Source organism: Thauera sp. GDN1, from assembly GCF_029223545.1.
Lineage (GTDB): Bacteria > Pseudomonadota > Gammaproteobacteria > Burkholderiales > Rhodocyclaceae > Thauera.
In genome coordinates this window covers 563,600-1,010,376 of sequence record NZ_CP097870.1, presented here as the reverse complement: position 1 = coordinate 1,010,376, position 446,777 = coordinate 563,600, and the positions used below count along the sequence as shown (strand labels likewise).

The following is a 446,777-nucleotide window of genomic DNA, read 5'->3' as shown; positions in this document are numbered from 1 at the left end:
GAACTTCACCGTACCGGCGTATTCGGTCACGATCGGGCGGGTGTGCGGATCCCACGAGGCGAGCTGGGTGCCGGCCTTGATCGCCGCACCGTCGTCCACCAGCAGGGTCGCGCCGTACGGCAGCTTGTGGCGCTCGCGCTCGCGGCCCATGTCGTCGGCCACCACCAGTTCGGCGGAACGCGCGATGACGATCTTCTCGCCCTTGGCGTTGGCGACGTAGCGCATGTTACCGGCGAAACGGATCGAACCAGCCGACTTGGCCTCGACACCGCTCGCAGCCGCGGCTCGCGACGCCGCGCCGCCGACGTGGAAGGTACGCATCGTCAGCTGGGTGCCCGGCTCGCCGATCGACTGCGCGGCGATCACGCCCACCGCTTCGCCGACGTTGACCATGGAACCGCGGCCGAGATCGCGACCGTAGCACTTCGCGCACAGGCCGTAACGGGTCTCGCAGGTCAGCGGGGTGCGAACCTTGACCTCGTCCACGCCCAGGCTCTCGATCAGCTCGACCGCGTCCTCGTCCAGCAGGCTGCCCGCCTCGATCACCGTTTCCTGGTTCTCGGGGCTGACGACATCCTCGACGCAGACGCGACCGAGGATGCGCTCGCGCAGCGGCTCGACGACCTCGCCGCCCTCGATCAGGGCCTTCATGTTGAAGCCCTCGCGCGTGCCGCAATCGTCCTCGATGACCACCAGATCCTGGGTCACGTCCACCAGACGACGGGTCAGGTAACCGGAGTTCGCGGTCTTCAGCGCGGTGTCGGCCAGACCCTTACGGGCGCCGTGCGTCGAGATGAAGTACTGCAGAACGTTCAGGCCTTCACGGAAGTTGGTGGTGATCGGCGTCTCGATGATCGAGCCGTCCGGCTTGGCCATCAGGCCACGCATGCCGGCGAGCTGGCGGATCTGGGCTGCCGAACCGCGCGCGCCGGAGTCGGCCATCATGTAGATGGCGTTGAAGGACTCCTGGCGGACGGTCTTGCCGTTGCGGTCGACCACCTCCTCGGAACCGAGCTGCTCCATCATCGCCTTGGCGACCTGGTCGCCACAGCGACCCCAGATGTCGACCACCTTGTTGTAGCGCTCGCCGTCGGTCACCAGACCGGAGGTGTACTGCTGGGCGATCTCCTTGACCTCGGCTTCCGCGGCGCGGATCAGCTCGTGCTTGGCGTTCGGCACCAGCATGTCCTTGACCGCGATCGACAGGCCGGCGCGGGTGGCCAGACCGTAGCCGAACTGCATCAGCTTGTCGGCGAAGATCACCGTAGCGCGCAGGCCGCAGCGGCGGAAGGACGCGTTGATCAGCTTGGAGATCTCCTTCTTCTTCAGCGGCTTGTCGATCACGCTGAAGGGAAGCCCGGCGGGCAGGATCTCGGACAGGATGGCGCGACCGGCGGTGGTGTTGTGGCGCACGATCTTCTCGATGCGCTCGCCGTTGGGGCCGAGGTCGGCTTCCTTCAGGCGCACGGTGACGCGCGCATGGAGCGCGATCTGGCCGGATTCGTAGGCGCGCTTCACCTCCGACACGTCGGCGAAGATCATGCCCTCGCCGGGTACGTTCACGCCCTCGCGGGTGGCGTAGTACAGGCCGAGCACGATGTCCTGCGAGGGGACGATGATCGGCTCGCCGTTGGCGGGCGACAGCACGTTGTTGGAGGCCAGCATCAGCGTGCGGGCTTCCATCTGCGCCTCCAGCGATAGCGGCACGTGGACGGCCATCTGGTCGCCGTCGAAGTCGGCGTTGAACGCCACGCACACCAGCGGGTGGAGCTGGATCGCCTTGCCTTCGATCAGCACCGGCTCGAAGGCCTGGATGCCGAGGCGGTGCAGGGTCGGGGCGCGGTTCAGCAGCACCGGATGCTCGCGGATCACCTCCTCGAGGATGTCCCACACCACCGGCTCCTGCGACTCCACCATCTTCTTCGCCTGCTTGATGGTCGTGGCCAGACCCATCAGCTCGAGCTTGTTGAAGATGAAGGGCTTGAACAGCTCCAGCGCCATCAGCTTGGGCAGGCCGCACTGGTGCAGCTTGAGCTGCGGACCGACGGTGATGACCGAACGGCCCGAATAGTCGACGCGCTTGCCGAGCAGGTTCTGGCGGAAGCGGCCGCCCTTGCCCTTGATCATGTCGGCCAGCGACTTCAGCGGACGCTTGTTGGCGCCGGTCATGGCCTTGCCGCGGCGGCCGTTGTCGAGCAGCGAGTCGACGGCCTCCTGCAGCATGCGCTTCTCGTTGCGCACGATGATGTCGGGCGCCTTGAGCTCGAGCAGGCGCTTGAGGCGGTTGTTGCGGTTGATGACGCGACGATAGAGATCGTTCAGGTCGGAGGTCGCGAAGCGACCGCCGTCCAGCGGCACCAGCGGGCGCAGGTCGGGCGGCAGCACCGGCAGCACCTCGAGCACCATCCACTCGGGCTTGATGCCCGACTGCTGGAAGGCCTCGAGCACCTTGAGGCGCTTGGAGAACTTCTTGATCTTGGCTTCGGAGTTGGTGGTCTCGAGGTCGCCACGCAGCTTCTCGACCTCGAGGTTGATGTCGAGGGTGCGCAGCAGCGAACCGATGCCCTCGGCACCCATCACCGCGTCGAACTCGTCGCCGTATTCCTCGACCTTGGCCAGGTAGTCGTCCTCGGTCAGCAGCTGACCGCGGTTGAGCGGGGTCATGCCCGGCTCGACGACGACGAAGGCTTCGAAGTAAAGCACGCGCTCGATGTCGCGCAGGGTCATGTCGAGCACCATGCCGAGACGGCTGGGCAGGCTCTTCAGGAACCAGATGTGGGCAACCGGCGAGGCCAGTTCGATGTGGCCCATGCGCTCGCGGCGCACCTTGGACAGGGTCACCTCGACGCCGCACTTCTCGCAGATCACGCCGCGATGCTTGAGGCGCTTGTACTTGCCGCACAGGCACTCGTAGTCCTTCACCGGGCCGAAGATCTTGGCGCAGAACAGGCCGTCGCGCTCGGGCTTGAAGGTACGGTAGTTGATGGTCTCGGGCTTCTTGACCTCACCGTAGGACCAGGAGCGGATCTTGTCCGGCGAGGCGAGGCCGATCGTGATCGCGTCGAACTCTTCCTCGTTCGGCAGGGTTTGCTTGAACAGGTCAGCGAGCAGGCTTTTCATCTATCACTCCATCCGGACCGCCGCATCGTGTGCGGCGGTCCCGGGATTCAATCGCAGGCGGTTTACAGGGAGGGAATCACGCAGCTCATTCGCGGTCGAGATCGATGTCGATCGCGAGCGAACGGATTTCCTTCACCAGCACGTTGAAGGACTCCGGCATGCCGGAATCGATCTTGTGCTCGCCCTTGACGATGTTTTCGTACACCTTGGTCCGGCCGGTCACGTCGTCGGACTTGACCGTCAGCATCTCCTGCAGCGTGTAGGCCGCGCCGTAGGCTTCCAGCGCCCAGACTTCCATCTCGCCGAAACGCTGGCCGCCGAACTGCGCCTTGCCGCCCAGCGGTTGCTGGGTGACCAGCGAGTACGGGCCGGTCGAACGCGCGTGCATCTTGTCGTCGACCAGGTGGTGCAGCTTCAGCACGTGCTTGTAGCCCACCGTCACCTTGCGCTCGAAGGCCTCGCCGGTGCGACCGTCGTAGAGCGTGACCTGGCCGCCCGTGGGCAGACCGGCCAGCTCCAGCATCTGCTGGATTTCCTCTTCCTTGGCACCGTCGAACACCGGGGTCGCGAACGGCACGCCCTTCTTCAGGTTCGAAGCCAGCTCCACCACCTCGGTGTCGTCCAGCGCCGCCACGTCTTCCGGACGGCCGTTGGTGTTGTACACCTGCTCGAGGAAACCGCGCAGCTCCTGCGCCGAGGCGTGGGCCTGCAGCATCTTGTCGATCTGCTTGCCGAGGCCCTTGGCGGCCCAGCCGAGGTGGGTCTCGAGGATCTGGCCGATGTTCATCCGTGACGGCACGCCGAGCGGATTGAGCACGATGTCGAGCGGGGTACCGTCTTCCATGTACGGCATGTCCTCGACCGGGACGATCTTCGACACCACACCCTTGTTGCCGTGCCGGCCGGCCATCTTGTCGCCCGGCTGCAGGCGGCGCTTCACCGCCAGGTAGACCTTGACCATCTTCTGCACACCCGGGGGCAGCTCGTCGCCCTGGGTGAGCTTCTTCTTCTTGATCTCGAAGGCCTGCTCGAAGTCCTTGCGGGTGTTCTCCAGACCTTCGCGCACCGCCTCGAGCTGCACCGCCAGGGTCTCGTCCGCGAGGCGGATATCGAACCAGTGGTAGAGCTCCAGACCATCCAGGTAGGCGTCGGTCAGGGCGGTGCCCTTGGCGAGCTTCTTCGGGCCGCCGTTGGCGACCTGACCCACGATCATGCGGCGGATACGCGCGAACGCGTCGCGCTCCACGATGCGCATCTGGTCGGCGAGGTCGGTCTTGAAGCTGCGCAGCTGGTCGTCGATGATCGACTGCGCACGCTTGTCGCGCTCGATGCCTTCACGGGTGAACACCTGCACGTCGATGACGGTGCCGACCATGCCCGAGGGCACGCGCAGCGAGGTGTCCTTAACGTCGGAGGCCTTTTCGCCGAAGATCGCGCGCAACAGCTTCTCTTCCGGGGTGAGCTGGGTTTCGCCCTTGGGCGTGACCTTGCCCACCAGCACGTCGCCGGCCTCGACCTCGGCACCGATGTAGACGATGCCCGACTCGTCCAGGCGCGACAGCTGCGCCTCGCCCAGCGAAGCGATGTCGCGGGTGATTTCCTCGGGACCGAGCTTGGTGTCGCGGGCGACGACGGTCAGTTCCTCGATGTGGATCGAGGTGAAGCGGTCGTCGGCGACCACACGCTCGGAGATGAGGATCGAGTCCTCGAAGTTGTAGCCGTTCCACGGCATGAAGCCGACCAGCATGTTCTGGCCCAGCGCGAGCTCGCCGAGGTCGGTGGAGGCGCCGTCGGCCACCACGTCGCCGCGGGCGATGCGGTCGCCGACCTTCACCACCGGACGCTGGTTGATGTTGGTGTTCTGGTTGGAACGGGTGTACTTGATCAGGTTGTAGATGTCGACACCGACTTCGCCCGGCAGGGTCTCGTTGTCGTTGACCCGGATCACGACCCGGTTCGCATCCACGTAGTCGACGATGCCGCCACGGGTGGCCTGCACCGCGGTACCCGAGTCGACCGCCACGCGGCGCTCGATGCCGGTGCCGACCAGCGGCTTCTCCGGACGCAGGCAGGGCACGGCCTGACGCTGCATGTTCGCGCCCATCAGCGCGCGGTTGGCGTCGTCGTGCTCGAGGAACGGGATCAGCGAGGCCGCGACCGACACGATCTGGCCCGGCGCCACGTCCATGTACTGAACCATGTCCGCGGTCGCGAGCAGGAACTCGCCCTTGTGGCGGCACGACACCAGGTCGCCGGCGAGCATGCCCGCCTCGTCGATCTCGGCGTTGGCCTGCGCGATCACGTACTGGCCTTCCTCGATCGCAGACAGGAAGTCGATCTGGTCGGTGACCTTGCCGTCATTGACCTTGCGGTACGGCGTCTCGAGGAAGCCGTGGCGGTTGGTGCGGGCATACACGGCCAGCGAGTTGATCAGGCCGATGTTCGGACCTTCCGGGGTCTCGATCGGGCACACGCGGCCGTAGTGGGTCGGATGCACGTCGCGCACCTCGAAGCCGGCGCGCTCGCGGGTCAGGCCGCCCGGGCCGAGGGCCGAGACGCGACGCTTGTGCGTGATCTCCGACAGCGGGTTGGTCTGGTCCATGAACTGCGACAGCTGGCTGGAGCCGAAGAACTCCTTGATCGCCGCCGAGATCGGCTTGGCGTTGATCAGGTCGTGCGGCATCAGGTTGTCGGACTCGGCCTGCGACAGGCGCTCCTTGACCGCGCGCTCGACGCGCACCAGGCCGGCACGGAACTGGTTCTCGGCCAGCTCGCCGACCGAGCGCACGCGACGGTTTCCGAGGTGGTCGATGTCGTCGATCTCGCCGCGGCCGTTGCGCAGTTCGACCAGCACGCCGACCACCGCCAGGATGTCGTCGTTGGTCAGCACGCCCGGGCCGTCCTCGCCCTGCGCGCCGGCGCGCTCGTGGAAGCGCTTGAGCCAGCCCGGCGCCTTGTCGTCGATCTTCTCGGGATAGGCGCGGCGGTTGAACTTCATGCGGCCGACGGAGGACAGGTCGTAGCGCTCCTCGGCGTAGAACAGCCCCTGGAACAGGCCTTCGACGGCGTCCTCGGTGGGCGGCTCGCCCGGACGCATCATGCGGTAGATCGCGACCTTGGCCGCCCACTGGTCGGCGGTCTCGTCGATGCGCAGGGTCTGCGAGATGTAGCCGCCGCGATCGAGGTCGTTGATGTACAGCGTGCGCAGCTCGGTGACACCGGCCAGGCGCAGCTTGTCGAGCAGGTCCTCGGTGATCTCGTCGTTGGCGCGCGCGAGCACCTCGCCGGTCTCGGGATCGGCGACGTTGTTGGCGATCACGCGGCCGAGGATGAAGTCGTCCGGCACCGCCATGGTCTTGACGCCGGCCTGGTCGATCTCGCGGATGTGCTTGGAGGTGATGCGCTTGTCTCGCGCGACGATGATCTTGCCGTCGGCGGTGGTGATGTCGAAGCGCGCCACTTCACCGCGCAGGCGCTCGGGCACGAGCTCGAACTGCGCGCCCTCACCCTGCAGGTGGAAGGTGTCGGTGTCGTGGAAGGTCGCCAGGATCTCTTCCGGGGTCATGCCGATCGCGCGCAGCAGGATCGTGACCGGCATCTTGCGGCGGCGGTCGACGCGGAAGTACAGGTAGTCCTTCGGATCGAACTCGAAGTCCAGCCAGGAGCCGCGGTAGGGAATGATGCGCGCCGAGAACAGCAGCTTGCCCGAGGAGTGGGTCTTGCCGCGGTCGTGCTCGAAGAACACGCCCGGCGAGCGGTGCAGCTGGGAGACGATGACGCGCTCGGTGCCGTTGATGACGAAGGAGCCGGTGGTGGTCATGAGCGGGATCTCGCCCATGTACACTTCCTGCTCCTTGACTTCCTTGATGGTCTCCTTCGGCGCCTCGCGATCCATGATCACCAGTCGCACGCGCGCGCGCAGCGGCGACGCGAAGGTCAGTCCGCGCTGCTGGCACTCCACCACGTCGAACGCAGGCTCGCCCAGCATGTACTGGACGTACTCGAGACGGGCGTTGCCGCTGTGGCTCGAGATCGGGAAGATCGAGTTGAACGCAGCCTGCAGACCCTGGTTGCGCCGCGCCTCGGGCGGGGTCTCCGCCTGCAGGAATTCGGCAAAGGACTCGATCTGGGTGGCGAGCAGGAAAGGCGCATCGAGCACGGCCGCGCGCTTGGCGAAGCTCTTGCGGATACGTTTCTTTTCGGTGTAGGAATACGCCATGGATGCTCCGGCTAGAGGGCTAACATCGGAAAGACAGGACACAACGTTCGGGCGGTTCCGGTGGGCTGTCGGACATCACAGTCCCCGCCGGACGGGCGGCAAACGCTCTGGCCTGCCATCGATTATCGCGGACACTCCCGCAATCTCGATTACAAAGCACGAAAGGGCCGGCACTCCTAAGAGTGCCAGCCCCGCTGGGAAGTCGAATATTACTTGATTTCGACCTTCGCGCCAGCGTCTTCCAGCTGCTTCTTCAGCGCTTCGGCGTCGGCCTTCGGCGCAGCTTCCTTCACGGTCTTCGGCGCGCCGTCGACCAGGTCCTTCGCTTCCTTCAGGCCCAGGCCGGTGGCGGCGCGGACGACCTTGATGACCTCGACCTTCTTGGCGCCGGCTTCGAGCAGCACGACGTCGAATTCGGTCTTCTCTTCAACCGGGGCAGCGGCGGCGGCGCCCGGGGCGGCCACGGCCATCGAGGCGGCGGACACGCCGAACTTCTCTTCGAACGCCTTGACCAGGTCGTTCAGGTCCATCACGGTCATGCCAGCAACGGCTTCCAGGATGTCTTCTTTGCTGATTGCCATTTCAAATCACTCCAGAATCGATATTTTTGCGAAAACTTTCGTAGCGGAACGTCGCGATCAGGCCGCAGCGCCTTCTTCCTCGCGCTTCTTGGCGAGGGCGGCGAGCGCACCGGCAAAGCCGGAGACCGGCGCCTGCATGACGCCCAGCAGCTTGGCGAGCAGCTCTTCGCGGCTCGGGATCGAAGCGAGCGCCTGGATGCCGGCCTTGTCGAGCGTCTTGCCCGCATAGGAACCAGCGCGCAGGACGATCTTGTCGTTACCCTTGGCGAAGTCGTTGAGCACCTTGGCAGCAGCGACCGGATCGGTCGAGATGCCATAGATCAGCGGACCGGTCAGATCGCCCGCCAGGCCCTCGAACGGGGTACCGGCGATCGCGCGACGGACCAGGGTGTTCTTCAGCACGCGCAGGTAAACGCCAGACTCGCGGGCCTTGGCACGCAGCGCAGTGAGGTCACCCACCGCAATGCCGCGATACTCGGCCACCGCGATCGTCTGGGCGCTGGCCACTTGTGCCGACACCTCAGCCACTACGGCTTTCTTGTCATCGAGATTGAGACCCACAGGTCTTTCCTCCTTTCAAGTCAACACGCGAACCGCTCGCGCGATTCGCACCCACGGCGACCTGGATCAGGAGCGCGGCCGACGAAGCGGCCAAATCCTGTTCTGAGCACACCGTCTGCGCAGGCCATTCACATGCTTAAGCGCGGCCTTGCGGCGCACGCACCTGCGGTCTTTGACGATCCGTGACCACCCGCAGGTGGCCACGGCTCAAAGTTCGTCGGTTCGTCCGCGCGCGGCGGACGCTCCGGGCAATCAGGCAGCGTTCAGGCTGCCCGGCTCCACACGCACGCCGGAACCCATGGTGCTGGACACGGCGATGCGGCGCAGATAGACACCCTTGGCGGCGGCCGGCTTGGCCTTGACCAGGGCATCGATGAAGGCGGCGAGGTTCCGCTGCAGCGCATCGACCTCGAACGAGGCGCGACCGATGGTGGCGTGCACCAGGCCGGCCTTGTCGGTACGGTACTGGACCTGACCGGCCTTGGCGTTCTTGACCGCGGTGGCGACGTCCATGGTCACGGTGCCGACCTTCGGGTTCGGCATCAGGCCGCGCGGGCCGAGGATCTGGCCGAGCTGGCCGACCACGCGCATGGCGTCAGGGGTCGCGATGCAGACGTCGAAGTTGAGGTTGCCGGCCTTGACCTGCTCGGCGAGGTCGTCGAAACCGACGACTTCGGCGCCAGCGGCGCGGGCGGCTTCAGCCTTGTCGCCCTGGGCGAACACGGCCACGCGCACCGACTTGCCGGTACCGGCGGGCAGCACGACCGAGCCACGAACGACCTGGTCCGACTTGCGCGCATCGACGCCGAGATTGACGGCGATATCGATCGACTCGTCGAACTTGGCGGTCGCGCACTCCTTGACCAGACGCAGCGCATCGGCGACCGGATAGGCCTGGTTGCGATCAACCTTGGCGCGCAGCGCCTGAACTCGCTTGGACAGCTTCGCCATGATTACAGGCCCTCCACGGTGATGCCCATGCTGCGGGCGGAACCGGCGATGGTGCGCACGGCGGCTTCCATGTCGGCAGCGGTCAGATCGGGCTGCTTGGTCTTGGCGATTTCCTCGACCTGGGCACGGGTGATCTTGCCGACCTTGTCGGTATGCGGCTTCGGCGAGCCCTTCTGGACACCGGCAGCCTTCTTGATCAGCACGGTCGCCGGCGGCGTCTTCATGATGAAGGTGAAGGACTTGTCGGCGTAGGCGGTGATCACCACCGGAATCGGCAGACCGGGCTCCATGCCCTGGGTCTTGGCGTTGAACGCCTTGCAGAATTCCATGATGTTCAGGCCGCGCTGACCGAGCGCCGGACCGATGGGGGGGCTGGGGTTGGCCTTGCCGGCCGGCACCTGCAGCTTTACGTAGCCAGTGATTTTCTTTGCCATTGCGGCTTGCTCCTGTGATGAGTGCTAGCGCACCGGAAGGACCGGCGCTCCTCGCTTTGCCCGCGTGAACGGGCTGCGGCAGACCTTGCGGCCTGCCGTGTCGCTCAGGTCTTCTCGACCTGGGCGAAATCCAGTTCCACTGGCGTGGCGCGACCGAAGATGGTCACCGACACGCGCAGCTTGTTCTTCTCGTAGTTGGCATCCTCGACGCTGCCGTGGAAGTCGGTAAACGGACCTTCCTTGACGCGCACGACCTCGCCGATCTCGAACAGCACCTTGGGACGCGGCTTGTCCACGCCCTCCTGCATCTGCTGCATGATCTTCTCGACCTCCTTCTCGGAGATCGGAGCGGGCTTGTTCGCCGTACCGCCGACGAAGCCAGTGACCTTGGGCGTCGACTTCACCAGGTGCCAGGTCTCGTCGTTCATTTCCATTTCGACGAGGACGTAACCCGGGAAGAACTTGCGCTCGGTGACGGTCTTCTGGCCGCCACGCATCTCGATCACTTCCTCGACCGGCACCAGGATCTGGCCGAAGCTGTCCTGCATGCCCGACCGGTTGACGCGATCGACCAGCGCGCGCTGCACGGACTTCTCGAAGCCCGAATAGGCGTGAACCACATACCAACGCTTGCTCATATCACTTCCAACCCAGGATCAGGTCGTACAGGACCCATTCCAGGCTCTTGTCCGTCAACCACAGGAACAGCGCCATGACCACCACGAAGGCAAACACCAGACCGGTGGTCTGCGTGGTTTCCTTGCGGCTCGGCCAGACGACCTTCTTGGTTTCGGTAATCGATTCGCGGGCGAATCCGATGAAGCGCTTGCCAGGCTCGGAGAGCGAGGCAACGGCGATACCCGCACCCAGGCCAGCCAGAACCGAAAGGACACGCAGCACGAGCGGCTGCTCGACCAGCAGGTAGAAGCCGACCACGCCGGCTGCCAACAGCGCCAGCGCCAGCGCGAATTTCAACTTATCGGCCATTGCGGATGAACACCCGGAAAATTATGGCAGGGGCAGAGGGAATCGAACCCCCAACCTTCGGTTTTGGAGACCGACGCTCTGCCAGTTGAGCTATACCCCTGCAGCAGAGACTGCAAGGCGCACCCTGACGGATGCGCCTTTCTGGCAACGATCGAGCGAATTACTCGATGATCTTGGCGACGACGCCGGCGCCGACGGTGCGGCCACCTTCGCGGATCGCGAAGCGCAGACCTTCTTCCATGGCGATCGGGGCGATCAGCTTGACGGTGATCGACACGTTGTCGCCCGGCATGACCATCTCGGTGCCTTCGGGCAGCGAGATCGAACCGGTCACGTCCGTGGTACGGAAGTAGAACTGCGGACGGTAGTTGTTGAAGAACGGGGTGTGACGACCGCCCTCTTCCTTCGACAGCACGTAGATCTCGCCGGTGAAGTGGGTGTGCGGGGTGATCGAACCCGGCTTGCACAGCACCTGGCCACGCTCGACGTCTTCACGCTTGGTGCCGCGCAGCAGCACGCCGACGTTGTCGCCCGCCTGACCCTGGTCCAGCAGCTTGCGGAACATTTCCACGCCGGTGCAGGTGGTCTTGACGGTCGGCTTGATGCCGACGATCTCGATTTCCTCGCCGACCTTGACGATGCCGCGCTCGACACGACCGGTCACCACGGTGCCGCGACCCGAGATCGAGAACACGTCCTCGATCGGCAGCAGGAAGGGCTTGTCGATCGCACGCTCCGGGGTCGGGATGTAGCTGTCCAGCGCGTCGGCCAGGCGGAAGATCGCCGGCTCGCCGATGTCGGACTGGTCACCCTCGAGCGCCTTCAGCGCCGAACCCTTGATGATGGGAATGTCGTCGCCCGGGAAGTCGTACTTCGACAGCAGCTCGCGCACTTCCATCTCGACGAGCTCCAGCAGCTCCTCGTCGTCGACCATGTCGCACTTGTTCAGGAAGACGATGATGTACGGCACGCCGACCTGGCGGGCCAGCAGGATGTGCTCGCGCGTCTGCGGCATCGGGCCGTCAGCGGCCGAGCACACCAGGATCGCGCCGTCCATCTGCGCGGCACCGGTGATCATGTTCTTGACGTAGTCGGCGTGACCCGGGCAGTCCACGTGCGCGTAGTGGCGCGTGGCGGTCTCGTACTCGACGTGTGCGGTGTTGATGGTGATGCCGCGCGCCTTCTCTTCGGGCGCCGCGTCGATCTGGTCGTAGGCCTTCGCTTCGCCGCCGAACTTCTTCGACAGGATCGTGGTGATCGCCGCGGTCAGCGTGGTCTTGCCATGGTCAACGTGGCCGATGGTGCCGACGTTGACGTGCGGCTTGGTGCGCTCGAACTTACCCTTAGCCATATCGCTATCCTTAAAATCAGAACCAGAAAAACCGGCGCGGCGACCACACTCGTTGGCCGCCGCCCAGGCCAGGCAGAAAATGAGTGGTGCCCATGACGTGGATTGAACACGTGGCCTCTCCCTTACCAAGGGAGTGCTCTACCACTGAGCTACATGGGCTCCGAAACCTTGCAAACACAGCACTGCTGGAGCGGGTGAAGGGAATCGAACCCTCGTCATAAGCTTGGAAGGCTTCTGCTCTACCATTGAGCTACACCCGCACATGCCTGCAACTGCGTTCGCTTGCACACCACTTACACAACACTCGCAGCCGATTCACTGCATCCGCTACGCCGACCGCAGCCTGCTGCGGCACGACTGAAACTTGGTGGAGGGAGAAGGATTCGAACCTTCGAAGGCTGAGCCGTCAGATTTACAGTCTGATCCCGTTGACCGCTTGGGTATCCCTCCGTCCGGGAAGCTCCGCACTATAGTGCCCACCAGACGACCTGTCAAATGTTTTCGTGATCTTTTTTTGGAGAAAGCGCGTCGGGCGATTGAACCCCCCCCGACCCGGTGCCCGACGCGAAAGACCGCAGCACCGGTCGGCGGCGATAATGCACGCTTTCGACCCCCCGGAGCAACAGGCATGAAGCCAGCCGAACAGACCGCCCGCCGCCCCTTCCCGGAAGCTCTCGAACAGCGCCTGGAAGACCGGTTCGGGAAACGGGCGAGCCGCGCCCAGGGCATCCGCGCCCATCACGGCCACGACGAGTCCCACTTTCCCGACGCCGCGCCGGACGCGGTGGTGTTCGTGCACACGACCGACGAGGTCGTCGACCTGGTGCGCGCCTGCGCGGAGTTCGACGTGCCGGTGATTCCCTTCGGCGTCGGCAGCTCGCTCGAGGGCCACATCCTGGCCACCCGCGGCGGCGTGTGCGTGGACTTCAGCGAGATGAACAAGGTGCTCGACATCCGCGCCGAGGACATGCTGGTCGTGGTGCAGCCGGGGGTGACGCGCAAGCAGCTCAATGCCGAACTGCACGGCAGCGGCCTGTTCTTCCCGATCGATCCCGGCGCCGACGCCTCGCTCGGCGGCATGACCGCGACGCGCGCCTCGGGGACCAATGCGGTGCGCTACGGCACCATGCGCGAGAACGTGCTCGGCCTCACCGCGGTGATGGCAGACGGGCGGGTCATCCGCACCGGCGGTCGTGCGCGCAAGTCCTCTGCCGGCTACGACCTCACCCGACTGCTGGTCGGCTCGGAAGGCACGCTGGGCCTGATCACCGAACTGACGATCCGTCTGCACCCGCTGCCGGAGGCGAGCTCGGCCGCGGTGTGCGCCTTCCCCGACGTGGTGTCGGCGGTCAACGCCGTGATCCAGACCATCCAGCTCGGCGTGCCGGTGGCGCGCATCGAGCTGGTCGACGAGCTGTGCGTGCGCGCGATCAACCGCTACAGCAAGACCACGCTGCGCGAGGCGCCGATGCTGTTCTTCGAGTTCCACGGCAGCCCGGCCGGGGTCGCCGAACAGGCACGCACCGTGCAGGAGCTGGCGAGCGAGAACGGCGGCCTCGACTTCGACTGGGCAGAACATCCCGAGGACCGCAGCCGGCTGTGGGCCGCGCGCCACGACGCCTACTTCGCCAGCCTGAATCTGCGCCCGGGCAGCCGCGCGATCACCACCGACGTGTGCGTGCCGATCTCCGCGCTCGCCGAGTGCGTGGCCGCGACGCGCGCCGACATCGACGCCACCGGCCTGATCGCGCCCATCGTCGGCCACGTCGGCGACGGCAACTTCCACGCCATCATCCTGGTCGACCCCGAGGACGAGGCGGAGAACGCGCAGGCCGAAGCCCTGAACCGGCGCATCGTCGAGCGCGCGCTGGCGATGGGCGGCACCTGCACCGGCGAGCACGGCATCGGCATCGGCAAGCAGGCCTTCCTGGTGCAGGAGCATGGCGAGGCGGTGGATTTCATGCGCGCGATCAAGCAGGCCCTGGACCCGCACAACCTGCTCAATCCGGGGAAGGTGGTTCCCGGCCTGTGAGCCCGGCTGCCGGCCTCGGGGTATTCATTGATTGAGGCCCGGCCGGACCGCGTCTAGTCTGATGCGAGCCCTTGCCACCCCGCCCACGAGGCGGGACGCGATGCGGCGCGCGGCACCCGAAACCACGATTTTGGGCAGGAGGAGACGACCATGGCCGAAGCGTTCCCGGGCGGCAGCCCCCAGGCACCGAGCCTGGACGACAAATACACGCAGGGCGCCGGGCGCGTCTATCTGAGTGGCTACCAGGCCCTGGTGCGCCTGCTGCTGATCCAGAAGGCACGCGACGAAGCCGCCGGCCTCAACACCGCCGGCTTCGTGTCCGGCTATCGCGGCTCACCGCTCGGCGGGCTCGACCAGACGTTGTGGAAGGCGAAGCGGCATCTGCAGGCGCGCCACATCGTGTTCCAGCCCGGCGTCAACGAGGACCTCGCCGCCACTGCGGTCTGGGGCACGCAGCAGCTCGGACTGACCCCGCAGCCCGAATACCAGGGCGTGTTCGCGCTGTGGTACGGCAAGGGTCCGGGCGTGGACCGCTGCGGCGACGTGTTCCGCCACGCCAATGCCGCCGGCAGCGCGAAGTTCGGCGGCGTGCTGGTGGTGGCCGGCGACGACCATGCCGCGAAGTCCTCCACCCTGCCCCACCAGACCGACCACTTCTTCAAGTCGATGATGATGCCGGTGCTGGCGCCGGCGGGCGTGCAGGAATACATCGACTTCGGCGTGCACGGCTACGCGCTGTCGCGCTATTCCGGCTGCTGGGTGGCGTTCAAGGCACTGGCCGACACGGTGGAGACCTCGGCCTCGGTGGACATCGACCCGCTACGCGTGCAGGTCGTCATCCCCACCGATTTCGCCCTTCCAGCGGACGGCCTCAACATCCGCTGGCCCGATCCGCCGCTGGTGCAGGAAAAACGCCTGCTGCACCACAAGCTCTACGCCGCGCTCGCCTACGCCCGCGCCAACGGCCTCAACCGCGTGATCATCGACTCGCCCGCGCCCCGCCTGGGCATCATCACCAGCGGCAAGAGCTATCTCGACGTGCGCCAGGCCTTCGACGACCTCGGCATCGACGACGCGCTGGCCGCCGAGATCGGCATCCGCCTGTACAAGGTCGGCATGGTGTGGCCGCTGGAGGCGGACGGCGTGCGCCGCTTCGCCGAAGGGCTGGACGAGATCCTGGTGGTCGAGGAAAAGCGCCAGCTGCTCGAGTACCAGCTCAAGGAGGAGCTCTACAACTGGCGCGAGGACGTGCGCCCGCGCGTGATCGGCAAGTTCGACGAGAAGGGCGAATGGGCGCGCATCGGGCGCGCCGACGGCACCATCGACCACGGCGACTGGCTGCTGCCGGCGGCGGGCGAGCTCACCCCGGCGATGATCGCGCGCGTGATCGCCGCCCGCATCGACCGCTTCTTCACCTCCGAACGCATCCACGCCCGCCTCGCCTTCCTCGAGGCCAAGGAGGCCGCGCTCGCGCAGCGCAGCTTCGCCGTCGATCGCATCCCCACCTTCTGCTCGGGCTGCCCGCACAACACCTCCACCCACGTGCCTGCGGGCAGCCGCGCGGTGGCCGGCATCGGCTGCCACTACATGGTGACCTGGATGCCCGAGCGGCGCACCGCGACCTTCACCCACATGGGCGGCGAAGGCGTGCCCTGGGTCGGCCAGGCGCCGTTCACGCGCGAAAAGCACATCTTCGCCAACCTCGGCGACGGCACCTACTTCCACTCCGGACTGCTGGCGATCCGCCAGGCGGTGGCGGCCAGGGTCAACATCACCTACAAGATCCTCTACAACGACGCCGTGGCGATGACCGGGGGCCAGCCCCACGACGGCCCGCTCGACGTACCCACCATCGTCCGCCAGCTGCAGGCCGAGGGTGTGCACAACATCGTCGTCGTCACCGACGGCACCGAGCGCGCCTACGGCCCCGCCGACATCCCGCACGTGCCGATACGCCACCGCGACGAACTCGACGCCATCCAGCGCGAGCTGCGCGAGTCGGGTGGCGTCACCGCGCTGATCTACGACCAGACCTGCGCCGCCGAGAAGCGCCGCCGGCGCAAGCGCGGCACCTTCCCCGACCCGGCGCGGCGGGTGTTCATCAACGAGGCGGTGTGCGAGGGCTGCGGCGACTGCGGCATCCAGTCGAACTGCATGTCGATCGTGCCGGTCGAGACCGAGTTCGGACGCAAGCGCCAGATCGACCAGTCCTCGTGCAACAAGGACTACTCCTGCCTGAAGGGCTTCTGCCCGAGCTTCATCACCATCGAGGGCGGACAGTTGCGCAAGGGCAAGGCGCTGGCCGCCGAGGATTCGCACTTCGGCACCCCGCCCGACCCGGCACTGCCGGCCACCACCCGCCCCTACTCCATCCTGGTCACCGGCGTCGGCGGCACCGGGGTGATCACCATCGGCGCGCTGATCGGCATGGCCGCGCATCTCGACGGCAAGGGCGTCACCGTGCTCGACATGACCGGCATGGCGCAGAAGGGCGGCTCGGTGTACAGCCACATCCGCATCGCCGAGCACCCCGACGACCTGCACGCGGTGCGCATCGCCGCCGGCGAAGCCGATGCGGTGATCGGCGGCGACCTGATCGTCAGCGCCAGCGTCGAGGCGCTGGCGAAGATGGCCGCCGGGCGGACGCGCGCGGTGGTGAACCTGGCCGAGACGCCGACCGCCGACTTCACCCGCAACCCGGACTGGCAGTTTCCCGAGCAGCGCATGCGGGCCACGATCCGCGACGCGCTCGGCATCGATGCCCGGGAAGCCGACGAGCCGCGCGCCGATTTCGTCGACGCCCAGGGGCTGGCCACCACCCTGCTCGGCGACGCCATCGCCACCAACCTGTTCCTGCTCGGCTTCGCCTGGCAGCGCGGCCTCGTTCCGGTGTCCGAGGCGGCGCTGATGCAGGCCGTGGAGCTGAACGGCGTGGCGGTGGAGATGAACCGCAAGGCCTTCCTGTGGGGCCGGCGCGCCGCCCACGACCGCGCCGCGGTCGAGCGCCATGCGCGGCCCGCGCCGGCACGGTCCGAGGTCCCGCCCGATCTAGACGCCCTCGTCGCCCGCCGCATGGAGGCGCTCACCGCCTACCAGGACGCCGCCTACGCCGCGCGCTACCGAGCCCTGGTCGAGCGCGTGCGGGCTGCCGAAGCGGCCCGCGTCGGTCCCGGGAGCACCCGGCTGGCCGAAGCGGTCGCGCACAACTACTTCAAGCTGCTCGCCTACAAGGACGAGTACGAGGTCGCCCGCCTGTACACGGACCCGGCCTTCTGGGAAAAGGTGGAGGCGAGCTTCGATGGCGACTACAGCGTGCGCTTCCATCTCGCTGCGCCGCTGCTCGCCCGCCCCGACCCGAACACCGGCCACATCGCCAAGCGCAGCTTCGGCCCGGGCATGATGCGGGTATTCCGCCTGCTCGCACGGCTGAAGGGCCTGCGCGGCACGCGCTGGGACATCTTCGGCCACACTGCGGAGCGTCGGGCCGAGCGCGCACTGATCGCCGAATACGAAGCCGACGTCGCCGAACTGATCGACAGCCTCGGCCACGACCGACTGCCGCTCGCCCTCGAGATCGCCAGGCTTCCCGAAGGCATCCGCGGCTTCGGTCACGTCAAGGCGCACGCCATGCACGCCGCGGCGCAGCAACGCCGCGCCCTGCTGGCGCGCTGGCGCGAGGCACCCACCCCGGCAGCGACCGCCCCGCTCACCCTCGCCTGAGTGGCGCCGGCGGGCCGCCGGGACCGGCGTTCACAGCCGCGTGCCGCTGCGCGCGATCGCCACCAGGGCCTGGGAGCGGCTGCTGACCCCCAGTGCGCGATAGATCGCGGTCATGTGCACCTTGACCGTGCCTTCGGTCAGGCCGAGCAGGTCGGCGATCTCGCGGTTGCTGCGTCCCCCGGCCAGCAACTCCAGCACCCGGGCCTGGGCGGTGGTCAGGCCGAACCGCTCGGCCGGAGCCCTGGCGACGGGCCGGGTCGGTTCGCGCAGGTTGCGGACGGGGGTCGGCACGCCGCCGTCGAGCACCACCCGCACCGACTGGACCAGCACCTCTCCCGAGCTCGCCTTGGAGACGAAGCCCGAGGCCCCGGCCTTCAGCGCCCGTCGCACCGAGGCATCGTCGTCCATCGCCGAGACGACGATCGCCGGCATGTCCGGAAAGCGCTTGCCGAGGATGGCGAGCAGCGAGAAGCCATCGACGTCGGGCAGCATCAGGTCGATCACAGCGAGGTCGATGTCGGGCTCGCGTTCGAGCGCCGCGAGCGCCTCGTCGCCGTTGGCGGCCTCGATGCACACCACCCCGCACTCCAGGCGCATCATGCTCTGCGCCATCGCCTCACGCACCAGCGCATGGTCTTCGACGATCAGGATCTTTGTCATGCCCTGCAAGCGGCGTCCGAGCGCCGCACCAGAAGAAACGGGAAAAACATAGCATGCCGGATGTCGCCGGCCCTATGCCGTGGAACACAAAGCGGAGAAAATCTCCGCATCCCAGACTACATGGAAGGTGCGCATCCGCGCCTTTCTGCCGCGACCGCTCCCATGCTCCCCTCACTCGCCGCCCTCCGCACGACATCCGGTCGATACCGGCGACCGCCGACGGGAGGCGGGCGATGAGACGTGAAAGGCTGCAGCATCGGTTCGTCCCCGACGCCCAGGAGGGAGCGCGACGATGATCGAACGCTGGGGTATCCGCGCGCGCGTCACCCTGGTCGCCTTCGTCCCGATGCTGGTGGTGGCGGTACTGATGACGGCGACCCACACCAGCCTGCGCCTGTCCGACCTCGACCAGGCCCTGCGCGCGCGCGCCCACGCCCATGCCCGCCAGCTCGCCGCGGCCACCGAGTACGCGATCTTCGCCGGTGACCGCGAAACCCTCGGCCAGCTCGCCGACGCCCTGATGCTCGAGGACGACGTCGCCGCCATCGCCATCTTCGATGCCGACGGCAAGGTGCTGGTGAGCACCGGCGCCTTCGCCACCAGCCTGCCGGCCACGCCGGCCCACCCCGCTCCGGAGCAGGAGCTCCGCACCTCCACCGGGCGCTGGTTGCGCATCGTCGAGCCGATCCGGCCGAGCCAGGTGCTCGCCGAGGACGCATTCAGCGCCGGTGGCGTGGTGCGCAGCGCCGTCGCGCAGGCGCCGCTCGGCCGCCTGGTGCTGGACATGTCGCTCGTCCGTATGCAACGGCGCCGCAGCGAACTGCTGTGGATCGCCGCCGGATGGATGCTGGTCGCCGCCATCGGCAGCCTGCTGCTGGCGCGGCGCATGAGCCGCAGCGTCAGCGGCCCGGTCCGCGACGCGGCCGAGGTGGTGCTGAGCATCGGTCGCGGCCAGCTGCATCGCCGCGTCCGGGTCAGCGGCGGGGGCAGCCTGCGCGCGCTGGCAGAGGGCGTCAACGAGATGGCCGAGCGCCTCGCCGATGCCCATGCCTCGATGGCGCGCCGCATCGACGAAGCGACCGCGGAGCTGCGCGCACGCAAGGACGAGGCCGAGCGTGCCAACCTGGCGAAATCCCGCTTTCTCGCCGCCGCCAGCCACGACCTGCGCCAGCCCCTGCACGCGCTCGGGCTGTTCCTCTCCGAGCTCGACCAGCAGGCGCTGGACGAACGCAGCCGGCAGATCACCGAACGCCTGATGGCCTCGACCCAGGCCATGGAGGGCCTGCTCGACAGCCTGCTCGACATCTCCCGCCTGGATGCGGGCGTGCTCACCCCGGAGCGCAGTGCGTTCGACATGCGCGCGAAGCTCGAACACATCGTCGCCAGCCACTCGGGTGCGGCCGCCGCGCGCGGACTCCGCCTGCGCCTGCGCTGCCCGCCGTGCTGGGCGTTCACCGATCCGCTTCTTTTCGAGCGCATCGTCGCCAATCTGGTCGGCAATGCGATCCGCTACACCGCGCGCGGCAGCGTGCTGGTCGCCTGCCGGCGCCGGGGCGAGCGGCTGCGGGTCGAGGTCCGCGACAGCGGCCTCGGCATCGCGGCCGAGAACCAGCAGATCATCTTCCAGGAGTTCGTCCAGCTCGGTAACCCGGAGCGCGCGCGCGACAAGGGGCTGGGACTCGGCCTGGCCATCGTCCGCCGTCTAGCGGACCTGCTCGGCCACCGCCTGGCCCTGCGCTCGGCCCCCGGGCACGGGTCGGTGTTCGCCGTCGAGCTGCCGGCCGCGACACCGCCCGCGCCCGCGCGGGGCGCGCGCGAAGGCCTCGCGCTCGGCCATTTCGGCGGCCTGCGGGTCGTGCTCGTCGATGACGACGCGCTCGCCCTCGGCGCCATGTCGGGCCTGCTCGCGTCCTGGGGATGCGAGGTGACGAGCGCGCGGACCGTGGACGAGGCGATGGACGCCCTCACCCCGCCGGAGACGGACCCTGCTCCCGCGCCCGACATCCTGATCACCGACCTGCGCCTCGGCGGCACGAGCAACGGCCTGGCGCTGATCGCGGCGGTGCGCGCCCGCCCCGGCCTGGCCGGCCTGCCCGCGGTATTGATCAGCGGCGACACCGCGCCCGAGACCCTCGCCCGCGTGCAGGCGACCGGCGTGCAGATGCTGCACAAGCCGGTTCGCCCCGCCCGTCTGCGCGCGCTGATGCACCGCCTGCTGGCGGCGGACTGAACCGGTCGCGGTCCCCGGCACAGCGCCGGCCCGCGAAGATGCGCAAGCGCGACAGCGCTTCGGTTAATATCCAGTCGTCTTCCTCAACGTCAACCCGATACGGAGCTGCCCATGTCACAGGACCAGAACGCCCAGGATCCGCTCGAATTCGTGCGCGGGATGTGGAATCAGATGGGCTTTTCCCTGCCCGGCATGGTCACGCCGACCCTGGACGTCGACGAGCTCGACAAGCGCATCACCGACATGCGTGCCGTCGAAGGCTGGCTGAAGATGAACCTGAACATGCTGCAGATGAGCATCCAGGGGCTCGAGATGCAGCGTGCGGCGCTGGCCGCGGTGAAGGCGATGAGCCAGCAGGCGAAGCAGGCCGGCGAAGGCGGCGGTGATGCGACGGCCAACCCCTTCGCCGCCGCCGCGTCGATGTGGCCGTGGAACCTGATGAACAACGCCCCGGCAGGCGACGCCCAGCCCGCTGCAGGCGAGGCGGAAGCCAAGAGCGGCAGCCGCAGCCCGCGCCGCCGCGCGCCCGCCGACAAGTAAGCTGCCCGGGGCCCGGCATGGGCCCATGCCCGGCCGTCGGGGGCACCCGCACTCCAATCGAGGTCGCGGGTGCCCGCCAGCCCGTCAGGTTCAGATCACGCCGGTCGCGCGCAGGCGCTCGAGTTCGTCGCCGTCGATGCCGAGGCCTGCCAGGATCTGCGCACTGTCCGCCCCCGCCCTTGACGGTGCGGCGCGCGCCGCGGACTCGGGCAACCCCGTCATCCTCACGGCAGGACCGAACTGGCGCACGCCCTCCACCTCGACCACCATGCCGCGCGCGCGCAACTGCGCATCCTCCAGGCTCTCCTCCAGGCGCAGCACCGGGGTGACGCAGCAATCCACCGTGTCGAAGACCGCGACCCACTCGCGCTGGCTGCGGCTGCGGAAGATCGCCGCCAGCTCGCCGCGCACGCGGGCGCCCGCCTCGCCTTCGGCCAGATGCCCGGGCTTCAGGTCGGGGCGTGCCAGGGTGTCGCACAGCAGCTGCCAGAACTTCTCCTCCAGCGCGCCCACCGCCATGTGGCGGCCGTCGGCGGTCTCATACACCCCGTAGCAGGGCACGCCGCCGCTCAGCAGGTCCTCGCCGCGCGGCCGCACCCGGCCCTCGGCCAGCACTTCGGTGAGCGGGAAGATGGCATGGGCGAAGCTGGCGTCGGTCATCGACACGTCCACATGACGCCCCTGCCCGCTGCGCTGCGCATCGAAGAGCGCGACCAGGATGCCCATCACCGCGCCCATGGTGCCGCCGAGCAGGTCGCCGATCTGCACGTTGGACAGCGCCGGCGCGCCGCCGGCGGTGCCGATCTGGTCGAGCACGCCGGCATAGCCGAGATAGTTGATGTCGTGGCCGGCGCGCGCCGCGTAGGGGCCGGTCTGGCCGTAGCCGGTGATGCTGCACAGGACCACACGCGGGTTGCGCTCGGCGAGGACTTCGTAGCCCAGGCCCAGGCGTTCCATGACCCCGGGGCGGAAACCCTCGACGACGACGTCGGCGCGCTCCACCAGGCGCAGGAACAGCGCACGCCCCTCGGCCTGCTTGAGATCCAGGCGCAGGCTTTGCTTGTTGCGGTTGACGACCTGGTAGAACCAGCTGGTGTCGCCGCCCATCGCGCCCATCGTGCGCGCGTAATCGCCGGCGCCGGTGTCCTCGACCTTGACGACTTCCGCGCCGTAGTCGGCGAGGTGCTGGGTGGCCAGGGGGCCGGGAAGGAGACGGGTGAGATCGAGGACGCGCACGCCCTCGAGCGGCGCGCGGCGCGCGACGGTCTGGTCTTGCATGGATTCTCCGGTGGCGCGGCACGGAGCGCAGGCGCGCCCGCGAATGGCCGGCGCCCCCGGCTGCGCGCACGCGCCCGCTGTGGCTATCGATAAACCCGCACGTCGTCGATGACCTTGCCGTCGTTGGCGAGTGCGCCCGTCGGCAGGAAGGCGACCTCGCCGCGCAGCTTGGTCAGCTCGCGGATGCTGGCGGCGATCGCACCGGCGAGCGCCTCGCTGCCGCCGCCCGCCACCTCGCACATGAACGTCATGCGGTCGTTGAGCTCGGGATTATCCACCACAAGGCGTGCCCGGGTGACCTCCGGATGACGCCGCAGCACCTGCGCGATCTGGCCCGGATGCACGAACATGCCCTTGACCTTGGTGGTCTGGTCGGCGCGCCCCATCCAGCCCTTGATGCGAACGTTGGTCCGCCCGCAGGGCGAGGCGCCAGGCAGCAGCGCCGACAGGTCGCCGGTGCCGAAGCGGATCAGCGGGTAATCGGGGTTGAAGGTGGTCACCACCACCTCGCCCACCTCGCCCAACGCCACCGGGTCGCCGGTGCCGGGGCGGACGACCTCGACGAGGACGTCCTCGTCCACCACCATGCCCTCGCGCGCCGAGGTCTCGTAGGCGATCAGGCCGATGTCGGCGGTGGCGTAGGCCTGGAAGGCGTGGATGCCGCGCGCGGCGAAGGCTTCGCGCATGCTGGGCGGGAAGGCCTCGCCGGAGACGAAGGCCTTGGTGAAGGACACGGTGACGCCGAGCTCGTCCGCCTTGTCGAGCAGGATGCGCAGGAAGGACGGCGTGCCGACATAGGCGTTGGGCTGCAGGTCGGCGATCGCCGCGAGCTGCTGCTCGGTCTGGCCGACGCCGGCGGGAAAGACGGTGCAGCCGAGCGCGTGCGCGGCGGTCTCCATCATCGAGCCGGCGGGGGTGAAGTGATAGGAGAAGGTGTTGTGCACCAGGTCGCCGGCGCGAAAACCCGCGGCGAAGAGCGCGCGCGCCAGGCGGTAGTAGTCGGGCCGCGCACCTTCCGGTTCGTAGAGCGGGCCGGGCGAGGCGAACACACGCCGGCACGCCGCGCCCCAACCGACCGCGGCGAAGCCGCCGAAGGGCCGCGCCGCCTTCTGCAACTCGAGCAGTTCGGACTTGCGCGTGACCGGCAGCGTGGCGAGCGCCTCGCGACTGGTCACCGAGTCCGGATCGACGTCGGCCAGCAGGCGACCGAAGGCCGGCGCGGCCGCGCGCGCGTGGGCGATCTGCGCCGGCAATCGGGCCAGCAGCTCGCGTTCGCGCACCTCGGGATCACGGGTCTCGCGCGTGTCGTGGAAATTCATCTCGGCTCCCCTGCTCGATTCGTTGTCGGTGATGTGCCTGTGCCGGCGGTGCTCAGCTCAGCCAGCGCTTGCGCCGACGGTAGTGCTTGACCTCGCGGAAGCTCTTGCGCCCCTCGCCCGCCAGGCCAAGGTAGAACTCCTTGACGTCCTCGTTGTTCGACAACTCGCTCGCCGCGCCCTCCATCACGATGCGGCCGTTCTCGACGATGTAGCCGAAGTCGGCGTAACGCAGCGCCACCATGGTGTTCTGCTCGGCGAGCAGGAAGCTCACCTTTTCCTTGGCGTTCAGGTCCTTGACGATCTCGAACACCTCCTCGACGATCTGCGGCGCCAGGCCCATCGAGGGTTCGTCGAGCAGGACCATGTTGGGGTTCGACATCAGCGCGCGACCGATCGCGCACATCTGCTGCTCGCCACCCGAGGTATAGGCCGCCTGGCTGGTGCGGCGCGTCTTCAGGCGCGGGAAATACGTATAGACCTTGTCGAGGTTGGCGGCGATCTCGCCCTTGTCGCTGCGCGTGTAGGCGCCTGCGAGCAGGTTTTCCTCGATGGTCAGGTGCGCGAAGCAATGCCGCCCCTCCATCACCTGCACGACTCCCCGGCGCACGAGGTCCGACGGCGACAGGGCTTCGACGCGCTCGCCGCGATATTCGATCATGCCCTTGGTGACCTCGCCGCGCTCGCCCTTGAGCAGGTTGGAGATCGCGCGCAGCGTGGTGGTCTTGCCCGCGCCGTTACCGCCGAGAATGGCGACGATGCCGCCCTCCGGCACCTGCAGGGACACGCCCTTGAGTACCAGCGCGACGTGGTTGTAAATGACCTCGATGCCATTCACGTTGAGTAGAAGGTTCGGTGCGCTCATCGTTTCGTCCGCTTGAGTCGGTCCCGCCATGGACGCCATGGCGGGGCCCGGATCGATGCCTGCCACCCGGCCGGCCGCAGGGTGCGGCACGGTCGGGCAGCGGAAAACGGCATCAGGCGTTGCAGTCGGCCGCGTCGCGACGCTTGATCTGCTTCTCCGCGGCGTAGCGGTCGGCGGCTTCCTTGACCATCGGGTCGAGCACGCTCTTGTCCGCCTCGTACCAGTCGGCGCCCATCACCCACTTGCTGCCATCCCAGGTGTGGACACGCGCCCAGGACGAACCCATATGGTCCTCGCAGGTGGTCTTGAGCGGGCGGATGACGCCCTTCACGCCCAGCTCTTCAAGCCGCTTCTCGTCGAGGTTGAGGTTCTCGAAGCCCCAGCGCACCTGCTCGCCGGTCATGACCTGGCCCTTGCCGAACTTCTCCTGCGCCGCACGTACGGCCTCGACGCTGAGCATCGAGATGATCATGCCGCGGGTGTACAGCACCGAGCCGACCTCGTCGCGCGGGCCCGAGCCCTGGCCGGCGTCATGCACCTTCTTGAGGACGTCCTGCATCAGCGGGTACTCGGTGCCGTTGGGGTTGAGCGCCAGCGCGCTGTAGCCCTTGGCGTTGGCGCCGACGTCCTTGACGTCCGGTTCCGCGCCCGCCCACCACACGCCGAACAGCTTCTCGCGCGGGAAGCCGGTCGCGATCGCCTCCTTGAGCGCGGTCGAGTTCATCACGCCCCAGCCCCACAGCAGCGCGTAGTCGGGACGATCGCGGCGCACCTGCAGCCAGGTCGCCTTCTGCTCCACGCCAGGCGCGGTCACCGGCAGCAGTTGCAGCTCGAAGCCGTGCATCTCGGCGCGCTTCTTGAGCGCCGGGATCGGCTCCTTGCCGAAGGGCGAGTCGTGGTAGATCAGCGCGATCTTCTTGCCCTTGAGCTTGTCCAGGCCGCCTTCCTTCTTGCCCAGGTGCTGAATCAGGATGTCGGCCGCGGTCCAGTAGCTGCCCATCAGCGGGAAGTTCCACTTGAACACGCCACCGTCCTGCGAGGCCGCCAGGCCGTAGCCCAGGGTGATCAGCGGGATCTTGTCGACCGGCGCCTTGTCGGTGAGCGCGAAGGTGATGCCGGTGGCCTGCGGGTCGAACACGGCGGCGCCCTTGCCCTTCAGGCGTTCGTAGCACTCCACGCCCTTGTCGGTGGCGTAGCCGGTCTCGCACTCTTCGAAGGCGATCTTGACGCCGTTGATGCCGCCGTTGGCGTTGATGTACTTGAGGTAGTCCTGCTTGCCGTTTGCCCAGGGCACGCCGTTGGGTGCATAGGCACCGGTGCGATAGGACAGCAGCGGGATGAACTGCTCCTGAGCCACTGCCGGCGTTGCGAAGCTGGTGGCGCCGATGGCGGCGATCGTGGCGGCGAGCGCGAAAGGCTTGAATTTCATTGGTATGTCTCCTCTTTTATGTTTCGGTGGCACGGTGTCCATGCCGGTTGGTGCATGCCTCTGACGACGACTTCTGCCCGGCCCCCATCAACCGGGCACCTCTGCATCAATGGGGGAAGGGCCACAGCCTCAGTTTCTGCTTGCCCACGCTCCACAGCTTCGCCAGGCCATGCGGCTCGACGATCAGGAAGAACACGATGAGCGCACCGAAGATCATGTGCACCAGGTGCGTGATCGTCGCCGTGGAGAGGGGAATGCCGAGCAGATGCGGAACCTGGTCGAGCGCGAGCGGCAGCAGCACGATGAAGGCCGCCCCCAGGAAGGCACCCGCGATCGAACCCAGGCCACCGATGATGACCATGAACAGCAGCTGGAAGGAACGGTCGATCGAGAACGCCGCCGGCTCCCAGGCGCCGAGATGGATGAAGGCCCACAGCACGCCGGCCACACCGACGATGAAGGAGCTCACCGCGAACGCGCTCAACTTGGCGTACATCGGGCGAATGCCGATCACCGCGGCGGCGACGTCCATGTCGCGGATCGCCATCCATTGCCGCCCGATCGCGCTGCGCACCAGGTTCTTCGCCATCAGCGCGAAGATGCAGACCACCGCCAGAACGAAGAGGTACTTGCTCACCGGCGACTCGAGCGGGATGCCGAAGACATCGAGCTTGGCCACGCTCACCGAACCCGACGAGGAGTTGTTGGTGAACCAGCCGATGCGCAGGAAGGCCCAGTCGGTGAAGAACTGCGCCGCCAGCGTCGCCACCGCCAGGTACAGCCCCTTGATGCGCAGCGAAGGGATGCCGAACAGCACGCCGATCACCGTTGCCGACAGGCCACCGAGCAGCATCGCGGCGATCAGGGGCATGCCGTCGATACGGACCATGAAGTTGTAGGCCGCATACGCACCCACCGCCATGAAGGCGCCGGTGCCGAGCGAGATCTGGCCGCAGTAGCCGACCAGGATGTTCAGACCCAGCGCGGCGAGCGACAGGATCAGGAAGGGAATCACGATGGCGCGGAAGAAATATTCCGAGCCCACCAGCGGCAGCACCACGAAGGCGAGCGCCAGCAGCAGGGCCATCGCCCAGCGCTCCTGGAAGATGGGGAAGATCTGTTGGTCGGCCGCGTAGCTGGTCTTGAACTGGCCATTTTCTCTGTACAGCATTCGGATGTTCTCCCGGAGTCGGTAGCCGCGTCAGACGCGATCGATGATCTTCTCGCCGAACAGCCCCTGCGGACGGACCAGCAGGAAGCCGAGCGCAAGCACGTAGGCGAACCAGATTTCGATGCCGCCGCCGAATATCGGCCCGATGTAGATCTCCGACAGCTTCTCACCCACGCCGATGATGAGGCCGCCGATGATGGCACCGGGCACCGAGGTCAGCCCGCCCAGGATGACGACCGGCAGCGCCTTGAGCGCCACCAGCGACAGCGTGAATTGCACGCCGAGCTTGGAGCCCCAGATGATGCCGGCAACCAGTGCGGCGAAGCCCGCCACCGACCACACGATGACCCAGATCTTGTTGAGCGGGATGCCGATGGATTGCGCCGCCTGGTGGTCGTCCGCCACCGCGCGCAGCGCACGGCCGGTCTTGGTCTTCTGGAAGAACAGCGCCAGCACCACCACCAGCAGCGCGGCGATGACCGCGGCGACGAGGTCTTCCTTGCTGATCATCACCCCGCCCTCGAACATGCCCTCGAGGATGAAGGCCGGATCCTTGGGCATGCCGACGTTGATGTTGTAGATGTCGCTGCCGAACAGGGTCTGGCCGAAGCCGTCGAGGAAGTAGGCGATGCCGAGCGTGGCCATCAGCAGGGTGATGCCTTCCTGGTTGACCAGCTTCGACAGGCACAGGCGCTCGATCGCCCACGCCAGCACCACCATCACCGCCATCGCGGCGATGAAGGCCAGCAGGTTGGCGAGCAGCAGGCTCTCGAAGCCCAGCCACTGCGGAATCCACTCCGCGAAGCGCGACATCGCCAGCGCGGCGAACAGCACCATCGCGCCCTGGGCGAAGTTGAACACGCCCGAGGCCTTGTAGATCAGCACGAAACCGAGTGCGATCAACGAGTACAACATGCCGGCCATCAACCCGCCGAACAAGGTTTCAAGAAAGAATCCCATGGTGCTCCCCGCTCAGTGCAACGTGCCGAGATAGGCACTGATGACGTCTTCGTTGTTGCGCACCTCGTCGGGCGCGCCGTCACCGATCTTCTTGCCGTAGTCCAGCACCACGACGCGATCGGAGATGTCCATGACCACGCCCATGTCGTGCTCGATGAGCACGATGGTGGTGCCGAACTGGTCATTGACGTCGAGGATGAAGCGGCACATGTCCTGCTTTTCCTCGACGTTCATGCCGGCCATGGGCTCGTCGAGCAGCAGCATCGACGGCTCGGCCGCCAGCGCCCGACCGAGCTCGACGCGCTTCTGCAGACCGTAGGGCAGCTGCCCCACCGGGGTCTTGCGCACGTTCTGGATCTCGAGAAAATCGATCACCTCCTCCACCTTCTCGCGGTGAGCGATCTCTTCGCGCTGCGCCGCGCCCCAGTAGAGCGCCTGCTGGAAGATGTTGGATTTCATCTTCAGATTGCGCCCGGTCATGATGTTGTCGAGCACGCTCATGCCCTTGAACAGCGCGATGTTCTGGAAGGTGCGCGCGATGCCCTGGCGCGCCGCCATGTAGGGCTCGAGCCGCTTTCGCTCCTCGCCGCGATACAGGATGCGCCCCTCCTGCGGGTGGTACACGCCGTTGATCACGTTGAGCATCGAGCTCTTGCCCGCGCCGTTGGGGCCGATGATCGAGCGGATCTCATGCTCGCGGATGTCGAAGCTGATGTCGGTGAGCGCCTTCACGCCGCCGAAGCGCAGCGAGATGTTCTGCAGGTCGAGGATCACCTCGCCGAAACGGCGGCCCGCCTGCGCTGCAGCGGGGGAAATGTTCATGTCGGTCATCTTCATGCCTCGTCTCCTCAGGCCGCGCGCTTGCCGGCCTGCGGCGCGAAGGTCTTCACTTCCTCGATGCGCAGGTCGGCCGAGACCTTGCCGGTACGGCCGTCCTCGTACTTGACCTGGGTCTCGATGAACTGGGTCTTCCTGCCTTCGAACATCGCCTCGATCAGCACCCCGTACTTCTCGGCGATGAAGTTGCGCCGCACCTTGCGTGTACGGGTGAGTTCGCCGTCGTCGGCGTCGAGCTCCTTGTGCAGGATCAGGAAGCGCCTGATCTGCGAGCCGCTCATGTTGGGGTCGGCGGCGAGGTCGGCGTTGACCTTCTCCACGCAGTCGCGGATCAGCTCATACACCGCCGGCTGCGAGGCCAGGTCGGTGTAGCCGGAGTAGGCCATGCCCTTCTTCTCCGCCCAGTTGCCCACCGCCTCGAGATCGATGTTGATGAAGGCGGTCGCGAAGTCCTTGCCGGCGCCGAAGGTCACCGCTTCCTTGACGTGCTGGAAGAACTTGAGCTTGTTCTCGATGTAGTTGGGCGCAAACATCGTGCCGTCGGCCATCTTGCCGACGTCCTTGGCGCGGTCGATGATCTTCAGGTGGCCGTCCTCGTCGAAGAAGCCCGCATCGCCGGTCATGAAGTAGCCGTCGGCGTTGATCGACTCGGCGGTGGCGTCGGGGCGCTTGTAGTAGGCCTTCAGCAGCATCGGCCCCTTGACCAGGATCTCGCCGTTGTCGGCGAGCTTGACCTCGACGAAGGGCGCCGGCTTGCCCACCGAATCGAGCTTGATCTGGCCGTCGGGCTGCAGGCACACGTAGGCGCAGGTCTCGGTCTGGCCGTAGAGCTGCTTGAGGTTGATGCCGATCGAGCGGTAGAAGCGGAACAGGTCCGGCCCGATCGCCGCACCGGCGGTGTAGGCGACGCGGATGCGGCTCATGCCGAGCACGTTCTTGAGCGGCCCATACACCAGCAGGTTGCCCAGCCAGTACTGGAAGCGATCGCCACCCGACACCGGCTTGCCGTCGAGGATGTCGGCGCCGCAGCGGCGGGCGACGTCCATGAAATGATGAAAGATCCTGCGCTTGAGCGCCCCGGCGTCTTCCATGCGGATCATCACCTGGGTGAGCAGGTTCTCGAACACGCGCGGCGGGGCGAAGTAATAGGTCGGGCCGATCTCGCGCAGGTCGGTCATCACCGTCTCGCCCGACTCGGGGCAGTTGATCGTGAAGCCCGCCACCATGGCCTGCGCGAACGAGAACAGGTGGTCGCCGACCCAGGCCATCGGCAGGTAGGACAGGATGTCCTCCTTGTCGGTGAGCTTGTCGAACTGCATGCCGCCGCGCGCCGCGGCGATGAAGGCACCATGGGTCTGGCACACGCCCTTGGGCTTGCCGGTGGTCCCCGAGGTGTACAGCATGATCGAGATGTCGTCGGAGGCGCCCTTGGCGATCTCGCCATCGAGCGAATCGGGCTGGTTGCGGTCGTGGATCCGCCCCATCTCCTGCAGCTCGTCCAGGCCCATCAGCAGAGGCTGGGTGTAGTGGCGCATGCCGCGCGCATCGTCGTAGATCACGTGCTCGAGCAGCGGCGCCTCGGGCTGGATCTCGAGCAGCTTGTCGACCTGCTCCTGGTCCTCGACGATGGCGAACTTGATCTCGGCGTCCTGCAGCACATAGACCATCTCCTGCGCCACCGCGTCCTGGTACATCATCACCGGGATGCCGCCGAGGCACTGGCAGGCGGCCACCGACCAGTACAGACGCGGCCGGTTGTCGCCGACCACCGCAAGGCGGTCGCCGCGCTTGAAGCCGAGCTGCGCGAGGCCGCAGGCGATGGCGCGCACGTTCTCGGCCACCTGCGCCCAGGTGTAGGTCTGCCAGATGCCGTATTCCTTTTCGCGCATCGCCGGCTGCTGCGGGCGAACCTTCGCGTGATGCATCAGGTAACGCGGAAAGGTATCCAGCCCCGCCTCGACCTGCCCGTGGTCGGACGCGCTCGTGCGTGTGTCCATGCCACACTCCTCCTTTGGTCTTGTCCTGTCTGTCTCCGCACCCGGGCCATGGGTTTGTTTTTCGAAGGCCCGGGCGGGACGCGAAAGCGCGTCCGATTCAGTTCAGGCTGGAGTGTGGCAAGCCACTTTTGCGCAACTGTTTGTGGAATGTACTGAATTGTTGCAGTTGCCGATGTCCGTGCGCCGGGGACGATCCGCCCCCGGCCGCGCAGGCGCTCAGAACACGAAGTCCAGCGTCGCCGAGAACAGCGTGAACGAGCGCGGCGAGTCGATGCGCATGCCGGCATCGTCGAGCAGGGTGGACGAGCGCTTGGCCTCGATGCGGTCGGCCTGGAGCTTGAGCGCGGCATTGCGCGCGAACTCGTAGCGCACGCCGGCGCCGATGGTGTATTGATCGTGGCGGGTGTATCCGGTGGCCATTTCCCAGCCTGCGATCAAGGCATCCACACCGGGGTCGACGCCGGCCGGCAGGTCCAGTCGACGCTCGACGGGATCGATGATGCTGCGCGAGTAGGTCACGAACGGCTTCCAGTCGCCGATGCGATAGGCCGCGGTCGCGCCCACGCCCCAGCCCTCGAAGTCCGGGTAGATGTCCATCGCGATGTCGGTACCGACGACCTGGAGCGAGAACGGGCCGCGTTCCCAGCCCACGCCGATGCCCAGGTAGGAGATGCGGCTCGAATTCGTGATCTCCGCCAGGCGCGCCGCGGCATCCGGAAATGCGGAGGCCATGCGCAGCCCGTCCACCAGGGCAGGATTGATCTGGTCGCGGCTCGTCCTCATGCTGCCCCAGGACAGCTTCAGGTTCAGCTCCTCGCCGATCCAGTCCACCGTGGCACCGAGGGTACGGCCCTGCTCGAGCGAATAGACCTCGCCGTTCAGGTAGACATCGCCACGCGTGCGCCCGCCGAAGAGCTTCAGGCGCAGCAGGCCTTCCGCCAGCGGGTGCTGGAAGGTGGCATCGGCACCGTCGAAGGTGTCGAAGGTGAGACGGCCATAGAGATCCGCATACGGCCGTGCCGTCGTATACACGTAGCCGACGTGGCGCGAGTCGCCATCCAGATAGATGTCCACCGCCATGCGCCCGACGCGGAATTCGGCCCAGTCACTGGGAACGTACTTGGCAAAGGCCCAGGTCAGTTGCGGCGTCCATTTGCGATCGACGTCCTGCCGGCTCACCGCCTGCGCCATCACCGACCAGCGCGAATCGAACACGCCATTGAGCTGCATGCCGAGCACGCTGTCGTTGCGCACCTCGACGTGCCCCTCGCGAACACCGCCACGCTGGTCGACGCTGCGCCGGAAGCGGGTGTTGTCCTCGTCGTGATGTGCGGCACCGAGCGTGCCGAAGCCATTGACCGCCCAGCGCACCCCCGGTGCCGGGTCGAATTCGGCGGCCTGCACTTCCGTGCCCGTCAGGTGCGCCATGCAAACCATCGCGGCGAACACCGCAAACCCTCTGTTCATGACGAAAGCGATCACTGGTCTTGTTGTTTATCTTGATTCCGGCGGGTGACGCCGGGAAGGGAACGGCTCCCGGCAATTATCCGCGTTTCATGGTTCGGAGTCGTGACTCGCGTCACTAGCTGCGCGATTTCTTCGGAATCGCGCAGGATTCGCGCTAGACTCCGGCCGATGCCACCACCCTGGATGGGTGCTAGAACGACACCACGCTCTCGGGAAGATCCATCGATGGAACGCAAGGAATTCACCAAACCCGTCCACGTCACCACCTGGATGGCGGTCTTTCTCGCGCTGGTGGCGGTCCTCGCCGCCGCCCTCGTGCCGCAGCTCAAGCACGCCTTCATCGCCAACGCCGCCTTCAACGGGGTGATCCTGTTCGTGCTCGCGGTGGGCATCGCCGTCAATCTGCGCCAGGTCTGGCGCCTGCAACGCGAAGTGCTGTGGATCGAGGACTTCCACAGCGCCGAGCCCGAGGCGCTGCAGGGCGGACTGCGTCCGGTGCTGCTGGCGCCGATGGCACGGCTGCTGTCCAGCCGCAAGCGCGGCCAGTTCCACCTCTCGCCCGCCTCGATGCGTTCCATCCTCGACAGCGTGCAGATCCGCCTCGAGGAGCAGCGCGACCTGTCGCGCTACCTGATCGGCCTGCTGATCTTCCTCGGCCTGCTCGGCACCTTCTGGGGCCTGCTCGCCACCATCCGCTCGATCGGCGAGATCATCGGCGGCATGAGCGTGGGCAGCGACCCGGTGGCCATGTTCGAGGCCCTCAAGACCAAGCTCGACGCACCGCTCGGCGGCATGGCCACCAGCTTCTCGACCTCGCTGTTCGGTCTCGCCGGCTCGTTGATCGTCGGCTTCCTCGACCTGCAGTCGGGCCATGCGCAGAACCGCTTCTACAACGAACTCGAGGAGTGGCTGTCGCACATGACCAGGCTGCCCTCGGGCGTGGGCATGGAAAGCGAGGGCAACGTGCCGGCCTACGTGCAGGCCCTGCTCGAGCAGACCGCCGAGAGCATCGAGCGCATGCAGCGCTCCGCGGTGGACTCGGAACGCGAACGCCGCGCCACCGCCGAGCACCTGGGCGAGCTCAACAACCAGCTCACCCGCCTCGCCGATCTGATCACCCGCGAGTCGCGCGACCTGTCCGCCTTGTCTGCGACCCAGGACGACCTGCGCGGCCTGATCCGCCAGCTCGCCCAGCAGCCCGCCCAGGGCGCGCAATTCTCCGAGGACCTGCGCGCCGAGCTGCGCCTGCTGTCGCGCACGATCGCCGCCGCGCTCGGCGGCCACAAAGCGGAATAAGCCATGGCCCGCCTCGCCCGCCGCCGGCCACTCGATTTCTGGCCCGGCTTCGTCGACGCCCTCGCCTCGCTGCTGATGGTGATGGTGTTCGTGATCCTGATCTTCGTGATCGGCCAGTTCGTGCTCGCCGACGCGGTGAGCGGCCGCGACCGCGCGCTGGCGCAGCTCAACGCCGAACTCGCCGCGCTCGCCCAGACCCTGAGCCTGGAGAAGTCCGCCCGCGAACGCGCAGACCTCCAGGTCGGCGAGCTCAGTGCCTCGCTCACCAGCTCGGAACGCGAGCGCGAGGCGCTGTCCACCGAGCTGCTGACCGCCCGCGACGAGCTCCATGCCGCCCAGGACGAGGCCAAGACCCGGCGCGAGGAAGCCGCCCGCCTCGGCGCCGACATCGCGGCCCTGCAGCAGCTGAAGGCGGAGCTCGAGGCGGAAGTCGCGCGCCTGGCGAGCGCGCTCGACACCTCGGAGCGTGGTCTCAAGGAGCAGAAGGAGATGTCCGCGGCGGCGATCGCCCAGGTGGAGCTGCTGAACCGCCAGCTCGCCGCGGTGCGCGAGCAGCTCGAGCAGCTCAACGCCGCGCTCGACGCCGCCAAGCTCGCGGCCAAGGACAAGGACCTGAAGATCGAGGAGCTCGGCCGCGAGCTCAATCTCGCCCTGGCCGCGCGCGTTAAGGAGCTCGCCCGCTACCGCTCGGAATTCTTCGGCCGCCTGCAGGCGGTGCTCGGCGAGCGCAAGGACGTGCAGATCGTCGGCGACCGCTTCGTGTTCTCGAGCGAGGTGCTGTTCCCCACCGCCTCCGACGAGGTCAGCGCCGACGGCATGATCCAGCTCACCCGGCTGGCCGAAACGCTGAAGACGCTATCGGCCGAGATCCCCGACGACCTGCCGTGGGTGCTGCAGGTCGACGGCCACACCGACCGCCGGCCGATCGCGAACGCCCGCTTCCCGTCGAACTGGGAACTGTCCACCGCGCGCGCGCTGGCCATCGTCAAGTTCCTGCGCAGCCAGGGCATCCCGCCCCAGCGCCTGGCCGCCACCGGCTACGGCGAGTTCCACCCGCTGGATGCGCGCAACAACGAAGACGCCTACGCGCGCAACCGCCGCATCGAGCTCAAGCTCACGAGCCGCTGACCTCCGCCGGCCGCGCCGCCTGCTCGAGGTCCTTGACCACGACCGACAGCGCCTCGGTCGAGATCAGCACCTCGACCAGCGACAACACCAGCGACAGGGCAAGCGTCAGGATGCTCGCGCCGAACATCAGCTGCCCGGTCACCTGCGCCTCCAGGAACAGCGCGAACATCGACAACGCGCACAACAGGAAGCTCAGCACCCCGAAGCCCTGCATGTACTGGGTCAGCGTGATCCGCCGCTTGAGGCCGGGCAACTGACACTGCACCAGCGGCGCGCTGCGGTCGGCCGAGGCGTTGAGCTGGCGGATGACCTGCGCCAGGGTCAGGAAGCGGTTGGTGTACGCGAGCAGCAGCAGCGAGATCGCCGGGAACAGCAGCGCGGGAGTCGTGAGGTTCATCGCAGGTCGGCGCCGGAGGCTGAAGAGCAGCCATTCTAGCGCCGAAAAAAAACGGCGCCGAAGCGCCGTGTCCCAGTTGGGAGAGGGGGAGGAACCTGATTCCGCTTACATGCTGCGGCGATACTGGCCGCCGACCTTGTACAGCGCGTCGGTGATCTGGCCCAGCGAGCAGTAGCGCACCGCGTCGACCAGCACCTCGAAGACGTTGGTGTTGTCGATGACCGCCTGCTGCAGCCTGGCCTGCCACTTGGGCGCCTCGGCCTTGTTGCGGGCGTGGAAGTCGGCGAGGCGCTTGAGCTGGCCCTGCTTTTCTTCCTCGGTCGAACGCGCGAGCTCGATCTCCTGCTGCGCCTGGCCCTTCGGGTTGAGGAAGGTGTTCACGCCGATGATCGGGTAGGAGCCGTCGTGCTTCTTGTGCTCGTAGTAGAGCGACTCCTCCTGGATCTTGCCGCGCTGGTAGCCCGTTTCCATCGCGCCGAGCACGCCGCCGCGGGAAGCGATGGCCTCGAACTCCTTGAGCACCGCCTCTTCGACGAGGTCGGTGAGTTCCTCGATGATGAAGGCGCCCTGGTTCGGGTTCTCGTTCTTGGCCAGGCCCCACTCGCGGTTGATGATCAGCTGGATCGCCATCGCACGACGCACGGACTCTTCGGTCGGCGTGGTGATCGCCTCGTCGTAGGCGTTGGTGTGCAGCGAGTTGCAGTTGTCGTAGATCGCGATCAGCGCCTGCAGCGTGGTGCGGATGTCGTTGAAGTCCATCTCCTGCGCGTGCAGCGAGCGGCCCGAGGTCTGCACGTGGTACTTCAGCTTCTGGCTGCGCTCGTTGGCACCGTACTTGTTCTTCATCGCCACCGCCCAGATGCGGCGGGCGACGCGGCCGATCACCGAGTACTCCGGGTCCATGCCGTTGCTGAAGAAGAACGACAGGTTGGGCGCGAAGTCGTCGATGTGCATGCCGCGCGCGAGGTAGGACTCGACGTAGGTGAAGCCGTTCGACAGCGTGAACGCGAGCTGCGAGATCGGGTTCGCGCCGGCCTCGGCGATGTGGTAGCCCGAGATCGACACCGAGTAGAAGTTCTGCACCTTGTTATGGACGAAGAACTCCTGAATGTCGCCCATCATCTTGAGCGCGAACTCGGTGCTGAAGATGCAGGTGTTCTGGCCCTGGTCTTCCTTCAGGATGTCGGCCTGCACGGTGCCGCGCACGGTCGACAGCGTCCACGCCTTGATCTTGGCGTACTCGTCCTCGGTCGGATCGCGGCCGTTGTCGGCCTTGAACTTGGCGATCTGCTGGTCGAGCGCGGTGTTGAAGAAGAAGGCGAGGATGATCGGCGCCGGGCCGTTGATCGTCATCGACACCGAGGTGGTCGGCGCGCACAGGTCGAAGCCGTCGTACAGCACCTTCATGTCGTCGAGGGTGGCGATCGACACGCCGGAGTTGCCGATCTTGCCGTAGATGTCCGGACGCAGGTCGGGGTCGCAGCCGTACAGGGTCACCGAGTCGAAGGCGGTCGACAGGCGATGCGCCGGCATGCCTTCGGACACCTTCTTGAAGCGGCGGTTGGTGCGGAAGGCGTCGCCCTCGCCCGCGAACATGCGGGTCGGGTCCTCGCCCTCGCGCTTGAACGCGAACACGCCGGCGGTGTAGGGGAAGGAGCCGGGGACGTTCTCCTTCATCAGGAACTTGAGCGTCTCGCCTTCGTCCTCGAAGTTGGGCAGCGCGACCTTGCGGATCTTGCTACCCGACAGCGAGGTGTGGGTGAGCTGGGTGCGGATCTCCTTGTCGCGGATCTTCACCACGTACTCGTCGGCGGCGTACAGGGCCTTCTCGGTCGGCCACTGCTCGAGCAGCTTCTTCGCCGCCGGGGTCAGCTCGCCGTCCTTCCAGTCGATCAGCTCGGCAAACGAGCCGGCATCCTTGCCGCACTGCTCGAACAGGCCCTTGGCGATCTTCAGCGACTGACGCTCGCGCGCGACGCGGGCCTGCTGCTCGATGTGCTTGTGATAGCCGCGCACGGTGTCGGCGATCTCGGCCAGGTAGCGGATGCGCTCGGCGGGGACGATGGCGCGACCTTCGGACGAGGCCCGCACCTTGACCACCGGCAGCTTGCTCTTGGCGGCCTTGAGGCCCTTGCCCACCAGCGCGGGCAGCACCGCCTGGTAGAGCGCGGTGACGCCGTCGTCGTTGAAGCGCGCGGCCATGGTACCGAACACCGGCATCTCTTCGGGACGCTGGTTGAACAGCTCGCGGTTGCGCTGGTACTGCTTGGCCACGTCGCGCAGCGCGTCCTGCGCGCCCTTGCGGTCGAACTTGTTGATGGCGACGAAGTCCGCGAAGTCGAGCATGTCGATCTTCTCGAGCTGGCTGGCGGCGCCGAACTCGGGGGTCATCACGTACAGCGACAGGTCGACGAAGGGCACGATCGCGGCGTTGCCCTGGCCGATGCCCGAGGTCTCGACGATGACCAGGTCGAAGCCCGCGAGCTTGCACGCGGCGATGACCTCGGGCAGCGCGGCGGAGACTTCCGAGCCGGTGTCGCGGGTGGCGAGCGAGCGCATGTAGATGTTGGCGTGCTCGATCGCGTTCATGCGGATGCGGTCGCCGAGCAGCGCGCCGCCGGTGCGCTTGCGCGAGGGGTCGATGGAGACGATGGCGAGCTTGAGCCTGTCGTCCTGGTCGAGGCGGAAGCGGCGCACCAGCTCGTCGGTCAGCGAGGACTTGCCCGCGCCGCCGGTGCCGGTGATGCCCAGGGTCGGGACCTTGGTCTTGGCCGCGGCGTCGATCAGCGCCTTCTTGACGTCGTCGCCATAGCCGCCGTTCTCGAGCGCGGTGATGATCTGCGCCAGCGCGCGACGGTCACCCGCGGCGAGCGCCTTGAGCACCGCGTCGGCCTTCTGCGGCGCGGCCTTGGTGACGTCGACGTCGCAGCGCTCGACGACACTGTTGATCATGCCCTGCAGGCCCATCTTGGCACCGTCTTCCGGCGAGAAGATGTGGGTGACGCCGTATTCGTGCAGCTCCTTGATCTCGGCCGGCACGATCACGCCGCCACCGCCGCCGAAGACCTTGATGTTCTCGCCACCGTTGGCCTTGAGCAGGTCGATCATGTACTTGAAGAACTCGACGTGGCCGCCCTGGTAGCTGGTGATCGCGATGCCCTGCACGTCTTCCTGCAGCGCGGCATTGACGATCTCGCCGACCGAGCGGTTGTGGCCGAGGTGGATGACCTCGGAGCCGGTCGACTGCAGGATGCGACGCATGATGTTGATCGAGGCGTCGTGGCCATCGAACAGCGCCGCTGCGGTGACGAAACGCACCTTGTTCTTCGGCTTGTAGGGCGAGAGCTTGTGCGCAACGCTCAGGTCGGTCATGTCGGTCGTCTCCGGTTGGATAGGGGGCCAATGGGCTAACTCTGCAATCTTAGAAGCCTGCGAACCCGATTGCCATTGCGCTTGCGGACGCCGATCATGCAAAATCCGCCAATCGATACCTTGTCCAGGGTCGTCGCCCCCATAATGCGATCCGGCATTCCGAATCCTCATCGCCGTGTGCCGCAGGGAAACGCGACGGCACCGCTCCTGCCGATGCCCAGCCCCTCGATGCCGACCAAGCCCGCACCCGGCGCAAGCCGCCCGCGCCGCGGCCGCGCCACGGTCGCCCCCGGTTTCGTCACCGGCATGCTCGCCGGCCTCGTCCGGCGCGGCCAGGACCCCGCCCCGCTGCTGGCGCGCGCAGGCATCGACATTGCAGATGCGGCCAGCCGGATCCCGGTCGAGCGCTACGCCCTGCTCTACAACCTGTGCGTCGAAGCGCTCGATGACGAAGCCTTCGGCCTGCTGCCGCAAGCCATGCCGGCGGGCAGTTTCGAGTTCCTGTGCCGCGCGATGCTGGGTGCGCCCACGCTCGGCGAAGCGCTTGCGCGCGCGATCCGCTTCCTGCGCATCGTGCTCCCGGCCTTCCGCATCGAACTGCAGCGCAACGGCCCGCGCGCCGAACTCGTGATCGACGACGCGGGCAGCCTCGGCGAGGCGCGCGATGCGCCGGCGCGGGTGTTCGCCTACGAATGGCTGCTGCGCCTGCTGCACGGGGTGGCGAGCTGGTTCGTCGGCCGTGGCCTGGCGCTGGACGCGGTCGCCTTCCCCTACGCCCGCCCGCCCCACGCCGACGACTACGCGCTGGTGTACACCGAGCATTCGAGCTTCGAGGCTGCGCGCCTGGCCGCCCGCCTGCAGGCCAACCTGCTCGACCTGCCGCTGCGCCGCGACGACGCCGCGCTCGCCGGATTCCTCGACGGCGCCCCGGGCAAGATCACCATGCTGTACCGGCGCGACCGCGAGATGGTGTTCCGCGTCCGCGACCTGCTGCGCGCCGCCCTGCCGACCAACCTCGCGCTCGAGGAGGTGGCGGACCGGCTGCACCTGTCGCCACGCACCCTGCACCGCCGGCTGGAGGAAGAAGGTGCGAGCTTCCGCACCATCAAGGAGGCCACCCGGCGGGACATCGCCTACGCCCGCCTGACCAAGACCACGCAGTCGATCGCGCGCATCGCCGCCGACCTCGGCTACGCGGACACCTCGACCTTCTACCGCGCCTTCGTGTCCTGGTCCGGGGTGTCGCCGGAGCGCTTCCGCCAGCAACTGGCGCAGCACCAACCCTCCTCTGCGCGCACGGACGAGCAGCAGACGCCGGACGCCTGATCGCACGACCTGCCCAGCACGGCCCTGGAAGGCGCTCGGAGACACACTCCGTTGACGTCAACGTCATGTATTCGCCACCATCCGCCGCGCGAGGGAAAACCGCGCTGCCCCGCAGCCGGTCTTTGTGCAAAGATCGCACCGACAAATACGAAGCTGGAGACCGCCACCGATGGCGAAAGCCGAACAGGAAGGCATGCCCTATACCGCCCTGTCGCCCGAGCAGCGTCGGCGCTACGACCTGCTGCTCGCCGGACTGGATCTGCTCGACCAGGCGATCGCGGTATTCGACGCCACGCCCAAGCTGGTGACCTGGAACAAGGCCATGCTGCGCCTGCTCGATTTTCCGGAGTCGATGGTGCGCGTCGGCACTCCCTTCGAGGATTTCGCGCGCTTCAACGCCGAGCGCGGCGAATACGGCCCGGGCGACGTCGACACCCTGGTGCGCCAGCGTGTCGCCGCCGCGCGCAGCTTCCAGCCGCACTACGTCGAGCGCGCCCGCCCCAATGGCCGCATTCTGGCGGTGCGCGGCGTACCGATCCCCAACCTCGGCTTCGTGTCGCTGTGGACCGACATCACCGAGCAGCGCCGCTACGCCGAGGTCATCGAGCAGCAGAACGCCCAGCTCGAAGCCCGCGTGCGCGAACGCACCGCCGAGCTCGAAGCCGCCAATGCGCGCCTCGCCCAGGCCAACATCGAGATCGATGACATCGCCGCGGCGCTGCGCCGCAGCGAGAACCGGCTGCAGCTGATCATCGACTCGATCCCGGCGCTGATCGCCTACATCGACCACGACGAGATCTACCGCTTCGCCAACAAGGGCTATGCCGACTGGTTCGGGCTGACCAAGGATGCGATCCCGGGGCGCAGCATCCGCGAGGTCCTCGGTGACGAGACCTACGAGCAGATCCACCCACACCTCGATCGCGCCCGCCAGGGCGAGCAGGTGAGCTACGAATACGCGCGCCAGCTCGCCAACGGTCAGACCGTACACGCGCGCAGCGTGCTGGTGCCCGAACGCACGCCCGAGGGACTCACGGTCGGTTTCTTCGTGATGTCGATCGACATCACCGAACAGAAGGCCAGCCAGGCCGCGCTGGTGCAGGCACAGAAGATGGAGGCGGTGGGCCAGCTCACCGGCGGCCTCGCCCACGACTTCAACAACCTGCTCACCATCATCATCGGCAACCTCTCCGCACTCCAGCAACGCATCGGCAGCGGCACCGGCGCGGAGTTCGTCGACCCCTCGCTGCAGGCCGCCCGCCGCGGCGCCGAGCTGATCCGCCGCCTCCTCACCTTTTCCCGCCGCCAGACGCTGGAACCGACGGCGGTGGAGGTCGGCGCGCTGGTGCGCAACATGACCCACCTGCTCGCGCGCACGCTGGGCGAGACGATCCGCATCCACCTGCGCCTGCCCGACGCCCCCCTGCATGCGCTGGCCGATCCGCACCAGCTCGAGAACGCGATCCTCAACCTCGCGATCAACGCCCGCGACGCCATGCCCGAAGGCGGCGAGCTGACGATCGCGGTGGTGCTGCGCCACCTCGATCCGGCGCTCGCCAGGGTCGGCGAGGTGCCGCCAGGCGACTACGTGCAGATCGACGTCGGCGACACCGGTAAGGGCATCGAGCCCGCCGTTCTGCAGCGCGTGTTCGAGCCCTTCTTCACCACCAAGCCCTTCGGTGGCGGCAGCGGGCTGGGGCTGTCGATGGTGTATGGCTTCGTGCGCCAGTCGGGCGGCAACGTGCGCATCCGCAGCACGCCGGGGCTCGGCACCCATGTGCGCTTCGTGCTGCCGGTCGCGGATCCCCACGAACGCAGCGCCGCTCCCCTGCACATCGGGCCCGCCCTGCAGCCGGCGCTCGACGGTCCGGTGCTGCTGGTCGAGGACGAGCCGGAGGTGCGCAAGGTCCTGCGCATGCAGCTGACCGGGCTCGGCTATCCAGTCATCGAGGCGGCCGACGGCGTCGAGGCCCTCGCCCTGCTCGAGAACATCGACGACATCGCCCTGCTGGTCAGCGACACGGTGATGCCGGGCGGCATCGGCGGACGCGAACTCGCACGGCGCGCACGCGCGCTCCGCCCGCAGCTGCCGATCCTGCTCGTCACCGGCTACGCCAGCGACAGCAGCCCGATCGAAGGCCTGCCCGACGACGTGCCCACACTGCGCAAGCCCTTCGACCAGCAGGCGCTCGCTGCCGTACTTTCCACCCTGCTCAATGCCACACCCGCCAAGGAGGCCCCGCCACAATGCCCCTGAGCCCGTCCGAGATGTCCCAGCCCATCCTGTACGTCCTCGAGGACGACGCGGAGATCGCGCGCCTGATCTGCATGAGCCTGGGCGAGTACGGCTTCCGCTGCGAACACGTGGGCACCGGCCGCCAGTTGCTCGCACGCGCGCGCCAGTCACCGCCCGACCTGTGCATCGTCGACCTCGGTCTGCCCGATATGGATGGCATGCAGGTGGTGCGCGAACTGCAGGACGGCAGTCCCTGCGCGGTGCTGATCCTGACCGGACGCAACGACGTCACCGACCGCGTGCTCGGCCTCGAGCTCGGCGCGGACGATTACATCGTCAAGCCCTTCGAGCCGCGCGAGCTGGTCGCGCGGGTGCGCTCGATCCTGCGCCGCTACCAGCGTGCGCCCGCAGCCGAGGCGGCAAGCGAACGCAACAGCGCGCGCTTCGCCGGCTGGACGTTCGACGTCAGCCGCCACGCCCTGACCGCGCCCGACGGGCGCGAGATCTCGCTGTCGGCGGCCGAGGCCGGGCTGCTCTCCACCCTGCTGCGCCGGCCGAACAAGATCCTGTCGCGCGAGCAGCTGCTCGGCGAGCGCGACGTCGATCCCTTCGACCGCAGCATCGACGTGCGCATCTCGCGCCTGCGCCGCAAGCTCGACGACGATCCGCACAATCCGCGCCTGATCAAGACGGTGTACGGCGCGGGCTACCTGTTCTCGGCCCAGGTCGAATGGAAGTGACGGGCTGCGGGACGACATACGGTGCGCGCGTGCCGCGCACTTCTGCCGCCTCGCTGGCTATAATTATGCATTCTTAACTTCAGCCAACCAGGAAGCTGCCATGTCCCAACGCCCGTTCAAGATCCTCGGCATCCAGCAGATCGCCATCGGCGGCCCGAGCAAGGAAAAGCTCAAGACCCTGTGGGTCGACATGCTCGGCCTCGAAGTCACCGGCAATTTCGTCTCCGAACGCGAGAACGTGGACGAGGACATCTGCGCCATGGGCAGCGGCCCGTTCAAGGTCGAGGTGGACCTGATGCAGCCCCTCGACCCCGAGAAGAAGCCGGCGGTGCACACCACCCCGCTCAACCACGTCGGCCTGTGGGTGGACGACCTGCCCAAGGCGGTGGAATGGCTCAGCGCCAACGGCGTGCGCTTCGCCCCGGGCGGCATCCGCCGCGGCGCGGCCGGCTTCGACATCACCTTCCTGCACCCCAAGGGCAACGACGAGTTCCCGATCGGTGGCGAAGGCGTGCTGGTCGAGCTGGTGCAGGCCCCGAAGGAAGTGGTCGACGCCTTCACCCGCCTCGCCGGCAACTGAGACACGCGCCCGACGTGAGGAGGGCAGGTCCTTGCGGGCCTGCCCTCCTTCGTTTCCGTCTCCGGATCCGCGCTCAGAGCGCGGCGACCGAGAACGTGTCGCAGCTGCGCAGTTCCCCGCTCTGCAGGCCGTTGCGGAACCAGCGCACGCGCTGCGCCGCGCTGCCGTGGGTGAAGCTGTCCGGCACCGCGTAGCCCTGGGCCTGCTTCTGCATGCGGTCGTCGCCGACCGCGCTCGCGGCCGCCAGGCCTTCCTCCACGTCTCCGGCCTCCAGCACCTGACGCGAACGATGGGCGTGATGCGCCCACACCCCGGCCAGACAGTCGGCCTGCAGTTCGAGCCGCACCGACAGCAGGTTGGCCTCACGCTCGGACACGCGCTGGCGCGCCTGCTGCACCTTGTCGGAGATGCCGAGCAGGTTCTGCACGTGGTGCCCGACCTCGTGTGCGATCACGTAGGCCTGGGCGAAATCCCCCGGCGCGCCGAAGCGGCTGCCGAGCTCGTCGAAGAAGGACAGGTCGAGATAGACCTTGCCGTCGGCCGGGCAGTAGAACGGGCCCATCGCCGCCTGGCCGACCCCGCAGGCGCTGCGGGTGGCGCCGGTGTAGAGCACCATCGCCGGCTCCCGGTATTGCGCGCCGCCGGCCTTGAAGATCGGCCCCCAGGTGTCCTCGGTGTCGGCCAGCACCATCGCCACGAAGCGCGCCATATCGTCCTCGGCCGCCGGACGCGGCTGGCCGGGCCGGGTGGACTCGACCGCCGGCGGCGCCATGACCTCGGAGGTGTTGAGCACCACGCTCGGATCGATGCCGAAATACATCGCGATCAGCGCCAGCACGATGGTGCCGATGCCGATCTTGCCACCGCCCCCCAGCCTTCGCCCGCCTTGCCCGCGTCGATCCTCGACATTGCGACTTTCCCTGCCGTTGCGGAAATCCATGACCGCTGCTCCAAGCGCAAATCGATGATTCGATCATAGCAGGCCGAAAAGCAGAGGGGCCCGCATCGGCGGGCCCCTGCTCGGTGCGCGTGCCCCCGCTTCAGGCGGCGGCCAGGCGATCCTCGCGGATGGCGTCGTATTCGTCCTGCCAGAACCACTTCTCCTCGCCGAAGGCGGGAACGAGCTGGTCGAGCCAGGTCGCCTGGTCGTCGTACCTGGCGAAGAACGGGCGCTGCACCCAGTCGGGGTTGCGGCCCTGGATGAAGCGCAGCACGAACACCTTCTCGCCGGCGATCTCGGTGATGCCCTGGATCTCCACCTTGCCCGGGCTGGCGCTCATGCTCGGGCCGCGCGCGGTGCGGGCGAGGCCCGAGACCTGCTGGATCGCCTGCTGGTAGATCTCCCAGGCGCGCACCAGCGGCACCTCGAAGTAGTTGCGCGCGCCGGTGTCGCGTTCGACGAACATGTAGTACGGCACCAGGCCGAGCTTGACCTCCAGCTTCCACAACTTGGCCCACACTGCCGGGTCGTCGTTGATGTGCGCGATCAGCGGACCCTGGGCGCGGATCACCACGCCGGTGCTGCGGATGCGGCGGATCGCCGCCTGCGCGGCCTCGGTGTCGAGTTCCTTCCAGTGGTTGTAGTGCGCCATCAGCGCGACGTGCTTGCCGGCCTCGACCAGCTGGGTGAGGAGGCGGATCAGGTCGTCGGCATCCTCCGCACCGAGGAAGCGGTGCGGCCAGAAGGTCAGCGCCTTGGAGCCGATGCGGATGGTCTGGATGTGGTCGAACTCGGGCTGCAGCAGCGGCTCGAGGTAGTCGCGCAGGTGGCGCGTCTTCATCACCATCGGATCGCCGCCGGTGACCAGCAGGTCGGTGACCTCGGTGTGCTTGCGCAGGTAGTCGTGCAGCTCGCGCGCCTCGGACGAGGCGATGCGCAGTTCCTTGTCGCCCACGAACTGCGCCCAGCGGAAGCAGAAGGTGCAGTAGCTGTGGCAGGTCTGGCCCTGGCTGGGGAAGAACAGCACCGTCTCGCGGTACTTGTGCTGCATGCCGTCGAGGCGTCGGCCGTGCTCGTCGCGCGGCATGTTCATCTCCATCTGGTCGGCCGGATGCGGGTTGAGGGCATGGCGGACCTCGTCGATCGCGCGCTCGAGCTCGTCCTTGGGCACGTCGGCGCGGATCAGCCCGGCGATGCGCTCGTAGTGCTCGGGCGCGAGCATGCCGCGCTGCGGGAAGGTGAGCTGGAAGATCGGGTCGGCCGGGACCTTCGCCCAGTCGATCAGCTCCTCGATCACGTACTGGTTGACACGGAAGGGCAGCACCGACGAGACGACCTTCATCTCGAAGCGCTGCTCCGGGGAGAGCCGGGCAAGCTGCGGGATGCGATCGAGGTCGCGCTGGGTATGGACCTTGAATGGCACGGGGGCGAACAGGCCGGCGCCGTCCTCCGGGGCCTCCACATGGGTGTTAAGGGCCTTGAGAGCATGCACTTGAGCGCTCATGAAACGTCCTCCTCGTCTGTCTTCATATCTGCCGGGGCGGCGTGCACGCGTCGCCCACGGTGCCGCGGCCGGGCGCTGGGGTTTCAGCACAGGCGATCATCGGCAGTCTTGTGGACGGGCCCCGGAGGGTGAGTACGGCTGCGCTGCAGCCCCGGGCCCGGATTGCGGCGCCCAGGAAGCGGGCGCCGGGTGGCAAACCGATGATAGGCCACCAATTTGTTTTGTGCAAATACGAAAGGCGGCAGAGGGCAAAGTTCGCGCTCACCTCCGGCGGATACGCATCGGCGCCGCGCCCCGCCCGGCGCCGGAAAAAAAGAGGCCTGCTTGCGCAGGCCTCGTGCCGACAGGCACCCGGGCCGAGGCCCGGGTCTCCCTCCCCATCGATCAAAACGGTTTCCGGATGGCGATCACTCGAACTCGATGATGACTTCGTCCACCGACAGGCTGGCGCCCGGCTTGGCGACGATCTTCTTGACCTTGCCGTCCTGCTCGGCCTTGAGCACGTTCTCCATCTTCATCGCTTCGATGATGGCGAGCTTCTCGCCGGCCTTGACGTCCTGACCTTCGCTCACCGCGATCTCGCGCAGCAGGCCGGGCATCGGCGACAGCAGGAACTTGGACAGGTCGGGCGGCAGCTTCTCCGGCATCAGCGACAGCAGATGGGCGGCGCGCACGGTCATCACGATCGGCTCGACCTGCAGGCCGAAGTGCGAGATGCGGTAGCGCAGGCCGCGGCGCTCGATCTGCAGTCCGATCGGCGCGCCGTTGACGGTGCCGCTGAACAGCAGCTCGCCGAACTTCCAGTCCGAGACGATGTTGTAGGTCTTGCCCTCGTGGGTGACGGCGAGCCCGCCTTCGATCGGGCGGGTGCTCATCGCGTACTGCCTGCCGCCCATGACGACGACCCACTCCGAGGCCACCTTGCGGCCGTGGCCGGCGAGTTGACCTTCGATCTGCACCGCGCGCTCGATGTAGCGCATGCGGGCGAACGTGGCGACGGCGGCGAGCAGCGCCGGATCGTCGTGCGGAACCATCGAGGCGTCGAAGCCCTTCGGATACTCCTCGGCGATGAAGCCGGTGTTGAAGTGGCCCGAGCAGAAGCGCGGGTGCTGCAGCAGTGCAGCCTGGAAGGGAATGTTGGAGCTGATGCCGCGGATGACGAAGCCGTTGAGGGCGTCGCGCATGCGCTCGATGGCATCCTGGCGGTCCTTGCCGTGCACGATGAGCTTGGCGATCATCGAATCGTAGAACATCGAGATCTCGCCGCCCTCATACACGCCGGTGTCGACGCGCACGCCGTTGCCTTCGGCCGGGGGCAGGAACTTGATCAGGCGGCCGGTGGAGGGCAGGAAGCCGCGGAACGGGTCTTCGGCATTGATGCGGCACTCCATCGACCAGCCGTCGATCCTGACGTCGGCCTGGGTGAGCGGCAGCTTTTCGCCGTAGGCCACGCGGATCATCTGCTCGACGAGGTCCAGCCCGGTGATGAGCTCGGTGACCGGGTGCTCGACCTGCAGGCGGGTGTTCATCTCGAGGAAGTAGAACTCCTTGGTCGCGCCGCTGACCACGAACTCGACCGTACCGGCCGACTCGTAGTTCACCGCACGCGCCAGGGCCACGGCCTGCTCGCCCATCGCACGGCGCATCTCGGGATCGACGAAGGGGCTCGGCGCCTCCTCGATGACCTTCTGGTGGCGGCGCTGGATCGAGCAATCGCGCTCGTTCAGATACACGTAGTTGCCGTGCGCGTCGCCCAGCACCTGGATCTCGATGTGGCGCGGCTCGAGCACGTACTTCTCGATGAACACGCGGTCGTCGCCGAAGGCGTTGCGGGCCTCGTTGACGCAGGAGCTGAAGCCCTCGTGCGCTTCCTTGTCGTTGAAGGCCACGCGCAGACCCTTGCCGCCACCGCCGGCCGAGGCCTTGATCATCACCGGGTAGCCGATCTTCTTCGCGATCTCGACCGCCTCGTCCGGCCCCGAAATCGCGTCGTTGTAGCCGGGGATGGTGTTCACACCGGCAGCGATCGCGAGCTTCTTCGACTCGATCTTGTCGCCCATCTTGGCGACCGAGTAATGCTTCGGGCCGATGAACTTGATGCCCTCCTCCTCGAGGCGGCGCGAGAACTCGGCGTTCTCCGACAGGAAGCCGTAGCCCGGGTGCACCGCCTCGGCGCCGGTCTGCTTGCAGGCGGCGATGATCTTATCGATGACCAGGTAGGATTCCTTCGAGGGCGCCGGGCCGATGCACACGGCCTCGTCGGCCATCTCCACGAACAGCGCGTTCTTGTCCGCCTCGGAATGCACCGCGACGGTCTTGATGCCCATCTTGCGGGCGGTCTTGATGACGCGGCAAGCGATCTCGCCACGGTTGGCAATCAGGATCTTCTTGAACATGTATGTAGTCCTCGTGCGCGGATCAGAGCGGGATGTTGCCGTGCTTGCGCCACGGGTTGTCGAGCTGCTTGTCGCGCAACATGGCCAGCGAGCGGCAGATGCGCTTGCGGGTGTTGTGCGGCATGACCACGTCGTCGATGAAGCCGCGGCTGGCGGCGACGAAGGGGTTGGCGAAACGGGCCTTGTATTCGGCTTCGCGCTGGGCGAGCTTCTCGGGGTCGCCCTTCTCTTCGCGGAAGATGATCTCGACCGCGCCCTTGGCGCCCATCACCGCGATCTCGGCGCTCGGCCACGCGAGGTTGACGTCGCCACGCAGGTGCTTGGACGACATCACGTCGTAGGCACCGCCGTAGGCCTTGCGGGTGATCAGGGTGACCTTGGGCACCGTGCATTCGGCGTAGGCGTAGAGCAGCTTGGCGCCGTGCTTGATGATGCCGCCGTATTCCTGCGCGGTGCCGGGCATGAAGCCGGGAACGTCGACCAGGGTGACGACCGGGATGTTGAAGGCGTCGCAGAAGCGCACGAAGCGGGCGGCCTTGATCGAGCTCTTGATGTCGAGGCAGCCGGCCAGCACCAGCGGCTGGTTGGCGACGATGCCCACCGGCGAGCCTTCCATGCGCGCCAGGCCGATGATGATGTTCTTGGCGTAGTCGGGCTGCAGCTCGAAGAAGCCGCCGTCATCGACCATCTTGAAGATGAGTTCCTTCATGTCGTACGGCTGGTTCGGGTTCTCCGGCACCAGGGTGTCGAGCGACATGTCGATGCGGTCGGCAGAATCGGCGCACGGGATCGCGGGCGGCTTCTCGCGGTTGCTGGAGGGCAGGAAGCCGACCAGGCGGCGGGTCATCATCAGCGCCTCGACGTCGTTCTCGAAGGCGAGGTCGGCGACGCCGGACTTGGTGTTGTGGGTGATCGCGCCGCCGAGCTCCTCGGCGGTGACTTCCTCGTGGGTCACGGTCTTCACGACTTCGGGACCGGTCACGAACATGTAGGACGAATCCTTGACCATGAAGATGAAGTCGGTCATCGCCGGGCTGTACACCGCGCCGCCGGCGCAGGGGCCCATGATCAGCGAGATCTGCGGGATGACGCCGGAGGCCAGCACGTTGCGCTGGAACACGTCGGCGTAGCCGCCGAGCGAGTCGACGCCTTCCTGGATGCGGGCGCCGCCCGAGTCGTTGAGGCCGATCACCGGGGCGCCGACCTTCATCGCGTGGTCCATGACCTTGCAGATCTTCTCGGCGTGGGTCTCGGACAGCGAGCCGCCGAACACGGTGAAGTCCTGCGAGAACACGAACACCAGGCGGCCGTTCACGGTGCCGTAGCCGGTCACCACGCCGTCACCGGGGATGTGCTCGGCGTCCATGCCGAACTCGGTGCAGCGGTGCTCCTTGTACATGTCCCACTCTTCGAAGCTGTCGTCGTCGAGCAGCAGTTCGATGCGCTCGCGCGCGGTGAGCTTGCCCTTGCGGTGCTGCGCGTCGATGCGCTTCTGGCCGCCCCCGAGGCGGGCCAGTTCGCGCTTCTGCTCGAGCTGGCGAATGATGTCTTGCATGAGTTTGATCTCCTGTCAGATCTCGGTTTCGGCCGGCTGTCGCGGCAGTCGGCCCTGTTCGTTGGACTGGAGGTGGCCGAGCAGCCGGAAGGCCGCGGCCGCGGGCGTGCTGGCGCCCTCCTCGACCGCGCGCGCGAGGGCGGGAAGCTCCTCGCGCACGCGGGGGTGGCTGCGGAAACGGCTGCGCAGCCCGGAATCGATCATTTCCCACATCCAGGCGAGCGCCTGGTGGCGACGCTTGGCGGCGAACTCGCCGGTGGCGCCGAGCGCCTCGCGGTAGTCGCTCACCGCCTTCCAGAAGTCGGCGATGCCCTGCTTGTGCAGCGCCGACAGGGTGAGCACCGGGACCGTCCAGTTGGGGCTGGCCGGGCGCAGCATGTGCAGCGCGGTCTTGATCTGCGCCTTGGCGCGCATCGCCGCGCCGGCGTCGATGTCGGCCTTGTTGATGACGATCAGGTCGGCGATCTCCATGATCCCCTTCTTGATCGCCTGCAGGTCGTCGCCGGCGTTGGGCAGCTGCAGCAGGCAGAAGATGTCGGTCATGCCGGCGACCGCGGTCTCGGACTGCCCGACGCCGACGGTCTCGACGATGATGACGTCGAAGCCCGCAGCCTCGCACACCAGCATGGTCTCGCGCGTCTTTTCCGCCACGCCGCCCAGGCTGCACGCCGAGGGGCTGGGGCGGATGAAGGCGGCGGGATTCTGTGACAGCAGTTCCATGCGCGTCTTGTCGCCGAGGATGGAGCCGCCCGTCACCGACGACGACGGATCCACCGCCAGCACCGCGACGCGCAGGCCCTGCTCGATCAGGTACAGCCCGAGCGCCTCGATGAAGGTCGACTTGCCCACCCCCGGCACGCCCGAGATGCCCACCCGCATCGCCCCGCCGGTGTGCGGCAGCAGCGCCTCGAGCACCTGCTGCGCACGCGCCTTGTGGTCCTCGCGCTGCGACTCGATCAGCGTGATGGTCTTGGCGAGCGGGCGCAGCTGGCGCGCGAGCACGCCGTCGACCAGCGCCTGATCGGCGGTATCGAGCACGCTCATCAGGCCTTGGCGCGCGCGGCGCGGATCTGCTTCAGCACCTCGCGCGCGGCGACCGGGATCGGCGTGCCGGGACCGAAGATTCCCTTCGCGCCGGCGGCGTAAAGGGTGTCGTAGTCCTGGGCCGGGATCACGCCGCCGACGAAGGTGATGATGTCGTCGGCGCCGAGGCGCTTGAGCTCGTTGACGATCTGCGGCACCAGGGTCTTGTGGCCGGCGGCGAGGCTGGAGCAGCCCACCGCATGGACGTCGTTCTCGACCGCGTGGCGGGCCGCTTCCTCCGGCGTTTGGAAGAGCGGGCCGATGTCGATGTCGAAGCCGAGGTCGGCGAAGGCCGAGGCCACCACCTTGGCGCCGCGGTCGTGGCCGTCCTGGCCGAGCTTGGCGATCATCACGCGCGGGCGGCGCCCCTCTTCGGCGATGAAGGCCTCGATGTCGGCCTTCAGGGCCTTCCAGTCTTCCTGTTCTTCCACGACGGCTCCATACACGCCGGACACGGCTTGCGGGTTCGCACGGTAGCGGCCGAAGACGACTTCGAGCGCATCGGACACCTCGCCCACGGTGGCGCGCAGGCGGATGGCCTTGACGGTCAGGTCGAGCAGGTTGCCCTGGCCGGTCTTCGCGCATTCGGTCAGCGCGGCCAGCGCGGCATCGACTGCGGCCTGGTCGCGCATCTTGCGCACGCGCGCCAGGCGCTCGATCTGCGCCTCGCGCACCGCATGGTTGTCGATGTCGAGGATCTCGATCGGGTCTTGCTTGGCGAGCTTGTACTTGTTGACGCCGACGATGACGTCCTTGCCCGAGTCGATGCGCGCCTGCTTGTCGGCGGCGCACTCCTCGACCTTCATCTTGGCCCAGCCGGACTCGACCGCCTTGGTCATGCCGCCCATGGCCTCGATCTCCTCGATCAGCGCCCAGGCCTTGTCGGCCATGTCCTGGGTGAGCTTCTCCATCATGTAGGAGCCGGCCCAGGGATCGACCACGTTACAGATGTGGGTCTCTTCCTGGATGATGATCTGCGTGTTGCGCGCGATGCGGGCGGAGAACTCGGTGGGGAGCGCGATGGCTTCGTCGAGCGCGTTGGTGTGCAGCGACTGGGTGCCGCCGAACACCGCGGCCATCGCCTCGATCGTGGTGCGCACCACGTTGTTGTACGGGTCCTGCTCGGTGAGCGACCAGCCCGACGTCTGCGAGTGCGTGCGCAGCATCATCGACTTCTGGCTCTTGGGGTTGAACTGCTTCATGAGCCGCCACCACAGCAGACGCGCGGCGCGCATCTTGGCGATCTCGAGGTAGAAGTTCATGCCCACCGCCCAGAAGAAGGACAGTCGGCCGGCGAAGGTGTCGACGTCCATGCCGGAGTTGATGCCGGTACGCACGTATTCCACGCCATCCGCCAGCGTGAAGGCCAGTTCGATCGCCTGGTTCGCGCCCGCTTCCTGGATGTGATAGCCGGAGATCGAGATGCTGTTGAACTTCGGCATGTGCTGCGCGGTGTAGCCGAAGATGTCGGCGATGATCTTCATCGACGGGGTGGGCGGATAGATGTAGGTGTTCCGCACCATGAATTCTTTGAGGATGTCGTTCTGGATCGTGCCCGAGAGCTTGTCCTGGGCGACGCCCTGCTCCTCGGCGGCGACGATGTAGCCGGCGAGGATGGGCAGCACGGCACCGTTCATGGTCATCGACACCGAGACCTTGTCGAGCGGAATGCCGTCGAACAGGATCTTCATGTCCTCGACCGAGTCGATCGCCACGCCGGCCTTGCCGACGTCGCCGGTGACGCGCGGATGGTCGGAGTCGTAGCCGCGGTGGGTGGCGAGGTCGAAGGCGACCGACACGCCCTGGCCGCCGGCGGCGAGCGCCTTGCGGTAGAAGGCGTTGGATTCTTCCGCGGTGGAAAAACCGGCGTACTGGCGGATGGTCCACGGCTTGACCGCGTACATGGTAGGCTGCGGCCCGCGCACGAAGGGCTCGAAGCCGGGCAGCGTGTCGGCATGCTGCAGGCCTTCGGTGTCGGCTTTGGTGTACAGCGGCTTGACAGTCAGGCCCTCGGGCGTGATCCAGTTGAGCTTGTCGAGGTCACCGCCGGGCGCCTGCTTGGCGGCGGCTTTTTTCCAGGCCTCGAGGTCGGGCTGGGGATAGACGGGCTCGTTGGCGTTCGACATGTGGAACCTCTTGAAATCTGCGGTGGCCTGGGCTGCAGGCGCGAATCGGATTGGAACGTAAGAACAAGCCGTGCTGCGGGTCGCGAACAAGCCCGCGGGCGGCGACTACGCCGCCCGCGGCAATCACCACGGACGGCGGTCGACGCTCCGAACTGCGACGCGCCCCCTCTCTTCCGCCGGGTGTTCCCGGCGCCTCCCATGACGCATCGCGCTGCGGAAGTTGACTTGCTCTGCAGGAAAAATAATACTTTATCCATAATTATGAATGCAATAGGCGCGACAGGCCTTGTCGCTTGCCATCGGCGGGCGCCCGCTCGTGTCCGTCGCCTGCCTCATCCACACCGATTCCGCCCATGAACGCCTCCCGCATCGCTCCGATCGCGCTCTACCAGGAAGTTGCCGAACGCCTGCGCGAGCGGATCTTCTCGCACGAATTGCCGCCCGGAACCTGGGTGGACGAACAGGCGCTGGCCGAGCAGTACGGCATCTCGCGCACCCCGCTGCGCGAGGCACTGAAGGTGCTCGCCTCCGAGGGGCTGGTGACGCTCAAGCCGCGCCGCGGCTGCTACGTCACCGAGATTTCCGAGCGCGACCTCGACGAGGTGTTCAGCGTGATGGCGATGCTCGAGGGCGAATGCGCCCGCCTGTCGGCGACACGCGCGAGCGCGGACGACCTCGCCCGCCTGCGCGCGATCCACGCCGACCTGGAAAAGGCCGCCACCGCATCGGACATCGAGCGCTTCTTCGAGGCCAACCAGGCCTTCCACCTCGCGCTGCAGGAAATCGCCGACAACCGCTGGCTGCTGCACGTCATCGAGGACCTGCGCAAGGTCATCAAGCTCTCGCGCCACCACTCGCTGTTCTCCGAGGGCCGGCTGGAACAGTCGCTCGCCGAGCACCGCGACATCCTGCAGGCCCTGCTCGATCGCGACGGCGCGGGCGCCGAAACCCTGATGCGGAACCACATCCGCAGCGGACGCGCGGCCCTGGCCCGGATCGCCGAGGCGAAGACCCAGGCGGCTTGAGCCCTTTGGCGGCATAAGGCCGCAAGCGCCCTACTCCGCGCCGACCTGCGCCTCGCGGGTGACCAGCACCTGGTCGATGCGGTAGCTGTCGATATCCACCACCTCGAACTTGTAGCCGGCGTAGAGCACGAAATCCGTGCGCTTGGGCACCTTGCGCAGGCGGTACATCAGGAAGCCGGCGACCGTCTCGTAGTTCTGGAAACCCTCGAAGACGTCGATCTCGAGCGCCTGCATGACGTCCTCGATCGGCGTCATGCCGTCGATCAGCCACGAGTTGTCGTCGCGGCGCACGATCAGCTCTTCCTGGAAGGGGCTCACCAGGTCGCCCATCACCGTGCTCATCACGTCCTGCAGCGACAGCAGGCCGACCACCAGCGCGTACTCGTTGAGGATCAGCGCGAAATCCTCCTTGGCGTCGCGGAAGCGCTCCAGCGCCTCGAACAGGCTCAGCGTATCGGGCAGCATCAGCAGCTTGCGCACGATCGGCTGGGTGCGCAGCGACAGGTCCTGGCCCTGCACGATGCGCGGCAGGATGTCCTTGGCGTCGACGTAACCGATCACGCTGTCGATGCCGTCCTCGCACACCGGGAACTTGCCGTGCGGATGGGCGGCGATCTTGCGCCGGATGCTCTCCTCCGACTCGGACAGGGTCAGGAACACGATGCTCTCGCGCGAGGTCATCGCCGAGGGCACGATGCGCGAGTCGAGCTCGAACACGTTGCTGATCAGGTGCTGCTCCTGGCGCAGCAGCGCGCCGGCCTGCGCGCCGGCGTCGGCCATGGCCATGATGTCGTCGGCGGTGATGTCCTCGATGCGGGCGCTGGGCAGCTTGAACCAGCGGAAGAACAGGTCGGCCGCGCCGTTGAAGACCCATACCAGCGGCGCGAACAGCCAGATGCAGGCCTGCATCGGCCGCACCACCGCGACCGCGATGCGCTCGGGCTGCACCATCGCCAGGCGCTTGGGCATCAGGTCGGCAAACAGCACGAACAGCGAGGTCACGAGCACGAAGGACGCGATGAAGGCGACGGTGTCCAGCATCGGTCCGTCGTAAAGCGGACGCAGCAGGCCCTCGACGTAGGGCGACAGCGCCTGCTCGCCGACCACACCGCCGAGGATGGCGACCGCGTTGAGGCCGATCTGCACCACGGTGAAGAAGTTGCCCGGGCTGTCCTGCAGTGCGAGCACGCGCTGCGCATTGACGTGCCCGCCTTCGGCCATCAGCCGCAGCTTGATCTTGCGCGAGGCGGCGAGAGAGATTTCGGAGAGCGAGAAGAAGGCGCTGGCTGCGATCAGCAGCAGGATGACGAACAGCTCGTTGACAGGCACGACGACTCCTTTGGGAGGAAGGTCCCGCCGGAAGGCAAAACCACGGGGCATGACGGTCGAGTCTACCATCCGCCACCTGCGGGCGTTGCAGCCGGGGACCCGCCGCCCTGCGTGTCCGGTGAACGAAAAACCCGCCCGGCGCGGCGCGCGGGGCGGGTTTCGGGGTTCGGCGCGCCAGGCGCCGGACGGGGCGATCAGTGCGACGAGGCGGTCGCGGCACCGACGCCGGTCTGGGCGCGCACGTACTGGTCCTCGAAGGCTTCCTTCTCGGCCTCGGCCACCTTGCTCTTGTCGAGCGTGGAGAACAGCCAGGTCATGAAGAAGGCGATCGGCATCGAGAACAGCGCCGGCTGGGTGTAGGGGAAGATCGCCGAAGCGTTGCCCAGCACATCCACCCACACCGACTTGGACAGCAGCACGAACAGCACCGCGCTGGCCAGGCCGGAGTAGCCGCCCACCAGAGCGCCCTTGGTGGTGAGGCCCTTCCAGTACATCGACAGGATCAGCACCGGGAAGTTGGCCGAAGCCGCCACGCCGAAGGCGAGCGCGACCATGAACGCGATGTTCATCTTCTCGAAGGCCATGCCGAGCAGGACCGCGACCACGCCCAGGCCGATGGTGGCGAACTTCGACACCTTCAGTTCGGTGGCTTCGTTGGCCTTGCCCTTCATGATGACGCGCGAGTAGATGTCGTGCGAGATCGCCGAGGCACCGGCCAGCGCCAGGCCCGCCACCACCGCGAGGATGGTCGCGAAGGCCACCGCCGACAGGAAGCCGAGGAGCAGGTTGCCGCCGACCGCATTGGCCAGGTGCATGGCGATCATGTTGCCGCCGCCGATGACCTTGCCGCCGATCTGTCCGCCTTCGAAGAACTGCGGGTTCTGGCCGACGATGATGATCGCGCACAGACCCATGATGGCGATGACGTTGAAGAAGTAGGCGACGATGCCCGAGGCGTAGAGCACGGACTTGCGCGCTTCCTTGGCGTCGGTCACGGTGAAGAAGCGCATCAGGATGTGCGGCAGGCCGGCGGTGCCGAACATCAGGCCGAGGCCGAGCGAGATCGCGGTGACCGGGTCGGCGAGCAGGCTGCCGGGGTTGAGCAGCTTCTCACCCAGCTTGTGCACTTCCATCGCACGCGTGGTCAGCTCGTCGAACGAGAAGCCGAACTGGCTGAACGCGAGCAGGCCGACCGCGGTGCCGCCGACCAGGAGCATGCAGGCCTTGATGATCTGCACCCAGGTGGTGGCGACCATGCCGCCGAAGGTCACATACACCATCATCAGCGCGCCGACGACGACGAGCGCGATGTTGTAGTCGAGACCGAACAGCAGCTTGATGAGCTGGCCGGCACCCACCATCTGCGCGACGAGGTAGAAGCACACCACGGTCAGCGAGCTCACCGCCGCCATCGTGCGCACCTTGCCCTGGTCGAGGCGGTAGGCGGTGATGTCGGCGAAGGTGAACTTGCCCAGGTTGCGCAGGCGTTCGGCCATCAGGAACAGGATGATCGGCCAGCCCACGAAGAAGGACAGCATGTAGATGTAGGCATCGACACCCTGCGCGTACATCATCGCGGTGAGACCGAGCAGCGTGGCGGCGGACATGTAGTCGCCGGCGATCGCCAGGCCGTTCTGGAAGCCGGTGATGCCACCGCCGGCGGTGTAGAAGTCGGCGGTCGACTTGGTGCGGCTGGCCGCCCAGTAGGTGATGCCCAGGGTCATCAGCACGAACACGAAGAACATGCCGATTGCGTGAAGGTTGAGCGGCTGCTTCTCGGCCGCGTCCATCGCGGGACCGGCGGCGAGCGCGAGCGGGCTGGCGGCCAGGGCCAGCAGGCCGGCGCCGAGACGGGAGTGCATGCGGGCGTTCATCATTTCTCCTCCTTCCACGCGGCCTTGACCAGTTCCTTGTTGATGTCGTCGAACTCGCCATTGGCGCGGCGGACGTACACCAGGGTCAGGACCCAGAAGAAGATGAACTGCAGCAGGCCGGCCAGGATGCCGAAGGTCAGGTTGCTGCCCTCGAACAGACGCTTGCCGATGAGCTCGGGCGCGAACGCCACGAGCAGCACGAAGCCGTAGAAGACGATCAACACGATCGCCGCGAGGATGCCCGCGAAGCGGGTCCGCTTGGCCACCAGTTCCGCGAACCGCGGATTGCGCCTGATGTGCGCATACATCGAGCTAGACACTTTCTCCCTCCCATGGATAAGCAACGCAGAAACGCTAGCCTCCACCCTCCTCCTGTCGACCGGTCCGTCTGACGCGGCGTGTCGATCGGGCGGATGATATATCATTCACAAGACTCCATACATGTCCGTATGGAAAAATTTTATTTATTGAAAAGCCGCCTGCGCATGACCACACGTATCGACCTCGAAATCAGTGCCGGACTCGCCACCGTCACGCTGCACAATCCGGCCAAGCTCAATGCGGTGAACGCCGCGATGTGGCGCGGCCTGTCGTCGGCCATGCGGCAGATCGCGGACACCGACGGCGTGCGCTGCGTGATCCTGCGCGGCGCCGGCGAGGAAGCCTTTGCCGCCGGCGGCGACATCGAGGAATTCCTGCGCGTGCGCGCCACGGTCGACGACGCGCTGCACTACCACGAGGATCTGGTCGCCAGCGCGCTGGACGCGATCCGCGAATGCGCCGTCCCTACCGTGGCCGCCATCCGCGGCGCCTGCGTCGGCGGCGGACTGGAGATCGCCGGCTGCTGCGACATCCGCATCGCCGGCGAGTCCGCGCGTTTCGGCGCGCCGATCAACCGCCTCGGCTTCTCGATGTATCCCGGCGAGATGGCCGGCCTGCTCGCGCTGGTGGGGCCGGCGGTGGTGCTGGAAATCCTGCTCGAGGGCCGCATCCTGTCCGCGCGCGAGGCGCTGCAGAAAGGCCTGCTCTCCCGCGTGGTGGATGACGAGAAGGTATTCGAGGAAGCCGCCGCCTGTGCCGCGCGCATCTGCGCCGGTGCGCCGCTGGTGGCGCGCTGGCACAAGCAGTGGGTGAGACGGCTGATGACCGGCGCGCCGCTGAGCGCGGCGGAGAAACGCGCCGCCTTCGACTTCCTCGCAACCGAGGACTATCGCGAGGGTCTGGATGCCTTCCTCGCCAAGCGCCCCCCGCGGTTCAAGGGCTGCTGAACGGTCGCCGGCGCGGTAAACGACGACGCCCGCTCGGAGCGGGCGTCGGGAGATGCGGGCGAACCGGCGTCAGCGGCCAGCGCCCCCCTGGCGCATGGCCTCCGCGAACACGGCCTCCTTGTCGACCTGCAGCGGCACCGGCGCATCCGGCGGGCACACCGACTCAGGGTCGATGCCGGCGCGATCCTGGCCGAGCGCAGGCCCGCTCGGCAGATCCTCGCGCGCGACCTCGAGCGCGGGCATCAGACGGCCGATGCCGGCAAGCGTGCGCGCCTCGGCGATGCGCTGGTCGTACACCGCATTGACGTAGGCACGACGGGCCTGGAAGTACTCGTTCTCGGTATCGAGCAGGTCGAGCAGGGTGCGCTGGCCGATGTCGAACTGCCGACGGTAGGCCTCGCGCGCCTTCGCGATCGACAACTGGTGCTGGTCGAGATAGCCGAGCTGTTCCTTGAGCCGCTGCGAGTCGTTGTAGGCGATCGACAGGGTCTGGCGCAGGTCGCGGCAGGCCTTCTCGCGCAGGTCCTTGGCCTGGTTCAGGCCCTCGGCCGCCTGGCGCATGCGGGCATCGTCGGAACCGCCGCGGAAGATGTTGTAGCTCATCACCAGCTCGACCACGCCCTCGCGGGTATTGCCGGACACGCCGTCGAGGTTGCGATCGAGCGCCTGGCGGGCACGCAGGTCGACACGCGGATGGTAGGCGGCGCGGCGGGCCTCGATCTCGGCCTGTCCGGCGCGGACGTTCTCCACCGCGGCGTTGAGCATCGGGCTCAGGTTGAGCGCCTCGCGCAGCGCGGCGTTGATGTCGGCCGGCATTTCGCCCGCCCCCAGCCGCTCGCCCAGGGGCGGCAGCACCGCGGCGGGATCCTCGCCGATCACGCGCAGGTAACGCGCACTGACGTCGTACAGGTTCGAGGTCTCGGTGAGCAGGTTCGACTCGGCCAGCGCGAGACGACCGCTCGCCTGCTCGAGGTCAACCCGGCGCCCCACGCCCGCATCCGCGCGCTCGCCGATCTGGTCGTGCACCTGGCGGTGCTGCACGTAGTTGTCCTGGGCCAGCCGCGCCAGCTCGCGATAGCGGAGCACGTCGACATAGGCACGGACGGCTTCCAGCGCCGCACCCTCGGCGGCATCGACCAGCTCGTAGTAGCGCACCAGGCGGGCATAGCCCAGGCGCGACACCTCGCTGCGGGTGAAGAAGCCGTCATACACCATCTGGTTGAGCGACAGCGTGGCGTTGCGATGGGTGTAGGTATCGGCATCCTCCTGCGGCCGCTTCAGGCGCTCGCGGCCCACGCTGCCGATCACGTCGATCTCCGGCAGATAGCCGCCGCGGGCGACGTCGCGCTCGGCCTCGGCAGCCCGGAAGGCGTGCCAGCGCGCCTGCACTTCGGGATTGCTCACCACCGCCTTGCGCGCCGCATCGCGGAGGGCGTCGGGGGCGGCCTGCACCGGCGCCACCTGGATGGCGGACAGCACGGCGAGACAGACAAGGGTGCGAACGGTTTTCATGGGTGCTCCGATGCAAATTGTGGTGGGCTCCGGCACGGGCCGAACGTGACACCCGAGCAGGGTGGCCGGTTGAATTTATGAAAATGGTAACAGCCGCATCGGCCGCGCGACCGCGAACTAGCTAACGGTACGGTGCACAAAGGCCGTGACGGTGCGCCACTTGCGTGGCAGCGAGGACTAGCGCACGACAGGGTCGAGCGCGATCCCGGATAATGCGGTCCACGCCCACACAGGCCCGCGATGTCCATCAGCCTCTCCCTCCCCGCGCAACGCCGCTTCTCCGGCCTGTACCGGCTCGCCGGCGGGCTGTGCGCCGTGCTGTTCGCCATCGGCGCACGCTTCGTGCTGGCGATGCCGGAGCTCGACCATCTGCACGGCCTGGCGGAATCACGCTACGGCGCCCAAGGCGCGCGCAGGGTCGGCGACTGGCAGCGGGTGCTCGCCGAAGTCCAGTCACTGCCCCCGCCGGAGCAGCTCGAGCGGATCAACACCCTCCTCAACCGCCAGCTTCACTTCGACGACGACAGCGTGGTCTGGAAGCAGTCCGACTACTGGGCCACGCCGCTGGAGACCCTCGGCGAGGGCGCGGGCGACTGCGAGGACTTCGCCATCGCCAAGTACATCAGCCTGCGCCTGCTCGGCGTCCCCGACAGCCAGCTGCGCCTGATCTACGTGCGCGCACGCATCGGTGGCCCGCGCAGCAGCCAGTCCCAGGCCCACATGGTGCTCGGCTACTTTCCCACGCCCGATGCCGAACCGCTGGTGCTCGACAACCTGATCGGCGAGATCCGCCCCGCCGGCCGGCGGCCGGACCTGTTCCCGGTCTTCAGCTTCAACGCCGAGGGCCTGTGGGTGGGCAACCGGACCACGGCGGACTCCAGCGCCCGTCTGTCGCGCTGGCGCGACGTCCTCGACCGCATGCGGCGCGAGGGCCTGCACTTGACCCCCTGACGCACTACCCGAAGGCATATCCATCATGACCCTGACCAAACAGCTCTGGATCGCCATCCTCCTCGTCACCGCGATCGCCCTCGGCGGCGCGCTGACGGTGAGTCTGGAGAATGCGCGCCAATACCTCGAGCAGGAACTCCGGGTGAAGAACATCGACAACGCCGGCGCACTCGCGCTGTCGCTGTCGCAGCTCGACAAGGATCCGGTGACGGTGGAACTGCAGATCGCGGCGCAGTTCGACACCGGCCACTATCGCCTGATCCGCCTGGTCGGCCCCGATGGCAGCACCCTGGCCGAGCGCAGCCAGCCCGCGCTTCCGCCGGAGGTGCCGGCCTGGTTCGTGCGTCTGGCCCCCATTTCCACCCAGCCCGGCGTCGCCCAGGTGCAGGACGGCTGGCGGCAGTACGGCACGCTGACCGTCGACAGCCACGACCGTTACGCCTACGCGTCGCTGTGGGCGGGCACCGGTCGGCTGCTCGCCTGGCTGCTCGGCGTCGCGCTGGTGTGCGGCGCGATCGGCACCCTGGCCCTGCACCTGATCACCCGGCCGCTCAAGGCGATGGTCGCCCAGGCCCGCGACATCGGCGAGCGTCGCTTCACCACCGTCCCGGAACCGGCGACCGCCGAGTTCCGCAGCGTGGTGCGGGCGATGAACGCGCTCTCCGGACACATCCGCAAGCTGCTCGAGGACGAGACACAACGGCTGGAGGCGCTGCGCCGCCAGGTCGAGCACGACGAGCTCACCGGCCTGTTCAACCGCGCCCAGTTCCTGCGCCAGCTCGACAGCGCGCTGGCCCGCGACGACGATGCCGCCGGTGGCAGCCTGGTGCTGGCACGGGTGACGGACCTCGACGCCCTCAACCAACGGCTCGGCCGCAAGGCGGTGGACGAGGCGCTGGTGAAGCTGGCGAGCAGCCTCGCCGGCGCCGCCCGCGCCCAGGCCAGCACCGAGTGCGGTCGCCTCAACGCCAGCGACTTCGCCCTGCTCGCACGCGGTCCTGGCGAAGCGGCGAGCCTGGCCGACGAACTGCGGGGTGCACTGCAGGATGCGCTCGGCGCCGGGCTCGCATCGAGCCTGCGCATCGCCGGCTGCACCTACCAGCCGGGCGAGGCAGCGGGTCGGGTGCTGGCACGCGCCGACGCCGCGCTCGCCGCCGCCGAACTCGGCCTCGAAGGAGCCATCGAGAGCGCTCCGGCCGAGGCCATGCTGCCCTACGACAGCGCCGACGCCTGGCGCGCCGGCCTGAGCGCGGCGCTCGACGCCGGGCACCTCGAACTGGCCGCCTTCCCGGTGGTGCGCGCGGACGGCAGCCTGGTGCACGAGGAGGCCCCGGTCCGCCTCCTGCTGGAAGGCCACCTGCGCACTGCGGCACAGTTCCTGCCGTGGGCGGCACGCCTGGATCTGCTGCCGACGATCGACATCCACGTGCTGCGCGCCGCGCTGCGCCAGCTGGAGCAGAACCCTGGCCGCGAGCTCGCGATCAACCTGTCGGCGGCCGCGCTGCGCGACGCCGGCTTCCACGCCACCCTGTACGAGACCCTGGGCCGGCACCCCGGCCTCGCCGGCAGGCTGTGGATCGAGGTCCAGGAGTCTGCAGCGCTGCGTCACCAGGTGGAGTTCCGCAGCCTGTGCCTCGCGCTGCGCGCGCTGGGCTGCCGCATCGGCCTGGATCACGGCGGCCGGGAATTCTCCGGCTTCACCGGCTTGCACGAGCTCGGCCTCGACTACCTGAAGATCGACATCGCCTTCGTGCGCGACATCGACGCCTCGCCGGGCAACCAGGCCTTCGTGCGCAGCCTGTGCTCGCTCACCCATGCCCTCGGCCTGCTCGCGATCGCCGAAGGCGTGTGCACCGAAGCCGAGAACCGCTGCCTGACCGGCCTGGGGGTCGATGCCGTCACCGGCCCGGTGCTGCGCATGGCGTCAGCGCCGAGTTCGGAATCACCGAAGGCCTCTGCGGCGACACCCAAAGCTCCTGTCTAAGCGGGCCGACGATCGTCAATACCATCGCCAGCCCGGCCATGCGGATCGCATTGGGCGGCCGACTTTCTCCGAACGGAGAAAAGCCGGCCGCCTGATCAGATCAGGCCATCCCTGTCGTCGAGCAGACTGAGGCGGGCGGTGAGCCCGGCGCGGGTGTTGCGCCGCTCCATCAGCTTGTCCTGTGCGGCGGGCGGCAGGTCGGTGAACAGGATTACCCCACGCGCGATCAGCAGGTCGATGACGTCCTCGAGCACGCGGACGAAGCCGAGGTCGGAGGCGCTGAGCGGATTCGCCTGGGCCATGAGGTCGCTGCCGAAGGCGGCGAGCGCCGGGTCGGCGGCATCGACCGTCTCCCAGCCGAACTCGCCGTCTTCCGGCGCCTGGCGACTGGCGGCGATGATCTCTCCCGCCGGATTGCGTCGGACGTGGATCATGGCTGGTCCACCGCCTCGGCGCCAACGCGGCCGGCCAGGCGCAGCACCAGTTGCAGGCGATCGCGCACGCCGAGCTTCTCGAACACTGCGCCGAGGTGGGCCTTGACCGTGCGCTCGGTGATGCCGAGGCGCGCGGCCACCTCCTTGTTGGTCAGCCCCTCGCTGACCGCACGCGCCACTTCGAGCTCCCGCACCGACAGCACCGCCGGCAGCTCGATCGCGGCGTCGACCTGGAACGGCAGGTGGCTGCGGACGGCGCCGAGGAAGCGCGACAGCAGCGCCGGCCCGACCCACAGCCCCTGATGCGCGACCACCAGCGCGACCTCGCGCAGCAGCGCCATCGCCGCCATCTCGTGGCAGTAGCCGCGCGCCCCGGCATCGAGCGCGCGCAGCCCTTCCTCGTCGTCCGGCCGCAGCGAGAGCAGCACCACCGGACAGTCCGGCAGGCTGTCCGCCACACGGGCAAGGACGACGGCCCAGTCCTCGAGCCGGGAGGACATCCAGACCAGATCGCCCCCGCCCGCCTTGTCCAGGATTTCCGTCAGCGTAGCCGGCTCGCCCTCCGGAAAAGCCTCGCACCAGCGCGCGGAGGGCGCAACGCCGGCCTGGGTCAGGAAGAAATGTCGCATCATCGTTCGGAAAGCGCGTTCGCCTTCGCCCGCAGCACGGGCTTCAGCAGGTAGGAAAGGATGCTCTTCTTGCCGGTGAGTACGTCCACCTGGGCCACCATGCCCGGAATGATGGGCAGGTTCTCGCCGAGGCTGGTCTCCAGCGTGCGCACCCGCACCACGTAGAAGGCATTGTCCTTGTCATCGACCACGGTGTCGGCGCCGATGTTGTCCACGACCGCCTCGAGCCCGCCGTAGACCGCGAAGTCGTAGGCGGTGAACTTCACCAGCGCCTCCTGCCCGGGGCGCAGGAAGGCGATGTCGGCCGGCTTGATGCGCGCCTCGAGGATCAGCGCCTCGTCGAGCGGCACCACCTCGACCACTTCCTTGCCCGGCATCACCACCCCGCCCACGGTATTGACCAGCAGGCGCTTGACCGTGCCACGCATCGGCGCGCGGATCTCGGCGTGCTTGACCTTGTCCTTCAGCGCGCCGCTGCCGGCGCTCAGGCTGGACAGCCGCGCCATGGTGTCGGAGAGTTCGCCGCGCAACTGGTTGCGCACGTTCAGCTCCACCTCCTGGATCTTGCGCTCGGCCTCGGCGATCGCCGCCTGGATGCGCGAGATCTGCGCCGAGGACTGGTCGCGGTCGCCGCGCAGGCGGGCGACGTCGCGCTGCAGGCGCAGCAGGTCGACCTCGGACACGGCCCCGGAAGCGAGCAGCGGGCGCGTCACCTGCAGTTCCTGCTGGGCCAGCTCGTAAGCCCGCCCGGCCTGTTCCCTGCGTGCCAGCACCTCGTTGAGTTCCTGCCTGCGCTGCGCGAGCTGCTCGTGCGCGATCGAGAGCTGGGCGCTCATCCCGGCACGGCTCGATTCGTACAGCCGGCGCTCGTGGGCGACGATGTCCGGAGCCTGCGCCTGCAGTTCGGCGGGCACGACGAAGGGGCTGCCTTCGGTGAGCGCTGCGAGCCGCGCGCGCTTGGCTTCCAGGGCGAGGAACTCGGCGCGGTTCTCCGCGAGCGAGGCGGCGAAGCGGGTGGGGTCGATGCGCAGCAGCAGCTGCCCGGCCTCGACGATCTGGCCCTCGCGCACCGCGATCTCCTCGACCACGCCGCCATCGACAGACTGGATGATCTGCACCTGGCTGGACGGGATCACCTTCGCCTCGCCGCGGCTGACCTCGTCGACCTCGGCGAACGCCGCCCACATCAGCAGCACCAGCAGCACGACGAAACCCACGCGCAGCAGCATCCGCGCGCGCAGCGGCTCCTGTTCCAGGCGTGCCCAGTCGGCATCGCCCGCCCAGTCGAGGCTCTCCTGCTCCGCGCCGCGTGCCAGCCGCTTCAGCGGCGCGCCGAACACGGCTTCGCCGGCGCCCTCGCTGCGGCCGATCATGCCGCCGATGCCATCGAACAGCTTGCGGTCGGCACTGTCCTTCATGCCGCCCTCCCGATCCGGCCCTGGCGCAGGGCCTCGACCACCTTGGCCTTCGGGCCGTCGGCGACGATGCGCCCGCCGTCGACGACGACGATGCGATCGACCAGATCCAGCAGCGAGGTGCGATGGGTGACCACGATCATGGTCTTGCCGCGCGCGAACTCGGCCAGGCGGCGCTTTAGCTCTTCCTCGCTCGAGTGGTCCATCGCCGCGGTGGGCTCGTCGAGGAGCAGGATCGGCGGATCGTTGATCATCGCCCGCGCCAGCGCGACGCCTTGACGCTGCCCGCCGGACAGCGAGTCCCCACGCTCGCCCACCAGCATGTCGAAGCCTTGCGGATGGGTATTGACGAACTCGGCGAGCCCGGCGAGCGTCGCCGCATGCAGCACGTCGGCGTCGTCGGCGAGCGGCGCGGCGATCGTGATGTTGTCGCGCAGGCTGCCGTAGAACAGGGTCACGTCCTGGGCGACGTAGCCGATGTGGCGGCGCAGCTCGGCCGGATCGAGCTGGCGCTGATCGATGCCGTCGATCAGCACCGCCCCCGAGCTCGGCCGGTAGAGACCGAGGATGAGCTTCTCGAGCGTGCTCTTGCCCGAGCCGACGCGACCGAGGATGCCGACGCGCTCTCCGGCGCGGATGCGCAGCGACACGTTCTTCAGCGCCTCGACCTGCTGGCCGGGATAGGTGAAGCTGACGTCGCGGAACTCGATGTCGCCGGCTAGGCTGCCGCGGCTGATGAAGGCCTTGCCGTCCGGGCGCTCGACCTCGCGCGACATCACCTGCTCGAGCGAAGCGAGCGCGGTCGAGGCGTTGTGATACTGGGTGAGCAGGCCGGTCACCTGGCCGACCGGCGCCATCGCGCGCGAGGACAGCATGTAGCAGGCGATCAGGCCACCCATCGACAGCTCGCCCTGGCCGATCAGATACACCCCGAGCACGATGATCGCGACGCCCACCACCTGCTGCGCGAAGGCCGAGGCATGGCTCGCGCTCGCCGCCAGCAGGCGCAGCTGGGCGGTGACGCGCGACAGCAGCGCGGCGCTCTTCTCCCACTTGCGCTGCATCGGCGCCTCGGCGCCGATCGCCTTCAGCGTCTCCAGCCCCACCAGGCCCTCGACCAGGGTGGCGTTGCGCTGCGCGCCGGCACGATAGGTTGTCTCGGCCAGCGCGTGCATCCGCCCCTGCACGCCGATCGCATAGAGCAGGAGGACGGCCACGCCGAGCACGAAGGGGATCACCAGCGGCCAGGCGATCCAGCCGATCACGACCAGGAACAGCAGCGCGAACGGCAGATCTACGAAGGCGACCACCGTCGCCGAGCCGATGAAGTCGCGCACCGACTCGAAGGCGCGCAGGTTGGCAGCGAAGGATCCGGCCGAGGGCGGACGCTCCTCCATGCGCATGCCGAGCACCCGCTCCATGATGTGCGCGGAGATGCGCACGTCGGCGCGACTGCCGGCGAGATCGACGAAGTAGCCGCGCAGGGTGCGCAGCACGAGCTCGCCCACCAGCACGATCCCGACGCCGAGCGCCAGCACCCACAGCGTCTCGACCGCATTGTTCGGCACCACGCGGTCGTACACGTTCATGACGAAGAGCGGCATCGCGATCGCGAACAGGTTCACCAGCAGGGCGGCGAGCAGCACGTCGCGATAGAGCGCACGGTTCTCGGCGATCCGCCCCCAGAACCAGTGGCGTTCGCGCAAGGCGTGGACCTCGGGCGCGCGCGCATCGAAGCGCACCTGCGGGCGAACGTAGATCGTCCGTCCGCTGTAGCGCGCGGCGAGCTCGGCACGTGGCAGCTCGAGTTCGGCCTCGCCGAGCTCGGGGAAGATCACCCGCGCGCGGGTGCCATCCGCGCTCCAGCCGGCGAGCACGCAGGCGTGATCCTGATCGAGCAGCACGATGGCCGGAAACAGCGCGGTGTTGAGCGCCTCGAGCGGGCGGCGGACGATGTTGCTCGCCATCCCGGCGCGACGCGCGGCGCGCTCGAAGAGCGAGGGCGACAGGCCCTCGGCGCCCACCGGCAGACCGGCAAGCAGGGCGTCGCGGGTGGTGGCGATGCCGTGTGCGCGCGCCACCAGCTGCAGGCAATCGACCAGATCCTGGCGAGCCTGCGCCGGGGCGGCACGCGCGCCCTCCCGCCGCGGCGCTCCCGCACGGCTGACATGCAACTCCGCTACGTCCGCTTCACTCACGACCCTTCACCCCGGTTGCCGATTTTTTCCATTATCCGGGGAGGTCGCCCTGACGGTCACGTCAATATGTCACCGTCGCCGCAAGATTGGCGTAGGGCGTACTACCGCAACGCACGCCCTCTAATGCTACAATGTTGCATCAATGCACTCTAACGAGACCTGCCGATGAGCAGCGCCCACTCCCATCCGGTCGCGGCGAGCGCGCGCGAGCTGATCGTCGCCCACGGCGGCCGGGTCACCCGTACGCGGATCGCGGTGATCGAGACCCTGCAGCGCTCGGCGCACCCGCTGTCGCACGACGAGATCGGCGCCGCGCTCGACGCCGCCGGCATCGTCCACGACCGCGTCACCCTGTACCGCGCGCTGGAATGGCTGGTCGAGCAGGGCATCGCCCAGCGCATCGCCGGTGGCGAGCGCGCCTGGCGCTTCGAGATCCGGCGCGAGGACACGCACCGCCACGCGCACTTCCATTGCGACCGCTGCGGCCAGATCGTGTGCCTGGAAGACGTTCCCGCCGCGCCCAGCCCGGCGCTGCCCGCCGGCTTCGAGTTCGATCGCGCGGAACTGGTGCTGCACGGCGCCTGCGCCGACTGCGGCCTCCAGCGCATCAAGGACGGCGCGCGATGAACACTCACGAACGCCCGCCGCGGCGCGCGACGTCCGCGGTCGGCCAGTCCCTGCCGCTGCCCGCGTACCGCGCGGCCGGTCCGCGTCGCGGGCGCGACGAGGCGCATCGCAACCACGGCCTGCGCCCCTTCCCGGCACGCAGCCTGCTCAGCGCCGGCCTCGCCGCCCGCCTGGCCTTGGTCGCGGGTGCGCTCGCGCTGCTGTGGACCACCGTGCTGTGGGCGCTGCGCTGACATGCACGACGCCGTCCTGCCCATGATCCACCTCGACAACCTCACCCTGGGCTACGACCGCCACCCGGCGGTGCACCATCTTTCCGCCGAAATCCCGGCCGGCGCGCTGGTGGCGGTGGTCGGTCCCAACGGCGCGGGCAAGTCCACGCTGCTGAAGGGCCTCGCCGGCGAGCTGCGCCCGATCGGCGGGCGCATCGTGCTGCCCGCGCTACCGCCCGGCGGCCTGGCCTACATGCCGCAGCGCGGCGAGATCGACCACAGCTTTCCGGTGTCGGTGTTCGACGTGGTGGCGATGGGGCTGTGGCACGAGATCGGCGCCTTCGGCGGCTTGTCGCACGACCAGCGCCGACGGGTGCGTGCGGTGCTCGAGGCGGTTGGCCTGGCCGGCTTCGAATCGCGGCCGATCGGCTCGCTGTCGGGCGGCCAGCTGCAGCGCGCGCGCTTCGCCCGCCTGATGCTGCAGGATGCGCCGCTGATCCTGCTCGACGAACCCTTCGCCGCCATCGACAGCCGCACGGTCGAGGACCTGGTGCGCCTGATCCTGGCCTGGCACGCGGAGGGGCGCACCATCCTCACCGTGGTGCACGACCTCGAGCAGGTACGCCGCCATTTCCCGACCGCGCTGCTGCTGTCACGCGAACCGGTGGCCTTCGGCCCCACCGCCGAGGTGCTGACGCCGGAGCTTCTGGCGCGCGCGCGCCGCCTGTCCGAGGCCTTCGACGAGCACGCCCACGAATGCCACATCGAGGCCCTGCCGGCGGTGGAACTCGCAGACCATGCGCAGGAAGGCGTCGCCGCCCCCCATGCACACCCCGGCGGTGGCGCATCCGATCACGTTCATCCGGCCGTCGATTCGCGGCCTGCCGCGACTCGGCACCCCTACACCCCTGCGCCCGGCAGGAACCATCACCCTCACTGACCCGCCGCATGCCGGAGCCCTTGCTCCCGATGCGAACGCCCCCTGCCCCACGTGACCGACTTCCTGATCTCCCCCTTCACCGAGTTCGCCTTCATGCGCCGCGCGCTCGCCGGCTGCCTGGCGCTGGCGCTCGGCGCCACCCCGGTGGGCGTGTTCCTGCTGCTGCGCCGCATGAGCCTGATGGGCGACGCGATGAGCCACGCCATCCTGCCCGGCGCCGCGCTCGGCTACCTCGCCTTCGGCCTGTCGCTGGGCGCGATGACGGTCGGCGGCATCGTCGCCGGCCTGGTGGTGGTGCTGGCGGCCGGCGTGGTCACCCGCGCCTCGGTGCTCAAGGAGGACGCCAGCCTGGCAGCCTTCTACCTGCTGTCGCTCGCCGCCGGGGTGATGATCGTGTCGCTGCGCGGCAAGAATCTCGATCTGCTGCACGTGCTGTTCGGCTCGGTGCTGGCGCTCGACGACGCCTCGCTGCTGCTGATCGCCAGCATCGCCAGCGTCACCCTGGTGTGCCTGGCGCTGCTGCTCCGCCCGCTGGTGATGGAATGCTTCGACCCCGCCTTCCTGCGCGGGGTGAGCCGCTGGTCGCCGGTTGCGCACTACGGCTTCCTGATGCTGGTGGTGATCAACCTGGTGAGCGGCTTCCACGCCCTGGGCACGCTGATGGCGGTGGGCATCATGATCCTGCCCTCGGCCGCTGCCCGCCTGTGGGCGAAGGGCCTGCCGATGCTGCTGCTGCTCGCGGTGCTGTTCGCCTTCGGCAGCGGCGCCAGCGGCCTGCTGCTGTCCTTCCACGCCGACGTGCCCGCCGGACCCGCGATCGTGCTGGTCTGCGGCGTGGTGTATTTCGTGTCCCTGCTGGCCGCGCCCGGCGGCCTGCTTGCCGGCCGGCTGCCGGTACGTCGGCATCTCGAGTCCTGAGCAGCCTGGACACATCAACCGCGGCAGCCGCCCGCCTGTTCCCACTCCAGTCCCTTCAAAGCCGATGACGACGACACGCCACGCCCCCATCCTGCGCCGCAGCCTGCGCGCGCTCGCCACCGCCTGCACCGCCCTGCTGCTGACGACCGCCGCCCATGCCCAGGCGCTCGAGGTCAGCACCAGCTTCAGCATCCTCGGCGACCTGGTGCAACAGGTCGGCGGCGAGCGGGTCAAGGTCCGTACGCTGGTGGGCGCGGACGAGGACGCCCACGCCTTCCAGCCGCGGCCGTCCGACGCACGCGAGATCGGCGCCGCCGCGCTGGTGGTGGTCAACGGGCTCGGCTTCGACGACTGGATGGTGCGCCTGGCGCGCGCCGGCGGTTACAAGGGCACGGTGGTGGTGGCCAGCGCAGGCGTCGCCACGCTGGCGATGGCGGAGGACGACGGCCACGGCCACGATCATGGCCACGCCGGCAAGGCGGTCGACCCCCACGCCTGGCAGGACGTCGCCAACACCCGCCGCTATGTCGCCAACATCGCCGATGCACTGGCGAAGGCCGACCCGGAGGGCGCGAGCACCTACCGCGCCAACGCCGAACGCTACGACGGCGAGCTGAAGGCGCTCGACGCCGAGATCCGCGCCGCGTTCGCCGCCCTGCCCGCCGAGCGCCGCAAGGTGGTGAGCTCGCACGACGCCTTCGGTTATTTCGGCCGTGCCTACGGCATCCGCTTCCTGTCCCCGGTGGGCGTGGCGAACAACGCCGAACCCACCGCCCAGGGCGTCGCCCGCCTGATCCGTCAGTTGAAGGCCGAGAAGGTGCCGGCGGTGTTCATCGAGAACGTGGCCGACCCGCGCCTGATCGAGCGCATCCGCAGCGAAAGCGGCGCGCAGGTCGGCGGCACGCTGTACTCGGACGCGCTGTCGACGACCGCCGGCCCGGCGCCGAGCTATGTGCGGATGATGCGAGCCAACCTCGACGCCCTGCGCAACGCGCTGCTCGGGGCGGGGGCGGCGCGCTAGGAACAACGCCTCTTCCCGCTCACGGAGCGCCTGATCCAGGCGCTCCGCCGCGGCCCCGGGATCAGCGGCTCGACACCGCCAGCATCGCCCCCGCGCCGACGAAGAGCCCGCCGAACACGCGGTTCTGCACGCGCAGCAGGCGCGGATTGCGCAGCAGGGGACGGAAGCGCGTGGCGAGCAGCGCGTAGCAGGACATCACCATCGTATCGACGGCGACCATGGTCGCGCCGATGATCGCGAACTGCGGCAATTGCGGCCGGTCCGGGACGATGAACTGCGGCACAAGGGCGGCGATGAACACGATCGCCTTGGGGTTGGTCAGGTTCACCAGGATGCCCTGGGCGTAAAGCTGGCGGCGGGAATGGGGACGAATCGCGTCGTCGCCCTCGCCGATCGGCTCCGGCGGCGCGCGCCACTTGTTCACGCCCAGCCACACCAGGTAAGCAGCGCCGGCGAACTTCACCGCCGCGAACGCCGTCTCCGAGGTCGCCAGCAGCGCCCCCAGGCCCAGCGCCACCACCCCGAGCTGCAGCAGCAGCGCGATCTCCAGCCCGGCGATGCTGCGCAGCGCGGCGCCATAGCCGTAGCGCAGGCCGGTGGACATCGACAGCACCGCGCCCGGACCAGGGGAAACCGCGATCACCATCGCCGCGGCCAGAAAGGCCAGCCACATCGTCCAGCTCATCGCCTCCTCCTCAACCGAACAGGCTGTGCAGCATCTTCGCGCACAGCAGCATCAGCACGCCGGCGAACACCTTCTTCAGCGTCGCCACCGGCAGGCGGTGGGCGAGTTTCGCGCCGAGCGGCGCGAAGAACATGCTCACCACCGACACCAGCACCAGCGCCGGCAGGTAGATGTAGCCCAGGGTCAGCGCCGGCGTGCCGGGCGCGCCCCAGCCATTGACCAGATAACCCACGGTGCCGGCAAGCGCGATCGGCAGGCCGATCGCCGCCGAGGTGCCGATCGCGTTCTGCATCTTGACGTTGCACCAGGTCATGAAAGGCACCGACAGCGAGCCGCCGCCGATCGCCACCAACGCAGAGATGCCGCCGATGCCCAGCCCGGCCGCGCTCATGCCGACCGCCCCGGGCAGCTCGCGCGAGGGCTTGGGCTTGATGTTGAGCAGCATCTGCATCGACACGTAGGCCATGAACACCGCGAAGAAGATCGCCAGCGGCTCGGTGTCGACCCGCGCGGCGACGAAGGTGGCGCCGAAGGTGCCGAGCAGGATGCCGGGCGTGATCAGGCGCACCACGTCCCAGCGCACCGCGCCATGGGCGTGGTGGGCGCGCAGGCTGGACACCGAGGTCAGCACGATCGCCGCCATCGAGGTGCCGAGCGCCATGTGCACCACCTGGTCGCGCGGAAAATCCTGCGCCAGGAAGAAGGTCGTCAGCATCGGCACCATGATGCCGCCGCCGCCCACGCCGAGCAGGCCGGCAAAAAAGCCCACCACCACCCCGAGCACGGGGTAGGCGAGCCACCAGATATCGACATCCATGGGGTTCTCTCTTGTTTTGCTCTGGTTTTCGATCGCCGGACGATCCGCTGCGATCGAGAAAACCGTGAACTATCAACCAGCCCACCCTCCGCCGGCAAGCCGGGACTGCGGCACACGAGTGCAACCGGACCACGCGGAAGCAACTGGAAGCAATATTCCCGGCCCTGTCGGCGTACCGTGCGGATGCGGATCGCCTATAGTTGTCGACCGCCGTCCGCGCAGGCAACCGCGCGTGCGTCCCGCAACCGATCGAGGAGAAAACAATGAAACGAATCCAGCGCCTGCTTGCCGTAGTGCTCAGCGTCAGCGTCCTCAACGTGACCACCGTCCAGTCCGCGCAGGCCGCGCTCGTCTCCACCGAGGAGGCGGCCCGCCTGGCCACCGCGGCGCAGGCTGAATCGGGCCACGCCCGCCTCGCCGCGGCGCTCGCCCGCGACGACGTGCGTGCCGAGATGCTGCGCCAGGGCGTCGACCCCGCGCTTGCCCAGGACCGCATTGCCGCGCTCACCGACGCCGAGGCCACGCGCCTGGCCGAGCAGATCGACAGCGCACCGGCCGGCGGCATCATCGGGGCCATCCTGCTGGTGTTCTTCGTGCTGCTGCTCACCGACATCCTGGGTCTGACCAAGGTCTTCCCCTTCACCCGCTCGGTGCGCTGACGGGGCATGGCTGTCGGTATCCAGGCAGCCGCGGCAGCGGACGGCGCTCTCGCCATCCGCGCACCGCGATCGCGCCTTTCCGCCCTGCTCGTGCTTGCCCTGTTGCTGGCGACACTGCTGGCGGGCGGCTGCGCCACCCAGGCTCCGGCCCTGCTGGCGCAGCCGCCCGCCGGCCTGCCCGCCCGCGTGGAACTCGCCGACACGCCCTTCTTCCCCGACGACAGCCACTTCTGCGGGCCGGCCGCGCTCGCCACCACCCTGTCCGCCGCCGGCCTGCCGACACGGCCCGAGGATCTGGTCGGCCGCGTCTTCCTGCCCGGCCGCGAGGGCTCGCTGCAGATCGAGATGCTCGCCGGCGCGCGCCGCAGCGGCGCGGTGGCGACCCTGATCCCGGGCACGCTCGAAGCCCTGTTCCGCGAACTCGCCGCCGGCCATCCGGTGGTCGTGCTGCAGAACCTGGGCCTGTCGTGGGCGCCGTCCTGGCACTACGCGGTGGCGGTCGGCTACGACCTCGAGGGCGGCGAAATCCTGCTGCGCTCCGGGCCGATGAAGCGCCAGGCACTCGCCCTGCGCACCTTCGAGCACACCTGGAAGCGCGGCGGACACTGGGCCTTCGTCGCCCTGCCGCCGGGAAAGCTGGCGGCCACCGCGACCGAGGCCGCCGGCACCGAAGCCCTGGTCGCCTTCGAGCGCACGGCCCCGCCCCGGGCTGCGGCCACCGCCTACCGCGCCGGCCTGCAGCGCTGGCCGGACAGCTACACGCTGCTGATGGGGCTGGGCAACGTCCTGTACCAGTCCGGCGACCTGGCCGGCGCCGAGGCCAGCTTCGGGCGCGCCGCCGACACCCGCGACCAGGCCGCGGCACACAACAACCGCGCCCGTGTGCTGCTGGAACTCGGCCGCCCCGCCGCGGCGCGCCAGGCGGCCGAACGCGGGCTGGCCGTCGCCGGCCCGCTGCGCGACACGCTGCTGGGCACCCTGCGGGCGATCGACGCGGCCGCGGCCGCGCGCTGAGATCCGCCCGCCGCCCCGTGTCGACACGCCGCTCGCCCTGGCCGGACTATGCGAAGGCCGCGCTCGCGGTGATCGCGGTCGCCCTGCTCGGGGCGCCGCTGCTCGGCCAGTTCGATCTCGCCAACATCGCGATGCTGTTCCCGCTCGCGGTGCTGTTCGCGGCAATCCGCCTCGGGCGCGGACCGGCGGTGTTCGCCGCCTTCCTTTCGGTGGCGCTGTTCGACTTCTTCTTCGTGCATCCGCACTTTACGCTCGCGGTGTCGGACCTGCAGTACCTGCTGACCTTCGCGGTGCTGCTCGCGGTGGCGCTGACCACCGCCGAGCTCGTCGCCCGCCTGCGCCGCGAGCGCGACACCGCCGAGGCGCGTGCGCAGGAGACAGCGCAGGCGCGCCTTGCGGTGGAGTCCGAGCGCCTGCGCAACACCCTGCTCGCCTCGCTGTCTCACGATCTGCGCACGCCGCTCACCGCGCTCGCCGGCCTGGCCGAATCGCTGCCGCTGGCCGGACCGCCACTGCCCCCGGCGCAGGCCGAACTGGCCGAGGCGATCCGCAGCGAGGCGCTGCGCACCCACGCGCTTGCCCGCGACCTGCTCGACCTCGCCCGCCTGCAGTCGGAGAACCCGCGCCTGAGGCTCGACTGGCTGGCGGTGGACGAACTCGTCGGCAGTGCGCTGCGAGCGCGCGCCCATGCGCTGCGTCGGCATGTGCTGACGCTCGATCTGCCCGACGACCTGCCCCTGCTGCAGGCCGACGCAGTGCTGATCGAACGGGTGATCTGCAACCTGCTCGACAACGCGATCGCGCACACGCCGGCAGGTGGCCACATCGCGCTCTCGGCATGCACGAGCGCCGGATCGGTGTCGATCAGCGTCTGCGACGACGGCTGCGGTCTGCCGCCCGGGCGCGAGCAGGCGATCTTCGAGCGCTTCATGCGCACACCCCACCCCTCGTCCGCGCCCCCGGCACCGACGGGAGATGCCGGCACCGGCCTCGGCCTGGCGATCGTGCGCGCGATAATCGAGGCGCACGGCGGCACTGTGCGGGCGCAAAACCGCGATGGTGCCGGGGCCTGCTTCACGCTGCGCCTGCCGCTACCGCCGCAGCCCGAACTGCCGCCGTCGGAAGGCGACGAACCGGATACCGGACGATGAAGAACACGCAACGTCCCGCCCCGGTCGTGCTGCTGGTCGAAGACGATGCCGGCATCCGTCGCTTCGTGCGCGCGGCGCTCGAATCCGAAGACTGCACGGTGCACGAGGCCGCCTCGTGCGAGCGCGGTCGCATCGAGCTCGCCAGCCGCCGCCCCGACCTGCTGGTGCTCGACCTCGGCCTGCCCGACGGCGACGGCATGGCGGTGCTCGCCGAACTGCGCGCCTGGAGCGGCATGCCGGTGCTGGTGCTGTCGGCACGCAGCGACGAGGCCGACAAGGTAGCAGCACTGGACGCCGGTGCCGACGACTACCTGGCCAAGCCCTTCGGCGTGGGCGAACTCCTCGCCCGCGTGCGCGCGCTGCTGCGGCGGGCGATGCGACCGCCACAGGCGGCGGCGCGGGTGGCGTTCGGCGAGGTCGAGCTCGATCTCGAGCAACGCCGGGTGACGCGCGCCGGCGAACCGGTGCACCTGACTCCGATCGAGTTCCGCCTGCTCGGCCTGCTCGCCGCCGCCGCGGGTCGGGTGGTGACCCAGCGCCAGCTGCTCGCCGGCGCCTGGGGGCCCAATCACGTCGAGCACGCGCATTACCTGCGCGTGTACATGGCCGGATTGCGGCGCAAGCTCGAGCCCGATCCGCGCCTGCCGGTCCACATCCTCACCGAACCGGGCGTGGGCTACCGGCTGGCGCTCGAGCCATTCACCGCCGCCAGAACGCCGGCATCAGCACCACCAGCAGGGTGAAGATCTCCAGCCGGCCGAGGATCATCGCGAAGCTCAGCACCCAGGTCTGGAAGTCGCTCAGCCCCTGGTAGTTGCCCGCCGGCCCCACCGCGGCCAGCCCCGGCCCGGCGTTGTTGATGCAGGCAACCACCCCCGAGAACGCGGTGACCAGGTCCATGCCCGAGGCCGCCAGCACCAGGGTCAGACTGACGATGCTGACCATGTACATGAAGCTGAAGGCGAGCACCGCGTGCAGCACGTTGTCGGAGACGCGCTGCCTGCCTAGGCGCAGCGGCACCACCGCGCTCGGGTGCAGCGAGCGCACGATCTCGCGATGCACCTGCTTGTACAGGATGATCGCGCGCATCATCTTGATGCCACCGCCGGTCGAGCCCGAACACGCGGCGAAGCTGCTCAGGAACAGGATCCACAGCTGCGCGAACATCGGCCACACCGTGTAGTCGTAGGTCGCGAGGCCGAGCGAGGTGGCGAGCGAGACGGCGTGGAAGGAGACATGGCGGAACGCCAGCGCGCCGTCACGGTAGGCGCCGCCTTCGAGCAGGTAGACGGTGAGGAAGATGACCGTGACCGCGAGCACGCCGAAGAACCAGCGCAGCTCGGGGTCCTGGCCGTAGGGGCGTGGCGTTCGATGCACCAGCGCAAGGTAATGGGTCGCGTAGTTGATGCCCGACAGCAGCGCGAAGACGATGGTGACGGTCTCGATCGGCACGCTGTCGAAGGCGCCGAGGCTGGCGTCGCGAGTGGAGAAGCCGCCCAGGCCCATGATCGAGAAGGCGTGGATCACCGCGTCCCAGGGCGCCATGCCGGCCTGCCAAAGCGCCAGGCCGCAGGCGATCGTCAGCACGACATAAACGCCCCACAGGCCCTTGGCGGTCTCGGCGATGCGCGGGGTGAGACCGGACTCCTTCATCGGCCCCGGCGTCTCGGCGCGGAAGATCTGCCGGCCGCCGATCCCCAGCAAGGGTAGCACCGCCACCATCAGCACGATGACGCCCATGCCGCCCACCCAGTGCATGAAGCAGCGCCACAGGTTGATAGACACCGGTAGCTGATCCAGCCCGGTCAGCACCGTGGCCCCGGTCGTGGTGAGCCCGGAGGCGGCCTCGAAGTACGCGTCGGTGAAGGACAGCCCGGGCAGGTAGAAGATCAGCGGCAGCGCGCCGAACACCGGCGTGATCAACCAGGTCGCGGCGACCAGCAGGAAGCCGTCGGAGACCTGAAGGTCGCGCCGCTGGCCGCGGGAGCCAGCCCATACGAGCAGGCCGGTGGCAAAGGTGACGAGAATGGCGAGGTCGTAGGCCTCGGTGGCACCGTCGTCGAGGAAGAAGGATGCCGCCAGCGGAAAGCCCATCACCAGTCCGAACAGCATCAGCATCATGCCGAGCACACCGAGGACGGGAAAATAGGCTCGCATTGCAGCAAAGACGGCGAGGGCCGCGGAAGGACGTCAATGCTGCAGATGCTAGGCCGGCGCGCGTAAAGATGGCGTTAAGAGTTTGCGGTGCAACATGAAGCGCGGGGAATGGTGGCGCGGCGTGGACGCGAAGAGGGCGCGATGATCGCTCACCGCGCCCTCTTTTATGGCCCCCCGCCTGTGCCGTCTCCGCCGGGCATCCTGAACCTTGGGTTCAGGGAGGTCGCGTCCCTTCCGCTTCAGGATCACCCGGCTAGGGGCGTTCACACCAGCGGCATCTATGGTCAGCGACCGAGTCTCTCGACTATTGGTTCAAGGAGTCTACGACTTCGACGAACACTGCAGGGGATTGATCTTTGCGCATCGGCTGGCTTGTCCGGCTTGCGTGACGAAGGCTCAGAAGAGCTTGTCCTGCTGGCCGAGCACCCCGTCGAGGCGCGCTTTCATGAGTCCGATTCTACGCTTCATGCCCGGCATGTCAAACCCGGTTCCACGCTGGTACTGGAGGAACTCGTGGGCGATGTTCAGCGCGGTCATGACCGCGAGCTTTTCGCCGGAAGAGTTCGTTTTCGCCCCCAGTTCGCGGAACTTGTCGTCTAGATAGGCGACGGTTGCGAGAAGCTCATCGCGACTCTCCGGGGTGCAGGAAATGCGGTACTCCTTCCCCAGCAGCATCATGTCGAGGTGATCGGCGGACATCGCTTCAGGCCTCCGGCAGTTTGTCGAGCAGGCTCTCGAGGCGGTCCGCAGCGAGGCGGACCTTGTCGGCGAGCCGGCGATTCTCGCCCTCGAGCTGGACGACGCGGCCGCGCAGGGCGGCGTTGTCGGCCTTCAGGCGTTCATAGCGGCTGATCAGTTGCTCGAGCTGGGCTTCGAGCTGGGCGAATTCGGTATCCATGGCGGCGATGGTAGTGAGCGGCCGACGAGGGGTCAATCCGCTCGGGGCAATCAGCGCTGGACCTGGGTGACGTCGCGCACCGCGCCGGTGTCGGCCGAGGTGGTGAGCGCCGCATAGGCCTGCAGCGCGGCCGAGACCACGCGCTCGCGCTTGGCCGGCTTCCACGCCGCCGCGCCCCTGGCCTCCATCGCTGCGCGACGACGCGCGAGTTCGGCGTCGGCAATCGCCAGATGGATGCGACGGTTCGGGATGTCGATCTCGATCGTGTCACCGTCCTCGACCAGCGCGATCGCGCCGCCGCAGGCCGCCTCGGGAGAAGCATGGCCGATCGACAGGCCGGAGGTGCCGCCGGAGAAGCGCCCGTCGGTGAGCAGCGCGCACTGCGCGCCGAGGCCGCGGCTCTTGAGGTAGGAGGTCGGGTACAGCATCTCCTGCATGCCGGGGCCGCCCTTGGGGCCTTCGTAGCGGATCACCACCACGTCGCCGGCCTGCACCTGCTCGCCGAGGATCCCCTCGACCGCGTCTTCCTGGCTCTCGTACACGCGGGCCTTGCCGGTGAATTTCCAGATGGATTCATCCACGCCGGCGGTCTTCACGATGCAGCCCTTCTCGGCGATGTTGCCGTAGAGCACGGCGAGGCCGCCATCGGCGGTGAAGGCGTGTTCCTTGTTGCGGATGATGCCGTGCTCGCGGTCGGCGTCGAGCGCCTTCCAGCGCCGATCCTGGCTGAAGGCGACCTGGGTCGGCACGCCGCCGGGCGCAGCGCGGTAGAAGGTGTGCACCGCCTCGTCGGAAGTGCGCTTGATGTCCCACTTGTCGAGCGCCTCGGCCATCGAGGCGCTGTGCACGGTGGGCACGTCGGTGTGCAGCAGGCCGGCGCGGTCGAGCTCGCCGAGGATGCTCATGATGCCGCCGGCACGATGCACGTCCTCGATGTGCACGTCGGCAATCGCCGGCGCGACCTTGCACAGGCAGGGCACGCGGCGGCTGACGTGGTCGATGTCCTTCATGGTGAAGTCCACGCCGGCCTCGCGCGCGGCGGCGAGCAGGTGGAGCACGGTGTTGGTCGAGCCGCCCATGGCCACGTCCAGGCTCATCGCGTTCTCGAAGGCCTTGAAGCTGGCGATCGAGCGCGGCAGCACCGAGGCGTCGTCCTTTTCGTAGTAGCGGCGGGCGAGGTCGACGATGCGACGGCCGGCTTCCCTGAACAGGCGCTCGCGGTCGGCGTGGGTGGCCAGCGTGGTGCCATTGCCCGGCAGCGACAGGCCGAGCGCCTCGGTGAGGCAGTTCATCGAGTTCGCGGTGAACATGCCCGAACACGAACCGCAGGTCGGGCAGGCGGAGCGCTCGATGGCGTCGACCTCCTCGTCCGAGCACGACTTGTCGGCGGCCTTGACCATCGCATCGACCAGGTCGAGCGAGATGACCTTGGCTTCCCACTTGACCTTGCCGGCCTCCATCGGCCCGCCGGAGACGAAGATCGCCGGGATGTTGAGGCGCAGCGCGGCCATCAGCATGCCCGGGGTGATCTTGTCGCAGTTCGAGATGCACACCAGGGCGTCGGCGGTGTGGGCGTTGCACATGTACTCGACGCTGTCGGCAATCAGTTCGCGCGAGGGCAGCGAATACAGCATGCCGCCGTGACCCATGGCGATGCCGTCATCGACCGCGATGGTGTTGAATTCCTTGGCGACGCCGCCGGCGGCCTCGATCTCGCGCGCGACGAGCTGGCCGAGATCCTTCAGGTGCACGTGGCCGGGCACGAACTGGGTGAAGCTGTTGGCGATCGCGATGATCGGCTTGCTGAAGTCCTCGTCCTTCATGCCGGTGGCGCGCCACAGGGCGCGGGCGCCCGCCATGTTGCGGCCGGCGGTGGAGGTGCGGGAACGGTACTGGGGCATGGAGGCGCTCCGGAAGATCAGCGGGAAAGGTGCTGATTCTAACGCGCACCGCGAAGCATGCGTATCATCCGCAGTCTCGTCACCCGCCAGGAGAGCCCATGCACGACCCGACCCCCGCTGCCGCCACGGACAAGGAAGCCGGCTTCGACCTGGACGCCAACGAGATCCGGGTGCTGGGCGTGCTGATCGAGAAATCCTTCATCACCCCCGACGCCTACCCGCTGTCGATCAACGCCATCACCACCGGTTGCAACCAGCTCACCGCGCGCGAACCGGTCCTGAACCTGAGCGAGGCCGAAGTGCAGGCCGCGGTCGACAGCCTGATCGCCCGCCGCCTGGTCTCCAAGCGCGACCAGGCCAGCGCGCGCGTCGCCAAGTACGAGCACCTGGTGCGCCTGCGCCATTCGCTGCCGCCGGCCGAACAGTCGGTGCTGGCCATCCTGATGCTGCGCGGCGCGCAGACCGCCGGCGAGCTGCGCCAGCGCTGCGAGCGCCTGCACCGCTTCGAGGACGTCGCCGCGGTCGAGGCGGTGCTGGAGCATCTGGCGGAAAAGTACCCGCCGCTGGCGGCGGCCCTGCCGCGCGCGCCCGGCACCAAGGAGACCCGACACGTGCATCTGCTCGGCGGAGAGGCTGCGGTGCAGGAGATGGCGGAGGCGCAGTCCGCCGGGGGCGGCGCAGGCGGCGGACGCGGACGGATTGCGGAACTCGAGGACGAGTTGCAGCGTCTGCGTGAGGACCTCGACACGCTGCGCAACGAGTTCGCGGCCTTCCGCAAGCAGTTCGACTGACGCCTGGCCGGCAAGGATGCCGCCCGGCAGGGCGGCGCGCCCTCCTCACGCCCTCCACCACACATCTCCATGCTGATCCACCCCCAGTTCGACCCCGTCGCCCTTTCCATCGGCCCGCTCTCGGTGCGCTGGTACGGCCTGATGTACCTGCTCGCCTTCGTGCTCTTCGTCGTCCTCGGGCGCGCGCATGCCCGCCGCCGCCCGGAACTGGGATGGAACGCGCAGGCGATCGACGACCTGCTGCTGTACGGCGTGATCGGGGTGATCGTGGGCGGACGACTGGGCGAGGTGCTGTTCTTCCAGCCCGGCTACTACCTTGCGAACCCGGGCGAGATCCTCGCGGTGTGGAAGGGCGGCATGAGCTTCCACGGCGGCTTCCTCGGCGTGCTGGCGGCGATGTGGCTGTACGGCCACCGCCACGGCAAGGGCTTCTGGCAGGTCACCGACTTCATCGCGCCGCTGGTGCCGACCGGGCTGGCCGCGGGGCGGATCGGCAACTTCATCAACGGCGAGCTGTGGGGCCGGCCGGTGGACGGCGAGCTGCCGTGGGCCATGGTGTTCCCGTGGGTGGACGCGGTGCCGCGCCACCCCTCACAGCTCTACCAGGCCGCGGGCGAAGGCCTGCTGCTGTTCCTGATCCTGTGGTTCTACTCCGCCAGCCCGCGGCCGCTGCGCGCGGTATCGGCGGTGTTCCTGATCGGCTACGGCGGACTGCGCTTCGTCGCCGAATTCTTCCGCACCCCCGATCCGGGCATCTTCGGCACCCTGTCGCTCGGACTGTCGACCGCGCAATGGCTGTGCGTACCGATGATGGCGGTCGGCGGCCTGATGCTGGCAGCCGCCGCGCGGCGCGCACCGCGCTGAGACGGCGGGTTCAGACCGCATCGGCGGCGGACAGGCGCCCCAGCAGGACGGGAAGCTCGGCGAGCAGCCCGATCGCATCCGCACCGAGCGCACGCGCGGCCGAGGCGGCCACCGAGTCTTCCGCCTGCACCAGCGCGACGATGCAGCTGCCGGGCGCCACCCGCTTGAGAAGGCCGACGAGCCGCGCCGGCTCCGCCGGCGCGACCCGGCAGTCGAGGACGACCACGTCCGGGGTGCACTGAAAATAGCTCTGCAATGCCTGGCTTTCGGAGCACGCTCGGCCGACCACCCGCAGCGCGGGCGACTGCGTGCCGGCGAGCTCGCGCTCGACCGCACCCTCCCCCTCCGGAATCACCACCAGCAATCGTAGCGACATCTCGCCATCGGCCCTCATCGCCCGCGCCCGCGCCCGTGTCGAGTGACGGGCATGCACAATCGCATTCCGGATTCACGATGGCATATCGAGGCACGGCGCACAAGCACGATCAGGGGGTGCGGAATATTGCACACCATGCGTGAAATTCGCACATGGGCAGGAAACAGATCGCGCTAGCTTGTGCCCAAAGAGAGCTATGATCGCAACAAAATATCTAAGCTGAATCGGGCAGGAGGACACGATGGCGGGGGCAGGACTGGTATCTCGCGGGCTGAACAAGGTGCGCGAGCTGGTAGCCAGTGCCACGCACTTCGGCAAGCCACCGGAAGCGGACGATCTGGAGCGCATCCGCGTCCAGTTGCAGGAATGCGCCGAAGGACGCGGCGGAGAGGTATCCACCCGTCAGCGCGCGGCCCGTCTGGCGGAGACCTACCTGCGCCTCGACGACGCGGGCCGACACGCCTTCCTGAAGCTGATCGCCCATGGCTTCGGCCCGGACCCGCAGCAGGTGGCGAGCGCCCACGAGGCCTACCAGGCCGCGGTCGGCACGCCCGCCCAGTGGGACGCCGAGGCCCGCCTGCGCACCGCGATGCGCTCGCGTCGCCTGCGCATCCTGACCCAGTTCAACGCGATCCCGCAGGGGGTCAAGTTCCTGGTCGACCTGCGCGCCGACCTGCTGCGCTTCATCACCGAGGATCCGCTGCTCAAGCCGCTCGACCGCGAACTCGAGACCCGCCTGTCGGCATGGTTCGACGTCGGCTTCCTCGAGCTGCAGCGCATCACCTGGAGCTCGCCCGCCGCGCTGCTCGAGAAACTGGTCGAATACGAGGCGGTGCATGAGATCCGCTCATGGAAGGATCTCAAGAACCGGCTCGACTCCGACCGCCGCTGCTATGCGTTCTTCCACCCGCGCATGCCGCTCGAGCCGCTGATCTTCGTGCAGGTGGCGCTGCTCGAGGAGATCGCCGACGACGTGCAGCGCCTGCTCGACATCGAGGCGCCGCTCGCCGACGCGAGCCGGGCGAACACCGCGATCTTCTATTCGATCAGTGCGACGCAGAAGGGCCTGCGCGGCGTGAGCTTCGGCAACTTCCTGCTCAAGCGCGTGATCGACGACCTCAAGCGCGACTTCCCGCGCCTGAAGACCTTCGCCACGCTGTCGCCCATCCCCGGCCTCGTGCGCTGGGTGCAGCGCAACCCCGAAGAGTTCGCCGGCGCGATCACGCCGGCCGACTGGAAGCGCCTCGCCGCGCTCGGCATCACCGGGACGGACGCACCGATCCTCGCCGCCATGCTCGAAGGCGACAACGCCTGGGCGCTGGACGAGGACATCTGTGCGGCGCTGCGCGAACCGCTGCTGCGCCTGGCTGCGCGTTACCTGCTCGAGGCGCGCCGCGGCGACAATCCGGTCGACCCGGTCGCCCGCTTCCATCTCGGCAATGGCGCCCGCGTCGAGCGTCTCGACTGGCTGGCGGACAAGTCCGAGAAAGGACTGAAGCAGTCCTGGGGGATGATGGTGAACTACCTGTACGATCCCGACGACATCGAAGCCAACCTGGAGAACTTCGCGAGCGAGGGCCGGATCGCGGCCTCCACCGCGGTGCGCCGACTCGCGCGCCGCTGATCCCGAACCCGCCCCGTCGCCGAATCCATCCGATGCTGTTTCCCTTTCGCCACTCATCGATCCGCGTCCGCCTGCTGCTCGCCAGCACGGCGGTACAGGTCGTGCTGCTGAGCCTGCTGCTGGCCAACAGCATGCGCCTGATGAACAACGCGGTGTCGGCCAGCCTTGATACCACCATCACCCAGAACGCAAGCATGCTCCACGCGATGGCGACCGCCTATGGCGAGCAGCAGCGTTTCGACGTGCTCCAGGACGTTCTCGGCGAACTGCTCGCCGACGCGGAGGAAGGGCTCGTTTACGTCCGCATCGCCGGTCCGGGCGACCGCCTCCTCGTATCGGCCGGATTGCCCTACATGGCGCATCTGCCCGAACCGAGCGAGCACCGCAAGAGCTTCCTCGCAGGCGTGGTCAGTGCGGGAGAGGTCGTGCATGTGCGCCGTCCCCTGCTCTTGGCCAGGAACGAGGTCGGCATCCTGCAGTTCGGGGTATCCGTCTCGGTGCTGGCCGCTGCGCGGCGCGCGATCATGGAGCAGGGCCTGGTGATCGCGATCGTCGAGATCGCGCTCACCTTCATCCTGCTGTCGACCATCGGCTATTTCCTGACCCGCAATCTGCAGCGTCTGCTCGAGGGCAGCAAGGCGATCGCGGACGGACGCCTCGACTACCGGGTCCGGGCGCACGGCCATGACGAACTGGCGGTGATCGCGCGCCACTTCAACATCATGGCCGCCACCCTGCAGCAGCGCGTGGCCGAGCTTCAGCACACCGCCGAGCGCCTGCAATCCAGCGAGGAGCGCCATGCGATGGCCCTGCGCGGTGCCAACGACGGTCTGTGGGACTGGGACCTGCGCGCGGGCACGGTGTATTACTCCGACCGCTTCTGCCAGATCCTCGGCGTGCCGCCCGGTTCGATGTCGAGCGTACCCGAGGCCTTCCTCGACTTCATCCATCCGCACGAGGTCGAGACCTACCGCCAGCGCATGATCAGCCACCTGAAAGGCGACAGCTCGCAGTTCATGGTGGAGTTTCGTGTCCGTCTGCCCAGCGGCGAGTACCACTGGGTGCTGATGCGCGGCGTGGCCAGTCGCGACGAGGATCTGCGCGCCTTCCGCATGGCGGGGTCGCTCGGCGACATCAACCTGCGCAAGCGCGCCGAGGAGCAGCTGGTGCACGACGCGCTGCACGACGGCCTCACCGGCCTGCCCAACCGCGCCATGTTCATCGAGCACGTCAACCGCGCCCTGGCCCAGCACCGCCGTGGGGACATCCGTCAGCTCGCGGTGCTCGCGATCAACCTCGAGCGTTTCAGCCTGGTCAACGACAGCTACGGCCACGCGGTAGGCGACGAACTCCTGCGCCGGGTGGCGGCCCACATCGCCTCCCTGATGCGCCAGGGGGACGTCTGTGCGCGGGTGGGCGGAGACCAGTTCGCGGTGCTACTGAACGGCGTCGACGGTTCGATCGAGGCCCTGCGCATCTGCGAGGGCCTGGTCGCCCTGCCCGCCTTCGCCCCCAGCAGCACCGACCAGGTCCTGCATCCGCGCTGCCGGGTCGGCGTCGCCCTCAGCGACAACGACCGCGAGGATGCGGAATCCCTGCTGCGCGACGCCGACAATGCGCTGCACAAGGCCCGCCGCAGCGAAACCGCGTCGATCGAGTTCTTCCATGCCGAGATGCACGCCCAGGCCGTGCGCGTGCTGCAGATCGAGGCCGAGCTGCGCGCCGCGCTGAAGACGGGTGGGCTGACGGTGTTCTACCAGCCCATCGTCGATCTCGGGACGCGGCAGCCGACCGGCTTCGAGGCCCTGGTGCGCTGGCAGCACCCCACGCTCTCCCTGCTGCCGCCGGCGGAATTCATCCCGCTCGCCGAAACGCTGGATCTGATCCACGACATCGGCATGGTCGTGCTCGCCCAGGTGTGCGCCGATCTGCGCGAGTGGACGCCACAACTGCCGAAGGGCGCACCACTGCGGGTGAGCGTGAACCTGTCCGCCCGCCAGCTCGCCCGGCCGCAGCTCGCCGAGGAGCTGCTGGCCACGATCGATGCCAGCGGGCTGCCGCACAACGCCATACGCTTCGAGGTCACCGAAAGCGTGCTCGCCCGCCAGGACGGTCCTGCCATCAACACCCTGCACGCGCTGCGCGCCGCAGGCATCGACGTGCTGATCGACGACTTCGGCACCGGCTATTCGACCCTGAGCTACCTGCACACGATGCCGTGCAACCAGGTCAAGCTCGACGGTTCCTTCGTCCATTCCATCAGGCACGACGAACGCCTTCGCGCCATCGTTCGCCACAGCATCGAGCTTGCCCACGACCTCGGCATGACCGTGGTCGCCGAATGCATCGAGGACGAAGACCAGTTGCAGATCCTGAGCGAGATGGGCTGCGACTATGGCCAGGGCTACCTGTTCTCGCGGCCGGTCGATCGCGCCACGACCATCGCCCGGCTGACCCAGGTCTTCAGGGGATCCCGCTCATGAAGCTGCACCTACTGGCCAGGCTCGTGCTCGCGGCCCTGCCCGCGCTGCCGCTGACGGCTGCGGCCGAGACGGGCGCCGCGTGGCAGTTTTCCGGCTTCGCAACCGCGGGCGTGGTCTACACGGATTCGGACCGGCTCGAGTTCGCCCGCATCGGTATCGACGCACCGGGCGGCGACAAGGCCGACTTCGGCCCCGACTCGGTGCTCGGCCTGCAGGCCGGCCTGCGCCTCGGCGACCGCAACGCCGCCGTGCTCCAGCTCGTCACCCGTGAAACCCAGCGCGGCGACTACGATCCGCGTGCCGCGCTGGCGTTCTTCAGCCATGCCCTGACCGATGAGCTGACGCTGCGCGCCGGACGCCTGCGCAGCCCGTTCTTCATGCTGTCGGACACCGCCGACATCAACTACAGCCAGATCTGGGTGCGTCCGCCGGTCGAGGTCTATGGCCTCAATCCCTTCGCCGACCTCGACGGCATCGACCTCCTGTACCGGACCCGGATCGGCGCCAGTTTCGTCGAACTCCACCCCTATGCCGGTCGCAGCCGGGTGCCGGTCATCGGCGGCGGACGCGCACGGCTGGACGACCTGATGGGCATCCGGTTCACCGTCGAGACCGGCCGCCTGAGCCTGAGCGCAGGCTACGCACGCGCCAATCTCGCGGTGAACCGGACCTCGTCCGAGTACCGCGCCCTGGTCGCCCCGCTGCCCCCGGCACTGCAGGCGCAGCTGAGCGGCACCGGCGCCGACGCGACTTTCAGCTCCCTCGGCCTGCAATGGGACGACGGCCGCTGGCTCGTCAGTGCAGAACTGGCACACAGCACCGCCGACGCCTTCGCAAACAGCTCCACCGCCGCCTACCTCGCGGTGGGGCGACGCTTCGGCAGCCTAACCCCCTACCTCGGCCTCGCACGCCAGTGGCAGGACGAACCGCTGGTCGATCCCGCCGCGGGCAACACCCCGACCGAACTCGCCCTCATCGACGGCTTCAACCGTTCGCGCAATCAGGCGCAGCGCAGTATCACCGCCGGCCTGCGCTGGGACGTCCGTCAGAACACCGCGATCAAGGCGGAGCTCGCCCATGTGCGCACCGATGCCGGTGCATACGGCACCTTCATCGCGCGCGGAAACCCCTTCGTGCCGGGGCTGGACCGCCAGTCAATCAATCTCATGAGCATCTCGATCGATGTCGTTTTCTGAACGCGCCTTCCCTCACGGCTTGCGGGCTGCGCTCCTCGCGCTGGTCTTGCTCGCGCTGTCGTGCGCCGCCCAGGCGCAGACGATGGCGATCGTGTCGGCGCGCCAGGGCGGCATCACCGAGCTCGACCGCGAAAGCGCCGAGCAGCTCTACCTCGGACGTCGCGCCACCTTGCCCAACGGACGCGCGGTCACCCTGGTCGACCTGCCGGCCGGCCCGGTCCGCGACCGCTTCTACCTCCAGCTCACCCGCAAGAATCCCAGCCAGATCCGCGCCTACTGGTCGCGGCTGGTCTTCACCGGGCGGGCCCAGCCCCCACGGGAAGCCGCCGACGAGGACGATGCCCGGCGCATCGTGTTGTCGACACCCGGCGCGATCGGCTACCTTCCGATCGAAGCCGCACGGAATCCCGAGCTGCTGATCCTGTCCACGCTCGACTGAACGCGCGTTCCGGCGTCAGCGCGCGCCCGCAGGCGCCCCCGGATTCGCGGCAAACGACGCAGCCTCGGCGCGGACGCGAACGCTGCACCCTTACCCTCGGAATCTCCTTCATCGTGCGCAAGCAAGGCTGGCCTCGAAGCCGTAGGCCCCGCATTGCCGAGCGTAGGCAATTGTGTTTTAATACGAATCATTCTTGTTTTTAACCGTCTTTTTAAATGACCGAGCTTGAACCCCGCAACGACATCGAATCCGCGTGCGCCGGGGCGATCAGCGCCAGCGACGAAGGCAGGCAGAACACACCGGCATCCGCCCTGGACAGCGACCAGCTGCTCGGCGGGCAGCCTGCGGTCACCATCATCCACGAGGGCGCCCGCTATGTCCTGCGCGCGACGCGCAACGGCAAGCTGATCCTGACCAAGTAGATTCCCGCCCGGACCAAGGGGCCAAATTCCGGCAAGAGGGCTAGACTATGTATGTGTGCGTGTGCAACGCCGTCACCGAAAAGCAGATCCACAAGGCGATCGACGACGGGATCCGCACCCTTCGCGAGTTGCGGCAACTGCTCGGCGTCACTGCCGAGTGTGGTCGTTGCGCGCGTTGTGCAAGGGATTGTCTGCGCGTATGCGCAGACCAGGCGCCGCACGCAGGCAACGGGCTGCGATCCACGGGCCTGACGCCCTCTTACCCAATCATCCTGGAGGCGACATGAAAGGCGACAAGAAGGTCATCCAGTTCCTCAACAAGCAGCTGACCATCGAGCTGACCGCGATCAACCAGTACTTCCTGCATGCACGCATGTACAAGAACTGGGGTTTCGATCGCCTCGGCAAGCATGAGTACGACGAATCGATCGAAGAGATGAAGCATGCCGACATGCTGATCGAGCGCGTGCTCTTCCTCGAAGGCCTCCCCAACCTGCAGAACCTGAACAAGCTGCTGATCGGCGAGAACGTGCCCGAAGCCATGCAGGGCGACCTCAAGCTCGAGCTCGGCGGCCGCGAGAACCTGATCGAGGCGATCGCGTATTGCGAATCCTGCAAGGACTACGTGTCGCGCGAGCTGTTCGAGCACATCCTCGAGGATACCGAAGAGCACATCGACTATCTGGAGACACAACTCGGCCTGATCGAGAGTGTCGGCCTGCAGAACTACCTGCAGTCGCAGATGGAGCCGAGCGCCTCCTGATTCCGCGCGCTCCTTGCCCGAGCCGTTCCCATTTCGACCCACACGCTGCCTCCGCGGAGGCAGCCTCCCTGCCTCCGCACCGATGCATCCAGCAGTTCAGGCCTTGCCACCCGTCCCCTCCCCGCTCGCGCCACCGCTCACAGCCTCCGACCTCTCCGGTTCCCGGCACGCCGGTACGGAGACCGCCTTCGGCGCGCCGGTGACGAATCCGCGCTCACCGATGAACCTGCGGGGCTCGCCCACACGACGTGCATTGCTCGCCATGATCGTGGCCGGTGCCCATCTGGCGGGTCTCGCTGCCCTCGTCCACCTCGGCAGCCAGCAAGCCACTCCGCCCGAGATCGTGCCGATCCAGGTCGCACTGATCGAAGCCGAGCCGGTCGCCCGCCCGGCCCCCGAACCCGCTCCCGCACCGGTGCCGGAACCCGTTCCCGCGCCACCGATCCCGACGCCGCTACCGCCCGAGGTCCGCCGCCCGGAGCCGCCACCGCCCAAGCCAGCGCCCAGGAAGCCGACGCCCAAACCCGCCGTCAGGAAGGAAGCGGAGCGGGTCACCGAATCGCCGAGCGCGCTCAGCGCCCCGGCCGAAGCCGCGCCGGAACCGGCACCGCCCGCCCCGCAGCCCCCCGCTCCCGCAGCTGCCCCACCTGCGCCGGCCGCCGCCGCGGTCACGGCCGCGCGCTTCGACGCCGCCTACCTCAACAACCCGCGCCCGCCCTACCCGATGCTGTCACGCCGGCTGCGCGAGGAAGGCCAGGTGATGCTGCGCGTGCTGGTGTCGCCGGAAGGGCAACCTGCCCGCATCGAGCTGCGCACCAGCTCCGGCTCGGAGCGCCTAGACCGCGCCGCGCAGGAGGCGGTCGCGCGCTGGCGCTTCGTTCCGGCACGCCGGGGCGACACCCCCATCGAGGCCTGGGTCCTCGTTCCCATCGTCTTCAAACTGCAAGGAAACTGAACATGGACAGTTCGCAGGCTTTCGGCCTGGCCCACCTGTGGGCCCAATCCGACACCATCATCCGCAGCGTGGCGGTGATCCTGCTGGTGATGTCGATCACCAGCTGGTACCTGATCCTGACCCGCGCGCTGCGCCAGTTGCGCGCGCGCCGCCACGGCGACGCGGTGGAGAACTTCTGGCGCGCGCCCGATCTCGAGGCCGGCCTCAAGCTGCTCGCCGAAGCCGCGCCCGACTCGCCCTTCGAGGCGCTCGCCCAGCAGGGCGCCGCGGCCGCCCAGCACATCCGTCGCCACACCCGGAACGACACCCTCGGCGGCAAGCTCGACGCCGACGAGGTCATCACCCGGGCGCTGCGCAAGTCGATCGCGCTGTCGACCGCCGCGCTCGAATCCGGCCTCACCGTGCTCGCCTCGATCGGCTCGACCGCGCCCTTCGTCGGCCTCTTCGGCACGGTGTGGGGCATCTACCACGCGCTGGTGAACATCAGCGTCTCGGGCATGGCCACGCTGGACAAGGTCGCCGGCCCGGTCGGCGAGGCGCTGATCATGACCGCCTTCGGCCTCTTCGTCGCCATTCCGGCGGTGCTCGCCTACAACGCGATCACCCGCGCGAACCGCCTCGAGCTCTCGGAGCTCGACGCCTTCGCCCACGACCTGCACGCCTGGTTCTCGACCGGTGCCCGCATCGCCGCGGTGACCCCGCGCACCGCCGGTCAGCACGAGGCCGCGCTCCGCGTCGCGCGCAGCAGCCCTGCCGGCAGCCACGGAGCGGCGTGATGGCCTTCGGCGGATTCAACCAGGGCGACGCGCGCCCCCTGCAGAGCGAGATCAACATGGTCCCGCTGATCGACGTCATGCTGGTGCTGCTGATCGTGTTCATGATCACCGCGCCGCTGCTGACGCATTCGGTCAAGATCGACCTGCCGCAGGCCTCGAGCAATCCCACCCAGGAAAAACCCGAGACGGTGTCGGTGTCGATCGACAGCGAGGGCCGCATCTACTGGAACGACGAGGGCGTGGATGCGGTGGCGCTGCCGGCCCGCCTGGCCGCAGCCGCGGCAAAGCTGCCGCAACCCGAGCTGCACCTGCGCGCGGATCGCAACACCCGCTACGAGACCATCGCCGACGTGATGTCCAAGGCGCGCACCGCCGGCATCGAGAAGATGGGCTTCGTGACCGTGCCCGAAACCACGCAGTGAGGCGCCGAGGCGCCTGACGAAAACGAAGAGGGCGCTGCAACGGTGCAGCGCCCTCTTCGTTCGTGACCCCGGCGCCGCTTGCCGGCGCCGCGGGCGGGTCAGTCCTGCCGGTTGCGCACGCGCACGATCACGTCGATCTCCTGCAGCATGGTGCCCTCCGGCAGGCGGGGCGTGCCGAGGATGCGCAACTCGTCGTCGGCCAGGTCGCGGACCTCGCCGGTGTCCATGTTGTAGAGATGGAAGTGGGGCGAGGTGGTGGAGTCGTACACGATGCGTTGCGGATCCACGAAGAGTTCGCGTACCAGATGCTTCTCGCTGAACAGGCGCAGCGTGTTGTAGACCGTCGCCCGCGACACGTCCGGCGAATGCTCGCGCACGTTGGCCCAGATCTGGTCGGCGGACAGGTGCACCGGTGCCGAAAACAGCACACGGGCGATCTCGATGCGCTGGTGGGTGACGGGCACGCCCGCACTGCGCAGACAGGCGATCGCATCGGCGGAGGAATAGGCTTTCATGGCAGTCGGCACGGCAGCAGGGGCATCGAACGTGGGATTCATCTGGTCCATGTCCGAATGCTGGACCCGGTCCAGCCCCGACGTCAATAGACTTTCGTCGCAGTGCATGCCACGGCACGCGCCACCGGACGGCGGCGCATGCGCGTGGTATCCCCCGAAAGCGCTTACTTGAAGGGTTCAGGACGCGGGGTGTCGTTGCTGGACGGCGGCAGGTGCGGCATTGCGATCTGCGGCAGTTCGCCGGTCAGCGTCTTCAGGAAGGCGACGATGCTGCCTATCTCGTCCTTGCTGTAGGTGCGGCCGAGTTGCAGGCGCCCCATGATGTCCACCGCTTCCTCGAGCGTCTTCGCCTCGCCGTCGTGGAAGTACGGATAGCTCAGCTCGACGTTGCGCAGCGTCGGCACCTTGAAGTTGAAGCGGTCGGCATCGACGCCGGTCACCGCAGAGCGGCCTTCGGCGGGCGAGCTGCTCTTGTACGGCTCGACCACGCCCATGCGCTGGAAGGAGGTACCGCCGGCCGCCGGGCCATTGTGGCAGGCCACGCAGCCGCTCTCCTTGAACAGGGTGTAGCCGGCGAGCTCCTTCTCGGTCAGCACCTTGTCGTCGCCCTTCAACCACTTGTCGAAGCGCGCGTTGGGCGTGACCAGGGTCTTCTCGAACTCGGCGATCGAGTCGGTGATCATGTCGATGTCGATCTTGTCCTTGCCATAGACCGCCTTGAACTCGGCGACGTAGCCCGGGATCGACTGCAGGATGCCGACCGCCAGGGTGTGCGGCATGTTCATCTCGACGCCGGCCTGGATCGGGCCGCCGGCCTGCTCCTTGAGGTCGGCCGCCCGGCCGTCCCAGAACTGGGCGATCGCGAGGCTGGAGTTGAACACCGTCGGCGAATTCACCGGGCCGGCCTTCCAGCCGTGGCCGATGGAGGTCTTCAGGTTGTCGGTGCCGCCCATCGACAGGTTGTGGCAGCTGTTGCAGGAAATGATCCCCGACATCGACAGGCGCGGCTCGAACCACAGCTTCTTGCCCAGTTCGACCTTGCCCGGATCGGACACCTGCGCCGCCTCGATCGGCTGAATCGGCTCATCACGCACCGTGGCCGCCCACGCACTTCCGGCAACGGCCAGTGCAACCGCGACACCCAGCACCTTCATCTTCGTCATGACGCTTCTCCTTGCTTGCTCAGCGAAATATGTTCAGCGGCCTGGCGGTCCTGTGTGCCGCGGCAGGCCTTGTATTTCTCCTCGCCTCCGGCATGAATTAGACGTCGTCTAAAGGCGGTAAATATTGACCAAGGTCAACGTTTACCACTATCCAGGCTGAACCAAGCCGAGGCATCGCAGTCTCCTGTCGGGCGCCCGAGTCGATTGCATGCTGCATTCCGATACAACGCCGCCGCGGCCGAAGCCGCTATTCTTGAGTCCGCAGATCAATCGGCGCTGCCGCCCGGGCAGCAGCCACCAGGAAGCTCATGAACACCACCCCTCCCCCGCGCAGACCGGCGCGCCCGAACTGGGGCCGGCGCAGTCTGCTGATCCTCGTTCCCGCCCTGCTCGCCGGCGGCTGGTATGCCTGGCCAAAGCTTTTCGGCAGCCGCGACCCGAACGGCGGCTATCAGTTCTCCGCCGTGCAGCGCGGCGACGTCGAGGACGTGGTCACCGCGACCGGCACACTGCAGCCGCGCGACTACGTCGATGTCGGCGCCCAGGTCTCCGGGCAGCTGCGCAAGATCCACGTCGAGGTCGGCGACACGGTGAAGGCCGGCGACCTGCTCGCCGACATCGACCCCACCGTTTACCTGGCCCGCGTCGATGCCTCGCGCGCGCAACTGAAGAACCTGCGCGCCCAGCTCAAGGATCGCGAGGCCCAGCTCACGCTGGCGCAGATCCAGTTGCGCCGCCAGCGCGCGCTGATGGCCGAGGACGCCACCACCAAGGAGAGCCTGCAGACGGCCGAGGCCTCGGCGCAGTCCGCCGACGCCCAGCTCGACGCCCTGCGCGCGCAGATCGAGCAGATCGAATCCACCCTGCGTGCCGACGAGGCCAACCTGCAGTACGCGCGCATCCTGTCGCCGATGACCGGCACCGTGGTGTCGATCACCGCGCGCCAGGGCCAGACCCTGAACACCAACCAGCAGGCGCCGGTGGTGATGCGCATCGCCGACCTGACGACGATGACGGTGCAGACCCAGGTCTCGGAGGCCGACGTCAGCCGCCTGAAGCTCGGCATGGACGCCTACTTCACCACCCTGGGCGGCAACGGCAAGCGCTGGGAGGGCCGGCTGGAGAAGATCGAACCCACGCCGACGGTGACCAACAACGTGGTGCTCTACAACGCGCTCTTCGACGTGCCCAATCCGGACGGCCGGCTGATGACGCAGATGACCGCGCAGGTGTTCTTCATCGTTGCCCAGGCGCAGGACGTGCTGCTGGTGCCGATGGCCGCGCTCGCCCAGGGTGCGCAACGCACGCCGCAGTCGGCTGCCCCGGCGACGGCGGGGAGCGCTGGCGGCAGCGGCACAGGCGCGAGCCGCGGCACGGGCCAGGGTGGCCAGGGCCGCGGCTCGGGCGCGGCAGCAGGCGGGGCAACGCGCCAGGGCACGGTGAAGGTGGACGACGGCCGCGGAGGCGTGGAGGAGCGCAAGGTCGAGCTCGGCGTCTCCAATCGCGTCCAGGCCCAGGTGCTGTCGGGCCTGGCAGAAGGCGAGCGTGTGGTCTCCGGCCTGGTCGTGGGCAGCGGCAACGGCCGGCCGCAGATGACGCCGCGGCTATGAAGCTGGACACCCTCCCGCCCCCCTTCGACGGCAACGCCAACGCGCACGGACCCGACGCGGCACCAAGCGCGCGCGCCGTGAGCGCGAGTTCGGCGCAGGACCGCGCCGACATGCCGGGCGCGAGCACACCGCTGATCGAGCTCGCGGGCATCACCCGCAGCTTCCTCAATGGCGAGGTCGAGACCCGGGTTCTGCACGGCATCGACCTGCAGATCTTTCCCGGCGAATTCGTCGCCATCGTCGGCGCCTCGGGTTCCGGCAAGTCGACGCTGATGAACATCCTCGGCTGCCTCGACCGTCCCAGCAGCGGCACCTACCGCTTCATGGGCGCGGACGTGGCCGGCTTCGACCGCGACGAACTCGCGCGCCTGCGCCGCGAGGCCTTCGGCTTCGTGTTCCAGAGCTACAACCTGATCGGCGGCGCCACCGCACGCGACAACGTCGAGGTGCCAGCGGTGTATTCCGGCATGCCGCGCGAGGAGCGCCACCAGCGCGCCGAGCAGCTGCTCGCCACGCTCGGCCTGGCCGAACGCGTGCACCACCGCCCCAGCCAGCTCTCCGGCGGCCAGCAGCAGCGGGTGTCGATCGCACGCGCGCTGATGAACGGCGGCCGCATCATCTTCGCCGACGAGCCCACCGGTGCGCTCGACAGCCGGAGCGGCGCCGAGGTCATGAAGCTGCTGCACGAGTTGTCGGCCGCCGGCCACACCATCGTGCTGATCACCCACGAGCGCGAGGTCGCCGAACAGGCGCAGCGCATCATCGAGATCCGCGACGGGCGCATCGTGTCCGACCCCGGGCCGCGCCTGCCGCAAGGACCGGAGCCCGACTTCGCCCCCCACGTCGACCGCAGCTCCCCGCTGTCGGACGTGCTCGAGGCCACCCGCACCGCGCTGCGTGCGCTGCGCGCCAACCTGTTCCGCGCCATCCTCACCCTGCTCGGCATCGTCATCGGCGTGGCCTCGGTGATCGCCATGCTGGCGATCGGTGACGGCGCCAAGCAGAAGGTGATCGACCAGGTCAGCGCGATGGGCACCAACCTGCTCACCGTGCGCCCCGGCGCCCCCAACACCCGCGGCCGAGACGCCCCCGCCACGCTGGTGGTCGAGGACGTGCAGGCGATCGCCGCCCTGCCCAACGTGCTCGCCTCGGTACCCGAGCAGGGCGGCACGATCACCGTGCGCGCGGGCAACACCGACCATCGCACCAGCGTCAACGGCACCTCGGCCGACTACATCGTCGCGCGCAACTGGGCCCCGGCGAGCGGCACCTTCTTCAGCGCCGAGGACGAGGCACGCTACGCCACGGTCGCGGTGCTCGGCCAGACCGTGGCCAATGCGCTGTTCCCGGGGCGTGACCCGGTGGGCGAGTTCATCCTGGTAAACAACATTCCCTTCCAGGTCACCGGGGTGATGACGCCCAAGGGCGCCACGCCCTGGGGCCAGGACCAGGACGACATCGTCTTCGTGCCCTTCACCACCGGCAGCCTGCGCATCACCGGCCAGCGCTTCCTGCGCAACGTCACGATCGCGGTCGAGGACGTGGCGCTGATCGACGACACCCAGGCCGCGGTGAGTGCGCTGCTGCTCGCCCGCCACGGCGTCGAGGACTTCCAGATCCGCAACATGGCCTCGGTGATCGACACCGTGTCGGAGACGCAGAACACGCTGACCGTGCTGCTCGGCACGGTGGCGGCGATCTCGCTGCTGGTGGGCGGCATCGGCGTGATGAACATCATGCTGGTGTCGGTCACCGAGCGCACCCGCGAGATCGGCATCCGCATGGCCACCGGCGCGCGCACGCGCAACATCCTGCAGCAGTTCCTGATCGAGGCGCTGGTGGTGTCGGCGGTCGGCGGACTGATCGGCGTCGCCGTCGGCCTGGGCAGCGCCGCGACCATCGCCGCCTTCGGCACCGCGGTGCAGTACTCGCTGCCCCCGGTGGTGCTCGCCTTCAGCTGCGCCTTCCTCACCGGCCTGGTGTTCGGCTACCTGCCCGCGCGCAAGGCCGCCCGCCTCGACCCGGTGGTTGCCCTCGCCTCCGAATAGATCCTGCCCATGTCCGCCCGCCCCGTCCTGCGCACCCGCCTGCTGCCCGCCACGCTGCTCCTCGTCTTCTCCGCCGGCTGCGCGCTCACCGAGCCCGTCGTCCGCCCCGGGCAGCCGCTGCCGGCGCAGTGGGCGGAGACGGCGCCGGCAGCCATCGCCCCCATTCACGACAGCTGGTGGCAGGACTTCGGTTCCGCGCAGCTCGACGCCCTCGTCGCCGAGGCGATGAGCGCTGCGCCCGACCTGCGCATCCAGGCCGAACGCGTGGTGCAGGCCGAGCTCGCGCTGCGTCAGGCCGGCGCCTCGCTTTTCCCCGCGCTGAACCTCGGCGGCGGCAGCGGCACCCGCAATGTCGATGGCGACGAATCCGGCTCCACCAGCATCGACCTCGGCGCAAGCTACGAGATCGACCTCTGGGGCCGCATCGCGGCCGGCGTCGACGCCAGCCGTGCCAGCCTCGCCGCCACCCGCTTCGACCACGACGCGGCCCGCCTGTCGATCAGCGCCAGCGTGGCCACCACCTGGTTCCAGATCCTGGCGCTGCAGGAGCGCGTGGACATCGCCCGTCAGAACCTCGCCATCGCCGAACGCGTGCTGCGCGTGGTGCAGGCGCGCTACGACAACGGCGCCGCCTCGGCGCTCGAGCTGAGCCAGCAGCGCAGCACCGTGCTCACCCAGCGCAAGGCGATCGAGCCGCTCGAAGTGCAGCTGCGCCAGACGCGCAGCGCGCTCGCCATCCTGCTCGGGCGCAATCCGCAGACCGCCTTCCCCGACGATGAACGCCTCGCCGCGCTGCAGGTACCGGGCGTCGATGCCGGCCTGCCGTCGGAGCTGCTGCTGCGCCGCCCCGATCTCGCCGCCGGCGAAGCCCGCCTCGCCGCCGCCGCCGCCGACATCGCCGCCGCCCGCGCCGCGCTGCTGCCCGCCGTCAGCCTGTCGGCCGGGGCCGGCATCGGCAGCAACGCCCTGCTGTCGCTGGCCGACACCACGCGCACGCTGTCGATCTCGGCCAGCCTGGTGCAGAAGATCTTCGACGGCGGCCGCCTGCGCGCCGAGGTGGACATCCAGCGCTCGCGCCAGCGCGAACTGGTCGAGACCCATCGCAGCGCCATCCTGGTCGCGCTCAAGGAAGTCGAGGACGCGCTCGCCGATGGCGCCCGCGACGCCAACCAGGAAGCCGCCCAGCGCGAGATCCTCGCCGAAGCCCAGCGCAGCCTGCGCCTGGCCGAACTGCGCTACCGCGAAGGCGCCGACAGCCTGCTCAGCGTGCTCGATGTCCAGCGCACCCTGTTCTCGGCGCAGGACCTGCTCGCGCAACTGCGCCTGGCGCGGCTCACCGCCGCGGTGAATCTGTACAAGGCGCTGGGGGGCGGGTGGACGCATCGCATCGGCGTCGACGCCAACGCCAACGCCAACGCCGCCGCACGATCGGCTCACGCCGGCACTGTCGCAAGCTCCGGACAACCTGGCAACTGAACGAGGGCGGTGCCTGAGCAGCCCTCCCGGAGCAAGCGCCCGCCACCAGCAGGACCGGCACATCGCGGGCAGGCCGAATCCCGGAGTCAATCTAAAACTTATTGCGAATTGTTTGCATTACTGCAATACTTGCGCGCTCGATCAGCCAGCCACCTGAAGCGCGCGCCCGGGCGCACTCCGCATGCAGGAAGCCAGCCACTCATGACTTCCCGAACCCCGGAGACTCGCCTCGATGAAAGCCCCTCCCGTGCAGCGCTGCAGCGCTGAACGCCCGTCCGAAGCACGTCCGTGCGCACACCCCCTGCTGCCGCTTGGCGCCCTGATGCTCGCCGGCATGTCGCTCGGCGCTCACGCCCAGACCACCCCGACCACCACCCTGCCCGCCGTCACCGTGCAGGCGACCGAAGACGCCCCGCAGGACGGCCACCGTGCCACCGCCACCCGCGTCGGCAAGGTCCTGCAGGACCCGCACGATATCCCGCAGGCCGTGACCACGGTCACCAACGCGCTGATGGAAGAGCAGCAGGTCGGCAGCCTGAAGGAAGCGCTGCGCAACGTCTCCGGCCTGTCGTTCAACGCCGCCGAAGGCGGTCGCTCGGGCGACAACATGAACCTGCGCGGCTTCTACACCTTCGGCGACATGTACCTCGACGGCATCCGCGACACCGCGCAGTACAACCGCGAGACCTTCAACCTCGAGCAGATCGACGTGCTGCGCGGCTCGGCCGCCATGCTCTTCGGCCGCGGCCAGGCCGGCGGCGTGATCAACCAGGTCACCAAGACCCCGCTGCTCGGCAACCGCGGCAAGATCACCGGCAGCGTCGGCACGGACGACTACCGTGAAGTGACCGGGGACTTCAACCGCGAACTCGGCGACACCACCGCCGTGCGCCTGAACGTGATGAAGCGCGACGAAGGCAGCTGGCGCAGAAACCCGGCCGACGGTGCCGAGCCCGAGATCCACCGCGAAGGTGCGGGCCTGAGCCTGGTCACCGGCCTGTTCACCGACAACGAATTCACCTTCAACCACTACTACCTGAAGACGCGCGACAACCCGGACTACGGCATCTCCTTCGATCCGGCGACCAAACGCCCGACGCAGAACTTCTCGGCAGACACCTTCTGGGGCACGAACAACACTTTCGACGACAGCGACACCTCGATGACCTCGCTGGTGCACCAGCACAAGCTGTCCTCGCAGGCCGAGATCCGCACCCAGCTTCGCCATGCGAACTACGAGCGGGTTTACTGGGCGCAGGCGCCCAATCGAACCGATGCGCCGAGCTTCGACGGCAGCACCGGCAGCGCGAAGGTGCGCCAGACCGAGACCGAGAACCTGACCCTGCAGTCCGACCTCACCGCGCGCGCCGACCTGTTCGGCATGAAGCACGAGCTGCTCGCCGGCGTCGAATACCTGAAGGAGGACTCCAGCCGCCGGAGCCTGCAGGATCTGGACCCGGGCACGGGACGATTCTACCGACCCGGCGCCTTCACCTCGGCACCGGCGATCACCTACGAGGGCGACACCCTGGCCTTCTACGCGCAAGACACCATCGAGTTCGTCCCGAACTGGAAGCTGACCCTGGGCGCACGGCACGACTCGCTCGATGCCGAGTACTCCAGCGTCAATTCACCGCAACTCGACTTCAGCGAGACCAGCATCCGTACCGGCCTGTCCTGGCATCCGACCGAATACACCCACTACTACATCAGCTACAGCGACTCCTTCAGCCCGACCGCCGACCTCTACCAGCTCTCCGGCGGCGCCTTCCCCGCCGAGCGCAGCAAGGTCACCGAGCTCGGCGCCAAGTGGATGCTGATGGAGGGCGACCTCGCCCTGCGCGCGGCGCTGTATCGCGCCGACAAGGACTGGGAGCGCAACACCGACCTCGAATCCACTGCCGCGATCCTGACGAAGAAGCGCCGCACCGACGGCTTCGAGCTCGAGGTCGCCGGTCGGGTCACGCCAGACTGGGAGGTGTTCAGCGGCTTCTCGCTGCTGGATGCGGAGATCCTCGAAATCGCGCCGGACGCCGATCCGCGCCTCGAGGGACAGCGCCCGCGCAACACGCCGAAGCTGACCTTCAACCTGTGGTCGACCTACGCGCTGGGCGGCGGCTGGAAGATCGGCGGTGGCGTGGAAGCCAAGAGCGACCGCTATGCCTACGTGCCGACCGCCGCCAATGCAGGCAGCAACTTCATCGATGGCAGGTTCTCGCCCAACACCGCGCCCGGCTACGCGCGCTGGGATGCGATGCTGGCCTACGAGCAGAAGACCTGGGCCGCGCGCCTGAACGTGAAGAACGTGTTCGACAAGGTCTATTACGACGCGGTGTATGACCAGGGTGGCTTCGCCATCCCGGGCACCGGCCGTGCCGTGATCCTGACCGGCGAATACAAGTTCTGATCCTTCCACCCGATGGGCCCGGCCCGGGCCCATGCGCCCCAGCCGGGCCGCATGCCCTTCCGGCGCCCACTACGCTTTCCGCTTTCTCGCCATGAACAAACGCCAATTCCTGCGCACCACGGCCGGCCTGCTGCCGCTCGCACTGCTGCCGAGAACCCTGCTCGCCGCCGGCACGCCGGCCATGCCGGATTCCGTACATCTGATCGCAGCCTGGCGCAGCCTGCACGAGCTTGCCCCCGACGGCAGTTCGCGCGGCGCCGCCGCCCAGGGCGCGACCGACTACGTCGGCCTCCTCGTTCCCGACTGGCAGGCGGGCATCGCCCGCATCCGCAGCGCGGTCGCGGTACCCGACCGCGTGCACGGCCTGCTGCCCGACCGCGACGGCGGCTTTCTCGTCTGCGCCAACCGTCCCGGCCCCTGGCTGATGCGCTGCGCCGCCGACGGCACGGTGCTTGCCCGCCAGGAGCTCGAGGACGAGCGGAGCGGCCGCACGCTCAACGGCCACGCGGTGCTCGACCCCAGCGGCGAGTGGCTATACACCACCGAGTCCGAAACCGGCTCGACCCACGGCTGGATCGCCGTGCGCCGGCGCGACACCCTGCGCAAGGAGGCGGAATTCCCGACCCGCGGCATCGAGCCGCACGAACTGCTGTTCGATGCCGAGGGCAAGCTGGTGGTGGCCAACGGCGGCATCCTCCGTGCCGCCGGCGACCGCAAGCGCGACCTCGAGCGCATGGATTCCTCTCTGGTTCGGCTCGACCCGAAGAGCGGCGAGCGCCTCGGCCAGTGGTGGCTCAAGGACAAGCGCCTGAGCCTGCGCCACCTCGCGCTCGGCGCTGCGCCCGCGACGGATGGCCGCGCGCTCGTGGGTGTCGCGCTGCAGGCCGAACACGAGGATCCGGCCGAGCGCGCCGCCGCGCCCATCCTCGCAATCTGGAACGGCGACACGCTGGAGATCCCCAGCCGCGAGACCGTCGGTGCGGGTTATTGCGGCGACATCGCCACCGGCATGGACGGCGGCTTCTACCTGTCCGCCGAGCGCAGCCACCGGGTGACACGCTGGCATCCTGTCGCCCCCGAACGCCTGGAGGTGATCGCCGAGCTCAACAAGGCCGGTGCGCTCGCCGAACTCCCGCTCGACGGCACTCACGCCAGCCTGATCGGCTCGCCGCGCGGGCTCGGCTTCTGGCACCCGCAGCGGGACCCCGTGCTGCTGCGCTGGCCGGTGGAGATCGCACCCGACAACCACTGGGTCGCGGTGTCCGCCTGAGGAACGCGGGCGGTGAGCCGCCCCCACCGCCCGCACGCGCGCTTGAGCTTTATCAGAAAAAGCTTTAACGCGACCTATTATCATTCTTCCCATCGCCCGCCCTCTCCGCCTCTTCGGACACCCTCGCCTCATGGACTGCGCCTCTTCGCCTCCTGCGTCGTCGCTGCCTTCAGCCGCCCTGCGCACCCTGGCCCTCGTCGGCCACCCCAACGTCGGCAAGTCGGTGCTGTTCCACCGCCTGACCGGCACCTATGTCACGGTGTCGAACTACCCCGGCACCACGGTGGAGGTCTCGCGCGCCACCCCGCGCTTCGATCGCGACGCCTCGCTGCTCGACACCCCGGGCGTGCTCGCCCTGCCCTCGCGCAGCGACGACGAGCGCGCCACCATGCGCGCGCTGCTCAATGAGGACATGCGCACGCTGATCCAGGTCGGCGACGCCAAGAACCTGCGCCGCACGCTCAACCTCACCACGCTGCTGGCCGAACTCGGGGTACCGATGGCGATGGCGCTGAACATGACCGACGAAGCCAGGGCGCGCGGGGTCACGGTCGATGCCGCAGCACTGGCCGCGGCGCTCGGCGTGCCGGTGGTGGCGACGATCGCAACGGGTGGAGAAGGTGTCGCCGCACTCACCGACGCGCTGCCGCGCGCCGCCCTGCCGGCGCCGCTGCTGCGCTACGACCCGGAGCTGGAACGCGACATCGCCCGCGTCGAAGCGCTGATCCTCGCCCACTGCCCGCACCCGCGCCTGGCCGCGCGCGGGCTGGCCATCCTCGCCATCGGCCGCGATCCGGAGGTCGACGCCTGGCTCGCCGCGCAGCCGGGCAGCGAGCCGGTGCGTGCGGCGCTCGCCGCGCTGACCGCCGCCATCGGCCGCGACTCGCTGCCCGCACGCCTCGCCCGCGAACGCGGGGGCGCGGCCGAGGCGCTCGCACGCACCGTCACCCAGCAGGCCGGCGGCAAGGACCGCACGCTGTCGATGCTGCTCGGCCGCATCGCGGTACACCGCGTATGGGGCTGGCCGATGCTGCTCGGCGTGCTCTACCTGGTCTATCTCTTCGTCGGCGACTTCGGCGCCAGCACCCTGGTCGGGCTGCTCGAGGAAGACTTCTTCGGCGAGGTGCTGAACCCGGCGGTCACCGAGTTCGTGCGCGGCCACATCGCCACACCCTGGCTGGCGGATCTGATCGTCGGCGAATACGGCCTGTGGACGATGGGCATGACCTATGCACTGGCACTGATCCTGCCCATCGTCACGACCTTCTTCCTCGCCTTCGGCGTGCTCGAGGACTCGGGCTACTTCTCGCGCCTGTCGGTGATCGCCAACCGCATGTTCGCCGCCATCGGGCTGAACGGCCGCGCGGTGCTGCCGATGGTGCTCGGCCTGGGCTGCGTGACCATGGCCACCCTCACCACCCGCATCCTGCACACCCCGCGCGAGCGCCTGATCACGATCTACCTGATGGCGCTGGCGATCCCGTGCTCGGCGCAGCTCGGCGTGGTGCTCGGCCTGCTCGGCGGCATCTCCTTCGCCGCGACCGTGATCTGGGTCGCCGCCATCGTCGGCGTGCTGCTATTCACCGGCTGGCTGGCGAGCAAGGTGGTGCCCGGGCGGCGCGTGCCGCTGGTCACCGAGCTGCCGCCGATGCGCATGCCGGTACTGGGCAACGTGCTGAAGAAGACCGGCGGTCGCTTGAAGTGGTACCTGATCGAGGTGATCCCGCTGTTCCTGATCGGCACGCTGATCATGTTCGGGCTCGACCGCAGCGGCGCCTTGCCGTGGATCATCGAGGCCGGCGAGCCGCTGGTCGTGGGCTGGCTGGGGCTGCCGCCCGAGGCCAGCGCGGCCTTCGTGATGGGTTTCCTGCGCCGCGACTTCGGCGCCAGCGGCCTGTTTGCGCTGCAGAGCGAGCTGTCGATGATCCAGGCCGTGGTCGGCATGGTCACGATCACGCTCTTCGTGCCCTGCATCGCCAGCCTGATGATGATCGTCAAGGAACAGGGCGTGAAGGTCGCCGCGCTGATGCTGGCGATGATCATCCCCACCGCCTTCCTCGTCGGCGGCCTGCTGAACCACGGCCTGCGGCTGATCTTCTGAGGAGCACGCGATGATGAACGCGCCCCACGCGCATGCGCAGGAACGCATCCGCCTCACCGGCACGCCGGTGGGTCGCATGGTGCGCATCGCCGAGTTCGGCGACGAGATCGACCCGCTGCAACGCGAGCAGCTCCACGCCTACGGGCTATCGGCCGCCCACGCGGTGAAGGTCCTGCAGCAGCAGCCGATGACGGTGCTGCTGTGCGAGCACGTGGAACTCGCGATCGAGCATGCCGTCGCCCGCCACATCTGGGCCGAACCGGCCTGATCGCGCCGGCGCGACGAAAACGCTCATCAAGCGCTTCCGCCCGCGCCGTTCGCTCAACCGCGCTGCCGGCGCGCCTCGAACAGACAGATGCCGCTGGCCACCGACACGTTCAGGCTCTCCACGCTGCCGTGCATCGGGATGCGTGCGAGCTCGTCGCAGGTTTCGCGGGTGAGCCGGCGCAGGCCGTCGCCCTCGGCGCCGAGCACCCAGGCGACCGGCACCTTCTGGTCGATGTCGTGGATGGACTTCTCGGCCTCGCCGGCGGCACCGACCACCCACACGCCGGCGTCCTGCATCTCGCGCAGTGCGCGCGCGAGGTTGGTGACGGTGATGTAGGGCACGGTGTCGGCGGCGCCGCTGGCGACCTTGACCGCGGTGGCATTGAGCCCCACCGCGCGGTCCTTGGGCGCGACCACGGCGTGCGCGCCCGCGGCGTCGGCCACGCGCAGGCAGGCGCCGAGGTTGTGCGGGTCCTGCACGCCGTCGAGCACCAGGATCAGCGCATTCTCGTCCAGGCTGTCGAGCACGTCGGCGAGCTTGATGTCGCGCCGGGTGGCATCGACCTTGGCAACCACACCCTGGTGGCGGCGGGTGCCGACCAGTCCGTCGAGCTTGTCGCCCTCGCTCGGGGTGATGCGCACGCCGGCGGCCTCGGCCTGGGCGAGGAACTTCTTCACCCTCGCATCCTTGCGGTCGGCGGACAGGAAGATCTCCAGCACCGAGTCGGGCGCGTGGCGCAGCTTGGCCGAGACGGCGTGAAAGCCGTAGATCAGGCGGGTGGGAGTGTTCTCGGGTGCTTTAGCCACGGTCGGAGCCCTTTGCGGAAGTCTTGCGGCCGGCGCGTCGGGCCGGAGTCGGGGGCGCGGATTCTAGCGCTTCGGCTGCAGGTGCGGCGACCGCTTCAGCGACGACCTTCTTCGCGCGCGTCCTGCGGGGCTTGGGCTCGGCGACCGCCGGAGCGGCAGCCGGGGCCTCGACCACGGGCACGGACACCGCGACCGGCTCGGCTGCAGCCTTCCTTGCACGACTCTTGCGGGGCTTCGGCTCGGCAAGCGCCGGCACGGCGGCGGGTGCCTCGACGGCCGCCGTGACTGCAGCCTTCTTGGCGCGCTTGCTGCGGGGCTCAGGCGCAGCGGTCTCCGCAGCGGCGGGCGCAACCTCCACGACCGGCGCAGGGACGAGCTCGGCGACGACCTTCTTCGCACGCTTGCTGCGCGACTTGGGCGCGGCGGCTTCCGGTGCAGCGGGTGCGGCGTCGACGACCGGCACCGGCGCTGCCCCGGCGGACTTCTCCGGCACCTTCCGCTCCACCGCGAGCGGGCCTTCGACGAGGCGGAAGTCGATCTTGTTGGTCGCCATGTCGACACGGACCAGCTGCACCTTCACCCGGTCGGAGAGGCGGAACTGCTTGCCGGTGCGCTCGCCCATCAGGGCGTGGCGGGTCTCGTCGTAGTGGAAGTAGTCGCTGCCGAGGTCCGAGATGTGCAGCAGGCCCTCGATGAAGATGTCGTCGAGCGCGACGAAGAGGCCGAAGGACACCACTGCCGACACGCTGCCGGTGAACTCCTCGCCGACGCGGTCCTGCATGAAGTAGCACTTCAGGAACGCGACCACGTCGCGGGTGGCGTCGTCGGCGCGGCGCTCGGTCATCGAGCAGTGCAGGCCGATCTGCTCCCAGTCGCCGGGGCGGTACTGCTCGCCGGCGAGCGCGGCCTTGATGCCGCGGTGGATCAGCAGGTCCGGATAGCGCCGGATCGGCGAGGTGAAGTGGGTATAGGACTCGTAGGCCAGCCCGAAGTGGCCGACGTTGTCCGGGCTGTACATCGCCTGCTTCAACGAGCGCAGCATCACCGTCTGCAGCAGCTGGGCGTCGGGGCGGTCCTTGACCTGCTCGAGCAGCTTGGCGAAATCGCCGGCGCGCGGCTCGTCGCCGCCACCGAGGCCGAGGCCGAATTCCTTGAGGAACTCGCGCAGCTTGGCGAGCTTGTCCTCGGAGGGACTGTCGTGGATGCGGTACAGGGCCGGATGCTCGCGGCTGGCGAGGAAGTCGGACGCGCACACGTTGGCGGCGAGCATGCACTCCTCGATCAGGCGGTGGGCGTCGTTGCGCACCTCGGGGACGATCTGCGCGATCTTGCCGTTGTCGTCGAAGATCATCCGCGTCTCGGTGGTCTCGAAGTCGATCGCGCCGCGCGTCGCGCGCGCCTTGAGCAGCACGCGGAAGAGCTTGTCGAGGTTCTCGAGGTGGGGCAGCAGCTCGGCAAGCTCGGCGCGCACCCCGACATCGTTCTCGTACAGCGCCGCGGCCACCTTGGTGTAGGTCAGGCGTGCGTGCGACCAGATCACCGCGGGATAGAAGCGGTAGGACTTGATCGCGCCGGTCGCCGAGATGTTCATGTCGGCGACCATCGCCAGGCGCTCGACCTGCGGGTTCAGCGAGCACAGGCCGTTGGAGAGTTTCTCCGGCAGCATCGGAATGACCCGACGCGGGAAATACACCGAGTTGCCGCGGTCGAAGGCGTCCTGGTCGAGCGCGCTGCCGGCGTCGACGTAGTGCGAGACGTCGGCGATGGCGACGATCAGGCGGAAGCCCTTGCCCTGGCGCTCGCAGTACACCGCATCGTCGAAGTCCTTGGCGGTCTCGCCGTCGATGGTGACCAGCGGCAGGCGGGTGAGGTCCTCACGCCCGGCCCAGTCCTTCTTGCGCACCTTGTCCGGCAGCTTGCGCGTCAGCGCCTTGGCCTCGGAGGAGAACTCGAACGGCAGGTCGTGCTTGCGCAGCGCGATCTCGATCTCCATGCCGGGGTCGGCGTAGTTGCCGAGCACCTCGACGATGCGCCCGATCGGCTGCGCGAACTTGGTGGGCTGCTCGACCAGCTCGACGGTGACGATCTGACCCGGCTCGGGCTTCTTGCGCCCGCCCGGGGCGACCAGGATGTCCTGTGCCAGGCGACGGTTCTCGGGCACGACGATCATCACCCCGTGCTCGTTGATGACGCGACCGACCACGCGGGAGTTGGCGCGCTCGAGCACCTCGACCAGCTTGCCCTCGGGGCGGCCGCGGCGATCCTGGCCGGCGATGCGCACCATCACACGGTCGCCGTGCAGCACCTCGCGCATCTCCTTGGGGCCGAGGAAGATGTCCGGCCCGCCGTCGTCGCGGCGCAGGAAGCCGAAGCCGTCCGGATGGCCCTCGACGCGGCCCTTGATCAGGTCGGCCTTGGCCGGCAGCAGGTAGGCGTCGCGGCGGTTGCGCACGACCTGGCCATCGCGCTCCATCGCGCGCAGGCGGCGGTCGAAGAAATCGAGCTCGTGTGGCGCGATGTCGAGCGCGGCGGCGAGTTCCGGGAAGGGCATCGGCACGCCGCGCTCGGCGAGGATCTGCAGCACGTATTCGCGGCTGGGGAGCGGGTTCTCGTACTGCTGCGTCTCGCGCGCGCGGAAGGGGTCGGCGAGACGGATCGGGCTCGTGTGCACGCCGACCGCGGCATGGGCTGCGGCAGCCTTGCGCGCGGCCCGGCTGCGGCCCGCGCCCCTGGCGGGCATCGGCGCCAGCTCGGCTGCGCCCGGCGCCCGTTGGCCCGACCTGTCGCCGCCCTCTGCTTGCGCGGGCGCTCGGGACGCGGTCTTCGGTGCAGCGCCGGCCCTGGCGCCGTGATGGGACGAGGCGGCGCGCTTCGATGCGCTGCGCGTGGCGGGCGTGTTCGCGTCCGTGCGCTTGCGGGAGGCCTTCGCCGGGTTCTTTTCGGTTTTTTTCGTTTTACGAGTCATTGACATTCTTCTTTTGGTGCTTATAATGCGCGTCTTCTTGCCCAGATGGCGGAATTGGTAGACGCACTAGTTTCAGGTACTAGCGCCGCGAGGCGTGGAGGTTCGAGTCCTCTTCTGGGCACCAGTTTCACAGGAAAGCCGCTCTTCGGAGCGGCTTTTTTGTTGTCCATCGTCAACCGCGCCGGATGAGATCGCGGCTACCGCCCGTCCATGAGCCATCGCCTCCAGCGGTCGTCGCGCAAAAAGATTCACGAAACCCTTCACGTACGCGAAAGCCTTTGCTATTATGCGCGTCCCTGCCCAGATGGCGGAATTGGTAGACGCACTAGTTTCAGGTACTAGCGCTGCGAGGCGTGGAGGTTCGAGTCCTCTTCTGGGCACCAAACGCAGGGAAAAGCCGGCTTTAAGCCGGCTTTTTTCGTTCACCGGCAAACGTGCGTCAGTTCGGGCGAAAACGCCGCGGGAGCGGACCGGTCTGCGAACGCCCCATGCGGGGATGCCGTTCGCGGACAGAACCACTCCCGCGTTTCCTGCAGCGCCGGTCGCGGCTGCGACCGGGCTCGGCGACGAGACGAAATCAGGCGCCAAACGGATGACGACGGAGGATGGTTTCGTCGCGCTCGGGGCCGGTGGAGATCACGTCGATCGGGATCTCGCAGATCTCCTCGATGCGGTGCAGGTAGGCGCGCGCCTCCTGCGGCAGCGCGTCCCAGCTCTGCGCGCCGAAGGTGGTACCGCTCCAGCCCTTCATGGTTTCGTAGATCGGCTCGCAGCGCGTAACCTCTTCCGAACCCATCGGCAGCAGGTCGATGCGCTTGCCGTCGAGCATGTAGCCGGTGCACAGCTTGAGCTCTTCCAGGCCGTCGAGCACGTCGAGCTTGGTGATGCACAGGCCGGTGACGCCGTTGATGATGATCGAGCGCTTGAGCGCGGCGAGGTCCAGCCAGCCGCAGCGGCGCTTGCGGCCGGTCACGGTGCCGAACTCGCGCCCCTTGGTGGACATCTGCTCGCCGGGCACGCCCTTGGTCTCGATGTCCAGCTCGGTCGGGAACGGGCCGCCGCCGACGCGGGTGCAGTAGGCCTTGGTGATGCCCAGCACGTAGTGCAGGCGGCTGGGGCCGACGCCCGAACCCGCCGCAGCCTGGCCGGCGACGCAGTTGCTGGAGGTGACGAAGGGATAGGTGCCGTGGTCGATGTCGAGCAGCGTGCCCTGCGCGCCTTCGAACAGCAGCGAGCCGCCCGACTTGTTGATCGCATAGAGCTCGGCGGAGACGTCGGCCACCATCGGCAGCAGCTCCTCGGCATCCGCCATGGCCTGGTCGAACACGGCCTGGAACTCGACCGGCTCGGCACCCAGGTGCTGGGTCAGCACGAAGTTGTGGTAGTCGAGGTTGGCCTTGAGCTTGGCGGCGAAGCGCTCGCGGTCGAACAGGTCGTAGACGCGCAGCGCGCGGCGGGCGACCTTGTCCTCGTAGGTGGGGCCGATGCCCTTGCCGGTGGTGCCGATCTTGTCGCCGGCCGACTTGGCGGCCTCGCGCGCGCGGTCGAGCGCGGCATGATAACCGAGGATCAGCGGGCAGCCCGGGCTGATGCGCAGGCGGTCGCGGACCTTGATGCCGCCGGCTTCGAGCGTGCGGATCTCCGACAGCAGGTGGTGCGCATCGAGCACCACGCCGTTGCCGATGAAGCAGGCCACGCCCTCGCGCACGATGCCCGAAGGCACCAGGTTCAGCTTGTACTCGGTCTGGCCGATCACCAGCGTGTGGCCGGCGTTGTGACCGCCCTGGAAGCGCACGACGCCCTTCGCATGGTCGGTCAGCCAGTCGACGATCTTGCCCTTGCCCTCGTCACCCCACTGGGTGCCGACAACGACGACGTTCTTTGCCATTCTCTCACTCTCCCTGTAACGGCACGATCGTCCAGCGACCGTCCCGCTTCACCAGTTGCCGGTCGCAGCCGGCCTCGTTCCAAGTTCCATCATGTCCGGGCAGCGCGGCGACGACGATCTCGCCATGTGCGCGCAGGCGCGCGACCTCTTCGGCCAGCCCGGCGTCCTCGACCAGCGGCGCGAGCACCGCGCCCGCCATCGCCGCGGGGGCCGGCAGGCGCCACACCAGTTCACGCAGGTCGAGGCTGAAACCGGTCGCCGGGCGGGCGCGGCCGAAGGCTTCGCCGACACGGTCGTAGCGCCCGCCGAGGGCGAGCGCGGCCGGCGAATCGGCGCCGTAGGCGGCAAAGACGATGCCGCTGTGATAGTGGTAGCCGCGCAGGTCGGCGAGATCGAAACTCACCGGCAGGTCGGCCAGCGCCGCAGCGAGCGCGCGCAATTCGCCGAGCGCCGCGGCGATCTCCGCGTCCTGCGGCAGGCGTGCTGCCGCCTCGTCGAGCACCTCGGGGCCGCCGTAGAGTTCGGGCAGCGCGAGCAGCGCGCTGCGCACCGGCTCGGCGACGTCGGCGAGCACGCGGCGCAGCTCGGGCACGTCCTTGGCCTGCAGCAGGTCGAACAACTCCTCCTCGCGCCCCGGCACCAGGCCGGCACGCGCAGCGAGCGCATGGAAGAGGCCGACGTGACCGATGTCGATGCGCGAGGCCGGCACCTCGGCCAGGCGCAGCACCTCGGCGAGCAGGCGCAGGATCTCGAGATCGGCCTCGATGCCGGCGTGGCCGTAGAGCTCGGCGCCGAGCTGCAGCGGCTCGCGGGTGGCGGTGAGCGTCGACGGCAGGGTGTGCAGCACGCTGCCGCAGTAGCACAGACGCGACACGCCGCGGCGGTTGAGCAGATGGGCGTCGATGCGGGTGACCTGCGGCGTCATGTCCGCGCGCACGCCCATGGTGCGTCCGGAGAGCTGGTCCACGAGCTGGAATGTGCGCAGCTTGAGGTCCTGGCCGGCGCCGGTGGTCAGCGAATCGAGATACTCGAGCAGCGGCGGCACGACGAGCTGGTAGCCGCGCACCCGGAAGGCGTCGAGCAGCCGGCGGCGCAAGCTCTCGAGCCGGTGGGCGTCGGACGGCAGCGCGTCCTGGATGTGATCGGGCAGTACCCAGCGCATGGTGGTGTCAGAGAACGATGAAGAGCAGGATCACCCCGGCCACCATGGAGCTCAGACCGATGAAGCGGATCTGGCCGTCGGCCATGCTGGCGAGGCGCAAAAAGGTTTCGCGCCAGGCGGCTGGCGCGACGAAGGGGAGCAGGCCTTCGATGATCAGCATCAGAGCGAAGGCCGTGAGGAGCGAGCTTCCCATGAAGGCATCAGTTGCGCGGCGCGCCTCCGGCATCCTTCATGAAGCGGAAGAAGTCGGAGCTCGGATCGACCACGAGCACGTCGTCCTTGCCGGCGAAACTCGAGCGGTAGGCTTCGAGGCTGCGATAGAAGGCGTAGAACTCGCGGTCCTTGCCGAAGGCCTCGGCATAGATCGAGGTCGCCTTGGCGTCGCCCTCACCCATGGCCTCCTGCGCCGAGCGGTAGGCCTCGGCGATGATGACCTCGCGCTGGCGGTCGGCGTCGGCGCGGATGCGTTCGGCCTCGGCGGCGCCCAGCGAGCGCAGCTCGTTGGCCACGCGCTTGCGCTCGGCTTCCATGCGGCGATAGACCGACTCGGAGACCTCGTTGGGCAGATCGACGCGCTTCAGGCGCACGTCGACGATCTGCACGCCGATGGTGCGCGCGTCGCGGTCGGCACGCTCGCGCATCTGCTCCATGATGTTGTCGCGCTCTCCGGAAACGACGTCGTGCACCGTGCGGCGGCCGAACTCCTCGCGCAGGCCGGCGTTGACCGTCTGCGTCAGGCGGGTGCGCGCACGCGCCTCGTCGCCGGCGACCGACTCGTAGTAGAGCCGCGGGTCGATGATCCGCCACTTGACGAAGTGATCGACCAGCACGTTCTTCTTCTCGGAGGTGATGAAACGCTCGGGCTCGGGCGTATCCATCGTCAGGATGCGCTTGTCGAAGTAGCGCACGTTCTGGATGAAGGGCAGCTTGGCATTGAGGCCGGGCTCGGAGATGACCTCCTTGACCTCGCCGAGCTGGAACACGATCGCATACTGGCGCTGGTCGACGGTGAACAGCGACATCGAGGCGATCACGGCGATCAGCAGCAGCGTACCGCCGATCAGGGACATCTTGTCACGCATCAACGTACTCCCCGCTCACGACTGAACATTCCTTCCCGGTTGCGCGGATCCAGCGACGGCATCGGCGCATTCGCGCTCAGGCCGGCAGCGGATTGCGGATCGGGCGCGGCCACCGAAGCAGCGGCGGCCGCCTTGCCCCCGGCCTGCTCCATCAGCCTGTCGAGCGGCAGCATCAGCAGGTTGCCGTTGCCCTTGGCGTCGATCATCACCTTGGAGGTATTGGACATCACCTGCTGCATGGTCTCGATGTAGAGGCGCTCGCGGGTGACTTCCGGCGCCCGGCTGTACTCGGCGAACACCTGCCTGAAGCGGCTGGCCTCGCCCTCGGCGTTGGCGACCACGCGCTCGCGGTAGGCGTTGGCTTCCTCGACCAGGCGCGAAGCGGTACCGCGCGCCCGCGGCACGACGTCGTTGGCATAGGCCTCGCCTTCGTTCTTCTGCCGCTCGCGGTCCTGGCCGGCCTTGACCGCGTCGTCGAACGCGGCCTGCACCTGCTCGGGCGGCTGGGCGTTCTGCATGGTCACGCGGCTGACCTGGATGCCGGTCTCGTAGCGGTCGAGGATGCGCTGCATCAGCTCGTGCGCGGTGGTGGCGATCTCCTCGCGACCCTCGTAGAGCACGAAGTCCATGCGGCTCTTGCCGACGATCTCGCGCATCGCGGTTTCCGCGGCCTGGCCGACCGCCTCGTCCGGGAAGCGGTTGTTGAACACGTAGTTCTCCGGGCTGTTGAGGATGTACTGCACCGCGAACTGGATGTTGATGATGTTCTCGTCGTCGGTGAGCATCAGCGATTCGCGCAGCACCTTGTTGCGCTCCGAGCCGCGATAGCCGACTTCGACCGTGCGCACGCCGGTCAGGTCGACGATCTCGTGGGTCTCGATCGGCGCCGGCAGGCGCCAGCGCAGGCCGGGCTCGGTGGTACCGACGTATTTGCCGAGGCGCAGCACCACGCCGCGCTGGTTGGCGTCCACCGTGTAGAAACCGCTCGCCAGCCAGATGACGAGGACCAGCACCAGCAGCACGCCGATGCCGCCACCGAACTGCTTGAACGAGAAGTTCGGCAGCTGCGGCGCACCACCGCCTCCGCCGCCGCCACCGCTGCCGCGGCCGCCGCGCTTGCCGCCGAACATGCCGGACAGGCGCTGGTTGAAGTCGCGCCAGACCTCCTCGAGGTCGGGCGGTCCCTGGTTTGCGCCACGATTGCGGTCGCCGCGCAGATCGTCGTTGCGATTGTCGTCGCCACGATTACCGTCGTTGCGGTCGCCTTCGTTGCCGCCCTGGCTACCCCAGCGTGGGTCGTTGAGTGACATGAGAATGCCTGTTATCACGTTTGTTCTGGTCGTTCGTCCGCCTCGCCGTGATGGCGGCCGGCGTTGTCACCAAAGGTCTGCTGCGCCACTTCGGCAAGCGCGTCGCGAAGCAGGTCGAGACCTTCCCCCGTTCGGGCGCTCAAAAAAATGCGCCTGATCTTATCACAGTCACCCCGCTCGACCGCCGGAGCGGCCCGAGTCAGGTCGATCTTGTTCCACACCAGGATCTGCGGCACGTCGGCCGCGCCGATCTCGGCGAGAACGAGGTTCACCGCCTCGATCTGGGCGTCGCGGTCCTCGCTGGCCGAATCCACCACATGCAGCAGCAGATCGGCCTGCGCGGTCTCCTCGAGTGTCGCCTGGAAAGCCGCGACCAGCGCATGCGGCAGGTCGCGGATGAAGCCGACGGTGTCCGACAGCACCACGCTGACGCCGCCCTGCTCGCCGCCCACGTAGAGCCGGCGCGAGGTGGTGTCGAGCGTGGCGAAGAGCTGGTCGGCCGCATAGGCCCCCGCCTTCGTCAGCGCATTGAACAGCGTCGACTTGCCCGCATTGGTGTAACCGACGAGAGAGACCGACAGAACGTCGCGACGTTCCCTCGCCCGCCGACGAACCTTGCGCTGCTTCTCGATCTGGGCCAGGCGCGACTTGAGCATCTTGACCCGGTTGCCGAGCAGGCGGCGGTCGGTCTCGAGCTGCTTTTCACCCGGGCCGCGCAGGCCGATACCGCCCTTCTGGCGCTCGAGGTGGGTCCAGCCGCGCACCAGGCGCGTGGCCAGGTGCTCGAGCTGGGCGAGCTCGACCTGCAGCTTGCCTTCGTGGCTGCGCGCGCGCTGGGCGAAGATGTCGAGGATCAGCGCGGTGCGGTCGATGACCATGCACTGCAGCTCGCGCTCGAGGTTGCGCTGCTGGGCCGGCGACAAGGCGTGGTTGAAGATCACGATGTCGGCGCCGTTGGCGCGCAGCGCCTCGCCGATCTCCTGGACCTTGCCGCTGCCGGCGAAGAGCTTGGGGTCGGGCGCGGCACGCTTGCCCTGCACCACGGCCTCGACGCTGGCGCCCGCACTGAGCACCAGCAGCTTGAGTTCGGACAGGCGCTCGTCGATCGCGCCCTGGCCGAGGTCGAGCTGGACGAGGATCGCGCGCTCTCCCGAGGCGGGGCGCTCAAACATGGGCGCCCCCTGCGGCCGGGATCAGCCGGCCGCCAACGATGCGCTGCGGCCTCAGTTGCTGCCCTCTTCCTGCTGGATGACGACGGGGCGCGCGGGGACGACGGTGGAGATGGCGTGCTTGTAGACCATCTGCGTCACGGTGTTCTTGAGCAGCACGACGTACTGGTCGAAGGATTCGACCTGGCCCTGCAGCTTGATGCCATTGACCAGATAGATCGACACCGGAATGTGCTCGCGACGCAGGGTGTTGAGGAAGGGGTCTTGTAGAAGTTGCCCTTTGTTGCTCATTGCTGAACCTCTTTATATTGTGTTTATAAGAATGCAGTGAATTTCATTGCTGCACTGCGCAATAACAGTATGCAACGAAATCCGGGTGTGGAGACGGGTTCTGGACGCCGAAAGTCTTCAAGTCCGCGTCGCGTACGGATTGTGCGTGGTACGGAACTGGATGCGCAAGGGCGTGCCCTGCAGCTTGAACGCCTCCATGAAGCAACGTTCCAGATAGCGCACGTAGGACTGTGGAATGTCGTCCAGGGCGTTGCCGTGGATCACGATCACCGGCGGGTTCATGCCACCCTGGTGGGCGTAACGCATCTTCGGCCGCGCCAGGCCATGGCGCGGCGGCGCCTGGCGGGCGACCGCCTGCTGCAGCGCGCGCGTCAGCCGCGGCGTGGACAGATCGGCGGTGGCGGCGGCATAGGCCGCATCGACCGACTTCAGCAGCCCACCGATGCCCTGCGACTTGAGCGCCGAGATCTGGTGGAAGCGCGCGAAGGACAGGAAGGCCAGCTTGCGCGCGATGTCGGACTTCAGGCGCTCGCGGCGGTAGTCGTCCACCGCGTCCCACTTGTTGATCGCCACCACCAGCGCGCGTCCGGCCTCGAGCGCGAAGCCGGCGATGTGAGCGTCCTGGTCGGAGATGTCCTGCGCCGCGTCGAGCACCAGCACGACCACGTTGGACTCCTGCACCGCCTGCAGGGTCTTGATGACGGAGAACTTCTCCACCGCCTCGAAGACCTTGCCGCGCCGACGCAGGCCGGCGGTGTCGATCAGCGTGTAGCGCCGCCCCTCGCGCTCGAAGGGAATCGCGATCGCGTCGCGGGTGGTGCCCGGCATGTCGAAGGCGATTACCCGCTCCTCGCCGAGCAGGGTATTGACCAGGGTGGACTTGCCGACGTTCGGCCGGCCGACGATCGCCACGCGCGGACCTTCGTCCTCGCGCGCCTCCTTCTCGTCGTCGAGCGGGAACGGCGCCAGCACCAGCTCGACGAGCTGCTTGACGCCGTCGCCATGGGCGGCGGACACCGGCAGCGGATCGCCGAGACCGAGGGCATGGAAGTCGGCGGCGACCATCGCGCGGTCGAGACCTTCGGCCTTGTTCACCACCAGATGCACCGGCCGGCCGGCACGGCGCAGGCGCGCGGCGATGTTCTCGTCGTGGGGGGTGCGCCCGGCACGACCATCGACCAGGAACAGCAGCACGTCGGCCTCGGCGATCGCCTGTTCGGCCTGGCGCGCCATCTCGTGCATGATGCCGTCCTTGGCCACGGGGTCGAAGCCGGCAGTATCGACGACCAGATAATCGCGGTCGCCGACGCGGCCGACGCCGTAGTGACGGTCACGGGTGAGGCCCGGCTGGTCGGCGACCAGCGCATCGCGCGTGCGCGTCAGGCGGTTGAACAGGGTCGATTTGCCGACATTGGGCCGGCCGACCAGAACGATGGTGGGTTTCACTTGCTGTACTGCCTCAGCGTACTTCGTACGCGGTAATGTCGCCGTCGGCGTCCTGAACGACGAAGCCGCGGCCGAGCGGCACCGGATCGGCACCGATCGCCTCGCTGCCGGCGCGGTCGCGGGCGGCGAAGGCGCCGGTCTCGCGGTTCAGCAGATGGACGTAGCCCTCGACGTCGCCGACGACCACGTGGTCGCCCACGATCAGCGGCCGCGACACCTGGCGGCGCGCGAGCGCATCCTGCTTCCACACGCTGGCGCCGCTGTAGGCGTCGAGCGCCTGTACCGCGTCGCGCTCGTCGGTGATCATCGCGAAGCGCGCATCGCGGTCCATGCCGACGCTGCTGGAAAGATCGCGCGCCCAGATGGTGTTGCCGTTGGAGGTGTCGAAACACGCGGCGCGACCCTGGTAGCTGACCGCGCACACCTCGCGCCGGCCGACCACCGGGGTGCCGGCGATGTCGGCCACGCGCTCGAGTTCGGTCGCACCGCGCGGCACGGCAACGTTGAGTTCGGTGATCGCGCCGCCATTGGCGAGGTTGATCACCGCCAGCTTGCCGCCGGGGAAGCCGGCGAGCACCACCGGCCCCTCGATGACCACGCTGGCGAAGCTGCGCAGCGCCAGCGGCGGGTTGTTGCGCTGGTACACCCAGCGCCGGCTGCCGTCGCGCGCATCGAGCGCGATCAGGCGGTTGTCGGAGGCGCGGACGATGACGAACTCCAGGCTGACGGCGGGCGGCGCGAGCACCTCGGCACCCACGTTCGCGCGCCAGCGTTCGCTGCCGGTCGCGGCGTCGAGCGCGATCACCGCACCGTCGGTTGCGGCCACGACCGCCAGGCGGCCGTCGGTGCCGACACCCGCCGACAGCTCCGTGTCGGTGTCGATGCGCCACACCGGGCGTCCGCCCTCGAAGCGCGCCACCTCACCGTCATTGCCTGCCGCATATACGGCATCGCTCCACACCGCGGGCTGGAAGCGATACGGGCCGGCTTCGCCGATGTTGGCCTGCCAGGCGGCGGCGAGCTGGGCCGAGGGCGTGAAATCCGCCAGCGGCGCGGGCTTGGCGGCGGAACTGGAGAACGGATTCAGCGACGAGCAGCCGGCGGAAACCAGGACGGCAGCCAGCAGCGGAACCAGGCGCAGCGGGAACGGCTTCATCGGTCAGACTCCGAGCGATTCAAGTTTCACGCGCACGACCTCGCGCAGGGTGGCGGCTTCCTCGCCTTCGGCGGCAAGGCCGTCGATCGCGGCCTGCCAGGCGGCGCGCGCCTCGGCCTTCTTGCCCTGGGCGGCGAGGACGTCGCCGCGCAGGTCGTCGAACCGGGTCTTGTACGCCGCGCTCGGCGCGGCCTCCAGGCGGGCGAGCGCCGCATCGTGCTCGCCCTGCTGCAGCAGCACGGCGGCCAGACGCAGGCGGGCGAGATCGCGCAGCGCCGCGTCCTTGCCCTTGTCGGCCGCCCACTCGAGCTGGGCGCGGGCATTGGCGAGATCACCGCTCTCGAACTGCAGCGCCGCCGACAGCAGCGCGCCGAGCTGGGCGCTGACGCTGCCGCCGTGCTCGCCGATCAGCCGCCCGGCGGCCTCGCGCGCCTTCTGCGCATCCTGCTGCTCGGCGGCCTGCTGCACCGCGTAGTACAGCACGCCGGCGTCGGCGGCATTGCGGTTCTGGTACCAGTTCCAGCCCTGCCAGCCCACCGAGGCGAGCGCCGCCACCACCGCGAGGGTGACGACGAAGTTGCCGTACTGCGCCCACCAGGCCTTGAGTTCGGATATCTGTTCCTGCTCTTCGAGATCGTAGACCGCCATCATCAAGCCTCTAGTTCGGGTTCTTCGGAATACAGCAGCACGGCCATCGCCTCGGGCAGCGCCTCGAGCGTGACGCGCTGCTGGGCACCGCCGCCGCGCAGCGGCTTGATGCCGACCTCGCCGGCCGCGGCCTCATCCTCGCCGATCACGATCGCCACCGGCGCCTCGCTCGCATCGGCCTTCTTCATCTGCGCCTTGAAGCTGCCGCCGCCGCAGTGCATCAGCACCGCGAAGCCGTGCTCGCGCAGGGTTTCCGCGGCGCGCATACCCAGGCGCTGGGCGGCCTCGCCGACGCTGACCACGTAGGCGTCGGCCACCGAGCGCTCGGCCTCGCCACCGCATTCCTTCCACAGCAGCAGCAGGCGCTCGATGCCGATCGCAAAACCGGCCGCCGGCTGCGGCTTGCCGCCGAGCTGCTCGAACAGGCCGTCGTAGCGCCCACCGGCGCAGATCGTGCCCTGCGCGCCGAGGCGCGTGGTGACCCACTCGAACACGGTGCGGTTGTAGTAGTCGAGGCCGCGCACCAGGCGATGGTTGATGCGATACGGGATGCCGGCATCCTTGAGGAAGACCTGCACCGCGTCGAAGTGCGCCTTCGACTCCTCGCCGAGGTAGTCGGCGAGCTTCGGTGCCGCCTCGACGATCGCGTGCAGCTCGGGATTCTTGGTGTCGAGGATGCGCAGCGGGTTGGTGTACAGGCGGCGCTTGCCGTCCTCGTCGAGCTTGTCCTGGTGCTGCTCGAGGTAGGCGATGAGCGCGGCGCGGTGCTGCGCGCGCTCTTCGGGCGCGCCCAGGGAGTTGATCTCGAGGGCGACGTCCTCCAGGCCGAGGTCTTCCCACAGCCGCGCGCACATCAGGATCAGCTCGGCGTCGGTGTCGGCACCGGCGAAGCCCAGCGCCTCGACGCCGATCTGGTGGAACTGGCGGTAGCGCCCCTTCTGCGGGCGCTCGTGGCGGAACATCGGGCCGTAGTAGTACAGGCGCTGCGGACCGCCGGCTGGGATCAGGTTGTGCTGGATGGCGGCGCGCACGCAGGACGCGGTGCCTTCCGGACGCAGCGTCAGGTGTTCGCCGTTGAGCGCGTCCTCGAAGGAGTACATCTCCTTCTCGACGATGTCGGTGACCTCGCCGATCGCGCGCTTGAACAGCGGCGTCGGCTCGACCAGCGGCATGCGGATCGGTCGATAGCCGTAGCTCTGCAGCCAGTCACGGACGATGTCCTCGAAGTATTCCCAGGTTTCGGCGTCGGCCGGCAGGATGTCGTTCATCCCGCGCACGGCCTGCAAGGTCTGGCTCATGTGTTTCTGTTCTTCTGTGTCGCGCTCACGCGCGGTGGTCGTTGTTCGTTGCGGCGCTCAGGCGCCCTTCTTCACGTACTTGGTGGCGACGTAGTTGTCGACGATGGCCTTGAATTCGGCTGCGATGTTGTCGCCGCGCAGGGTGACGACCTTCTCGCCATCGACATACACCGGCGCGGCCGGGGTCTCGCCGGTGCCGGGCAGCGAGATGCCGATGCTGGCGTGCTTGCTCTCGCCCGGGCCGTTGACCACGCAGCCCATCACCGCGAGCGTCATGTTCTCGACGCCGTCGTATTGCTCGCGCCACACCGGCATCTGCGCCCGTACATAGTCCTGGATGCCGGAGGCGAGTTCCTGGAAGAAGGTGCTGGTGGTGCGTCCGCAGCCCGGGCAGGCGGTGACCATCGGGGTGAAGGCGCGCAGGCCCATGGTCTGCAGGATCTCCTGCGCCACCACCACTTCCTGCGTGCGGCTGCCGCCGGGCTCGGGGGTCAGCGAGATGCGGATGGTGTCGCCGATGCCTTCCTGCAGCAGCACCGACAGCGCCGCGGTGGAGGCGACGATGCCCTTGCTGCCCATGCCGGCCTCGGTGAGGCCCAGGTGCAGCGCATAGTCGCTGCGGCGCGCGAGATCGCGGTACACCGCGATCAGGTCCTGCACGCTGGAGACCTTCGCCGAGAGGATGATGCGGTCGCGGTCGAGGCCGTATTCCTCGGCCTTGGCCGCGGATTCGAGCGCGGACACCACCAGCGCCTCGCGCATCACCGCGCCGGCGTCGCGGGGTTCGGCGCGCTTCGCGTTCTCGTCCATGATGCGCGCGAGCACCGACTGGTCGAGACTGCCCCAATTGACGCCGATGCGCACCGGCTTGTCGTGGCGGCAGGCGAGCTCGACGATCGCCGCGAACTGCGGGTCGCGCTTGGCGCCGGCGCCGACGTTGCCCGGATTGATGCGGAACTTGGCGAGCGCCTCCGCGCAGGCCGGGAAATCGGTCAGCAGCTTGTGGCCGTTGTAGTGGAAGTCGCCGACCAGCGGCACGTCCATGTTCAGCGCCAGCAGACGGTCGCGGATCTTCGGCACCGCGGCCGCCGCAGCCTCGTTGTTCACCGTGATGCGCACGATCTCGGAGCCGGCGCGCGCCAGTTCGGCGACCTGCATCGCGGTGCCGAGCACGTCGGCGGTGTCGGTGTTGGTCATCGACTGCACGACGACCGGGGCGTCGCCGCCGATCCGTACCTTGCCGACGCGGACCTCGCGGGTGCGGTGGCGGGCGAGCGGGCAGGCGTCGATCGGGGAGGAATCCTGTCGGAGGGTCATGGGTTCGGTCATCAGCGAAGCGTCAGGCGGGCAACGGAGCCGCGGATGTGGGCAGCGAGGTCGACCGGCTTGCCGTCGTGTTCGAGGGTGACGCTGGCGGCGTTGCCGACCACCAGCGTGAACGGTGCCGTGCCCTGCACGCTGCGGGTGCTGCCGGCGCGGTTGGTGCCGGAGTGCAGGATGGTGCCGGAGGCGTCGCGAACCTCGATCCACGAGTCGGCACCGAAGCGGAAGCTCAGCTGTCCGCCGCTGGCGACGGCGGCGGGGGCAGTCTCGGGCGCTGCGGTCGCGGGCGCCTCGGCAACGGCGCCCGGCACAAGGGCCTGGGCGCCGGCCTGCACCGGCTCGGCGCCCGGGACCGCGGCGGCGAACTGCGGCGCTTCGGCGGCAGGAGCGGAGGCCGGCGCCTCGACCTGGGCCGGCGTGCTCACCGTGGCCGGCTCGGCGACGAGCGCCGGCTGCACGGAAGATTGTGGGGGCACGATCGGCTGGCTCGGCGCCGGCGCGAAGCTGGGCGCCGGCTCGACCACGGTCTCGGCCGACGGGGCGCTCTCGGTGCGGAACCAGTCGAAATACCAGCCCGTCGCCAGCATCGCCAGCAGGATCAGCACGACGACACCCGCCGGGAAACTCCCGCTGCGCCGCCTGCCGCCGACCGGCAGGTCGCCGTCCGCATTGCGGATCGGCGACAGGTCGGGCGAGCCCGGACCGGCCATGCGCTGCACCGCGTCGAGCAGCGGTGCCGCATCGAGCCCGAGGTAGCGGGCGTAGTTGCGCATGAAGCCGCGCACGAAGGCCATCCCCGGCAGCGCGCCGAAGTCGTCACGCTCGAGCGCCTCGACCTGGCGCGGGCTCAGCTTGAGGGCGAAGGCGACTTCATGCACCGACTCGCCGCGCGCCTCGCGGGCGCGGCGCAGTCGCACGCCCGGCGAGGACGTCGCCTCGGTCACGGCAGCAAGATTCTCGGACGACGTGCTGCTCACTCGTACTTCCCTTCATTGAACAATTTGAGTTCCTCCGATTCGGCGAACCGCGAGCGCAGCTGCGACGCGTAGCTCGCTTCGGCATCGTGGTTGCCCAGACGGCGTTCGGTCCGCAGTCCGAGCCAGACCGACGCGGCGCTCGGTTCGAGCTGCTGGTGCAGACGGACCAGATGGCTGCGGGCCTGGTCGTAGCGCCCGCTGCGGTAGGCGATGTCCGCGAGCCGATACAGCGCCTGGCCATTGGCCGGATCGGCCTGCACCGCGCGCAGGAACTGGACCTCGGCCGCGGCATCGTCCTTGAGGCGCTGGTGACACAGGCCGGCATTGGTCAGCGGACGCCCCGGATGACGGTAATAGGGGTTGCGGGCGGCGAGCGCGAGCTTCTCCAGCCCCTGCTGCTCCTCGCCCTGGGTGCACAGGAACCAGCCATAGCTGTTGTTGAAGTCGGGATCGCCCGGCGCCCCGCGCAGCGCGCGCTCGAAGTTCTCGCGCGCGGCGCCATTCTCCTCGATCAGCATGTAGGCCAGGCCGAGCAGGTGGTAGGCCGGCGGATAGTCGGGGCTGTCGTTGAGGGCGATCTTCGCTTCGTCGAGCGCCACGTCGTAGCGGCCGATCTCGAAGTAGGCCATGCCGAGGTCGACGTGAACACGGGCGCGGGAATCGGCCGGCGTCGCCGGCGTGATGTCCGACATCGGGCGGCTGACGGTGGCCCCCTCCCCCGCGGTGCTCGCCGGGTTGGTCGCGCAGCCGGCCAGCACGGCCGCCAGCGCGCATGCGAGCAGCGTCGGTTTCAAACTCATGAGCGTTCCTCCGTGATCCTGCGCAGATGCACCGTGCGCCGGGTCTTGTCCTGGACCTGGCCCGCGAGCTGGCCGCAGGCCGCGTCGACGTCGTCGCCGCGCGTCTTGCGCGTGGTGGTGACGATGCCGGCGTCGATCAGGATACCGGCAAAACGCCGGATGCGTTCCGCGGGCGAGCGCAGGAAACCCGAATTCGGGAAGGGATTGAACGGGATCAGGTTGAACTTGCACGGCGTGTCGCGCACCAGCGCGACCAGCTCGCGTGCATGGGCCTCGCTGTCATTGACGCCGTCGAGCATCACGTACTCGAAGGTGACGAAATCGCGCGGCGCACGCTCGAGATAGCGCTGGCAGGCGGCCATCAGCTCGCGCAGCGGATATTTCTGGTTGATCGGCACCAGGCGGTCGCGCAGGGTGTCGTTGGAGGCATGCAGCGACACGGCGAGCGCCACCGGACACTCCTCGCGCAGGCGGTCCATCGCCGGCACGATGCCCGAGGTCGACACCGTGACGCGGCGGCGCGACAGGCCGTAGGCGTGGTCGTCGAGCATCAGGCGCAGCGCGGTGACGACGTTGTCGAAGTTGGCCAGCGGCTCGCCCATGCCCATCATCACCACGTTGCTGATGATGCGGCCGTTGTCCTTCTCGCCGGCCTCGAGATCGGCGGCCTGCTCATTCGGGTCGACTCGCGCGGCGCCGAGCAGCTTGTTCGCCAGCCACAGCTGGCCGATGATCTCGGCCGCCGTCAGGTTGCGGTTGAAGCCCTGCTTGCCGGTGGAGCAGAACGCGCAGTCGAGCGCGCAGCCGGCCTGCGAGGACACGCACAGCGTGCCACGGTGGGTTTCAGGGATGAACACGGTTTCGACCGCGTTGGCGTTGCCCACGTCGAGCAGCCACTTGCGCGTGCCGTCGGCCGAGATCGAATCGCGCACCGGCACCGGCGGGCGGATCACCGCGATGTCCTTGAGCTTGGCGCGCAGGGACTTGGCGACGTCGGTCATGGCGTCGAAGTCGGCGCAGCCCTCGTGATGCATCCAGCGCATCACCTGGCGGGCGCGGAAGGGCTTCTCGCCCAGCCCGGCGAACCAGGTGACGAGGCCGTCGACATCGAAGTCGAGCAGATTGACCTGATCGGATGTGCTCATGCCTGAAACTTCACTCATCTGAAGCGGGATCCGCTGGATGGAAACGGATCGACCGTAATGCAAACGGCCCGACCACGCCGCGCGCGGTGCGGGAGGCACCGCGAAGCGTGCGCGACGGGCCGCTGGAACGGACCGCTCAGCGCGAGTAAACGTTCATGCCCGGGAAGAAGAAAGCCACTTCCACGGCAGCGGTCTCGGGGGCGTCGGAGCCGTGCACCGCGTTGGCGTCGATCGACTCGGCGAAGTCGGCGCGGATGGTGCCCTTGTCGGCCTTCTTCGGGTCGGTGGCGCCCATCAGCTCGCGGTTCTTGGCGATGGCGTTCTCGCCTTCCAGGCACTGGATCATCACCGGGCCGGAGGTCATGAAGGACACCAGATCCTTGAAGAAGGGACGCTCCTTGTGCACGGCGTAGAACTCGCCGGCTTCGCGCTCGGACAGGTGAGCCATCTTGGCGGCGATGATCTTCAGGCCGGCGGCTTCGAAGCGGGCGTAGATCTGGCCGATCACGTTCTTGGCGACGGCGTCGGGCTTGATGATGGACAGGGTGCGTTCGATTGCCATGGAAAAACTCCGGGACTGTGTTTGGAAAAAAAGCGCGAAATTCTAGCAGGTTTCGTGTGACAGGCACGCGTGCGGCCGTCGGCCGGGGTCCGGCGGCCGGACCACCGGTGCACGAAAAAGCCCCGGCACACGGCCGGGGCTTCTTGCGCCGGCGGGCCGGCGCGGGCCTTACATGATGCCCATCGCCTTGGGCAGGAAGGTCGAGATGCTCGGGATGTAGGTGATGATCATCAGGAAGGCGAGCATGGTCCACAGCCAGGGCATGACCGCCTTGCTCATCTCGGTCAGGCCCGCCTTGGTGATGCCGCTGGCGACGAACAGGTTCAGACCCACCGGCGGCGTGATCATGCCGATCTCCATGTTCACCACGATCATCACGCCGAAGTGGATCGGGTCGATGCCCAGCGCCACCGCCACCGGGAACAGGATCGGGGCGAGGATCAGGATGATCGAGGACGGCTCCATCAGCGCGCCGGCCACCAGCAGCAGCAGGTTCACCACGATCAGGAAGCCGATCGGCCCCATGCCGCTGGCCACGATCGCGTCGGCCATGCGTTGCGGGATCTGCTCGCTGGTCAGGATGAAGGAGAACAGCACCGCGCTGGCGATGATGAACAGCAGCATCGCGCTCATGTTCGCCGAGTCCAGCAGCACGCGCGGGATCTGCTTGAGGGTCAGGTCCTTGTACACGAAGACCGCGATGAAGAAGGCGTACACCGCGCTCATCGCCGCTGCCTCGGTCGGGGTGAACATGCCCGAGTAGATGCCGCCCATCACCACCACGATCAGCATCAGCCCCCAGAAGGCCTTGCGGAAGTGCCTGATGCGTTCGCCCCAGGTCGAGCGCGGCAGCGTCGGGTAGTTGTTCTTGTGCGCCACGTACCAGGTGCACAGGCCGAGCATGAAGGCCAGCAGCAGGCCGGGGATCACGCCCGCCATGAACAGCGCGCCCACCGAGGTGTTGGTCGTCACCGAGTACATCACCATGACGATCGAAGGCGGGATCAGGATGCCGAGGCCGCCGGCCGAGGCCACCGTGCCGGCACCGAAGCGCAGCGGGTAGCCCTGCTTGATCATCGCCGGGATCAGGATCGAGCCGATCGCCACCACGGTCGCCGGGCTGGAGCCCGACACCGCCGCGAACAGCGCGCACGCCAGCACCGCCGACATGCCGAGGCCGCCGCGCATGTGGCCGACCATCGAGGTGGCGAAGTTGATCATCCGCCGCGCCACCCCGCCGTGGGTCAGGAAGTTGCCGGCGAGGATGAAGAACGGGATCGCCATGATCTCGAACTTCTCGATGCCGGTGAACATCTTGAGCGCCACCGATTCCAGCGGCACGTCGGTGAAGATGAACATGAAGCTCAGCACGGTGAGGCCGAGCGCCACGCCCACCGGCATGCCGATCGCCATGAGGACGACGAGCAGGCCGAAGATTGCAATCGTATTGGTCATGATGTCGTCTTCCTCACTTTCCGGAGCCCGGGCGCTTGGCCGCGGCCTCGCGACGGGCGTGCTCGACGTCTTCGGCGATCGAGAACGCCTCGCCCTCGAGCAGCACGTTCTCGTCCTGATCATCGTCCAGGCCTTCGACGTGGCCGTGGTCGTGGGTGGGCAGCTCGCCGGTGCGCGAGAAGCTGACCATGACCTGCAGGAAGCGGTAGCACATCAGGAAGGAGCCCAGCGGCACCGCGGAATAGACGATCCAGGTCGGCCACTCCAGGTCGGGCGTGGTCGGGCCCTCGAAGAAATCGCCGGTATCGCGGCCGAACAGGCTCAGCGTCTCGTAGGCCATGCCGTTCTCCCACACGAAGAGCGCGCCGAAGATGCCGATCAGGCCGGTGAAGATCACGCCGCACACCAGGCCGAGCTGGATCATCGCCGAGCGCGTGCTGCCGGAGAGCTTGTTGATCAGGATGTCGACACCGACGTGGATGCCGGTGCGCACGCCATAGGCGGCGCCGAACTTGGCCATCCACACGAAGAGGATGATGCAGAATTCCTGGGCCCAGCCGAAGTTCATGTCGAGCAGCCAGTCCTGCAGGCCGGGAATCTCGTAGCCGGACAGGTAGCGATGCACCACCGAGACGAAGATCACCACGGTCGCCACGGCCATCAGCGCGGCGATGATGAACTCCTCGAGGCGGTCGAGAAGCTTGTTCATGATTGTTTTCCCCCGAAAAAACGCCCGTCGGGTCTGCGTGGCCTGACGGGCGCTGTTGGGTGTGAAGCGGGTTGGATTACAGCCTGGCCGGATCGAAGCCGGTTTCCTTGTAGATCGACTGGATCAGGTCCTTGCCGATGCGCGACTCCATCTTCTTGTGCACCGGCATGAAGGCCTTCTTGAACGCAGCCTTCTCCTCGGCGGTCGGGGTGTAGATCTCCGTCTTGCCCGAGGCACGCACCGCTTCCAGCGACTTGTCGTTCTCTTCCTTGGCGATCTGGTTGGCGTAGACGGTCGACTCGGCGATCGCCTTGTCGAGCTGCGTGCGGACCTCGGCCGGCAGGCCTTCCCAGAACTTCTTGTTGGTGATCACCGCATAGCCCAGGTAACCGTGGTCGGTCAGCGTCATGTGCTTCTGCACTTCGTGCATCTTCTGGGTGTAGAGGTTGGAGTGCGGGTTCTCGGTGCCATCCACGACGCCGGTCTGCAGCGCCTGATAGACCTCGGAGAAGGCCATCACCTGCGGCAGCGACTTGACCTCGCGCATCTGCTCCTCGAGCACCTTGGACGACTGGATGCGCATCTTCTTGCCCTTCAGGTCCTCGGGCGCGCGGATCGGGGTGTTGGCGGAGAAGGACTTGAAGCCGTTGTCCCAGAAGGCCAGGCCCTTGATGCCCTTGGGCTCGAGCTTGGCGAGCAGCTGCTGGCCCACCGCGCCCTGGGTGACCTTGTTCAGCGCCTCGTAGCCATCGAAGATGTAGGGCAGATCGAAGACCTCGAACTCGCGCACGCCGAGCGGACCGAACTTGGCCAGCGAGGGGGCGAGGAGCTGGACGGCGCCGAGCTGCAGCGCTTCCATCTCTTCCTTATCCTTGTAGAGGGTGCTGTTGGCGTAAACCTCGACCTTGACGGCGCCGCTGGTGTATTTCTCGGCGAGCTCCTTGAACTTCTCCGCAGCCTTGCCCTTGGGCGTGTCCTGGGCCACGACGTGGCTGAACTTGATCACGATGGGATCCGCTGCAGCAGCAGCGGCAGACAGACCGACGGCAACCAGACCGACCAGAAGCGCACGAATCTTCATGAAAACATCTCCTCCTAGAGAACCGCATCAAGGTAGTTTTGGCCCACCCGGAACCGGCCGGGCAACGCACTCGCACTGCGATAAGTTTCGCTGTGTCGACCATCAGTATCGTTTCGCCCAAAAGGGACTGCTATTGTGGATGTCCGCATCCGTGACAACCGCAAGCGCATGAGCCTCCGTCGCGCCCCCGAGCGGCAAGCCGAACCATGAGCCCGACCGAAGCACCGCCCTCCATGCCGCCGCCGGGCCGCAAGCGCTGGATCCAGCACCTGCCCTACCTGAGCCTGGCGCTGTTCCTCGCCGCCATCGCCGCCCTGGTGTGGCTGACCCGCGAGTACGACGCCGACGAGCAGCGCACCACGCTGCTCAACGACGTGCTGTGGATGGAGCAGAACCTGCGGTTCCACCTCGACCGCAACGAGATCCACCTGCAGGAGATCGGCCGCGAGCTCTTCATCGACCGGCCGCTGCCGCCCGAAACCGAGGCCCGCCTGTCCAGCCTGCTGAACCAGGAGCGCGGACTCGTCCAGATCCTGTGGCTGTCGGCGGAAGGCCGGCTGCTCGGCGCCATGCCGCCGCGCCAGGAAGCCACCACGCCTGCCGCGGAGAGCCCCGCCCGCATGCACGAGGAAACGACTTTCCAGCTCGCGCGCAACATCGGCCGCCCGGTGTATGGCCCCGCCTACCCCGGCATGGACAACACCCACCACTTCCAGGTGCATGTGCCGATCTGGTCCGAGGACGCGCCGCCGGGCGTGATCGTCGGCGTGTATTCGCTGACCGACCTCGTCGTGCGCGAGCTGCCGTGGTGGTTCTCCGAGCGCTACCGCGTGGCGGTGCTCGACGCCGACGGGCGCGAGATCGCCGCCAAGTCCAAGGTCGCGCCGGTGTCGTCCAGGCTCGCCTACACCATGCCCTTCGATCCGCCCGGCCACGGGCTGACGCTGCAGATCACCGCCTACAAGTCCGACACGCGCTGGATCCCGGTGCTGCTCGCCGCGTCGATCGTGCTGCTGGCCGGCATCATCCTGTGGAGCGTGATGCAGCTGCGCCGCCAGCTCGCCCGCCGCCAGCAGGCCGAGATCGCCCTGCGCGCCGAGTCGGCGTTCCGCAAGGCGATGGAGGATTCGATGCTGACCGGCATGCGCGCGCGCGACCGCGAGGGGCGGCTCACCTACGTCAACTCCGCGTTCTGCCGCATGACCGGCTTCAGCGCGGACGAGCTCGTCGGCCGCAAGCCGCCGATGCCATACTGGGATCCCGAGCATCTCGAGCAGACCTTCGAGGTCCATCACCGGATCATGGCCGGCGGCAGCGCCGTCGAAGGCACCGAGGTGCGCCTGCGGCGCAAGAACGGCGAGGTGCTCGACGCCCTCGTGTTCGAGGCGCCGCTGATCGACGCCCGTGGCCAGCATGCCGGCTGGATGGGCTCGGTGCTCGACATCACCGAGCAGAAACGCGCCCGCGAGCAGGCCCGGCAGCAGGAGGAACGCCTGCAGCAAAGCTCGCGCCTGATCACCATGGGCGAGATGGCATCCACGCTGGCCCACGAACTGAACCAGCCGCTGGCCGCGATCGCCAGCTACACCTCCGGCTGCATCAACCGCCTGCAGGGCGACCAGCCGCTCGACCGCGGCGAACTGCTCGACATCCACGAACGGATCGCCCGCCAGGCCAGGCGCGCTGGCGAGATCATCCGTCGCGTGCATGACTTCGTCCGCCGCTCCGAGCCCAAGCGCGAGCCGCTCGAGCTCAACGCGGTGATCCGCGACGCCATCGGGCTGATCGAGGCCGATGCGCGCAAGCGCCAGGTCCAGCTGCGCGTCGAGCTGTTCGGCCCGATGCCGGCGGTCGAGGCCGATGCGGTGATGATCGAGCAGATCGTGGTGAACCTGGTGCGCAACGCGATGGATGCGATGCGCGACCTGCCGCCGGCGACGCGCGTCGTCGAGGTGCACTCCGCGCTCAACGGGCGCTTCGCCACCGTGTCGGTGGCCGACCGCGGCCACGGCATCCCGGCCGAGATCGCCGCCCGCCTGTTCGAGCCCTTCTTCACCACCAAGGCCGAGGGCATGGGCATGGGCCTCAACATCTGCCGCTCGATCGCCGAACTCCACCATGGCCGGCTCGCTTTCGAACTCAGGCCCGGCGGCGGTACCATCTTCACCCTGTCGCTGCCCCTGGACGCCGAATCCGCATGAATGCCGCCTGCACCCACATCATCGACGATGACGAAGCCATCCGCGACGCGCTCGAGTGGCTGTTCAAGACCCGCGGCGTGAGCTGCCGCACCTGGTCGTCGGGCGAGAGTTTCCTCGACGCGTGGCAGCCGCACTGGCGCGGCTGCATCGTGCTCGACATCCGCATGCAGGGCATGAGCGGGCTGGAATGCTTCGACACCCTGCTCGCCCGCGGCTGCCAGCTGCCGGTGATCTTCATCACCGGCCACGGCGACGTGCCGATGGCGGTGTCGGCACTGAAGAAGGGCGCCTTCCACTTCATCGAGAAGCCCTTCAACGACCACGACCTGGTCGATCTGGTGGAGAAGGCGCTCGCCACCGACCGCGACCGCCAGCAGGTCGCCGCCAGCCGCGAGACCATCGAATCGCGCCTGGCCACCCTGACCCAGCGCGAGCGCGAGGTCATGGAACTGATCCTCGAGGGCAAGTACAACAAGGTGATCGCCGACGAACTGTCGATCTCGATGCGCACCGTGGAAGCGCACCGCTCGCGCATCTTCGACAAGATGGAGGTGCGCTCGGCGGTCGAACTGGCGCAGCTGCTGACCGTGCTGCGCACCTGATTCCCGCCCGCGCGCCGCTCAGGCGGCAGGCCAGGCGGCGGGCTCCTCGCCGCCCGCACCGGGCTCGCCGACCGACCACCGCGGCAGCACCCCCGGCTCACCAGGCGCTGCGGCAAAGGCCGCCTCGATGCCGATACCGCCGACCCAGGCCGGCTCGCCATCCACCCACAGTACCGGCAGGCGTGCACGCAGCCATGCCGGGATGCCGGCCTCCTGGCACAGCTTGCGCAATTCGCGGCGCGGACGCTGCGGCGACAGGCGCAGGCTCATGCCGGACGTGCGCGGCGCCAGCGCGCGGAGCTTCGCCGCCGCCAGGCGCGCCGCACTCAGGCCCTCGCCGCACGCGGCCTCGAAGCGCACATAGCCGCCCGCCCATGGCAGCGCAGGCTCGTCGTCCCAGACCAGCGCCTCGACCACCGGCTCCGCGCTCGGCTCCAGCCAAACCCGGTCCCGATACGCGCGCAGCGCCCACGCCCCGAGGGAGACGTCGAGTGCGCGCGCGGCCGGCAGCGCACCGAGCTGGCGCAGCGCCTCGGCCAGCCGTCGCGAGGACGGCGCCTGCGCGCCGGCGCGCTGCAGCAGCCAGCGCAGCAGGTTGGCCTGGCGCCCACCGCCGAGGGCGAGAAAGGCCTGGCGTGACAGCGGCAGCCCGCCGCAGGCACGGGCGTCGAGCGCAGCCAGCTCTCCGAGCAGATCGTCGGCCTCGGCGAAATGCGCTGCGGCGCGGGCCAGCGTCGGCACGGCGGCGGGAAAGAGCGTCTCGGCCACCGGCAGCAGCCGATGACGGAGTGCATTGCGGGTGTGATGGAGCGCGGCGTTGCTCTCGTCCTCGACCCAGTCCAGGCCCTGCCGTCGGGCCCAGTCCTCGATCTCCGCGCGGCGCAGTGCGAGCAGGGGTCGCAGGCGTCCGGGCCGGCCGCGCACGGGCGGACTCAGCACGCGCATCGCCGCCGCACCGCGCACGCCGCCGCCGCGCAGCAGACGGAACAGCAGGGTTTCGGCCTGGTCGTCCTGATGATGGCCGAAGGCCAGCCAGTCGCAGGCCACCGTGTCGAGCGCCGCATGGCGCGCCGCGCGGGCGGCCGCCTCGATGCCGTCGGGATGGTTTCGCTCGATCTCGACCCGGAACACCTGTACCGGCACGCCGGCCCGCGCGCCGCGCCCGGTGCAGGCCGCGGCCCAGGCGTCCGCATTGGGACTGAGGCCATGGTGGACGTGCGCGGCCGACAGGCCATAGCCGACGCGCGGCTGCAGACGGCGCAAGACCTCGAACAGCACGACCGAGTCCACGCCGCCCGACAGCGCGCAGCATATGCGCGTACCGGCACTGACACCGGCCGATGCCAGTACCGCGGCGATGCGCTCGAGGAACTCGTCAGGGGCGCTCATCCACCGTGCGCTCCGGCGCATGCGGACGGCAGGAGGCGGCTCCGGCAGCCCGGGATCAGGCCGCCTTTTCCTTGAAGCGTCCGTAGCTCATCAGCTTCTCGTAGCGCTGGGCGACGAGCTCGGACGGGGTCAGCACCTCGAGCTCGCGCAGCGCGTCGGCGAGCGCACGCTTCAACGATGCCGCCATCGCGCGATGGTCGCGGTGCGCGCCGCCGATCGGCTCATCGACCACGCGATCGACAAGGTTCAGCGATTTCAGGCGTGCCGCGGTGATGCCCATGGTCTCGGCGGCGTCGGCGGCCTTCTCCGCGCTCTTCCACAGGATGGAGGCGCAGCCCTCGGGCGAGATCACCGAGTAGGTGGAGTACTGCAGCATCAGCACCTGGTCGGCGACCGCGATCGCCAGCGCACCGCCGGAGCCGCCCTCGCCGATGATGGTGCTGATGATCGGCGTCCTGAGTTCGGCCATCAGGTAGATGCTGTGGCCGATCGCCTCCGACTGGCCGCGCTCCTCGGCACCGATGCCCGGATAGGCGCCCGGGGTGTCGACGAAGGTGAATACCGGCAGCGCGAACTTCTCGGCCAGCTTCATCAGCCGCATCGCCTTGCGATAGCCCTCGGGGCGCGGCATGCCGAAGTTGCGCGCGATCTTCTCCTTGGTGTCGCGCCCCTTCTGGTGGCCGATGACCACGCAGGCCTGGCCGTTGAAGCGCGCCAGGCCGCCGACGATCGCCTTGTCGTCGGCGTAGCTGCGGTCGCCGTGCAGTTCCTGGAAGTCGGTGAAGATCAGGCTCGCGTAGTCGAGCGTGTACGGGCGCTGCGGATGGCGCGCGACCTGGGCGATCTGCCACGGGCTGAGCTTGGCGTAGAGGTCCTTGGTCAGCGACTGGCTCTTGGCCTCGAGCCGCTTGATCTCGTCGGAGATGTCGACCGCCGGGTCGTCCTGCACGAAGCGGAGCTGGTCGATCTTCTCCTCGAGTTCGGAGATCGCCGTTTCGAAATCAAGAAAGGTGGTTTTCATCCCGGCCTGTCCAAGTCAAAAATGTGCGCCATTGTAACGCCAGCCGCCGCGCGGCGCGTGCCCCGGGTGCTGCGCCGCAAAAGCGGCCTCGCGAACGACGCCGGGGTGGCGCCTTGCGGCGACCACCCCGGCATCACGTGCAGCCCCGCCGGCGCGGGGCGCCCGCTCACTCGTTGCTGGCGAAGCCCAGCAGGTGCAGCAGGCTGGTGAAGAGGTTGAAGATCGACACGAACAGCGACACCGTGGCCATGATGTAGTTGGTCTCGCCACCGTGGATGATGTTGCTGGTCTCGAACAAGATCAGGCCCGACATCAGCAGCACGAAGGCGGCGGACACGGTCAGCGACAGCGCCGGGATCTCGAAGAAGATCGCGCCCAGGCCGGCCAGGAAGGCGACCAGGATGCCCACCATCAGGAAGCCGCCCATGAACGAGAAGTCCTTCTTGCTCGTCACCGCGTATGCCGACAGCCCGAGGAAGATCGCCGCGGTGCCGGCCATCGCCTGCATCACGATCGAGCTACCGTTGGGGAGCGACAGGTAGGCGGAGATGATCGGACCGAGCGTGAAGCCCATGAAACCGGTCAGCGCGAACACGAACACGATGCCGAGGCTGCTGTTGCGGAACTTGGTGGTGGCGAACAGCAGGCCGAAGTAGCCGAGCAGCGTGACGATGATGCCCAGGCGCGGCGCGCCCATCGCCATCGACAGCCCGGCGGTCAGCGCCGAGAAGGCCAGCGTCAGCGACAGCAGCATGTAGGTGTTGCGGATGACCTTGTTGGTCTGCAGCACCGAGGCTTCGGCGCGCTGCATCGTTGCGATACGGTTTTCCATGGTCGGATGACCTCCTGTGGGGAATCGATGAGTTGTTTTGGGTCGGGACGATCGGTACGGCAGCTTCAGGCCGGCAACGCGGCGATGGGTGCAGCCACGCGCGCCGGACGCTGGTTGCGGCGGACGCGCTGGGCGAGCACGCGGGCGACGCGGTCGGCCGCTTCATCGACCGCGGCGCGCACTTCGAACTGGTTGATCGCGAACACCACGTCGGGCAGGTTGCGCAGCCGCAGCTGCACCACGCAGCGCTTGTCCGCACCGCCCTTGGGCCCGTTGACGTCCGCCACCTTCACACGTGCCCACTGGATGTGGTCGCGGAAGCGACCGATCGCAAACCGCATCCGGCGCGCCACATAGTCACGCAGCCCCGGGGGCGCTTCCACACCATCGCAATGCAGGTCGATACGCATGTCCAGTCTCCTTCTGTTATTGCACAGTCACCGTCGGGCCCTGTGCCTCGACGGATACTAACCCTCAGACTGTTCGATAAAATCTCAGTTCAACAGAATTTCGATCCGATTTTTACGAAGTATCACCACCGCCTCCGGAGGGACCGCCCGCCATGCTCAACTACAAGCAGCTTCACCACTTCTGGACGGTGGCACGTGCCGGTGGGATCGTGCGTGCGGCCGAACGTTCCGGGCTGGCGCCGCAGACCCTGTCCGGCCAGATCGCCACGCTGGAGACCGATCTCGGCGTCAGCCTGTTCAAGCGCCAGGGCCGCGGTCTGATGCTGACCGAGACCGGACGCATGGTGCTGGACTACGCGGAGGAGATCTTCCGCCTCGGCAGCGAACTGGAGGAGGCGCTGCAGAGCCGCGCCACCGGACGCGCGGTGCCGTTCCGGGTCGGCATCGCCGACGTCGTGCCGAAGGCGATCGCCTGGCTGCTGCTGGCGCCGTCGATGGACCTGCCCGAGCCGATGCGCATCGTGTGCCGCGAGGGCAAGTTCGACGCCCTACTCGGCGAACTGGCGATCCACAAGCTCGACGTGGTGCTCGCCGACAGCCCGCTGCCGCCCAACATGGACGTGCGCGGCTACAGCCATGCGCTGGGGGAGTCGACGATCGGCTTCTACGCCGCACCCGCGCTCGCCGCGCGCCTGAACGGCCCCTTCCCGGCCCGCCTCGACGGCGCGCCCCTGCTGCTGCCCGGAACGGAAGCCAGCGTGCGCGGCCCGCTGCTGCGCTGGTTCGAGGCCGCCGGCCTGCGCCCGCGCATCGTCGGCGAATTCGACGACGGCGCGCTTATGCGCGCCTTCGCCGAAGCCGGCGCCGGAATCCTTCCGAGCGCGTCCATGGTCGGCGAGCAGCTGTGCCGGCAGGCGGGGATGATCCACCTCGGCGACGCCGACGGCGTCACCGAAACCTATTACGCGATCTCGGTCGAGCGCAGGCTGACGCATCCGGCCGTGCGCGCGATCAGCGAGGCAGCGACGGCGAAGCAGAAGTTCGGGTGATTTGATTTTCGGCCACGGTCGATCCAGAATCGCGGGCCTGAGCGGCGGCGGATCGACAGGAGGCGTGCGCAGCACACGGCCGATCCACAACAAGAAACTGCTGGTGCCGAGAGTGGGACTCGAACCCACACACCTTGCGGCGGCGGATTTTGAATCCGCTGCGTCTACCGATTCCGCCATCCCGGCACGGGAGCGGCATTATCCACGAACACGCCACGGCCCGGCAAGCCGGCCGGGCCCCCGGGTGCGTAACCGCTCGCCCGCCACCGGCAAGGCTACAGATCCGCCGATCGCCCCCCCGAGAAACCCGATGTCCCTCAAACTCAACGATTTCGACTACGCCCTTCCCGCGGAACTGATCGCGCAGGCGCCGCTCGCCGAGCGCAGCGCGAGCCGGCTGCTCGTGCTCACCCCGAACCCCGGCGCGCAACCGACCCTGGCCGACGCCAGCTTCGCCGCCCTGGCGGACCTCGTCCGTCCGGGCGACCTGTTCGTGTTCAACGATACGCGCGTGATCCATGCCCGCCTGCATGGGGTCAAGGACAGCGGCGGCCAGGTCGAGGTGCTGATCGAACGCGCGGTCGGCCCGCACGAGGCGCTCGCCCAGGTGCGCGCGAGCAAGTCGCCGAAGACCGGCAGCCGCCTGCGCCTGGCCGACGCCTTCGAGGTCGAGGTGCTCGGCCGCGTCGGCGAGTTCTACCACCTGCGCTTTCCCGCTGGCGAAGAGCTGATTGCGCTGCTCGAGCGCCACGGCAAGCTGCCGCTGCCGCCCTACATCCAGCGCGCTGCCGGCGAAGCCGACGAAGCGCGCTACCAGACGGTCTATGCACGCGAACCCGGCTCCGTCGCGGCCCCCACCGCCGGCCTGCATTTCGACGAGGCGCTGCTCGAGCACATCGCGGCGCGCGGCGCGAAATGCGCCTGGCTGACCCTGCACGTCGGCGCCGGCACCTTCCAGCCGGTGCGCGTCGACGACCTCGGCGAACACCGCATGCACCGCGAGCGCTACGTGATCCCGCAGGAGACCGTGGACGCGATCGCCGCCACCCGCGCCGCCGGCGGCCGGGTGATCGCGGTGGGCACCACCAGCATGCGCGCGCTCGAGGCCGCCGCGCAGGACGGCCCGCTCGAGGCCGGCAGCGGCGAGACCGAGATCTTCATCCTCCCCGGCTTCCGCTTCAAGGTCGTCGATGCGCTGGTCACCAACTTCCACCTGCCCAAATCCACGCTGCTGATGCTGGTCTCCGCCTTCGCCGGCATGGACGGCATCCGCCGCGCCTACAGCCATGCGGTCGAGCAGCGCTACCGCTTCTTCAGCTACGGCGACGCGATGTTCATCACCCGCCGCAACGACGCCGACAACGACAACAACGACGATGCAGTTTGAACTCCTCACCACCGACGGCGGCGCCCGCCGCGGCCGCCTGACCCTCGCCCACGGCGTGGTCGAAACCCCGGTCTTCATGCCGGTCGGCACCTACGGCACGGTCAAGGCGATGACGCCGGCCATGCTCGCCGACATCGGGGCGCAGATCTGTCTCGGCAACACCTTCCACCTGTGGCTGCGCCCGGGGCTGGACATCATCGCCGCGCACCAGGGCCTGCACCGCTTCATGGCCTGGGACAAGCCGATCCTCACCGACTCGGGCGGCTTCCAGGTGTTCAGCCTGGGTGCGCTGCGCAAGATCAGCGAGGAGGGCGTCAAGTTCGCCAGCCCGATCGACGGCGCGAAGCTGTTCCTGACCCCCGAGATCTCGATGCAGATCCAGAGCGTGCTGAACTCGGACATCGTGATGATCTTCGACGAATGTACGCCCTACCCCGCCACCCGCGACGAGGCGGCGAAGTCGATGCGCCTGTCGCAGCGCTGGGCCAGGCGCTCGCGCGACGAGTTCGATCGCCTGGAGAACACCAACGCGCTGTTCGGCATCGTGCAGGGCGGCATGTACGAGGATCTGCGCGACGAATCGCAGGCGGCGCTGGAAGAGATCGGCTTCCACGGCTTCGCCATCGGCGGCCTGTCGGTCGGCGAACCGAAGGAGGACATGGCACGCATCCTCGCCCACACCGCGCCGCGCCTGCCGCAAGGCAAGCCGCGCTACCTGATGGGCGTCGGCACACCGGAAGACATCGTGGACGGCGTGGCCGCCGGCATCGACATGTTCGACTGCGTGATGCCCACCCGCAATGCGCGCAACGGCTGGCTGTTCACCCGCTACGGCGACATCAAGATCAAGAACGCGGTGCACAAGGCCGACACCCGACCGCTGGACCCGTCCTGCGACTGCTACACCTGCCGCAACTTCAGCCGCGCCTACCTGCACCACCTGCACCGCACCGGCGAAATCCTCGGCAGCATGCTCAACACCGTGCACAACCTGCGCTACTACCAGACGCTGACCGCCGAGCTGCGCGATGCCATCGCTGCCGGCACCTTCGCCGCCTACGTGCAGCGCTTCCGCCGCGAGCGCGCCACCGGCACGGGCTGAACCCTTCGCCGCGCGCGCCGTCTCACCCGTCCCGGGAGCCTTGCCGGCTACTGCTATACTTCATCGCTTTTTTGTCCAACTGGAGTTTCAACGTGCTGATTTCCAATGCCTACGCCCAAGCCGCAGGCGCTGCCGATCCGACCGGCGGCCTGATGGGCCTGCTGCCCCTGATCCTGATGTTCGTGGTGCTGTGGTTCCTGATGATCCGCCCGCAAATGAAGCGCGCGAAGGAACACAAGGCCATGGTCGAGGCGCTCGCCAAGGGTGACGAGGTCGTCACCGGCGGTGGCATGGCCGGCCGCGTGATCGAAGTCGGCGACAGCTTCGTCCAGCTCGAAATCGCCGCCAACACCGTGGTCGCCGTGCAGAAGCAGGCCGTGGCCACCGTGCTGCCCAAGGGCACGCTGAAGGCGCTGTAATACCCCGGCACGGCGACTGGCGGCCCGCCCGCCAGCCTGCCGCCGGCCCGCTGCCGGCCGCCATCGCCGCTGTCCGGTCCTGTGCGTCGATTCGCGCACGACCTGTCGGATCCCTGCCGCAGCAGGGCCCGCTCCATCCACTTTCCCGCCGACGATGAATCGCTATCCACTCTGGAAGAACCTCCTGATCGGCCTCGTGCTGCTCTGGGGTCTGATCTACACCCTGCCCAATTTCTACGGCGAGGTGCCGGCGGTGCAGGTGTCCAGCGCCAAGGCCACGCTCAAGCTCGACGCCGCGGCCACGACCGACCGCATCGCGGGTGCGCTGAAGACGGCCGGCATCGAACACACCGGCATCTTCTCCGACCCCACCAGCGTGCGCGCCCGCTTCGCCGACACCGAGACCCAGCTGCGCGCCAAGGATGTCATCGAGCAGGCTTTCAACCCCGATCCGACCGACCCCTCCTATGTGGTCGCGCTCAACCTGCTGTCGGCCTCGCCGAGCTGGCTGACCTCCATCCAGGCGCTGCCGATGTATCTCGGCCTCGACCTGCGCGGCGGCGTGCATTTCCTGCTCGAGGTCGACATGCCGGGCGCGCTGGTCAAGCGTCTCGACGCCACTACCGGCGACCTGCGCACCCTGATGCGCGACAAGAACGTTCGCCACGCCGGTATCACCCGCGAAGGCAACACCGTGGTGATCCGCTTCCGCGACACCGCACAGCGCGAAGCCGGCCGCCGCGCCATCCAGGACAGCACCGCCGACCTGCAGCTCGCCGAGCGCAACGATGCCGACGACGACCTCAAGCTGATCGCCACGCTGACCGCGCAGGCGCAGCAGACGATGCGCGACTTCGCCATCAAGCAGAACATCACCACCCTGCACAACCGCATCAACGAGCTCGGCGTGGCCGAGCCGGTGATCCAGCAGCAGGGCGCCGAGCGCATCGTCGTGCAGCTGCCCGGCGTGCAGGACGTGGCCAAGGCCAAGGACATCCTCGGCCGCACCGCCACCCTGGAAGTGCGCATGGTGGACGACACCCCGGGCGCGATCGAGCAGGCGCTCGCCGGCAGCGTGCCCTTCGGCACCGAGCTCTACAACGAGCGCGGCGGCTCGCCGCTGCTGGTGAAGAAGCAGGTCGTGCTCACCGGCGACCGTCTCACCGACGCCCAGCCCGGCTTCGACGGCCAGACCAACGAGCCCGCGGTGCATCTGACGCTGGACGCCGCCGGCGCGCGCATCTTCCGCGACGTCACGCGCGAGAGCGTCGGCAAACGCATGGCCATCCTGTTGTTCGAGAAGGGCAAGGGCGAGGTCGTTACCGCGCCGGTGATCCGCAGCGAGATCGGCGGCGGGCGCGTGCAGATTTCGGGCCGCATGAGCACGGTGGAGGCCAACGACGTCGCGCTGCTGCTGCGCGCCGGTTCGCTCGCGGCGCCGATGGAGATCATCGAGGAACGCACCGTCGGCCCCAGCCTGGGTGCGGAGAACATCCAGAAGGGCTTCAACTCGACGCTGTGGGGCTTCCTCGCCATCGTCGCGTTCATGTGCGCCTACTACCTGCTGTTCGGCCTGGTGTCGTCGATCGCGCTCGCCGCCAACCTGCTGCTGCTGGTGGCGCTGCTGTCGCTGCTGCAGGCCACGCTGACCCTGCCCGGCATCGCCGCGATGGCGCTGACGCTCGGCATGGCGATCGACGCCAACGTGCTGATCAACGAGCGCATCCGCGAGGAACTGCGCAACGGCGCCAGCCCGCAGGCGGCGATCGCCGCCGGTTACGACCGCGCCTGGGACACCATCCTCGACTCCAACATCACCACGCTGATCGCGGGCATCGCCCTGCTGGTGTTCGGCTCCGGCCCGGTGCGCGGCTTCGCGGTGGTGCACTGCCTGGGCATCCTGACCTCGATGTTCAGCGCGATCCTGGTGTCGCGGATGCTGGTGAACTTCATCTACGGCCGCCGTCGCAAGGTCGACAGCCTGTCGATCGGCCAGGTGTGGAAGCCGGAAAGCAAGTAAGCGGACGAACGCACAGGAAACACGATCATGGAATTCTTCCGCATCAAGAAAGACATCCCGTTCATGCGCCACGCGCTGGTGTTCAACGTCATTTCGTTGCTCACCTTCGTGCTCGCGGTGTTCTTCCTCACCACCCGCGGCCTGCACCTGTCGGTGGAATTCACCGGCGGCACGCTGGTCGAGGTGAGCTATGCCGAGGCGCCGCAGCTCGAACCGATCCGCACGGCGCTGGCCAGCAGCGGCTACCCTGACGCGCAGGTGCAGAACTTCGGCAGCGCGCGCGACCTGCTGATCCGCCTGCCCAACCGCGAGGGCATGGAGACCGCACGCGTGTCCGAGACGGTGATGAACACGCTCGCGCAGATCGGCGGTCCGGCACCGGAACTGCGCCGAGTGGAGTTCGTCGGCCCGCAGGTGGGCAAGGAACTCGCCGCCGACGGCTCGATGGCGCTGCTGCTGGTGATCGGCGGCATCATGATCTACTTGGCGCTGCGCTTCGAGTGGCGATTCGCGGTGTCGGCGATCATCGCCAACCTCCACGACATCATCATCATCCTGGGCTTCTTCGCGTTCTTCCAGTGGGAGTTCTCGCTCCCGGTGCTGGCCGCGGTGCTGGCGGTGCTGGGCTATTCGGTGAACGAGTCGGTGGTGGTGTTCGACCGCGTGCGCGAGACTTTCAAGAAGAAGCGCAACATGAGCACGCCGCAGGTGCTGGACCACGCGATCACGAGCACGATCTCGCGCACCGTGATCACCCACGGCAGCACGCAGGTGATGGTGCTGTCGATGCTGATCTTCGGCGGCGAAACGCTGTACTACTTCTCGCTGGCGCTGACGATCGGCATCTGCTTCGGCATCTATTCCTCGGTGCTGGTGGCGAGCCCGCTGGTGATGTGGCTGGGGGTGTCGCGCGAGCAGTTCATCAAGCCGAAGAAGGAGAAGGAAGAGGCGGTGGTCTGAGGCCGCGCTCTCCCGGAAACGACAAAGGCGCCTGCGGGCGCCTTTGTCTTTCCTGCCAGCACAGCGCACGTTGCGGCCTTTCGCGCTCATGACCCGTGCAGACGATAGGACACGGGGTCGGGGCGGCGTCCTCCACCGAGGGCAGCCCGAAGCGGAGCGAAGGGCCGCGAGTGCAGGCGGCGAGCGCCGCCCCGGCCCCGTGGCCGGACCGGCGCCGCGCAAATGCCCACCGTCGGACAATGCTGCGGCCGCCGCACAAGCCATCACGACATGCCACACCTCAGACCGCAAACACCTGCTTCACCCTGAGCGTCTCCCCGCGCTCGATCAGCCCGATCAGGCGGTCGATGTTGGGGTGCTTGCCCGGGTTGGCGCGGGCGTCCTCGGTGTGCTCGGCGTAGAGCTCCAGGCCCTTCCTGGCCGCCTCGGGGCTGATCGCGCCGTAGAGCTGGGCGAGATGGTTGTACACCGCCAGCGAGCCGGCCTGGCCGGGCTTGTTCTCGATCGTGGCGACGACCGCATCGGCGGCGTCGGTCAGGTTCAGCGCGGCGAGGTGGGACACGCCGGGCAGGGTCTTTAGGTTGTCGGCGAAGGCCATTCGGGAACTCCTTGTCGTGAAAACGCCACCGCGAAGGTGGCGTCGGGATAGGCGCCGGCATGCGGCCGGCGGGTTCGGGCGTGGCTCAGATACGGCGGGCGAGTTCGGCGGCCTTGCCGACATAGCTCGCCGGCGTCATCGCCAGCAGGTGGTCGCGGGCCTCGGCGGGGATGGCCAGGGTGCGGATGAAATCCTGCAGCGCCTCGCGGGTGATGCCCTTGCCGCGGGTCATGGCCTTCAGCTGCTCGTAGGGGTTGGCGATGCCGTAGCGGCGCATCACCGTCTGCACCGGCTCGGCGAGCACTTCCCAGCACTCGTCGAGATCGGCCGCCAGGCGCGCCGGATCGGCCTCGAGCTTGCCCAGCCCGCGCAGGCAGCTGTCGAGCGCGAGCACGGTGTGGCCGAAGCCCACGCCCATGTTGCGCAGCACGGTGGAGTCGGTGAGGTCGCGCTGCATGCGCGAGATCGGCAGCTTCTCGGAGAAGTGCTTGAGCACCGCGTTGGCGAGGCCGAAGTTGCCCTCGGCGTTCTCGAAGTCGATCGGATTGACCTTGTGCGGCATGGTCGAGGAGCCGACCTCGCCTTCCTTCAACTTCTGCTTGAAGTAGCCCAGCGAGATGTACATCCAGATATCGCGGCAGGCGTCGATCAGCATGGTGTTGCCGCGGGCGATGGCGTCGAAGAGCTCGGCCATGGCGTCGTGCGGCTCGATCTGGATCGTGTATTCGTTGAAGGTCAGGCCGAGCGACTCGATGAAGCGGCGGTTGAAGCCTTCCCAGTCGAATGCCGGCCAGGCCGACAGGTGGGCGTTGTAGTTGCCCACCGCACCGTTGAACTTGGCGCACATGGCGACACCGGCGATGACGGCGCGGACGCGCATCAGGCGCGCGGCGATGTTGGCCATCTCCTTGCCGAGCGTGGTCGGGCTGGCGGGCTGGCCGTGGGTGCGCGACAGCATCGGCAGGTCGGCAAGCGCATGGGCGAGTTCGCGGAAGCGCGCGATCACCGCGTCGAGCGCGGGCAGCAGCACCTGGTCGCGACCTTCCTGCAGCATCAGCGCGTGCGAGGTGTTGTTGATGTCTTCCGAGGTGCACGCGAAGTGGATGAACTCGGACACCTTCATCACCTCGGCGTTGTGGCCGAGGCGCTTCTTGAGCCAGTACTCCATGGCCTTGACGTCGTGGTTGGTGGTGGCCTCGATCGCCTTCACCGCCTCGCCGTCATCGGTCGAGAAGTTCGCCACCACCGCATCGAGCTCCGCCACGGTGGCCGCCGAGAAGGGTGCGATCTCCGCCAGCGCGGGCTCGGCGGCGAGCGCCTTCAGCCATTCGACCTCGACGCGCACGCGGTTGCGGATCAGCCCGTGCTCCGAGAAGTGCGCGCGCAGGCCGGCGACCTTGCCGTGATAGCGGCCATCGAGCGGAGACAGGGCGGTGAGCGGAGACGGTGCGGCGTTCGACATGGCGTGGGCTTCCGGAAAAAGCTGCTATTTTAACGCCTCCCCCTTCGCTGACAGAGAACAAAAAACCGTGAACACCGACGAGCGCTATCAGATCGAAGTCACGACGATCGCCGAATACGTCGCCGAGCAGTCGAGACCGGAGGACGAGCACTACGTGTTCGCCTATCACATCACCATCCGCAACACCGGCACGGTGGCGGCACGCCTGGTGGCGCGCCACTGGGTGATCACGGACGGCAACAACAAGGCTCAGGAAGTGCACGGCCAGGGCGTGATCGGCGAGCAACCCCTGCTCGCCCCCGGCGAGCACTTCCGCTACACCAGCGGCTGTGTGCTGGCCACGCCGGTGGGAACGATGCATGGCAGCTACCACATGGTCGCCGCCGACGATCATGCCTTCGACGCCCCGATCGCGCCTTTCATGCTGGCGATGCCGCGGATGCTGCACTGAACGAGCCGGCTGAAAAGCAGACCGGCGCCGCCCGTCAGGGGTGCGCCGGTCTGCTTTTGCCGAGCCCGAGCCCTTCAGCGCGAGGCGAAGGGCATGAAGATCAGGAGCGGTAGTCGGCGTTGATCTTCACGTAGTCGTAGGAAAAGTCGCAGGTCCACACGGTGGCGGCCGCCGCGCCGCGCGCGAGATCGATGCGCACCGTCAGTTCGGCGTGCTTCATGATCCGGGAACCCGCTTCCTCGACGTAGCTCGCCGCGCGCCCGCCGTGCTCGGCGACCAGCACCGATTCGTCCGGGTTGCCGAGCCACACGCGCAGCTTCGAGACGTCGAGATCGTCGACACCCGCGTAGCCGATCGCCGCCAGGATGCGGCCGAGGTTGGGGTCGGAGGCGAAGAAGGCGGTCTTGACCAGCGGCGAATGCGCCACCGCGTAGGCCACCTTGCGGCATTCGTCGCGGTCCTTGCCGCCTTCCACCGCGATCGTCATGAACTTGGTCGCGCCCTCGCCGTCGCGCACGATGGCCTGGGCGAGCGCGATCGATACCTCGATCACCGCGTCGCGCAGCACCTTGTAGTCGGCGCTGGCGGCGTCGGTGATCTCGGCGTTGCCGGCGGCGCCAGTGGCAATGACGATGAAGGAGTCGTTGGTCGAGGTGTCGCCATCGACGGTGATGCTGTTGAAGGACAGATCGGCCGCCTCCCTGGCCAGGCCGTCGAGCAGCGCCTGCGACACCGCGGCATCGCAGGCCAGGAAACCGAGCATGGTCGCCATGTTGGGCTTGATCATGCCGGCGCCCTTGCTGATGCCGGTCAGCGTCACCGTCCTGCCGCCGATCTGCACCTGCCTCGACACCGCCTTGGCCAGGGTATCGGTGGTCATGATCGCGTGCGCGGCGTCGAACCAGCCGTCGGCGCGCAGGTCGGCGACCGCCTTCGGCAGGCCGGCGACCAGGCGGTCCACCGGCAGCGGCTCGAGGATCACCCCGGTCGAGAACGGCAGCACCTGCCCGGCCTCGATCCCCATCTGCTGCGCCAGCGCCGCGCAGGTGGCCTGCGCATTGGCCAGGCCCGGCTCGCCGGTGCCGGCGTTGGCCACGCCGGTGTTGATCACCAGCGCGCGGATCGTCCCGCCCACCAGATGCGCCTTGCACACCTGCACCGGCGCGGCGCAGAAGCGGTTCTTCGTGAACACGCCGGCGACGCGGCTGCCCGCGGCGAGCTCGATCACGGTGAGGTCGCGGCGGTTGGCCTTGCGGATGCCGGCCTCGGCGACGCCGAGGCGCACGCCCGCGACGGGCTTCAGATCGGCGGGGTTCGGGGTGACGAGATTGACGGCCATGCGGTTCTCCGGAGCGAAGGGATCAGTTCAGTTTGCCGTGGCAGTGCTTGTACTTCTTGCCCGAGCCGCAGGGGCAGGGGTCGTTGCGGCCGACCTTGGGCCCGGCATTGAGCTGCGGCTGCGCGCCGGCCTCGGCGCCTTCGGCCTTGCCCAGCGCCTCGTCGTAGTCGGCGTGCTGGTACTGCACGTTCTCGACCTGCGGCGGCACCTCGGCCTGCTCGAGCTGCGACTCGGCGCGGATCTGCACGGTCATCAGCACCTTGGTGACGTCGGCGCGCACGGTGTCGAGCAGGGTCTCGAAGAGTTCGAAGGCCTCGCGCTTGTATTCCTGCTTCGGGTTCTTCTGCGCATAGCCGCGCAGGTGGATGCCCTGGCGCAGGTGGTCGAGCGCAGCCAGATGCTCGCGCCAATGGGTGTCGAGGCTCTGCAGCATCACGTTGCGCTCGAACTGGTGCCAGGCGGCCGGATCGACGATCGCGGTCTTGGCGGCGTAGGTCTCCTCGCCGGCCTGGATGACACGCTCGAGAATGGCCTCGTCGTCGAGGCTGGGCTCGGCCTTGAGCCATTCGCCCACCGGCACCCGCAGCTGGCACTCGGACAGCAGCGCCTGCTCGAGCGCGGGGATCTCCCACTGCTCCTCGACGCTGTCGACCGGCACGTAGCGGCGGAAGATGTCGTGCAGCACGCCCTGGCGCATCGCGCGGATGGTCTCGGAGATGTCCTCGCTCTCGAGCAGCTCGTTGCGCTGCTGGTAGATGACCTTGCGCTGGTCGTTGGCGACGTCGTCGTACTCCAGCAGCTGCTTGCGGATGTCGAAGTTGCGCTGCTCCACCTTGCGCTGTGCGGACTCGAGCGAGCGCGTCACCATGCCGTGCTCGATCGCCTCGCCCTCGGGCATCTTCAGCCGCACCATGATCGCGTTCAGGCGCTCGCCGGCGAAGATCTTCATCAGCGGATCTTCCAGCGACAGGTAGAAGCGGCTGGAGCCCGGGTCGCCCTGGCGGCCGGAACGGCCACGCAGCTGGTTGTCGATGCGGCGGGATTCGTGACGCTCGGTGCCGATGATGTGCAGGCCGCCGTTGGCGATCACCTGGTCGTGGACCTTCTGCCACTCGGCGCGCATCGCGGCGATCTTCGCTTCCTTGTCGGCATCGGACAGGCTCTCGTCCTCGCGCACCGCGGCGACCGGCTTCTCGACGTTGCCGCCGAGCACGATGTCGGTGCCGCGGCCGGCCATGTTGGTGGCGATGGTGACCATGCCCGGACGACCGGCCTGGGCGACGATCTGCGCCTCGCTCTCGTGCTGCTTGGCGTTGAGCACCTGGTGCTCGACCTTCGCCTTCTTCAGCACGCCGGAGAGGAATTCGTTGGTCTCGATGGAGGTCGTGCCCACCAGCACCGGCTGGCCGCGCTCGACGCAGCCGCGGATGTCCTCGATCACCGCATCCCACTTTTCCTTCGCGGTGCGGTAGACCTTGTCGTTCTCGTCCCTGCGCCGCATCGGCCGGTTGGTCGGGATGACCACGGTCTCGAGGCCGTAGGTCTGCTGGAACTCGAAGGCCTCGGTGTCGGCCGTGCCGGTCATGCCGGCGAGCTTGCCGTACATGCGGAAGTAGTTCTGGAAGGTGATCGAGGCCAGGGTCTGGTTCTCGGCCTGGATGCGCACGCCTTCCTTGGCCTCGACCGCCTGGTGCAGGCCGTCGGACCAGCGCCGGCCGGGCATCAGGCGGCCGGTGAATTCGTCGACGATCACGACCTCGCCGTTCTGCACCACGTACTGCTGGTCGCGGTGGTACAGCGCATGCGCGCGCAGCGCGGCGTAGAGGTGGTGCACCAGCAGGATGTTGGCCGGATCGTAGAGGCCGGCGCCCTCGGCGAGCAGGCCCATGCGCACCAGGATCTGCTCGGCGGTCTCGTGGCCCTGCTCGGTCAGCAGCACCTGGTGCGATTTCAGGTCGACGGTGTAGTCGCCGGGCTCGAGCACCTCGTCCTTGTCGTCGAGGCCGCCCTGCTGCTGCTTGAGCATCGGCGCGACCTGGTTCATCTTCAGGTAGAGCTCGGTGTGATCCTCGGCCTGGCCGGAAATGATCAGCGGGGTGCGCGCCTCGTCGATCAGGATGGAGTCCACCTCGTCGACGATGGCGAAGTTCAGGCCGTGCTGCACGCGCTCGTGCACCGCATACACCATGTTGTCGCGCAGGTAGTCGAAGCCGAACTCGTTGTTGGTGCCGTAGGTGATGTCCGCCGCGTAGGCCGCCTGCTTCTGCTCGTGCGTCATGCGCGACAGGTTGCAGCCGGTGGTCAGGCCGAGGAAGCCGTAGATGCGGCCCATCCAGTCGGCGTCGCGGCTGGCGAGGTAGTCGTTCACCGTGATCACGTGCACGCCCTTGCCGGACAGCGCGTTGAGGTAGGCGGGCAGCGTGGCGACCAGGGTCTTGCCCTCGCCGGTGCGCATCTCGGCGATCTTGCCGTTGTGCAGCACCATGCCGCCGACGAGTTGCACGTCGAAGTGGCGCATGCCATGGACGCGCTTGCCGGCCTCGCGCACGACCGCGAAGGCCTCGGGCAGCAGGGCGTCGAGGGTCTCTCCGCTCGCCAGGCGCTGCTTGAATTCGGCGGTCTTGCCGCGCAGCGCCTCGTCGGACAGTGCGGAGATGTCGCCCTCGAGGGCGTTGATCTTGCGCACGGTGTTCATGTACTGGCGGACGAGGCGGTCGTTGCGACTACCGAAGATTTTCTTGAGCAGGCCGGAGATCATGTTTTGGGTTCGACGTCGATTCGGCAAAGGCAAGAGTTTATCATGGCGCACCCGCCCGCCTGATGACGCTTCACGCCCCCACCCCATGACCCGGCTGCTCCACCGCTTCCTCGGCAGCGGCGATGCCCTCGCCCGCCTGCAGGACCATGCCGCCCGCCTGCGCCGCGTGCAGGGGGCGCTCGACGCCTGCCTGCCGCCGCAGCTTCAGGGTCAGTGCCTGGTCGCCAACCTCAAGGACGGCACCCTGGTGGTGAGTGCCCGCGGCGGGGCCGCCGCGGTGCGCCTGCGCCAGCTCCTGCCCAGCATCCTGGAGCGCCTGCAGCATGGCGGGCACGCCGTGCAGGCGATCAAGGTCAAGGTCGGTACGCCGGAAGAGGTCGAGTGGCGCCGCCCGCCCACCGAGCGCCACATTTCGCCCACTGCCAAGGCGAGCCTGGAGACCTTCGCGCACAGCCTGCCGGCGGATTCGCCGCTGCGGGCTTCGCTGGAGCGCCTGGTCAGGCGCGGAAAGGATTGAGGACGAGCGGCCCGCTCAGGCCACCGGCGCGAGGATGCGCTCGATGGCGAACAGGGCGAAGAAGATGAAGACGACGACCACCGCGGCGCGGAAGGACTTCCAGGCCCAGGTCTTGTAGCGGGGATTGCCGGTCAGCTGCCACAGGATGATCGAGCCGCCGATGGCCAGCACGCCGAGCAGCAACAGCAGACGCATGATCAGCATGAGGGGGCGTTCCGGGCTGCGGCGGACTCAGGCGAAGGCCTGGCCGAGGGGCGCGAACTGGTGCGACACCGCCGCCGGCGTCGAAGTATCCTGGTCGAAGGTGACGATCTCCCAGGCCTCCTTGTCCTCCAGCAGCACGCGCAGGATCTGGTTGTTGAGCGCATGCCCCGCCTTGTGCGCCGAATACGCCGCCAGCAGCGGGTGGCCGCACAGGCAGAGGTCGCCGATCGCGTCCAGCACCTTGTGCTTGACGAACTCGTCGGCGTAGCGCAAGCCCTCGGCGTTGAGCACGCGGTACTCGTCCATCACGATCGCGTTCTCCAGGCTGCCGCCGAGCGCGAGGCCATTGGCGCGCATGAACTCGACGTCCTGCATGAAGCCGAAGGTGCGCGCGCGCGCCACGTCGCGCACGTAGGACTGCTCGGCGAAATCGATCGTGACCTGGGTGGAGGTGGAGTCGATCGCGGGATGATTGAACACGATCGAGAACGACAGCTTGAAGCCGTCGTAGGGCTCGAGCCTGACCCACTTGTCGCCTTCGACGTACTCGACCGCCTTCTTCACGCGCAGGAATTTCTTCGCGGCCTTCTGCTCCTCGATGCCGGCGGACTGGAGCAGGAACACGAAGGGCGCCGAACTCCCATCGAGGATGGGGATCTCCTGCGCATCGACGTCGACATGCAGGTTGTCGATGCCCAGGCCGGCGAGCGCCGACATCAGGTGCTCGACGGTACCGACCTTCTCGCCGCCCTTCTCCAGCCCGGAACACATGCGCGTGTCGCACACGGCATAGGGGTCGGCGGGCAGGGTCAGCGGCGGATCGAGATCGACACGATGGAAGACGATGCCGGTGTCGGGCGCCGCCGGACGCAGGGTCAGGGTCACCTTGCGGCCGCCGTGCAGACCGACACCGGTGGCCTTGACGATGGATTTGAGGGTGCGCTGCCTGATCATGTTCGTTTTCCTTTTTAGATCAGTCATTTTAGCACGCGACCCGAATGCGGCCGGGCTATCGCCCCCATCGAAACACGCTGTTGCGCAAGCGGATGTTGCAAAGCAGCACCGCCAAGAAAAAACCCGCGCGCGGACCGGAGGCGACGGTCCACACGCGGGTTCGCACTGCATCACGACCGGCGCAGCCCGGTGTCACCCGGACATCGAAACGCGCGACGCTTCGTGGGAGCGGACCTGCCTGCAAAGGAGGCGGTCTTCGCGGGCGTGCCGCTCCCACCGACGACAGGGACGGGCGGTGCAGGCGCGCCGCCGGTCCCCTCGTCGATCAGTCGGCCTGGCGACGCAGGAAGGCCGGAATGTCGTAGGTGCCGACGCCGCTGGTGCTCATCGCCTCGACCGTCGAGCGACGACCGCTGCGCATCACCGCCGGCACGTCGAGGCTGTTCATGTCGATGCTGCCACCGATCGCCGGACCGTAGGTGCCGGTACCCTGCACCACCTGCATGACCGGCTGGCGTGCAGCGCGCGGCGCGCCGAGGCCGGTGGCGACCACGGTGATGCGGATGCGGTCTTCCATGGTGTCCTCGAACACGGTGCCGTACTTGACGAAGGCTTCCGGAGCGGCGAAGGCCTGCACCGTCTTCACCGCGTCGCGCACTTCCGACATCTTCAGCGACTTGCTGGCGGTGATGTTGATCAGCACGCAGCGCGCGCCCGACAGCTCGGTACCCTCGAGCAGCGGCGACACCGCGGCCTGCTCGGCGGCGATGCGCGCGCGGTCGAGGCCGGCGGCTTCGGCCGAACCCATCATCGCGCGGCCCATCTCGGCCATCGCGGTGCGCACGTCCTGGAAGTCGACGTTGACCAGGCCGGGGACGTTGATGATCTCGGCGATGCCGCCAACGGCCGAGCGCAGCACGTTGTCGGCGGAGCGGAAGCACTCCTCGAAGCCGGCATCGTCGCCGAAGACCTCGAGCAGCTTGTCGTTGAGCACGACGATCAGCGAGTCGACGTGACGGGTGAGTTCCTCGATCCCGCTCTCGGCGACGCGGATGCGGTTCTCGAAGTCGAAGGGCTTGGTGACCACGGCGACGGTCAGCAGGCCCATCTCCTTGGCGATCTCGGCCACCACCGGCGCAGCGCCGGTACCGGTGCCACCACCCATGCCGCCGGTGATGAACACCATGTGCGCGCCCTCGAGCGCAGCGGCGATGTCCTCGCGCGACTCCTGCGCGGCGGCGCGACCGGCTTCGGGCTTGGAGCCGGCTCCCAGACCGGTGTTGCCCAGCTGCACCTTGGTCGGCGCCAGGCTGCGCTTGAGCGCCTGGGCGTCGGTGTTGGCGGTGATGAAATGCACGCCCTTCACGCCCTCGCGGATCATGTGATCGACCGCGTTGCCACCCGCACCGCCGACACCGACCACCTTGATGACCGTTCCGGTCGGTTCCTTCTCAACGATTTCAAACATTTGCCTCGCCTCCTGAGTAAACGGCCCTGCTCAACATCGAACGCCGATCGCCCTGCATCTAGTGTCAGACCAGCAGTCTACTACTAAATAAGCTGCGGTTAACCGGCAATCATCCAAATCGATCACGCATGCACGGCGCGGTCAGAAATTACGTTCGAACCACGCCTTCATGCGCCCGAAAACCTGCTTCACGGTGCGCGTCTCGCGCGCCTGAAGCCCCCTGCGCCGCTGCGCGGCACCTTCCATCACCAGACCCATCGCGGTCGCGTAACGCGGCTGGCAGACCACGTCGGCCAGCGCGCCGTCATACTGCGGGGCACCGACCCGTGCCGGCATGTGGAACACATCCTCGGCCAGCTCGGCCATGCCGCGCATCACCGACGAACCACCGGTGAGCACGATGCCGGAGGACAGCAGTTCCTCGTAGCCGCTGCGGCGCAGTTCGGCCTGCACCAGCTCGAACAGCTCGGACACACGCGGCTCGATGACGTCGGCCAGCGCCTGGCGCGACAGCTTGCGCGGCGGGCGGTCGCCGACGCCGGGGACCTCGATCATCTCTTCCGGATCGGCCATCTGGTGCATGGCGACGCCGTGGCGGATCTTGATCTCCTCGGCCTCGGCGGTCGGCGTGCGCAGCGCCATCGCGATGTCGTTGGTGATCTGGTCGCCGGCGACCGGGATCACCGCGGTGTGGCGGATCGCGCCCTGGGTGAACACCGCGATGTCGGTCGTGCCGCCACCGATGTCCACCATGCACACGCCCAGCTCCTTCTCGTCCTCGGTCAGCACCGCGTGGCTGGAGGCGAGCGGCTGCAGGCTCAGGTCCATGACCTCGAGCCCGCAGCGGCGCACGCACTTGATCACGTTCTGCGCCGCCGACACCGCGCCGGTGACGATGTGCACCTTCACCTCCAGGCGCACGCCGCTCATGCCGATCGGCTCGCGCACCCCGCCCTGGCCATCGATGATGAATTCCTGGGTGAGGATGTGCAGGATCTGCTGCTCGGCCGGGATCGGCATCGCCCGTGCGACCTCGATCACGCGCTCGACGTCGAGCGGCGAGACCTCTTTCTCCTTGATCGCGACCGTGCCGCTGGAGTTGAAGCTCTTGATGTGGCTGCCGGCGATGCCGGTGTAGACCTCGTGGATCTTGCAGTCGGCCATGACCTCGACCTCCTGCACCACGCGCGAGATCGCGTCCACCGTGGCCTCGATGTTGACCACGACGCCGCGCTTGAGGCCGCTGGTCGGCTGGGTGCCGAGGCCGACGACGTTCAGACGCCCGTCCGGTTTGACCTCGGCCACCATGCAGGTGACCTTGGCGGTGCCGATGTCGAGGCCGACGACCAGTTCGTTGTATTGCTTGCTCATTGCTTGCCTTTCCTGCCTGCGGGGGTCACGGGCTGCTGCAGCACCGAGGCATCGGTCGGGGTCAGCGCGAACCCGCCCGGATAGCGCAGATCCGCAACCCTGATTTCGATATCGATTTCGTCCTGCACGCGCGGCCACACCGCGATGAAGCGCTGCAGCCGGTCCACGAGCGTGGATTTGTCCTGCTCACGACCGAGCACGATCGTCATGCCATTGTCGAGCTGAAGCTGCCAGGCCTCGCGCGCCGACAGCGCCACGCCGACCAGGCGCACGCCCAGCGGCTGCAGCATCGACGAGAACTCGCCGTAGCGCGCCAGCAGCCAGCTCGAGGAGCCCTGCGGGCCGTCGAACTGCGGCAGGTCGGCGTTCGAGGCGGCGACGAAGACCTCGCCCTGGCGATTGACCAGGCGCGCCTCGCCGCTCTCCGAAACCGTCCAGTAGGCCACCGCGTCGTGCTCCTCGATGCGCAGCTCGAGCGCATCCGGCCAGCGCCGGCGCACCTCGGCCTTGCGCACCCAGGGCAGCTTCTCGAACGTCTCCTTCACCGCTTCCAGATCGACGGTGAAGAAGTTGCCCTGCACCGCGAGGCGCGCGGCATATTCGAGCTGCTCCTCGGTCACCTGCGCCGGGTCGGTGACGACCACCAGCTCGCGCAGCGGAAACAGCGGGCGCGACACGAACCACACCACCAGCGCCCAGCCCAGCGCCACCGCGGCAGCCAGGGTGAGCAGATCGGAGAGCAGGTTGAGCAGCGCCGGGCGGTGCCACAGGCCCTTCTCCTCGCCGGCACGCGCCCGCCCGCCCGCGGCCGCCGGGCGGGCGGAACGGATCGAGGCGGGACGCGCGGTCACTTCAGCCAAGGCGGGCTCCGTCGAGGATGCGCAGGCACAGTGCGGTGAAGTCCAGCCCGGCCATGCGCGCCGACATCGGCACCAGCGAGTGGCCGGTCATGCCCGGCGAGGTGTTCATCTCGAGCAGGTAGGGACGGCCGTCGGCGGTCAGGATCAGGTCGGCGCGGCCCCAGCCACGGCAGCCCAGCACCCGCGCCGACTTCATCACCAGGGCCTGCAGCACGGCCTCCTGCTCGGCGGGCAGGCCGCAGGGGCAGTCGTAGCGGGTGTCATCGGTGAAGTACTTGTGCTGGTAGTCGTAGTTGCCTTCCGGCGCGACGATGCGCACCAGCGGCAGCGCACGGTCCTCCAGGAAGGGCGCAGTCAGTTCGTCGCCGGAGATGAACTCCTCGGCGATCACCAGGCTGTCGTAGCGTGCCGCCAGTTCCCAGGCCGCCTGCAGCTGGTCGGCCGCGGCGACCTTGGTCGCACCCATGCTGGAGCCTTCATGCACCGGCTTGACGAAGATCGGCAGGCCGAGCTCGGCGGCCACCGCGTCCCAGTCGGTGTCGTGCTGCAGGATCGCGTAGCGCGGGGTGGGCAGGCCGGCGGCCAGCCACACCATCTTGGTGCGCCACTTGTCCATCGACAGCGCGGAGGCCATCACCCCGCTGCCGGTGTAGGGGATCCCCATCAACTCGAGCGCGCCCTGCACGGTGCCGTCCTCGCCGCCGCGGCCGTGGAGCGCGATGAAGGCGCGGTCGAAGCCTTCCTCCTTGAGGACGTGGAGGTCGCGTTCGGCCGGGTCGAAGGCGTGCGCATCAACCCCCGCGGCCTGCAGCGCGGCGAGCACCGCACTGCCCGACATCAGGGACACCTCGCGCTCGGCGGACCCGCCGCCGAACAGCACCGCTACCTTTCCGTACTTCGCCTTCACACTGCTTCCTCGATCCTGGCGAGCTTGCCCGGCACCGCGCCGATGCTACCCGCACCCATGGTGATCACCACGTCGCCATCGCGCGCGGCAGAAAGAATCATCCTCGGCATGTCCGCGATGTCCTCGACGAACACCGGCTCCACCGTGCCTGCGACGCGGATCGCACGCGCCAGCGAACGCCCGTCCGCGGCCACGATCGGCGACTCGCCCGCGGCATAGACCTCGGCGAGCAGCAGACCATCGACCGTCGACAGCACCTTGACGAAGTCCTCGAAGCAGTCGCGGGTGCGGGTGTAGCGATGCGGCTGGAAGGCCAGCACCAAGCGACGGCCGGGAAAGGCGCCGCGCGCCGCGGCGATGGTCGCCGCCATCTCCACCGGGTGGTGGCCGTAGTCGTCGATCAGCGTGAAGCTGCCGGCCTCGTCGCCGTCCTGGTCGAGCAGCGCGACCTCGCCGTAGCGCTGGAAGCGGCGGCCGACGCCGTTGAACTCGGCGAGCGCCTTGACGATCGCCGCATCCGGCACCTGCACCTCGGTCGCCACTGCGATCGCGGCGAGCGCGTTGAGCACGTTGTGCACGCCGGGCAGGTTGAGTTCGATCGACAGCCGGCTGGTCGTGCCGTTCACCCGCACGCAGTCGAACAGCATGCGCCCGCCATCGGCGCGCACGTTCTCGGCGCGGATGTTGGCGGTCGCGGACAGGCCGTAGCGCACGATCTGCTTCGACACCTGCGGCATGATCTCGCGCACGTTGGGGTCGTCCTCGCACAGCACCGCGACGCCGTAGAACGGCAGGCGCTGGAGGAAATCGACGAAGGCCAGCTTGACGCGACCGAAGTCGTGGCCGTAGGTGTCCATGTGGTCGGCGTCGATGTTGGTCACCACCGAGATCACCGGATTGAGCAGCAGGAAGGAGGCATCGGACTCGTCCGCCTCGGCCACCAGGTAGTCGCCCGTGCCCAGGCGTGCATTGGCGCCCGCGGCATTGAGCCGGCCGCCGATGACGAAGGTGGGGTCGATGCCGCCCTCGGCGAGGATGCTCGCCACCAGCGAGGTGGTGGTGGTCTTGCCGTGGGTGCCGGCGATCGCGATGCCGTGCTTGAAGCGCATCAGCTCGGCGAGCATCTGCGCCCGCGGCACCACCGGCACGTGGCGCTCGCGTGCGGCGACCACCTCCGGATTGTCCGCCTTCACCGCGGTGGACACGACCACCACATCCGCGTCCGCAGCGTTCTCGGCGGCGTGGCCGCGCACCACCTTCGCGCCCATCTTCTGCAGGCGGCGGGTGGCGGCGTTCTCGCCGAGGTCCGAGCCGCTGACGCGGTAGCCCTGGTTGACCAGCACCTCGGCGATGCCGCTCATGCCCGAGCCGCCGATGCCGACGAAGTGGATGTTGCGGACCTTGTGTTTCATTTCGCGTCTCCGCCGGCCAGTTCGGCGCACACGTGCGCCACCGCGACCGCAGCGAGCGGCTTGGCGAGCGCGCGCGCGTGCTCGGCCATGTTCAGCAGTCGGCCGCGATCCAGGCTGGAAAGGATGCCCGCCAGACGGTCGGGCGAGAGTTCGGTTTGCGGCAGCAGGTAGGCCGCGCCGCGATCGGCGAGGAAGCGGGCATTGCCGGTCTGGTGGTCATCCACCGCATACGGGAAAGGCACCAGCAGGCTGGCCACGCCCGCCGCCGCCAGCTCGGCCACCGTCAGCGCGCCGGCGCGGCAGATCACCAGGTCCGCATCCGCGTAGGCGGCGGCCATGTCGTCGATGAAGGGCCGCAGTTCGCCCTCGACCTGCACGCGCGCGTAGGCGGCACGCAAGCCCTCGATCTGGCGTTCGCCGGCCTGGTGCACCACGATCGGGCGCGCCTCCGGTGCGAGGCGGGCGAGCGCCTGCGGCACGGTCTCGTTGAGCACCGCGGCGCCCAGGCTGCCGCCGACGACCAGCACCCGCAGCGGGCCGCTGCGGCCCGGGTAACGCTCGGCGGGCGGCAGCACGGCGGTGATGTCGGCACGGACCGGATTGCCCAGCCATTCGGCCTTCTCCAGCACCTCGGGGAAGCCGCTGAGCACGCGGTCGGCGACCCGCGCGAGCACGCGGTTGGCCAGCCCGGCGACCGAGTTCTGCTCGTGCAGCACCAGCGGCCGCCCGAGCAGCGCCGCCATCATGCCGCCGGGGAAGGTGATGTAGCCGCCCATGCCGAGCACCACGTCGGGCCTGATCCGGCGCAGCGCGCGCAAGGCCTGCCAGAAGCCGGAGAGCAGATTCACCGGCAGCAGCAGCTTGCGCACCAGACCCTTGCCGCGCAGCGCACCGAAGCGCACCCACGCGGTCTCGTAGCCGCGCTGCGGCACGATGCGCGCCTCCATGCCGTCCGGATTGCCCATCCACACGATGCGCCAGCCCTGCGCGCGCAGTTCCTCGGCGACCGCGATGCCGGGGAAGATGTGTCCGCCGGTGCCGCCGGCCATGACCATCAGCGTCTTCATGCGCGGCCCCCGCGCATGAGCTGACGGCTTTCCCAGTCCACACGGAGCAGGATGCCGAGCGCGATGCAGTTGGCGACGATGCCGGAGCCGCCGAAGCTCATCAGCGGCAGGGTCAGGCCCTTGGTCGGCAGCAGGCCCATGTTGACGCCCATGTTGATGAAGGACTGCACGCCGAACCACAGGCCGATGCCCTGGGCGACGAGGCCGGAGAAGTAGCGCTCGAGCTTGATCGCCTCGCGGCCGATGATGAAGGCGCGATGGACGACGAGCGCGAACAGCACCACCACCGCGATCACGCCGACGAAGCCGAGCTCCTCGGCGATCACCGCGAGCAGGAAGTCGGTGTGCGCCTCGGGCAGGTAGAAGAGTTTTTCCACGCTGCCACCCAGGCCCACGCCGAACCATTCGCCGCGACCGAAGGCGATCAGCGAGTGCGAAAGCTGGTAGCCCTTGCCGAAGGCGTCCTGCCACGGGTCCATGAAGCCGAAGATGCGGTCGCGACGGTAGGGCGAGGTCCAGATCAGCAGCACGAAGCCGATCAGCGCGACGACCGCAAGCAGGATGAACACGCGCACGTTCACGCCGCCGAGGAAGAGCACGCCGAACGCGATCGTGGTGATGACGACGAAGGCGCCGAAGTCCGGCTCGCGCAGCAGCAGGAAGCCGACCAGCAGGATCACCGCCATCATCGGCACGAAGCCCTTCACGAAGCTGCCCATGACGTCGAGCTTGCGCACGGTGTAGTCGGCGGCGTACAGGGCGGCGAAGATCTTCATCAACTCGGAGGGCTGGAGGTTGATCGGCCCCAGCGAGAGCCAGCGCTGCGCGCCATTGACCTCGCGCCCGACGCCCGGGATCAGCACCACCACCAGCAGCACCACGCCGGCGACGAACAGCACCGGCGCCAGTTGCTGCCAGCGCGCCATCGAGAGCTGGAAGCTGGCCAGGCCGAGGCCGATGCCCACCGCCAGGAACACCGCGTGCCGCATCAGGAAATAATGCGACTGGTAGCCGGTGAAGCGGCTGCCTTCGGCGATCGCGATCGAGGCCGAATAGACCATGACCAGACCGAGCAGCAGCAGCCCGACCGCCGACCAGATCAGCACCAGATCGAGTTCGCGCGCGGGCGCCGACTGGCGCGCGAGGCGCTCCGCAGCGCGGGCCGGATCGGCCTTGCGCTCGGCGCGATGGAGCAGTCCGGACAGGGCGCTGGCGAACTTCATCGCGGGGTCACCTCGGGCAGCCGGCGCGCCGCGGCGATGAACACCTCGGCGCGGTGCGCGTAGTTGCGGAACATGTCGAGGCTGGCGCAGGCCGGCGACAGCAGCACGGCGTCGCCCGGGCGGGCGAGCGCGTTGGCGCGCAGCACCGCGGCGTCGAGGTCGGCGGCGTGCTCGAGCGCCACCCCGCAGCCGGCAACCGCGGCCTCGATGCGTCCGGCGTCGCGGCCGATCAGCACCACCGCGCGCGCCTTGCTGGCGAACACCTCGGCCAGCGGCGAGAAGTCCTGGCCCTTGCCGTCGCCGCCCGCGATCAGCACCACCGGGCAGTCCATGCCCGCCAGCGCCGCCACCGTGGCACCGACGTTGGTACCCTTCGAATCGTCGTAGAAGCGCACGCCGTCGGCGCGTTCGGCCACCAGCTCGACCCGGTGTGGCAGGCCACGGAAGGCGAGCAGACCGTTGATCAGGCGCTGCGGGGCGATGTCGAGCCCGCCCTCGCACAGGGCGAGCGCTGCCAGCGCATTGGCCGCGTTGTGGCGACCGGCGAGCGGGAGGTCGGCGAGCGCGAGCAGGCGCACCGCGCCACGCACCAGCCAGGTCCGGCCGTCGGCGTCGGCGTCGGCGAGCCCGTAATCTTGCGCGGCGGTCGGCGCCGAAGTACCGAAGCGGATCGCGCGGCAGCCGGCGCTGGCCATCGCGTCGACGCGCGCATCGTCGCGGTTCAGCACCTGCACGCCCTGGCCCTGGAAGATCGCCGCCTTGGTCGCGGCGTACTCGTCGAGACCGGCGTAGCGGTCGAGATGGTCGTCGGTCACGTTGAGCACCGTGGCCGCATCGGGATCGAGGCCATGCATGGTCTCGATCTGGAAGCTGGAGAGCTCCAGCACCCAGCATGCGGGCAGCGCGGCACCGATCTCCAGCCGCTCCATCAGCACGTCGAGCGCTGCCGGGCTGATGTTGCCGGCCGCCACCGCGTCGATCCCCGCCGACTGCGCCAGCGCCGCCGTGAGCGCGGTGGTGGTGGTCTTGCCGTTGGTACCGGTGATGGCGAGGATGCGGGTCTGCGCGCGCACGCCGAGTTCGTCCAGCGCCTGCGCGAGCAGGCTCATCTCGCCGGTGACCGGCAGGCCGCGCCGACGCGCCTCGGCTGCGACGCCCAGGCGCGGGTCGAGCCCGGGGCTCAGCGCCACCAGCTCTATGCCGTCGAGCACCTCGGCACCGAACTCGCCGACGACGATCTCGGCCAGCGGTGCGTCCGCGCGCAGGGCATCCAGCCCGGGCGGGGTGGCGCGGCTGTCGACCACGCGCACGCGTGCACCGCGCAGCGCGCACCAGCGCGCCATCGCGAGGCCCGATTCGCCGAGGCCGAGGACGAGAACGTGTTTGCCCGTAAGTTCGCTCATCGCAGTTTCAGCGTCGACAGCCCGAACAGCACCAGCATGATGGTGATGATCCAGAAGCGGACCACGACCTGGGTTTCCTTCCAGCCGCCCAGCTCGTAGTGGTGGTGCAGCGGCGCCATGCGGAAGATGCGCTTGCCGCCGGTGGCCTTGAAGTACAGCACCTGCACCATCACCGACAGGGTCTCGGCGACGAACAGGCCGCCCATGATGAAGAGCACGATCTCCTGGCGCACGATCACCGCGATGGTGCCGAGCGCGGCACCGAGCGCAAGCGCGCCCACATCGCCCATGAAGACTTCCGCGGGATAGGCGTTGAACCACAGGAAGCCGAGGCCGGCGCCGCAGATCGCGCCGCAGAACACCGCGAGTTCGCCCGCCCCCGCCACATAGGGCACGCCGAGGTAGTTCGAGAAGCCGACGTGACCGGCGACATAGGCGAAGATCGCCAGCGCGCCCGCGACCATCACCGTGGGCATGATCGCCAGGCCGTCCAGGCCGTCGGTGAGGTTCACCGCGTGGCTGGTGCCGTTGATCACGAAATAGGTCAGCGCGATGAAGCCGAAGATGCCCAGCGGATAGGTGACCGCCTTGAAGAAGGGCACGATCAGCTCGGTCTCGGCCGGCGTGCTCGCGGTGAGGCCGAGATAGATCGCCGCGGCGAGCGCGATCGCCGAGGTCCACAGGTATTTCCACCGGCTCGCCAGCCCCTTGGGATCGCGATGCACCACCTTGCGCCAGTCATCGACCCAGCCCACTGCGCCGAAGCCGAGGGTGACGAACAGGGTCACCCAAACGTAGTCGTTCTTCAGGTCGCCCCACAGCAGGATGGTGATGCCGATCGCGATCAGGATCAGCGCGCCACCCATGGTCGGCGTGCCGGCCTTGGTGAGGTGCGACTTGGGGCCGTCGTCGCGCACCGCCTGGCCGATCTTCTTGGCGGCCAGCCAGCGGATGACGCCGGGGCCGGCGATCAGCGAGATCGCCAGCGCGGTGAGGGCAGCGAGCACCGTCCGCAGCGTGATGTAGCCGAAGACGTTGAAGCCACGAATGTCCTGGCCGAGCCAGAGAGCGAGTTCCAACAGCATGTCAGGAGCCGGTTCCGTTCGAAGGGGCGGAATTGTGCATTGCCGCAAGCGCGTCCGCCACCCTTTCCATGCGCATGAAACGCGAGCCTTTCACCAGCACGACCGAGTCTGCATCCAGGCGCGGCGCGAGCGCCCTCACCAGCGCCTCGGGCGAGGCGAAATGGCGCCCGCCCTCGCCGAAGTTGTGCACCGCCACCGCGCTCATCTCGCCGAGCGCGAACAGGCCGTCGATGCCCTTGCTCTTGGCGTAGCCGCCGATCTCGTCATGGACCTGGGCACTGGTCTCGCCGACCTCACCCATGTCGCCCAGCACCAGCCAGGTGTGGCCCGGCATGGCCGCCAGCACGTCGATCCCGGCTCGCACCGAATCCGGATTGGCGTTGTAGGAGTCGTCGAGGATCAACGCCCCCGCCGGCCCTTCGCGCCGCTGCAGGCGGCCTCGGGTGCCGGCAAAGCCGGCGAGTCCTTCGGCCACGGCCTCCAGCGTCGCGCCCGCCGCCTGGCAGGCCGCCGCCGCGGCCACCGCGTTGCGCGCATTGTGCAGACCCGGCACCTGCAGGGCGAACTCCACCGCCCCCTTGGGGGTGTCGAGTTCGAGCCGCGAGCCGAGGCCGCGCAGGGTACACCGGGCGCGCACGTCCGCCTCGCTGTCGATACCGAATGTCACAATCCGGCGCGCCGCGTTGAGTTCGCACCAGTAGCCGGCATGCGGATCGTCGGCATTGACCACCGCCACGCCCGCGCTGCCCAGGCCCTGGTAGATCGCGCCCTTCTCCTGGGCGACCTCTTCCACGCTGCCCATGCCCTGCAGGTGCGCACGCTGGGCGTTATTCACGACCGCGACCGTGGGCTGCGCCAGACCGGTCAGGTAGGCGATCTCGCCCGGGTGGTTCATCCCCATCTCGATCACCGCGGCGCGGTGGAAGTCGCGCAGCTCGAGCAGGGTCAGCGGCAGGCCGATGTCGTTGTTCAGGTTGCCGCGGGTGGCCAGCACCGACTCCTCGCCGAAGCCGTCGCGACGCGCCTGCGTGCGCAGGATCGCGGCGCACATCTCCTTGACCGTGGTCTTGCCGTTGCTGCCGGTGACGCCGATCACCGGGAACGCGAAGCGGGCGCGCCAGGCCGCGGCCAGCGTGCCGAGCGCCAGGCGGGTGTCGTCCACGACCAGCAGCGGCAGCGGTGCGTCGGCATGCGCCGCAGCCCAGGCCGCATCGACCATCGCCGCCGCGGCGCCGGCGTGGCCGGCCGCAGCGACGAAATCGTGGCCGTCGAAGCGTTCGCCACGCAGCGCGACGAAAAGCTGTCCGGGCGCCAGCGCGCGGCTGTCGGTGCCCACGCTCTCGAAGCGGGCCAGCGCGGTGAAGTGCGCCCCATGCGCCGACAGCGCGTGCGCGGCATCGTGCAGCGTCATCATTGTGCTTTCCCCCGCGCCTGCCAGCCATGCAGGGCCAGTCGGGCCTGTTCAAGGTCGGAGAACGGCAGGCGCTGGCCGAGGATTTCCTGGTAGGGCTCGTGACCCTTGCCGGCGATCAGCACCACGTCGTCGGGCCCCGCTTCACCGATGGCGCGCGCGATCGCCTGCGCCCGGTCCACCACCTGCTCGGCCTCGGGACCGGCACCCGCGGCGACCGCCTCGATGATGCGCAGGGGATCCTCGGAGCGCGGATTGTCGCTGGTGACGACCACGCGGTCGGCGAGCGAACGGGCGATCTCGCCCATCATCGGCCGCTTGCCGGGATCGCGATCGCCGCCGCAGCCGAAGACGCAGATCAGGCGGCCGCGCCGGGTCTGCACGGTTGCGCGCAGGGCCTCGAGCACCTTGGCGAGCGCATCCGGCGAGTGGGCGTAATCGACGACCACCAGCGGCTCGCACACCCCGCCCACTAGCTGCATCCGCCCTTGCGGCGGCACCAGACGCGAGAGCACCGGCGCCAGGCCATCGAAGGCGACGCCACGGGCGAGCATGGCCGCAGCCACGGCGACGAGGTTCGAGACGTTGAACGGCGCGACCATGCGCACATTGACGTCCGCCTCGCGCCCGTCCCACACGAGATTGAAGCGCAGGCCGGCAGGCGCAGCCTGCAGGCGGTCGGCGAACAGCACGCGCGCACCGGGCACCGCGCCGCGGTTGGCACCATGCAGGGTGCACGCGATCACGTCGCGCCCTTCGGCGACGAGCCGGCGGGCGAGCACCAGCCCGTAAGCGTCGTCGACGTTGATGACGCTGGTGCGCAGCTCCGGGCGCGCGAACAGGCGCGCCTTGGCCTCGGCGTAGGCGTCCATGGTGCCGTGGTAGTCGAGGTGGTCGCGAGTGAGATTGGTGAACACCGCGACATCGAACTGCACGCCATTCACCCGCCCCTGGTCGAGGCCGATCGACGACACCTCCATCGCCGCGCCGCTCGCACCGGCAGCACGGAAACGCGCGAACCAGCGGTGCAGGTCGAGCGCATCCGGGGTGGTGTTGATGCCTTCCTCGAGCTCATCCGGGAAGCCGCAGCCCAGGGTGCCGACGATGCCGCAGCGCTCGCCCAGCTCGGCGAAGGCGCGCGCCAGCATCTGCGTGACCGTGGTCTTGCCGTTGGTGCCGGTGACGCCGGCCAGCCACAGCGATTCGGACGGGCGGCCATGGACTTCGTGCGCCAGGTGACCGGCGAGCTCGCGCAGTCCGGTCACGCCCAGTCCCGGGACGGCCCCGGCGGCGGGCACGAAGCCGTCGCCATCCTCCCAGATCAGCGCCGCTGCGCCGCGTGCCGCAGCGTCGGCGAGATAGCGCCGCCCGTCGGTACGCTGCCCGGGCCAGGCGGCGAATGCACAACCCGGGCCGGCCTTGCGCGAATCCGCGGTGATGTCCTGCACCGTCGCGCCTTCGGCGCGCAGGTGCGCGAGGATCGACAGGGCCTGCTCCGCGCTCACATGTTCTCCCTGCCGGCCACGCCGGGAGCGGCCTCGTCGGCGGTGCGGCGGGCAAGCTGGAGCGGCGTCAGCGGCACGTCCGGCGCCACGCCGAGGGTGCGCAGCGTGCCTTCGGTGATGCGCGAGAACACCGGCGCGGCGACGGTGCCGCCGAAATACTGGCCGGCGCTGGGTTCGTCGATCATCACGGCGACGACGATGCGCGGATTGGTGGCCGGTGCGAAGCCGACGAAGGACGACACGTACTTGCGTGCGTAGCGCCCGCCCTCGAGCTTGTGCGCGGTGCCGGTCTTGCCCGCCACCGTGTAGCCGGGGACCTGCGCACGCGGCGCGGTGCCGCCCGGACCTGCCGCCATCGCCAGGATGGTGCGCATGTTCTGCGCGGTGGTCTCGGAGAAGACGCGGCGACCGGACGAAGGCACGCCATCCACCCGGGTCAGCGACAGCGGCACCAGTTCGCCATGGCGCGCGAACACCATGTAGGCACGCGCCATCTGGATCAGGCTGGTCGAGATGCCGTGGCCGTAGGACATGGTCGCCTGCTCGATCGGCCGCCAGCTCTTCGCCGGACGCAGGCGACCCGAGGTCTCGCCCGGAAAGCCGAGGTTGAGCGGCGTGCCGAAACCGAGCTGATCGAACAGGTGCCACATCTCGTCGGGGCTGAACTGCTGCGCCATCTTGACCGTGCCGATGTTGGACGACTTCTGCACGATCTGGGCGACGCTCATCATGCCGTGGCGCTTGGTGTCCGAGATCGTCGCCGTGCCGATCGTCATCCGCCCGTTGCCGGTGTCGATCTGGCTGTCGACGCGGAGCTTGCCACGATCGAGCGCCAGCGCCGCGATGAACGGCTTCATCACCGAGCCGGGCTCGAAGGCGTCGGTGAACACCCGGTTGCGCAACTGCGCACCGCTGAGGTTGGTGCGGTTGTTGGGATTGAAGGTCGGCGCATTGGCGAGCGCCAGAATCTCGCCGCTGCGCGCGTCGAGCACCACCACCGCGCCGGCCTGGGCCTTGTGCTGATGCATCGCATCGCGCAGCGCCGACCACGCCAGGTACTGGATCTTGCCGTCGATCGACAGCGCCACGTCCTCGCCGTCGCGCGGCGGCCGGATGGCCTCGACGTCCTCGACGATCTGGCCGCGCCGATCCTTGATCACGCGGCGCGCGCCGGGGCGCCCCGCCAGGCGCTTGTCGAAGGCGAGCTCGATACCCTCCTGGCCCTTGTCCTCGACGTCGGTGAAACCGAGGATGTGCGCCATCACCTCGCCGCCCGGGTAATAGCGGCGGTACTCCTGCTGCTGATGGATGCCCGGCAGGCGCAGGTCGGCGACCTGCTGGGCGACTTCCGGCGGCACCTGGCGCTTCAGATAGGCGAAGTCGCGCCCGTTCGCCAGCCGGCTGTTGAGCTCATTGACGTCGATCTCGAGCAGGCGGGCGAGTTCGCGCGCCTGCGCGGGCTCGAGCCGGGCGTCGGACGGAATCGCCCACACCGAGCGCACCGGCGTGCTGACCGCGAGGATGTCGCCGTGGCGGTCGGTGATGCGTCCGCGGGTAGCCGGCACCTCCAGCGTGCGGGCGTAGCGCGACTCGCCCTTGGCCTGCAGGAAATCGTGATTGACCCCCTGCAGATAGAGTGCGCGACCCGCCAGCGCCAGCGAGCAGCCCATCAGGCCGAGCATGACCAGGCGCGCACGCCACGCAGGCAGCTCGCGCTTCAGCAGGGGATTGTGATTGAACGTGACGGTACGCTGTGTCTTCATGATTGCGGCTCCACCACGAGCACCTGACCCGCAGGCGGCACCCGCATGTCGAGTTTTTCCCGTGCCAGTTTTTCGACCCGACCGTGGGTCGCCCAGGTGCTCTGTTCGAGCTGCAGCTGGCCCCACTCGACCTCGAGCGCCTGCGCCCGCGCCTGCTCGCGCTCGTATTCGGCGTACAGCCGGCGCGACTGGTGCTGCGCGGCGACGACGCCGAGCGCACTCGCCACCACCAGCGCCACGAGGACGGCATCTCCGCGGATCATGCCGGCGCCTCCGTGCGCTCGGCGACCCGCATCACCGCGCTGCGCGCGCGCGGATTGGCCGCGACCTCGACCTCACCCGGGCGCACCGCCTTGCCGACGAGCCTCAGGCGCGGCGCGGGCAGATCCGCCGCCCTGATCGGCAGCCGGCGCGGCAGCACCGGCGGACGCGACTCGTCACGCATGAAGCGCTTCACGATGCGATCCTCGAGCGAATGGAAGCTGATCACCGCCAGCCGCCCACCCGTGCGCAGACGGGACACGCAGGCCGGCAGCACGTTGCTCAGCTCCTCGAGCTCCTGATTGATGAAAATCCGAAGAGCCTGGAAGGAGCGTGTCGCCGGGTGCTGCCCCGGCTCGCGTGTGCGGACCGCTTTCTCCACGATCGCGGCAAGTTGTCCAGTGGTTGCGACAAGCCCCCCTGTCCGAGCAGCTGCAATCGCCTTTGCAATCGCATGAGCAAACCGTTCCTCTCCATAATCCCTGAGTACCTCCGTGATCTGGCCGACGGAGGCATCCGCCAGCCAATCCGCCACGGTCTGCCCGCGGCTCGTATCCATGCGCATGTCGAGCGGCGCGTCGAAGCGAAAGCTCATGCCCCGCGCCGCATCGTCCAGTTGGGGTGAAGACACCCCCAGGTCCAGCAAAACACCATCCACCATCGCCACATCCAGGCGCCCGAGTTCCTCGTCGAGCGCGCTGAACGCCGAGTGCACCAGCGTCAGCCGCGGGTCGTTCAGCGCCTGGCCCGCCGCGATCGCCGCCGGGTCGCGATCGAAGGCGATCAGCCGCCCCGTCGGTCCAAGCCGCTCGAGCACCGCCCGGCTGTGGCCGCCGCGCCCGAAGGTGCCATCGACATAGATGCCGTCGGCACGGATCGCGAGCGCGTCGACCGCTTCGGCGAGCAGGACGCTGACGTGAGACTGCACCGCGCTCACAGCGCCAGGCTCTCGAAGCCGGGCGGCAACCCGGTGGCGGCCAGGTTGAGCATCGCCTCCTGCTGCTTCTCCCAGCCCTCGTCGGACCACAGCTCGAAATGCGTGCCCTGCCCCACCAGCCAGACCTGCTTGTCGAGCTTGGCGAACTTGCGCAGCGACGGCGCCACCAGCACGCGACCGGCGGCATCGAGCGTCTCGTCCTGGGCGAAGCCGACCAGCAGGCGCTTGAGCATGGCCGATTGCGGATCGAGACCGGGCGCGGCGAGCACCTGATCGCGGATGGGAATCCAGGCGGGAACGGGATAGACGAGGCAGCAGCCGTGGGGGTGGGCGGTCAGCACGATCTGCCCGTTATCGACGGCCAGGGCGTCACGATGCCGTGCGGGGATCGCGAGGCGACCCTTGGCATCGAGATTGAGCGCTGCGGCTCCCTGGAACATCGTCCCCCCTGACGGCACCGGGAAAGCATCGGAATGACACTTTTCCCCACTTTTTTCCACTTGAACCCACTTTAGTGGAAAGGCCAGGGGTGGTCAAGGCAGCCCGGGCGGAATCCCGTTGTTACACAATGACTTATGTCACAACCCGCACAAACCAATAAACCCTGAAAAATCAAGGACAATAGGAATTGAAGCTCATGCAGCGCACGAGCTCGGGCACGATCGAAGCCGAAGTGGGAGAGAGTGGGAAAATTCGCCCGATATGGGACGAAAATCACGCCGGCGGCATGAAGAAATGACCGCAGCCGCTCGCGGACGCGCGTCGACGGGGTCATGAATACGGGGATGGTGGGGAAGTTCGCCGATAAGCCGGGTTCTGTCGAACGCCGCCGGCGAACCGGCGACATCGGGCAGTCATTCCTCTGGGCGCCACGTTGCCGCGGCGCTCTAGCAGCCTACCCGGGAGCGACGCGAGCCACGTCGATGCTCCCCTATTTGGCCTTGCCCCGGATGGGGTTTACCGTGCCAGTCCTGTCGCCAGTCCTGCGGTGAGCTCTTACCTCACCGTTTCACCCTTACCTGATCCTTCTTGCGAAGGCCATCGGCGGTCTGCTCTCTGTTGCACTTTCCGTCGCCTCACGGCGCCCGGCCGTTAGCCGGCATCCTGCTCTGCGGGGCCCGGACTTTCCTCCACGCACGACATGGTGCGCAGCGACTGCCTGGCGAACTTCCCGCCGCGGATTATACGCGCGTCGCGGCCCCGCCGCCCGGCTCAGTTTGCCGCGGCTGCGGGCACGAAGGCGGGAGCACCGTCCTTGAGCACGAAACTGCCGAGCAAGGCCCCGGGAACCTGGTCGCCGGGGTTGTCCCAGTCCTGCAGGCGGCATTCGGCGGTGCCGGCGAGATACCAGCGCTCGCCCTGATGCAGCGCCCACAGGCCGTCGCCGGCGGCGTAAACCTTCATCTCGACCAGTACGGTCGAACTCGGATGGATGCGGATGCGCTTCTGGCATGCAGGCAGGCGGGATACGAGCACCGCCTGCCGCAGTTCGTCGTCCCAGAAGAATTTCTGCTCCCGCACCAGGACCAGCGCGTGCTCGCCGCCATCGATCCGGTACGCGGTCGCGCTGTTCTCGCAGCCCGCCAGCACGGCCAGCAGGCCGCAGGCCGCGAGCAGGCGCAGCGCACGGGCACGCAGCATCACGCCGACTCTCCGGCGCCGACCAGCCTCCAGCCCACCGGCTCGCCGGCACGCAGGGGCACCAGCGGATCGTCGCCGAGATAGGGGTAGCTCGCCGGCACGCTCCAGGCCTCGCGCCGCAGCGTGATGGTGTCGGCGTTCGGCGCCAGGCCGTAGAAGGCCGGGCCGTTCAGGCTGGCGAAGGCCTCCAGCCGATCGAGCGCCCCCGCCGCGTCGAACACCTCGGCATAGAGCTCGATGCCGGCATGCGCGGTGTAGCAGCCGGCGCAGCCACAGGCGTTCTCCTTGGTGCTGCGCGCATGGGGGGCCGAGTCGGTGCCGAGGAAGAAGCGCGGGCTGCCCGAGGTGACGGCCGCGACCAGCGCCTCGCGATGGATCTCGCGCTTGAGCACCGGCAGGCAGTAATGGTGCGGACGGATGCCGCCGGCGAAGATGGCGTTGCGGTTGAGCAGCAGATGGTGGGCGGTCACGGTGGCGGCGACGTTGGCGCCGGCCGCACGCACGAACTGCGCCGCCTCGGCGGTGGTGATGTGCTCGAACACCACCTTCAGCCCGGGAAAGCGCCGTACCAGCGGCGACAGGGTGCGCTCGATGAACACGCGCTCGCGGTCGAAGACATCGACGTCGGCGCCGGTCGCCTCGCCATGCACGCACAGCACCATGCCGAGCTTTTCCATGCGCTCGAGCACCGGATAGACCTTGTCGATCGCGGTCACGCCGGCGTCGGAGTTGGTCGTCGCGCCGGCGGGGTAGAGCTTGCAGGCGACGACGTGGCCGCTCGCGCTGGCACGGTCGATCTCGTCCGCCGGCAGGTTGTCGGTCAGGTACAGGCTCATCAGCGGCTGGAAGCCGGTGCCCCGCGCGGCGGAGAGGATCCGCTCGCGATAGGCCAGCGCCTGCGCGGTCGTGGTGACCGGCGGCTTCAGGTTGGGCATGATCAGCGCGCGGCCGAAACGTGCGGCGGTGTGCGGCACCACGGCATCGAGGGCGGCATCGTCGCGCACGTGCAGATGCCAGTCGTCCGGGCGGACAAGGGTGATCGTTTGCATGGAGCGGGTCCTCTTTGGAGCCCCGGATTATAGGCGCTTACGCCTGCATCGCGCGCCGCTGCGCGAGGTCTGGGCCAGGCTCGACTCAATCCTCTTTGCGACGCGCCAGCGCCGCGGCGTACAACGCCTTGCGCGGCGCGCCGGTGATCTCGGCCGCCAGGCCGGCCGCAGTCTTGACCGGCAGTTCGCCGAGCAGCAGCTCGAGCACGCGCACCGCCTCAGCATCGAGCCCTTCGCCCGCGGGCGCGCCGGCCAGCACCAGCACGAACTCGCCACGCACCCGGTTGGCGTCGGCGGAGAACCAGGCCGCGGTGTCCGCGAGCGGCATGCGCACGATCTGCTCGTGGAGCTTGGTCATCTCGCGTGCGATCAGGAGCTCGCGCTCGCCGCCGAAGACCTCGGCCATGTCGGCCACGCATTCGAGGATGCGGTGCGGCGCCTCGTAGAACACCATCGCATCGCGCTCGTCGCGCAGCGCGGACAGCGCCGTCCGCCGCGCCCCACCCTTGGCGGGCAGGAAGCCGACGAAGCGGAAGCCGCCCTCGGCGAAGCCCGACACCGACAGCGCCGCCACCGCCGCGCAGGGCCCGGGCAGCGGCACGACCGGGTGGCCCGCCTCGCGCACGCGGGCGACCAGGCGCGCGCCCGGATCGGACACCGCGGGCGTGCCCGCATCGGTGATCAGCGCCACATGGCGACCAGCGGCCAGATGCTCGATCAGCTGCCCCGCCGCCGCCTGCTCGTTGTGCTGGTGTACCGCCATCATGCGCGGCTTCAGCCCATAGGCATCGAGCAGGCGCTGGCTGTGGCGGGTGTCCTCGGCCGCGACCACATCGACCGCGCCGAGCACGGCGAGCGCCCGCAGCGTCATGTCATGCAGATTCCCGAGCGGGGTCGCCACCACATACAATGACGGCGTACTTGAAAGCGGACGATCGGGCAGGGAGACGGTGACGGGCATGGATGAATTCGACTCGGCGGCACGGCGCCGTCCCGCGCAGGACACCGGCGGCGGACGGACGAGCGGAGCGCGGGCCGCAGGCAGGCGCTCCGGCAAGGAAGGCGACAGTATCGACGCACGCCGGACGCCGGCGCAAGCGCGCGGCGCGGCGGCGGAGGCGCTCGCCGCCGCGCATCTCGCCGCCCGCGGGCTGCGCCTCCTCGCGCGCAACGTGCGCTGCCGCGGCGGCGAGGTGGACCTGATCTGCCTCGACCGCAGCCACGTGGTCTTCGTGGAGGTCCGTCTGCGCAGCAATGCCCGCTTCGGCGGCGCGGCCGAGAGCATCACCGCGGCCAAGCGCCGGCGCGTGCTGATCGCCGCACAGTGGTGGCTCGGTGGTGTCGGACGGCGTTACGCGGGCGCGGCCTGCCGCTTCGACGCCGTGCTGCTCGACGCGCTCGATCCGGCCCGAATCACCTGGTTACCGGGCGCCTTCGATGCGGGCTGAGGCCCCATGCTAGACTCTCCCGCCCTGCAGCCGGCCCAGCCCGCATGAACCTCATCGACCGCATCTCGCACCAGTTCGAAGACAACATGCGCGCCTCGCTCGAGGCGCTCGAACTGCTCGCCGCGCCGATCGCCGGCGCCGTCGAACTCATCACCGCCAGCCTGCTCGACAACGGCAGGGTGCTGGTGTGCGGCGGCAGCGGCTCGGCAGGCGACGCCCGCCGCTTCGCCGCGCAACTGGTTAACGGCTTCGAACTCGAACGCCCGGCGCTGGCCGCGATGGCGCTCAGCGCCGACACCTCGACGCTGGCGCCGGTCGCCGCGGAGCTCGACCCGCAGGCCCTGTTCGCCCGCCAGATCGCCGCCTTCGGCCAGCCGGGCGACATCCTCGTCACGCTGTCCACCAACCCCGCTTCGGCGCGCGTGCTGGGCGCGATCGGCGCCGCCCACGAACGCGACATGCGGGTGATCGCCCTCACCGGCGCCGACGGCGGACGCATCGCCGAAGCCCTCGGTCCGGCCGACATCCTGCTGTCCGCCCCCGCCGAGCGCACCGCGCGCATCCAGGAATTGCACTTGCTCATCCTGCATTGCCTGTGCGACGGTATCGACTGTCTGTTACTCGGAGTGGAAGACTGATGAAGACGCTGCGACATTCCCCGAACACCGCAAACACCCAGGAACCGACCCGCCAATCCCGCCGTGCGCTGGTGCTCGGCCTGGGCGCGGCCGCGCTGCTGCCGCTGCTGCAGGGCTGTTTCCCGGTCGTCGCCACCGGGGTCGGCGCAGGCGCCGCCCTGGTCTCCGACCGCCGCACGAGCGGCACCTACGTCGAGGACGAAGGCATCGAATGGAAGGTGTCGAGCCGCATCCGTGAGCGCTTCGGCAGCAGCGCGCATGTGAACGTCACCTCCTACAACCGCAACGTGCTGCTGACCGGCGAAGCCCCCAACGAAACCGTACGCGGCGAGCTCGAGCGCATCGTGGGCGGCGTCGAGCACGTGCGCGGCGTGATCAACGAAGTGGTGGTCGGCCCCAACTCCAGCCTGACCGCGCGCGGCAACGACGCGCTGATCACCTCCAACGTGAAGGCCCGCTTCGTCGACGCCCAGCGCTTCTCGGCGCACAACGTCAAGGTCGTCACCGAGGCCAACGTGGTGTTCCTGATGGGCATCGTCACCCGCGCCGAGGCGGACGCCGCCGCCGAGGTCGCCCGCACCAGCCAGGGCGTGCGCAAGGTCGTGCGCGTGTTCGAATACATCAGCGACGAGGAAGCGCGCCGGCTCGACAACCCGACCGGCGCACGACGCTGACAGGCTCGCCGCCACGGACGGAAACCACGGCCGCGCAGCCTCTGCGCGGCCGCCCACCCCGCGGCAACGCGGGCCCCTGACGAATACGCGGCGCCTCAGCGCCCGGCGAGCGCGTCCAGCAGCTTCTGATGCACGCCGCCGAAGCCGCCATTGCTCATCACCAGGATGTGGTCGCCCGCCCGGGCGGTCGCGACGACGTCCGCCACCAGCGCATCTAGGGCCTCGTAGGCGCGCGCGCGCTCACCGAGCGGCGCCAGCGCCTCGGCCGCGTCCCAGCCCAGCCCGGCCCCGTAGCAGAACACCGCGTCCGCCTCGGCGAGACTGGCGGGCAGCTGCGCCTTCATGACCCCGAGCTTCATGGTGTTCGAACGCGGCTCGAGCACGGCCAGGATCCGCCCCGCAGGTTGGCGCCGGCGCAGGCCGCCGACGGTGAGCGCGATCGCGGTCGGATGATGGGCGAAGTCGTCGTAGACGCTGACGCCATCGACCACGCCACGCAGCTCGAGCCGGCGCTTGATGCCTTCGAAGCTCGCCAGGCTGGCGATCGCCTGCGCCGGCGTGACCCCGACATGGCGCGCGGCGGCGATCGCTGCGAGCGCGTTCTCGCGGTTGTGGCTGCCGGCGAGCGGCATCGCAACCCGGCCTTGCTCCACGCCCTTCAGGCTGAACACCGCCTCGGCTTCCGAGACGCCCGCTGCCGCCGACCACTGCGCCGCATCGTTGAACCACTCCAGCTCCGACCAGCAGCCGCGCGCGACGACGCGCTTCAGGCTGTCCTCGCGGCCATTGGCGACGATGCGCCCGCTCGCCGGCACCGTGCGCACCAGATGATGGAACTGGGTCTCGATCGCCGTCAGGTCGGCAAAGATGTCGGCGTGATCGAACTCGAGGTTGTTGAGGATCGCGGTGCGCGGGCGGTAATGCACGAACTTCGAGCGCTTGTCGCAGAACGCGGTGTCGTACTCGTCGGCCTCGATGACGAAGAAGGGCGACTCGGTGAGACGCGCCGACACGCCGAAGTTCTGCGGCACGCCGCCGACCAGGAAGCCCGGGTTGAGTCCGGCATCCTCCAGCATCCAGGCCAGCAGCGAGGTGGTCGTCGTCTTGCCGTGGGTGCCGGCCACCGCCAGCACCCAGCGCCCGGCCAGCACATGCTCGGCCAGCCACTGCGGTCCGGAGACATAGGGCAGCCCGCGATCGAGGATGGCCTCGAGCAGCGGATTGCCGCGCGACACCGCGTTGCCGACCACGAACACGTCCGGCGCCAGGTCGAGCTGCGAGGCTTCGTAGCCCTCGATCAGGCCGATGCCCTGTTCCTCGAGCTGGGTGCTCATCGGCGGATAGACGTTGGCATCGCAGCCGGTGACCTTGTGGCCGGCCGCGCGCGCCAGCAGCGCGACGCCGCCCATGAAGGTGCCGCAGATACCGAGGATGTGAATGTGCATGACGAACTCGAACTCCGGAGGGCCGTCATCCGCATGAAACCGGCCCGTGTACAATGGCCCGGCATTCTACCCGAGCCTCATCATGCCCTCACACGCTCACGTTTCCCGCAGCGGCAGCCTCCGGCGCGAGATCGCCGCACTGGCGGCACGCATGATGGCCGAAGACGGCATCAGCGACTTCGGCTTCGCCAAGCGCAAGGCAGCCAAACAGCTGGGCGCCACCGACGCCGACTCGCTGCCCAACAACACCGAGATCGAAGCCGAGCTGCGCGCCTGGCAGGCGCTCTACCAGGACGAGGAGCAGCCCGAGCGCCTGCACGAGATGCGCAGCGCCGCGGTCGAGGTCATGCGCCTGCTCGCCGAGTTCCGCCCCTACCTCACCGGCGGCGCGCTCGACGGCACCGCCGGGCGCTATTCCGAACTCGAGATCGAGATCTTTCCCGACAGCGCCAAGGACGTGGAGATCTTCTTCCTCAACCAGGACTTCCCCTACGAGCACCGCGAACCGCGCCGCCCGGCGCCGCACACGCCCGAGGCGATCCTGAGCTTCGACTGGGACGAGGTGCCGGTGAAGGTCTCGATCTATCCTTCATCGGCGGAGCGGACGCTGCGTCGTGGCCAGGAGCGCGCCCGGCTGGCGCAGGTCGAAGCCCTGCTGGCATCTCCGCCCACGGCGGACGACCGCGCCTGAGCCTGCACGCACGCGAGCCGGCGCCGGCGACGCGCCCCCGATCCACCAGGCCGACCGGCACGCAGCGGAACCCCGAGCGACACCGTTTCGACGCTTGCAGCATGTGCGCGTCGGGCGCAGAATCCGCGCATCGCAGCTTCGGCGACACTGCCGGCGACCATCGCTCGCGCCGGCCAAAAGTGGACAAAATGCAGTCAAGTGCGGCAAACTTGCCGACATGAAGCGCTCAAAAGGCCTGCATGAACGCGAACGAGCCACGCACGCGCGGCACGGGATCGCGCTTTGCCCGGGCCTCGTGAGCGCGATTCGGGGGCTTACCACACGCCCTTGCCCGGCGCCCCGGAACGCTCGCGCCGGCACCCAACCCTCTTCGCCACACACCTTCACGACGACTCGCAGCGGCGACAAGCCGGCGCGCTCGACGGGCGCCTGCGAGCGCGGCCTGCAACGGCGCCCCGTGCGTCACGGGGAAGGCATCGCTTACTGATCACCCCCGACCGCCCACATCGGCACGATGCCGCGGTCACTTCCGGAGAAAGACATGGATCTGCGCAAGCTGAAGAAACTCATCGACCTCGTTCAGGAATCGGGCATTTCCGAGCTGGAAGTCACCGAAGGCGAGGAGAAGGTCCGCATCGCCAAGCACTCGGCGGCCGCTCCCGCCGCCTACTACGCCCAGATCCCAGCCGCCGCACCCGCCGCCGCCGCGCCTGCTGCAGCCGCACCTGCGGCCGAGAGCGGCAACGCGCTGCCGGAAGGGCACGTCGTCAAGTCGCCGATGGTCGGCACCTTCTACCGCGCCAGCGCCCCGGGCGCCAAGCCCCTGGTCGAGGTCGGCCAGTCGGTCAATGAAGGCGACCGCCTGTGCATCATCGAGGCGATGAAGCTGATGAACGAGATCGAGGCCGACGCCAGCGGCGTGATCAAGGCCATCCTGGTCGAGAACGGCGAGCCGGTCGAGTACGGCCAGCCCCTCTTCGTCATCGACTGAGCGTGCCCATGTTCGAGAAGATCCTGATCGCGAACCGCGGGGAAATCGCCCTGCGCATCCTGCGCGCCTGCCGGGAACTCGGCATCAAGACCGTGGCGGTGCATTCCGAGGCCGACACCGAGGCCAAGTACGTGCGCCTGGCCGACGAGTCGGTGTGCATCGGTCCGGCTTCGTCCACGCTCAGCTACCTGAACGTGCCGGCCATCATCTCCGCCGCCGAGGTCACCGACGCCGAGGCCATCCATCCCGGCTACGGCTTTCTGTCGGAGAACGCCGACTTCGGCGAGCGCGTCGAGCAGTCCGGCTTCGTCTTCATCGGCCCCCGCCCGGACACCATCCGCCTGATGGGCGACAAGGTGTCGGCCAAGGACGCGATGAAGGCCGCCGGCGTGCCCTGCGTGCCCGGCTCGGACGGCGCCCTGCCCGACGACCCGAAGGAGATCGTCAAGATCGCACGCGCCGTCGGCTACCCGGTGATCATCAAGGCCGCCGGCGGCGGCGGCGGGCGCGGCATGCGCGTGGTGCACACCGAGGCCGCGCTGCTCAACGCGGTGACCACCACCCGCGCCGAGGCCCAGGCCGCCTTCGGCAACCCGGTGGTGTACATGGAGAAGTTCCTCGAGAACCCGCGCCACGTCGAGATCCAGGTCCTGGCCGACCAGCACGGCAACGCGGTCTACCTGGGCGAGCGCGACTGCTCGATGCAGCGCCGCCACCAGAAGGTGATCGAGGAAGCCCCCGCGCCGGGCATCGACCGCAAGCTCATCGCCAAGGTCGGCGAGCGCTGCGCCGAGGCCTGCCGCAAGATCGGCTACCGCGGCGCGGGCACCTTCGAGTTCCTGTTCGAGAACGGCGAGTTCTACTTCATCGAGATGAACACCCGCCTCCAGGTCGAGCACCCGGTCACCGAATTCATCACCGGCATCGACCTCGTCCAGGCGCAGATCCGCGTCGCAGCCGGCGAGAAGCTGTGGTTCCGCCAGCGCGACATCGTCTTCCGCGGGCACGCGGTGGAATGCCGCATCAACGCCGAGGATCCGTTCAAGTTCACCCCGTCGCCGGGCCGCATCACCAACTGGCACACCCCGGGCGGCCCCGGCGTGCGGGTCGATTCGCATGTGTACAACGGCTACACCGTCCCGCCGCACTACGACTCGATGATCGGCAAGCTGATCACCTACGGCGATACCCGCGACCAGGCGATCCGCCGCATGCGCATCGCGCTGTCCGAGATGATGGTCGAAGGTATCAAGACCAACATCCCGCTGCACCAGACCCTGATGCTCGACCCGCGCTTCATGGAAGGCGGCACCAGCATCCACTATCTGGAGCACAAGCTGGCCGACCGCAACGAAGTGCAGGGCTGACAGGCCATGTGGATCTCGGTGACCCTCCACGCCGACGCCGACAAGGCCGAGGCACTGTCCGACGCGCTGATGGAAGCCGGTGCGCTGTCGGTTTCCATCGAGGATGCGGATGCCGGCACCGACGCCGAAAAACCGCAGTTCGGCGAGCCCGGCCACCTGCCCACCAGCCTGTGGGACCACAGCCGGGTGATCGCGCTGTTCGACGGCGGGACCGGCACTCCGGAGCTCGAGGCCGCGCTCGCCGAAGCCAGCCGCGCCGCGGGCCTGGACGCGGTGCCTGCCTTCTCCACCACCGAAGTGGCCGAGCAGAACTGGGTGCAGCTCACGCAGAGCCAGTTCGATCCGATCCGCATCACCGACCGGCTGTGGATCGTGCCGTCCTGGCACCAGGCGCCCGATGCCGGCGCGATCAACATCGAGCTCGATCCGGGCATGGCCTTCGGCACCGGCTCGCACCCGACCACCCGCCTGTGCCTGGAGTGGCTGTGCGAGGCGGTGACGCCCGGCTGCAGCGTGCTCGACTACGGCTGCGGCTCGGGCATCCTCGGCATCGCCGCGGCCAAGCTCGGCGCCGGCGACGTGCTCGGCATCGACATCGACGAGAAGGCGGTGGAGGCGGCGCGCGACAACGCCGCGCGCAACCAGGTGAGCCTGCGCCTGCAGCACTCGGCGGTGCCGGTGGGCGACACCTTCGCGGTGGTCGTCGCCAACATCCTCACCAATCCGCTGTGCGTGCTGGCACCGGCGATCGCCGCGCGCGTCGCTCCGGGCGGCCGGGTGGCCCTGTCCGGCGTGCTCGAAACCCAGGCCGGACAGGTCATCGAGGCCTGGGCGCCCTACCTCGCGCTCGAAGTCGGCGCCTGCCTCGACGGCTGGATCCGCCTGGAAGGCCGCCGCCCCGCAGCATGATGCTCACGCGCTGCCCCGCCTGCCAGACGGTCTTCCGGCTGCGGCCCGAGCAGCTCCAGGCCCGCGGCGGCGAAGTCCGCTGCGGGCATTGCTACCGCCCGTTCAATGCGCTCGAGCATGCGCTCGAGATGCCGGCGACCGAGGAGACGCCGCCCACTCCGCCCCCTGCTGCGCAGGCTGCCGACACTCCGCCGCCCCGCGTGTTTCCCGGCGTGCTGCGTAGCGGGCGCCGCCCGCCACCGCCCGGGCCGCTGGCGGACGCGGATACGCTGGCGGTGACGACTGCCGCCACGAGCAGCACGCCTCCCCCCCCCGAGGCGGAAGCAGAGGAAACGCCGCCCGCAGCAATCCGGCACGACCCGGCGGACACCCTCGACGCCGTACATCACGAGCCCGACCTCGCGCGCCTGGACGCCGCCTACGGCCGGCCGCAGCGCACGACCCATCCGGTGCTGAAGGCCGTGGGCGGGCTGCTCGTGCTCGTGCTCACCGCGCTCCTCGGCGCACAGAGCGCCTACCTCTACCGGATGGAGATCGCACGCGAGCTGCCCGGCCTGCGCCCGCTGCTCGCCGAGGCCTGCGCGCACTTCGGATGCAGCATCCCCTATCCGCAGGACGCCGAACGCATCGCGATCGAAGCCTCGGACCTCCAGTCGGAACCGGGCAAGCGCGGCCACTACCTGCTGCACGCCACGCTCAACAACCGTGCAGAATACCCGCAACGCTGGCCGCACCTGGAACTGACCCTGACCGATGCCGGCGACAAGCCGATCTCCCGGCGGGTGCTCGCCCCTGCCGAGTGGCAGAACCCCGGCGAGACCCGGGAAGCCTTCCCGGCGCGGACCGCCATCGAGCTGCGCCTGCCCTTCCAGGTGCCCGGCCTGGCGCCGACCGGCTATCGCATCTACGCCTTCTACCCGTGAACGCGGGCGGGGCCCGCATGGGCCCCGCCGTCAAGCGCCGGAGAAAGCGAATCGTCTCAGCGCGACACGCGCGTCGTGCCACCGTCGCGCAGCACCCTGACCCGCTCGCCGGGGCGGAAGCCCTCGCCCTCGTCCGCCTGCACCACGGCGAGGAACTGGCCGTTGTCCAGGCGCACCGTGACCTCGACGCCCTGGGTGCGGGTCGCGCCCTCTTCCACCGCCGAGCCCGCCAGACCGCCCGCCACCGCACCGATCACCGTGGCCACGGCCTGGCCGCGCCCGCCGCCGATCGTGCTGCCGGCGATGCCGCCCACCGCGGCGCCGGCGACCGTGCCGACCGGCGTCTTGGTGCCTTCGAGCAGCACGCCGCGCACCGATTCCACGGTGCCGAACTGCACCGTCATCGCGCGCCGCGCCTCGGTGCGCGAATACGTGCCGCCACCCAGGCCCTGGGCGCAGCCGCCGAGCACCAGCACGGCGACGGCCGCAGCCGCCAGCGCGCGCAGATTCCAGCCCCGCTTCCTCATCCCCTTGTCGATCACCACAATTCCTCCCCGAAGGCTTCGCGGTAGCGGGACGCGATGTCCGACCGCGAGGGTTGATGGTTCTGGCCGCCGCGATGGGCAATCTTGATCGCGCCCATCACCGCCGCCAGCTGCGCGCTCCTGCGCATGTCCCAGCCATTGACGATGCCGTGCAGCAACCCCGCACGGTAGGCGTCGCCGCAGCCGGTGGGATCGACGATCGCATCCGCCTTCACCGCCGGCACCGCGAACACCTCGCCCCGCCAGTGCACGCGAGAGCCTTCCGCACCCAGCGTGACCACCAGCGCCTCCACCTCGCGCGCGAGTTCAGCCTCGCTGCGCCCGGTCTTGTCGCACATCAGGCGGGCCTCGTAGTCATTGACCGTGCAGTAGCGCGCCTGTTGCAGGCAATTCAGTAACGCTTCGCTACCGAGGATGGGCAGCGCCTGGCCCGGATCGAACACGAAGGGCACGCCCGCCTCGGCGAAGCCCGCGGCGTGGCGCAGCATGCCGTCGGCGCCGTCGGGCGAGACGATGCCGAGCTTCGCGTCCTTCGCCGCACGCACATCGTTGAGGTGGGAGTGGAACATCGCCCCCGGATGGAAGGCGGTGATCTGGTTGTCGTCGAGGTCGGTGGTGATGAAGGCCTGGGCGGTGAAGGTGCCCGCGATCTCGCGCACGAAATCCTCGCGCAGCCCGAGTTCGCGCAGGCGCGCGCGATAGGGGCCGGCGTCCTCGCCCACGGTCGCCACGATCAGCGGGTCGCTGCCGAGCAGCTTGAGGCTGTAGGCGATGTTGCCGGCGCAGCCGCCGAATTCCCGGCGCAGGTCCGGCACCAGGAAGGAGACGTTCAGGATGTGGATCTGCTCGGGCAGGATGTGATTCTTGAAGCGGTCGTGGAAGACCATGATCGAGTCGTAGGCGACCGATCCGCAGACGAGGATGGACATGGCTGGCGGGTTACCGGAAAGAGGCCGAGGCCGCGATTATACGCAGCCCGGCGCTCGCGCCCGCTCCACCACCTCGCCTGCCCTTGGCACTCAGCCCTGCGTATCGAGCGCCCCGCGCAGCTTCGCCGCCATCCCCTCCAGCGCCTCGCGCGGCGGGTTCTTCACCGGCCAGGCCAGCTCCATGCCGTCGCCTTCCCAGCGCGGCAGAACGTGGATGTGGAAGTGGAACACGGTCTGCGCGCCGGCCTTCTCGTTGGCCTGGAACAGCGTCACGCCCTCGCAGCCGAATGCCTTCTTGGCGGCGCGGGCCATGCGCGCTGCGGTGCGGAACACCGCGCCGGCGAGCTCGTCCTCGAGCGCATAGACGTTGGCGCGGTGCGGCTTGACCAGCACCAGCATGTGGCCGGGATTCACCGACTGGATGTCCATGATCGCCAGCGTGTGCTCGTCCTCGTAGACCCTGGACGCGGGCAGCTCGCCGCGGGCGATGCGGCAGAAGACGCAGGTATCGGCGGCGTGGGTATCGGTCATGCGTGTCATCCTCCTCGGGGTGTCGATCGTTCGTGGCTGTCCACCAGCCATCCGTCATCGCATCGTAACCAGCACGTCACCGCGTCGCAACGCTGGGTTTCGAGAATGGCCCGACCCGAACAGGACGGAAGAAGGCCATGCTCCAGCACATCCAGGCGCGCCAGGACGGCGCCGCGCGCAAGTCGCGCCACCTGCACGTCGGACTCGCGACCTGCGAGACCGAGATCCTCGAAGCCCAGAAACTGCGCTACCGCGTCTTCGCCGAGGAGATGGGCGCCCGCCTCCCCACCCGCACGCCGGGCGTCGATCGCGACATCTACGACCCCTTCTGCGAGCACCTGATCGTGCGCGACGAGGCCGCCGGGCGCATCGTCGGCACCTACCGCATCCTCTCGCCTGCCGCCGCGCGCAGGGTCGGCGGCTACTACTCCGAGAACGAGTTCGACCTCACCCGCCTGCAGCACCTGCGCAGCCGCCTGGTCGAGATCGGCCGCTCCTGCATCGACGCCGACTACCGCAGCGGCGCGGTGATCGCACTGCTGTGGTCGGGCCTGGCGCGCTACATGCAGGAAAACGGCTACGACTACCTGATCGGCTGCGCCTCGGTGAGCATGGCCGACGGCGGGCACAACGCGGCCAGCCTGTATAATCGCCTGCGCGAACAGCACCTTGCGCCGCTGGAATACCACGTCTTCCCGCGCCATGCGCTGCCGATCGGCAGCCTGCGCGGCGACCTCGAGGCCGAGGCGCCGCCGCTGATCAAGGGCTATCTTCGCGCCGGCGCGTGGATCTGCGGCGAACCCGCCTGGGATCCCGACTTCAACACCGCGGACCTGCCCATCCTGATGCCGATCAACAAGGTGGATGCGCGCTACGCCCGCCACTTCATGGGACGCCAGGACTGAATCACGCTGCCCGCCCCGCCCCCGCGCACGACACCGACATGAACACGAGCGACCAGGCCTGCACCGAAGCGGCCGCCTGCCTGCCGCCGGCGCATGGCACGGCGCACGCCGGCACCGCCCGTGCCGACGCGCAACCCGCGCTCAGCTCCCGTGCCGTGCGCGCCTGGCGCTACCTGCGCCTCGCGCTGCATCTCGTGCAGGGCGTGGCGACCATCGCGCTCGTCTATCCCTTCACTGCCCGCACCACCCACCAGGCACTGCGCCGGCGCTGGTCGCGGCGCCTGCTGGGCGTGCTCGGCATCGAGCTCGAGGCCCGCGGCGAGGCGATCGCGCCCGGCTGCATGCTGGTCGCCAACCACATCTCGTGGGTGGACATCTTCGTCATCAATGCGCTCGTCCCGGCCGCCTTCGTGTCCAAGGCCGAGGTGCGCGCCTGGCCGGTGATCGGCTGGCTGGCGGCACGCAACGACACCATCTTCCTGCGCCGCGGCAGCCGCGGCCACGCCCGCATCATCAACGCGGAGACCGCCGCGCTGCTCGACGCCGGCTGCAACGTCGCGATCTTCCCCGAAGGCACGACCACCGACGGCAGCACCCTGCTGCACTTCCACGGCGCGCTGCTGCAACCGGCGATCGCCTGCGGCCATCCGGTGCAGGCGCTGGCGCTGCAGTACCGCAGCCCCGACGACCGCTTCAGCGCCGCGCCGGCCTATGTCGGCGAGATGAGCCTGGGCGAGTGCATCGCCAACATCGTCGCCGCCCCGCGCACGATCGCCCGCCTCACCGTGGCGGCACCGATCGCCACCGCCGACGGCGCGGACCGGCGCATGCTCGCGGCACGGACACGAGCGCAGATTGCCGGCGTGATCGGCGTGGGCGTCACCGGCGAGGGGTGAGCGCCGCGCCCCCCGCGGCGTTTCGCAATCAAAAAGCGCCAGCGCGAAGGTCCTGGCCGGCTCGCGGGGCTGCGACGGCCCTCAGCCCGGGACCTGGAACACCGCGTCGTCCTCGATGCGGATCGCAGTGAGCTTGCCCCCCCACACACAGCCGGAATCGAGCGCGATCAGCCCCGGCTCGCGGTAGAAGCCGAGCGCCGACCAGTGCCCGCACACCACGGTGTGGGTGCGGCTGAAACGGTCGGGCACGCTGAACCACGGCATCATGCCCGGCGGTGCCTTGTGCGGCGCGCCCTTGGCACGCAGGTCCATGCGCCCGTCGGCGGTGCAGAAGCGCAGGCGGGTCAGGGCATTGACGATCACCCGCAGGCGGTCCCAGCCCTTCAGGCCGTCCGACCAGCGCTCGGGGCGGTTGCCGGCCAGATTGAGCAGGAAATCGCGCGCCCGCGCGCCGCCGAGCGCGGTGCCGACCTCGGCGGCCAGCGCCTGGGCCCGCGTCACCGTCCACCCCGGCAACAGGCCGGCATGGACCAGCACGTGCTCGCCATGCACCTTGAGCAGCGGCAGGCAGGCCAGCCAGTCGATCAGCTCGTCGCGATCGGGCGCCTCCAGCACCTGGTAGAGCGTGTCGTCGCTGTCGCGGCGCTTCAGTCCCGCGGCCACCATCAGCAGGTACAGGTCGTGGTTGCCGAGCACGATGCTCGCCGCATCGCCGAGGTCGCGCAGGAAGCGCAGCACGCGCAGCGACTCCGGGCCGCGATTGACCAGGTCGCCGACGATCCACAGGCGGTCGACCGCCTGATCGAACGCGAGCCTGTCCAGCATCCGCTCGAGCGGCGCCCAGCAGCCCTGGATGTCTCCGATCGCGTAGGTGGCCATCGATCTTGCTGCCCGGCCGGGATCAGACCTTGTAGTACGCGCGGTACCAGGCCACGAAGCGCCCCACGCCCTCGCGCACCCCGGTCGCCGGCGCGAAGCCGGTCCACGCGTCGAGCGCGGCGGTGTCGGCATAGGTCGCGGGCACGTCGCCGTCCTGCAGCGGCAGGAAGTTCTTCTCGGCGCGCACGCCGAGCGCATCCTCGATGGCGGCGACGAAATCCATCAGCTCGACCGGATCGTGGTTGCCGATGTTGAACACGCGATAGGGAGCGTTGCTGGTGCCCGGGTTCGGCTGCAGGGCGTCGAAGACCGGATCCGGCGCGGCGACGCGGTCCAGGGTGCGGATCACGCCCTCGACGATGTCGTCGATGTAGGTGAAGTCGCGCTTCATGCGGCCATGGTTGAAGACGTCGATCGGCCGGCCCTCGAGGATGGCCCGGGTGAACAGGAACAGCGCCATGTCCGGCCGCCCCCACGGGCCATACACGGTGAAGAAGCGCAGGCCGGTGGTCGGCAGGCCGTAAAGATGGCTGTAGGTGTGCGCCATCAGCTCATTGGCCTTCTTGGTGGCGGCGTAAATGCTGACCGGGTGGTCGACGCTGTCCTGCTCGGAGAACGGCATCCTGGTGTTGCCACCGTAGACGCTGGAACTCGACGCATACACCAGGTGCTGCACCTGCGCATGGCGGCAGCCCTCGAGGACGTTCATGAAGCCGACCAGGTTGCTGTCGATGTAGGCATGCGGGTTCTGCAGCGAATAGCGCACCCCGGCCTGGGCGGCGAGATGGATCACGCGATCGAAGCGCTCGGCGGCGAACAGCGCCTCCATGCCGGCGCGATCGGCCACGTCCATCTTCACGAAGCGAAAGCCGGCATGCGGCGTGAGACGCGCCAGGCGCGCCTCCTTCAGCGTCGGGTCGTAGTAGTCGTTGAGGTTGTCGAGGCCGACGACTTCGTCGCCGCGGGCGAGCAGGCGCAGCGAGGTGTGCATGCCGATGAAGCCGGCGGCACCGGTGACGAGGATCTTCATTGAGGGGCGGGCCGAAAGGGAATCAGCTGGAATTATGGCATGCACGCCGGTCGCAGTCGTGTCACGGCTTTACTCTGGCGGGGGCGCAGTGCCCGGAATGGTGGGCGCCTCGTTACATGCGGAGCACCGCCGCCTCCGGTATCGCCGCCCGTGCGGCGTCGATGCGCCTGCACCCCCTTTCCCGGCCCTGCATCGCGACAGGGCGCCGGCCCCGGCACATCCTTGCTTATACTTGCGCAGTCGCGATTCGCCCGGCCTCGATGCTGACCCGCCTGCCCTACACCCTGTTGTGGATCCTCGCCCTGCCCCTGGTGCTGCTTCGGCTGCTGTGGCGCGCGCGCCGCCAGCCTGCCTACCTGCGGCACGTGGGCGAACGCTTCGGGCGCTACCGGGTGCGCGCCCCGCTGGCGGTGATCTGGGTGCATGCGGTGTCGGTGGGCGAGACGCGTGCGGCCGAACCGCTGGTGCGTGCCCTGCTCGCGCGCTGGCCGGAGCACAGCGTGCTGCTGACCCAGATGACGCCCACCGGCCGCGATACCGCCCGCATGCTGTTCAAGGACGAGCCGCGGGTGCTGCGTGCCTACCTGCCCTACGACGTCGGCTGCTTCGCCCACGCCTTCCTGCGCCACTTCCGGCCGATGTTCGGCGTCATCATGGAAACCGAGCTGTGGCCCAACCTGCTCGCCGCCTGCCGCCGCCGGCGCATCCCGGTCATGCTCGCCAACGCCCGCCTGTCGGAGCGTTCCGCACGCCGCTACGCGCGGCTGCCGGGGCTGACCGGGCTGACCATGAAGGCGCTCGCCGCGATCGGCGCGCAGACCGCCGCCGACGCCGCACGCCTCGGCCAGCTCGGTGCCCGGCGGGTCACCGTGACCGGCAACATCAAGTTCGACATCGCCCCGCCGGCAGCGCAGCTCGAGCTGGGCAAGACGCTGCGCGAGCGCATCGGCGAGCGGCCGGTGGTGCTGGCCGCGAGCACGCGCGAGGGCGAGGAAGTCCTGCTGCTCGATGCCTTCGCGCGCCACGCCCCGCCCGCTGCCCTGCTGCTGCTGGTGCCCCGCCACCCGCAGCGCTTCGAAGAGGTCGCGGCGCTGGTGCGCGCCCGCCGGCTCGGGCTGCAGCGCCGCAGCGAGGACGCCGCGGTCGCGGCCACGACGCGCGTGCTGCTCGGGGACTCGATGGGGGAAATGTTCGCCTACTACGCCGCAGCCGAGGTCGCGCTGATCGGCGGCAGCTGGCTACCCTTCGGCGGCCAGAACCTGATCGAGGCCTGCGCGGTGGGTACGCCGGTGGTGATCGGGCCGCACACCTACAACTTCCAGGCGGTGGCGGACGACGCCGTGCGCGCCGGCGCCGCCCTGCGCGCCGAGGACGCGGAGGCCGGCATGCGCGCCGCCATGGCACTGCTCGCCGACGCGGCACGGCGTGAAGACGTATCCGCCGCCGGCAGGGCCTTCGCCACCACCCACCAGGGCGCGACCGCGCGCACGATCGCGCTGCTGCAGGATCTGCAGGGCAGCACGCGCGGGAAATAGGCCAGGACCTGCACCGGGCGCAGCCTCGGCCGCGACTGGCGCGCGCCCGGCCGCCGCCGTCATCGCGGGGCCGGTGATCAGGGGGGCCGCTTCAGTTCGTCAGCAGCGCGTTGATCGCCTGCATGTCCTCTTCACCGAGCGTGCCCGCCGCCGCCTTCAGGCGCAGCTGCGCGAGCAGGGTGTCGTAGCGCGCGCGGGACAGCTGCTGCAGGGTGTCGGCGAGCTGGGTCTGGGCGTTGAGCACGTCGATGTTGATGCGCACGCCGACCTCGTAGCCGAGCTTGTTGGCCTCGAGCGCGGACAGCGAGGACACGCGCGCCGCCTCGAGCGCCTTGACCTGCGCCATGCCACTGGTGACCCCCAGCCACGACTGGCGCGCAGCCAGTGCGGCGCTGCGGCGGGCATCTTCCAGGTCGGCGTCGGCCTTCATGCGCAGCGCGGCGGCCTCGCGCGACACCGAAGACACGCGCCCGCCGGCGTACAGAGGCAGATTCAGTTGCAGGCCGATCGTGGTCGCCTCCGAGCGGTCGGTGCTCGGCTGCGGGCGATTGTTAACGCCATGGCTGGCAACGATGTCGACCGTGGGCAGGTGGCCCGCGCGCGCGCGCTCGACCTCGCGCGCGGCAATCTCGCGCGCCAGTTGCTGCGCCTGCACGCCGAAACTGCCGGACTCCGCCGCGGCGACCCAGTCGGCGATGTTCTCGGGCTGCGGGCGTTGCAAGCCCACGCCCTCACGCAGGCCGGCAAGCGGTTCCGGCTGCTTGCCGATGACCTGAGCCAATGTCTGGCGCGCAACCTCGAGCTGGTTCTGGGCGGCGATCTCCTGCGCCGAGGCGAGATCGAAGCGCGACTGCGCCTCATGCACATCGGTGATGGTGACGGTGCCGACCTCGAAGCTGGTCTTGGCGAGTTCGAGCTGTTCGGCAGCGGCCATGCGCAACTGCGTCACCGCGTCGAGCGCATCCTGCGCGTTGAGCACGTTGAAGTAGGCCTCGGCCACGCGCAACACCAGGTCCTGGCGGGCAATGCCGAACTGGGTCGCGGCCAGCGCGGTCTGCAGCTCGCCCTGCTTGAACTGCACCCAGTTCTGCCAGCGGAACAGCGGCTGGGTCAACTGGACGCCGTAGCCGTTGCTGTTGTAGGTGTAATCGTTACTGACACCACCCTTCGGTTTGAGGTCGGCGTCGTTCCAGGTCGTATCCGCGCCCAGCCCGATCTGCGGCAACAGCCCCGCGCGCCCCTGAACCACCTTCTCCTGCCCGGCCTCGTACTGCGCACGCGCAGCGGAGAACTTCGCGTCGTTGGCGAGCGCATCGCGATACACCTGCATCAGGTCGGCGGCGAGTGCACCACCGGAAAAAATGCCTGCGATGCAGACCGCCAGGATTCGCTTCATCGTGTTCTCCGCTATTGAGGTGCGCCGCACTCAGTACTGCGCCATCCTCGGGTCGACCTGCGCCGCCCAGCCGGCCACGCCTCCCGCCAGGTTGATGACATTGGCGAAGCCCTGGCGCTCGAGGAACATGCACACCTGCGCGCTGCGCCCGCCGTGGTGGCAGATCACCACCGTCTCGCGCTCGCGATCGAGCTCGGGAAAACGCGCCGGCACGCTGCCCATGGGCATCGCCACGGAGCCCTCGATCCGGCAGATCTCGAGCTCCCAGGGTTCGCGCACGTCGAGCAGCAAGGGTGCCGGCTGCTGCGGGTCGTCGAGGCGCTGGGCGAGCTGGGCGGGACTGATCTGGCGCATGGGCGGACTCAGAAGCTGAAACCGTCGCGCTGCGGTGCGTTCTTCAGCATCGGCACCACGGTCTCGAAGATGTCTTCGGTGCGGAAGCGGCCTTCGCCCTCGCAGGTGACCAGGCGCGCCTTCATGACCGGCGCCTCGCCGACGAAGGCGAACAGGCGACCGCCGACCTTGAGCTGCTCGAGCAGCGCCTGCGGCACGAAGGGCAGGCCGCCGGAAACGACGATGACGTCGTAGGGCGCGCGCTCGGCCCAGCCGCCGATGCCGTCACCCTGCACCACGACGACGTTCTCCACCCCGTTGCGCGCCAGGTTGGTGCCTGCCAGCTTCACCAGCTCGGGCTCGATCTCGATCGTGCGCACCCACTCGGTACGCGCCGCCAGCAGCGCGGCGAAGTAGCCCGAACCGGTGCCGACCTCGAGCACCGAGTCCGATTTCGCCAGGCGCAGCGCCTGCAGCACCTTGCCCTCGATCACCGGCTTCAGCATGACCTGACCGCAGCCGATCGGGATCTCCACCTCGGTGAAGGCCAGCTCGCGATACGCGGCGGGAACGAATTCCTCGCGCTTGACCGTCATCAGGAGGTCGAGCACGTCCTGATCCAGCACCTCCCAGGGGCGGATCTGCTGCTCGACCATGTTGAAGCGCGCTTTCTCGAAGTTCATCAGGGACTCCCGGCGAAATATTAGCACACGCTAATTGATAGCGTTGTCCATAGAGGCAAAACCGCGTCATTCTAGCGCAGATGCTGCGCCGCGATCCGCAGCCGCAAGACAATAGCAGGGCCGGTGAGGCCCCATCCGCGGACCTTGCGGTCGGGGCGCGCACGTCGCAAGGAGCGTCGCCGCGGCCTCAGCCGGCCTTGCCGCTGTCCGCCTTCCGTGTCCGCCCCCGCGGGCTCCGGGCGTCGGCCTTGCGCGCGGCCCCCTTCTGTCCCGCCCCGCGTTGCGCCGTGCCGCGTCCGGGGTCGGCCCGCTCCAGCCACAGCAAGGCGTCGACATGGGTCACGAAGGCCTCCAGATACTGCGGCGCGAGCTCGCGCATGCGTATCAGCGCCTGCAGCGCCAGGTAATGCGAATTGAGCGGCCCGGCGTTGTCCGGGGCCTGGGCCAGGGCGCGCGCCAGCTGCTGCTCCAGGCTGAGCCGCGACCAGCTACCGCGGAAATGGCGCAGCACCTTCAGCTCGGCGAGCGGCGCCGGAGCGCCGCCACCCGCCAGCTCGGGCGCAAGCGGCGTGCCCGCCTGCCGCGCCACATGGGCGAGCAGCTCGGCCAGTGGTCCGCCTGTGCCCTCGCGCTGCGCCGGTCCTCCCCGCTCCCGTCCACGCCCGGCCGCGAACACCGCCTCGCCGCCGGCGCGTTCGAAGCGGTCGCGCACGGCGGCCAGGCGGCGCTCGATCTTGCGCACCAGGGCCGTGCGCGCGGCGCCGTCGAAGGCGTCGAGCCGGCGCAGCATGGCCTCGATGACGCGCACGCCGACCGCATCGAAGCGCGCTGCACCGCAGGTGTGCAGGGCCTCGAGCCGGGCCGCCAGCTCGCCACCCGGCTCCACGCCGGCCACCGGCCGATCGTGCCCCTGCGTCGCGCTCATCCGCCGGTCGCGTCCATGGCCGCCGCCTGCTGCGCGCTCCGCGGCACCGGCGCCATCTCCACCCGACGGTTGCGCGCGCGGCCTTCCTCATCGAGATTCGACGCCACAGGCTGCTCCGAACCGAAGGCGGCGGCGAACACCGCCGACGAGGGCACGCCCTCCTCGATCAGCGCCCGGGTCACGGTCAGCGCGCGCTGCGCGGACAGGTCCCAGTTGTCGGTGAAGCGGCGGTTGCTGTCGAGCACCGGACGGTCGTCGGTGAAGCCGCTCACCATCAGCAGCTCCTCGCGAGTGGCGAGGTAGGCGGCCAGCGGCGGCGCCAGGCTCTGCAGCACCTGGCGCCCCTCGGGCTGCAGCTCGGCCGAGTTGAGCGCGAACAGCACGCTGCCGCTGATGCCGATGCGGCCGTCGTTCAGGGTCACCCGTCCGCTCGCCAGCGGCACCGCGAGCGCCTTCTCCAGCGCCTCGCGGCGCTGCTCCTCGACGCGGCGTTTCTGCACCTCGGCCTCGAGCGTGGTCGCCAGTTCGAGCTGCACGCCGAGCACGCCGACCAGGATCAGCACGAAGGCACCCAGCAGGCCCGACATCAGGTCACCGAACACGCCCCAGGCCGGTGCGGACTGCTCGATGGCGCCGTCGCCGCCGTGCACGTCGTCCATGCTCACGCCTCACCCGCCGCGGCGGAACGGCCGGGCAGCTGCTGCAGGTCGTCGACGATCCGCTTCTGCGACATCAGGCTGAGGTCGATCAGCTCGCGCGCCTGGGCGACGTAATAGGCGAGCTGCTCGTCGCTGCGCGTCATCGCCTTCTCCAGCGCGCCTTCGATGCGCTGCAGGCCGGCCATGAGCTTGTCGTTCGAGTCGCTGAACAGCTGCACCGCCAGCCCGAAGCCCTCGGCCAGGCTGGCGACCTCGACCGCGCCGCCGGCGACCTCGCCGGCGGTGTCGGCCAGGCGGCCGGACTCGGATTCGATGCGCGCGACGAAACCCGCGCTGGCGCGCTCCAGCGCTGCGGCCGAGGACGCCACCAGGGCGTCGATGGCCTGGCGCTGTTCGCCGGAGGCGTGGTTGATCGCGTCCAGCAGCTCGCGCAGGGTTTCCATGATGCGGTTGCGCTCGTCGAGCGCGGCGTTGTCGCGAGCGATGCTGGCCGACAGCTCCTGGCGCAGCTGGCCGATCACCTCGGCCGCGGCGCGCGGGGCCTCGGCGGCGGTCTGCATCAGCGCAGTGACCTGCTCGATGCTGCGGTTGGCCTGCTCCTGCGTGCTGGCAGCGAGCGTGCGCGCGGTTTCGTCGAGGCGGTCGACGATCGCCTGCTGGCGGCCGGCGATGTGCTCGATCGTGCGGCTGGCGTGCGCCTCGGTGGTGGCGGCGAGGCGCTGCGCGGTCCGTTCCAGCGCATCGACGACCCGCTGCTGACGACTGCCGGCCTGCTCGCTCATCTGCTGCCACTCGCCATGCAGCGACGCGGCCATCGCCTGCAGCGCCTCGGTCTGCGCACGCTGGCGGGCGGCCTCGCGCGTGGCCAGTTCGGCCTGCAGCGCGGTGAGCGAGGCGCCGACCTGGTCGACGAGGGCGGCCGAGCGCTGGGCGAAGGTTTCGGCGAAGGACTGCAGCGCACGCTGCAACTCGGCCGCGACCGCCTGGTTGCTGCGTTCGTGGCTGGCCAGCGCCTGCGTCCAGGTCTCGGTCACGCCGTCGGCGGCGCCGCCGAAGCGGGCGATCAGGCCGTCGAGCTGGGCCTGCACCGACCCGGCGACGCGGCCGTGCAGCGCGGCGGTCTGTTCGGCGAGCGCGGCGGCGGTGGCGGCCAGCTCGGCCCGCAGTTCGCCATGCGCCTCGCCGACCGAGGCCAGCAGGGCCGTGGCGCGCTGCTCGAAACCGCTGTTCCAGGCGGCGAAGGAGGCGTCGAGCTTGTCGCCGAGCACCGTGCTGCTGCGTTCCTGGCGGGCGAGCGCCGTCGTCCAGGTCTCGGCCACGGTCGTCACCGCCGCATCCAGGCGCTGCGACACGCCATCGAGCTGGGCCTGCACGCCATCGGCCACGCGCTGCTGCAGCGCCGTCGTCTCGCGGGCGATGCCGGCCATGGTGTCCGCCACCAGGGGCTGGATCGTCTGCCCGGCCAGGCGCGCGCTCTCGGTCAGGCTCGCCTTCAGGGACGCATCGACCGACGCGGCGAGTTCCGCGTAGCTGCCGCGCGCATCCGCGTAGAAGCGCTGCTGCTCGCTCGCCATGCGCTCGTGCAGTTCGCGGCTCTGGCGCTCGCTTTGCGCCATCATCGCCTGCAGGGTCTCGATCAGCACCGGCAGCGTGCGCGCCTGCTCCTGCACCGCCTGGAAGGCCTCCTGGCGCTGCTGCGCGAGCGAGAAGCCGCGCAGCTCGCGCGCGATGCGGCCGTCCAGCACCTGCGAAGCCTGCAGCCGGGCGCGGCGGCACAGCGCGGAGATCAGCCCCAGCATGGCCGACGCCGCCACGCCGGCGACCGAGGTCCCGAAGGCCACGCCCAGGCCCTTGACCGGCGCCGCCAGCGAGGAGCGGATGGTGTGCAGGTCGGTGGTGGTCTCGAGCGCGATCACCGCGCCGTTCAGCGTCATCACCATGCCGAGGAAGGTGCCGAGCATGCCCAGCAGCACCAGCAGGCCGACCAGGTAGGGCGTCAGCGCCGGACCGGGCAGGCCGACGCGCTCGCCCTCCAGGCGCAGGCGCACCGCGTTCTGCAGCGAGGGCGGCAGCGCGCGCACCCACGCGGCGGCATCCGTGAGTTCTGCCGGGATCGTGTCCAGCGCGCGCTGCAGCGCCGCGGTCTCGCGATCGAAACGCAGCAGTTCCAGCGCGCCGCTCAGATACACGACACCGATCAGCGCCGTCATGCCCAGGGCCAGCGGACCGAGTCCGACGTAGCCGGCTCCCACCCACCCCACCACGGCCGCCCCCACCAGGAAGGCGGCCACGCTCAAGCTTCTGTTCATTGGAGTTCCGTCGATTCCTTGTCCAGTGCCGCGAGCAGCCCCGCGACCGGCAGCAGGCGCAGCTCCAGCTCGGCGAGCAGCACACGCTGCATGTCGGCGCAGAAGCGCGCGAGCCAGCCACCCGCCTGCATCCATTGCGCGGGGTCGTCGGGCTGCGCGGCCTCGCGTGCCTGTCGATGCGCTTCGAGAAGCTGCGCGAAGCGCTTGCCGAGCAGCACCGGCACCGTGGCCAGCAGATTCGCCTCGCGCGCCGCCAGCGCCTGCTCCATCACCGCGTCGAGCGCGGCGAGCTGCCCGAGCGCAGCCGAATGCCGCCCCAGCGCGGTGCGGACCGCGGCCCGCAGCGGCGCGATGCCCGCTGCCATCGCGCGCTGATGTGCGAGGTAGTGGCGATGGAAGGGCGCGAAATCGGCCGCCTCCGCGGGCGTGGCGTTCGCCAGCGGCGTCGGCAGGTCCGCGCCGGCGGTGACGGCTGCGCCGAGCGTCGCGCGCACCCGTGCCAGCTCCGCGCGCAGCAACGCCGCCGGCATGGCGCGCGCAGCCGGTCGCGCTGCGGCCGAGTTCAGCGCCGAGTACAGGGCCAGGGCGTCCTTCAGGTCCAGCCACTCGCTCAGGCGCGCGGCGAAATCCTGCTTCGTGTCCGCGACCTCGGCCACCGCGAGTTCGGCGAGCAGCCTCACCAGCCCGGCACTGTTGAAACGCGTTCGCGGCAAGCCCTGCGTCATCCTCGCAACCCGGCCCCGACCGTCGGCGCGGACGGGGCGAAAAAGGGCGAAGGCTACACCAAAGCGGGGGCTCGCGTCGGCCCGCCCGGCACCGCGCGCCCGATCCGGCTCAGGCCGCGCCCGGCTTCACCCGATACCACGCGGCGTACAGCGCGGGCAGGAACAGGATGGTGAGCACGGTCGCCACCGTCAGCCCACCCATGATCGCCACCGCCATCGGCCCGAAGAAGGTGCTGCGCGACAGCGGCACCATGGCGAGGATGGCCGCCGCGGCGGTGAGCATGATCGGGCGGAAGCGGCGCACCGCGGACTCGACGATCGCCTCCCACTGCGTGCGCCCGGCCTCGACGTCCTGGCGGATCTGATCCACCAGGATTACCGAGTTGCGCATGATCATGCCCGACAGCGCGATCGTGCCGAGCAGGGCGACGAAGCCGAAGGGCTTGCCGAAGGCGAGCAGGAAGGCGGTCACCCCGATCATGCCCAGCGGCGCGGTCAGCACCACCATGATCGTGCGCGAGAAGCTCTTGAGCTGCAGCATCAGCACGGTCAGCACGGTGAGGATGAAGACCGGCATCCCCGCGCCCACCGAGCCGCTGCCCTTGGCGCTCTCCTCCACCGCACCGCCGACCTCGAGCCGGTAACCGAGCGGCAGGTCGGCGCGGATGCGCGCCATCTCGGCGGCGAGCTGGCCGACCACCACCGCGGGCTGGGTGCCGTCGTACAGCGAGGCGCGCACGGTCACGGTGGGGATGCGGTTGCGCCGCCAGATCACGCCCGTCTCGAAATCGTGCTCGACGCGCACCACCTGCGCCAGCGGCACGCTGCGCCCGCCCGCCACCGGCAGGGCGAGGTCGGCGAGCAGGGACAGGTGGGTGCGCTCGGATTCCGCGCCGCGCAGCACCACGGCGATGGTCTCGGTGCCCTCGCGGAACTGGGTCACCGTCATGCCCTGCAGCGAGGTCGCGAGCAGGCTGGAGATGTCCTGGGTGGACACGCCGAGCAGGCGCGCCTTGTCCTGGTCGATGGCCAGGCGCACCACCTTGGACGGCTCCTCCCAGTCCAGATGCACGTTGGACAGGTGCGCATTGCCGCGCATCGCCGCGGCCACCGCGTGCGCCTGGCGGCGCAGCGCGTCGAAGTCCGGCCCGCTCACCCGGTATTGCACCGGGAAGCCCACCGGCGGGCCGTTCTCGAGCCGCACGACGATGCCGCGCAAGGGCCAGGCCTCGTCCTCGAACAGCCGGATCAGCTTCGCGCGCAAGGCCTCGCGCTCGGCCAGGCCGTTGGTCAGGATCACGAACTGGGCGAAATTGGTCTGCGGCAGTTGCTGGTCGAGCGGCAGGTAGAAGCGCGGGCTGCCGCTGCCGACCCAGGCCACGAAATTGTCGATGCCGTCCTGATCGTCGAGGAAGGCCTCCAGCCGCTTCACCGCGACCTCGGTGGCCTGGTGCGAGACGCCTTCGGCCAGGCGCAGGTCGACCAGCAGCTCGGGCCGCGTCGAATCGGGGAAGAACTGCTGCGGGACGAAGCGCGCGAACACGAACAGCGAGGCGGCGAAGATCGCCACCGTGAGCACGATCACCGTCCACCGGAACTCGACGCAGGCATTCACCAGCGCGCGCAGGCGCCTGTAGAAGGGCGTGTGGTAGATCGCGAACTCGTCGTGCTGCTCATTGGCGTGGATGTCGCGTTCCGCCAGCCGCCGCCCGAGCGCCGGCCACACCCGCCCGACCAGGCGTGCCAGCGCCGAGGGCTGGCCCGCGCGCTTGCTGAAGTCGGGCAGCAGGTGGTAACCGAGGTAGGGCACGAACAGCACCGCCGCGATCCACGACACCAGCAGCGCGGTCACCGTGACCTGGAAGATCGAGCGCGTGAATTCGCCCACCGAGGACGCCGCCAGCGCCACCGGCAGGAAGCCCGCCGCGGTCACCAGGGTGCCGGACAGCATCGGCATCGCGGTCGAGGTCCACGCGTAGCTGGCGGCGCGCACCCGGCCCCAGCCCTGCTCCATCTTGCTCGCCATCATCTCGACCGCGATGATCGCGTCGTCCACCAGCAGGCCGAGGGCGATGATCAGCGCACCCAGCGAGATCTTGTGCAGGCCGATGTCGAGCAGGTGCATGAACATGAAGGTGATCGCCAGCACCACCGGGATGATCACCAGCACCACGATGCCGGTGCGCAGGCCCAGCGACAGCAGGCTCACCGCCATCACGATGATCACCGCCTCGGCCAGCACCTTGACGAACTCGTCGACCGCCCGCGTGACCGCGCGCGGCTGGTCGGCCACGCGCTCCAGCCGGATGCCGGCCGGCAGCTGGGACACGATCTTGTCCACCGCCTGATCCAGCTGGCGGCCGAGGGCGACGATGTCGCCGCCGGCGCGCATCGACACACCGATGCCGAGCGCCTCCTGCCCCATGTAGCGCAGGCGCTCGGCGGGCGGATCGGCGTAGCCGCGGCGCACCTCGGCCACGTCGCCCAGGCGGAAGCTGCGTCCGCCGGCACGGATCACGGTAGCGCGGATGGCGTCGAGGTCCTCGAACTGGCCGCTCGGACGCAGCCAGATGCGATCCTCCGCGGTCTCGAAGAAGCCGGCGCCGGTCTCGGCGTTCTGCTTCGCCAGCGCACCGACGATGTCGTCCAGGCGCAGGCCGAAGGTGGCGAGCTTGGTATTGGAGAGTTCGATGAACACGCGCTGCGGCTGCTCGGCGAAGAAGCTGACCTTGGCCACGTCCTTCACCCGCAGCAGCTCGCTGCGGATCGCCTCGGCGTGGCGCTTGAGCTCGGCGTGGCCGACGCCCTCGCCCACCAGCGCGAACAGGTTGCCGTAGGTGTCGCCGAACTCGTCGTTGAAGTACGGCCCGCGCACCCCGGTCGGGAAGGTGTGGGCGATGTCGCCGATCTTCTTGCGCACCTGGTACCAGATCTCGGGGATGTCGCGCGAGCGGGTGCTGTCCTTGACCAGGAAGAACACCATGGTCTCGCCCGGCTTGGAGTAGCTGCGGATCACGTCGGCCTGGGCGATCTCCTGCAGCTTCCTCTCGATCTTGTCGGTGACCTGCTGCTCCATCTCGCGCGCGCTCGCTCCCGGCCATTCGGCGCGCACCACCATGACCTTGAAGGTGAAGGGCGGATCCTCGGACTGGCCGAGGCGGGTGTAGGAGAAGATGCCGATCAGGGTGCTGACGATCAGGAAGTACAGCACCAGCGAGCGGTGGGTCAGCCCCCACTCCGACAGGTTGAAGGGGCCGCGGCCGATCGGGTTCTCGTCGGGGTGCTTCATCGCGCGACATCCAGCCGCACCGGCGCGCCTTCCTCGACCGCGCGCACCGTCTCGCCCTCGACCAGGGTCTGCACGCCCGCCACCACCAGCCGTGTCCGGGCCGGCAGCTCGGCTCGCAGCAGGGCGCCGTCCTCGCGCCAGGCGAGCACCTCGACCGCGAGCGGGCGGACCGTGTCGTCGTCGCCGACCACCCACACCGTGCCGCCATCGGGCCTGCCCGGCGCGCGCGTGACCGCGGCCAGCGGCAGCAGCACGCCGCCGTCGGCGGAGGCGGCGAAGGCCACGCTCGCGGTGGCCCCCAGCGCCAGACCGGCGTCGGCCTGCGCCACCGCCACCCGCAGCGCGTAGGTGCGGGTGGCCGGATCGGCGGCCGGCGCCACCTCGCGCACGCTGGCGGCGTACTCGCGGTCCGGCGCCGCCCAGGTCCGCACCCGCGCCGGCGTGCCGGGACGCAGCGCCGCCGCGCGGCCCTCGGGAACGTGGATCAGGACCTCGCGCTCGTCGGGACGGGCGAGGCGGAACACCGGCTGCCCGGCGCCCACCACCTGCCCCGGCTCGGCGAACACCGCGGTGACGACGCCGGCGGCCGGTGCTTCCAGCCGCGTGTAGCCGGTCTGGTTGGCCGCGGCGTCGGCCTGCGCGCGCGCCTGGCGCAAGCGCGCCTCGGCGGCCTGCAGCGCGGTGCGGCGGGCGTCGAGCACCGAGGACGACACGAACTGGCGCGCGGCCAGCTCCTGCGCGCGGGCGTGTTCCGTGCGCGCCAGCGCCAGGTCGGCCTCGGCGGCGGTCAGCGCCGCCTGCGCCGCGCTGGCGGCCAGGTGCGCATCGGCGGGGTCGAGCAGCGCCAGCAGCGCGCCCGCGGCGACCTCGGTGCCGACATCGACCCTGCGCTCGACCAGCTTGCCGCCGACCCGGAAGCCGAGGTCGGTCTCGATGCGCGCACGCACCTCGCCCGAGTACAGCTGCACCGCCGGCGGCGCCGCCGCCCCGTCGACGGTCCGCACCAGCACCGCGCGCGGCGGCGCGGCCCCCGACGGGGGCGGCGAACAGGATGCGAGCAGGCTGGCGCCAGCCAGCGCGATCAGGACGGTACGGATGCGCATCGGGATTCTCTGCAGGGCGCGGACGCGCCGGTTCGGGCCAGGGTCTGGTGTCGCGAAACGAGGGCCCAAGTGTAGCGCCTCGGCTCCGTGACCACGGTCACCGAAGGGCCCGGACCGGGGCGAACGCGGACGGAAACGGCGCGGGAGCGCCCGCGCGCGGACCGTCCTCCGCTTCGGGCGGCGGGAAAGCGGAGCCGCCCGAGCGCCGCGCCACCTGCGGCCCCCGGGCGGCTGTTGGATCCCGGGCGTCTTGCCACGCCGGAGGGCATCCAGTATCGTCCCGACTCTCGTTGGGGGTGCCCGCCGCGCACGGGCTGAGAAACACCCTTGGAACCTGATCCGGCTCGCACCGGCGTAGGGAAACGTACTTCATGAGCCATTCCGCACCATCCGCTGCCGCCACCGGCAGCGCGTCCGCTTCTTCCCGCATCCCCAACGTGGTCTCGATCGCAGGCATCGACCCGTCGGGCGGTGCCGGCGTGTTCGCCGACCTCAAGGCCTTCTCCGCGCTCGGCGCCTACGGCTGCGGCGTGGTCGCCGCGCTGACCGCGCAGAACACGCAGGCGGTCACCGGCGTGCATGTGCCGCCCACCGACTTCCTGCGCCTGCAGATCGACACCCTGTACGCCGACGTGCAGCTGCACGCGACCAAGATCGGCATGCTCGGCAGCGCCGAGGTCACCGCCACCGTGGCCGAGCGCCTGGCGCACTGGCAGGCGGTGAACGTGGTGCTCGACCCGGTGATGGTCGCCAAGAGCGGCGACAGCCTGCTGGCGAAGAGCGCGATCTCGATGATGCGCGAGGCGCTGTTCCCGCAGGCCTTCCTGATCACCCCCAACCTGCCCGAGGCCGGCGTGCTGCTCGAGCAGCGCGCGCCGGAGACGGTCAAGGAGATGTACCGCGCCGCCGAGCGCCTGCGCGAGCTGCTGCCCTTGTCCTCCGAGCGCTGGGTGCTGCTCAAGGGCGGCCACCTCCCCGGCAACGAGCTGGTCGACCTGCTGTTCGACGGCGACCGCATGGTCGAGCTGCCAGCGCCGCGCATCGACACCAAGAACACCCACGGCACCGGCTGCACGCTGAGTTCGGCGATCGCCGCGTTGCTGCCGCAGGCCGCAGGCCAGTTCCGCCCGGTCGAGACCGCGGTGCGCCACGCCCGCCAGTGGCTGCTCGGCGCGATCGCCCACGCCGGCGAGCTCGCGGTCGGCAGCGGCCACGGCCCGGTCCATCACTTCCACGCCCTGTGGCGTCGCCCGCAGGCCTCGTCCTGACTTTCCACCGCCCGCCGCCCATGCGCGGCGGCCCCACCTGCTCACGCATAAACACATCGATCCCCAGGAGACACAGCCCATGAACGCCAACGAGAAATTCATCGCCGCCGAGGCGCACGTCGACGAGGCCGCGATCGCCCCGCTGCCCAACTCGCGCAAGATCTACGTCGAGGGCTCACGCCCCGACCTGCGCGTGCCGATGCGCGAGATCACGCAAAGCGACACCCCGGCCTCCTTCGGCGCCGAGAAGAACCCGCCGATCTTCGTCTACGACTGTTCCGGCCCCTACACCGACCCGGCGGCGAAGATCGACATCCGCTCGGGCCTGCCCGCGCTGCGCCAGCGCTGGATCGAGGAGCGCGGCGACACCGAGGTGCTGCCCGGGCTGTCCTCCGAATTCGGCCGCCAGCGCACCGCCGACAAGACCCTGGACGAGCTGCGCTTCCCCGGCCTGCACCGCGCCCCGCGCCGCGCCAAGCCGGGCATGAACGTGACCCAGATGCACTACGCCCGGCGCGGCATCATCACCCCCGAGATGGAATACATCGCCATCCGCGAGAACCTCAACCGCGAGCAGTACATCGCCTCGCTGCGCGCCAGCGGGGGCCTCAAGGGCCAGAAGATGGCCGACATGATGCTGCGCCAGCATCCGGGGCAGAACTTCGGCGCCAGCCTGCCGGCGACGATCACCCCCGAGTTCGTGCGCGACGAGGTCGCCCGCGGGCGCGCCATCATCCCCAACAACATCAACCACCCCGAGTCCGAGCCGATGATCATCGGCCGCAACTTCCTCACCAAGATCAACGCCAACATCGGCAACTCGGCGGTCACCTCCAGCATCGCCGAGGAAGTCGACAAGATGACCTGGTCGATCCGCTGGGGCGGCGACACGGTGATGGATCTCTCCACCGGCAAGAACATCCACGAGACCCGCGAGTGGATCATCCGCAACTCGCCGGTGCCGATCGGCACGGTGCCGATCTACCAGGCCCTGGAGAAGGTCAACGGCCGTGCCGAGGACCTGACCTGGGAAATCTTCCGCGACACCCTGATCGAGCAGGCCGAGCAGGGCGTGGACTACTTCACCATCCACGCCGGCGTGCTGCTGCGCTACGTGCCGCTGACCGCCAACCGCATGACCGGCATCGTCTCGCGCGGCGGCTCGATCATGGCCAAGTGGTGCCTGGCGCATCACAAGGAGAGCTTCCTCTACACCCACTTCGAGGACATCTGCGAGATCATGAAGGCCTACGACGTGGCCTTCAGCCTGGGCGACGGCCTGCGCCCGGGCTCGATCTACGACGCCAACGACGAGGCGCAGCTGGGCGAACTCAAGATCCTGGGCGAGCTCACCGACATCGCCTGGCGCCACGACGTGCAGGTCATGATCGAGGGCCCCGGCCACGTGCCGCTGCACCTGATCAAGGAGAACATGGACCTGCAGCTCGAGTGGTGCAAGGAGGCGCCCTTCTACACCCTGGGGCCGCTCACCACCGACATCGCCCCGGGCTACGACCACATCACCAGCGGCATCGGCGCGGCCACCATCGGCTGGTACGGCACCGCGATGCTGTGCTACGTGACGCCCAAGGAGCACCTGGGCCTGCCCAACAAGCAGGACGTCAAGGAAGGCATCATCACCTACAAGCTCGCCGCGCACGCCGCCGATCTGGCCAAGGGCCACCCGGGCGCGCAGATCCGCGACAACGCGCTCTCCAAGGCGCGCTTCGAGTTCCGCTGGGAAGACCAGTTCAACCTCGGCCTCGACCCGGACAAGGCGAAGGAATTCCACGACGAGACCCTGCCCAAGGACTCGGCCAAGGTGGCGCACTTCTGCTCGATGTGCGGCCCGCACTTCTGCTCGATGAAGATCACCCAGGACGTGCGCGACTTCGCCGCGCAGCAGGGCATCGACGAGCAGGCCGCGCTCGAGAAGGGCATGGAGGTGAAGTCGATCGAGTTCGTGAAGAGCGGGGCCGAGGTCTATCGCAACGTCTGACCCGCGCTGCGGGAGGGTCCGTGCCCGGCGCACGGTCCCTCCCGTGCTCGAGGTTCGACCCAGATCAAGTCCGCCATCGTCATGGTGGTCCATAGTGTCCCTGGTCGTTCGCGCCCGATCGCGCGAATCCACCCTTCCCTACCAGGAGATGCCTCATGACCGCCATGATGAAAGCGACCGTCTTCGTCGCCCCCGGCCGTATCGAACTGGTCGACAAGCCGATTCCCCAAGTCGGCCCCAACGACGCCCTGATCCGCATCACCACGACCACGATCTGCGGCACCGACGTCCACATCCTGAAGGGCGAATACCCGGTCGTGCCGGGCCTCACCATCGGCCACGAGCCGGTCGGCGTGATCGAGAAGCTCGGCAGCGCGGTGCAGGGCTACCGCGAAGGTCAGCGCGTCGTCGCCGGCGCGATCTGCCCCAACTTCAACTCCTATGCCGCGCAGGACGGCGCCGCCTCGCAGGACGGCAGCTACCTGATCCCGTCCGGACAGTGCGGCGGCCACGGCTACAAGGCCACCGCCGGCTGGCGCTTCGGCAACCTGATCGACGGCACCCAGGCCGAATACGTGCTGGTGCCCGACGCGCAAGCCAACCTCGCGCCGATTCCCGACGGCCTCACCGACGAGCAGGTGCTGATGTGCCCGGACATCATGTCCACCGGCTTCAAGGGCGCCGAGAACGCCAACATCAGGCTCGGCGACACGGTGGTGGTGTTCGCCCAGGGGCCGATCGGCCTGTGCGCCACCGCCGGCGCGCGGCTGATGGGCGCGACCATGGTGATCGCGGTCGACGGCAACGACCACCGCCTCGGCATCTCGAAGGTGATGGGCGCCGACGTGACGCTGAACTTCCGCAACTGCGACGTGGTGAGCGAGGTCATGAAGCTCACCGGCGGGCGCGGCGCCGACTCCGCGATCGAGGCCCTGGGCACCCAGGCCACCTTCGAACAGGCGCTGCGCGTGCTCAAGCCCGGCGGCACGCTGTCCAGCCTCGGGGTGTATTCGAGCGACCTGACGATCCCGCTGTCGGCCTTCGCCGCCGGCCTCGGCGACCACCGCATCAACACCGCGCTGTGCCCCGGCGGCAAGGAACGCATGCGCCGGCTGATGAACGTGGTCGCGTCCAACCGCGTCGACCTGGGCGTGCTGGTGACCCACACCTACAAGCTCGACGACATCGTCGCCGCCTACGAGCTGTTCGCCAACCAGCGCGACGGCGTGCTGAAGGTGGCGATCAAGCCGAACTGAGCGGGCCGGCGAGCACCCGCCTGCACGAAGAGGGCGCCTTCACGGGCGCCCTTTTTTGTGTGCGGCGCCCTTCGACGCCGATCCTGTCGCGAAGCCGGCCGTACAGCGTCTACACTACTGGGTTTCGCTTCCCGGCCGTCCGCGCTGCGATGGCCTGCCAATGCCCATGACCCCGCTCGACCGCTTCACCCAGGATGACCTGATCGCCCAGCTCGGCATGGAGACCGTGGCCAAGGGGCTGGGCTATCTGAGCCGGGTGAGTGCGCTGTCGAGCGATGGCGGTGCGGTGTCCGCGCTGGTCAAGGGACGGCAGAGAACGCCGTACGACGTCTCTGCCGAGGTGATCGAGAAGGGCGGGCGAGCGGCCCTGGTCAACACCTGCACCTGCCCGATGGGCTACGACTGCAAGCATGTCGCGGCGATGATGCTGTCGTGGCTGCAGCGCCGCCTGCGCCCGGATCGCCCGCGCGAGCAGGTGCTGGCCTGGGTCGCGGGGTTCCGCGACACCGTCAGCGCGCTGTCCGCGGAGGGCGGCCCGAAGCGCAGGACCAGCACGAATGTCCACGCCCTGCGCTACGTGATCGAGGCCGATGCCTACGGCGGCGACTACCATGTCGCCTGCTACAAGGTGCGGCTCGACCAGCAGGGCGAGGTCCGCCAGAAGGAACGCTGGAGCAACATCGAGCGTGCGCTGCAGGTACCCCCCGCCTTCGTCGACGAAACCGACCTCGACATCCTGCGCCTGCTGTGGGCCCATCGTCCGCGCGGCCGGGCCATCGCCGATGCGCCCCTGCCGCTGGACGGCAAGAACAGCGTCGAACTGATGAACGCACTGCTCGCCAGCGAGCGGCTGCATGTCGACGACCTCGCCGGCCCGCCGCTGCACGCGGGCAACCCGCGTCCGGGCGCCCCCGACTGGACGCTGACCGCCGACGGCCTGCGCGCACCGGTGCTGAAGCTCGAGCCCCCCGCCGAGCGCATCCTGCCCCTGCTGCCCCCCTGGTACGTGGACAGCGCACGCGCCGAGGCCGGCCCGATCACGCTCGAAGTCCCCGCAGAACTGGTGCAGCGCCTGCTGTGGCTGCCGCCGCTGACCCAGGCCGAATCCGAACTGGTCTCCGAAACCCTGGCCGAGGTCGCCCCTGCCTTGCCGCAGCCCACCCAGCGCGGCGAGCCGCCGGTGGAGATCGGCGGCTCGCCGGTACCGGTGCTGCGCCTGGATACCCGGCCGGTCCATCAGGCGCGTTTTCGCGGCTACGCCGCCTACGGCACCTACGAATTCGACTTCGCCGTGCTCGCCTTCCGCTACGGCCCGGTCACCGTGGATGCCGAGGACGGGCGTCTGTTCCATCCGCTACCCGACGGCCGCAGCGCCCGGGTCGGCCGCGACGAGGCTGCCGAACGTGCCGCCGCGCAGCGCCTGGCCGCCGCCGGCTTCGGTCGCGTGCCGCCGGGGGCGGTGCAGACCGCCTTTGGCCCCCTGCCCCAGGGCGCCATGGGATTGGCGAGCGAGGCAGCCTGGCCCGCCTTCATGGCCGACACCCTGCCGGCGCTGCGTGCGGAGGACTGGGTGGTGGAGTTTCCCGCCGATTTCCGCCACCACGCGATCGACATCGACCACCTGATGCTCGACATCGACGAGCACGAGGACGGCTGGCTGGGCCTGTCGCCCGGCATCGAGGTCGACGGCAGGGCCTTGCCGCTGGCCCCGCTGCTGGCCGGCCTGTTCGCGCACGATCCGCGCTGGCTCTCCGGCCGGCTCGACGACATCGCCGACAACGAGGCGGTGATCCTGGAGGACGAGACCCTCGGCCGCCTGCGCATCGGCGCGGCGCGCATCAAACCCCTGGTGCGCGCGCTCGTGGACCTGTTCGACCGCCCCGACCACGACTGGCGGCTGTCGAGGCTCGACGCCACCCGCCTGGCCGATCTCGACCTGCCCGGCCGCGGCGTCGAGCGCGTCGCCGAGATCGCCGCCCGCCTGCGCAATGCGGAAGGCATCGAGGCGGTCGCCACGCCGCCCGGCTTCCGCGCCGAACTGCGCCCCTACCAGCTCGAAGGCCTGGCCTGGCTGCAGCATCTGGTGCGCCACGACCTCGCCGGCATCCTCGCCGACGACATGGGCCTGGGCAAGACCGCGCAGACGCTGGCCCACCTGCTCGCCGAGAAGCAGGCCGGCCGGCTCGACCAGCCCGCGCTGGTGATCCTGCCCACCTCGCTGGTGTTCAACTGGCAGGCCGAGGCCGAGCGGTTCGCGCCCGACCTGAAGGTGCTGAACCTGCACGGCTCCGACCGCCACGCCCGCTTCGACGAGCTGCACGCAGGCGACGCCGGGGGCGAGAAGATCGATATCGCGCTCACCACCTACCCGCTGCTGTGGCGCGACGCTGAGCAACTGCAGGCGCGCGAGTGGAGCCTGCTGATCCTGGACGAGGCGCAGACGGTCAAGAACGCCGCAAGCAAGGGCGCGCAGGTGATCCGCCAGCTCAAGGCCCGCCACCGCCTGGGCCTCACCGGTACGCCGCTGGAGAACCACCTCGGCGAGCTGTGGGCGCAGTTCGACTTCCTGCTGCCGGGTTTCCTCGGCACGCACAAGCACTTCACCCAGACCTGGCGCACGCCGATCGAAAGGCATGGCGACACGGTGCGCCGCGACCTGCTCGCCGCCCGCCTGCGCCCCTTCATCCTGCGCCGCCGCAAGGAGGACGTCGCCACCGAGCTGCCGCCCAAGACCATCATCGTGCGCAGCGTCGGCCTCGAGGGCGGCCAGCGCGACCTCTACGAGACGGTGCGCGCGGCGATGGACGAGAAGGTGCGCGCCGAGATCGCCGGCAAGGGCTTCGCGCGCAGCCAGATCGTGATCCTGGATGCGCTGCTCAAGCTGCGCCAGGTGTGCTGCGACCCGCGCCTGCTCAAGTCGCCGGCGGCCGCGCGCGTCAAGGAGCGCGCCAAGCTCGACCTGCTGATGGACATGCTGCCGGAGCTGATCGACGAGGGCCGGCGCATCCTGGTGTTCTCGCAGTTCACCACCATGCTCGGCCTGATCGCGACCGAGCTGGACAAGGCCAAGATCGGCTGGGTGGCGCTGACCGGCGACACCCGCGACCGCCGCATCCCGGTGGAAGACTTCCAGAAGGGGCGCGTGCCGGTGTTCCTGATCAGCCTGAAGGCCGGCGGCGTGGGCCTCAACCTGACCGCCGCCGACACCGTGATCCACTACGACCCGTGGTGGAACCCCGCGGCCGAGAACCAGGCCACCGACCGCGCCCACCGCATCGGCCAGGACAAGCCGGTGTTCGTGTTCAAGCTGGTGTGCGCGGGAAGCATCGAGGAGAAGATCCTCGCCCTGCAGGAGAAGAAGGCGGCGCTCGCCGAGAGCGTGCTGTCCGAGGACGCCGACGCGCTTGCCAAGTTCGGCGAGGCCGACATCGCGGCGCTGCTGGCGCCGCTGCCGGCTCCCGGGCGGTGAACGCGACGAAGCCCGGCCGGGCTGAGCCTGGCCGGGCTTCGATGTGTGTGCCGAGGACTTATCGTGCCGCTTCGGCGACGAAGATCTCGACGCGACGGTTCATGGCGCGACCGGACGCGGTCGAGTTGTCGGCGATCGGCTGGCGCGAGCCGCGACCGTCGATCGCAATGCGCTGGGCGGACACGCCACGCATCACCAGATAGTCGCGGGTGGCGGCCGCACGATTGATCGACAGGGGGTCGTTCACCGCGTCTGAGCCGGTGCTGTCGGTATGGCCGATGATGGTCACGGTGGTCACCGGGTGCTGGTTCAGCGTGGTGGCCAGGCGGTCGAGCACCGGGCGCATGTTCGGCTTGATGTCGTAGCGACCCACATCGAAGGAGATGTCGGACGGGATGTCGACCTTGAGCTGGTTGTCGGCGGTCTGGCTGACGCCGATGCCGGTACCGGCGGTGGCCTGCTCCATCTCGGCCTTCTGCTTCTGCATGTTCTGCGACCACAGGTAACCACCCGCGGCGCCGAGCGCAGCGCCCACGGCAGCGCCGGTGGCGGCACTCTTGCCCTTGTTGCCGCCGGCCGTTGCCGCGCCGATCAGGCCGCCGGCAATCGCTCCGATACCTGCCCCCATGCCGGTGTCGCGCTGGGTTTCGGTCATGTTGGCGCAGCCGGACAGGCCGCCCATGGCGAGGGAAACTGCGGACAGGGTGATGATGATCTTTTTCATGTTGTTTGCCTCCATTGAGCTGCGGGTTCAAGGATTATGGCCGCGTTGCACCGTCACTCTAGCCCATCCGAGTGCAACAGAACATGACAACGGCGCCCGGGCGCGGGCCCGGGCAGCTCAGCTGCGCAGGGCGTTGAACAGGGCGAATCCGGCCCAGGTCATGAACAGCGAACCCGCGACATGCAGCAGGACGTGCGCGCCCAGCCAGCCGACCGCGCCGCGCTGCAGGAGGTGGAAGGCCTCGGCCGAGAAGGTCGAGAAGGTGGTCAGCCCACCGAGCAGGCCGGTGGTGAGCAGCAGCTTCATCGCCGGCTGCAGCGTCGGCCAGGCCTGGATCGCCGCCAGCGCCACCCCCATCAGCAGCCCGCCGAGCAGGTTCGCGACCAGCGTGCCGAGCGGCACGAGCGCGAACACCGGGTTGAGCCAGATGCCCAGCCCCCAGCGCAGCCAGGCGCCGCAGGCCGCGCCCACGCCCACGGCTGCGAATGCGGCGAGATTCATCGATCGTGCTCCTTGGTGGCGAGGGTGCTTGTGGTTCGTCGTGCGCGCCCTGCAGCCGGTTTCCGGCCCCGAGGAACGTCGGACAGCCTCGATTCTACCCACCCCCACCCCGGCATCCGAGCCCTGCGCGGCCGATCGGCTACAATTCCGGGTTACCGCTCACCGGCCAGTCGGCCGCTCATTCCGATTCCGCATTCCCGATGAAACCCGAAAAGACCTCTGCCGCCGAAGCCCCCGCCGCTGGAACCCCCCTCGCCTCCAACTTCATCCGCAACATCATCGACGAGGACATCCGCACGGCGAAATGGGGCGGCCGCGTCGAGACGCGCTTCCCGCCCGAGCCCAACGGCTACCTGCACTACGGCCACGCCAAGTCGATCTGCCTGAACTTCGGCCTGGCCGAATCCTACGGCGGCGTCTGCCACATGCGCTTCGACGACACCAACCCGGAGAAGGAAGAGCAGGAATACGTCGACGCCATCCTCGAGGCGGTGAAGTGGCTCGGCTTCGAGTGGGGCGAGCACCTGTACTTCGCCTCGGACTACTTCGACCGCATGCACGACTGCGCGGTGAGCCTGATCAAGGCCGGCAAGGCCTATGTCGACTCGCAGTCGGCCGAGGAAATGCGCGCCAACCGCGGCACGCTGACCGAGCCGGGCAAGAACAGCCCCTGGCGCGAGCGCAGCGTCGCGGAGAACCTCGAACTCTTCGCCCGCATGCGTGCCGGCGAGTTCGCCGAGGGCACGCACATCCTGCGCGCCAAGATCGACATGGCGAGCCCCAACATCAACCTGCGCGACCCGGCGATCTACCGCATCCGCCACGCCACCCACCATCGCACGGGCGACGCGTGGTGCATCTACCCGATGTACACCTTCGCCCACCCGATCGAGGACGCGATCGAGAACATCACCCATTCGGTGTGCACGCTCGAGTTCGAGGACCAGCGCCCGTTCTACGACTGGCTGCTCGACGCGCTCGCCACCGAGGGGCAGTTCCCGCGCCCGCTGCCGCAGCAGATCGAGTTCGCGCGCCTCAACCTGACCTACGTCGTGCTCTCCAAGCGCAAGCTGATCCAGCTCGTCAACGAAGGTCAAGTCGACGGCTGGGACGACCCGCGCCTGCCCACGCTGGTCGGCGCCCGCCGCCGCGGCTTCACCGCCGCTGGCTTCCGCCGCTTCGCCGAGCGCATCGGCGTGTCCAAGGCCGACTCGTGGATCGACATGAGCGTGCTGGAAGAGTGCATGCGCGACGACCTCAACGAGGCCGCCGAGCGCCGCGTGGCGGTGCTCGATCCGCTGAAGCTGGTCATCACCAACTACGCCGAGGGCGCCTCCGAGCTGTGCCAGGCGCCCAACCATCCGCTCAAGCCCGAGCTCGGCAAGCGCGACATGCCGTTCTCGCGCGAACTGTGGATCGAGCGCGAGGACTTCATGGAGGAGCCGGTCAAGGGCTTCCACCGCTTGTATCCGGGCAACATGGTGCGCCTGCGCTACGGCTTCGTGGTCAAGTGCACCGGCTGCGAGAAGGACGCCGACGGCAACATCACCGCGGTGCTCGCCGAGTACATGCCCGACTCCAAGTCCGGCACCCCCGGCGCCGACAACTACAAGGTCAAGGGCAACCTGCACTGGGTGTCGGTGGCGCACGGCTACGAGGCCGAGGTGCGCATCTACGACCGCCTGTTCGCCCACCCCCACCCCGGCCAGCGCCGCGAGGGCGACGCGCCGGACGCCGAGCGCGATTTCCTCGACGACATCAACCCGGACAGCAAGCGCACCATCACCGCCTACCTGGAGCCGGCCCTGAAGGACGCCCGGGCGGAGGACCGCTTCCAGTTCGAGCGCCACGGCTACTTCGTCGCCGACCGCGTCGACTCGCGGCCCGGCGCGCCGGTGTTCAACCGCACGGTCACGCTGAAGGATTCGTGGGCCAAGGGCGGGAAGTGATCGGGCGGGTGCGGGAGCGCCCTCAGAACTCGCCGCTCATGCCGAGGCGCACGTAGGCCCTTCACCAGTCGAAGAAGTCGATGTTGCTGCGGTTGTCGACCCAGCCCAGCTGCAGCCGGGGCGACATCCGCCAGAGGCGGAGGCGGCGGTTGACCAGGTCTGCATCGATCTCGGTGCTGCGCTCGGCCCGCGTGCGCCGGAAGAATGGATCGGCCGCGACGTAATGCGTCCAGCTCGTGCGCACACCGGTGCCGGTGATCCAGCCCCCCGCCCATTCACGCACGTACCACGCCGACAGCTGGGGCCGGTCGAAACTGTAGGCCGACTCCCGCGCCGCCATGCGGGTGAAGTGGCCGGCAAGCTCCCAGCGCCGGTCGGGTGCAGCGGCCAGCAGCAGGCGGGCGCTGGCCGTCGTCTGCCAGCCGTCGCGAAAGGGGTAGTCGGGATAATCCAGGGCGAGTGACCCGAGGCCGAGCTGCAGCGAGAGATCCGGGCGCAGCGGGCGAAACAGCGTCAGCGACACGACGGGCCCTGCATAGAGGGCCTCTTGCCGGTAACGCGCCCAGTGATGGCCTGCCTCCAGCGTCAGGGTGGCGTCGCTCAGGCGCAGGTGCCGGCCGGCCGTGGCCTGCAGGTAGCTGAAGTCGAACTCCCGGCCGCGGTGCTCGTCGTGCTGCAGGTGGGCACGCACGAACCAGAGCGGCGCCCCCGGAAGCGGCGCGCGACCGCCGAGCATCGCACGCCAGCCAAAGGACTGCCTGGCGCGGGCATCGGCATTCAGGCGATAGCTCACGCCGTCGATGATCACCTCCTCGTTGCTCGTCGCCTGGTTGGGATTGCTGTCGCTGACCAGGTCGAAGCTGAAGGAGAACGCGGGCAGTTCCTCGCGGATGCGGGCAAGGAGGTTCAGGACGTTGCGACGGACCGCATCCGGCAGGGGGTGGGCGAGCACCTGCTCGAAATGGTAGCGGGCGCCCTCGTTGTCGCCCGCCTGGGCGAGCACCCGGCCGAGTTCGAGCCGGGGGCGCAGCAGGCTCGGGTCGCGCGACAGCATCTGCCTGAAGACATCGGCCGCCTGCAGGGGACGCCCGAGCACCGACAGCAGCATGCCCTTCTCGAACAGCAGCTGCATGTTCGCGGGGTCGAGGCGCAGCTCGGCCTCCACGCCTGCGAGGCGCTCGGCGGCGGACGGCGCCGGCGCGGCGGCACAACCCGTCGCCGCGACGAGACACAGCAGCAAAAAAGCGGCCCGCAGGCCGCTCGTGCCGGGTGCGCGACACCTACCTGCGGCCACCGAATGCGCCCCCGTACACCTCCACGCCCGTGCCCCGCGTCTCGAACACGCCGCCGATCTCCTCCGCCTGCGGCCCGTAGAAGCGGCCGTCGGCCCGTCCGCTCATGCCGCCCACGGTTTCGATCTCGCCGCTGAAGGTGTTGGTGCCGGCAGCGTAACCGAGGGTGCCGGCGAGGTCGAGGCTGGGAGCCGGGGAACGGTCGATCAGGTCGGTCGTGATAAAGGTATTGCTGGTCGAGAATGCAAGGGTGCGCGCGCCGAAGTCCGCATCGACCCTCAGCGTGGCGGACGTCAGACTGGTGAGGCCCGTCGCGTCCGCATGGAATCCCGCCGCCATCCCCGTGTAGGTCGCGGTGCCGCTGCTCGGCACCGCCGAGACCGGTGTCGGCGCGCCCGCGCTGAATGCACCGATCCGCCCGCTGTCGGCATCGAACACGGTGTCCCACACGCCGAAGGTCTGGTAGTTCCAGCCCAGGGCGATCGGATCGGCAGCGAGGATCAGCTTGGTCTCGTCGGCACTGACTGCGGCGAGCAGGCCGCCCCCCAGATCCGCGAACAGGTCGCCATTCGCGGCAGAAAGGGAAACGCTCGAGAGCGGCGTCCGGATGGCGAGGAGATTGACCGCGCCGTCCGCATCGAGGCCCAGCGTCAGGCTCGAATCGGTCGCGACCGGGGACGCGGCGCCGACACCGGTCAGCAACTCCGTGTCGGGGTCATACGCATAGTCCGCCTCGCGGGTCATCGCAACCAGGGTCGACGTGGTGCCCGGCCTGAGCGCGGACCAGCTGGTGAAGCCATCGACGGTGACCGGCGTCGCCCCGCCACCTCCGCCACAGGCCGAAAGGCCCGCCGCGCAGACGAGCGGAACCAGTGTGTGCATTCGTCCCAGCATTTGAGTCTCCCCGAACTGAAATGACACCCCGGATCGCTACGCGCCGACGTCTATCCCCGGATTCGGCAAACATCGCCCCGACGCTCACCCCCCGTCCCCGGAAGCGCGGACCACAGGGCGACGATGAGCAACGAAGCCTTGTTCTCCGTAGCTTCCATTCAACATCCTAGCCCGCCTACCGGACCTTTTCCACGCGCCATCGACGGATGTTTGTCCACGATCAATGGCGCCAGGCACCGGGGCCGGAAACGCCCCCCTTGGGCGATCCTCGGAGCCCCGGAAAACGGCTGCCGCGCGACGTACGCGACGAGCCCGCAGCGCGGGTGCCGGATCGAGAGCCGGCGCCCGCGCTCCGGCCCCGCAGGCTTGGGCGCGGCTACTCGATGGGCGTATGCTTGCAAGCTGAACGCCAGCCCGATCGCTTCGGCCGCAGTGCGTGCATGATCCGATCGCTTCCCTGCCCTCACACCCCGTCCGCCCGCCGTCACGGAACGCCCTGCAACGACCATGAAACGTCTCCGCCGTCTGCTACTGCCCGTCATCGTCGTCGGCTTCGTCGGCGCAGGTGCCTGGTGGCTGACGCGCCCGCAACCCGTGGCGGTGACCGTGCACGAGGTCGGGCGCGGCCTGGTCGAGGCGACGCTGTCCAACACCCGCGCCGGCGAGATCGAAGCCTGCCAGCGCACCAAGATGGCGACCATCGTCGGCGGGCGCATCGAGTGGCTGGGGGTGAAGGAAGGCGACCGGGTCGAGGCCGGGCAGGTGCTGATGCGGCTGTGGCATGGGGACCTCGATGCACGGCGCGCGGTCAACCAGGCCCAGCTCGCCACCGCGCGCCAGCGCGTGCAGGAAGCCTGCACCGTGGCCGACAACGCCGAGCGCGAGGCGGCACGTCAGGCGCAACTGGTCAGACGCGGCTTCGTCTCCGCCAGCGCCGAGGAGAAGGCGCGCACCGAGGCCCGCGCGCGCCGCGCCGCCTGCGACACCGCGCGCGCCGACGTCGCCACCGCCCAGGCCCAGCTCACCGCCACCGAGACCGAGCGCCAGCGCCTGGTGCTGGTCGCCCCCTTCGCCGGCACCGTGGCCAAGATCAGCGGCGAGCTCGGCGAGATCTCCATCCCTTCGCCCCCCGGCGTGCCGACGCCGCCGGCGATCGACCTCATCGACGATTCCTGCCTGTACGTGAAGGCGCCGATGGACGAGATCGACGCACCGAAGATCCGCCCCGGCCAGCCGGTGCGGATCACGCTCGAGGCGATGGCGGGCAAGGTCTTCGAGGGCAGCGTCAAGCGCGTTGCGCCCTACATCACCGCGGTCGAGAAGCAGGCCCGCACCGTCGAGGTGGACGTCGACTTCCTGCGCCCGGACGAGGCCCGCGGCATGCTGGTCGGCTACAGCGCGGACGTCGAGATCGTGCTCGACAGCCGCCCGGACGTGCTGCGCATCCCGACCTCCGCGCTGCGCGAAGGCCAGCGCGTGCTGGTGGAGGAAAACGGCGTGCTGGCCGAGCGCAGCCTGCGCACCGGCCTGTCGAACTGGGAACAGACCGAGGTGATGGAAGGCCTGCAGGCCGGCGAGCGCATCGTCACCTCGCTCGAACGCGCGGGCGTCGCCCCCGGCGCGCGCGTCGGCGTCGAGTCCGTCGCCCGCTAGCGCACGGCCACGGGATCGCGGGCGCATCGAGGGAGACATGGCGCAGATCGAGCTCGACGGCATCGACCGCATCTTCCAGCTCGGCGACAGCCAGGTGCATGCGCTGCGCGACGTGGCGCTGCGCATCGAGGCCGGCGAATACGTCGCCGTGATGGGCCCCTCCGGCTCGGGCAAATCCACCCTGCTCAACCTGCTCGGCCTGCTCGACCGCCCCAACGCCGGCCACTACCGGCTCGAAGGGCGCGACGTCACCACCCTGTCCGCCGACGAGCAGGCCGCGGTGCGCAGCGCGCGCATCGGCTTCGTGTTCCAGAGCTTCCACCTCGTGCCGCGCCTGACCGCAGCCGAGAACGTCGCCCTGCCGCTGATGCTCGCCGGCATCCCGGCGCACGAGCGCGCCAGCCGCGTGGCCCGGGGGCTGCGGGATTTCGGCCTCGAAGGCCGTGCCCACCATCGCCCGGACGAACTCTCCGGCGGCCAGCGCCAGCGCGTGGCGATCGCACGCGCCACCATCATGCGCCCGGCGCTGCTGCTCGCCGACGAACCCACCGGCAACCTCGACCGCGCCACCGGGCAGGAGGTGACCGCCCTGCTCGAGGACCTCAACGCCGCCGGCATGACCCTGATCGTGGTCACCCACGACCCCACCATGGGCGAGCGCGCCCGCCGCCGGGTGCTGATGGAGGACGGCGCGATCCGCGAGGACCTGCGCCGCAGCCCGGAGCCGGCATGAGCCCCGCCGACACCCTGCGCTTCGCCAGCCGCGCCGCGCTCGGCTATCCGCTGCGCAGCGCGCTGATGGTGCTGGCGATGTCGATCGGCGTGGCCGCGGTGGTGATGCTGACCGCGCTCGGCGACGGCGCCCGCCGCTACGTGGTGGAGGAATTCTCCGCGCTCGGCGCCAACCTGCTGATCGTGCTCCCGGGGCGCACCGAGACCGGCGGCGTCAATCCGGGCAGTTTCGTCAGCAGCACGCCGCGCGACCTCACCAACGACGACGCCGCGGCCCTGCTGCGCCTGCCGCTGGTGCTGCGCGTCGCGCCGCTGACCGTGGGCAACTCCGAGATCTCGGTCGGCGGGCGCCTGCGCGAGGTGATGGTGGTCGGCACCAGCGCCGACTACCTCGACATCCGCGGCTTCGGGGTGGCCAGCGGCCAGTTCCTGCCGCGCGAGGACTTCGGCCGCGCCTCCGCGGTCGCGGTGATCGGCGAGACCATCCGCGCCGAACTGTTCGGCAACCAGAACGCCATCGGCCGCATGATCCGCCTCGGCGACCACCGCCTGCGCGTGATCGGCACCATGGGGCCGGCCGGCCGCGGCCTGGGCATGAACTCGGACGAGCTGGTGCTGGTGCCGGTCGCCACCGCGCAGGCCATGTTCAACACCGGCGCGCTGTTTCGCATCATGGTCGAGACCCGCGGCCGCGAGGCGCTGGCACCGGCCCAGCGCCAGCTCGAGGAGCTGCTGAAGGCGCGCCGCGACGGCGAGTTCGACTTCACCGTGATCACCCAGGATGCGGTGCTCGGCACCTTCGACCGCATCCTCGGCGCGCTGACCCTGGGGGTGGCAGGCATCGCCGCGATCAGCCTCGCGGTGGCCGGGATCCTGGTCATGAACGTGATGCTGGTGGCGGTGACCCAGCGCACCGGCGAGATCGGCCTGCTGAAGGCGCTCGGCGCCAGCGGCCATTCGATCCGCCTCGCCTTCCTGACCGAGGCCGGGCTGCTGTCGCTGGCCGGCGCGCTCGCCGGCTTCGCGCTCGGCCATGGCGGGGCGTGGGCGATCCGCCTCGCCTTCCCCGTCCTGCCCGCCTGGCCGCCCGACTGGGCGGTGGCCGCGGCGGTAGGCACGGCGCTGGGGACCGGCCTGCTGTTCGGGGTGATGCCGGCGCGCCGCGCCGCCGCGCTCGATCCGGTGCAGGCCTTGATGAAGCGCTGAGTGCCATGATCTGGGGCGACTTCCTCCATCTGGCCCTGCGCTCGCTGACCGCGCACCGCCTGCGCAGCGCGCTGACGCTGGGCGGCATCGCGGTCGGCATCGCCGCGGTGATCCTCCTGACCTCGATCGGCGAAGGCCTGCACCGCTTCGTGCTGCAGGAGTTCGGCCAGTTCGGCACCAACGTCATCGAGATCACGCCCGGCCGCCAGGGCGCCCGCGGCGGGCCGCCCGGCCTGCCGTCCACCGCACGCGAGCTCACCCTCGACGATGCGGCGGCGCTGGCGCGGCTGCCGCATGTGCGCCACGTCACCGGCAACGTCAGCGGCAACGCCGAGATCCGCGCCAACGGCCGCGTCCGGCGCACGATGGTGCTGGGCGTCGGCCCCGACATGCATGCGGTGTACGCGATGCGCGTGCGCGTCGGCCAGTTCCTGCCGCCGGACGACGGCGACAGCCCGCGCGCCTTCGTGGTGCTCGGCCCCAAGCTCAAGCGCGAGCTGTTCGATGCCGGCAATGCGCTCGGCGAACGGGTGCAGATCGGCGACGAGCGCTACCGGGTGATCGGCATCATGGAGGAGAAAGGCCAGTTCCTCGGCATCGACCTCGACGACACCGCCTTCATCCCCAGCGCGCGCGGCCTGGCGCTGTTCAAGCGCGACGGGCTGATGGAGATCGGCCTCGACTACGAGGAGCAGGTCCCCGCCGCGCGCGTGGTCGAGCTGATCAGGCACAGCCTGGTCGCCCGCCACGGCCGCGAGGATTTCACCATCCGCACCCAGGAAGACATGCTCGCCACGCTGTCGAACATCCTCGACATCCTCACCGCCGCGGTCGGTGCGCTGGGCGGCATCTCGCTGCTGGTGGGCGGGGTCGGCATCGTCACCATCATGACCATCGCCGTGGCGGAACGCACCAACGAGATCGGCCTGCTGGTCGCGCTCGGTGCCCGCCGGCGGACCATCCTGGCGCTGTTCCTCGGCGAGGCGGTCATGCTCGCCGGCCTAGGCGGTGCGCTCGGGCTGGCGATCGGCGCCGGGCTTGCCCAGCTCGCCGGCCTGCTGGTGCCGGCGATGCCGGTGGCCACGCCCTGGCACTTCGTGCTGATCGCCGAACTGCTCGCGCTCGCCATCGGCCTGCTCGCCGGCGTCCTGCCCGCACGGCGCGCGGCGGCGCTGGACGCGGTCGAGGCGCTGCGCGCGGAGTGAGCGCGGGCGTGCATGCACGGCCATGCGGCGGCGTTGGACGAGGTCGAAGACAACACCGTTGCAAGAACGCAACTGCCCGAAAAACGTTGACCTGGGTCAACGTTCATTCACCTTGGCGAGCAGATTTCTGCCGAAAAGCTAGATTGAAATCAAGTTCAGCGTGAAATCAATCACGCGCCGATGCAGAAATTTCCGTACCGCAAAGCAAAACCCGAGGAGACCATCATGTGCACGTTCGACGCCCCCATCGCCCGCTGTGAAGCCATGCAACAAATGGTGCTGCTGGACGAAACCCGCAAGGAATGCGCCTTCGAACATGGCTGTCCGCCGGGTCAGGTGTGCCCGCTCGCCGGGTGCTTCGCCCGCCGCAGCGGCCTGTACGAAACCCACCCCGAAATCGGCGCCCACGGCCAGCCGCGCACGCATGCCACGCTGCACTGAATCGCCCACAAGACGGGGCGCATCGCGTCAGGAAGGAGAAGCCCCGGAAACGGTTTCAGGAACCTGAAGCAGGAGAAGCGGTCATTTTCCCATAAGCAGAACTTGGGGCGCCCCGCACAACGCGGTCGGCGCCCGTTCTTTCGGGGAGACGACCATGACGCGATCCTGCCGGGGTGAGGCGTGCTGGCCAGCATAGGCCTGATCGTCCTCGCGATGTCGATCGCGGGGCCGCTCGCCGGGCGGGTGGGCCAGCGCGCGGGCTGGCTGCTGGCACTCGCGCCGCTGGCGGCCTTCATCCATTTCCTGCTGCAGATGCCGCTGGTCGCCGGCGGCGGCGTGGTGGTGCAGACGCTGGCCTGGGTGCCGGCACTCGAGGTCGGGCTGACGCTGCGCCTCGATGGTCTGTCCTTGCTGTTCGCGCTGCTGATCACCGGCATCGGCACGCTGATCGTGCTCTACGCCGGCGCCTACCTGTCCGGGCACCATCACCTCGGTCGCTTCCACGCCTACCTGCTCGGCTTCATGGCCGCAATGCTCGGCCTGGTGCTGGCCAACGACATGATCGCGATGTTCGTGTTCTGGGAGCTGACCAGCGTCAGCTCCTTCCTGCTCATCGCCTTCCAGCACGACAAGCCGGAATCGCGCCGCGCCGCACTGCAGGCGCTGCTGATCACCGGCGGCGGCGGGCTGGCCCTGCTCGCCGGGCTGATCCTGCTCGGCAGCGTGGGCGGGAGCTGGCAGTTCTCCGGGCTATCGGCGCCGGCGATCGCCGAACACGCGCTGTACCCGGCGATCCTCGCCCTGGTGCTGGCCGGCGCCTTCACCAAGTCGGCGCAGCTGCCCTTCCACCTCTGGCTGCCGAACGCGATGGCGGCGCCCACCCCGGTTTCGGCCTACCTGCACTCGGCGACCATGGTGAAGGCCGGCGTGTACCTGCTCGCCCGCCTCAACCCGGCGCTCGGCGAGTCGATCGCCTGGAGCACGATCCTGATCACCGTCGGCGCCGCCACCGCGCTCGTGGGGGCCGTGCTGGCGATCCGCCAGACCGACCTCAAGCGCGTGCTCGCCTACACCACGGTCACCGTGCTCGGCCAGCTCACCATGCTGCTCGGCACCAACACCCACTACGGCCTGCAGGCCTTCGCGATCTACCTGGTGGCGCACGCGTTCTACAAGGCGGCGCTGTTCATGGCGGTGGGCGCGGTCGACCACGCCACCGGCACGCGCCAGATCGCGCTGCTCGGCGGGCTGATCCGCCACATGCCGCTCACCGGCTTCGCGGTCGCGCTGGCGGCGTTCTCCAACGCCGGCCTGCCGCCCTTCTTCGGCTTCATCGCCAAGGAGTTCAAGTACGCCGGCCTGATCGAGCTCGGCCTCGCGGGCTGGATCACCACCGCGGTGATGATCCTCACCAACGCGCTGCTGCTCGCCGCCGCCGGCCTCGTCTTCGTGCGCGCCTTCCTCGGCAGGGAGGGTCGCTATCCCCACCGGCCGCACGAGGTGAGCCTGCCGATGTGGATCGGGCCGATGCTGCTGGCGATCGGCGGCTTCGTCTTCGGCGCCTTCAACAACCTCGCCGAGGTATGGCTGATCGACGCCGCGGTGCAGGCGGTGTCGCGCACCGCGGTGCCGGTACACCTCTACCTGTGGGGCGGCGTCACACCGGCGCTGGTCGCCAGCCTGCTGACCGTCGCCCTCGGCGTGCTGTTCTACCTGCAGCGCACCCGGCTGCGGCGCCGATTGTCGCTTTGGCGGGTGCTGTGGCGGGTGAGCGGCGACATGATCTGGGATCGCCTGCTCAAGCGCATCTTCGCCTTCGCCACCCGCGTCGCCGACCGCTTCCAGCACGGCTCGCTGCGCCAGCACATCAGCTGGCTGGTGCTGGCGATCGCCGGCTTCGCGCTGATCGGCATCGTCGCCTCGACCTCGGATGACCTCGTCTGGCCCGAGGTGACCAGCCCGGTCAACCTCGCCGCCGTGCTCGGCTGCCTGCTCGCGGTGGCGGGTGCGGCCGCGGCGGCGACCATGCCGGGACGGGTGGCGCTGGTGGCCACGCTGGGTGCGAGCGGGCTGGGCATGGCGATGATCTTCCTCGCCGCGCGCGCGCCCGATGTCGCGATCACCCAGCTGATGGTGGAGACGCTGACCGTGATCTTCCTCGCCCTGGTGCTGCGCCGCCTGCCGCCGACCCGGCTGGTGGGCTCGCGCAAGCCGGCGGCGCGGCGCTTCCACGCACTGGTCGCGATCGTGCTCGGCGGGGTGGTCACGGCGATGATGCTGATGACGGTGAGCCAGCCGCTGCCCGGCGACATCGCGCGCTGGTACCTCGACAACAGCCTGCCCGGTGGCAAGGGCGCCAACGTGGTCAATGTGATCCTGGTGGATTTCCGCGCGCTCGATACGCTGGGTGAGATCCTCGTCGTCGGCCTCGCCGGGCTGGCTGCGGCGACGCTGCTCGGTGGCGACGAAGCCGGCCGGCGCGCGCGGGCGGGGGCGCGCGCGGGCAGCGCCGACTTCGGCTCGGTGCTGCTGCGCCAGGCCATCCTGCCGCTGTCCGGGCTGCTGGCGGTGGTGTCGCTGGTGCTGCTGTGGCGCGGTCACAACCTGCCCGGCGGCGGCTTCATCGGCGGCCTGGTGGCGGCCAGCGCCACGGTGCTGCTGGCGCTGGCCTTCGGCGTCGAGCGTGCGCGGGCGGTACTGCGGGTGTCGCCGGTCGTGATGCTCGCAGCGGGGCTCGCGCTGGCGGCGGGCGCTGGCGTGGTCGGCCTGGTGCAGGGCGAGGCCTTCCTCACCGGCAACTGGGTCTTCCCGGGCGGGCTGGCGCTGGGCACGCCGCTGCTGTTCGACGTCGGCGTGTTCCTCACCGTGCTCGGCGCGGTGCTGCACATGCTGCTGCGGCTGATCGAGCGGGAGGCCTGAACATGGAAATCATCGTCGCCGTCACGGTCGGCCTGCTGGTAACAATCGGCATCTGGATGCTGCTCGACCGCGGCCTGCTGCGGGTGGTGCTGGGCATCGTGGTCCTCGGCAACGGGGTGAACCTGGCGGTGTTCTCCGCCGGGCGGCTGGACGGGCGCGCCGCGGCCTTCGTCACCGAGGGGGGCGCCCCGGCGCTCGCCGCCAATCCGCTGCCGCAGGCGCTGGTGCTGACCGCGATCGTGATCGGCTTCGCGCTGTTCGTGTTCGCGCTCGCGGTGCTCAAGCGCAGCTTCGAACTCCACGGCAACGTCGAGACCGACCGCATCACCGCGGTGGCCGAGGAGCCGGCGCCGGACCTGCCCGCGCCTGCAAAGTCCGTGACGCCCACATCCGGCGATTCGGCGGCGATGCAGGCGGCGGGTACGTCTCGCGCGCCTGGCGCTTTGCCGGCCACGCCGCCGTCCGCTGCCAAGGCCGAGCGCCACGGCGCCGCAGCGGGAGGCCACGCATGAACGCGCTGATCGTCTCCCCGCTGCTGATCCCGCTCGCCACCCTGGTGGCGACCTTGCTCGCGCGCCGCTCGCCGCGCCTGGTCACGGCGCTCAGCCTGACCGGCGCACTCGCGCTCACCGCGGCCGGCCTGGTTCTGGTGGGCCTGGCCGCGCAGGGGCAGATCCTCGCCACCCAGGCCGGCGGCTGGGCCGCGCCCTACGGCATCACGCTGGTGATCGACCGCCTGTCGGCGGCGATGGTCGCCATCACCGGCATCGTCGGCACCGCCACCCTCGTGTTCGCGCTCGCGCGCGACGAGGACCCGGCGCGCGGGCCGGATTTCCACCCGCTGGTGCACGGCCTGCTGGTCGGCGTGTGCGGCGCCTTCATCACCGGCGACGTGTTCAACCTCTACGTCTGGTTCGAGGTGCTGCTGGTCGGTTCCTTCGCGCTGCTGGTGCTCGGCGGCGGCAGGCGCCGGCTGGCGGGCACGGTGGTCTACGTGGTGCTCAACCTGGTGGCGACGATGATGTTCCTGCTCGCCGCCGGCATGCTCTACGGCGCCAGCGGCAGCCTCAACATGGCGCTGCTGGCCCAGGCCTTCGCCGCCGGCGAGGTGCCGGCCACCGCGCACGCATCCGTGGTGCTGATGCTGACCGCGTTCTCGATCAAGGCCGCGCTGTTCCCGGTGTTCGGCTGGCTGCCGGCCTCCTACCACGTCGCGTGGACGCCGGTGTCGGCGCTGTTCGCCGGCCTGCTGACCAAGGTCGGGGTGTATGCGCTGATCCGCCTGGTCACGCTGTTCTGGCCGGACGCGGGCATCGCCCACGAGGTACTGCTGTGGGTGGCGTGCGCGACCATGTTGATCGGCGTGCTCGGCGCCGCGGCCCAGGTCGAGGTGCGGCGCATCCTGTCCTTCCACATCGTCAGCCAGGTCGGCTACATGATCCTGGGGCTGGCGCTGGCCACCCCGCTCGCGCTCGCCGGCGCGGTCTTCTACCTGATCCACCACATCGTGGTGAAGGCCAACCTGTTCTTCATCGGCGGCATCGCCGCGCGCCTGACCGGCTCCGAGCGGCTGGCGGCGATGGGCGGACTGTACGCGCGCGCACCCTGGCTGGCGATCCTGTTCGCGATCCCGGCGCTGTCGCTGGCGGGCATCCCGCCCTTGTCGGGCTTCTGGGCCAAGTTCGTGCTGGTGAAGGCGAGCCTGGACGCGAGCGCCTGGATCGCCGCGGCGGTGGCGCTGGTGACCGGCCTGTTCACGCTGCTGTCGATGAGCAAGATCTGGAACGAGGCCTTCCTCAAGCCGCATCCGGCCGGCGACGCGGGCGGACGCAGCGGCGAGGGGCTGCGGCCGGGGCTGTGGGCGGTCGGCGCGCTCGCGGCACTGACGGTGGCGATCGGCCTCGGCGCCGGGCCGGTGATGGACTACGCGGTGGCCGCCGCCGAACAGCTCGGCGCGCCCGACGCCTACATCGCCGCGGTCACCGCCGGCGGAGGGCGCTGAACATGCTCGGACTGCACATCCTGCTCGCGGTCGGCCTGGCCGCCTTCGCCGGCGCGGCGAGCCCGCTCGGCGTCGCCGCTGCCTTCCTCGTCATCTATGGCGCGCTGCGCCTGGCGCGGCAGCTGCTCGGCATCGAGCGCTACCTGCGCCGGCTCGAGCTCGGCGTCGCATTCGCCATCTGGTTCCTGGGCGAGATCTTCCGCGCCAGCCTCGACGTCGCGCGCATCGTGCTCGCGCGCGACGTCGCCCCCCAGCCGGCGGTGATCGCACTGCGCCTGCACCGGCCGGGCGACCGCTTCGCCACCGTGCTCGGCGGCCTGCTCACCCTCACCCCCGGCACCATGGCGCTCGACTACCGGCCGCAGACGGGCGTGATGTACATCCACGCGCTCGACGCCGGCAGCGCCGAAAGCGTCGAAGCCGGCGTGCGCGCGATCGAGCGTCGGCTGCTGCGCTGGCTGGATGCGGGGAGCACGCCGGCCACCGAACGCACCGACGGAGGAACGAACCCATGAACGCCGAGATCGCCGGCGCGGCCTGGGTGCTGCCGCTGACCTTCGCGGCGCTGGGCCTGAGCGCGGCGCTGGTCCTGATCCGCCTGATCCGCGGCCCGCGCGCGGTCGACCGGGTGGTGGCGATCGACGCGCTGACCATGATCGCGATCGCCGCGATCGCCCTGTTCGCCCTCGCCACCGGCGAGCCGATGCTGCTCGACGCGGCGGTGGTGCTGGCGCTGATGTCCTTCCTCGGCACCGCCGCCTTCATCCTGCTCTTCCGCCGCCGCGGCCGCGGGCCGGACGAGGCGGTGACGTGGAAGGACAAGGCGCCCGCCGGCGGCGAGACGCTGGCCATGGCACCGGGCCGGGAGGAGCGGCGATGAGCGCGCTCCTCCCCTGGCTGTCATCGGCCCTGTTGCTGCTCGGCAGCCTGCTCGGCCTGATCGGCGCGATCGGGGTGCTGCGCCTGCCCGACAGCTATACCCGCATGCATGCGGCGAGCAAGGCGGGCGCACTCGGCACGGCGCTGATCCTGGTCGGCACCGCGGCGGCGAGCGAAGGCGCCTTCGCGCTCGCCGCGCTGTTCGCCGCAGGCGTGCTGCTCGCCACCGCCCCGCTGGCCGCCCACGCCATGGCACGCGCCGCGCACCGGGCGGGGATCACGCCGGTGACGGGGCCGCTCGGGGACGCGCTTGCAGAGGCAGAAGGCGATGGCGAGGATGCGCCGCTGCGCACTTGATTGGCGTATAGGGCGAAGGTAGCGGATCCGCCAGGGACACGCGGGGTGTTCCTGAAGGCGCGAGGACTGTCCGAGCCCGAAGGGCGAGTTCCGCAGCACCGGAAGGAATACCCCGTGCGCGTCCTCGCAGCCAGCCACAGAGCCGAGAAGGTTTCCGTTTTGACGAACTCGAGGCGCGCAATACAACTCCGCACCGTTCGCCCCACCCCGCTCACCCGAACCGCTCGTCCTCGCGCAGGTAACGCCACTGCCCGAGCGGAAGTTCTCCCAGCTTCACCCGGCCGATGCGCACCCGCTTCAGCCCGACCACCTTCAACCCCACCAGCTCGCACATGCGGCGGATCTGGCGCTTGCGGCCCTCGCGCAGCACGAAGCGCAGCTGGTCGTCGTTGATCCACTCCACCTGCGCCGGGCGCAGCGGGCGGTCGTCCAGCCACAGGCCGTGGTTCAGCAGCGCCAGGCCGTTCTCGGCCAGGGTGCCTTCGACGCGGACGATGTACTCCTTGTCGATCGCGGAATCCTCGCCGATCAGCTGGCGCGCGACGCGGCCGTCCTGGGTCAGCACCAGCAGGCCGGTGGAGTCGATGTCCAGCCGGCCGGCGGGGGCGAGATTCTTCAACTGACTGGGGTGGAAGCGCTGCGCGCTGTCGCGGTCGAACTGGTTGTCGGCGCCGATCAGGCTGACCGCGGGCGCATAGCCCGGCTCGGGCTGGCCGGAGACGTAGCCGACCGGCTTGTGCAGCAGGATGGTGACGCGCTGCTGCTGCGTGCGGGTGGCCTCGGGGGCGAGCGTCACGCGCGCCTCGGGGTCGATGCGCACGCCGAGCTCGGACACGCGCTTGCCGTCGACGAAGACCCAGCCGCGCTCGATGAACTCGTCGGCCTCGCGCCGCGAGCAGATGCCGCGCTCGGCCATGACCTTGGACAGGCGCACGCCCTCGGGCGGTACCGCGTCGTCCATGCGCGGCGGACGCGGTGCGGCCGCGGGAGCGGCGCGCGCTGCGTCGGTCTTCCGGCGCGCCGGCGCCGGGCGCGGTGCCTCGGGGACATTGCGGTCCGCGGCCCTGCGCGGCGCATCCGCGCTTCGGCGCTCCGGCGTTGCGCGCGGCGCCTCCGGCCGGTCGCGATTCGGGGACCTGCGCGCCGCGTCCGGCTTCCTGCGCTCCTCGCCGCCGCGCTGCGGGCGCTCGCCGGCCTCCGGCCTGCGACCGCGTTCGCCGCGTTCGCCGCCCGCGGCGCGCGGGCGGCCACGTCCGGACGGCGTCGGTTCGCGCCCTGCAGCGGCCGGCTCACGCGCCGGGCGCCCTTGCGGCGGGGCCTTGTCGGCGCGCGGCGCAGCGGGCGTGCGCTCGGGCTCGCGCTCCTCGCCGGAAACGGAAGCGTCCGCCTCCGCGGTGTCCCGCACACGCAGCTTGAGCGTGCCGCTGATGCGCGAAGGCGTGGGCTTGGGCGGATTACGGCGGGTGGTGTTCACGAGCGTCCCCTGGCTGATCAAGGCCGCATTATCGCCCAAACCCGTCGCCCAAACCCGTCCTCCAGGCCCCCACCCGCTCACCCGTCCCGCGCGAGCGGGCAGGCGCCGCATCAGTGATGCGCAGCGCGGGTGTCGTCGCTGTCGTCGTCCTCGTCCGGGTCGGGCAGGCTCTCGAAGGTGCTCCAGCCCTGCGCACGACCGGTCGGCGGCAGGCCCTCGCGCAGCTCGGCATGCTCGTGCAGGTGCGCCTTGGCGATGAAGTGCGCGCTGATCGGCGCGGTCAGGAACAGGAAGGCGGTGATCAGCACCTCGTGGATCGACAGGTCGCCCTCGAAACCGGCGAAGAACACCATCGAGGCCGCCAGCGCGCCGCCGACGCCGAGCGTGGTGGCCTTGGTCGGCGCATGCAGGCGGGTCAGCAGATCGGGCAGCTTGACCATGCCCACCGAGCCCACCAGGGCGAAGAAGCCGCCGAGCACGATCAGCACCGATACGACCAGTTCGAGCAGGAATTCCATGCCGTACCCCCCGCTCACTCGATGACGTCGCCGCGCAGCACGAAGCGGCAGTAGGCGACGGTGGAAATGAAGCCGAACATCGCGAACAGCAGCGCGGCCTCGAAGAAGATCGTGGTGCGCTGCTGGATGCCGAACAGGATGATGAGCGCGATGATGTTGATCACCATGGTGTCGACGGCCAGCACGCGGTCCATCAGCGAGGGGCCGCGGAACAGCCGCCACAGGTTGAGCAGCGCGGCGAGCGAGAGCGCGAAGAAGCCGAAATCGAGCGCGTATCCGATCACGGGAAGATCTCCTTGAGGCGGGCCTCGTAGCGGTCCTTCATGGCGCGGACCGCCTCCTCGGCATCGGGGGCGTCCAGGCAGTGCACCAGCAGGCTGCGGCCGTCGGCCGAGAGGTCGCAGGACACCGTACCCGGCGTCATCGTGATGGTGCCGGCGAGCACGGTGATCGCCTCGGGCGAGCGCAGCTCCAGCGGCAGCACCACCCAGCGCACGTCGAGCCTGGCCGCTGGACGGAACAGAATCAGGCGCGTGACCTGCAGGTTGGCCACCACCACGTCCCAGGCCACCAGCCCCAGATAGGACAGCGCCTTGCGATAGGACTTGATCGGCGGGCGTTCGGGCCAGAACTGGCTGGTCAGGCGCGAGATGACGATCGCCAGCCCCCCCCCCACCAGCAGGCCGCCGACGCTGAACTCGTTGAGCAGCAACATCCACAGCAGCACCAGCATCAGAGCCAGCCAGGGATGGGGCAGCCAGCGCTCGAAGCGGCTGCGGGTGTCGGTGACAGGCGGTCGGACGGCCATCAGCGCACCTCTCCTGCGGTGCCGAGCACCGCCTCGATGTAGCCCGCCGGCGCGTAGAGCTGCGCAGCGGTGAGTTCCAGCCAGGCGTGAACCGGCCCTGCGAACACGGTCAGCAGTGCCAGGCAGGCGAGCAGTCCGCCGACCGCGACGAAGGGCAGCGCATCCGCGCGATGGGCCGCCACCGGCCCGGGCGGGAGGGCATGAGGCTTCCAGAACAGCAGGCTGCCGCCGCGCGAGAAACCCACGATGGCGATCAGCGAGGTCGACAGGATCAGCGCCCACAACCAGGTCGCGTGCGTCGATGCCCGCACCGCGTCCAGCACCAGCAGCTTGCCGACGAAGCCGGACAGCGGCGGCATGCCGGTGATCGCGATCGCGGCGACGAAGAACAGGGTCGCGATCAGCCCGCCCTGGGCGATGCGCGCCGCCGGGACCAGGCGGTCGCGCAACAGGCCGCGGCGCTCGGCGACCAGGTCGGCGATCAGGAACAGGGTGCCCGCGGCCAGCGTGGAGTGGATCAGGTAGTACAGCGCGGCGCTGGTGGCCTGCTCGGTGAACACCGCCACCGTGGACAGCAGCATGCCCATCGAGCCGATCACCGCGAAGCTCGCCATCTGGCCCAGACTGCGCGCGGCGAGGACACCGGTCATGCCCAGCACCAGGGTGACCAGCGCCGCCGGCAGCAGCCAGGGCGCGGCCAGCCACGCCGCCGCGCCGGCATCGGCGCCGAAGGCGAGCACGTACAGGCGGATGATGGAGTACGCACCGACCTTGGTCATGATCGCGAACAGCGCCGCGACCGGACCCGGCGCGTTGGCGTAGGTCCCGGGCAGCCAGAAGTGCACCGGCACCAGCGCCGCCTTGACCGCGAACACCAGCAGCAGCAGCAGCGCCCCGGTCTGCAGCAGGGCCTGGTCGGCCGCCGGCACCTGCGGCACCTTCAGCGCCAGGTCGGCCATGTTGAGCGTCCCGGTGACGCTGTAGATCATGCCGACCGCGATCAGGAACACCGAGGAACCCACCAGGTTGGTGACCACGTACTGCACGCCGGCCTTCACCCGCAACCCGCCGCCGCCATGCACCATCAGGCCGTAGGAGGCGATCAGCAGGATCTCGAAGAACACGAACAGGTTGAAGAAATCGCCGGTCAGGAAGGCGCCGTTGATGCCCATCAGCTGGAACTGGTAGAGCGGGTGGAAATGCTTGCCGCGCAGGTCCCAGCCGTTGATCGCGTACAGCAGCACCCCCAGGCCGAGCACCGCGCCGAGCAGCAGCATCAGCGCCGACAGGCGGTCGAGCGCGAGCACGATGCCGAAGGGCGCCGGCCACGCGCCGAGCACATAGGTGCGCACGCTGCCGTCGCTGGCGGCGACGAACAGGCCGAGCGCGATCGCCACCATCGCCACCATCGACGCCACCGAGAACACGCGCGCCAGCACCCGGTCGTAGCGCGCGGCCATCACCAGCAGCGCGCCGACCACCGCCGGCACCAGGATGGGCAGGATCAGGGCGTGATTCATGCGCGTGCCCCGCCCTTCTTCGCGCCCGGCCCGGCCGCCTGCTTGCGGCCGCGCTGCTTCCAGTCGTCGTCGCTGGCCTCGGGCGAGGCGTCGCCGGGGAGGTCGACGTGGTCGTTGCCGGTCTCCAGATAGGCGCGCAGCGCCATCACCACCACCACCGCGGTCATGCCGAAGGAGATCACGATCGCGGTCAGCACCAGCGCCTGCGGCAGCGGATCGATGTAGGACACCGCGTCGGCGGAGATCACCGGCGGCCGGTTGATCGCCAGGCGGCCGGTGGCGAACAGGAACAGGTTGGTGGCGTAGGTGAGCAGCGACAGGCCGATCACCACCGGGAAGGTGCGCGCGCGCAGCACCAGGTAGATGCCGGCGGCGGTCATCACGCCGATCGCGCTGGCGACGAGGAATTCCATCAGCCCTGCTCCTTGTGCGGGGACGCGCTCGGATCCACGTCCATCGCCGTCCTGTTGATCGTGCCCGGGCTGGTCCACCGCCCCATGCGCGACAGATTGGCCAGCGCCAGCATCACCGCGCCGACCACGGTCAGGAACACGCCGGTATCGAAGGCCATCGCGCTGGCGAGCTCGAACTCGCCCACCAGCGGCAGGTGGAAGTGGCCGAAGGTCGAGGTGAGGAAGGGCTGGTCGAGCACCATCGCGGCGCCCCCGGTCGCGGCTGCGACCAGCACGCCGGAACCTATCATCGCGTGGTAATTGACCTTCACCCGGTGCGCGGCCCAGCCGAAGCCGCTCGCCATGTACTGCATGATCAGCGCGATCGACACCACCAGCGCGGCGATGAAGCCGCCGCCCGGCTGGTTGTGGCCGCGCAGGAAGATGTAGGCGCCGACCAGCATCGCCAGCGGCAGCATCACCCGGGTGGCGACCACCATGATCAGCGGATGGCGGTCTGCCGACTGCGGCAGGTCGGGCGACCACGCGCTCAGGCGGCGACCGACACGGCCGAACAGCGCGCCGTCGAGCAGGGCGTAGATGGTCAGCGCAGCGATGCCGAGCACGGTGATCTCGCCGAAGGTGTCGAAGCCGCGGAAGTCGACCAGGATCACGTTCACCACGTTGGTGCCGCCGCCGCCCGACACCGAATTCTCCAGGTAGTAGTGCGACAGCGAGGTGCCGTCGCGGGTCAGCATCGCCCAGCTCGCGCCCGCCATGCCCAGGCCGGCGATCACCGCCAGCACGCCGTCGCGCAGGTGACGCAGCGGATCGGCGCGCACCGACGAACTCGCCGGCCCCTCCTTGGGCAGGAAGTAGAGCGCGAGCAGGATCAGGATCACCGTGGCCACTTCCACCGAGATCTGCGTCAGCGCGAGGTCGGGCGCGGACAGGTAGATGAAGGCCACGCACACGATCAGGCCGACCGTGCCCGCCACCAGCACCGCCAGCACGCGGCGGCGGAACAGCACCACGGTGAGCGCACTGCCGCCCACCAGCAGCACCCAGGCCACGATCGCGGCCGGATGCGCCGGCAGCAGCTCGCGCGTTCCCGCCGCATGCGGCGCGTTGAAGAAGGCCGCGAAGCCGACGGCGGTGAATGCGATCAGCGCGAAGGCGAGGTAGCGCTGCAGCGAGCCGTTGTGCAGACCGTGGGTCAGGCGCTGCGCGAGCGCCGCGGCGGCGGCGATGAAGGCGTCGAACATCGCCTTGGCCTCCGGATGCGGGCCGGCCCGCCAGACCGCGCGCACGCGGGCATAGGCCGCCAGCGCGCCGAGACCGACCACCACCGCGACCGCCGACAGGCCGAGCGCCGGGGTGACGCCGTGCCACAGCGCGAGGTGGTAATCCATCAGCGCACCACCTGTCACCGCGCGCGCCACCACCGCCACCAGCGGACCGGCGACGGCGTCGGGGAACAGCCCGATCGCCACCACCAGCACCACCAGCAGCGCGGGCGGCAACCACATGCCGGCGGGCGGATCGTGCGGCTTGTGCGGGTAGTCGCCGCGGCGCGGACCGAAGAACACATGCACGATGTAGCGGAACGAATATGCCACCGAGAAGCAGGCCGCCAGGGTGGCCAGCGCGGCGACGATCCAGCCGTTGCCCAGCCAGGTCGTGTCGACCGCCTCATGGAGCATCATCTCCTTGGAGATGAAGCCGTTGAAGGGCGGCAGGCCGGCCATCGACGCGCCTGCGACCATCGCCATGGTCGCGGTGATCGGCATCAGCTGCAGCAGGCCGCCCAGGCGCCTGATGTCGCGCGTGCCGGCCTCGTGGTCGACGATGCCGGCGTTCATGAACAGCGCCGCCTTGAAGGTGGCGTGGTTGAGGATGTGGAACACCGCCGCCACCGCCGCCAGCGGGGTGCCGAAGCCGAGCAGCATGGTCACCAGGCCGAGGTGGCTGACGGTGGAATAGGCCAGCAGGCCCTTGAGGTCGTCCTTGAACAGCGCGATGCCGGCCGCCACCAGCATGGTCACCAGGCCGGTGGTCGCCACCAGGTAGAACCACTCGCTGGTGCCGGCGAGCACCGGCCACATGCGCGCCATCAGGAACAGCCCCGCCTTCACCATCGTCGCCGAGTGCAGGTAGGCCGACACCGGCGTGGGCGCCGCCATCGCGTGCGGCAGCCAGAAGTGGAAGGGGAACTGCGCGCTCTTGGTGAAGCAGCCGGCGAGGATCAGCACCAGCGCCGGCAGGTACAGCGGCGAGGCCTGGATCGCGTCCTTGTGCTGCAGGATGTCGGTCAGGTTGTAGGAGCCGGCGATGTCGCCCAGGATCAGCATGCCGGCGATCATCGCCAGCCCGCCGGCGCCGGTCACGGTGAGCGCCATGCGCGCGCCCTGGCGACCCTCGGGCAGGTGCTTCCAGTAACCGATCAGCAGGAAGGACGACAGGCTGGTGAGCTCCCAGAACACCAGCAGCAGCAGGATGTTGTCCGACAGCACCACGCCCACCATGGCGCCCTGGAACAGCAGCAGGTAGGTGTAGAACACCCCCATCGGGTCGTCCTTGGCTAGGTAGAAGCGCGCATAGACGATGATCAGCATGCCGATGCCCAGGATCAGGCCGGCGAAGAACAGGCCGAGGCCGTCGAGGAAGAAGCTCGCCTGCAGGCCGAGCGCCGGCAGCCAGTCCCAGCTCGCGGTCACCACCTCGCCGCGGAACACGGCCGGCGCATTGGACATCAGCAGGGCGAAGGCCAGCAGGGTGAACGCCAGCGTGCCGGCGGCGCAGGCGCTGCGGCCGGCGCGGATCATCAGCGCCGGGAACAGCGCGCCGATGAAGGGCAGCAACACGATCAGGACGAGACTCATCGAGGCATCCGGCAGGGGGTCGGGGTGACGGGAAGGAGATGGCTCCGGTGCGGCGCAGGCCGCGCCAGTCGAGGCGGACCGTGTGTTTCGGCCAAAGTATATAGCGAAGCCGGCCAACCACCGCATGACGCGCTATTTCACTAGGCGAAATCAACGCAGGCGGTTACCATTTCATCAGGTGATATCGCCTGCACCATTCCGAATCCGCCGTGGCCACCAACAAGACCGAATCCAGCACGACCAGCGAAGCCAAGACCTCGATCCAGGTGATCGAGCGCATGATGAAGCTGCTCGACGTGCTCGCCCAGCACGCCGACCCCGTCCCGCTCAAGCAGCTCGCGCTCGAGACCGGGCTGCACCCCTCGACCGCGCACCGCATCCTCGGGGCGATGACCCACAGCGGCTTCGTCGAACGCTCCGACGCCGGCATCTATCGCCTGGGCATCCGCCTGCTCGAACTCGGCAGCATCGTGAAGTCGCGCATCTCGTTGCGCGAGACCGCGATGCCCTACATGCTCAAGCTGCACGCCGCAACCGGCGAGAGCGTGAACCTGGGCGTGCGCGCCGGTGACGAGATCGTCTATGTCGAGCGCACCTCGAGCGGCCGCGCCTCGGTGCGCGTGGTGCACATCGTCGGCGCACGCGCGCCGCTCCACACCACCGCCACCGGCAAGCTGTTCCTGGTCGAGGACGGGCTCGAGCGCATCCGCGACTACGCGCGCCGCACCGGCCTGCCGGCGTCGACCCCGGCCTCGATCATCACCCTGCCCGCACTGGAAAAGGAACTCGACCGCGTGCGCCGCCACGGCGTGGCCTTCGACCTCGACGAGGTGGAAGCGGGGGTGCGCTGCATCGCCGCCGGCATCCGCGACGACGGCGGCGAACTGGTCGCCGGCCTGTCGCTGTCGACCCCCTCGGAGCGTTTCAATCCCGACTGGGCGCCGCTGGTCAAGGAAACGGCCGACGAGATCTCGCGCGCACTCGGCCATCTGCCGGCACGCGCCTGACGCCGCATTCACACGAAGGCGCCGGGGCATGCACCCGGCGCCGCATCATCAGCCGTCGATGCCCTTGCCTGCGGCCGCCACGCGCTGGGTCGTGTTCTGCTCGAGCCACTTGCGCACGCGCTTGGCGTCGGCGGTGCGGGTATAGCGCCCCTGCGAATCCATCAGCACCATCACCACCGGCTGCTGGTGCAGCCAGGTCTGCATCACCAGGCAGCGTCCGGCTTCGGAGATGTAACCGGTCTTGGACACGCTGATCGCCCACTCCGGGCTGCGCACCAGGCTGTTGGTGTTGCCGAAGCGATGCGTGCGGCCATTGATGTCGACGTAGCGCTCGGGCGAGGTCGAGAACTGGCGGATCAGCGGATAGGACGCCGAGGCCGCGACCAGCTTGGCGAGGTCGCGCGGACTGGAGACGTTGGCCGGGTTGAGGCCGGTGCTGTCGTGGAAGCGGGTGTTCCACAGGCCGAGCAGGCGGGCCTTGACGTTCATCGCCTCGACGAAGGCGGCTTCGCCCCCCGGGTAGTTGCGCGCCAGCGCGGAGGCCGCGCGGTTCTCAGACGACATCAGCGCCAGGTGCAGCATGTCCTCGCGCGTCAGCGCGGTACCGAGCGACAGCCGCGAACCGGTGCCCTTCAGGCGGTCGATGTCGCCCTCGGTGATGACGAGCTGCTCGGACAGGCCCAGGCCGGAATCCAGCACCACCATCGCCGTCATCAGCTTGGTGATGGAGGCGATCGGCAGCACCGCCGAGCCGTTGCGCTCGAGCAGCACCTCGCCGGTATTCTGGTTGATCACGTAAAAGGCGCTGGAACCCAGCACCGGCATGCCGCCGGCGTCGACGGCGAGCGCCTCGTCGGGCTCGCTGGCCAGCACCGATGCCGGAGCGAGCGCCAGCGCGGCCGGAGCAGCCTTGCGCAGGCTCACGCGCACCGGCGCCGCCTTGCTGCGTGCCGCCTTCGCGGCTGATTTCTTCGTGGTCTTCGCCTGGCTCGCCACCTTGCCCTTCGCGGCCGGCTTGGCGGCGGCCTTCTTCGCGGCGGCCGACTTGGCCGCCACCGCCTTCGGCTTGACCGCCGCCTTCTTCGCAGTGCTCTTGGCAGCCGCCGCAGCCTTCGCGGAGGTCCGGCTGGTACTGGTGGCGGCGTTGGCCGCTCCGGATTGCAGCGCGAACAGCGCGGCAAAGGCGGCGACGAGGATTCTGAGCTTCATGGCGGCGGCAGGCAGAAAGGGGAGCAGGCGGGATGCGCTGCGTTTCGGTTTAAAAATAAGCAGATACAAAAAGGATTTCAAGCCGTTTCGAAGAACGGCGTGAAATTTTCCCACATTCGCGACGGATCGGGCCCCGCCGTGCGGAAGAAATCCGCCGCCTCGTCGCCCGCCGCCCGCTACTCCAGGCGCAGGAAGCGCCGCAATTCCGGAGCGCGCGCCATCGCGTCATGGTAGCCGAGCTCGATCAGCGCCCGGGTGAAGCCGGGCTCGAACAGCAGGTAGGAGAGCAGCGTCGACCCCTCGCGGCGCAGCGTCCCCAGCCCGCGCAGCACGGTCCGCAGCAGCGCGGGCAGGCTGCGGGCGTGTCTACCCGCTATTGTATCCAGCCGTTGCGAGGGCAGGATGACCAGCGTCTCGATCGGACGGAACGGAATGCCGGCCGCCACGCGCTGCGCGGGCGTGATCCGCCCCACGGTGTCGTTGATGCGCGCCAGGCTCTCCAGATCCACCTCCAGCGTGTCGAGGAAGATGCTGGACAGGGCGTGGCCGGCGATCTGCGCGGGCGAGGGATAGCGTTCGGCGCGCACTCGCCCCTCCTCCTCCGTGCGCCCGGCACCGATCACCAGGATGCGGTCGGCGCCGAGGTGGATCGCCGGGCTCACCGGCGCGAGCTGGCGCATCGAGCCGTCGCCGAAGTACTCGCGATGGATCCTGACCGCGGGGAAGACGAAGGGCAGCGCCGCGCTGGCCATCAGGTGCTCGATGTGCAGTTCGCTGCGCACGCCGACCCGCTGCGCGCGCCGCCACGGCAGGATGTCGATCGAGCCCTGGAAGAAGGCGAGGCTCTCGCCGGTGCCGTAGCCGGAGGCGGTGACGCTCACCGCATGGAGGTCGCCGCGCTTGATCGCCGCATCGATCGCCGACAGGTCGAGCACGCGCTCGAGCAGGGCCTGCAGCGGCGCGTTGTCGAGCAGGGAGCGCGGCGTCTGGCGCAGCAGCCAGCCGCCGAACAGCGCGGAGCCCCAGCGCACGCCGCTGCCGAACAGCGCCGCCGGATCGACGCGATAGACGTCGTGCGCGTGCAGGCCGCGCCAGACGCGGTCGATGTGGCGCACGGCGCGGCCGAAGTCGCCCGCGTGCACGGCGAGCGCAGCGGCATTGATCGCGCCGGCCGAGGTCCCGCACAGGATGGGAAAGGGATTTCCCGGGCGCCGGCCACGGAGCTCGCGGATGGCCTTGAGCACGCCGACCTGATAGGCCGCGCGCGCGCCACCGCCGGTGAGTACCAGTGCCGCGCGCCCCTCGTGCCCGTCCATTGCCGCCCCCGCTCACATCCCGGCACCAGCATGGCGCAGGGCGCGAGCGGCAGGCAAGGGCAAATGTCGCGTCGCCGTCCTCAGCCGGCCTGCCCCGCCTCGACCACGGTGAGCGCGGTCATGTTGATGATGCGGCGCACGGTGGCCGAGGGGGTCAGGATGTGCACCGGCTTGGAGGCGCCGAGCAGGATCGGCCCCACCGTCATGCCGCTGCCGGCCGCGTTCTTCAGCAGGTTGAAGGCGATGTTGGCCGCGTCCAGGGTCGGGAAGATCAGCAGGTTGGCGTCCTCGCGCATCTTCGCGTTGGGGAAGATCTGCAGGCGGTGCCTGGCGTCGAGCGCCGAGTCGCCGTGCATCTCGCCTTCGACCTGGAGCTCGGGGTGACGCTCGTGCAGCAGGCGCAGCGCGGTGCGCATCTTCTCCGCGGTCGGCGAGTCGGCCGAGCCGAAGGACGAATGCGACAGCAGCGCGATGCGCGGCTCGATGCCGAAGCGCTTCATCTCCTCGGCGGCGAGCCGGGTCATCTCGACCACCTGCTCCGGCGTCGGGTCGTAGTTCACGTAGGTGTCGGCGAGGAAGACCGTGCGCTCGGGCAGGTTCAGCAGGTTCACCGTGTACAGGTGATCGACGCCCTCACGCCGGCCGAGCACGGTCTCGACGAACTCGCGGTGCAGGCGGTGCATGCCGTAGGTGCCGCAGATCAGGCCGTCGCCGTAGCCGAACTTCAGCAGCAGCGTGCCGATCAGCGTGGTGCGGCGGCGCACTTCCTTCTTGGCGTACTCCACCGACACGCCACGGCGCTCCATCAGGCTGTGGTAGTGCTGCCACAGCTCGTTGAAGCGCGGATCGGAATCCGGATTGACCAGCTCGAAGTCGCGCTCGACCGCCATGCGCAGGCCGAAGCGCTCGATGTTGTTGATCACCACGTCCGGACGGCCGATCAGGATCGGACGCGCCAGGCCTTCGTCGACGACCTGCTGCACCGCGCGCAGCACCTTCTCGGATTCGCCCTCGGAGAAGATGATGCGCTTCGGGTTCTCGCGCGCGGCGGCGAAAACCGGCTTCATGATCAGGCCGGAGTGCCAGATGAAGTTGTTGAGCTGGCCGCGGTAGGCATGCCAGTCGGTGATCGGGCGGGTCGCCACGCCCGAGGCCATGCCGGCCTCGGCCACCGCCGGCGCGATCTTGACGATCAGGCGCGGGTCGAAGGGGCGCGGGATGATGTACTCGGGGCCGAAGCCGCCGACCTTCTCGCCGTAGGCGGCGGCGACGATGTCGCTCTGCTCCACGCGCGCCAGTTCGGCGATCGCCTTCACCGCGGCGAGCTGCATCTCGTCGGTGATGGTGGTCGCGCCGACGTCGAGCGCGCCGCGGAAGATGAAGGGGAAGCACAGCACGTTGTTGACCTGGTTCGGATAGTCCGAACGGCCGGTGGCGATGATCGCGTCGTCGCGCACCTTCTTGACCTCGTCGGGAAGGATCTCCGGGGTCGGGTTGGCGAGCGCGAGGATCAGCGGGTTGGCCGCCATCTTCGCCACCATCTCGCCCTTGAGCACGCCGCCGGCCGACAGGCCGAGGAACACGTCCGCGCCCTCGATGACCTCGGCGAGCTTGCGGGCCTCGGTCTTCTTGGCGTAGCGCGCCTTGATCGGGTCCATCAGCGTGGTGCGGCCCTCATAGACCACGCCCTCGATGTCGGTGACCCAGATGTTCTCGACCGGGATGCCGAGCTTGACCAGCAGGCCCAGGCAGGCGAGCGCCGCAGCGCCGGCACCGGAGGTCACCAGCTTGACCTTCTTCAGGTCCTTGCCCTGCAGGTGCAGGCCGTTCAGGATCGCCGCGCCGACCACGATCGCGGTGCCGTGCTGGTCGTCGTGGAAGACCGGGATCTTCATGCGCTCACGCAGCTTCTGCTCGATGTAGAAGCACTCGGGGGCCTTGATGTCCTCGAGGTTGATGCCGCCGAAGGTGGGCTCGAGCGCCGCGATCATGTCGATCAGCTTGTCGGCGTCGGGCTCGTCGATCTCGAGGTCGAACACGTCGATGCCGGCGAACTTCTTGAACAGCACGCCCTTGCCCTCCATCACCGGCTTGGCCGCGAGCGGGCCGATGTTGCCCAGGCCGAGCACCGCGGTACCGTTGGTGACCACGCCGATGAGGTTGGAGCGCGCGGTCAGCTCGGCCGCCTGGGCCGGATCCTCGACGATCGCGTCGCAGGCCGCGGCCACGCCGGGCGAGTAGGCCAGCGACAGGTCGCGCTGGTTGGACAGCACCTTGGTGGGCGTCACCGAGATCTTGCCGGGACGCGGATAGCGGTGATAGTCGAGGGCTGCTGCGCGAATCAGTTCATCCATGGTGTCCTTCCTGTCTCGTCCTGTTCCTGGAGGTGTACTCGCCCCGCGCGGCCTGCAGATCCGGTCCGTGCGACAGCCACGCATGCGGGATTATCGAACCATAGCAAGTTTCGATAACTTTTCATATTACGGAAAACCGATCTGCTATATGAAACACGCCGATCAAACCCGGTCGTTCGCTGCAATTGCTCACGCTTCACCCACATCGCGGGGCGGGTGCCGTGGCATAATTATAGGCTTTCGACGGTCCCCTTCTCCGGAAGACGAAGGCCGCGATACGGGCGCCAGGCGCCCGGCAGCCCGCCGGCCGGGCAGTGTCACCTTGTCCGCGATGGCCGACCGACGGGAATGGTTTCGAATCACAGCACGGGAGAGCTGTACTCATGTCTCAGAACCACGCCCAGGCGGCCATTGCCGCTGCCCCCGAATACGTCCGCCACGAAGCCCTCAAGCAGTGGGTCGGCGAGATTGCCGCGCTGACCGAACCCGACCGCGTGGTCTGGTGCGACGGCTCGCAGGAGGAATACGACCGCCTGTGCGCCGAGATGGTCGAATCCGGCATGCTGATCAAGCTGAATCCGGAAAAGCGCAAGAACTCCTACCTCGCCTGGTCCGATCCTTCGGACGTCGCCCGCGTCGAGGACCGCACCTTCATCTGCTCGGCAAAGAAGGAAGACGCCGGCCCGACCAATAACTGGGAAGACCCCAAGGTCATGCGCGAAACCCTGAACGGTCTGTTCAAGAGTTCGATGCACGGCCGCACGATGTACGTCATCCCGTTCTCGATGGGCCCGCTCGGCAGCCCGATCGCCCACATCGGCGTCGAGATCTCGGACAGCCCCTACGTCGTCGCCAACATGCGCACCATGACCCGCATGGGCCGTGGCGCGATCGACGTGCTCGGCACCGATGGCGAATTCGTGCCCTGCGTGCACACCGTCGGCGCCCCGCTCGCCCACGGCGAGAAGGACAGCCGCTGGCCGTGCAACCCGACCACCAAGTACATCGTGCACTACCCCGAGACGCGCGAGATCTGGTCCTACGGCTCGGGCTACGGCGGCAACGCCCTGCTCGGCAAGAAGTGCTTCGCCCTGCGCATCGCCTCCACCATGGCGCGTGACGAAGGCTGGCTGGCCGAGCACATGCTGATCCTCGGCGTCGAGTCCCCGGAGGGCGAGAAGTCCTACGTCGCCGCAGCCTTCCCCTCGGCCTGCGGCAAGACCAACTTCGCCATGCTGATCCCGCCGAAGTCCTTCGACGGCTGGAAGATCACCACCGTCGGCGACGACATCGCCTGGATCAAGCCCGGCCCCGACGGCAAGTTCCGCGCCATCAACCCCGAGTTCGGCTACTTCGGCGTCGCCCCCGGCACCTCGGAGAAGACCAACTACAACGCGATGGCCACGCTCAAGGAAAACATCATCTTCACCAACGTCGCGCTGACCGACGACGGCGACGTGTGGTGGGAAGGCATGAGCAAGGAGGCCCCGGCCCACCTGGTGGACTGGCAGGGCAAGGACTGGACGCCCGAGATCGCCGCCGAAACCGGCCGCAAGGCGGCCCACCCCAACGCGCGCTTCACCGCCCCCGCCAGCCAGTGCCCGTCGATCGACCCGTCCTGGGAAGACCCCGCCGGCGTGCCGATCTCGGCCTTCATCTTCGGCGGCCGCCGCGCCACCACCGTGCCGCTGGTGTACCAGGCCTTCAACTGGAACTTCGGCGTGTACATGGCCTCGACCCTGGGCTCGGAAACCACCGCCGCCGCCTTCGGCGCGCAGGGCGTGGTGCGTCGCGATCCGTTCGCGATGCTGCCCTTCTGCGGCTACCACATGGGCGACTATTTCAACCACTGGCTGCGCATGGGCCACGTCGTCGAGGACACCCCGAAGATCTTCTGCGTGAACTGGTTCCGCATGGACGAGAAGGGCAACTTCATGTGGCCCGGCTTCGGCGAGAACATGCGCGTGCTGAGGTGGATCGTCGAACGCTGCCAGGGCAAGGTCCAGGCCAAGGAAACCGCGCTTGGCTGGATGCCGCGCTTCGACGACCTCGACTGGACCGGCGCCGAGATCAGCCGCGAGGAGTTCGACGCCCTGACCAAGGTCGACACCGACGCCTGGCGCACCGAGCTCAACTCGCACAAGGAGTGGTTCGACAAGCTGCAGGACCGCCTGCCGCGCCAGCTGGTCTTGAAGCGCGAGCTGTTCGAACTGGCGCTCAACACCGACTGAGCTCCGTGGGAGCGGCGGTAGCCGCGATTGAGGACTGTGGGAGCGGCGGTAGCCGCGATTGAGGACTGTGGGAGCGGCGGTAGCCGCGATTGAGGCGGACAGCCACGAGATCGCGGCTGCCGCCGCTCCCACAGGGCCCGCTCCACCGGGCAGTTCACGGCCCCGGCCGACACCAGAAAGCGCCCCCGGCGCTTTTTGCCTTTGTGCACACAGGAATCCACCATGCAGCGCTCACGCCGCCTCGACGCCATCCAGCCCTTCCACGTCATGGAACTGCTGCGCCGCGCGCGAGAGCTCGAGGCGCAGGGGCGGGACATCATCCACATGGAGGTCGGCGAGCCCGACTTTCCCACGCCGCAGCCCATCGTCGAGGCCGCGCAGCGCTTCATCGGCGGCGGCGACGTGCACTACACGCCCGCACTCGGCCTGCCCGCGCTGCGCGAGGCGATCGCACGCTTCTACCAGGACCGCCTGCGCGCCGACGTCGCGCCCGAGCGCATCATCGTCACCGCCGGCGCCTCCGGCGCGCTGATGCTGGCGCTGGCCGCCACCACCGATCCCGGCGACGCCTGGCTGCTGCCCGACCCCGGCTATCCGTCCAACCGCCATCTGATTCGCAGTTTCGAAGGCGTGGCGCGGGCGCTGGCGGTGGATGCCGCCACCCGCTACCAGCCCACCGCCGCCCAGGTCGACGCCGCGTGGACCGCCGACACCCGCGGCCTGATGGTGGCCACGCCCTCCAACCCCACCGGCACGCTGCTGAGCGTGGACGAGATCGCCGCGCTGCACGCCGTCACCCGCCGCCGCGGCGGGGTGCTGCTGGTCGACGAGATCTACCAGGGCCTGAGCTACGGCGTCGAGGCCGAGACCGCGCTCGCGCACCCGGCGCTCGAGGCCGCCGACGACCTGTTCGTGGTCAACAGCTTCTCCAAGTATTTCGGCATGACCGGCTGGCGCCTGGGCTGGCTGGTGGTGCCGCCGGGCTTCGCGCGCGAGATCGAGAAGCTCGCACAGCACTTCTTCATCTCGCCTTCGACGCCCGCGCAGCACGCCGCGCTCGCGGCCTTCGCACCCGGGACGATGGAGATCCTCGAAGCGCGCCGCCACGAATTCGGCGCGCGCCGCAACGTGCTGCTGCCGGCGCTGCGCGAACTCGGCTTCACCATCGCCACCGAGCCGCAGGGCGCGTTCTACGTCTATGCCGACGTGTCGCGCCTGAGCGACGACTCGGAGGCTCTGGCGCGGCGGCTGATCGAGGAAGCCGGCGTCGCCGCCACTCCCGGCCTGGATTTCGGCCACCATCTGCCGCGTCGCCACCTGCGCATCGCCTACACCACGCGCAGCGCGCGCCTGCTCGAGGCGGCCGAACGCATCCGCGCCCTCGGACTCGGCGCCTGAACCGTAAACGGCGACGGGCGGGGAGGATCTGCATCCACCCCGCCTGTCACGAATCCGGCCCCGCCCCTCGCCTGCCGCGGGAGGCGAGCGCGCATCAACCCGCCAGTTCGACGCCCGTGCGCGTGTCGGTACGCCCGGCGATCGTCATCAGCCGCTTCTTCAGCGCCATGACCTTGCGCGTGTAGCGCGCCTTCGGATCCTTCAGCGCGCCGTTGTAGTACTGCAGCGCGCGCTGCATGCTGCCGTAGCGCTGCAGGCCCTCGTGCAGCACGAGCGTGCCGACACGCACATTCACCACCGGATCGAACAGCGCATTGCGGCCGCGATTGGCGCCGAGCTTGTCCTTGTGGTAGCGCGGGATCACCTGCATCAGGCCCTGCGCGCCCATGTTGCTGACGGCGCGCGGATTGAAGCTCGACTCCACCGCCATGATGGCGACGATCAGCAGCGGATCGAAGCCGAGCTCCTCGGCGTGGGTCTCGGCGGCGGCGAGCGCGGGCTCGATGGTGTTCTCGGAGACGCGGTAGGTGTCGGCGATCCAGTCGCGGACGCGCGCCATCTCGGCGGAGAGCTCGCCCTCATCCTGCGCGAAGGGATCGGCCCCCAGCGCGTCCATACCCTTCACCGCCGGCTTGGCCAGCTTCAGCGTGGGCTCGGGCGCGGACTCGGGTTCCGGTGCCAGACGGATCGGCGGGGTGTAGCTCAGCACCGGCGCCACCGTCGCCAGAGTCATCGGCGGCGACACCCGCAGACCGAGTCCCGAGGCCATCGCCAGCTCCGACACCGTCGGCTCCACCGCGGTGTCGACGAAGGTATCGCTGAAGCGCACCTGGGTCGGGCCGTCGGTGGCGTTCGCCACATTCACCAGGCCGACGAGGCCGGCGGAAAGCATCACGCCGTGCGCGAGACCGAGCGCGGCAACGCCCGCCTGACGCGCGAGCGCGTTGAATCGAGTTGCGTGTTTCATGGTGTCCTCCATGCTGTGGCCTGAGCCGCCGCCTCGCCCCGCCCCGGATGCGGGGCTCGGCACGGCACCGCCGCTGTGGGCGGTGCCGACATCGCGCGGCGGGTAGGCCACGACGATGGGCAAGCGAACTCGGTCGCCAGTAGGTGTTCAAGCCCGTCGCCGCAACCAGACGACGGACCCCGCGGTGCGAGCGTCCATGAAACTGCGTCTACCCCGGGATGGGGAGGCGCCGCACCGATCAGAAATTGATAAATTGTTGCAACGCAACAGGAAGCGAATTCTATTCGTGGCGAAGCATTTTGTCAAAACATGCTATCCGCGTCGCGCCCCGCCCGCATGTCATGCGTGCCCGGAAAGCAGCGCGTGCAGCCGCTTCCAGTCGAAAAAAGGCCCCGGATCGGTCTTGCGACCGGGCGCGATGTCGGCGTGTCCGACCACCGCCTCGATCGGGTAGCGCCGCTTCAGGCGGGCGATCAGCGCCGCCAGGCGCTCGTACTGCACCGGCTCGAAGGGCATGGTGTCGCAGCCCTCGAGCTCGATGCCGACCGAGAAGTCGTTGCAGCGCTCGCGCCCGTTCCAGCACGACACCCCGGCATGCCAGGCGCGGCGCTCGGGATCGACGAAGCAGATCGTCTCGCCGTCGCGGCGGATGAAGTAGTGCGCCGACACCCGCAGGTGGTGGATGCTCGCGTAGTAGGGATGCGCCTCGGGGTCGAGGGCGTTGGAGAACAGCTGCTCCACGCCCGGCCCGCCGAACTCGTCGGGCGGCAGGCTGATGGCGTGGACGACGATCAACCGCACGGTCTCGCCGGGCGGGCGTTCGTCGTGGTTGCAGCACAGCGGGGTCAGGTCCTTCATGGATTCAGCACGGCGGCGGAAAGTCGGGAGTCTGCCCGATTTCCGCCTACTTGGTATCGACGTAGCCGATGCTGAACTGCGGCGCGCTGTTGATCACGTCCCAGCCCACCGTGGCCGCGCCGCTCTCGAAGGTGCGTCCGACGCCGAGATCGAGGCCGACGCGGTTCATCATCGGATACCAGCTCGCGCCCACCGAAGCCACCGTGCGGTCCTCGCGGTCATCCGACAGCACCTTCACCGACAGGCCGGGCCCGCCACCGCCGAAGTTGTAGTTGATGCCGAACATCACCGCGGGATCGGCATGGGCCGACATGGCGGCAAGGGCGAGGATCGAGCCGGCAAGCACTCTGCGCATGGTCTTCATCTCCTGATCGAGTCGCGAACACGCCCGCTGCGTGCGCGAACCTCGGAGGGACAGCCATGGCGGTGAAAAGTTGGCGGTGGATACGTTCTGATGCAGTTCGGCGCATCCACCGCCGCTCGCCAGGCTCAGAAGCTGTGGCGCAGGCCCAGGTTCACACCGCGCTGGTAGCCGTCCCCGCCCGCAACCCCGCCCGCCATCGCGTCGCCGATCGAGGCGTACAGGCCGCTGTCCTTGGCGGCGCGGTTGTTGTCGATGTCCGCGTACACCGCGTACAGCGCGGTGCGCTTGGACAGCGCGTGCTCGTAGCCGAGCGCCCACTGGCCGACCTCGGCATCCGCGCCGCCGGCCACGACTTCGGTCGTGCGCTCGACGTAGGAGGCGCGCACGGTGCCGGCCGCGCTGACCGGCACGGTCACGCCGACGAACCACTGCTTCGAGTCCTTGCCCTTGATCGCCGCCGAATCGGGGCTGAAGTCGGCGGCGCTGGCGCGGCGCAGGCCGTAGGAGGCGGCAAGCTTGACGACGCCGAAGTCGTAGGTGCCGGCGACGTCATACACGCGGACGGTCTCGCCGTCGTACAGGCCGGTGGACTTGGCGCGCATCTCCTGGAGGTGGATGCCGGCGAAGAGCGGGCCGTTGACGTATTGCGGCACGACGGACCAGGCGCGGATGTCGCCGACGTCGCCCTCGCCACGGTTGTCCGGGGATTCGTCGCCATCGACATTCTGCGTGAAGGCCGCGGAGACCGAGAACCCGCTCCAGGTCGGGGAGACGTAGGTGACGGCGTTGTCCCAGCGGTATTCGGTCAGGTAGACGCTGTTGTACTGGCCCGCGGTGCCGCTGCCGAAGGGGTCGACCGTCGCCGTGAGCAGGTAGCCGGCCGGGTACTGGCGGCCGAGCGCGACGGTGCCGAAGCCGCCGCCGAGGCTGACGAAGGACTGCCGCCCGAAGACCCTGCCGCCCTGCCCCAGCGTGCCGGTGTCGAGGTTGAAGCCCTGCTCGAGCACGAAGCCGGCCTTCATGCCGTTGCCGAGATCCTCCGTGCCCTTGAAGCCGAGGCGGCTCCCCGCGCTCATGCCCGAGTCGAGCGCCGAGCGGCTGCCCACCCGGTCGTCGATGTTGTCGCCGGACCATTTGTAGCCCATGTCGACAAGGCCGTAGATCGTGACGTTGGACTGCGCGAAGGCCGGCAGGGCGGCGAGGCCTGCAACGGCGAGGGCGATCAAGTTCTTCTGCATCTGCATCTCCATCTGCTTCGGTCGAAACACTGCAATCCGGCCTGATCAAGCGACCGGAACCCGAAGGCGAGGATAGGCAGGCCGTGTAAATGGCCGGCGCAGGATGGTTAATGCAGGGGACGCGTTTGTTAATGGCGGGCGGAATTCGGGTGAGATGCTCGCCTGCGGGTCGCTTGCAGGCGACGGCGCGGGTCGGCGCTTCGTGGAGGGCATGCGGGGAGCGCTGCTTGCTTTGGGAAGGTCATCGACCCGCTCTGCTCGAAGCAACAACCCGCTCGGCTCGAAGGCCTCGGAGAAGGACGCGCACGGGGTATTCCTTCCGAGGCTGCGGAACTCACCTTCGCTTCGCTCGGCTCGGACAGTCCTCGCCTCTTCAGGAACACCCCGCACGCATCCTGGGAACGTGGGCGCATCACTACGGAGAGGCAGAACCAGGGCGGGCGGAACCGGCTTCGCGCGAGATTCCGACTGTGGCCGCCTGCCTGTGGATGGAAGAGAACGCCTTCAGTCTCTCGCCAACGGCCGATCAGCCGCCACGACGGCAGCCGCAGATGTGTGGGGCATTCCTGGCGCAGGCGAGGACTGTCCGAGCGAAGCGAGTTCCGCAGCCTGCAGAAGGAATGCCCCGCGCGTCACCGGCGGATTACGAGCACAATGGACAAAGGCTCCGCTTGAGAAATCGTGGGCTGTCCCCAATTTCGCTCCGCGAGCGCATCGGACTTCTTCAAGCCCGACCCGTTGCACTAGCGGTAGACGAAAAAACGGGAGCCGAAGCTCCCGTTTTTACTTTCAAACCTGTCGAGGTGACAGATTAGAAGGTATGACGAACACCGACCGCGAAGACGTCAGCCTCTTCGCCAGTCACGCCAGTGAGGGCATCGACGGCACCATAGGCCAGGCCGGTGTCGTTGTCGGTGCGGTTGTAACCAGCGTACGCGGTGGTGCGCTTCGACAGGGCGTGAGTGTAGGCGATCGAGTAGGACTTAGCCTTGGCATCGACCACGTCCATATCGGCTTCGCCGTAACCCAGGTGCACGTTGCCAGCAGCGCCAACCGGCACCACAACGCCAACTTGCCAGATGTCGCCGTCGTTGCCACGGACGTTACCCAGAGCCTCAGCATCCTGATAGTTAGCAGACAGGGTCAGGAAGCCGAAGTTGTAGCTACCACCAACCGACCATTCCTGCTGATCGTCAGAGGCGAGGGTGTTCGCGCCGTCTTGCAGGTACTGATAAACCGCGACCAGACGCAGCGGGCCGTTGGCGTACTCAAGGCCCAGACCAGCAGCGTCGTCTTCCGACGGATCGTTGCCCAGCTCGGTGGAGACAGTACGGCCGCTAACGTCGGCGCCCATCGAGTAGATCGCACGAACCTTCAGGCCCGCGAAGGCGCCGTTATAGGCGATCGAGTTGTTCCAACGAGCGTCGGAAGATGCGTCGATCGACGACTTGGCGTCGCCCGACAGAATGGCCTGCGGCGAGAGGATCGGGGAGCTACCGAACGAGTCGGCAATGAAGTCATAGCCAGGGGCGTACTGACGACCGAGACTGACGGTGCCGAAAGCGCCGCTAAGGCCAACGAAGGACTGGCGCGAGTTGCCGCCAAGACCACGAGTTCCGTCGGAGTTATCGCTACCGTCGATATTGAAACCTTGCTCGTAGGTGAAGACGGCCTTCAGGCCGTTGCCCAGATCTTCGGTGCCACGGAAGCCCAGACGGCTGCCCGACAGACCACCGCTTTCAACAGCAGCCAGATCATTGTCGCCGTGCTCACCGAAAACCATGGCGGCGTCGGCCACACCGTAGATGGTGACGTTGGACTGAGCGAAGGCCGGAGCCGAAACCAGGCCAGCAACAGCCAGCGCGATCAGTTTCTTTTGCATATGTTTCTCCTCAAATTTGAAGTTGAGACCCAGGCACTTGCCTCGGCCCTACTCACCTCTCTGGCGAGAAGTTGAGGCGATTCTGCAAACCTGACGCCGGGCTTGCAAGCGTCGAAGCGCGAAAACGCGACATTCCGGGCTTTGTTGTTGCGGACGTGCAACAGAACCCGCATCAGCGCCGCGCGTCGAGCCTCGGCAGGTCCGAGTTCCATGCCAACAGCTTCTCGTCCGCCGTCACCAGGGTCGCGTTGCGCACGCCCGCGGAGGCGGCGATGAAGCGATCCGCGGGGTCGCGATGCAGGTCGGCGAATCCCGCGGCCGCGAGCGCGATGCGGCCATCGAGCGGAATCTCGAGCAGCCCCGCGCCGAGCAGGCCTGTCCGCCAGCCTTCGATGGCCAGCGGCAGGACGCCGCGCCCCTTCTCCGCAAGCATCGCGCATTCCCAGAAGCTGATCGCGCTGACCGCGACCTCGCCCGAGGCCGCCACCTGGTCCATCAGGGCGAGGCAGCGGGCCTTGAATTCGGAGGCCTGGATGGTTTGCATGGTCGCACTCTCTGGATAATCGATGACCTTGGTTGCACATGAGATCAAGCCCAATCCACCATCCCAGACGCTTGCCACGCCGCCTAAAGTAGCTACTATGGATCTATCTCGACACTACTCAGGACACTGATCATGAAAGTCATGACCGCACGCGAGGCAAAGAACCGATTTGGCGAATTCCTCGATGCATCGCGCCGGGAGCCGGTCGTCATCACCAAGAACGATCGCCCCGTCGGCATCATGGTGTCGATCGAGGACGCAGCAGACACGCTGTTGCCCGAATTCCTGCTCGACAAGACCCCCGGTTACGACGGCTGGCTCTTCGACAAGCTCACGACCACGCTCGAACGCCTGGAGGCCGGGCAGACCAAACTGCATGACCATGACGAAGCCATGGCCCTGCTGCGCGAGCGCTTGGCGGCGCGGAATCGTCGTGCATGAATATCCTGTGGACCGACGAGGCGCTGGACGACCTCGAGGAGATTCTCGCCTATTACTACGCTGAAGCGGGCCCATTGACTGCAGCGTCCGTCCAGTCGCGCATCGTTGCCGAAGTCGAAGCCCTGCGCGTCTTCCCGGACCGTATCCGGGCAAGTGCGCGGGTCCCGGGCGCACGCGAGTTCGTCTTTCGTCGCCTGCCCTACATTGCCTTCGTGAAAGCGAAGGATGACTCGGTGATCGTGCTCAACGTCGTTCACACCGCACGGGAGTTTCCTGCGCGCCGCTGACAGAGGTCGTGCCGATCATTCGCTGGGTTGCGGCCTGCCACGATCCACGGCACGACAGGTTCCTGGAGCTTGCGCTCGCGGGCGAAGCGGCGGCGATCATCAGCGGGGACAAGGATCTGCTTGTGCTGAACCCATGGCACGGCATTCCCATCATGACGCCGGCAGCGTTCATCGTGCGTTGAATGAAGAGGGCAGCGCAGAAGGCAGGTCAGCTTCCGGGTTTGAGCAGCCCGCCCACGCGAAACAAACAGTGGATATTTGCCCTGTTGCTACGCGAGCACTAAAATACACACTCCAGCGTACTTACAAGAGGTGATGCCATGGAAACACTGCCCAGCCGTGTCTTCAACAACGGTAACAGCCAGGCGGTCCGTATCCCGGCAGAGTTCCGCCTCGACACCGACCGCGTCAGCATCACGCGCAACGACGCGGGCGATCTGGTGATCCACCCCTTGCGAGTGCAACGCGGCACGGCCCTGATGCAGGCCCTGAAAGCGCTGCGCGAAGTGGACGACGCCTTCGTCGCCGCGCTCGAGTCCGAGCAGGAAGCGCCGCTTCCGGTGCAGGAGCGCGAGGCGCTGTGATCTACCTGCTCGACACGAATATCCTGATCTACCTGATCAAGAGCCAGCCGCCCGGCATCGCGCAGCGCATCGACGCACTCCCTGAGAGCGACACCCTGTGCATGTCTTTCGTGACCTGGGCAGAGCTGCTGAAGGGTGCCGAGCGCAGCACCCGCAAGACGGAGGTGCTGCGGCGGCTGAACGCCCTGGCACGCCAGGTACCGGTGCGCTACCCCGCCGACCCCGCCATCTGCCGGCATTACGCGGAACAGGCCACCCGCCTGAAAGAGGCAGGCACGCCGATCGGCGCGAACGACCTGTGGATCGCCTGCCATGCGCTGGCCGAAGACGCCACCCTGGTCACCCACAACACGCGCGAGTTCAGGCGCATTGCGGGTTTGTGCGTCGAGGACTGGGTGTCCGCCGAAAAAGACTGAAGAAGGCTACTCCGGAACTCCCGTCGCCCCTTAGCACTCTCACGCCCCGAGTGCTAATATCGCAGCACAAGGAGGACCCAAGCCCATGTCACACGCCCTGACCTTTCCCGTTCCCGCCGCCGGCAGCCTGGATCAGTACATCCAGAGCGTGAATCGCATGCCGATGCTGAGCGAGCAGCAGGAGGTGGATCTGGCGACGCGGCTGCGTGACGAGGGCGATGTGGATGCGGCGCGGCAACTGGTCATGTCGCATCTGCGCGTCGTCGTCGCCATCGCACGCGGCTATCTCGGCTACGGCCTGCCGCACGCGGACCTGATCCAGGAAGGCAACATCGGCCTGATGAAGGCGGTCAAGCGCTTCGACCCGACGCGCGGCGTGCGTCTGGTGTCGTTCGCGATCCACTGGATCAAGGCCGAGATCCACGAGTACATCCTGAAGAACTGGCGCCTGGTGAAGATCGCCACCACCAAGGCGCAGCGCAAGCTGTTCTTCAACCTGCGCGGCATGAAGCAGGACAGCACCACGCTGCAGCCCGCCGAGGTGCAGTCGATCGCCGCCCAGCTCGGCGTCAAGCCCGAGGAAGTGGTGGAGATGGAAACGCGGCTGACCGGCCGCGACATCCCGCTCGACGCCGGCAGCGACGACGAGGACGAGCGCTTCGCACCCATCGCCTACCTGCCCGACCCGCACGCCGAGCCGAGCGAGGTCATCGAGCAGACCCAGCTCGCCCGCCTGCAGGACAGCGGCCTCAAGAGCGCGCTCGCCAGCCTCGACGAGCGCAGCCGCGCCATCGTCCAGCGCCGCTGGCTCGGCGAAGGCGACAGCGCCACGCTGCACGAGCTGGCCGCCGAATACGGCGTCTCCGCCGAGCGCATCCGCCAGATCGAAGCCAAGGCGATGCAGAAGATGCGCGGGATGCTGGCGGCGCTTGCCTGATCCGGCCTCGCCCATGAAAAAACGGCAGCGCGCGCTGCCGTTTTGCGTTTACGCGCCGGGCGCGCTCACTTCCCCGCCAGCAGCGCCTTGATGTCGGCGGCGATCACCTGCGGGTCTTCCGCGTGCTTGACGTACAGGCGCAGGCGGCCGTCCGGGCCGAAGACGTAGGTGCCGGCGGTGTGGTCGATGGTGTAGTGGCCCTCGAGGTCGCCGCTCTTGCGGTAGAACACGCGGAAATCCTTGGCGATCTCGGCGATCTTCTCCATCGAACCGTACATGCCGAGGAAGCGCTGGTCGAAGACCGGGACGTATTCGGCCAGCAGTTCCTGCGTGTCGCGCTCGGGGTCGACGGTGACGAAGATCACCTGCACGCGGTCGCCGTCGGCGCCGAGCTCCGCCATCACCGCGCTCATGCCCGACAGCGCGGTGGGACAGACGTCCGGACATTGGGTGTAGCCGAAGAACACGGTGACGACCTTGCCCTTGAAGTCGGCGAGCGTGCGCACCTTGCCGTGGTGATCGGTGAGCTCGAAGCGCTTGCCGTAGTCGGCGCCGGTGATGTCGGTGCTCTTGAAGGCGGGCTCGGAGGGCGCGCAGCCGGCGAGCAGACCGAGGACGAGCAGCGGGGCGGCCAGGAGGCGGGACAAACTGCGGAAGCGGGACAGCGTACGGAAACGTGAAGACATGGGGAACGCCTGCTTTTTGTGTTTATCAGCGCCCGATCATAGTCCGCCCGGCGGCATCGGTTAAGCCGCTGCGACAATCCGCCGCAGGCCGGGACGAGCGCGCGCCGTGCCTCAGTACATGTCGCCGCGCGCGCTCAGGCGCCGCCTCAGCACCCGCATCAGGCCGCCGATCAGCGGCAGCTTCTCGTACAGCTCCTCGGCGGCGTCCCAGTAGTCGCGGTGCAGCACCACCCGGCCGTCGGCATCGAAGCGCAGGTGCGTGACCCCGCGCACGACGAACTGGCGCCCGCGCAGCGCGAAGTGGAACGCCCAGCCCAGCATCGCCTGCTCGCCCTGCTCGATGCGCGCGGTGACCACGAAACGCGGGGCCTCGGTGGTGGCGAACATGTGCGCGAAGATGCGGCGGATGGCGGCGGTGCCGCTGACCTCGTTGAAGGGGTCCTTGAAGCGGGCGTCGGCGGCGTAGAAGCGGTCGAGCGTCGCCAGGCTGGCGGGGGTGAGGGTCTCGTAGAACGCGGCGAGCCTCGCGGCGGCGCTCTGCCGTGGGCGCGGGCTGGCCCGCGAACATCCCGCGCCGGGCGCCGCCCCCGGATCGGACTCGGTACGCGTGTCGTTCATCACCCCTCCTCAAAGCCCGGTCGCGCGGCGCACGAGCGGAAAGTACAGCCGCCGCGGCAGCCATTGCAGCAGCTTCAGCGCACGGGTGAAGCGTTTCGGGAAGTGGATCTCGAACGCGCCGCGCGCGAGACCGGCCACGATGGCGTCCGCGGCCTGGGCGGGCGTCTGCAGCGCCGGCATGGCGAAGTCGTTGTGCGCGGTCAGCGGCGTGGCGACGAAGCCGGGGTTGATCAGGAAGACGTCGATGCCGCGCGGGGCCAGGTCGAGGTACAGCGTCTCGGCGAAGTTGATCAGCGCGGCCTTGGACGGCCCATACACGGCCGCCTTCGGCAGCCCGCCGTAACCGGCGACGCTGCCGACCAGCGCGATGGCGCCGGCGCCCTGCGCGAGCAGGGTCGGCAACACCGCGGCGGTGCCGCTCATGGTGCCGACGAGGTTGGTCGCCAGGGTCTCGCGCACGGCCTCCGCACTCAGCTCCCAGGCGCGCAGCGGGCGGTAGGTGCCGGCGTTGAACACCACGAGATCGAAGCCGCCCCAGTTCGCCAGCAGCGCGTCGCGCGCACGCTCGATGTCGCCGTCGCGGGCGAGATCGAGCGGCAGTGAGAGGGTTTCGGTGGGCGCGGGCGAGCCCGCGAAATTCGCCTGCTCGACGGCAGCATTCGCGGGCGCGCCCGCTCCCACGGGACGCAAGCCGACGCCGGCCGCGGCGTCGCAGGCCGCGCACACCGCCCGCAACCGCGTCTCCCCGCGCGCAGACAGCGCCAGGCGCGCACCGCGGCGGGCGAGCTCCAGCGCGAGCGCCTCGCCGATGCCGGACGACGCGCCGACGATCCACACCCGCCTGCCCTGCCAGTCGCGGATCGGCGTGTTGAGCGGGGCGAACAGCCGTCGCCGCGCGCCCGAGCGGCGCGGAGCAGCTTGCGCCGCAGCGCAGTCGATCGCCGCCACGGCAGCGCCCTGCCCGCCCTGCGCGCAGCAAGCACGCGCCCTCACCGCGACTGCCTCCACCCTGCCCGGCTCATCGCTCATCCTCCCGCCCGCTTCACGAAGCTCAGCGTCACCTCGCCGAGGCGGAAGCCGAACTTGCTCATGACCGAGCGGTTCAGCATCACCTTGTCGTCCATCAGGAACATCCAGTCGTCGAAATCGACCTTGTAGACCTTGCCGTCCACCGGCAGCGCCAGCACGTAGCGCCAGCGCAGCGCGTTGCCGGCGGCCTCGCCGCTCGCCTCGCCGACCACGTCGTCGGCGCGCCCGCTGTAACGCCCGGGGCCGAGCCGGGTGATGGTCCACACCCGGCGCTGGGTCGTGCCGTCGGAATAGGTGAAGCGCTCGTCCAGGGTGCCGACCTCGCCCTGCCAGCGCGCCTCGATCAGCACATGGAAGCGCTTCACCACCTTGCCCGAGCGGTCCTGGAACATGCCCCAGGCGTCGAGCGTGCCGTCGAAGTATTCGCGCAGCTCGAGCGCCGGCCGCTCGGCGCGATAGTCGTCGATATTCACGCTGCCGCACCCCCACAGCCCGAACAGGGCCGCACAGAACAATAACCAGGACCTCACGATTCACCTCCTCCACGCACAGCCGGCACGACTTCCCGCTGCGACACCTCTTCGCGGCTCCCGCCGCTCCCACTTCGCTCGCTGGTACTTCGCGCGCGGCCCCCACGAGCGCTCGAAAGCCTTCTCCTGTGGCAGCGGCGGCAGCCGCGACGCCTCAACACCCCGGCTCGATCGCCCCCCGCCAGCGCCACAGCAACGCGATCGCGCCGAGCTTGAGCGCCAGCGGCGCGAAGCCATACACCCCGGCCAGCGCCGCCACCGCCGCCGCATCACGCGCGCCCGGCGTGTAGCCGAGGAGCGCGAGCAGCGGCAGCGCCAGCCCGGCGGCGAGCGCCAGGTTGGCCTTGGTGACGAAGTTCCACCAGCCAAAACAGGCCCCAGCCGCGAGCGGCGCGCTCCGCCCCGCCCCGCGGCTGCGTGCGATCTGGTCGGCCAGCAGCGAGGGCGGCAGGCTGAGGTCGGCACCGAGCGCCAGCCCCGAGAGCACGCAGATCGCGCCGTAGGCGAACACCTCGCCGCTGCCGAGCAGCCCGGCCCAGGCGAACACCGCCACGGCCAGCACCATGCCGGCGAGCCAGGCGCGCAGCTTGCCGACGCGCTGCGACAGCCTCACCCACAGCGGCAGGCTCGCCGCCGCGGCGAGGAAATACAACGCGAGGAACAGGCCGGCCAGGTGCGCTGCCGCGAGCACGTCGGCGACGAAGAACAGCACCGTCGCCGACGGGATCGCCGCCGCGATGCCGTTGGCCGCGAACACCGCGAGCAGGCGGGCGAAGCCGGGTTCGCCGAGCGCCGCACGCAGGCCGGCCCACACCGGCTCTTTGGCGCCCGTCACGCGCGGCGGCGCCGGCGCCCGCCACAGCGTCCATCCGCCGAACACCAGCAGCAGCGGCAGGAAGACCCAGGCCAGGCGCGCGAGCCCGGCCGCCTCGCCCTCGCCCCCCGCGAGCACGGCCGGCAGGGCCGCCGCCAGCACCACCCCGGCGAGCGCGAAGCCCTCGCGGCTGGCGACGAAGCGCGTGCGCGCAGCGCCTGTCGTCGCCACCTCCGCACCCCAGGCGTTGTAGGCGATGGTCGCCACCGAGTAGGCCAGCGACACCGCCACCAGCAGCGCGAACAGCCACATCGCCCCGGCGCCCGCGGGTGGCACCAGCAGTCCGACCATGCCCGCGCCCAGCGCCGGCAGGGCGAGCGCGATCCACAGCCGCCGGCGCGGCAGGCGGTCGTTGGCCCAGCCGATGAGCGGGTCGGTGATCGCATCGACGATGCGCGCCGCGAGCAGCACCGCGCCGACCAGCGCGAGCGACAGGCCCAGCCCCTCGGCGTAGAGCTGCGGCACATGGACGTAGATCGGCAGCGCGGCGAAGGCGAGCGGCAGGCCGAGCGCGCCGTAGGTCGCCAGCGCGCGGGCGCCGCCGGCTTCGGGCCCGGACCCGAGGGGCACGGCTCCCCGGCTGGACGAGAAGTCCCCGTCAGGCCTGCCGATCGCCTCGGCTTCCGACGCCGAGCCCGTCCGGCTGGACGAAAAGTCCCCATCGCGCCTTCCGCTCGCGCCGAACTCGGAACAAGAAATCGCGCCGCCGACCGCCGAGGCGCGCGCCAGCTCGCCTGGGGAGTTCATCGCACCGAATCCGCCAGGCCGAGCAGCTGCGCGCGCAGGCGCGGCTCGCGGGTGCGCGGGTCGAGCCAGATCGCGAAGAAGGCGCGCGCGAGTTCGGGATCGCCGATCTCGCCGCTCCGCCGGTCCTGATGCCAGAACGTCGCGCCCGTGCCCGGCCGGTGCAGCGCGGCGAGGGTGTCGCCCGCCGCCACCGACGGCAGCGCGGCGGCGAGCACCTCGCCCCAGCGCGCGAGCCGGGCCTCGTCGCCGAAGCCGAGGCGGCGCATCTCGTCGAGGCTCACCTCGACCAGGCGCTCGCTGCTCACCGCGCGCGCGTAGCGGATCGACAGCACGTGCGGCGCCTCGACCGCCGCCTCGCCGCGCTCCCCGGCCCACAGCGCGGCGTCGTAGAGCTTGAAGCCGAGCCAGCGCATCTCGCCCTGGCCGACCCGGGCGAACGGCGTGCCGGCCAGCTGCGCCGCCGGCGGCAGGCCGACGGCTCGCGCAGGCGGGGAGGACAGCAGCGTTGCCAGCACCAGCAGCAGGACGAGCACATGGCCGGCCGCGATCCGCAGTGGGAGCGGCGGAAGCCGCGAATACGCGGCGGCGGGCCAGGCACGGCGGGTACCGGAAGCGCCGTGATCGCGGCTTCCGCCGCTCCCACATGGGGTGGCGTCGCGGCGGAAGGCCCGTCCGCGCACCGTCGGCGCGGTGCGCATCACGCCGCCCCGCGCCCGGCGTGCGCGAACACGTAGTGATGGACGTCGATGTCGCCGGTCTCGAACCCCGCCTCGCAATAGGAAAGATAGAAGCGCCACATGCGCAGGAAGCGCTCGGGGAAGCCCTGCACGCGCACCGCGGCGGCCTGCGCCTCGAAGGCGCGGTGCCAGTGCGCGAGCGTGCGCGCGTAGTCGCGGCCGAAGGCGAAGTCGCCGACCACCGCCAGCCCGGCGCGCTGCGCCTGCTGCGCCACCGCGCCAGGGCTGGGCAGCATGCCGCCGGGGAAGACGTGGCGCTGGATGAAGTCGGTGCCGCGGCGGTAGCGCGCGAACAGCGCGTCGTCGATGGTGATCGCCTGCACCACGCAGCGCCCGCCGGGCTTCAACAGCGCCGACAACTGCGCGAAATAGGTCGGCCAGAAGCGCTCGCCCACCGCCTCGATCATCTCGATCGACACGATGTGGTCGTACCGGCCGCGCACGTCGCGGTAGTCGCACAGCTCGAAATCCACCCGGTCGGCAAAGCCGCCGCGCTCGGCGCGCGCGCGGGCGAATTCGAGCTGCGACGGCGACAGCGTGATGCCGAGCACCTTGCAGCCGAACTCGGTGGCGGCGACCTCGGCGAAGCCGCCCCAGCCGCAGCCGACTTCCAGGATCGTCTGCCCCGGCTGCGCACCGAGTTCGCCGAGGATGCGGCGGTACTTGCGCAGCTGGGCATCGGCGAGCGACTCGTCCGCCGACGCGAACACCGCCGCCGAGTAGGTCATCGTCGGGTCCAGCCACAGCGCGTAGAACTCGTTGCCGAGGTCGTAATGGGCCTCGATGTTGCGCCGCGAGCCGCTGCGGGTGTTGGCGCGCAGCAGGTGCTGCAGGCGGTGGCCGAGCAGGCGGAAGAGCCGCCCGTAGATCGCGTGCTGCAGGCGGTGGCGGTTGGCCGACAGCAGGCGCAGCAGCGCGGTGAGGTCCTCGGTGTCCCACAGGCCGTCCATCCAGGCCTCGCCAAAGCCGATGTCGCCGCGTGCCAGCACCTCGTCGAACACCGCGTGGTCGCGCACGCGCAGGTGGGCGACGAGCGGGCCGTGGCCGGCGCGCACAGGCAGGTCGTCGGGAAGTTCCACCGCGATCGCGCCGCCGTCGAGGCGGTCGAGCATCTCCAGGCATAGCCGGGTGGCGCGCGGCAGGCGGGTCAGGCGCAGGCCGGCGATCGGCTGCAGGGCGTGGTCGAGCGCGTTCATCGGGTGGTCTCCTCGAGCGGGGGCGCGGGCTTGCGGAAGAAGCTCACCCGGCGCAGCGCCAGGCGCAGCGCCTGCCAGTGGATGCGGGCGACGACGCCCAGGGTCATGAAGGGCTGGCGCGCCAGCCATTTCCTCAGCGCGCGGCCGTCGAGCGCCTCGGCGCGGCCGGACAGCCGGGTGGCGAGCTGCAGCGCGCCGCCGTGCCACAGGTCGATCGCCACCGCATGCACCGCGCCGCGCTGCTCGAAGCGGAAGCGGTACTCGCCGCGCACCGGGAAGAAGGGCGAGACGTGGAAGCACTTGCTGGCGTGCAACTCGTCGCCGGCCGCGATCGGACGCAGGTCGGGGTGATGCACCAGGTAGTTGTGGCGCTCGCCGAAGGTGTTGTTGACCTCGGCCAGCACCGCGCGCAGCGCGCCGCCGCGGTCGTGGCAGAACCAGAAGCTGACCGGGTTGAACACGAAGCCGAGGATGCGCGGCATGGTCTGCAGCACGACCTCGCCGTCGCAGGCTTCGCCCAGGCCCTGTTCGCGCAGCAGCCTGCGGATCCACGGCAGCAGCGGCGAGCCGTCGCGCGCGCCGTGGTCGCGGTTGCGCAGGCTGAAGACGTGGGCGCGCTCGATGCCGAGCAGCGGTGCGCGCAGGGTCTCGAGCCCGGACAGCGGCAGGCGCAGGAAGGCGGTGGGGTAGACGAAGCGGTTGTGCGCCTCGACGTGGCGCTCGTGCATCACCGCGCCGAAGCACACCGCGGGCTGCAGCGCATCCATCACCGGGCGGGCAGCGGCCAGCGCCGGCTCGACCGCCTCGCGCAGCGCGGAGTCCGCCTGGCGGACGGCATTCATCACGCCGCCTCCACGGGCGCCACCCGGCGTGCGGCGCTCGCCGCCACGCGACCGCGCCGCCAGGGCACCTCGACGCCCATGGCCTCGACCACCGCGACCGCCGATTTCAGCCCGTCCTCGTGGAAGCCGTAGCCGGTCCACGCGCCGGCGAACCAGCTGCGGTTGCGGCCCTGCAGCGCGGGCAGCGCGGCCTGGGCGTCGATCGCGTCGCGGTCGAACACCGGATGGGCGTACTCGATGCGGCGTAAGGTCTTGTCCGCGGCGGGTTCGGTGAAGGGATTCAGCGACACCACCACCGGGGTCGCGAAGGGCAGCGGCTGCAGGCGGTTGATCAGGTAGCTGACCGACACCGGACGCGCGTCGGGCGCGCCCTTGCCGGCGAGGTAGTTCCACGCCGACCACACCTTCTGCCGCCGCGGCAGCAGCGCGGTGTCGGTGTGCAGGTACGCGACGTTGGGCTGGTAGCGCACCGCGCCGAGGATGCGGCGCTCCTCGGGGGTGGCCGCGCTGCCGAGGATGGCCAGCGCCTGGTCGCTGTGGCAGGCGAACACCACGGCGTCGAAGCGCTCCTGCCCCGCATCGGTATGCACCCGGACGCCCTCGCGATCGCGCGCAACGCTGCGCACCGGCGCATTCACGCGCACGTCGTCGAGGCCGGCGAGCATCTTCCTGACGTAGCTGCGCCCGCCGCCCTTGACCGTCATCCACTTGGGCCGGTCGAGGATCTGCAGCAGGCCGTGGTTGTGGCAGAAGTGCACGAAGGTGGCGAGCGGGTATTCGAGCATGGTGCGCGTCGGACACGACCAGATCGCCGCCGCCATCGGCAGCAGGTACCAGTCGCGGAAGGCCTGCGAATAGCCCTCGCGCGCCAGGTAATCGCCGAGCGCGAGCGCCGGCATCGTGCCCTCGCGCGCCATGCGCGTGGTGTCGCGGTTGAAGCGCAGGATGTCGCGCAGCATGCCGAGGAAGGCCGGGCGCAGCAGGTTGGCGCGCTGCGCGAACACGGTGGACAGGTCGCTACCCGCCCACTCGAGCTCGGGCTCGGCCAGGCTCAGGCCGAAGCTCATCTCGGTCTCGACCGCCTCGACCTGCAGCAGCGCGAACAGCGCGCACAGGTTGGGATAGGTGCGGCGATTGAATACCAGGAAGCCGGTGTCCACCGGATGGGTGAGGCCATCGACCGTGACGTCGATGGTGTTGGTGTGGCCGCCGACGTAGCTGCCGGCCTCGAACAGCGTGACCCGATGCCGGGGCGCGAGCAGCCAGGCCGTGGACAGCCCGGCGATGCCGCCGCCGATCACCGCGATCCGCCGCCCCTCGCCATGCAGCCGGCCGTCGGTGCCGAAAAGGCGTTCCGGCGCGTTCATGAGCGTCCCTCGTGGCGCTCGGCGAGCGGGCGCAGCGGACGGTCGGGGCGATGCACGAACAGCAACAGTTCCAGCGGGGCGGCCGCCTGCCCGCTCGATGCCGCGCTGTCCACGACGACGGCCGCAGCAAGACCCGCAGACGGCGTCAGCAAGACGAGCTTGTCGCCCGCAGCAGACAGGGAAGTTCCTGAGATGACGAGCGCCGCAGCAGCGAGCAGCTTGCCGACGCGGCGGGCAGACAGATGGGCTCTCATAGCCATGTCCTGGACAAATGGTGATAACGCATCGACGATAGGACAGCACCGATCGCCTGTCAATACTTTGTCCAGGACAAACAACAACCCCCCGCTCGCCCCTTCGAGCATGAGGACGAACTTGTTGCCGACAATGCACTCCCCCGCGTGGCGCATCGGTATTACGCTTTCGCTATCACCGCGATTCCGCACCGGAGGCCGCACTGGACACCACCACCATCGACGCCTACCAGATCGTCGCCGGACTCGCCGGCGGCATCGGCCTGTTCCTGCTCGGCATGCACATGCTGACCGAGGGCCTCAAGCTGGCCGCCGGCCGCGCGCTCGAAGGCCTGCTCGAGCGCGGCACCGCGACGCCGGCCCGCGGCCTGGGCGCGGGCATGACGATGACCGCGCTGGTGCAGTCCTCGACCGCGGTCACGGTGGCCAGCATCGGCTTCGTCAACACCGGCCTGCTCTCGCTCAACAACGCGATGTGGGTGATCTTCGGCTCCAACGTCGGCACCACGCTCAACGCCTGGCTGGTGGCGGCGCTCGGCTTCAGCTTCAGGATCGACGCCTTCGCCCTGCCCTTCGTCGGCGTCGGCGCGGTGTTGATGCTGGCCGGACGCACCGTGCGCCAGCGCGCGCTCGGCCAGGCGCTGGCCGGCTTCGGCGTGCTCTTCCTCGGCATCGACGTGCTCAAGGACACCTTCTCCGGCTTCGGTGCGGCGATGAACCTGCAGGACCACATCGCCCCCGGCTTCATGGGCTGGCTGATCCTGGTCGGCATCGGCACCCTGCTCACCGTGCTGATGCAGGCCTCGGGCGCGGTGGTGGCGATCATCATCACCGCCGCGCAGGGCGGGCTGATGTCGATCGAGGCGGCGTGCGCGATGGTGATCGGCACCAACATCGGCACCACCTCCACCGCCATCCTGTCCGCGCTCGGCGCGACCTCGAACGCGCGCCGGCTGGCCGCCACCCACGTGATCTTCAACCTGGTGACCGGTGCGGTGGCGATCGCGCTGCTGCCGCTGCTGATCAGCCTGCTCGGCCTGCTGCGCGCGTGGTTCGAGCAGCCGGCGACACCGGCGGTGATGCTGGCGATGTTCCACACCGCGTTCAACGTGCTCGGCGTGCTGCTGATGGTGCCGCTGGCGGGCCCGCTGCAACGCTTCCTGACCGGCCATTTCCGCAGCCGCGAGGAAGAGATCGCGCGCCCGCGCCACCTCGACGCGCCCTCGCTGGCGGTGCCCGACCTCGCCCTGCGCGCACTGCGCCTGGAACTCGGCCGCACGCAGTCGTTCGCGGTGACCGCGCTCACCGCGGCCAGCCGCGTGCCGCCCGACGAGCCCTGGATCGAACGCCAGGCGAGCGCGCTCGACGCGCTGGCGCCGGCGATCGGCGACTACGTGCGCAAGCTCAACGCGATGCGCCTGCCGCCGGCGCTGGTGGAAGCACTGGCGCACAGCCTGCGCGCGCTGCAATACCAGGAGAGCGCGGTGACCGCGGTGCGCCAGGCATCCAACCTGGCGACCACGCTGGGCGCGCCACCGGGCAGCGAGCTGGAGCCGATCGCCGCCGCATTCCGCCAGGCCACCGGGGCGCTGGCGGCGAGCGCCGACGCCGCGCGCGACGACTTCTCCGCGGCGGCGGTGGAGGTGCGGCTGGCGGAGGCGGAGATGCGCTACCAGGCCTTCAAGGAAGCGCTGCTGCTCGAAGGCGCCCACGCCCGCATCGACATCCGCGCGATGCAGGACTGGCTGCGCCTGGCGAGCCTGGAGCGGCGGGCGATCGAGCAGGTCGCCAAGGCCGCGCGCATGCTCGCGGTGCTCGACGGCGACCTCACCCCGCAGCAGGCGGCCGAGGCCGGCGGCCATGTGGACGGCAACGGACCGGAGTGAGCGGCCTCGCCACATCGCCCAGCTTGTCCTGGACAAACAGGAGTTGGCCGCCTAACATCGCTCTCGAGCCCCTCCTCCGTCCACCACCCGCCATGAACGCTCCCACCCAGCCCGCAGCCGCCTTCGGCATCGCCGCCGTCGAGCGCGACACCGGCCTTGCCAAGGACACCCTGCGCGTGTGGGAGCGGCGCTACGGCTTTCCGGCGCCGGCGCGCGATGCCAACGGCGAGCGCGTGTACCCGCCGGAGCAGGTCGACAAGCTGCGCCTGATCCGTCGTCTGCTCGACCACGGCCGGCGGCCGGCGGCGATCGTCGGCGCCAGCGTGGACGAGCTGGCGGCCATGCTCGACGGCTGCGTGGACGCGGAGGGCGCCACCGCCGCGCGCGACGACAGCCTGCTGCAGCTGGTGCGCCTGCACCGCAGCGCCGAACTCGCCGCCGCCCTGCGCCAGGCCGTGATGAAGCAGGGCCTGCAGCGCTTCGTCGCCGACACCGTCGCCCCGCTCGCGGCCGCGGTGGGCGAGGCCTGGCTGCGCGGCGAGGTCCAGGTGAGCGAGGAACACCTGTTCACCGAGCAGGTGCAGAACGTGCTGCGCAGCGCGATCGGCGCCCACGCCACCCCCGGCGGACGACCGCGTGTGCTGCTGACGACCTTTCCGGAGGAACAGCACGTGCTCGGCCTGCTGATGGCCGAAGCGATGCTGGTGCCCGAGGGCGCCAGCTGCCTCTCGCTCGGCACCCGCACGCCGCTCGCCGACATCCGCAGCGCGGCGGTCGGCGGCGGCTTCGACGTCGTCGGCCTGTCGTTCAGCGTCGCCTACCCGGCGCGCCAGGCGATCGACGGCCTGCTCGAGCTGCGCGCGATGCTGCCCGACGAGATCGCGATCTGGGCCGGCGGCGCCGCGGTGCGCGACAAGCAGAAGCGGCTGCCGGGCATCCGCGTGGTCGGCGAGCTCGACGACACCCTGGTCGCACTGCGGGACTGGCGCGCCGGACAGGGCTGAGCGGGGCGCGCGGCGGTAGAATGCGCGCCATGTTCGCCGATCCCAGTTCCCCGCAGACCGCTCCGCCCGCCGCCCGGTCCCCCGCATCCGGCGCCTTCGTCGCCCGCCGCGACGAATCGCTCGCCGACGCCGCGCACCGCGTGCTCGAGCATGTCTTCGGCTACCCCGCCTTCCGCGGCGAGCAACAGCAGATCGTCGAGCAGGTCGCCGGCGGCGGCGACGCCCTGGTGCTGATGCCGACCGGCGGCGGCAAGTCGCTGTGCTACCAGATCCCGGCGCTGCTGCGCCAGGGTACCGCGATCGTGGTGTCGCCCCTGATCGCGCTGATGCAGGACCAGGTCAGCGCGCTGGTCGAGGCCGGCGTGCAGGCGGCCTTCCTCAACTCAAGCCTGGATGCCGAGCGCGCGCGCGCGGTGGAGCGGGCGCTGTGGGATGGCGCGCTCGACCTGCTCTACGTCGCCCCCGAGCGCCTGATGACGCCGCGCTTCCTCGACCAGCTCGACCACCTGCGCGACACCGGCCGCCTGGCCCTGTTCGCGATCGACGAGGCGCACTGCGTGTCGCAGTGGGGCCACGACTTTCGCCCGGAGTACCTGCAGCTCTCCATCCTGCCTGAGCGCTACCCGGCCACCCCGCGCATCGCGCTCACCGCCACCGCCGACCGCCAGACGCGCGAGGAGATCGCCGAACGCCTGAACCTGCAGCACGCGCGCCGCTTCGTCTCCAGCTTCGACCGCCCCAACATCCGCTACACCATCGTCGACAAGAACGACGCGCGCCGCCAGCTGCTCGACTTCATCCGCGAGGAATGTCCCGGCCAGGCCGGCATCGTGTATTGCCTGTCGCGGCGCAAGGTCGAGGAAACCGCCGCCTGGCTGCAGGAGCAGGGGCTCAACGCCCTGCCCTACCACGCCGGCATGACCCAGGAGATCCGCGCCGAGCACCAGACCCGCTTCCTGCGCGAGGACGGGCTGATCATGGTGGCGACGATCGCCTTCGGCATGGGCATCGACAAGCCCGACGTGCGCTTCGTCGCGCACCTGGACCTGCCGCGCTCGATCGAGGGCTACTACCAGGAGACCGGCCGCGCCGGCCGCGACGGCCTGCCGGCGCAGGCGTGGATGGCCTGGGGCGCGCAGGACGTGGTGCAGCAGCGGCGCATGATCGACGAATCGGAGGCGAACGAGGAGTTCAAGCGCCTGGCGCGCAACCGGCTCGACGTGCTGGTCGGCCTGGTCGAGGCCACCACCTGCCGCCGCCAGCACCTGCTCGCCTATTTCGGGGAACAATCGAGCCCCTGCGGCAACTGCGACAACTGCCTCAACCCGCCGCAGACCTGGGACGCCACCGAGGCTGCGAGGAAGGCGCTGAGCTGCGTCTGGCGCACCGGCCAGCGCTACGGCGCCGGCCACCTCATCGACGTGCTGCGCGGCGAGCTCACCGAGAAGGTGATCGAGCGCGGCCACCAGGACATCACCACCTTCGGCATCGGCAGCGAGCTCGACGAGAAGCGCTGGCGCACGGTGTTCCGCCAGCTCGTCGCGCGCGAGCTGGTGGCGGTGGACCACGAGCGCTACAACGCGCTGCGCCTGACCGACGCCGCCCGCCCGCTGCTGCGCGGCGAGTCCGAGTTCCACCTGCGCCTGGAGCGCGAACGCAGCCGCGGTCGCGCCAAGCGCCGCGGCAGCGCGACGATGGACATCCCCGACGGCATCCCCACCACCTTGTTCGACCGCCTGCGCGCCTGGCGCTTCGCCACCGCCAAGGAGCGCAACGTGCCCGCCTACGTGGTGTTCCAGGACGCCACCCTGCGCGAGATCGCCATCGCCCGCCCGCACACGCTGGCCGAACTGGCCGGCATCAGCGGCGTCGGCGACCGCAAGCTGGAGGCCTACGGCGAGGCGATCCTCGAACTCGTCGCCGCGGCGGGTTGAGACGGCGAACTACGCTCAGGCGAGCGGCAGGTAGTGGTCGACCAGCAGCAGCAGGAACAGCAGCATCAGGTGGGTGATCGAGAAGCGGAAGGTGCGGATCGCGGTGTCGGCGCGCGGCGCGAACTTCAGGCGCCAGGCGTGGCGCAGGAACTGCAGGTTCAGCACCAGGCTGCCCGCCAGGTAGAGCAGCCCGCTCATGCCCACCAGCCAGGGCAGCAGGCACACCGCGAGCAGCAGCACGGTGTACAGCAGCACCAGCGTGCGGGTGAACTCGATGCCGTGGGTGACCGGCAGCATCGGCAGGCCGGCGCGGCGGTAGTCCTCGACGCGATGGATCGCCAGCGCCCAGAAGTGCGGCGGGGTCCACGTGAAGACGATCATCATCAGCAGCCAGGCCTCCGCGCCGACCGTGCCGGTCATCGCCGTCCATCCCAGCACCGGCGGCAGCGCGCCCGCCACTCCGCCGATGACGATGTTCTGGGGCGTGGCGCGCTTCAGGAACACGGTATAGACCACCGCGTAGCCGAACAGGCCGGCGAGCGTCAGCCACGCGGTCAGCGCATTGACCGCCACCAGCAGCAGGGTGAAACCGGCCGCGGCGAGCGCGCAGGCGAAGCTCACCGCCTGGGCGTTGCTCAGGCGCCCGCTGGGCAGCGGCCGCATGCGGGTGCGCGCCATGTGGGCATCGATCTTCTGGTCGAGCACGTGGTTGAAGGCCGCCGCCGCGCCCGACACCATGCCGATGCCCAGGCTCGCCACCGCCATCAGGGCGAGGTCGGGCAGCCCCGTGCTGGCGAGCATCATGCCCACCCACGCGGTCAGCACCAGCAAGGCGACCACCCGCGGCTTGGTGAGCTGCCAGAAGGCACGGCCGAGCGCGATCGCATCGGACAAGGCGCCTGCCGCCGTCGGAATCCGCTTGTAGCCGTCCATGTCCGTCTCCCTTCCAAGATTGATGCGAGTGCCACCCGTGGCCGCAACCGCCCAGGCGACGAGCCGATCCGCGCCTCAGCGTGGGAGCGGGCTTGCCCGCGAGGGCAGCGGTTGCGACACCGTCCGCTCGCGAGCTGATCCGGCCGACACATGCAGCTGCCGGAGCAGCAGCCCCAGCGTGGCGAGCAGGCAGGCCGCCGTCAGGTTGTGGGCGACCGCGTTCGCCAGCGGCACCTGGCCGACGACGTTGATGAGGCCGAGCGTCACCTGGAGCGCGAGCAGCGCGCCCACCGCGGCAGCAAGCCGGCGCGCGCGCGCACCGATCGCCTGGCGCCAGCACAGCATCACCAGGCTGGCGAGCACGCCGGTGGCGACCAGGGCGCCGATGCGGTGCAGCACATGGATGCTCATGCGCGCCTCGTAGGGCAGCACGCCGAACTCGTAGGTCTCGTGGCCGAGCGGCAGGCTGAAGGCGGCGCGCAGCGAGAACTGCTGGCTCCACCCGCTCTCGCACAAGGGCAGCTGCCAGCACACCGCCGCGGCGTAGTTGGCCGAGGTCCAGCCGCCGAGCGCGATCTGCGCCAGCAGCACGGCCAGCGCGAGCCAGGCCAGCGGCAGCAGGCGGGCGAGTCGGGGTTCGGGGAGCGCGGGCGGCGCGGCGCCCGCCGGCGCGCCGCCGAGCTCGAAGCGCAGCAGCGCGAGCAGCGCCAGCACGCCGAAGCCGCCGAACAGATGCGCCACCACCACCACCGGCATCAGGTTCATCGTCACCGTCCACATGCCGAGCGCGGCCTGGAACACCACCAGCGCCAGCAGCGCCGCGGCCAGCCCGCGCCCGCGCGGCAGGCGGCGCGAGACCGCGAAGATCGCCAGCACGCACAGCCCGAGCAGGCCGGCGAGGTAGCGGTGCACCATCTCGTTGCGCGCCTTGAAGGGGTCGACCTCGGCACCGGGGAAGCGCGCCTGCGCCATGGCGATATGGGTATCGTGCACCGGCGGCGTGAGGCGGCCGTAGCAGCCGGGCCAGTCCGGGCAGCCGAGCCCGGCGTCGGTTAGCCGGGTGTAGGCGCCGAGCGCGATCACCGCCAGCGCCAGCACCAGGGTCGCAGTCACCAGCCAGCGTGCGCGCTTCATCGCCATCTCCTCAGACGCCGCTGCGGTCGTAGTTCATCAGCCGCAGCAGGTCGCTGCGGATGTCGCCCGCCACGCGCTGCGCCTGCTGCGGGCCGGGTTCGACCGCATAGCGCAGCAGCGCCAGGCCGCGCGGGTCGACCAGCACGATGCGCCCCTGGACCGCGGCGTCGCTGACCTGCGCGGCCTGCCACTCGATGTGCGGATAGCGCGCGCGCACCGGCGGACTCTCCGCCGCCAGCACCAGCGCCTGCACCCGCGCCTGCTTGCGGCCGAGGCCGGCGTGGAGCTGCTGCAGGATCAGCAAGGCCTGTTCGCTGCGGCCCGCCGGCTCGCCCTCGGCCGCGGGTACATAGACCAGGTGCCAAGACCCACCCCCGCGCGCGGGCGCGGGCAGCAGGCGCAGCTCCTGCGTCAGCCATTCGCCGTGGTTGACCGTCGGCGCCTCGGCGAACCAGCCGAAGCGCAGGCTCGCCCACGCCGCGGCCAGCGGCACCAGCGCGCAGAGCAGGAACAGGCTGAGGAACTTACGACTGCTCATGGGCGATCTCCCCTGCTGCGGCCGGCAGCCTACGCGCACTGGCCGCGAGCGCGACGCCGATCACGGCCAGCGCGATCAGGCCCCATTGCAGCGCGTAGCCGCGATGGCGCTCGGGCGGCAGCACCACCGGCCGGTAGTGGATGTGGAAGGGCGAAGCCTGCTGCTGGTGGATCAGCCCGGGCGCCAGCGGCACGGCCAGCCAGGCCGCGAGCTGCACCGGATCGGCCTGCTGGATGCGCATCGGCCAGCGCCCGTGATCCTCGACGTTGGCGCCGAGCAGCAGGCCGGCGACCTCGGTGCGGAAGATGCCCTGCACCCGCAGCCGCGCCGGGATGGCCGCCAGCGGCAGGGTGTCGCGTCCGCCCGCGGCCGCGACCCAGCCGAGATTGACCAGCGCCGCGCGTGGCACCGCGCCGCCGCTGCCGGCGGCGCGCAGATCGGTGAGGTCTTCCACCGCGATCACCACGTCGTAGCCGGGCTGCCGGTCGACGATGCGGTTGTCCACCAGCCACACCATGGGCGCGATCCAGCGCGCCTCGAAGTCGAGCTGCACGCCGTCGACCGTCGCCGCCCCGTCGCCTCCAGCCCGCTCTTCGGCCGCGTCCGCCAGTTCCGCCAGCCGCGCCAAGCCCATCGCTCCCTCGCGCTCCCATTGCGCGATGCGCGCCAGCGTGGCGGCCTTGTCCTCGCCGCGCTGCCATTGCCACACCGACAGGCCCGCCGGCACCGCGGCGACCGCGAGCACCGCGAACACCCAGCGCCAGCGCAGCACCCAGCAATGGCCGAACGCGCTAATCTTCATCGCCATCCTTCGTCACCGTCCCACCGGAGATCTGCCAAATGACCAGTCCCTTGGCCGTCAAGCTCGTCATCGTGGTGCTGCTCGCGCTGGTCGCCATCAGCCTGTTCCAGGCCCTGTTCGTGATGTTGAAGGGCGGCGACGGCTCGACCCGGATGTCGAAGTTCCTCGGCCGGCGGCTGGCGTTCTCGGTCGCGGTGGTGGCCTTGCTGCTGGTGCTGCTCGCCACCGGGGTGATCACGCCGAACGCCCGTCCGTATTGAGTCCGCAGTGGAGTCCGCATCGCCCCGGCCTCACAGCACGTAGACGAAGATGAAGAGGTTCAGCCACACCACGTCCACGAAGTGCCAGTACCAGGCCGCGGCCTGGAAGCCGAAATGGCGTTCCGCGGTGAAGTGGTCCTTGATCACGATGCGCAGCAGCATCACCAGCAGAAGGATGGCGCCGATGGTCACGTGCAGGCCGTGAAAGCCGGTGAGCAGGTAGAAGGTGTTGCCGTAGACGCCGGAATCCAGGCGCAGGCCGAGATCCTGGTAGGCGTGCATGTATTCGTAGCCCTGCAGGAACAGGAACACCGCCCCGAGCAGCACGGTGATCGCCAGGAAGACCTTGAGCCGCATGCGCCTGCCCTGCTCGATCGCCACGTGCGCGACCTGCAGCGTCACCGAGGACGCGAGCAGGATCAGCGTGTTCACCAGCGGAATGCCCGACCACGGCATGGCCTGGGTCTCGGTGCCGCCGGGGGTCTTGAGCAGCGGCCAGGCAGCCTCGAAATCCGGCCACAGGATCTCGGCGGTCATCGCGTTGTTGCTGGCGCCGTCGAGCCAGGGCACGGACACCACGCGCGCATAGAACAGGGCGCCGAAGAAGGCGAGGAAGAACATGACCTCGGAGAAGATGAACCAGCTCATGCACTGGCGGAAGGAGCGGTCGAGCTGGGCGGAGTAGAGCCCGCGCTGGGATTCGTCGATGACCTTGCCGAACCAGCCGAAGAGCATCACCACCAGCAGCGCGACGCCGGCGGCGAACACCCACGGCCCGCTGCGTGCATCGGGCTGGTCGAGCTGGCTGATCCAGGTTGCACCGCCATAGCCGATCAGCAGCAGGGCGAGCGCACCGACGATCGGCCAGGCGCTGTCGTGCGGCACGTAGTACTTCTGGTGCGTGGTCGTGGTCATGGTGCCCCTCCCTTGCTGCGGCCCCGGGCGCGGTGCGCGCCGGGGCCGGGTGGCTTCAGCGGCTCGCAGTGTGGCCGACGCTGCGATACAGGCGGTACGAGAGCGTCAGGTTCTTGAAACGCGCCGGCAGTTCCGGATCGACGTAGAACTGCACCGGCATGGCCTTGCGCTCGCCCGGCGCCAGCGGCTGCTCCTGGAAGCAGAAGCATTCGATCTTCATGAAGTGGCGCGCGGCCTCGCCGGGCGACACGGAAGGCACCGCGGTGGTCACGATCGGCTCGCCCGTGCGGTTCTCGACCACGAAGGACACCACCTGCAGGTCGCCGGGGTTGAGCTTGATGCGCGCGGTCTCGGGCGCGAAGTCCACCGCCACCGCGGGATCGTGGGTGGCGAGGAACTCGACGCTGATCTCGCGCCCGCGGTCGATGCGATCGGGCGCCGCGGCGGCGACCTTGTCGGTCTTGCCGTTGATGCCGGTGATGTCGCAGAACACGTCGTACAGCGGCACCAGCGCGAAGCCGAAGGCGAACATCGCGACACAGGCCAGCAGCAACTTGTTGATCAGGCTCCGGTGCACCGACATCTCGCGCCCTCCCCCTGTCGCCGGCTCACTTGACGACCGGCGGGGTGTCGAAGGTGTGGTAGGGCGCGGGCGAGGGCACTTCCCACTCCAGCCCCTGCGCGCCTTCCCACACCCGGTCGGTAGCCTTGTCGCCGATGCCGCGCATGCAGCGCACCACGCCCCACAGGAACAGCAGCTGCGACAGGCCGAACAGGAAACCGCCGATGCTCATCAGCGCGTTGAGATCGGCGAACTGCAGCGCGTAGTCGGGAATGCGCCGCGGCATGCCGGCCAGGCCGACGAAGTGCATCGGGAAGAACAGCATGTTCACCGAGATCAGCGAGCACCAGAAATGCACCTGGGCGAGGCGCTCGTTGTACATCACGCCGGTCCACTTCGGGATCCAGTAGTACACCGCGGCGATGATGCCGAACACCGCGCCGGTCACCAGCACGTAGTGGAAGTGGGCGACGACGAAGTAGGTGTCCTGGTACTGGAAGTCGGCCGGGATGATCGCCAGCATCAGGCCGGAGAAGCCGCCGATCGTAAACAGCACGATGAAGGCGAGCGAGAACATCATCGGCACCTCGAAGCTCATCGAGCCGCGCCACATCGTCGCCACCCAGTTGAACACTTTCACCCCGGTGGGCACGGCGATCAGCATGGTGGCGTACATGAAGAACAGCTCGGCGACCACCGGCATGCCGGTGGTGAACATGTGGTGGCCCCAGACGATGAAGGACAGGAAGGCGATGCTGGCGGTGGCCACCACCATCGACTCGTAGCCGAACAGCGGCTTGCGCGCGAAGGTGGGGATGATGCTGGAGACGATGCCGAAGGCCGGGAGGATCATGATGTACACCTCCGGATGGCCGAAGAACCAGAAGATGTGCTGGAACATCACCGGATCGCCGCCGCCCGCGGCATCGAAGAAGCTGGTGCCGAAATACTTGTCGGCGAGCACCATGGTGACCACGCCGGCCAGCACCGGCATCACCGCGATCAGCAGGAAGGCGGTGATCAGCCAGGTCCACACGAACAGCGGCAGCTTCATCCAGGTCATGCCGGGCGCGCGCATGTTCCAGATGGTGACGATGACGTTGATCGCGCCCATGATCGAGGACACCCCCATCAGGTGCACCGCGAGCACGAAGAAGGCGGTGGAGTCGCCGCTGTACTTGGTCGACAGCGGCGCGTAGAAGGTCCACCCTGCCGCCGGCGCGCCGCCTTCCATGAACAGCGTGGACAGCAGGATCGCGAACGCGCAGGGCAGGATCCAGAAGCTCCAGTTGTTGATCCGCGGCAGCGCCATGTCGGGCGCGCCGATCATCAGCGGGATCATCCAGTTGGCCAGGCCGACGAAGGCCGGCATCACCGCGCCGAACACCATCACCAGGCCGTGCACCGTGGTCATCTGGTTGAAGAAGTGCGGATCGACGAACTGCAGGCCGGGCTGGAAGAGCTCGGCGCGGATCACCATCGCCAGGCTGCCGCCGATGAACAGCATGGTCAGCGAGAACAGCAGGTAGAGCGTGCCGATGTCCTTGTGGTTGGTGCTGAACAGCCAGCGCGCGAGGCCGCGCGGCTTGTGCTCGTGGTCGAGATGCCCGTGTGCGTCCAGGGTGCCGGTGATCTGGGTGCTCATGGCTCACTCCCCCTTCTCGATCGCGGCCACGATGTCGGCCGGCTGCACCATGTCGCCCTTGGCATTGCCCCAGGCGTTGCGCTCGTAGGTGATCACCGCGGCGAGCTCCTTGACGCCCAGCTGCTTGCCGAAGGCCTGCATCGCGGTGCCGGCCTTGCCGAACAGCACGATGTGGATGTGGCCGGCCGGGTCGCCGGTCGCGATCGCGCTGCCCTTGAGCGCCGGGAACACTCCGGCCAGGCCTTCGCCGCTGGCCTGGTGGCAGGCCACGCAGGCGCTGTCGTAGACCTTCTGCCCGAGCGCCATCAGCTCGTCCATCGCCATCGGCCCGGCGGTCGCGGCCTCGGCCTTCGCCTGCTCGGCCTGCGCCACCTGCTGGGACGCCCAGGCCTCGAACTCCTCCGGCGTCTTCACATCCACGGCCACCGGCATGAAGCCGTGATCGCGGCCGCACAGTTCGGCGCACTTGCCGTAGTACAGGCCGGGCTTGTCGATGCGCGCCCAGGTCTCGTTGATGAAGCCGGGCACCGCGTCCTTCTTGATCGCGAAGTCGGGCATCCACCACGAGTGGATCACGTCGTCGGCGGTGAGCAGGAAGCGCACCTTCCGGCCGGTGGGCAGCACCAGCGGCTTGTCGACCGCCATCAGGTAGTCGGGCGACTTCTCCGCCTCGTTGGCGATCTGCGCGCGCGGGGTGGCGAGCACCGAATAGAACTCGATCGGGTAGTCGAGGTACTTGTAGTGCCACTTCCACTGCGAGCCGGTGACCAGCACGGTGAGTTCGGAGGCGGAGGTGTCCTCCATCGCGATCAGCGTGCGCGTGGCCGGCACCGCCATCGCCACCAGGATCAGCACCGGGATCGCGGTCCACAGCATCTCGATCTTCATGCTGCCGTGGAATTGCGCCGGGACCACGCCCCTGGACTTGCGGTGATGCACGATCGACCAGAACATCAGGCCGAACACGATCGCGGCGATGACGACGCAGATGTAGAAGATCGTCATGTGCAGGTCGAAGACCTGCTGACTGAGCTCGGTGGCGCCGCGCGTCATGTTGAAGCGCGTTTCCTGCGCGCCCGCCGGGAAACTGGCCGCGAGCAGTGTCGCCGTGGCCAGGGGGTGATTCGGATACGTCCTCGCCTGCCTCAACCCGGATGAACGGTGTCTCACTGCCGACCCCCTCTTATCGTTATGGGTGTGATGCCGCCGGAAAAGCGCGAATGAAGGTCTTGTAGCTCCCTGTGGGTAGGTCCGGAACGAAGCGGGCGCGGCGCCATGGCACCGCCCGCCGTCCGCTACCTCGACTGCGACGGCCATGACGGCCGGGACTTTAGATTCAATATAAACACTGAAACCGGAAAGGCAAGGAAGGATGCGAACGAACGCGCAAGCCATTCGCATTCGCGCGCCCGGTGCGGCGCCCCGCCGCGGAACCCGCGGGGCGCCGCATCAGCCTCGTCGCCGGCGCATGCTCAACGCTTGAAGCGCTCCTCGGCGATCGCATCGGCCACCTCGCCGGTCGGGCGCTCTTCCTTGCGCGCGCGCTCGAAGACTTCCATCAGGTTGTCGTGGATGCCCTCGATGTGCTCGAGCAGCGCGCGGCGGTCGAAGCCGATGCGCTCGTGATAGACGTCGATGATGCCGCCGGCGTTGATGACGTAGTCGGGCGCGTAGAGGATTCCGCGCTTCATCAGCTCGACGCCGTGGCGGGCCTCGGCGAGCTGGTTGTTGGCGGCGCCGGCAACGATCTTCGCCTTCAGCTGCGGGATGGTGGCGTCGTTGAGGATGGCGCCGAGCGCGCACGGGGCGAACACATCGACCTCGAGGCCGAAGATCTCCTCCGGCGCGACCACGGTGGCGCCCAGCTCGCGGCCGGCCTGCACCAACGGCTCGCGGTGGATGTCGGTGACCCACAGTTGGGCGCCCGCGTCCTTGAGCTGGCGGGCGAGGTCGAAGCCGACGTTGCCCACGCCCTGCACCGCGACGCGCAGCCCGTCGAGCGAATCGCGGCCGAGTCGCTCCTTGACCGCGGCCTTGATGCCGATGAAGCTGCCGTAGGCGGTGGCGGGCGACGGGTCGCCGCTGCGCGTGCCCTCGTCCGAGGGCTTGTCGTGGATGCCGGCGACATGGCGGGTCAGCTGTGCCATGTACTTCATGTCGGCGACGCTGGTGCCGGAGTCCTCCGCCGCGATGTAGCGGCCGTTCAGCTGCTCGAGCGCACGCGCGAAGGCGGCGAGCAGTTCCGGTGTCTTGTGCGTGCGCGGGTTGCCGATGATCACCGACTTGCCGCCGCCGAGCTTGAGCTTGGCCATCGCCGACTTGTAGGTCATGCCGCGCGACAGGCGCAGCACGTCGCGCACCGCCTCCTCCTCGCTGGCGTAGGGCCACATGCGGCAGCCGCCGAGCGCAGGACCGAGGTTTGAATTGTGGACGGCGATGATCGCCTTCAGTCCGCTCTTGTCGTCGCTGACGAAGACCACCTGCTCGTGGTCGGCGAAGTCGCTCAGGGAAAATACGGCCATGCTGTGTCTCCTTCCTTGTAGGAACGTGGGTGTGAGCCGTCCCGCCGGCAGCGCTCGTGGCGGCGCCGGTCGGGCGGCGGATGGTGAAGCCGATGTTTCGGACTCGGTCTGCTGTGGGCCGGGAGGCGTGGTGCCGACCCGGCCGCCTTTTTCGCGGCTTCCGCCGCTCCCACCGGGAACCATCGGTGCCCGGCCAGCCGCCGCCCGCGAGCCCCCGGAGGGCAGACGGCGCTGTGGGAGCGGCGGGAGCCGCGATCTACAGGGCGTCAGCCCGGGATGATCGCAATGGTCTTGCGCGCCCGGGTCGTCGCCGGCGCGCTCGGCGCGCGGCGATGGCGGAAGTCCTCGAGCACCGCGGCCTGGCGCTGGCGGGCGCTGGCGAGGTAGCGCTCGCGGACGTGGCCGTAACCGCGGATCTGGTCGGGGATGGACGCCAGTTCGATCGCGGCCTCGTGGTTGCTGTGGTCGAGGTTCACGATGATCTCCTCGACGACGCGCTCGTAGTCGGCGATCAGCTCGCGGTCGAGCCTGCGGTCGTGGCTGCGCGCGAAGGGGTCGAGCATCGAGCCGCGCAGGTGGCGGAACTTCGCCAGCGTGCGCATCGCCTTCAGCATCCACGGGCCGTAGGCCTTCTTCTTCAGCGCGCCGGTCTGCGGGTCCTTGTCGGCCAGGGTCGGCGGGGCGAGGTGGAAGACGAGCTTGTAGTCGCCCTCGAACTGCTCCTCGACGCGCTCGAGGAAGTCGGTCGCGGTGTACAGGCGCGCGACCTCGTACTCGTCCTTGTAGGCGAGCAGCTTGTGGTAGCCGCGCGCGACCGCCTCGGTGAGGAGCGTGATGCCCGGCGCGAGCTTCGTCTCCGCGGCACGCACGCGCTCGACCAGCCTGGCGTAGCGCTCGGCGTAGGCGGCGTTCTGGTAGTCGGTGAGCTGAGCCTTGCGGCGGCCGATCACCTCGTCGACGCTGGTCGACAGCGTGTGATGTTCCGGCGTGCCGAACTGCGGCTTGGCCGCCTCGATCACCGCCTTCAGATCCACCGCGGCGCGCCGGCCCCACAGGAAGGCGGCCTTGTTGGCCTCGACCGCGGCGCCGTTGATCTCGATCGCGCGCTCGATCGCCTGCCGCGACAGCGGTACCAGGCCGCGCTGCCAGGCGTAGCCGAGCATGAACAGGTTGGTGGCGATCGAGTCGCCGAGCAGGTCGGTGGCGATGCGGGTGGCGTCGAGGAACTCGGCCTTGTCCGCGCCGACCGCGTCGATGATCTGCACCTCCATGGCGGCCGCCGGGAACTGCGGGTCCGGGTGGGCGCCCACGTTGCCGCTGCGCGCCTGGGCGGCGAAGCCGCGCACGAACTCGCTGGTGTTGGTCTGGTCGCGGTTGATGACGACGCGGGTCAGGCCGCGCTGCATCTTGGCGAGCGACTCGTCGCTGGCGGCCACCACCAGATCGCAGCCGATCACCGCGTTGGCCTCGCCGGCGGCGACGCGCGCGGCGTGGAGCTGGTCCTGGCGGTCGGCGATGCGCACGTGCGACCACACCGCACCGCCCTTCTGCGCCAGGCCGGCCATGTCGAGCACCGAGATACCCTTGCCTTCCAGATGCGCGGCCATGCCCAGCAGGGCGCCGATGGTCACCACGCCGGTGCCGCCGACACCCGTGATCAGGATGCCCCAGGGCGCGGCGGTGGAGGGCAGCTGCGGTTCCGGCAGCTCGCCCGCAAGACGGTCGAGCGCGCTCGCGCCGCTGGCCTTACCCTTCCTGAGCTTGCCGCCCTCGATGGTGACGAAGCTCGGGCAGAAGCCCTTCACGCAGGAGTAGTCCTTGTTGCACGAGCTCTGGTCGATGAAGCGCTTGCGCCCGAACTCGGTCTCGACCGCACCCACCGACATGCAGTTGGACTTGTCGCTGCAGTCGCCGCAGCCCTCGCACACATGGTCGTTGATGAGCACGCGCTTGGCCGGATCGGGGAACTTGCCGCGCTTGCGGCGGCGACGCTTCTCGGCGGCGCAGGTCTGGTCGTAGATGATCGCGGTCACCGCCGGCACGGTGCGCAGCTCGCGCTGCACCGCGTCGAGCTCGTCGCGATGACGGATGGCGATGCCGTGCGGCAGATCGGCCGGGCCATAGGCGCGCGGCGTGCCGTCATTGACCACCACCACCGTGCCCACGCCCTCGGCCAGCAGCTGGCGGGCGATGATCGGCACCGACAGCGTGCCGTCGTGCGGCTGGCCGCCGGTCATCGCCACCGCATCGTTGTAGAGGATCTTGTAGGTGATGCTCACCTTCGCCGCCACCGCGGCGCGGATGGCGAGGATGCCCGAGTGCATGTAGGTGCCGTCGCCGAGGTTGGCGAACACGTGCGGGGTGTCGGTGAACGGCGCCTGGCCGATCCAGGGCACGCCTTCCCCGCCCATCTGGCAGAAGGTCTGGGTATGCTCGGGCGACAGCCAGGTCGCCATGTAGTGGCAGCCGATGCCGGCGATCGCACGCGAGCCTTCCGGCACCTTGGTCGAGGTGTTGTGCGGGCAGCCCGAGCAGTAGTGCGGCACGCGCGCGATCGACAGGCGCGGCCTGGCGAGCGCGGCCTCCTTGGCCTCGATGAAGGCGAGCCGCGCCTTGATGCGGTCGGAGGTATAGAAGCGCGCGATGCGACCGGCGATGGCGCGGGCGATCATCGCCGGGGTCAGCTCACCGGCGGCGGGGAGCAACCATTCGCTGTGCGGCAGGGCCCACTCCCCCTTCTCGTCGAACTTGCCGATGACGCGCGGGCGCACCTCGTCCTTCCAGTTGTAGAGCCCTTCCTTCAATTGATATTCGAGGAACTGGCGCTTTTCCTCGATGACCAGGATTTCGTCCAGGCCTTCGGCGAACTTGCGCACGCCTTCGGCTTCCAGCGGCCACACCATGCCGACCTTGTACAGGCGCAGGCCGATGGCCGAGGCGGTGGCCTCGTCGATGCCGAGGTCGTCGAGCGCCTGGCGCACGTCGAGGTAGCTCTTGCCGCTGGTGATGATGCCCAGCTTCGCGTTCGGGCTGTCGATGACCGTGCGGTTGAGCTGGTTGAGCCGGCAGTAGGCGAGCGCGGCGTAGAGCTTGTGGTGCAGCAGGCGCTTTTCCTGCACCAGCGGGGGATCGGGCCAGCGCAGGTTGAGGCCGTCCTCGGGCAGCGGAAAGTCCGCGGCGCTCGGGATCAGGGTCTGCACCTTGAACGGATCGATCTCCACCGACGAGGACGTCTCCACCGTGTCGGTGAGCGCCTTGAACGCCACCCAGCAGCCCGAGTAGCGCGACAGCGCGAAACCGTGCAGGCCGTATTCCAGATACTCCTGGATGCCGGCCGGGGCGAGCACCGGCATCATCAGGGCCTTGAACACGTGCTCGGTCTGGTGCGGCAGCGTCGAGGACTTGGCGGCGTGGTCGTCGCCGGCGATCACCAGTACGCCGCCATGCTTCGAGGTGCCGGCGGCGTTGGCGTGGCGGAACACGTCGCCGCTGCGATCGACGCCCGGGCCCTTGCCGTACCAGATCGAGAACACGCCGTCGTACTTCGCGTTCGGATCCAGGTTGAGCTGCTGCGTGCCCCATACCGAGGTCGCGGCGAGGTCCTCGTTGAGGCCGGCCTGGAAGCGGATCTGCATCGGCTCGAGGTACTTCTTCGCCTTCCAGAACTCCTGGTCGACGTTGCCGAGCGGCGAGCCGCGGTAGCCGGTGACGAAGCCGGCGGTGTTGAGCCCGGCGGCTTCGTCGCGCATCTTCTGCATCATCGGCAGGCGCACCAGTGCCTGGATGCCGGTCATCCAGGCGCGGCCGGCCTTGAGGGCGTATTTGTCGTCGAGGCTGGCGGATTTCAGGGTGTTCGACATGGTGTTGTGAACCGCCTCCCGTCCGGCATGCGGCGCGCGGTTGGCGCGGGCAGCCGGCGGAACGGCATGGTCTCCTCTGCGTGTGGGTCGGCACGCTGCACGTCGGACGCGGACGGCAGCGACTACGGGATGCAATGCTAGGCAGCCGCGCAGAAAAGATTTTTCGCAATCGCCCGCTGCAGCGCCCTTATAAGAAATATTTTTTCGCACATCAGGTTTTACGATCCGAGCCGTCCAAGCCGCCGAATCCGACGGCCGACATCACAACAGGGACGAGCGCGGCCCGCCAGCACCGGAAAACAAGCACCTGCAAGCTTGGGCCCCTGCCGGCGAAGGTTTAGAATCCGCCGCCTTTGCCCGCCGCGCCACAAGCGCCAAAAAACTCGAGGAGACACACATGACCTTCACCGCCGCCCTTCGCGACCGGACGCCCATGAGGCCCGGTCGCTGTGCCCGCATCCCGCGCCGGGAGAATTGCTGACATGGCCAAGACGCAAGCGCACAGCCAGTGGTCGTCGCGGATGGGCTTCGTGCTCGCCGCCACCGGGTCCGCGGTCGGCCTCGGCAACATCTGGAAGTTTCCCTACATGGTGGGCCAGAGCGGCGGCGCCGCCTTCGTGCTCGTCTACCTGGCGTGCATCGCCCTGATCGGCGTGCCCATCCTGGTCTCGGAATGGATGATCGGCCGCCGCGGCCAGAAGAACCCGATCAACACCATGGCCCAGGTCGCGCGCCAGAACGGCCACAGCGCCAACTGGGCGGTGGTCGGCGCGGTCGGCGTGCTCGCCGCCTTCCTGATCCTGTCCTTCTACTCGGTGATCGGCGGCTGGGCGCTGGCCTACATGCGTGATGCCGCCAGCGGTGCCTTCAGCGGCCTGGACAAGGCCGCGATCGGCAGCGCCTTCGAAGGCTTCCTGGCGCAGCCCGGCGAGCTGCTGACCTGGCACTCGATCTTCATGCTGCTGACCGTGGTCGTGGTCGCCCTCGGCGTGTCCGCCGGCCTCGAACGTGGCACCAAGCTGATGATGCCGGCGCTCGGCCTGATCCTGATCGTGCTGGTCGGCTACGCGATGACCACCGGCAGCTTCGGCGAGGGTCTGGCCTACCTGTTCAACCCGGACTGGAGCAAGCTCGACGGCAAGGTGCTGCTCGCCGCGCTCGGCCACGCCTTCTTCACGCTGTCGCTGGGCATGGGGATCATGCTCGCCTACGGTTCCTACCTCGGCGAGGACGTCGACCTGCTGCGCGCCGCCCGCACCGTGGTGATCATGGACACCACCTTCGCGCTGTGCGCCGGCATGGCGATCTTCCCGATCGTGTTCGCCAACGGCCTCGACCCCGCAGCCGGCCCCGGCCTGGTGTTCGTGACCCTGCCGATCGCCTTCGGCAGCATGAGCGGCGGCCTGGTGATCGGCGCGCTGTTCTTCCTGCTGCTGACCTTCGCCGCGCTGACCTCGTCGATCTCGCTGCTCGAACCGGTGGTGGAGCTGCTAGAGGAGCGCACGCCGCTCAATCGCGTGGGGGCCACCGTCGTCGCCGGCGGCACCATCTGGGCGCTGGGCATCGCCGCCCTGCTGTCCTTCAACGTGTGGAGCGAGGTCAAGCTGTTCGGCATGAACGTCTTCGACCTGCTCGACTACGCCACCAGCAAGTTCATGCTGCCGCTCGCCGGCCTGGGTGCGATCGTGTTCGCGGCCTGGAAGCTCGACCAGCAGGGGGTGAAGGCCGAACTCGGCCTCGGCAAGTTCGGCTTCAGCTTGTGGACGCTGCTGTCGCGCTACGTCGCGCCGGTGGGCGTGCTGTTCGTGTTCTGGAGCAACCTGTAAGAGGCGCGGCAGCACCTGCTGACGCCACGAGCCGCCCTGCCCGCCTCACAGCGGCAGGGCGGTTTCGTTCTTGATCTCGCGCAGCGCCACCGCCGAGTGGGTGACGTCGATCTCGGGAATCTTGAGCAGGAAATTGTGCATGAAGACCGACAGCGCCTCGAGGTTCGGCAGGTAGAGCTTGAGCAGGCAGTCGGTATCGCCGAGCAGCTCGTAGCACTCGACGACCTCCTGGCAGGCCTTCACCACCTTTTCGAAGCGCTCGAGCACGTCGCTGCTGTGCTGCTTGAGCTTCACCCTGACCCACACGCAGGTGCCCAGCCCCACCTTTTGGCGGTCGACGAGCGCGACGTAGCCACGGATCACCCCCGCCTCCTCCATGTCGCGCACGCGCCGCCAGCACGGCGTGGGCGACATGCCGACCTTGTCGGCGAGCGCCTGGGTGCTGAGCGTGGAGTCCTTCTGAAGCAGCGTCAGGATGTGGCGCTGCGCCGGGTCGAGTTTCATGTGTGGCGGCCTTGTGCGGCGATCGATGGGTCGGAGCGGGCGCTTGGGGAATCAACGCTGCCGCGCAGGCCCTGCTGCGGCAGCTTTCCGGCGGGAGCGGGCACGCCCGCTCCCGCACGAGGACTTACAGCACCTTGAGCAGCTCGACCTCGAACACCAGGGTGGCGTTGGGCGGGATCACGCCGCCGGCGCCGCGTGCGCCGTAGCCGAGCTGGGGCGGGATCGTGAGCTTGCGCTTGCCGCCTTCCTGCATGCCCTGCACGCCTTCGTCCCAGCCGCGGATCACGTGGCCGGCGCCGAGCGGGAAGGCAAAGGGGTCGTTGCGGTCCTTGCTCGAGTCGAACTTGCGCCCGTCGGTGAGCCAGCCGGTGTAATGCACCGACACCATGCGGCCCGCGACCGCGGTGTCGCCGGTGCCGACCTCGAGGTCCTCGATGACGAGGCCGCTGGCGGTGGTGGTCTGGGTCATGCGTCTCTCCTGGCTTGATTGAAAGCCGGCATTCTACCCCCTGCTCCCCGGCATGCGCCGCACGCCGAAGCGGCCGCGGAACTTGGCGATCTTGGGCGCGACCACATACTGGCAGTAGGGCTGGTCGCTGTTGTTGACGTAGTAGTCGTGATGCTCCGCCTCCGCCGGCCAGAAGGTCGGCGCGCGCTCGACGCGGGTGACGATCGCGCTCGGGAACACGCGCTGCTCGCCCATCTCCTCGATCAGGCCGAGCGCGGTGTGGAGCTGGGCGTCCCTGGTGACGAAGATCACCGAGCGGTACTGCGGCCCGACGTCGTTGCCCTGGCGGTCGACGGTGGTCGGGTCGTGGATGGTGAAGAAGATCTCCAGCAGTTCGCGGTAGCCGACCTTCGCCGGATCGAAGACGACCTTCACCACCTCGGCATGGCCGGTACCGCCGGTGCACACCTGGCGGTAGCTCGGGTCCTCGACGTGACCGCCGCAGTAGCCGGGAACCACTTCCTCGACGCCGTCGACCAGGTCGAACACCGCCTCCAGGCACCAGAAGCAGCCACCGCCGAGGATGGCGGTCTCGAATACGGGATCGGTCTTCTTTTCGCTCATGTCATGACTCCATGGGGTGTTCGTACGTTCACGCAGGCAGACCATCCGGCGCGCAATTCATTCCCGGGCGGCGTCCCGCGAGGCGAAGTTCGCGGCAACAGCGGCGGCGGGCGCTCAACGGAAGGAGAATCCGTAGTGCACATCGAGCGCGGTGTCGGTGCCGCCGCGGGCGATCACCGACATCCGGCGCGAGATCTGGTAGGTCAGCTTGACCAGGGTGGCGGCGCCGCCCAGGCTCTGCTCGAAGGACAGGAACAGGTCGGGGCCGAGGCGCTTGCCCAGGGACAGCACCTGGGTCGACACCGTCGGCCCGCCGGCGACGGTCGAGCCGCTGCCGAGCACGCGGCTGCTGGCCGCGCGGCTGGTGCTGTTGAGCTCGCCCTGGCCGAAGGAGAAGGAATCGAAGCCCAGGCTGCGCGACAGCTCCTCGGTCATGCCGCCGCCCGGGCCGCCGAGCAGCCCGGCCGCGGCCGGCAGCAGCAACCCGAGGTCGGCGCCGGAGCCGGCATCGGGCGCGCGTCCGAGCACGATCCACGACAGCTTGGCCGGATCGGGCACGTTGGGCTCCGACACCAGGCGGATCTGCGGGCGCTTGGCGCTACCGGTGACCGCCACCCCCGCCTCCACCTCCAGCCCCTTGCGCAGCGCGACGATGTTGAGGCCGGGCGCATCGAGCGCGCCCTGGAAGTTCACCACGCCGCGCTCGATCACCAGGTTCTGGCCGTAGCCGCGGTAGCTGCCGCCCACCGTGGACACGCTGCCCACCGCCGACAGCGGCCGCCCCGGCAACAGGCGCAGGCGCAGCTCGCCGGCGAGGCGGGTTTCCAGCCCCATCGCCGACAGGTACAGGGCATCGCCCAGGCCGACGCGGACGTCGGCATCGACCGCGAAGCCGCCGCCGTCCGCCGCCGGCTCGTCGCGGCCGAGCACGACGACGTCGTCCGACAGGCTGGGCGGCAGGGACTCGGCGAATTCGATGTAACCGGCATCGGCGCGGAATTCGGCGTCGAGCTCGAGCGCGGTCCAGGTGCTGCGCGCCGTGCCCTGGCCGGACAGCAGCATCCAGCGGTCGTCGCGCTGCAGCAACGGCAGGCGGTCGGCGTCGAAGCGGAAATCGCCGTTGCCGGTGGCGAGCAGGATCTCGCCGCGCGCGGTGAAGCGGCCCGGCGTCGCGGTCAGGCGCGCGAAGGGGATGCGGTTCTCGCGCGGACGCACGCGGTTGTCGGACACGAACTCCAGGCGCTCGAGGCGCACGCGGTCGCTGTCGAAGTCGAGGTCGAGCTCGCCGCCGGCCAGGATCAGGCCCTGGTCGATCAGCGTGAAGCCGAGCTCGCGGCCCTCGATGCGGCCGCTGGCGCGCGGCGCGGCCACCGTGCCGCCGACCGTGAAGCTGCCGGCGATGCGGCCCGCGGTCTCGATGTTCTCGCGTGCCAGGCGGCCGAGCCAGGTGATCGAGGGCATGTCGAGCCGCGCCGAACCGCTGATCGCGGTCTCCGGCGGCACGCTCCACAGGCCGTCCGCGCTGCGGCGGGCGCGCAGGCCGGCTTCGCCCTGCACGCTGCCGAGCTCATTGCCGCGCACGTCGACGGCGAGCTCGATGCGGTCGCCGCGCCCGGTGAGCACCGCCTCAAGTTTTTCCAGGCCGAGCCGGGTACGGAGTTCGCCCTCCACGCTGAGATCGCCCGATTCGCGGAACACCCGCGCCTCGCCCTCCAGCGTGCGACCGACGCTCAGGTCCCAGCGCGCGCCGAGCGTGAGCGGATCGGCGTTGCGCCGCGGACGACCGTCGCGCCGCTTGGGCTCGAGGTCGAGCACCAGTCCGGTCATGTCGCCGCGCGCCACGCTCTGCGCCGGCGACCAGGCGGTTTCGCGCAGGCGGATGCGGCCCTTGTCGCCGGCATTGATCTCGGCCGCGCCCAGGCGGACGCGGTCGGCGGCGAGCTCGAGCGCCGCCGGCGCAAGCAGGCGGGCGGCGAAGCGGCCGGCGCTCTCGAGCGCGGCGAGCTGACCGCTCCAGCGCGGGACATCGCCTTCACCCAGGCCCCCCTGGAGCACGAGCCGCAGGGTGTCGGCCACGCCCGCCTGCCCCGGCGTGACGGCGCTGAGTTCGAGCTGGTGGCGCGCGCGCGTGCCCTCGGCGCTCGCCTGCGCACTGGCGAGCCACTCCGGCAAGGCCTTGCCGTCCGCGCCGCGTCCGCTGGGGCCGAGCCCAGAGAGCCCGAGCGCGAGCGCGAACGGGCCGTCCATGCCGGCGTCGAGCCGCGCGCTGCCGTTGATGCCGGCGAGGCGGACCTCGCCCGGCAGGCGCAGGCCTTCACCGAAGAACTGGAGCTGGCCGTTCGGCGCCTCCAGCGTGCCGCCCAGGCGGCCCTCGGCCCCGGCACGGCCGGCGAGACCGAATCCGATCGCCGACAGCGCCGGCGCATCGAGGCGCAGGGCGAGGCTGTCGGCGGCGGCGCCGAGCGCCCCGCGGGCGTCGAGCGTGTTGCCGGCGAGGCGCAGCGCGAGGCGGACCTCGGGCAGGCGCCGGCCGTCGAGCCGCAGGCGACCTTCGCCGCCGAGCGGCAGGCCTTCGAGCCGGCTGTCGGGCATGCTGAAGTCGAGGGTGGCGCGCCGAGGCAGCCCTGCGGGCGGCAGTTCGGCCTCGGCCTTGAGGTCGAGGTTCAGGCGTGCGGACGGTGCGGACGGCGCCAGCGCGCGCGGATCGACCGCGCGCAGGCGGGCATCGAGGCTGAGGCGGCGCAGCGGTCCGGCGGCGGGCGGGGTGGCGGCCACGTCAGGAACCGCTTCCACCGCCGCCTCCGCATCGATGCGCGCACTGCCGACGTCGAGCCCGATGCGTGCGTGCTGGCGCAGCGCGTCGGCCTCGGCGTCGATGCGTCCGGCGACGAGCTGGCGCGGCAGGCGGGCGTCGAGCTGGCGGGTGTCGATGGCGCTCAGCTCGAGCGCGGCGAGAACCTGGCCGAAACCGATGTCGGTCGCGGCCTTCGCCGGCCCCGGCCCGCCTTCCGGCGCGGCGCTTTCGGCCGTCGGCGCTCCAGCGTCGGCACGCGCGAGGATATCGTCGGCCCCGCCAGCCGCAGCCGCGTCCGCCGGCTCCGCCTGCGGTGGGCGCCAGGCGACGCGGCCGGCGATGCGGCCCTCGCCCGCCAGCCGGATGTCGAGGTCATCGAGGGCGATCTCGCCGCTGCGCCAGTCGAGCACGCCGGCCAGGCTGTGCAGCGGAATGCCGTTGGTGTCGGCCGCGGCAGGCGCGGCGTTGATCAGACGGATCGGGCCGGCGAGCAGGCCTTCGCGGTCGGTCGGGGCGGCCAGCTCGGCCTCGAGCGTCAGCGCCGCGCGCGGTGCGCCGTCGACAAAGGCGGCAGGATCGAAGGTCCCGGCCTCGAGGTCCAGCCGGCGCAGGGGATTGGGTTCGAACGCCGCGGCCTGCGCCTCCACCCGGGCCTGCAGGTCTCCGGAGCGGGCCTCGGCCTGCAGCCGCGGCTCGAGCAGGGTGTTGCCGAGCTTCAGCTGCAGCGCCAGCGGATGGGCGTCGACGACACCGTCGAAGCCGCCCTCGCCCTCGAGCGCGAACGGCGACCTGCCCTCCAGGGCCAGCGCCAGCTTCGCCTTGCCCTGTGGCAGATCCACGGTGAGCGCGCGCAACGCGTGGCGGCGGCCGTCGCTGTCGAGCGCGGCCTCCAGCTTGGTGAAGATCAGCCCCTGCTCGGCGGCCACCTCGGTCACCGCCTCGGCGGCGATCGCGGGATCGGTGACCGCGTCCTCCGCGCGCTGCACCGCATCGGCGGCAGCGGCCACCGCGTCCGCAGCCTCCTCGGCCTCGCCCGCCGCGGGCAGGTCGCGCATGACGAAGGCGCCGACCGCGAGACGCGCGATGTCGACCGCGATCGGCAGTTCGAGGGAGGCCGGCGCAGCCGGCGGCGCCGCGTCGGGCTCGTCTTCGGCCACCGTCTGCGCCAGCACCACGCGCGCCAGCGTGAGCTGGTCGATGCGCAGCCGGCCCTCCAGCAGCAGCGCCGGCTGCCAGGCCAGCGACAGCGCATCGAGATCCACATGGAGATCGGGCGTGCGGTAGGCGATCCGGTCGATGTCTACACCACCGAGCACACGCCCGCGCGCGCCCTCGACCTGCAGCGCGCCGGCGCTCGCGCGCTGGGCGAGCGCCACGGCGGCGTCGAGCCCGGATTGGGTCCCGAGCAGCCAGGCCCCGCCGCCGACGAGCACCGCGACCGGCAGCGCGAGACCCCATCCCAGCCGGCGCAGCCAGCGCCGCGGCCGCGGCGCCTCGCGCGGCAGGGCGGGACGGGGCGCAGGCACGGGGCCGGCGTCGGGGCGGCGCTCACTCATCGCGATCGCTCATCGAGGCCCGTCGGCACACTCGCCATTCCTCGCCGCGGCGGCCGGTCTCAGGCGCCGAACAGCGCCCGCAGTTCCGCACCCGGATCGGACGCGCGCATGAAGGCCTCGCCGACCAGGAAGGTGTGCACCTCGTGGCTGCGCATCAGGGCGACGTCCTGCGGCTGCAGGATGCCGGACTCGGTGACCACGATGCGCCCGCCCGGGCCGGCGACGATGCGCGGCAGGAGCTCGAGCGTGGTCTGCAGCGAGACCTCGAAGGTGCGCAGGTTGCGGTTGTTGATGCCGATCAGCGGCGTCTGCAGCTGCAGCGCGCGGTCGAGCTCGGCGCCGTCATGGACCTCGACCAGCACCGCCATGCCGAGCGCGATCGCGAGCTGCTCCATGTCGCGCATCTGCGCCAGGTCCAGGCAGGCGGCGATCAGCAGGATGGCGTCGGCGCCCATCGCGCGTGCCTCGAACACCTGGTAGGGATCGACCAGGAAGTCCTTGCGCAGCACCGGCAGGTGGCAGGCTGCGCGTGCCGCCTGCAGGTACTCGGGCGCGCCCTGGAAGAACTCCCGGTCGGTCAGCACCGACAGGCAGGCGGCGCCGGCGCGCTCGTAGGACACGGCGATCTCGGCGGGGTGGAAGTCGGCGCGGATCACGCCCTTGGACGGACTCGCCTTCTTGATCTCGGCGATCACCGCGGACCGGCCCGCCACGTGCTTGGCGCGGATCGCGCCGACGAAATCGCGCGCCGGCGGCTGCGCCTCGGCCTCGGCGCGCACCGCGCACTGCGGACGCGCGGCGCGGGCGGCGGCGACCTCCTCCACCTTGACCGCACAGATCTTGTTCAGGATGTCGCTCATCGGCCGCTCCGGAATTGCTGGGTGAAGCGCACGAACTCGTCGAGCTTCGCGCGCGCGGCGCCGCTGGCGATGATCTCGCGCGCGCGCATGATGCCGGCGCCGATGGTGTCGACCAGGTTGGCGGTGTACAGCGCCACGCCGGCGTTGAAGATCACGATCTCGCGTGCCGGGCCGGGCTGGTTGTCGAGCACGCCGAGCAGCACCGCGCGCGACTCGGCCGCATCCTCGACGCGCAGGTTGCGGCTGCCCGCCATGGCGAGACCGAAGTCCTCGGGATGGATCTCGTATTCGACGACCTTGTTGTCCTTGAGTTCGCCCACCAGGGTGCCGCCGCCGAGGCTGACCTCGTCCATGCCGTCCAGACCGTGCACCACCAGCACGTGGTTGGCGCCGAGGCGCTGCATCACGCGCGCCTGGATGCCGACCAGGTCGGGGTGGAACACGCCCATCAGGGTGTTGGGGGCGCCCGCCGGGTTGGTGAGCGGGCCGAGGATGTTGAAGATCGTGCGCACGCCCATCTCGCGCCGCACCGGGGCGACGTTCTTCATCGCGCTGTGGTGCGCCGGAGCGTACATGAAGCCGATGCCGGTGGCCTCGATGCACTCGGCGACCTGCTGCGGCGTCAGGTCCAGATTGACGCCGAGCGCCTCGATGACGTCGGCCGCCCCCGACTTCGACGACACGCCGCGCCCGCCGTGCTTGGCCACGCGCGCGCCGGCCGCCGCGGCGACGAAGATCGTCGTGGTGGAGATGTTGAAGGTGTTGGCGCCGTCGCCGCCGGTGCCGACCACGTCGAGGAAGTGGTCGTGCGGCGGCTGCACGACGACCTTGGTCGACATCTCGCGCATCACGGTGGCGGCGGCGGTGATCTCGCCGATGGTCTCCTTCTTGACGCGCAGGCCGGTGAGGATGGCGGCGGTCATCACCGGCGAGATCTCGCCGGCCATGATCTGGCGCATCAGCGACAGCATCTCGTCGAAGAAGATCTCGCGGTGCTCGATCGTGCGTTGGAGGGCTTGCTGGGCGGTAATCATGGTCATGAGACTCTCGCAGCGTTCGTTTCAGGCGGCCGCAGGCGCGGCGGCGCGACGGTCGAGGAAGTTCTTCAGCAGCGCGTGGCCGCATTCGGTGAGGATGGACTCGGGGTGGAACTGCACGCCCTCGACGTCCAGCGTACGGTGGCGCACGCCCATGATCTCGCCGTCGTCGGTCCACGCCGTCACTTCCAGACAGTCGGGCAGGCTGGAACGTTCGATCGCCAGCGAGTGGTAGCGCGTGCAGGTGAGCGGATTGGGCAGGCCGCGGAACACGCCCGCATCGATGTGATGCACCGGCGAGGTCTTGCCGTGCATCAGCTTCTGCGCATGCACGATGCGCCCGCCGAAGGCGGCGCCGATGCTCTGGTGACCGAGGCAGACGCCGAGGATGGGCAGCTTGCCGGCGAAGGCCTTGATCGCCGGCACCGAGATGCCGGCCTCGGCGGGCGAGCACGGACCGGGCGAGATGACGAGGTGCTCGGGCGCGAGGCGCTCGATCTGCTCGAGGGTGATCTCGTCGTTGCGATACACCTTGACCTTGGCGCCGAGCTCGCCGAAGTACTGCACGAGGTTGTAGGTGAAGCTGTCGTAGTTGTCGATCATCAGCAGCATGGTCATTCCCTTCGCGAAGCCTGGCGGGATGGGGCCGGCTTCGCCTGCAAGTACGTGGGGGCGGGACGGGGTGGGATTGCGCCGGGGCGCTCAGGCCCGCGTGTCCAGCCCGCCCTCGGCCATCTCGGCGGCGCGCAGCATGGCGCGCGCCTTGCTCTGCGTCTCCTGCCATTCGGCGTCGGGGTCGGAATCGGCGACGATGCCGGCCCCGGCCTGGACGTGGATCTGGCCGTCCTTCACCACCGCGGTGCGGATCGCGATCGCGAGGTCCATGTCGCCATGAAAGCCGAGGTAGCCGACCGAGCCGGCGTAGATGCCGCGCTTGACCGGCTCGAGCTCGTCGATGATCTCCATCGCCCGCACCTTGGGCGCGCCCGACACGGTGCCGGCCGGGAAGGTGGCGCGCAGCACGGCGAGCGCATTGAGCCCTTCCCTGAGCTTGCCCTCGACGTTGGAGACGATGTGCATCACGTGCGAGTAGCGCTCGATGGTGAAGCGCTCGGTGACCTTGACCGAGCCGATCTCGGACACCCGCCCGGCGTCGTTGCGGCCGAGGTCGAGCAGCTGCACATGCTCGGCGATCTCCTTCTGGTCGGCGAGCAGCTCCTTCTCCAGCGCGAGGTCCTCGGCCAGCGTGGCGCCACGCTTGCGGGTGCCGGCGATCGGACGCACGGTGACCACGTCGTCCTCGAGCCGGGTGAGGATCTCGGGCGAGGCGCCGACGACGTGGAAGTCCTCGAAGTTGAAATAGAACATGTAGGGCGAGGGATTGAGCGAGCGGATCGCGCGGTACAGCGCCATCGGGCTGGCGGCGTAGGGCTTGCTCATGCGCTGCGACAGCACGACCTGCATGACGTCGCCGTCGACGATGTACTGCTTGGCGCGGCGCACCGCGTCCTTGAAGCCGTCCTCGCCGAAGCTGGACACCGCGGGTGCGGATTCGGCGCGGATCTCCTCGGGGATCTGCACCGGCGCGCGCAGGCGGGCGAGCAGCTCGCGCAGGCGCTTCTGCGCACGCTTGTAGGCGCCCGGCACCTCGGGTTCTGCATACACGACCAGGGTGAGCTTGCCGCTTAGGTTGTCGACGATGGCGACCTCTTCCGACAGCAGCAGCAGGATGTCGGGCGTGCCCAGGGTGTCGGGCTTCTCGGTCTGCGCCAATTTCGGTTCGATGTAGCGCACCGTGTCGTAGCCGAAGCATCCCACCAGGCCACCGGCGAAACGCGGCAGGTGCTCGCGCGGTGGCACCTTGATGCGGTTCATGAACTCGGCGACGAAGTTGAGCGGATCACCATAGTCGCGGCGCTCGACCAGGCGGTTGCCGGTGAGCAGCAGCGCCGAGCGCTGATAGACCTCGATCCGGGTGGGCGAGGACAGGCCGATGAAGGAGTAGCGCCCGAAGCGCTCGCCGCCCTGCACCGATTCGAGCAGGTAGGTGTAGGGCTCGTTGGCGAGCTTCAGGTAGATGGAGAGCGGGGTGTCGAGATCGGCGAAGGTCTCGAGCGTGAGCGGAATGCGGTTGTAGCCCTCGGCGGCGAGGGCATTGAATTCGTGTTCGAGCATGGAAACTCCACGGACAGCGGGTGAATCGGCGCGGCTTGCGGCAGGGAAACAAGCGGCGGGGAAAGCGGGCGCGCGCTCGGCGCTGCCCGGGCCCCGCGAAAGGGGATCGCGTTCAGTGGCCCAGAGGCCAGCGCCAAGCCCCCCGCCAGCTCGGCTGGACGGAGGAGAAGGCGGCGAGGAAGCGATCCCGGGGTGCGCGCATCACGATGTCGATCTGTGGTGGAGGATGTGGGCCCGGCCACACGGACCGCGCCGCGCCTATGCAGCGACGATATGGTCCAGAGCCTGAAGCGCGTTCGATAGTAGCCCATCGCATTCGATGGTGTCCACCGGCACCCCTTCGCTGTAACCGTAGGTCACCAGCAGCACCGGCATGCCCGCGCCCTGGGCGGCGAGCGCGTCGTTGGCCGAGTCGCCGATCATCAGCGCCTCGGCCGGAGCCACGCCCAGGCGCTCGCAGGCCAGATGCACCGTCGCCGGATCGGGCTTCTTGACCGGCAGGGTGTCGCCGCTGATCACGGTGTCGAAATGCGCGGCGATGCCCATGCGCTCGAGCAGCGGCAGCGTGAAGGCTTCGGCCTTGTTGGTCACCACCGCGAGACGGATGTCCCACCCGCGCAGGGTCTGCAGGGTCTCGACCACGCCCGGGTAGATCGTCGTGCGCGCACCATTGACCACCGCGTAGTGGCGACGAAACGCCGCCACCGCGGCCTCGACCTCGGCCTCGGTCGCGTGCGCGCCCTCGGTCATGCAGCGCCGTACCAGGTTGGGGATGCCCTTGCCGACAAAGCCGTGGATCTCGTCCTGGCTGCGCGCCGGGCGGCCGAGCTCGGCGAGCATCAGGTTGGCCGCGTCGGCCAGGTCGGCGATGGTGTCGAGCAGGGTGCCGTCGAGGTCGAACAGCACCGCCCGCGGCGAGAAGCGCGCCGCGCTCACGCCGCCACCTTGGCGAGTTCGCCGCGCAGCGCGCCGATGATCGAATCGTAGCGGTTGGGGTCGCTGTCCTTTCCGGCACCGAACACCGCCGAGCCGGCGACGAAGGTGTCGGCCCCGGCGCGGGCGATGTCGGCGATGTTGTCGGTCTTCACCCCGCCGTCGATCTCGAGCAGGATGCGGCGGCCGGTGCGCGCCTCGTAGGCGTCGAGCTTCGCGCGCGCGGCGCCCAGCTTGGCGAGCGTCTCGGGGATGAATTTCTGTCCGCCGAAGCCGGGGTTGACGCTCATCAGCAGCACCACGTCGAGCTTGTCCATGACGTGGTCCATGAAGTTGAGCGGCGTCGCCGGATTGAACACGAGGCCGGCCTGGCAGCCGGAGTCGCGGATCAGTCCCAGGCTGCGGTCGATGTGCTCGGAGGCCTCGGGGTGGAAGGTGATGACGTTGGCGCCGGCCTTGGCGAAGTCGGGAATGATGCGATCGACCGGCTTCACCATCAGGTGCACGTCGATCGGGGCGCTGGTGTGGGGGCGGATGGCCTCGCACACCAGCGGGCCGATGGTGAGGTTGGGGACGTAGTGGTTGTCCATCACGTCGAAGTGGATCCAGTCGGCGCCGGCGGCGATCACGTTGCGCACTTCCTCGCCGAGGCGGGCGAAGTCGGCGGACAGCAGGCTGGGGGCGATGCGGTACATGGGGCGCTCCGGGAAGGTGGGGGTCAGCCCGGATTCTAACCGCTGCAGATGGAACCCGGCCTGCTCAGCGCACACAGACCTTGCGCACCTGCTTCATGTCGGTGATGCCGGCCAGCACCTTTTCCATGCCGTCCTGGCGCAGCGTGCGCATGCCCTCGCCGAGCGCCTGGCCGAGCACCTGCTCGACGCGGCCGCGCGACTGGATCAGGCGCTTGATCGCGTCCGAGCCCAGCATCAGCTCGTGCAGGCCGACCCGGCCCTTGTAGCCCTGGTTGCAGTGCTCGCAGCCGATCGGCCGGTACAGCGTGAAGCGGCCGTCTTCGCCGGCGAAGGCCTCCTTCCAGCGCGTCAGCACGCGCTCGCGGGCGGCCTCGGGGTCGGCGCGGAAGTCGTCGGTGAGGTGCATGTCCTCGCAGTACTCTTCGAGCAGGCGATCGACCTCGCCGTCGTCGGGCCTGTAGGCCTCGCGGCACTTCAGGCACAGGCGCTTGGCCAGGCGCTGGGCGAGCACGCCGAGCAGCGCATCGGCGAAGTTGAACGGGTCCATGCCCATGTCGAGCAGGCGCACGACCGACTCCGGCGCGCTGTTGGTGTGCAGCGTGGAGAACACCAGGTGGCCGGTCAGCGAGGCCTCTATGCCGACCGACACCGTCTCGTGGTCGCGCATCTCGCCCACCATGATCACGTCCGGGTCGGCGCGCAGGAAGGCGCGCATCATGGTCGCGAAGTCGATGCCGGCCTTGCGGTTGACCTGCACCTGGCGCAGGCCCTTCTGGGTGATCTCGACCGGATCCTCGACCGTCCAGATCTTCGTGTCCGGGGTGTTGATGTAGTTGAGGATGGAGTGCAGCGTGGTGGTCTTGCCCGAGCCGGTCGGCCCGCACACGAAGAAGATGCCGTAGGGCTTGGCGATCGTCGCCTTGAGGCGGTCGAGGTTGAAGGGCAGCAGGCCGAGCTTGTCGATCTGGATCGGTTCGCTGTTGGCGAGCAGGCGCATCACCACGTCTTCCATGCCGCCCTGGGTGGGCAGCGTGGCCACGCGCAGCTCGAGGTCGATGGGCGCGAACTTGCGGAAGCGGATCTTGCCGTCCTGCGGCTTGCGCCGCTCGGCGATGTCGAGATCGCACATGATCTTGACGCGGGTCACGAGCGGATTGCGGTAGCTGGCCGGAATCTCGATGTAGGGCACCAGCGAGCCGTCCTTGCGGAAGCGGATCAGCGTCTTTTCCTTGCCGGGGCGGGGCTCGATGTGGATGTCGGAGGCGCCCTGGCGGTAGGCGTCGACGATGATGCGGTTGACCAGCTTGACGAGCTCGTTGTCGGCCGCCGCGCTGACGTCGTCCTTCAGCGAGCCGACCTCCTCCTCGCGCTCGTCCAGGCCGGACAGCAGGTCGGTGACCGAGGCATCGTCGAGCGCGCCGCCGAAGTACTGCTCCACGGTCTGCTCGAAGTCGCGCTGGGTGGTCACGCGAAAACTCAGCCGCTTCTTCGGCAGCACGTTCTGGGCGACCCCGGAACTGCGCACCTGCTCGGGATCGATGCACAGGACCACGACGCCGTCCGCATTTTCCTCGTAGGGCAGCCACAGGGCCTGCTCGACGTACTCGCGCTTGATGTTGCGCAGCAGGTCCATCGGCTTGACGTGGTTGGCGACGAAGGCCTGGTAAGGCACGCCGAAATAGCGCGCCGCCGCGGCGCCGAGCTCGGCGGGACTGAGCCCGAGCTGGGCGATCAGCACCGCCTCCGTGCCGGCACCGCTTTCACGCCCCTCGCGCGCAGCGTCGGCGAACTCCTCGGCGGTGATGCGGCCATCGACGATCAGGGCGTCGAAGCGCGAGCGCAGGCGGCCGGGCTGGCGGGCGTGGCGCAGGAAGGCCACGCCCAGCGTCTGCGCCAGCCCGAGCAGGCCCTCCTCCGCCATCCGCGGGAAGGGCTCGCCATTCACGGTGTTGATGAGCTGGACGACGCCGAGCAGGCTGCCCGTATCCGGATCGCGGATCGGCGCCACCAGCATCTGCCGGCAGCGGAAGCCGGTGCTCGCGTCCACCTCGCGCCTGAACTGCAGGCTCGGCGAGACGCAGCGCAGCTCGTTGTCGTCATAGACATCGCGTATGTTGAGCAACTGCCCGGACAAGGCGACGTAGCCGGCGATGCTGTTCTCGGCGATCGGCAGGCGGATGCTCTGCACGCCGTTCAGGCCGGTCTTGATGCGGGTGACGATCGTGCCGCCGCTGTCCTCGACCGCGTAGATCGTGAAGCGCTCGGCCTCGAACAGCGTGCACAGCTCGGGTGCGAGCTCGAGCATGATCTCGTCCACGTTCTTGCTGGCGTGGATCCGGTTGGTCAGCATCTGCAGGCCCTTGAAGAAGGCCAGCCGGCGCGACACGACGCCGGAGGTAGTCGGGCTTGCGGTCATCTCGCTCATGTTTCCTCGCTGTAGGTCCGGCGCGATGCGTGTCCCGGACTGCCGGCCCGGATGCGGGCGCAAGCGCATCGCTCAGAATTCGAGCACGTCACCCTGCTCGAGGCGGCGGACGGAGAGTGCGCTCCCCGCCGCATGCAACTGTTCCATGATGCGCCCGCCGACGCCCGGCTTGAGGTGGCTGACATGCACCAACGGCGTCCCATGGATCTCGTCCAGCATCGTACGCGACATGCTCGGGCACAGGTGGTGAGACGCGGCTGCGAGTTCGCGCTGCTCCTCGGCGAACGCGGTCTCCAGGATCAGGTGGCGCAGCGCCGGACAGGCGTTGATCGCGGCGACCAGCTCCGGGCAGTAGGCCGTGTCGCCGGAGAATACGAGCTGGCCGGAGCCGCTGTCCAGGCGATAGGCGACCGCCGGCACCGTATGCCGCGCCGGCAGCACGGTGATGCAGCGGTCGCCGAGTTCGACCCGGTCGCCGACGCCGAGCGGCTGGAAGCGCATGAATGGCTGCTCGTGGTCGGGGATCGTGGAAAAATCCGGCCAGATCAGCCAATTGAAGATGTGCGCACGCAGGATGCGGATGGTCTCCGGGGTCGCATGCACCACGACCGGTGTGCAGCGCCTCTCGCCCACCGAGTCGATCATCAGCGGCAACGCGGCGATGTGATCGAGATGCGAATGGGTCAGGAACACATGGTCGATGCGCTCGAGCACCTCGAGCGGCAGGTCGCCGACCCCTGTCCCGCAGTCGATCAGGACGTCGTCATCGACGAGGAAGGACGTGGTGCGCGATTGCGAACCGCCGATTCCGCCGCTGCAACCGAGCACCTTGAGTTTCATCACCTCGACCATCCGCATGACCGGCAGGGCACCGGCAGCCGCGAAATCCCCATCACGCTGCGGACCTTATCACCCGCCCCGCGGGCGGGCGCGGCAAAAATTCACGCCGCCACCGGCGCTCAGCGCTGCAGGAAGAACTCCATCTTCACGCCTGCCAGCTCGATGATGTCGTGGTCGTGGAGCAGGCGCGCCTGGGCGTCGATGGCCTTGCCGTTGACGAGCGGGAAAGTGGCCCCCTCGACATGGGTGATGAAGTAGCCGTGCGGCCGACGGGTGATCACCGCGACCTGCCTGCCGGGCTTGCCGAGGGTGGTCAGCGACTTGACGAGCTGCAGCTCCCGCCCCGCGTTGGCACCGCTCAGCACCTGGATCACCCCCAGCCGCGCCGCCGAGCCGGCGTCCGCCGCCTCGTCCGGAGCGGCCACCGGCGACATGACCTGCGTCTCGCACGGCCCCGCCCCGCCGGACGCCAGCGGTACCGCGGTGCTGATTCCTGGCATCTCGAAGGCCCCGAGCGTTGTGGCGCCGATCATCTCCGAAGTCGCCAGGCCGGACCTGGCCTCGTCGGCGAGAAACTTGATCCGGTACTTGCCGAGCTCGATGACGTCGTTGTTGCGCAGCACGTTCTTCTTGACCGGCTGGCCGTTCAGGTAGGTACCGTTGGTGCTGTTGCGGTCTTCGAGGAAGGCGTCGTTGGTGATGCAGGTGATCACCGCGTGATGGCCGCTGATGGCCAGGTTGTCGATCTGGATGTCGTTGTCCGGCTTGCGGCCAATGGTGGTTCGCTCCTTGGAGAGCGCCATCTCCTTGAGCACCAGACCGTCCATGCTGAGAACCAGTTTCGGCATGCCCCACCCGTTCGAAAGTTGCGTCGGCGCCGCGCCCGGCCCGGCGACTGAAAATGCATGAAGGGATTCTAGCGCGCCGCCCGGGCGGGTTAACAAAAAAGGCGCCGGACTCGCCGGCGCCTTCGTGATCCGTCAAGCGATGAAGATCAGAGCATGGCCTTCAGCAGCTTGCCCATTTCCGACGGGTTGCGGGTGACCTTGAAGCCGCATTCCTCCATGATGGCGAGCTTGGCATCGGCGGTGTCCGCGCCACCGGAGATCAGCGCGCCGGCGTGGCCCATGCGCTTGCCGGCCGGCGCGGTGACGCCGGCGATGAAGCCGACGATCGGCTTCTTCATGTTTTCCTTGCACCACATCGCGGCTTCGGCTTCGTCCGGACCGCCGATCTCGCCGATCATGATCACCGCGTCGGTGTCCGGATCGTCGTTGAACATGCGCATCACGTCGATGTGCTTGAGGCCGTTGATCGGGTCGCCGCCGATGCCGACCGCCGAGGACTGGCCGAGGCCGATTTCGGTGAGCTGCGCGACGGCTTCATAGGTCAGGGTGCCGGAACGCGACACCACGCCGATGCGGCCCTTGCGGTGGATGTGGCCGGGCATGATGCCGATCTTGATCTCGTCGGGCGTGATCAGGCCGGGGCAGTTGGGGCCGAGCAGCAGGGTTTCCTTGCCGCCGGCGGCGACCTTCTGCTTCATCTTGTTGCGCACGATCAGCATGTCGCGGACCGGGATGCCTTCGGTGATGCAGATCGCCAGGTCGAGGTCGGCCTCGCAGGCTTCCCAGATGGCGTCGGCAGCGCCCGCGGGCGGCACGTAGATGACCGACACGGTGGCGCCGGTCTCCGACGCCGCTTCCTTGACCGAGGCGTAGATGGGGATATCGAAGATCTTCTCGCCCGCCTTCTTAGGGTTCACGCCGGCGACGAAGCAGTTCTTGCCGTTGGCGTATTCCTGGCACTTCTCGGTGTGGAACTGGCCGGTCTTGCCGGTGATGCCCTGGGTGATGACCTTGGTGTCTTTGTTGATCAGGATGGACATTCGAAGCTCTCCTTACTTGACCGCAGCGACGATCTTGGTCGCAGCTTCCGCCATGGTGTCGGCGGTGATGATCGGCAGACCCGACTCGGCGAGGATCTTCTTGCCGAGATCTTCGTTGGTGCCCTTCATGCGCACCACGAGCGGGACGGAGAGATGAACTTCCTTGGCCGCGGCGACCACGCCGGTGGCGATGGTGTCGCAGCGCATGATGCCGCCGAAGATGTTGACCAGGATGCCCTTGACCTTGGGGTTCTTGAGCATGATCTTGAAGGCTTCGGTGACCTTCTCGGTGGTCGCGCCGCCGCCGACGTCGAGGAAGTTGGCCGGCTCGGCGCCGAACAGCTTGATCGTGTCCATGGTGGCCATCGCCAGGCCGGCACCGTTCACCAGGCAGCCGATGTTGCCGTCGAGGCTGATGTAGGCGAGGTCGAACTTGGAGGCCTCGATCTCGTCGGCGTCCTCTTCGTCGAAGTCGCGGAAATCGACGATTTCCGGGTGACGGTAGAGGGCGTTGGAGTCGAAGTTGAACTTGGCGTCCAGGGCCTTGATGTTGCCGTTGCCTTCGAGGATCAGCGGGTTGATTTCCGCCAGCGAGGCATCGGTTTCCATGTAGCAGGTGTACAGGCGCTTGAGCGCATCGACCGCCTTGGCGACCGATGCCTCGGGCACGCCGATGCCGCGGGCCAGGTTCTCGGCCTGGGCGTCGGTGAGGCCGACGAGCGGATCGACGAACTCCTTGAGGATCTTCTCGGGGGTGCTGTGCGCGACTTCCTCGATGTCCATGCCGCCTTCGGAGGAGGCCATCATCGCGACCTTCTGCGTGGCGCGGTCGGTCAGCGCGGCGACGTAGTATTCCTTCTTGATGTCGGCGCCTTCCTCGATCAGCAGGTTGCGCACCTTCTGGCCCTCGGGGCCGGTCTGGTGGGTCACGAGCTGCATGCCGAGGATGTCGTTGGCGTGCTGGCGCACTTCGTCGAGCGAGCGGGCGAGCTTGACGCCGCCACCCTTGCCGCGGCCGCCGGCGTGAATCTGGGCCTTCACCACCCAGATCTTGCCGCCGAGTTCCTCGGCCGCCTTGACCGCCCCGTCCACCGACACGCAGTGGAAACCGCGCGGCGTGACGACGCCATACTTCCTCAACAGTTCTTTTGCCTGATACTCATGAATCTTCATGGTTGCCCTTCGATCGAAGCCGCGACGGCACGCGCCGTCGCGAACAGGTTGATGGCATGCTTCGGAGCGCGCGCTCCACGATGGACGCCGTCTCCCTCGACCGTCGCCCACCGCCATGAATCGGGACCCCCCGACCCGACCCGCTGGCCGGGCACGAACCCGCCCCGACCGCAAGACCCCATAATTATAACCGTTTTTGCGCAGTGCACCGCCGAACGCCTCGATCGGCGGGCCACCCGCCGATTCCCTCAGCCCTGCCCGCCGCCCGGCCGGTACCACTTCGGGTAATAGCGCCGCACCGCCTCGGCCGAGGTCTCGAGCGCATGGCAGCGATCGAGCTGGAACGGCTTCTCGGGCGAATCCTCGTTGTCGGTGCGGAAGGTCGCGAAGGTCTGGATCGCCGCGGTCGGCAGGGACATCAGCAGCTCGCTCATGTGGGTGCAGCCGCGCACGTCCGCGAACATTTCCCCCACCGTGCGCCGGAAGCCGCGCACGAGATTGAGCCCGATCAGCTTCCGGTATGCCGGACCGATGGTGTCGCACAGCCCCGGATAGGGCACCCCGTCGGAGCAGGCAACCGCATCGACGATGTTGAAGGCCGCATCGAGCGTCACCCTCACCCGCATCAGGTGCACCGGCACGCCCGCCGGCCGCAGGCCCGACGCGAGCGGATAATCGACATCCTTGACGTCGCAGAGGGAGGCATCGAGTTCGTACAGGCCATCCGCGCGCAGGAAGCCTTCGACCTCGATGCGGCGGGCATGGACGCGGCGGCGCGGGGAAGCGGAAACGGGTAAGGGCATCGTGGTCCTGCACGTACGTCAACGTATGGGCAGGTGATCTTAGCCGATTTTTCCCGCCGCCCCCGGGAATCAAAACGCCCGCCGCGGCCGACCGGAGTGCGCAACTCGTCACGGCACGAGCAATTCAGTGGGGAAGATGCGAAACAGTTGCTGGAGTGGCCGTGGGGAGTCTGCTAAAAGCAAGCCACCAGCCAACCCAGCGCCGGACGCGCGGATGATGAAGACCAGACGGATACCCCTTGCCCTTGCTGTCGCCGCAGCCATGTTCAACCCCGCCTCGCCCGCATTCGCCGCCGCGCTCGGCGAGATCGCGAGCCTGTCCGCGCTGGGCGAACGCTTTCGCGCGGAGATCCGCCTGGTGGCGGACGGGGCGATCCAGGCGGACTGTTTCCGGGTGGTCGCCCCGGCGGACAGTTCGGACGGCATCCCGGCGCTCGCCGGCGGACGGGTCAGCATCACCGGCAAGGGGGCCGGCGCACGCCTGATCGTGCGCGCCGATCGCACCGTCGAGGATCCCATCCTCCGGCTCGCCGTCGAGAACGTCTGCGACACCCGGCTGCGGCGCGAGTACACGCTGATGATGCCCTTCACCGCCGCCGCACCGGTCGGCGCGCCCGTCGCCACACCGCCGGCACGCGCGTCCACGCCCGATCGGAAGTCGGCCACGGAGCGGCGCGTCACCCCGCCCAGGACCGAGCGACCGCGGGCACAGAAGCCCGCCTCCCGCACCTGGAGCACCGCACCGGGCGAATCGCTGACCTCGCTCGGCGAGGCCCTGTATCCGGACGATCCGGCGGCGCGCGAACGCTTCACGCGGGCGACCGCCGCAGCCAACCCCGGGCTGTTCCCCGATCCGGCCAGCCATGAGCGCGCGCTGCCCACCGGAACCCGGGTCCTCATCCCCGACCTGCGCCAGGTGGCGAACGCCGCAACCGCCAAGCCGGCGACGGCGCCCGCCCGCCGCCAGACCGTCTCGCCGGCCCAGGCCGTCGCGCAGCCGACCGGGGATCGCGTCGTCGTCGACAAGACCGTCACCGCTGCATCGACCGCCGCGCCACAGACGAACGCATCGCCCGACGCCGCGGGCGCCACGGCCGACGCCAGCGCACCGCAGGGCCTGCTCGAGCGCGAGCGCGAAGTGGCCGCCGCCATCGACCGCAGCATCGTCGCCGAGATGGAGCTGCTTGCCCGGGTGAAGGAGCTGGAGGAACTGCAGGCCGCACTCGAGGCCCGCCTGCGCAGCACGCTCGCGTCGCAGGCCGCGAACGCACAGGCCGTCCCGGCGTCCGCCGCCGTTGCCGCCGCAGCCCCACCGGCTCCCGCAGCCGCACCGGCCGCATCGGCAGAGACCGGATCACCGGCCGGGGACCTCTACCTGCTCGCCGGCCTGGGCCTCGCCGCACTGCTGCTGACGGCATGGCTGCTGCGCGGCCGACGCGAGCCCCGCCCGGCGTCCGTCGCCACCGCCGCCGACGCGCGGATCCCGCCGACGGTCGAGCGCCCCGCCGCATCCGCCACCCCGCTCACCGAGCCCGCGGCCGACGCCTCCGCCGGCCTCGGGCCCGGCACGATCGCGATGCGGGAGCACGCCGCCGGGCACGGCACGGCCGTCGAGGAGTACAAGTCGGCGGTGGAGCTCGCCGACATCATGGTCAGCTTCGGACGTGTCCACGGCGCGGCCGAAACCCTGGCCGAATTCGTGCGCAGCAACCCGCGGGAAGCGGTCACCCCGTGGCTGAAGCTGCTCGAGGTCTACCGCAGAGCCGGCCTGCGCGCGGAATTCGACACCATCGCCAGGGAGCTGAACAAGACCTTCAACGTGAACGCGGTGGACTGGGACAACTATCAGGCCCTGCGCGCCTCGCGGATGAGTCTCGAGGATCTGCCCCACATCGCCGAAGCGCTGCAGAAGAGCTGGCGCACTCCGGCCTGCCAGCGCTACCTGCAGCGGCTGCTGCGCGACAACCGCGACGGCACCCGCATCGGCTTCCCGTTCCCGGTGATCGACGAGATCCTGACCCTGTCGGCGATCCTCGAGGAAGAACTCGGCCCCTGCCTGCGCCCGGACAGCGGCGCGCAGGCGCCGCGCTAGACCGGATTGTCGAGATCGACGAACTCGGCTTCCAGGCCGAGCTCGTCGGTGAGGTAGGCGGCGATGGCCTGGGCGCCGTAGCGCTCGGTGGCGTGATGGCCGGCGGCGATGTAGGGGACGCCGGATTCGCGCGCCAGATGCACCGTCTGCTCGGAGATCTCGCCCGACACGTAGAGATCGGCCCCGGCCAGGATGGCCTGCTCGAAGTAGCCCTGGGCACCGCCGGTGCACCAGGCCACGCGGCGGACCGCACGCCGCCCGTCGCCGACCAGCAGCGGCGCGCGACCGAGCGTCTGCGCCAGCGCGCGCGCAATCGCATCCGCAGACTGGCCGGGCTCGGCCGGCCGGCCGATCCAGCCCAGGTCCTGGTCGGCGAAGCGGCCTTCGCCCTGCCAGCCCATGCGCTTTCCGAGCTGGGCGTTGTTGCCGAGCTCCGGATGCACGTCCAGCGGCAGGTGATAGGCGAACAGGCTGATGTCGTTGGCCAGCAGCGCGCGCAGGCGCTGGCGCCGGAAGCCGGTGACACGGCCGTCCTCCCCCTTCCAGAACAGGCCGTGATGCACGAAGACGGCGTCATGACCGCCGGCGACAGCACGGTCGAGCAGCGCCTGGCTCGCGGTCACACCGCACAGCACGCGGCTCACCTCGGGCCGTCCTTCCACTTGCAGACCGTTTGGGCAATAATCCTTGAGCCGCTGGGTGTCGAGCAGGGTGTCGAGATGATTCCTGAGCTCGATGAGTTGCATGCAGCCTCCTCCCATGATGCGAACGGCAGCGCTTGCGGGCAACCGGCCCGCGCGCGGCGTTCGTGAGCTTCGTCCTTCAAGTCCCACATTATGCGCCGCTTGTGGCTCATCTTCGCGCAGGCCGTGACCGTCAGCGTCGCGGTGCTGTTCGTGCTCAACACGCTGAAGCCCGAATGGCTGCGCAAGGCCACGCCCGCGGCCGTCGTCGCCATCCTCGAGGCCCCGGCGGGCGCCGAACGCAGCCCGGCCGCCGGCTCCTATGCCCCCGCCGCGCAGCAGTCGATGCCTGCAGTGGTGCACATCTTCACCAGCAAGGCCGGCCGCAGCCAGCGCCATCCCCTGTTCGACGATCCGCTGTTCCGCCACTTCTTCGGCGAGCGCCCCGAAAACGACCCCGGCCAGCGCGAATCGGGCCTCGGCTCCGGCGTCATCGTCAGCCCCGACGGCTACGTGCTGACCAACAACCACGTCATCGAGACGGCCGACGCGATCGAGGTCGCCCTCAACGACGGGCGCAAGTTCGCCGCCAGGCTGATCGGCCGCGACCCGGAAACCGATCTCGCCGTGCTGCGCATCGAGAGCGACGCGGTGCTGCCGGCGATCACCTTCTCGGGGAACGACAGCCTCGCGGTCGGCGACGTGGTGCTGGCGATCGGCAACCCCTTCGGCGTCGGCCAGACGGTGACCATGGGGATCGTCTCGGCGCTCGGGCGCAGCCAGCTCGGCATCAACACCTTCGAGAACTACATCCAGACCGACGCCGCGATCAACCCCGGCAACTCGGGCGGGGCGCTGGTCGACAGTGCCGGCCACCTCGTCGGCATCAACACCGCGATCTATTCGCGCTCGGGCGGCTCGCTCGGCATCGGTTTCGCGATTCCGGTGTCGATCGCGCGCACCGTTCTCGAACAGATCGTCGCCACCGGCGAGGTCGTACGTGGCTGGGTGGGGGTCGAGATCCAGGACCTGACGCCCGAACTGGCCGAATCCTTCGGTTACCGCGACACGGTCGGCGCGCTGATCGCCGGCGTGCTGCGCGGCAGCCCCGCCGATCGCGCCGGCGTGCGTCCGGGCGACGTGCTGATCGCCCTAGACGGCCAGGCGGTACAGGACCCACGGGCGATGCTCGACATGGTCGCCGCGCTGCCGCCGGGCAAGACCGCGGTGTTCAGGGTACGGCGCGGCAGCGAGGAGCTCGACCTCAGCGTCGAGGTCGGCAGGCGCCCGACCCCGGCGGCGAACCGCTGAAGAAGGCGGAACGCCTGCACCAATAGAGCGCCGGCGGCGCTCAGCCCTGTCCGCCGCGCTTCTCGTCGGCCTCGATGCGGTCGAGCTCCTTGTCCATGTCCTCGAGCGAGGGCGGCACGTAATCGGCGGCCGCCTCCTGCTGGGGTGAAGGCCTGCTCATCATGTTCGCCAGGATGATGCCGAGTTCGTAGAGCAGGCACATCGGTACCGCGAGCATGAACTGCGAGACCACGTCGGGCGGCGTCACCACCGCGGCGATCACGAACGCGCCGACGATCACGTAGGGGCGCGCCTCGCGCAGCTTGGCGACATCGACGAGGCCCGCCTTCACCATCAGGATCACCGCCACCGGCACCTCGAAGGTGATGCCGAAGGCGATGAACATCGACATCACGAAGGACAGGTACTGCTCGATGTCCGGCGCGGGCACGATGCTCTTGGGCGCGAATTCGGCGATGAACTTGAACACCATGCCGAATACGAAAAAGTAGCAGAAGGCCATGCCGATCAGGAACAGCAGGGTGCTGCCGAGCACCAGCGGCAGGGCCAGGCGCTTCTCGTGCGCATACAGCCCGGGGGCGATGAAGGCCCAGGCCTGGTACAGGACCCAGGGCAGCGCGAACACGAAGGCGACCATCATCGTCACCTTCACCGGCACGAAGAAGGGCGTCACCACGCCGGTCGCGATCATGTTGGTGCCCGCGGGCAGCGTGTCCATCATCGGTTTGGCGAGGATGTCGTAGATGTCGCCGGCCCACGGCATCAGGCACACGAAGACGATGACGAGCGCAAGGAGCGCACGGATCAGGCGGTCGCGCAGCTCGATGAGATGCGCGATGAAGGTTTCCTGTTGTTCGGTCATACCTTGTTCTTGTCTGCGCTGGCGTCGCGACGTGCGGACGCATCGAGCCCGAGCTCGAGTTGCGGACGGGGCTCGGCAGCCGCCGGACGATCCTGGGCCAGCAGCTGGCTACCGGTCGCCGCGCCCCCGTGCTCCGCGGCTGCGGGCGCCGCATCGGCCCGCGCGCTCGCGCCAGGCTGCGCACTGCCGCCCTCGGGCAGCATCGAGCGCAGTTCTCCGGCGGTACGGCCGACCTCCGACTCGACGTTCGCCGCGCCGGAACGCACCGAGGACTCGAGTTCCTGGGCCTGGTGCCTGACCTGCTCCTGGAGCTTCTTCAGTTCCTCGAGCTGCATCTCGCGCTGGATGTCGGATTTCACGTCCGAGACGTAGCGCTGGACGCGCCCGAGCAGATGACCGGCGGTGCGTGCGACCTTGGGCAGGCGCTCAGGCCCGACCACGACCAGCATCACGATACCGATCACGATGAGTTCCGAAAAACCGAAGTCGAACATGTTTGCTCGCTCGAGACGCGGCACGCCTGCGCTGTGCCGCGTTAAAACGAAGGGGCGCTCCTGTCAGGGCGCCCCTCGGGTGTCGAGACGCGTCGCTCAGGACCGGTTCTGGTCGACCTTCTCGCGCGCTTCGCCCTCGATCGTCTGGCCGTCACCCGCGATCTTCTGCTGGCCGGCATCGCCAGCGGCGCCGCCATCGGCTTCCTTCATGCCTTCCTTGAAGCCCTTCACCGCGCCACCCAGGTCGGAACCGATGTTGCGCAGCTTCTTGGTGCCGAACACCAAGAGGACGATGACCAGCACGATCAGCCAGTGCCAGATGCTCAAAGAACCCATACCGCTCTCCTTAACGCTTCAACATGGGCGGCAGGGGATTGGACCCGCCCAGAATGTGAAGGTGCAGATGATACACCTCCTGCAGGCCGACCCTTCCGGTGTTCACGATCGTGCGGAAGCCGTCGGTACAACCTTGCTCGCGGGCAATCCTGCCCGCCGCAATCATCAGACGCCCCATCGCCGCCTCGTGTTCCTCGCCGAGGTGCGCCATCGAGTCGACATGGACCTTGGGAACGACCAGGACATGCACCGGCGCGACCGGGTTGATGTCGTGGAAGGCGTAGACGTGCTCGTCCTCATACACCTTCTTCGACGGGATCTCGCCGCGCACGATGCGGCAGAAGACGCAGTCGCTCATGCGCTGGCCCCCTGGGCGGTGCGCGACTTCTTCTCGTCGATGCCCGACACGCCCTCGCGGCGGCGGAACTCGGCGAGCACGTCGTCCACCGACAGGCCGTGGTGGGCGAGCAGCACCATGGAGTGGAACCACAGGTCGGTCACCTCCCACACCAGGTGCAGCATGTCCTTGTCCTTGGCCGCCATGATGGTCTCGGCGGCCTCTTCGGCGACCTTCTTGCAGATCGCGTCGGTGCCCTTCTGGTACAGGCTGGAGACGTAGGAGGAGTCCGGATCGGCCTTCTTGCGCGCGGCCAGGGTGTCGGCGACGCGATGCAGCACTTCGATATCGATCATTTGTAGATCTCCTGCGGGTCTTTCAAAACCGGTTCGACGGCCTCCCAGCGGCCGTCGGCGAAATACTTCTGGAAGAAGCAGCTGTGGCGCCCGGTGTGGCAGGCGATGCCGCCGACCTGCTCGATCTTCAGCAGCACGACGTCGTTGTCGCAGTCGATCCGGATGTCGAGCACCTTCTGCACGTGGCCGGACTCTTCGCCCTTGTGCCACAGCTTACGGCGCGAACGTGACCAGTAGATGGCTTCGCCGGTCTCGGCGGTGCGCTGCAGGGCCTCGCGGTTCATCCACGCGAACATCAGCACGTCGCCGGTGGAGGCTTCCTGCGCGATCACCGGCACCAGGCCGTGTTCGTCCCATGTGATTTCGTTCAACCAGCGCGTGTTCGTGCTCACAGCCGCACCTCGATGCCGCGCGCGCGCATCAGCTCCTTGGCCTCGCGCACGGTGTGCTGTCCGAAATGGAAGATGCTCGCCGCCAGCACCGCGTCGGCGCGACCTTCGGTGACGCCCTCGGCGAGATGCTCGAGGGTGCCGACGCCGCCGCTGGCGATCACCGGGATGCGTACCGCATCCGACACCGCACGCGTCAGCGCGAGGTCGAAGCCGCTCTTGGTGCCGTCGCGGTCCATGCTGGTGAGCAGGATCTCGCCCGCGCCCAGGGACTCGACCTTGCGCGCCCACTCGATGGCGTCGAGCCCGGTGTTGTTGCGCCCGCCGTGGGTGAACACCTCCCACTTGCCGGGCGCGGTCTGCTTGGCGTCGATCGCCACCACGATGCACTGGCTGCCGACCTTGCTCGAGGCGTCATGCACCAGTTGCGGGTTGTTGACCGCCGCGGTGTTCATGCTGACCTTGTCGGCCCCGGCGTTGAGCAGCCGGCGCACGTCCTCGACCACGCGCACGCCGCCGCCGACGGTGAGCGGGATGAAGACCTGCTCGGCGACCTGCTCGACCACGTGGAGGATGATGTCGCGATCGTCCGAGCTGGCGGTGATGTCGAGGAAGGTGATCTCGTCGGCGCCCTGCTCGTCGTAGCGGCGGGCGATCTCGACCGGATCGCCGGCGTCGCGCAGTTCGACGAAATTGACGCCCTTGACCACGCGCCCGGACTTCACGTCCAGGCAGGGAATGATGCGCTTGGCAAGCATCAGCGGCGCTCGCAGGAGAAGGTCATTCGGTCACGCCGTTGAGTTCGTCCGCGCGCGCCTGGGCGGCGGCGAAGTCGAGGGTGCCCTCGTAGATCGCGCGACCGGTGATCGCGCCCATGATGCCCTCGTCCTCGACCGCGCACAGCGCGTCGATGTCGCGCAGGTCGGTGATGCCGCCGCTGGCGATGACCGGGATGCGCAGCGCGCGCGCCAGGCGTACGGTGGCCTCGATATTGACGCCCGAGAGCATGCCGTCGCGGCCGATGTCGGTGTAGATCACCGACTCGACACCGTAGTCCTCGAACTTCTTCGCCAGGTCGACGACGTCGTGGCCGGTAAGCTTGGACCAGCCGTCGACCGCCACCTTGCCGTCCTTGGCGTCGAGCCCGACGATGAGGTGGCCGGGGAAGGCGCTGCAGGCGTCATGCAGGAAACCGGGGTTCTTGACCGCGGCGGTGCCGATGATGACGTAGCTGATGCCGTTGTCGAGGTAGTGCTCGATGGTGTCGAGGTCGCGGATGCCGCCCCCGAGCTGCACCGGGATGCCGTCACCGACGACGTCGGTGATCGCGCGGATCGCGGCGCCGTTCTTGGGCTTGCCGGCGAAGGCGCCGTTGAGGTCGACCAGGTGCAGGCGGCGGGCGCCGGCCTCCAGCCAGTGGCGCGCCATGGCGCCCGGGTCGGAGGAAAACACCGTGGCATCGTCCATCTCGCCCTGTTTCAGGCGAACACATTGACCGTCCTTGAGGTCGATGGCGGGGATCAGCAACATGGGGATCAGTTCAGAAGGGCGGAGTCGAAAGACAGGACCGTCGGCGCTCAGGGCTGCCAGCGGATGAAGTTTGCAAGCAGCCGAAGGCCTGCAGCGGCGCTCTTTTCCGGGTGGAACTGGGCCGCGAAGATATTAGCCCGCGCTACCGCACTGGTAAAGCGCAGGCCATAGTCGGTCTCGGCCGCGGTCAGCGCGGGGTCGGCCGGGGTCACGAAATAGCTGTGCACGAAATAGAAGCGCTCGCCGTCGGGGATGCCCTCCCACATAGGATGCGGTGCGGACTGCCAGACCTCGTTCCAGCCCATGTGCGGCACCTTGAGCAGGCTGCCGTCGGCCAGCCTCATGCGCTCCTCGGGAAAACGCACGACCTCGCCCGGCAGGATGCCGAGTCCGGGCACGTCGCCCTCGGCGCTGTGCTGGAACAGCATCTGCTGGCCGATGCAGATGCCGAGGAAGGGCTTCGCCGCCGCGGCGGCGAGCACCGCCGGGCGCAGGCCGCGCGCGTCGAGCTCGCGCATGCAGTCGGGCATCGCGCCCTGGCCGGGGAAGACGACGCGCTCGGCCGCGGCCACCCGTGCGGGATCGGAGGTGACGAAGACGTCGTGGCCGGGCGCCACGTGCTCGATCGCCTTCGCGACCGAGCGCAGGTTGCCCATGCCGTAATCGATGATGGCCACGGTGGTCATCGGCTTGACTCGCTATTCGACAGGATGGCGGCCGCGCAGGGCAGCCGCGGAAGGAAGAAGATCAGAGCGCGCCCTTGGTCGAGGGGATGGTGCCCGCCGCGCGCTCATCGCGCTCGGCCGCCATGCGCAACGCACGGGCAAAGGCCTTGAACACCGTCTCGCACTGATGGTGGGCGTTGTCGCCGCGCAGGTTGTCGATGTGCACCGTGACGCCGGCGTGATTGACGAAGCCCTGGAAGAATTCGCGCGCCAGGTCCACATCGAAGTTGCCGATGCGGGCGCGGGTGTAATTCACGAAATAGTGCAGGCCCGGGCGCCCGGAGAAATCCACCACCACGCGCGACAGGGCCTCGTCGAGCGGCACGTAGGCGTGACCGTAACGGCGCAGCCCCTTCTTGTCGCCGATCGCCTTCGCAAAGGCCTGGCCGAGCGTGATACCGACGTCCTCGACGGTGTGATGGTCGTCGATGTGGGTGTCACCCTCGCAGTGGATGTCGAGGTCGATCAGGCCGTGACGGACGATCTGGTCGAGCATGTGGTCGAAGAAGGGCACGCCGGTGTCGAGCTTGCCCTGGCCGGTACCGTCCAGGTCGATGCGCACCGTGATCTTCGTCTCGAGGGTGTTGCGAGTGACTTCTGCTTGCCGCATGGGGGGACTTCTGGCCAAAGGGTGAGGGGTCGCAGCCATGATACCATCGCGCGGCAAACTCGCTGCAACGCGCAGCCTGTGGCGCGGGGACGGTGGTGCTGTCGCGCTGCCCTCGCGCCGTGTCGGCGCCCCCTTCCACGCTTGGCGCGCGAGGCGCACTCGTTCCATCCAACCGCAGACATCCGCATGAGCCGCTTCTGGAGCGCCGTCGTCCACGGCCTGACCCCCTACGTGCCGGGCGAACAGCCCAAGCTGGACAACCTCGTCAAGCTCAACACCAACGAGCACCCCTACGGCCCCTCGCCGAAGGCGCTGGAAGCCATCCGCGCCGCCACCGGCGACGGCTTGCGCCTCTATCCGGATCCGAACGCCGATGCGCTCAAGACGGCACTCGCACGGCGCCACGGCGTAAAGCCGCAGCAGGTCTTCGTCGGCAACGGCTCGGACGAGGTCCTGGCGCACGCCTTCATGGCCCTGCTGAAGCACGATCGCGCGCTGTGGTTCCCGGACATCACCTACAGCTTCTACCCGGTGTATTGCGGGCTGTACGGCATCGCCCACCGCAGCATCCCGCTCGCCGAGGATTTCGCCATCCGCGTGGAGGACTACCTGCCGCAGCCCGGCCAGGCGGCAACCGAGCGCCCGGGCGCGATCATCTTCCCCAACCCCAACGCCCCGACCGGACGCCTGCTGGCGCTGGCCGATGTCGAGCGCATCGTCGCCGGCAATCCCGACGCCGTCGTGCTGGTCGATGAGGCCTACGTCGACTTCGGCGGCGAGAGCGCGATCGCGCTCGTCGACCGCTACCCGAACCTGCTCGTCGCCCACACATTCTCCAAGAGCCGCTCCCTCGCCGGCCTGCGCGTCGGCTATGCGGTCGGCCACGCCGAGCTGATCGAGGGCCTGGAGCGGGTCAAGAACAGCTTCAACTCCTACCCGCTCGACCGCCTGGCGATCGCCGGCGCGGTGGCGTCGGTGGAGGACGAGGCGTTTTTCCGGGAGAGCTGCCGCAAGGTCATCGCGACGCGCGAGAAGCTGGTCGCCGACATGCGGTCACTGGGATTCGAGGTACTGCCGTCGGCCGCGAACTTCATCTTCGCCCGCCATCCGCAGCGCGACGGTGGCGAGCTGACGGCAGAACTGCGCAAGCGCGCGATCATCGTGCGCCACTTCAAGGCGGCGCGCATCGACCAGTTCATGCGCATCACCATCGGCACCGACGAACAGTGCGACATCCTGATCGCGGCACTGAAGGAAATTCTCGCCGCCTGAGCGCCTTCAAGGCCTGCCGGCGGAGCGAACTGCTCCGCCGGCGCCCGATCAGACCTTCAGCCGCATCTCCGCCGAGCGCGCGTGCGCCTGCAGGCCCTCGCCATGGGCGAGGATGGACGCGACCCTGCCCAGATGCTGGGCGCCGGCCTGCGAGATGTTGACGATGCTGGTGCGCTTCTGGAAATCGTAAGTGCCGAGCGGCGACGAGAAGCGCGCGCTGCGCATGGTGGGCAGCACGTGATTGGGACCGGCGCAGTAGTCGCCGAGCGCCTCCACCGCCCAGTGGCCGACGAAGATCGCGCCGGCGTGGCGAATGCGGTCGATCCACGCCTCCGCATCGTCGAGCGACAGCTCGAGGTGCTCGGGCGCGATGCGGTTGGCGAGCGCGCAGGCCTGCTCCAGACTATCCACGTGGATCAGCGCACCGCGGTTGGCCAGCGACCTGGCGATGGTGTCGCGGCGCGGCATGGTCGGCAGCAGACGATCGATCGCCTCGTGCACCGCGTCGATGAAGGTCGCATCGGTGCACAGCAGGATCGACTGCGCGAGCTCGTCGTGCTCGGCCTGGGCGAAGAGGTCCATCGCCACCCAGTCGGCGTGGCCGGAGCCGTCCGAGATGATCAGCACCTCGGAGGGGCCGGCGACCATGTCGATGCCGACCGTGCCGAACACCCGGCGCTTGGCCTCGGCGACGTAGGCATTGCCCGGGCCGACGATCTTGTCCACCTGCGGGATGGTCTGGGTGCCGTAGGCGAGCGCCGCCACCGCTTGCGCGCCGCCGATGGTGAACACGCGGTCCACGCCGGTGATCGCCGCCGCCGCCAGCACCAGCGGGTTCTTCTCGCCGCGCGGAGTGGGCACGACCATGATCAGCTCGCCGACGCCGGCGACCTTGGCCGGGATCGCGTTCATCAGCACCGAGCTCGGGTAGGACGCGCGCCCGCCCGGCACGTAGAGGCCGACACGGTCGAGCGGCGTGACCTTCTGCCCCAGGCGGGTGCCGTCGGCCTCGGTGAACTCCCAGGACTCGCCCTTCTGGCGCTCGTGATAGACGCGCACGCGGTCGGCGGCGATGGTCAGCGCCTCGCGCTGCTCCTTCGACAGGCTGTCGAGGGCGGCATGCAGTTCGGACTTCGGCAGCTCCAGCGCCACCATCGAATGCACGTCCAGCCCGTCGAAGCGGCGGGTGTACTCGACCACCGCGGCGTCTCCGGTGGTGCGCACCGCGCGCAGGATCTCGGTGACGGCGCTGTCGATGCGTTCGTCGGCCTCGGACTCGAAGGCGAGCAGCGCGTCGAGCGTGGACAGGAATTCGGGCTCGCGCGCATCGAGGCGGCGGATGGGCGTCTGGCTCATGGATGCTTCCTTACGGTTTGATCGCGCCGGCGAAGGCGTCGAGCACCGGCTGGATGAGTTCGCGCTTGAGCTTGAGCGAGGCCTGGTTGACGATCAGGCGCGAGCTGATCGGCATGATGTCCTCGACCTCTTCCAGGTTGTTGGCGCGCAGCGTGCCGCCGGTGGACACCAGGTCGACGATGGCGTCGGCCAGCCCGACCAGGGGCGCGAGCTCCATCGAGCCGTAGAGCTTGATCAGGTCCACATGCATGCCCTTGCCGGCGAAGTGCGCCTTGGCGGCGTTCATGTACTTGGTGGCGACGCGGATGCGCCCGCCCGGCCGGGTGGCGGCGGCGTAGTCGAAGCCCTTCTGCACCGCGACGCACAGCCGGCACTTCGCGATCTCGAGGTCGAGCGGCTGGTACAGGCCCGCGCCGCCGTGCTCGACCAGCGTGTCCTTGCCGGCAATGCCGAGGTCGGCGGCGCCGTACTGCACGTAGGTCGGGGTGTCGGTGGCGCGCACGATGACCAGGCGCACGTCCGGCCGATTGGTGCCGATGATCAGCTTGCGCGAGGACTCGGGGTTGTCGGTGGGCACGATGCCCGCGGCTGCGAGCAGCGGCAGCGTCTCTTCGAAGATGCGCCCCTTGGACAGGGCGAGCGTGATGCTGGACACGTGAAAGGCCTTGATCTGGGTAAGCCCGCATTGTAACCCGGCGCCGCTTCTGTTAACCTTCTACGCGACTGGCTGAACCGCAACTGGCGGTTCGGCCTTTTCTTTTGTTTCGCCGCAGCGCCGGCGCGCCCCTCATGCAGGAACTTGCACCATGAAACCGTCGATCACCGTCTCCAGCAGCGACCTCGAGCGCCTCGAGGGTCTGCTCACCCTCCCCGCCTTCCGCAGCCGCAGCGACCTCGACGGCCTGCGCGAGGAACTCGAGCGCGCCGACGTGCGCGAGCCGCAGGACATGCCGGCCGACGTCATCACGATGAACAGCCGCGCGCGTTTCGTCGAGGAAGGCACCGGCCGCGAATACGAGCTGACCCTGGCCTACCCCAAGGACGCCAACGCCGAAGCCCACCGCGTGTCGATCTTCTCGCCCGCCGGCAGTGCGCTGCTCGGCCTGTCGGCCGGCCAGTCGATCGACTGGAAGGCTGCGGACGGCAAGGAGATCCGCCTGAAGGTGATCGAAGTCACCTGGCAGCCGGAAGCCAACGGCCAGTTCGAGCTCTGAGCCACTCCCCCGGGCCCTCATCCGTTCCCGCGCACGCATCCGCGACGATGCCTGCGCCCCGGACCGGGCGCCGGAATGACGAAGGGGCTGCCGGCTTGTCCGGGAGCCCCTTCTTGTTGAGCGGTCGGGCGCGCGCTGGCGCGCTTCGATGCGCTCAGGCCAGGCGCCGAACCTTCGCGCCGAGCGCGGCAAGCTTCTCTTCCAGGCGCTCGTAGCCGCGGTCGAGGTGATAGATGCGCTCGATCGTCGTCTCGCCCTCGGCCACCAGGCCGGCCACGACCAGCGAGGCCGAAGCCCGCAGGTCGGTCGCCATCACCGTCGCCCCCTCGAGCTTCGCCACCCCCTGGACCACCGCGGTATTGCCGTCGATGCGGATGTCGGCGCCCAGGCGCTGCAGCTCGACCGCGTGCATGAAACGGTTCTCGAAGATGGTCTCGCGGATCATCGCCACGCCATTGGCCACGCAGTTGATGGCCATGAACTGCGCCTGCATGTCGGTCGGGAAGGCCGGATAGGGCGCGGTGCGCAGGCTCACCGCGTTGAGCCGCGCCGGCGCCGACAGGCGGATCGCGTCGCGCTCGGACACCACCTCGCAGCCGGCGTCCATGAGCTTGTCGATCACCGCATCGAGGTAGCTCGAACTGGTGCCGGTCAGGCGCACCGAACCGCCGGTGACCGCAGCCGCGCACAGGTAGGTGCCGGTCTCGATGCGGTCGGGCATGATGCGGTGGGTCGCGCCGTGCAGGCGCTCGACGCCGCGGATGCGGATCACGTCGCTGCCCGCGCCGGAGATCTGCGCCCCCATCGCCACCAGGCAGTTGGCGAGATCGACCACCTCGGGCTCGCGCGCGGCGTTCTCGATCACGGTCTCGCCGTCGGCCAGCACGGCGGCCATCATCAGGTTCTCGGTGCCGGTCACCGTCACCATGTCGGTGAACAGGCGCGCGCCCTTCAGGCGCGGCACGGTCGCATGGACGTAGCCGTGCTCGACACGCACCTCGGCACCCATGGCCTGCAGGCCCTTGATGTGCTGGTCCACCGGGCGCGCACCGATCGCGCAGCCGCCGGGCAGCGAAACCCGTGCCTCGCCGCAGCGCGCGACCAGCGGGCCGAGCACCAGGATGGAGGCGCGCATGGTCTTGACCATCTCGTAGGGCGCGACCGGATTGTTCAGGCCCGAGGCGTCGAGCGTGACGGTGTCGCCGTCGCGCGCGACCTTCACCCCCATCTGCCCGAGCAGCTCGAGCAGGGTGCCGATGTCGTTCAACTGCGGCACATTGGTGAAGGTGACCGTCTCGGCGGTGAGCAGCGCCGCGCACAGGATGGGGAGCGCGGCGTTCTTGGCCCCGGAAATGGCGATCTCGCCCGACAGGCGGGCACCGCCCTCGATCAGCAGCTTGTCCATCTTCGCCTCACATGCCCAGTTCGCCGCGGCCTTCTTCCCACTGCGCAGGGGTGAAGGTCTGCAGTTGCAGGGCGTGGATCTCGTTGCCCATCAGGCGACCGAGGGTGGCGTACACCGCCTGATGCTGGCGCACCTTCATCTTGCCCTCGAAGGTGGCGCTGACGACGATGCCGCGGAAATGCACGCCGTCGTCGCCCTCGATGAAGACGAACTCGCAGGGCAGGCCCTGCTCGATCAGCCGCTTGATCTCGCTTGCTTCAAACATTTGGAATCCTTTACGAACGCAGCTTGTAGCCCCGGGCGAGCATCGCCAGGGTCAGGACCGCGAGTACCACGAAACACAGGCCCACAACGCCGAGCGACAGCCAGGGCGAGGTGTCCGATTGACCGAAGAAACCGTAGCGGAACCCGTCGATCATGAAGAAGAACGGGTTGAAATGCGACACATCCTGCCAGAACTGCGGCAGCGAATGGATGGAGTAGAACACGCCCGACAGCATCGTCAGCGGCATGATCAGGAAGTTCTGGAAGGCGGCCAGCTGGTCGAACTTGTCCGCCCAGATGCCGGCGATGACCCCGAAGGAGCCGAGGATGATCCCGCCCATCACCGCGAAGGCAAGCACCCACAGCGGGTTGGCCATCGGCACCTCGACGAAGGCCGCCGACACCGCGAGCACGCCCGCACCCACCATCAACCCGCGCAGGGTCGAGGCGATCACGTAGGCGGCGTAGAACTCGCGATAGGACAGCGGCGGCAGCAGCACGAAGATGATGTTGCCGGTGATCTTGCTCTGGATCAGCGAGGACGAGCTGTTGGCGAAGGCGTTCTGCAGCACCGACATCATCACCAGCCCGGGCACCAGGAAGCTGGTGTAGGCGACCTCGCCATAGACGGTGACGTGGCGGTCGAGCACGTGCGAGAAGATGAGCAGGAACAGCAGCGCGTTCAACACCGGCGCGGCGACCGTCTGGAAGCTGACCTTCCAGAAGCGCAGGGTCTCCTTGTACAGCAGGGTACGAAAGCCGGTCAGCGACGACTCGGGCGCCATCGGCTCGATGCGCGGCGCGGGACGGATTGCGGGGGAACGATCAGGCACGATTCATGACCTCGACGAAGACGCGCTCGAGGTCCGGCTCGCCGAGCTGCATTTCGGTCAGTCCGGCAGCGGCCTCGCGCAGGCGGGCGAGCAGGGTCTCGACCTCGGCGTAGCTGTCGAACGCGAACTCGACCCAGCCGCCCTCGGCAGCACTGCCGCCGAGCACCACGCCGCGCTCCGGATGCGCCAGGCGCACGCGCAGGCTGTGGGTGGCGAAGCGGCGCAGCAGGTTGTCGGTGGTGTCGAGCGCAACGATGCGCCCGGCCTTAAGCATCGCGATCCGACCGCACAGGGTCTCGGCCTCTTCGAGGTAGTGTGTGGTCAGCACGATGGTGTGGCCGTCGCGGTTGAGCTTGCGGATGAACTGCCACAGCCCCTGGCGCAGTTCGACATCCACGCCGGCGGTGGGCTCGTCGAGCACGATCACCGGCGGCCGATGCACCAGCGCCTGCGCCACCAGCACACGCCGCTTCATGCCACCCGACAGCGCGCGCATGTTGGCGTTGGCCTTGTGGGTGAGGTCCAGGCTGGCGAGGATCTCGTCGATCCAGTCGTCGTTGCTGCGGATGCCGAAGTAGCCCGACTGGATGCGCAACAGTTCGCGCACCGAGAAGAAGGGATCGAACACCAGCTCCTGCGGCACCACGCCGAGATTGCGGCGGGCATTGCGGTAGTCGGCGACCACGTCGTGACCCATGATCGCGAGCGAGCCGCTGTCCGGACGCACAAGGCCCGACAGCGCCGAGATCAGCGTGGTCTTGCCGGCACCGTTGGGGCCGAGCAGGCCGAAGAACTCGCCCTGGCCGATCTCGAGGTCGACACCGCCGAGCGCCTGCAGCGCGCCATAGCGCTTGGCGACGCCGTGGATGCGGATGGCGGGAACGGTCATCGCGCGCCTTCCAGCGGCAACAGCGGATCGATGTCGTAGAGCGCGGCCAGGCTCGCCATGGCGGCCGGCAGGCCGCGCACGCTCAGGCGATTGCCGGCCGTGCGTGCGCAGCGCATCCAGTCGAACAGCAGCGCGAGCGCTGCCGAGTCTGCAGTCGTGACGCCGGCGAAATCGACCACCAGGTCGCCCGCGCGCGCCAGCCGGCGGCCTTCCTCGAGCACCCCCGGCGCCGACACCATGGTCAGCTCGCCGGCGGGCGCGAATACGGTGACAGGGCCGGATGCGCTCATGCGCCGCGACCGCCTGCGCCCTGCTGCAGCCCCTGCTGCTCGGCGAGCGTGCGATTGCGCTCCTCCAGCGACTTGATCAGGCCGTCGATGCCGCCGCGGCTGATTTCCTGGCCGAAGCTGCTGCGATAGTTGGTGACCAGGCTCACGCCGGCGACGATGACGTCGAACACTTTCCAGCCCTTCTCGCTCTTCTCCAGCATGTAGTCGATGCCGACCGGCTGGGCGCCGGCCTGGATGACCTCGGTGCGGATCTGCACGCGGGTGTCGGCCTCGGCGAAGCGCGAGGGACGGAACTCGATGCGCTGGTCGCGATACTGGGTCAGCGCGTTGGAGTAGGTGCGCACGAGCAGGGTGCGGAAGGCGTCGGTGAGCCTGGCCTGCTGCTCGGGCGTGGCCTGGCGCCAGTCACGGCCGACGGCGAGCATGGTCATGCGGCGGAAGTCGAAGTGCGGCAGCACCTTGGCGTCGACCAGCTCGATCACGCGCTTGGTGTCGCCGGCCTGGATGGCCTTGTCGGCGCGCACGATCTCGAGCACCTCGTTGGTGACGTCCTTGACCAGCGCGTCTGGCGCCTTCAGATCGGTCGCGGCGCTCGCCGACATCGCGCCGGCGAACATCATGCACAGCAGGGGGAGGAGGAAACGGTTCGTCAGTGCTTTCATGTCTGGCCCTCAGTTCTTGTGGGTCGGGGATGCGGCCGCGCGCTCGAGCGCCAGCTCGCCGATGCCGACGAGTTCGAGGCGCTCCACCGCGGCGGCCGCGGCGGCATCCACCTCGTCGCCGAGCGGCGCGGCGGACTGCTCGTCGAAATCTTCGTACACCCGCTCCTGGCGGCCATCATCGACCTTGTAACGACGTTGTTCGAGATAGAAGTCGCGCACGAAGGCATAGCGGTCGAGCGCCGCCTCCTCCAGCGTGTGGTCGGCGCCGAGCAGCACCGAGCGCGCGTGCACCACGCGGGTGGCGGTCACGGTGTTGCGGGTCGGCACGTGGTCGATGGCGAACGGCGTCTCGCCCATCATGTCGGCCGGCATCGCGACCGCGTCACGCACCGTGCGCGGGCCGAAGAAGGGCAGCACGATGTAGGCGCCCTCGCCCACGCCCCAGCGCCCCAGGGTCTGGCCGAGGTCCTCGTCGTGCTTGGGCAGGCCGGCCTCGCTGGCGATGTCGAGCACGCCGAGCAGGCCCCAGGTCGAGTTGAGGGCGAAGCGCATCAGGTCGCTCACGCCCTCGGCGAACTTGCCCTGCAGGATGTTGTTGAGCGCGATCCAGGGGTCGGCGAGGTTGCCGAAGACGTTGCCGACGCCGGTGCGCACCGGGCTCGGAAGCACGGCATCATAGACCTGCGCCGCGGGCTTGACGACGGCCTTGTCGAGCTGGTCGTTGAAGCTGAACATCGCGCGGTTGAAGCCTTCGAGCGGATCGTTGGGGTTGGCGGTGGTGGCACAGCCCGTCAGCAGCGCGGCCGACAGCGCGGCAGCAGCCACGCCGGCGCGGGAGGAGCGGAAGACGTTTTGCATTGTTGTTTTCTCCGGAAGACCTGGCCGCCGCCTCACTGCGGCTGCGCGGGCGCGTCCGCGGCACGGTCGAACATGAACTGCCCGATCAGCTTCTCCAGCACCACCGCCGACTGGGTGATCAGCACGCGGTCGCCATTCTTCAGCATCGCCGAGTCGGCCCCCGCTTCCAGCCCGACGTACTGCTCGCCGAGCAGGCCGGAAGTCAGGATCGAGGCCGTGGTGTCGGCCGGGAAGCCATAGCGCCTGTCGATCTCGAGCTCGACCACCGCGCGATAGATCTCGGGATCGAAACGGATCGCGGCGACACGGCCGACCAGCACGCCCGAGCTCTTGACCGGGGCGCGCACCTTGAGGCCGCCGATGTTGTCGAAGGGCGCCTCGACGCGATAGGTCTCGCTGCCGTCCAGACCCGAGAAGTTGCCGACCTTCATCGCCAGGAAGACCAGCGCGGCGAAACCGATCGCAACAAAAATGCCGACCCACAGGTCGAGCGCGGTACGACTCATCATCAACCCCTGAACATGAAGGAGGTAAGCACGAAGTCCAGCGCCAGGATGGCCAGCGCGGACGTGACGACGGTGCGGGTGATCGCGCGCGACACGCCCTCGGCGGTCGGCTGGCAATCGTAGCCCTCGAACACCGCGATCAGCGACACCACCGTACCGAAGACCGCGGACTTGATCACGCCGTTCATCACGTCGTACTCGAATTCCACTGCAGCCTGCATCTGCGACCAGAACGCGCCGTCATCGACGCCGATCACCGCCACGGTGATCAGCCAGCCGCCGAAGATGCCCATCGCCGAGAACAGCGCCGCCAGCAGCGGCATCGACAGCACGCCGCCCCAGAAGCGCGGCGCGACCACGCGCGCGATCGGGTTGACCGCCATCATGTCCATCGCCTTCAGCTGCTCGGTGGCCTTCATCAGTCCGATCTCGGCGGTGATCGCGGAGCCGGCGCGGCTGGCGAACAGCAGCGCGGCGATCACCGGCCCGAGCTCGCGCAGCAGCGACAGCGCCACCATGACGCCCACCGCGTCGGCCGAGCCGTAGCGCTGCAGGATGTCGTAGCCCTGCAGCCCGAGCACCAGGCCGACGAACAGTCCCGAGACGACGATGATCAGCAGCGACAGCACGCCGCTGAAGTAGAGCTCGCGGATGGTGAGATGGATGCGGCGCAGCGACTGGCCGGAGTTCATCAGCACCGCGAGCAGGAAGCGGGTGGCGAAACCCAGCCGCCACACGCCGTCGATGGTCAGCGCGCCGATGCGGCGCAGCGCGGAGGCGATCGCGTTCATGCGCCCTCCTCGTTCAGCAGGCTGTCGATCGGCGGTGCCGGATAGTGGAAGGGCACCGGCCCGTCGGCCTCGGCATTGACGAACTGATGCACGAAGGGATCGCTCGAGGCGCGGATCTCGGCCGGCGTGCCCTGCGCGACGATGCGGCCGTCGGACACGAAGTAGATGTAATCGACGATGGCGAGCGACTCGTGCACGTCGTGGGTCACCATCACCGAGCTCGCGCCGAGCGCGTCGTTCAGCTTGCGGATCAGCTGGCCGATGATGCCGAGCGAGATCGGATCGAGGCCGGCGAAGGGCTCGTCGTACAGGATCAGCATCGGATCGAGCGCCACCGCGCGCGCCAGCGCCACCCGCCGCGCCATGCCGCCGGAGAGTTCGTTCGGATGCAGCTTCGCCGCACCGCGCAGCCCCACCGCCTGCAGCTTCATCAGCACCAGGTCGTGGATCATGTCCGCCGGCAACCCGGTGTGCTCGCGCAGCGGGAAGGCGACGTTGTCATGGACGCTCATGTCGGTGAACAGCGCACCGAACTGGAACAGCATGCCCATGCGCCGGCGCAGCGCGTAGAGCTCCTTGCCCGACAGGCGGGCGACGTTGCGCCCCTCGACCTCGACCGTGCCGGCGGTGGCCCGCAACTGGCCGCCAATCAGACGCAACAGCGTGGTCTTGCCGCAACCGCTGCCCCCCATGATGGCGATGACCTGGCCGCGATGCACGCTCAGATCGATGCCGCGCAGGACCTCGCGCTCGCCGTAGGCGAAGCGCACGTCGCGCAGGGAAACCAGCGGGGAAGTCTGTTCGGCAGACGTGGACACGGGGTATGAGGCGCCAGGAAAACCCTGAACTATAGCAGAGACCGATTGCAGCCGCCCGCTCGTTGCTGCAACGCAACAAGACACTCGCCATCGTCATCGCCCATGGAGATGCGTTGCGCTCCAGTCACTTGCACCTCGCACAGGCGATGCCGAACGCCCTCCCGATCAATGCCAAATGGCTATTCACTTTTTCATTTGATCCATTTAGCATGAACGCATGCACGCCACCGAAAACCTTCTTGTCATTCTCTCGACCACTCTCGCGGTCACCGCCTGCGCGCCCCTGCAGCGCGCGCCGGGCGCCCCGGGGCACCTCGATGCACGCGCCGCGAGCGCCCCGCGCCACGCCCCGGCGGGCGCGGGGCAGCACGCGGCTGCAAACGCGGGCGCGCAAGCGGCAAGCGCCGCGCCGCGGATGCACGACACGCCGGCGACGGCCGCAACGGTGCCCGCCGGCGGCAAGCAGCACGCGTCCGTACGCGGATACTCGGTCGACGTCCGCGAGCTCCCGGTCGCCGAACTGCTGCTCGCGATCGGTCGCGACGCCGGACTCGAACTGGATCTCCACGCCGGCATCGAAGGCCGCGTCACGCTGCGCGCACACGACCAGCCGCTGCACGAACTGCTCGCACGCATCGCCCGCCAGGCCGACATCCGCTACGAGCTGAACGGCGGCCACCTCGTGGTTCGCCCCGACACCCCGGTGATCCGCAGCTACGGCCTGGACTATGTCAACCTCAGCCGCGACATGCGCGGCACCGTCGCCACCAGCACGCAGATCGCCACCACCGGCACGGCCGGCCAGAACGCCGGCAGCGGCAACGCCTCGGTGACGCAGATCGAGACCCGCGCCAGCAACGACTTCTGGACCGCACTCGAAGCCAACCTGGTCAGCATCCTGGCCGGGACCGGCGGCCCCGGCTGCGGCGACGGCGCCAGCCGCCCCTGCCGCAGCGCGGACGTCATGATCAACCGCGAGAGCGGCGTGCTGATGGTGCGCGCCACCGCCCGCCAGCACGAGCAGCTGCGCGCCTTCCTCGGCAGCGTGCAGCAGGCCGCGCGCCGCCAGGTGATGATCGAGGCCACCATCGTCGAGGTCACCCTGGCCGACGGCTACCGCCAGGGCATCGACTGGACGCGCATCGGCGTGCCGGGCTGGAACGTCCGTCCGCGCGGCAGCGACGACGCGATGCCGGGCCAGCCCACGGTGTCCTACCTGTCTGCGCGCAACGATGTCCGCCTCGAACTGCTGGAGACCTTCGGCACCGTGAAGGTGCTGTCCAGCCCGCGCCTGTCGGTGCTCAACAACCAGACCGCGATGCTCAAGGTGGTCGAGGAGGTCGTGTACTTCCTGGTCGACAGCACCACCACCGAGTACGACGACCGCAAGCAGGCCCGCATCACCGCCACCACCACGCCGCAGTCGGTCTCGGTCGGCATGGTGATGTCGGTCACGCCGCAGATATCCGCCGACGGCGAGATCACCCTCAACGTGCGGCCGACGATCTCGGGCATCTCCGGCTTCAAGGACGACCCCAACCCCTCGCTCGGCGACATCCCCAATCGCGTGCCGCAGATCCGCACGCGCGAGATCGAATCCATGCTGCGCCTGCGCAGCGGCGAGATCGCGGTGCTCGGCGGGCTGATGGAGGACCGCGTCGACCACGACACCGGCCGCATCCCGCTGCTCGGCGACATCCCGCTCGTCGGCGAGCTGTTCACCCGCCGTGACAACGCGGTCCGGCGCACCGAGCTGCTGATCTTCCTGCGCCCGCTGCTGATCGACGAGCCCAGCCTGCAGGCGGGCTATGCCAACTACGCCGCGCTTCTGCCGGACGACCGCTTCCTCACCGACGGCCCCTCGCCCGGACAGCGCAACTTCCCGCACGTGCCGCTGCGCCCCCTGCTCGCGCCCGCCGGCACGACACCCGACGCCTCCTTCACCCCGAGCGACAGCCTGCCATGAACGCGCCCCCATCCATCGGCCAGACCCTGCTCGCCGCCGGCCTCATCAGCGCGGACCAGTTGCGGATCGCCCTCCACGAACAGCAGGACCGCCGCCAGCCCCTGGGGCCGATGCTGGTCCGGCTCGGTTTCGTCAGCGAGGCCGCGCTGCGCGACGCGCTTGCCGCACGCAGTGGCGTGCCCTGGGTGGACCTCGCCGCCGCGCTGGCCGATCCGGACGCCATCGCGCGCGTGCCGCAGGCCCTCGCCCGCCGCCACCGGCTGCTGCCGCTGCACTACGACACCGCACGCAAGCGGCTGATCGTCGCCATGGCCGACGCCCACGACATCGTCGCCCTCGACCGCCTGCGCGCCGAACTCGGCCCCGACGTGCACATCGAGCCGCGACTGGCCGGCGAGGGCGAGCTCGGACGCGCGATCGAGCAGCACTACGGCCAGGCGAGCTCGATCGAAGAGCTCGTGCGCGCCCTCGAGCAGCGCAACGGCGGGGCCGGCGCATCGCCGCGCGATCCGCAGCTCGTCGTGCGCCTGGTCGATGCGCTGCTCGCCGACGCGGTCTCGCGCGGGGCCTCCGACCTGCACTTCGAGCCCGAGGCCGGCTTCCTGCGCATCCGCCACCGCATCGACGGCGCACTGCGCCAGGTCCGCGCGCTGCACCGCGCGTGCTGGGCGGAGCTCGCGGTGCGCCTCAAGGTACTCGCCGGCATGGACATCGCCGAGTCGCGCAGCCCCCAGGACGGACGTATCAGTCTCGCGGTCGGCGGGCGACCGGTCGACTTCCGCGTCGCCACCCAGCCCACGCTGCACGGCGAGAACATCGTGCTGCGCATCCTCGACCGCGACAAGGGCATCGTGCCGCTGCAGGCGCTCGGTCTGACGCCCGCACAGGCGGACGATCTCGACCGCATCCTCGCCCGCCCCGAGGGCCTGGTGCTGGTGGTGGGTCCCACCGGGAGCGGCAAGACCACCACCCTGTACTCGATCCTCAACCACCTCAGCTCCGAGGCGGTGAACGTCATGACCCTGGAGGACCCGGTCGAGTATCCGCTGGCGATGATCCGCCAGACCCAGGTCGGGGAGGCCTCGCGCCTCGATTTCGCCGACGGCGTGCGCGCACTGCTGCGCCAGGACCCGGACATCATCCTGATCGGCGAGATCCGCGACGCGGACACCGCCACCATGGCCCTGCGCGCTGCGCTCACCGGCCATCAGGTGTTCGCCACCCTGCATGCCAACTCGGTGTTCGGCGCCATCCCGCGCCTGGTGGAGATCGGCCTGACACCCGAACTGCTCGCCGGCAACCTCACCGGCGTCCTGTCGCAGCGCCTGGTGCGCCGGTTGTGTCCGACCTGCCGCAAACCCGCCCCGGCGAGCGCGGCCGACCGCGCCCGCCTCGGACTGCCCGCCGACGGCGCGACCGCGATCGTCTACGAGGCCGCCGGTTGTCCGGCCTGCGACTTCCGCGGCTATCGCGGCCGGCTGGCGATCGCCGAGATCCTGCCCTTCGATGCCGAGCTCGACGAACTGGTCGCGCGCCGGGCACACGCCGCGGGACTGCGCGCCGCAGCGCGACGCAAGGGCCATCGCAGCCTCGCCGAGGACGGCGTGCGCCGCGTGCTCGATGGCAGCACCAGTGTGTGCGAGCTGGCGCGGGTGGTCGATCTGTCGACGCTGGCTCCGGCAAGCGGGGCGCTCGCGGAGGGCGCATGAGCCGCTTCCGCTACCGCGCCCTCGCCGAGGACGGCCGTCGCGTGCGCGGCGAGCTCGACGCGACCGACCTGCACGACCTGGAGCAGCGCCTGCGCGCGCAAGGCCTGCTCTTGATCACCGCCCGCCCCCGCCGCCCCGGCCTGCTCCGCGCGTCCCACATCGCGCGCCGCGAGCTGACCACCTTCTGCTTCCATCTCGAACAGCTGCTGGAAGCGGGCGTCCCGCCCTTCGAGAGCCTCGTGGCCCTGCGCGACGCGGTCACCGAACCGCGCCTGCAGCAGGTGATCGCCGCCATGCTCGCCGACATCGAGCGCGGCCTGCCCCTGTCCGAAGCGGCCGAGCGCCAGCCGCAGGCGTTCTCGCCGGTAGCGGCGAGCCTGCTGCGTGCCGGCGAGACCGCCGGTCGCCTGCCGCTGGCGGTGCGCGACATCGGCACGACGCTGGCCCGGGAAGAAGCCCTTGCGACCCATGCCCGCCGCATCGGCATCTACCCGGCAATCGTCGCCGCCATCCTGCTGCTGGCGATCGTGATCGCACTGACGCAGGTCGTCCCCGAGGTGGAGAAGCTGCTGCGCAGCGCCGGCCAGTCCCTGCCGCTGCAGACCCGCCTGCTGGTCGGCCTGTCGCAGGCGGTGCGCGACTGGGGCTGGGCGATGCTGCTCGCGCTCGCCGCCGGACTCGCGCTCGGCGCCCACGCCCTGGCACGCTCGGAGCATCTGCGCATCCGCGCCCACGCGCTGCGCCTGCGTCTGCCGCTGGTCGGCGAAATCCTGCGCAAGCTGGCGCTGGCACGCTTCGCCGCCCTGTTCGCGACCCTGTACGCGGCCGGCATCAACATCATCGACGCGCTGCGCACCAGCGAGGACGCGGTCGGCAACCTGGCACTGCGCGAGGGCCTGCGCCGCGCCCGCGAGGGCATCGAGCAGGGCCGTCCGCTGTCCGCCGCCTTCGAGGCGGCGCAGGTCTTCCCGCCGCTGGTCACCCGCATGCTCCGCCTCGGCGAGCACACCGGCGCCCTCGACCAGGCGCTGCACAAGGTCGCCAGCCTGTACCAGCGCGACGTGGCCGACGGCATCGCCCGCTTGCAGGCCGCAGCCGAACCCGCACTGACCATGGTGATGGGCGGCCTGCTGCTGTGGATCGCAAGCGCGGTGCTCGGCCCGATCTACGACATCATCACCCGCCTCCCGGTATAGCCCCGATGCTGAGCAAACCCCTCCTGCTGACGATCGACGCACTCGGCCTACAGGCATGGCAGATGCATGATTGCGAGCTCACCCTGCTGGCGAGTTTCGCCCCCGGCGAGGCGACGGCCGTGCGCGCCTGGCTAAGTGCGCGCAGGCGCCGCGAGTCGTGCCGGATCCTGGTCAACCTCGCCGACGAGGCCTACGAGATCGAGGACCTGCCACGCGTGCGCGGCGCCGACCGCCGGGCGCTGCTCGCCCGCCGCACCGCGGCCTGGTTTCCGCATCCCGAGTTCGCCCGCGCCTGCGCGCTCGGCCCCGCGCCCGATGGCCGCAAGGGTTTCGAGCGCGTCCTGTTCGCCGGGCTGGAGCGCGGCGACGAGCTGCGCCCGTGGCTGGAGGCGATCCGCGCGGGCGGGGCGCGCATCAGCCGGCTGATCCCGGCCGCCAGCCTCGTCCCCCTCGTGCTCGCCGCCACCGGCCAGGCGGCAACGAGCGCCGGGCCGCAGCTGGTGGCCGGCTTCGGCCGCGCCGGACTGCGCATCAGCCTGGTCGCCGACGGCCACACACAGTTCTCCCGCCTGGTCGGCCATGGCACGCTGGCCGATGCGACACACTCGGGCGCCTGGCTGGAGGAAGTCGAACGCACCCGCGACTACCTGCTCGCCCAGCACCGACTCCCGGACGAAAGGTCCGTGCCGATCAGGATGCTGGAAACGCCCGACCGGCTGCAGGAGCCGCCCCGAGCCACTGACGCGGCACCGCAGCGGCCGGGCGAAGCGCCCGCTTTCCTGTCGCCCTCCGCCGACGGAAACAAGCTCGACCACAGCGCCGCGGACGGGCAGCCGGACTTCGACCGGCGACTCCTGCTCGCCTTGGCGCACGCACCGGTCGATCTCGGCTGGCGGCCGCCCTCCCTTCGCAAGCAGGGCGGAGCCCTCGCCCTCGCACTCGCCCCGCGCACCCTGGCCCTCGCCGGTATTGGCGCCGCCATCGTGCTCGGCTGTGGCGTCTGGTACGTCGAGCACGAAGCGGCCGCAGCCGAAGCCGCCGGTCGCGCCGCTCGCCTGCAACCCGCGACCGAACCGCCACCGCCGGCGATCGATCCACCGCTCGCAGCACTCGAACCGGGCCCACCGCAACCTGCCGCGCCGCCGCCCTGTCCAGCCCCTGAAGTCCAGCGGCCGGTCTCCGCCGCAGCCGACCTCCCTGCGCCCCGGCGCATCGACGGCATCCTGCTGCGCCCGGACGGCGAAGCCCTGGTCTGGCTGGACGGCACGCTGACGAGCGCGCGCAAGGCCGGCCTGCAGCTCGCCGGCGGCGGCGAAGCCGCCCTGTCGCCAGCGCACGCACGCCACACCCGGCTGCGCGCCGGCGACCGCTGGACGGCGCCAGAGCAGCCGATGGCCACATCGCCCGCACCCCCTTCGCCATCGGCGCGCACCCTGCCCGCCGTCCCGGATGACGGCCCCGGGGCCTCGCCAGCCTCCGCGACGACGACGCCATGAGAACCGGCATCGCCGAGATGAAACCCCGCACCGAACGAAACCCGGCGCCCCGGACCGCGTCCGCCACCCCCGCCACCGGCCGCAGCGGAATCGGCGGCCAGGCCCTGATCGCCGCGCTGGTGCTGCTCGGCGTGCTCGCCGCGGGTGCAATGCTCGCCAACGGCGACTTGCGCGCCCGTGCCGAAGCCGTCGCCCACGCCCGCAGCCTGGAAGCGCTCGCCCAGGCGCGCGCCGCGCTGATCGGCTACGCCATCAGCTACGAGGAGGGCCACGCCGGCGAGGGCTACGGCTTTCTGCCCTGCCCGGACAGCGGCAACGACGGCTCGACCCCGATCGGCGCCTGCGGCGCACGCGGCTTGGCAGCGATCGGCAGGCTGCCCTGGCGCACGCTCGGCCTGCCCGATCTGCGCGACGGCTGGGGGGAGTGCCTGTGGTACGCGGTCGCCGGCAGCGTCAAGCACAACCCCAAGCCGCTGACGCTGAACTGGGACAGTTCCGGCCAGTTCGAGCCATTCACCACCGCTGGCGACCGCCTGCCGGTGGCCGCTCCCGACAGCCGCGCGGTTGCCGTCCTGTTCGCGCCCGGCCCCGCGCTCGACGGACAGATCCGCCCGCCCGGGCGCGCCTTCGGCTGCAGCGGCAGCGACTCGGCGCAGGCCGACCTCGCGCAGTATCTGGACACCAGCTTTCCGTCCGCCAGTACCGGCCCGATTGCGGTCATGCACGGCGCGCCGCAGCCGGGTGCGGAATCCACCGCCAACGACCTGGTCGCCTGGATCGGCATCGACGAGTTGTTCGACGCCCTGCGCCAACGTCACGACTTCGCGGACTACGTCGATGGGCTGGTCGGGCTGGCTGCGGCGGCCCTGCGCGCAAGCCTCGACGGCGGGTACGCCGACTGGCTGGCGCGCCATGCCACCCTTACCGGCGAGCTCGCCACCGGCATGCTGCCGTCCGCGGAAGCGCTCGGCCTCGCCGCCGACGCGCGCGGCCCGATCGACCTGTGGCGCGACCAGATGCGCTTCGCCGCCTGCCGCGGCGGCGAAGCCTGCATCGCCGTCGAGCGCGACGATCCGGCGCGCGTCGAACACTGCCGCGCGGTGCTCATGATGGGCGGCGAACGCCTGCGTACCGGATCGCAACGCCAGCAGCGGACGACGCCCGCCGAGCGCGCCGATCCCGCGCAGTATTTCGAAGGCATCAATGCCCTTCATCTCGCCACCGGCGTGCCCGCCTTCGCCGGCGCCGCGCGCTTCACCGCCCCCGATCGCGACCGGCCGGCGACCGCCGACGTCATCCGCTGCCTGCCATGAACACTCGCCATCGCCCCCCGCGCATTCCCCTGTCACGGCGCGCGCCCGCGCATGTCCCGCACGCCCGTCGCGCTTTGGCCTCCCGGTTCCGCAGCAGGGGTTTCACGCTCGTCGAGCTGGCCATGGTGCTGGTGATCCTCGCGCTCCTCGGCGGCAGCCTGCTGGCGCCGCTTGCCAGCCGCATCGAGGCCCGCGACCGCCAGGCCGCACTCGAGCGCCTGCGCGACATCCAGCAGGCGCTGACCGGCTTCGCGATCATCCACGGCCGCCTGCCCTGCCCGAGCACCGAGGCCGACCCTGCCCACCCGCGCTACGGTGTCGAGGACGCCCCGCCCTGCAGCTTCGCGGTCGAGGGCCGCCTGCCCTGGCGCAGCCTCGCCCTGCCCGCGACCGACCCCTGGGGCAGCGCACGGCTGCAGCCCGGCGACGGCTGGGCGGGGCACTGGCACTACCGGGTCGACCCTGCATTCGCCAGCACAACGATAAGCGCTGCCACCGTCCCCGTCGGCGACCTGCAGATCCGCGGCCACGACGGCAGCCGCATCACCACCACCGACTCGCAGGCGGTGGCGATCGTCTATTCGACCGGGCCGAACCGCCGGGCCGACGGGCTCAACGCCAGCTATTCGGCAAGCGCAGCCGCCTACCAGGCCGGCGAAGCGACGGCCGACTTCGACGACCTGCTCGCCTGGGTCGGCCGGCCGCTGCTGATCGCGCGCATCGCCCAGGCCGGCCGCCTTTAGCCGCCCCTCTTTGGCCGCCGCCTTCCAGGCCCATCGCCCACCTCACGCCCACCCCGCAGCCGACCCAGGCACCACCCATCCACCACACCACCATCCCGGAGAAACGCACATGAAGAAGAAGCCTCAGAACGGATTCACCCTGGTCGAGATCGCCATCGTCCTGCTCGTCATCGGCCTGCTGCTCGGCGGGGTGTTGAAGGGCCAGGAACTGATCGACAGCGCGAAGGCGAAGAACCTCGCGCAGGACCTGCGCAGCATCCCCGCAATGGTGCACGCCTACCAGGACAGGTTCCGCACGCTGCCCGGCGACGATCCGGCGGCGGTGCGCCACCTGTGCAGCGGCGGGGAAAGCTGCACGGTCGTCGGCAACGGCGACGGCCTGATCGAAGGCGCCTGGGATGCCACCGGCAGCGCCGAGACCCTACGCTTCTGGCAGCACCTGCGCCTGGCCAACCTGATGACCGGCAGCACCGACACCGACGACCCCGGCTTCCTGCCGCGCAACGCGCTCGGCGGACGCCTCGGGGTACAGCGCGGCAACGGCACGCTCGGCATGACGGCCAGCCTGGTGGTGTGCTCCGACGCCATCCCCGGCAAGCTGGTGCGCCAGCTCGACATCGCGCTCGACGACGGCGACCCCGGCCGCGGCTCGCTGCGCGCGGGGACCACCGGCGTCACCGGCCTGGTGGCGATTTCGGCGGGCAGCCCGCTCGAGGACGGGAACAGCTACACGGTCTGCGCCAGTCTCTGAGCGTGCCCGAAGCACACGACACGGCGCCGCGAGCGGCAGCCCCTCAACCGCCCAGCAGGCGCTGCTCGGCCGCCTCCAGGGCACTGGGACCGCCGAGCAGCACGACCACGTCCCCGGCCTCGATCCGCGTCTCCACCCCGGGCGACAGTGCGCGGATCCCGCGCCTGCGCACCGCGGACACCGTCACCCCGCATTGGTCCAGGCGCATCTCGCCCAGCGCACGACCGACCACGGCCGCGCCCGGCGGCACGCTGACCGAGCGCAGGCGGGCCTCGCTCGCATCCACGCCGTCGCCGATGTCGCTGCTGCCCTGGAAGAAACCGCGCATCAGCGCATAGCGCTGGCTGCGGATGTCGCGGATGCGCCGCACCACGCGCTTCAGGGGCACACCGATCAGGGCCAGCGCATGCGAGGCGAGCATGATGCTGGCCTCGAAGGCTTCCGGCACCACCTCGGCGGCGCCGGCCTGGGCGAGCTTCTCCATGTCGGCCTCGTCGCTGGCGCGCACCACCACCGGCAGGTCGGGACGCAGCGCGTGGGCGTGGTGGATCACGCGCAGCGCCGCCTCCACCTCGCCGAAGGACACCACCAGCGCGCTGGCACGCATGATGCCCGCCGCCATCAGGGTCTCGCGCCGCGCGGCGTCGCCATAGACCACGGTGTCGCCGGCCGCACCGGCCTCGCGCACGCGCTCCGGGTCGAGGTCGAGGGCGACGTAGCTGACGTTCTCCTGCTCGAGGAAGCGCGCCATGTACTGGCCGCTGCGGCCGTAGCCGCAGACGATGATGTGCTTCTCGGTGTTCAGGGACTGCGCCGCAACCCGGGTCAGCTCCATCGAGCGCAGCAGCCATTCCGAGGCCACGAAGCGCATCACCAGGCGGTCGCTGACCTGCACGATCAGCGGCGCGAGCAGCATCGACAGCACGAGCGCCGCCACCGCGACCTGTGCGAGCCCGTGCGGCATCAGCCCCAGGCCGAGGATCTGCGACAGCAGCACGAAGCCGAACTCCCCGCCCGCGCACAGCCACAGCCCGGAGCGCATCGCGGTGCCGGGCGGCGAGCCGAACAGGCGCGAGGCGGTGAACACGATGGCGAACTTCAGCACCAGCAGCGCGAGCAGCAGGCCGAGCACGGCCGGCAGGTTGCGCACGATCTCCATGACGTCGAGCAGCATGCCGACGGTGACGAAGAACAGGCCGAGCAGCACGTCGCGGAAGGGCTTGATGTCCTCCTCGACCTGGTAGCGGTACTCGGTCTCCGAGATCAGCATACCGGCCAGGAAGGCGCCCAGCGCCAGCGACAGCCCGACCCGCTCCGACAGCCAGGCCAGCCCGAGGGTGATCAGCAACACGTTGAGCATGAAGAGTTCGGTCGAGCGCCGCCGTGCCACCAGCGTGAACCACCAGCGCATCAGGCGCTGGCCGAACACCAGCACCAGCAGGAGCAGCAGCACCGCCTTGAGCGCGGCCAGGCCGAGCGTGAACAGCAGTTCCTCCGCCGGGCGCGACAGCGCCGGCAGCAGGATCAGCAGCGGCACCACCGCGATGTCCTGGAACAGCAGCACGCCGATGACCTCGCGGCCGTGGCGGCTGTCGAGCTCCATGCGGTCGGCGAGGAGCTTGGAGAGGATGGCGGTGGAGGACATCGCCAGCGTGCCGCCGAGCGCGAACGCGGCGATCCAGCCCAGTCCGAGCAGGCGGCCGAGCACGGTGACGAGCGCGATGCTGGCCAGCACCTGCACCAGGCCGAGGCCGAACACGATGCGCTTCATCGCCAGCAGGCGCGCGAGCGAGAACTCGAGGCCGATGGAGAACATCAGGAACACGACGCCGAATTCGGCCAGATGGCGCGCCCCGGCGGACTCCTGCATCAGATTCAGCGCATGCGGCCCGCCGATCGCCCCGACCAGCAGGTAGCCCAGCACCGGCGGCAGATTCATGCTGCGGAACAGGGCGACCATGACGACCGCCGCCGCGAGCAGCAGGACCACGAATTCGAGCGTATTGAGCATGGTGGCGAGGGTCGGGCGCAGCGGGCGCGCCGGGCGGCGTCCCGGGTGTTTGTTATACAATCCGGCGATCAGATCGGGCGCGGGCCGCATCGCGTCTGCATCCGGCCGCCGGCTGCGCCGCCCTCCTTCCTGTGCCAGTGTAAAGCATCGATTCCATGGACCCAATTTCCGCTTCCGCCGACAGCCGCGCCGTCGCCCTCGCCCGCCGCGTGCTGCGCATCGAGGCCGAGGCCGTCGCCGCGCTCGCCGACCGCGTCGGCACCGAGTTCGAACGCGCGGTCGACATCATCCTCAAGCGCCATGGCCGCGTCATCGTGACCGGCATCGGCAAGTCCGGCCACATCGCGCGCAAGATCGCCGCCACGCTGGCGAGCACCGGCACGCCGGCCTACTTCGTGCATGCGGCCGAGGCCGCGCATGGCGACCTCGGCATGATCACCGCCGAGGACGTGGTGATCGCGCTGTCGAACTCCGGCTCGAGCGAGGAACTGCTGATGATCCTGCCGCTGGTCAAGCGCCAGGGCGCGCGCCTGATCGCGATGACCGGCAAAGCCGAGTCGCCGCTCGCGCGCGAGGCCGACGTGCATCTCGAGGCGGCGGTGGCCGAGGAAGCCTGCCCGCTCAACCTCGCCCCCACCGCCAGCACCACCGCCGCGCTCGCGCTCGGCGATGCGCTCGCGGTCGCGCTGCTCGACGCGCGCGGCTTCGCCGCCGAGGACTTCGCGCGCTCGCACCCGGGCGGCGCACTCGGCCGCCGCCTGCTGACCCACGTCGGCGACGTCATGCGCCCGGCGGATGCTGTGCCGCAGGTAGCCGCCGACGTCCCGCTCACCCAGGCCCTGCTGGCGATGACCGCCGGCGGCATGGGCATGACCGCGATCGTCGACAGCGCCGGCCTGCCGCAGGGCATCTTCACCGACGGCGACCTGCGCCGGGCGCTGGAAAAGGGCGTGGACGTGCGCACCGCCCGCGTCAGCGAGGTCATGAGCCGCAATCCGCGCAGCATCGGCCCCGGCGCGCTCGCGGTCGAGGCCGCCGAGGCCATGGAGCGCATGCGCATCAGCCAGTTGCTGGTCATCGACGAGGACGGCTGCCTCGCCGGCGCGCTCACCACCCACGACTTGATGCTGGCCAAGGTCATCTGAATGCTGATCGACACCTGGCGCCTCTACCCCATCCTCGCCCTGGCCGCGCTGGCCGGCGGCTCGGTGTGGCTCGAGCGCGTCACCCGTGCCGACGATCCGGTCGTGCAGGGCGAGCAGACCGGTCCGGACTTCATCGCCGAGGGTACGCGGGTGGTCGGCTTCGGCGCCGATGGCCGCCAGCGCTACGAACTGCTCGCCACGCGCCTCGAACACTTCCCTGCCGGCGACACCACCCGCCTGCACCAGCCGCGCCTGCACATGAAGGGCGCGGACAACGAGACCCTGATCACCGCGCGCCAGGCCGACGTCTCGCCGGGCGGCGAGCAGGTCGACCTCGCGGGCGAGGTCAAGGTGCGCCGTCCCGGCACCGCCGAGGCCCTGCCGCTCACCCTCGACTCCGAGACCCTCACCGTGTGGCCGGACGCGCACCGCGCGCAGACCGATTCGCCGGTCCTGCTCACCCGCGGCGAGGGCCGCGCCTCGGCGCAGGGCATGCGCGCCGACGACCTGTTCGGCACGCTCGAACTCATCGGCGAGGTCAGGACCCTGATGCCGCCCCGCCGCCAAGGATCGCCTTCATGAAACGCCTGCTTCTGACCACCGTCCTCGCCCTCGCCGGCGCCTTCCAGCCGGCGCTCGCCGAGAAGGCCGACCGCGACCAGCCGGTCGATATCGAGGCCGACCGCCTCACCGTCGACGACCGCAACAAGGTGCACATCTTCGAGGGCAGCGTGGTGCTGACCCAGGGCACGCTGGTGATCCGCGGCGACAAGCTGGTCGTGACCCAGGACGCCGCCGGTTTCCAGAACGGCGTCGCCACCGCGGCCGGCAAGGGGCTGGCCACCTTCCGTCAGCGCCGCGACGGCAGCACCGAATACGTCGAGGGCGAGGCCGAGCGCATCGAATACGACAGCCGCAGCGAGAAGGCCAGGCTCTTCAACCGCGCCAAGGTCACCAGCGGCGGCGACCAGGTCACCGGCCACTACATCGAATACGACGCCATCACCGAGAACTACCTCGCCACCAACGCCCCCGGCAGCAAGCCGGGCACCGCCCCCAGCCGGGTCCGCGCGGTGATCCAGCCGAAGTCGGACGGCGGGCAGTGAGCCCACCCACCCGCAACGAGTACGGAAGCAAACAAGGAGACTGCATGAGCTTCGAGATGATCATCGCCGAAAAGCGCGGCCGCGTCGGCCTCATCACCCTCAACCGCCCCAAGGCGCTCAACGCGCTCAACGACCAGGTGGTCAACGAGATCACCGCCGCGCTGAACGACTTCGAAGCCGACGAAGGCATCGGCGCCATCGTCATCACCGGCTCGGAGAAGGCCTTCGCCGCCGGCGCCGACATCGGCGCGATGGCGAGCTTCTCCTACATGGACGCCTACAAGTCCGAATACATCACCCGCAACTGGGAACGCGTGAAGACCTGCCGCAAGCCGGTGATCGCCGCGGTCGCCGGCTTCGCGCTCGGCGGCGGCTGCGAGCTGGCGATGATGTGCGACATCATCATCGCCGCCGACACCGCCAAGTTCGGCCAGCCCGAGATCAAGCTCGGCACCCTGCCCGGCGCCGGCGGCACCCAGCGCCTGCCGCGTGCTGTCGGCAAGGCCAAGGCCATGGACATGTGCCTGACCGCGCGCTTCATCGACGCCGCCGAGGCCGAGCGTGCCGGCCTGGTGTCGCGCGTGGTGCCGGCCGACAAGCTGGTCGAGGAAGCGATGACCGCCGCCGAGACCATCGCCGGTTTCTCGCTGCCGGTGGTCATGATGATCAAGGAGTCGGTCAACCGCGCCTTCGAGAGCAGCCTCAACGAGGGCCTGCTATTCGAGCGCCGCGTGTTCCACGCCGCCTTCGCGCTCAACGACCAGAAGGAAGGCATGGCCGCCTTCGTCGAGAAGCGCAAGCCTCAGTTCCGCCACGACTGAGGGCGGACGCTCTCCTTTGGATGGATGCGGCCGGCGCAATGCCGGCCGCGTTGCTGCACTGCGGTCATACTGCGGCAATCCTGGTCCCGCACACTGCCATCCGGCATGTGCCGCCGCATCGCAGCGACAGTACGCCCGGTCGCCGGCCAGGCGCGCTGCAAGCGCTCCTGGGGACGATAGAATCAGGTAATCGACCGATGCTTGTGCAATGCACAAAATTTGGCTTGACACCCCGATTCGGGTACGTATAATCCGCACCATGCTGCAACGCAACATCGCAGCTGCCCAAGCGATGTTGATGCAATCCACACTTTCGTCAAGGAGATTCACATGAGCAACTTCGTCACCCCCGAGCAGTTCGCCGCCGCCAACAAGGCCAACGTCGAAACCCTGCTGACCCTGGCCAACACCGCCTTCGCCAGCGCCGAGCGCCTGGCCGCCCTGAACCTGAACACCGCCCGTTCGCTGCTGGAAGACGGCGTGGCCAACACCAAGGCCCTGCTGGCTGCCAAGGACGTGCAGGAACTGGTGAGCCTGCAGGCTTCGCTGGCCCAGCCGATCGTCGAGAAGGCCGTCGCCTACGCCCGCAGCGTCTACGAGATCACCTCGCAGAGCCAGGAAGAAGTGTCGAAGGTCTTCGAAGGCCAGGTCGCCGAAATGAACAAGGGCGTGGCCTCCGCGCTCGACAAGGCTGCCAAGTCGGCTCCCGCCGGTTCGGACGTTGCCGTCGCCGCCGTCAAGTCGGCCATCGCCGCCGCCAACAGCGCCTACGACAGCATGAGCAAGGCTGCCAAGCAGGTCGCCGAGATCGCCGAAGCCAACGTGGCCGCCGCGACCAACGCCACCGTCAAGGCTGTCAGCACCGGCTCCAAGGCCGCTGCCAAGAAGGCTGCCTAAGCTTTCTCAGCCCGGCTGAACGAAAAAGCCCCGCACTGCGGGGCTTTTTTGCGTCCACCTTCCGCGCGCGCGCGGATGGCATGGGAGCGGGCTTGCCCGCGAAAGCAGCGCCCGTTTGGCTCGATGCTCGCGGGCGAGCCCGCTTCCACGGGACTCGCTCACGCAGCGCCGGGATCAAGGTCCGAGTCGTACTTGATGTAGCGGAAGCGCGCATCGTCGTTCGGCGTCCCCTCGAGCACTCCGCCCTCGCGCCCCGGCTGCCACTGCACCACCTCCTCGATCCTGCGCGCCAGCGCGAAGTCGCGCTCGGTCACGCCCTTGGCCGAATGGGTGCACAGCTTCACGATCACGAAGGCATAGGACACCGCCAGGTCGGGGTGATGCCAGGCCGCCTCCGCGAGGTGGCCGACGGTGTTCACCACCATCAGCGTGCCCTTCCAGCCGCCGGTCCGGTACTTGCGACGAATCCAGCCGTTCTCGTAGTACCAGTGCGGCAGCTCGCGCGCCAGCCGCGCGCGGATGTCATCCTCGGACAAGGGTGCCAGTTGCTCGCTCATCGCAGTCTCCTCGGGATGGGGAGTACTCAATGTAGCCGGCCCGCGCCGGGCGGTCCATGTGCGCGTGGGACGCCCCCGCGCCCGCACGCGCGCTCGTCCGCTCAGGCGCGCTCCTGGTCCTCGCCCGGGGAAGGCACGACCTCGTCGTCGGCCCCGCCCTCCTCCGCCACCCCAGCGGACTCGCCGGCGTAGTGATGCGGGAAGAGGCGACGCATCTCGGCCTCGATCCAGGCCTCGGCGCGCGCGTTGACCGCCTCCGCCTTCTCGCCCTTGACGGCGATCATCGGCCCGATGCTGACCACGATCTCGCCCGGACGCTTGATGAAGGCGTTGCGCCGCCAGAACTCGCCGGCGTTGTGCGCGACCGGCACCACCGGCACGCCGGCACGCTTGGCGAGGATGGCGCCGCCGGGCTTGTAGCGCCGGGTGGTCCCCGGCGCCACGCGCGTACCCTCGGGGAACACGACCACCCACAGCCCTTCCTTCAGCCGCGCACGCCCCTGCTCCACCACCTGCGACATCGCATCCTTGCCTGCCGAGCGGTCGATCGCGATGCCGGGAATGCTGGCCAGCCCCCAGCCGAAAAAGGGCACGCGCAGCAGTTCGCGCTTGAGCACGTAGCACAGCGGCGGCAGGATCTGCTGCAGCGCGATCGTCTCCCACGCCGACTGGTGCTTGGACAGCACGACCGCCGGCGTGGTCGGCAGGTTCTCGCGCCCGATCACGCGGTAGCGGATGCCCAGCACATGGCGGATGACCCACATCATGATCGGCACCCAGGTGGTGATCAGGCGGTGGCGGGTCATCGGCGGCGCCCAGAAGATCAGGATGCCGAACAGCGCGTAGGGAATCGTCACCAGCGCGAGGATGATGGCGAACAGGAAGGAGCGGATCAGATGCACGGAAGGGCTCGCTGGAGTTAAGGCTGAGGATGGGCGCTCAGGCCGTCAGCTCGGCCGCGATGGCGTCGAGGTCGGGATACACCAGGGTGGCGGGCGGCAGTTCGGGATTCTCCCGCGTCTGCTCGCCCTTGCCGGTGAGCACCAGGTAGGGCCTGGCGCCCGCCGCCACCGCCGCCTGCAGGTCGCGCAGGCTGTCGCCCACGACCGGCACCCCGTCCAGGTCGACGTTGAAGCGCTCGGCGATCTGCAGCAGCAGGCCCGGTTTGGGCTTGCGGCAGTCGCAGGTGGAATCGGCCGCGTGCGGGCAGAAGAAGATCGCATCCAGCCGCCCGCCGACCTGGGCCAGGGCCTTCACCATCCTGTCGTTGATCGCGTTCAGCGTGTCCATGCCGAACAGGCCGCGGCCCACGCCCGACTGGTTGGACGCCACCACCACCCGCCAGCCCCACTGGTTGAGGCGGGCGATCGCCTCCAGCGAGCCGGGGATGGGCTTCCATTCCTCCGGCGACTTGATGAACTGGTCGGAGTCCTGGTTGATGACGCCGTCGCGGTCGAGAATGATGAGCTTCATCGGCATGATCGTTCACCCCGGGTTATGGAACGGGCACCCGTTCATGGAACGGCGTGCCCTCGGCTCAGGCCGACAGGCGCGAGATGTCGGCCACCTGGTTCATCAGGCCTGCGAGCTGGGCCAGCAGCGCAATGCGGTTGGCGCGCGTCAGCGGCTCCTCGGCCATCACCATGACGTCCTCGAAGAACCGGTCCACCGCCGCGCGCAGGCCTGCGAGCGCGCACAGCGCGTCGGTGTAGTCCTCGTTGGCGACGTGCGAGCGCACCAGCGGCGCGACCTCGACCACCTGATGGAACAGCGCCTTCTCGGCCTCTTCCTGCAGCAGCGCGAGGTCGGGCTCACCCGGCGCACCCTCGGCCTTCTTCAGGATGTTGACGATGCGCTTGTTGGCGGCGGCCAGGGCCTCGGCCTCGGGCAGCGCGCGGAAGGCCTCGACCGCGGCGAGCTTGGCCGGCACCAGGTCGATGCGCGCGGGCTTCAGCGCCAGCACGGCGTCGATCACCGCGCCGTCGCGACCCGACTCGCGCAGCAGGTTCTTCAGGCGCTCGAACATGAAGTCCTGCAACTGCGCGGCAAAGCCCTCGGCGGTCAGCAGCCCGGGCTTGAAGCCGGCCGCTGCGGTGTCGATCAGCTTCGGCAGCTCGAGCGGCAGCGGCGCCTCGATCAGGATGCGCAGCACGCCGAGCGCGGCGCGGCGCAGCGCGAACGGGTCCTTGTCGCCGGTGGGCACCATGCCGATGCCGAAGAAGCCGACCAGCGCGTCGAGCTTGTCGGCGAGCGCCACCGCGGCGGCGACGTTGCCGGCGGGCAGCGCATCGCCGGCGAAGCGCGGCTGGTAGTGGGCCTGGATGGCGTCGGCCACCACCTCGCCTTCGCCGTCGGCAAGCGCGTAGTAGCGGCCCATGATGCCTTGCAGCTCGGGGAACTCGCCCACCATGTCGGTGACGAGGTCGGCCTTGGCCAGGCGCGCGGCGCGCTTCGCGGCGGCGACGTCGCCGTGCAGCTGCGCGGCGATCGCACCGGCCAGCGCCTCCAGACGCTCCACGCGCTCGAGCTGGCTGCCGAGCTTGTTGTGATAGACCACCGGCGCCAGGCGCGGCAGGCGCGCCGCGAGCTTCTGCTTCTTGTCCTGCTCGAAGAAGAAGCGCGCATCCGACAGGCGCGGGCGCACCACGCGCGCGTTGCCGGCGATGATGTTGCTCGGGTCGGCCACCTGCATGTTGGAGACGATCAGGAAGCGGTTGAGCAGCTTGCCCGCGCCGTCGAAGAGCGGGAAGTACTTCTGGTTGGCGCGCATGGTCAGGATCAGGCATTCCTGCGGCACGGCGAGGAATTCCGCCTCGAACTCGCCCACGTACACCGTCGGATGCTCGACCAGTGCGGCGACCTCGTCCAGCAGGTCGGCGTATTCGTCGAGCAGCGCGCCCTGCTTCGCCGCCTCGGCGAGCAGCTGGCGCTCGATGTCGGCGCGGCGCTCGGCGAAGCTGGGGATGACCTTGCCCTCGGCGAGCAGCGTCGGCTCGTAGGCGTCGGCGGTGGCGATGTCGATGTCGCCGCGGCTCATGAAGCGGTGGCCGCGCGTCGTGCGGCCGGCCTCGAGGTCGAGCACGCGACCCGGCACCACCTCGGCGCCGTGCAGGAAGGTGAGCTTGTGCACCGGACGCACGAAGGTGGCGTCGCCGTCGCCCCAGCGCATGACCTTGGGGATCGGCAGGGCCTTGATCGCGTCCTGCACGATGGACGCCAGCACGTCGGCGAGCCTGGCGCCCGGCACCGTGGCGGTGTGGAACAGCGCCTCGGCCTTGCCGTCCATGCGGCGCTCGAAACCGGCCAGAGTGGTGTCAACCGAGTCCGCCGGAATGCCCTTGGCTGCCATCTTCTTCAGCAGCGCCGGGGTCGGCTTGCCCTCGGCATCGAGCGCCACGGACACCGGCATCAGCTTCTCGGTGACTTCCTTGGCGGCGGCCTCCGAGGCCACCTGCGCCACCGTCACCGCCAGCCGGCGCGGACTGGCGAAGCTGCGAAAGGCGGCGTCGGCCGGTGCCAGGCCCTTGACCTTCAAGCCTTCGGCGATCTTCGTGGCGAAGGTCTCGCCCAGGCGCGGCAGGGCCTTGGGCGGCAGTTCTTCGGTGAGCAGTTCGACGAGCAGGGTCGCGGCGGTCATCACGCGGCCTCCTTGGTGGTGTTCAGCATCGGGAAGCCGAGGGCTTCGCGGGATTCGAAATAGGCCTGCGCGACGGCGCGCGACAGGTTGCGGATGCGGCCGATGTAGGCGGCGCGCTCGGTCACCGAGATGGCGCCGCGGGCGTCGAGCAGGTTGAAGGTGTGGGCGGCCTTCAACACCATCTCGTAGGCCGGCAGCGGCAGGCCGGCCTCCATCACGCGCTTGGCTTCCGACTCGTAGTTGGTGAACAGCGAGAACAGGAAGTCGACGTTGCTGTGCTCGAAGTTATAGGTCGATTGCTCGACCTCGTTCTGGTGATAGACGTCGCCGTAGGTGACCGCGCGGCCGTCGGGGCCGACCGACCACACCAGGTCATAGACGTTTTCCACGCCCTGCAGATACATCGCCAGGCGCTCGATGCCGTAGGTGATCTCGCCCAGCACCGGCTTGCAGTCGAGGCCGCCGACCTGCTGGAAGTAGGTGAACTGGGTGACCTCCATGCCGTCCAGCCACACCTCCCAGCCCAGGCCCCAGGCGCCGAGGGTGGGGTTCTCCCAGTCGTCCTCGACGAAGCGGATGTCGTGCACCATCGGGTCGATGCCGAGCGCGCGCAGGCTGTCGAGGTAGAGTTCCTGGATGTTCAGCGGCGAGGGCTTCAGCACCACCTGGAACTGGTAGTAGTGCTGCAGGCGGTTGGGGTTCTCGCCGTAGCGGCCGTCCTTGGGACGGCGCGAGGGCTGCACGTAGGCCGCGTTCCAGGGCTCGGGGCCGATCGCGCGCAGGAAGGTGTGGGTGTGGCTGGTGCCGGCGCCCACCTCGAGATCGTAGGGCTGCAGCAGCACGCAGCCGCGCTCGCCCCAGAAGTGCTGGAGGGTGAGGATGACTTGCTGGAAGGTCGGTTTCACGAGTCGGGATTCGGTGGTCATGGTCTCGGGCAGCCTCCGGGCTGCGCAGCGCACGCAAAAGCAGGGATTTTAACGGGCTTCGGGGTGCAAGGGGGCTGCAAGCGTGCCGCCCGGCACCGTCCCGCAGGAGCGAGTTGCTGTGTGAGCGGACTTGCCCGCGAACAGCCCGCGCTCAAGTGCCACTTTCGCGGGCAAGCCCGCTCACACGGACGCTGCGCAGGAAGACCGCCAGCGGAATCAGCAGCGCAAGGCCCAGCGCCAGCCGGTCGCCCCAGCGTGCATAAGGCGTCAGCCCCTGGTAGCCCTGGACCTCGACCCGCAGCACGCCGCGCTCGAACGCGGGCAGCACGCCTACGACGCGGCCATCCGGCTGCACCAGCGCGGTCATCCCGGTATTGGTCGAGCGCAGCATCGGGCGTCCGGTTTCCAGCGCACGCACGCGGGCGATCTGCAGGTGCTGGGGCTGGGCGAGCGAGTCGCCGTACCAGGCCAGGTTGGAGATGTTGAGCATCAGCGTGGCCGCGGGCAGCGCGCGGATGAGCTCGGCGCCGAACAGGTCCTCGTAGCAGATGTTGAGCGCCACGCGCTGGCCGTCGAGCTGCATCGGCGGCTGGTCGGGCGCGCCGCGGGTCTGGTCGGACATCGGAATCTGCGCCAGCTTGTAGAACCAGCCGAAGAGCGGCGGCGAATACTCGCCGAAGGGCACCAGGTGCCGCTTGGCATAGTGCTGCACCGGCGCCGTGCCGAGGCCGACCGCGGCGTTGTAGATGTGACCGGCCTGGTCGCGGCGGAACACGCCCATCACCAGATCACCGCCGGCCTCGCGCGCCAGCCGCGCCAGCCAGTCCACATAGCCTTCGGGCAGGCGGTCGAGCAGCGTGGGCAGCGTGGTTTCGGGCAGGACGACGATCGCCGGCGCCTGGGGCTGCAGGAAGGCCTCGCGGACGAGATCGAGGTTGGCCTGCAGGACGTCGGCGAAGCGCGCCGGATCCCACTTCAGGCTCTGCTCGAAGTTGGTCTGCACCAGGGCGACCGCGACCGGCGCGCCGGAGGGCGCGGTCCACGCCTTGCCGAGCAGGCCCGCGCCGCCGGTGACCAGTACCGCCACTACCAGTGCCGGCCGCCACGCCCGGCGTGGGCGCAGCCAGTCGGCAGGGCGCACGAAGGCGAACAGCGCGGCGACGAAGGCCACCAGGCCGCCGACGCCATACACCCCGATTACCGGCAGCAGGCCACCGAGCGGACTCGGCGGCGTCTGGGAGTAGCCGATGGCGAGCCAGGGGAAGCCGGTGAACACGACACCGCGCAGCCATTCGGTCAGCAGCCACAGGGCGCCGAAAAGCGCCGCGGCGCGCATCGCCGAACCGCCGCAGGCTCTTCTCAGGGCGACGAACACGGCCCCCGCAAGCCCCGGATAGAGCGCCAGATAGGCGCAGAACAGCGCGATCGCCAGCGCGGCGAGCGGGGCCGGCATGCCGCCGTAACGCTCGAGCGCGACGTACAGCCAGGACACGCCGCCGATGACGGCGCCGAAGCCCCAGGCGAAACCGAGCGCGAAGCCCTCGCGCCGGCGCGCCGCGCCGCCGAGCAGCCAGGCCAGCACGGCGAGGCCGACGAAGGCGAGCGGAAACAGCCCGAAGGGCGCGAACGCGAACACCGAGGCGCCGCCGGCGAGCAGCGCGAGCGACAGCCGGCGCAGCATCACTCGGCGACGGGCTCGGCAGGCCTGGGCAGGCGCTCGACCACCAGGGCATGCACCCGCCGGCTGTCGGCGCGCAGCACCTTGATCTTCAGCCCTTCGAGTTCCACCGCCTCGCCGCGCTTGGGCAGGCGGCCGAAGTGGCGGATGACGAGGCCGCCGACGGTGTCGCACTCCCCGTCGCTGAAATGGGTGGCGAAGGCTTCGTTGAAGTCCTCGATCTCGGTCGTGGCCTTCACCCGGTAGCGGCCGTTGCGGTCGAGGCGGATGTTGTCGCCGATCTCGTCGAAGTCGTACTCGTCCTCGATGTCGCCGACGATCTGCTCGAGGACGTCCTCGATCGTGACCAGGCCGGCGACGCCGCCGTACTCATCGACCACGATCGCCATGTGGTTGTGCGACACCCGGAACTCGCGCAGCAGCACGTTGAGGCGCTTGGACTCGGGCACGAACACCGCCGGGCGCAGCATCTCGCGCAGCTCGAACCGGCGCCCGCCGAAGTAGCGCAGCAAGTCCTTGGCGAGCAGGATGCCGGCCACGTCGTCCTTGCCGTCGCCGATGGCGGGAAAGCGCGAGTGCCCGGTGTCGATGGCGAAGGTGACGATCGCCTCGATCGCATCGTCCAGATGCACGCAGTCCATCTGCGCGCGCGGCACCATCACGTCGCGCACCTGCAGGTCGGACATCTGCAGGGCGCCTTCGATGATGCTGAGGGCGTCGGCGTCGATCAGGTTGCGATCGAAGGCGGAGTGCAGCAGCGCGAGGAGCTCTTCGCGATCTTCCGGTTCGCGCGAGAGAAAGGCCGAAAGTCGCTCGAGTAATGAAGGTTTAGGGGAACTGTCCATATGAGGATCGGGGTCTCCGCTTCAGACCAGGGGCGCGGGGCCGGCACTCAGGCGTAGGGATCGGCGTAACCGAGGCCGCGCAGGATGCCGGTCTCGAGCCCTTCCATCTCGGCCGCCTCGGCCTCGGTCTCATGATCATGGCCCTGCAGGTGCAGCATGCCATGCACGACCAGATGCGCGAAATGCGCCTCGGGCGTCTTGCCCTGCTCCGCCGCCTCGCGCATCACTACCGGCACGCACAGCACCAGGTCGCCGCTGAGCACCGCGGCGCCGTCCTCGGGCAGCCCGGGCAGATCCTCGCCTTCGTCATAGGCGAAGGTCAAGACGTTGGTGGCGTAGTCCTTGCCGCGATAGTCGCGGTTGAGCGCGCGCCCTTCCTCGGCGCCGACCAGGCGCACGGTGACCTCGGCGTCCTGCTGCAGCGCGGCCTGCACCCAGCGCCGGATGTGGTTCTTCTTCGGCGCGTTGGCCTTGTCCTCGCCCTCGACCGCCCGCTGCACCGCCAGTTTCAGCACCGGCGGATGCACGCCCTCCGGCAGCCCCGCCAGTTCGATCGGCTCGTCGTCGACGAAGGCCATGTCGTGATGCACATCGACGCGCACGGTCATCAGGTTGCAGGCGCCGGGCTGCAAGGACAGCATCGGCACCGCAGCCTCGTCGTCGGCATCGGCCTCGATCTCGAGGTCGCCCCAGGCGCGCTCGGGGAAGGCGAGCAGGAGCTTGCGGCCATCGCCGAAGTCGATCTCGAGACGCTCGGCCTTGAGCCGGGTCGCCTTGCCGTCGGCATCGATGGCGACGAACTTCGGCTGCTTCACGGTCGCGGTCGCTGCGGGCCTGGCCGCCGCCGGTTTATTCCCCATCTTCGGCATCCTGTGCGTCCTTGTCCTTCGTGTCCTTTTCCTGCTGGTGCTGGGCGCGGGCCGCAGCCTTGGCGCGTTCCACGCGTGCCGCCTCGAGGTCGTAAGCTTCGACGATGCGCGCGACAAGCGGATGACGCACCACGTCTTCCTTGCTGAATTCAGTAAAGGCGATCCCGCGCACGTCCGCCAGCACCGCGCGCGCCTCCTTGAGGCCGCTGCGCTGGCCGCGCGCCAGGTCGACCTGGGTGAGGTCGCCGGTGACCACCGCCTTGGCACCGAAGCCGATCCGGGTCAGGAACATCTTCATCTGCTCGGGCGTGGTGTTCTGCGCCTCGTCGAGGATGATGAAGGCATTGTTGAGCGTGCGCCCGCGCATGAAGGCGAGCGGTGCGATCTCGATCAGGCTGCGCTCGAAGAGCTTGCCGACGCGATCGAAGCCCATGAGGTCGTAGAGCGCGTCGTACAGCGGACGCAGGTAGGGGTCGACCTTCTGCGCCAGGTCGCCGGGCAGGAAACCCAGGCGCTCGCCGGCCTCGACCGCAGGGCGGGTGAGGATGATGCGCTCGACCAGGTCGCGCTCGAAGGCATCGACCGCGCTCGCCACCGCGAGGTAGGTCTTGCCGGTGCCGGCCGGGCCGATGCCGAAGGTGATGTCGAATTCCTGGATGTTGCGCAGGTATTCGACCTGGCGCGGCGTGCGCCCGTGCAGCTCGGTGCGCCGGGTCATCAGCACCGGCGCCGGCTGCAGCGGGTCGCCGCCGCTGCCGCGGCTGCCGATCTCGATCAGGCCGAGTTGCACGTCGTCGAGCGACAGGTCCTTGTCGGCGCGCTCGTAGAAGTGCTTGAGCGCCATCTCGCCGCGCAGCACCTGGCTGGGATGGCCGGTGAGCGTGAATTGCTCGCCACGGCGGCTGACGGTGATGTCGAAGGCGTTCTCGATCTGGCGCAGGTTCTCGTCGAGCACACCGCACAGCCGGGACAGCCGGGGGTTGTCCACCGGCTCGAAGAAGACTTCCAGGGTTCGTGCCATTCAGGATTCCCGGGTGATGATCTCGCCGCGCAGGCTGTGCGGCAGCGCGGCGGTGATGCGCACGTCGACGAACTGGCCGATCAGGCGGTCGCGCACCGGCGAATCGGAGGGGAAGTTGACCACGCGGTTGTTGTCGCTGCGGCCCATCATCTCGACCTCGGCGTTCTTCTTCGCCGCGCCCTCGACCAGGATGCGCTGCACCGTGCCGACCATGGCCTCGCTGTTGGCCTGGTACTGCGCGTCGATGCGCTTCTGCAGGCGGGCGAGCCAGGCGAGCTTGGTTTCCTGCGCCACCGGGTCTTCCAGGTCGGCCGCCGGGGTGCCGGGGCGCGCGCTGTAGACGAAGCTGAAGGAGCCATCGAAGCCGATGTCCTCGATCAGCTTCATGGTCTTCTCGAAATCCTCCTCGGTCTCGCCGGGGAAGCCGACGATGAAATCCGAGGTCAGCGCCAGGTCCGGCCGCGCCGCGCGCAGCTTGCGCACCACCGACTTGAACTCCAGCACCGAGTAGCCGCGCTTCATCGCCGCCAGCACGCGGTCCGAGCCCGATTGCACCGGCAGGTGGAGCTGCGACACCAGCTTGGGGATCTTCGCGTAGCAGTCGATCAGGCGCTGCGTCATCTCGCGCGGATGCGATGTGGTGTAACGGATGCGCTCGATGCCGGGGATCTCGGCCACGCACTCGAGCAGGAAGGCGAAGTCGCCCTGCTCGCCGTCCTCGCGTACCAGTTCGCCGCGCCAGGCATTGACGTTCTGCCCGAGCAGGGTCACTTCCTTGACGCCCTGCGCCGCCAGGCCGGCGATCTCGGCGAGCACGTCCTCGAGCGGGCGCGACACCTCGTCGCCGCGGGTATAGGGCACGACGCAGAAGGTGCAGTACTTCGAGCAGCCTTCCATGATCGACACGAAGGCACTTGCGCCCTCGACGCGCGCCGGCGGCATGGCGTCGAACTTCTCGATCTCGGGGAAGGAGATGTCCACCTGCGAGCGCCCGCTCTGCTTGCGCGCCTCGATCAGCTTGGGCAGGCGGTGCAGGGTCTGGGGGCCGAACACCACGTCCACATAGGGCGCGCGCTTGACGATGGCCTCGCCCTCCTGGCTGGCCACGCAGCCGCCCACGCCGATGATCAGGTCAGGCTTGGCCTGCTTCAGCAGGCGCACCCGGCCGAGATCGTGGAACACCCGCTCCTGCGCCTTCTCGCGCACCGAGCAGGTATTGAAGAGGATCACGTCGGCCTCTTCCGGATTGTCGGTCTTGACCAGTTCTTCGTGGGCACCGAGCACGTCCGCCATCTTGTCGGAGTCGTACTCGTTCATCTGGCACCCGAAGGTGCGGATGTAGAGTTTTTTCATCTTGAAAGGTAAATCAGGCTGAGCCTTGCGGCAGCGGGTCGGGCAGGCATCGCGGCAGCGGTCAGCGCTTGGGCATCGGCGCCGCCGCCTCTTCCGGGGTGAGGATCCACACCCGATGCACCTGGCCGCTGTTGTCGAGCAGCATGCGCACCGTGTATTCGCCGCGGATGTGCGAGGGCAGCACGATGCGATTGGCGGTGTCGCGGATCTGCGCGCCGGGACTCAACAGCAGCGCCGCGCCCTTGACCTCGACCGCACCCGGCCGCGAAAAGGACGCCTTCGCCTTCACCGCGTCGTCGGGAATCGGCCGCGACGGAGCCGCGATCGCCAGGGACGACGCCAGGCCGAGCATGCCGGCCACCAGAACGGAAAGAGAATGCGGGCGCAAGAGCGAGCCGGACAGATCCGGAACGGTAGGGAACAGGCGACGGATGATCACCGATCGCCCCGCGCATGTCAATGCAAAAGCCTTATAAATCAAGACTTCCGAACCCTGGACGAAGGCCGGGGCTGCGGCGGCGTCATAGCCGCGACCCGATGCGCCCCCTCGACAAATCCGCACCGAAACTATTGACGCACATGGAACGAACCCGCTATATTCGCGAGCTCGGTTGGTGATGTAGCTCAGACGGTTAGAGCGATGGATTCATAACCCATAGGTCGGCGGTTCGATTCCGCCCATCACCACCAACAAATTCAAGGGGCTGCAGCGATGCAGCCCCTTTCTCGTTGACGCCCGGCCGGCATGCGGGTGCAACGCGCGCTGCTCAGGCCCGCCCGCCGACACAATCCACCCGACCGCGTCTTCCTCCACGCACACCCCGGCCGCAACACGGCATGATTCGCTCATGCCCACCGCGCCGCCTCCCCCCGCCCCGACTCTCCTGCCCGCCGACGTGCCGCGCAGCATCGGCAGGCAGGGTTTTCTGCGCCTGGCGGGGGCGTACTGGAACTGCGCGCGGAAGTGGCAGGTGCGCGTGGCAGTGCTGTTGCTGGTGGTTCTGACGGTGGCGCAGGTCGCACTGGCGATCTGGGTCAGCTACTGGAACCGCGACCTCTTCGATGCCCTCGAGGCGCGCTCGCTGACCGAACTGCTGCGCCTGACCGCGGTGTTCGCGCTGATCTTCGCGCTGACCATGGGGGTGACCGCGCTCCACCTGCACGTCAAACGCTGGATCCAGCTCGACTGGCGGCGCTGGCTGACGGCACTGCTGCTCGACCACTGGCTGGCGCGCGGCCATCTGTACCGGCTGCAGCTCGCCGCCGGCGACCACGACAACCCCGACGGCCGCATCGCCGAGGACATCCGCATCGCCACCGAGGTGGCGGTGGCGCTCGCGCATTCGCTGCTGTTCTCGCTGCTGATCCTCGGCAGCTTCGTCGACATCCTGCTCAGCGTGTCGGGCAGCGCACCGCTACCGGGTACCTCGATCGCCGTGCCCGGCTACCTGGTGGTGGCCGCCTTCCTGTATGCGGGCATCGGCAGCGCGCTCGGCCTGCTGCTCGGGCGTCCGCTGATCCGCAGCACCAACCGCCTGCAGACGGTGGAGGCCAACCTGCGCTTCGGCCTGGCGCAGGCACGCGAACACGCCGAGCCGATCACCCTGCTGCGCGGCGAGCCGCGCGCGCGCAGCGAGGCGAGCCGGCTGTTCGACGACGTCGGCCAGGGCTGGAACCGGCAGACCCTGGCCTATCTCGGCATCGTGTCGTTCTCGACCGGCTACGGCACGCTGCTGCCGGTGTTCCCGATCCTGATCGCGGCGCCGCAGTACATCGCCGGGGCGATGAGCCTCGGCCTGCTGATGCAGGCGGCGCAGGCCTTCCAGCGCCTGACCTCGGCCCTGTCGTGGCCGATCGACAACCTCGGTGAGCTGGCGCGCTGGCGGGCCTCGGCCGACCGCATCACCAGCCTCCACGCGGACATGCTGGCGCTGGAGCGGGTGGAGGCCGAGCGCGGCACCGACCGCCCCCTCCTGACGCCCACGATCTCCACGCACCCGGACTTCGAACTGCGCGGTCTCGCCCTGACGACCCCGGGCGGCGAGCCGCTGCTCGAGCACCTCGACCTGCGCGTTCGCCGCGGCGAGCGCATCCTGATCTGCGGCGATCCGGCGGTGACCGTGAGCCTGTTCAAGGCCGTGGCCGGGCTGTGGCCGTGGGGAAGCGGCGAGATCCTGCTGCCGCCCGGTCGCGAGCCGATGTTCGTGCCCCAGCACCCCTTCCTGCCGGCCGGCAGCCTGCGCGCGGTGCTGAGCTACCCGCAGCCGCCCGAACGCTACTCGACCGCCGCCCTGCATCGCGCGCTGGAATGCACCGGCCTCGCCTGGCTCGCCCCGCGCCTGGACGAACATGAGGACTGGAGCCGCGAACTGCCGATGCGCACGCAGCAGCGCCTCGGTCTGGCCCGCGTCTTCCTGCAGCAGCCGGCGTGGATCTTCATGCAGGAAGCGACCGACGCCTTCACGCCCAAGGAGGAGGTCGACACCCTGGAGCTGCTCCGCCACGAACTGCCCGCCGCGACACTGCTCAACATCAGCCGCCGCGGCCGCCAGAACCACTTCTACGACCGCCGGCTGGTGCTCGAGCGCCGGCACGAATCGCGCGACGCATCCGGCACCGCCGCGGACACCTCAGCCGAAGCGTGAGGGCAGCCAGCCGCGTTCCACGCATTCGCGCAGGCACCAGGCCGGCGTGGTCTCGGTCTTGTAGCTCCAGAAGAACCAGCCCGCCAGGCGCTCGAAGGTGATCAGCTGGCTGTCGCCGTAGGCGCGGCTGGCCACGTCCTGCTGGAAGGCGTCCATGTGCTCGAGGGCGTGGTTGAACGGCCCCTCCGCCCACAGCGACACCACCTTCAGGTCCAGCCCCAGGCTCCACTCACCGCAGATCGCCGGCAGGCCGAGCTCGGCGTTGATCGCGTCGGCCTCCTCGCGCCAGTCCACCGCCGCCTTGCGGATGTGGCCGTGGATGTCCATGTCGATGTCGCCGCGCTCGAAGCACTGGTAGCGGTGATAGTCGAACACCACGTTGCGGAAGGCCGGCGCCTGCATGAAGCCGAGGTATTCGCGGAAGCTGCGGAAGCCGTCGTGGAACACCACCGCCACCTTCTCCGCCGGGCAGTGCCTGCGGATGCGGGCGTAGGCGTCGAGGTAATAGGACTTCAGGTAGTCGGTGGGGACGTCCCAGCGCGGCTCGTTGAGCAGCTCGATGCCGTGCAGCGCCGGATGCGACCGGTAGCGCGCCGCCAGGCGTTCGAGCACGTCGAGGGCATGGTCACGATACTCGCGCTTCGTGTGCCATTCGACCACGTCCTTGATGCCGCCGTTGTCGAAGCCGTTCTGGCAGCCGGGCGCGGCATGCAGGTCGATGATGACCCGCAGGCCGAATTCCTGCGCCCAGTCGAGCGCGCGGTCGAGCACCTCGATGCCACCGGTGACGAAGGGATGGCGATTGGCGCCGTACTTCGGGTGGTAGGGGTAGTCGGGACCGAAGATCCAGTGCCCCACCGGGATGCGGACCGCGTTGAGACCGCGCTCGGCAATCCACGCGAAGTCCTCGCGGGTGACGAAACTGTTCCAGTGCCGGCGCAGGCGCTCGGTGGCGGCCGGGCCGAGTTCAGCGCACCAGGTGGTCTCGTCGCTGGCCGCCAGGCCCTCGAACAGGCTGGGCACCATCCATTTTTCCAGCAGCAGCCAGCTGCCGAGGTTCACCCCGCGCAGCTTGGTACGGGTCGTTTCCATCCGGCGTCTCCCGTGCCCGGATCGGGCGCCATGCACAGGCTTCATTCTCGCAGCCAAACCCGCCCCGCACCGTGACAAAGCTCGCGCCCTCCTGCCATGGCAGAATCGCCCCCCTTCCCCGTTTCGAACCGACCCCATGCGCACCGTCGAACACCTCGTCACCCACCTGATCGTCCACGCCCTCGTCCGCGAGCCCGGCGTCCCCGCGCGCCTGATGCTGCGCGACGCGCCCTGCGCGCTCGACGCCGCGGCGCTGCACCTGGTCGAGCGCCTGTGCCGCCAGTACGAGAGCCGCGGCGCCAAGGGCTTCGGCCGCTTCGAGGACGACGAGGAGAGCTTCCCGCTCGCGCGCTGGCTGCGCGAGCACCTGGTAGACGAGACCCTCGACTTCACCGCCCTGTCGCGCCAGCTCGCCGAGCGCGTGCAGGCGATCGCCGACGAGGAGGAGCTCGAGGACGGCGGCCACCTGGTGCTCGCACGCATCCGCGAGGGCGAGGGCGACAGCCTGTGGGTGGCCCTGCTCGGCAGCGCGGAGGGCGTCACCATCGGCGGCGACCTGGCGCCGCTGGCCTGCACCCATATGGACTTCTCCGCGCTGCATGCCGCCGGACGCGTGGACCTCGCCGGCTGGCGGCGCGGCGACGAGCGCTATCTGGGCTTCCTGCGCGGCCGCGGCAAGGGCGGCGCCTGGTTCAAGCGCGTGCTCGGCTGCAGCGACGTGATGGTGGCGCTGCAGGAGACCAAGAAGCTGGTCGCCACCCTCGACCGCTTCGTCGATACGGAACAGCTCGCCCCCGCTACCCGCGACGCCGTGCTCGAGCGCGCCCACGACTACCTCGACACCCTCGGCGAGGCCGGCGCCCCGGTGGTGTTCGAGGAACTCGCGCGCGAGGTCTTCCCCGAGCGCCCGGAGCGCCTCGACGCCCTGCTGCGCGCCGAGGAGACGAAGATCGCCCCCGGCTTCGTTCCCAACCGCCGCGCCATCCGCCCGCTGGTGCGCTTCAGCGCCAGCGGCGAGAACTGGAAGCTCGAGTTCGAGCGCAGCGGGCTGCATTCGGGGGCGGTGCACTACGACCGCGCCACCGACACCCTGGTGCTGTCGGGCGTGCCGGATTACCTCAAGCGCATGCTCGAGGAGGACGGAGCGCCCTGAACCCGCACCGTTTCGCGACTGCCGTCCCCTGCTACGGCAGAAGCGCCGCGAGCCCCCCGCCGAGCGCGCCACTCGCGGCCACCACCAGCCACGGCGGCCATTTCCAGAACATCAGTGCGACCAGCGCCAGCAGCCCGAGCGCAAAATCCTGCGGGCGATGGATCGCGCTCGTCCACACCGGCTGATAGAGCGCCGCCAGCAGCAGGCCGACGACCGCCGCATTGACCCCGGCGAGCGCCGCCTGGGTACGCAGACTGGCGCGCAGCCGCACCCAGAACGGCAGCGCCCCCGCCACCAGCAGGAAGGACGGCGCGAACACGGCCAGCAGGCAGACGATGCCCCCCGCCCAGCCGCCGTAACCGCCCTGCGCCACCGCGCCGAGGAAGGCGGCGAAGGTGAACAGCGGCCCCGGCACCGCCTGCACCGCGCCGTAGCCGGCGAGGAAGGCCTCGTTGTCGACCCAGCCCGGCGGCACCACCTCGGCCTGCAGCAGCGGCAGCACCACGTGGCCGCCGCCGAACACCAGCGCGCCGGCACGATAGAAGGCGTCGATGCGCGCCAGCCAGCCCTCCGGCTGCAGCGCGGCCAGCAGCGGCAGGCCGGCGAGCAGCACGAAGAACGCCGTCAGCCAGATCCAGCCGGCACGCGTGCCCACCGCCACCGGCAGCGCCTCGTGGGCCACGCCCGCCTGCGGGCGGAACAGCGCCAGGCCGGCGAGTCCGGCGACGAGAATCACCCCGACCTGGGCCCACGCCGTCGGCAGCGCCAGCACCGCACATGCCGCCAGCGCCATGATCGTGACCCGCGCGCGGTCGGCGCACAGCTTCTGCGCCATGCCCCACACCGCCTGCGCCACCACCGCCACCGCCACCACCTTCAGCCCTTGCAGCACGCCGGCCGGCAGCGCGTCGCCATGGCGCGCGAGGCCGAGCGCGAACAGGATCAGCGCGATCGCCGACGGCAGCGTGAAACCCGCCCACGCGGCGAAGGCCCCGGCGTAGCCGGCGCGCTGCAGGCCCAGCGCCATGCCGACCTGGCTGCTTGCCGGGCCGGGCAGGAACTGGCACAGCGCGACCAGATCCGCATAGGCACGCTCGCCCAGCCAGCGCCGGCGGGCGACGAACTCGGCGTGGAAATAGCCCAGGTGCGCCACCGGCCCGCCGAAGGACGTCAGCCCCAGGCGCAGGAAGATCAGGAACACCGCCCACGGGCTGCGCCCGGTTTCGTTCGCTTCGGTCATGTCTCGTCTCATCCTCGCTTGCCGCGCGCCCCCGGCCCCGGTCACTGCAGCCGCAGGATGCGCACCGCCCCCGCCAGCACCACCGCCCCGATCCCCAGGCCGACGATCCAGTCCGGCCAGGCGCTGCCGGCCCACGCCACCAGCACGCCGGCGACGATCACGCCGAGGTTGGCGATCACGTCGTTGGCCGAGAAGATGTAGCTCGCCTTCATGTGCACGCCGCCGTGGCGGTGGCGGGCGATCAGCAGCAGGCAGGCGACATTGGCGGCGAGCGCGAGCAGCGCGATCCCCATCATGCCGACCGGCTCCGGCATCGCCCCGGCGAGCATGCGGCGCACCACCTCGCCGATGGCGCCCAGCGCCAGCAGCAGCTGCAGCAGCCCCGCCAGGCGTGCGGCGCCGAGCTTGTAGTGCGCCGCACGCCCCACCGCGTACAGCGCCACGCCATACACGGCGGCGTCGGCGAACATGTCCATCGCGTCGGCGATCAGGCCGGCAGAGCGCGCCCAGATGCCGGCGCCGAGTTCGACGACGAACATCGCCGCGTTGATCGCCAGCAGCAGCCACAGCACCCGCGCCTCGGCCGCATCGTCGGCGGGCGCGGCGGCCCGGGCCTCGCCGGCGGCGAGCGCGCGCGACTCCGCGAGCTCGGCGCCGTAACCCAGCGGCTGCAAGCGCGCGAGGATCGCCGCCGCTTCGCCACCATGGTCCACCGTAAGCCGCCGCCCGGCGAGGTCGAAGGCCAGCGCCGCGACCGGCGCATCGGCCAGGCGCAGGCGGATCATCTGCTCCTCGGACGGGCAGTCCATGCCGGGGATGCGGAACACGCTGCGCCGCACCGGCCCCTCGAACCCACCCTCCCCGCACCGTCCCGAGTCCGGTGCTTCGGGCCGGGGGAGCGGAGTCGGTCCGGCCTCGGCACGCGGACGCAGGCGCGCCGGGGCGCTGCAGTCGCAGTCCCCGGTACATGAAGAGGCATTCGGCTTGATCGGCATGCTTGGCAGGGCGATGAATTATGGCGAATCGGCTGAATCCTGCGACCCGCCCCACACCTCCCGGGGCGCCCGGCCGCCGCGCATTATCCCGCGCCTCGCCCGCCCGGGGATAATATCGGCCCCGCCCCGAGCCCATCACGGGCCCCAGGGCCAACACCGGACACCACCATGAGCACACCCGCCAAGCCCCTCGCCGGCATCAAGGTCGTCGAGCTCGGCACCCTCATCGCCGGCCCCTTCGCCGCCCGCATCCTCGCCGAGTTCGGCGCCGAGGTGATCAAGATCGAGTCGCCCGACGGCGGCGACCCCCTGCGCAAGTGGCGCAAGCTATACGAGGGGACCTCGCTGTGGTGGTACCTGCAGGCACGCAACAAGCAATCGGTGACGGTGAACCTGAAGCACCCCGAGGGCGTGGAACTGGTGCGCCGGCTGGTGGCGGAGGCCGACATCGTGGTCGAGAACTTCCGCCCGGGCGTGCTCGACAAGCTCGGCCTCGGCTGGGAGGCCCTGTCCGCGATCAACCCCGGACTGGTCATGGTGCGCCTGTCGGGCTTCGGCCAGAGCGGACCGATGGCGCAGCAGCCGGGCTTCGGCGCGATCGGCGAGTCCATGGGCGGGCTGCGCTACGTCACCGGCTTCCCCGACCGGCCGCCGGTCAAGACCGGCATCTCGATCGGCGACTCGATCGCCGCGCTGTGGGGCGCGCTCGGCGCGCTGATGGCGCTGCGCCACAAGGAAGTGAACGGCGGCCAGGGCCAGGTGGTGGATGTCGCGCTCTACGAAGCGGTGTTCGCGATGATGGAGTCGCTGGTGCCCGAGTTCGACGTCTTCGGATTCGTGCGCGAGCGCACCGGCAACATCATGCCCGGCATCACGCCGTCCAACACCCACTCCACCCGCGACGGTCGCCACATCACCATCGGCGCCAACGGCGACGCGATCTTCCGCCGGCTGATGAAGGCGATGGGGCGCGACGACCTCGCCGAGGATCCGACGCTGGCCGACAACGCCGGCCGCGACGCCCGCCGCGACGAGATCTACGCGCTGATCGACGCCTGGGTGGCGCAGCACGACGAGGCCGCGGTGCTGGCGACGCTGGCCGCCGCCGAGGTGCCGGCCTCGCGCATCTACTCGGTGGCGGACATGTTCGCCGACCCGCAATTCCTCGCCCGCGAGATGTTGCAGACGGTCAGGCTGCCCGACGGCCGCGACTGCCGCATGCCGGGCGTGGTGCCCAAGCTATCGACCACCCCCGGCGGCACCGAGTGGATCGGCCCCGCGCTCGGCGAGCACACCGATGCGGTACTGCGCCGCCTCGGCTATGACGAGGCCCGCATCGCCGCGCAGCGCCAGGCCGGCGCCATCTGAGCCGGCGCAGCGCAAGCCCGCTCCATCCCCGCCTGCGCAGGATCAAGGCGCGGCGCCGCAGGCTGGCGACAATCGCGGCTGTCCCCCTGCCTGTGGAATCCCTCATGCCCACCGAACGCCTTCCCGCCTTCTTCGACCAGGTGCCGCGCCTTGCGGTGCGCGACCCGCTCGCCGAGTTTCTCGGCGCCGCCGAAGGTGGCGTGCTCGAGTACGGCTACGCCGACGCGGTGCGCCTGGCCGGGCATTCCTGCCCCACGGTGGCCTCGGCCTACGCCCTCGCCCATCACGCGCTGACCCGCCTCTTCCCCGGCGAGCTGCCGGTGCGTGGCGCGGTGCGGGTGAGCTTCCAGCATCCGCTCGACGAGGGCGTGACCGGCGTGATCGCCACGGTGGTCGGCCTGCTCACCGGCAGCGCGCAGGACGGCGGCTTCAAGGGCATCGGCGGCCGGTTCGTGCGCCGCGACCTGCAGGCCTTCGCCCAGCACCAGCCGCTGGCGCTGCGCTTCACCCGATCCGACACCGGAGCGACGCTCGACGCCGCAGCGGAACTCGCCCACGTTCCACCGCACGCGGAGATGTCCGAGCTGATGCGACGCTGCATGCGCGGCCAGGCGGACGCGGCAGAGACCGCGCGCTTCCGCGCGCACTGGCAGGACCGCGTCGCCCGCATCCTGCTCGAGCACTGGGACGACGCCGAGGTCTTCCACCTGTCCACGCCCGCCTGAGCGGGGATTCAGGCCGGCTCGACGGCCGTCGTCGCGGCGGCTTCCTCGGCCGCCTCCTCGCCCAGGAAACCGCCGCTCTGCCGCGCCCACAGGCGCGCGTACAGGCCGCCGCGGGCGAGCAGGCTGCGGTGGTCGCCCTCCTCGACGATGCGGCCCTTGTCCATCACCACCAGGCGGTCCATGGCGGCGATCGTCGACAGACGGTGGGCGATCGCGACTACGGTCTTGCCCTCCATCAGGCGGTAGAGGCTGGCCTGGATCGCGGCCTCGACCTCGGAGTCGAGCGCGCTGGTGGCCTCGTCGAGGAGCAGTATGGGCGCATCCTTCAGCATCACGCGCGCGATCGCGATGCGCTGACGCTGGCCGCCGGAGAGCTTCACGCCGCGTTCGCCGACGTGGGCGTCGTAGCCGCGGCGGCCCTTCGGGTCGGTGAGGCCGAGGATGAACTCATCCGCCTCGGCCCTTTTCGCCGCGGCGATCATGTCCGCATCGGTGGCGTCGGGGCGGCCGTAGAGGATGTTGTCGCGCACCGAGCGGTGCAGCAGCGAGGTGTCCTGGGTGACCATGCCGATCTGCGCGCGCAGGCTGTTCTGGGTGACATCGGCGATGTCCTGGCCGTCGATCAGGATGCGACCCTGCTCGAGGTCGTAGAAGCGCAAGAGCAGGTTCACCAGCGTGGACTTGCCCGCGCCCGAGCGCCCGACCACACCGATCTTCTCCCCGGGGCGGATGATCAGCGTGAAGTCGTCGATCACGCGTTTCGCCTGCGGGCCGGTGGCGCCGTAGGCGAACACGAGCTGCTCGAAGCGAACCTCGCCGCGGCTCACCACCAGCGGCTTCGCGTCGCTGCGGTCGACCACGGCGTGCGGACGCGACAGGGTGTTGATGCCGTCCTGCACGGTGCCGACGTTCTCGAACAGCGAGGCCATCTCCCACATCACCCAGTGCGACATGCCGTTCAGGCGCAGCGCCATCGCGGTCGCCGCCGCCACCGCGCCGACGCCGACCGCGCCGGTGGACCACAGCCACAGCGCGACGCCGCTGGTCGCCAGGATCAGGCCCATCGACAGACTATGCACGACGATCTCGATCCCGCTCACCAGCCGCATCTGCGCATGCACCGTATGCATGAACTCCTGCATCGCGCCGCGCGCGTAGCCCGCCTCGCGGCCGGCATGGGAGAACAGCTTGACGGTGGCGATGTTGGTGTAGGCGTCGGTGATGCGCCCGGTCATCAGCGCGCGCGCGTCGGCCTGGGTGCGCGACACCCTGGAGAGGCGCGGCACGAACCAGCGCAGCACCAGCACGTAGAGCGCCAGCCAGCCGAGGAAGGGCACCAGCAGCCAGGCGTCGAAGCTCGCCACCACCAGGGTCAGGGTGACGAAGTAGATGACGACGAAGACCAGGATGTCGGTCATGATCAGGCAGGTGTCGCGCACCGCGAGCGCGGTCTGCATGACTTTGGCCGACACCCGGCCGGCGAACTCGTCCTGGTAGAAGCTCATGCTCTGGCCGAGCATCAGGCGATGGAAGTTCCAGCGCAGGCGCATCGGGAAGTTCCCCGCCAGGCTCTGGTGCTTGAGCATGGTCTGCACCGCCACCAGCGCGATGCTGGCGACGATGATGGCCGCGAGCAGCAGCAGCGTGTCGCCCTCGTCCGTCCACAGCCGCGCGGGCTCGACCGCAGCCAGCCAGTCCACCACCTGGCCGAGCATCGCGAACAGCAGCGCCTCGAAGGCGCCGATGCTCGCGGTCAGCAGCATCATGCCGAGGATGAAGGGCCGCATGCCCTCGGTGCCGGCCCACAGGAAGGCGAAGAAACGCTTCGGTGCGGGGCCGGGGACGGCTTCTGGATAGGGATCGACGCGGCGTTCGAACCAGCTGAAAAGCACGTGCGCTCTCCGTAATGAATCCGGCCTGTGACAGGCCGAGTGTGCCGCGGGTGCCGCGGCAAAGCAAAAAGCCCCGCTCGAGGCGGGGCGTCGTGCAGCCGGCCTGCGCGGAATCAGGCCGGTGCGCTGCTGCGGATCAGGTGGTCGAAGGCCGACAGCGAGGCCTTGGCACCTTCACCCATGGCGATGATGATCTGCTTGTACGGCACCGTGGTGCAGTCGCCGGCGGCGAACACGCCCGGCACCGAGGTCTGGCCCCTGGCGTCGACGATGATCTCGCCGAAGCGGGTCAGTTCCAGCGTGCCCTTGAGGAAATCGGTGTTGGGCAGCAGGCCGATCTGCACGAAGATGCCTTCCAGGTCGATGCGCTTCGACTCGCCCGACGCGCGGTCCTTGTACATCAGGCCGTTGACCTTGTCGGTGCCGGTGACCTCGGTGGTCTGCGCGTTCTTGATCACGGTGACGTTGGGCAGGCTGTAGAGCTTCTTCTGCAGCACGGCGTCGGCGCGCAGGTCCTCGAGGAACTCGATCAGGGTGACGTGGGCGACCACGCCGGCGAGGTCGATCGCGGCCTCGACGCCGGAGTTGCCGCCGCCGATCACCGCCACGCGCTTGCCCTTGAACAGCGGGCCGTCGCAGTGCGGGCAGTAGGCCACGCCCTTGCCGCGGAACTCCTTCTCGCCGGGCACGTTCATCTCGCGCCAGCGCGCGCCGGTGGCGACGATCACGGTCTTGGCCTTCAGGCTGGCGCCGTTCTCGAGCTGCACCTCGGCCAGCGTGCTGCCGTCCGCGCTGCCCGGCACGAGTTTGGCGACGCGCTGCAGGTTCATGACATCGACGTCGTATTCCTTGACGTGCTCTTCCAGGCTGGCGACCAGCTTGGGACCTTCGGTGTACTTCACCGAGATGAAGTTCTCGATCGCCATCGTGTCCATGACCTGGCCGCCGAAGCGCTCGGCCACCACACCGGTGCGGATGCCCTTGCGCGCAGCGTAGATCGCCGCCGCCGCGCCGGCCGGACCGCCGCCGACGACCAGCACGTCGAACGCGTCCTTGGCGGAGAGCTTCTTCGCGTCGCGCGCGGCGGCGCCGGTGTCGACCTTGGCGAGGATCTCGGCGAGCTCCATGCGGCCCTGGCCGAACTCCTGCCCGTCCAGGTACACCGTCGGCACCGCCATGATCTTGCGCTCTTCCACTTCCTTCTGGAACAGCGCGCCGTCGACCATGGTGTGGCGGATGTTGGGGTTGAGGATCGCCATCAGGTTCAGCGCCTGCACCACGTCCGGGCAGTTGTGGCAGGACAGCGAGATGTAGGTCTCGAAATTGAACTCGCCTTCGAGGTTCCTGATCTGCTCGATCAGGTCGGCCTCGACCTTGGGCGGATAGCCGGCGGACTGCAGCAGGGCGAGGATCAGCGAGGTGAACTCGTGGCCCATGGGCAGGCCGGCGAAGCGCACGCGACCTTCACCGCCCTTGGGGCCGACCGAGAACGAGGGCTTGCGCGCATCGCTGCCGTTCTCGCTCAGGGTGATCAGTGCGGACTGCTCGGCGACGTCGCGCAGCAGCTCGCGCATTTCCTGGGACTTGGGACCATCGTCCAGCGACGCCACGATCTCGATCGGCTGCGTCACCCGCTCCAGGTAGGCTTTCAGTTGAGTCTTGATGTTGGCGTCGAGCATGACGGGGTTTCCTCGAAAATTCGAAACGCTGATGTTTTCAGCGCTGCTGATGTGACACAGCCGGCGCGTAGCCGGCTGCGTTGGCTTGCCACCCGGACCGTTCGGGCCCGGGAGAATGCAGCGACCTGCTTAGATCTTGCCGACCAGGTCGATCGACGGAGCCAGCGTGGCTTCGCCTTCCTTCCACTTCGCCGGGCAGACTTCGTTCGGGTGCGAGGCGACGTACTGGGCGGCCTTGAGCTTGCGAACGGTCTCGGTCACGTCACGGGCGATGGCGTTGTCGTGCACTTCCATCGTCTTGATGACGCCTTCCGGGTTGATGATGAAGGTGCCGCGCAGGGCCAGGCCTTCTTCCGCGATATGCACGTCGAAGGCGTTGGTCAGGGCGTGGGTCGGATCGCCGACCAGCGCGAACTGGGCCTTGCCGACGGCCGGCGAGGTCTCGTGCCAGACCTTGTGCGAGAAGTGGGTGTCGGTGGTGACGATGTACACCTCGGCGCCCGCCTTCTGGAACTCGGCGTAGTGCTCGGCGGCGTCCTCGATCTCGGTCGGGCAGTTGAAGGTGAAGGCGGCCGGCATGAAGATCAGCACGGACCACTTGCCCTTCAGGTCGGCATCGGTGACTTCGATGAACTTGCCATTCTTGTAGGCCTGGGCTTTGAACGGTTGAACCTGGGTGTTGATCAGCGACATCTGCAATCCTCCGAAGGGGTTGTGGAACGGTGTGTTGAAACTCGATGGAAAGAAGTTTAGACCTCTTCCATGAATTGATCTAATTGATAATCGAGATGTACTCGATTGTCTGTTCCTATGAGCTGACGATCAGGAAACGATCGTTGCCGGTCGCCCGGAGCGCGGGACTCGCCGCGCTCCGGGCGACCGGCAACTCCATCTACTTGGGGACGAATGAGGCCAAATCAAGCACCGGCGAGATGCCGGCGCACCGAGATCGCCGCGCCCAGCCAGCCGAGGAAGGCGGCGAAGGCGACGATGGCAAGCGACGCACGCCAATCCGGCCCGCCGAGCTGGAACACCGCGCCATAGGTTTCGGCAAGGCGGACGACCGGCTGCGCCAGCGCCTGCACGCCCAGCCATACCGTGCCCAGCGCCACCAGCCCGCCGAGCGCACCCTGCAGGCCGCCGAACCAGTAGAAGGGGCGGCGGATGAAGGGATCGGTGGCGCCCAGCAGCTGGCTCACCGCGATCTCCTGGCGCTGAGTCAGGATCTGCAGGCGGATGGTGTTGAAGGTGACGATGACGAGCGCGAAGCCGAGCAGGCCGGCCAGGATCAGCACCGCCGAGCGGCCGAGCCCGAGCAGGGCGTGCAGGCGCTCGACCCAGGCCGAGTCGAGCTGCACGTGCGCCACCCGCGGCCAGCCCCTGGCGCGCTCGGCCAGGTCCGCGAACACCGCCGGATCCTCGCCGCGCGGCGCGATCACGAAGGCATCCGGCAGCGGATTCGCCTTGAGCCCGCCGAGCACGTCGCCGAGGCCTGCGGCCTCGAGCTGGCGCAGCCCCTCGTCGCGCGGCACGAAACGGTAGCTCGCGAGCGCCGGCTCGGCCTTCAGGCGCTCCTCGATCGCGGCCACGTCCGGCGCGCCGGCCGCGGTGTCGAGGAAGACGCTGATCTCGGGCGTGCCGGAGACGCCGCGCACCAGCGAGGAAACGTTGTCCAGCAGCAGGTAGCCGCCGCCCGGCAGCGACAGCGCGATGCCGACCACCAGCGCCGACAGCAGCGTGCCCAGCGGCTGCGCGACCAGGCGGCGCAGCGCATGGCCGATCGCACGCAGATGCAGGTAGAACCAGTTGATCATGCCGCCTCCTGCGCCGGACGCCCGGTCGGGCGCGAATCCTCGACCAGCAGGCCCTTGGCCAGCACCAGCCGGCGCGGGCGGCTGGCGGCGAACAGGCTGGCGTCGTGGGTGGACACCAGCACGGTGACGCCGGCATCGTTGAAGGAACGGAACAGCGCGGCGATGTCGGCCGCGTAGGCCGGGTCGAGGTGGGCGGTGGGCTCGTCGGCGATCAGGATCGACGGCCGGTTCACGATCGCGCGCGCGATCGCCACCCGCTGCTGCTCACCCCCCGACAGGCCTGCCGGCATTTCCTTGCCGCGCCCGTCCAGGCCCACGCGCTCCAGCGCCGCGGCGACACGCTTTGCCGCATCGCCCGGCGGATGGCCGGTGATCACCAGCGGCAGCATCACGTTGTCGTAGACGTTGCGATCGAACAGCAGCCGGCTCTCCTGCAGCACGAGACCGAGGTTTCGGCGCAGGTAGGGAATCGCCGTCTTCGGCAGGTGCGACACGTCCTGGCCGTTGATCAGCACGCGCCCGGCGGTCGGGCGCTCGATGACCGGGATGAGCTTGAACAGCGTGCTCTTGCCCGCACCGGAATGCCCCGACAGCACGACCAGCTCGCCGTGGCGGATCTCGAAACCGACGCCCGCCAGCGCCGTGTAGCCGCCCGCATAGCGTTTGGCCACGTCCTCGAAGACGATCATGCGCGCCCGCCCGCTCCGTTCTTCACTGCGCCGGCGCCCGGCTCGAACAGCGCATCGACGAACTCGCGCGCCGCGAAGGGCTGCAGGTCGTCGATGCCCTCGCCCACGCCGATGAAGCGCAGCGGCTTCGGACACTGGCGCGCGATCGCCGCCAGCACGCCGCCCTTGGCGGTGCCATCGAGCTTGGTGACGACCAGGCCGGTGACGCCGATCGCCTTGTCGAAGGCCTTCACCTGCGCGAGCGCGTTCTGGCCGATGTTGGCGTCGAGCACCAGCAGCACCTCGTGCGGGCCGCTGGGGTCGGCCTTGGCGATCACGCGGCGCACCTTGGCGATCTCTTCCATCAGGTGGAGCTGGGTCGGCAGGCGCCCGGCGGTGTCGGCGAGCACGACGTCGATATTGCGCGCACGTGCGGCGTTGATGGCGTCGAAGATCACCGCCGCGGCATCGCCGCTGTCCTGCGCGACCACGGTGACCTTGTTGCGCTCGCCCCAGGTCATCAGCTGCTCGCGCGCGGCGGCGCGGAAGGTGTCGCCGGCGGCGAGCAGCACGCTCTTGCCCTGGGCCTGGAAATACTTGGCGAGCTTGCCGATCGAGGTCGTCTTGCCTGAGCCATTGACGCCCGCGATCATGATGATGAAGGGTCGGTGGCCTGCGACCTGCAGCGGCGCCTCGAGCGGGGCGATGATCTCGTGCAGCCCGTCGGCGAGCGCCTTCTGCAGCTGGTCGGCGGTTTCCAGGCGGTCGCGCTTCCAGCGCCGGCGCAGGTCGTCCATCAGGTGCTGGGTGGCATCCACCCCGCAGTCGGCCATCAGCAGGGTGGATTCGAGTTCCTCGAGCAGGTCCTCGTCGATCTTGCGCAGGCCGAACAGGTTCGCCAGGCCACCGCCGATCTGCTGTCGGGTGCGGGCGAGGCCGGCCTTGAGGCGTTCGGTCCACGACTTCTTCGCCACCGGAGCGGCGGGGACGACGGCCTGGGGTGCAATGGGTTCGCCTGCCGATTCCGCTGCGGACTCCGACGCGACCTCGACGGTCGGCTCGGGCGACGGTGCCGGCGCCGCTTCACGCTCGGCGCCCTGCTCTGGCGCGGGTTCGCCGACCGCTTCGGCGCTGTGCTGCCGCTGCGGCGCGGAGGCCTCCACGCCGCCCTCGATCGCCAGCGGCTCGGGCTCGGCAGGCATCGGCGCTGCTGCGGGCGCGGCCGGCGCTGCCGCCGGCGCCACCTCGGCCACCGCCTCGCCCTCCGGCGCGCGCTCGGCCGGCAAGGCTTGCGACGGGACGTCGGCGACCGCCGCGGGCGCGGAGGCGAGGTCCTCGCCAGCCGCCTCGACAATGGGCTGCGCCTCGGCCGCCTGCTCGGCGGACTTTTCCGCGTCGCCGGACTTGCCGAACTTCTTCTTCAGGAAACCAAACATGAAACGCTCGGGTCAGAGGGGACGTTTTGCGTCGGCGCGCGCGGCCCGGCAAGCATGGGCGCGCACCGCCGATCACGCTAAGATGCGGCTCCCCGGCCGGGCTGCGCAGCGCGCAGCAGGCCTCGCGGAGTGCCGCGGATTCTAACAGATGCAGGACAACTCCATGTTTCGCCAAGCCCTTGCCCGCAGCCTGACGCTCGGCGCCGTGCTCGCCGCCACGCTCACCCAGCCCGCCCTCGCCAACCCCTTCGAGACCACGCTCGCCAACGGCATGAAGCTGATCGTCAAGGAGGACCGCCGCGCGCCCTCGGTGGTGCACATGGTGTGGTACCGCGCCGGCGCGATGGACGAGCCGGACGGCGTCTCCGGCGTCGCCCACGTGCTCGAGCACATGATGTTCAAGGGTACGAAGGAGGTCGGGCCGGGCGAGTTCAACGCGCGCGTGGCCGCGCTCGGCGGGCGCGACAACGCCTTCACCGGCAAGGACTACACCGCCTATTTCCAGCAGGTTCCGCCAGCCCATCTGTCGACGATGATGGCGCTCGAGGCCGACCGCATGCAGCACCTGGTGCTGACCGACGAGGAGTTCGCGCGCGAGCTCGAGGTGGTCAAGGAAGAACGCCGCCTGCGCACCGACGACCAGCCGCGCGCGCTGGTATTCGAGCAGCTGATGGCCACCGCCTACCAGGCCCACCCCTACCGCCGCCCGGTGATCGGCTGGATGCCCGACCTCGAGGCGATGCAGCCGGAGGACGCCCGCGCGTGGTACCGGCGCTGGTATGCGCCCAACAACGCGTATCTGGTGGTGGTCGGCGACGTGGACCACCGCGAGGTGTTCCGCGAAGCCGAGAAGCACTACGGCAGCATCGCCGCGCGCGAACTGCCGGCGCGGCGCCCCTCCTCCGAGCCGGCGCAGCGCGGCCCGCGCGCCGCGGTGGTGAAGGCCCCCGCCGAACTGCCCTATGTCGCGATGGCCTGGCACGTGCCCGCGCTGCGCGACCCGGAAAGCGACCGCGAGGCCTACGCGCTCGACGTGCTCGCTGCGGTCCTCGACGGCTACGACGGCGCCCGCCTCACCCGCAACCTCGTCCGCGACCGCCAGATCGCGGTCAGCGCCGGCGCCAGCTACGACACCGGCAACCGCGGCCCGGCGCTGTTCTACCTGCACGGCGTGCCCGCCGCCGGCACCACGCCCGACGTGCTCGCCGCGGCGCTGCGCGCCGAGCTGCAGCGCATCCGCGACGAGGGCATCAGCGCGCAGGAGCTGGCGCGGGTGAAGACGCAGGCGATCGCCGCCCAGGTCTACAAGCGCGACTCGCTGATGGGCCAGGCGATGGAGATCGGCTACCTCGAATCCGCCGGCATGTCCTGGCGCGACGAGGAAAGGCTGCTCGAAGGCCTGCGCGCGGTGACCGCCGAGGAGGTGCAGGCGGTGGCGAAGCGCTACTTCGACGACCTCAGCCTCAACACCGCCCGCCTCGAACCACAGGCGCCGGGCGAACAGCGCCCGCGCTCGTCTGCCGCCGCCGCGCGCCACTGAAGTCCGCGCCCGAGCCCATCCCATCCAGGCCCCGCGCCGCCGAGACGCCACGCACGGAATCCGCTCCGCCATGACCACCCTCTTCCCGCTCACCGCCCCGCCCACCGCTGCGCAGCGCATCGGGCGCGCCCCGGCGATCGTCGCCCTCGCCCGCGCCGCCGCGCTCTGCCTCGGCCTCGCCGCCCTCGCCACACCGGTGCGCGCCGCGCCCGAGATCCAGCACTGGAGCGCGCCCACCGGCGCACGCGTGCATCTGGTCGAGAGCCGCGCGCTGCCGCTGGTCGACATCCAGATCGACTTCGCCGCCGGCAGCGCGCTCGACCCGGCCTACAAGGCCGGGCTGGCCAGCATGACCCAGGCCCTGCTCGACGCCGGCGCCGGCGATCTCGACGAGCAGACCATCGCCGACCACAAGGCCGACCTCGGCATCGAGGTCCGCGGCGGGGTCGACGACGACCGCGCCAGCCTGTCGCTGCGCAGCCTGTCCTCGCCCGCCGAACTCGACGCCGCGGTCGAACTCGTGGCCACCCTGCTCGCCCGCCCGACCTTCCCCGCCGAGGTCCTGGAACGCGAGCGCAGCCGCGCGATCGCCGGCCTGCGCGAGGCGCTGACCAAGCCCGCGACGCTGGCCGCGCGCCAGTTCAAGGCCGCGCTCTATGCCGGCCATCCCTACGGCCACGACAGCACGCCGGAGTCGCTGGCAGCGATCCAGCGCGAGGACCTGGTGGACTTCCACCGCCGCCACTACGGTGCCAATCGCGCCTCCGTGGCCATCGTCGGCGACCTCGACCGCGCGACCGCCGAGCGCATCGCGGTCCGCCTCACCGAAGCCCTGCCCGCCACCGAACCCGCCATCGCGCCGCCCGCCCCGGCTCCCACTGCGGCGCAGGTATTCCGCATCCCGCACCCCTCGGCCCAGGCCCACATCCTGGTCGGCCAGCCCGGCATGGCGCGCGAGGACCCGGACTACTTCCCGCTGCTGGTCGGCAACCACGTGCTCGGCGGGGGCGGCTTCGTGTCGCGACTGACGCGCGAGGTGCGCGAGAAGCGCGGCTTCGCCTACAGCGTGTACAGCTTCCTGTCGCCGCAGCAGGTCGCCGGGCCGTTCCAGATCGGCCTGCAGACGCGCGGCGGCCAGGCCGAGGAAGCGCTCGCGGTGGTGCGCGCGACCCTCGCCGCCTTCCTCGCCGAAGGCCCCGGGGTGGAGGAACTCCAGGCCGCCAAGGACAACATCGTCAACGGCTTCGGCCTGCGCCTGGACTCCAACGCCAAGCTGCTCGACTACGTGGCGATGATCGGCTTCTATCGCCTGCCGCTCGACTGGCTGGAGCGCTACCCGCAGCAGGTCGCCGCCGTCGACGTCGCCGCGGTGCGCGACGCCTGGCAGCGCCGCATCCGCCCCGAGCAGCTCGTCACCGTGATCGCCGGCGGCGACGGCGACAAGCCGGCGCCAGCGAACGGCGCCCCGGCCGCCGGCAACGCAAGCCCCGGCGAGAGCTCCGCACGATGAGCCGCGTCCGCATCGTCGGCGGCCAGTTGCGCTCCCGCCTGCTCGACGTCGCCGCCGTGCCCGGCCTGCGGCCGACGCCGGATCGCGTGCGCGAAACCCTGTTCAACTGGCTGGGGCAGGATCTCGACGGCCAGCACTGCCTGGATCTCTTCTCCGGCACCGGCATCCTCGGCTTCGAAGCCGCGTCGCGCGGCGCGGCGGGCGTGGTGCTGGTCGAGCGCGATCCGCGCGCGCTCGACGCACTGCACAAGGCGGCAAAGACCCTACAGGCGTCGCAAGTAGAGATCGTGCGCGGCGATGCGGTAAGATTCGCGCAAACGACGCCGCGCAGGTTCGACGGCGTGTTCCTCGATCCGCCCTACAAGCAGGGCTGGATCGAGCAGGTGCAGCCCTGGCTCGACCGGCTACTCGAGCCGGCGGGATGGCTTTATGTCGAGTCCGAGGCCGCAGTGGAGCAGCTCGGTGCATGGCATGTCGTCAGGCAGGGCCGCGCCGGGCAGGTTCATTTCCATCTGATGCGCAGGAGTCAGGCATGAAGGAAGCGATCGCGGTCTATCCGGGCACCTTCGATCCGTTCACCCGCGGACACGAGGACTTGGTGCGGCGCGCGTCGATCCTGTTCGACCGCGTCGTGGTCGCGGTTGCGCGCAGCAACAGCAAGAATCCGATCTTCTCGCTCGAGGACCGGGTCGATATCGCGCGCGAGGCGGTGTCGGCCTTCCCGAACGTGGACGTGGTCGGCTTCGACTGCCTGCTGATGGAGTTCCTCAAGCAGCAGGATGCGCGCGTGATCCTGCGCGGGCTGCGTGCGGTATCGGACTTCGAGTACGAATTCCAGATGGCGGGCATGAACCGCAAGCTCTATCCGGACGTCGAAACGGTATTCCTGACGCCCGGCGAGGAGTTCATGTTCATTTCCGCCACGATGGTGCGGGAGATCGCCCGCCTCGGCGGCGACGTCAGCAAGTTCGTGCAGCCCAGGGTGCTCGCACGGCTGCAGGAAAGACTCAAATCAAAGTAAACGCAAGGAAGCGAAGACCATGGCTCTGATCATTACCGACGAATGCATCAACTGCGACGTCTGCGAACCGGAGTGCCCGAACGGCGCCATTTCCCAGGGCGACGAGATCTATGAGATCGACCCCAACAAGTGCACCGAGTGCGTCGGCCACTTCGACGAGCCGCAGTGCCAGCAGGTGTGCCCGGTCGACTGTATCCCGCTCGACCCCGACCACAAGGAAACCAAGGACCAGCTGATGGAGAAGTTCCTCAAGCTGACCGGCAAGGCCTGAGCGGGCAGACGGCATCCCGAAAAGCGAAGGGGCGGACCACTGGTTCGCCCCTTCGTCCATTCCGGCCCTATGTCGGGGCCTATCCGGCCTCAGGCGGCCGCGCGCACCTCGTCGCGCACCCGCGCTGCGGCGACAGGCACACCGAGCGTGTCGGCGATGCCGGCCTCGAGCGCGTCGAGCTCGGCGATCAGCGCACGGACGGCGGCCTCGTTCTGCGCGAGCTCCTCGACCCGGTTCTCCAGCGTGTCGGTCGCCTCGTGGATGCGCTTGACGCTCTCCAGGCGGCGCTTGAGCTGTATCTGGTACTCGCGCACCTGGGTCTCCAGCGGCGACATGACCGCGCGCAGCCACTGCTCGACGTCCTGGTTGGCGAGCTCGAAGGTGCGCCGAGCCTGCATCGCCACGGTCTCGAAGAACTGTTGCGTCAGCGCCTGCTTCCCGGTCGTCACCAGGGTGAGCGCGGTATTGATCTGGCGGTTGAAGATCGCCTCCAGGCGGTCTAGCTCGCTCTCGTAACGCAGCGTCGAGAAGGCCTCCGGCGCCGACAGCTTGAGGCCGTGCTCGACGCTGAAGCGCTTGTACATCGCCTCGAGCATGCGGGTGATCTCGGAGATCTCGGCAGTCGAGCGCTGCAGGTTGGCGCGCAGGTTCTCGAAGTAGCCCTCCATCGCCTCGCGCAGGCCTTGCGTGAAGGTCGATTCGAGCATCGCCTCGCGGGTGCGGCGGGTCTCGTCGCGCAGCGTGTCCAGCCCCATGTGGTCGAGCAGGCTGTTGGTGAGGTCCGAGAACACCGAGCGCACCGCGTAGTACTTCTGCAGGCCCTGGTCGAACTCTTCCTTCTCGCTGCGGATCTTGCGCATCATGTATTCGATGACGCTCTGGTTCTTGCCGCGCAGGTCGGTGAGCTCCTGGAGCTGCTCGCGCAAGCCGGCGAGCCGGGCCTCGAGCAGGGTGCGGGTCTTCGCGCTGGCCTCGCGGGTCTCGGCGAGGATGTCGTCGCGCACGATCTCCTGCCGGGTCGGCAGCAGGTCCTCGCTCAGCGCGCGCTCGAGCGCCGGGATGCGGCTGCGCGCGAGCAGCGGCTGGTCGTCCTGGATGCGCGCGACCAGGGCCTTCTGCGCCGAGACCGGGAATACCGCAGTGCGATCGATGCCGAGCGTTCCGGCCACAGACTCGATCTGGCGACCGATCTCGCGGTCGATCTGTGCTTCGTCGCGCAACCCGTCCCACAGCCCGTCGATCTTGTTGAGCACCACGATGCGCCCGCGCTGACGCGTCGCGCCTGCCTGCACGTAATTGCGCCACACCGCGAGATCGCTCTGGGTGACGCCGGTGTCGGCAGCGAGGATGAACAGCACCGCATGGGCATTGGGCAGCATCGACAGGGTCAGCTCGGGTTCGGCGCCGATCGCGTTCAGGCCCGGGGTGTCGAGCACGACCAGCCCCTGCTCGAGCAGCGGATGCGGGAACTGGATCAGCGCATGCCGCCAGCGCGGGATCTCGACCAGGCCGTCGGCCCCCGGCTTGAGGCCCTCGTCACCGCCGGAATCGACCGCGAAGCCCAGCGCCCGCGCCTGCTCGGCGCCGACGCGTTCGGTCTCGCCCACGCGCGCGAGCGCGCGCTGCAGGCTGGCCGCATCGACCGCGGCCAGGGGCTCGATCGTCCATGCCTCGCGATGGCGCCTGAGCTCGCTCACGGAAGCCTGCTGCGCACGCGTGCGGATCGGCAGCAGGCGCAGCTCGGGGACCGCGCCCTTGCTCCACTGCAGCTCGGTCGGACACATCGTGGTGCGGCCTGCGCTCGAGGGCAGGATGCGGTCGCCGTGGTCGCCGAAGAAGATGGCGTTGATCAGCTCGGACTTGCCGCGCGAGAACTCGGCCACGAAGGCCACGGTGAGCTTGTCGTCGCGCAGCCTGTCGAGCAGGTACTGCAGGCGCAGCTCGGACTGCGCATCGCCCACGTCGTTGCGTGCCAGCCAGCTGCGCAGGCGGGTCACGGCCTCTCCCGCGTGGCTGCGCCAACGGCTGTAGGCCGAGAATTGTTCGGTCAGATCGGTCATCGGTTCACTCGTCGGACAGGGTCCCGCGCGGGAGCTGGAGCAAGGGGAGCGCCCCTCGCTTCCACGCCCTCGCCCGCGGAGCATAGCCAGCTTCCCACGCTGCTTCCGTGCCAAATTGCACGCCGGGCGCGGATCACGCCGCCGGGCGCATGCCGGCCGACTCAGCCGCGGCGCTGGCAGCGCGGGCAGAAGAAGGTCGCACGCTGCGCGCTGACCACGCGCCGGACCGGCGTGGCGCACACACGACAGGCCTCGCCCTCGCGGCCGTAGACGAAATACTGCTGCTGGAAGTAGCCGGGCTGGCCATCGCCGCCGACGAAGTCGCGCAGCGTGCTGCCGCCGGCCGCGATCGCCGCCGCCAGCGTCTCGCGTACCGCCGCGACCAGCCGCGCACAGCGCCGCGGGCCGAGGCGACCGGCCGCCTCCAGCGGGTGGACGCGGGCGCGGAACAGGCTCTCGGACGCGTAGATGTTGCCCACGCCGACGACGCGATGGCTGTCCATCAGCACATGCTTGATCGGCGCCCGCAGGCCGCGGGTGAGCTTGTGCAGCCAGGCCGCGTCGAAGGCGCCATCGAGCGGCTCGGGACCGAGCCGCGCCAGCAGCGGATGGCGCGCCGCCTCGCCCTCCTGCCACACCACCATGCCGAAGCGACGCGGATCGCGCAGGCGCAGCGCGTGCGCACCGAAGACGAAATCGACATGGTCGTGCGCGCCGGGCGGCTCCTCGCTGCGCACCAGGCGCAGGCTGCCCGACATGCCCAGGTGCACGATCACCGTGCCTGCGTCGAAATCCAGCAGCAGGTACTTGGCGCGCCGCCCCACCGCGCGCAGGGTCCGCCCCGCGAGCAGCGCCGGCAGCTCGCCCGGCACCGGCACGCGCAGGCGCGGATTGCGCACCTTCAGCGCGGTCAGCACCCGGCCCTCGACATGGGGGCGGATGCCGCGGCGGGTGGTCTCGACTTCCGGCAGTTCGGGCATCGGCAGGACTCTCTCGGGCGGGACAGGTTGCGGCCATGGCGCCGATCTGCATACCATGGCATGGCGCGAACCGAATTCTAGTTCAGCCCTCCAACCCGCTCCAGCCGACGACCTGCGCAACCGGTCGCCGTCGTCGCGCCGCGTCGCATTCCATCGAAGTCCGCCGGACCCTTGCCATGAAGACCCAGCTTTCCCGCCTCGCCCGCTCCCTCTGCCTCGCCCTGGCGCTCGGCGCGTGCGGGACCGCGACGGCGGCCAATGGCGATGCGGTCGGCGGCCCGCTTCCGAACCAGGAGCTGACCCCGCGCACGCTGTACCACTTCCTGCTCGCCGAGATCGCCGGCGCGCGCGGGCAGATCGGCCTGTCGGCGCAGCTCTACCTCGACCTCGCGCGCTCCACCCGCGACCCGCGCATCGCGCGCCGGGCGACCGAGATCGCGATGTATTCGCGCAACCTGCGCATGGCGACCGAAGCGGCGCGCCTCTGGGCGGAGCTCGCGCCCGACTCGGAGGAAGCCCGGCGCGTGCTGGCCAGCATGAGCGGCGCCGAACACGGCGGCGAGATCGATCTCGACGCCGTCCAGATCCAGCTCGCCCGCGTGCTGGCGCAGTCCAACGGCCGGCTCGCGCAGAACCTGCTCGGCCTCAACCGTACCCTGGCGCGGGTGCCCGACAAGCAGGCGGTGCGCGGCATCGTCGGTCGGCTCACCGAGCCCTATCTGGACGTCCCCGAGGCACACATTGCGCGCGCGCAGGCCGCGGTGGCGGCCGAAGACCCGATGGGCGCCCTGGCCGCCGTCGAACGGGCGCTCCAACTCCACCCGGGCTGGGAGCCCGCCGTGCTGATGAAGGCGCAGATCCTGCAGCAGGCCGGGGCCGGCGACGAGGCCCTGCGCCAGCTCGAGGCCGAGGTCGCGCGCAAGCCCGAAAGCACCACGCTGCGCCTCGCCTGGGCGCGCGCCCTGGTGTCGGCGCAGCGCTTCGAGGCCGCACGCACCGAATTCCGCCGCCTGCTCGAAGCCTCGCCGAACGACGCCGAGCTGCTGTACGCGGTCGGTCTGCTGTCGCTGCAACTGGAGCAGCCGATTGAAGCCGAGGTCCATTTCGTGCGCGCACTGGCGGCCGGACATCCGCAATCCGACCTGATCCGCCTGCACCTCGGGCAGATCGCCGCCGAACGCGGCCAGGGCGAAGCGGCGCGAAAGTGGTTCGACGAGGTCACCGACCCCGAACTCCGCCCCGAGGCCAACATCCGCAGCGCGCAGAGTATCGCCCGCGAGGGCCGCGTCGACGAAGCGCGCGCCCTGCTGCAGGCCGAGGCCGACGAACCGGAGGTCATGCGCCGCTACATCCTCGCCGAGGTGCAGATCCTGCGCGACGCCAGGCGCCCGGCCGAAGCGTTGTTGGTGCTCGACGACGCCCTGCGCGAGACGCCCGACGACACCGGCCTGCTCTACGAGGCCGCGATGCTGGCCGAACACATCGACCGCGTCGACCTGATGGAAACCCGCCTGCGCCGGGTGATCGAACTGCAGCCCGACCACGCCCATGCGCACAACGCGCTCGGCTACTCGCTCGCCGATCGCAAGCTGCGCCTGGAAGAGGCCGAGGCGCTGATCCTGCGCGCGCTCGAACTCGCCCCCGACGACCCCTTCATCCTCGACAGCCTGGGCTGGGTGCGCTTCCGGCGCGGGGATGGCGCGGGCGCGCTGGTCCATCTCGAGCGCGCCTATGCCAAGCGCCAGGACGCCGAGATCGCCGCCCACCTCGGCGAGGTGCTGTGGAGCCTGTCCCGCCGCGACGATGCCCGCCGCATCCTCGATCAGGCGCTCGCCGCCCATCCGGACAACGCCCTCCTCAACGCAACCGCAGTTCGCCTCGGCATCCGATGAGGCGCTCGGAACCATTGCGACCACCCGCACCGCGCCGTCGCACCCTGCTCGCGGGAGCGCTCGTGACGGTGGCGCTCGCGGCCTGCGCCCCGCTCGCCCCGCGCGGGACCGTCGGCGCCGCGCCGCGCCCGCTGATGAACGCCTTCGTGCTCGAGGGCCGGCTGTCCGCCACCGACGGCCGCCAGGCCGCGAGCGGCCGGGTCGAATGGGAGCACGCCGCCCAAGCCGACCGCCTGACCCTGCTCAGCCCGCTCGGCCAGGTCGTCGCCCGCCTCGACAGCGACCCCGACGGCGCCCGCCTGCTGAGCGCGGACGGCACGCAGCGCGATGCCGCCAGCGCCGACGCGCTGCTGCCCGAGGTGCTGGGCGTCGACGTGCCGTCCGCCCGCCTGCCGCGCTGGGTGCAGGGCGCACCCGACGGCGGCGCCGAAGTCCGTGAACGCGATGCCGCCGGACGCCCGCTGCTGGTGATCGACCACGGCTGGCGGATCGACTACCTCGCCTACGCCGACGATCGCCCCGACGCCCTGCCCGCCCGCCTCGACATCTCGCGCGGCGACGCCCGCATCCGCCTGCTCATCGATTCATGGACCGCCCTGCCCTGACCGCCCCCACAACCGCCGACGACCGACACCCGACGCGGCTCGACGCCTGCCCGGCACCGGCCAAACTCAACCTCTTCCTGCACGTCGTCGGCCGCCGCGCCGACGGCTACCACCTGCTGCAGACGGCGTTCCGCCTGCTCGACTGGGGCGACACGCTCGACTTCGCGCTGCGCAGCGACGGCCGCATCCGCCGCGTGAATGAGGTGCCGGGCGTGGCCGAGGCCGACGACCTGGTCGTGCGCGCCGCGCGCCTGCTGCAGACCCACACCCGCAGCACGCTCGGCGCGGACATCACGGTGCACAAGGTGCTGCCGATGGGCGGCGGCATCGGCGGCGGCAGTTCGGATGCGGCGACCACGCTGATCGCCCTCAACCGTCTGTGGGGCACCGGACTTTCGCGCACCGACCTGCAGGCACTCGGCCTGCGCCTCGGCGCCGACGTCCCGGTCTTCGTCTTCGGCCGCGACGCCTTCGCCGAAGGCGTCGGCGAGGCGCTGCAGCCGCTCGCGCTGCCGCCGGCGTGGTACGTGGTGGTCTCGCCGGGAGTCTCGGTGCCGACCGCGGAAATTTTTTCGGCGGAGGACTTGACGCGAAACACCACCCCCATCAAAATGGTGGACTTCGCAGCAAGCACTACGCGAAACGACCTGCAAGCCGTGGCCTGCAGTCGCTATCCGGAAGTGCAGCGCGCGATCGATTGGCTGGGCGCCTTTGCGCCGGCCATGATGACAGGCTCGGGCGCCTGCGTGTTCGCGGAAGTTCCCTCGGAAGTCGAGGCCGACCGCATCACGAAAGATTGTCCGCCACGCTGGAAAGCATGGAAGGCGCGAAGTCTCTCTCGCCATCCGCTTTACGAGTGGTTACAATAGTGCCCGCCTGAACGATCGCAGCGCAGGCGAAAAGGTTTCTTGGGGAGTCGCCAAGTCGGTTAAGGCACCGGATTTTGATTCCGGCATTCGAGGGTTCGAATCCTTCCTCCCCAGCCATACAACGACGGGCAGACCACGGGTCTGCCCGAGTCGTTTTTACGCGCCGAATATTCGCGCGTCGTTTCTTACGGCACTCGGAGTAGCAGAAATGCCCCACGGCAGCCTGATGGTCTTCACCGGCAACGCCAACCCCAAGCTCGGCGCCGACGTGACGCGACGTCTGGGCATCTCCCTCGGTTCGGCCACCGTCGGCCGGTTTTCGGATGGTGAAGTCAACGTCGAACTGCTCGAGAACGTGCGCGGCAAGGACGTCTTCGTCCTGCAGCCCACCTGCTCGCCGACCAACGACAACCTGATGGAACTGCTGGTGCTGGTCGACGCGCTGAAGCGCGCCTCCGCCGGCCGCATCACCGCCGCCATCCCCTACTTCGGCTACGCCCGCCAGGACCGCCGCCCGCGCTCGGCACGCGTGCCGATCACCGCCAAGGTCGTGGCCAACATGCTGCAGGCCGTCGGCGTCCAGCGCCTGCTGACCATGGACCTGCACGCCGACCAGATCCAGGGCTTCTTCGACATCCCGGTCGACAACGTCTATGCCGCGCCGGTGCTGCTGAACGATCTCGACAAGCAGAAGTACGACGACCTGCTGGTCGTGTCGCCCGACGTCGGCGGCGTGGTGCGCGCACGCGCCTTCGCCAAGCGCATGGAATGCGATCTGGCGATCATCGACAAGCGCCGTCCCAAGGCCAACGTCTCCGAGGTCATGAACATCATCGGCGAGGTCGAAGGCCGCACCTGCGTGATCATGGACGACATCGTCGACACCGCCGGCACGCTGTGCAAGGCTGCCGCCGCACTCAAGCAGCACGGTGCCAAGCGCGTGCTGTCCTACTGCACCCACGCGGTGCTGTCGGGCGCCGCGGTGTCGCGCATCGCCGAATCCGACCTCGACGAGCTCGTCGTCACCGACACCATCCCGCTGCGCGAGGATGCCAGGGCCTGCAACCGCATCCGCCAGGTCTCGGTGGCCTCGCTGCTCGCCGACACCATCCTGCGCATCAGCAACGAGGAATCGGTGTCCTCGCTGTTCATGGAATAAGTTTTCCGCCCGTGGCGCCGCAAGGCGCCGCGGGCTTCCTACGTCTTCGCCTGGTCGCGGGCGCGGACAACATCCACTCAGGAGCATCACCATGCAAATCGAATTCAAGGCCACCAAGCGTGACGCGCAGGGTACGGGTGCGAGCCGCCGCCTGCGTCGCGCCGGCCAGATCCCGGGCATCATCTACGGCGGTGCGGGCGAAGCCCAGGCCGTGGCCATGGACCACAACGAGCTCTACCACCTGCTGCGCAAGGAAGCCTTCCACGCTTCCGTGCTGAGCATCGACGTCGAAGGCGCCAAGCAGAACGCCGTGCTGCGCGACGTGCAATGGCACCCGTTCAAGCAGCAGGTGCTGCACCTCGACTTCCAGCGCGTCGACGCCGGCCAGAAGATGCACCTGAAGGTGCCCCTGCACTTCGTCGGCGACGACGTCAGCCCGGCCGTCAAGCTCGGCGGCTGCATGATCTCGCACACCATCAACGAACTCGACGTGCAGTGCCTGCCCAAGGACCTGCCCGAGTTCATCTCGGTCGACCTGTCGGCACTGGAAGCCGGCCAGTCGGTGCACGTCTCGCAGATCACGCTTCCGGCCGGCGTCGAGCTGGTCCAGCACGGCGAAGGCGACCCGGTGGTCGCGACCGCGCTGGTCGTGAAGGGTGCTGCCGCCGAGGGCGAGGGCGAAGGCGAAGCGGCGTAAGCCACTTCCGACGCCCGCAGCCCGGATGCCGGAGACCGACGAACGATGAGCAACGCGCCTGCGCGTCCGCCCCGTCTGATCGTCGGCCTCGGCAATCCGGGCGCCGAATATTCCGAAACCCGGCACAACGCCGGGTTTTGGTTTTGTGAGCGGCTCGCCGACGAACTCGGTGCGCGCTTCTCGCACGAATCCCGTTTCCACGGCCTGGTCGCCAACGCGCGCGAAGCCGGCATGTGGCTGCTGATGCCGCAGACCTACATGAACCGCTCCGGCCAGGCCATCGGCGCTCTGGCGCGCTTCTACCGCATCGAGCCCGCCGAGATCCTCGTCGTGCACGACGAACTCGACATCCCGCCCGGGCAGTTGCGCCTCAAGTTCGGTGGCGGCCTCGGCGGCCACAACGGGCTGAAGGACACCTCGGCCCACCTCGGCACGAACGACTACTGGCGACTGCGCATCGGCATCGGCCATCCAGGCGACCGCAACGAGGTGGTCAATTTCGTGCTCAAGCCCGCGCGCCGCGAGGAACAGCAGCTGATCGACGAGGCCATCGACAAGGCACTCGCGATCTGGCCGCAGATCGTGCGCGGCGAACTCAACGCCGCGGCGACCCGGCTCAACGCCCGCCCCGCAGCACCGAAACCGCCCAAGCCGCCGAAGCCTGCCAAGCCCCCCGGGTCAGCGCAGCCGGACGCGAGCGCGGAACCGCCCGTGACGGACGGCTCCGGCGCCTGAACCCGCTCAGTACCCGACCGCGGCCAGCGCGCGCAGCGGCCCCACCGCGCGGATCGCCTCGATCTGCTCGCGATGGCGGGTGTACAGCGTGCCGCCGAAGCACACCGCGCTCATCGAGATGCCCTCGAAATGCTCCTGGCGGCGCGGAATCGCCAGCAGCCAGCCCTCGCCCGCGAGCAGGTTGAAGGGCGGCAGCAGCCCATCCTCCCCCGCTTCCAGACCCAGCTCCGCGCAGGCACGCTCGAAACCCGCGTGCAGGCTGTCGGCCGCGACCTTCGTCGCCTCGCCCCGGCCGCAGCGCACGCGCACGAAGCAATGCCGCATCGGCAGCGCGGGATGCGTGGCCACGCCCTGCTCCGCCAGGCCCGGCGGCAGCCCGGGCGCGAACAACCGCAGGCTGGCGTTGCCGGCATCGTCCGGCATCCACTGCACATGCTTGTGACGCTGGCTCGCCCCCGCGGCGGTGCCGCCGTTGTACAGCCCGATCCCGCCCGCCTCGCCCATCAGCTCGGCGAGCGCGGAAAAATCGCTGGGCGCCAGCGGCAGCAGCTGCTCCTCGAACTCGCGCCGTGCCAGCACCAGGTGGCGCGCGCACAACGGGAACTTGTTCAGGATGGCGACATGGGTATCGCCGATCGGCCCCACGGTCAGCTCGGGATCGGGATTCAGGAAGGGGTTGAAGTTCGGATCGCGCGGCCCGCCCGGGATCGCGACCGTCTTCTCGTCCTTCGCCTTCCCGCCCTCCGCCGCGTTGGCGCCGGTCCTGCTCGCATCCTTGGCTGCCAGCGAGGACACCCAGCGCACGATGAAGCGCATCCCGGCGTCCTCGATTTCGACCTGCTCGGCCTGCACCGGCACCAGCGCCCCCGACGCCAGCGCCGCCGCGCTGCGGGTGTCGATCGCCTCGATCCAGTTGGTGCTCATCCCCGTCTCCTCCCGTCTGTTTTTGGACAAATGCAGAACGGGCGATTGTAGGCCGGCAAGGCGCCAAGGGCCATGCGCCCTCATGCGGAGGTTCGCGGCTGCCGGCCCCACGCCCTGATCGCCTTCCCTACCACCGCGGGCGACCCGACGAGCGTCGCCCCACCGCCCGCGCCCACTTTGGAGCCGCACCCCGCGACACGGTACAATCCCGGGTTTTCCACACCGGATCAAGACCGTAGCCGCCGACGAAGCGGCGCACGCCCCCGGAACGATCAAGGATTCACATGAGCCTGAAATGCGGAATCGTCGGCCTGCCCAACGTCGGCAAGTCGACCCTCTTCAATGCGCTGACCAAGGCCGGCATCCAGGCCGAGAACTACCCCTTCTGCACCATCGAGCCCAACGTCGGCATCGTCGAGGTCCCCGACCCGCGCCTTGCCCAGCTCTCCGAGATCGTCAAGCCGCAGAAGATCCAGCCCGCCATCGTCGAATTCGTCGACATCGCCGGTCTGGTCGCCGGTGCATCCAAGGGTGAAGGCCTGGGCAACCAGTTCCTCGCCAACATCCGCGAGACCGACGCCATCGTGCACGTGGTGCGCTGCTTCGCCGACGACAACGTCATCCACGTCTCCGGCAGCGTCGACCCGATCCGCGACATCGAGGTCATCGACACCGAGCTCGCGCTGGCCGACATGGCCACCGTCGAGAAGGCGCTCAATCGCTACAAGCGCCCCGCCGCCTCGGGCGACAAGGAAGCCAAGATCCTGGTTGCCGTGCTGGAGAAGTGCTTCGCCCAGCTCGACGCCGGCAAGGCGGTGCGCGCGCTCGACCTGTCGAAGGAAGAATGGGCCAGCATCAAGCCCTTCTGCCTGATCACCGCCAAGCCGGTGCTCTACGCCGCCAACGTCGCCGAGGACGGCTTCGAGAACAACCCGCACCTGGACGCCGTGCGCGCCCACGCCGCCGCCGAGGGCGCCGAGGTGGTCGCGCTGTGCGCCGCGATCGAGGCCGAGATCGCCGACCTCGAGGACGCCGACAAGAAGGAATTCCTCGAGACCATGGGCCTGGAAGAGCCCGGCCTCGACCGCCTGATCCGCGCCGGCTACAAGCTGCTCGGCCTGCAGACCTACTTCACCGCCGGCGTCAAGGAAGTGCGCGCGTGGACCATCCACGTCGGCGACACCGCGCCGCAGGCCGCCGGCGTGATCCACACCGACTTCGAGCGCGGCTTCATCCGCGCCCAGACCATCGCCTTCGACGACTTCATCCAGTACAAGGGCGAGGCCGGCGCCAAGGAAGCGGGCAAGATGCGCGCGGAAGGCAAGGAGTACGTGGTCAAGGACGGCGACGTGCTGAACTTCCTCTTCAACGTGTGACCGTCATCCCGGCCTCGTTCGCGGTCGGGACGTCATGAAAGCCCACGGAGAACCGCGCACCCGCGCGGTTTTTTTCATCGCGCTTCCGGGGTGTCCAGGGCGCTGCCTCATTCTTGAGCAACGACTCGAAGCCCAGCGCCGGCATGGCCTGTGCGCACTTATCCACATGGTGCCCCACAGGCTCGTCCCCATCCGCTGGGGACAAGCCGCGCCGGCTGCCTACGCCCGCCCGCCGAACAGCCCGCGGATCCACACCCAGCGGCTGACCACCAGCGCCAGGAAGATCAGCCCGCAGCCGGCGAGCTGCAGCGCGCTCATGGTCTCGGCGAACCACCACGCCGCGGCGAGCGCGGTCCATACCGGCTCGAGCATCATGATCAGCGCCGCATGGCTGGGCGTGGTCAGGCTCTGGCCATAGAGCTGGAGCAGGAAGCGCAGCGTGGTGGCGAGCAGCGCGCTGGCGAGCAGCCAGCCGAGCATCGCCCCGCTCCACTGCTGCGGCCAGCTCTCGATCAGCAGCGCGGGCGGCAACACCAGCACGCCGACCGCCAGCATCTGCACCACGCTCAGTGCACGCACCGGCACGTTGCGCACCACATGCGAATTGACGTTGAACATCAGCGCGAACACGGTCGCCGCGCCGAGGAAGAACCACTGCCCGAGCTCGATGCGGAAGCCGCCCTCGAGCGACAGGCAGGCGAAACCGCCCAGCGCCAGCGGCAGCGCGAACCAGGTGGTGGACGGCGGACGGTCGCCGAAGAACAGGCGTGCGAACACCGGCACCATGACGATGCCCATGCTGGAGATGAACGAGGCCTCGCCCAGATGGCTGCTGTGCGCCAGGCCGAGGATCCACAGCACCATGCCGGCGGCGAACAGGGCGCCGACGAGCACGCTGTCGCGCAGGCCGCGCAGGTCGAGCGCCCGCAACTGCGGCAGCGAGAACATGGCCAGCACCAGACCGGCGATCGCGAAGCGCAGGCCGACGAAGGTCAGCGGCGGCATGCCGGCGAGCGCCTCCTTGGAGAAGATCCAGCCTGCGGCGGCAATGACCGTGGTCAGTGTCAGCAGCAGGTCGGCTTCGAGGCGCTGGCCCGCAGCCGGGGCGTGCGGCGTCGACGGGGCGCTCATCGGCCGACCTCGGGCACGCGCCGCGGGAGCCGGCGCTCAGGGCGCGGGCGGGCAGCGAGGGCGGAGGTCGCTTGGGACGGCAGGCGGAGCGAAGCGGGGAGCGACACGGTGGCGAGGAGGCGAAGGGCGCCACAGCGGCGGCGCGAAGGCGTGCACGATAACCCATTCCGGATGCCCGGCCGCGGCCTCGCCGCCCTCGGTTGCAGGCGACGGGCCGGCCGATGCTAGCATCCACGCCATGCAGTCCTTCGCCACCACCTTCACGTCGCCGGATTCCTCCGCCCCCTACATCGGCCGCTTCGCGCCCTCGCCCACCGGCGCGCTGCACTTCGGCTCGCTGGTCGCCGCGGTCGGCAGCTACCTCGACGCACGCACGCACGGCGGACGCTGGCTGTTGCGCATCGAGGACGTCGATGCCCCGCGCAGCGTTCCCGGCGCCGCCGAGGGCATCATCGCCACGCTGGCACGCTTCGGTTTCGAGTGGGACGGCGAGATCGTCCGCCAGAGCCGCCGCAGCGCAGCCTACGAGGCTGCGCTCGACACCCTGAAAGCCGCCGGCCACGCCTACCCCTGCGTCTGCACCCGGCGCGAACTCGTCGGCCAGCCGCTCGCCCGCGACGGCTCGCGCCGCTATCCGGGCACCTGCCGCGGCGGCCTGGCGCCCAGACGCGAAGGCCGCGCCTGGCGGGTGCGCGCGGACGGCGTGATCCACTTCGACGACGCGGTGCAGGGACCGCAGGAGATCGACCTCGCCGCCGACGCCGGCGACTACGTGGTCAGGCGCGCCGACGGCCTGTTCGCCTACCAGCTCGCGGTGGTGGTCGACGATGCCGAGGCCGGCGTCACCCACGTCGTGCGCGGTGCCGACCTGCTCGACTCCACCGCACGCCAGATCCACCTCCTCGGCCTGCTCGGCGCACCGGTTCCGGCCTACGCGCACCTGCCGCTCGCCACCAACGCCGCCGGCGAGAAGCTCTCCAAGCAGACCCTGGCGCGCGCCATCGACGAGCACCCGCCGCAGGCCGCACTGCTGGCCGCACTGCGCTTTCTCGGCCAGAATCCCCCCGGCACGCTCGCCGGCGCACCGCTGGCCGAACTCTGGCGGTGGGCGCAGGCGCACTGGTCCATCGCCGCCGTGCCGCACTGCCGCCAGGCGGTGGCGGACGGCTCCTTCTGAGGAAATCCATGCATCCGAACGACATCAGCGCCCAGCCCGAGGCCATCCGCAAGCTGCTGCAGGAAACACGCACGATCGCAGTCGTGGGCATCTCCGCCAAGCCCGATCGCCCCAGCCACGAGGTCGCGCACTACCTGCAGCGCGCCGGGTACACGATCATCCCGGTCAACCCGGCCTACCAGGAGGTCATGGGCCTGAAGTGCTACCCCAGCCTGCACGAGGTGCCGGGCAAGATCGACATCGTCGACGTGTTCCGCAAGCCGACAGAGGTGATGGCGGTGGTGGACGAGGCGATCGCGGTGGGAGCCGCCAGCGTGTGGCTGCAACTCGGGGTAATCGCGCCCGAAGCTGCGGACAAGGCCGCCGCCGCCGGACTGAAAGTGGTGAGCGATCGCTGCACCAAGATCGAGCATCGCCGCCTGATCGGCTGAAGCGCGAACACGGCGGCGGGGCGATCCACCCGGGTACCTCAGCCCCATCGGCCCGAATCGCGCCTTGCGGCGCTCCAACACGAACCCTCGGCACCCCGCCGTGCGAACCTCGGCGCGGTGTCAGTGCCTCCCGCCGTAGCCGGCGATGCCGATCGCCAGGCGCACCACCTGGTAGGCCAGCCAGCTCAGTCCGCGGCGCAGCAGGGGCAGGCGCTGCCAGTCGGAGGGTTTGAGTTCGCGGGCGCCGGCACAGATCGCCGCTTCCAGGCTGGCGCGCAGGCGGGCGGCGAAGCCCGCATCGTCGACGAACACGTTCGCCTCGCGTGCCAGCAGCAGGCTGAAGGCGTCGATGTTGCTGGAACCCACGGTGGACCAGCGGCGGTCGATCACCGCCACCTTGGCGTGCAGGTGGCTGCGGTGATACTCGAACAGGCGGATCCCGCGCGCCAGGAACATCGGGTACAGCGCGCGGGTGGCATAGACCTGCAGCGGGTGGTCGGACAGCCCCTGGAGCAGCAGGGTCACCCGCACCCCGCGCGCGGCCGCGTCGACCAGCGCCTGGCGGAAGCGCCGGCCGGGGAAGAAGTACGCGTTGGCGAGGACGATCTCGTCACGCGCGCCGGCGATCGCATCGAGGTAGGCATCCTCGATCGCATGCCGGTAGCGCAGGTTGTCGCGGACCAGGAAGGCTGCGCGGATCTCACCCACCGGCTCGACACGCGGTGGCGCCAGAAAGGGCTGCGAGTCGCGACGGCGGAAGCTCGCCCATGCCACCAGCCGCCACAGGCGCTGCGCGGAAGCGACGATCGGCTCCAGCAGAGGACCCTCGACCCGCACCGCGTAGTCGAAGCGCGGATGCGCCAGCAGGCCGGCATCGAAATCGTCGACGACGTTGATGCCGCCGACGAAGGCCACCCGGCCGTCGATGACCACCACCTTGCGGTGCATCCGGCGCAGGCGGTGGCGACGCAGCGACAGCGGACGCAGTTCGCGGCGGTAGATCAGCACCTGCACGCCCGCCGCACGCAGCCGCGGCAGGATGCGGGCGACGAAGGGGCGGCCGCCGAAGCCGTCGACCATGAGCTTGACCGCCACGCCGCGCGCCGCGGCACGCGCGAGCGCGGCGGCGATGCGCTGGCCGCTGCGGTCGTCGTCGAAAATGTAGGTCTGCAGGAAGATCTCGCGCCCGGCGGCGTCGATCTCGGCTTCCAGCGCCGGGAAGTACTGCTCGCCATTCTCCAGCAGCGCGACCGCGTTGCCGGCCAGGAACTGCATCAGGACACCGGCTCCAGGTCGGCGGTGAGCGCCGCGTGGTCGGAGATCCGCGCCCACGGCGCGCCGTAATGCACCTCAGCCTGGCGCACGCGGAAGCCGCGCACGTAGATGCGATCGAGGCGGAAGAAGGGCAGCGCGCTCGGAAAGCTGCGCGGCGGCCGCCCCTTGCCGCTGCCGAAGGCCTCGGTCAGCCCGAGCCGGCGGCCGATCAGCTCGTCGGCGTGGTTGCGCCAGTCGTTGAAGTCGCCGGCGATGATCAGCGGTGCGTCGCCGGGCGCAAGCTGCTCCATGCGTTCGGCCAGCGCCATCATCTGCCGCCGCCGGCTGCCCGACATCAGCCCCAGATGCACGCACACGCAGTGCACCGGCATGGCGAACTCGGGCAGCTGCACCTCGCAGTGCAGCAGGCCGCGGCGCTCGAAGCGGTGGTCGGAGACGTCCTGGTTGGCGGTGCTGAGGATCAGGTGGCGGGACAGGATCGCGTTGCCGTGGTGCCCGTGGTCGTAGACGGCGTTGCCGCCGTAGGCGGTCTGCTGCCAGGCGTCCTCGGCGAGGAACTCGTGCTGCGGCAAGGCCGGCCAGTCGGGATGGCGCCCCGGATGGCCCAGATGCAGGCCCTGCACCTCCTGCAGGAAGACGAGATCGGCATCGAGGCTGCGCAGGCGCTCGCGCAGTTCATGCACCACCATGCGGCGGTTGAACTGCGAGAAGCCCTTGTGGATGTTGTAGCTGCAGATCCTGAGCGCCATGGCCACCGGACCCCGTGCGCGCCGGTCAGGACACGGCCAGCATGCGGTCGAGCGCGATGCGGGCGAGCTCGGCCTCGTGCGCGGGCACCTTGATCTGGTTCACCACCTTGCCCTCGGCGAGGTTCTCCAGCGTCCACGCCAGGTGCTGCGGGTCGATGCGCTGCATGGTCGAGCACATGCACACGGTGGGCGCCATGAACTGCACCACCTTGCCCTGCGGCTTCATTTCCTCGGCCAGGCGGCTCACCAGGTTGAGCTCGGTGCCCACCAGCCAGTGGGTGTTGGGCGGCGCATTGGTGATGGTGTTGAGGATGAATTCGGTGGAACCGACGTAGTCGGACTTCTGGCAGACCTCGAGCATGCTCTCCGGATGGGAGATGACGAAGCCGTGCGGATGCTTCTCGCGCCAGCGGTCGATGTGCACCGGCTGGAACATCTGGTGCACCGAGCAGTGGCCCTTCCAAAGCAGGATCTTCGCCTTGCGGATCTGCTCGGGGGTGAGGCCGCCGTATTCGAGGTCGGGATCCCACACCACCATCTCGTCGAGCGGGATGCCCTTCTTGAAGCCGGTCCACCGCCCGAGGTGCTGGTCGGGGAAGAACAGCACCTTCTCGCGCTTCGCGAACGCCCAGTCGAGGATGGTCGGCGCGTTGGTCGAGGTGCACACGATGCCGCCATGCTCGCCGCAGAAGGCCTTGAGGTCGGCAGCGGAGTTGATGTAGGTGACCGGGGTGATCACCTCGTCGGGCGTGTCGAGCACCTCGGCGAGTTCGCGCCAGCAGCGCTCGACCTTGGCCAGGCTGGCCATGTCGGCCATCGAACAGCCGGCGGCGAGGTCGGGCAGGATCGCGATCTGGCTGGGCTTGGACAGGATGTCGGCGACCTCGGCCATGAAATGCACGCCGCAGAACACGATGAACTCGGCGTCGGTCTGCGAGGCCAGGCGCGCGAGCTTGAGCGAGTCGCCGGTGAGGTCGGCGTGCTGGTAGACGTCGGCGCGCTGGTAGTGGTGGCACAGCAGCACCGCCTTGTCGCCCAGACGGGCACGCGCGGCGCGGATGCGCTCCTGCGCCTCGTTGTCGGCGAGCACGTTGAAGCGGTCGAAGCTGATGGTCGAAACTTGCATGATGGGTATCCGGATCCGGTCAGGACAATCCTTGGCTTGCTGGAATTCCTGGGGTTGCGGGAATCGGACCCCTGCAGCAGGCCGCCGGTTCCGGCCTGTGGACGGGGCCCTTGCTTAGGAAAGCGCGCTCAGCCCTGATGCCAGGGCAGACCTGCGTGGCGCCAGCCGCCGACGCGGTTGCGCTGGTTGTGGGCGTCCCTGTCGCCCTCGAAGCCTTCGAGGACGTTATAGCAGTTGGCGTAGCCCGACGCGCTCGCCAGCCGCGCCGCCGCATCCGAGCGCCCGCCTGAACGGCACAGGAACAGCACCAGCGCCTCGGGGTCGACCTGGTGCTTGAGCTGGGCGAGGAAGCTGGGGTTGTCCTGCATCGAGGGATAGGACTTCCACTCGATCTCCACCGCCCCCGGCACCCGCCCGACCCAGTCGAGCTCGGCGCGCGTGCGCACGTCCACCAGCTTCACGCCGGGCGCCAGCTGCATCACCTGCCAGGCTTCGGCAGGGGTGAGCGCGCCCTGGTAGGGCAATCCGAGGTTCTCCCCGCGTTCGTGCGCGAGAGTCAGCAGGTCCGACAGGGTTCCCATGCGAACATCCGTCTAAAATGAGGGTCGGCCGAAGTATAGCGCGTCCGTCGCGCCCTCCCCCATGCCCTCCCGTCGAACACCCCCCTCTCCTCACGGCTCCACACACGCGTTCGATGACAAGGCGGCGCGCAGCAGGGGCATCCAGCGCGCGACGCTGACCGCGATCGTGACCAACTCCGTGCTGACGGTCGGCCAGGTCGTGATCGGCCTGTTCGCCAATGCGTTCAGCCTGGTCGCCGATGCGACCCATACCCTGTCCGACCTCATCACCGACCTGATGGTGCTGGTGGCCGGCCGCCGCGGCGCCGACCCGGCCGACACCGACCACCCCTACGGCCACGGCCGCATCGAGACCGCCACCACGCTGGTGCTGGGCGCGGTGCTGGCCGGCGTCGGCGTCGGCTTCCTGTGGAGTTCGGGCATGCGCCTGCAGAACATGGACGCGCTGCCCGGGCTCCATCCCGCGGCGCTGGCGATGGCGCTGCTGACCCTGGCCGCCAAGGAAGGGCTGTTCCGCTTCACGCTGGCGGCATCGCGGCGCCTGCGCGCGCCCATGCTGGAGGCGAACGCCTGGCATGCACGCTCCGACGCCGCGTCCTCGCTGGTCGTCGCCGCAGGCATCGGCGGCAGCCTGGCGGGCTACCCCTTCCTCGAGCCGCTGGCCGCGGCCGTCGTCGGCTTCCTGATCCTGCACATGGGGCTGAAGCTGGCGTGGAAATCGGTCGGCGAGCTGATCGACACCGGGCTACCCGAGGAGGAGCTGCGACGCCTGCGGCGCACGATCGAGACCACGCCCGGCGTGATCGGCCTGCACGAGATGCGCACGCGGCGCATGGCCGACCGCGTCCTGTGCGACGCCCACGTGCAGGTGGATCCACGGCTGACGGTGTCGGAAGGGCACCGGGTCTCGGACAACGTCTATCTGCGCGTGCGCTCCACCCACCCCGAGGTGCAGGACGTGCTCGTTCACATCGACCCGGAGGACGACGGCGAACTGCAGGCCGTCCCGCCCGGGCCGCTGCCCGAGCGCGCGCAGATCGTCGCCGAGATGCGCCAACTGCTGGGCCCTGGCGCACCGGAGCCGAAACGCATCCAGCTGCACTATCTCGGCCAGCGCATCGAGGTCGAGCTCATCCTGCCCGCAAGCCTGGACGAGGCGGCGCTCGCAGCCCTGCGCGGCCGCCGCCGCGCCTGGCTGGAAGCACACCCGCACTACCGCAACATCCGCGTCTTCCACGAACTCGCACTCTAATGGTGCATTGAAACTCCGGAATGCACCAGAATGGTGCGCCCGGCAGCAGGCCCGGGCACCGCTTTCGAGCATCACCCCTTATGGCACAATGAGCTTCGGCTTCGAACGAACCTGGCACGCTTAGTGCTTAGTACTGACCACCGAATCCGGCGCATCGACCGCAAGCCGCTGTGCCTCCCGCTCAACGCACACAACGCCTCATCTCACCAGGAGTGAAAATGAACGCTCAAGACGTCATGAAGATGATCCAGGAAAACGAAGTCCGCTTCGTGGACCTGCGCTTCACCGATATTCGCGGCAAGGAACACCACGTCGGCCTGCCGGTTTCCGCCTTCGAGGAAGAGCACTTCGAGCACGGCCACCCCTTCGACGGCTCCTCGCTGGCCGGCTGGAAGGGCATCCAGGCTTCGGACATGATCCTGATGCCGGAACCCTCGTCCGCCTACATCGACCCCTTCTTCGACGAGACCACGCTGGTCATCACCTGCGACGTCATCGAACCGTCGGACGGCAAGGGCTACGACCGCGACCCGCGCTCGATCGCCAAGCGCGCCGAGGCCTACCTGAAGAGCACCGGCATCGGCGACACGGCCTATTTCGGCCCGGAACCCGAGTTCTTCATCTTCGACTCGGTCGAGTGGTCGGTCGACATGTCGGGCGTCTATAGCAAGATCATCTCGGAAGAGGCCGCCTGGTCCACCGCCGACAAGTTCGAAGGCGGCAACACCGGCCACCGTCCGCGCGTCAAGGGCGGCTACTTCCCGGTGCCGCCGGTCGACAGCCTCAACGACGTGCGCGCCGCCATGGTGCTCGCGCTCGAGGCCTGCGGCGTGCCGGTCGAAGTCCACCACCACGAAGTGGCCAACGCCGGCCAGTGCGAGATCGGCACCCGCTTCAGCACGCTGACCCAGCGCGCCGACTGGACGCAGGTGCTCAAGTACATCGTGCACAACGTCGCCCACCAGTACGGCAAGACCGCCACCTTCATGCCCAAGCCCATCGTCGGCGACAACGGTTCCGGCATGCACGTGCACCAGTCGATCTGGAAGGACGGCCAGAACCTGTTCGCGGGCAACGGCTACGCCGGCCTGTCGGAGACCGCGCTGTACTACATCGGCGGCATCATCAAGCACGCCCGTGCGCTCAACGCGATCACCAACCCGGGCACCAACTCGTACAAGCGCCTGGTGCCGCACTACGAAGCCCCGACCAAGCTCGCCTACTCGGCGCGCAACCGTTCGGCCTCGATCCGCATCCCCTACGTCGCCAACCCGAAGGGCCGCCGCATCGAGGCGCGCTTCCCGGATCCCCTGGCCAACCCGTACATGTGCTTCGCCGCGCTGATGATGGCGGGCCTGGACGGCATTCAGAACAAGATCCACCCGGGCGACCCGGCCGACAAGAACCTGTACGACCTGCCGCCGGAAGAAGACGCGCTGATCCCGACCGTGTGCACCAGCCTCGAACAGGCGCTGGAGTACCTCGACAAGGATCGCGAGTTCCTGACCCGCGGCGGCGTGTTCTCCAACGACTTCATCGACGCCTACATCGCGCTGAAGATGGAAGAGGTGGATCGCATGCGCATCACCACCCACCCGGTGGAATTCGACATGTACTACAGCCTGTAATCCGCGGATTACTGCGCAGCATGGAAAGGACGGGCATTGCCCGTCCTTTTTTTATGGGTTCTAATCAGGCTTCATTCCGCAAGGACAAGGATGCGCCGGCACGCGCTCGACGCCGCCCGCGTCCCGCACATACGCGCATGCAACTGTTTCGACTCCTTCCGCTGATCCTGCTCTCCGGCGTGGCAGCGCCCGCATACGCAGACATCTACAAATGCACCGGCGCCGACGGACGGGTGACCTACACCAACGACCGCTCTCTCGGCCGCGGCTGCGTGCGCCTGCAGAGCGACCAGCCGGTGTCCTCGATCCCCGCACCGGCACGTCGGCCCGGCGCCGCACCGGCCGCCCCGGCGACCGGCTCCTCCGCCGCCTTCCCGCGAGTGAGCCCCAACGACCAGCGCAGCCGCGACGATGCACGTCGCCAGGTGCTGGAGAGCGAGCTGGCCACCGAGGAGGCGGCGCTCGCCACCGCCGAGAAGGCGCTCGCCGAGCAGGAGGCCATCCGCCTCGGCGACGAACGCAACTACCAGAAGGTGCTCGACCGCCTGCAGCCCTTCAAGGACAAGGTCGAGCTGCACAAGCGCAACATCGAAGCCCTGCGCCGGGAGATTTCCGGCCTGCGATGACTCGCGTCTGGCGCGCATCTTGCTTGTCGATGTGAAGACCACCAGGACGCGCCCATGCCGACTCCCCCCAGCCACACCGCCACAGGACACTTCGCCGGCCTCGAGTTGCTGTCGTCGGCCGTCGTCCTCGTGGACGGGCGGCTGGTGATCCGCTACATCAACCCGGGCGCGGAGAACCTGTTCGCGGTCAGCCAGCGCAAGCTTCTCGGCCAGCCGCTCGAACGCCTGCTCGGCACGCCGCCCGGGCTGGGGGCTGCACTCGACAACGCGCTGCGCACCAACTGGAGCTACACCGGGCAGGACATCACCGTCACCCGCAGCGACGCCGACCCGATCCGCCTCGACTGCACGGTGACACCGGTCGAGACCGCCGGCGTGCGCCTGCTGCTGGAATTCCGCCCGATCGACGCCCAGCTCCGCGTCGCCCGCGAGGAGCAGCTGCTGCACCAGCAGCAGGCCAACCGCGAGCTGATCCGCAACCTGGCGCACGAGATCAAGAACCCGCTCGGCGGCATCCGCGGCTCGGCCCAGCTGCTGCACCACGAGCTCGACGATCCGCAGCTGCGCGAATTCACCGACGTCATCATCGCCGAGGCCGACCGCCTGCAGGACCTGATGAATCGCCTGCTGAGCTCGCACAGCATGATGCGCCCGGCGCCGCTCAACATCCACGACGTGCTCGAGCGCGTGCGCCGGCTCATCCTCGCCGAGTTTCCCGCGCTCGACATCCGCCGCGACTACGACCTCAGCCTGCCCGAGCTCACGGCCGACCGCGAGCAGCTGATCCAGGCGGTGCTCAACATCGTGCGCAACGCCGCGCAGGCGCTCGACGGCCACGGCGAGATCCACCTGCGCACCCGCATCGCCCGCCAGGTCACGCTCGCCAAGCGCCGCTACAAGCTGGCACTGGAATTGCAAGTGATCGACGACGGCCCCGGCATTCCGGAGGAGATCCGCGACCGGATCTTCTATCCGCTGGTCTCGGGGCGGGATGGCGGCAGCGGGCTCGGCCTGTCGCTGGCGCAGAGCTTCATCGAGCAACACCAAGGCATGATCGAGGTGGACAGCCGTCCCGGGCGCACCTGCTTCACGATCCTGCTGCCGATTTCCGACCGCGTCTGAACGCGCCGTCGCCCGCACCATCCGGGCGCACGCGCCAAAGAGACGCACCAAGATGGTGCATTGAACAATGAACGACGTCTGGATCATCGATGACGACCGCTCGATCCGCTGGGTGCTGGAAAAGGCCCTCGGTCGCGAGGGGATCCACCACGCCAGCTTCAGCTCGGCCAGCGATGCGCTCGCCGAACTCGAACGCACGCCGCAACCGCCGGCGGTGCTGCTCTCCGACATCCGCATGCCGGGCGAGTCCGGCCTCGACCTGCTGCAGAAGGTGAAGGCCGGTCATCCGCAGCTGCCGGTCATCATCATGACCGCCTATTCGGACCTCGACAGCGCGGTGTCCGCCTTCCAGGGCGGCGCCTTCGAGTACCTGCCCAAGCCCTTCGACGTCGATCAGGCGGTGGCGCTGGTGCGGCGCGCGCTCGAACAGGGCGCGCACCAGAATGGTGCAGCCGAGGATACCGCGCTCGCCCCCGAGATCCTCGGCCAGGCGCCGGCGATGCAGGAGGTGTTCCGCGCCATCGGCCGGCTCGCGCACTCGCACGCCACCGTGCTGATCAACGGCGAATCCGGAAGCGGCAAGGAGCTGGTCGCGCGCGCCCTGCACCGCCACAGCCCGCGCCGCGATGCGCCCTTCATCGCCATCAACACCGCAGCGATCCCGCGCGACCTGCTCGAATCCGAGCTCTTCGGCCACGAGCGCGGCGCCTTCACCGGCGCCGCCACCCAGCGCCGCGGGCGCTTCGAGCAGGCCGACGGCGGCACGCTGTTCCTCGACGAGATCGGCGACATGCCGGCCGAACTGCAGACGCGGCTGCTGCGCGTGCTCTCCGACGGCCACTTCTACCGCGTCGGCGGCCAGCAGCCGATCCGCGCCAACGTGCGGGTGATCGCCGCCACTCACCAGGATCTGGAAGAGCGCGTGCGCCAGGGCCTGTTCCGCGAGGACCTGTTCCACCGCCTCAACGTCATCCGCCTGCGCCTGCCGCCGCTGCGCGAACGACGCGAGGACATTCCGCTGCTGGTGCGCCACTTCCTGCAGAAGAGCGCGCACGAGCTCGGGGTCGAGCGCAAGCGCATCTCCGACGCGGCGCTCGAATACCTGCAGAGCCAGCCCTTCCCCGGCAACGTGCGCCAGCTCGAGAACCTGTGCCACTGGCTGACCGTGATGGCGCCGGCGCAGGTGATCGAGGTCGCCGACCTGCCGCCCGAGATGCGCGACCACCCCGGCAAGGAGGCGCCGACGAGCTGGATCGAGGGCCTCGCCAGCGAGGCCGACCGCCTGATCGCAGCCCACCCGGGCGAGGTCTTCGACCGCCTCACGCGGGAGTTCGAACGCACCCTGATCCGGCGCGCGCTCGCCGCCACCGGTGGTCGCCGCATCGAGGCCGCCCAGTTGCTCGGCATCGGCCGCAACACCATCAGCCGCAAGATCCAGGACCTCGGCATGGATGAGGGCCGCAACGGCGAGGAACACGAGCACTGAGGCACGCGCACCAAGGCACGAACACCGGGCGTGCCGCCCGCCGCACCACGACGGTGCGGCGGACTCGTGCGACGCGGCGGGATGGCGGATAATGCGGCTTTCGACGCGTCCCGCCATCCCGCCCGTGCCGCCAACCCAGCCCTCGTCATCCCGCCCCGCCGCCCCCTTCGCAAGCGACCGCGTGGTCGAGCTCCGCTCGGCATTGGGTGCCCTGGCAGGCGACTTCGCCATCGACTGGGTGGCCGAATGCGCATCCACCAACAGCCTGCTCGTCGACGCCCCCCCGCACGACGACGGCCGCATCCACGTAGTGGTCGCCGACCGGCAGACCGCGGGCCGAGGGCGACGCGGCCGACAGTGGCTGTCCTGGGACGACGCCAGCCTCACCTTCTCCGCGCTGTGGCGCTTCGTGCCCGGCGCCCCGGCGCCCGCGGGGCTGTCGCTGGTCGTCGGCCTCGCCCTCGCGCGCGCGCTGGAGGAGCTCGGCGTGCAGGGCGTGCAGCTCAAGTGGCCGAACGACGTCCTCGTTCATGGCGACAAGCTCGCCGGCATCCTGATCGACCTGCTGCCCGGCCGCGGCCGCCCGCCCGCTGCGGTGATCGGCATCGGCCTCAACCTGCGCCTGCCGGCCGACGCCGACATTCCCGGCCAGACCGGCGTGACCGACCTCGCCCGCGCCCTTGAAGCCGCGCCGCCCGCGCGCGCCGCGATCCTGGCCGCCATCCTCGGCGAGCTGCATCGCCTGCTCGACACCTATTCGAATGCCGGCTTCCCCGCGCTGCGCGAGGCCTGGATGCAGCGCAACGCCTTCGCCGAGCTGCCGGTGCGCATCGCCGGCGAAAGCGAGACCCTGCACGGCATCTGTGCCGGCGTGGACGAGGACGGCGCCCTGCTGCTGCGCACCGATGCGGGCCTGCAGCGCATCCTGGCCGGCGACGTGTCGCTGCGCCCGCAGCCGGGAGCCGCGGCGTGATCCTGCTCGTAGATGCCGGCAACACCCGCATCAAGTGGCGGGTCGTCGCCGCTGGCGCGCCGCTCGTGGCGGTGGCCGAGGGAGCCCTCGCCCACGACGAGGTCGACATGCTCGCCGCGGTGCGCGACCGTCATCCGCAGCTGCAGCGCGCATTCGGCTGCAACGTCGCCGGCGCGGACATCGCCGCGCGCATCGCTGCTGCCTGCGCCGGCCTGCACCTGCAGTGGCTGACGCCGACCGCAGGCTGCGCCGGGGTGCGCAACCTGTACGAACACCCGGCCCAGCTCGGCGCCGACCGCTGGGCGGCGCTGATCGGGGCCCGCGCCCTGCATCCGCACGCCTGCCTGGTCGTCACCGCCGGCACCGCCACCACGGTGGACCTGCTGTCGGCCGCGGGCGAGTTCCTAGGCGGCCTGATCCTACCCGGGGTCTCGCTGATGCAGCAGGCGCTCGCCCGCGGCACCGCGCAGTTGCCGCTGGCCGACGGCCGCTTCGCACTGCAGCCGCGGTGCACGGTGGACGCGATCCACTCCGGCTGCCTGCAGGCGCAGGCGGGCGCGGTGGAGCGCATGTTCCGCCAGCTCGCCGACCAGCCGCAGGCGCTGTGCCTGCTCGGCGGCGGCGCGGCCGACAGCTTCGCCGACCTGCTCCGGATTCCGCTGCGCAGGGTGGACAACCTGGTGCTGACAGGCCTCGGCGCGGTCGCCGGCCTGCCGCCGGCCGACTGATACCGAAAACATTCATCAAGGGAGACAAGACACCATGGAAGCCACCCGCATCCTGCTCGACGCCGCCGACATCCCCACCCACTGGTACAACGTCGCCGCCGACCTGCCGTCGCCACTGGCGCCGCCCCTCGGCCCCGACGGCAAGCCGGCCACGCCGGAGCAGATGGGGGCGATCTTCCCGGGCGCGATCCTCGAGCAGGAGATGAGCACCCAGCGCTGGATCGCCATCCCCGAGGAGGTGCGCGAGATCTACCGCCTGTGGCGGCCCAGCCCGCTGGTGCGCGCGGTGCGCCTCGAGCAGGCGCTCGGCACCCCGGCGAAGATCTTCTTCAAGTACGAGGGCGTGTCGCCCGCCGGCTCGCACAAGCCCAACTCCGCGGTGCCCCAGGCCTTCTACAACAAGCAGGCCGGCATCAAGCGCCTGACCACCGAGACCGGCGCCGGCCAGTGGGGCTCGTCGATCGCCTTCGCCGGGCAGATGTTCGGGCTCGAGGTGCGTGTGTACATGGTCAAGGTCAGCTACGAGCAGAAGCCCTACCGCCGCCTGATGATGCAGACCTGGGGCGCCGAGGTCTTCGCCAGCCCCTCGCCCCACACCGAGACCGGCCGCCGCCTCCTCGCCGAGAACCCGGACAACCAGGGCTCGCTCGGCATCGCCATTTCCGAGGCGGTCGAGGAAGCCGCCGGCCGCGCCGACACCAACTACACCCTGGGCTCGGTGCTCAACCACGTCGTGCTGCACCAGAGCATCATCGGCCTCGAGGCCAAGAAGCAGTTCGACAAGGTCGGCCTCTACCCCGACGTGGTGATCGGGCCCTGCGGCGGCGGCTCCAGCTTCGCCGGCATCGCCTTCCCCTTCCTCGCCGACAAGGCCGCGGGCGACAAGCGTGCCGAGGGACTGCGCTGCGTCGCGGTCGAGCCGACCTCCTGCCCGACGCTGACCAAGGGCGAGTACGCCTACGACTACGGCGACGCCTCCGGCTTCACGCCGCTGATGAAGATGTACACGCTCGGCCACGACTTCATGCCGCCGGGCATCCACGCCGGCGGCCTGCGCTATCACGGCGACTCGCCCCTGGTCTCGCACCTGCTGCACGCCGGCCTGATCGAGGCTGCCGCGGTGCCGCAGCTCGCCACTTTCGAGGCCGGCGTGCAGTTCGCGCGCGCCGAGGGCATCATCCCGGCGCCGGAGTCCTGCCATGCGATCCGCCAGGCGATCGACGAGGCGCTGAAGTGCAAGGCCAACGGCGAGGCGAAGACCATCCTCTTCAACCTCACGGGCCACGGCCACTTCGACATGAGCTCCTACGAGCGCTACTTCTCGGGCAAGCTGGAGAACTACGACTACCCGGCCGACGCGGTCGCGGCCTCGCTCGCGCACCTGCCCAAGGTCGGCTGAGCGCGAGCTCGCGCCCTGCCGCAAAACGGTGCCGCGGGGCGCGGCCGACTTTCAGCCGCGACCAAGGATTGACCAAGCTCCATACGCATGACGACCCTGCGCTTCCTGCTCATCCTGCTGCTGATGCTCAACGCGCTCGCCTTCGCCGCGCTGCGCGGCTGGCTCGGCCAGACGCCGGCCGCAGGAGAGCCGGAGCGCGTCGCGGCACAGCTGCATCCCGACCGCATCCGCCTTGCGAACGAGCGCGTGCCCGAGCCGGTCACGTCCGAGTCTCCCTCCGATGCGGCCGCAGCGGAGGTGCCGATGCCGTCCGCCGTCGATCCGGCGGCGGCAGATCCCCGCGCGATCGCCTCCGCTGCGGCCGATTCGAGCGCGACCGACGCCGAGACCGCCGGGGAGCTTCCCGGCACACCTGCTCCCGAAGCGCCCGCCACGGAGGCGCTCACGGACACGAGCACACCACCGGCAGCGAGCGGCGAGGATGTGTCCGGAACCCCGGCGGGCGAAGCACAGGCACCGCTGCCGGGCGCGGATGAAGTCGCAGCCGGCGCAACGGTGAACGCCGCGGATGCCCCCACCACCCAGCCGGCCAACGAACCCGCGCCTGCAGCCGATGCAGCCCCGCCCATGGTCTGCCATGCCTGGGCCAGGCTGACGCCCGATCAGGCCGATCGCCTCGCCCAGCGCCTGCGCCGGATCGGCGCCACACCCGCCCGCACCCGCACCGAAACGCCCGACTCGTGGTGGGTGCGGATCCCGCCCCAGCGCAGCCAGGAGGAGGCCGAACGCCGCGTCGTCGAGCTCAACCTGCTCGGCGTGAGCGACATGTTCATCGTACGCGAACCGGGTCCGACGCAATATGCGGTATCGCTCGGCGTGTTCAAGACCGAGGACCGCGCGCGCGTGCTGCTCGGCCAGTTGCGCGGCCGCGGCGTCACCAACGCCGGGATCGAGCCGAGGACGACCACGACCTATCGCATCCAGGCCAGCATTCCGGCCGGCCAGCTGCGCACGATCGAATCCGCGGCCCCCGGCCTGCGCACCCGACGCCAGGCGTGCGCGCCGGACTGAACCCCATGCACAGCTCACTCCCCTACATCGTCGGCCTCACCGGCGGCATCGGCAGCGGCAAGAGCGCCGCAACCGCGCGCTTCGCCGCCCTCGGCGCCAGCGTGGTCGACACCGACCTGATCGCCCACGCCCTCACCGCGCCCGGCGGCGCAGCCATCGATGCCATCCGCCGGGCCTTCGGCGCGGGCATGATCGCGGCGGACGGCAGCCTGGATCGCGCGGCGATGCGTGCGCTCGCCTTCGCGCACCCGGACGCGCGGCGCGAGCTCGAGGCGATCCTGCACCCGATGATCCGCGACGAGAGCGCCCGGCAATGCCGGCAGGCCAGCGGGCCGTACGTGATCCTCGCGGTGCCGCTGCTCGTCGAGTCGGGGACTTACCGCGAGCGCTGCGATCGGATCTGCGTCGTGGACTGCCCGGAGGCGGTGCAGGTCGCGCGCGTGCGTGCGCGCAACGGCCTGGCCGAAGAGCAGATCCGCGCCATCATGGCCGCGCAGGCGAGCCGTGCGCAGCGCCTGGCCGCGGCGGACGACGTGATCGACAACGGCGGCAGCCTTGCCGAGCTCGAAGCCCAGGTCGAACGCCTGCATGCGAGCTATCTGGCCGCGGCCGACGGGATCGGTGACTGAGCGCACCGCCGCGACGCGGCGGACGTGGTGAAACGGGGGCCTGTGCTATCATCGGCCCGATTCAAGAAGGCGCGAGACTTGCGGATCCTGTGCGGTGATTAGCTACGAATATCCTCTCAACGAGCGCATCCGCACGCTGCTGCGTCTGGAGGATCTTTTCCTCAAGATCGCCCACTTCACCGCGGGCGCCGCGCCGCAGGACCACCATGTCGCGCTGCTGACCATCTTCGAGACCCTCGAAGTCGCCAGCCGCGCCGACCTCAAGGTCGACCTGGTGCAGGAACTCGAGCGCCAGCGCCAGATCCTGATGTCCTTCCGCAACAACCCCGAGATCTCCGAGGAGGCGCTCGCCGGCGCGCTGTACGAGATCGAGCAGGCCTCGGCGGGACTGCTCGCGATGGCGGGCAAGATCGGCCAGTACCTGCGCGAGAACGAGTGGCTGATGAGCATCCGCAGCCGGGCGGCGATTCCGGGCGGGGTGTGCCAGTTCGACCTGCCGTCCTACCATTACTGGCTCAATCGCGACCCGGAGGTCCGCCGCCGCGACCTCGACGCCTGGATCCGCCCGATGGCGCCGATCAGTGACGGCCTCGAGATCGTGCTGCGCCTGCTGCGTGCGAGCGGGCACGCGGAAGCACAGCTGGCCCGCGGCGGCGCCTTCCAGCTCACCATGCAGGGCCGCAGCGCGCAAATGGTGCGCGTGCGCCTGGCGCGCGCCGAGACCGTGGTGCCGGAGATCAGCGCCAACAAGTACGCACTGAACGTGCGCTTCATGCTGCCGGAAACCGTCGCCCGCCCGCGCCTGGCCGAGCGCGACGTCGCCTTCGAACTCACCTTCTGCAGTCTGTGAGGCGCTCATGAGCGACAAGGTACGCGTCGTCAACTGCCCGACCTGTGGAAAACCCGTGCCCTGGCAGCAGGAAAGCGCCTGGCGACCGTTCTGCTCGGCACGCTGCCGTCAGATCGACCTCGGCGCCTGGGCTTCCGAGGAATACCGGGTGCCCACCGCCCCGCCCGACGCGCCACTGGACGACGTCGATTTCCAGCCGCCCGGCCTGGGAGAAGGTCGGCGACGCTGAACGGCGCCGACGTTCGCCGAACGTCGAAGCGCCGCTGCAGCGCTAGCGGCCGCCGGTCGCCGAGGGCCGTCCGGCTCGTACATCCCCCCACACCCCGCGGATCGCCGCGATACCGTGTGCGCCGGCATCGCGGGCGGGCGCCATGTCGTCCGCGCTCAGTCCGCCCAGGGCGAGGACCGGCATCGGCAGTCCCGCCGCCAGGCGGGCAAAGGCCTCCCAGCCCAGGGCCGGCTGCCCGGGATGGGTCGAGGTCGGCTTCACCGGCCCGAGCAGGGCGTAATCGAGACCCAGCGCCGCCGCGTGCTCGAGCTCCGCGCGCGTGTGGCACGAGGCGCCCACCCATTCGAATTGCGGACGCGCCTGCGCGGACATCAGCATCTTCGCCGGCAGATGCACGCCATCGGCACCCAGCCGGGCAGCAAGCTCGAGATCGCCATTGACCAGCACCAGCCCGCGATGCGCCCGCACCCGCGCCAGCACCTCGGCGGTGAAGCGCGCACGTTCGGCCGCGTCGAGCCCCGCCTCGCGTACCTGGACGAGGCGCAGACCGCCCGCCAGCGCGCGGTCGAGCGCGGCGAGCTGGGCCGTAACCCCCAGCGCGGCGGCCTGGGTGATGCCCATCGTGCGCGGCAGGCGCAGGGCCTTGAGGATCGGGCCGTTGGCGGGCAGCATGGGTTCGCGGCTGGGGCCGTCGGGGCGGACCCAGGCCAGCGCACTGTGCACCTTGTCGTCGAGCTCGCCCTCCCATTCGGCGACCTCGAAGAAGTGCAGCCGGACATGGGCGTGCTCGTACAGGTGTTCGCGGCGCAACCAGGGACGCAGCCGGGTGACGCGGATGCCGAGCTCCTCGTCGAGCTCGCGACACAGGGCCTGCGCGGGCGTCTCGCCCGGCTCGACCTTGCCGCCGGGAAACTCCCAGTAGCCGGCATACACCGTGTCCTGCGCGCGCTGGCCGAGCAGGTAGGATCCATCCGGGCGCAGCAGCACGCCGGCGGCGACATCGACGAGCTTGCGGGTCATGCCGTTTCGTCCTCGAGACGGCCGGCGTGATCGCGCGCGAACTGCCAGGCGACGCGACCGGAGCGAGAGCCGCGCATCAGCGCCCACTGCAAGGCCTCCTGGCGGGCGGCCTCGACGTCCGCCGCGCTCGCCCCGAAGCTGCGCAGCCAGTGCGCGACGATGTCGAGATATTCGTCCTGGCTGAAGGGGTAGAAGGAGATCCACAGCCCGAAACGCTCCGACAGCGAAATCTTCTCCTCCACCGCCTCGCCCGGGTGCAGCTCGCCATCGACGTGGCGGGCCTGCAGGTTCTCGTCGTGGTATTCCGGCATCAGGTGGCGGCGGTTCGAGGTGGCATAGATCAGCACGTTGTCGGACATCGCCGACACCGAACCGTCGAGCACGCTCTTGAGCGCCTTGTAGGCGTCCTCGCCCTCCTCGAAGGACAGGTCGTCGCAGAACAGGATGAAACGCTCGGGCCGGCCGGCGATCAGCTCGACGATTTCGGGCAGGTCGACCAGATCGCTCTTGTCCACCTCGATCAGGCGCAGGCCCCGTGGCGCGTACTCGTTGAGCAGCGCCTTCACCAGCGAGGACTTGCCGGTGCCGCGCGCGCCGGTCAGCAGCACATTGTTTGCGCGCCGGCCGGCGAGGAACTGGCGGGTGTTGCGGTCGATGCGCGCCTTCTGGTCGTCGACGTCCTGGATGTCGGCGAGGGTGATGCGGTGCGGCAGGCGCACCGGCTTCAGCGCCCCGCGTCCATGCCGGCGCTGCCAGCGGAAGGCGAGCGCGGCCTCCCAGTCGGGCTGCGGCGCCGGACCGGGCAGCAGGGTCTCGAGGCGCTCGAGCACGCGTTCGGCGCGCGCCAGCAGATCGGCGAGTTCGGTGGTCATGAGGGCGTTTCGATGTCCTGGTTGTCGGCAGTTCCCGGGCTGCGGGGGGTGGCGGATTCCACGACCACTGCGCCGGCATCCAGCTTCTGCCGCGCTCGTGAAGGGGCCTCGCCTGCATGCGTCGGCAGCGCCCGGGGGACCGGTATACTGGCGGCAATGCCCACCGAGTTCAACCGATGTCCCCGATGATCCCGTTCCACATCCGTCGCCACGCCCTACCGCTCTTCGTCGGCCTGCTCCTCGGCGCCTGCGCCCACCCGCCGGGCGCGCCCAAACTCGAGACCGAGGAAGCACCGGCGACGGCAAAGCCCAGCACAGGCACCACCGCAGGCCCCAAGCAAGGCGAGCAGGCCGCGGCAACCCCTGCCACCGCGCCCTTGCTGGCGAGCACATGGCAGGCGGTCAGTGGCTGGCAGCAGGACGATCCGGCGCAGGCCTGGCCGGCGCTGCGCGCCTCGTGCCCGAGCCTGTCGCGCCAGGCCGCCTGGAAGACGGTCTGCGAGCGTGCCGCGGCGCTCGGTGCGCAGCCGTCCGCAGGCGCGGCGCGCCAGTTCTTCGAGACGAATTTCACTCCCTGGCAACTGACGAACGCCGACGGCAGCACCCAGGGCCTGGTCACCGGCTACTACGAGCCGCTTATCCGCGGCAGCCGGACCCGCAGCGCGCGCAGCGCCTGGCCGATCCATGGGGTGCCGAAGGACATGCTGACGATCGAGCTCGGCGACGTCTATCCCGAACTGAAGAACATGCGTCTGCGCGGCCGTCTGGTCGGCAACAAGGTCCTTCCTTACTGGACCCGGGCGCAATTCGGCGAGCGCGCGGAACAGGCGCAGGCACCGGTGCTGCTGTGGGCGGACGATCCGATCGAGCTGTTCTTCCTGCAGGTACAGGGCTCCGGCCGCGTCCAGCTCCCAGACGGCAAGCTGGTGCGCATCGGCTATGCGGACCAGAACGGCCACCCCTACCAGTCGATCGGACGCTGGCTGGTCGCGCAGGGGGAGCTGCCGCTCGAGAAGGCATCGATGGAAGGCATCAAGCGCTGGGCCCAGGATAATCCCCAGCGCCTGGACGAACTGCTGAACGCCAACCCGAGCTATGTCTTCTTCCGCGAGCTCCCCACCTCGAACGGCGGGCCGATCGGTGCGCTCGGTGTGCCGCTCAGCGCCGGGCGCAGCATCGCCGTCGACCCGCGCTACGTCCCGCTGGGCGCGCCGGTGTTCCTGGCGACCACCCATCCGCTCAGCACCAGGCCGCTGCAACGCCTGATGCTGGCGCAGGACACCGGCAGCGCGATCAAGGGCGTCGTGCGTGCGGATTTCTTCTGGGGCTTCGGTGCGGAGGCCGGCCGCGAGGCCGGCAGGATGCGCCAGCAGGGCAGCATGTGGGTACTGCTGCCCAAGGGCCTGGAACCGCCACAGGCGCGCTGAGCGGACAGCGCGCCGGCAGCGATCAGGGCTTCACGGCGGCGAGCGCCTTCTCGAGTTCCGCACGCGGCACGTAGCCACCGATGCGCGTGCCGTCGGCGAGGAAGATGGTCGGCGTGCCGCTGATGCGCAGGCTCTGACCCAGCTCGACGTTGCGTGCAATGGGGGCGGTGTCGCATTTGGCCACGGCCGGGGCCTTGCCGCCCACCACCCAGTCGGTCCACACCTTGCCCTGGTCCTTGCTGCACCAGATGTTGTCGGACTTGGTACGCGAGTCCTCGCTCAGGATCGGGTACAGGAAGGTGTAGATCGTGATGTCGTCCATCTCGGCCAGTTCCTTGCCGAGGCGCTTGCAGTAGCCGCAGTTCGGATCCTCGAAGGTCGCGATCACCCGCGTTCCCTTGCCCTTGACCACCTTGACCGCCTGATCCAGGGGCAGCTTCGAGAAATCGATCGCGGCGAGCTGGTTCATGCGCTGCTCGGTCACATCGCGGCGCGTCGCCGTGTCGATGATGTTGCCGTCGATGATGAAGCTGCTCTTGGCATCGGTATAGACCAGTTGGCCGTTCTTGAGCACGACCTCGTACAGGCCACCGTACTCGGTCGCTTTCACGGACTCGACGGCCGGCGCGCCGATGAAGGCTTCCATGCTCTTCTTGACCGCATCCTCGCTTGCCAGAGCAGTGGCCCCGAGCGTCATGGCGAAGGTGAAGGACAGGGGCTTGAGCAAGGTACGTGCCGCGAAGGAATTCATCAGGATCTCCAGGGGGTGTTCAAAGTCGCCCGTTAGCCGCGTAGCGGACGAGCGCGTTCTTTAAGACTGGCAACTGGCCGGTGAGGTTCATCCCGGCGTTGCGCAAGGCGGCGGCCAGCGGATTCGCGCTGCCGAACAGGCGGCTCAAGCCGTGGGTCGCATACTGCAGCAGGAAAGGCTCCTCGGCCCGTCGGCGCGCATAGGATCGCAGGACCGGCAGCTCACCCGGATCGCGCCAGGCGGGCAGCGCTCCCAGGACCTCCGCGAGCACGCGCGCGTCCTGAAAGCCGAGATTGATGCCGTGGCCGGACAATGGATGGATCGCGTGCGCGGCATCGCCGACCAGTGCGATCCGCGGACTGACCGCGGTTTCCGTCCGCATCAGCTTGAGCGGAAATGCGGCTCGCGGACTCACCAGCTCGAAGCGTCCCAGTCGGTGCTCGCCGGCCGCGGCAACCCGCGCACAGAAGTTCGCCTCCGGAAGCGCCAGCAACTCGGCGGCAAGTGCATCCGCAGCCGACCACACGATCGAAACCATGCCTTCGGGAAGCGGCAGCCAGGCCAGCACGCCTTCGGGCATGAACCACTGGAACGCGGTACCTCGATGCGGCAGTGCGCAGCGGAGATTCGCAACCACACCCATTTCGCCGTACGGCGTCACGGCGGCGCCGATCTTGGCCTCGCGTCTGACCCAGGAGTCGCGCCCATCGGCGCCCACCACCAGGGCAGCGCTCAGGGTCCGGCCGTCCTGCAGACGCAGGGTTGCGCCGCCATCTGTCACGTCGAGCGCTGCCGGTACGCCGGGGCAGAAGAGAGTGACGTTATGCTGACGCTTCAGGCTCTCCCAGAGTTCGACATGCACCAGGCTCGATTCACCGATCCAGGCCAACTCCGCAAGCCCGCTTTCATAGGCGTCGAAACGCAAGCTGCCGCCTGCGTCCCCGTGAATCAACATCTCCGCCACTGCCGTCAGGCGGGTGTGGTCGAGGTGAGCCCATACACCCAGCTCGGCGAGAAAAGCTGCGCTTGCAGGGCTGTAGGCGTAGATGCGCTGATCCCAGCCGTCCGGCCGTCTGGGTGCCCCCTGTTCCACCAGCGCGATCTTCAGATGACTGCGCCTGAGCGCCACTGCCAGGGCCGCACCGGCAAGCCCGCCACCGACAATGATGAGATCGAATTTCACGTCATTCCAAGCGTTTGGACATCAGGACGCTCATTGTGCCTCAGCCTCGGCAGTGGTGTCGCGACGCGGTTTCCGTTTGCGTGTACGGCCAAACGCCCTGATTGCGGTTGGGCGCTCAGGGCGTTTGTTTTGTGGGTTAGTCTGACGATGACCTACTTTCACGAGGGCGGACCTCACTATCATCGGCGCACGGGTGTTTCACGGTCCTGTTCGGGAAGGGAAGGGGTGGTTCCACACGGCTATGGTCGTCAGACTTTGACTTGTCACCTGCGCGGTATCGCAGGCCAAAGTAGGAAGAAGTGTTGTGTGATTGTCTGGTTTTGTTGAACCAGAGAGTCGAGTTCGTTTTGTTTTGAAGGTTATAGGATCAAGCCACACGGGCAATTAGTACCGGTTAGCTGAACGTGTTGCCACGCTTACACACCCGGCCTATCAACGTTGTGGTCTTCAACGACCCTTCAGGGGGCTCGAGGCCCCGGGGAAGTCTCATCTTGAGGCGAGTTTCCCGCTTAGATGCTTTCAGCGGTTATCTCTTCCGCACATAGCTACCCGGCGATGCGACTGGCGTCACAACCGGTACACCAGGGGTGCGTCCACTCCGGTCCTCTCGTACTAGGAGCAGGCCCTCTCAAACTTCCAGCGCCCACGGCAGATAGGGACCAAACTGTCTCACGACGTTTTAAACCCAGCTCACGTACCACTTTAAATGGCGAACAGCCATACCCTTGGGACCGGCTACAGCCCCAGGATGTGATGAGCCGACATCGAGGTGCCAAACTCCGCCGTCGATGTGAACTCTTGGGCGGAATCAGCCTGTTATCCCCAGAGTACCTTTTATCCGTTGAGCGATGGCCCTTCCATACAGAACCACCGGATCACTATGACCTGCTTTCGCACCTGCTCGACGTGTGGGTCTCGCAGTCAAGCCACCTTTTGCCATTGCACTATCAGTACGATGTCCGACCGTACCTAGGTGACCTTCGTACTCCTCCGTTACCTTTTGGGAGGAGACCGCCCCAGTCAAACTGCCCACCATGCACGGTCCCCGACCTGGATTCACAGGCCTGGGTTAGAACCTCGACGACACCAGGGTGGTATTTCAAGGACGGCTCCACCAGAACTAGCGTCCTGGCTTCATAGCCTCCCACCTATCCTACACAAGTCCCGTCAAAGTCCAATGCAAAGCTACAGTAAAGGTTCATGGGGTCTTTCCGTCTAGCCGCGGGGAGATTGCATCTTCACAAACATTTCAACTTCGCTGAGTCTCAGGAGGAGACAGTGTGGCCATCGTTACGCCATTCGTGCAGGTCGGAACTTACCCGACAAGGAATTTCGCTACCTTAGGACCGTTATAGTTACGGCCGCCGTTTACCGGGGCTTCGATCAAGAGCTTGCACCCCATCACTTAACCTTCCGGCACCGGGCAGGCGTCACACCCTATACGTCCACTTTCGTGTTTGCAGAGTGCTGTGTTTTTAATAAACAGTCGCAGCCACCGATTCTCTGCGACCCCTTTCCGCTCCAGCCGCGAGGGCTTTCACGTACGAGGGGCATACCTTCTCCCGAAGTTACGGTATCAATTTGCCGAGTTCCTTCTCCTGAGTTCTCTCAAGCGCCTTGGTATTCTCTACCAGCCCACCTGTGTCGGTTTGCGGTACGGTCACTCTATGACTGAAGCTTAGAGGCTTTTCCTGGAAGCTGGGTATCACTCACTTCGGATCCGAGGATCCTCGTCATCACGCCTCATCTAAGCCACGCGGATTTGCCTACGCGGCACGACTACACGCTTAAACCACCTATTCCAACAGATGGCCGAGCTAACCTTCTCCGTCCCCCCATCGCATCATAGAGCGGTACAGGAATATTGACCTGTTTCCCATCGACTACGCATTTCTGCCTCGCCTTAGGGGCCGACTCACCCTGCGCCGATGAACGTTGCGCAGGAAACCTTGGGCTTACGGCGAGGGTGCTTTTCACACCCTTTATCGCTACTCATGTCAGCATTCGCACTTCCGATACCTCCAGCATCCCTTACGAGACACCTTCGCAGGCTTACGGAACGCTCCCCTACCACGTGTCAAAGACACATCCGCAGCTTCGGTTCATGGCTTGAGCCCCGTTACATCTTCCGCGCAGGACGACTCGACTAGTGAGCTATTACGCTTTCTTTAAAGGATGGCTGCTTCTAAGCCAACCTCCTAGCTGTCTGTGCCTTCCCACCTCGTTTGCCACTTAGCCATGCATTTGGGACCTTAGCTGGCGGTCTGGGTTGTTTCCCTCTTGACACCGGACGTTAGCACCCGATGTCTGTCTGCCGTATATCACTTTGCGGTATTCGGAGTTTGCTATCGCGGGGTAGATCGCAATGACCCCCCCAACGATTACAGTGCTCTACCCCCGCAAGTGTCCGTACGACGCACTACCTAAATAGTTTTCGGGGAGAACCAGCTATTTCCGGATTTGTTTAGCCTTTCACCCCTATCCACAGCTCATCCCCTAACTTTTCAACGTTAGTGGGTTCGGACCTCCAGTACCTGTTACGGCACCTTCATCCTGGCCATGGATAGATCATCCGGTTTCGGGTCTACGCCCTGCAACTCAGTCGCCCTTATCAGACTCGCTTTCGCTACGCCTCCCCTACTCGGTTAAGCTCGCTACAGAACGTAAGTCGCTGACCCATTATACAAAAGGTACGCAGTCACCCCTTACGAGGCTCCCACTGTTTGTATGCATGCGGTTTCAGGATCTATTTCACTCCCCTCCCGGGGTTCTTTTCGCCTTTCCCTCACGGTACTGGTTCACTATCGGTCGATCACGAGTATTTAGCCTTGGAGGATGGTCCCCCCATCTTCAGACAGGATTTCTCGTGTCCCGCCCTACTTGTCGCACGCTCAGACCCGCCACCGGCTTTTCGCATACGGGACTATCACCCTGTATCGTCGGACTTTCCAGACCGTTTTGCTAAGCTGATGGTTTAGTCGTGCAGGCTGCTCCGCGTTCGCTCGCCACTACTTGCGGAATCTCGGTTGATTTCTGTTCCTCGAGCTACTTAGATGTTTCAGTTCGCTCGGTTCGCCTCCTCAGACCTATGTATTCAGTCTGGGATACCCCTTGCGGGGTGGGTTTCCCCATTCGGACATCGTGGGATCAAAGCTCTATTGCCAGCTCCCCCACGCTTTTCGCAGGCTTACACGTCCTTCATCGCCTGTGATCGCCAAGGCATCCACCACATGCACTTAGTCGCTTGATCCTATAACCTTGGACCCTCTTCGATGTTGCCATCCCGAAGGCCCGCGTACAGGAACGAACTCGTTTGTGCGGCCACACCACTGCTGACAACGGTGATGTGACCAATGCAATCACACAACTTGCAGTACGCACCGGCTCGGTACGTACTGCACTTCTTCCACTTTGTTAAAGAGCGAACCTCAATGACCGGCAGCTACGCTGCCGTTCAAGAAGTAAGAGATACCGACACCGACACCGGTGCGCGTCATCTCTTACTTCTCGTCTCGAGCCTTGGACACGACTGGTGGAGCTGGTCGGGATCGAACCGACGACCTACGGCTTGCAAAGCCGCCGCTCTCCCAGCTGAGCTACAGCCCCCCACTGCTTCGAGCAACCAATTGATTGGTGGGTCTGGTTGGGTTCGAACCAACGACCCCCGCCTTATCAAGACGGTGCTCTAACCAGCTGAGCTACAGACCCTCTCATCCGAGGCTCTTCGCCTGAACAACCGATAAGTTGTGGATACTTGATGGAACAGTGGCCTGTTCTCTTGAAAGGAGGTGATCCAGCCGCACCTTCCGATACGGCTACCTTGTTACGACTTCACCCCAGTCATGAATCTCACCGTGGTAAGCGCCCTCCCGAAGGTTAAGCTACCTACTTCTGGTGAAACCCACTCCCATGGTGTGACGGGCGGTGTGTACAAGACCCGGGAACGTATTCACCGCAGCATGCTGATCTGCGATTACTAGCGATTCCGACTTCACGTAGTCGAGTTGCAGACTACGATCCGGACTACGATCGGCTTTAAGGGATTGGCTCCACCTCGCGGCTTGGCAACCCTCTGTACCGACCATTGTATGACGTGTGAAGCCCTACCCATAAGGGCCATGAGGACTTGACGTCATCCCCACCTTCCTCCGGTTTGTCACCGGCAGTCTCACTAGAGTGCCCAACTAAATGATGGCAACTAGTGACAAGGGTTGCGCTCGTTGCGGGACTTAACCCAACATCTCACGACACGAGCTGACGACAGCCATGCAGCACCTGTGTTCTGGCTCCCGAAGGCACCCTCGCCTCTCAGCAAGGTTCCAGACATGTCAAGGGTAGGTAAGGTTTTTCGCGTTGCATCGAATTAATCCACATCATCCACCGCTTGTGCGGGTCCCCGTCAATTCCTTTGAGTTTTAACCTTGCGGCCGTACTCCCCAGGCGGTCGACTTCACGCGTTAGCTGCGTCACTCAGTGCATTGCTGCTCCGAACGACTAGTCGACATCGTTTAGGGCGTGGACTACCAGGGTATCTAATCCTGTTTGCTCCCCACGCTTTCGTGCATGAGCGTCAGTACAGGCCCAGGGGGCTGCCTTCGCCATCGGTGTTCCTCCTGATCTCTACGCATTTCACTGCTACACCAGGAATTCCACCCCCCTCTGCCGTACTCTAGCCTTGCAGTCACAAACGCAGTTCCCAGGTTAAGCCCGGGGATTTCACATCTGTCTTACAAAACCGCCTGCGCACGCTTTACGCCCAGTAATTCCGATTAACGCTCGCACCCTACGTATTACCGCGGCTGCTGGCACGTAGTTAGCCGGTGCTTCTTAGTCCGGTACCGTCATCCACGCGCTATGTTAGAGCGCGCGATTTCTTCCCGGCCGAAAGAGCTTTACAACCCGAAGGCCTTCTTCACTCACGCGGCATGGCTGGATCAGGCTTGCGCCCATTGTCCAAAATTCCCCACTGCTGCCTCCCGTAGGAGTCTGGGCCGTGTCTCAGTCCCAGTGTGGCGGATCATCCTCTCAGACCCGCTACGGATCGTCGCCTAGGTGAGCCTTTACCTCACCTACTAGCTAATCCGACATCGGCCGCTCCAATCGCGCGAGGTTCCAAAGAATCCCCCGCTTTCCCCCTCAGGGCGTATGCGGTATTAGCGTACCTTTCGATACGTTATCCCCCACGACATGGGCACGTTCCGATGCATTACTCACCCGTTCGCCACTCGCCGGCAGGCCGAAGCCCCCGCTGCCGTTCGACTTGCATGTGTAAAGCATGCCGCCAGCGTTCAATCTGAGCCAGGATCAAACTCTTAAGTTCAATCCAGCAAAGTACTCAAATAACTGACTTACATCAGCATGAGCACCTAATCATTGTGAAACCAAATCGCCGAAACGATCCGACCACAACCACCAAGCACCCACACTTATCGGTTGTTCAACTTTTTAAAGAGCGCCGCATTCGCTGCAGCAGAGAGGCGAAATTATGATCAACTTCGATTTCGCTGTCAAGCACCTCGAGAATCTTTTTTCCAACCGCCCCGGCTCAACACCGAAACAAAAGACCCCAAAGCACCCACTCCACCCCTCGCCTTCCGCACCACTCCGCTTCCGTAGAAACCGCCGCAGCGCCGAAGAGCTGCGCATTATAGACATCAAAAAAAACGCGTCAACAACAATCGAAAGATGAAAAATCTATCAGGCGATAAGCAGCGGGGCCGTGGGAATCACCGCCGAACCGCCACCCCCACCAGGAGCCCGGCTCAATACATGCCGGGCGCGGCTGCGTAGTTCTCGAAGCGCGTGTTCTCGCCAATGAAGGTCAGGCGGACCGTCCCCGTCGGACCGTTACGGTGCTTGCCGATGATCAGCTCCGCCGTTCCCTTGTCCGGGGAGTCGGGGTTGTACACCTCGTCGCGGTAGATGAACATGATGATGTCCGCGTCCTGCTCGATGGCACCCGATTCGCGCAGGTCGGACATCACCGGGCGCTTGTTGGGGCGCTGCTCGAGACTGCGGTTGAGCTGGGATAGAGCCATGATCGGCACATTCAGCTCCTTGGCCAGCGACTTCACCGAGCGCGAGATCTCTGACAGCTCGGAAGCGCGGTTGTCGCCTTCGCGGGTACCACTCATCAGCTGCAGGTAGTCGATCACGATCAGGCCCAGCTTGCCGCACTGGCGCGCCAGCCGGCGGGCACGCGCACGCAGGTCGATCGGATTGAGGCCCGGAGTCTCGTCGATGAACAGTGGCGCGTCGTAGAGCTTGCCCATCGCCATCGTCAGCCGCTGCCAGTCGTCGTCGGTCAGCCGGCCGCTGCGGATCTTCTGCATGTCGATGCGGCCGACCGAGGAGATGAAACGCGTCGCGAGCTGGGTGCCCGGCATTTCCATCGAAAAGATCGCCACCGGCAAGCGCTGCTCGATCGCGATGTGCTCGGCGAGGTTGAGGGCAAAGGTCGTCTTGCCCATCGCCGGGCGACCGGCGACGATGATCATGTCCGAAGGCTGCAGGCCGGAGGTCTTGTCATCCAGGTCGACCAGGCCGGTGGGCACGCCCGTCACCTCGGAGGGATTGTCGCGATCGTAGAGCTCCTGCACCCGATCCACCACCTGTTTCAGGATGGGCTGGATCGACACGAAGCCGCTCGCATGGCGCGCACCCGCCTCGGCGATCTCGAACACCTTGGCCTCCGCCTCGTCCAGCAGCGCCTTGGCATCCTTGCCGGAGGGACTGAGCGCGCTCGCGGCGATCTCATCACCCACCGCCACCAGCTTGCGCAGGATGGCGCGCTCGCGCACGATCTCGGCGTAGCGCCGGATGTTGGCCGCCGAGGGCGTGTTGTTGGCGATCTCGGCGATATAGGCCAGGCCGCCAGCCTGCTCGGCCTCGCCGTTCTTCTCCAGCGACTCGAATACGGTGACGACGTCAGCCGGCCGCCCCTGATCGACCAGCTTGGTGATGTGGCGGTAGATGCGGCGGTGGTCGTCGCGATAGAAATCCGCTTCATTCACCAGGTCCGCGATCCGCTCCCAGGCCTGGTTGTCGAGCAGGATGCCGCCGATCAGCGACTGCTCCGCCTCCAGCGAATGCGGCGGCAGCTTGATCTGCGAGATCTGCGGATCGGCAGGAAAATCGGAAAACCGGGAGGGCGCGGAACTCATCGGGAACACCATCTATGCCTCAATGCGCCATTGTAGCGACAGGCCGGAAGACGAAAGGGCGCGCACAAAGTAAAAAAGGGCTGCACCCGGCAGCCCTTTCTTGCTTCTACTCGCGAGCGAGAGATTACTGCTCGGCCGCCACCACGACGGTGATGTTGGCCAGCACGTCGGCGTGCAGCGAAACTTCGAGCTGGGTCTCGCCGACTTGCTTGAGCGGGCCTTCCGGCATGCGGATGGCGGAACGCTCGATGTCGAAACCCTTTGCGGCAAGCGCCTCGGCGATGTCGGCATTGCCGACAGAACCGAACAGGCGGCCGTCCATACCGGCCTTGCGGGCGACTTCGACGCTGACGCCTTCCAGCTTACCCGCCAGCTCCTGAGCGGCGGTGAGCTTTTCGGCCTGGGCGCGCTCGAGCTCGGCGCGACGAGCTTCGAACTCGGCCAGGTTGGCCTGGGTGGCACGCTTGGCCTTGCCTTGCGGGATCAGGTAGTTGCGGGCGTAGCCGTCCTTGACCTTGACCACGTCGCCGAGACCACCGAGGTTCACGACCTTCTCGAGAAGAATGATCTGCATGTTTCCGTTCTCCTCTTACTGGTGCAGGTCGGTGTAGGGCATCAGGGCCAGGAAGCGGGCGCGCTTGACGGCGACCGACAGCTGGCGCTGGTAACCGGCCTTGGTGCCGGTGATGCGGGCCGGCATGATCTTGGCGTTTTCGGTGATGAAGTCCTTCAGCACGTCGACGTCCTTGTAGTCGACTTCCTCGACCTTCTCCGCGGTGAAGCGGCAGAACTTGCGACGCTTGAACAGACCACGACCGCCACGGTCGTCCTTCTTCTTGAACTTGGATTTCGGCTTGAAGGCCATTTTCAGTTTCCTTCGAGAAATTCGATAGTGTTCAGATGCAGAACCGGGGTTCGGCTGCGCAGGCTCTTTGCAGCGAGGAATCCGGTGGCGCGCAGCGCACTACCCGGAACCGCCGCAGTCAGCACCGCCGCCAGATCGCCCAACGCCACCGCCTGCACTTCCACCGAAACATCGCGGCTCAATCCCGCTTCGAACTGTTTCGATTCGTGTACCAGCACGCAACTTGCGATCGGCACACCGGCAGGGGTTCGACGCAGCGGCAGCAATTCGGCCACGCGCGCATCGAGGCGCAGTTCGTTCAGACCCGGCTCAGGCACCTCAGGCGGCAGCGGCTTCGCTGTCGGCCGGCTTGTCTTCGGAAGCGGTGCTCAGCGAGCGCGACTTCTCTTCCTTCATCATCGGCGAAGGCGTGGTGACGGCCTTCTTCATCTTGATGGTGAGGTGACGGAGCACGGCGTCGTTGAACTTGAACGAGTGCTCGAGCTCGGCCAGCGTCTCGCCGTCGCACTCGATGTTCATCAGCACGTAGTGGGCCTTGTGCACCTTCTGGATCGGGTAGGCCATCTGGCGGCGCCCCCAGTCTTCCAGGCGGTGGATCTGGCCGTTGCGAGCCGTCACGATGGACTTGTAGCGCTCGACCATCGCCGGCACCTGCTCGGACTGGTCCGGGTGCACGATGAATACGATTTCATAATGTCGCATGCAAACTCCTTGCGGTTGGTTGTTGCAGCCCCCCGGCATGCGGTCCGGTGGAGCAAGGGAAGCCGGTCAATATAACAAGAAAGTCCGAGAAATCAAAGAACACCCTCAAGCACCGGCGAGCGGACGCACCGCTACAAAAGCCCGCTTACACTCTGCGACTGCCTCTCGATGCCGGCTCGCCTACTATCGAAATCGACAGGGCCACGCCCCTGCAACGACAACACGAACGAGGCAGACCATGAACACCACCCTGACCCGCAAGATCGTCACCGCCCTGGTGTGCGGCGGAATCCTTGCCGTTGCCGCACCTGCCGCACATGCCGACCGAGGTGATCGCGGCCCGCACTGGGGCCATCAGAAGCATCACTACAAGCACGACCACAAGCATCGTCGCCACTGGGACGAGCGCACCGTTTACCGCGAGAAGGTCATCATCCGCGAACGCCCGCGCTACTACCGCGAGCCGGTGGTCCACCACCACTACTACGAGCGCCCTTATCGCTCCTACAGCTACAGCCGCTCGCCCGCGGTGGTGATCGGCGTGGACATCCCGCCGCTGGTGATCCCGCTGCGCTGATCGGCTCGCGACCGTCCAGGCCCGCCGCCCGTCAACGCGGGCGGCTTTCCCAGATCTTCTGCAGCCGCTTGACCGACACCGGCATCGGCGTCTTCAGTTCCTGCGCATAAAGCCCGACGCGCAGTTCTTCCAGCAGCCAGCGGAATTCCTCCAGTGCGGGGTCCTCGATCCCGGCGCGCCGACGCGCGAGGCGCTCGCGCTCCCAGGCCTGGGCAAGTGCCTTCCACTCGCCCATGGCCTGCGCATCACGCGCAGGATTGTTGCGAAGTTTGTCCAGACGCACCGACGCCCCCTTCAGGTAACGCGGGAAATGCGCCAGCCTTTCCCACGGGAACGCGACCAGGAAGTCCTTCGGCAGCAGCATGGAGAGCTGGACCTGGATGTCGGCCACCACCTCGGGGAAGGTCTTGAGGCCCGAAAGGCGTTTCTGCAATGCACCATGCTCGGCGAGCAGCTGGCCGGCCAGGCGCATGAACTCCTGCGCGACCAGGCTCACCCGGGTCTTGGCTTCCGCACAGCGCTTCGCGAACGCATCGGCGTCCGTGGGGAGCGGCTCCAGCAGGCAGCAGCGGTTCAGCGTCGCCTCGACCAGACGGGCCTTCAGTTCGGCCTCGGTGCCGAAGCTCATGTATTGCAGTGCAAGCTCGCGCAGGCCGGGCAGGCGCTCGACCGCGCGCACCTGGTCCTTGAGGTTGAGCGCGAACAGGCGGGCGAGACCACGACGATGTACGCGCGCCGCCTCTTCCGGCGTGTCGTAGGGGCGTAGCGACACGCTGTCGCCTTCATCGTGCAGCGCCGGAAAACCGATCACCTCGCGGCCGGCGACGCGCACCTCGAGCAGCTCGGGCAAGGCGCCGAAAGTCCAGGCGGTGAAACCGGACAGGACCTGCGCCGGCGCCTCCACGGCGGCGCCCGCCAACTGAGCACCCGCATCCGGACGTCCACCGTTCCTGACCGCGCCGCCCTTTCCCGAGCGGGCCACGGCGCCCGCCGACTCCGCTTCGCGATGCCCCGCACCGGACGGCCCGCCCGTACCGGCGCCGACCGAGCCCGGCGCACGCGCAGCTCCCCCCTGCCCCGGCGCCGTGCGTCCAGCCCCGGCGGCGCTCGCCACGCCAGCGCTCGACAAGGCCCCCGCCAGCGCGCCGCCGATCTTCGCCGCGGAGAAGCGCGCCGCCACCTGCTCGCGAAAGCGCGCGCGCAACTCCATCAGGTTGCGCGACTGCCCCATCACCCGGCCGTGCTCGTCGATGACGCGGAAGTTCATGAAGCAGTGCGCCTTGAGGTTCTCGGCGCGGAAGCTCTCCAGCGGCAACTTCAGCTGCACGCGCTCCTCGACGAAGCGCTGCAGCATCTTCAGCAGCGGCTCGTCGGTATCGAACTCGCCGGCCTCGAACGCCGCCATGAAGGCCGCCGCACTCTCGGCCACCGGCTGCAGGCGGTGGCGATGCTTCTGCGGCACGGTCTTCATCAGCGCCGCGACCTTCTCTTCCAGCAGGCCGGGCACCAGCCATTCGCAGCGGTTGGCGGGGATCTGGTTGAGCATGGCCAGCGGCACCGCGAGCGTCACGCCATCGTCGGCCTCGCCGGGCTGGTGCAGATAAGTCAGCTTCAACTTCTGCCCGAGCACCTCCAGCGCAGGCGGGAAGCGGTCGGTGGTGACACCCTCGGCCTCGTGGCGCATCAACTGCTCGCGCGACAGGTACAGCAGCTTCGGTTCGGCCTTCTCGGCCGCCTTGCGCCAGGCCTCCAGGCCGGCGACGTCGCACACGTCCGCGGGCAGCTTGCTGTCGTAGAAAGCCTCGATCAACGTCTCGTCCACCAGCACGTCGGGGCGGCGCGACTTGTGCTCCAGGCGCTCGATCTCCGCCACCAGGCGCTGGTTGTGGGCGAGGAAGGCCATCGCACGCGCCGGCCCCTCCGCGATCTCGCCCTGCACCAGGCCCTCGCGGATGAAGAGCTCGCGACAAAGCGCCGGGTCGATGTCGCGGTAGGCCACGCCGCGGCGCGGGTAGATCACCAGGCCGTACAGCGTGCCGCGCTCCCAGGCGCGCACCGCGCCGGAGGACTTCGACCAGTGCGGCTCGAACACCTGGCGCTTGACCAGGTGGCCGCCGACCTCCTCCACCCACTCCGGCTCGATGCGCGCGATGCAGCGCCCGAACAGGCGCGAGGTCTCGACCTGCTCGGCGGCCATGATCCACTTGCCCGCCTTCTTCGCCAGCGCCGAGCCCGGGTGCGGCCAGAACTTGATGCCGCGCGCGCCCAGGTACGAACCCGCCTGCGGGCCCGAAGCATCGTCCACCTTGCAGCCGATGTTTCCGAGCAGGCCGGCCAGCAGCGCCTTGTGGATGGCCTCGTAGTTCGCCGGCTGTTCGTTTTCCCTCCAGCCGTGCTCCGCACATAGCGAATGCAGCTGGGTGAACACATCGCGCCACTCGCGCATGCGCATGTAGTTGAGGAAGTGCTTCTTGCACCAGGCCTTCTGCTTGCTGGACGACTCGTGGCGCTGTACCTCGTCCCAGGCCTTCCACAGGTGCCAGTACCACAGGAACTCGGACTTCTGGTCCTGCTCGCCGCCACGGAACTTCGCATGCGCCTGGTCGGCGGCACCGGGGCTGTCCTGCGGACGCTCGCGCGGGTCCTGCACCGACAGCGCAGCGGCGATCACCAGCAGCTCGGCGAGCGCCCCCCGGTCGCGCGCGGCGAGGATCATGCGGCCGATGCGCGGATCGAGCGGCAGCTTGGCGAGCTCGACCCCGATCGGGGTGAGCTTGCGCTCGTCGTCGTCGCTGACCGCCCCCAGCTCGGCGAGCAGCGCGTAGCCGTCGCCGATCAGGCGCGAGCCGGGCGCATCGATGAAGGGAAAATCCTCCACCGCGCCGAGCCTCAAGGCCTTCATGCGCAGGATCACGCCGGCGAGCGACGAGCGCAGGATCTCCGGATCGGTGTGCGGCTGACGACGATTGAAGTCGTCCTCGTCGTACAGGCGGATGCAGATGCCGTCCATCACCCGCCCGCAGCGCCCGGCGCGCTGCTGTGCGGCCGATTGCGCGATCTTCTCCACCTGCAGCTGCTCGACCTTGTTGCGCGGCGAATAGCGCTTGATGCGCGCCAGGCCGGTATCGACCACATAGCGGATGCCCGGCACTGTCAGCGAGGTCTCGGCGACGTTGGTCGACAGCACCACCCGGCGCCCGCTGGAGGGCGAGAACACGCGCGCCTGCTCCTGCGCCGACTGGCGCGCGAACAGCGGCAGGATCTCGGTGCCGGGCAGGTGGTGGGCCTTCCTCAGCGCCTCGGCGGCCTCGCGGATCTCGCGCTCGCCGGGCAGGAAGACCAGCACGTCGCCGGGGCCGCAGCGCTGCGCCTCGTCGACCGCGTCGACGAGGGCGTCCATGAGGTCGCGGCTCCTGTCCTTTGCGGAATCCCTGCCACCCTTCGCGGCGCCGCGCGCGGCCGCGGCTGGATCGAGCACCTCGCTCTCCACCGGCCGGTAGCGCATCTCGATCGGATACAGCCGGCCGGACACCTCGATCACCGGCGCCGGCTTGCCAGCGGCATCGGCAAAATGCCTGGCGAAGCGCTCGGCATCGAGCGTCGCCGAGGTCACCACCACCTTCAGGTCCGGCCGGCGCGGCAGCAGGGTCTTCAGGTAGCCGAGCAGGAAGTCGATGTTGAGGCTGCGCTCATGCGCCTCGTCGATGATCAGGGTGTCGTAGGCGGCCAGCAGCGGGTCGGTCTGGGTCTCGGCGAGCAGGATGCCGTCGGTCATCAGCTTGACGTGGCTGCGCTCGCCGGTCTTGTCGGTGAAGCGGATCTTGTAGCCCACGACCTCGCCGAGCGGGCTCTTGAGCTCCTGCGCGATGCGGCTCGCGGTGGCGCGCGCGGCCAGCCGCCGCGGCTGGGTGTGGCCGATGAGGCCGGCGACGCCGCGGCCGAGCGTCAGCGCGATCTTGGGCAACTGGGTGGTCTTGCCCGAGCCCGTCTCGCCGCAGACGATGATCACCTGGTGCGCCGCCATGGCCTCGGCGATCTCGTCGCGGCGCGCGGACACCGGCAGCTCGGGCGGAAAGTCCGGCACCGGAAGCGCCGCGCGGCGGGCGGCCAGCGCGGCGCGCGAGCGTGCGCGGAGCGCCTCGAAGTCCGCCTGCAGGCGCTCGCTGCGCGACGCGGCCCCGCCCGCGCCCGTGCTGGCCGGAGCCGCGTCGCGGGCGCGGCGCCCATCCGCGCCGGCGCGCGCCAGGTCGCGCGCCATGCGGCGCAGGCGCGGGCGGTCGGCGCTCAGGCAATCGTCGAAATTCGGCAGGTCGGACGGGCGGCGCGCGCCCCGGTGTTCAGCCCTCATGGATCCATGGTCGGGTTCGTCGAGCCGCGCATTATCGCAGGGCGCGGACGAGAACACCCGCCCGCATCGGTCCGCAGCGACGATCAGCGGCCCGCCGGTGCCTGCACGCGGAGTCTCCCGGGCAGCGCCTGCGGTGCGACAATACCCGGCGTCTCCCGATCCGCCGAGCCCGATCATGTCCGCCCACGCCATCGCCGCCGTCGTCTACAAGCCCACCGACAACATCGAGGCCCTGCTCGCCCGCGCCGCGCGCGAACTGGCCGCCCGCGGCGTCAGGCTCGGCGGCGTGCTTCAGCACGACATCGCCAGCGTGATCGACGACCCGTGCGCGATGGAACTCGAGAACCTGGAGACCGGCGAGAGCATCCCGCTGTCGCAGGAACTCGGCCGCGGCTCGGTGTCGTGCCGGGTCGATCCGGACGCGCTCGCGCGCGGCTCGATGGCAGTGCGCGGCGCGATCGGGCGCGGCGTCGATCTGGTCATCATCAACAAGTTCGGCGCCCAGGAAGTTTCCGGCGCCGGCCTGCGCGACGAGATGGGCGAGACGGTGATGGCCGGCGTGCCGCTGCTGACAGCGGTGGGCGAGCGCTTCCTGCCCGAGTGGAAGGCATTCACCGGGAACGAGGGCGCGCTGCTGCCGCCCACCCTCGACGCCATCCTGCTCTGGTGGTCGCAACTGCAGGCGCAGGGCTGAGTCGTGGACTGTCGCCCCGGCTGCGCCGCCTGCTGTATCGCGCCCTCGATCTCCTCGCCGATCCCCGGCATGGCGCAGGGCAAGCCGGCCGGCATGCGCTGCATCCAGCTCGACGAAGCCGACCGTTGCCGCCTGTTCGGCGACCCGCGCCGGCCCGCGGTCTGCGCCAGCCTGAAGCCCTCCCCGGAGATGTGCGGCGACGATCGCGCGCACGCGCTGCGTTATCTCGACAGACTCGAGGCGCTGACCTCGGGCTGAGTCGGCCGTCAGCAAGGCGCGGCGGGGATCACGGTACGGTTCGCGGCCGCCGCCATCCATCCTGCATCGTTCCTGCGGCGCAACATCGCGGGCGCTATAATCCGGCCTCCTCCCCACCCCGCTCCCCGGCCGCATGGACCTCTCCCTCCTCCTCGTCGCCCTCGTCCTCGGCATCGTCGAAGGCCTGACCGAATTCCTGCCGGTATCCTCCACCGGCCACCTGATCATCATCGGGGACCTCCTCGGCTACAACGACGACACCAGCAAGGTGTTCAAGATCGTCATCCAGCTCGCCGCCATCCTCGCCGTGTGCTGGGACTATCGCGAGCGCCTGATCAAGGTCGCGACCGGCCTGCCGACGCAGCCGAGCGCGCAGCGCTTCGTGTGGCTGCTGTTCATCGGCTTCCTGCCTGCGGCCGTGCTCGGCCTGATGTTCCACTCCACGATCAAGGGCCTGCTGTTCAACCCGATCACGGTGGCGACCGCGCTGGTGGTGGGCGGCCTGGTCATCCTGTACGTGGAAAAGCGCGCCTATCACCCGCGCATCGACGACGTGGACGAGCTGCGCTGGACCGACGCGCTCAAGGTCGGCTTCGCCCAGGCGCTGGCGATGATCCCGGGCACCTCGCGCTCGGGCGCGACCATCATGGGCGGCGTCATCTTCGGCCTGTCGCGCAAGACGGCGGCGGAGTTCTCCTTCTTCCTGGCGATCCCGACCATGTTCGCCGCCACCGCCTACGACCTGTACAAGAACTGGGCGCTGCTGCGCCTGGAAGACCTGCCGGTGTTCGCGGTCGGCTTCGCCGCCTCCTTCGTCGCCGCGATGTGGGCGGTGAAGAGCTTCATCAAGTTCATCTCCAACCACACCTTCATCGCCTTCGCCTGGTACCGCATCGCCTTCGGCATCTTCGTGCTGGCGACCTGGTACTTCGGCTGGGTGGAATGGACCGAACCCTGATCGAGCACGCACGATGATCATCTACCTGCACGGCTTCCGTTCCGCCCCGGCTTCGATCAAGGCGCAGGCGCTCAAGACGCGCATGGTCGAACGCGGCCTCGCCGACCGCTTCTGGTGCGAACAGCTCCCGGTGTCGCCGCGCGCGGCGATCGCGCTCGCCGAGGCCGAGATCGCGCGCGCCCGCACCGCCGGGCTGGATCCCACCGTGGTCGGCAGCTCGCTGGGCGGCTACTACGCCACCTGGCTCGCCGAACGCCACGGCCTGCGCGCGGTGCTGGTCAATCCGGCGGTGGTCGCGCCGCTCTCGCTCGAGGCCTATGTCGGCACCCAGGACAACATGTACACCGGCGAGCGCTTCGCATTCACCCACGCTCACATCGACGAGCTGCGCGCGATCGAGGTGGCGACGATCACCCGGCCGGAACGCTTCTGGCTGCTGCTGGAGACCGGCGACGAGGTGCTCGACTACCGCCATGCAGTGGCGAAATACGCCGGCGCCCGCCAGACCGTGCTCGAAGGCGGCGACCACGGCTTCTCGCGCTGGGGCGACTACCTGGACGCGGTGATCGCCTACGCCGGCTTGGGCGACGCCCGCGCCGCGTCCACCTGAACCCGGAGCGCAGCCGATGAGCCTCCCCACCGATCCCGACCAGCCCGGCTTCGACGCCCGCCGCTTCAAGGCCATGGAACGCGCCGGCTTCAACCGCATCGCCGCGCGCTACGCCGACGGCGCCCACCTGCGCGCCGAACTCGCCGAAGCCCTGCTCGAGGCCGCCGCACTCACCCCCGGACAGCGCGTGCTCGACCTCGCCAGCGGGCCCGGCCTGCTCGCCGGCCAGGCGGCGCGGCGCGTCGCTCCGGGCGGCGCCGTGCTCGCCACCGACATCGCCGAGGGCATGCTCGCCGAAGGCGCGCGCCGCTGCGGCGAGCACGCCGACACCCCGTGCTTCGCCGCGGCCGACGCCGAACACCTGTGCCTCGCCGACGCCAGCATGGACCGCGTGCTCGCCGGCCTCGCGCTGTTCATCTTCCCGCACCCCGAGCGCGCACTCGCCGAGATGCACCGCGTGCTGGTGCCCGGCGGCCGGGTGGCGCTGTCGGTGTGGGGCGCACGCGAGACCGTGCCGCTGATCCACCGCGCCCAGGACACCATCGCCCGCCTGCTGCCCCCGCCCAAGGTGGCGCGCCCCTCGGTGTTCCGCTACGGCGAGCCGGATGCGCTCGCCACCGCGCTCGCCGCTGCCGGCTTCGTCGACATCGACATCCGGCCGTGCGCCTTCGCCTGCCACTTCGCCGACGCCGACGCCTACTGGCAGGCTTTCCTCGACCTCGCCGGCGGCGCCGCGGAAGCGCTCGGCCGCCTGCCCGAGGCGACCCAGGCCGCGTTGCGCAACGCCGTCGTCGAGGACCTCGCCGAGCATCGCTGCGACGACGGCCGCGGCGGCTATCTGATGCCGGCGCGCACCCTGGTCGCATCGGCGCGCCGCCCGGGCTGACGCCCACCCGGCCGCTCGACGCGCGCCGGACTGCCGGGTGCGCGCCGCGCCTTCTGCGGGCATCCGCCTCGCCTCCCAATTCACGCCCCTGCCCCACTCCGTGCCCGACTCCCGCTCCCAGCCACATCACGCCACCGTAGCCGCGACCATCACGCCGCCACCCGCACCCGACCCGACCACGGTGCGCAACGGCATGCTCGCCGCGCTCTTCGCCTTCGTCGTGTGGGGGCTGGCCCCGCTGTATTTCCGCGCGTTGGGCAGCGTGCCCCCGTTCGAGATCGTCGCCCACCGCGTACTTTGGTCCGCGCTCTTCCTCGCCGGCCTGCTCGCCTTCGTGCCCTTCACCGGTGGCTTCGCGGGCGTTCGTCGCGTGTGGCAACAACCCCGGCTGCTCGCACTGCTCGCGCTGACCTCGCTGCTCACCAGCAGCAACTGGCTGGTGTTCATCTGGTCGATCGATGCCGGCCGGCTGCTCGAAGCCAGCCTCGGCTACTTCATCAACCCGCTGGTCAGCGTCGCACTCGGCGCGCTCTTTCTCGGCGAGCGCCTGCGTCCGCTGCAGGCCCTGGCGGTGGCGATCGCCTGCGCCGGCGTCGGCTGGCGGGTGTGGCAGCTCGGCAGCCTGCCGTGGATCCCGCTCTTCCTCGCCGGCACCTTCGGACTCTATGGCTTGCTGCGCAAACGTGCGCCGGTCGACGCGGTCAGTGGCCTGTTCGTCGAGACCGTGCTCGTCGCCCCGCTCGCGCTCGCCTGGCTCGGCTTGCTGCACCTGCAAGGCAGCCTGGCCTTCGGCGGCGGTGGGCTCACCGACTGGCTGCTGCCACTCACCGGCGTCATCACCGCCGTCCCGCTGATGATGTTCGCGGTCGGCGCGCGCCGGCTGCCGCTGGCCACCGTCGGCTTCCTGCAGTACATCGCCCCCAGCCTCAACTTCCTGGTCGCGGTGCTGCTGTTCCGCGAGCCCTTCGACACCACCCAGCTCGTCGGTTTTGCGCTGATCTGGCTCGCGCTCGCGCTCTACTCGGTGGACATGCTGCGCGCCGGACGCAAGGCGACCAGGGCTCGGTAGCTGCGGCGCCCCCTGCCCCGGCCTCGCGGCCGGACCGGAGGCGCGCCGAGATCGACGCATCCGGCGATAGGGCGGGCGGCCCGAATCCAGTAAACTAGCGCGCTTGCTTTCTTCAGGCGGATGCCGATGTTCGTGCTGTATGAAGAGGACGGGGCCTTCAAGGCCGGCACGATCCTCGCCGATAACGAAGCCACGCTGCAGGTCGAGAACACCCACGGCAAGCGGGTGAAGCTCAAGCGCGCCCATGTGCTGATGGAGTTCCGCGAACCCGGCCCGTCCGAGCTGCTCGCCCGCGCCGAGGCGGGAGCCGAAGAACTCGATGTCGAATTCCTATGGGAAGTGTGCGGCGACGACGAATTCGCCTTCGCCGACTTCGCCGCCGAATACCAGGGCCGCACGCCGACCGCGGTCGAGTCCGCCGCCCTGCTGCTGCGCCTGCATTCGGCGCCGATCTGGTTCCACCGCAAGGGCAAGGGGCGCTTCCGCAAGGCGCCGGCCGACATCCTCCAGGCCGCGCTCGCCGGCCTGGAGAAGAAGCGCCAGCAGGCGGCGGCCATCGAGCACATGCGCGCGGAACTGGTCGAAGGCCGCCTGCCGCCCGAACTCGCCGCGCTGCTGCCGCAGGCGCTCTACCGCCCCGACCGCAACCGCCCCGAGATCAAGGCGCTCGAAGCCGCCTGCGTGGACAGCGGGCTGTCGGCCGCGCGCCTGCTGCTCAAATGCGGCGCGCTCGCCTCCAGCTACGACTTCCACTTCAACCGCTTCCTGTTCGAGCACTTCCCGGAAGGGCCGGCATTTCCGGCCTTCGAGCCGGCGACGATGCCGGCCGGCCTGCAGCGCGCCGAGGTCGCCGCGTTCTCGATCGACGACGCCTCGACCACCGAGATCGACGACGCCTTCTCGGTCACGCCGCGCGCCGAAGGCGGCTGGCGCATCGGCATCCACATCGCCGCACCGGCCCTCGGCTTCGCGCGCGGCTCCGGCCTGGACGCGATCGCGCGCCGCCGGCTGTCCACCGTTTACATGCCGGGCAACAAGATCACCATGCTGCCCGACGAGGTGGTGCAGGGCTTCACGCTCGCCGCCGGCCGCGACTGCCCGGCGGTGTCGCTGTACCTGGACGTGACCCCCGGCCTGGCCATCGTCGGCGAGCACAGCCGGGTCGAGATGGTGCCGATCGTCGCCAACCTGCGTCACCACGACATCGAGCCGGTGTTCAACGACGAGACCGTGCACAGCGGCCTGCCCGACTTCGCGTGGAAGCAGGAGCTGTCCCTGCTGTGGGACCTCGCGACCGTGCTCGAGGCCGGGCGCGGCAAGGCCGGCGGCAACGAGGACCGCATCGACTTCGGCTTCAGCGTGGACTGGACCGAAGAGACCGCCGACGGCCCGGGCCGGGTCAGCATCAGCCGCCGCCTGCGCGGCTCGCCGATGGACAAGCTGGTCGCCGAGCTGATGATCTACGCCAACATGACCTGGGGCAAGCTGCTCGACGCCTCGGGCATCCCCGGCCTGTACCGCGCCCAGGGCGGCGGCAAGGTGCGCATGACCACGGTCGCCGCGCCGCACGAGGGCCTCGGCGTGGACTGCTACGCGTGGTCGAGCTCGCCGCTGCGGCGCTACGTCGATCTGGTCAACCAGTGGCAGATCGTCGCCGTGCTGCAGGATACGGCACCGGCCTTCGCGCCCAAGTCCGCCGACCTGATGGCGGCGCTGCGCGACTTCGAGCTCACCTACGCCGAGTACGCCGAGTTCCAGCGCGGCATGGAGCGCTACTGGTGCCTGCGCTGGCTGCGCCAGCACGGCCGCGGCGAGGTCGAGGCCGTCGTGCTGCGCGAGAACGTGGTGCGCCTGACCGAGATCCCGCTCGTTTTCCGCGTGCCGTCGATGCCGCTGCAGATCCCCGGCAGCCGGGTGAAGCTCTGCGTCGAGCACACCGACCTGCTCGACGTCGAGGTCGAGGCGCGCTTCGTGGCGATACTGTCCGAGCCCGATCCCGAGACGGTCACCGAGGCCGGCTTCGGCTTCGCCTGAGCCCGCCGCGCCCGCTCCCGCCATGCCGCAGGCCGCTCCGCGCTCCGCCTCCCCGATCCTTGCGCCTGCGGGCACGGGGAGTGTGGCCGGGCGCCTGCGCCGCTTCGGCGGGCCGCTGCTGCTGGCGGCGTTCGCGATCTCGCTGACCCTGCACGGGCTGCTGCTGCTGATCCAGTTCCGCCTGCCCGAAGGCAAGCCCAAACGCGACAAGGGCCTGGAGGTGGTGCTGGTCAACACCCGCCACGCCAAGGCGCCGGACAAGCCCGAGGCCCTCGCCCAGGCCAATGCGGACGGTGGCGGCAACACCGAGCAGGACGTGCGCCCGAGCACCCCGCTGCCGCCGCAGCCGACGCGCCAGGACGGCGATGCGCTGGTCGAGGCCAAACGCCGCACGCCCGAGCCGGTGCGCGAACAGAAGCAGCTCGTCACCCGCGACAAGGCCCCCGCCAAGGTCGCCGCCGCACCGAAGAAGGTCGAGCAGCCGGTGCCACGACCGGAACCGGCACCACAGCTCAGCGGCCTGGACCTGCTCGACAGCGCCGCGGCGGTCGCCCGCATCGAGGCCCAGATCGACCGCAACCTGCAGGAGCTGGCCAAGCGCCCGCGCAAGAAGTTCATCGGCGCACGCGCGCAGGAGTACCGTTTCGCGCAGTACGTCGAGGACTGGAGGCAGAAGGTCGAGCGCGTGGGCACGCTGAACTACCCCGAGGCCGCGCGCGGCAAGCTCTACGGCAGCCTGCTGCTGTCGGTGTCGATCCGCTCCGACGGCACGGTGGACAAGATCGGCGTGCAGCGCAGCTCGGGCCACAAGGTGCTGGACGAGGCCGCGGTGCGAATCGTGAAGATGGCGGCCCCCTACGCCCCCTTCCCGCCGGACATCCGCAAGGACTACGACGTCATCGAGATCACCCGAACCTGGAAGTTCGAGCGCAGCGACCGCGTCCGCGCCTACTGAAACGAGACCCGCCCATGGACCGTTACGCCGTCATCGGCAACCCGATCGCCCACAGCAAGTCGCCGCAGATCCACGCCGCGTTCGCGCGCCAGACCGGGCAGGCGCTGCGCTACGAGGCCCTGCTCGCGCCGGTGGACGGCTTCGCGCCCGCCGTCGCCGACTTCCGCGCCCACGGCGGGCGCGGCATGAACGTCACCGTCCCCTTCAAGCTCGAGGCATTCGCGCTCGCCGAGCGCCACACGCCGCGCGCGCAGGCGGCGGGCGCGGTCAACACCCTCGCCTTCGGCGCCGACGGCATCCTCGGCGACAACACCGACGGCGCCGGGCTGGTACGCGACCTGACCACCAACCTCGACTTCGCGCTCGCCGGCCGCCGCATCCTGCTGCTCGGCGCCGGCGGCGCCACGCGCGGCGTGCTGCTGCCGCTGCTCGACAGCCGCCCGGCCAGCCTGACCATCGCCAACCGCACGGTAGCGAAGGCGCAGGCGCTGGCCGCGCTGTTCACCCCGCACGCCGGCCGGGCGCAGGTGGATGCCTGCGGCTTCGACGCGCTCGCCGGGCGCCGCTTCGACCTGGTCATCAACGCCACCGCCGCCAGCCTCGCCGGCGAGCTGCCGCCGCTCCCCCCCGGCCTGTACGCCGAGGGCGCGCTCGCCTACGACATGATGTACGGCCGCGGCCACACCCCGTTCATGCGCGCAGCGCTTGCCGACGGCGCCGCGCGCGTGGCCGACGGCCTGGGCATGCTGGTCGAGCAGGCGGCGGAGAGCTTCGCGCTGTGGCGTGGCGTGCGCCCCGACACCGCAGCGCCGCTCGCCGAACTGCGCCGGCAGATCGACGCCGGCTGAGCCGGCAGTACCGGCCCACCTCATGACCCCGACGCGACGCGCACTCGGCTGGCTCGGCCGCGGCCTGATCGCCGCCCTGTTGCTGCTGGTCTTCTGGCAGGCGGTGCTGCTGACCCAGGTGATCTGGTGGAGCCGCTTCGACCCCGGCAGCACCAGCTTCATGCGCATGCGCCTGGCCGAACTGCGCGCGACCGACCCCAAGGCCCAGCTGCGCCACCAGTGGGTGCCCTACGAGCGCATCTCGATCCACCTCAAGCGCGCGGTGGTTGCGGCCGAGGACGACCGCTTCCTCGATCACGCCGGCTTCGACTGGGAGGGCATCGAACGCGCGCTCGAGCGCAACGCCGAACGCGGCCGCATCAGCGCCGGCGGCTCGACGATCAGCCAGCAGCTCGCCAAGAACCTGTTCCTGTCGCCGTCGCGCAGCTGGCTGCGCAAGGGCCAGGAGACGGTGATCACGCTGATGATCGAGACCACCTGGAGCAAGCGCCGCATCCTCGAGGTGTATCTGAACGTGGCCGAATGGGGCAACGGCGTGTTCGGCGCCGAAGCCGCCGCGCGTCGCTACTACGGCCGCCCCGCCGCCAGCCTCGGCCCCGCCGAAGCTGCGCGCCTGGCGGTGATGCTGCCCAATCCGCGCTACTACGAGCGCAACTACGGCGGGCGCGTCGCCGCCCATGCCGCGCGCGTGCAGCGGCGCATGATCCATTCGCAGGTGCCCTGAGGCCCGCAAACAAAATTTCGCGCTGCAACAGAATCGGGGGCCACGCGACGCGGTCGAGCCCGTAGAATTCGGCCTGTCCGCTCCAGCCCGCCCCCGTCTGCCGCCCGCGCGATGACCGAGCACGAAGAACACCACCCCGACGACGTCCAGCATCACCTCAAGGAGGTGCAGGACCTGATCGCCCGCCAGAAGGTGGTGGAGGACCTCGTCCATCGCCAGGACATGCCGCGCCACGAGCTGGTCGAGACCCTTGTGCACAAGCAGCACGAGGCCGGCCTGCGCGCCAAGCTCGACACCCTGCACCCGGCCGACATCGCCTACATCCTCGAGGCGCTGCCGCTCGAGGAGCGTCTCTACGTCTGGGACCTGGTCAAGGCCGAGCGCGACGGCGAGATCCTGCTCGAGGTCTCCGACGCGGTGCGCGAATCGCTGATCGAGACGATGGCGCCGGAGGAGCTGAAGGCCGCCGCCGAATCGCTCGACGCCGACGAGCTCGCCGACCTCGCCCCCGACCTGCCGCCCGAGGTCATCGAGGACGTCTTCCAGTCGCTCGACACCGAGGGCCGCGAGCAGCTGCGCGCGGCGATGTCCTATCCCGAGGACTCGGTCGGCGCGCTGATGGACTTCGACATGGTGACGGTGCGGGACGACGTCACCCTCGAGGTGGTGCTGCGCTACCTGCGCCGCTTCGACGAGTTGCCCGACCACACCGACAAGCTGTTCGTGGTCGACCGCGAGGACCATCTCGAGGGCATCCTGACGCTCGAGTCGCTGCTCATCAACGACCCTGAAAAGACCGTGGCCGAGGTCATGCGCTCGGAGACGGTGATCAGCTTCACCCCCGAGGACGAGGCCGACGAGGCCTCCCAGGCCTTCGAGCGCTACGATCTGGTGTCGGCGCCGGTGATCGATTCCGAGCGGCGCGTGATCGGCCGCATCACGGTGGCCGACGTGGTGGACTTCATCCGCGAGGAATCCGAGGCCGAGATCCTGTCCCAGGCCGGCCTGCGCGAGGAGGAGGACATCTTCGCCTCGGTGTGGGACTCGGTGAAGAACCGCTGGGCCTGGCTGGCGATCAACCTGGTCACCGCATTCGTGGCCTCGCGCGTGATCGGCCTGTTCGAGGAGTCGATCGAGAAGCTGGTGGCGCTCGCCGCGCTGATGCCGATCGTGGCCGGCATCGGCGGCAATTCGGGCAATCAGACGGTGACGATGATCGTGCGCGCGATCGCGATGGGCCAGGTCGAACAGTCGGCGATGACGCGGCTGTTGCGCAAGGAACTGGGCGTGGCGCTGATCAACGGCCTGGTGTGGGGCGGCCTGCTCGGCGTGCTGGCGTGGTGGCTGTACGGCAACGTCGATCTCGGCCTGGTGATGACCGGGGCGATGACGCTGAACCTGCTGCTGGCGGCCTGCGCCGGCGTGCTGATCCCGATGCTGCGCCAGCGCCTCGGCGCCGACCCGGCGCTCGGCGGCTCGGTGATGATCACCGCGCTGACCGACTCGGGGGGGTTCTTCATTTTCCTGGGGCTGGCGACGCTGTTCCTGCTGTGAACTGCTTCGTTCGGATCCTCTGCGTTCCTTGAGCGCTTGATCTGGCCTGCGCCTTCTGTGGGTGGCTTTGGTGTCTCCGCTCGGCTGCTCGCTGCGGGGACGCACGCGGGGTATTCCTTCCGTGGCTGCGGAACTCGCCGTCGCTGCGCTCGGCTCGGACAGTCCTCGCCACTTCAGGAACACCCCGCATGCATCCGGGAATCGTGCAAGGCGATCAACGCAAAGGCAAAACCCTCAACGGCTCAAATGCTACAGCGGCGCCCAATGCAAGGGAGCCAGCCGTTGGGGCGCACGTGTCAGCAATCGAGCGGCAACCACGGTAGCCGGGGATGTGTGGGGTATTCGTGAAGGGGCGAGGACTGTCCGAGCGAGGAATCGAGCGAGTTCCGCAGCCCCGGAAGGAATACCCCGCGCGTCCCCGGCGGATTATGAGCCACGGAGCAGCCAGCAGCACCGTTGCGATTTCTCGGAACCCCGGCAGTCCGGCGGCGCGAGAAGCGCGCGCCAGATTGCACCAGTCATCGACTGCGGCTTCGCGCCCCCTTACCCCAACTTCGCAAACACCTCGCGCGCCGCTGCCACCGTCGCGTCGATCTCCGCCTCGCCGTGCGCGGCCGACACGAAGCCGGCCTCGAAGGCCGAGGGCGCGAAGTAGTGGCCCGCGTCCAGCATGGCGTGGAAGAAGCGGTTGAAGCGATCCTTGTCCGAGGCCATCACGTCGGCGAACGAAGCCGGCACCTTGTCGGCGAAATAGACGCCGAACATGCCGCCCACCGCATCCGCGCTGAAGCTCACGCCGGCATCCTTCGCCGCCGCGGCGAGGCCCGCGACCAGGCGCTGGGTGCGCGCCGCCAGCGTCTCGTAGAAACTCGGCTCACGCGTCAGCTTCAGCGACACGATCCCGGCCGCCACCGCCACCGGGCTGCCCGACAGGGTGCCGGCCTGATACACCGAACCGAGCGGGGCGATCTTCTCCATGATGTCGCGGCGACCGCCGAAGGCGCCCACCGGCATGCCGCCGCCGATCACCTTGCCGAGCGTGGTCAGGTCGGGCGTGATGCCGCTCAGGCCGGCCACGCCCTGCGGGCCGACGCGGAAGCCCGTCATCACCTCGTCGAAGATCAGCACCGCACCGTACTCGGTGCAGATGCGGCGCAGCCCCTCGAGGAAGCCGGGCTGCGGCTTGATCAGGTTCATGTTGCCGGCCACCGGCTCGACGATGATCGCGGCGATCTCGCCGCCACGCGCCTTGAACACGTCCTCGACCTGCTGCAGGTCGTTGTAGTCGAGCACGATGGTGTGCTTGGCGAAGTCCGCCGGCACCCCGCCCGAGGACGGGTTGCCGAAGGTCAGCAGGCCGGAGCCGGCCTTGACCAGCAGGCTGTCGGCGTGGCCGTGGTAGCAGCCCTCGAACTTCACGATCGCGTCGCGGCCGGTGAAGCCGCGCGCGAGGCGGATCGCGCTCATCGTCGCCTCGGTGCCCGAGCTCACCAGGCGCACCATCTCCACCGCGGGCAGCAGCGCGCAGATCAGCTCGGCCATCTCGACCTCGGCCTCCGTGGGCGCGCCGAAGGACAGGCCCTTGAGCGCGGCCTCGCGCACCGCCTCGACGATCGCCGGGTGGGCGTGGCCGGCGATCGCCGGCCCCCAGGAGCCGACGTAGTCGATGTAGTCCTTGCCGTCCGCGTCCCACACCCGTGCGCCTTCGGCGCGCGCGATGAAGCGCGGCGTGCCGCCCACCGAACGGAAGGCGCGGACGGGCGAGTTGACGCCACCGGGGATGCTGCGCTGGGCGCGCTGGAAAAGGGCTTCGTTACGGCTGGTCATGGCTTGTCGTTCCTGTGCTGCGTGCGAAAGGCGGCATTGTCGCGCCTGCAGGCGCGGCGGGTCCACCGCACAGGTCAAGAACGTGGCAGAAACCGGCGCGCTTCACGGCCCCGTGCCTTCACTTTTTCGCGCACAGCCGACACGCCCGGGCGCGCGCGGAAGCCCTCAGAACAGCGCGCGATACGCCGCCGCCCGCGCGGCCGGATCGTCGGCGCCGAACACGTCGCTGACCACCGCCAGCAGGTCGGCACCGGCGGCCAGCACCTCGCCCGCGTTGGCGAGCGTGATGCCGCCGATCGCCGCCACCGGCAGGCCGAGTTCGCGCCTGGCGCGGGCGATCATGGCGAAGGGCGCCGGCGGCGCATTCGGCTTGGTCACCGAGGGGAACATCGCGCCGAAGGCGATGTAGTCGGCGCCGACCTCGGCGCCCTCGGTGGCGCGCGACCAGTCTGCGTAGCAGGTCAGGCCGAGGATGCGCCGGCCGCCGAGCGCCTTGCGCGCGGCGGCCGGCGCGCCGTCGTCGCGGCCGAGATGGGCGCCGTCGGCGTCGATCTCGAGCGCGAGCGCGAGGTCGTCATTGACGATGAAGGGCACGCCGGCCGCGCGGCACAGGCGCTGCAGCGCGCGCGCCTGCTCCCGGCGCAGCGCGGCGTCGGCCGTCTTGTTGCGGTACTGCAGCAGCACCGGGCGGCCCGCGAGCACGCGCTCGGCGAGCATGAGCAGGCGGTCGGTGTCGGGCTCGTCCGGGGTCACGGCGTAGAGGCCGCGCAAACGCCCGGGAAGCGGCATATCAGACATCGTCGTCCCCCTTGCCGCGCGCCCAGAAGAAGCGGTCGGGCAACGCCCGCCCCATTCCGGCGCGGTAGGCGTGGCGCAACGCCTGCTGGGTGAACTCCTGCGCCTCGCGCACCGCCTCGGGCAAAGCCATGCCGTGCGCCATCGCCGCCACCGCCGCGGCAGCCAGCGTGGTGCCGGCGCCGAGGTGGCGCGCGGGCAGGCGCGGCCAGGCGTCGGTGCGGATCACGCCCTCGTGGCCGAACAGGGTGTTCACCACCTGCGGGCCATGATCGCCGCCCCCGGTCAGCAGGATGAACTCGGTGCCGCTGCCGAGCAGGCGGGCCAGCGCTTCGTCGACGCCCGGGTCGTCCTCGCCCTCCTCGTCGCCGTCTTCGCCCGCGTTGTCGACCACCCCGGCCAGGCGGCACAGCTCGTGGCGGTCCGCCACCAGCAGCGTGGTCTGCGGCACGATCAGATCGGCGAGCGCGGCCTCGATCTCCTCGCCGGCATCGCCGAGCAGCACGGAGGCGTACAGCGCCGGCTCCACCACCAGCGGCACCTCGGGGTAGTCGGAGAGGATCTCCGCGATCAGCGCGGCGTTCTCGACGCTGCCGCAGAAGCCGAGCTTGAAGGCGGCCACCGGCACGTCTTCAAGCACCGCGCGCGCCTGCATCGACAGCAGTTCGGGCTCGACCGGCCACACCTCGTCGATGCCGCGGGTGTCGCGCACCAGCGCGGCGGTCTGCACCGGCAGGGGATGGCAGCCCATGCTGGCGAGGGTCAGGATGTCGGCAGCCAAGCCGCCGCCCGCGGTGGCATCGCCCGCCGACAGGCACATCACACAGGGCGGCGTTTCGGGAATCGCAATCGGCATGAGCGAGAAATGCACCACGGAAGGCATCCGGAGGGATGCGTTAAGATGCGCCGGATTCTACCGCCAACCCCCGAGCAAAGCTGACTCATGGCCGACAACGCGTACAAGACCTGGATGTGCCTGATCTGCGGCTTCATCTACGACGAGGCCGCCGGACTGCCCGACGAGGGCATCGCGCCGGGCACGCGCTGGGAAGACGTCCCGCCGAACTGGACCTGCCCGGAGTGCCACGCGCGCAAGGAAGATTTCGAGATGGTCGAACTCTGAGCCGGCATCCGCCGGCCGGAACCGTCCCCCGCATCGACAACGCATCAGGAACACAGCATGGACATTGCCGGGCTGAAGGTGATGGTCATCGACGACAGCAACACGATCCGGCGCAGCGCCGAGATCTTCCTCACCCAGGCGGGCTGCCAGGTGCTGCTCGCCGAGGACGGCTTCGACGCGCTGGCCAAGATCACCGACCATCGTCCCGACGTGATCTTCGTCGACATCATGATGCCGCGCCTCGACGGCTACCAGACCTGTGCGCTGATCAAGAAGAACCCGCTGCTGTCGTCGACGCCGGTGATCATGCTGTCGTCGCGCGACGGGCTGTTCGACCGCGCGCGCGGGCGCATGGTCGGCTCCGACGAATACCTCACCAAACCCTTCACCAAGGACAGCCTGCTCAAGGCCGTGGCCAGCCACGCCGCCGCGGGCCGGACCCCCATCGCCTCACCCTGACACAGAACCGGCCAGGAACCCAGACATGCCGATCAACAAGATCCTCGTGGTGGACGACTCGCCCACCGAACGACTCGCCCTCAACGACGTGCTGACCCGCAACGGCTACAACGTCATCACCGCGGAAACCGGCGAGGAGGCCATCGCCCGCAGCGAGGCCGACAGGCCCGACCTGATCCTGATGGACGTGGTGATGCCGGGCATGAACGGCTACCAGGCCACGCGCACGATCTCGCGCAAGGACGCCACCCGCGGCATCCCGATCATCATGTGCACCAGCAAGGGCCAGGAGACCGACAAGATCTGGGGCATGCGCCAGGGCGCGCAGGCCTACCTGGTGAAGCCGGTGGACCACGAGGAACTCCTCGCCCGCATCCGGGCCATGGGCTGACCCGGCATGGCCCGCAGCAGCCTGCGCGAATTCCAGGAGCGGCTCGCCCGCCGGCTCGCCGACGCGAAGACGGCGGAGCATCGCGGCCTGCTCGGCTTCCAGTGCGGCGGCGAGCACTGGCTGATCCCGCTCGCCGACGCGGGCGAGATCCTGCCCCCGCCGCCGCTGTCGGCCGTGCCGCTGACCCGCCCCTGGTATCGCGGCCTCGCCAACGTTCGCGGCACCCTGCACGGCGTGATCGACTTCGCGCAGTTCAACGGCCAGCCGCCGACGCCCCCCGCCGGGCGTGCGCGCCTGCTGCTGGCGGGCATGCGCCACGGCGTGCATTGCGCGCTGCTGGTGTCGGCCTCGACCGGCCTGCGTGGCCAGGACGACTTCGAGCGCAGCACCGAGCGCGACGAGCGCCCCTGGGTCGCCGGCCGCCTGCGCGACCTGCAGGGTCGGCCGTGGCTGCTGCTCGACACCGCCCGCCTGCTCGCCCAGCCGAGCTTCCTCGACGCCGGCATCGAGTGAGCCGCCCGGCCCGACCTTTCGCACCATTCATCCGACCCGAGCATCCAAGATGGCCCTGAAACTTTTCGCCAGCAAGCAGGCCCGCGCCGACGCAGGCGCAGCGGAAACCCCCACCATCATCGAGACCGGCGAGCGCCAGCGCGCGCCGGCCAAGGCCGCGGCGACGGCTGCGGGCGGCGGCCGGCTGCGAACCTTCGGCCTGCTGTTCGCCGTGTTCGCGAGCGCCAGCGCCGGCATGCTGCTCTACCAGATGCGGGCGTCGGCGCACACGACCCTGCAGGTGGGCGCAGCGAGCGAACTGCAGACGCTGTCCCAGCAGATCGCCAAGGCCGCGCAGCTCGCCCGTCGCGGGAATGCGGCGGCGGTGACCGAGCTCAAGCAGACCCGCAGCCGCTTCACCGAACTGCTGCAGACCCTCGACGCGGGCGGCAGCTTCTCGGGCGTCGAACTGCCGCCGGTGCGCGGCGAGACCCGTCCGGCGCTGCAGGCCCTGGGCGAATCCTGGCAGCGGACGGCGGTCAGCACCGGCCAGCTCGTCGAGCAGGGCGGAATCTTCGTCGCGCTCGCGTCCGCGGTGGAGTCGATCAACGCCGACAACGTCCCGCTGTTCGCCAGCACCGACAAGCTCGTCCGCAGCCTGCTCGACAACGGCGCGGCGGCGGAGGCGATCGGCGCGGCGTACGGCGTGATCACCCACGCCCAGCGCGCAACCGGCCACGCCAATGCGCTGATGCTGGCCGAGGCACCCAACCCCGACGTCGCCGCGAACCTGGCCACCGAGGCCAACCGCCTGCGCGAGCTTCTCGCCCGGCTCAAGCAGGGCACGGCGGACACGCCGCACCAGGACCTGTTCAGCGACCTCGAGGCCGACGCGGGATCCACGCTGCTCGCCATCAACAGCATCGTCGCCGGCACGCACCCGCTGATGCAGGCCAAGCAGGCTGCGACCGACATCGCCCTCGACTCGACGCCGCTGCTCGAGCGCAGCGCCGCGGTCACCGAAGCGCTCACCCGCAGCGCCAGCGGCTTCGGCCCGCTGCACCTCGGCGCCGCGGCCAGCGCCGTGCTCGCCCTGCTGTCCCTGCTGCTGATGGCGCGCGCCTACGGCGCCGACCTGGCCACGCGCCGCCTCGAAACCGAGCAGCAGCGCCAGCGCGCCGAGGACGAGCGCAACCTCACCCAGCAGGCGATCCTGCGCCTGATGAACGAGATGGGCGACCTCGCCGACGGCGACCTCACCGTACGCGCCACCGTCACCGAGGACATCACCGGCGCCATCGCCGACTCGGTCAACTACACCATCGAGGAGCTCTCGGTGCTCGTGAGCCGCATCAACGACGCCGCCTCGCGCGTGACCGCCGCCACCGAATCGGCCCAGCACACCTCGACCGAACTGCTGGCCGCCACCGAGCGCCAGTCGCGGGAGATCGAGGAGGCCGGCGCCACCGCCGAGCGCATGGCGCAATCGATGACCGACTCCTCCGAACGCGCGCTGCAATCCGCCCAGGTGGCCCGCCGCTCGCTCGACGCCGCGCGCAAGGGCGCCGGCGCAGTGGAGAACACCATCCGCGGCATGAACGACATCCGCAGCCAGATCCAGGAGACCGCCAAGCGCATCAAGCGCCTGGGCGAGTCCTCGCAGGAGATCGGCGAGATCGTCGAGCTGATCTCGGACATCACCGAGCAGACCAACGTGCTCGCGCTCAACGCCGCCATCCAGGCCGCCTCCGCAGGCGAGGCCGGGCGCGGCTTCACGGTGGTCGCGGAAGAGGTGCAGCGCCTGGCCGAACGCTCCGCCGAGGCCACCAAGCAGATCGCCGCCATCGTCAAGACCATCCAGACCGACACCCAGGACGCGGTGGGCGCGATGGAGAACGCGACCCGCAACGTGGTCGAGGGGGCGCAGCTCTCCGACGCCGCCGGTCAGGCGCTGGCCGAGATCGGCGAAGTGTCGATGGAGACCGCCCGCCTGATCGAGCGCATCTCGGAAGACACCCAGAGCCAGGCGGCGGTCGCCGACCGCGTCGCGGCGACGATGAAGGGCATCCTCGCGGTCACCGAGCAGACCTCGCTCGGCACCCGTCAGACCGCGGTCTCGATCGGTCAGCTCGCCGAACTCGCGGTCGAGCTCAAGGGCTCGGTTTCGGGCTTCAAGGTCTGAATCGACGACGCCGGGAACGACCAGCATGACATACGCCACCGCGCCGGACCTGGGGTCGCTGACCTGGGTCAAGGGCGAGATCGACGCTGCACTCGAGCGCGCCCGCGAGATCCTCGACCAGGGCAGCGCCGACGGCACCCCCTCGGGCCTGCAGTTCGCCCGCACCCATGTGCATCAGGTGCGCGGCGCGCTGGCCATCGTCGGCCTCGACGGCCTGACCCAGTTCGCCGACACGCTCGAGCAGCTGCTCGGCGAGATGGCCCGCGAGGCGATACCTGCCGACGCCCCCACGCGCGCGCTGGTGCGGCGCGCGCTGGCGGTGATCGGCAACTATCTGGAAGAGCTCGCCCACGGCGCGCCCGACCAGCCCCTGCGCCTGGCCGAGCCCTACCTGGCGCTGGCGGCCGCGCGCGGCCAGGCCGACGCCAGCCCGGTCGACCTGTTCACTCCCGACCTGTCGCGCCGCCCGCCCGCGCGTGAAGCCGGCGCCGAGCCGGCCACGCCCGAGGCCGCAGCACTGATCCTGCGCAGCGCGCGCAGCCGCTTCGAGCGCGGCCTGCTGGAATGGCTGCGCAAGGGCACGGCCGGCGATGGCGCGCGTGCGATGCGCGAGGCGATCGCCGAGATCGAGGCGCAACAGCACAATCCCGCGGCACGCAGCCTGTGGTGGGCGAGCCTGGCCTTCTACGACGCGCTGATCGACGGCAGCCTGCAGCCGGAGCCCGCGATCATGCGCCTGTGCACCCAGATCGACGCCCAGTTCCGCCGCCTGCTGGCGGGCACGCCCGCGGCGCCCGACCGCCTGCTGCGCGAGCTGCTGTACCGGATCGCGCACTGCCCGGTCACCACCGAACAACAGCGCGCGGTACGCGCATGCTGGGAGCTCGACGCCCTGCTACCCGAGGCCGGGGCGGCGGTCAGCGGCACGCCCAGCGCCCCCCTGCTCGACACCCTCCACCGTCAGCTCGCGAACGCGCGCGAGCAGTGGGACGACTTCTGCACCGGCACCGCGGTGGCGCTAGCGCGCTTCGAGGACGCGATCGCGGCGATGGAAGCCCCGCTGGCGCCGCTCGGTCGCCCCGCGACGCAAGCCCTGGTGACGGGCGTGCTCGACTTCACCCGCTGGCTGCGCCGCGACCCGCTGCTGTTCGCGGATGCGGCCGCGATGGAAGTCGCGACCGCGCTGCTGCTGCTCGAGGCCGGCCTCGAACGCCGCCCGCCGGCATCCGGTTTCGGCGCCCGGGTCGAGGCCGTGCAGCAGCGGCTGCAGGCCCTGCAGCGCGGCGAGACCCCGGCCGCGGAAGCGGACGCCGCCACCCTCGCCGGCGCCGCCGCGGCACAGGACAAGGCCCTGCTCGAGCAACTGTCGAAGGAGATGCTCGCCAGCCTCGCCCAGGTCGAACAGGCACTCGACGACTTCTTCCGCAATCCGGCGCGGCGCGAAGCCCTGCAACGCCTGCACCAACCGCTGCAGCAGATCAGCGGTGCGTTGAGCGTGCTGGGCGAGGGCGAGGCGCTCGCCCTCGTGCGCGATGCGGCAGCCCGCATCGCCGCCCTCGGCGACGAGGACAGCGCCGCCGGCCAGGCCGAATTCGAAGCCCTGGCCCACCAGCTCTCCGCGCTCGGCTTCCACCTCGAAGCCCTGCCACGCGGCGGCTCGGCCTTGCAGGACCTGCTCGACAGCCGGCCGCAAGCGCCGCTTCCGACGCCGGCCCCCACCCCCCAGGGTGCGCAGGCAGAGGCCGAGTCCCTCGTCGAGCCCGCAGTTGCCGAACCCATCGCTGTCGAAGCCGCAGTTGCCGCGCCGGCAGCCGCAACCGCCCCGGAGAGCGCCCTGCCTGCCGTCGAGGACGCGGTCCCGACCGAACCGGTGGCCACGGCCGATACCGCAGCCGCGACCGAATCCGCTGCGGAAGCGCTGGCGCTCGCCGCGGATGCAGACGAGGACGAGACTGCGATCACGCTGATCGAGGACCTCGAAGATCTCGAGGACCTGGAAAACCTGGAAGAGCTCGAGTCCCCCGGCGCGGTGCTCGAATCCGCAGCCCCGCCGGCCCCGTCCGTGGCTGCGCCGGTTACGGCTGCCGCCACGATCGCCGAGCCGGAAGTCGATGCCGAACTGCTGGCCATCTTCCTCGAGGAAGCGGGCGAGGTCCTCGCCAGCCTGCGCGACCGCCTGCAGGGGCTGCGCGCCGCCCCGGCCGCGACCGACGAGCTGGTGACGATCCGGCGCGGCTTCCACACCCTCAAGGGCAGCGGCCGCATGGTCGGGCTCGCGCAGCTCGGCGACACCGCCTGGGCGGTGGAGCAGACGCTCAACCGCTGGCTGCAGCTCGACTGGCCGGTGACCCCCACCCTGCTCGCCTTCATCGACGCCGGCGAGCAGCTCTTCTCGACCTGGATCGAGCGCCTGCGCGGCGCCGAGGCCGAGCCGGTGGACACCGCCCGGCTGGTGGCCGAGGCCGAACGCCTGTGCGCTGCGGACACGCCTGCGTTCGAGGCGCCCGCCGCCCCGCAGGCGACCGAGGTCCCGAGCGCAGCCCCTTCGGCGCTTGCCGCGTCCGAGGACGCCGACTGGTCCTACGAGGCCATGCTCGACGAGACCTGGAACCTCGCCGACGCCGACGCCGCGGACGAACTCGTCCTGCTCGAGATGCCGGCATCCGAAGAGCCGGCATTCAACATGCCGGCGGCGGCCGATGCGGCAGCGACGGCGCCTGCGCCGACGGAAATCGATGCCTGGCCCGAAGTGCCGGAACTGCCGGCGATCACCGCCTTCGGCCTGGCGGACGAGGACATCGGCTTCGCGATCGACGACGAATTCGACCTGCCCGCTGCACCCACTGCCGACACCGTCCCGGCTGCGGCAACGACGGCGGCGGCCGGCGCGCACGAGCCGGCCCCGCCCGTCGCCACCGAAGCGCCCGCCATCGAGGAAGCGCCCGAGGTGCTGCGGATCGGAGACATCGAACTGTCGCGCGCGCTCTACGAGCTGTTCTGCGCCGAAGCCGCCCAGCACCTCGACACCCTCGATGCCGAGCTGCACGCCTTGCGCAGCGCTGCGCCGCGACCGCCGTCAAGCGCCGCCCTGCGCGCCGCGCACACCCTCGCCGGCATCGCCGGCACCGCCCACATCTCGGCGATGCACCAGCTCGGGCGGGCCCTGGAGAACGCACTCGAGCGCCTGATCGACGCCACCTCCGCGGCGCACGCGAACGACCTGGCGCTGCTCGCCGACGCGGCACACACGCTGCGCGCGATGCTGGTCCAGGTCCTGGAAGCGCGACTGCCCAAGTCCAGCCCCGAGCTGGTCGCCGCGCTCGACGCCGCGCCGCGGTCGGCCCCGGCGCCGCAGCCCGAAGCCGCAACCGCGCCGGTCATGCCGCCTTCCCCGCCGCTGCCGGCCGCCCCCGCCACGCCCAGACGCCCTGCGGTTGCCGAACCCATACCCGCGGACGACATCGACCACGCCCTGCTGCCGATCTTCCTCGAGGAGGCGGCGGAGACGACCGGGGAGCTGCACGCGACCCTGCGCCGCTGGCGCGACCTGCCCGGCAGCGCCGAGCCGGCGCGCGGCATCGCCCGCCTGCTGCATTCGCTCAAGGGCAGCGCACGCATGGCCGGCGCGATGGGCCTGGGCGCCCTGCTGCATCAGCTCGAGTCCCGGCTCGAGGACGGCGTCTCCGCGCAGGAGGCGCCGGCCGCGCTGGTCGATGAACTCACGCTCGGCCTCGATCGCTGCGAGCAGTTGATCGACGCGCTGGCGCTCGGCGAGCCTGCGGCGCCTGCCGCGGCCGCGATCGAGATCGCCGGCGAAGTCCCCGCGGCCGCTGCGTCCTCCGAGGCGGAGCGCAGCGAGGAGGCCGAGGCCCTGAGCAGCCCGACGCTGCGCGTGCGCGCCGAGCTGGTCGACCGCTTCGTCAACCAGGCCGGCGAGATCGGCGTCGCGCGCAGCCGCATCAACGGCGAACTGCGCACGTTGCGGCGCTCGCTGCTCGACCTCACCGAAAACGTCATCCGCCTGCGCAGCCAGCTGCGCGAGGTCGAGATCCAGGCCGAGGTGCAGATGCAGTCGCGCATCGCCCTGGCGGGCGGCCACCAGGCCGACTTCGACCCGCTCGAGCTCGACCGCTACACCCGCCTGCAGGAACTGACGCGGATGATGGCCGAGAGCGTCAACGACGTCACCACGGTGCAGCAGAACCTGCTGCAGAACCTGGACGGCGCCGACCTCGCCCTCAACAGCCAGGCGCGCATGGCGCGCGAGCTGCAGCAGGGCCTGATGCAGGTGCGCATGCTGCCCTTCGACAGCCTCGCCAGCCGCCTCTACCGCGTGGTGCGCCAGAGCGCACGCGAGCTCGGCAAGCGCGCCACGCTCGACCTGCGCGGCGGCCGCATCGAGATCGACCGCAGCGTGCTGGAGCAGATGGCGGCGCCGCTCGAGCACCTGCTGCGCAACGCGGTGGCGCACGGCATCGAGGCGCCCGCCGAGCGTGCTGCCGCCGGCAAGCCCGAGAGCGGCAGCATCGTGCTGACGGTGAGCCAGGAAGGCAACGAGATCGCGATCGAGATCGCGGACGACGGCGCCGGCCTCGACCTCGACCGGATCGCCGCCCGCGCCCGCGAGCGCGGCCTGATCGGTGCGCACGAGCAGCCCGACGAGCGCCGTCTGACCAACCTGATCTTCGTCTCCGGCTTCAGCACCGCGAGCGAACTCTCGGCGGTGTCCGGCCGCGGCGTCGGCATGGACGTGGTTAAGGCGCAGACCGCCGCCGCCGGTGGTCGGGTCGACGTATCCACCCGGCACGGCGCAGGCACCCGCTTCCACCTCCGCCTGCCGCTGACGCTGGCGGTCACCCAGGCCCTGCTGGTGGAGTCCGGCGGGCGCACCTGGGCGGTGCCCTCGAACATGATCGTGCAGGCGCTGGAGCTCAAACCCGACGCGCTGGGCAAGCTGCAGGACGAGTACGGCCTCGACTGGCAGGGCGAACGCTTCCCCTACCGCTACCTGCCGCGCCTGCTCGGCGATCGCGAGGCGCGACCGGTCGAGCAACGCTACAACTGGGTACTGCTGCTGCGCGCGGGCGCGCAGACGCTGGCGCTGCACGTCGACGGCCTGCGCGGCAACCAGGAAATCATCGTCAAGAACGCCGGGCCGCAGCTCACCCGCATCGTCGGCATGTCGGGCGCCACCGTGCTCGGCGACGGCGAGATCGTGCTGATCCTGAACCCGGTCGCGCTCGCCAGCCGCAGCCTGGCGCAGGAAGACGCCGGCGAGCTGGGCGACACCCCGGCGAGCGAGGCTCCGGCGCCGCTGCACCTGCCCACGGTGATGGTGGTGGACGACTCGCTGACCGTGCGCAAGATCACCGGCCGTCTGCTCGAGCGCGAAGGCTACCGCGTGCTCACCGCCAAGGACGGCGTCGATGCGCTCGAGCAGCTGATCGACACCGTGCCCGACGTCGTGCTGTCGGACATCGAGATGCCGCGCATGGACGGCTTCGACCTCGTCCGCAACATTCGCGCCGACGCCCGCCTGAAGCATCTGCCGGTGATCATGATCACCTCGCGCCTGGCGGAGAAGCACCGCCGCTATGCCGAGGAAGTCGGCGCCAGCCACTATCTCGGCAAGCCCTACCAGGAAGAGGCGCTGCTGGCGCTGGTGGCGGGCTACACGCGGGCAAAGGCGCGCGCGGTAGCGGACCTGGTCGCGACGGCCTGATCAGTCCTCCAGCGCGCGCGCCATGCGCGCCAGCGCCTGGTCGAGGGTCGCGCGCGGACAGCCGAAGTTCAGGCGCAGGAAGCCCGGCGCGCCGAACGCCGCACCGTCCGACAGGCCGACACCGGCCGTCTCGAAGAAGGCGGCCGGGTCGTTGACACCGCGTGCGGCCATCATGTCCCGGCAGTCGATCCAGGCCAGGTAGGTGGCTTCCGGAACCGTCATCGCCAGGCCTGGCAGCGCGGCGATGGCCTCCACGACGCGATCGCGGTTGCCGCGCAGGTAGGCGAGCAAGGCCTGCCGCCAGGCGTCGCCGTCGCGGTAGGCCGCCTCGGCGGCGACCATGCCGAGCACGTTCACATGCGGCACGACGCCGCGCATCGCGTGGCGGTAGCGGCGGCGCAGCGCGGCATCGGGAATCACCGCGAAGGCGCAGTACAGCGCCGGGATGTTCCAGGTCTTGGACGGCGCCATCAGCGTGATCGTGCGCCGCGCGCCGGCCTCGTCGAGCGCGGCGAGCGGACGATGCGGGCGCGACGCGTCCAGCACCAGGCCGCAGTGGATCTCGTCGGAACACACGAGCAGGTCGTGGCGTTCGGCGAAATCCGCCAGCCGGCGCAGCTCGTCCTCGTCGAACACGCGCCCGACCGGGTTGTGCGGGCTGCACAGCAGCAGCATCCGGGTCGAGGGCGTGCATGTCGCCTCCAGCGCGTCCCAGTCCCACTGCCAGCGGCCCTCGCGCAGCACCAGCTCGACGCGCTGGAGCACGCGGCCGGTGTTGGCGGGGGCGGTGAGGAAAGGCGGATAGACGGGCGTGGCGGTGAGCACGCCGTCGCCGGGCTCTCCGGCGATCGCGCAGGCGAGGTTGAAGCCGGCGACCACGCCCGGCAGCCACACCAGCCAGTCGGGCCGTATCGTCCATCCGTGGTCGCGCTGCAGGCCGTCGACCACCGCCTCGACCAGCGAGGGCCAGGCGTCGGTGTAGCCGAACACGCCGTGGTCGATGCGCCGGCGCAGAGCGTCGATGACCGCGGGCGGGGCGGCGAAATCCATGTCGGCCACCCACAGCGGCAGCACGTCGCGACCGGCGTAGCGGCCCCACTTTTCGCTCGGCAGCGCGCGACGGTCGATGAGGCGGTCGAAATCGAAGGCGGGGGCGGTCATGGCGGGGCGTCCGATGAGAAGTGACGGGGCGTCATTGTCCCGCATTCGGACGGAGGCGGCGGCGTTCGGAGGATGGACGGCGCGGCTGCGACTCGGCCGCGGGAGGGAGGTGACGGTTGCCGCGGCTGCGATCCGGCCACGGGACCGGGGTGGCGGGCGCCGCCTGCACTCGCGGCCTTCGGCTGCCCTCGGCGGAAGACGCCGCGGGGGCGGCGACGCAAACTCGGCGCTGCGCGCCTCAAACATGCGTCGCCTCGTTTCCCCCGCGACGCCCCCCGCCTCGGCGCTCGTGAAGTTGGCGCCCGCCACCCCGGTCCCGCGACCTTGCGCGGGGGAATTGCTGACCGTCCGGAGGTGGGAGCTGGAGGGCTTGCGGCTATCGGCCTTGCGCCTCGTTCTTCACGACCCCGAAGCGTTGCAGGGTGCGTTCGCGCGCGGCGGCGTGGTCGACGATGGGGCCCGGGTAATCGACGCCGATCTTCGTCCGGCACGCGCTCTGGTCGATTCCGCCCATGGTCCACGGCGCGTGGATGAACTTGTCGGGCACGCGGGCGAGCTCGGGCAGGTAGCGGCGGATGAAGCGGCCCTCGGGGTCGAACCTCTCGGACTGGGTGACGGGGTTGAAGATGCGGAACCACGGCTGGGCGTCGCAACCGGTGGAGGCCGCCCACTGCCAGCCGCCGTTGTTGGCGGCGAGGTCGTAGTCGTTCAGATGCGCGGCGAAATAGCGCTCGCCCAGGCGCCAGTCGATGCCGAGATCCTTGGTGAGGAAAGAGGCGACGATCATGCGCAGGCGGTTGTGCATCCAGCCGGTCTGGTTCAACTGACGCATCGCGGCATCGACGATCGGGTAGCCGGTGCGCGCCTCGCACCAGGCGGCGAAGAGTTCGGGCGCGTCGTCCCACTTCACGGCGTCGTACTCGGGGCGGAAGGCGCGCTCGACCACCTGCGGGTGGTGCCACAGGATCTGGTGGTAGAAGTCGCGCCAGATCAGCTCCGACAGCCAGGTCTCGGCGCCCTCGCCGCCGTGCGCATGGGCGTGGGCGGCGAGTTGGCGGATGGACACGGTGCCGAAGCGCAGATGCGTCGACAGGTAGCTGACGCCCTTCACCGCCGGGAAGTCGCGCGCGCGCTTGTAGCGCTCGATGCGCGCGGCGAAGTCCACGAACAGCTTTCTGCCGCCGCTCATGCCGAGGGGGATCTGCAGTTCGGCCAGGTTGGTGGGCTCGAAGCCGATGTCGGCGAGCGAGGACACGGTCTCGCCCGCAGGCTTCGCGGCGAGACGCGCGGCGTATTTTTTTACCGGATATGACTCGAGCTGGAAGTCGTCCACCTTCTTGAGCCAGGCGTTCTTGTACGGCGTGAACACGCTGTAGGGCTTGCCGGTCTGGGTCAGCACCTCGTCGCGCTCGAAGACGACCTGGTCCTTGAAATCCTCGTAGCCGATACCGGCCTCGGCCAGCGCCTGCGCCACCCGGCTGTCGCGCACGATCGCCTCGGGCTCGTAGTCGCGGTTGGCGAAGACCTTGTCGACGCCCAGTTCGCGCGCCAGGCGCGGGACTTCGTCCTCGGCGCGGCCGTGGCGCACGAGCAGCCCGCCGCCGGCTGCCCCCGCCGCACGCGCCATGGTGTCGAGCGCTGCGTCCAGCTCGGCCAGGCTGGCGTGGATGAACTCGACGCGGCGGTCCTGGCGCGAGGGCAGCGCGTCGAGGATGGCGGTATCGAAGACGAAGGCGCAATGCACGCGATCGGCGAAGCGCAAGGCGTGGTAGAGCGCGGCATGGTCGAAGCTGCGCAGATCGCGACGGAACCAGACGAGGGCGGAAGGCATTATTTTGTCCAGGACAAACAGGCCTTCATTATCGCGCACCCACGGCAATCGCACGAGCCCGCATCCGAACCTCGCACCCACGCCAAGAACCCAGCCGATCGGCGTAAAATGCCGCGCATGGACACGCCCACGGCCAACTTCACGCATCACTTCCTGATCGCCATGCCCAACATGGCCGATCCCCACTTCGCGCGCACCCTGACCTACGTCGCCGAACACAACGAACAGGGCGCGCTCGGCATCATCGTGAACCGGCCGATCGACATGACCCTCGCCACGCTGTTCGAACGCATCGAACTGCCACTCGAGGCCGAGGGCTTCGCCAACCAGCCGGTCTATTTCGGCGGACCGGTTCAGACCGACCGCGGCTTCGTGCTGCACCGGCCGCTCGGCGAATGGCACTCCACGCTCAAGGTCAGCGACGAGATCGGGCTCACCAGCAGCCGCGACGTGCTGCAGGCGATCGGCGCCAGCGGCGAACCGAAGGACGTGCTCGTCACCCTGGGCTACGCCGGCTGGGCCGCCGGCCAGCTCGAGCAGGAATTGCTCGACAACGCCTGGCTCACCGTCCCCGCCGACATGGCGATCGTGTTCGACCTTCCGCCCGAGGAGCGCCTCGCCGCCGCGATGCAGACGCTCGGCATCGATTTCGCCAACCTCAGCGATGTCGCCGGACATGCCTGAGGCGGTGCAGGCCGCCCAGCGCAGCATGGAACTCCCGGCCCGCCCGCCCGATTCGGCGGCCTCGGCGGCCGTCCTTCCCGCCCGCGGCACCCTGCTCGGCTTCGACTTCGGCCTCGCCCGCATCGGCATCGCCACCGGCGAGCTCGAGACCGGCCAGGCCAGCGCGCTGGCCACGGTGCACGAAGAATCGAACGACGCCCGCTTCAAGGCCATCGCCGCACTGATCGCCGAATGGCGCCCGATCGCGCTGGTGGTCGGCCTGCCCACCCATCTCGACGGCAGCGCGCACGAGCTCACCGCGCGCTGCCGGCGCTTCGCCAACCAGCTCCACGGCCGCTTCGGCCTGCCGGTGTTCACCGCCGACGAACGCCTGTCCTCGGTCGCCGCCGAAGCCGGGCTCGCCGCGGCCGGACGCCGCGACTGGCGCGAGCGCAAGGCGGTTCTCGACGCCGAAGCCGCCCGCATCATCCTGCAAACCTTCCTGGACACACGACGCCATGAAAGACCTTGATGCCGAAGCCCTGTGCCGGCAGCTCGCCGAGCAGATCCGCCCCCAAGTCACGCCCGCCACCGCGCTCGTGGGCATCTACACCGGCGGCCTGTGGCTGGCCGAGCGCCTGCACCGGGAACTCGGCATCGCCCAGCCGCTGGGCGCGATCGACGTCTCCTTCTACCGCGACGACTACGGCAGCAAGGGCCTGCACGCACGGCCGCAGCGCACCGAGATCCCGTTCGACGTCGACGGCGCGCACGTGATCCTGGTCGACGACGTGCTGTACACCGGCCGCACCACCCGCGCCGCGCTCAACGAGCTGTTCGACTTCGGCCGCCCCGGCGTGGTCGAGCTCGCGGTGCTGGTCGACCGCGGCAGCCGCGAACTGCCGATCGGCGCGCGCTACTGCGCCCATACCCTGGACGAGCCCCTGCCGCGCGACCAGAACCTCGAGCTGCAGCGCGACGACGCCGGCCGTTTCACGCTGATGCTGACCCGGCGCGCCTGATCGCGACGCCCGTCCCGACATGCCCCCGATCCCCCCTTCCCCGCCCACTCGCTGACACCGAGGCCCGCCCGATGCGCCATCCCCAGCTCAACAAGCACGGCGAACTGCAGCACCTGCTGACACTCGACGGTCTGCCGCGCGACATCCTCACCGCCATCCTCGACACCGCCGCGCCCTTCACCGAAGTGGCCGAGCGCGAGGTCAAGAAGCTGCCGCTGCTGCGCGGCAAGAGCGTGTTCAACCTGTTCTTCGAGAACTCGACGCGCACCCGCACCACCTTCGAGATCGCCGCCAAGCGCCTGTCGGCCGACGTGGTGAACCTCAACATCAACACCAGTTCGGCCGCCAAGGGCGAGAGCCTGCTCGACACCGTCGACAACCTGTGCGCGATGCAGGCCGACATGTTCGTCGTCCGCCACGCCGCCAGCGGCGCGCCGATGCTGATCGCCCAGCACCTGCACGACACCGGGCGCGAGCACATCCGCGTGGTCAATGCCGGCGACGGCCGCCATGCGCACCCGACGCAGGGCCTGCTCGACATGTACACGATCCGCCACTTCAAGCACGACTTCACCAACCTGACGGTGGCGATCGTCGGCGACGTGCTGCACTCGCGCGTGGCGCGCAGCCAGATCGCCGCGCTGACCACGCTGGGCGTGCCCGAAGTGCGCGTGATCGGCCCCAAGACCCTGCTGCCGACCGAGGTCGAGCGCCTCGGCGTGCGCGTGTTCCACGACATGCGCGAGGGCCTCAGGGGCGTTGACGTGGTGATGATGCTGCGCCTGCAGAACGAGCGCATGAACGGCGCGCTGCTGCCGACGCCGCAGGAGTACTACAAGATCTGGGGCCTCACCGCCGAGAAGCTGGCGCTCGCCAGGCCCGACGCCATCGTCATGCACCCCGGGCCGATGAACCGCGGCGTCGAGATCGACTCGGCGGTGGCCGACGGCGCGCAGGCGGTCATCCTGCCCCAGGTCACCTTCGGCATCGCCGTGCGCATGGCGGTGATGAGCATGCTCGGCAGCCACTGAGGCCGCGGACAGCACAGGCACAAGGATTCACGCATGAACATCCTGATTTCCAACGGCCGCGTCGTCGATCCGGCCAATCGCACCGACGCGGTGCGCAACGTCTATGTCGCCGGCGGCAAGATCGTCGGCCTCGGCCAGGCCCCGGACGGCTTCGTCGCCGAGCGCACGATCGACGCCAGCGGCCTGGTGGTCGCCCCCGGCTTCATCGACCTCGCCGCGCGCCTGCGCGAGCCCGGCTTCGAATACCGCGCCACCCTCGAATCCGAGATGGAAGCGGCGATGGCGGGCGGCGTCACCAGCCTGGCGATCCCACCCGACACCGACCCCGCGCTCGACGAGCCCGGCCTGGTCGAGATGCTGACCTACCGCGCCAAGAAGCTGAACCGCGCCCACATCTACCCGGTCGGCGCGCTCACCATCGGTCTCAAGGGCGAGCGCCTGTCGGAGATGGCCGAACTGGTCGAGGCCGGCTGCGTCGCCTTCTCGCAGGCCAACGTGCCGGTGGTCGACAACGCGGTGCTGATGCGCGCGCTGCAGTACGCCGCCACCTTCGGCTTCCGCGTCTGGCTGCAGCCGCTGGCGCCCTTCCTGTCGCGCGTCGGCCACGCCCACGACGGCGAGGTGTCGACCCGCCTCGGCCTGTCGGGCATCCCGGTCGCGGCCGAGACCGTGGCGCTGTTCACCTACCTCGAACTCGCGCGCACCACCGGCGCCCGCCTGCACATCACCCGCCTGTCGTCGGCGGCCGGCCTGGCGCTGATCGACCAGGCGCGTGCCGGCGGCATGGACGTCACCTGCGACGTGTCGATCAACCATGTGCACCTGTGCGACATGGACATCGGCTACTTCGACCCCAACTGCCACCTGATCCCGCCCCTGCGCAGCCAGCGCGACCGCGAGGCGCTGTGCAAGGGCCTGGCCGAGGGCCGCATCAACGCACTGTGCTCGGACCACACGCCGGTGGATGACGACGGCAAGCAGACACCGTTCTCGGAATCGGAACCCGGCGCCACCGGCCTCGAGCTGCTGCTGCCGCTGACGCTGAAGTGGGCCGACCGCGCCGGCTTGTCGCTGCTGGACGGCCTGGCCCGCATCACCTCCGACGCGGCGAAGATCGTCGGCATCACCAAGGCCGGCCACCTGTCGGTCGGCGCCCGGGCCGACGTCTGCGTGTTCGACCCCGACACCCACGTCACCATCACCCGCGAAAGTCTCCGCAGCCAGGGCAAGAACACGCCCTTCCTCGGCATGGAACTGCCGGGCAAGGTGTGCTACACCCTGGTCGAAGGGCAGGTGATGTTCGAGGGCTGACGGCCTCGGGGTACAGATCGGCGCCCGAGCCGTAAGCCCGGGCTCCACGCTTCATTCGCGGGCAAGCCCGCTCCCACGGTGCGGCGCTTGAGCCGCCAATGCGGGCGCGGGCTTGCCCGCGAACCGTTCGTGCCCTCAGGCCCCGAACAGCAGCGGCGCGAAGCCGTTGCGCGCGCCGGCGAGCACCATCAGCACGATCTGCAGGATCAGCAGCAGGACCAGCGGCGACAGGTCCACGTTGGCGATGGTCGGGATCACGCGGCGGAACGGGCGCAGGAAGGGCGCTGCGATCGCATTCAGCAGCGGCGCCAGCGGCGAATGCGGGCTGACCCACGACAGCACCGCCGAGCCGAGCACGACCGCGAACAGCAGATACACCATCATCCGGATCAGCTCGATCAGGCCCACGCCCCACAGCCCGGCGATCACCGCCGCGGTGTTGCCGCTGAACACCGCGCCGCGCAGGCTGAGCTCGAAGGCCACCAGCAGCACCTGCACCACCCAGGCCGGCAGCAGGCTCGCCATGTCGAGGCCGAACAGGCCGGGGATGAAGCGGCGCAGCGGGCGCACGATCCAGTCGGTGGTGCTGACCACGAACTGGCCGAGCTGGTTGCGGAAGGAGATGCGCTGCCACTGCATGTAGAAGCGCGCCAGCAGCATCAGGGTGAGGAAGCCGGCGACGGCATTGACGACCAGCAGCAGGATGTTGGCGAGCATGGCTCAGTTCCTGCCGAGTTGTTCGCCGAGCTCGCGGCCGCGCGCCTCGGCCGCCTTCACCGCATCGACCAGTTCGTCGTGCCAGCCCGCCGCGGCGAGGCTGGCGAGCGCGGCCTCGGTGGTGCCGCCCTTGGAGGTGACCTTCTGGCGCAGCAGCGCAGGCGAGTCTTCCGAGCTCGCCGCCAGCTTCGCCGCGCCGAGCGCGGTGTCGATCGCCAGCCGGCGCGCACCCGCCTCGTCGAAGCCGAGGGCGCGCCCGGCCGCCTCCAGCGCCTCGATGAAATGGAACACGTAGGCCGGGCCGCTGCCCGAGATCGCCGTCACCGCATCCATCTGCGCCTCCGCGTCCGCCCACACCGTGCTGCCGACCGCGGCGAGGATGCGCTCGGCAGCCGCGCGTCCGGCGGCATCCACCGAGGGGTCGGCGTACAGGCCGGTGACGCCGGCGCCAATCAGCGCCGGGGTGTTGGGCATGCAGCGCACCAGCCGCGCATGGGGGACGCCGGGCGCGCCCAGCCAGCGGCCCAGATCGGCGAGGCGCAGGCCGGCGGCGATGCTGATCACGAGCTGGCCGGACAGGCGGCCGGCGACCGGCGCCAGCGCGGCCTTCATCTGCTGCGGCTTCACCGCCAGCACCAGCACCTCGCAGGCGAGGGCCGCGTCATCGAAGCCGGCCACCGCACGCACGCCGAAGCGGCTCTCGAGCGCGGCGCGCGCCGCATCGCCGAGTTCGACGACCTGGATGTCGGCGGCCGCGAAGCCGCGTTCGAGCATGCCGCCGATGAGGGCGGTGGCCATGTTGCCGCCGCCGAGGAAGGTGATCTTCATGATTGACCTGCAGTCTGGGCCCGCCGCACGCCGCAGCGTCGAGCGGGGGGATGGAATGGGAAGGGCTATGCGGCCGCCGCGGCCTTGTGACGTTCGCCGAAGATCGCGGTGCCGACGCGGACGATGGTCGCGCCCTCGGCGATCGCCGGCTCGATGTCGTGCGACATGCCCATCGACAGCGTGTCCAGCTCCAGGCCTGCGCCGGCCAGCTCGTCACGCAGCAGGCGCAGCAGGGCAAAGCGCGCACGCAGCAGCGCCATGTCCTCGGTCGGCTCGGGGATGCACATCAGTCCGCGCAGGCGCAGCCGCGGCAGCGCGGCGACCGCCTGTGCCAGCGCCGCGACCTCGTCCGGCGCGACGCCGCTCTTGCTGTCCTCGCCGCTGACGTTGACCTGGATGCAAACGTTCAGCGCCGGCAGATGCACGTCGCGCTGCGCCGACAGGCGCTCGGCGATCTTCACGCGGTCGATGCCGTGCACCCAGTCGAAGGCATTGGCGACCGGGCGCGTCTTGTTGCTCTGCAGCGGGCCGATGAAGTGCCATTCGAGCGCGAGATCGCGCAGCGCCTCGATCTTCTCCACGCCTTCCTGCACGTAGTTCTCGCCGAAGGCGCGCTGGCCGGCCGCGGCCGCCGCGCGCACCGCAGCGGCCGGCCAGGTCTTGCTCACCGCCAGCAGCGACACCGCCGCAGGATCACGCCCCGCAACCCGCGCCGCGGCCTCGATGCGCGCACGCACGGCCAGCAGCCGTTCGCCGATTGTCGTCATATTCCGTGGCCTATTTCCTTGGGAAGCGATCGGCAAAAAGTATAGCATCGCCACGTTGACCCATTTCGGCCCCACTCCTGCCCCGCGCGGGCATCCTGGTACAGACGACAACATGGACATCACCGAACTGCTCGCCTTCGCGGTCAAGAACAAGGCCTCCGACCTTCACCTCTCGGCCGGCCTGCCGCCGATGATCCGGGTCCATGGCGACGTGCGCCGCATCAACCTGCCACCGCTGGAGCACAAGGAAGTGCACGCGATGGTGTACGACATCATGAACGACGGCCAGCGCAAGCAGTTCGAGGAAACCTGGGAGTGCGACTTCTCCTTCGCCGTGCCCAACCTAGCCCGCTTCCGTGTCAACGCGTTCAACCAGAACCGCGGCGCGGCGGCGGTGTTCCGCACCATTCCGTCCAAGGTGCTGACGCTGGAAGAGCTCAACTGCCCGAAGATCTTCAAGGAGATCGCCAACCAGCCGCGCGGCATCGTGCTGGTCACCGGCCCCACCGGCTCGGGCAAGTCGACCACGCTGGCGGCGATGATCGACTACGTGAACGAAAACGAGTACGGCCACATCCTGACCGTCGAGGATCCGATCGAATTCGTGCATGAATCCAAGCGCTGCCTGATCAACCAGCGCGAGGTGCACCGCGACACCATGTCCTTCAACAACGCGCTGCGCGCTGCGCTGCGCGAGGACCCGGACGTGGTGCTGGTGGGCGAGATGCGCGACCTCGAGACCATCCGCCTGGCGCTGACCGCGGCCGAGACCGGCCACCTGGTGTTCGGCACCCTGCACACCTCGTCGGCGGCCAAGACCATCGACCGTATCGTCGACGTCTTTCCGGCGGCGGAGAAGGACATGGTGCGCTCGATGCTGTCGGAGTCGCTGCGCGCGGTGATCTCGCAGACCCTGCTCAAGACCAAGGACGGCTCGGGCCGGGTGGCGGCGCACGAGATCATGATCGGCACCCCGGCGATCCGCAACCTGATCCGCGAGAACAAGGTCGCGCAGATGTACTCCTCGATCCAGACCGGCCAGAACGTCGGCATGCAGACGCTGGACCAGTGTCTGGCCGATCTGGTGCGGCGCAACGTGGTGTCGGCGACCGAGGCGCGCATCCGGGCGCAGAACAAGGACAATTTCGCGGCGTGACCGCAGGAGCGATCGAGACATGGAACGCGACCAGGCCCTCAGGTTCATGCACGATCTGCTGCGGCTGATGCTGCAGAAGAACGGCTCCGACCTCTTCATCACCACCGGCTTTCCGCCCGCGATCAAGATCGACGGCAAGATCGTGCCGCAGTCCAACCAGGCCCTGCAGCCGCAGCACACCGCGGAACTGGCGCGTGCGGTCATGAACGACCGCCAGGCGGCGGAATTCGAGGCGCGCAAGGAGTGCAACTTCGGCATCTCACCCGCCGGCATCGGCCGTTTCCGCGCCAATGCCTTCGTGCAGCAGGGCCGCGTCGGCCTGGTGCTGCGCACCATCCCGCAGAAGATCCCGAACTTCGACGAGCTCGGCCTGCCGCCGGTGCTGACCGAGATCGCGCTCGCCAAGCGCGGGCTGGTGATCTTCGTCGGCGGCACCGGCACCGGCAAGACGACCTCGCTGGCGTCGATGGTCGACTACCGCAACGAGAACACCTACGGCCACATCATCACCGTCGAGGACCCGATCGAGTTCGTGCACGCGCACAAGAACTGCATCGTCACCCAGCGCGAGGTCGGCATCGACACCGAGTCCTGGGAGGCCGCGCTCAAGAACACGCTGCGCCAGGCGCCGGACGTGATCCTGATGGGCGAGATCCGCGACCGCGACACCATGGACTACGCGATCGCCTTCGCCGAGACCGGCCACCTGTGCCTGGCCACCCTGCACGCCAACAGCGCCAACCAGGCCATCGACCGCATCATCAACTTCTTCCCGGAAGAGCGCCGCACGCAGCTGCTGATGGACCTGTCGCTGAACCTGCGCGCGATGATCTCGCAGCGTCTGCTGCCACTGAAGGACCGCAAGGGCCGGGTGCCGGCGGTCGAGGTGATGCTGAACTCGCCGCTGATCGCCGACCTGATCTTCAAGGGCAACGTGCCCGAGATCAAGGAGATCATGAAGCGCTCGCGCGAGCTCGGCATGCAGACCTTCGACCAGTCGCTGTTCGAGCTCTACGAGAGCGGACTGATCAGCTACGAGGACGCGCTGCGCAACGCCGACTCGATCAACGACCTGCGCCTGCAGATCAAGCTGTACAGCAAGCTCGGCGAGCAGGACGTCGGCGGCAGCCTGAAGAACCTCGACATCCTGTAAGCGCGACGCGCAGCCACCGTCCGCAGGCTCAGGCCTGCGGCTGCG

400 protein-coding genes, 11 tRNA genes, 3 rRNA genes, 2 other RNA genes and 1 riboswitch (2 of these 417 running past the window's edge) are annotated in these 446,777 nt (G+C 69.1%); of the genes, 169 read left to right on the top strand and 247 right to left on the bottom strand.

From position 1 onward, the window contains the following. From rpoC to CKCBHOJB_RS04485, 13 genes are all read right to left on the bottom strand, one after another. Nucleotides 1-3,120, bottom strand: the 5' portion of a protein-coding gene (gene rpoC / locus CKCBHOJB_RS04545) for a DNA-directed RNA polymerase subunit beta' (protein ID WP_281050836.1). The gene continues 1,095 nt to the left of window position 1, outside the view; the window shows 3,120 of its 4,215 coding nt (coding positions 1-3,120); it begins with the start codon at nt 3,118-3,120; its stop codon lies off the left edge, out of view. A gap of 85 nt (nt 3,121-3,205) precedes the next feature. Beyond that, nucleotides 3,206-7,339: a DNA-directed RNA polymerase subunit beta gene (gene rpoB / locus CKCBHOJB_RS04540; protein ID WP_281050835.1), complete on the bottom strand. Its 4,134-nt coding sequence runs from the start codon at nt 7,337-7,339 to the stop codon at nt 3,206-3,208. A gap of 209 nt (nt 7,340-7,548) precedes the next feature. Continuing rightward, entirely contained in the window at nt 7,549-7,920 is a 372-nt protein-coding gene (rplL, locus tag CKCBHOJB_RS04535) for a 50S ribosomal protein L7/L12 (protein WP_281050834.1), read from the bottom strand. A 57-nt stretch (nt 7,921-7,977) separates the two neighbouring features. Then, nucleotides 7,978-8,481: a 50S ribosomal protein L10 gene (rplJ, locus tag CKCBHOJB_RS04530; protein ID WP_281050833.1), complete on the bottom strand. Its 504-nt coding sequence runs from the start codon at nt 8,479-8,481 to the stop codon at nt 7,978-7,980. Between the two features lie 252 nt (nt 8,482-8,733). Then, nucleotides 8,734-9,432 (bottom strand): 50S ribosomal protein L1, encoded by a 699-nt coding sequence (rplA, locus tag CKCBHOJB_RS04525; protein ID WP_281050832.1) that lies wholly within the window; start codon nt 9,430-9,432, stop codon nt 8,734-8,736. 2 nt (nt 9,433-9,434) lie between these two features. Next, on the bottom strand, nt 9,435-9,866 hold the full coding sequence (gene rplK / locus CKCBHOJB_RS04520) for a 50S ribosomal protein L11 (RefSeq protein WP_281050831.1): 432 nt from the start codon (nt 9,864-9,866) through the stop codon (nt 9,435-9,437). A gap of 104 nt (nt 9,867-9,970) precedes the next feature. Next, the gene (gene nusG / locus CKCBHOJB_RS04515; RefSeq protein WP_281050829.1) at nt 9,971-10,504 is read right to left on the bottom strand and encodes a transcription termination/antitermination protein NusG; all 534 of its coding nucleotides are present in this window, start codon (nt 10,502-10,504) and stop codon (nt 9,971-9,973) included. A 1-nt stretch (nt 10,505) separates the two neighbouring features. Beyond that, the gene (gene secE / locus CKCBHOJB_RS04510) at nt 10,506-10,853 is read right to left on the bottom strand and encodes a preprotein translocase subunit SecE (RefSeq protein ID WP_281050828.1); all 348 of its coding nucleotides are present in this window, start codon (nt 10,851-10,853) and stop codon (nt 10,506-10,508) included. Nucleotides 10,854-10,877: 24 nt separating this feature from the next. Then, a tRNA-Trp gene (locus CKCBHOJB_RS04505) sits at nt 10,878-10,953 on the bottom strand. Between the two features lie 60 nt (nt 10,954-11,013). Next, nucleotides 11,014-12,204, bottom strand: a complete 1,191-nt coding sequence (gene tuf, locus CKCBHOJB_RS04500) for an elongation factor Tu (protein WP_281050827.1) — start codon at nt 12,202-12,204, stop codon at nt 11,014-11,016. Between the two features lie 84 nt (nt 12,205-12,288). Continuing rightward, nucleotides 12,289-12,363 (bottom strand) — tRNA-Thr (locus CKCBHOJB_RS04495). Between the two features lie 27 nt (nt 12,364-12,390). Further along, nucleotides 12,391-12,464, bottom strand: a tRNA-Gly gene (locus CKCBHOJB_RS04490). A gap of 105 nt (nt 12,465-12,569) precedes the next feature. Beyond that, nucleotides 12,570-12,654 (bottom strand) — tRNA-Tyr (locus tag CKCBHOJB_RS04485). Nucleotides 12,655-12,832: 178 nt separating this feature from the next. On the opposite strand from CKCBHOJB_RS04485, the gene CKCBHOJB_RS04480 reads away from it, so the two are divergent. Continuing rightward, the gene (locus CKCBHOJB_RS04480) at nt 12,833-14,236 is read left to right on the top strand and encodes an FAD-linked oxidase C-terminal domain-containing protein (RefSeq protein WP_281050826.1); all 1,404 of its coding nucleotides are present in this window, start codon (nt 12,833-12,835) and stop codon (nt 14,234-14,236) included. 150 nt (nt 14,237-14,386) lie between these two features. Continuing rightward, entirely contained in the window at nt 14,387-17,956 is a 3,570-nt protein-coding gene (locus tag CKCBHOJB_RS04475; protein ID WP_281050825.1) for an indolepyruvate ferredoxin oxidoreductase family protein, read from the top strand. Nucleotides 17,957-17,986: 30 nt separating this feature from the next. On the opposite strand, the gene CKCBHOJB_RS04470 is transcribed toward CKCBHOJB_RS04475, so the two are convergent. After that, the gene (locus CKCBHOJB_RS04470) at nt 17,987-18,616 is read right to left on the bottom strand and encodes a response regulator transcription factor (RefSeq protein ID WP_281050824.1); all 630 of its coding nucleotides are present in this window, start codon (nt 18,614-18,616) and stop codon (nt 17,987-17,989) included. Nucleotides 18,617-18,908: 292 nt separating this feature from the next. On the opposite strand from CKCBHOJB_RS04470, the gene CKCBHOJB_RS04465 reads away from it, so the two are divergent. Next, entirely contained in the window at nt 18,909-20,846 is a 1,938-nt protein-coding gene (locus tag CKCBHOJB_RS04465) for an ATP-binding protein (protein ID WP_281050823.1), read from the top strand. A gap of 111 nt (nt 20,847-20,957) precedes the next feature. Continuing rightward, nucleotides 20,958-21,386 (top strand): PhaM family polyhydroxyalkanoate granule multifunctional regulatory protein, encoded by a 429-nt coding sequence (locus CKCBHOJB_RS04460; RefSeq protein ID WP_281050822.1) that lies wholly within the window; start codon nt 20,958-20,960, stop codon nt 21,384-21,386. Nucleotides 21,387-21,476: 90 nt separating this feature from the next. Here CKCBHOJB_RS04460 and CKCBHOJB_RS04455 read toward each other — a convergent pair whose 3' ends face one another. The 9 genes from CKCBHOJB_RS04455 to CKCBHOJB_RS04415 all read right to left on the bottom strand — a co-directional run bounded on the left by CKCBHOJB_RS04455 (nt 21,477) and on the right by CKCBHOJB_RS04415 (nt 32,667). Continuing rightward, the gene (locus CKCBHOJB_RS04455; protein WP_281050821.1) at nt 21,477-22,664 is read right to left on the bottom strand and encodes a CaiB/BaiF CoA-transferase family protein; all 1,188 of its coding nucleotides are present in this window, start codon (nt 22,662-22,664) and stop codon (nt 21,477-21,479) included. Between the two features lie 83 nt (nt 22,665-22,747). Further along, entirely contained in the window at nt 22,748-23,983 is a 1,236-nt protein-coding gene (locus CKCBHOJB_RS04450) for an AMP-binding protein (RefSeq protein WP_281050820.1), read from the bottom strand. 52 nt (nt 23,984-24,035) lie between these two features. Beyond that, the gene (locus tag CKCBHOJB_RS04445; protein WP_281050819.1) at nt 24,036-24,845 is read right to left on the bottom strand and encodes an ABC transporter ATP-binding protein; all 810 of its coding nucleotides are present in this window, start codon (nt 24,843-24,845) and stop codon (nt 24,036-24,038) included. Nucleotides 24,846-24,957: 112 nt separating this feature from the next. Beyond that, complete coding sequence (locus tag CKCBHOJB_RS04440) at nt 24,958-26,274, bottom strand: ABC transporter substrate-binding protein (protein ID WP_281050818.1); 1,317 nt, start codon at nt 26,272-26,274, stop codon at nt 24,958-24,960. Nucleotides 26,275-26,380: 106 nt separating this feature from the next. Further along, on the bottom strand, nt 26,381-27,445 hold the full coding sequence (locus CKCBHOJB_RS04435; protein ID WP_281050817.1) for a branched-chain amino acid ABC transporter permease: 1,065 nt from the start codon (nt 27,443-27,445) through the stop codon (nt 26,381-26,383). Between the two features lie 30 nt (nt 27,446-27,475). Then, the gene (locus CKCBHOJB_RS04430) at nt 27,476-28,405 is read right to left on the bottom strand and encodes a branched-chain amino acid ABC transporter permease (protein WP_281050816.1); all 930 of its coding nucleotides are present in this window, start codon (nt 28,403-28,405) and stop codon (nt 27,476-27,478) included. Nucleotides 28,406-28,417: 12 nt separating this feature from the next. Next, on the bottom strand, nt 28,418-29,236 hold the full coding sequence (locus CKCBHOJB_RS04425; protein WP_281051617.1) for an ABC transporter ATP-binding protein: 819 nt from the start codon (nt 29,234-29,236) through the stop codon (nt 28,418-28,420). Nucleotides 29,237-29,253: 17 nt separating this feature from the next. Next, entirely contained in the window at nt 29,254-31,239 is a 1,986-nt protein-coding gene (locus CKCBHOJB_RS04420; protein ID WP_281050815.1) for an AMP-binding protein, read from the bottom strand. A 216-nt stretch (nt 31,240-31,455) separates the two neighbouring features. After that, nucleotides 31,456-32,667, bottom strand: a complete 1,212-nt coding sequence (locus tag CKCBHOJB_RS04415) for a porin (RefSeq protein WP_281050814.1) — start codon at nt 32,665-32,667, stop codon at nt 31,456-31,458. A 264-nt stretch (nt 32,668-32,931) separates the two neighbouring features. On the opposite strand from CKCBHOJB_RS04415, the gene CKCBHOJB_RS04410 reads away from it, so the two are divergent. Next, nucleotides 32,932-34,002, top strand: a complete 1,071-nt coding sequence (locus tag CKCBHOJB_RS04410) for a flagellar motor protein MotA (RefSeq protein ID WP_281050813.1) — start codon at nt 32,932-32,934, stop codon at nt 34,000-34,002. Nucleotides 34,003-34,005: 3 nt separating this feature from the next. Then, complete coding sequence (locus CKCBHOJB_RS04405) at nt 34,006-35,130, top strand: peptidoglycan -binding protein (RefSeq protein ID WP_281050812.1); 1,125 nt, start codon at nt 34,006-34,008, stop codon at nt 35,128-35,130. On the opposite strand, the gene CKCBHOJB_RS04400 is transcribed toward CKCBHOJB_RS04405, so the two are convergent. After that, nucleotides 35,117-35,527, bottom strand: coding sequence for a DUF2721 domain-containing protein (locus tag CKCBHOJB_RS04400; RefSeq protein ID WP_281050811.1), 411 nt, complete (start codon nt 35,525-35,527; stop codon nt 35,117-35,119). The genes CKCBHOJB_RS04405 and CKCBHOJB_RS04400 overlap by 14 nt on opposite strands. Nucleotides 35,528-35,632: 105 nt before the next feature. Continuing rightward, nucleotides 35,633-38,899, bottom strand: a complete 3,267-nt coding sequence (gene icmF / locus CKCBHOJB_RS04395; protein ID WP_281050810.1) for a fused isobutyryl-CoA mutase/GTPase IcmF — start codon at nt 38,897-38,899, stop codon at nt 35,633-35,635. A gap of 306 nt (nt 38,900-39,205) precedes the next feature. Here icmF and CKCBHOJB_RS04390 point away from each other — a divergent pair, with 306 nt between their 5' ends. From CKCBHOJB_RS04390 to CKCBHOJB_RS04375, 4 genes are all read left to right on the top strand, one after another. Next, complete coding sequence (locus tag CKCBHOJB_RS04390; RefSeq protein WP_281051616.1) at nt 39,206-40,225, top strand: AraC family transcriptional regulator; 1,020 nt, start codon at nt 39,206-39,208, stop codon at nt 40,223-40,225. Between the two features lie 169 nt (nt 40,226-40,394). Then, a complete protein-coding gene (locus CKCBHOJB_RS04385) occupies nt 40,395-42,482 on the top strand; it encodes a PAS-domain containing protein (RefSeq protein ID WP_281050809.1) in 2,088 nt (695 codons plus the stop codon). Continuing rightward, nucleotides 42,473-43,201, top strand: coding sequence for a response regulator transcription factor (locus CKCBHOJB_RS04380; RefSeq protein WP_281050808.1), 729 nt, complete (start codon nt 42,473-42,475; stop codon nt 43,199-43,201). The genes CKCBHOJB_RS04385 and CKCBHOJB_RS04380 overlap by 10 nt, the downstream gene beginning before the upstream one ends. Before the next feature lie 100 nt (nt 43,202-43,301). Next, nucleotides 43,302-43,781: a VOC family protein gene (locus tag CKCBHOJB_RS04375; RefSeq protein ID WP_281050807.1), complete on the top strand. Its 480-nt coding sequence runs from the start codon at nt 43,302-43,304 to the stop codon at nt 43,779-43,781. Between the two features lie 73 nt (nt 43,782-43,854). On the opposite strand, the gene CKCBHOJB_RS04370 is transcribed toward CKCBHOJB_RS04375, so the two are convergent. The 6 genes from CKCBHOJB_RS04370 to scpA all read right to left on the bottom strand — a co-directional run bounded on the left by CKCBHOJB_RS04370 (nt 43,855) and on the right by scpA (nt 53,385). Continuing rightward, nucleotides 43,855-44,721, bottom strand: a complete 867-nt coding sequence (locus CKCBHOJB_RS04370) for a neutral zinc metallopeptidase (RefSeq protein ID WP_281050806.1) — start codon at nt 44,719-44,721, stop codon at nt 43,855-43,857. Nucleotides 44,722-44,821: 100 nt separating this feature from the next. Beyond that, nucleotides 44,822-46,225: a lysine 2,3-aminomutase gene (locus CKCBHOJB_RS04365; protein WP_281050805.1), complete on the bottom strand. Its 1,404-nt coding sequence runs from the start codon at nt 46,223-46,225 to the stop codon at nt 44,822-44,824. Between the two features lie 407 nt (nt 46,226-46,632). After that, nucleotides 46,633-48,621 (bottom strand): acetyl-CoA carboxylase biotin carboxylase subunit, encoded by a 1,989-nt coding sequence (accC, locus tag CKCBHOJB_RS04360; RefSeq protein WP_281050804.1) that lies wholly within the window; start codon nt 48,619-48,621, stop codon nt 46,633-46,635. 22 nt (nt 48,622-48,643) lie between these two features. After that, nucleotides 48,644-50,176: an acyl-CoA carboxylase subunit beta gene (locus CKCBHOJB_RS04355; RefSeq protein ID WP_281050803.1), complete on the bottom strand. Its 1,533-nt coding sequence runs from the start codon at nt 50,174-50,176 to the stop codon at nt 48,644-48,646. Between the two features lie 15 nt (nt 50,177-50,191). Continuing rightward, the gene (gene meaB / locus CKCBHOJB_RS04350; RefSeq protein WP_281050802.1) at nt 50,192-51,220 is read right to left on the bottom strand and encodes a methylmalonyl Co-A mutase-associated GTPase MeaB; all 1,029 of its coding nucleotides are present in this window, start codon (nt 51,218-51,220) and stop codon (nt 50,192-50,194) included. Continuing rightward, nucleotides 51,220-53,385: a methylmalonyl-CoA mutase gene (scpA, locus tag CKCBHOJB_RS04345; protein ID WP_281050801.1), complete on the bottom strand. Its 2,166-nt coding sequence runs from the start codon at nt 53,383-53,385 to the stop codon at nt 51,220-51,222. The genes meaB and scpA overlap by 1 nt, the downstream gene beginning before the upstream one ends. A gap of 353 nt (nt 53,386-53,738) precedes the next feature. On the opposite strand from scpA, the gene CKCBHOJB_RS04340 reads away from it, so the two are divergent. Continuing rightward, nucleotides 53,739-54,410 (top strand): GntR family transcriptional regulator, encoded by a 672-nt coding sequence (locus CKCBHOJB_RS04340; RefSeq protein WP_281050800.1) that lies wholly within the window; start codon nt 53,739-53,741, stop codon nt 54,408-54,410. Between the two features lie 30 nt (nt 54,411-54,440). Here CKCBHOJB_RS04340 and CKCBHOJB_RS04335 read toward each other — a convergent pair whose 3' ends face one another. The 3 genes from CKCBHOJB_RS04335 to CKCBHOJB_RS04325 all read right to left on the bottom strand — a co-directional run bounded on the left by CKCBHOJB_RS04335 (nt 54,441) and on the right by CKCBHOJB_RS04325 (nt 57,921). Next, nucleotides 54,441-55,739 (bottom strand): hemolysin family protein, encoded by a 1,299-nt coding sequence (locus CKCBHOJB_RS04335; RefSeq protein WP_281050799.1) that lies wholly within the window; start codon nt 55,737-55,739, stop codon nt 54,441-54,443. 194 nt (nt 55,740-55,933) lie between these two features. Beyond that, nucleotides 55,934-57,613: a cation acetate symporter gene (locus CKCBHOJB_RS04330; RefSeq protein ID WP_281051615.1), complete on the bottom strand. Its 1,680-nt coding sequence runs from the start codon at nt 57,611-57,613 to the stop codon at nt 55,934-55,936. Further along, nucleotides 57,613-57,921: a DUF485 domain-containing protein gene (locus CKCBHOJB_RS04325; RefSeq protein WP_004314660.1), complete on the bottom strand. Its 309-nt coding sequence runs from the start codon at nt 57,919-57,921 to the stop codon at nt 57,613-57,615. The genes CKCBHOJB_RS04330 and CKCBHOJB_RS04325 overlap by 1 nt, the downstream gene beginning before the upstream one ends. Nucleotides 57,922-58,098: 177 nt before the next feature. Here CKCBHOJB_RS04325 and CKCBHOJB_RS04320 point away from each other — a divergent pair, with 177 nt between their 5' ends. Beyond that, complete coding sequence (locus CKCBHOJB_RS04320) at nt 58,099-58,881, top strand: enoyl-CoA hydratase-related protein (protein WP_281050798.1); 783 nt, start codon at nt 58,099-58,101, stop codon at nt 58,879-58,881. 69 nt (nt 58,882-58,950) lie between these two features. Here the strand turns inward: CKCBHOJB_RS04320 and CKCBHOJB_RS04315 are convergent, their stop codons facing one another. After that, complete coding sequence (locus CKCBHOJB_RS04315; protein WP_281050797.1) at nt 58,951-60,393, bottom strand: TolC family outer membrane protein; 1,443 nt, start codon at nt 60,391-60,393, stop codon at nt 58,951-58,953. A 240-nt stretch (nt 60,394-60,633) separates the two neighbouring features. Between CKCBHOJB_RS04315 and CKCBHOJB_RS04310 the strand changes: the two genes are divergently transcribed. Both CKCBHOJB_RS04310 and CKCBHOJB_RS04305 read left to right on the top strand, forming a co-directional pair. Beyond that, complete coding sequence (locus CKCBHOJB_RS04310; protein WP_348634858.1) at nt 60,634-61,344, top strand: transglutaminase-like cysteine peptidase; 711 nt, start codon at nt 60,634-60,636, stop codon at nt 61,342-61,344. A 25-nt stretch (nt 61,345-61,369) separates the two neighbouring features. Then, a complete protein-coding gene (locus tag CKCBHOJB_RS04305) occupies nt 61,370-63,328 on the top strand; it encodes an EAL domain-containing protein (protein ID WP_281050796.1) in 1,959 nt (652 codons plus the stop codon). 95 nt (nt 63,329-63,423) lie between these two features. Here CKCBHOJB_RS04305 and CKCBHOJB_RS04300 read toward each other — a convergent pair whose 3' ends face one another. From CKCBHOJB_RS04300 to CKCBHOJB_RS04285, 4 genes are read right to left on the bottom strand one after another with little or no spacing between them, the layout of a single operon-like run. Next, entirely contained in the window at nt 63,424-63,762 is a 339-nt protein-coding gene (locus CKCBHOJB_RS04300; RefSeq protein WP_281050795.1) for a hypothetical protein, read from the bottom strand. Further along, the gene (locus CKCBHOJB_RS04295; protein ID WP_281050794.1) at nt 63,759-64,394 is read right to left on the bottom strand and encodes a response regulator transcription factor; all 636 of its coding nucleotides are present in this window, start codon (nt 64,392-64,394) and stop codon (nt 63,759-63,761) included. The genes CKCBHOJB_RS04300 and CKCBHOJB_RS04295 overlap by 4 nt, the downstream gene beginning before the upstream one ends. Then, on the bottom strand, nt 64,391-65,809 hold the full coding sequence (locus tag CKCBHOJB_RS04290) for an HlyD family type I secretion periplasmic adaptor subunit (RefSeq protein ID WP_281050793.1): 1,419 nt from the start codon (nt 65,807-65,809) through the stop codon (nt 64,391-64,393). The genes CKCBHOJB_RS04295 and CKCBHOJB_RS04290 overlap by 4 nt, the downstream gene beginning before the upstream one ends. Further along, the gene (locus tag CKCBHOJB_RS04285) at nt 65,806-67,908 is read right to left on the bottom strand and encodes a type I secretion system permease/ATPase (protein ID WP_281051613.1); all 2,103 of its coding nucleotides are present in this window, start codon (nt 67,906-67,908) and stop codon (nt 65,806-65,808) included. Before CKCBHOJB_RS04285 ends, CKCBHOJB_RS04290 begins: the two co-directional genes overlap by 4 nt. 255 nt (nt 67,909-68,163) lie before the next feature. Between CKCBHOJB_RS04285 and CKCBHOJB_RS04280 the strand changes: the two genes are divergently transcribed. From CKCBHOJB_RS04280 to CKCBHOJB_RS04260, 5 genes are all read left to right on the top strand, one after another. Beyond that, a complete protein-coding gene (locus CKCBHOJB_RS04280; RefSeq protein WP_281051612.1) occupies nt 68,164-68,631 on the top strand; it encodes a Fur family transcriptional regulator in 468 nt (155 codons plus the stop codon). Next, a complete protein-coding gene (locus CKCBHOJB_RS04275) occupies nt 68,628-68,864 on the top strand; it encodes a hypothetical protein (protein WP_281050792.1) in 237 nt (78 codons plus the stop codon). The genes CKCBHOJB_RS04280 and CKCBHOJB_RS04275 overlap by 4 nt, the downstream gene beginning before the upstream one ends. Nucleotide 68,865: 1 nt before the next feature. Continuing rightward, nucleotides 68,866-69,783 (top strand): ABC transporter ATP-binding protein, encoded by a 918-nt coding sequence (locus CKCBHOJB_RS04270; RefSeq protein ID WP_281050791.1) that lies wholly within the window; start codon nt 68,866-68,868, stop codon nt 69,781-69,783. 51 nt (nt 69,784-69,834) lie between these two features. Beyond that, the gene (locus CKCBHOJB_RS04265) at nt 69,835-70,701 is read left to right on the top strand and encodes a metal ABC transporter permease (RefSeq protein ID WP_281050790.1); all 867 of its coding nucleotides are present in this window, start codon (nt 69,835-69,837) and stop codon (nt 70,699-70,701) included. Between the two features lie 64 nt (nt 70,702-70,765). Beyond that, nucleotides 70,766-71,722, top strand: a complete 957-nt coding sequence (locus CKCBHOJB_RS04260; RefSeq protein WP_281050789.1) for a zinc ABC transporter substrate-binding protein — start codon at nt 70,766-70,768, stop codon at nt 71,720-71,722. A 61-nt stretch (nt 71,723-71,783) separates the two neighbouring features. Here the strand turns inward: CKCBHOJB_RS04260 and rhtB are convergent, their stop codons facing one another. Together rhtB and CKCBHOJB_RS04250 are read right to left on the bottom strand one after the other, a co-directional pair. After that, nucleotides 71,784-72,407 carry a homoserine/homoserine lactone efflux protein gene (gene rhtB / locus CKCBHOJB_RS04255; protein WP_281050788.1) on the bottom strand — a complete coding sequence of 208 codons (624 nt, stop codon included), beginning with the start codon at nt 72,405-72,407 and terminating at the stop codon, nt 71,784-71,786. Nucleotides 72,408-72,417: 10 nt separating this feature from the next. After that, the gene (locus CKCBHOJB_RS04250) at nt 72,418-73,224 is read right to left on the bottom strand and encodes a sulfite exporter TauE/SafE family protein (protein ID WP_281050787.1); all 807 of its coding nucleotides are present in this window, start codon (nt 73,222-73,224) and stop codon (nt 72,418-72,420) included. A 263-nt stretch (nt 73,225-73,487) separates the two neighbouring features. Between CKCBHOJB_RS04250 and CKCBHOJB_RS04245 the strand changes: the two genes are divergently transcribed. The 4 genes from CKCBHOJB_RS04245 to CKCBHOJB_RS04230 are packed head-to-tail and all read left to right on the top strand — an operon-like array spanning nt 73,488 to nt 76,791. Beyond that, complete coding sequence (locus CKCBHOJB_RS04245; protein WP_281050786.1) at nt 73,488-73,883, top strand: PA2779 family protein; 396 nt, start codon at nt 73,488-73,490, stop codon at nt 73,881-73,883. Between the two features lie 6 nt (nt 73,884-73,889). After that, a complete protein-coding gene (locus tag CKCBHOJB_RS04240; protein WP_281050785.1) occupies nt 73,890-74,897 on the top strand; it encodes a PA2778 family cysteine peptidase in 1,008 nt (335 codons plus the stop codon). Nucleotides 74,898-74,914: 17 nt separating this feature from the next. Then, a complete protein-coding gene (locus CKCBHOJB_RS04235) occupies nt 74,915-76,048 on the top strand; it encodes a DUF4118 domain-containing protein (RefSeq protein WP_281050784.1) in 1,134 nt (377 codons plus the stop codon). Then, nucleotides 76,045-76,791 (top strand): response regulator, encoded by a 747-nt coding sequence (locus CKCBHOJB_RS04230; protein ID WP_281050783.1) that lies wholly within the window; start codon nt 76,045-76,047, stop codon nt 76,789-76,791. Before CKCBHOJB_RS04235 ends, CKCBHOJB_RS04230 begins: the two co-directional genes overlap by 4 nt. Here the strand turns inward: CKCBHOJB_RS04230 and CKCBHOJB_RS04225 are convergent. The 5 genes from CKCBHOJB_RS04225 to ilvD all read right to left on the bottom strand — a co-directional run bounded on the left by CKCBHOJB_RS04225 (nt 76,748) and on the right by ilvD (nt 81,004). After that, nucleotides 76,748-78,205, bottom strand: coding sequence for a potassium transporter TrkG (locus tag CKCBHOJB_RS04225; protein WP_281050782.1), 1,458 nt, complete (start codon nt 78,203-78,205; stop codon nt 76,748-76,750). The genes CKCBHOJB_RS04230 and CKCBHOJB_RS04225 overlap by 44 nt on opposite strands. A gap of 167 nt (nt 78,206-78,372) precedes the next feature. Beyond that, a non-coding RNA gene (ssrS, locus tag CKCBHOJB_RS04220) (6S RNA) lies at nt 78,373-78,556 on the bottom strand. A 45-nt stretch (nt 78,557-78,601) separates the two neighbouring features. Further along, entirely contained in the window at nt 78,602-78,904 is a 303-nt protein-coding gene (locus CKCBHOJB_RS04215; protein WP_281050781.1) for a cell division protein ZapA, read from the bottom strand. 4 nt (nt 78,905-78,908) lie between these two features. Next, complete coding sequence (locus CKCBHOJB_RS04210) at nt 78,909-79,103, bottom strand: hypothetical protein (protein WP_281050780.1); 195 nt, start codon at nt 79,101-79,103, stop codon at nt 78,909-78,911. 50 nt (nt 79,104-79,153) lie between these two features. After that, nucleotides 79,154-81,004, bottom strand: a complete 1,851-nt coding sequence (gene ilvD / locus CKCBHOJB_RS04205) for a dihydroxy-acid dehydratase (protein WP_281050779.1) — start codon at nt 81,002-81,004, stop codon at nt 79,154-79,156. A gap of 98 nt (nt 81,005-81,102) precedes the next feature. Between ilvD and CKCBHOJB_RS04200 the strand changes: the two genes are divergently transcribed. Both CKCBHOJB_RS04200 and lgt read left to right on the top strand, forming a co-directional pair. Further along, nucleotides 81,103-81,795, top strand: coding sequence for a YceH family protein (locus CKCBHOJB_RS04200; RefSeq protein WP_281050778.1), 693 nt, complete (start codon nt 81,103-81,105; stop codon nt 81,793-81,795). Between the two features lie 69 nt (nt 81,796-81,864). After that, nucleotides 81,865-82,659 (top strand): prolipoprotein diacylglyceryl transferase, encoded by a 795-nt coding sequence (gene lgt, locus CKCBHOJB_RS04195; RefSeq protein ID WP_281050777.1) that lies wholly within the window; start codon nt 81,865-81,867, stop codon nt 82,657-82,659. Between the two features lie 10 nt (nt 82,660-82,669). On the opposite strand, the gene CKCBHOJB_RS04190 is transcribed toward lgt, so the two are convergent. Beyond that, nucleotides 82,670-83,053 (bottom strand): two-component system response regulator, encoded by a 384-nt coding sequence (locus tag CKCBHOJB_RS04190; RefSeq protein ID WP_281050776.1) that lies wholly within the window; start codon nt 83,051-83,053, stop codon nt 82,670-82,672. A 223-nt stretch (nt 83,054-83,276) separates the two neighbouring features. Between CKCBHOJB_RS04190 and CKCBHOJB_RS04185 the strand changes: the two genes are divergently transcribed. The 10 genes from CKCBHOJB_RS04185 to CKCBHOJB_RS04140 all read left to right on the top strand — a co-directional run bounded on the left by CKCBHOJB_RS04185 (nt 83,277) and on the right by CKCBHOJB_RS04140 (nt 92,115). Continuing rightward, a complete protein-coding gene (locus tag CKCBHOJB_RS04185) occupies nt 83,277-84,659 on the top strand; it encodes a malonyl-CoA decarboxylase (RefSeq protein WP_281050775.1) in 1,383 nt (460 codons plus the stop codon). Between the two features lie 32 nt (nt 84,660-84,691). Next, nucleotides 84,692-87,142 carry an EAL domain-containing protein gene (locus CKCBHOJB_RS04180; protein WP_281050774.1) on the top strand — a complete coding sequence of 817 codons (2,451 nt, stop codon included), beginning with the start codon at nt 84,692-84,694 and terminating at the stop codon, nt 87,140-87,142. Next, on the top strand, nt 87,139-88,338 hold the full coding sequence (locus CKCBHOJB_RS04175) for a porin (protein WP_281050773.1): 1,200 nt from the start codon (nt 87,139-87,141) through the stop codon (nt 88,336-88,338). Before CKCBHOJB_RS04180 ends, CKCBHOJB_RS04175 begins: the two co-directional genes overlap by 4 nt. Before the next feature lie 82 nt (nt 88,339-88,420). Beyond that, on the top strand, nt 88,421-88,777 hold the full coding sequence (locus tag CKCBHOJB_RS04170) for a hypothetical protein (RefSeq protein WP_281051611.1): 357 nt from the start codon (nt 88,421-88,423) through the stop codon (nt 88,775-88,777). Between the two features lie 215 nt (nt 88,778-88,992). Further along, complete coding sequence (locus CKCBHOJB_RS04165) at nt 88,993-89,199, top strand: hemin uptake protein HemP (RefSeq protein WP_281050772.1); 207 nt, start codon at nt 88,993-88,995, stop codon at nt 89,197-89,199. Nucleotides 89,200-89,246: 47 nt separating this feature from the next. After that, nucleotides 89,247-89,486: a (2Fe-2S)-binding protein gene (locus tag CKCBHOJB_RS04160; protein ID WP_281050771.1), complete on the top strand. Its 240-nt coding sequence runs from the start codon at nt 89,247-89,249 to the stop codon at nt 89,484-89,486. After that, complete coding sequence (gene bfr / locus CKCBHOJB_RS04155; protein WP_281050770.1) at nt 89,483-89,962, top strand: bacterioferritin; 480 nt, start codon at nt 89,483-89,485, stop codon at nt 89,960-89,962. Before CKCBHOJB_RS04160 ends, bfr begins: the two co-directional genes overlap by 4 nt. A 262-nt stretch (nt 89,963-90,224) precedes the next feature. After that, nucleotides 90,225-90,917 (top strand): energy transducer TonB, encoded by a 693-nt coding sequence (locus CKCBHOJB_RS04150; RefSeq protein WP_281051610.1) that lies wholly within the window; start codon nt 90,225-90,227, stop codon nt 90,915-90,917. Nucleotides 90,918-90,919: 2 nt separating this feature from the next. Beyond that, nucleotides 90,920-91,693 (top strand): MotA/TolQ/ExbB proton channel family protein, encoded by a 774-nt coding sequence (locus CKCBHOJB_RS04145; RefSeq protein ID WP_281050769.1) that lies wholly within the window; start codon nt 90,920-90,922, stop codon nt 91,691-91,693. Next, nucleotides 91,693-92,115, top strand: a complete 423-nt coding sequence (locus CKCBHOJB_RS04140; RefSeq protein WP_281050768.1) for a biopolymer transporter ExbD — start codon at nt 91,693-91,695, stop codon at nt 92,113-92,115. Before CKCBHOJB_RS04145 ends, CKCBHOJB_RS04140 begins: the two co-directional genes overlap by 1 nt. 98 nt (nt 92,116-92,213) lie before the next feature. Here the strand turns inward: CKCBHOJB_RS04140 and CKCBHOJB_RS04135 are convergent, their stop codons facing one another. Together CKCBHOJB_RS04135 and CKCBHOJB_RS04130 are read right to left on the bottom strand one after the other, a co-directional pair. Further along, nucleotides 92,214-92,630 carry a Fur family transcriptional regulator gene (locus CKCBHOJB_RS04135; protein ID WP_281050767.1) on the bottom strand — a complete coding sequence of 139 codons (417 nt, stop codon included), beginning with the start codon at nt 92,628-92,630 and terminating at the stop codon, nt 92,214-92,216. A gap of 164 nt (nt 92,631-92,794) precedes the next feature. Beyond that, a complete protein-coding gene (locus CKCBHOJB_RS04130; protein ID WP_281050766.1) occupies nt 92,795-93,793 on the bottom strand; it encodes a cytochrome-c peroxidase in 999 nt (332 codons plus the stop codon). 308 nt (nt 93,794-94,101) lie between these two features. Between CKCBHOJB_RS04130 and CKCBHOJB_RS04125 the strand changes: the two genes are divergently transcribed. The 7 genes from CKCBHOJB_RS04125 (at nt 94,102) to CKCBHOJB_RS04095 (ending at nt 104,973) form a co-directional block, all read left to right on the top strand. Continuing rightward, the gene (locus CKCBHOJB_RS04125; RefSeq protein WP_281050765.1) at nt 94,102-95,403 is read left to right on the top strand and encodes an efflux RND transporter periplasmic adaptor subunit; all 1,302 of its coding nucleotides are present in this window, start codon (nt 94,102-94,104) and stop codon (nt 95,401-95,403) included. Nucleotides 95,404-95,513: 110 nt separating this feature from the next. Continuing rightward, nucleotides 95,514-97,451, top strand: a complete 1,938-nt coding sequence (locus tag CKCBHOJB_RS04120) for a MacB family efflux pump subunit (RefSeq protein ID WP_281051609.1) — start codon at nt 95,514-95,516, stop codon at nt 97,449-97,451. A gap of 9 nt (nt 97,452-97,460) precedes the next feature. Continuing rightward, nucleotides 97,461-98,927, top strand: coding sequence for an efflux transporter outer membrane subunit (locus tag CKCBHOJB_RS04115; protein ID WP_281050764.1), 1,467 nt, complete (start codon nt 97,461-97,463; stop codon nt 98,925-98,927). Between the two features lie 232 nt (nt 98,928-99,159). Next, nucleotides 99,160-101,334, top strand: a complete 2,175-nt coding sequence (locus tag CKCBHOJB_RS04110) for a TonB-dependent siderophore receptor (protein WP_281050763.1) — start codon at nt 99,160-99,162, stop codon at nt 101,332-101,334. A gap of 91 nt (nt 101,335-101,425) precedes the next feature. Then, a complete protein-coding gene (locus CKCBHOJB_RS04105; RefSeq protein WP_281050762.1) occupies nt 101,426-102,604 on the top strand; it encodes a DUF1513 domain-containing protein in 1,179 nt (392 codons plus the stop codon). A 130-nt stretch (nt 102,605-102,734) separates the two neighbouring features. Next, the gene (gene feoB / locus CKCBHOJB_RS04100; protein WP_281050761.1) at nt 102,735-104,705 is read left to right on the top strand and encodes a ferrous iron transport protein B; all 1,971 of its coding nucleotides are present in this window, start codon (nt 102,735-102,737) and stop codon (nt 104,703-104,705) included. A gap of 13 nt (nt 104,706-104,718) precedes the next feature. After that, nucleotides 104,719-104,973 carry a ferrous iron transport protein A gene (locus CKCBHOJB_RS04095; RefSeq protein WP_281051608.1) on the top strand — a complete coding sequence of 85 codons (255 nt, stop codon included), beginning with the start codon at nt 104,719-104,721 and terminating at the stop codon, nt 104,971-104,973. A gap of 53 nt (nt 104,974-105,026) precedes the next feature. On the opposite strand, the gene rlmB is transcribed toward CKCBHOJB_RS04095, so the two are convergent. Together rlmB and rnr are read right to left on the bottom strand one after the other, a co-directional pair. Beyond that, on the bottom strand, nt 105,027-105,779 hold the full coding sequence (gene rlmB / locus CKCBHOJB_RS04090; protein WP_281050760.1) for a 23S rRNA (guanosine(2251)-2'-O)-methyltransferase RlmB: 753 nt from the start codon (nt 105,777-105,779) through the stop codon (nt 105,027-105,029). After that, complete coding sequence (rnr, locus tag CKCBHOJB_RS04085; RefSeq protein ID WP_281050759.1) at nt 105,772-108,744, bottom strand: ribonuclease R; 2,973 nt, start codon at nt 108,742-108,744, stop codon at nt 105,772-105,774. The genes rlmB and rnr overlap by 8 nt, the downstream gene beginning before the upstream one ends. Nucleotides 108,745-108,783: 39 nt before the next feature. Here rnr and CKCBHOJB_RS04080 point away from each other — a divergent pair. Beyond that, nucleotides 108,784-108,868: transfer RNA gene (locus CKCBHOJB_RS04080), tRNA-Leu, on the top strand. A gap of 174 nt (nt 108,869-109,042) precedes the next feature. Continuing rightward, nucleotides 109,043-109,127, top strand: a tRNA-Leu gene (locus tag CKCBHOJB_RS04075). A gap of 194 nt (nt 109,128-109,321) precedes the next feature. On the opposite strand, the gene CKCBHOJB_RS04070 is transcribed toward CKCBHOJB_RS04075, so the two are convergent. The 19 genes from CKCBHOJB_RS04070 to CKCBHOJB_RS03980 all read right to left on the bottom strand — a co-directional run bounded on the left by CKCBHOJB_RS04070 (nt 109,322) and on the right by CKCBHOJB_RS03980 (nt 128,246). Further along, complete coding sequence (locus CKCBHOJB_RS04070; RefSeq protein ID WP_281050758.1) at nt 109,322-110,632, bottom strand: adenylosuccinate synthase; 1,311 nt, start codon at nt 110,630-110,632, stop codon at nt 109,322-109,324. Between the two features lie 4 nt (nt 110,633-110,636). After that, on the bottom strand, nt 110,637-111,794 hold the full coding sequence (locus CKCBHOJB_RS04065; RefSeq protein WP_281050757.1) for an ATP phosphoribosyltransferase regulatory subunit: 1,158 nt from the start codon (nt 111,792-111,794) through the stop codon (nt 110,637-110,639). Nucleotides 111,795-111,801: 7 nt separating this feature from the next. After that, nucleotides 111,802-111,987 carry a DUF2065 domain-containing protein gene (locus CKCBHOJB_RS04060; RefSeq protein ID WP_281050756.1) on the bottom strand — a complete coding sequence of 62 codons (186 nt, stop codon included), beginning with the start codon at nt 111,985-111,987 and terminating at the stop codon, nt 111,802-111,804. A gap of 7 nt (nt 111,988-111,994) precedes the next feature. Beyond that, nucleotides 111,995-112,876 carry a protease modulator HflC gene (gene hflC, locus CKCBHOJB_RS04055; RefSeq protein WP_281050755.1) on the bottom strand — a complete coding sequence of 294 codons (882 nt, stop codon included), beginning with the start codon at nt 112,874-112,876 and terminating at the stop codon, nt 111,995-111,997. Continuing rightward, on the bottom strand, nt 112,876-114,186 hold the full coding sequence (gene hflK / locus CKCBHOJB_RS04050) for an FtsH protease activity modulator HflK (RefSeq protein WP_281050754.1): 1,311 nt from the start codon (nt 114,184-114,186) through the stop codon (nt 112,876-112,878). The genes hflC and hflK overlap by 1 nt, the downstream gene beginning before the upstream one ends. 14 nt (nt 114,187-114,200) lie before the next feature. Continuing rightward, the gene (hflX, locus tag CKCBHOJB_RS04045; protein ID WP_281050753.1) at nt 114,201-115,358 is read right to left on the bottom strand and encodes a ribosome rescue GTPase HflX; all 1,158 of its coding nucleotides are present in this window, start codon (nt 115,356-115,358) and stop codon (nt 114,201-114,203) included. 51 nt (nt 115,359-115,409) lie between these two features. Then, nucleotides 115,410-115,646, bottom strand: a complete 237-nt coding sequence (gene hfq / locus CKCBHOJB_RS04040) for an RNA chaperone Hfq (protein ID WP_281050752.1) — start codon at nt 115,644-115,646, stop codon at nt 115,410-115,412. A gap of 117 nt (nt 115,647-115,763) precedes the next feature. Then, a complete protein-coding gene (der, locus tag CKCBHOJB_RS04035) occupies nt 115,764-117,092 on the bottom strand; it encodes a ribosome biogenesis GTPase Der (RefSeq protein ID WP_281050751.1) in 1,329 nt (442 codons plus the stop codon). Between the two features lie 13 nt (nt 117,093-117,105). Then, a complete protein-coding gene (gene bamB, locus CKCBHOJB_RS04030; protein ID WP_281050750.1) occupies nt 117,106-118,248 on the bottom strand; it encodes an outer membrane protein assembly factor BamB in 1,143 nt (380 codons plus the stop codon). Between the two features lie 3 nt (nt 118,249-118,251). Next, the gene (locus CKCBHOJB_RS04025) at nt 118,252-118,896 is read right to left on the bottom strand and encodes a tetratricopeptide repeat protein (protein ID WP_281051607.1); all 645 of its coding nucleotides are present in this window, start codon (nt 118,894-118,896) and stop codon (nt 118,252-118,254) included. Nucleotides 118,897-118,898: 2 nt separating this feature from the next. After that, on the bottom strand, nt 118,899-120,194 hold the full coding sequence (gene hisS / locus CKCBHOJB_RS04020) for a histidine--tRNA ligase (RefSeq protein ID WP_281050749.1): 1,296 nt from the start codon (nt 120,192-120,194) through the stop codon (nt 118,899-118,901). Between the two features lie 57 nt (nt 120,195-120,251). Next, on the bottom strand, nt 120,252-121,511 hold the full coding sequence (gene ispG / locus CKCBHOJB_RS04015; RefSeq protein ID WP_281050748.1) for a flavodoxin-dependent (E)-4-hydroxy-3-methylbut-2-enyl-diphosphate synthase: 1,260 nt from the start codon (nt 121,509-121,511) through the stop codon (nt 120,252-120,254). A gap of 11 nt (nt 121,512-121,522) precedes the next feature. Further along, complete coding sequence (locus tag CKCBHOJB_RS04010; RefSeq protein WP_281050747.1) at nt 121,523-122,494, bottom strand: RodZ domain-containing protein; 972 nt, start codon at nt 122,492-122,494, stop codon at nt 121,523-121,525. Beyond that, complete coding sequence (pilW, locus tag CKCBHOJB_RS04005) at nt 122,491-123,294, bottom strand: type IV pilus biogenesis/stability protein PilW (protein WP_281050746.1); 804 nt, start codon at nt 123,292-123,294, stop codon at nt 122,491-122,493. Before pilW ends, CKCBHOJB_RS04010 begins: the two co-directional genes overlap by 4 nt. Beyond that, nucleotides 123,291-124,439, bottom strand: coding sequence for a 23S rRNA (adenine(2503)-C(2))-methyltransferase RlmN (gene rlmN / locus CKCBHOJB_RS04000; RefSeq protein ID WP_281050745.1), 1,149 nt, complete (start codon nt 124,437-124,439; stop codon nt 123,291-123,293). The genes pilW and rlmN overlap by 4 nt, the downstream gene beginning before the upstream one ends. A 136-nt stretch (nt 124,440-124,575) precedes the next feature. After that, nucleotides 124,576-125,001, bottom strand: coding sequence for a nucleoside-diphosphate kinase (ndk, locus tag CKCBHOJB_RS03995; RefSeq protein ID WP_281050744.1), 426 nt, complete (start codon nt 124,999-125,001; stop codon nt 124,576-124,578). A 168-nt stretch (nt 125,002-125,169) separates the two neighbouring features. Next, complete coding sequence (locus CKCBHOJB_RS03990) at nt 125,170-126,456, bottom strand: TRAP transporter large permease subunit (protein ID WP_281050743.1); 1,287 nt, start codon at nt 126,454-126,456, stop codon at nt 125,170-125,172. A gap of 13 nt (nt 126,457-126,469) precedes the next feature. After that, entirely contained in the window at nt 126,470-127,165 is a 696-nt protein-coding gene (locus tag CKCBHOJB_RS03985) for a TRAP transporter small permease (protein ID WP_281050742.1), read from the bottom strand. Between the two features lie 76 nt (nt 127,166-127,241). Next, the gene (locus CKCBHOJB_RS03980) at nt 127,242-128,246 is read right to left on the bottom strand and encodes a TRAP transporter substrate-binding protein (protein ID WP_281050741.1); all 1,005 of its coding nucleotides are present in this window, start codon (nt 128,244-128,246) and stop codon (nt 127,242-127,244) included. Nucleotides 128,247-128,452: 206 nt separating this feature from the next. On the opposite strand from CKCBHOJB_RS03980, the gene CKCBHOJB_RS03975 reads away from it, so the two are divergent. Both CKCBHOJB_RS03975 and CKCBHOJB_RS03970 read left to right on the top strand, forming a co-directional pair. Continuing rightward, complete coding sequence (locus CKCBHOJB_RS03975; protein WP_281050740.1) at nt 128,453-130,447, top strand: PAS domain S-box protein; 1,995 nt, start codon at nt 128,453-128,455, stop codon at nt 130,445-130,447. Continuing rightward, entirely contained in the window at nt 130,444-131,049 is a 606-nt protein-coding gene (locus CKCBHOJB_RS03970) for a response regulator (protein WP_281050739.1), read from the top strand. The genes CKCBHOJB_RS03975 and CKCBHOJB_RS03970 overlap by 4 nt, the downstream gene beginning before the upstream one ends. A gap of 18 nt (nt 131,050-131,067) precedes the next feature. On the opposite strand, the gene tilS is transcribed toward CKCBHOJB_RS03970, so the two are convergent. The 4 genes from tilS to CKCBHOJB_RS03950 form a co-directional block, all read right to left on the bottom strand. Continuing rightward, nucleotides 131,068-132,438, bottom strand: a complete 1,371-nt coding sequence (gene tilS / locus CKCBHOJB_RS03965) for a tRNA lysidine(34) synthetase TilS (protein ID WP_281050738.1) — start codon at nt 132,436-132,438, stop codon at nt 131,068-131,070. 55 nt (nt 132,439-132,493) lie between these two features. Beyond that, nucleotides 132,494-133,459 carry an acetyl-CoA carboxylase carboxyltransferase subunit alpha gene (locus CKCBHOJB_RS03960; RefSeq protein WP_281050737.1) on the bottom strand — a complete coding sequence of 322 codons (966 nt, stop codon included), beginning with the start codon at nt 133,457-133,459 and terminating at the stop codon, nt 132,494-132,496. Nucleotides 133,460-133,625: 166 nt separating this feature from the next. Further along, entirely contained in the window at nt 133,626-134,291 is a 666-nt protein-coding gene (locus CKCBHOJB_RS03955) for a Bax inhibitor-1/YccA family protein (RefSeq protein ID WP_281050736.1), read from the bottom strand. A 65-nt stretch (nt 134,292-134,356) separates the two neighbouring features. Further along, on the bottom strand, nt 134,357-134,701 hold the full coding sequence (locus tag CKCBHOJB_RS03950) for an HPF/RaiA family ribosome-associated protein (protein ID WP_281050735.1): 345 nt from the start codon (nt 134,699-134,701) through the stop codon (nt 134,357-134,359). A 152-nt stretch (nt 134,702-134,853) separates the two neighbouring features. Between CKCBHOJB_RS03950 and nhaR the strand changes: the two genes are divergently transcribed. Next, on the top strand, nt 134,854-135,750 hold the full coding sequence (gene nhaR, locus CKCBHOJB_RS03945; protein ID WP_281050734.1) for a transcriptional activator NhaR: 897 nt from the start codon (nt 134,854-134,856) through the stop codon (nt 135,748-135,750). 101 nt (nt 135,751-135,851) lie between these two features. Here the strand turns inward: nhaR and CKCBHOJB_RS03940 are convergent. Continuing rightward, nucleotides 135,852-135,936: transfer RNA gene (locus CKCBHOJB_RS03940), tRNA-Leu, on the bottom strand. Nucleotides 135,937-136,060: 124 nt separating this feature from the next. Here CKCBHOJB_RS03940 and queA point away from each other — a divergent pair. The 5 genes from queA to secF all read left to right on the top strand — a co-directional run bounded on the left by queA (nt 136,061) and on the right by secF (nt 141,638). Next, complete coding sequence (queA, locus tag CKCBHOJB_RS03935; RefSeq protein ID WP_281050733.1) at nt 136,061-137,137, top strand: tRNA preQ1(34) S-adenosylmethionine ribosyltransferase-isomerase QueA; 1,077 nt, start codon at nt 136,061-136,063, stop codon at nt 137,135-137,137. Further along, nucleotides 137,127-138,239: a tRNA guanosine(34) transglycosylase Tgt gene (tgt, locus tag CKCBHOJB_RS03930; RefSeq protein WP_281050732.1), complete on the top strand. Its 1,113-nt coding sequence runs from the start codon at nt 137,127-137,129 to the stop codon at nt 138,237-138,239. The genes queA and tgt overlap by 11 nt, the downstream gene beginning before the upstream one ends. 92 nt (nt 138,240-138,331) lie before the next feature. Then, nucleotides 138,332-138,658 carry a preprotein translocase subunit YajC gene (gene yajC, locus CKCBHOJB_RS03925; RefSeq protein WP_281050731.1) on the top strand — a complete coding sequence of 109 codons (327 nt, stop codon included), beginning with the start codon at nt 138,332-138,334 and terminating at the stop codon, nt 138,656-138,658. A 154-nt stretch (nt 138,659-138,812) separates the two neighbouring features. Further along, a complete protein-coding gene (gene secD, locus CKCBHOJB_RS03920; RefSeq protein ID WP_281050730.1) occupies nt 138,813-140,678 on the top strand; it encodes a protein translocase subunit SecD in 1,866 nt (621 codons plus the stop codon). A 27-nt stretch (nt 140,679-140,705) separates the two neighbouring features. Further along, nucleotides 140,706-141,638 (top strand): protein translocase subunit SecF, encoded by a 933-nt coding sequence (gene secF / locus CKCBHOJB_RS03915; protein WP_281050729.1) that lies wholly within the window; start codon nt 140,706-140,708, stop codon nt 141,636-141,638. 280 nt (nt 141,639-141,918) lie between these two features. On the opposite strand, the gene CKCBHOJB_RS03910 is transcribed toward secF, so the two are convergent. Together CKCBHOJB_RS03910 and purB are read right to left on the bottom strand one after the other, a co-directional pair. After that, on the bottom strand, nt 141,919-142,236 hold the full coding sequence (locus CKCBHOJB_RS03910; protein WP_281050728.1) for a DUF2322 family protein: 318 nt from the start codon (nt 142,234-142,236) through the stop codon (nt 141,919-141,921). Between the two features lie 85 nt (nt 142,237-142,321). Continuing rightward, nucleotides 142,322-143,698, bottom strand: a complete 1,377-nt coding sequence (gene purB / locus CKCBHOJB_RS03905) for an adenylosuccinate lyase (protein ID WP_281050727.1) — start codon at nt 143,696-143,698, stop codon at nt 142,322-142,324. A 67-nt stretch (nt 143,699-143,765) separates the two neighbouring features. Between purB and apaG the strand changes: the two genes are divergently transcribed. Beyond that, complete coding sequence (gene apaG, locus CKCBHOJB_RS03900; protein WP_281050726.1) at nt 143,766-144,149, top strand: Co2+/Mg2+ efflux protein ApaG; 384 nt, start codon at nt 143,766-143,768, stop codon at nt 144,147-144,149. Nucleotides 144,150-144,249: 100 nt separating this feature from the next. Here the strand turns inward: apaG and argJ are convergent, their stop codons facing one another. Both argJ and secA read right to left on the bottom strand, forming a co-directional pair. Beyond that, entirely contained in the window at nt 144,250-145,488 is a 1,239-nt protein-coding gene (argJ, locus tag CKCBHOJB_RS03895) for a bifunctional glutamate N-acetyltransferase/amino-acid acetyltransferase ArgJ (RefSeq protein WP_281050725.1), read from the bottom strand. 22 nt (nt 145,489-145,510) lie between these two features. Continuing rightward, the gene (gene secA / locus CKCBHOJB_RS03890) at nt 145,511-148,246 is read right to left on the bottom strand and encodes a preprotein translocase subunit SecA (RefSeq protein ID WP_281050724.1); all 2,736 of its coding nucleotides are present in this window, start codon (nt 148,244-148,246) and stop codon (nt 145,511-145,513) included. A gap of 85 nt (nt 148,247-148,331) precedes the next feature. Between secA and CKCBHOJB_RS03885 the strand changes: the two genes are divergently transcribed. Next, nucleotides 148,332-148,763, top strand: a complete 432-nt coding sequence (locus CKCBHOJB_RS03885) for a DUF721 domain-containing protein (RefSeq protein ID WP_281050723.1) — start codon at nt 148,332-148,334, stop codon at nt 148,761-148,763. A gap of 15 nt (nt 148,764-148,778) precedes the next feature. On the opposite strand, the gene CKCBHOJB_RS03880 is transcribed toward CKCBHOJB_RS03885, so the two are convergent. From CKCBHOJB_RS03880 to rsmI, 21 genes are all read right to left on the bottom strand, one after another. After that, complete coding sequence (locus tag CKCBHOJB_RS03880) at nt 148,779-148,967, bottom strand: hypothetical protein (protein WP_281050722.1); 189 nt, start codon at nt 148,965-148,967, stop codon at nt 148,779-148,781. Between the two features lie 27 nt (nt 148,968-148,994). Next, nucleotides 148,995-149,921, bottom strand: coding sequence for a UDP-3-O-acyl-N-acetylglucosamine deacetylase (gene lpxC, locus CKCBHOJB_RS03875; RefSeq protein ID WP_281050721.1), 927 nt, complete (start codon nt 149,919-149,921; stop codon nt 148,995-148,997). A 325-nt stretch (nt 149,922-150,246) separates the two neighbouring features. Beyond that, a complete protein-coding gene (ftsZ, locus tag CKCBHOJB_RS03870; RefSeq protein WP_281050720.1) occupies nt 150,247-151,389 on the bottom strand; it encodes a cell division protein FtsZ in 1,143 nt (380 codons plus the stop codon). A 141-nt stretch (nt 151,390-151,530) separates the two neighbouring features. Further along, the gene (gene ftsA / locus CKCBHOJB_RS03865; protein WP_281050719.1) at nt 151,531-152,760 is read right to left on the bottom strand and encodes a cell division protein FtsA; all 1,230 of its coding nucleotides are present in this window, start codon (nt 152,758-152,760) and stop codon (nt 151,531-151,533) included. Further along, nucleotides 152,757-153,620 (bottom strand): cell division protein FtsQ/DivIB, encoded by an 864-nt coding sequence (locus tag CKCBHOJB_RS03860; RefSeq protein WP_281050718.1) that lies wholly within the window; start codon nt 153,618-153,620, stop codon nt 152,757-152,759. Before CKCBHOJB_RS03860 ends, ftsA begins: the two co-directional genes overlap by 4 nt. Continuing rightward, complete coding sequence (locus CKCBHOJB_RS03855; protein ID WP_281050717.1) at nt 153,613-154,527, bottom strand: D-alanine--D-alanine ligase; 915 nt, start codon at nt 154,525-154,527, stop codon at nt 153,613-153,615. Before CKCBHOJB_RS03855 ends, CKCBHOJB_RS03860 begins: the two co-directional genes overlap by 8 nt. Then, nucleotides 154,524-155,939 carry a UDP-N-acetylmuramate--L-alanine ligase gene (murC, locus tag CKCBHOJB_RS03850; protein ID WP_281050716.1) on the bottom strand — a complete coding sequence of 472 codons (1,416 nt, stop codon included), beginning with the start codon at nt 155,937-155,939 and terminating at the stop codon, nt 154,524-154,526. Before murC ends, CKCBHOJB_RS03855 begins: the two co-directional genes overlap by 4 nt. Continuing rightward, nucleotides 155,936-157,006, bottom strand: coding sequence for an undecaprenyldiphospho-muramoylpentapeptide beta-N-acetylglucosaminyltransferase (gene murG, locus CKCBHOJB_RS03845; protein ID WP_281050715.1), 1,071 nt, complete (start codon nt 157,004-157,006; stop codon nt 155,936-155,938). Before murG ends, murC begins: the two co-directional genes overlap by 4 nt. After that, nucleotides 157,003-158,229 carry a putative lipid II flippase FtsW gene (gene ftsW, locus CKCBHOJB_RS03840; RefSeq protein ID WP_281050714.1) on the bottom strand — a complete coding sequence of 409 codons (1,227 nt, stop codon included), beginning with the start codon at nt 158,227-158,229 and terminating at the stop codon, nt 157,003-157,005. The genes murG and ftsW overlap by 4 nt, the downstream gene beginning before the upstream one ends. Continuing rightward, entirely contained in the window at nt 158,226-159,632 is a 1,407-nt protein-coding gene (gene murD / locus CKCBHOJB_RS03835; RefSeq protein ID WP_281050713.1) for a UDP-N-acetylmuramoyl-L-alanine--D-glutamate ligase, read from the bottom strand. Before murD ends, ftsW begins: the two co-directional genes overlap by 4 nt. Then, nucleotides 159,629-160,717, bottom strand: a complete 1,089-nt coding sequence (mraY, locus tag CKCBHOJB_RS03830) for a phospho-N-acetylmuramoyl-pentapeptide-transferase (RefSeq protein ID WP_281050712.1) — start codon at nt 160,715-160,717, stop codon at nt 159,629-159,631. The genes murD and mraY overlap by 4 nt, the downstream gene beginning before the upstream one ends. Before the next feature lies 1 nt (nt 160,718). Further along, complete coding sequence (murF, locus tag CKCBHOJB_RS03825) at nt 160,719-162,131, bottom strand: UDP-N-acetylmuramoyl-tripeptide--D-alanyl-D-alanine ligase (protein ID WP_281050711.1); 1,413 nt, start codon at nt 162,129-162,131, stop codon at nt 160,719-160,721. Beyond that, the gene (locus CKCBHOJB_RS03820) at nt 162,128-163,633 is read right to left on the bottom strand and encodes a UDP-N-acetylmuramoyl-L-alanyl-D-glutamate--2,6-diaminopimelate ligase (RefSeq protein WP_281050710.1); all 1,506 of its coding nucleotides are present in this window, start codon (nt 163,631-163,633) and stop codon (nt 162,128-162,130) included. The genes murF and CKCBHOJB_RS03820 overlap by 4 nt, the downstream gene beginning before the upstream one ends. Further along, a complete protein-coding gene (locus CKCBHOJB_RS03815) occupies nt 163,630-165,396 on the bottom strand; it encodes a penicillin-binding protein 2 (RefSeq protein WP_281050709.1) in 1,767 nt (588 codons plus the stop codon). The genes CKCBHOJB_RS03820 and CKCBHOJB_RS03815 overlap by 4 nt, the downstream gene beginning before the upstream one ends. Next, nucleotides 165,393-165,659: a cell division protein FtsL gene (gene ftsL / locus CKCBHOJB_RS03810; RefSeq protein WP_281050708.1), complete on the bottom strand. Its 267-nt coding sequence runs from the start codon at nt 165,657-165,659 to the stop codon at nt 165,393-165,395. The genes CKCBHOJB_RS03815 and ftsL overlap by 4 nt, the downstream gene beginning before the upstream one ends. Beyond that, complete coding sequence (rsmH, locus tag CKCBHOJB_RS03805; RefSeq protein ID WP_281050707.1) at nt 165,656-166,594, bottom strand: 16S rRNA (cytosine(1402)-N(4))-methyltransferase RsmH; 939 nt, start codon at nt 166,592-166,594, stop codon at nt 165,656-165,658. Before rsmH ends, ftsL begins: the two co-directional genes overlap by 4 nt. Continuing rightward, nucleotides 166,591-167,034 carry a division/cell wall cluster transcriptional repressor MraZ gene (gene mraZ / locus CKCBHOJB_RS03800; RefSeq protein WP_281050706.1) on the bottom strand — a complete coding sequence of 148 codons (444 nt, stop codon included), beginning with the start codon at nt 167,032-167,034 and terminating at the stop codon, nt 166,591-166,593. The genes rsmH and mraZ overlap by 4 nt, the downstream gene beginning before the upstream one ends. 349 nt (nt 167,035-167,383) lie before the next feature. Beyond that, an RNA gene (gene rnpB / locus CKCBHOJB_RS03795) (RNase P RNA component class A) lies at nt 167,384-167,765 on the bottom strand. 41 nt (nt 167,766-167,806) lie between these two features. Next, a complete protein-coding gene (locus CKCBHOJB_RS03790; protein ID WP_281051606.1) occupies nt 167,807-168,235 on the bottom strand; it encodes a hypothetical protein in 429 nt (142 codons plus the stop codon). Next, complete coding sequence (pyrC, locus tag CKCBHOJB_RS03785; protein WP_281050705.1) at nt 168,235-169,284, bottom strand: dihydroorotase; 1,050 nt, start codon at nt 169,282-169,284, stop codon at nt 168,235-168,237. The genes CKCBHOJB_RS03790 and pyrC overlap by 1 nt, the downstream gene beginning before the upstream one ends. 85 nt (nt 169,285-169,369) lie before the next feature. After that, entirely contained in the window at nt 169,370-170,245 is an 876-nt protein-coding gene (gene rsmI / locus CKCBHOJB_RS03780; protein ID WP_281050704.1) for a 16S rRNA (cytidine(1402)-2'-O)-methyltransferase, read from the bottom strand. Here rsmI and CKCBHOJB_RS03775 point away from each other — a divergent pair. From CKCBHOJB_RS03775 to CKCBHOJB_RS03765, 3 genes are read left to right on the top strand one after another with little or no spacing between them, the layout of a single operon-like run. Continuing rightward, complete coding sequence (locus tag CKCBHOJB_RS03775; RefSeq protein ID WP_281050703.1) at nt 170,244-170,732, top strand: YraN family protein; 489 nt, start codon at nt 170,244-170,246, stop codon at nt 170,730-170,732. The two genes, rsmI and CKCBHOJB_RS03775, sit on opposite strands and share 2 nt — an antisense overlap. 44 nt (nt 170,733-170,776) lie before the next feature. Then, a complete protein-coding gene (locus tag CKCBHOJB_RS03770) occupies nt 170,777-171,370 on the top strand; it encodes an SIS domain-containing protein (RefSeq protein WP_281050702.1) in 594 nt (197 codons plus the stop codon). Continuing rightward, nucleotides 171,370-172,044 carry a BON domain-containing protein gene (locus CKCBHOJB_RS03765; RefSeq protein ID WP_281050701.1) on the top strand — a complete coding sequence of 225 codons (675 nt, stop codon included), beginning with the start codon at nt 171,370-171,372 and terminating at the stop codon, nt 172,042-172,044. Before CKCBHOJB_RS03770 ends, CKCBHOJB_RS03765 begins: the two co-directional genes overlap by 1 nt. 95 nt (nt 172,045-172,139) lie before the next feature. Here CKCBHOJB_RS03765 and mpl read toward each other — a convergent pair whose 3' ends face one another. Further along, on the bottom strand, nt 172,140-173,489 hold the full coding sequence (mpl, locus tag CKCBHOJB_RS03760; protein WP_281050700.1) for a UDP-N-acetylmuramate:L-alanyl-gamma-D-glutamyl-meso-diaminopimelate ligase: 1,350 nt from the start codon (nt 173,487-173,489) through the stop codon (nt 172,140-172,142). 82 nt (nt 173,490-173,571) lie between these two features. Between mpl and CKCBHOJB_RS03755 the strand changes: the two genes are divergently transcribed. From CKCBHOJB_RS03755 to CKCBHOJB_RS03735, 5 genes are all read left to right on the top strand, one after another. Further along, complete coding sequence (locus CKCBHOJB_RS03755) at nt 173,572-174,180, top strand: hypothetical protein (protein ID WP_281050699.1); 609 nt, start codon at nt 173,572-173,574, stop codon at nt 174,178-174,180. A gap of 541 nt (nt 174,181-174,721) precedes the next feature. Then, nucleotides 174,722-175,171 carry an acetyl-CoA carboxylase biotin carboxyl carrier protein gene (gene accB / locus CKCBHOJB_RS03750; protein WP_281050698.1) on the top strand — a complete coding sequence of 150 codons (450 nt, stop codon included), beginning with the start codon at nt 174,722-174,724 and terminating at the stop codon, nt 175,169-175,171. 8 nt (nt 175,172-175,179) lie between these two features. Then, a complete protein-coding gene (gene accC / locus CKCBHOJB_RS03745) occupies nt 175,180-176,538 on the top strand; it encodes an acetyl-CoA carboxylase biotin carboxylase subunit (RefSeq protein WP_281050697.1) in 1,359 nt (452 codons plus the stop codon). Between the two features lie 6 nt (nt 176,539-176,544). Then, nucleotides 176,545-177,447, top strand: a complete 903-nt coding sequence (gene prmA / locus CKCBHOJB_RS03740) for a 50S ribosomal protein L11 methyltransferase (protein WP_281050696.1) — start codon at nt 176,545-176,547, stop codon at nt 177,445-177,447. Then, the gene (locus tag CKCBHOJB_RS03735) at nt 177,444-178,370 is read left to right on the top strand and encodes a DUF3426 domain-containing protein (protein ID WP_281050695.1); all 927 of its coding nucleotides are present in this window, start codon (nt 177,444-177,446) and stop codon (nt 178,368-178,370) included. Before prmA ends, CKCBHOJB_RS03735 begins: the two co-directional genes overlap by 4 nt. A 56-nt stretch (nt 178,371-178,426) precedes the next feature. On the opposite strand, the gene CKCBHOJB_RS03730 is transcribed toward CKCBHOJB_RS03735, so the two are convergent. The 3 genes from CKCBHOJB_RS03730 to CKCBHOJB_RS03720 form a co-directional block, all read right to left on the bottom strand. Next, entirely contained in the window at nt 178,427-178,897 is a 471-nt protein-coding gene (locus CKCBHOJB_RS03730) for a glycine zipper 2TM domain-containing protein (protein ID WP_281051605.1), read from the bottom strand. A gap of 11 nt (nt 178,898-178,908) precedes the next feature. After that, a complete protein-coding gene (locus CKCBHOJB_RS03725; RefSeq protein WP_281050694.1) occupies nt 178,909-179,844 on the bottom strand; it encodes a carbohydrate kinase family protein in 936 nt (311 codons plus the stop codon). 90 nt (nt 179,845-179,934) lie between these two features. After that, the gene (locus CKCBHOJB_RS03720; RefSeq protein WP_281050693.1) at nt 179,935-180,375 is read right to left on the bottom strand and encodes an HIT family protein; all 441 of its coding nucleotides are present in this window, start codon (nt 180,373-180,375) and stop codon (nt 179,935-179,937) included. Nucleotides 180,376-180,512: 137 nt separating this feature from the next. On the opposite strand from CKCBHOJB_RS03720, the gene CKCBHOJB_RS03715 reads away from it, so the two are divergent. Next, a complete protein-coding gene (locus CKCBHOJB_RS03715) occupies nt 180,513-181,280 on the top strand; it encodes a GNAT family N-acyltransferase (RefSeq protein ID WP_281050692.1) in 768 nt (255 codons plus the stop codon). Between the two features lie 38 nt (nt 181,281-181,318). Next, entirely contained in the window at nt 181,319-182,176 is an 858-nt protein-coding gene (locus CKCBHOJB_RS03710; protein ID WP_281050691.1) for a lysophospholipid acyltransferase family protein, read from the top strand. 81 nt (nt 182,177-182,257) lie between these two features. On the opposite strand, the gene CKCBHOJB_RS03705 is transcribed toward CKCBHOJB_RS03710, so the two are convergent. Next, nucleotides 182,258-183,055, bottom strand: coding sequence for a symmetrical bis(5'-nucleosyl)-tetraphosphatase (locus tag CKCBHOJB_RS03705; RefSeq protein WP_281050690.1), 798 nt, complete (start codon nt 183,053-183,055; stop codon nt 182,258-182,260). Nucleotides 183,056-183,077: 22 nt separating this feature from the next. Then, the gene (locus CKCBHOJB_RS03700; protein ID WP_281050689.1) at nt 183,078-184,085 is read right to left on the bottom strand and encodes an NAD-dependent epimerase; all 1,008 of its coding nucleotides are present in this window, start codon (nt 184,083-184,085) and stop codon (nt 183,078-183,080) included. A gap of 260 nt (nt 184,086-184,345) precedes the next feature. On the opposite strand from CKCBHOJB_RS03700, the gene waaA reads away from it, so the two are divergent. Further along, on the top strand, nt 184,346-185,620 hold the full coding sequence (gene waaA / locus CKCBHOJB_RS03695) for a lipid IV(A) 3-deoxy-D-manno-octulosonic acid transferase (RefSeq protein ID WP_281050688.1): 1,275 nt from the start codon (nt 184,346-184,348) through the stop codon (nt 185,618-185,620). Between the two features lie 91 nt (nt 185,621-185,711). Here waaA and CKCBHOJB_RS03690 read toward each other — a convergent pair whose 3' ends face one another. The 9 genes from CKCBHOJB_RS03690 to CKCBHOJB_RS03650 form a co-directional block, all read right to left on the bottom strand. Beyond that, on the bottom strand, nt 185,712-187,016 hold the full coding sequence (locus tag CKCBHOJB_RS03690) for a TolC family outer membrane protein (RefSeq protein ID WP_281050687.1): 1,305 nt from the start codon (nt 187,014-187,016) through the stop codon (nt 185,712-185,714). Between the two features lie 30 nt (nt 187,017-187,046). Beyond that, on the bottom strand, nt 187,047-187,370 hold the full coding sequence (locus CKCBHOJB_RS03685; protein ID WP_281050686.1) for a rhodanese-like domain-containing protein: 324 nt from the start codon (nt 187,368-187,370) through the stop codon (nt 187,047-187,049). Between the two features lie 8 nt (nt 187,371-187,378). Continuing rightward, entirely contained in the window at nt 187,379-188,032 is a 654-nt protein-coding gene (locus CKCBHOJB_RS03680) for a protein-L-isoaspartate O-methyltransferase (protein WP_281050685.1), read from the bottom strand. Nucleotides 188,033-188,219: 187 nt separating this feature from the next. Continuing rightward, the gene (locus CKCBHOJB_RS03675) at nt 188,220-188,957 is read right to left on the bottom strand and encodes a DUF2894 domain-containing protein (RefSeq protein WP_281050684.1); all 738 of its coding nucleotides are present in this window, start codon (nt 188,955-188,957) and stop codon (nt 188,220-188,222) included. Further along, nucleotides 188,954-189,616, bottom strand: coding sequence for an OmpA family protein (locus tag CKCBHOJB_RS03670; RefSeq protein WP_281050683.1), 663 nt, complete (start codon nt 189,614-189,616; stop codon nt 188,954-188,956). Before CKCBHOJB_RS03670 ends, CKCBHOJB_RS03675 begins: the two co-directional genes overlap by 4 nt. 2 nt (nt 189,617-189,618) lie before the next feature. Further along, complete coding sequence (locus CKCBHOJB_RS03665) at nt 189,619-191,925, bottom strand: DUF802 domain-containing protein (protein WP_281050682.1); 2,307 nt, start codon at nt 191,923-191,925, stop codon at nt 189,619-189,621. After that, on the bottom strand, nt 191,922-192,638 hold the full coding sequence (locus tag CKCBHOJB_RS03660; protein ID WP_281050681.1) for a DUF3348 family protein: 717 nt from the start codon (nt 192,636-192,638) through the stop codon (nt 191,922-191,924). Before CKCBHOJB_RS03660 ends, CKCBHOJB_RS03665 begins: the two co-directional genes overlap by 4 nt. 121 nt (nt 192,639-192,759) lie before the next feature. Then, nucleotides 192,760-195,939, bottom strand: coding sequence for an efflux RND transporter permease subunit (locus tag CKCBHOJB_RS03655; RefSeq protein WP_281050680.1), 3,180 nt, complete (start codon nt 195,937-195,939; stop codon nt 192,760-192,762). Then, nucleotides 195,936-197,042, bottom strand: a complete 1,107-nt coding sequence (locus CKCBHOJB_RS03650) for an efflux RND transporter periplasmic adaptor subunit (protein ID WP_281050679.1) — start codon at nt 197,040-197,042, stop codon at nt 195,936-195,938. Before CKCBHOJB_RS03650 ends, CKCBHOJB_RS03655 begins: the two co-directional genes overlap by 4 nt. Before the next feature lie 282 nt (nt 197,043-197,324). Beyond that, a riboswitch (TPP riboswitch) is annotated at nt 197,325-197,420 on the top strand. Here CKCBHOJB_RS03650 and thiD point away from each other — a divergent pair. From thiD to CKCBHOJB_RS03630, 4 genes are all read left to right on the top strand, one after another. Next, nucleotides 197,414-198,310 (top strand): bifunctional hydroxymethylpyrimidine kinase/phosphomethylpyrimidine kinase, encoded by an 897-nt coding sequence (thiD, locus tag CKCBHOJB_RS03645; RefSeq protein ID WP_281050678.1) that lies wholly within the window; start codon nt 197,414-197,416, stop codon nt 198,308-198,310. It overlaps the preceding riboswitch by 7 nt. A 79-nt stretch (nt 198,311-198,389) precedes the next feature. Then, a complete protein-coding gene (gene thiC / locus CKCBHOJB_RS03640; RefSeq protein WP_281050677.1) occupies nt 198,390-200,309 on the top strand; it encodes a phosphomethylpyrimidine synthase ThiC in 1,920 nt (639 codons plus the stop codon). 155 nt (nt 200,310-200,464) lie between these two features. Continuing rightward, entirely contained in the window at nt 200,465-201,565 is a 1,101-nt protein-coding gene (locus tag CKCBHOJB_RS03635; RefSeq protein WP_281050676.1) for an NAD(P)-dependent alcohol dehydrogenase, read from the top strand. A 160-nt stretch (nt 201,566-201,725) separates the two neighbouring features. Next, entirely contained in the window at nt 201,726-205,034 is a 3,309-nt protein-coding gene (locus tag CKCBHOJB_RS03630) for a DEAD/DEAH box helicase (RefSeq protein WP_281050675.1), read from the top strand. A 58-nt stretch (nt 205,035-205,092) separates the two neighbouring features. Here the strand turns inward: CKCBHOJB_RS03630 and CKCBHOJB_RS03625 are convergent, their stop codons facing one another. Together CKCBHOJB_RS03625 and crcB are read right to left on the bottom strand one after the other, a co-directional pair. Further along, nucleotides 205,093-205,758: an OmpA family protein gene (locus CKCBHOJB_RS03625; protein WP_281050674.1), complete on the bottom strand. Its 666-nt coding sequence runs from the start codon at nt 205,756-205,758 to the stop codon at nt 205,093-205,095. Nucleotides 205,759-205,875: 117 nt separating this feature from the next. Beyond that, on the bottom strand, nt 205,876-206,259 hold the full coding sequence (crcB, locus tag CKCBHOJB_RS03620) for a fluoride efflux transporter CrcB (RefSeq protein ID WP_281050673.1): 384 nt from the start codon (nt 206,257-206,259) through the stop codon (nt 205,876-205,878). Between the two features lie 200 nt (nt 206,260-206,459). On the opposite strand from crcB, the gene CKCBHOJB_RS03615 reads away from it, so the two are divergent. After that, the gene (locus tag CKCBHOJB_RS03615; RefSeq protein WP_281050672.1) at nt 206,460-208,208 is read left to right on the top strand and encodes a glutamine--tRNA ligase/YqeY domain fusion protein; all 1,749 of its coding nucleotides are present in this window, start codon (nt 206,460-206,462) and stop codon (nt 208,206-208,208) included. A gap of 61 nt (nt 208,209-208,269) precedes the next feature. Here CKCBHOJB_RS03615 and CKCBHOJB_RS03610 read toward each other — a convergent pair whose 3' ends face one another. Both CKCBHOJB_RS03610 and CKCBHOJB_RS03605 read right to left on the bottom strand, forming a co-directional pair. Further along, a complete protein-coding gene (locus CKCBHOJB_RS03610; RefSeq protein WP_281050671.1) occupies nt 208,270-209,448 on the bottom strand; it encodes a porin family protein in 1,179 nt (392 codons plus the stop codon). A gap of 40 nt (nt 209,449-209,488) precedes the next feature. After that, on the bottom strand, nt 209,489-210,382 hold the full coding sequence (locus CKCBHOJB_RS03605; RefSeq protein ID WP_281050670.1) for a transferrin-binding protein-like solute binding protein: 894 nt from the start codon (nt 210,380-210,382) through the stop codon (nt 209,489-209,491). Between the two features lie 519 nt (nt 210,383-210,901). On the opposite strand from CKCBHOJB_RS03605, the gene CKCBHOJB_RS03600 reads away from it, so the two are divergent. The 11 genes from CKCBHOJB_RS03600 (at nt 210,902) to mnhG (ending at nt 221,788) form a co-directional block, all read left to right on the top strand. Then, entirely contained in the window at nt 210,902-212,047 is a 1,146-nt protein-coding gene (locus CKCBHOJB_RS03600; protein WP_281050669.1) for an efflux RND transporter periplasmic adaptor subunit, read from the top strand. A 37-nt stretch (nt 212,048-212,084) separates the two neighbouring features. Further along, nucleotides 212,085-212,780 (top strand): ABC transporter ATP-binding protein, encoded by a 696-nt coding sequence (locus CKCBHOJB_RS03595; protein WP_281050668.1) that lies wholly within the window; start codon nt 212,085-212,087, stop codon nt 212,778-212,780. Beyond that, complete coding sequence (locus CKCBHOJB_RS03590; protein ID WP_281050667.1) at nt 212,777-213,985, top strand: ABC transporter permease; 1,209 nt, start codon at nt 212,777-212,779, stop codon at nt 213,983-213,985. The genes CKCBHOJB_RS03595 and CKCBHOJB_RS03590 overlap by 4 nt, the downstream gene beginning before the upstream one ends. Before the next feature lie 5 nt (nt 213,986-213,990). After that, complete coding sequence (locus CKCBHOJB_RS03585; protein WP_281050666.1) at nt 213,991-215,190, top strand: ABC transporter permease; 1,200 nt, start codon at nt 213,991-213,993, stop codon at nt 215,188-215,190. A gap of 225 nt (nt 215,191-215,415) precedes the next feature. Continuing rightward, nucleotides 215,416-215,631 (top strand): hypothetical protein, encoded by a 216-nt coding sequence (locus tag CKCBHOJB_RS03580; protein ID WP_281051604.1) that lies wholly within the window; start codon nt 215,416-215,418, stop codon nt 215,629-215,631. A gap of 180 nt (nt 215,632-215,811) precedes the next feature. Further along, nucleotides 215,812-218,550 carry a hydrogen gas-evolving membrane-bound hydrogenase subunit E gene (gene mbhE / locus CKCBHOJB_RS03575; RefSeq protein WP_281050665.1) on the top strand — a complete coding sequence of 913 codons (2,739 nt, stop codon included), beginning with the start codon at nt 215,812-215,814 and terminating at the stop codon, nt 218,548-218,550. A 2-nt stretch (nt 218,551-218,552) separates the two neighbouring features. Beyond that, nucleotides 218,553-219,062, top strand: coding sequence for a sodium:proton antiporter (locus CKCBHOJB_RS03570; RefSeq protein WP_281050664.1), 510 nt, complete (start codon nt 218,553-218,555; stop codon nt 219,060-219,062). Beyond that, nucleotides 219,059-220,552, top strand: a complete 1,494-nt coding sequence (locus tag CKCBHOJB_RS03565; RefSeq protein ID WP_281050663.1) for a proton-conducting transporter membrane subunit — start codon at nt 219,059-219,061, stop codon at nt 220,550-220,552. Before CKCBHOJB_RS03570 ends, CKCBHOJB_RS03565 begins: the two co-directional genes overlap by 4 nt. 2 nt (nt 220,553-220,554) lie before the next feature. After that, a complete protein-coding gene (locus CKCBHOJB_RS03560; RefSeq protein ID WP_281050662.1) occupies nt 220,555-221,067 on the top strand; it encodes a Na+/H+ antiporter subunit E in 513 nt (170 codons plus the stop codon). Beyond that, complete coding sequence (locus CKCBHOJB_RS03555) at nt 221,064-221,432, top strand: monovalent cation/H+ antiporter complex subunit F (RefSeq protein WP_281050661.1); 369 nt, start codon at nt 221,064-221,066, stop codon at nt 221,430-221,432. The genes CKCBHOJB_RS03560 and CKCBHOJB_RS03555 overlap by 4 nt, the downstream gene beginning before the upstream one ends. Then, entirely contained in the window at nt 221,429-221,788 is a 360-nt protein-coding gene (gene mnhG / locus CKCBHOJB_RS03550) for a monovalent cation/H(+) antiporter subunit G (RefSeq protein ID WP_281050660.1), read from the top strand. The genes CKCBHOJB_RS03555 and mnhG overlap by 4 nt, the downstream gene beginning before the upstream one ends. Before the next feature lie 211 nt (nt 221,789-221,999). On the opposite strand, the gene CKCBHOJB_RS03545 is transcribed toward mnhG, so the two are convergent. The 7 genes from CKCBHOJB_RS03545 to CKCBHOJB_RS03515 form a co-directional block, all read right to left on the bottom strand. Beyond that, nucleotides 222,000-223,262 carry a pseudouridine synthase gene (locus tag CKCBHOJB_RS03545; RefSeq protein WP_281050659.1) on the bottom strand — a complete coding sequence of 421 codons (1,263 nt, stop codon included), beginning with the start codon at nt 223,260-223,262 and terminating at the stop codon, nt 222,000-222,002. A 110-nt stretch (nt 223,263-223,372) separates the two neighbouring features. Beyond that, entirely contained in the window at nt 223,373-223,780 is a 408-nt protein-coding gene (locus CKCBHOJB_RS03540; protein WP_281050658.1) for a Na+/H+ antiporter subunit G, read from the bottom strand. A gap of 14 nt (nt 223,781-223,794) precedes the next feature. Then, a complete protein-coding gene (locus CKCBHOJB_RS03535; protein WP_281050657.1) occupies nt 223,795-224,064 on the bottom strand; it encodes a K+/H+ antiporter subunit F in 270 nt (89 codons plus the stop codon). Then, on the bottom strand, nt 224,061-224,588 hold the full coding sequence (locus CKCBHOJB_RS03530; RefSeq protein WP_281050656.1) for a Na+/H+ antiporter subunit E: 528 nt from the start codon (nt 224,586-224,588) through the stop codon (nt 224,061-224,063). The genes CKCBHOJB_RS03535 and CKCBHOJB_RS03530 overlap by 4 nt, the downstream gene beginning before the upstream one ends. Further along, complete coding sequence (locus CKCBHOJB_RS03525) at nt 224,588-226,108, bottom strand: monovalent cation/H+ antiporter subunit D (RefSeq protein WP_281050655.1); 1,521 nt, start codon at nt 226,106-226,108, stop codon at nt 224,588-224,590. The genes CKCBHOJB_RS03530 and CKCBHOJB_RS03525 overlap by 1 nt, the downstream gene beginning before the upstream one ends. Then, the gene (locus tag CKCBHOJB_RS03520; RefSeq protein WP_281050654.1) at nt 226,105-226,521 is read right to left on the bottom strand and encodes a Na+/H+ antiporter subunit C; all 417 of its coding nucleotides are present in this window, start codon (nt 226,519-226,521) and stop codon (nt 226,105-226,107) included. The genes CKCBHOJB_RS03525 and CKCBHOJB_RS03520 overlap by 4 nt, the downstream gene beginning before the upstream one ends. Then, complete coding sequence (locus CKCBHOJB_RS03515; RefSeq protein WP_281050653.1) at nt 226,521-229,382, bottom strand: monovalent cation/H+ antiporter subunit A; 2,862 nt, start codon at nt 229,380-229,382, stop codon at nt 226,521-226,523. Before CKCBHOJB_RS03515 ends, CKCBHOJB_RS03520 begins: the two co-directional genes overlap by 1 nt. Before the next feature lie 209 nt (nt 229,383-229,591). Between CKCBHOJB_RS03515 and CKCBHOJB_RS03510 the strand changes: the two genes are divergently transcribed. Further along, nucleotides 229,592-230,389 carry an IclR family transcriptional regulator gene (locus CKCBHOJB_RS03510; RefSeq protein WP_281050652.1) on the top strand — a complete coding sequence of 266 codons (798 nt, stop codon included), beginning with the start codon at nt 229,592-229,594 and terminating at the stop codon, nt 230,387-230,389. 48 nt (nt 230,390-230,437) lie between these two features. Here the strand turns inward: CKCBHOJB_RS03510 and pbpG are convergent, their stop codons facing one another. The 3 genes from pbpG to CKCBHOJB_RS03495 form a co-directional block, all read right to left on the bottom strand. Beyond that, nucleotides 230,438-231,598: a D-alanyl-D-alanine endopeptidase gene (gene pbpG, locus CKCBHOJB_RS03505; protein ID WP_281050651.1), complete on the bottom strand. Its 1,161-nt coding sequence runs from the start codon at nt 231,596-231,598 to the stop codon at nt 230,438-230,440. A 176-nt stretch (nt 231,599-231,774) separates the two neighbouring features. Further along, nucleotides 231,775-232,914, bottom strand: a complete 1,140-nt coding sequence (locus tag CKCBHOJB_RS03500) for a patatin-like phospholipase family protein (RefSeq protein ID WP_281050650.1) — start codon at nt 232,912-232,914, stop codon at nt 231,775-231,777. 80 nt (nt 232,915-232,994) lie between these two features. Then, nucleotides 232,995-235,268, bottom strand: coding sequence for an NADP-dependent malic enzyme (locus CKCBHOJB_RS03495; RefSeq protein ID WP_281050649.1), 2,274 nt, complete (start codon nt 235,266-235,268; stop codon nt 232,995-232,997). A gap of 383 nt (nt 235,269-235,651) precedes the next feature. On the opposite strand from CKCBHOJB_RS03495, the gene CKCBHOJB_RS03490 reads away from it, so the two are divergent. Together CKCBHOJB_RS03490 and CKCBHOJB_RS03485 are read left to right on the top strand one after the other, a co-directional pair. Continuing rightward, nucleotides 235,652-237,499 carry a phosphoenolpyruvate carboxykinase (GTP) gene (locus CKCBHOJB_RS03490; RefSeq protein WP_281050648.1) on the top strand — a complete coding sequence of 616 codons (1,848 nt, stop codon included), beginning with the start codon at nt 235,652-235,654 and terminating at the stop codon, nt 237,497-237,499. Nucleotides 237,500-237,721: 222 nt separating this feature from the next. Continuing rightward, on the top strand, nt 237,722-238,897 hold the full coding sequence (locus CKCBHOJB_RS03485; RefSeq protein ID WP_281050647.1) for a pyridoxal phosphate-dependent aminotransferase: 1,176 nt from the start codon (nt 237,722-237,724) through the stop codon (nt 238,895-238,897). A 94-nt stretch (nt 238,898-238,991) separates the two neighbouring features. On the opposite strand, the gene CKCBHOJB_RS03480 is transcribed toward CKCBHOJB_RS03485, so the two are convergent. From CKCBHOJB_RS03480 to CKCBHOJB_RS03455, 6 genes are all read right to left on the bottom strand, one after another. Next, nucleotides 238,992-239,864, bottom strand: coding sequence for a transglycosylase SLT domain-containing protein (locus CKCBHOJB_RS03480; protein WP_281050646.1), 873 nt, complete (start codon nt 239,862-239,864; stop codon nt 238,992-238,994). Nucleotides 239,865-240,203: 339 nt separating this feature from the next. Then, on the bottom strand, nt 240,204-240,722 hold the full coding sequence (gene ampD / locus CKCBHOJB_RS03475) for a 1,6-anhydro-N-acetylmuramyl-L-alanine amidase AmpD (RefSeq protein WP_281050645.1): 519 nt from the start codon (nt 240,720-240,722) through the stop codon (nt 240,204-240,206). A 46-nt stretch (nt 240,723-240,768) separates the two neighbouring features. After that, on the bottom strand, nt 240,769-241,077 hold the full coding sequence (locus CKCBHOJB_RS03470) for a hypothetical protein (protein ID WP_281050644.1): 309 nt from the start codon (nt 241,075-241,077) through the stop codon (nt 240,769-240,771). 134 nt (nt 241,078-241,211) lie between these two features. Next, entirely contained in the window at nt 241,212-242,324 is a 1,113-nt protein-coding gene (locus CKCBHOJB_RS03465) for a porin (protein ID WP_281050643.1), read from the bottom strand. Nucleotides 242,325-243,135: 811 nt separating this feature from the next. Continuing rightward, nucleotides 243,136-244,206: a porin gene (locus tag CKCBHOJB_RS03460; RefSeq protein ID WP_281050642.1), complete on the bottom strand. Its 1,071-nt coding sequence runs from the start codon at nt 244,204-244,206 to the stop codon at nt 243,136-243,138. A gap of 172 nt (nt 244,207-244,378) precedes the next feature. Further along, nucleotides 244,379-244,750, bottom strand: coding sequence for a type II toxin-antitoxin system VapC family toxin (locus CKCBHOJB_RS03455; protein ID WP_281050641.1), 372 nt, complete (start codon nt 244,748-244,750; stop codon nt 244,379-244,381). A 132-nt stretch (nt 244,751-244,882) separates the two neighbouring features. Between CKCBHOJB_RS03455 and CKCBHOJB_RS03450 the strand changes: the two genes are divergently transcribed. The 6 genes from CKCBHOJB_RS03450 (at nt 244,883) to rpoH (ending at nt 247,415) form a co-directional block, all read left to right on the top strand. Then, on the top strand, nt 244,883-245,191 hold the full coding sequence (locus tag CKCBHOJB_RS03450) for a type II toxin-antitoxin system Phd/YefM family antitoxin (protein WP_281050640.1): 309 nt from the start codon (nt 244,883-244,885) through the stop codon (nt 245,189-245,191). After that, nucleotides 245,188-245,478, top strand: a complete 291-nt coding sequence (locus CKCBHOJB_RS03445) for a type II toxin-antitoxin system RelE/ParE family toxin (RefSeq protein ID WP_281050639.1) — start codon at nt 245,188-245,190, stop codon at nt 245,476-245,478. The genes CKCBHOJB_RS03450 and CKCBHOJB_RS03445 overlap by 4 nt, the downstream gene beginning before the upstream one ends. Nucleotides 245,479-245,486: 8 nt before the next feature. After that, the gene (locus CKCBHOJB_RS03440) at nt 245,487-245,660 is read left to right on the top strand and encodes a hypothetical protein (RefSeq protein WP_281050638.1); all 174 of its coding nucleotides are present in this window, start codon (nt 245,487-245,489) and stop codon (nt 245,658-245,660) included. Nucleotides 245,661-245,798: 138 nt separating this feature from the next. Continuing rightward, a complete protein-coding gene (locus tag CKCBHOJB_RS03435; RefSeq protein ID WP_281050637.1) occupies nt 245,799-246,062 on the top strand; it encodes an AbrB/MazE/SpoVT family DNA-binding domain-containing protein in 264 nt (87 codons plus the stop codon). After that, nucleotides 246,059-246,478: a type II toxin-antitoxin system VapC family toxin gene (locus CKCBHOJB_RS03430; RefSeq protein WP_281050636.1), complete on the top strand. Its 420-nt coding sequence runs from the start codon at nt 246,059-246,061 to the stop codon at nt 246,476-246,478. The genes CKCBHOJB_RS03435 and CKCBHOJB_RS03430 overlap by 4 nt, the downstream gene beginning before the upstream one ends. Nucleotides 246,479-246,563: 85 nt before the next feature. Further along, entirely contained in the window at nt 246,564-247,415 is an 852-nt protein-coding gene (gene rpoH / locus CKCBHOJB_RS03425; protein WP_281050635.1) for an RNA polymerase sigma factor RpoH, read from the top strand. A gap of 65 nt (nt 247,416-247,480) precedes the next feature. On the opposite strand, the gene CKCBHOJB_RS03420 is transcribed toward rpoH, so the two are convergent. The 10 genes from CKCBHOJB_RS03420 to CKCBHOJB_RS03375 form a co-directional block, all read right to left on the bottom strand. Continuing rightward, nucleotides 247,481-248,101, bottom strand: a complete 621-nt coding sequence (locus tag CKCBHOJB_RS03420; protein WP_281050634.1) for an SCO family protein — start codon at nt 248,099-248,101, stop codon at nt 247,481-247,483. Between the two features lie 111 nt (nt 248,102-248,212). Next, entirely contained in the window at nt 248,213-248,719 is a 507-nt protein-coding gene (locus tag CKCBHOJB_RS03415) for a nuclear transport factor 2 family protein (RefSeq protein ID WP_281050633.1), read from the bottom strand. 9 nt (nt 248,720-248,728) lie between these two features. Beyond that, complete coding sequence (locus tag CKCBHOJB_RS03410; protein ID WP_281050632.1) at nt 248,729-249,748, bottom strand: SDR family NAD(P)-dependent oxidoreductase; 1,020 nt, start codon at nt 249,746-249,748, stop codon at nt 248,729-248,731. Further along, on the bottom strand, nt 249,745-250,278 hold the full coding sequence (locus tag CKCBHOJB_RS03405; RefSeq protein ID WP_281050631.1) for a DUF3833 domain-containing protein: 534 nt from the start codon (nt 250,276-250,278) through the stop codon (nt 249,745-249,747). The genes CKCBHOJB_RS03410 and CKCBHOJB_RS03405 overlap by 4 nt, the downstream gene beginning before the upstream one ends. A gap of 154 nt (nt 250,279-250,432) precedes the next feature. Continuing rightward, nucleotides 250,433-251,722 carry an MFS transporter gene (locus tag CKCBHOJB_RS03400; RefSeq protein ID WP_281050630.1) on the bottom strand — a complete coding sequence of 430 codons (1,290 nt, stop codon included), beginning with the start codon at nt 251,720-251,722 and terminating at the stop codon, nt 250,433-250,435. A 173-nt stretch (nt 251,723-251,895) separates the two neighbouring features. Further along, nucleotides 251,896-252,432 (bottom strand): chalcone isomerase family protein, encoded by a 537-nt coding sequence (locus tag CKCBHOJB_RS03395; protein ID WP_281050629.1) that lies wholly within the window; start codon nt 252,430-252,432, stop codon nt 251,896-251,898. A gap of 164 nt (nt 252,433-252,596) precedes the next feature. Then, a complete protein-coding gene (locus tag CKCBHOJB_RS03390; RefSeq protein WP_281050628.1) occupies nt 252,597-253,832 on the bottom strand; it encodes a cyclopropane-fatty-acyl-phospholipid synthase family protein in 1,236 nt (411 codons plus the stop codon). Then, nucleotides 253,829-254,599, bottom strand: a complete 771-nt coding sequence (locus CKCBHOJB_RS03385) for a DUF1365 domain-containing protein (RefSeq protein WP_281051603.1) — start codon at nt 254,597-254,599, stop codon at nt 253,829-253,831. Before CKCBHOJB_RS03385 ends, CKCBHOJB_RS03390 begins: the two co-directional genes overlap by 4 nt. 74 nt (nt 254,600-254,673) lie before the next feature. Then, on the bottom strand, nt 254,674-256,041 hold the full coding sequence (locus CKCBHOJB_RS03380; protein ID WP_281050627.1) for an FAD-dependent oxidoreductase: 1,368 nt from the start codon (nt 256,039-256,041) through the stop codon (nt 254,674-254,676). Further along, nucleotides 256,038-256,295: a hypothetical protein gene (locus CKCBHOJB_RS03375; RefSeq protein ID WP_281050626.1), complete on the bottom strand. Its 258-nt coding sequence runs from the start codon at nt 256,293-256,295 to the stop codon at nt 256,038-256,040. Before CKCBHOJB_RS03375 ends, CKCBHOJB_RS03380 begins: the two co-directional genes overlap by 4 nt. Nucleotides 256,296-256,573: 278 nt before the next feature. Between CKCBHOJB_RS03375 and CKCBHOJB_RS03370 the strand changes: the two genes are divergently transcribed. The 3 genes from CKCBHOJB_RS03370 to recQ all read left to right on the top strand — a co-directional run bounded on the left by CKCBHOJB_RS03370 (nt 256,574) and on the right by recQ (nt 261,119). Continuing rightward, nucleotides 256,574-258,181: a Na/Pi symporter gene (locus CKCBHOJB_RS03370; protein WP_281050625.1), complete on the top strand. Its 1,608-nt coding sequence runs from the start codon at nt 256,574-256,576 to the stop codon at nt 258,179-258,181. Nucleotides 258,182-258,273: 92 nt separating this feature from the next. Further along, nucleotides 258,274-259,185, top strand: coding sequence for a MerR family transcriptional regulator (locus CKCBHOJB_RS03365; RefSeq protein ID WP_281050624.1), 912 nt, complete (start codon nt 258,274-258,276; stop codon nt 259,183-259,185). Nucleotides 259,186-259,214: 29 nt separating this feature from the next. Beyond that, nucleotides 259,215-261,119, top strand: coding sequence for a DNA helicase RecQ (recQ, locus tag CKCBHOJB_RS03360; RefSeq protein WP_281050623.1), 1,905 nt, complete (start codon nt 259,215-259,217; stop codon nt 261,117-261,119). A gap of 15 nt (nt 261,120-261,134) precedes the next feature. Here the strand turns inward: recQ and cyoE are convergent, their stop codons facing one another. From cyoE to CKCBHOJB_RS03340, 4 genes are all read right to left on the bottom strand, one after another. Next, entirely contained in the window at nt 261,135-262,052 is a 918-nt protein-coding gene (gene cyoE / locus CKCBHOJB_RS03355) for a heme o synthase (protein WP_281050622.1), read from the bottom strand. Nucleotides 262,053-262,127: 75 nt separating this feature from the next. Further along, the gene (locus tag CKCBHOJB_RS03350; RefSeq protein ID WP_281050621.1) at nt 262,128-263,186 is read right to left on the bottom strand and encodes a COX15/CtaA family protein; all 1,059 of its coding nucleotides are present in this window, start codon (nt 263,184-263,186) and stop codon (nt 262,128-262,130) included. A gap of 10 nt (nt 263,187-263,196) precedes the next feature. Next, nucleotides 263,197-263,724: a hypothetical protein gene (locus CKCBHOJB_RS03345; RefSeq protein WP_281050620.1), complete on the bottom strand. Its 528-nt coding sequence runs from the start codon at nt 263,722-263,724 to the stop codon at nt 263,197-263,199. Then, a complete protein-coding gene (locus CKCBHOJB_RS03340) occupies nt 263,711-264,532 on the bottom strand; it encodes an SURF1 family protein (protein ID WP_281050619.1) in 822 nt (273 codons plus the stop codon). The genes CKCBHOJB_RS03345 and CKCBHOJB_RS03340 overlap by 14 nt, the downstream gene beginning before the upstream one ends. 32 nt (nt 264,533-264,564) lie before the next feature. On the opposite strand from CKCBHOJB_RS03340, the gene CKCBHOJB_RS03335 reads away from it, so the two are divergent. Beyond that, nucleotides 264,565-264,786, top strand: coding sequence for a DUF2909 domain-containing protein (locus tag CKCBHOJB_RS03335; protein WP_281050618.1), 222 nt, complete (start codon nt 264,565-264,567; stop codon nt 264,784-264,786). A 30-nt stretch (nt 264,787-264,816) separates the two neighbouring features. On the opposite strand, the gene CKCBHOJB_RS03330 is transcribed toward CKCBHOJB_RS03335, so the two are convergent. From CKCBHOJB_RS03330 to CKCBHOJB_RS03305, 6 genes are all read right to left on the bottom strand, one after another. Further along, on the bottom strand, nt 264,817-265,701 hold the full coding sequence (locus tag CKCBHOJB_RS03330; RefSeq protein ID WP_281050617.1) for a cytochrome c oxidase subunit 3: 885 nt from the start codon (nt 265,699-265,701) through the stop codon (nt 264,817-264,819). A 55-nt stretch (nt 265,702-265,756) separates the two neighbouring features. Beyond that, nucleotides 265,757-266,284 carry a cytochrome c oxidase assembly protein gene (locus CKCBHOJB_RS03325; protein ID WP_281050616.1) on the bottom strand — a complete coding sequence of 176 codons (528 nt, stop codon included), beginning with the start codon at nt 266,282-266,284 and terminating at the stop codon, nt 265,757-265,759. 25 nt (nt 266,285-266,309) lie between these two features. Next, entirely contained in the window at nt 266,310-267,908 is a 1,599-nt protein-coding gene (ctaD, locus tag CKCBHOJB_RS03320) for a cytochrome c oxidase subunit I (protein ID WP_281050615.1), read from the bottom strand. A gap of 3 nt (nt 267,909-267,911) precedes the next feature. Next, nucleotides 267,912-268,961 (bottom strand): cytochrome c oxidase subunit II, encoded by a 1,050-nt coding sequence (coxB, locus tag CKCBHOJB_RS03315; RefSeq protein ID WP_281050614.1) that lies wholly within the window; start codon nt 268,959-268,961, stop codon nt 267,912-267,914. Nucleotides 268,962-269,380: 419 nt separating this feature from the next. Then, complete coding sequence (locus CKCBHOJB_RS03310; RefSeq protein WP_281050613.1) at nt 269,381-270,430, bottom strand: Glu/Leu/Phe/Val dehydrogenase dimerization domain-containing protein; 1,050 nt, start codon at nt 270,428-270,430, stop codon at nt 269,381-269,383. 266 nt (nt 270,431-270,696) lie between these two features. After that, entirely contained in the window at nt 270,697-274,290 is a 3,594-nt protein-coding gene (locus CKCBHOJB_RS03305; protein WP_281050612.1) for an indolepyruvate ferredoxin oxidoreductase family protein, read from the bottom strand. Between the two features lie 482 nt (nt 274,291-274,772). Here CKCBHOJB_RS03305 and CKCBHOJB_RS03300 point away from each other — a divergent pair, with 482 nt between their 5' ends. Beyond that, the gene (locus tag CKCBHOJB_RS03300) at nt 274,773-276,116 is read left to right on the top strand and encodes a sodium-dependent transporter (protein WP_281050610.1); all 1,344 of its coding nucleotides are present in this window, start codon (nt 274,773-274,775) and stop codon (nt 276,114-276,116) included. Nucleotides 276,117-276,161: 45 nt separating this feature from the next. Here the strand turns inward: CKCBHOJB_RS03300 and CKCBHOJB_RS03295 are convergent, their stop codons facing one another. The 16 genes from CKCBHOJB_RS03295 to CKCBHOJB_RS03220 form a co-directional block, all read right to left on the bottom strand. Next, nucleotides 276,162-276,620 carry an Lrp/AsnC family transcriptional regulator gene (locus tag CKCBHOJB_RS03295; protein WP_281050609.1) on the bottom strand — a complete coding sequence of 153 codons (459 nt, stop codon included), beginning with the start codon at nt 276,618-276,620 and terminating at the stop codon, nt 276,162-276,164. A 124-nt stretch (nt 276,621-276,744) separates the two neighbouring features. Next, nucleotides 276,745-277,089 carry an FKBP-type peptidyl-prolyl cis-trans isomerase gene (locus CKCBHOJB_RS03290; protein ID WP_281050608.1) on the bottom strand — a complete coding sequence of 115 codons (345 nt, stop codon included), beginning with the start codon at nt 277,087-277,089 and terminating at the stop codon, nt 276,745-276,747. 33 nt (nt 277,090-277,122) lie between these two features. After that, on the bottom strand, nt 277,123-277,692 hold the full coding sequence (gene msrA / locus CKCBHOJB_RS03285; protein WP_281050607.1) for a peptide-methionine (S)-S-oxide reductase MsrA: 570 nt from the start codon (nt 277,690-277,692) through the stop codon (nt 277,123-277,125). Nucleotides 277,693-277,806: 114 nt separating this feature from the next. Then, nucleotides 277,807-282,042 carry a translocation/assembly module TamB domain-containing protein gene (locus tag CKCBHOJB_RS03280; RefSeq protein ID WP_281050606.1) on the bottom strand — a complete coding sequence of 1,412 codons (4,236 nt, stop codon included), beginning with the start codon at nt 282,040-282,042 and terminating at the stop codon, nt 277,807-277,809. A gap of 59 nt (nt 282,043-282,101) precedes the next feature. After that, a complete protein-coding gene (gene trpC, locus CKCBHOJB_RS03275; protein ID WP_281050605.1) occupies nt 282,102-282,902 on the bottom strand; it encodes an indole-3-glycerol phosphate synthase TrpC in 801 nt (266 codons plus the stop codon). After that, nucleotides 282,899-283,942, bottom strand: a complete 1,044-nt coding sequence (trpD, locus tag CKCBHOJB_RS03270) for an anthranilate phosphoribosyltransferase (protein ID WP_281050604.1) — start codon at nt 283,940-283,942, stop codon at nt 282,899-282,901. Before trpD ends, trpC begins: the two co-directional genes overlap by 4 nt. A 21-nt stretch (nt 283,943-283,963) precedes the next feature. Next, nucleotides 283,964-284,551 (bottom strand): aminodeoxychorismate/anthranilate synthase component II, encoded by a 588-nt coding sequence (locus CKCBHOJB_RS03265; RefSeq protein ID WP_281050603.1) that lies wholly within the window; start codon nt 284,549-284,551, stop codon nt 283,964-283,966. A 90-nt stretch (nt 284,552-284,641) separates the two neighbouring features. Beyond that, entirely contained in the window at nt 284,642-286,114 is a 1,473-nt protein-coding gene (trpE, locus tag CKCBHOJB_RS03260; RefSeq protein ID WP_281050602.1) for an anthranilate synthase component I, read from the bottom strand. 258 nt (nt 286,115-286,372) lie between these two features. Next, complete coding sequence (locus tag CKCBHOJB_RS03255) at nt 286,373-287,050, bottom strand: phosphoglycolate phosphatase (protein WP_281050601.1); 678 nt, start codon at nt 287,048-287,050, stop codon at nt 286,373-286,375. Further along, nucleotides 287,047-287,742 carry a ribulose-phosphate 3-epimerase gene (gene rpe, locus CKCBHOJB_RS03250; RefSeq protein ID WP_281050600.1) on the bottom strand — a complete coding sequence of 232 codons (696 nt, stop codon included), beginning with the start codon at nt 287,740-287,742 and terminating at the stop codon, nt 287,047-287,049. Before rpe ends, CKCBHOJB_RS03255 begins: the two co-directional genes overlap by 4 nt. Nucleotides 287,743-287,806: 64 nt before the next feature. Next, nucleotides 287,807-290,167, bottom strand: a complete 2,361-nt coding sequence (locus CKCBHOJB_RS03245; RefSeq protein ID WP_281050599.1) for a GspE/PulE family protein — start codon at nt 290,165-290,167, stop codon at nt 287,807-287,809. Between the two features lie 72 nt (nt 290,168-290,239). After that, the gene (locus tag CKCBHOJB_RS03240; protein ID WP_281051602.1) at nt 290,240-291,007 is read right to left on the bottom strand and encodes a 3',5'-cyclic-nucleotide phosphodiesterase; all 768 of its coding nucleotides are present in this window, start codon (nt 291,005-291,007) and stop codon (nt 290,240-290,242) included. A gap of 119 nt (nt 291,008-291,126) precedes the next feature. Then, nucleotides 291,127-291,855, bottom strand: a complete 729-nt coding sequence (locus tag CKCBHOJB_RS03235) for an FHA domain-containing protein (protein WP_281050598.1) — start codon at nt 291,853-291,855, stop codon at nt 291,127-291,129. A 146-nt stretch (nt 291,856-292,001) separates the two neighbouring features. After that, nucleotides 292,002-292,895 (bottom strand): succinate--CoA ligase subunit alpha, encoded by an 894-nt coding sequence (gene sucD / locus CKCBHOJB_RS03230; RefSeq protein ID WP_281050597.1) that lies wholly within the window; start codon nt 292,893-292,895, stop codon nt 292,002-292,004. A gap of 12 nt (nt 292,896-292,907) precedes the next feature. After that, a complete protein-coding gene (gene sucC, locus CKCBHOJB_RS03225; protein WP_281050596.1) occupies nt 292,908-294,068 on the bottom strand; it encodes an ADP-forming succinate--CoA ligase subunit beta in 1,161 nt (386 codons plus the stop codon). 248 nt (nt 294,069-294,316) lie between these two features. Beyond that, the gene (locus CKCBHOJB_RS03220) at nt 294,317-294,871 is read right to left on the bottom strand and encodes a DUF2889 domain-containing protein (RefSeq protein WP_281050595.1); all 555 of its coding nucleotides are present in this window, start codon (nt 294,869-294,871) and stop codon (nt 294,317-294,319) included. Between the two features lie 214 nt (nt 294,872-295,085). Between CKCBHOJB_RS03220 and CKCBHOJB_RS03215 the strand changes: the two genes are divergently transcribed. Beyond that, entirely contained in the window at nt 295,086-296,963 is a 1,878-nt protein-coding gene (locus tag CKCBHOJB_RS03215; RefSeq protein ID WP_281050594.1) for a hypothetical protein, read from the top strand. Here CKCBHOJB_RS03215 and CKCBHOJB_RS03210 read toward each other — a convergent pair. Continuing rightward, nucleotides 296,960-297,709 (bottom strand): Nif3-like dinuclear metal center hexameric protein, encoded by a 750-nt coding sequence (locus CKCBHOJB_RS03210; RefSeq protein WP_281050593.1) that lies wholly within the window; start codon nt 297,707-297,709, stop codon nt 296,960-296,962. The two genes, CKCBHOJB_RS03215 and CKCBHOJB_RS03210, sit on opposite strands and share 4 nt — an antisense overlap. A gap of 90 nt (nt 297,710-297,799) precedes the next feature. On the opposite strand from CKCBHOJB_RS03210, the gene CKCBHOJB_RS03205 reads away from it, so the two are divergent. After that, on the top strand, nt 297,800-298,957 hold the full coding sequence (locus CKCBHOJB_RS03205) for a Do family serine endopeptidase (protein WP_281050592.1): 1,158 nt from the start codon (nt 297,800-297,802) through the stop codon (nt 298,955-298,957). Nucleotides 298,958-298,997: 40 nt separating this feature from the next. Here the strand turns inward: CKCBHOJB_RS03205 and tatC are convergent, their stop codons facing one another. From tatC to hisB, 10 genes are all read right to left on the bottom strand, one after another. Next, nucleotides 298,998-299,819 carry a twin-arginine translocase subunit TatC gene (gene tatC / locus CKCBHOJB_RS03200; protein WP_281050591.1) on the bottom strand — a complete coding sequence of 274 codons (822 nt, stop codon included), beginning with the start codon at nt 299,817-299,819 and terminating at the stop codon, nt 298,998-299,000. Further along, nucleotides 299,816-300,313, bottom strand: coding sequence for a Sec-independent protein translocase protein TatB (gene tatB / locus CKCBHOJB_RS03195; RefSeq protein WP_281050590.1), 498 nt, complete (start codon nt 300,311-300,313; stop codon nt 299,816-299,818). Before tatB ends, tatC begins: the two co-directional genes overlap by 4 nt. 96 nt (nt 300,314-300,409) lie before the next feature. Then, nucleotides 300,410-300,649 carry a Sec-independent protein translocase subunit TatA gene (gene tatA / locus CKCBHOJB_RS03190; RefSeq protein WP_281050589.1) on the bottom strand — a complete coding sequence of 80 codons (240 nt, stop codon included), beginning with the start codon at nt 300,647-300,649 and terminating at the stop codon, nt 300,410-300,412. A 10-nt stretch (nt 300,650-300,659) separates the two neighbouring features. After that, entirely contained in the window at nt 300,660-301,007 is a 348-nt protein-coding gene (locus CKCBHOJB_RS03185) for a histidine triad nucleotide-binding protein (RefSeq protein WP_281050588.1), read from the bottom strand. Beyond that, nucleotides 301,004-301,342, bottom strand: a complete 339-nt coding sequence (locus tag CKCBHOJB_RS03180) for a phosphoribosyl-ATP diphosphatase (protein WP_281050587.1) — start codon at nt 301,340-301,342, stop codon at nt 301,004-301,006. The genes CKCBHOJB_RS03185 and CKCBHOJB_RS03180 overlap by 4 nt, the downstream gene beginning before the upstream one ends. After that, nucleotides 301,339-301,734 (bottom strand): phosphoribosyl-AMP cyclohydrolase, encoded by a 396-nt coding sequence (hisI, locus tag CKCBHOJB_RS03175; RefSeq protein WP_281050586.1) that lies wholly within the window; start codon nt 301,732-301,734, stop codon nt 301,339-301,341. Before hisI ends, CKCBHOJB_RS03180 begins: the two co-directional genes overlap by 4 nt. Next, nucleotides 301,731-302,492 (bottom strand): imidazole glycerol phosphate synthase subunit HisF, encoded by a 762-nt coding sequence (gene hisF / locus CKCBHOJB_RS03170; RefSeq protein ID WP_348634863.1) that lies wholly within the window; start codon nt 302,490-302,492, stop codon nt 301,731-301,733. Before hisF ends, hisI begins: the two co-directional genes overlap by 4 nt. A gap of 19 nt (nt 302,493-302,511) precedes the next feature. After that, nucleotides 302,512-303,261, bottom strand: coding sequence for a 1-(5-phosphoribosyl)-5-[(5-phosphoribosylamino)methylideneamino]imidazole-4-carboxamide isomerase (gene hisA / locus CKCBHOJB_RS03165; protein WP_281050584.1), 750 nt, complete (start codon nt 303,259-303,261; stop codon nt 302,512-302,514). A gap of 47 nt (nt 303,262-303,308) precedes the next feature. Continuing rightward, the gene (gene hisH, locus CKCBHOJB_RS03160; RefSeq protein ID WP_281050583.1) at nt 303,309-303,947 is read right to left on the bottom strand and encodes an imidazole glycerol phosphate synthase subunit HisH; all 639 of its coding nucleotides are present in this window, start codon (nt 303,945-303,947) and stop codon (nt 303,309-303,311) included. Between the two features lie 61 nt (nt 303,948-304,008). Beyond that, nucleotides 304,009-304,596, bottom strand: a complete 588-nt coding sequence (gene hisB, locus CKCBHOJB_RS03155; protein ID WP_281050582.1) for an imidazoleglycerol-phosphate dehydratase HisB — start codon at nt 304,594-304,596, stop codon at nt 304,009-304,011. A gap of 186 nt (nt 304,597-304,782) precedes the next feature. Between hisB and hisC the strand changes: the two genes are divergently transcribed. Continuing rightward, entirely contained in the window at nt 304,783-305,868 is a 1,086-nt protein-coding gene (gene hisC, locus CKCBHOJB_RS03150) for a histidinol-phosphate transaminase (protein WP_281050581.1), read from the top strand. Between the two features lie 48 nt (nt 305,869-305,916). On the opposite strand, the gene hisD is transcribed toward hisC, so the two are convergent. Both hisD and hisG read right to left on the bottom strand, forming a co-directional pair. Then, on the bottom strand, nt 305,917-307,224 hold the full coding sequence (hisD, locus tag CKCBHOJB_RS03145) for a histidinol dehydrogenase (RefSeq protein ID WP_281050580.1): 1,308 nt from the start codon (nt 307,222-307,224) through the stop codon (nt 305,917-305,919). Between the two features lie 10 nt (nt 307,225-307,234). Beyond that, nucleotides 307,235-307,879: an ATP phosphoribosyltransferase gene (gene hisG / locus CKCBHOJB_RS03140; RefSeq protein ID WP_281050579.1), complete on the bottom strand. Its 645-nt coding sequence runs from the start codon at nt 307,877-307,879 to the stop codon at nt 307,235-307,237. A 151-nt stretch (nt 307,880-308,030) separates the two neighbouring features. Between hisG and rnk the strand changes: the two genes are divergently transcribed. Further along, on the top strand, nt 308,031-308,438 hold the full coding sequence (rnk, locus tag CKCBHOJB_RS03135; protein WP_281050578.1) for a nucleoside diphosphate kinase regulator: 408 nt from the start codon (nt 308,031-308,033) through the stop codon (nt 308,436-308,438). A gap of 154 nt (nt 308,439-308,592) precedes the next feature. On the opposite strand, the gene murA is transcribed toward rnk, so the two are convergent. Genes murA through CKCBHOJB_RS03085 form a run of 10 tightly spaced genes read right to left on the bottom strand, consistent with a single transcriptional unit; the run spans nt 308,593 to nt 315,754 of the window. Further along, entirely contained in the window at nt 308,593-309,843 is a 1,251-nt protein-coding gene (gene murA / locus CKCBHOJB_RS03130; protein ID WP_281050577.1) for a UDP-N-acetylglucosamine 1-carboxyvinyltransferase, read from the bottom strand. A gap of 7 nt (nt 309,844-309,850) precedes the next feature. Further along, nucleotides 309,851-310,108 carry a BolA/IbaG family iron-sulfur metabolism protein gene (locus CKCBHOJB_RS03125; RefSeq protein WP_281050576.1) on the bottom strand — a complete coding sequence of 86 codons (258 nt, stop codon included), beginning with the start codon at nt 310,106-310,108 and terminating at the stop codon, nt 309,851-309,853. A 10-nt stretch (nt 310,109-310,118) separates the two neighbouring features. Then, nucleotides 310,119-310,940 (bottom strand): ABC transporter permease, encoded by an 822-nt coding sequence (locus CKCBHOJB_RS03120; RefSeq protein ID WP_281050575.1) that lies wholly within the window; start codon nt 310,938-310,940, stop codon nt 310,119-310,121. Further along, nucleotides 310,933-311,829, bottom strand: a complete 897-nt coding sequence (locus CKCBHOJB_RS03115) for an ABC transporter ATP-binding protein (RefSeq protein ID WP_281050574.1) — start codon at nt 311,827-311,829, stop codon at nt 310,933-310,935. Before CKCBHOJB_RS03115 ends, CKCBHOJB_RS03120 begins: the two co-directional genes overlap by 8 nt. After that, complete coding sequence (locus CKCBHOJB_RS03110) at nt 311,826-312,119, bottom strand: STAS domain-containing protein (RefSeq protein WP_281050573.1); 294 nt, start codon at nt 312,117-312,119, stop codon at nt 311,826-311,828. Before CKCBHOJB_RS03110 ends, CKCBHOJB_RS03115 begins: the two co-directional genes overlap by 4 nt. Continuing rightward, on the bottom strand, nt 312,116-312,781 hold the full coding sequence (locus CKCBHOJB_RS03105; RefSeq protein ID WP_281050572.1) for an ABC transporter substrate-binding protein: 666 nt from the start codon (nt 312,779-312,781) through the stop codon (nt 312,116-312,118). The genes CKCBHOJB_RS03110 and CKCBHOJB_RS03105 overlap by 4 nt, the downstream gene beginning before the upstream one ends. A 9-nt stretch (nt 312,782-312,790) precedes the next feature. Then, nucleotides 312,791-313,639: a VacJ family lipoprotein gene (locus CKCBHOJB_RS03100; RefSeq protein WP_281050571.1), complete on the bottom strand. Its 849-nt coding sequence runs from the start codon at nt 313,637-313,639 to the stop codon at nt 312,791-312,793. Nucleotides 313,640-313,671: 32 nt separating this feature from the next. Further along, nucleotides 313,672-314,145, bottom strand: coding sequence for an outer membrane lipid asymmetry maintenance protein MlaD (mlaD, locus tag CKCBHOJB_RS03095; RefSeq protein WP_281051601.1), 474 nt, complete (start codon nt 314,143-314,145; stop codon nt 313,672-313,674). A 2-nt stretch (nt 314,146-314,147) separates the two neighbouring features. Continuing rightward, nucleotides 314,148-314,936: a lipid asymmetry maintenance ABC transporter permease subunit MlaE gene (mlaE, locus tag CKCBHOJB_RS03090; protein ID WP_281050570.1), complete on the bottom strand. Its 789-nt coding sequence runs from the start codon at nt 314,934-314,936 to the stop codon at nt 314,148-314,150. Continuing rightward, complete coding sequence (locus CKCBHOJB_RS03085) at nt 314,933-315,754, bottom strand: ABC transporter ATP-binding protein (RefSeq protein WP_281050569.1); 822 nt, start codon at nt 315,752-315,754, stop codon at nt 314,933-314,935. Before CKCBHOJB_RS03085 ends, mlaE begins: the two co-directional genes overlap by 4 nt. Before the next feature lie 217 nt (nt 315,755-315,971). Here CKCBHOJB_RS03085 and CKCBHOJB_RS03080 point away from each other — a divergent pair, with 217 nt between their 5' ends. The 7 genes from CKCBHOJB_RS03080 to CKCBHOJB_RS03050 all read left to right on the top strand — a co-directional run bounded on the left by CKCBHOJB_RS03080 (nt 315,972) and on the right by CKCBHOJB_RS03050 (nt 324,928). Continuing rightward, nucleotides 315,972-317,720, top strand: coding sequence for a pilus (MSHA type) biogenesis protein MshL (locus CKCBHOJB_RS03080; RefSeq protein WP_281050568.1), 1,749 nt, complete (start codon nt 315,972-315,974; stop codon nt 317,718-317,720). Next, complete coding sequence (locus tag CKCBHOJB_RS03075) at nt 317,717-319,429, top strand: type II/IV secretion system protein (protein WP_281050567.1); 1,713 nt, start codon at nt 317,717-317,719, stop codon at nt 319,427-319,429. Before CKCBHOJB_RS03080 ends, CKCBHOJB_RS03075 begins: the two co-directional genes overlap by 4 nt. Further along, nucleotides 319,426-320,625 carry a type II secretion system F family protein gene (locus tag CKCBHOJB_RS03070; RefSeq protein WP_281050566.1) on the top strand — a complete coding sequence of 400 codons (1,200 nt, stop codon included), beginning with the start codon at nt 319,426-319,428 and terminating at the stop codon, nt 320,623-320,625. The genes CKCBHOJB_RS03075 and CKCBHOJB_RS03070 overlap by 4 nt, the downstream gene beginning before the upstream one ends. 5 nt (nt 320,626-320,630) lie before the next feature. After that, nucleotides 320,631-322,121, top strand: a complete 1,491-nt coding sequence (locus CKCBHOJB_RS03065; RefSeq protein ID WP_281050565.1) for a hypothetical protein — start codon at nt 320,631-320,633, stop codon at nt 322,119-322,121. Next, nucleotides 322,118-323,434, top strand: coding sequence for a hypothetical protein (locus CKCBHOJB_RS03060; protein ID WP_281050564.1), 1,317 nt, complete (start codon nt 322,118-322,120; stop codon nt 323,432-323,434). Before CKCBHOJB_RS03065 ends, CKCBHOJB_RS03060 begins: the two co-directional genes overlap by 4 nt. 74 nt (nt 323,435-323,508) lie before the next feature. Then, nucleotides 323,509-324,177 (top strand): type II secretion system protein, encoded by a 669-nt coding sequence (locus tag CKCBHOJB_RS03055; RefSeq protein ID WP_348634857.1) that lies wholly within the window; start codon nt 323,509-323,511, stop codon nt 324,175-324,177. Between the two features lie 109 nt (nt 324,178-324,286). Further along, nucleotides 324,287-324,928 carry a prepilin-type N-terminal cleavage/methylation domain-containing protein gene (locus CKCBHOJB_RS03050; protein ID WP_281050562.1) on the top strand — a complete coding sequence of 214 codons (642 nt, stop codon included), beginning with the start codon at nt 324,287-324,289 and terminating at the stop codon, nt 324,926-324,928. Between the two features lie 43 nt (nt 324,929-324,971). On the opposite strand, the gene CKCBHOJB_RS03045 is transcribed toward CKCBHOJB_RS03050, so the two are convergent. Then, complete coding sequence (locus CKCBHOJB_RS03045) at nt 324,972-326,939, bottom strand: monovalent cation:proton antiporter family protein (RefSeq protein ID WP_281051600.1); 1,968 nt, start codon at nt 326,937-326,939, stop codon at nt 324,972-324,974. 155 nt (nt 326,940-327,094) lie between these two features. Between CKCBHOJB_RS03045 and CKCBHOJB_RS03040 the strand changes: the two genes are divergently transcribed. The 5 genes from CKCBHOJB_RS03040 to CKCBHOJB_RS03020 all read left to right on the top strand — a co-directional run bounded on the left by CKCBHOJB_RS03040 (nt 327,095) and on the right by CKCBHOJB_RS03020 (nt 330,908). Continuing rightward, a complete protein-coding gene (locus tag CKCBHOJB_RS03040; RefSeq protein WP_281050561.1) occupies nt 327,095-328,084 on the top strand; it encodes a KpsF/GutQ family sugar-phosphate isomerase in 990 nt (329 codons plus the stop codon). Continuing rightward, nucleotides 328,085-328,666, top strand: coding sequence for an LPS export ABC transporter periplasmic protein LptC (gene lptC / locus CKCBHOJB_RS03035; protein ID WP_281050560.1), 582 nt, complete (start codon nt 328,085-328,087; stop codon nt 328,664-328,666). Next, nucleotides 328,663-329,190 (top strand): lipopolysaccharide transport periplasmic protein LptA, encoded by a 528-nt coding sequence (gene lptA / locus CKCBHOJB_RS03030; RefSeq protein ID WP_281050559.1) that lies wholly within the window; start codon nt 328,663-328,665, stop codon nt 329,188-329,190. Before lptC ends, lptA begins: the two co-directional genes overlap by 4 nt. 44 nt (nt 329,191-329,234) lie before the next feature. Then, nucleotides 329,235-330,011: an enoyl-CoA hydratase gene (locus tag CKCBHOJB_RS03025; RefSeq protein ID WP_281050558.1), complete on the top strand. Its 777-nt coding sequence runs from the start codon at nt 329,235-329,237 to the stop codon at nt 330,009-330,011. A 330-nt stretch (nt 330,012-330,341) separates the two neighbouring features. Beyond that, on the top strand, nt 330,342-330,908 hold the full coding sequence (locus tag CKCBHOJB_RS03020; protein ID WP_281050557.1) for a phasin family protein: 567 nt from the start codon (nt 330,342-330,344) through the stop codon (nt 330,906-330,908). 158 nt (nt 330,909-331,066) lie between these two features. Here the strand turns inward: CKCBHOJB_RS03020 and CKCBHOJB_RS03015 are convergent, their stop codons facing one another. The 11 genes from CKCBHOJB_RS03015 to CKCBHOJB_RS02965 all read right to left on the bottom strand — a co-directional run bounded on the left by CKCBHOJB_RS03015 (nt 331,067) and on the right by CKCBHOJB_RS02965 (nt 342,182). Then, nucleotides 331,067-331,465: a 4a-hydroxytetrahydrobiopterin dehydratase gene (locus tag CKCBHOJB_RS03015; protein WP_281050556.1), complete on the bottom strand. Its 399-nt coding sequence runs from the start codon at nt 331,463-331,465 to the stop codon at nt 331,067-331,069. A 101-nt stretch (nt 331,466-331,566) separates the two neighbouring features. After that, nucleotides 331,567-332,367: a lysophospholipid acyltransferase family protein gene (locus CKCBHOJB_RS03010; RefSeq protein ID WP_281050555.1), complete on the bottom strand. Its 801-nt coding sequence runs from the start codon at nt 332,365-332,367 to the stop codon at nt 331,567-331,569. A gap of 37 nt (nt 332,368-332,404) precedes the next feature. Beyond that, complete coding sequence (gene gmhB, locus CKCBHOJB_RS03005; protein WP_281050554.1) at nt 332,405-332,938, bottom strand: D-glycero-beta-D-manno-heptose 1,7-bisphosphate 7-phosphatase; 534 nt, start codon at nt 332,936-332,938, stop codon at nt 332,405-332,407. A 64-nt stretch (nt 332,939-333,002) separates the two neighbouring features. Next, on the bottom strand, nt 333,003-335,102 hold the full coding sequence (glyS, locus tag CKCBHOJB_RS03000) for a glycine--tRNA ligase subunit beta (protein ID WP_281050553.1): 2,100 nt from the start codon (nt 335,100-335,102) through the stop codon (nt 333,003-333,005). Beyond that, on the bottom strand, nt 335,102-336,028 hold the full coding sequence (gene glyQ / locus CKCBHOJB_RS02995; protein ID WP_281050552.1) for a glycine--tRNA ligase subunit alpha: 927 nt from the start codon (nt 336,026-336,028) through the stop codon (nt 335,102-335,104). Before glyQ ends, glyS begins: the two co-directional genes overlap by 1 nt. A 151-nt stretch (nt 336,029-336,179) precedes the next feature. Further along, entirely contained in the window at nt 336,180-337,709 is a 1,530-nt protein-coding gene (gene lnt / locus CKCBHOJB_RS02990; protein WP_281051599.1) for an apolipoprotein N-acyltransferase, read from the bottom strand. Then, nucleotides 337,709-338,551 (bottom strand): transporter associated domain-containing protein, encoded by an 843-nt coding sequence (locus CKCBHOJB_RS02985; protein WP_281050551.1) that lies wholly within the window; start codon nt 338,549-338,551, stop codon nt 337,709-337,711. The genes lnt and CKCBHOJB_RS02985 overlap by 1 nt, the downstream gene beginning before the upstream one ends. 47 nt (nt 338,552-338,598) lie before the next feature. Next, on the bottom strand, nt 338,599-339,411 hold the full coding sequence (gene ybeY, locus CKCBHOJB_RS02980) for an rRNA maturation RNase YbeY (RefSeq protein ID WP_281050550.1): 813 nt from the start codon (nt 339,409-339,411) through the stop codon (nt 338,599-338,601). Further along, nucleotides 339,401-340,441: a PhoH family protein gene (locus tag CKCBHOJB_RS02975; protein ID WP_281050549.1), complete on the bottom strand. Its 1,041-nt coding sequence runs from the start codon at nt 340,439-340,441 to the stop codon at nt 339,401-339,403. Before CKCBHOJB_RS02975 ends, ybeY begins: the two co-directional genes overlap by 11 nt. After that, nucleotides 340,442-341,794, bottom strand: a complete 1,353-nt coding sequence (miaB, locus tag CKCBHOJB_RS02970) for a tRNA (N6-isopentenyl adenosine(37)-C2)-methylthiotransferase MiaB (protein ID WP_281050548.1) — start codon at nt 341,792-341,794, stop codon at nt 340,442-340,444. A 61-nt stretch (nt 341,795-341,855) separates the two neighbouring features. Further along, nucleotides 341,856-342,182: a hypothetical protein gene (locus CKCBHOJB_RS02965; protein WP_281050546.1), complete on the bottom strand. Its 327-nt coding sequence runs from the start codon at nt 342,180-342,182 to the stop codon at nt 341,856-341,858. A 225-nt stretch (nt 342,183-342,407) separates the two neighbouring features. On the opposite strand from CKCBHOJB_RS02965, the gene CKCBHOJB_RS02960 reads away from it, so the two are divergent. Together CKCBHOJB_RS02960 and CKCBHOJB_RS02955 are read left to right on the top strand one after the other, a co-directional pair. Continuing rightward, nucleotides 342,408-342,484, top strand: a tRNA-Met gene (locus tag CKCBHOJB_RS02960). A gap of 158 nt (nt 342,485-342,642) precedes the next feature. Beyond that, nucleotides 342,643-344,439 (top strand): ABC transporter ATP-binding protein/permease, encoded by a 1,797-nt coding sequence (locus tag CKCBHOJB_RS02955; protein WP_281050545.1) that lies wholly within the window; start codon nt 342,643-342,645, stop codon nt 344,437-344,439. Here CKCBHOJB_RS02955 and CKCBHOJB_RS02950 read toward each other — a convergent pair. Continuing rightward, the gene (locus tag CKCBHOJB_RS02950; protein ID WP_281050543.1) at nt 344,425-345,531 is read right to left on the bottom strand and encodes a glycoside hydrolase family 5 protein; all 1,107 of its coding nucleotides are present in this window, start codon (nt 345,529-345,531) and stop codon (nt 344,425-344,427) included. The genes CKCBHOJB_RS02955 and CKCBHOJB_RS02950 overlap by 15 nt on opposite strands. Nucleotides 345,532-345,667: 136 nt before the next feature. Here CKCBHOJB_RS02950 and CKCBHOJB_RS02945 point away from each other — a divergent pair, with 136 nt between their 5' ends. After that, nucleotides 345,668-346,684, top strand: a complete 1,017-nt coding sequence (locus CKCBHOJB_RS02945; RefSeq protein ID WP_281050542.1) for a nucleoid-associated protein — start codon at nt 345,668-345,670, stop codon at nt 346,682-346,684. A gap of 31 nt (nt 346,685-346,715) precedes the next feature. On the opposite strand, the gene chrA is transcribed toward CKCBHOJB_RS02945, so the two are convergent. Together chrA and CKCBHOJB_RS02935 are read right to left on the bottom strand one after the other, a co-directional pair. Next, nucleotides 346,716-347,924: a chromate efflux transporter gene (chrA, locus tag CKCBHOJB_RS02940; RefSeq protein ID WP_281050541.1), complete on the bottom strand. Its 1,209-nt coding sequence runs from the start codon at nt 347,922-347,924 to the stop codon at nt 346,716-346,718. 41 nt (nt 347,925-347,965) lie between these two features. Further along, the gene (locus CKCBHOJB_RS02935; RefSeq protein WP_281050540.1) at nt 347,966-348,751 is read right to left on the bottom strand and encodes a cation transporter; all 786 of its coding nucleotides are present in this window, start codon (nt 348,749-348,751) and stop codon (nt 347,966-347,968) included. Nucleotides 348,752-349,087: 336 nt separating this feature from the next. Between CKCBHOJB_RS02935 and CKCBHOJB_RS02930 the strand changes: the two genes are divergently transcribed. Together CKCBHOJB_RS02930 and CKCBHOJB_RS02925 are read left to right on the top strand one after the other, a co-directional pair. Continuing rightward, nucleotides 349,088-350,287, top strand: a complete 1,200-nt coding sequence (locus CKCBHOJB_RS02930; RefSeq protein WP_281050539.1) for a CaiB/BaiF CoA-transferase family protein — start codon at nt 349,088-349,090, stop codon at nt 350,285-350,287. A gap of 104 nt (nt 350,288-350,391) precedes the next feature. Next, a complete protein-coding gene (locus CKCBHOJB_RS02925; protein ID WP_281050538.1) occupies nt 350,392-351,012 on the top strand; it encodes a hypothetical protein in 621 nt (206 codons plus the stop codon). An 8-nt stretch (nt 351,013-351,020) separates the two neighbouring features. Here CKCBHOJB_RS02925 and CKCBHOJB_RS02920 read toward each other — a convergent pair whose 3' ends face one another. From CKCBHOJB_RS02920 to ftsY, 6 genes are all read right to left on the bottom strand, one after another. Further along, on the bottom strand, nt 351,021-352,904 hold the full coding sequence (locus CKCBHOJB_RS02920) for an ABC transporter ATP-binding protein (RefSeq protein WP_281050537.1): 1,884 nt from the start codon (nt 352,902-352,904) through the stop codon (nt 351,021-351,023). A 113-nt stretch (nt 352,905-353,017) separates the two neighbouring features. Beyond that, nucleotides 353,018-354,583, bottom strand: a complete 1,566-nt coding sequence (gene ahpF, locus CKCBHOJB_RS02915) for an alkyl hydroperoxide reductase subunit F (RefSeq protein WP_281050536.1) — start codon at nt 354,581-354,583, stop codon at nt 353,018-353,020. A 129-nt stretch (nt 354,584-354,712) separates the two neighbouring features. Next, a complete protein-coding gene (gene ahpC, locus CKCBHOJB_RS02910) occupies nt 354,713-355,276 on the bottom strand; it encodes an alkyl hydroperoxide reductase subunit C (protein ID WP_281050535.1) in 564 nt (187 codons plus the stop codon). Nucleotides 355,277-355,500: 224 nt separating this feature from the next. Next, nucleotides 355,501-356,397, bottom strand: a complete 897-nt coding sequence (gene ftsX, locus CKCBHOJB_RS02905; protein ID WP_281050534.1) for a permease-like cell division protein FtsX — start codon at nt 356,395-356,397, stop codon at nt 355,501-355,503. Then, nucleotides 356,394-357,086, bottom strand: coding sequence for an ATP-binding cassette domain-containing protein (locus CKCBHOJB_RS02900; RefSeq protein WP_281050533.1), 693 nt, complete (start codon nt 357,084-357,086; stop codon nt 356,394-356,396). Before CKCBHOJB_RS02900 ends, ftsX begins: the two co-directional genes overlap by 4 nt. Further along, nucleotides 357,083-358,501, bottom strand: coding sequence for a signal recognition particle-docking protein FtsY (ftsY, locus tag CKCBHOJB_RS02895; RefSeq protein WP_348634856.1), 1,419 nt, complete (start codon nt 358,499-358,501; stop codon nt 357,083-357,085). The genes CKCBHOJB_RS02900 and ftsY overlap by 4 nt, the downstream gene beginning before the upstream one ends. A 163-nt stretch (nt 358,502-358,664) precedes the next feature. Between ftsY and CKCBHOJB_RS02890 the strand changes: the two genes are divergently transcribed. The 5 genes from CKCBHOJB_RS02890 (at nt 358,665) to CKCBHOJB_RS02870 (ending at nt 362,843) form a co-directional block, all read left to right on the top strand. After that, nucleotides 358,665-360,041, top strand: coding sequence for a pitrilysin family protein (locus CKCBHOJB_RS02890; RefSeq protein WP_281050532.1), 1,377 nt, complete (start codon nt 358,665-358,667; stop codon nt 360,039-360,041). A gap of 70 nt (nt 360,042-360,111) precedes the next feature. After that, nucleotides 360,112-361,551 carry a pitrilysin family protein gene (locus tag CKCBHOJB_RS02885; protein WP_281050531.1) on the top strand — a complete coding sequence of 480 codons (1,440 nt, stop codon included), beginning with the start codon at nt 360,112-360,114 and terminating at the stop codon, nt 361,549-361,551. Further along, the gene (rsmD, locus tag CKCBHOJB_RS02880; protein ID WP_281050530.1) at nt 361,548-362,087 is read left to right on the top strand and encodes a 16S rRNA (guanine(966)-N(2))-methyltransferase RsmD; all 540 of its coding nucleotides are present in this window, start codon (nt 361,548-361,550) and stop codon (nt 362,085-362,087) included. The genes CKCBHOJB_RS02885 and rsmD overlap by 4 nt, the downstream gene beginning before the upstream one ends. Then, complete coding sequence (gene coaD, locus CKCBHOJB_RS02875) at nt 362,084-362,572, top strand: pantetheine-phosphate adenylyltransferase (protein ID WP_281050529.1); 489 nt, start codon at nt 362,084-362,086, stop codon at nt 362,570-362,572. Before rsmD ends, coaD begins: the two co-directional genes overlap by 4 nt. 19 nt (nt 362,573-362,591) lie before the next feature. After that, entirely contained in the window at nt 362,592-362,843 is a 252-nt protein-coding gene (locus CKCBHOJB_RS02870) for a YfhL family 4Fe-4S dicluster ferredoxin (RefSeq protein WP_281050528.1), read from the top strand. An 89-nt stretch (nt 362,844-362,932) separates the two neighbouring features. On the opposite strand, the gene CKCBHOJB_RS02865 is transcribed toward CKCBHOJB_RS02870, so the two are convergent. After that, nucleotides 362,933-364,903 carry a dynamin family protein gene (locus CKCBHOJB_RS02865; RefSeq protein WP_281050527.1) on the bottom strand — a complete coding sequence of 657 codons (1,971 nt, stop codon included), beginning with the start codon at nt 364,901-364,903 and terminating at the stop codon, nt 362,933-362,935. Nucleotides 364,904-365,064: 161 nt separating this feature from the next. Then, the gene (mutM, locus tag CKCBHOJB_RS02860) at nt 365,065-365,883 is read right to left on the bottom strand and encodes a bifunctional DNA-formamidopyrimidine glycosylase/DNA-(apurinic or apyrimidinic site) lyase (protein WP_281050526.1); all 819 of its coding nucleotides are present in this window, start codon (nt 365,881-365,883) and stop codon (nt 365,065-365,067) included. A 176-nt stretch (nt 365,884-366,059) separates the two neighbouring features. Here mutM and CKCBHOJB_RS02855 point away from each other — a divergent pair, with 176 nt between their 5' ends. The 7 genes from CKCBHOJB_RS02855 to pth all read left to right on the top strand — a co-directional run bounded on the left by CKCBHOJB_RS02855 (nt 366,060) and on the right by pth (nt 371,840). Beyond that, entirely contained in the window at nt 366,060-367,775 is a 1,716-nt protein-coding gene (locus CKCBHOJB_RS02855; RefSeq protein ID WP_281050525.1) for a tetratricopeptide repeat protein, read from the top strand. Then, nucleotides 367,772-368,380: a lipoprotein insertase outer membrane protein LolB gene (gene lolB / locus CKCBHOJB_RS02850; RefSeq protein ID WP_281050524.1), complete on the top strand. Its 609-nt coding sequence runs from the start codon at nt 367,772-367,774 to the stop codon at nt 368,378-368,380. Before CKCBHOJB_RS02855 ends, lolB begins: the two co-directional genes overlap by 4 nt. Further along, on the top strand, nt 368,362-369,249 hold the full coding sequence (ispE, locus tag CKCBHOJB_RS02845) for a 4-(cytidine 5'-diphospho)-2-C-methyl-D-erythritol kinase (protein ID WP_281050523.1): 888 nt from the start codon (nt 368,362-368,364) through the stop codon (nt 369,247-369,249). The genes lolB and ispE overlap by 19 nt, the downstream gene beginning before the upstream one ends. 40 nt (nt 369,250-369,289) lie before the next feature. After that, nucleotides 369,290-369,366: transfer RNA gene (locus tag CKCBHOJB_RS02840), tRNA-Gln, on the top strand. A 91-nt stretch (nt 369,367-369,457) separates the two neighbouring features. Continuing rightward, nucleotides 369,458-370,408 (top strand): ribose-phosphate pyrophosphokinase, encoded by a 951-nt coding sequence (locus tag CKCBHOJB_RS02835; RefSeq protein ID WP_281050522.1) that lies wholly within the window; start codon nt 369,458-369,460, stop codon nt 370,406-370,408. A 91-nt stretch (nt 370,409-370,499) separates the two neighbouring features. After that, complete coding sequence (locus CKCBHOJB_RS02830; protein ID WP_281050521.1) at nt 370,500-371,105, top strand: 50S ribosomal protein L25/general stress protein Ctc; 606 nt, start codon at nt 370,500-370,502, stop codon at nt 371,103-371,105. A gap of 45 nt (nt 371,106-371,150) precedes the next feature. Then, nucleotides 371,151-371,840, top strand: coding sequence for an aminoacyl-tRNA hydrolase (gene pth / locus CKCBHOJB_RS02825; RefSeq protein ID WP_281050520.1), 690 nt, complete (start codon nt 371,151-371,153; stop codon nt 371,838-371,840). Between the two features lie 6 nt (nt 371,841-371,846). Here pth and CKCBHOJB_RS02820 read toward each other — a convergent pair whose 3' ends face one another. After that, on the bottom strand, nt 371,847-372,764 hold the full coding sequence (locus CKCBHOJB_RS02820; RefSeq protein ID WP_281050519.1) for a phosphorylase: 918 nt from the start codon (nt 372,762-372,764) through the stop codon (nt 371,847-371,849). Nucleotides 372,765-373,048: 284 nt separating this feature from the next. Between CKCBHOJB_RS02820 and ychF the strand changes: the two genes are divergently transcribed. Continuing rightward, on the top strand, nt 373,049-374,140 hold the full coding sequence (ychF, locus tag CKCBHOJB_RS02815; protein ID WP_281050518.1) for a redox-regulated ATPase YchF: 1,092 nt from the start codon (nt 373,049-373,051) through the stop codon (nt 374,138-374,140). Nucleotides 374,141-374,359: 219 nt separating this feature from the next. On the opposite strand, the gene CKCBHOJB_RS02810 is transcribed toward ychF, so the two are convergent. Next, nucleotides 374,360-375,271, bottom strand: coding sequence for a DMT family transporter (locus CKCBHOJB_RS02810; RefSeq protein WP_281050517.1), 912 nt, complete (start codon nt 375,269-375,271; stop codon nt 374,360-374,362). 238 nt (nt 375,272-375,509) lie between these two features. Between CKCBHOJB_RS02810 and gluQRS the strand changes: the two genes are divergently transcribed. Both gluQRS and CKCBHOJB_RS02800 read left to right on the top strand, forming a co-directional pair. Then, nucleotides 375,510-376,448 (top strand): tRNA glutamyl-Q(34) synthetase GluQRS, encoded by a 939-nt coding sequence (gene gluQRS, locus CKCBHOJB_RS02805; RefSeq protein ID WP_281050516.1) that lies wholly within the window; start codon nt 375,510-375,512, stop codon nt 376,446-376,448. An 8-nt stretch (nt 376,449-376,456) separates the two neighbouring features. Beyond that, nucleotides 376,457-376,879, top strand: coding sequence for a CoA-binding protein (locus tag CKCBHOJB_RS02800; protein ID WP_281050515.1), 423 nt, complete (start codon nt 376,457-376,459; stop codon nt 376,877-376,879). A gap of 120 nt (nt 376,880-376,999) precedes the next feature. Here CKCBHOJB_RS02800 and clsB read toward each other — a convergent pair whose 3' ends face one another. From clsB to CKCBHOJB_RS02780, 4 genes are all read right to left on the bottom strand, one after another. Further along, nucleotides 377,000-378,154 (bottom strand): cardiolipin synthase ClsB, encoded by a 1,155-nt coding sequence (clsB, locus tag CKCBHOJB_RS02795; RefSeq protein ID WP_281050514.1) that lies wholly within the window; start codon nt 378,152-378,154, stop codon nt 377,000-377,002. Beyond that, nucleotides 378,154-378,903, bottom strand: coding sequence for an endonuclease/exonuclease/phosphatase family protein (locus CKCBHOJB_RS02790; RefSeq protein WP_281050513.1), 750 nt, complete (start codon nt 378,901-378,903; stop codon nt 378,154-378,156). The genes clsB and CKCBHOJB_RS02790 overlap by 1 nt, the downstream gene beginning before the upstream one ends. A 25-nt stretch (nt 378,904-378,928) precedes the next feature. After that, nucleotides 378,929-380,029, bottom strand: coding sequence for a quinolinate synthase NadA (nadA, locus tag CKCBHOJB_RS02785; protein WP_281050512.1), 1,101 nt, complete (start codon nt 380,027-380,029; stop codon nt 378,929-378,931). Between the two features lie 128 nt (nt 380,030-380,157). Then, entirely contained in the window at nt 380,158-380,610 is a 453-nt protein-coding gene (locus CKCBHOJB_RS02780; protein ID WP_281050511.1) for a rhodanese-like domain-containing protein, read from the bottom strand. A 61-nt stretch (nt 380,611-380,671) separates the two neighbouring features. Here CKCBHOJB_RS02780 and CKCBHOJB_RS02775 point away from each other — a divergent pair, with 61 nt between their 5' ends. The 12 genes from CKCBHOJB_RS02775 (at nt 380,672) to yacG (ending at nt 392,603) form a co-directional block, all read left to right on the top strand. After that, nucleotides 380,672-381,862, top strand: a complete 1,191-nt coding sequence (locus CKCBHOJB_RS02775; protein ID WP_281050510.1) for a cation diffusion facilitator family transporter — start codon at nt 380,672-380,674, stop codon at nt 381,860-381,862. A gap of 218 nt (nt 381,863-382,080) precedes the next feature. Then, on the top strand, nt 382,081-383,490 hold the full coding sequence (glnA, locus tag CKCBHOJB_RS02770; protein ID WP_281050509.1) for a type I glutamate--ammonia ligase: 1,410 nt from the start codon (nt 382,081-382,083) through the stop codon (nt 383,488-383,490). Nucleotides 383,491-383,627: 137 nt separating this feature from the next. Next, entirely contained in the window at nt 383,628-384,116 is a 489-nt protein-coding gene (locus CKCBHOJB_RS02765; protein WP_281050508.1) for a DUF4124 domain-containing protein, read from the top strand. A gap of 54 nt (nt 384,117-384,170) precedes the next feature. Continuing rightward, nucleotides 384,171-385,238 carry a nitrogen regulation protein NR(II) gene (glnL, locus tag CKCBHOJB_RS02760; RefSeq protein WP_281050507.1) on the top strand — a complete coding sequence of 356 codons (1,068 nt, stop codon included), beginning with the start codon at nt 384,171-384,173 and terminating at the stop codon, nt 385,236-385,238. A gap of 67 nt (nt 385,239-385,305) precedes the next feature. Continuing rightward, nucleotides 385,306-386,724: a nitrogen regulation protein NR(I) gene (ntrC, locus tag CKCBHOJB_RS02755; RefSeq protein WP_281050506.1), complete on the top strand. Its 1,419-nt coding sequence runs from the start codon at nt 385,306-385,308 to the stop codon at nt 386,722-386,724. 181 nt (nt 386,725-386,905) lie between these two features. Next, on the top strand, nt 386,906-387,697 hold the full coding sequence (locus tag CKCBHOJB_RS02750; RefSeq protein ID WP_281050505.1) for a biotin--[acetyl-CoA-carboxylase] ligase: 792 nt from the start codon (nt 386,906-386,908) through the stop codon (nt 387,695-387,697). Continuing rightward, nucleotides 387,694-388,425, top strand: a complete 732-nt coding sequence (locus tag CKCBHOJB_RS02745) for a type III pantothenate kinase (RefSeq protein ID WP_281050504.1) — start codon at nt 387,694-387,696, stop codon at nt 388,423-388,425. The genes CKCBHOJB_RS02750 and CKCBHOJB_RS02745 overlap by 4 nt, the downstream gene beginning before the upstream one ends. A gap of 34 nt (nt 388,426-388,459) precedes the next feature. After that, on the top strand, nt 388,460-389,824 hold the full coding sequence (locus tag CKCBHOJB_RS02740; RefSeq protein ID WP_281050503.1) for a TrpB-like pyridoxal phosphate-dependent enzyme: 1,365 nt from the start codon (nt 388,460-388,462) through the stop codon (nt 389,822-389,824). An 87-nt stretch (nt 389,825-389,911) separates the two neighbouring features. Beyond that, nucleotides 389,912-390,895 carry an SPOR domain-containing protein gene (locus tag CKCBHOJB_RS02735; RefSeq protein ID WP_281050502.1) on the top strand — a complete coding sequence of 328 codons (984 nt, stop codon included), beginning with the start codon at nt 389,912-389,914 and terminating at the stop codon, nt 390,893-390,895. Nucleotides 390,896-390,900: 5 nt separating this feature from the next. Next, complete coding sequence (gene coaE, locus CKCBHOJB_RS02730; protein WP_281050501.1) at nt 390,901-391,524, top strand: dephospho-CoA kinase; 624 nt, start codon at nt 390,901-390,903, stop codon at nt 391,522-391,524. A gap of 94 nt (nt 391,525-391,618) precedes the next feature. Next, nucleotides 391,619-392,374, top strand: a complete 756-nt coding sequence (gene zapD, locus CKCBHOJB_RS02725; protein WP_281050500.1) for a cell division protein ZapD — start codon at nt 391,619-391,621, stop codon at nt 392,372-392,374. Nucleotides 392,375-392,381: 7 nt separating this feature from the next. After that, the gene (yacG, locus tag CKCBHOJB_RS02720; protein ID WP_281050499.1) at nt 392,382-392,603 is read left to right on the top strand and encodes a DNA gyrase inhibitor YacG; all 222 of its coding nucleotides are present in this window, start codon (nt 392,382-392,384) and stop codon (nt 392,601-392,603) included. 42 nt (nt 392,604-392,645) lie between these two features. Here yacG and CKCBHOJB_RS02715 read toward each other — a convergent pair whose 3' ends face one another. Continuing rightward, nucleotides 392,646-393,623, bottom strand: a complete 978-nt coding sequence (locus tag CKCBHOJB_RS02715; RefSeq protein WP_281050498.1) for a Nudix family hydrolase — start codon at nt 393,621-393,623, stop codon at nt 392,646-392,648. Further along, on the bottom strand, nt 393,620-394,495 hold the full coding sequence (locus tag CKCBHOJB_RS02710; protein ID WP_281050497.1) for an ATP-binding protein: 876 nt from the start codon (nt 394,493-394,495) through the stop codon (nt 393,620-393,622). The genes CKCBHOJB_RS02715 and CKCBHOJB_RS02710 overlap by 4 nt, the downstream gene beginning before the upstream one ends. Before the next feature lie 380 nt (nt 394,496-394,875). Between CKCBHOJB_RS02710 and CKCBHOJB_RS02705 the strand changes: the two genes are divergently transcribed. Then, nucleotides 394,876-395,922 (top strand): murein transglycosylase A, encoded by a 1,047-nt coding sequence (locus tag CKCBHOJB_RS02705; RefSeq protein ID WP_281051597.1) that lies wholly within the window; start codon nt 394,876-394,878, stop codon nt 395,920-395,922. A gap of 22 nt (nt 395,923-395,944) precedes the next feature. On the opposite strand, the gene CKCBHOJB_RS02700 is transcribed toward CKCBHOJB_RS02705, so the two are convergent. The 12 genes from CKCBHOJB_RS02700 to rpsF form a co-directional block, all read right to left on the bottom strand. Next, a complete protein-coding gene (locus CKCBHOJB_RS02700; protein ID WP_281050496.1) occupies nt 395,945-396,673 on the bottom strand; it encodes a DsbC family protein in 729 nt (242 codons plus the stop codon). Between the two features lie 19 nt (nt 396,674-396,692). Next, nucleotides 396,693-397,856, bottom strand: a complete 1,164-nt coding sequence (locus CKCBHOJB_RS02695) for a UbiH/UbiF family hydroxylase (RefSeq protein ID WP_281050495.1) — start codon at nt 397,854-397,856, stop codon at nt 396,693-396,695. Nucleotides 397,857-397,995: 139 nt separating this feature from the next. Then, nucleotides 397,996-398,109 (bottom strand): 5S ribosomal RNA (rrf, locus tag CKCBHOJB_RS02690). Nucleotides 398,110-398,219: 110 nt separating this feature from the next. Continuing rightward, nucleotides 398,220-401,106 (bottom strand): 23S ribosomal RNA (locus tag CKCBHOJB_RS02685). 280 nt (nt 401,107-401,386) lie between these two features. Further along, a tRNA-Ala gene (locus CKCBHOJB_RS02680) sits at nt 401,387-401,462 on the bottom strand. Between the two features lie 25 nt (nt 401,463-401,487). After that, nucleotides 401,488-401,564: transfer RNA gene (locus CKCBHOJB_RS02675), tRNA-Ile, on the bottom strand. A gap of 73 nt (nt 401,565-401,637) precedes the next feature. Continuing rightward, nucleotides 401,638-403,176, bottom strand: a 16S ribosomal RNA gene (locus CKCBHOJB_RS02670). The 16S, 23S and 5S rRNA genes sit together here with 2 tRNA genes alongside, the layout of an rRNA operon. Nucleotides 403,177-403,618: 442 nt before the next feature. After that, nucleotides 403,619-405,019 carry a replicative DNA helicase gene (gene dnaB, locus CKCBHOJB_RS02665; RefSeq protein WP_281050494.1) on the bottom strand — a complete coding sequence of 467 codons (1,401 nt, stop codon included), beginning with the start codon at nt 405,017-405,019 and terminating at the stop codon, nt 403,619-403,621. Nucleotides 405,020-405,143: 124 nt separating this feature from the next. Beyond that, on the bottom strand, nt 405,144-405,593 hold the full coding sequence (rplI, locus tag CKCBHOJB_RS02660) for a 50S ribosomal protein L9 (RefSeq protein WP_281050493.1): 450 nt from the start codon (nt 405,591-405,593) through the stop codon (nt 405,144-405,146). 15 nt (nt 405,594-405,608) lie between these two features. Continuing rightward, entirely contained in the window at nt 405,609-405,884 is a 276-nt protein-coding gene (gene rpsR / locus CKCBHOJB_RS02655; RefSeq protein WP_133590273.1) for a 30S ribosomal protein S18, read from the bottom strand. Between the two features lie 2 nt (nt 405,885-405,886). Next, nucleotides 405,887-406,159, bottom strand: coding sequence for a primosomal replication protein N (gene priB / locus CKCBHOJB_RS02650; protein ID WP_281050492.1), 273 nt, complete (start codon nt 406,157-406,159; stop codon nt 405,887-405,889). Nucleotides 406,160-406,202: 43 nt separating this feature from the next. Then, nucleotides 406,203-406,586, bottom strand: a complete 384-nt coding sequence (gene rpsF / locus CKCBHOJB_RS02645; RefSeq protein WP_281050491.1) for a 30S ribosomal protein S6 — start codon at nt 406,584-406,586, stop codon at nt 406,203-406,205. A gap of 238 nt (nt 406,587-406,824) precedes the next feature. On the opposite strand from rpsF, the gene CKCBHOJB_RS02640 reads away from it, so the two are divergent. Next, on the top strand, nt 406,825-407,163 hold the full coding sequence (locus CKCBHOJB_RS02640) for a hypothetical protein (RefSeq protein ID WP_281050490.1): 339 nt from the start codon (nt 406,825-406,827) through the stop codon (nt 407,161-407,163). A 31-nt stretch (nt 407,164-407,194) separates the two neighbouring features. On the opposite strand, the gene hrpA is transcribed toward CKCBHOJB_RS02640, so the two are convergent. Beyond that, a complete protein-coding gene (gene hrpA, locus CKCBHOJB_RS02635; protein WP_281050489.1) occupies nt 407,195-411,511 on the bottom strand; it encodes an ATP-dependent RNA helicase HrpA in 4,317 nt (1,438 codons plus the stop codon). Nucleotides 411,512-411,686: 175 nt separating this feature from the next. On the opposite strand from hrpA, the gene CKCBHOJB_RS02630 reads away from it, so the two are divergent. The 11 genes from CKCBHOJB_RS02630 to mgtE all read left to right on the top strand — a co-directional run bounded on the left by CKCBHOJB_RS02630 (nt 411,687) and on the right by mgtE (nt 422,101). Then, complete coding sequence (locus CKCBHOJB_RS02630) at nt 411,687-412,205, top strand: DUF2478 domain-containing protein (RefSeq protein WP_281050488.1); 519 nt, start codon at nt 411,687-411,689, stop codon at nt 412,203-412,205. A gap of 3 nt (nt 412,206-412,208) precedes the next feature. Beyond that, nucleotides 412,209-412,463, top strand: coding sequence for a YkgJ family cysteine cluster protein (locus CKCBHOJB_RS02625; protein WP_281050487.1), 255 nt, complete (start codon nt 412,209-412,211; stop codon nt 412,461-412,463). A gap of 133 nt (nt 412,464-412,596) precedes the next feature. Beyond that, complete coding sequence (locus tag CKCBHOJB_RS02620) at nt 412,597-413,421, top strand: undecaprenyl-diphosphate phosphatase (RefSeq protein WP_281050486.1); 825 nt, start codon at nt 412,597-412,599, stop codon at nt 413,419-413,421. 13 nt (nt 413,422-413,434) lie between these two features. Further along, complete coding sequence (locus tag CKCBHOJB_RS02615; protein ID WP_281050485.1) at nt 413,435-414,031, top strand: YqiA/YcfP family alpha/beta fold hydrolase; 597 nt, start codon at nt 413,435-413,437, stop codon at nt 414,029-414,031. 16 nt (nt 414,032-414,047) lie between these two features. Next, a complete protein-coding gene (locus CKCBHOJB_RS02610) occupies nt 414,048-414,917 on the top strand; it encodes a methyltransferase domain-containing protein (protein ID WP_281050484.1) in 870 nt (289 codons plus the stop codon). Between the two features lie 193 nt (nt 414,918-415,110). Next, nucleotides 415,111-415,986 (top strand): EamA family transporter RarD, encoded by an 876-nt coding sequence (gene rarD / locus CKCBHOJB_RS02605; RefSeq protein ID WP_281051737.1) that lies wholly within the window; start codon nt 415,111-415,113, stop codon nt 415,984-415,986. 126 nt (nt 415,987-416,112) lie between these two features. Continuing rightward, the gene (locus tag CKCBHOJB_RS02600) at nt 416,113-418,020 is read left to right on the top strand and encodes an RNB domain-containing ribonuclease (RefSeq protein ID WP_281050483.1); all 1,908 of its coding nucleotides are present in this window, start codon (nt 416,113-416,115) and stop codon (nt 418,018-418,020) included. A gap of 22 nt (nt 418,021-418,042) precedes the next feature. Further along, complete coding sequence (locus CKCBHOJB_RS02595) at nt 418,043-418,975, top strand: energy transducer TonB (protein ID WP_281050482.1); 933 nt, start codon at nt 418,043-418,045, stop codon at nt 418,973-418,975. Nucleotides 418,976-418,989: 14 nt separating this feature from the next. Next, the gene (gene aroE / locus CKCBHOJB_RS02590; RefSeq protein ID WP_281050481.1) at nt 418,990-419,823 is read left to right on the top strand and encodes a shikimate dehydrogenase; all 834 of its coding nucleotides are present in this window, start codon (nt 418,990-418,992) and stop codon (nt 419,821-419,823) included. 22 nt (nt 419,824-419,845) lie between these two features. Continuing rightward, nucleotides 419,846-420,547: a monofunctional biosynthetic peptidoglycan transglycosylase gene (gene mtgA / locus CKCBHOJB_RS02585; protein ID WP_281050480.1), complete on the top strand. Its 702-nt coding sequence runs from the start codon at nt 419,846-419,848 to the stop codon at nt 420,545-420,547. 111 nt (nt 420,548-420,658) lie between these two features. Beyond that, a complete protein-coding gene (mgtE, locus tag CKCBHOJB_RS02580; RefSeq protein ID WP_281050479.1) occupies nt 420,659-422,101 on the top strand; it encodes a magnesium transporter in 1,443 nt (480 codons plus the stop codon). A 543-nt stretch (nt 422,102-422,644) separates the two neighbouring features. Here mgtE and hemL read toward each other — a convergent pair. The 3 genes from hemL to CKCBHOJB_RS02565 all read right to left on the bottom strand — a co-directional run bounded on the left by hemL (nt 422,645) and on the right by CKCBHOJB_RS02565 (nt 425,579). Beyond that, complete coding sequence (gene hemL / locus CKCBHOJB_RS02575) at nt 422,645-423,928, bottom strand: glutamate-1-semialdehyde 2,1-aminomutase (protein ID WP_281050478.1); 1,284 nt, start codon at nt 423,926-423,928, stop codon at nt 422,645-422,647. Between the two features lie 165 nt (nt 423,929-424,093). After that, nucleotides 424,094-424,726 carry a thiamine phosphate synthase gene (gene thiE / locus CKCBHOJB_RS02570; RefSeq protein ID WP_281050477.1) on the bottom strand — a complete coding sequence of 211 codons (633 nt, stop codon included), beginning with the start codon at nt 424,724-424,726 and terminating at the stop codon, nt 424,094-424,096. Further along, nucleotides 424,719-425,579, bottom strand: coding sequence for a bifunctional hydroxymethylpyrimidine kinase/phosphomethylpyrimidine kinase (locus CKCBHOJB_RS02565; RefSeq protein WP_281050476.1), 861 nt, complete (start codon nt 425,577-425,579; stop codon nt 424,719-424,721). The genes thiE and CKCBHOJB_RS02565 overlap by 8 nt, the downstream gene beginning before the upstream one ends. Before the next feature lie 114 nt (nt 425,580-425,693). Here CKCBHOJB_RS02565 and CKCBHOJB_RS02560 point away from each other — a divergent pair, with 114 nt between their 5' ends. The 6 genes from CKCBHOJB_RS02560 to CKCBHOJB_RS02535 are packed head-to-tail and all read left to right on the top strand — an operon-like array spanning nt 425,694 to nt 435,092. After that, nucleotides 425,694-425,846 carry a rubredoxin gene (locus CKCBHOJB_RS02560; protein ID WP_281051736.1) on the top strand — a complete coding sequence of 51 codons (153 nt, stop codon included), beginning with the start codon at nt 425,694-425,696 and terminating at the stop codon, nt 425,844-425,846. Between the two features lie 57 nt (nt 425,847-425,903). Further along, entirely contained in the window at nt 425,904-426,305 is a 402-nt protein-coding gene (locus tag CKCBHOJB_RS02555; RefSeq protein WP_281050475.1) for a response regulator, read from the top strand. 25 nt (nt 426,306-426,330) lie between these two features. Next, nucleotides 426,331-426,696 (top strand): response regulator, encoded by a 366-nt coding sequence (locus CKCBHOJB_RS02550; RefSeq protein ID WP_281050474.1) that lies wholly within the window; start codon nt 426,331-426,333, stop codon nt 426,694-426,696. Nucleotides 426,697-426,702: 6 nt separating this feature from the next. Further along, nucleotides 426,703-427,209 carry a chemotaxis protein CheW gene (locus tag CKCBHOJB_RS02545; protein ID WP_281050473.1) on the top strand — a complete coding sequence of 169 codons (507 nt, stop codon included), beginning with the start codon at nt 426,703-426,705 and terminating at the stop codon, nt 427,207-427,209. A 49-nt stretch (nt 427,210-427,258) separates the two neighbouring features. Further along, nucleotides 427,259-429,370 (top strand): methyl-accepting chemotaxis protein, encoded by a 2,112-nt coding sequence (locus CKCBHOJB_RS02540; RefSeq protein ID WP_281050472.1) that lies wholly within the window; start codon nt 427,259-427,261, stop codon nt 429,368-429,370. Nucleotides 429,371-429,395: 25 nt separating this feature from the next. Then, nucleotides 429,396-435,092 carry an Hpt domain-containing protein gene (locus CKCBHOJB_RS02535; RefSeq protein WP_281050471.1) on the top strand — a complete coding sequence of 1,899 codons (5,697 nt, stop codon included), beginning with the start codon at nt 429,396-429,398 and terminating at the stop codon, nt 435,090-435,092. Here the strand turns inward: CKCBHOJB_RS02535 and CKCBHOJB_RS02530 are convergent, their stop codons facing one another. Together CKCBHOJB_RS02530 and CKCBHOJB_RS02525 are read right to left on the bottom strand one after the other, a co-directional pair. Further along, the gene (locus CKCBHOJB_RS02530) at nt 435,093-436,253 is read right to left on the bottom strand and encodes a PatB family C-S lyase (protein ID WP_281050470.1); all 1,161 of its coding nucleotides are present in this window, start codon (nt 436,251-436,253) and stop codon (nt 435,093-435,095) included. It lies immediately after the preceding gene. Between the two features lie 376 nt (nt 436,254-436,629). Beyond that, entirely contained in the window at nt 436,630-438,084 is a 1,455-nt protein-coding gene (locus tag CKCBHOJB_RS02525; protein WP_281050469.1) for a deoxyribodipyrimidine photo-lyase, read from the bottom strand. 117 nt (nt 438,085-438,201) lie between these two features. On the opposite strand from CKCBHOJB_RS02525, the gene CKCBHOJB_RS02520 reads away from it, so the two are divergent. From CKCBHOJB_RS02520 to CKCBHOJB_RS02500, 5 genes are all read left to right on the top strand, one after another. Then, nucleotides 438,202-438,768, top strand: coding sequence for a YqgE/AlgH family protein (locus CKCBHOJB_RS02520; protein WP_281050468.1), 567 nt, complete (start codon nt 438,202-438,204; stop codon nt 438,766-438,768). 25 nt (nt 438,769-438,793) lie between these two features. Beyond that, complete coding sequence (gene ruvX / locus CKCBHOJB_RS02515) at nt 438,794-439,279, top strand: Holliday junction resolvase RuvX (protein ID WP_281051735.1); 486 nt, start codon at nt 438,794-438,796, stop codon at nt 439,277-439,279. Beyond that, nucleotides 439,266-439,769: a bifunctional pyr operon transcriptional regulator/uracil phosphoribosyltransferase PyrR gene (gene pyrR / locus CKCBHOJB_RS02510; protein WP_281050467.1), complete on the top strand. Its 504-nt coding sequence runs from the start codon at nt 439,266-439,268 to the stop codon at nt 439,767-439,769. The genes ruvX and pyrR overlap by 14 nt, the downstream gene beginning before the upstream one ends. Nucleotides 439,770-439,840: 71 nt before the next feature. Further along, complete coding sequence (locus tag CKCBHOJB_RS02505; protein ID WP_281050466.1) at nt 439,841-440,800, top strand: aspartate carbamoyltransferase catalytic subunit; 960 nt, start codon at nt 439,841-439,843, stop codon at nt 440,798-440,800. A 33-nt stretch (nt 440,801-440,833) separates the two neighbouring features. Next, entirely contained in the window at nt 440,834-442,111 is a 1,278-nt protein-coding gene (locus CKCBHOJB_RS02500) for a dihydroorotase (RefSeq protein WP_281050465.1), read from the top strand. Nucleotides 442,112-442,246: 135 nt separating this feature from the next. Here CKCBHOJB_RS02500 and CKCBHOJB_RS02495 read toward each other — a convergent pair whose 3' ends face one another. The 3 genes from CKCBHOJB_RS02495 to CKCBHOJB_RS02485 all read right to left on the bottom strand — a co-directional run bounded on the left by CKCBHOJB_RS02495 (nt 442,247) and on the right by CKCBHOJB_RS02485 (nt 444,423). Continuing rightward, a complete protein-coding gene (locus CKCBHOJB_RS02495) occupies nt 442,247-442,828 on the bottom strand; it encodes a YggT family protein (RefSeq protein WP_281050464.1) in 582 nt (193 codons plus the stop codon). Nucleotides 442,829-442,831: 3 nt separating this feature from the next. Further along, nucleotides 442,832-443,656, bottom strand: a complete 825-nt coding sequence (gene proC / locus CKCBHOJB_RS02490) for a pyrroline-5-carboxylate reductase (RefSeq protein WP_281050463.1) — start codon at nt 443,654-443,656, stop codon at nt 442,832-442,834. Between the two features lie 65 nt (nt 443,657-443,721). Next, nucleotides 443,722-444,423, bottom strand: a complete 702-nt coding sequence (locus CKCBHOJB_RS02485; RefSeq protein ID WP_281050462.1) for a YggS family pyridoxal phosphate-dependent enzyme — start codon at nt 444,421-444,423, stop codon at nt 443,722-443,724. A 112-nt stretch (nt 444,424-444,535) separates the two neighbouring features. Here CKCBHOJB_RS02485 and CKCBHOJB_RS02480 point away from each other — a divergent pair, with 112 nt between their 5' ends. After that, nucleotides 444,536-445,579 (top strand): type IV pilus twitching motility protein PilT, encoded by a 1,044-nt coding sequence (locus CKCBHOJB_RS02480; RefSeq protein WP_281050461.1) that lies wholly within the window; start codon nt 444,536-444,538, stop codon nt 445,577-445,579. 19 nt (nt 445,580-445,598) lie between these two features. After that, the gene (locus CKCBHOJB_RS02475) at nt 445,599-446,732 is read left to right on the top strand and encodes a PilT/PilU family type 4a pilus ATPase (protein WP_281050460.1); all 1,134 of its coding nucleotides are present in this window, start codon (nt 445,599-445,601) and stop codon (nt 446,730-446,732) included. Between the two features lie 28 nt (nt 446,733-446,760). Here the strand turns inward: CKCBHOJB_RS02475 and CKCBHOJB_RS02470 are convergent, their stop codons facing one another. After that, nucleotides 446,761-446,777: the 3' end of a THUMP domain-containing protein gene (locus CKCBHOJB_RS02470; RefSeq protein ID WP_281050459.1), read on the bottom strand. 1,147 nt of this gene lie beyond the right edge of the window; only the last 17 of its 1,164 coding nucleotides appear in the window; its start codon lies beyond the right edge, outside the window; its stop codon occupies nt 446,761-446,763.

What these genes read in the sequence shown, in the direction of transcription:
- rpoB (WP_281050835.1), bottom strand. Translation starts at nt 7,339, where the DNA reads ATGGCGTATTCCTACACCGAAAAGAAACGTATCCGCAAGAGCTTCGCC.
- rplL (WP_281050834.1), bottom strand. Translation starts at nt 7,920, where the DNA reads ATGGCAATCAGCAAAGAAGACATCCTGGAAGCCGTTGCTGGCATGACC.
- rplA (WP_281050832.1), bottom strand. Translation starts at nt 9,432, where the DNA reads ATGGCGAAGCTGTCCAAGCGAGTTCAGGCGCTGCGCGCCAAGGTTGAT.
- rplK (WP_281050831.1), bottom strand. Translation starts at nt 9,866, where the DNA reads ATGGCAAAGAAAATCACTGGCTACGTAAAGCTGCAGGTGCCGGCCGGC.
- nusG (WP_281050829.1), bottom strand. Translation starts at nt 10,504, where the DNA reads ATGAGCAAGCGTTGGTATGTGGTTCACGCCTATTCGGGCTTCGAGAAG.
- secE (WP_281050828.1), bottom strand. Translation starts at nt 10,853, where the DNA reads ATGGCCGATAAGTTGAAATTCGCGCTGGCGCTGGCGCTGTTGGCAGCC.
- tuf (WP_281050827.1), bottom strand. Translation starts at nt 12,204, where the DNA reads ATGGCTAAGGGTAAGTTCGAGCGCACCAAGCCGCACGTCAACGTCGGC.
- CKCBHOJB_RS04480 (WP_281050826.1), top strand. Translation starts at nt 12,833, where the DNA reads ATGAAGCCAGCCGAACAGACCGCCCGCCGCCCCTTCCCGGAAGCTCTC.
- CKCBHOJB_RS04475 (WP_281050825.1), top strand. Translation starts at nt 14,387, where the DNA reads ATGGCCGAAGCGTTCCCGGGCGGCAGCCCCCAGGCACCGAGCCTGGAC.
- CKCBHOJB_RS04470 (WP_281050824.1), bottom strand. Translation starts at nt 18,616, where the DNA reads ATGACAAAGATCCTGATCGTCGAAGACCATGCGCTGGTGCGTGAGGCG.
- CKCBHOJB_RS04465 (WP_281050823.1), top strand. Translation starts at nt 18,909, where the DNA reads ATGATCGAACGCTGGGGTATCCGCGCGCGCGTCACCCTGGTCGCCTTC.
- CKCBHOJB_RS04460 (WP_281050822.1), top strand. Translation starts at nt 20,958, where the DNA reads ATGTCACAGGACCAGAACGCCCAGGATCCGCTCGAATTCGTGCGCGGG.
- CKCBHOJB_RS04455 (WP_281050821.1), bottom strand. Translation starts at nt 22,664, where the DNA reads ATGCAAGACCAGACCGTCGCGCGCCGCGCGCCGCTCGAGGGCGTGCGC.
- CKCBHOJB_RS04450 (WP_281050820.1), bottom strand. Translation starts at nt 23,983, where the DNA reads ATGAATTTCCACGACACGCGCGAGACCCGTGATCCCGAGGTGCGCGAA.
- CKCBHOJB_RS04445 (WP_281050819.1), bottom strand. Translation starts at nt 24,845, where the DNA reads ATGAGCGCACCGAACCTTCTACTCAACGTGAATGGCATCGAGGTCATT.
- CKCBHOJB_RS04440 (WP_281050818.1), bottom strand. Translation starts at nt 26,274, where the DNA reads ATGAAATTCAAGCCTTTCGCGCTCGCCGCCACGATCGCCGCCATCGGC.
- CKCBHOJB_RS04435 (WP_281050817.1), bottom strand. Translation starts at nt 27,445, where the DNA reads ATGCTGTACAGAGAAAATGGCCAGTTCAAGACCAGCTACGCGGCCGAC.
- CKCBHOJB_RS04430 (WP_281050816.1), bottom strand. Translation starts at nt 28,405, where the DNA reads ATGGGATTCTTTCTTGAAACCTTGTTCGGCGGGTTGATGGCCGGCATG.
- CKCBHOJB_RS04425 (WP_281051617.1), bottom strand. Translation starts at nt 29,236, where the DNA reads ATGACCGACATGAACATTTCCCCCGCTGCAGCGCAGGCGGGCCGCCGT.
- CKCBHOJB_RS04420 (WP_281050815.1), bottom strand. Translation starts at nt 31,239, where the DNA reads ATGGACACACGCACGAGCGCGTCCGACCACGGGCAGGTCGAGGCGGGG.
- CKCBHOJB_RS04415 (WP_281050814.1), bottom strand. Translation starts at nt 32,667, where the DNA reads ATGGCGCACCTGACGGGCACGGAAGTGCAGGCCGCCGAATTCGACCCG.
- CKCBHOJB_RS04410 (WP_281050813.1), top strand. Translation starts at nt 32,932, where the DNA reads ATGGAACGCAAGGAATTCACCAAACCCGTCCACGTCACCACCTGGATG.
- CKCBHOJB_RS04405 (WP_281050812.1), top strand. Translation starts at nt 34,006, where the DNA reads ATGGCCCGCCTCGCCCGCCGCCGGCCACTCGATTTCTGGCCCGGCTTC.
- CKCBHOJB_RS04400 (WP_281050811.1), bottom strand. Translation starts at nt 35,527, where the DNA reads ATGAACCTCACGACTCCCGCGCTGCTGTTCCCGGCGATCTCGCTGCTG.
- icmF (WP_281050810.1), bottom strand. Translation starts at nt 38,899, where the DNA reads ATGACCGACCTGAGCGTTGCGCACAAGCTCTCGCCCTACAAGCCGAAG.
- CKCBHOJB_RS04390 (WP_281051616.1), top strand. Translation starts at nt 39,206, where the DNA reads ATGCTCGCCGGCCTCGTCCGGCGCGGCCAGGACCCCGCCCCGCTGCTG.
- CKCBHOJB_RS04385 (WP_281050809.1), top strand. Translation starts at nt 40,395, where the DNA reads ATGGCGAAAGCCGAACAGGAAGGCATGCCCTATACCGCCCTGTCGCCC.
- CKCBHOJB_RS04380 (WP_281050808.1), top strand. Translation starts at nt 42,473, where the DNA reads ATGCCCCTGAGCCCGTCCGAGATGTCCCAGCCCATCCTGTACGTCCTC.
- CKCBHOJB_RS04375 (WP_281050807.1), top strand. Translation starts at nt 43,302, where the DNA reads ATGTCCCAACGCCCGTTCAAGATCCTCGGCATCCAGCAGATCGCCATC.
- CKCBHOJB_RS04370 (WP_281050806.1), bottom strand. Translation starts at nt 44,721, where the DNA reads ATGGATTTCCGCAACGGCAGGGAAAGTCGCAATGTCGAGGATCGACGC.
- CKCBHOJB_RS04365 (WP_281050805.1), bottom strand. Translation starts at nt 46,225, where the DNA reads ATGAGCGCTCAAGTGCATGCTCTCAAGGCCCTTAACACCCATGTGGAG.
- accC (WP_281050804.1), bottom strand. Translation starts at nt 48,621, where the DNA reads ATGTTCAAGAAGATCCTGATTGCCAACCGTGGCGAGATCGCTTGCCGC.
- CKCBHOJB_RS04355 (WP_281050803.1), bottom strand. Translation starts at nt 50,176, where the DNA reads ATGCAAGACATCATTCGCCAGCTCGAGCAGAAGCGCGAACTGGCCCGC.
- meaB (WP_281050802.1), bottom strand. Translation starts at nt 51,220, where the DNA reads ATGAGCGTGCTCGATACCGCCGATCAGGCGCTGGTCGACGGCGTGCTC.
- scpA (WP_281050801.1), bottom strand. Translation starts at nt 53,385, where the DNA reads ATGTCGAACGCCAACGAGCCCGTCTATCCCCAGCCCGACCTCGAGGCC.
- CKCBHOJB_RS04340 (WP_281050800.1), top strand. Translation starts at nt 53,739, where the DNA reads ATGAACGCCTCCCGCATCGCTCCGATCGCGCTCTACCAGGAAGTTGCC.
- CKCBHOJB_RS04330 (WP_281051615.1), bottom strand. Translation starts at nt 57,613, where the DNA reads ATGAACGCCCGCATGCACTCCCGTCTCGGCGCCGGCCTGCTGGCCCTG.
- CKCBHOJB_RS04325 (WP_004314660.1), bottom strand. Translation starts at nt 57,921, where the DNA reads ATGTATGCGCACATCAGGCGCAATCCGCGGTTCGCGGAACTGGTGGCC.
- CKCBHOJB_RS04320 (WP_281050798.1), top strand. Translation starts at nt 58,099, where the DNA reads ATGACCACACGTATCGACCTCGAAATCAGTGCCGGACTCGCCACCGTC.
- CKCBHOJB_RS04315 (WP_281050797.1), bottom strand. Translation starts at nt 60,393, where the DNA reads ATGAAAACCGTTCGCACCCTTGTCTGTCTCGCCGTGCTGTCCGCCATC.
- CKCBHOJB_RS04310 (WP_348634858.1), top strand. Translation starts at nt 60,634, where the DNA reads ATGTCCATCAGCCTCTCCCTCCCCGCGCAACGCCGCTTCTCCGGCCTG.
- CKCBHOJB_RS04305 (WP_281050796.1), top strand. Translation starts at nt 61,370, where the DNA reads ATGACCCTGACCAAACAGCTCTGGATCGCCATCCTCCTCGTCACCGCG.
- CKCBHOJB_RS04300 (WP_281050795.1), bottom strand. Translation starts at nt 63,762, where the DNA reads ATGATCCACGTCCGACGCAATCCGGCGGGAGAGATCATCGCCGCCAGT.
- CKCBHOJB_RS04295 (WP_281050794.1), bottom strand. Translation starts at nt 64,394, where the DNA reads ATGATGCGACATTTCTTCCTGACCCAGGCCGGCGTTGCGCCCTCCGCG.
- CKCBHOJB_RS04290 (WP_281050793.1), bottom strand. Translation starts at nt 65,809, where the DNA reads ATGAAGGACAGTGCCGACCGCAAGCTGTTCGATGGCATCGGCGGCATG.
- CKCBHOJB_RS04275 (WP_281050792.1), top strand. Translation starts at nt 68,628, where the DNA reads ATGAACACTCACGAACGCCCGCCGCGGCGCGCGACGTCCGCGGTCGGC.
- CKCBHOJB_RS04270 (WP_281050791.1), top strand. Translation starts at nt 68,866, where the DNA reads ATGCACGACGCCGTCCTGCCCATGATCCACCTCGACAACCTCACCCTG.
- CKCBHOJB_RS04260 (WP_281050789.1), top strand. Translation starts at nt 70,766, where the DNA reads ATGACGACGACACGCCACGCCCCCATCCTGCGCCGCAGCCTGCGCGCG.
- rhtB (WP_281050788.1), bottom strand. Translation starts at nt 72,407, where the DNA reads ATGAGCTGGACGATGTGGCTGGCCTTTCTGGCCGCGGCGATGGTGATC.
- CKCBHOJB_RS04250 (WP_281050787.1), bottom strand. Translation starts at nt 73,224, where the DNA reads ATGGATGTCGATATCTGGTGGCTCGCCTACCCCGTGCTCGGGGTGGTG.
- CKCBHOJB_RS04245 (WP_281050786.1), top strand. Translation starts at nt 73,488, where the DNA reads ATGAAACGAATCCAGCGCCTGCTTGCCGTAGTGCTCAGCGTCAGCGTC.
- CKCBHOJB_RS04240 (WP_281050785.1), top strand. Translation starts at nt 73,890, where the DNA reads ATGGCTGTCGGTATCCAGGCAGCCGCGGCAGCGGACGGCGCTCTCGCC.
- CKCBHOJB_RS04230 (WP_281050783.1), top strand. Translation starts at nt 76,045, where the DNA reads ATGAAGAACACGCAACGTCCCGCCCCGGTCGTGCTGCTGGTCGAAGAC.
- CKCBHOJB_RS04225 (WP_281050782.1), bottom strand. Translation starts at nt 78,205, where the DNA reads ATGCGAGCCTATTTTCCCGTCCTCGGTGTGCTCGGCATGATGCTGATG.
- CKCBHOJB_RS04215 (WP_281050781.1), bottom strand. Translation starts at nt 78,904, where the DNA reads ATGTCCGCCGATCACCTCGACATGATGCTGCTGGGGAAGGAGTACCGC.
- CKCBHOJB_RS04210 (WP_281050780.1), bottom strand. Translation starts at nt 79,103, where the DNA reads ATGGATACCGAATTCGCCCAGCTCGAAGCCCAGCTCGAGCAACTGATC.
- ilvD (WP_281050779.1), bottom strand. Translation starts at nt 81,004, where the DNA reads ATGCCCCAGTACCGTTCCCGCACCTCCACCGCCGGCCGCAACATGGCG.
- CKCBHOJB_RS04200 (WP_281050778.1), top strand. Translation starts at nt 81,103, where the DNA reads ATGCACGACCCGACCCCCGCTGCCGCCACGGACAAGGAAGCCGGCTTC.
- lgt (WP_281050777.1), top strand. Translation starts at nt 81,865, where the DNA reads ATGCTGATCCACCCCCAGTTCGACCCCGTCGCCCTTTCCATCGGCCCG.
- CKCBHOJB_RS04190 (WP_281050776.1), bottom strand. Translation starts at nt 83,053, where the DNA reads ATGAGGGCCGATGGCGAGATGTCGCTACGATTGCTGGTGGTGATTCCG.
- CKCBHOJB_RS04185 (WP_281050775.1), top strand. Translation starts at nt 83,277, where the DNA reads ATGGCGGGGGCAGGACTGGTATCTCGCGGGCTGAACAAGGTGCGCGAG.
- CKCBHOJB_RS04180 (WP_281050774.1), top strand. Translation starts at nt 84,692, where the DNA reads ATGCTGTTTCCCTTTCGCCACTCATCGATCCGCGTCCGCCTGCTGCTC.
- CKCBHOJB_RS04175 (WP_281050773.1), top strand. Translation starts at nt 87,139, where the DNA reads ATGAAGCTGCACCTACTGGCCAGGCTCGTGCTCGCGGCCCTGCCCGCG.
- CKCBHOJB_RS04170 (WP_281051611.1), top strand. Translation starts at nt 88,421, where the DNA reads ATGGCGATCGTGTCGGCGCGCCAGGGCGGCATCACCGAGCTCGACCGC.
- CKCBHOJB_RS04165 (WP_281050772.1), top strand. Translation starts at nt 88,993, where the DNA reads ATGACCGAGCTTGAACCCCGCAACGACATCGAATCCGCGTGCGCCGGG.
- CKCBHOJB_RS04160 (WP_281050771.1), top strand. Translation starts at nt 89,247, where the DNA reads ATGTATGTGTGCGTGTGCAACGCCGTCACCGAAAAGCAGATCCACAAG.
- bfr (WP_281050770.1), top strand. Translation starts at nt 89,483, where the DNA reads ATGAAAGGCGACAAGAAGGTCATCCAGTTCCTCAACAAGCAGCTGACC.
- CKCBHOJB_RS04150 (WP_281051610.1), top strand. Translation starts at nt 90,225, where the DNA reads ATGATCGTGGCCGGTGCCCATCTGGCGGGTCTCGCTGCCCTCGTCCAC.
- CKCBHOJB_RS04145 (WP_281050769.1), top strand. Translation starts at nt 90,920, where the DNA reads ATGGACAGTTCGCAGGCTTTCGGCCTGGCCCACCTGTGGGCCCAATCC.
- CKCBHOJB_RS04140 (WP_281050768.1), top strand. Translation starts at nt 91,693, where the DNA reads ATGGCCTTCGGCGGATTCAACCAGGGCGACGCGCGCCCCCTGCAGAGC.
- CKCBHOJB_RS04135 (WP_281050767.1), bottom strand. Translation starts at nt 92,630, where the DNA reads ATGAAAGCCTATTCCTCCGCCGATGCGATCGCCTGTCTGCGCAGTGCG.
- CKCBHOJB_RS04130 (WP_281050766.1), bottom strand. Translation starts at nt 93,793, where the DNA reads ATGACGAAGATGAAGGTGCTGGGTGTCGCGGTTGCACTGGCCGTTGCC.
- CKCBHOJB_RS04125 (WP_281050765.1), top strand. Translation starts at nt 94,102, where the DNA reads ATGAACACCACCCCTCCCCCGCGCAGACCGGCGCGCCCGAACTGGGGC.
- CKCBHOJB_RS04120 (WP_281051609.1), top strand. Translation starts at nt 95,514, where the DNA reads ATGCCGGGCGCGAGCACACCGCTGATCGAGCTCGCGGGCATCACCCGC.
- CKCBHOJB_RS04115 (WP_281050764.1), top strand. Translation starts at nt 97,461, where the DNA reads ATGTCCGCCCGCCCCGTCCTGCGCACCCGCCTGCTGCCCGCCACGCTG.
- CKCBHOJB_RS04110 (WP_281050763.1), top strand. Translation starts at nt 99,160, where the DNA reads ATGAAAGCCCCTCCCGTGCAGCGCTGCAGCGCTGAACGCCCGTCCGAA.
- CKCBHOJB_RS04105 (WP_281050762.1), top strand. Translation starts at nt 101,426, where the DNA reads ATGAACAAACGCCAATTCCTGCGCACCACGGCCGGCCTGCTGCCGCTC.
- feoB (WP_281050761.1), top strand. Translation starts at nt 102,735, where the DNA reads ATGGACTGCGCCTCTTCGCCTCCTGCGTCGTCGCTGCCTTCAGCCGCC.
- CKCBHOJB_RS04095 (WP_281051608.1), top strand. Translation starts at nt 104,719, where the DNA reads ATGAACGCGCCCCACGCGCATGCGCAGGAACGCATCCGCCTCACCGGC.
- rnr (WP_281050759.1), bottom strand. Translation starts at nt 108,744, where the DNA reads ATGACTCGTAAAACGAAAAAAACCGAAAAGAACCCGGCGAAGGCCTCC.
- CKCBHOJB_RS04070 (WP_281050758.1), bottom strand. Translation starts at nt 110,632, where the DNA reads ATGGCAAAGAACGTCGTCGTTGTCGGCACCCAGTGGGGTGACGAGGGC.
- CKCBHOJB_RS04065 (WP_281050757.1), bottom strand. Translation starts at nt 111,794, where the DNA reads ATGCGCTGGGTACTGCCCGATCACATCCAGGACGCGCTGCCGTCCGAC.
- CKCBHOJB_RS04060 (WP_281050756.1), bottom strand. Translation starts at nt 111,987, where the DNA reads ATGGGAAGCTCGCTCCTCACGGCCTTCGCTCTGATGCTGATCATCGAA.
- hflC (WP_281050755.1), bottom strand. Translation starts at nt 112,876, where the DNA reads ATGCGTGACAAGATGTCCCTGATCGGCGGTACGCTGCTGCTGATCGCC.
- hflK (WP_281050754.1), bottom strand. Translation starts at nt 114,186, where the DNA reads ATGTCACTCAACGACCCACGCTGGGGTAGCCAGGGCGGCAACGAAGGC.
- hflX (WP_281050753.1), bottom strand. Translation starts at nt 115,358, where the DNA reads ATGTTTGAGCGCCCCGCCTCGGGAGAGCGCGCGATCCTCGTCCAGCTC.
- hfq (WP_281050752.1), bottom strand. Translation starts at nt 115,646, where the DNA reads ATGAGCAACAAAGGGCAACTTCTACAAGACCCCTTCCTCAACACCCTG.
- bamB (WP_281050750.1), bottom strand. Translation starts at nt 118,248, where the DNA reads ATGAAGCCGTTCCCGCTGCGCCTGGTTCCGCTGCTGGCTGCCGTCCTG.
- CKCBHOJB_RS04025 (WP_281051607.1), bottom strand. Translation starts at nt 118,896, where the DNA reads ATGGCGGTCTACGATCTCGAAGAGCAGGAACAGATATCCGAACTCAAG.
- hisS (WP_281050749.1), bottom strand. Translation starts at nt 120,194, where the DNA reads ATGAGCCAGACCTTGCAGGCCGTGCGCGGGATGAACGACATCCTGCCG.
- ispG (WP_281050748.1), bottom strand. Translation starts at nt 121,511, where the DNA reads ATGACCCTCCGACAGGATTCCTCCCCGATCGACGCCTGCCCGCTCGCC.
- pilW (WP_281050746.1), bottom strand. Translation starts at nt 123,294, where the DNA reads ATGAGTTTGAAACCGACGCTGCTCGCATGCGCGCTGGCGGCCGTGCTG.
- rlmN (WP_281050745.1), bottom strand. Translation starts at nt 124,439, where the DNA reads ATGAGCACATCCGATCAGGTCAATCTGCTCGACTTCGATGTCGACGGC.
- ndk (WP_281050744.1), bottom strand. Translation starts at nt 125,001, where the DNA reads ATGGCAATCGAACGCACCCTGTCCATCATCAAGCCCGACGCCGTCGCC.
- CKCBHOJB_RS03990 (WP_281050743.1), bottom strand. Translation starts at nt 126,456, where the DNA reads ATGACCAATACGATTGCAATCTTCGGCCTGCTCGTCGTCCTCATGGCG.
- CKCBHOJB_RS03985 (WP_281050742.1), bottom strand. Translation starts at nt 127,165, where the DNA reads ATGAACAAGCTTCTCGACCGCCTCGAGGAGTTCATCATCGCCGCGCTG.
- CKCBHOJB_RS03980 (WP_281050741.1), bottom strand. Translation starts at nt 128,246, where the DNA reads ATGAAGATTCGTGCGCTTCTGGTCGGTCTGGTTGCCGTCGGTCTGTCT.
- CKCBHOJB_RS03975 (WP_281050740.1), top strand. Translation starts at nt 128,453, where the DNA reads ATGAGCCCGACCGAAGCACCGCCCTCCATGCCGCCGCCGGGCCGCAAG.
- CKCBHOJB_RS03970 (WP_281050739.1), top strand. Translation starts at nt 130,444, where the DNA reads ATGAATGCCGCCTGCACCCACATCATCGACGATGACGAAGCCATCCGC.
- tilS (WP_281050738.1), bottom strand. Translation starts at nt 132,438, where the DNA reads ATGAGCGCCCCTGACGAGTTCCTCGAGCGCATCGCCGCGGTACTGGCA.
- CKCBHOJB_RS03960 (WP_281050737.1), bottom strand. Translation starts at nt 133,459, where the DNA reads ATGAAAACCACCTTTCTTGATTTCGAAACGGCGATCTCCGAACTCGAG.
- CKCBHOJB_RS03955 (WP_281050736.1), bottom strand. Translation starts at nt 134,291, where the DNA reads ATGGAAAACCGTATCGCAACGATGCAGCGCGCCGAAGCCTCGGTGCTG.
- CKCBHOJB_RS03950 (WP_281050735.1), bottom strand. Translation starts at nt 134,701, where the DNA reads ATGCGTATCGACCTGCATTGCGATGGTGTGGAAGCGCCCCCGGGGCTG.
- nhaR (WP_281050734.1), top strand. Translation starts at nt 134,854, where the DNA reads ATGCTCAACTACAAGCAGCTTCACCACTTCTGGACGGTGGCACGTGCC.
- queA (WP_281050733.1), top strand. Translation starts at nt 136,061, where the DNA reads ATGTCCCTCAAACTCAACGATTTCGACTACGCCCTTCCCGCGGAACTG.
- tgt (WP_281050732.1), top strand. Translation starts at nt 137,127, where the DNA reads ATGCAGTTTGAACTCCTCACCACCGACGGCGGCGCCCGCCGCGGCCGC.
- secD (WP_281050730.1), top strand. Translation starts at nt 138,813, where the DNA reads ATGAATCGCTATCCACTCTGGAAGAACCTCCTGATCGGCCTCGTGCTG.
- secF (WP_281050729.1), top strand. Translation starts at nt 140,706, where the DNA reads ATGGAATTCTTCCGCATCAAGAAAGACATCCCGTTCATGCGCCACGCG.
- CKCBHOJB_RS03910 (WP_281050728.1), bottom strand. Translation starts at nt 142,236, where the DNA reads ATGGCCTTCGCCGACAACCTAAAGACCCTGCCCGGCGTGTCCCACCTC.
- purB (WP_281050727.1), bottom strand. Translation starts at nt 143,698, where the DNA reads ATGTCGAACGCCGCACCGTCTCCGCTCACCGCCCTGTCTCCGCTCGAT.
- argJ (WP_281050725.1), bottom strand. Translation starts at nt 145,488, where the DNA reads ATGGCCGTCAATCTCGTCACCCCGAACCCCGCCGATCTGAAGCCCGTC.
- secA (WP_281050724.1), bottom strand. Translation starts at nt 148,246, where the DNA reads ATGATCTCCGGCCTGCTCAAGAAAATCTTCGGTAGTCGCAACGACCGC.
- CKCBHOJB_RS03885 (WP_281050723.1), top strand. Translation starts at nt 148,332, where the DNA reads ATGACCCGGCTGCTCCACCGCTTCCTCGGCAGCGGCGATGCCCTCGCC.
- CKCBHOJB_RS03880 (WP_281050722.1), bottom strand. Translation starts at nt 148,967, where the DNA reads ATGCTGATCATGCGTCTGCTGTTGCTGCTCGGCGTGCTGGCCATCGGC.
- lpxC (WP_281050721.1), bottom strand. Translation starts at nt 149,921, where the DNA reads ATGATCAGGCAGCGCACCCTCAAATCCATCGTCAAGGCCACCGGTGTC.
- ftsZ (WP_281050720.1), bottom strand. Translation starts at nt 151,389, where the DNA reads ATGTTTGAAATCGTTGAGAAGGAACCGACCGGAACGGTCATCAAGGTG.
- ftsA (WP_281050719.1), bottom strand. Translation starts at nt 152,760, where the DNA reads ATGAGCAAGCAATACAACGAACTGGTCGTCGGCCTCGACATCGGCACC.
- murC (WP_281050716.1), bottom strand. Translation starts at nt 155,939, where the DNA reads ATGAAACACAAGGTCCGCAACATCCACTTCGTCGGCATCGGCGGCTCG.
- murG (WP_281050715.1), bottom strand. Translation starts at nt 157,006, where the DNA reads ATGAAGACGCTGATGGTCATGGCCGGCGGCACCGGCGGACACATCTTC.
- ftsW (WP_281050714.1), bottom strand. Translation starts at nt 158,229, where the DNA reads ATGAAGTTCGCCAGCGCCCTGTCCGGACTGCTCCATCGCGCCGAGCGC.
- murD (WP_281050713.1), bottom strand. Translation starts at nt 159,632, where the DNA reads ATGAGCGAACTTACGGGCAAACACGTTCTCGTCCTCGGCCTCGGCGAA.
- mraY (WP_281050712.1), bottom strand. Translation starts at nt 160,717, where the DNA reads ATGCTGTTGGAACTCGCTCTCTGGCTCGGCCAGGACATTCGTGGCTTC.
- murF (WP_281050711.1), bottom strand. Translation starts at nt 162,131, where the DNA reads ATGATGACGCTGCACGATGCCGCGCACGCGCTGTCGGCGCATGGGGCG.
- CKCBHOJB_RS03815 (WP_281050709.1), bottom strand. Translation starts at nt 165,396, where the DNA reads ATGAAGACACAGCGTACCGTCACGTTCAATCACAATCCCCTGCTGAAG.
- ftsL (WP_281050708.1), bottom strand. Translation starts at nt 165,659, where the DNA reads ATGATCCGCGGAGATGCCGTCCTCGTGGCGCTGGTGGTGGCGAGTGCG.
- mraZ (WP_281050706.1), bottom strand. Translation starts at nt 167,034, where the DNA reads ATGTTCCAGGGAGCCGCAGCGCTCAATCTCGATGCCAAGGGTCGCCTC.
- CKCBHOJB_RS03790 (WP_281051606.1), bottom strand. Translation starts at nt 168,235, where the DNA reads ATGCTGCGTGCCCGTGCGCTGCGCCTGCTCGCGGCCTGCGGCCTGCTG.
- pyrC (WP_281050705.1), bottom strand. Translation starts at nt 169,284, where the DNA reads ATGCAAACGATCACCCTTGTCCGCCCGGACGACTGGCATCTGCACGTG.
- CKCBHOJB_RS03775 (WP_281050703.1), top strand. Translation starts at nt 170,244, where the DNA reads ATGGATGAATTCGACTCGGCGGCACGGCGCCGTCCCGCGCAGGACACC.
- rsmI (WP_281050704.1), bottom strand. Translation starts at nt 170,245, where the DNA reads ATGCCCGTCACCGTCTCCCTGCCCGATCGTCCGCTTTCAAGTACGCCG.
- CKCBHOJB_RS03770 (WP_281050702.1), top strand. Translation starts at nt 170,777, where the DNA reads ATGAACCTCATCGACCGCATCTCGCACCAGTTCGAAGACAACATGCGC.
- CKCBHOJB_RS03765 (WP_281050701.1), top strand. Translation starts at nt 171,370, where the DNA reads ATGAAGACGCTGCGACATTCCCCGAACACCGCAAACACCCAGGAACCG.
- mpl (WP_281050700.1), bottom strand. Translation starts at nt 173,489, where the DNA reads ATGCACATTCACATCCTCGGTATCTGCGGCACCTTCATGGGCGGCGTC.
- CKCBHOJB_RS03755 (WP_281050699.1), top strand. Translation starts at nt 173,572, where the DNA reads ATGCCCTCACACGCTCACGTTTCCCGCAGCGGCAGCCTCCGGCGCGAG.
- accB (WP_281050698.1), top strand. Translation starts at nt 174,722, where the DNA reads ATGGATCTGCGCAAGCTGAAGAAACTCATCGACCTCGTTCAGGAATCG.
- accC (WP_281050697.1), top strand. Translation starts at nt 175,180, where the DNA reads ATGTTCGAGAAGATCCTGATCGCGAACCGCGGGGAAATCGCCCTGCGC.
- prmA (WP_281050696.1), top strand. Translation starts at nt 176,545, where the DNA reads ATGTGGATCTCGGTGACCCTCCACGCCGACGCCGACAAGGCCGAGGCA.
- CKCBHOJB_RS03735 (WP_281050695.1), top strand. Translation starts at nt 177,444, where the DNA reads ATGATGCTCACGCGCTGCCCCGCCTGCCAGACGGTCTTCCGGCTGCGG.
- CKCBHOJB_RS03730 (WP_281051605.1), bottom strand. Translation starts at nt 178,897, where the DNA reads ATGAGGAAGCGGGGCTGGAATCTGCGCGCGCTGGCGGCTGCGGCCGTC.
- CKCBHOJB_RS03725 (WP_281050694.1), bottom strand. Translation starts at nt 179,844, where the DNA reads ATGTCCATCCTCGTCTGCGGATCGGTCGCCTACGACTCGATCATGGTC.
- CKCBHOJB_RS03720 (WP_281050693.1), bottom strand. Translation starts at nt 180,375, where the DNA reads ATGACCGATACCCACGCCGCCGATACCTGCGTCTTCTGCCGCATCGCC.
- CKCBHOJB_RS03715 (WP_281050692.1), top strand. Translation starts at nt 180,513, where the DNA reads ATGCTCCAGCACATCCAGGCGCGCCAGGACGGCGCCGCGCGCAAGTCG.
- CKCBHOJB_RS03710 (WP_281050691.1), top strand. Translation starts at nt 181,319, where the DNA reads ATGAACACGAGCGACCAGGCCTGCACCGAAGCGGCCGCCTGCCTGCCG.
- CKCBHOJB_RS03705 (WP_281050690.1), bottom strand. Translation starts at nt 183,055, where the DNA reads ATGGCCACCTACGCGATCGGAGACATCCAGGGCTGCTGGGCGCCGCTC.
- CKCBHOJB_RS03700 (WP_281050689.1), bottom strand. Translation starts at nt 184,085, where the DNA reads ATGAAGATCCTCGTCACCGGTGCCGCCGGCTTCATCGGCATGCACACC.
- waaA (WP_281050688.1), top strand. Translation starts at nt 184,346, where the DNA reads ATGCTGACCCGCCTGCCCTACACCCTGTTGTGGATCCTCGCCCTGCCC.
- CKCBHOJB_RS03690 (WP_281050687.1), bottom strand. Translation starts at nt 187,016, where the DNA reads ATGAAGCGAATCCTGGCGGTCTGCATCGCAGGCATTTTTTCCGGTGGT.
- CKCBHOJB_RS03685 (WP_281050686.1), bottom strand. Translation starts at nt 187,370, where the DNA reads ATGCGCCAGATCAGTCCCGCCCAGCTCGCCCAGCGCCTCGACGACCCG.
- CKCBHOJB_RS03680 (WP_281050685.1), bottom strand. Translation starts at nt 188,032, where the DNA reads ATGAACTTCGAGAAAGCGCGCTTCAACATGGTCGAGCAGCAGATCCGC.
- CKCBHOJB_RS03675 (WP_281050684.1), bottom strand. Translation starts at nt 188,957, where the DNA reads ATGAGCGCGACGCAGGGGCACGATCGGCCGGTGGCCGGCGTGGAGCCG.
- CKCBHOJB_RS03670 (WP_281050683.1), bottom strand. Translation starts at nt 189,616, where the DNA reads ATGGACGACGTGCACGGCGGCGACGGCGCCATCGAGCAGTCCGCACCG.
- CKCBHOJB_RS03665 (WP_281050682.1), bottom strand. Translation starts at nt 191,925, where the DNA reads ATGAACAGAAGCTTGAGCGTGGCCGCCTTCCTGGTGGGGGCGGCCGTG.
- CKCBHOJB_RS03655 (WP_281050680.1), bottom strand. Translation starts at nt 195,939, where the DNA reads ATGAAGCACCCCGACGAGAACCCGATCGGCCGCGGCCCCTTCAACCTG.
- CKCBHOJB_RS03650 (WP_281050679.1), bottom strand. Translation starts at nt 197,042, where the DNA reads ATGCGCATCCGTACCGTCCTGATCGCGCTGGCTGGCGCCAGCCTGCTC.
- thiD (WP_281050678.1), top strand. Translation starts at nt 197,414, where the DNA reads ATGAGCCATTCCGCACCATCCGCTGCCGCCACCGGCAGCGCGTCCGCT.
- thiC (WP_281050677.1), top strand. Translation starts at nt 198,390, where the DNA reads ATGAACGCCAACGAGAAATTCATCGCCGCCGAGGCGCACGTCGACGAG.
- CKCBHOJB_RS03635 (WP_281050676.1), top strand. Translation starts at nt 200,465, where the DNA reads ATGACCGCCATGATGAAAGCGACCGTCTTCGTCGCCCCCGGCCGTATC.
- CKCBHOJB_RS03630 (WP_281050675.1), top strand. Translation starts at nt 201,726, where the DNA reads ATGCCCATGACCCCGCTCGACCGCTTCACCCAGGATGACCTGATCGCC.
- CKCBHOJB_RS03625 (WP_281050674.1), bottom strand. Translation starts at nt 205,758, where the DNA reads ATGAAAAAGATCATCATCACCCTGTCCGCAGTTTCCCTCGCCATGGGC.
- crcB (WP_281050673.1), bottom strand. Translation starts at nt 206,259, where the DNA reads ATGAATCTCGCCGCATTCGCAGCCGTGGGCGTGGGCGCGGCCTGCGGC.
- CKCBHOJB_RS03615 (WP_281050672.1), top strand. Translation starts at nt 206,460, where the DNA reads ATGAAACCCGAAAAGACCTCTGCCGCCGAAGCCCCCGCCGCTGGAACC.
- CKCBHOJB_RS03605 (WP_281050670.1), bottom strand. Translation starts at nt 210,382, where the DNA reads ATGCACACACTGGTTCCGCTCGTCTGCGCGGCGGGCCTTTCGGCCTGT.
- CKCBHOJB_RS03600 (WP_281050669.1), top strand. Translation starts at nt 210,902, where the DNA reads ATGAAACGTCTCCGCCGTCTGCTACTGCCCGTCATCGTCGTCGGCTTC.
- CKCBHOJB_RS03595 (WP_281050668.1), top strand. Translation starts at nt 212,085, where the DNA reads ATGGCGCAGATCGAGCTCGACGGCATCGACCGCATCTTCCAGCTCGGC.
- CKCBHOJB_RS03590 (WP_281050667.1), top strand. Translation starts at nt 212,777, where the DNA reads ATGAGCCCCGCCGACACCCTGCGCTTCGCCAGCCGCGCCGCGCTCGGC.
- CKCBHOJB_RS03585 (WP_281050666.1), top strand. Translation starts at nt 213,991, where the DNA reads ATGATCTGGGGCGACTTCCTCCATCTGGCCCTGCGCTCGCTGACCGCG.
- CKCBHOJB_RS03580 (WP_281051604.1), top strand. Translation starts at nt 215,416, where the DNA reads ATGTGCACGTTCGACGCCCCCATCGCCCGCTGTGAAGCCATGCAACAA.
- CKCBHOJB_RS03570 (WP_281050664.1), top strand. Translation starts at nt 218,553, where the DNA reads ATGGAAATCATCGTCGCCGTCACGGTCGGCCTGCTGGTAACAATCGGC.
- CKCBHOJB_RS03565 (WP_281050663.1), top strand. Translation starts at nt 219,059, where the DNA reads ATGAACGCGCTGATCGTCTCCCCGCTGCTGATCCCGCTCGCCACCCTG.
- CKCBHOJB_RS03560 (WP_281050662.1), top strand. Translation starts at nt 220,555, where the DNA reads ATGCTCGGACTGCACATCCTGCTCGCGGTCGGCCTGGCCGCCTTCGCC.
- CKCBHOJB_RS03555 (WP_281050661.1), top strand. Translation starts at nt 221,064, where the DNA reads ATGAACGCCGAGATCGCCGGCGCGGCCTGGGTGCTGCCGCTGACCTTC.
- mnhG (WP_281050660.1), top strand. Translation starts at nt 221,429, where the DNA reads ATGAGCGCGCTCCTCCCCTGGCTGTCATCGGCCCTGTTGCTGCTCGGC.
- CKCBHOJB_RS03540 (WP_281050658.1), bottom strand. Translation starts at nt 223,780, where the DNA reads ATGGAATTCCTGCTCGAACTGGTCGTATCGGTGCTGATCGTGCTCGGC.
- CKCBHOJB_RS03530 (WP_281050656.1), bottom strand. Translation starts at nt 224,588, where the DNA reads ATGGCCGTCCGACCGCCTGTCACCGACACCCGCAGCCGCTTCGAGCGC.
- CKCBHOJB_RS03525 (WP_281050655.1), bottom strand. Translation starts at nt 226,108, where the DNA reads ATGAATCACGCCCTGATCCTGCCCATCCTGGTGCCGGCGGTGGTCGGC.
- CKCBHOJB_RS03520 (WP_281050654.1), bottom strand. Translation starts at nt 226,521, where the DNA reads ATGGAATTCCTCGTCGCCAGCGCGATCGGCGTGATGACCGCCGCCGGC.
- CKCBHOJB_RS03515 (WP_281050653.1), bottom strand. Translation starts at nt 229,382, where the DNA reads ATGAGTCTCGTCCTGATCGTGTTGCTGCCCTTCATCGGCGCGCTGTTC.
- pbpG (WP_281050651.1), bottom strand. Translation starts at nt 231,598, where the DNA reads ATGAAGCTCAGAATCCTCGTCGCCGCCTTTGCCGCGCTGTTCGCGCTG.
- CKCBHOJB_RS03500 (WP_281050650.1), bottom strand. Translation starts at nt 232,914, where the DNA reads ATGGACGGGCACGAGGGGCGCGCGGCACTGGTACTCACCGGCGGTGGC.
- CKCBHOJB_RS03495 (WP_281050649.1), bottom strand. Translation starts at nt 235,268, where the DNA reads ATGGATGAACTGATTCGCGCAGCAGCCCTCGACTATCACCGCTATCCG.
- CKCBHOJB_RS03490 (WP_281050648.1), top strand. Translation starts at nt 235,652, where the DNA reads ATGTCTCAGAACCACGCCCAGGCGGCCATTGCCGCTGCCCCCGAATAC.
- CKCBHOJB_RS03485 (WP_281050647.1), top strand. Translation starts at nt 237,722, where the DNA reads ATGCAGCGCTCACGCCGCCTCGACGCCATCCAGCCCTTCCACGTCATG.
- CKCBHOJB_RS03480 (WP_281050646.1), bottom strand. Translation starts at nt 239,864, where the DNA reads ATGAAACACGCAACTCGATTCAACGCGCTCGCGCGTCAGGCGGGCGTT.
- ampD (WP_281050645.1), bottom strand. Translation starts at nt 240,722, where the DNA reads ATGAAGGACCTGACCCCGCTGTGCTGCAACCACGACGAACGCCCGCCC.
- CKCBHOJB_RS03470 (WP_281050644.1), bottom strand. Translation starts at nt 241,077, where the DNA reads ATGCGCAGAGTGCTTGCCGGCTCGATCCTCGCCCTTGCCGCCATGTCG.
- CKCBHOJB_RS03465 (WP_281050643.1), bottom strand. Translation starts at nt 242,324, where the DNA reads ATGCAGAAGAACTTGATCGCCCTCGCCGTTGCAGGCCTCGCCGCCCTG.
- CKCBHOJB_RS03460 (WP_281050642.1), bottom strand. Translation starts at nt 244,206, where the DNA reads ATGCAAAAGAAACTGATCGCGCTGGCTGTTGCTGGCCTGGTTTCGGCT.
- CKCBHOJB_RS03455 (WP_281050641.1), bottom strand. Translation starts at nt 244,750, where the DNA reads ATGCAAACCATCCAGGCCTCCGAATTCAAGGCCCGCTGCCTCGCCCTG.
- CKCBHOJB_RS03450 (WP_281050640.1), top strand. Translation starts at nt 244,883, where the DNA reads ATGAAAGTCATGACCGCACGCGAGGCAAAGAACCGATTTGGCGAATTC.
- CKCBHOJB_RS03445 (WP_281050639.1), top strand. Translation starts at nt 245,188, where the DNA reads ATGAATATCCTGTGGACCGACGAGGCGCTGGACGACCTCGAGGAGATT.
- CKCBHOJB_RS03435 (WP_281050637.1), top strand. Translation starts at nt 245,799, where the DNA reads ATGGAAACACTGCCCAGCCGTGTCTTCAACAACGGTAACAGCCAGGCG.
- rpoH (WP_281050635.1), top strand. Translation starts at nt 246,564, where the DNA reads ATGTCACACGCCCTGACCTTTCCCGTTCCCGCCGCCGGCAGCCTGGAT.
- CKCBHOJB_RS03420 (WP_281050634.1), bottom strand. Translation starts at nt 248,101, where the DNA reads ATGTCTTCACGTTTCCGTACGCTGTCCCGCTTCCGCAGTTTGTCCCGC.
- CKCBHOJB_RS03415 (WP_281050633.1), bottom strand. Translation starts at nt 248,719, where the DNA reads ATGAACGACACGCGTACCGAGTCCGATCCGGGGGCGGCGCCCGGCGCG.
- CKCBHOJB_RS03410 (WP_281050632.1), bottom strand. Translation starts at nt 249,748, where the DNA reads ATGAGCGATGAGCCGGGCAGGGTGGAGGCAGTCGCGGTGAGGGCGCGT.
- CKCBHOJB_RS03390 (WP_281050628.1), bottom strand. Translation starts at nt 253,832, where the DNA reads ATGAACGCGCTCGACCACGCCCTGCAGCCGATCGCCGGCCTGCGCCTG.
- CKCBHOJB_RS03385 (WP_281051603.1), bottom strand. Translation starts at nt 254,599, where the DNA reads ATGGATGCGCTGCAGCCCGCGGTGTGCTTCGGCGCGGTGATGCACGAG.
- CKCBHOJB_RS03380 (WP_281050627.1), bottom strand. Translation starts at nt 256,041, where the DNA reads ATGAACGCGCCGGAACGCCTTTTCGGCACCGACGGCCGGCTGCATGGC.
- CKCBHOJB_RS03375 (WP_281050626.1), bottom strand. Translation starts at nt 256,295, where the DNA reads ATGAGAGCCCATCTGTCTGCCCGCCGCGTCGGCAAGCTGCTCGCTGCT.
- CKCBHOJB_RS03370 (WP_281050625.1), top strand. Translation starts at nt 256,574, where the DNA reads ATGCACATGCTGACCGAGGGCCTCAAGCTGGCCGCCGGCCGCGCGCTC.
- CKCBHOJB_RS03365 (WP_281050624.1), top strand. Translation starts at nt 258,274, where the DNA reads ATGAACGCTCCCACCCAGCCCGCAGCCGCCTTCGGCATCGCCGCCGTC.
- recQ (WP_281050623.1), top strand. Translation starts at nt 259,215, where the DNA reads ATGTTCGCCGATCCCAGTTCCCCGCAGACCGCTCCGCCCGCCGCCCGG.
- cyoE (WP_281050622.1), bottom strand. Translation starts at nt 262,052, where the DNA reads ATGGACGGCTACAAGCGGATTCCGACGGCGGCAGGCGCCTTGTCCGAT.
- CKCBHOJB_RS03350 (WP_281050621.1), bottom strand. Translation starts at nt 263,186, where the DNA reads ATGAAGCGCGCACGCTGGCTGGTGACTGCGACCCTGGTGCTGGCGCTG.
- CKCBHOJB_RS03345 (WP_281050620.1), bottom strand. Translation starts at nt 263,724, where the DNA reads ATGAGCAGTCGTAAGTTCCTCAGCCTGTTCCTGCTCTGCGCGCTGGTG.
- CKCBHOJB_RS03340 (WP_281050619.1), bottom strand. Translation starts at nt 264,532, where the DNA reads ATGGCGATGAAGATTAGCGCGTTCGGCCATTGCTGGGTGCTGCGCTGG.
- CKCBHOJB_RS03335 (WP_281050618.1), top strand. Translation starts at nt 264,565, where the DNA reads ATGACCAGTCCCTTGGCCGTCAAGCTCGTCATCGTGGTGCTGCTCGCG.
- CKCBHOJB_RS03330 (WP_281050617.1), bottom strand. Translation starts at nt 265,701, where the DNA reads ATGACCACGACCACGCACCAGAAGTACTACGTGCCGCACGACAGCGCC.
- CKCBHOJB_RS03325 (WP_281050616.1), bottom strand. Translation starts at nt 266,284, where the DNA reads ATGTCGGTGCACCGGAGCCTGATCAACAAGTTGCTGCTGGCCTGTGTC.
- ctaD (WP_281050615.1), bottom strand. Translation starts at nt 267,908, where the DNA reads ATGAGCACCCAGATCACCGGCACCCTGGACGCACACGGGCATCTCGAC.
- coxB (WP_281050614.1), bottom strand. Translation starts at nt 268,961, where the DNA reads ATGACGCGCGGCGCCACCGAGCTCAGTCAGCAGGTCTTCGACCTGCAC.
- CKCBHOJB_RS03310 (WP_281050613.1), bottom strand. Translation starts at nt 270,430, where the DNA reads ATGGCCGTATTTTCCCTGAGCGACTTCGCCGACCACGAGCAGGTGGTC.
- CKCBHOJB_RS03305 (WP_281050612.1), bottom strand. Translation starts at nt 274,290, where the DNA reads ATGTCGAACACCCTGAAATCCGCCAGCCTCGACGACAAATACGCCCTC.
- CKCBHOJB_RS03300 (WP_281050610.1), top strand. Translation starts at nt 274,773, where the DNA reads ATGGCCAAGACGCAAGCGCACAGCCAGTGGTCGTCGCGGATGGGCTTC.
- CKCBHOJB_RS03295 (WP_281050609.1), bottom strand. Translation starts at nt 276,620, where the DNA reads ATGAAACTCGACCCGGCGCAGCGCCACATCCTGACGCTGCTTCAGAAG.
- CKCBHOJB_RS03290 (WP_281050608.1), bottom strand. Translation starts at nt 277,089, where the DNA reads ATGACCCAGACCACCACCGCCAGCGGCCTCGTCATCGAGGACCTCGAG.
- msrA (WP_281050607.1), bottom strand. Translation starts at nt 277,692, where the DNA reads ATGAGCGAAAAGAAGACCGATCCCGTATTCGAGACCGCCATCCTCGGC.
- CKCBHOJB_RS03280 (WP_281050606.1), bottom strand. Translation starts at nt 282,042, where the DNA reads ATGAGTGAGCGCCGCCCCGACGCCGGCCCCGTGCCTGCGCCCCGTCCC.
- trpC (WP_281050605.1), bottom strand. Translation starts at nt 282,902, where the DNA reads ATGAGCGACATCCTGAACAAGATCTGTGCGGTCAAGGTGGAGGAGGTC.
- trpD (WP_281050604.1), bottom strand. Translation starts at nt 283,942, where the DNA reads ATGACCATGATTACCGCCCAGCAAGCCCTCCAACGCACGATCGAGCAC.
- CKCBHOJB_RS03265 (WP_281050603.1), bottom strand. Translation starts at nt 284,551, where the DNA reads ATGCTGCTGATGATCGACAACTACGACAGCTTCACCTACAACCTCGTG.
- trpE (WP_281050602.1), bottom strand. Translation starts at nt 286,114, where the DNA reads ATGCTCGAACACGAATTCAATGCCCTCGCCGCCGAGGGCTACAACCGC.
- rpe (WP_281050600.1), bottom strand. Translation starts at nt 287,742, where the DNA reads ATGTACCGCATCGCCCCCAGCCTGCTGTCCGCCGACTTCGCCCGCCTC.
- CKCBHOJB_RS03245 (WP_281050599.1), bottom strand. Translation starts at nt 290,167, where the DNA reads ATGAGCGAGATGACCGCAAGCCCGACTACCTCCGGCGTCGTGTCGCGC.
- CKCBHOJB_RS03240 (WP_281051602.1), bottom strand. Translation starts at nt 291,007, where the DNA reads ATGAAACTCAAGGTGCTCGGTTGCAGCGGCGGAATCGGCGGTTCGCAA.
- CKCBHOJB_RS03235 (WP_281050598.1), bottom strand. Translation starts at nt 291,855, where the DNA reads ATGCCGAAACTGGTTCTCAGCATGGACGGTCTGGTGCTCAAGGAGATG.
- sucD (WP_281050597.1), bottom strand. Translation starts at nt 292,895, where the DNA reads ATGTCCATCCTGATCAACAAAGACACCAAGGTCATCACCCAGGGCATC.
- sucC (WP_281050596.1), bottom strand. Translation starts at nt 294,068, where the DNA reads ATGAAGATTCATGAGTATCAGGCAAAAGAACTGTTGAGGAAGTATGGC.
- CKCBHOJB_RS03220 (WP_281050595.1), bottom strand. Translation starts at nt 294,871, where the DNA reads ATGCCCTTACCCGTTTCCGCTTCCCCGCGCCGCCGCGTCCATGCCCGC.
- CKCBHOJB_RS03215 (WP_281050594.1), top strand. Translation starts at nt 295,086, where the DNA reads ATGATGAAGACCAGACGGATACCCCTTGCCCTTGCTGTCGCCGCAGCC.
- CKCBHOJB_RS03210 (WP_281050593.1), bottom strand. Translation starts at nt 297,709, where the DNA reads ATGCAACTCATCGAGCTCAGGAATCATCTCGACACCCTGCTCGACACC.
- CKCBHOJB_RS03205 (WP_281050592.1), top strand. Translation starts at nt 297,800, where the DNA reads ATGCGCCGCTTGTGGCTCATCTTCGCGCAGGCCGTGACCGTCAGCGTC.
- tatC (WP_281050591.1), bottom strand. Translation starts at nt 299,819, where the DNA reads ATGACCGAACAACAGGAAACCTTCATCGCGCATCTCATCGAGCTGCGC.
- tatB (WP_281050590.1), bottom strand. Translation starts at nt 300,313, where the DNA reads ATGTTCGACTTCGGTTTTTCGGAACTCATCGTGATCGGTATCGTGATG.
- tatA (WP_281050589.1), bottom strand. Translation starts at nt 300,649, where the DNA reads ATGGGTTCTTTGAGCATCTGGCACTGGCTGATCGTGCTGGTCATCGTC.
- CKCBHOJB_RS03185 (WP_281050588.1), bottom strand. Translation starts at nt 301,007, where the DNA reads ATGAGCGACTGCGTCTTCTGCCGCATCGTGCGCGGCGAGATCCCGTCG.
- CKCBHOJB_RS03180 (WP_281050587.1), bottom strand. Translation starts at nt 301,342, where the DNA reads ATGATCGATATCGAAGTGCTGCATCGCGTCGCCGACACCCTGGCCGCG.
- hisA (WP_281050584.1), bottom strand. Translation starts at nt 303,261, where the DNA reads ATGTTGCTGATCCCCGCCATCGACCTCAAGGACGGTCAATGTGTTCGC.
- hisH (WP_281050583.1), bottom strand. Translation starts at nt 303,947, where the DNA reads ATGACCACCGTGGCCATCATCGATTACGGCATGGGCAACCTGCGCTCG.
- hisB (WP_281050582.1), bottom strand. Translation starts at nt 304,596, where the DNA reads ATGCGGCAAGCAGAAGTCACTCGCAACACCCTCGAGACGAAGATCACG.
- hisC (WP_281050581.1), top strand. Translation starts at nt 304,783, where the DNA reads ATGAGCCGCTTCTGGAGCGCCGTCGTCCACGGCCTGACCCCCTACGTG.
- hisD (WP_281050580.1), bottom strand. Translation starts at nt 307,224, where the DNA reads ATGAGCCAGACGCCCATCCGCCGCCTCGATGCGCGCGAGCCCGAATTC.
- rnk (WP_281050578.1), top strand. Translation starts at nt 308,031, where the DNA reads ATGAAACCGTCGATCACCGTCTCCAGCAGCGACCTCGAGCGCCTCGAG.
- murA (WP_281050577.1), bottom strand. Translation starts at nt 309,843, where the DNA reads ATGGACAAGCTGCTGATCGAGGGCGGTGCCCGCCTGTCGGGCGAGATC.
- CKCBHOJB_RS03125 (WP_281050576.1), bottom strand. Translation starts at nt 310,108, where the DNA reads ATGTTTGAAGCAAGCGAGATCAAGCGGCTGATCGAGCAGGGCCTGCCC.
- CKCBHOJB_RS03115 (WP_281050574.1), bottom strand. Translation starts at nt 311,829, where the DNA reads ATGACCGTTCCCGCCATCCGCATCCACGGCGTCGCCAAGCGCTATGGC.
- CKCBHOJB_RS03110 (WP_281050573.1), bottom strand. Translation starts at nt 312,119, where the DNA reads ATGAGCGCATCCGGCCCTGTCACCGTATTCGCGCCCGCCGGCGAGCTG.
- CKCBHOJB_RS03105 (WP_281050572.1), bottom strand. Translation starts at nt 312,781, where the DNA reads ATGAAAGCACTGACGAACCGTTTCCTCCTCCCCCTGCTGTGCATGATG.
- CKCBHOJB_RS03100 (WP_281050571.1), bottom strand. Translation starts at nt 313,639, where the DNA reads ATGCAAAACGTCTTCCGCTCCTCCCGCGCCGGCGTGGCTGCTGCCGCG.
- mlaD (WP_281051601.1), bottom strand. Translation starts at nt 314,145, where the DNA reads ATGAGTCGTACCGCGCTCGACCTGTGGGTCGGCATTTTTGTTGCGATC.
- mlaE (WP_281050570.1), bottom strand. Translation starts at nt 314,936, where the DNA reads ATGAACGCGATCGCCTCCGCGCTGCGCCGCATCGGCGCGCTGACCATC.
- CKCBHOJB_RS03080 (WP_281050568.1), top strand. Translation starts at nt 315,972, where the DNA reads ATGCACGCCACCGAAAACCTTCTTGTCATTCTCTCGACCACTCTCGCG.
- CKCBHOJB_RS03075 (WP_281050567.1), top strand. Translation starts at nt 317,717, where the DNA reads ATGAACGCGCCCCCATCCATCGGCCAGACCCTGCTCGCCGCCGGCCTC.
- CKCBHOJB_RS03070 (WP_281050566.1), top strand. Translation starts at nt 319,426, where the DNA reads ATGAGCCGCTTCCGCTACCGCGCCCTCGCCGAGGACGGCCGTCGCGTG.
- CKCBHOJB_RS03065 (WP_281050565.1), top strand. Translation starts at nt 320,631, where the DNA reads ATGCTGAGCAAACCCCTCCTGCTGACGATCGACGCACTCGGCCTACAG.
- CKCBHOJB_RS03060 (WP_281050564.1), top strand. Translation starts at nt 322,118, where the DNA reads ATGAGAACCGGCATCGCCGAGATGAAACCCCGCACCGAACGAAACCCG.
- CKCBHOJB_RS03050 (WP_281050562.1), top strand. Translation starts at nt 324,287, where the DNA reads ATGAAGAAGAAGCCTCAGAACGGATTCACCCTGGTCGAGATCGCCATC.
- CKCBHOJB_RS03045 (WP_281051600.1), bottom strand. Translation starts at nt 326,939, where the DNA reads ATGCTCAATACGCTCGAATTCGTGGTCCTGCTGCTCGCGGCGGCGGTC.
- CKCBHOJB_RS03040 (WP_281050561.1), top strand. Translation starts at nt 327,095, where the DNA reads ATGGACCCAATTTCCGCTTCCGCCGACAGCCGCGCCGTCGCCCTCGCC.
- lptC (WP_281050560.1), top strand. Translation starts at nt 328,085, where the DNA reads ATGCTGATCGACACCTGGCGCCTCTACCCCATCCTCGCCCTGGCCGCG.
- lptA (WP_281050559.1), top strand. Translation starts at nt 328,663, where the DNA reads ATGAAACGCCTGCTTCTGACCACCGTCCTCGCCCTCGCCGGCGCCTTC.
- CKCBHOJB_RS03025 (WP_281050558.1), top strand. Translation starts at nt 329,235, where the DNA reads ATGAGCTTCGAGATGATCATCGCCGAAAAGCGCGGCCGCGTCGGCCTC.
- CKCBHOJB_RS03020 (WP_281050557.1), top strand. Translation starts at nt 330,342, where the DNA reads ATGAGCAACTTCGTCACCCCCGAGCAGTTCGCCGCCGCCAACAAGGCC.
- CKCBHOJB_RS03015 (WP_281050556.1), bottom strand. Translation starts at nt 331,465, where the DNA reads ATGAGCGAGCAACTGGCACCCTTGTCCGAGGATGACATCCGCGCGCGG.
- gmhB (WP_281050554.1), bottom strand. Translation starts at nt 332,938, where the DNA reads ATGAAGCTCATCATTCTCGACCGCGACGGCGTCATCAACCAGGACTCC.
- glyS (WP_281050553.1), bottom strand. Translation starts at nt 335,102, where the DNA reads ATGACCGCCGCGACCCTGCTCGTCGAACTGCTCACCGAAGAACTGCCG.
- glyQ (WP_281050552.1), bottom strand. Translation starts at nt 336,028, where the DNA reads ATGACCACCGAATCCCGACTCGTGAAACCGACCTTCCAGCAAGTCATC.
- lnt (WP_281051599.1), bottom strand. Translation starts at nt 337,709, where the DNA reads ATGCTGCGCCGGCTGTCGCTCGCGCTGCTCGCCGGCGGCGCCTCGGTG.
- CKCBHOJB_RS02985 (WP_281050551.1), bottom strand. Translation starts at nt 338,551, where the DNA reads ATGGACAGTTCCCCTAAACCTTCATTACTCGAGCGACTTTCGGCCTTT.
- ybeY (WP_281050550.1), bottom strand. Translation starts at nt 339,411, where the DNA reads ATGGGGAATAAACCGGCGGCGGCCAGGCCCGCAGCGACCGCGACCGTG.
- CKCBHOJB_RS02975 (WP_281050549.1), bottom strand. Translation starts at nt 340,441, where the DNA reads ATGGCACGAACCCTGGAAGTCTTCTTCGAGCCGGTGGACAACCCCCGG.
- miaB (WP_281050548.1), bottom strand. Translation starts at nt 341,794, where the DNA reads ATGAAAAAACTCTACATCCGCACCTTCGGGTGCCAGATGAACGAGTAC.
- CKCBHOJB_RS02955 (WP_281050545.1), top strand. Translation starts at nt 342,643, where the DNA reads ATGCCCACCGCGCCGCCTCCCCCCGCCCCGACTCTCCTGCCCGCCGAC.
- CKCBHOJB_RS02950 (WP_281050543.1), bottom strand. Translation starts at nt 345,531, where the DNA reads ATGGAAACGACCCGTACCAAGCTGCGCGGGGTGAACCTCGGCAGCTGG.
- CKCBHOJB_RS02945 (WP_281050542.1), top strand. Translation starts at nt 345,668, where the DNA reads ATGCGCACCGTCGAACACCTCGTCACCCACCTGATCGTCCACGCCCTC.
- chrA (WP_281050541.1), bottom strand. Translation starts at nt 347,924, where the DNA reads ATGACCGAAGCGAACGAAACCGGGCGCAGCCCGTGGGCGGTGTTCCTG.
- CKCBHOJB_RS02930 (WP_281050539.1), top strand. Translation starts at nt 349,088, where the DNA reads ATGAGCACACCCGCCAAGCCCCTCGCCGGCATCAAGGTCGTCGAGCTC.
- CKCBHOJB_RS02925 (WP_281050538.1), top strand. Translation starts at nt 350,392, where the DNA reads ATGCCCACCGAACGCCTTCCCGCCTTCTTCGACCAGGTGCCGCGCCTT.
- ahpF (WP_281050536.1), bottom strand. Translation starts at nt 354,583, where the DNA reads ATGCTCGACGCCAACATCAAGACTCAACTGAAAGCCTACCTGGAGCGG.
- ahpC (WP_281050535.1), bottom strand. Translation starts at nt 355,276, where the DNA reads ATGTCGCTGATCAACACCCAGGTTCAACCGTTCAAAGCCCAGGCCTAC.
- ftsX (WP_281050534.1), bottom strand. Translation starts at nt 356,397, where the DNA reads ATGATCAACTGGTTCTACCTGCATCTGCGTGCGATCGGCCATGCGCTG.
- CKCBHOJB_RS02900 (WP_281050533.1), bottom strand. Translation starts at nt 357,086, where the DNA reads ATGATCGTCTTCGAGGACGTGGCCAAACGCTATGCGGGCGGCTACACG.
- ftsY (WP_348634856.1), bottom strand. Translation starts at nt 358,501, where the DNA reads ATGTTTGGTTTCCTGAAGAAGAAGTTCGGCAAGTCCGGCGACGCGGAA.
- CKCBHOJB_RS02890 (WP_281050532.1), top strand. Translation starts at nt 358,665, where the DNA reads ATGTTTCGCCAAGCCCTTGCCCGCAGCCTGACGCTCGGCGCCGTGCTC.
- CKCBHOJB_RS02885 (WP_281050531.1), top strand. Translation starts at nt 360,112, where the DNA reads ATGACCACCCTCTTCCCGCTCACCGCCCCGCCCACCGCTGCGCAGCGC.
- rsmD (WP_281050530.1), top strand. Translation starts at nt 361,548, where the DNA reads ATGAGCCGCGTCCGCATCGTCGGCGGCCAGTTGCGCTCCCGCCTGCTC.
- coaD (WP_281050529.1), top strand. Translation starts at nt 362,084, where the DNA reads ATGAAGGAAGCGATCGCGGTCTATCCGGGCACCTTCGATCCGTTCACC.
- CKCBHOJB_RS02870 (WP_281050528.1), top strand. Translation starts at nt 362,592, where the DNA reads ATGGCTCTGATCATTACCGACGAATGCATCAACTGCGACGTCTGCGAA.
- CKCBHOJB_RS02865 (WP_281050527.1), bottom strand. Translation starts at nt 364,903, where the DNA reads ATGACCGATCTGACCGAACAATTCTCGGCCTACAGCCGTTGGCGCAGC.
- mutM (WP_281050526.1), bottom strand. Translation starts at nt 365,883, where the DNA reads ATGCCCGAACTGCCGGAAGTCGAGACCACCCGCCGCGGCATCCGCCCC.
- CKCBHOJB_RS02855 (WP_281050525.1), top strand. Translation starts at nt 366,060, where the DNA reads ATGAAGACCCAGCTTTCCCGCCTCGCCCGCTCCCTCTGCCTCGCCCTG.
- lolB (WP_281050524.1), top strand. Translation starts at nt 367,772, where the DNA reads ATGAGGCGCTCGGAACCATTGCGACCACCCGCACCGCGCCGTCGCACC.
- ispE (WP_281050523.1), top strand. Translation starts at nt 368,362, where the DNA reads ATGGACCGCCCTGCCCTGACCGCCCCCACAACCGCCGACGACCGACAC.
- CKCBHOJB_RS02835 (WP_281050522.1), top strand. Translation starts at nt 369,458, where the DNA reads ATGCCCCACGGCAGCCTGATGGTCTTCACCGGCAACGCCAACCCCAAG.
- CKCBHOJB_RS02830 (WP_281050521.1), top strand. Translation starts at nt 370,500, where the DNA reads ATGCAAATCGAATTCAAGGCCACCAAGCGTGACGCGCAGGGTACGGGT.
- pth (WP_281050520.1), top strand. Translation starts at nt 371,151, where the DNA reads ATGAGCAACGCGCCTGCGCGTCCGCCCCGTCTGATCGTCGGCCTCGGC.
- CKCBHOJB_RS02820 (WP_281050519.1), bottom strand. Translation starts at nt 372,764, where the DNA reads ATGAGCACCAACTGGATCGAGGCGATCGACACCCGCAGCGCGGCGGCG.
- ychF (WP_281050518.1), top strand. Translation starts at nt 373,049, where the DNA reads ATGAGCCTGAAATGCGGAATCGTCGGCCTGCCCAACGTCGGCAAGTCG.
- CKCBHOJB_RS02810 (WP_281050517.1), bottom strand. Translation starts at nt 375,271, where the DNA reads ATGAGCGCCCCGTCGACGCCGCACGCCCCGGCTGCGGGCCAGCGCCTC.
- gluQRS (WP_281050516.1), top strand. Translation starts at nt 375,510, where the DNA reads ATGCAGTCCTTCGCCACCACCTTCACGTCGCCGGATTCCTCCGCCCCC.
- CKCBHOJB_RS02800 (WP_281050515.1), top strand. Translation starts at nt 376,457, where the DNA reads ATGCATCCGAACGACATCAGCGCCCAGCCCGAGGCCATCCGCAAGCTG.
- clsB (WP_281050514.1), bottom strand. Translation starts at nt 378,154, where the DNA reads ATGCAGTTCCTGGCCGGCAACGCGGTCGCGCTGCTGGAGAATGGCGAG.
- CKCBHOJB_RS02790 (WP_281050513.1), bottom strand. Translation starts at nt 378,903, where the DNA reads ATGGCGCTCAGGATCTGCAGCTACAACATCCACAAGGGCTTCTCGCAG.
- nadA (WP_281050512.1), bottom strand. Translation starts at nt 380,029, where the DNA reads ATGCAAGTTTCGACCATCAGCTTCGACCGCTTCAACGTGCTCGCCGAC.
- CKCBHOJB_RS02780 (WP_281050511.1), bottom strand. Translation starts at nt 380,610, where the DNA reads ATGGGAACCCTGTCGGACCTGCTGACTCTCGCGCACGAACGCGGGGAG.
- CKCBHOJB_RS02775 (WP_281050510.1), top strand. Translation starts at nt 380,672, where the DNA reads ATGCCCTCCCGTCGAACACCCCCCTCTCCTCACGGCTCCACACACGCG.
- glnA (WP_281050509.1), top strand. Translation starts at nt 382,081, where the DNA reads ATGAACGCTCAAGACGTCATGAAGATGATCCAGGAAAACGAAGTCCGC.
- CKCBHOJB_RS02765 (WP_281050508.1), top strand. Translation starts at nt 383,628, where the DNA reads ATGCAACTGTTTCGACTCCTTCCGCTGATCCTGCTCTCCGGCGTGGCA.
- glnL (WP_281050507.1), top strand. Translation starts at nt 384,171, where the DNA reads ATGCCGACTCCCCCCAGCCACACCGCCACAGGACACTTCGCCGGCCTC.
- ntrC (WP_281050506.1), top strand. Translation starts at nt 385,306, where the DNA reads ATGAACGACGTCTGGATCATCGATGACGACCGCTCGATCCGCTGGGTG.
- CKCBHOJB_RS02740 (WP_281050503.1), top strand. Translation starts at nt 388,460, where the DNA reads ATGGAAGCCACCCGCATCCTGCTCGACGCCGCCGACATCCCCACCCAC.
- CKCBHOJB_RS02735 (WP_281050502.1), top strand. Translation starts at nt 389,912, where the DNA reads ATGACGACCCTGCGCTTCCTGCTCATCCTGCTGCTGATGCTCAACGCG.
- coaE (WP_281050501.1), top strand. Translation starts at nt 390,901, where the DNA reads ATGCACAGCTCACTCCCCTACATCGTCGGCCTCACCGGCGGCATCGGC.
- yacG (WP_281050499.1), top strand. Translation starts at nt 392,382, where the DNA reads ATGAGCGACAAGGTACGCGTCGTCAACTGCCCGACCTGTGGAAAACCC.
- CKCBHOJB_RS02715 (WP_281050498.1), bottom strand. Translation starts at nt 393,623, where the DNA reads ATGACCCGCAAGCTCGTCGATGTCGCCGCCGGCGTGCTGCTGCGCCCG.
- CKCBHOJB_RS02710 (WP_281050497.1), bottom strand. Translation starts at nt 394,495, where the DNA reads ATGACCACCGAACTCGCCGATCTGCTGGCGCGCGCCGAACGCGTGCTC.
- CKCBHOJB_RS02700 (WP_281050496.1), bottom strand. Translation starts at nt 396,673, where the DNA reads ATGAATTCCTTCGCGGCACGTACCTTGCTCAAGCCCCTGTCCTTCACC.
- dnaB (WP_281050494.1), bottom strand. Translation starts at nt 405,019, where the DNA reads ATGAGTTCCGCGCCCTCCCGGTTTTCCGATTTTCCTGCCGATCCGCAG.
- rplI (WP_281050493.1), bottom strand. Translation starts at nt 405,593, where the DNA reads ATGCAGATCATTCTTCTCGAGAAGGTCGTGAACCTCGGTGGTCTCGGC.
- rpsR (WP_133590273.1), bottom strand. Translation starts at nt 405,884, where the DNA reads ATGGCCTTCAAGCCGAAATCCAAGTTCAAGAAGAAGGACGACCGTGGC.
- rpsF (WP_281050491.1), bottom strand. Translation starts at nt 406,586, where the DNA reads ATGCGACATTATGAAATCGTATTCATCGTGCACCCGGACCAGTCCGAG.
- CKCBHOJB_RS02640 (WP_281050490.1), top strand. Translation starts at nt 406,825, where the DNA reads ATGAACACCACCCTGACCCGCAAGATCGTCACCGCCCTGGTGTGCGGC.
- hrpA (WP_281050489.1), bottom strand. Translation starts at nt 411,511, where the DNA reads ATGAGGGCTGAACACCGGGGCGCGCGCCGCCCGTCCGACCTGCCGAAT.
- CKCBHOJB_RS02630 (WP_281050488.1), top strand. Translation starts at nt 411,687, where the DNA reads ATGTCCGCCCACGCCATCGCCGCCGTCGTCTACAAGCCCACCGACAAC.
- CKCBHOJB_RS02620 (WP_281050486.1), top strand. Translation starts at nt 412,597, where the DNA reads ATGGACCTCTCCCTCCTCCTCGTCGCCCTCGTCCTCGGCATCGTCGAA.
- CKCBHOJB_RS02615 (WP_281050485.1), top strand. Translation starts at nt 413,435, where the DNA reads ATGATCATCTACCTGCACGGCTTCCGTTCCGCCCCGGCTTCGATCAAG.
- CKCBHOJB_RS02610 (WP_281050484.1), top strand. Translation starts at nt 414,048, where the DNA reads ATGAGCCTCCCCACCGATCCCGACCAGCCCGGCTTCGACGCCCGCCGC.
- rarD (WP_281051737.1), top strand. Translation starts at nt 415,111, where the DNA reads ATGCTCGCCGCGCTCTTCGCCTTCGTCGTGTGGGGGCTGGCCCCGCTG.
- CKCBHOJB_RS02600 (WP_281050483.1), top strand. Translation starts at nt 416,113, where the DNA reads ATGTTCGTGCTGTATGAAGAGGACGGGGCCTTCAAGGCCGGCACGATC.
- CKCBHOJB_RS02595 (WP_281050482.1), top strand. Translation starts at nt 418,043, where the DNA reads ATGCCGCAGGCCGCTCCGCGCTCCGCCTCCCCGATCCTTGCGCCTGCG.
- aroE (WP_281050481.1), top strand. Translation starts at nt 418,990, where the DNA reads ATGGACCGTTACGCCGTCATCGGCAACCCGATCGCCCACAGCAAGTCG.
- mtgA (WP_281050480.1), top strand. Translation starts at nt 419,846, where the DNA reads ATGACCCCGACGCGACGCGCACTCGGCTGGCTCGGCCGCGGCCTGATC.
- mgtE (WP_281050479.1), top strand. Translation starts at nt 420,659, where the DNA reads ATGACCGAGCACGAAGAACACCACCCCGACGACGTCCAGCATCACCTC.
- hemL (WP_281050478.1), bottom strand. Translation starts at nt 423,928, where the DNA reads ATGACCAGCCGTAACGAAGCCCTTTTCCAGCGCGCCCAGCGCAGCATC.
- thiE (WP_281050477.1), bottom strand. Translation starts at nt 424,726, where the DNA reads ATGTCTGATATGCCGCTTCCCGGGCGTTTGCGCGGCCTCTACGCCGTG.
- CKCBHOJB_RS02565 (WP_281050476.1), bottom strand. Translation starts at nt 425,579, where the DNA reads ATGCCGATTGCGATTCCCGAAACGCCGCCCTGTGTGATGTGCCTGTCG.
- CKCBHOJB_RS02560 (WP_281051736.1), top strand. Translation starts at nt 425,694, where the DNA reads ATGTGCCTGATCTGCGGCTTCATCTACGACGAGGCCGCCGGACTGCCC.
- CKCBHOJB_RS02555 (WP_281050475.1), top strand. Translation starts at nt 425,904, where the DNA reads ATGGACATTGCCGGGCTGAAGGTGATGGTCATCGACGACAGCAACACG.
- CKCBHOJB_RS02550 (WP_281050474.1), top strand. Translation starts at nt 426,331, where the DNA reads ATGCCGATCAACAAGATCCTCGTGGTGGACGACTCGCCCACCGAACGA.
- CKCBHOJB_RS02545 (WP_281050473.1), top strand. Translation starts at nt 426,703, where the DNA reads ATGGCCCGCAGCAGCCTGCGCGAATTCCAGGAGCGGCTCGCCCGCCGG.
- CKCBHOJB_RS02540 (WP_281050472.1), top strand. Translation starts at nt 427,259, where the DNA reads ATGGCCCTGAAACTTTTCGCCAGCAAGCAGGCCCGCGCCGACGCAGGC.
- CKCBHOJB_RS02535 (WP_281050471.1), top strand. Translation starts at nt 429,396, where the DNA reads ATGACATACGCCACCGCGCCGGACCTGGGGTCGCTGACCTGGGTCAAG.
- CKCBHOJB_RS02530 (WP_281050470.1), bottom strand. Translation starts at nt 436,253, where the DNA reads ATGACCGCCCCCGCCTTCGATTTCGACCGCCTCATCGACCGTCGCGCG.
- CKCBHOJB_RS02525 (WP_281050469.1), bottom strand. Translation starts at nt 438,084, where the DNA reads ATGCCTTCCGCCCTCGTCTGGTTCCGTCGCGATCTGCGCAGCTTCGAC.
- CKCBHOJB_RS02520 (WP_281050468.1), top strand. Translation starts at nt 438,202, where the DNA reads ATGGACACGCCCACGGCCAACTTCACGCATCACTTCCTGATCGCCATG.
- ruvX (WP_281051735.1), top strand. Translation starts at nt 438,794, where the DNA reads ATGGAACTCCCGGCCCGCCCGCCCGATTCGGCGGCCTCGGCGGCCGTC.
- pyrR (WP_281050467.1), top strand. Translation starts at nt 439,266, where the DNA reads ATGAAAGACCTTGATGCCGAAGCCCTGTGCCGGCAGCTCGCCGAGCAG.
- CKCBHOJB_RS02505 (WP_281050466.1), top strand. Translation starts at nt 439,841, where the DNA reads ATGCGCCATCCCCAGCTCAACAAGCACGGCGAACTGCAGCACCTGCTG.
- CKCBHOJB_RS02500 (WP_281050465.1), top strand. Translation starts at nt 440,834, where the DNA reads ATGAACATCCTGATTTCCAACGGCCGCGTCGTCGATCCGGCCAATCGC.
- CKCBHOJB_RS02495 (WP_281050464.1), bottom strand. Translation starts at nt 442,828, where the DNA reads ATGCTCGCCAACATCCTGCTGCTGGTCGTCAATGCCGTCGCCGGCTTC.
- proC (WP_281050463.1), bottom strand. Translation starts at nt 443,656, where the DNA reads ATGAAGATCACCTTCCTCGGCGGCGGCAACATGGCCACCGCCCTCATC.
- CKCBHOJB_RS02485 (WP_281050462.1), bottom strand. Translation starts at nt 444,423, where the DNA reads ATGACGACAATCGGCGAACGGCTGCTGGCCGTGCGTGCGCGCATCGAG.
- CKCBHOJB_RS02480 (WP_281050461.1), top strand. Translation starts at nt 444,536, where the DNA reads ATGGACATCACCGAACTGCTCGCCTTCGCGGTCAAGAACAAGGCCTCC.
- CKCBHOJB_RS02475 (WP_281050460.1), top strand. Translation starts at nt 445,599, where the DNA reads ATGGAACGCGACCAGGCCCTCAGGTTCATGCACGATCTGCTGCGGCTG.